This is a genomic window from Paenibacillus sp. YYML68, from assembly GCF_027923405.1.
GTDB lineage: Bacteria > Bacillota > Bacilli > Paenibacillales > NBRC-103111 > Paenibacillus_G.
In genome coordinates, this window is the sequence record NZ_BQYI01000001.1 from 3,417,820 (window position 1) to 3,879,192 (window position 461,373).

At 54.6% G+C, this 461,373-nt stretch carries 375 protein-coding genes, 7 pseudogenes, 3 riboswitches and 1 other annotated feature (2 of these 386 cut by a window edge); of the genes and pseudogenes, 94 read left to right on the plus strand and 288 right to left on the minus strand.

Going from position 1 to position 461,373, the window contains the following annotated elements:
* On the plus strand, positions 1-670 hold the 3' portion of the coding sequence (locus tag PAE68_RS15530) for a flagellar motor protein MotB (protein WP_281888399.1). The gene continues 155 nt to the left of window position 1, outside the view; only the last 670 of its 825 coding nucleotides appear in the window; its start codon lies off the left edge, out of view; its stop codon occupies positions 668-670.
* Between the two features lie 199 nt (positions 671-869).
* Here PAE68_RS15530 and PAE68_RS15535 read toward each other — a convergent pair whose 3' ends face one another.
* The 3 genes from PAE68_RS15535 to PAE68_RS15545 all read right to left on the minus strand — a co-directional run bounded on the left by PAE68_RS15535 (position 870) and on the right by PAE68_RS15545 (position 3,273).
* On the minus strand, positions 870-1,031 hold the full coding sequence (locus PAE68_RS15535; RefSeq protein WP_281888401.1) for a hypothetical protein: 162 nt from the start codon (positions 1,029-1,031) through the stop codon (positions 870-872).
* A gap of 257 nt (positions 1,032-1,288) precedes the next feature.
* A complete protein-coding gene (locus PAE68_RS15540) occupies positions 1,289-2,128 on the minus strand; it encodes a sugar phosphate isomerase/epimerase family protein (protein WP_281888403.1) in 840 nt (279 codons plus the stop codon).
* Between the two features lie 68 nt (positions 2,129-2,196).
* Positions 2,197-3,273 (minus strand): Gfo/Idh/MocA family protein, encoded by a 1,077-nt coding sequence (locus tag PAE68_RS15545; protein WP_281888404.1) that lies wholly within the window; start codon positions 3,271-3,273, stop codon positions 2,197-2,199.
* Positions 3,274-3,391: 118 nt separating this feature from the next.
* Here PAE68_RS15545 and PAE68_RS15550 point away from each other — a divergent pair, with 118 nt between their 5' ends.
* A complete protein-coding gene (locus PAE68_RS15550) occupies positions 3,392-4,291 on the plus strand; it encodes an AraC family transcriptional regulator (protein WP_281888405.1) in 900 nt (299 codons plus the stop codon).
* Positions 4,292-4,379: 88 nt separating this feature from the next.
* Here the strand turns inward: PAE68_RS15550 and PAE68_RS15555 are convergent, their stop codons facing one another.
* The 3 genes from PAE68_RS15555 to PAE68_RS15565 all read right to left on the minus strand — a co-directional run bounded on the left by PAE68_RS15555 (position 4,380) and on the right by PAE68_RS15565 (position 9,317).
* A complete protein-coding gene (locus PAE68_RS15555) occupies positions 4,380-4,838 on the minus strand; it encodes a GNAT family N-acetyltransferase (protein WP_281888407.1) in 459 nt (152 codons plus the stop codon).
* Between the two features lie 254 nt (positions 4,839-5,092).
* Positions 5,093-6,760 carry an HD-GYP domain-containing protein gene (locus tag PAE68_RS15560; protein WP_281888409.1) on the minus strand — a complete coding sequence of 556 codons (1,668 nt, stop codon included), beginning with the start codon at positions 6,758-6,760 and terminating at the stop codon, positions 5,093-5,095.
* Between the two features lie 172 nt (positions 6,761-6,932).
* Positions 6,933-9,317: a WG repeat-containing protein gene (locus tag PAE68_RS15565; RefSeq protein ID WP_281888410.1), complete on the minus strand. Its 2,385-nt coding sequence runs from the start codon at positions 9,315-9,317 to the stop codon at positions 6,933-6,935.
* Between the two features lie 177 nt (positions 9,318-9,494).
* Here PAE68_RS15565 and coaA point away from each other — a divergent pair, with 177 nt between their 5' ends.
* A complete protein-coding gene (gene coaA, locus PAE68_RS15570; protein WP_281888412.1) occupies positions 9,495-10,415 on the plus strand; it encodes a type I pantothenate kinase in 921 nt (306 codons plus the stop codon).
* A gap of 1,070 nt (positions 10,416-11,485) precedes the next feature.
* Here coaA and PAE68_RS15575 read toward each other — a convergent pair.
* From PAE68_RS15575 to xylA, 11 genes and pseudogenes are all read right to left on the minus strand, one after another.
* A complete protein-coding gene (locus tag PAE68_RS15575; protein WP_281886590.1) occupies positions 11,486-12,277 on the minus strand; it encodes an ExeA family protein in 792 nt (263 codons plus the stop codon).
* A pseudogene (locus PAE68_RS15580) lies at positions 12,274-13,657 on the minus strand (transposase). The gene PAE68_RS15575 and the pseudogene PAE68_RS15580 overlap by 4 nt, the downstream one beginning before the upstream one ends.
* Before the next feature lie 71 nt (positions 13,658-13,728).
* Positions 13,729-14,283, minus strand: coding sequence for a hypothetical protein (locus tag PAE68_RS15585; protein ID WP_281886586.1), 555 nt, complete (start codon positions 14,281-14,283; stop codon positions 13,729-13,731).
* A gap of 312 nt (positions 14,284-14,595) precedes the next feature.
* A pseudogene (locus PAE68_RS15590) lies at positions 14,596-15,831 on the minus strand (ISL3 family transposase).
* An 86-nt stretch (positions 15,832-15,917) separates the two neighbouring features.
* Positions 15,918-16,199 (minus strand): hypothetical protein, encoded by a 282-nt coding sequence (locus PAE68_RS15595; RefSeq protein ID WP_281888416.1) that lies wholly within the window; start codon positions 16,197-16,199, stop codon positions 15,918-15,920.
* 262 nt (positions 16,200-16,461) lie between these two features.
* Positions 16,462-17,217: a DUF4276 family protein gene (locus PAE68_RS15600; protein WP_281888418.1), complete on the minus strand. Its 756-nt coding sequence runs from the start codon at positions 17,215-17,217 to the stop codon at positions 16,462-16,464.
* Positions 17,214-18,422, minus strand: coding sequence for an AAA family ATPase (locus tag PAE68_RS15605; protein ID WP_281888420.1), 1,209 nt, complete (start codon positions 18,420-18,422; stop codon positions 17,214-17,216). Before PAE68_RS15605 ends, PAE68_RS15600 begins: the two co-directional genes overlap by 4 nt.
* A 261-nt stretch (positions 18,423-18,683) precedes the next feature.
* Entirely contained in the window at positions 18,684-18,980 is a 297-nt protein-coding gene (locus PAE68_RS15610) for a Rieske (2Fe-2S) protein (protein WP_281888422.1), read from the minus strand.
* 135 nt (positions 18,981-19,115) lie between these two features.
* Positions 19,116-19,751 carry a hypothetical protein gene (locus PAE68_RS15615; protein ID WP_281888424.1) on the minus strand — a complete coding sequence of 212 codons (636 nt, stop codon included), beginning with the start codon at positions 19,749-19,751 and terminating at the stop codon, positions 19,116-19,118.
* A 225-nt stretch (positions 19,752-19,976) separates the two neighbouring features.
* Positions 19,977-21,482 carry a xylulokinase gene (gene xylB, locus PAE68_RS15620; protein WP_281888425.1) on the minus strand — a complete coding sequence of 502 codons (1,506 nt, stop codon included), beginning with the start codon at positions 21,480-21,482 and terminating at the stop codon, positions 19,977-19,979.
* 15 nt (positions 21,483-21,497) lie between these two features.
* Positions 21,498-22,808: a xylose isomerase gene (gene xylA, locus PAE68_RS15625; RefSeq protein ID WP_281888426.1), complete on the minus strand. Its 1,311-nt coding sequence runs from the start codon at positions 22,806-22,808 to the stop codon at positions 21,498-21,500.
* A 164-nt stretch (positions 22,809-22,972) separates the two neighbouring features.
* Here xylA and PAE68_RS15630 point away from each other — a divergent pair, with 164 nt between their 5' ends.
* The 3 genes from PAE68_RS15630 (at position 22,973) to PAE68_RS15640 (ending at position 25,708) form a co-directional block, all read left to right on the plus strand.
* Positions 22,973-24,163, plus strand: a complete 1,191-nt coding sequence (locus PAE68_RS15630; RefSeq protein ID WP_281888427.1) for an ROK family transcriptional regulator — start codon at positions 22,973-22,975, stop codon at positions 24,161-24,163.
* Between the two features lie 202 nt (positions 24,164-24,365).
* Complete coding sequence (locus PAE68_RS15635; protein ID WP_281888429.1) at positions 24,366-24,890, plus strand: carbohydrate-binding protein; 525 nt, start codon at positions 24,366-24,368, stop codon at positions 24,888-24,890.
* 23 nt (positions 24,891-24,913) lie between these two features.
* The gene (locus PAE68_RS15640) at positions 24,914-25,708 is read left to right on the plus strand and encodes a hypothetical protein (protein WP_281888431.1); all 795 of its coding nucleotides are present in this window, start codon (positions 24,914-24,916) and stop codon (positions 25,706-25,708) included.
* A gap of 76 nt (positions 25,709-25,784) precedes the next feature.
* On the opposite strand, the gene PAE68_RS15645 is transcribed toward PAE68_RS15640, so the two are convergent.
* The 4 genes from PAE68_RS15645 to PAE68_RS15660 form a co-directional block, all read right to left on the minus strand.
* Entirely contained in the window at positions 25,785-26,876 is a 1,092-nt protein-coding gene (locus PAE68_RS15645; RefSeq protein WP_281888432.1) for a Gfo/Idh/MocA family protein, read from the minus strand.
* A 128-nt stretch (positions 26,877-27,004) separates the two neighbouring features.
* The gene (locus PAE68_RS15650; RefSeq protein ID WP_281888434.1) at positions 27,005-27,745 is read right to left on the minus strand and encodes a ThuA domain-containing protein; all 741 of its coding nucleotides are present in this window, start codon (positions 27,743-27,745) and stop codon (positions 27,005-27,007) included.
* Positions 27,746-27,765: 20 nt separating this feature from the next.
* Positions 27,766-28,932, minus strand: coding sequence for a Gfo/Idh/MocA family protein (locus PAE68_RS15655; RefSeq protein ID WP_281888436.1), 1,167 nt, complete (start codon positions 28,930-28,932; stop codon positions 27,766-27,768).
* A 286-nt stretch (positions 28,933-29,218) separates the two neighbouring features.
* Positions 29,219-30,712, minus strand: a complete 1,494-nt coding sequence (locus PAE68_RS15660; RefSeq protein ID WP_281883767.1) for a transposase — start codon at positions 30,710-30,712, stop codon at positions 29,219-29,221.
* A 183-nt stretch (positions 30,713-30,895) separates the two neighbouring features.
* On the opposite strand from PAE68_RS15660, the gene PAE68_RS15665 reads away from it, so the two are divergent.
* Complete coding sequence (locus PAE68_RS15665; RefSeq protein WP_281888438.1) at positions 30,896-31,879, plus strand: hypothetical protein; 984 nt, start codon at positions 30,896-30,898, stop codon at positions 31,877-31,879.
* Positions 31,880-32,092: 213 nt separating this feature from the next.
* Here PAE68_RS15665 and PAE68_RS15670 read toward each other — a convergent pair whose 3' ends face one another.
* Both PAE68_RS15670 and PAE68_RS15675 read right to left on the minus strand, forming a co-directional pair.
* The gene (locus PAE68_RS15670) at positions 32,093-33,250 is read right to left on the minus strand and encodes an IS4 family transposase (RefSeq protein WP_281882888.1); all 1,158 of its coding nucleotides are present in this window, start codon (positions 33,248-33,250) and stop codon (positions 32,093-32,095) included.
* 218 nt (positions 33,251-33,468) lie between these two features.
* The gene (locus tag PAE68_RS15675) at positions 33,469-35,592 is read right to left on the minus strand and encodes an LTA synthase family protein (RefSeq protein ID WP_281888440.1); all 2,124 of its coding nucleotides are present in this window, start codon (positions 35,590-35,592) and stop codon (positions 33,469-33,471) included.
* 240 nt (positions 35,593-35,832) lie between these two features.
* Here PAE68_RS15675 and PAE68_RS15680 point away from each other — a divergent pair, with 240 nt between their 5' ends.
* From PAE68_RS15680 to PAE68_RS15705, 6 genes are all read left to right on the plus strand, one after another.
* Positions 35,833-37,491, plus strand: a complete 1,659-nt coding sequence (locus PAE68_RS15680; protein WP_281888441.1) for a putative bifunctional diguanylate cyclase/phosphodiesterase — start codon at positions 35,833-35,835, stop codon at positions 37,489-37,491.
* Between the two features lie 75 nt (positions 37,492-37,566).
* A complete protein-coding gene (locus PAE68_RS15685) occupies positions 37,567-38,004 on the plus strand; it encodes a hypothetical protein (RefSeq protein WP_281888443.1) in 438 nt (145 codons plus the stop codon).
* A gap of 153 nt (positions 38,005-38,157) precedes the next feature.
* Positions 38,158-38,682: a TetR/AcrR family transcriptional regulator gene (locus PAE68_RS15690; RefSeq protein ID WP_281888445.1), complete on the plus strand. Its 525-nt coding sequence runs from the start codon at positions 38,158-38,160 to the stop codon at positions 38,680-38,682.
* Between the two features lie 138 nt (positions 38,683-38,820).
* The gene (locus PAE68_RS15695) at positions 38,821-39,714 is read left to right on the plus strand and encodes a hypothetical protein (protein ID WP_281888446.1); all 894 of its coding nucleotides are present in this window, start codon (positions 38,821-38,823) and stop codon (positions 39,712-39,714) included.
* A 122-nt stretch (positions 39,715-39,836) separates the two neighbouring features.
* Positions 39,837-40,715 carry an HNH endonuclease gene (locus tag PAE68_RS15700; protein ID WP_281888448.1) on the plus strand — a complete coding sequence of 293 codons (879 nt, stop codon included), beginning with the start codon at positions 39,837-39,839 and terminating at the stop codon, positions 40,713-40,715.
* 86 nt (positions 40,716-40,801) lie between these two features.
* Positions 40,802-41,023: a hypothetical protein gene (locus tag PAE68_RS15705; protein WP_281888449.1), complete on the plus strand. Its 222-nt coding sequence runs from the start codon at positions 40,802-40,804 to the stop codon at positions 41,021-41,023.
* 50 nt (positions 41,024-41,073) lie between these two features.
* Here the strand turns inward: PAE68_RS15705 and PAE68_RS15710 are convergent, their stop codons facing one another.
* A complete protein-coding gene (locus tag PAE68_RS15710) occupies positions 41,074-41,634 on the minus strand; it encodes an SLOG family protein (RefSeq protein WP_281891102.1) in 561 nt (186 codons plus the stop codon).
* A gap of 217 nt (positions 41,635-41,851) precedes the next feature.
* On the opposite strand from PAE68_RS15710, the gene PAE68_RS15715 reads away from it, so the two are divergent.
* The 4 genes from PAE68_RS15715 to PAE68_RS15730 all read left to right on the plus strand — a co-directional run bounded on the left by PAE68_RS15715 (position 41,852) and on the right by PAE68_RS15730 (position 45,542).
* Positions 41,852-42,823: a TAXI family TRAP transporter solute-binding subunit gene (locus PAE68_RS15715; protein ID WP_281888450.1), complete on the plus strand. Its 972-nt coding sequence runs from the start codon at positions 41,852-41,854 to the stop codon at positions 42,821-42,823.
* Positions 42,823-43,437 carry a DUF1850 domain-containing protein gene (locus PAE68_RS15720; protein ID WP_281888452.1) on the plus strand — a complete coding sequence of 205 codons (615 nt, stop codon included), beginning with the start codon at positions 42,823-42,825 and terminating at the stop codon, positions 43,435-43,437. The genes PAE68_RS15715 and PAE68_RS15720 overlap by 1 nt, the downstream gene beginning before the upstream one ends.
* Positions 43,427-45,319 (plus strand): TRAP transporter permease, encoded by a 1,893-nt coding sequence (locus tag PAE68_RS15725; RefSeq protein ID WP_281888454.1) that lies wholly within the window; start codon positions 43,427-43,429, stop codon positions 45,317-45,319. The genes PAE68_RS15720 and PAE68_RS15725 overlap by 11 nt, the downstream gene beginning before the upstream one ends.
* A gap of 79 nt (positions 45,320-45,398) precedes the next feature.
* Complete coding sequence (locus tag PAE68_RS15730; RefSeq protein ID WP_281888455.1) at positions 45,399-45,542, plus strand: hypothetical protein; 144 nt, start codon at positions 45,399-45,401, stop codon at positions 45,540-45,542.
* A gap of 675 nt (positions 45,543-46,217) precedes the next feature.
* On the opposite strand, the gene PAE68_RS15735 is transcribed toward PAE68_RS15730, so the two are convergent.
* Complete coding sequence (locus PAE68_RS15735; protein WP_281888457.1) at positions 46,218-47,150, minus strand: manganese-dependent inorganic pyrophosphatase; 933 nt, start codon at positions 47,148-47,150, stop codon at positions 46,218-46,220.
* 345 nt (positions 47,151-47,495) lie between these two features.
* A riboswitch (guanidine-I (ykkC/yxkD leader) is annotated at positions 47,496-47,601 on the plus strand.
* Between the two features lie 67 nt (positions 47,602-47,668).
* Here PAE68_RS15735 and PAE68_RS15740 point away from each other — a divergent pair.
* A complete protein-coding gene (locus PAE68_RS15740) occupies positions 47,669-48,997 on the plus strand; it encodes an APC family permease (RefSeq protein ID WP_281888458.1) in 1,329 nt (442 codons plus the stop codon).
* 96 nt (positions 48,998-49,093) lie between these two features.
* Here PAE68_RS15740 and PAE68_RS15745 read toward each other — a convergent pair whose 3' ends face one another.
* From PAE68_RS15745 to PAE68_RS15775, 7 genes are all read right to left on the minus strand, one after another.
* Positions 49,094-49,408: a DMT family transporter gene (locus PAE68_RS15745; RefSeq protein WP_281888459.1), complete on the minus strand. Its 315-nt coding sequence runs from the start codon at positions 49,406-49,408 to the stop codon at positions 49,094-49,096.
* Complete coding sequence (locus tag PAE68_RS15750) at positions 49,408-49,776, minus strand: DMT family transporter (protein WP_281888460.1); 369 nt, start codon at positions 49,774-49,776, stop codon at positions 49,408-49,410. Before PAE68_RS15750 ends, PAE68_RS15745 begins: the two co-directional genes overlap by 1 nt.
* A 13-nt stretch (positions 49,777-49,789) precedes the next feature.
* The gene (locus PAE68_RS15755; protein WP_281888461.1) at positions 49,790-50,377 is read right to left on the minus strand and encodes a TetR/AcrR family transcriptional regulator; all 588 of its coding nucleotides are present in this window, start codon (positions 50,375-50,377) and stop codon (positions 49,790-49,792) included.
* A 244-nt stretch (positions 50,378-50,621) separates the two neighbouring features.
* A complete protein-coding gene (locus PAE68_RS15760; protein ID WP_281888462.1) occupies positions 50,622-52,667 on the minus strand; it encodes an allophanate hydrolase in 2,046 nt (681 codons plus the stop codon).
* Between the two features lie 70 nt (positions 52,668-52,737).
* Positions 52,738-56,472, minus strand: a complete 3,735-nt coding sequence (gene uca, locus PAE68_RS15765; RefSeq protein ID WP_281888464.1) for an urea carboxylase — start codon at positions 56,470-56,472, stop codon at positions 52,738-52,740.
* Positions 56,473-56,513: 41 nt separating this feature from the next.
* Positions 56,514-57,164 (minus strand): urea amidolyase associated protein UAAP2, encoded by a 651-nt coding sequence (locus PAE68_RS15770; RefSeq protein WP_281888465.1) that lies wholly within the window; start codon positions 57,162-57,164, stop codon positions 56,514-56,516.
* 44 nt (positions 57,165-57,208) lie between these two features.
* Entirely contained in the window at positions 57,209-57,928 is a 720-nt protein-coding gene (locus tag PAE68_RS15775) for an urea amidolyase associated protein UAAP1 (RefSeq protein WP_281888467.1), read from the minus strand.
* A gap of 53 nt (positions 57,929-57,981) precedes the next feature.
* Positions 57,982-58,169: riboswitch (guanidine-I (ykkC/yxkD leader) on the minus strand.
* Between the two features lie 184 nt (positions 58,170-58,353).
* Between PAE68_RS15775 and PAE68_RS15780 the strand changes: the two genes are divergently transcribed.
* Both PAE68_RS15780 and PAE68_RS15785 read left to right on the plus strand, forming a co-directional pair.
* Positions 58,354-59,286 (plus strand): hypothetical protein, encoded by a 933-nt coding sequence (locus tag PAE68_RS15780; RefSeq protein ID WP_281888469.1) that lies wholly within the window; start codon positions 58,354-58,356, stop codon positions 59,284-59,286.
* Positions 59,287-59,361: 75 nt separating this feature from the next.
* Entirely contained in the window at positions 59,362-59,604 is a 243-nt protein-coding gene (locus PAE68_RS15785) for an NHLP leader peptide family RiPP precursor (protein ID WP_281888471.1), read from the plus strand.
* Between the two features lie 71 nt (positions 59,605-59,675).
* On the opposite strand, the gene PAE68_RS15790 is transcribed toward PAE68_RS15785, so the two are convergent.
* Positions 59,676-61,580, minus strand: coding sequence for a sensor histidine kinase (locus PAE68_RS15790; protein WP_281888473.1), 1,905 nt, complete (start codon positions 61,578-61,580; stop codon positions 59,676-59,678).
* A 281-nt stretch (positions 61,581-61,861) separates the two neighbouring features.
* Positions 61,862-61,949: riboswitch (cyclic di-GMP riboswitch) on the plus strand.
* A 121-nt stretch (positions 61,950-62,070) separates the two neighbouring features.
* Between PAE68_RS15790 and PAE68_RS15795 the strand changes: the two genes are divergently transcribed.
* Both PAE68_RS15795 and PAE68_RS15800 read left to right on the plus strand, forming a co-directional pair.
* Positions 62,071-63,018: a C40 family peptidase gene (locus PAE68_RS15795; RefSeq protein WP_281888475.1), complete on the plus strand. Its 948-nt coding sequence runs from the start codon at positions 62,071-62,073 to the stop codon at positions 63,016-63,018.
* A 93-nt stretch (positions 63,019-63,111) separates the two neighbouring features.
* Positions 63,112-63,312 carry a heavy-metal-associated domain-containing protein gene (locus tag PAE68_RS15800; RefSeq protein WP_281888477.1) on the plus strand — a complete coding sequence of 67 codons (201 nt, stop codon included), beginning with the start codon at positions 63,112-63,114 and terminating at the stop codon, positions 63,310-63,312.
* A gap of 69 nt (positions 63,313-63,381) precedes the next feature.
* On the opposite strand, the gene PAE68_RS15805 is transcribed toward PAE68_RS15800, so the two are convergent.
* Genes PAE68_RS15805 through PAE68_RS15815 form a run of 3 tightly spaced genes read right to left on the minus strand, consistent with a single transcriptional unit; the run spans position 63,382 to position 66,968 of the window.
* Positions 63,382-64,203 carry a sugar phosphate isomerase/epimerase family protein gene (locus tag PAE68_RS15805; RefSeq protein ID WP_281888480.1) on the minus strand — a complete coding sequence of 274 codons (822 nt, stop codon included), beginning with the start codon at positions 64,201-64,203 and terminating at the stop codon, positions 63,382-63,384.
* A gap of 21 nt (positions 64,204-64,224) precedes the next feature.
* Positions 64,225-65,631 (minus strand): glucuronate isomerase, encoded by a 1,407-nt coding sequence (uxaC, locus tag PAE68_RS15810; RefSeq protein WP_281888482.1) that lies wholly within the window; start codon positions 65,629-65,631, stop codon positions 64,225-64,227.
* A 17-nt stretch (positions 65,632-65,648) separates the two neighbouring features.
* The gene (locus PAE68_RS15815) at positions 65,649-66,968 is read right to left on the minus strand and encodes a Gfo/Idh/MocA family oxidoreductase (RefSeq protein ID WP_281888484.1); all 1,320 of its coding nucleotides are present in this window, start codon (positions 66,966-66,968) and stop codon (positions 65,649-65,651) included.
* A gap of 163 nt (positions 66,969-67,131) precedes the next feature.
* Between PAE68_RS15815 and PAE68_RS15820 the strand changes: the two genes are divergently transcribed.
* Positions 67,132-67,998 carry a helix-turn-helix transcriptional regulator gene (locus tag PAE68_RS15820; protein ID WP_281888486.1) on the plus strand — a complete coding sequence of 289 codons (867 nt, stop codon included), beginning with the start codon at positions 67,132-67,134 and terminating at the stop codon, positions 67,996-67,998.
* 164 nt (positions 67,999-68,162) lie between these two features.
* Here the strand turns inward: PAE68_RS15820 and PAE68_RS15825 are convergent, their stop codons facing one another.
* The 8 genes from PAE68_RS15825 to PAE68_RS15860 all read right to left on the minus strand — a co-directional run bounded on the left by PAE68_RS15825 (position 68,163) and on the right by PAE68_RS15860 (position 77,506).
* Positions 68,163-69,197: an alpha/beta hydrolase gene (locus tag PAE68_RS15825; RefSeq protein ID WP_281888488.1), complete on the minus strand. Its 1,035-nt coding sequence runs from the start codon at positions 69,195-69,197 to the stop codon at positions 68,163-68,165.
* Positions 69,198-69,223: 26 nt separating this feature from the next.
* Positions 69,224-70,354, minus strand: coding sequence for a glycoside hydrolase family 88/105 protein (locus PAE68_RS15830; protein ID WP_309299336.1), 1,131 nt, complete (start codon positions 70,352-70,354; stop codon positions 69,224-69,226).
* A gap of 25 nt (positions 70,355-70,379) precedes the next feature.
* Positions 70,380-71,021, minus strand: coding sequence for an MFS transporter (locus PAE68_RS15835; RefSeq protein ID WP_281888490.1), 642 nt, complete (start codon positions 71,019-71,021; stop codon positions 70,380-70,382).
* 4 nt (positions 71,022-71,025) lie between these two features.
* Positions 71,026-72,162: a hypothetical protein gene (locus PAE68_RS15840; protein WP_281888492.1), complete on the minus strand. Its 1,137-nt coding sequence runs from the start codon at positions 72,160-72,162 to the stop codon at positions 71,026-71,028.
* A 77-nt stretch (positions 72,163-72,239) separates the two neighbouring features.
* Entirely contained in the window at positions 72,240-73,115 is an 876-nt protein-coding gene (locus PAE68_RS15845; RefSeq protein WP_281888494.1) for a carbohydrate ABC transporter permease, read from the minus strand.
* 21 nt (positions 73,116-73,136) lie between these two features.
* Positions 73,137-74,090: an ABC transporter permease gene (locus PAE68_RS15850; protein WP_281888496.1), complete on the minus strand. Its 954-nt coding sequence runs from the start codon at positions 74,088-74,090 to the stop codon at positions 73,137-73,139.
* A gap of 120 nt (positions 74,091-74,210) precedes the next feature.
* The gene (locus PAE68_RS15855; protein ID WP_281888498.1) at positions 74,211-75,722 is read right to left on the minus strand and encodes an extracellular solute-binding protein; all 1,512 of its coding nucleotides are present in this window, start codon (positions 75,720-75,722) and stop codon (positions 74,211-74,213) included.
* Positions 75,723-75,997: 275 nt separating this feature from the next.
* Complete coding sequence (locus PAE68_RS15860; protein WP_281888499.1) at positions 75,998-77,506, minus strand: extracellular solute-binding protein; 1,509 nt, start codon at positions 77,504-77,506, stop codon at positions 75,998-76,000.
* A gap of 172 nt (positions 77,507-77,678) precedes the next feature.
* On the opposite strand from PAE68_RS15860, the gene PAE68_RS15865 reads away from it, so the two are divergent.
* From PAE68_RS15865 to PAE68_RS15875, 3 genes are all read left to right on the plus strand, one after another.
* On the plus strand, positions 77,679-80,000 hold the full coding sequence (locus PAE68_RS15865; RefSeq protein WP_281888500.1) for an AraC family transcriptional regulator: 2,322 nt from the start codon (positions 77,679-77,681) through the stop codon (positions 79,998-80,000).
* 135 nt (positions 80,001-80,135) lie between these two features.
* Positions 80,136-81,629, plus strand: a complete 1,494-nt coding sequence (locus PAE68_RS15870) for a tagaturonate epimerase family protein (protein WP_281888502.1) — start codon at positions 80,136-80,138, stop codon at positions 81,627-81,629.
* A 149-nt stretch (positions 81,630-81,778) separates the two neighbouring features.
* Positions 81,779-82,531, plus strand: a complete 753-nt coding sequence (locus PAE68_RS15875; RefSeq protein ID WP_281888503.1) for an alpha/beta fold hydrolase — start codon at positions 81,779-81,781, stop codon at positions 82,529-82,531.
* 137 nt (positions 82,532-82,668) lie between these two features.
* Here the strand turns inward: PAE68_RS15875 and PAE68_RS15880 are convergent, their stop codons facing one another.
* Positions 82,669-84,114, minus strand: a complete 1,446-nt coding sequence (locus tag PAE68_RS15880) for a glycoside hydrolase family 28 protein (protein WP_281888505.1) — start codon at positions 84,112-84,114, stop codon at positions 82,669-82,671.
* 400 nt (positions 84,115-84,514) lie between these two features.
* Here PAE68_RS15880 and PAE68_RS15885 point away from each other — a divergent pair, with 400 nt between their 5' ends.
* Positions 84,515-85,150: an FMN-dependent NADH-azoreductase gene (locus PAE68_RS15885; RefSeq protein ID WP_281888507.1), complete on the plus strand. Its 636-nt coding sequence runs from the start codon at positions 84,515-84,517 to the stop codon at positions 85,148-85,150.
* A gap of 546 nt (positions 85,151-85,696) precedes the next feature.
* On the opposite strand, the gene PAE68_RS15890 is transcribed toward PAE68_RS15885, so the two are convergent.
* A complete protein-coding gene (locus tag PAE68_RS15890; protein WP_281888509.1) occupies positions 85,697-86,644 on the minus strand; it encodes a CgeB family protein in 948 nt (315 codons plus the stop codon).
* 326 nt (positions 86,645-86,970) lie between these two features.
* On the opposite strand from PAE68_RS15890, the gene PAE68_RS15895 reads away from it, so the two are divergent.
* The 3 genes from PAE68_RS15895 to PAE68_RS15905 are packed head-to-tail and all read left to right on the plus strand — an operon-like array spanning position 86,971 to position 88,766.
* Complete coding sequence (locus PAE68_RS15895) at positions 86,971-87,939, plus strand: glycosyltransferase family protein (protein WP_281888511.1); 969 nt, start codon at positions 86,971-86,973, stop codon at positions 87,937-87,939.
* Positions 87,936-88,511, plus strand: coding sequence for a PRC-barrel domain-containing protein (locus PAE68_RS15900; protein WP_281888513.1), 576 nt, complete (start codon positions 87,936-87,938; stop codon positions 88,509-88,511). Before PAE68_RS15895 ends, PAE68_RS15900 begins: the two co-directional genes overlap by 4 nt.
* Positions 88,512-88,565: 54 nt before the next feature.
* Positions 88,566-88,766 (plus strand): hypothetical protein, encoded by a 201-nt coding sequence (locus tag PAE68_RS15905; protein WP_281888514.1) that lies wholly within the window; start codon positions 88,566-88,568, stop codon positions 88,764-88,766.
* Positions 88,767-88,788: 22 nt separating this feature from the next.
* On the opposite strand, the gene PAE68_RS15910 is transcribed toward PAE68_RS15905, so the two are convergent.
* Positions 88,789-90,078: a glycosyltransferase family 2 protein gene (locus PAE68_RS15910; RefSeq protein ID WP_281888516.1), complete on the minus strand. Its 1,290-nt coding sequence runs from the start codon at positions 90,076-90,078 to the stop codon at positions 88,789-88,791.
* A gap of 106 nt (positions 90,079-90,184) precedes the next feature.
* Here PAE68_RS15910 and PAE68_RS15915 point away from each other — a divergent pair, with 106 nt between their 5' ends.
* A complete protein-coding gene (locus tag PAE68_RS15915) occupies positions 90,185-90,961 on the plus strand; it encodes a sulfotransferase (RefSeq protein WP_281888518.1) in 777 nt (258 codons plus the stop codon).
* A 16-nt stretch (positions 90,962-90,977) separates the two neighbouring features.
* On the plus strand, positions 90,978-91,565 hold the full coding sequence (gene cysC, locus PAE68_RS15920; protein WP_281888520.1) for an adenylyl-sulfate kinase: 588 nt from the start codon (positions 90,978-90,980) through the stop codon (positions 91,563-91,565).
* Positions 91,566-91,732: 167 nt separating this feature from the next.
* On the opposite strand, the gene PAE68_RS15925 is transcribed toward cysC, so the two are convergent.
* The 3 genes from PAE68_RS15925 to PAE68_RS15935 all read right to left on the minus strand — a co-directional run bounded on the left by PAE68_RS15925 (position 91,733) and on the right by PAE68_RS15935 (position 98,475).
* Entirely contained in the window at positions 91,733-93,865 is a 2,133-nt protein-coding gene (locus PAE68_RS15925; protein ID WP_397378896.1) for a glycoside hydrolase family 6 protein, read from the minus strand.
* Positions 93,866-93,949: 84 nt separating this feature from the next.
* Positions 93,950-97,183, minus strand: a complete 3,234-nt coding sequence (locus PAE68_RS15930; RefSeq protein ID WP_281888522.1) for a glycoside hydrolase family 48 protein — start codon at positions 97,181-97,183, stop codon at positions 93,950-93,952.
* A gap of 392 nt (positions 97,184-97,575) precedes the next feature.
* Positions 97,576-98,475 (minus strand): LysR family transcriptional regulator, encoded by a 900-nt coding sequence (locus PAE68_RS15935; protein WP_281888524.1) that lies wholly within the window; start codon positions 98,473-98,475, stop codon positions 97,576-97,578.
* 127 nt (positions 98,476-98,602) lie between these two features.
* Between PAE68_RS15935 and PAE68_RS15940 the strand changes: the two genes are divergently transcribed.
* Complete coding sequence (locus PAE68_RS15940) at positions 98,603-99,670, plus strand: branched-chain amino acid aminotransferase (protein WP_281888526.1); 1,068 nt, start codon at positions 98,603-98,605, stop codon at positions 99,668-99,670.
* A gap of 120 nt (positions 99,671-99,790) precedes the next feature.
* Here PAE68_RS15940 and PAE68_RS15945 read toward each other — a convergent pair whose 3' ends face one another.
* Together PAE68_RS15945 and PAE68_RS15950 are read right to left on the minus strand one after the other, a co-directional pair.
* On the minus strand, positions 99,791-100,492 hold the full coding sequence (locus PAE68_RS15945) for a DUF2306 domain-containing protein (protein ID WP_281888527.1): 702 nt from the start codon (positions 100,490-100,492) through the stop codon (positions 99,791-99,793).
* 312 nt (positions 100,493-100,804) lie between these two features.
* A complete protein-coding gene (locus tag PAE68_RS15950; RefSeq protein WP_281888529.1) occupies positions 100,805-101,431 on the minus strand; it encodes a class I SAM-dependent methyltransferase in 627 nt (208 codons plus the stop codon).
* A 314-nt stretch (positions 101,432-101,745) separates the two neighbouring features.
* Between PAE68_RS15950 and PAE68_RS15955 the strand changes: the two genes are divergently transcribed.
* The gene (locus tag PAE68_RS15955; RefSeq protein ID WP_281888531.1) at positions 101,746-105,402 is read left to right on the plus strand and encodes a glycosyltransferase; all 3,657 of its coding nucleotides are present in this window, start codon (positions 101,746-101,748) and stop codon (positions 105,400-105,402) included.
* 153 nt (positions 105,403-105,555) lie between these two features.
* Here the strand turns inward: PAE68_RS15955 and glpK are convergent, their stop codons facing one another.
* The 24 genes from glpK to PAE68_RS16075 all read right to left on the minus strand — a co-directional run bounded on the left by glpK (position 105,556) and on the right by PAE68_RS16075 (position 143,222).
* Positions 105,556-107,043: a glycerol kinase GlpK gene (gene glpK, locus PAE68_RS15960; RefSeq protein ID WP_281888533.1), complete on the minus strand. Its 1,488-nt coding sequence runs from the start codon at positions 107,041-107,043 to the stop codon at positions 105,556-105,558.
* A gap of 14 nt (positions 107,044-107,057) precedes the next feature.
* Positions 107,058-108,011, minus strand: coding sequence for a bile acid:sodium symporter family protein (locus tag PAE68_RS15965; protein WP_281888535.1), 954 nt, complete (start codon positions 108,009-108,011; stop codon positions 107,058-107,060).
* A gap of 22 nt (positions 108,012-108,033) precedes the next feature.
* Positions 108,034-109,671, minus strand: coding sequence for a glycerol-3-phosphate dehydrogenase/oxidase (locus PAE68_RS15970; protein WP_281888538.1), 1,638 nt, complete (start codon positions 109,669-109,671; stop codon positions 108,034-108,036).
* A gap of 38 nt (positions 109,672-109,709) precedes the next feature.
* A complete protein-coding gene (locus PAE68_RS15975; protein WP_281888540.1) occupies positions 109,710-111,146 on the minus strand; it encodes an aldehyde dehydrogenase family protein in 1,437 nt (478 codons plus the stop codon).
* Positions 111,147-111,182: 36 nt separating this feature from the next.
* The gene (locus tag PAE68_RS15980; RefSeq protein WP_281888542.1) at positions 111,183-112,058 is read right to left on the minus strand and encodes a class II fructose-bisphosphate aldolase; all 876 of its coding nucleotides are present in this window, start codon (positions 112,056-112,058) and stop codon (positions 111,183-111,185) included.
* Positions 112,059-112,154: 96 nt separating this feature from the next.
* Positions 112,155-112,904, minus strand: a complete 750-nt coding sequence (locus tag PAE68_RS15985; RefSeq protein ID WP_281888544.1) for a GntR family transcriptional regulator — start codon at positions 112,902-112,904, stop codon at positions 112,155-112,157.
* On the minus strand, positions 112,901-114,061 hold the full coding sequence (locus PAE68_RS15990) for a diphosphate--fructose-6-phosphate 1-phosphotransferase (protein ID WP_281888546.1): 1,161 nt from the start codon (positions 114,059-114,061) through the stop codon (positions 112,901-112,903). The genes PAE68_RS15985 and PAE68_RS15990 overlap by 4 nt, the downstream gene beginning before the upstream one ends.
* Before the next feature lie 244 nt (positions 114,062-114,305).
* Positions 114,306-115,646: a sulfoquinovose isomerase gene (gene sftI, locus PAE68_RS15995; protein ID WP_281888548.1), complete on the minus strand. Its 1,341-nt coding sequence runs from the start codon at positions 115,644-115,646 to the stop codon at positions 114,306-114,308.
* 18 nt (positions 115,647-115,664) lie between these two features.
* Positions 115,665-117,725 carry an alpha-glucosidase gene (locus PAE68_RS16000; RefSeq protein ID WP_281888550.1) on the minus strand — a complete coding sequence of 687 codons (2,061 nt, stop codon included), beginning with the start codon at positions 117,723-117,725 and terminating at the stop codon, positions 115,665-115,667.
* A gap of 34 nt (positions 117,726-117,759) precedes the next feature.
* Positions 117,760-118,455, minus strand: coding sequence for a DUF4867 family protein (locus PAE68_RS16005; protein WP_281888552.1), 696 nt, complete (start codon positions 118,453-118,455; stop codon positions 117,760-117,762).
* Between the two features lie 94 nt (positions 118,456-118,549).
* Positions 118,550-119,389 (minus strand): carbohydrate ABC transporter permease, encoded by an 840-nt coding sequence (locus PAE68_RS16010; RefSeq protein WP_281888554.1) that lies wholly within the window; start codon positions 119,387-119,389, stop codon positions 118,550-118,552.
* A 28-nt stretch (positions 119,390-119,417) separates the two neighbouring features.
* On the minus strand, positions 119,418-120,284 hold the full coding sequence (locus PAE68_RS16015) for a carbohydrate ABC transporter permease (RefSeq protein WP_281888556.1): 867 nt from the start codon (positions 120,282-120,284) through the stop codon (positions 119,418-119,420).
* A gap of 59 nt (positions 120,285-120,343) precedes the next feature.
* A complete protein-coding gene (locus PAE68_RS16020) occupies positions 120,344-121,639 on the minus strand; it encodes an ABC transporter substrate-binding protein (RefSeq protein WP_281888558.1) in 1,296 nt (431 codons plus the stop codon).
* Positions 121,640-122,436: 797 nt separating this feature from the next.
* Positions 122,437-123,993, minus strand: coding sequence for an L-glutamate gamma-semialdehyde dehydrogenase (gene pruA, locus PAE68_RS16025; protein ID WP_281888560.1), 1,557 nt, complete (start codon positions 123,991-123,993; stop codon positions 122,437-122,439).
* Positions 123,994-123,995: 2 nt separating this feature from the next.
* On the minus strand, positions 123,996-124,934 hold the full coding sequence (locus PAE68_RS16030; protein WP_281888562.1) for a proline dehydrogenase: 939 nt from the start codon (positions 124,932-124,934) through the stop codon (positions 123,996-123,998).
* Positions 124,935-125,197: 263 nt separating this feature from the next.
* Positions 125,198-127,915, minus strand: a complete 2,718-nt coding sequence (locus PAE68_RS16035; protein ID WP_281888564.1) for a thermonuclease family protein — start codon at positions 127,913-127,915, stop codon at positions 125,198-125,200.
* Positions 127,916-127,933: 18 nt separating this feature from the next.
* The gene (locus PAE68_RS16040) at positions 127,934-132,064 is read right to left on the minus strand and encodes an S-layer homology domain-containing protein (protein ID WP_281888565.1); all 4,131 of its coding nucleotides are present in this window, start codon (positions 132,062-132,064) and stop codon (positions 127,934-127,936) included.
* 97 nt (positions 132,065-132,161) lie between these two features.
* Complete coding sequence (locus PAE68_RS16045; RefSeq protein WP_281888566.1) at positions 132,162-133,643, minus strand: lamin tail domain-containing protein; 1,482 nt, start codon at positions 133,641-133,643, stop codon at positions 132,162-132,164.
* Between the two features lie 810 nt (positions 133,644-134,453).
* Positions 134,454-135,650 (minus strand): MFS transporter, encoded by a 1,197-nt coding sequence (locus PAE68_RS16050; RefSeq protein ID WP_281888568.1) that lies wholly within the window; start codon positions 135,648-135,650, stop codon positions 134,454-134,456.
* A gap of 181 nt (positions 135,651-135,831) precedes the next feature.
* The gene (locus PAE68_RS16055; protein WP_281888570.1) at positions 135,832-137,352 is read right to left on the minus strand and encodes a tripartite tricarboxylate transporter permease; all 1,521 of its coding nucleotides are present in this window, start codon (positions 137,350-137,352) and stop codon (positions 135,832-135,834) included.
* A gap of 18 nt (positions 137,353-137,370) precedes the next feature.
* A complete protein-coding gene (locus tag PAE68_RS16060) occupies positions 137,371-137,817 on the minus strand; it encodes a tripartite tricarboxylate transporter TctB family protein (RefSeq protein WP_281888573.1) in 447 nt (148 codons plus the stop codon).
* 257 nt (positions 137,818-138,074) lie between these two features.
* On the minus strand, positions 138,075-139,103 hold the full coding sequence (locus PAE68_RS16065) for a tripartite tricarboxylate transporter substrate binding protein (RefSeq protein WP_281888575.1): 1,029 nt from the start codon (positions 139,101-139,103) through the stop codon (positions 138,075-138,077).
* A gap of 570 nt (positions 139,104-139,673) precedes the next feature.
* On the minus strand, positions 139,674-141,497 hold the full coding sequence (locus tag PAE68_RS16070; protein WP_281888577.1) for a glycoside hydrolase family 13 protein: 1,824 nt from the start codon (positions 141,495-141,497) through the stop codon (positions 139,674-139,676).
* A gap of 54 nt (positions 141,498-141,551) precedes the next feature.
* Positions 141,552-143,222, minus strand: coding sequence for a glycoside hydrolase family 13 protein (locus tag PAE68_RS16075; RefSeq protein ID WP_281888579.1), 1,671 nt, complete (start codon positions 143,220-143,222; stop codon positions 141,552-141,554).
* A 390-nt stretch (positions 143,223-143,612) separates the two neighbouring features.
* Here PAE68_RS16075 and PAE68_RS16080 point away from each other — a divergent pair, with 390 nt between their 5' ends.
* A complete protein-coding gene (locus PAE68_RS16080; RefSeq protein ID WP_281888581.1) occupies positions 143,613-144,608 on the plus strand; it encodes a LacI family DNA-binding transcriptional regulator in 996 nt (331 codons plus the stop codon).
* A 190-nt stretch (positions 144,609-144,798) separates the two neighbouring features.
* Here PAE68_RS16080 and PAE68_RS16085 read toward each other — a convergent pair whose 3' ends face one another.
* The 19 genes from PAE68_RS16085 to PAE68_RS16175 form a co-directional block, all read right to left on the minus strand.
* Positions 144,799-145,863, minus strand: coding sequence for an HD-GYP domain-containing protein (locus tag PAE68_RS16085; protein WP_281888583.1), 1,065 nt, complete (start codon positions 145,861-145,863; stop codon positions 144,799-144,801).
* Between the two features lie 39 nt (positions 145,864-145,902).
* A complete protein-coding gene (locus tag PAE68_RS16090; protein ID WP_281888585.1) occupies positions 145,903-146,271 on the minus strand; it encodes a response regulator in 369 nt (122 codons plus the stop codon).
* Positions 146,268-148,631, minus strand: coding sequence for a response regulator (locus PAE68_RS16095; RefSeq protein WP_281888586.1), 2,364 nt, complete (start codon positions 148,629-148,631; stop codon positions 146,268-146,270). The genes PAE68_RS16090 and PAE68_RS16095 overlap by 4 nt, the downstream gene beginning before the upstream one ends.
* Positions 148,632-148,692: 61 nt before the next feature.
* The gene (locus tag PAE68_RS16100) at positions 148,693-148,863 is read right to left on the minus strand and encodes a hypothetical protein (RefSeq protein WP_281888588.1); all 171 of its coding nucleotides are present in this window, start codon (positions 148,861-148,863) and stop codon (positions 148,693-148,695) included.
* Positions 148,856-149,116 (minus strand): hypothetical protein, encoded by a 261-nt coding sequence (locus PAE68_RS16105; RefSeq protein ID WP_281888589.1) that lies wholly within the window; start codon positions 149,114-149,116, stop codon positions 148,856-148,858. Before PAE68_RS16105 ends, PAE68_RS16100 begins: the two co-directional genes overlap by 8 nt.
* A gap of 281 nt (positions 149,117-149,397) precedes the next feature.
* Positions 149,398-150,534 carry a response regulator gene (locus PAE68_RS16110; RefSeq protein WP_281888591.1) on the minus strand — a complete coding sequence of 379 codons (1,137 nt, stop codon included), beginning with the start codon at positions 150,532-150,534 and terminating at the stop codon, positions 149,398-149,400.
* A complete protein-coding gene (locus PAE68_RS16115; protein ID WP_281888592.1) occupies positions 150,512-153,640 on the minus strand; it encodes a hybrid sensor histidine kinase/response regulator in 3,129 nt (1,042 codons plus the stop codon). The genes PAE68_RS16110 and PAE68_RS16115 overlap by 23 nt, the downstream gene beginning before the upstream one ends.
* Before the next feature lie 230 nt (positions 153,641-153,870).
* Positions 153,871-154,992, minus strand: coding sequence for a GGDEF domain-containing protein (locus PAE68_RS16120; RefSeq protein ID WP_281888594.1), 1,122 nt, complete (start codon positions 154,990-154,992; stop codon positions 153,871-153,873).
* On the minus strand, positions 154,992-156,107 hold the full coding sequence (locus tag PAE68_RS16125) for a GGDEF domain-containing protein (protein WP_281888596.1): 1,116 nt from the start codon (positions 156,105-156,107) through the stop codon (positions 154,992-154,994). The genes PAE68_RS16120 and PAE68_RS16125 overlap by 1 nt, the downstream gene beginning before the upstream one ends.
* A 466-nt stretch (positions 156,108-156,573) precedes the next feature.
* Positions 156,574-157,269: a response regulator transcription factor gene (locus PAE68_RS16130; protein WP_281888598.1), complete on the minus strand. Its 696-nt coding sequence runs from the start codon at positions 157,267-157,269 to the stop codon at positions 156,574-156,576.
* A 20-nt stretch (positions 157,270-157,289) separates the two neighbouring features.
* Positions 157,290-158,729, minus strand: a complete 1,440-nt coding sequence (locus tag PAE68_RS16135; RefSeq protein ID WP_281888600.1) for a sensor histidine kinase — start codon at positions 158,727-158,729, stop codon at positions 157,290-157,292.
* Between the two features lie 45 nt (positions 158,730-158,774).
* Positions 158,775-159,527, minus strand: a complete 753-nt coding sequence (locus PAE68_RS16140; RefSeq protein ID WP_281888602.1) for an ABC transporter permease — start codon at positions 159,525-159,527, stop codon at positions 158,775-158,777.
* Positions 159,514-160,236: an ABC transporter ATP-binding protein gene (locus PAE68_RS16145; RefSeq protein WP_281888604.1), complete on the minus strand. Its 723-nt coding sequence runs from the start codon at positions 160,234-160,236 to the stop codon at positions 159,514-159,516. Before PAE68_RS16145 ends, PAE68_RS16140 begins: the two co-directional genes overlap by 14 nt.
* Before the next feature lie 86 nt (positions 160,237-160,322).
* Positions 160,323-161,585: a hypothetical protein gene (locus PAE68_RS16150; RefSeq protein WP_281888606.1), complete on the minus strand. Its 1,263-nt coding sequence runs from the start codon at positions 161,583-161,585 to the stop codon at positions 160,323-160,325.
* A gap of 202 nt (positions 161,586-161,787) precedes the next feature.
* Positions 161,788-163,614, minus strand: coding sequence for a PAS domain S-box protein (locus tag PAE68_RS16155; RefSeq protein WP_281888608.1), 1,827 nt, complete (start codon positions 163,612-163,614; stop codon positions 161,788-161,790).
* A gap of 152 nt (positions 163,615-163,766) precedes the next feature.
* Entirely contained in the window at positions 163,767-164,150 is a 384-nt protein-coding gene (locus tag PAE68_RS16160) for a helix-turn-helix domain-containing protein (protein ID WP_281888610.1), read from the minus strand.
* Between the two features lie 18 nt (positions 164,151-164,168).
* The gene (locus tag PAE68_RS16165) at positions 164,169-164,843 is read right to left on the minus strand and encodes a GAF domain-containing protein (protein ID WP_281888612.1); all 675 of its coding nucleotides are present in this window, start codon (positions 164,841-164,843) and stop codon (positions 164,169-164,171) included.
* A 110-nt stretch (positions 164,844-164,953) separates the two neighbouring features.
* Positions 164,954-166,144, minus strand: coding sequence for an N-acetylglucosamine-6-phosphate deacetylase (gene nagA, locus PAE68_RS16170; protein ID WP_281888614.1), 1,191 nt, complete (start codon positions 166,142-166,144; stop codon positions 164,954-164,956).
* A 34-nt stretch (positions 166,145-166,178) separates the two neighbouring features.
* On the minus strand, positions 166,179-167,753 hold the full coding sequence (locus tag PAE68_RS16175; protein ID WP_281888616.1) for a tetratricopeptide repeat protein: 1,575 nt from the start codon (positions 167,751-167,753) through the stop codon (positions 166,179-166,181).
* Positions 167,754-168,004: 251 nt separating this feature from the next.
* On the opposite strand from PAE68_RS16175, the gene PAE68_RS16180 reads away from it, so the two are divergent.
* Complete coding sequence (locus PAE68_RS16180) at positions 168,005-168,577, plus strand: Uma2 family endonuclease (protein ID WP_281888618.1); 573 nt, start codon at positions 168,005-168,007, stop codon at positions 168,575-168,577.
* A gap of 13 nt (positions 168,578-168,590) precedes the next feature.
* On the opposite strand, the gene PAE68_RS16185 is transcribed toward PAE68_RS16180, so the two are convergent.
* The 11 genes from PAE68_RS16185 to PAE68_RS16235 form a co-directional block, all read right to left on the minus strand.
* Positions 168,591-169,355 carry a hydroxypyruvate isomerase family protein gene (locus PAE68_RS16185; RefSeq protein ID WP_281888619.1) on the minus strand — a complete coding sequence of 255 codons (765 nt, stop codon included), beginning with the start codon at positions 169,353-169,355 and terminating at the stop codon, positions 168,591-168,593.
* A gap of 310 nt (positions 169,356-169,665) precedes the next feature.
* Positions 169,666-170,229: an alkyl hydroperoxide reductase subunit C gene (gene ahpC, locus PAE68_RS16190; protein WP_281888620.1), complete on the minus strand. Its 564-nt coding sequence runs from the start codon at positions 170,227-170,229 to the stop codon at positions 169,666-169,668.
* A 289-nt stretch (positions 170,230-170,518) separates the two neighbouring features.
* A complete protein-coding gene (locus PAE68_RS16195) occupies positions 170,519-171,676 on the minus strand; it encodes a sulfite reductase subunit alpha (protein ID WP_281888623.1) in 1,158 nt (385 codons plus the stop codon).
* Positions 171,677-171,788: 112 nt separating this feature from the next.
* Positions 171,789-172,706 carry a methyl-accepting chemotaxis protein gene (locus tag PAE68_RS16200; protein WP_281888626.1) on the minus strand — a complete coding sequence of 306 codons (918 nt, stop codon included), beginning with the start codon at positions 172,704-172,706 and terminating at the stop codon, positions 171,789-171,791.
* A 131-nt stretch (positions 172,707-172,837) separates the two neighbouring features.
* On the minus strand, positions 172,838-174,331 hold the full coding sequence (locus PAE68_RS16205; RefSeq protein WP_281888628.1) for a transposase: 1,494 nt from the start codon (positions 174,329-174,331) through the stop codon (positions 172,838-172,840).
* 257 nt (positions 174,332-174,588) lie between these two features.
* Positions 174,589-175,851, minus strand: a complete 1,263-nt coding sequence (locus tag PAE68_RS16210; protein WP_281888630.1) for a hypothetical protein — start codon at positions 175,849-175,851, stop codon at positions 174,589-174,591.
* A gap of 69 nt (positions 175,852-175,920) precedes the next feature.
* Entirely contained in the window at positions 175,921-177,504 is a 1,584-nt protein-coding gene (locus PAE68_RS16215) for a GGDEF domain-containing protein (RefSeq protein WP_281888632.1), read from the minus strand.
* A gap of 208 nt (positions 177,505-177,712) precedes the next feature.
* Positions 177,713-179,347: a type 2 periplasmic-binding domain-containing protein gene (locus PAE68_RS16220; RefSeq protein ID WP_281888634.1), complete on the minus strand. Its 1,635-nt coding sequence runs from the start codon at positions 179,345-179,347 to the stop codon at positions 177,713-177,715.
* Between the two features lie 109 nt (positions 179,348-179,456).
* Positions 179,457-180,335 (minus strand): carbohydrate ABC transporter permease, encoded by an 879-nt coding sequence (locus PAE68_RS16225; protein ID WP_281888637.1) that lies wholly within the window; start codon positions 180,333-180,335, stop codon positions 179,457-179,459.
* Positions 180,336-180,354: 19 nt separating this feature from the next.
* Positions 180,355-181,284 (minus strand): ABC transporter permease, encoded by a 930-nt coding sequence (locus tag PAE68_RS16230; protein WP_281891105.1) that lies wholly within the window; start codon positions 181,282-181,284, stop codon positions 180,355-180,357.
* 265 nt (positions 181,285-181,549) lie between these two features.
* On the minus strand, positions 181,550-183,058 hold the full coding sequence (locus PAE68_RS16235; RefSeq protein ID WP_281888639.1) for a sulfatase family protein: 1,509 nt from the start codon (positions 183,056-183,058) through the stop codon (positions 181,550-181,552).
* A 225-nt stretch (positions 183,059-183,283) separates the two neighbouring features.
* On the opposite strand from PAE68_RS16235, the gene PAE68_RS16240 reads away from it, so the two are divergent.
* A complete protein-coding gene (locus PAE68_RS16240) occupies positions 183,284-184,216 on the plus strand; it encodes an AraC family transcriptional regulator (protein ID WP_281888641.1) in 933 nt (310 codons plus the stop codon).
* 118 nt (positions 184,217-184,334) lie between these two features.
* On the opposite strand, the gene PAE68_RS16245 is transcribed toward PAE68_RS16240, so the two are convergent.
* The 23 genes and pseudogenes from PAE68_RS16245 to PAE68_RS16355 all read right to left on the minus strand — a co-directional run bounded on the left by PAE68_RS16245 (position 184,335) and on the right by PAE68_RS16355 (position 215,599).
* Positions 184,335-185,162, minus strand: coding sequence for a fumarylacetoacetate hydrolase family protein (locus tag PAE68_RS16245; protein ID WP_281888643.1), 828 nt, complete (start codon positions 185,160-185,162; stop codon positions 184,335-184,337).
* Between the two features lie 188 nt (positions 185,163-185,350).
* Entirely contained in the window at positions 185,351-188,818 is a 3,468-nt protein-coding gene (locus PAE68_RS16250; protein ID WP_281888645.1) for a cadherin-like beta sandwich domain-containing protein, read from the minus strand.
* Positions 188,819-188,823: 5 nt separating this feature from the next.
* Positions 188,824-190,143 (minus strand): dockerin type I repeat-containing protein, encoded by a 1,320-nt coding sequence (locus tag PAE68_RS16255; RefSeq protein ID WP_281888647.1) that lies wholly within the window; start codon positions 190,141-190,143, stop codon positions 188,824-188,826.
* 380 nt (positions 190,144-190,523) lie between these two features.
* A pseudogene (locus PAE68_RS16260) lies at positions 190,524-190,876 on the minus strand (galactonate dehydratase); the annotation flags it as partial.
* Between the two features lie 41 nt (positions 190,877-190,917).
* Positions 190,918-191,085, minus strand: a pseudogene (locus PAE68_RS16265) (fumarylacetoacetate hydrolase family protein); the annotation flags it as partial.
* The gene (locus PAE68_RS16270) at positions 191,081-191,236 is read right to left on the minus strand and encodes a hypothetical protein (protein WP_281888649.1); all 156 of its coding nucleotides are present in this window, start codon (positions 191,234-191,236) and stop codon (positions 191,081-191,083) included. The pseudogene PAE68_RS16265 and the gene PAE68_RS16270, both read right to left, overlap by 5 nt.
* 244 nt (positions 191,237-191,480) lie before the next feature.
* Positions 191,481-193,985 carry a glycoside hydrolase family 2 TIM barrel-domain containing protein gene (locus tag PAE68_RS16275; protein ID WP_281888652.1) on the minus strand — a complete coding sequence of 835 codons (2,505 nt, stop codon included), beginning with the start codon at positions 193,983-193,985 and terminating at the stop codon, positions 191,481-191,483.
* A 61-nt stretch (positions 193,986-194,046) separates the two neighbouring features.
* A complete protein-coding gene (locus PAE68_RS16280; protein ID WP_281888654.1) occupies positions 194,047-194,922 on the minus strand; it encodes an MBL fold metallo-hydrolase in 876 nt (291 codons plus the stop codon).
* A 127-nt stretch (positions 194,923-195,049) separates the two neighbouring features.
* On the minus strand, positions 195,050-196,519 hold the full coding sequence (locus PAE68_RS16285; protein ID WP_281888656.1) for an aldehyde dehydrogenase family protein: 1,470 nt from the start codon (positions 196,517-196,519) through the stop codon (positions 195,050-195,052).
* A gap of 29 nt (positions 196,520-196,548) precedes the next feature.
* Positions 196,549-197,322 carry an enoyl-CoA hydratase/isomerase family protein gene (locus tag PAE68_RS16290; RefSeq protein ID WP_281888658.1) on the minus strand — a complete coding sequence of 258 codons (774 nt, stop codon included), beginning with the start codon at positions 197,320-197,322 and terminating at the stop codon, positions 196,549-196,551.
* Positions 197,323-197,349: 27 nt separating this feature from the next.
* Positions 197,350-198,510, minus strand: coding sequence for a CaiB/BaiF CoA transferase family protein (locus tag PAE68_RS16295; protein ID WP_281888660.1), 1,161 nt, complete (start codon positions 198,508-198,510; stop codon positions 197,350-197,352).
* On the minus strand, positions 198,507-199,691 hold the full coding sequence (locus tag PAE68_RS16300) for an ABC transporter substrate-binding protein (protein WP_281888662.1): 1,185 nt from the start codon (positions 199,689-199,691) through the stop codon (positions 198,507-198,509). Before PAE68_RS16300 ends, PAE68_RS16295 begins: the two co-directional genes overlap by 4 nt.
* Positions 199,692-199,728: 37 nt before the next feature.
* Positions 199,729-200,988 (minus strand): CaiB/BaiF CoA transferase family protein, encoded by a 1,260-nt coding sequence (locus tag PAE68_RS16305; protein ID WP_281888664.1) that lies wholly within the window; start codon positions 200,986-200,988, stop codon positions 199,729-199,731.
* 39 nt (positions 200,989-201,027) lie between these two features.
* Positions 201,028-202,173 carry a CoA transferase gene (locus PAE68_RS16310; RefSeq protein ID WP_281888666.1) on the minus strand — a complete coding sequence of 382 codons (1,146 nt, stop codon included), beginning with the start codon at positions 202,171-202,173 and terminating at the stop codon, positions 201,028-201,030.
* Positions 202,166-204,526, minus strand: coding sequence for a beta-mannosidase (locus PAE68_RS16315; RefSeq protein WP_281888667.1), 2,361 nt, complete (start codon positions 204,524-204,526; stop codon positions 202,166-202,168). The genes PAE68_RS16310 and PAE68_RS16315 overlap by 8 nt, the downstream gene beginning before the upstream one ends.
* Before the next feature lie 194 nt (positions 204,527-204,720).
* Positions 204,721-207,786, minus strand: a complete 3,066-nt coding sequence (locus PAE68_RS16320; protein ID WP_281888668.1) for a glycoside hydrolase family 2 TIM barrel-domain containing protein — start codon at positions 207,784-207,786, stop codon at positions 204,721-204,723.
* Positions 207,787-207,850: 64 nt separating this feature from the next.
* Positions 207,851-208,621 carry an SDR family NAD(P)-dependent oxidoreductase gene (locus tag PAE68_RS16325; protein ID WP_281888669.1) on the minus strand — a complete coding sequence of 257 codons (771 nt, stop codon included), beginning with the start codon at positions 208,619-208,621 and terminating at the stop codon, positions 207,851-207,853.
* A 23-nt stretch (positions 208,622-208,644) separates the two neighbouring features.
* Positions 208,645-210,000, minus strand: a complete 1,356-nt coding sequence (locus PAE68_RS16330; RefSeq protein ID WP_281888671.1) for a carbohydrate ABC transporter permease — start codon at positions 209,998-210,000, stop codon at positions 208,645-208,647.
* Positions 210,001-210,005: 5 nt separating this feature from the next.
* Positions 210,006-210,809: a carbohydrate ABC transporter permease gene (locus PAE68_RS16335; RefSeq protein WP_281888673.1), complete on the minus strand. Its 804-nt coding sequence runs from the start codon at positions 210,807-210,809 to the stop codon at positions 210,006-210,008.
* Between the two features lie 132 nt (positions 210,810-210,941).
* Positions 210,942-212,330 (minus strand): extracellular solute-binding protein, encoded by a 1,389-nt coding sequence (locus PAE68_RS16340; RefSeq protein ID WP_281888675.1) that lies wholly within the window; start codon positions 212,328-212,330, stop codon positions 210,942-210,944.
* A gap of 229 nt (positions 212,331-212,559) precedes the next feature.
* The gene (locus PAE68_RS16345; protein ID WP_281888677.1) at positions 212,560-213,366 is read right to left on the minus strand and encodes a sugar phosphate isomerase/epimerase family protein; all 807 of its coding nucleotides are present in this window, start codon (positions 213,364-213,366) and stop codon (positions 212,560-212,562) included.
* Between the two features lie 46 nt (positions 213,367-213,412).
* Complete coding sequence (locus tag PAE68_RS16350) at positions 213,413-214,429, minus strand: zinc-dependent alcohol dehydrogenase (protein WP_281888679.1); 1,017 nt, start codon at positions 214,427-214,429, stop codon at positions 213,413-213,415.
* Positions 214,430-214,495: 66 nt separating this feature from the next.
* Positions 214,496-215,599 carry a mandelate racemase/muconate lactonizing enzyme family protein gene (locus tag PAE68_RS16355; RefSeq protein WP_281888681.1) on the minus strand — a complete coding sequence of 368 codons (1,104 nt, stop codon included), beginning with the start codon at positions 215,597-215,599 and terminating at the stop codon, positions 214,496-214,498.
* Between the two features lie 184 nt (positions 215,600-215,783).
* Here PAE68_RS16355 and PAE68_RS16360 point away from each other — a divergent pair, with 184 nt between their 5' ends.
* Entirely contained in the window at positions 215,784-216,578 is a 795-nt protein-coding gene (locus PAE68_RS16360) for an IclR family transcriptional regulator (protein ID WP_281888683.1), read from the plus strand.
* Between the two features lie 176 nt (positions 216,579-216,754).
* On the opposite strand, the gene PAE68_RS16365 is transcribed toward PAE68_RS16360, so the two are convergent.
* The 4 genes from PAE68_RS16365 to PAE68_RS16380 all read right to left on the minus strand — a co-directional run bounded on the left by PAE68_RS16365 (position 216,755) and on the right by PAE68_RS16380 (position 228,061).
* Positions 216,755-217,846 (minus strand): glycoside hydrolase family 117 protein, encoded by a 1,092-nt coding sequence (locus PAE68_RS16365; RefSeq protein ID WP_281888685.1) that lies wholly within the window; start codon positions 217,844-217,846, stop codon positions 216,755-216,757.
* 138 nt (positions 217,847-217,984) lie between these two features.
* A complete protein-coding gene (locus PAE68_RS16370) occupies positions 217,985-219,772 on the minus strand; it encodes an S-layer homology domain-containing protein (RefSeq protein WP_281888687.1) in 1,788 nt (595 codons plus the stop codon).
* Positions 219,773-219,846: 74 nt separating this feature from the next.
* Complete coding sequence (locus tag PAE68_RS16375) at positions 219,847-223,263, minus strand: cohesin domain-containing protein (protein WP_281888689.1); 3,417 nt, start codon at positions 223,261-223,263, stop codon at positions 219,847-219,849.
* A gap of 280 nt (positions 223,264-223,543) precedes the next feature.
* On the minus strand, positions 223,544-228,061 hold the full coding sequence (locus PAE68_RS16380; protein WP_281888691.1) for a cohesin domain-containing protein: 4,518 nt from the start codon (positions 228,059-228,061) through the stop codon (positions 223,544-223,546).
* Between the two features lie 356 nt (positions 228,062-228,417).
* Here PAE68_RS16380 and PAE68_RS16385 point away from each other — a divergent pair, with 356 nt between their 5' ends.
* The 4 genes from PAE68_RS16385 to PAE68_RS16400 all read left to right on the plus strand — a co-directional run bounded on the left by PAE68_RS16385 (position 228,418) and on the right by PAE68_RS16400 (position 230,501).
* Entirely contained in the window at positions 228,418-228,948 is a 531-nt protein-coding gene (locus tag PAE68_RS16385; RefSeq protein ID WP_281888693.1) for a D-lyxose/D-mannose family sugar isomerase, read from the plus strand.
* Between the two features lie 204 nt (positions 228,949-229,152).
* A complete protein-coding gene (locus PAE68_RS16390; protein ID WP_281888695.1) occupies positions 229,153-229,584 on the plus strand; it encodes a hypothetical protein in 432 nt (143 codons plus the stop codon).
* A 1-nt stretch (position 229,585) separates the two neighbouring features.
* Positions 229,586-229,816, plus strand: a complete 231-nt coding sequence (locus PAE68_RS16395; RefSeq protein ID WP_281888697.1) for a helix-turn-helix transcriptional regulator — start codon at positions 229,586-229,588, stop codon at positions 229,814-229,816.
* Between the two features lies 1 nt (position 229,817).
* On the plus strand, positions 229,818-230,501 hold the full coding sequence (locus tag PAE68_RS16400) for a DUF4386 domain-containing protein (RefSeq protein WP_281888699.1): 684 nt from the start codon (positions 229,818-229,820) through the stop codon (positions 230,499-230,501).
* A gap of 84 nt (positions 230,502-230,585) precedes the next feature.
* Here the strand turns inward: PAE68_RS16400 and PAE68_RS16405 are convergent, their stop codons facing one another.
* From PAE68_RS16405 to PAE68_RS16430, 6 genes are all read right to left on the minus strand, one after another.
* Positions 230,586-232,043, minus strand: coding sequence for a sulfatase family protein (locus PAE68_RS16405; RefSeq protein WP_281888701.1), 1,458 nt, complete (start codon positions 232,041-232,043; stop codon positions 230,586-230,588).
* Positions 232,044-232,994, minus strand: coding sequence for a glycoside hydrolase family protein (locus PAE68_RS16410; protein WP_281888703.1), 951 nt, complete (start codon positions 232,992-232,994; stop codon positions 232,044-232,046).
* Between the two features lie 662 nt (positions 232,995-233,656).
* On the minus strand, positions 233,657-239,332 hold the full coding sequence (locus PAE68_RS16415; RefSeq protein WP_281888705.1) for an InlB B-repeat-containing protein: 5,676 nt from the start codon (positions 239,330-239,332) through the stop codon (positions 233,657-233,659).
* A gap of 43 nt (positions 239,333-239,375) precedes the next feature.
* Positions 239,376-240,326 carry an SGNH/GDSL hydrolase family protein gene (locus tag PAE68_RS16420; RefSeq protein WP_281888708.1) on the minus strand — a complete coding sequence of 317 codons (951 nt, stop codon included), beginning with the start codon at positions 240,324-240,326 and terminating at the stop codon, positions 239,376-239,378.
* 16 nt (positions 240,327-240,342) lie between these two features.
* The gene (locus PAE68_RS16425) at positions 240,343-241,818 is read right to left on the minus strand and encodes an MBOAT family O-acyltransferase (protein ID WP_281888709.1); all 1,476 of its coding nucleotides are present in this window, start codon (positions 241,816-241,818) and stop codon (positions 240,343-240,345) included.
* A gap of 24 nt (positions 241,819-241,842) precedes the next feature.
* Positions 241,843-243,267 (minus strand): MBOAT family O-acyltransferase, encoded by a 1,425-nt coding sequence (locus tag PAE68_RS16430; RefSeq protein ID WP_281888711.1) that lies wholly within the window; start codon positions 243,265-243,267, stop codon positions 241,843-241,845.
* A 743-nt stretch (positions 243,268-244,010) separates the two neighbouring features.
* Here PAE68_RS16430 and PAE68_RS16435 point away from each other — a divergent pair.
* The 3 genes from PAE68_RS16435 to PAE68_RS16440 all read left to right on the plus strand — a co-directional run bounded on the left by PAE68_RS16435 (position 244,011) and on the right by PAE68_RS16440 (position 245,575).
* The gene (locus tag PAE68_RS16435) at positions 244,011-244,229 is read left to right on the plus strand and encodes a hypothetical protein (RefSeq protein ID WP_281888713.1); all 219 of its coding nucleotides are present in this window, start codon (positions 244,011-244,013) and stop codon (positions 244,227-244,229) included.
* Between the two features lie 428 nt (positions 244,230-244,657).
* Positions 244,658-245,113: a VanZ family protein gene (locus PAE68_RS22845; protein WP_397378930.1), complete on the plus strand. Its 456-nt coding sequence runs from the start codon at positions 244,658-244,660 to the stop codon at positions 245,111-245,113.
* Between the two features lie 51 nt (positions 245,114-245,164).
* Complete coding sequence (locus PAE68_RS16440) at positions 245,165-245,575, plus strand: hypothetical protein (RefSeq protein WP_281888715.1); 411 nt, start codon at positions 245,165-245,167, stop codon at positions 245,573-245,575.
* 812 nt (positions 245,576-246,387) lie between these two features.
* On the opposite strand, the gene PAE68_RS16445 is transcribed toward PAE68_RS16440, so the two are convergent.
* The 10 genes from PAE68_RS16445 to PAE68_RS16490 form a co-directional block, all read right to left on the minus strand.
* Positions 246,388-246,855: a phage tail protein gene (locus PAE68_RS16445; RefSeq protein ID WP_281888717.1), complete on the minus strand. Its 468-nt coding sequence runs from the start codon at positions 246,853-246,855 to the stop codon at positions 246,388-246,390.
* Positions 246,848-247,261, minus strand: coding sequence for an SRPBCC family protein (locus PAE68_RS16450; protein ID WP_281888719.1), 414 nt, complete (start codon positions 247,259-247,261; stop codon positions 246,848-246,850). The genes PAE68_RS16445 and PAE68_RS16450 overlap by 8 nt, the downstream gene beginning before the upstream one ends.
* Positions 247,261-247,593 (minus strand): ArsR/SmtB family transcription factor, encoded by a 333-nt coding sequence (locus tag PAE68_RS16455; RefSeq protein WP_281888721.1) that lies wholly within the window; start codon positions 247,591-247,593, stop codon positions 247,261-247,263. The genes PAE68_RS16450 and PAE68_RS16455 overlap by 1 nt, the downstream gene beginning before the upstream one ends.
* A 372-nt stretch (positions 247,594-247,965) precedes the next feature.
* Entirely contained in the window at positions 247,966-248,997 is a 1,032-nt protein-coding gene (locus tag PAE68_RS16460) for a zinc-dependent alcohol dehydrogenase (protein WP_281888723.1), read from the minus strand.
* Between the two features lie 32 nt (positions 248,998-249,029).
* Positions 249,030-250,076: a Gfo/Idh/MocA family protein gene (locus PAE68_RS16465; RefSeq protein WP_281888725.1), complete on the minus strand. Its 1,047-nt coding sequence runs from the start codon at positions 250,074-250,076 to the stop codon at positions 249,030-249,032.
* Positions 250,077-250,091: 15 nt separating this feature from the next.
* Positions 250,092-251,090, minus strand: coding sequence for a hydroxyacid dehydrogenase (locus PAE68_RS16470; RefSeq protein WP_281888727.1), 999 nt, complete (start codon positions 251,088-251,090; stop codon positions 250,092-250,094).
* Positions 251,091-251,137: 47 nt separating this feature from the next.
* A complete protein-coding gene (locus PAE68_RS16475) occupies positions 251,138-252,799 on the minus strand; it encodes an extracellular solute-binding protein (protein WP_281888729.1) in 1,662 nt (553 codons plus the stop codon).
* Between the two features lie 98 nt (positions 252,800-252,897).
* Complete coding sequence (locus tag PAE68_RS16480) at positions 252,898-253,791, minus strand: carbohydrate ABC transporter permease (RefSeq protein ID WP_281888731.1); 894 nt, start codon at positions 253,789-253,791, stop codon at positions 252,898-252,900.
* A 15-nt stretch (positions 253,792-253,806) separates the two neighbouring features.
* Entirely contained in the window at positions 253,807-254,769 is a 963-nt protein-coding gene (locus tag PAE68_RS16485; RefSeq protein ID WP_281888733.1) for an ABC transporter permease, read from the minus strand.
* Positions 254,770-254,945: 176 nt separating this feature from the next.
* Positions 254,946-255,737 (minus strand): sugar phosphate isomerase/epimerase family protein, encoded by a 792-nt coding sequence (locus PAE68_RS16490; protein WP_281888735.1) that lies wholly within the window; start codon positions 255,735-255,737, stop codon positions 254,946-254,948.
* 303 nt (positions 255,738-256,040) lie between these two features.
* Here PAE68_RS16490 and PAE68_RS16495 point away from each other — a divergent pair, with 303 nt between their 5' ends.
* On the plus strand, positions 256,041-257,270 hold the full coding sequence (locus PAE68_RS16495; protein ID WP_281888737.1) for an ROK family transcriptional regulator: 1,230 nt from the start codon (positions 256,041-256,043) through the stop codon (positions 257,268-257,270).
* A gap of 123 nt (positions 257,271-257,393) precedes the next feature.
* Here the strand turns inward: PAE68_RS16495 and PAE68_RS16500 are convergent, their stop codons facing one another.
* A complete protein-coding gene (locus PAE68_RS16500) occupies positions 257,394-258,218 on the minus strand; it encodes a phytanoyl-CoA dioxygenase family protein (RefSeq protein WP_281888739.1) in 825 nt (274 codons plus the stop codon).
* A gap of 134 nt (positions 258,219-258,352) precedes the next feature.
* Between PAE68_RS16500 and PAE68_RS16505 the strand changes: the two genes are divergently transcribed.
* Positions 258,353-259,231 carry a helix-turn-helix transcriptional regulator gene (locus PAE68_RS16505; protein ID WP_281888741.1) on the plus strand — a complete coding sequence of 293 codons (879 nt, stop codon included), beginning with the start codon at positions 258,353-258,355 and terminating at the stop codon, positions 259,229-259,231.
* Between the two features lie 24 nt (positions 259,232-259,255).
* Here the strand turns inward: PAE68_RS16505 and PAE68_RS16510 are convergent, their stop codons facing one another.
* Positions 259,256-262,456 (minus strand): glycosyltransferase, encoded by a 3,201-nt coding sequence (locus PAE68_RS16510; RefSeq protein ID WP_309299359.1) that lies wholly within the window; start codon positions 262,454-262,456, stop codon positions 259,256-259,258.
* A gap of 150 nt (positions 262,457-262,606) precedes the next feature.
* Between PAE68_RS16510 and PAE68_RS16515 the strand changes: the two genes are divergently transcribed.
* The 4 genes from PAE68_RS16515 (at position 262,607) to PAE68_RS16535 (ending at position 265,466) form a co-directional block, all read left to right on the plus strand.
* A complete protein-coding gene (locus PAE68_RS16515; protein WP_281888746.1) occupies positions 262,607-263,731 on the plus strand; it encodes a glycosyltransferase in 1,125 nt (374 codons plus the stop codon).
* Between the two features lie 102 nt (positions 263,732-263,833).
* On the plus strand, positions 263,834-264,559 hold the full coding sequence (locus tag PAE68_RS22710) for an alpha-helical endospore appendage domain-containing protein (RefSeq protein ID WP_309299338.1): 726 nt from the start codon (positions 263,834-263,836) through the stop codon (positions 264,557-264,559).
* 101 nt (positions 264,560-264,660) lie between these two features.
* Positions 264,661-265,002: an alpha-helical endospore appendage domain-containing protein gene (locus PAE68_RS16530; RefSeq protein WP_281888748.1), complete on the plus strand. Its 342-nt coding sequence runs from the start codon at positions 264,661-264,663 to the stop codon at positions 265,000-265,002.
* A 122-nt stretch (positions 265,003-265,124) separates the two neighbouring features.
* On the plus strand, positions 265,125-265,466 hold the full coding sequence (locus PAE68_RS16535; protein WP_281888750.1) for an alpha-helical endospore appendage domain-containing protein: 342 nt from the start codon (positions 265,125-265,127) through the stop codon (positions 265,464-265,466).
* 151 nt (positions 265,467-265,617) lie between these two features.
* Here PAE68_RS16535 and PAE68_RS16540 read toward each other — a convergent pair whose 3' ends face one another.
* Both PAE68_RS16540 and PAE68_RS16545 read right to left on the minus strand, forming a co-directional pair.
* The gene (locus PAE68_RS16540) at positions 265,618-266,097 is read right to left on the minus strand and encodes a hypothetical protein (protein ID WP_281888751.1); all 480 of its coding nucleotides are present in this window, start codon (positions 266,095-266,097) and stop codon (positions 265,618-265,620) included.
* 33 nt (positions 266,098-266,130) lie between these two features.
* A complete protein-coding gene (locus PAE68_RS16545) occupies positions 266,131-266,451 on the minus strand; it encodes an alpha-helical endospore appendage domain-containing protein (protein WP_281888753.1) in 321 nt (106 codons plus the stop codon).
* 184 nt (positions 266,452-266,635) lie between these two features.
* On the opposite strand from PAE68_RS16545, the gene gmd reads away from it, so the two are divergent.
* Together gmd and PAE68_RS16555 are read left to right on the plus strand one after the other, a co-directional pair.
* Positions 266,636-267,634, plus strand: a complete 999-nt coding sequence (gene gmd / locus PAE68_RS16550) for a GDP-mannose 4,6-dehydratase (RefSeq protein WP_281888755.1) — start codon at positions 266,636-266,638, stop codon at positions 267,632-267,634.
* The gene (locus tag PAE68_RS16555; RefSeq protein ID WP_281888757.1) at positions 267,631-268,656 is read left to right on the plus strand and encodes a sugar phosphate nucleotidyltransferase; all 1,026 of its coding nucleotides are present in this window, start codon (positions 267,631-267,633) and stop codon (positions 268,654-268,656) included. The genes gmd and PAE68_RS16555 overlap by 4 nt, the downstream gene beginning before the upstream one ends.
* A 106-nt stretch (positions 268,657-268,762) precedes the next feature.
* On the opposite strand, the gene PAE68_RS16560 is transcribed toward PAE68_RS16555, so the two are convergent.
* The 5 genes and pseudogenes from PAE68_RS16560 to PAE68_RS16580 all read right to left on the minus strand — a co-directional run bounded on the left by PAE68_RS16560 (position 268,763) and on the right by PAE68_RS16580 (position 274,342).
* Entirely contained in the window at positions 268,763-270,433 is a 1,671-nt protein-coding gene (locus PAE68_RS16560) for a DUF11 domain-containing protein (RefSeq protein ID WP_281888759.1), read from the minus strand.
* Between the two features lie 184 nt (positions 270,434-270,617).
* Positions 270,618-271,988, minus strand: a pseudogene (locus tag PAE68_RS16565) (sulfatase family protein); the annotation flags it as partial.
* 31 nt (positions 271,989-272,019) lie between these two features.
* Positions 272,020-272,892: pseudogene (locus PAE68_RS16570) on the minus strand (carbohydrate binding domain-containing protein); the annotation flags it as partial.
* Positions 272,889-273,506, minus strand: a complete 618-nt coding sequence (locus PAE68_RS16575; RefSeq protein ID WP_281888760.1) for a reverse transcriptase domain-containing protein — start codon at positions 273,504-273,506, stop codon at positions 272,889-272,891. The pseudogene PAE68_RS16570 and the gene PAE68_RS16575, both read right to left, overlap by 4 nt.
* 479 nt (positions 273,507-273,985) lie before the next feature.
* Positions 273,986-274,342: a phytanoyl-CoA dioxygenase family protein gene (locus tag PAE68_RS16580; RefSeq protein ID WP_281888761.1), complete on the minus strand. Its 357-nt coding sequence runs from the start codon at positions 274,340-274,342 to the stop codon at positions 273,986-273,988.
* Between the two features lie 81 nt (positions 274,343-274,423).
* Between PAE68_RS16580 and PAE68_RS16585 the strand changes: the two genes are divergently transcribed.
* On the plus strand, positions 274,424-275,302 hold the full coding sequence (locus PAE68_RS16585) for an AraC family transcriptional regulator (protein WP_281888762.1): 879 nt from the start codon (positions 274,424-274,426) through the stop codon (positions 275,300-275,302).
* Between the two features lie 28 nt (positions 275,303-275,330).
* Here the strand turns inward: PAE68_RS16585 and PAE68_RS16590 are convergent, their stop codons facing one another.
* The 7 genes from PAE68_RS16590 to PAE68_RS16620 all read right to left on the minus strand — a co-directional run bounded on the left by PAE68_RS16590 (position 275,331) and on the right by PAE68_RS16620 (position 281,804).
* Positions 275,331-275,654 carry an L-rhamnose mutarotase gene (locus tag PAE68_RS16590; RefSeq protein WP_281888763.1) on the minus strand — a complete coding sequence of 108 codons (324 nt, stop codon included), beginning with the start codon at positions 275,652-275,654 and terminating at the stop codon, positions 275,331-275,333.
* 6 nt (positions 275,655-275,660) lie between these two features.
* The gene (locus tag PAE68_RS16595; protein ID WP_281888764.1) at positions 275,661-276,755 is read right to left on the minus strand and encodes a Gfo/Idh/MocA family protein; all 1,095 of its coding nucleotides are present in this window, start codon (positions 276,753-276,755) and stop codon (positions 275,661-275,663) included.
* Positions 276,756-276,761: 6 nt separating this feature from the next.
* The gene (locus PAE68_RS16600) at positions 276,762-277,205 is read right to left on the minus strand and encodes a MaoC family dehydratase (protein ID WP_281888766.1); all 444 of its coding nucleotides are present in this window, start codon (positions 277,203-277,205) and stop codon (positions 276,762-276,764) included.
* Positions 277,206-277,237: 32 nt separating this feature from the next.
* On the minus strand, positions 277,238-278,188 hold the full coding sequence (locus PAE68_RS16605; protein WP_281888767.1) for an MBL fold metallo-hydrolase: 951 nt from the start codon (positions 278,186-278,188) through the stop codon (positions 277,238-277,240).
* A gap of 64 nt (positions 278,189-278,252) precedes the next feature.
* Positions 278,253-279,932, minus strand: a complete 1,680-nt coding sequence (locus PAE68_RS16610) for an extracellular solute-binding protein (protein ID WP_281888768.1) — start codon at positions 279,930-279,932, stop codon at positions 278,253-278,255.
* 51 nt (positions 279,933-279,983) lie between these two features.
* Complete coding sequence (locus PAE68_RS16615) at positions 279,984-280,880, minus strand: carbohydrate ABC transporter permease (RefSeq protein WP_281888770.1); 897 nt, start codon at positions 280,878-280,880, stop codon at positions 279,984-279,986.
* Positions 280,881-280,895: 15 nt separating this feature from the next.
* Positions 280,896-281,804 (minus strand): ABC transporter permease, encoded by a 909-nt coding sequence (locus PAE68_RS16620; RefSeq protein ID WP_281888771.1) that lies wholly within the window; start codon positions 281,802-281,804, stop codon positions 280,896-280,898.
* Positions 281,805-281,872: 68 nt separating this feature from the next.
* Here PAE68_RS16620 and PAE68_RS16625 point away from each other — a divergent pair, with 68 nt between their 5' ends.
* On the plus strand, positions 281,873-282,748 hold the full coding sequence (locus PAE68_RS16625) for a helix-turn-helix transcriptional regulator (protein WP_281888773.1): 876 nt from the start codon (positions 281,873-281,875) through the stop codon (positions 282,746-282,748).
* A 43-nt stretch (positions 282,749-282,791) separates the two neighbouring features.
* Here PAE68_RS16625 and PAE68_RS16630 read toward each other — a convergent pair whose 3' ends face one another.
* Together PAE68_RS16630 and PAE68_RS16635 are read right to left on the minus strand one after the other, a co-directional pair.
* Positions 282,792-284,795 (minus strand): alpha-amylase family protein, encoded by a 2,004-nt coding sequence (locus PAE68_RS16630; protein ID WP_281888775.1) that lies wholly within the window; start codon positions 284,793-284,795, stop codon positions 282,792-282,794.
* Between the two features lie 220 nt (positions 284,796-285,015).
* Entirely contained in the window at positions 285,016-286,524 is a 1,509-nt protein-coding gene (locus tag PAE68_RS16635) for a sulfatase family protein (protein WP_281888777.1), read from the minus strand.
* A gap of 121 nt (positions 286,525-286,645) precedes the next feature.
* On the opposite strand from PAE68_RS16635, the gene PAE68_RS16640 reads away from it, so the two are divergent.
* Positions 286,646-287,662: an AraC family transcriptional regulator gene (locus PAE68_RS16640; RefSeq protein ID WP_281888779.1), complete on the plus strand. Its 1,017-nt coding sequence runs from the start codon at positions 286,646-286,648 to the stop codon at positions 287,660-287,662.
* A 65-nt stretch (positions 287,663-287,727) separates the two neighbouring features.
* On the opposite strand, the gene galA is transcribed toward PAE68_RS16640, so the two are convergent.
* Both galA and PAE68_RS16650 read right to left on the minus strand, forming a co-directional pair.
* Entirely contained in the window at positions 287,728-290,241 is a 2,514-nt protein-coding gene (gene galA / locus PAE68_RS16645) for a beta-galactosidase GalA (RefSeq protein WP_281888781.1), read from the minus strand.
* 56 nt (positions 290,242-290,297) lie between these two features.
* Entirely contained in the window at positions 290,298-292,838 is a 2,541-nt protein-coding gene (locus tag PAE68_RS16650; RefSeq protein WP_281888782.1) for a sugar-binding protein, read from the minus strand.
* 141 nt (positions 292,839-292,979) lie between these two features.
* Between PAE68_RS16650 and PAE68_RS16655 the strand changes: the two genes are divergently transcribed.
* Together PAE68_RS16655 and PAE68_RS16660 are read left to right on the plus strand one after the other, a co-directional pair.
* Complete coding sequence (locus PAE68_RS16655) at positions 292,980-294,458, plus strand: sulfatase family protein (RefSeq protein WP_281888784.1); 1,479 nt, start codon at positions 292,980-292,982, stop codon at positions 294,456-294,458.
* A gap of 140 nt (positions 294,459-294,598) precedes the next feature.
* A complete protein-coding gene (locus tag PAE68_RS16660; protein WP_281888786.1) occupies positions 294,599-295,432 on the plus strand; it encodes a helix-turn-helix domain-containing protein in 834 nt (277 codons plus the stop codon).
* Between the two features lie 94 nt (positions 295,433-295,526).
* Here the strand turns inward: PAE68_RS16660 and PAE68_RS16665 are convergent, their stop codons facing one another.
* The 10 genes from PAE68_RS16665 to fucU form a co-directional block, all read right to left on the minus strand.
* On the minus strand, positions 295,527-298,034 hold the full coding sequence (locus tag PAE68_RS16665) for an excinuclease ABC subunit UvrA (protein ID WP_281888788.1): 2,508 nt from the start codon (positions 298,032-298,034) through the stop codon (positions 295,527-295,529).
* 168 nt (positions 298,035-298,202) lie between these two features.
* The gene (locus PAE68_RS16670) at positions 298,203-299,852 is read right to left on the minus strand and encodes an ABC transporter substrate-binding protein (RefSeq protein WP_281888790.1); all 1,650 of its coding nucleotides are present in this window, start codon (positions 299,850-299,852) and stop codon (positions 298,203-298,205) included.
* A gap of 92 nt (positions 299,853-299,944) precedes the next feature.
* The gene (locus tag PAE68_RS16675) at positions 299,945-300,853 is read right to left on the minus strand and encodes a carbohydrate ABC transporter permease (RefSeq protein WP_281888792.1); all 909 of its coding nucleotides are present in this window, start codon (positions 300,851-300,853) and stop codon (positions 299,945-299,947) included.
* A gap of 10 nt (positions 300,854-300,863) precedes the next feature.
* Positions 300,864-301,784 (minus strand): ABC transporter permease, encoded by a 921-nt coding sequence (locus tag PAE68_RS16680; RefSeq protein WP_397379498.1) that lies wholly within the window; start codon positions 301,782-301,784, stop codon positions 300,864-300,866.
* A 292-nt stretch (positions 301,785-302,076) separates the two neighbouring features.
* A complete protein-coding gene (locus PAE68_RS16685) occupies positions 302,077-304,293 on the minus strand; it encodes a helix-turn-helix domain-containing protein (RefSeq protein ID WP_281888796.1) in 2,217 nt (738 codons plus the stop codon).
* A 118-nt stretch (positions 304,294-304,411) separates the two neighbouring features.
* The gene (locus PAE68_RS16690) at positions 304,412-305,890 is read right to left on the minus strand and encodes an alpha-L-fucosidase (protein ID WP_281888798.1); all 1,479 of its coding nucleotides are present in this window, start codon (positions 305,888-305,890) and stop codon (positions 304,412-304,414) included.
* A 35-nt stretch (positions 305,891-305,925) separates the two neighbouring features.
* A complete protein-coding gene (locus PAE68_RS16695) occupies positions 305,926-306,936 on the minus strand; it encodes a zinc-binding alcohol dehydrogenase family protein (protein WP_281891109.1) in 1,011 nt (336 codons plus the stop codon).
* Positions 306,937-306,938: 2 nt separating this feature from the next.
* Positions 306,939-307,901 (minus strand): aldo/keto reductase, encoded by a 963-nt coding sequence (locus PAE68_RS16700; RefSeq protein WP_281888799.1) that lies wholly within the window; start codon positions 307,899-307,901, stop codon positions 306,939-306,941.
* Between the two features lie 92 nt (positions 307,902-307,993).
* On the minus strand, positions 307,994-308,824 hold the full coding sequence (locus PAE68_RS16705) for an amidohydrolase family protein (RefSeq protein WP_281888801.1): 831 nt from the start codon (positions 308,822-308,824) through the stop codon (positions 307,994-307,996).
* Complete coding sequence (fucU, locus tag PAE68_RS16710) at positions 308,814-309,254, minus strand: L-fucose mutarotase (RefSeq protein ID WP_281888802.1); 441 nt, start codon at positions 309,252-309,254, stop codon at positions 308,814-308,816. Before fucU ends, PAE68_RS16705 begins: the two co-directional genes overlap by 11 nt.
* A gap of 152 nt (positions 309,255-309,406) precedes the next feature.
* On the opposite strand from fucU, the gene PAE68_RS16715 reads away from it, so the two are divergent.
* Entirely contained in the window at positions 309,407-310,285 is an 879-nt protein-coding gene (locus PAE68_RS16715) for a helix-turn-helix domain-containing protein (RefSeq protein WP_281888803.1), read from the plus strand.
* A 180-nt stretch (positions 310,286-310,465) separates the two neighbouring features.
* Positions 310,466-311,599, plus strand: a complete 1,134-nt coding sequence (gene dgoD, locus PAE68_RS16720) for a galactonate dehydratase (protein ID WP_281888805.1) — start codon at positions 310,466-310,468, stop codon at positions 311,597-311,599.
* 195 nt (positions 311,600-311,794) lie between these two features.
* Here the strand turns inward: dgoD and PAE68_RS16725 are convergent, their stop codons facing one another.
* Together PAE68_RS16725 and PAE68_RS16730 are read right to left on the minus strand one after the other, a co-directional pair.
* Positions 311,795-314,131, minus strand: a complete 2,337-nt coding sequence (locus tag PAE68_RS16725) for a hypothetical protein (protein ID WP_281888807.1) — start codon at positions 314,129-314,131, stop codon at positions 311,795-311,797.
* Positions 314,132-314,551: 420 nt separating this feature from the next.
* Positions 314,552-315,523, minus strand: a complete 972-nt coding sequence (locus PAE68_RS16730) for an aldose epimerase family protein (protein ID WP_281888809.1) — start codon at positions 315,521-315,523, stop codon at positions 314,552-314,554.
* Positions 315,524-315,664: 141 nt separating this feature from the next.
* Here PAE68_RS16730 and PAE68_RS16735 point away from each other — a divergent pair, with 141 nt between their 5' ends.
* Positions 315,665-316,525 carry a hypothetical protein gene (locus PAE68_RS16735; RefSeq protein WP_281888811.1) on the plus strand — a complete coding sequence of 287 codons (861 nt, stop codon included), beginning with the start codon at positions 315,665-315,667 and terminating at the stop codon, positions 316,523-316,525.
* Between the two features lie 210 nt (positions 316,526-316,735).
* Here PAE68_RS16735 and PAE68_RS16740 read toward each other — a convergent pair whose 3' ends face one another.
* From PAE68_RS16740 to PAE68_RS16750, 3 genes are read right to left on the minus strand one after another with little or no spacing between them, the layout of a single operon-like run.
* Complete coding sequence (locus tag PAE68_RS16740) at positions 316,736-318,106, minus strand: extracellular solute-binding protein (protein WP_281888813.1); 1,371 nt, start codon at positions 318,104-318,106, stop codon at positions 316,736-316,738.
* A 41-nt stretch (positions 318,107-318,147) separates the two neighbouring features.
* Positions 318,148-319,761: a response regulator gene (locus PAE68_RS16745; RefSeq protein WP_281888814.1), complete on the minus strand. Its 1,614-nt coding sequence runs from the start codon at positions 319,759-319,761 to the stop codon at positions 318,148-318,150.
* A complete protein-coding gene (locus tag PAE68_RS16750; protein WP_281891110.1) occupies positions 319,736-321,583 on the minus strand; it encodes a cache domain-containing sensor histidine kinase in 1,848 nt (615 codons plus the stop codon). Before PAE68_RS16750 ends, PAE68_RS16745 begins: the two co-directional genes overlap by 26 nt.
* A 283-nt stretch (positions 321,584-321,866) precedes the next feature.
* Here PAE68_RS16750 and PAE68_RS16755 point away from each other — a divergent pair, with 283 nt between their 5' ends.
* Both PAE68_RS16755 and PAE68_RS16760 read left to right on the plus strand, forming a co-directional pair.
* Positions 321,867-322,670: a DUF6973 domain-containing protein gene (locus PAE68_RS16755; protein WP_281888816.1), complete on the plus strand. Its 804-nt coding sequence runs from the start codon at positions 321,867-321,869 to the stop codon at positions 322,668-322,670.
* A gap of 96 nt (positions 322,671-322,766) precedes the next feature.
* Positions 322,767-323,204, plus strand: coding sequence for a hypothetical protein (locus PAE68_RS16760; RefSeq protein ID WP_281888818.1), 438 nt, complete (start codon positions 322,767-322,769; stop codon positions 323,202-323,204).
* Positions 323,205-323,264: 60 nt separating this feature from the next.
* Here PAE68_RS16760 and PAE68_RS16770 read toward each other — a convergent pair whose 3' ends face one another.
* Positions 323,265-324,329 carry a LacI family DNA-binding transcriptional regulator gene (locus PAE68_RS16770; protein ID WP_397378950.1) on the minus strand — a complete coding sequence of 355 codons (1,065 nt, stop codon included), beginning with the start codon at positions 324,327-324,329 and terminating at the stop codon, positions 323,265-323,267.
* Positions 324,330-324,441: 112 nt separating this feature from the next.
* Between PAE68_RS16770 and PAE68_RS16775 the strand changes: the two genes are divergently transcribed.
* The 5 genes and pseudogenes from PAE68_RS16775 to tnpA (PAE68_RS16795) all read left to right on the plus strand — a co-directional run bounded on the left by PAE68_RS16775 (position 324,442) and on the right by tnpA (PAE68_RS16795) (position 328,324).
* Positions 324,442-325,371: an ROK family protein gene (locus PAE68_RS16775; RefSeq protein WP_281888820.1), complete on the plus strand. Its 930-nt coding sequence runs from the start codon at positions 324,442-324,444 to the stop codon at positions 325,369-325,371.
* Positions 325,372-325,398: 27 nt separating this feature from the next.
* The gene (gene manA / locus PAE68_RS16780; protein ID WP_281888822.1) at positions 325,399-326,343 is read left to right on the plus strand and encodes a mannose-6-phosphate isomerase, class I; all 945 of its coding nucleotides are present in this window, start codon (positions 325,399-325,401) and stop codon (positions 326,341-326,343) included.
* Between the two features lie 257 nt (positions 326,344-326,600).
* Positions 326,601-327,425, plus strand: coding sequence for an alpha/beta fold hydrolase (locus PAE68_RS16785; protein WP_281888824.1), 825 nt, complete (start codon positions 326,601-326,603; stop codon positions 327,423-327,425).
* Between the two features lie 51 nt (positions 327,426-327,476).
* A pseudogene (locus PAE68_RS16790) lies at positions 327,477-327,974 on the plus strand (hypothetical protein); the annotation flags it as partial.
* Between the two features lie 83 nt (positions 327,975-328,057).
* Entirely contained in the window at positions 328,058-328,324 is a 267-nt protein-coding gene (gene tnpA, locus PAE68_RS16795; protein ID WP_281886279.1) for an IS66 family insertion sequence element accessory protein TnpA, read from the plus strand.
* 52 nt (positions 328,325-328,376) lie between these two features.
* Here tnpA (PAE68_RS16795) and tnpC read toward each other — a convergent pair whose 3' ends face one another.
* Genes tnpC through tnpA (PAE68_RS16810) form a run of 3 tightly spaced genes read right to left on the minus strand, consistent with a single transcriptional unit; the run spans position 328,377 to position 330,699 of the window.
* Positions 328,377-329,969: an IS66 family transposase gene (tnpC, locus tag PAE68_RS16800; RefSeq protein WP_397379437.1), complete on the minus strand. Its 1,593-nt coding sequence runs from the start codon at positions 329,967-329,969 to the stop codon at positions 328,377-328,379.
* Positions 329,970-330,022: 53 nt separating this feature from the next.
* Positions 330,023-330,376, minus strand: a complete 354-nt coding sequence (tnpB, locus tag PAE68_RS16805; protein WP_281886235.1) for an IS66 family insertion sequence element accessory protein TnpB — start codon at positions 330,374-330,376, stop codon at positions 330,023-330,025.
* Positions 330,370-330,699: an IS66 family insertion sequence element accessory protein TnpA gene (tnpA, locus tag PAE68_RS16810; protein ID WP_281886237.1), complete on the minus strand. Its 330-nt coding sequence runs from the start codon at positions 330,697-330,699 to the stop codon at positions 330,370-330,372. Before tnpA (PAE68_RS16810) ends, tnpB begins: the two co-directional genes overlap by 7 nt.
* A gap of 386 nt (positions 330,700-331,085) precedes the next feature.
* Between tnpA (PAE68_RS16810) and PAE68_RS16815 the strand changes: the two genes are divergently transcribed.
* Positions 331,086-331,544: a hypothetical protein gene (locus PAE68_RS16815; protein WP_281888826.1), complete on the plus strand. Its 459-nt coding sequence runs from the start codon at positions 331,086-331,088 to the stop codon at positions 331,542-331,544.
* Between the two features lie 70 nt (positions 331,545-331,614).
* On the opposite strand, the gene PAE68_RS16820 is transcribed toward PAE68_RS16815, so the two are convergent.
* The 9 genes from PAE68_RS16820 to PAE68_RS16860 form a co-directional block, all read right to left on the minus strand.
* A complete protein-coding gene (locus PAE68_RS16820) occupies positions 331,615-332,928 on the minus strand; it encodes a hemolysin family protein (RefSeq protein ID WP_281888828.1) in 1,314 nt (437 codons plus the stop codon).
* Positions 332,929-333,260: 332 nt separating this feature from the next.
* The gene (gene rpmG, locus PAE68_RS16825; protein ID WP_281888829.1) at positions 333,261-333,410 is read right to left on the minus strand and encodes a 50S ribosomal protein L33; all 150 of its coding nucleotides are present in this window, start codon (positions 333,408-333,410) and stop codon (positions 333,261-333,263) included.
* 24 nt (positions 333,411-333,434) lie between these two features.
* Positions 333,435-334,667 (minus strand): GTP-binding protein, encoded by a 1,233-nt coding sequence (locus PAE68_RS16830; RefSeq protein WP_281888831.1) that lies wholly within the window; start codon positions 334,665-334,667, stop codon positions 333,435-333,437.
* Between the two features lie 92 nt (positions 334,668-334,759).
* Positions 334,760-335,266, minus strand: a complete 507-nt coding sequence (locus PAE68_RS16835) for a hypothetical protein (RefSeq protein WP_281888833.1) — start codon at positions 335,264-335,266, stop codon at positions 334,760-334,762.
* Positions 335,244-336,446: a GTP-binding protein gene (locus tag PAE68_RS16840; protein ID WP_281888835.1), complete on the minus strand. Its 1,203-nt coding sequence runs from the start codon at positions 336,444-336,446 to the stop codon at positions 335,244-335,246. The genes PAE68_RS16835 and PAE68_RS16840 overlap by 23 nt, the downstream gene beginning before the upstream one ends.
* Complete coding sequence (locus PAE68_RS16845; protein WP_281888838.1) at positions 336,443-337,291, minus strand: AAA family ATPase; 849 nt, start codon at positions 337,289-337,291, stop codon at positions 336,443-336,445. Before PAE68_RS16845 ends, PAE68_RS16840 begins: the two co-directional genes overlap by 4 nt.
* Before the next feature lie 263 nt (positions 337,292-337,554).
* On the minus strand, positions 337,555-338,076 hold the full coding sequence (locus PAE68_RS16850) for a MogA/MoaB family molybdenum cofactor biosynthesis protein (RefSeq protein WP_281888840.1): 522 nt from the start codon (positions 338,074-338,076) through the stop codon (positions 337,555-337,557).
* A 372-nt stretch (positions 338,077-338,448) separates the two neighbouring features.
* Complete coding sequence (sigK, locus tag PAE68_RS16855; RefSeq protein WP_281888842.1) at positions 338,449-339,150, minus strand: RNA polymerase sporulation sigma factor SigK; 702 nt, start codon at positions 339,148-339,150, stop codon at positions 338,449-338,451.
* A gap of 12 nt (positions 339,151-339,162) precedes the next feature.
* Positions 339,163-339,819 (minus strand): transposase, encoded by a 657-nt coding sequence (locus PAE68_RS16860; RefSeq protein ID WP_281888844.1) that lies wholly within the window; start codon positions 339,817-339,819, stop codon positions 339,163-339,165.
* 4 nt (positions 339,820-339,823) lie between these two features.
* On the opposite strand from PAE68_RS16860, the gene PAE68_RS16865 reads away from it, so the two are divergent.
* Together PAE68_RS16865 and PAE68_RS16870 are read left to right on the plus strand one after the other, a co-directional pair.
* Complete coding sequence (locus PAE68_RS16865) at positions 339,824-340,024, plus strand: hypothetical protein (RefSeq protein ID WP_281888846.1); 201 nt, start codon at positions 339,824-339,826, stop codon at positions 340,022-340,024.
* Between the two features lie 148 nt (positions 340,025-340,172).
* Positions 340,173-340,484, plus strand: a complete 312-nt coding sequence (locus PAE68_RS16870) for a hypothetical protein (RefSeq protein ID WP_281888848.1) — start codon at positions 340,173-340,175, stop codon at positions 340,482-340,484.
* A 376-nt stretch (positions 340,485-340,860) separates the two neighbouring features.
* Here the strand turns inward: PAE68_RS16870 and PAE68_RS16875 are convergent, their stop codons facing one another.
* Positions 340,861-341,496, minus strand: a complete 636-nt coding sequence (locus PAE68_RS16875) for a UPF0158 family protein (RefSeq protein ID WP_281888850.1) — start codon at positions 341,494-341,496, stop codon at positions 340,861-340,863.
* Positions 341,497-341,961: 465 nt separating this feature from the next.
* Here PAE68_RS16875 and PAE68_RS16880 point away from each other — a divergent pair, with 465 nt between their 5' ends.
* Positions 341,962-343,056 carry a hypothetical protein gene (locus tag PAE68_RS16880; protein WP_281888852.1) on the plus strand — a complete coding sequence of 365 codons (1,095 nt, stop codon included), beginning with the start codon at positions 341,962-341,964 and terminating at the stop codon, positions 343,054-343,056.
* Positions 343,057-343,077: 21 nt separating this feature from the next.
* Here the strand turns inward: PAE68_RS16880 and PAE68_RS16885 are convergent, their stop codons facing one another.
* The 5 genes from PAE68_RS16885 to pdhA form a co-directional block, all read right to left on the minus strand.
* Positions 343,078-344,703 carry a phytoene desaturase family protein gene (locus PAE68_RS16885; protein ID WP_281888854.1) on the minus strand — a complete coding sequence of 542 codons (1,626 nt, stop codon included), beginning with the start codon at positions 344,701-344,703 and terminating at the stop codon, positions 343,078-343,080.
* Between the two features lie 223 nt (positions 344,704-344,926).
* The gene (lpdA, locus tag PAE68_RS16890; RefSeq protein WP_281888856.1) at positions 344,927-346,342 is read right to left on the minus strand and encodes a dihydrolipoyl dehydrogenase; all 1,416 of its coding nucleotides are present in this window, start codon (positions 346,340-346,342) and stop codon (positions 344,927-344,929) included.
* Positions 346,343-346,348: 6 nt separating this feature from the next.
* A complete protein-coding gene (locus PAE68_RS16895; RefSeq protein WP_281888858.1) occupies positions 346,349-347,719 on the minus strand; it encodes a dihydrolipoamide acetyltransferase family protein in 1,371 nt (456 codons plus the stop codon).
* Between the two features lie 32 nt (positions 347,720-347,751).
* A complete protein-coding gene (locus PAE68_RS16900) occupies positions 347,752-348,732 on the minus strand; it encodes an alpha-ketoacid dehydrogenase subunit beta (RefSeq protein WP_281888860.1) in 981 nt (326 codons plus the stop codon).
* Positions 348,733-348,756: 24 nt separating this feature from the next.
* Positions 348,757-349,827, minus strand: coding sequence for a pyruvate dehydrogenase (acetyl-transferring) E1 component subunit alpha (gene pdhA, locus PAE68_RS16905; RefSeq protein ID WP_281888862.1), 1,071 nt, complete (start codon positions 349,825-349,827; stop codon positions 348,757-348,759).
* Between the two features lie 221 nt (positions 349,828-350,048).
* Between pdhA and PAE68_RS16910 the strand changes: the two genes are divergently transcribed.
* The gene (locus PAE68_RS16910; protein WP_281888864.1) at positions 350,049-350,774 is read left to right on the plus strand and encodes an alpha/beta hydrolase; all 726 of its coding nucleotides are present in this window, start codon (positions 350,049-350,051) and stop codon (positions 350,772-350,774) included.
* Positions 350,775-350,852: 78 nt separating this feature from the next.
* On the opposite strand, the gene PAE68_RS16915 is transcribed toward PAE68_RS16910, so the two are convergent.
* Positions 350,853-351,731, minus strand: a complete 879-nt coding sequence (locus PAE68_RS16915) for a lipoate--protein ligase family protein (protein ID WP_281888866.1) — start codon at positions 351,729-351,731, stop codon at positions 350,853-350,855.
* A 188-nt stretch (positions 351,732-351,919) separates the two neighbouring features.
* On the opposite strand from PAE68_RS16915, the gene PAE68_RS16920 reads away from it, so the two are divergent.
* The gene (locus PAE68_RS16920; protein WP_281888868.1) at positions 351,920-352,102 is read left to right on the plus strand and encodes a hypothetical protein; all 183 of its coding nucleotides are present in this window, start codon (positions 351,920-351,922) and stop codon (positions 352,100-352,102) included.
* Between the two features lie 121 nt (positions 352,103-352,223).
* Here PAE68_RS16920 and PAE68_RS16925 read toward each other — a convergent pair whose 3' ends face one another.
* Both PAE68_RS16925 and PAE68_RS16930 read right to left on the minus strand, forming a co-directional pair.
* Positions 352,224-352,769: a GDYXXLXY domain-containing protein gene (locus PAE68_RS16925; RefSeq protein WP_281888870.1), complete on the minus strand. Its 546-nt coding sequence runs from the start codon at positions 352,767-352,769 to the stop codon at positions 352,224-352,226.
* Positions 352,762-353,988: a DUF2157 domain-containing protein gene (locus PAE68_RS16930; RefSeq protein ID WP_281888872.1), complete on the minus strand. Its 1,227-nt coding sequence runs from the start codon at positions 353,986-353,988 to the stop codon at positions 352,762-352,764. Before PAE68_RS16930 ends, PAE68_RS16925 begins: the two co-directional genes overlap by 8 nt.
* 201 nt (positions 353,989-354,189) lie before the next feature.
* Between PAE68_RS16930 and PAE68_RS16935 the strand changes: the two genes are divergently transcribed.
* Complete coding sequence (locus PAE68_RS16935) at positions 354,190-355,236, plus strand: metallophosphoesterase family protein (protein ID WP_281888874.1); 1,047 nt, start codon at positions 354,190-354,192, stop codon at positions 355,234-355,236.
* Positions 355,237-355,280: 44 nt separating this feature from the next.
* Here the strand turns inward: PAE68_RS16935 and PAE68_RS16940 are convergent, their stop codons facing one another.
* Positions 355,281-356,129: a glycoside hydrolase family 191 protein gene (locus PAE68_RS16940; RefSeq protein WP_281888876.1), complete on the minus strand. Its 849-nt coding sequence runs from the start codon at positions 356,127-356,129 to the stop codon at positions 355,281-355,283.
* A gap of 160 nt (positions 356,130-356,289) precedes the next feature.
* On the opposite strand from PAE68_RS16940, the gene PAE68_RS16945 reads away from it, so the two are divergent.
* From PAE68_RS16945 to pelG, 6 genes are read left to right on the plus strand one after another with little or no spacing between them, the layout of a single operon-like run.
* Entirely contained in the window at positions 356,290-356,709 is a 420-nt protein-coding gene (locus PAE68_RS16945) for a response regulator (RefSeq protein WP_281888878.1), read from the plus strand.
* Positions 356,706-357,935 carry a hypothetical protein gene (locus PAE68_RS16950; RefSeq protein WP_281888880.1) on the plus strand — a complete coding sequence of 410 codons (1,230 nt, stop codon included), beginning with the start codon at positions 356,706-356,708 and terminating at the stop codon, positions 357,933-357,935. The genes PAE68_RS16945 and PAE68_RS16950 overlap by 4 nt, the downstream gene beginning before the upstream one ends.
* A gap of 5 nt (positions 357,936-357,940) precedes the next feature.
* Entirely contained in the window at positions 357,941-359,053 is a 1,113-nt protein-coding gene (locus tag PAE68_RS16955; RefSeq protein ID WP_281888882.1) for a hypothetical protein, read from the plus strand.
* Positions 359,013-360,866, plus strand: a complete 1,854-nt coding sequence (locus tag PAE68_RS16960) for a DUF2194 domain-containing protein (protein WP_281888884.1) — start codon at positions 359,013-359,015, stop codon at positions 360,864-360,866. Before PAE68_RS16955 ends, PAE68_RS16960 begins: the two co-directional genes overlap by 41 nt.
* Before the next feature lie 2 nt (positions 360,867-360,868).
* Positions 360,869-362,296: a GT4 family glycosyltransferase PelF gene (pelF, locus tag PAE68_RS16965; RefSeq protein WP_281888886.1), complete on the plus strand. Its 1,428-nt coding sequence runs from the start codon at positions 360,869-360,871 to the stop codon at positions 362,294-362,296.
* Positions 362,284-363,741, plus strand: coding sequence for an exopolysaccharide Pel transporter PelG (pelG, locus tag PAE68_RS16970; protein ID WP_281888888.1), 1,458 nt, complete (start codon positions 362,284-362,286; stop codon positions 363,739-363,741). Before pelF ends, pelG begins: the two co-directional genes overlap by 13 nt.
* Before the next feature lie 74 nt (positions 363,742-363,815).
* On the opposite strand, the gene PAE68_RS16975 is transcribed toward pelG, so the two are convergent.
* From PAE68_RS16975 to PAE68_RS17065, 19 genes are all read right to left on the minus strand, one after another.
* Entirely contained in the window at positions 363,816-365,639 is a 1,824-nt protein-coding gene (locus PAE68_RS16975) for a peptidoglycan D,D-transpeptidase FtsI family protein (protein WP_281888889.1), read from the minus strand.
* Between the two features lie 184 nt (positions 365,640-365,823).
* Positions 365,824-368,004: a methyl-accepting chemotaxis protein gene (locus PAE68_RS16980; protein WP_281888891.1), complete on the minus strand. Its 2,181-nt coding sequence runs from the start codon at positions 368,002-368,004 to the stop codon at positions 365,824-365,826.
* A 185-nt stretch (positions 368,005-368,189) separates the two neighbouring features.
* Complete coding sequence (locus tag PAE68_RS16985; RefSeq protein WP_281888893.1) at positions 368,190-369,482, minus strand: peptidase U32 family protein; 1,293 nt, start codon at positions 369,480-369,482, stop codon at positions 368,190-368,192.
* Between the two features lie 42 nt (positions 369,483-369,524).
* Positions 369,525-370,466 carry a peptidase U32 family protein gene (locus PAE68_RS16990; RefSeq protein WP_281888895.1) on the minus strand — a complete coding sequence of 314 codons (942 nt, stop codon included), beginning with the start codon at positions 370,464-370,466 and terminating at the stop codon, positions 369,525-369,527.
* A gap of 60 nt (positions 370,467-370,526) precedes the next feature.
* Positions 370,527-371,582 (minus strand): endolytic transglycosylase MltG, encoded by a 1,056-nt coding sequence (gene mltG, locus PAE68_RS16995; protein ID WP_281888896.1) that lies wholly within the window; start codon positions 371,580-371,582, stop codon positions 370,527-370,529.
* Between the two features lie 93 nt (positions 371,583-371,675).
* Complete coding sequence (locus tag PAE68_RS17000) at positions 371,676-371,987, minus strand: DUF1292 domain-containing protein (RefSeq protein WP_281888898.1); 312 nt, start codon at positions 371,985-371,987, stop codon at positions 371,676-371,678.
* A gap of 84 nt (positions 371,988-372,071) precedes the next feature.
* Positions 372,072-372,395, minus strand: a complete 324-nt coding sequence (locus tag PAE68_RS17005) for a DUF1292 domain-containing protein (protein ID WP_281888900.1) — start codon at positions 372,393-372,395, stop codon at positions 372,072-372,074.
* A 3-nt stretch (positions 372,396-372,398) separates the two neighbouring features.
* A complete protein-coding gene (gene ruvX, locus PAE68_RS17010) occupies positions 372,399-372,830 on the minus strand; it encodes a Holliday junction resolvase RuvX (RefSeq protein WP_281888902.1) in 432 nt (143 codons plus the stop codon).
* 43 nt (positions 372,831-372,873) lie between these two features.
* Positions 372,874-373,137 (minus strand): IreB family regulatory phosphoprotein, encoded by a 264-nt coding sequence (locus PAE68_RS17015; protein WP_281888903.1) that lies wholly within the window; start codon positions 373,135-373,137, stop codon positions 372,874-372,876.
* A gap of 221 nt (positions 373,138-373,358) precedes the next feature.
* Positions 373,359-375,983 carry an alanine--tRNA ligase gene (alaS, locus tag PAE68_RS17020; RefSeq protein WP_281888904.1) on the minus strand — a complete coding sequence of 875 codons (2,625 nt, stop codon included), beginning with the start codon at positions 375,981-375,983 and terminating at the stop codon, positions 373,359-373,361.
* 423 nt (positions 375,984-376,406) lie between these two features.
* Complete coding sequence (locus PAE68_RS17025) at positions 376,407-377,252, minus strand: glycosyltransferase family 2 protein (RefSeq protein ID WP_281888906.1); 846 nt, start codon at positions 377,250-377,252, stop codon at positions 376,407-376,409.
* Positions 377,249-378,751, minus strand: coding sequence for an alkaline phosphatase family protein (locus tag PAE68_RS17030; protein ID WP_281888908.1), 1,503 nt, complete (start codon positions 378,749-378,751; stop codon positions 377,249-377,251). The genes PAE68_RS17025 and PAE68_RS17030 overlap by 4 nt, the downstream gene beginning before the upstream one ends.
* Positions 378,748-380,484 (minus strand): glycosyltransferase family 39 protein, encoded by a 1,737-nt coding sequence (locus tag PAE68_RS17035; RefSeq protein WP_281888910.1) that lies wholly within the window; start codon positions 380,482-380,484, stop codon positions 378,748-378,750. The genes PAE68_RS17030 and PAE68_RS17035 overlap by 4 nt, the downstream gene beginning before the upstream one ends.
* A gap of 3 nt (positions 380,485-380,487) precedes the next feature.
* Entirely contained in the window at positions 380,488-381,465 is a 978-nt protein-coding gene (locus PAE68_RS17040) for an FTR1 family iron permease (RefSeq protein ID WP_281888912.1), read from the minus strand.
* 80 nt (positions 381,466-381,545) lie between these two features.
* Entirely contained in the window at positions 381,546-383,042 is a 1,497-nt protein-coding gene (locus PAE68_RS17045) for a stalk domain-containing protein (RefSeq protein ID WP_281888915.1), read from the minus strand.
* Between the two features lie 64 nt (positions 383,043-383,106).
* Entirely contained in the window at positions 383,107-384,234 is a 1,128-nt protein-coding gene (locus PAE68_RS17050) for a hypothetical protein (RefSeq protein WP_281888917.1), read from the minus strand.
* 157 nt (positions 384,235-384,391) lie between these two features.
* A complete protein-coding gene (locus PAE68_RS17055; RefSeq protein ID WP_281888919.1) occupies positions 384,392-384,643 on the minus strand; it encodes a helix-turn-helix domain-containing protein in 252 nt (83 codons plus the stop codon).
* A 2-nt stretch (positions 384,644-384,645) separates the two neighbouring features.
* The gene (locus tag PAE68_RS17060; RefSeq protein WP_281888921.1) at positions 384,646-384,813 is read right to left on the minus strand and encodes a YvrJ family protein; all 168 of its coding nucleotides are present in this window, start codon (positions 384,811-384,813) and stop codon (positions 384,646-384,648) included.
* A gap of 1 nt (position 384,814) precedes the next feature.
* Positions 384,815-385,471 (minus strand): sigma-70 RNA polymerase sigma factor region 4 domain-containing protein, encoded by a 657-nt coding sequence (locus tag PAE68_RS17065; protein WP_281888922.1) that lies wholly within the window; start codon positions 385,469-385,471, stop codon positions 384,815-384,817.
* Positions 385,472-385,798: 327 nt separating this feature from the next.
* On the opposite strand from PAE68_RS17065, the gene PAE68_RS17070 reads away from it, so the two are divergent.
* Positions 385,799-386,281 carry a cell wall hydrolase gene (locus PAE68_RS17070; RefSeq protein WP_281888923.1) on the plus strand — a complete coding sequence of 161 codons (483 nt, stop codon included), beginning with the start codon at positions 385,799-385,801 and terminating at the stop codon, positions 386,279-386,281.
* Between the two features lie 59 nt (positions 386,282-386,340).
* Here PAE68_RS17070 and PAE68_RS17075 read toward each other — a convergent pair whose 3' ends face one another.
* From PAE68_RS17075 to PAE68_RS17115, 9 genes are all read right to left on the minus strand, one after another.
* Positions 386,341-387,045 carry a hypothetical protein gene (locus PAE68_RS17075; RefSeq protein WP_281888925.1) on the minus strand — a complete coding sequence of 235 codons (705 nt, stop codon included), beginning with the start codon at positions 387,043-387,045 and terminating at the stop codon, positions 386,341-386,343.
* Positions 387,046-387,121: 76 nt separating this feature from the next.
* Positions 387,122-388,192, minus strand: coding sequence for an AI-2E family transporter (locus tag PAE68_RS17080; protein WP_281888927.1), 1,071 nt, complete (start codon positions 388,190-388,192; stop codon positions 387,122-387,124).
* Between the two features lie 126 nt (positions 388,193-388,318).
* Positions 388,319-388,690 carry a monovalent cation/H(+) antiporter subunit G gene (gene mnhG, locus PAE68_RS17085; RefSeq protein WP_281891111.1) on the minus strand — a complete coding sequence of 124 codons (372 nt, stop codon included), beginning with the start codon at positions 388,688-388,690 and terminating at the stop codon, positions 388,319-388,321.
* Complete coding sequence (locus PAE68_RS17090) at positions 388,671-388,967, minus strand: Na(+)/H(+) antiporter subunit F1 (protein WP_281888929.1); 297 nt, start codon at positions 388,965-388,967, stop codon at positions 388,671-388,673. Before PAE68_RS17090 ends, mnhG begins: the two co-directional genes overlap by 20 nt.
* Entirely contained in the window at positions 388,964-389,443 is a 480-nt protein-coding gene (locus PAE68_RS17095) for a Na+/H+ antiporter subunit E (protein ID WP_281888931.1), read from the minus strand. Before PAE68_RS17095 ends, PAE68_RS17090 begins: the two co-directional genes overlap by 4 nt.
* Before the next feature lie 3 nt (positions 389,444-389,446).
* Positions 389,447-390,937, minus strand: a complete 1,491-nt coding sequence (locus PAE68_RS17100) for a Na+/H+ antiporter subunit D (RefSeq protein ID WP_281888933.1) — start codon at positions 390,935-390,937, stop codon at positions 389,447-389,449.
* Entirely contained in the window at positions 390,930-391,268 is a 339-nt protein-coding gene (locus PAE68_RS17105) for a Na(+)/H(+) antiporter subunit C (protein ID WP_281888935.1), read from the minus strand. The genes PAE68_RS17100 and PAE68_RS17105 overlap by 8 nt, the downstream gene beginning before the upstream one ends.
* 3 nt (positions 391,269-391,271) lie before the next feature.
* Positions 391,272-391,694 (minus strand): Na(+)/H(+) antiporter subunit B, encoded by a 423-nt coding sequence (locus tag PAE68_RS17110; RefSeq protein WP_281888936.1) that lies wholly within the window; start codon positions 391,692-391,694, stop codon positions 391,272-391,274.
* A complete protein-coding gene (locus tag PAE68_RS17115; RefSeq protein WP_281888938.1) occupies positions 391,681-394,098 on the minus strand; it encodes a Na+/H+ antiporter subunit A in 2,418 nt (805 codons plus the stop codon). The genes PAE68_RS17110 and PAE68_RS17115 overlap by 14 nt, the downstream gene beginning before the upstream one ends.
* Before the next feature lie 163 nt (positions 394,099-394,261).
* Here PAE68_RS17115 and PAE68_RS17120 point away from each other — a divergent pair, with 163 nt between their 5' ends.
* Positions 394,262-394,483: a hypothetical protein gene (locus PAE68_RS17120; RefSeq protein WP_281888940.1), complete on the plus strand. Its 222-nt coding sequence runs from the start codon at positions 394,262-394,264 to the stop codon at positions 394,481-394,483.
* A 246-nt stretch (positions 394,484-394,729) separates the two neighbouring features.
* Here the strand turns inward: PAE68_RS17120 and PAE68_RS17125 are convergent, their stop codons facing one another.
* Genes PAE68_RS17125 through cymR form a run of 4 tightly spaced genes read right to left on the minus strand, consistent with a single transcriptional unit; the run spans position 394,730 to position 397,095 of the window.
* Entirely contained in the window at positions 394,730-394,927 is a 198-nt protein-coding gene (locus PAE68_RS17125) for a hypothetical protein (RefSeq protein ID WP_281888942.1), read from the minus strand.
* 10 nt (positions 394,928-394,937) lie between these two features.
* Positions 394,938-395,459 carry a PRC-barrel domain-containing protein gene (locus PAE68_RS17130; RefSeq protein ID WP_281888944.1) on the minus strand — a complete coding sequence of 174 codons (522 nt, stop codon included), beginning with the start codon at positions 395,457-395,459 and terminating at the stop codon, positions 394,938-394,940.
* A gap of 16 nt (positions 395,460-395,475) precedes the next feature.
* The gene (locus PAE68_RS17135; protein ID WP_281888946.1) at positions 395,476-396,633 is read right to left on the minus strand and encodes a cysteine desulfurase family protein; all 1,158 of its coding nucleotides are present in this window, start codon (positions 396,631-396,633) and stop codon (positions 395,476-395,478) included.
* Positions 396,634-396,672: 39 nt separating this feature from the next.
* The gene (cymR, locus tag PAE68_RS17140) at positions 396,673-397,095 is read right to left on the minus strand and encodes a cysteine metabolism transcriptional regulator CymR (protein WP_281888948.1); all 423 of its coding nucleotides are present in this window, start codon (positions 397,093-397,095) and stop codon (positions 396,673-396,675) included.
* Between the two features lie 166 nt (positions 397,096-397,261).
* On the opposite strand from cymR, the gene mnmA reads away from it, so the two are divergent.
* Positions 397,262-398,344 (plus strand): tRNA 2-thiouridine(34) synthase MnmA, encoded by a 1,083-nt coding sequence (mnmA, locus tag PAE68_RS17145; protein ID WP_281888949.1) that lies wholly within the window; start codon positions 397,262-397,264, stop codon positions 398,342-398,344.
* A gap of 72 nt (positions 398,345-398,416) precedes the next feature.
* On the opposite strand, the gene PAE68_RS17150 is transcribed toward mnmA, so the two are convergent.
* Positions 398,417-399,772: a hemolysin family protein gene (locus tag PAE68_RS17150; RefSeq protein ID WP_281888951.1), complete on the minus strand. Its 1,356-nt coding sequence runs from the start codon at positions 399,770-399,772 to the stop codon at positions 398,417-398,419.
* Positions 399,773-400,047: 275 nt separating this feature from the next.
* Between PAE68_RS17150 and PAE68_RS17155 the strand changes: the two genes are divergently transcribed.
* A complete protein-coding gene (locus tag PAE68_RS17155; RefSeq protein ID WP_281888953.1) occupies positions 400,048-401,865 on the plus strand; it encodes an AAA family ATPase in 1,818 nt (605 codons plus the stop codon).
* 129 nt (positions 401,866-401,994) lie between these two features.
* On the plus strand, positions 401,995-403,257 hold the full coding sequence (locus PAE68_RS17160; RefSeq protein ID WP_281888955.1) for a replication-associated recombination protein A: 1,263 nt from the start codon (positions 401,995-401,997) through the stop codon (positions 403,255-403,257).
* A gap of 38 nt (positions 403,258-403,295) precedes the next feature.
* On the opposite strand, the gene PAE68_RS17165 is transcribed toward PAE68_RS17160, so the two are convergent.
* From PAE68_RS17165 to PAE68_RS22715, 16 genes are all read right to left on the minus strand, one after another.
* Positions 403,296-403,757 carry a hypothetical protein gene (locus PAE68_RS17165; protein WP_281888956.1) on the minus strand — a complete coding sequence of 154 codons (462 nt, stop codon included), beginning with the start codon at positions 403,755-403,757 and terminating at the stop codon, positions 403,296-403,298.
* Complete coding sequence (locus PAE68_RS17170) at positions 403,757-404,545, minus strand: hypothetical protein (RefSeq protein ID WP_281888957.1); 789 nt, start codon at positions 404,543-404,545, stop codon at positions 403,757-403,759. The genes PAE68_RS17165 and PAE68_RS17170 overlap by 1 nt, the downstream gene beginning before the upstream one ends.
* 180 nt (positions 404,546-404,725) lie before the next feature.
* A complete protein-coding gene (locus PAE68_RS17175; protein ID WP_281888959.1) occupies positions 404,726-405,481 on the minus strand; it encodes a tRNA threonylcarbamoyladenosine dehydratase in 756 nt (251 codons plus the stop codon).
* 31 nt (positions 405,482-405,512) lie between these two features.
* On the minus strand, positions 405,513-407,300 hold the full coding sequence (aspS, locus tag PAE68_RS17180) for an aspartate--tRNA ligase (protein ID WP_397378974.1): 1,788 nt from the start codon (positions 407,298-407,300) through the stop codon (positions 405,513-405,515).
* A 122-nt stretch (positions 407,301-407,422) separates the two neighbouring features.
* The gene (gene hisS, locus PAE68_RS17185; protein ID WP_281888961.1) at positions 407,423-408,688 is read right to left on the minus strand and encodes a histidine--tRNA ligase; all 1,266 of its coding nucleotides are present in this window, start codon (positions 408,686-408,688) and stop codon (positions 407,423-407,425) included.
* 529 nt (positions 408,689-409,217) lie between these two features.
* Positions 409,218-411,167, minus strand: coding sequence for an FAD-dependent oxidoreductase (locus PAE68_RS17190; protein ID WP_281888963.1), 1,950 nt, complete (start codon positions 411,165-411,167; stop codon positions 409,218-409,220).
* Between the two features lie 169 nt (positions 411,168-411,336).
* Entirely contained in the window at positions 411,337-412,881 is a 1,545-nt protein-coding gene (locus PAE68_RS17195; RefSeq protein WP_281888965.1) for a coproporphyrinogen III oxidase, read from the minus strand.
* A 127-nt stretch (positions 412,882-413,008) separates the two neighbouring features.
* Positions 413,009-413,185 (minus strand): hypothetical protein, encoded by a 177-nt coding sequence (locus PAE68_RS17200; RefSeq protein ID WP_281888969.1) that lies wholly within the window; start codon positions 413,183-413,185, stop codon positions 413,009-413,011.
* Between the two features lie 157 nt (positions 413,186-413,342).
* Entirely contained in the window at positions 413,343-413,792 is a 450-nt protein-coding gene (gene dtd, locus PAE68_RS17205; protein ID WP_281888973.1) for a D-aminoacyl-tRNA deacylase, read from the minus strand.
* A gap of 88 nt (positions 413,793-413,880) precedes the next feature.
* A complete protein-coding gene (locus PAE68_RS17210) occupies positions 413,881-416,079 on the minus strand; it encodes a RelA/SpoT family protein (protein ID WP_281888975.1) in 2,199 nt (732 codons plus the stop codon).
* A 163-nt stretch (positions 416,080-416,242) separates the two neighbouring features.
* Positions 416,243-416,758 (minus strand): adenine phosphoribosyltransferase, encoded by a 516-nt coding sequence (locus PAE68_RS17215; RefSeq protein WP_281888978.1) that lies wholly within the window; start codon positions 416,756-416,758, stop codon positions 416,243-416,245.
* Positions 416,755-419,214, minus strand: a complete 2,460-nt coding sequence (gene recJ / locus PAE68_RS17220; RefSeq protein ID WP_281888980.1) for a single-stranded-DNA-specific exonuclease RecJ — start codon at positions 419,212-419,214, stop codon at positions 416,755-416,757. Before recJ ends, PAE68_RS17215 begins: the two co-directional genes overlap by 4 nt.
* A 60-nt stretch (positions 419,215-419,274) precedes the next feature.
* Complete coding sequence (locus PAE68_RS17225) at positions 419,275-420,225, minus strand: cation diffusion facilitator family transporter (protein WP_281888982.1); 951 nt, start codon at positions 420,223-420,225, stop codon at positions 419,275-419,277.
* 97 nt (positions 420,226-420,322) lie between these two features.
* Positions 420,323-421,228: a protein translocase subunit SecF gene (secF, locus tag PAE68_RS17230; RefSeq protein ID WP_281888984.1), complete on the minus strand. Its 906-nt coding sequence runs from the start codon at positions 421,226-421,228 to the stop codon at positions 420,323-420,325.
* Complete coding sequence (secD, locus tag PAE68_RS17235) at positions 421,218-422,450, minus strand: protein translocase subunit SecD (RefSeq protein ID WP_281888986.1); 1,233 nt, start codon at positions 422,448-422,450, stop codon at positions 421,218-421,220. The genes secF and secD overlap by 11 nt, the downstream gene beginning before the upstream one ends.
* Before the next feature lie 113 nt (positions 422,451-422,563).
* A complete protein-coding gene (locus tag PAE68_RS22715; protein WP_309299340.1) occupies positions 422,564-423,199 on the minus strand; it encodes a post-transcriptional regulator in 636 nt (211 codons plus the stop codon).
* Positions 423,200-423,440: 241 nt separating this feature from the next.
* Between PAE68_RS22715 and spoVB the strand changes: the two genes are divergently transcribed.
* On the plus strand, positions 423,441-425,018 hold the full coding sequence (gene spoVB / locus PAE68_RS17245; RefSeq protein WP_281888988.1) for a stage V sporulation protein B: 1,578 nt from the start codon (positions 423,441-423,443) through the stop codon (positions 425,016-425,018).
* An 11-nt stretch (positions 425,019-425,029) separates the two neighbouring features.
* On the opposite strand, the gene PAE68_RS17250 is transcribed toward spoVB, so the two are convergent.
* On the minus strand, positions 425,030-425,716 hold the full coding sequence (locus tag PAE68_RS17250) for a DUF421 domain-containing protein (RefSeq protein ID WP_281888991.1): 687 nt from the start codon (positions 425,714-425,716) through the stop codon (positions 425,030-425,032).
* Between the two features lie 168 nt (positions 425,717-425,884).
* On the opposite strand from PAE68_RS17250, the gene PAE68_RS17255 reads away from it, so the two are divergent.
* Positions 425,885-426,244, plus strand: a complete 360-nt coding sequence (locus tag PAE68_RS17255) for a TIGR04086 family membrane protein (RefSeq protein ID WP_281888993.1) — start codon at positions 425,885-425,887, stop codon at positions 426,242-426,244.
* Between the two features lie 81 nt (positions 426,245-426,325).
* Here the strand turns inward: PAE68_RS17255 and yajC are convergent, their stop codons facing one another.
* The 8 genes from yajC to PAE68_RS17295 all read right to left on the minus strand — a co-directional run bounded on the left by yajC (position 426,326) and on the right by PAE68_RS17295 (position 434,871).
* Positions 426,326-426,646 (minus strand): preprotein translocase subunit YajC, encoded by a 321-nt coding sequence (gene yajC / locus PAE68_RS17260; RefSeq protein WP_281888995.1) that lies wholly within the window; start codon positions 426,644-426,646, stop codon positions 426,326-426,328.
* A gap of 96 nt (positions 426,647-426,742) precedes the next feature.
* Complete coding sequence (gene tgt / locus PAE68_RS17265) at positions 426,743-427,876, minus strand: tRNA guanosine(34) transglycosylase Tgt (protein ID WP_281888997.1); 1,134 nt, start codon at positions 427,874-427,876, stop codon at positions 426,743-426,745.
* Between the two features lie 73 nt (positions 427,877-427,949).
* Positions 427,950-429,200 (minus strand): tRNA preQ1(34) S-adenosylmethionine ribosyltransferase-isomerase QueA, encoded by a 1,251-nt coding sequence (queA, locus tag PAE68_RS17270; protein ID WP_281888999.1) that lies wholly within the window; start codon positions 429,198-429,200, stop codon positions 427,950-427,952.
* A gap of 158 nt (positions 429,201-429,358) precedes the next feature.
* Positions 429,359-431,566 (minus strand): SpoIID/LytB domain-containing protein, encoded by a 2,208-nt coding sequence (locus PAE68_RS17275; RefSeq protein WP_281889000.1) that lies wholly within the window; start codon positions 431,564-431,566, stop codon positions 429,359-429,361.
* 160 nt (positions 431,567-431,726) lie between these two features.
* Positions 431,727-432,731 carry a Holliday junction branch migration DNA helicase RuvB gene (gene ruvB, locus PAE68_RS17280; protein WP_281889002.1) on the minus strand — a complete coding sequence of 335 codons (1,005 nt, stop codon included), beginning with the start codon at positions 432,729-432,731 and terminating at the stop codon, positions 431,727-431,729.
* A 61-nt stretch (positions 432,732-432,792) separates the two neighbouring features.
* On the minus strand, positions 432,793-433,446 hold the full coding sequence (gene ruvA / locus PAE68_RS17285) for a Holliday junction branch migration protein RuvA (RefSeq protein ID WP_281889004.1): 654 nt from the start codon (positions 433,444-433,446) through the stop codon (positions 432,793-432,795).
* Complete coding sequence (gene ruvC, locus PAE68_RS17290; RefSeq protein ID WP_281889006.1) at positions 433,443-433,946, minus strand: crossover junction endodeoxyribonuclease RuvC; 504 nt, start codon at positions 433,944-433,946, stop codon at positions 433,443-433,445. Before ruvC ends, ruvA begins: the two co-directional genes overlap by 4 nt.
* 205 nt (positions 433,947-434,151) lie before the next feature.
* Positions 434,152-434,871 (minus strand): BofC C-terminal domain-containing protein, encoded by a 720-nt coding sequence (locus PAE68_RS17295; RefSeq protein WP_281889008.1) that lies wholly within the window; start codon positions 434,869-434,871, stop codon positions 434,152-434,154.
* A 123-nt stretch (positions 434,872-434,994) separates the two neighbouring features.
* On the opposite strand from PAE68_RS17295, the gene lepB reads away from it, so the two are divergent.
* Positions 434,995-435,543, plus strand: coding sequence for a signal peptidase I (lepB, locus tag PAE68_RS17300; protein ID WP_397379503.1), 549 nt, complete (start codon positions 434,995-434,997; stop codon positions 435,541-435,543).
* A gap of 89 nt (positions 435,544-435,632) precedes the next feature.
* Here lepB and PAE68_RS17305 read toward each other — a convergent pair whose 3' ends face one another.
* From PAE68_RS17305 to PAE68_RS17325, 5 genes are all read right to left on the minus strand, one after another.
* Positions 435,633-437,609, minus strand: a complete 1,977-nt coding sequence (locus tag PAE68_RS17305) for a LysM peptidoglycan-binding domain-containing protein (protein ID WP_281889013.1) — start codon at positions 437,607-437,609, stop codon at positions 435,633-435,635.
* A gap of 185 nt (positions 437,610-437,794) precedes the next feature.
* The gene (gene pheA / locus PAE68_RS17310; protein ID WP_281889015.1) at positions 437,795-438,667 is read right to left on the minus strand and encodes a prephenate dehydratase; all 873 of its coding nucleotides are present in this window, start codon (positions 438,665-438,667) and stop codon (positions 437,795-437,797) included.
* Positions 438,664-439,647 carry a homoserine kinase gene (gene thrB, locus PAE68_RS17315; RefSeq protein WP_281889017.1) on the minus strand — a complete coding sequence of 328 codons (984 nt, stop codon included), beginning with the start codon at positions 439,645-439,647 and terminating at the stop codon, positions 438,664-438,666. The genes pheA and thrB overlap by 4 nt, the downstream gene beginning before the upstream one ends.
* An 11-nt stretch (positions 439,648-439,658) precedes the next feature.
* A complete protein-coding gene (locus PAE68_RS17320; protein ID WP_281889018.1) occupies positions 439,659-440,945 on the minus strand; it encodes a homoserine dehydrogenase in 1,287 nt (428 codons plus the stop codon).
* Positions 440,946-440,979: 34 nt separating this feature from the next.
* Positions 440,980-441,435, minus strand: coding sequence for an ACT domain-containing protein (locus PAE68_RS17325; RefSeq protein WP_281891117.1), 456 nt, complete (start codon positions 441,433-441,435; stop codon positions 440,980-440,982).
* Between the two features lie 185 nt (positions 441,436-441,620).
* Between PAE68_RS17325 and PAE68_RS17330 the strand changes: the two genes are divergently transcribed.
* Together PAE68_RS17330 and PAE68_RS17335 are read left to right on the plus strand one after the other, a co-directional pair.
* Entirely contained in the window at positions 441,621-442,124 is a 504-nt protein-coding gene (locus PAE68_RS17330) for an NUDIX domain-containing protein (RefSeq protein WP_281889021.1), read from the plus strand.
* Between the two features lie 52 nt (positions 442,125-442,176).
* Positions 442,177-442,491 carry an MTH1187 family thiamine-binding protein gene (locus tag PAE68_RS17335; protein ID WP_281889023.1) on the plus strand — a complete coding sequence of 105 codons (315 nt, stop codon included), beginning with the start codon at positions 442,177-442,179 and terminating at the stop codon, positions 442,489-442,491.
* A 159-nt stretch (positions 442,492-442,650) separates the two neighbouring features.
* Here the strand turns inward: PAE68_RS17335 and obgE are convergent, their stop codons facing one another.
* The 8 genes from obgE to PAE68_RS17375 form a co-directional block, all read right to left on the minus strand.
* Complete coding sequence (gene obgE / locus PAE68_RS17340; RefSeq protein ID WP_281889025.1) at positions 442,651-443,955, minus strand: GTPase ObgE; 1,305 nt, start codon at positions 443,953-443,955, stop codon at positions 442,651-442,653.
* A 26-nt stretch (positions 443,956-443,981) separates the two neighbouring features.
* Positions 443,982-444,638 carry a Spo0B domain-containing protein gene (locus tag PAE68_RS17345; RefSeq protein WP_281889027.1) on the minus strand — a complete coding sequence of 219 codons (657 nt, stop codon included), beginning with the start codon at positions 444,636-444,638 and terminating at the stop codon, positions 443,982-443,984.
* Between the two features lie 134 nt (positions 444,639-444,772).
* Positions 444,773-445,084 (minus strand): 50S ribosomal protein L27, encoded by a 312-nt coding sequence (rpmA, locus tag PAE68_RS17350; protein ID WP_281889028.1) that lies wholly within the window; start codon positions 445,082-445,084, stop codon positions 444,773-444,775.
* 14 nt (positions 445,085-445,098) lie between these two features.
* Complete coding sequence (locus tag PAE68_RS17355; protein WP_281889029.1) at positions 445,099-445,437, minus strand: ribosomal-processing cysteine protease Prp; 339 nt, start codon at positions 445,435-445,437, stop codon at positions 445,099-445,101.
* Positions 445,438-445,442: 5 nt separating this feature from the next.
* Entirely contained in the window at positions 445,443-445,754 is a 312-nt protein-coding gene (gene rplU / locus PAE68_RS17360; RefSeq protein WP_281889030.1) for a 50S ribosomal protein L21, read from the minus strand.
* A gap of 11 nt (positions 445,755-445,765) precedes the next feature.
* Positions 445,766-445,854 (minus strand) — a sequence feature (ribosomal protein L21 leader region).
* A 50-nt stretch (positions 445,855-445,904) separates the two neighbouring features.
* Positions 445,905-447,143 (minus strand): Rne/Rng family ribonuclease, encoded by a 1,239-nt coding sequence (locus PAE68_RS17365; protein WP_281889031.1) that lies wholly within the window; start codon positions 447,141-447,143, stop codon positions 445,905-445,907.
* Between the two features lie 36 nt (positions 447,144-447,179).
* Positions 447,180-448,076: a site-2 protease family protein gene (locus PAE68_RS17370; protein WP_281889033.1), complete on the minus strand. Its 897-nt coding sequence runs from the start codon at positions 448,074-448,076 to the stop codon at positions 447,180-447,182.
* Positions 448,069-449,016 (minus strand): M23 family metallopeptidase, encoded by a 948-nt coding sequence (locus PAE68_RS17375; RefSeq protein WP_281889035.1) that lies wholly within the window; start codon positions 449,014-449,016, stop codon positions 448,069-448,071. The genes PAE68_RS17370 and PAE68_RS17375 overlap by 8 nt, the downstream gene beginning before the upstream one ends.
* A gap of 197 nt (positions 449,017-449,213) precedes the next feature.
* On the opposite strand from PAE68_RS17375, the gene PAE68_RS17380 reads away from it, so the two are divergent.
* Positions 449,214-449,999, plus strand: a complete 786-nt coding sequence (locus tag PAE68_RS17380) for a stalk domain-containing protein (RefSeq protein ID WP_281889038.1) — start codon at positions 449,214-449,216, stop codon at positions 449,997-449,999.
* A gap of 126 nt (positions 450,000-450,125) precedes the next feature.
* Here PAE68_RS17380 and PAE68_RS17385 read toward each other — a convergent pair whose 3' ends face one another.
* Positions 450,126-451,106 carry an alpha/beta hydrolase gene (locus tag PAE68_RS17385; RefSeq protein WP_281889039.1) on the minus strand — a complete coding sequence of 327 codons (981 nt, stop codon included), beginning with the start codon at positions 451,104-451,106 and terminating at the stop codon, positions 450,126-450,128.
* Positions 451,107-451,508: 402 nt separating this feature from the next.
* Entirely contained in the window at positions 451,509-452,744 is a 1,236-nt protein-coding gene (locus PAE68_RS17390) for a nitrate/nitrite transporter (RefSeq protein WP_281889041.1), read from the minus strand.
* Between the two features lie 479 nt (positions 452,745-453,223).
* On the opposite strand from PAE68_RS17390, the gene PAE68_RS17395 reads away from it, so the two are divergent.
* Positions 453,224-453,844, plus strand: coding sequence for an ANTAR domain-containing response regulator (locus PAE68_RS17395; protein ID WP_281889043.1), 621 nt, complete (start codon positions 453,224-453,226; stop codon positions 453,842-453,844).
* Positions 453,841-454,872, plus strand: a complete 1,032-nt coding sequence (locus tag PAE68_RS17400; protein ID WP_281889045.1) for an anthranilate phosphoribosyltransferase — start codon at positions 453,841-453,843, stop codon at positions 454,870-454,872. Before PAE68_RS17395 ends, PAE68_RS17400 begins: the two co-directional genes overlap by 4 nt.
* 174 nt (positions 454,873-455,046) lie before the next feature.
* Here the strand turns inward: PAE68_RS17400 and PAE68_RS17405 are convergent, their stop codons facing one another.
* From PAE68_RS17405 to PAE68_RS17440, 8 genes are all read right to left on the minus strand, one after another.
* Positions 455,047-456,201, minus strand: coding sequence for an FtsW/RodA/SpoVE family cell cycle protein (locus PAE68_RS17405; protein ID WP_281889046.1), 1,155 nt, complete (start codon positions 456,199-456,201; stop codon positions 455,047-455,049).
* 7 nt (positions 456,202-456,208) lie between these two features.
* The gene (gene minD / locus PAE68_RS17410; RefSeq protein ID WP_281889048.1) at positions 456,209-457,006 is read right to left on the minus strand and encodes a septum site-determining protein MinD; all 798 of its coding nucleotides are present in this window, start codon (positions 457,004-457,006) and stop codon (positions 456,209-456,211) included.
* Positions 457,007-457,036: 30 nt separating this feature from the next.
* Positions 457,037-457,702 carry a septum site-determining protein MinC gene (gene minC / locus PAE68_RS17415; RefSeq protein ID WP_281889050.1) on the minus strand — a complete coding sequence of 222 codons (666 nt, stop codon included), beginning with the start codon at positions 457,700-457,702 and terminating at the stop codon, positions 457,037-457,039.
* 73 nt (positions 457,703-457,775) lie between these two features.
* Positions 457,776-458,309 (minus strand): rod shape-determining protein MreD, encoded by a 534-nt coding sequence (gene mreD, locus PAE68_RS17420; RefSeq protein ID WP_281889052.1) that lies wholly within the window; start codon positions 458,307-458,309, stop codon positions 457,776-457,778.
* An 8-nt stretch (positions 458,310-458,317) separates the two neighbouring features.
* The gene (gene mreC / locus PAE68_RS17425) at positions 458,318-459,175 is read right to left on the minus strand and encodes a rod shape-determining protein MreC (RefSeq protein WP_281889054.1); all 858 of its coding nucleotides are present in this window, start codon (positions 459,173-459,175) and stop codon (positions 458,318-458,320) included.
* A gap of 27 nt (positions 459,176-459,202) precedes the next feature.
* Positions 459,203-460,246, minus strand: a complete 1,044-nt coding sequence (locus PAE68_RS17430; protein ID WP_281889056.1) for a rod shape-determining protein — start codon at positions 460,244-460,246, stop codon at positions 459,203-459,205.
* Positions 460,247-460,302: 56 nt separating this feature from the next.
* On the minus strand, positions 460,303-460,992 hold the full coding sequence (gene radC, locus PAE68_RS17435) for a RadC family protein (protein ID WP_281889058.1): 690 nt from the start codon (positions 460,990-460,992) through the stop codon (positions 460,303-460,305).
* 60 nt (positions 460,993-461,052) lie between these two features.
* A protein-coding gene (locus tag PAE68_RS17440) for a Maf family protein (protein WP_281889060.1) crosses the window boundary here: on the minus strand, positions 461,053-461,373 show its 3' portion. It continues 294 nt past the right edge of the window; only the last 321 of its 615 coding nucleotides appear in the window; the start codon falls outside the window, past its right edge; its stop codon occupies positions 461,053-461,055.

Consider the following 461,373-nt stretch of genomic DNA (forward strand, 5'->3'; position numbering starts at 1 on the left):
AGGGCTGAACTCCGCCTTCACCGGCGGTACAGGCAACTTCTTGCCGTCCAGCATCGTGCCGATTACGAATGATCCGAATGTAGAGTCTAAGAAGTTCGACAATCCTACAAGTGCGACGCCAACTGAGCTGGTTGGACAGTCCGGTCAGAGCGAGGCCGAGCAGCAGATGTTCCAGAAGGAGCAGGCGGACATGGAGAATCTGAAGCAGAAGCTGGATCAGTACATCGCGGAGAACAATCTGAACACGCAGCTCGAGACACAGCTCACCCATGATTTGCTGATGATTACGATTCGCGATAACGCACTATTCGCCTCCGGCGATGCGGCTGTGAAGCCCGAAGCGAAGCTGCTGGCCGTTGCGATCTCCGATATGCTCTCTCAATATCCGAACTACCGGATTGAGGTCGCGGGCCATACGGACAACGTGCCGATCAACAGCGCCGCGTTCGAGACGAACTGGGATTTGAGCGCGAAGCGAGCGTTGAATTTTATGAAAATATTGCTTCAGAACGCCCAGATCGGCCCCGAGCGCTTCCGCTCTATCGGCTACGGCGAGTACCATCCGATCGACACCAACGACACCGCCGAGGGCCGGTCCAAAAACCGCCGCGTCGAGGTCAGCATTCTGCGCAGCATCAAGGCGCCGGATATGGTGGACGCTCCGAAGTAAATCGTTCGTTATCACGTACAAACATTCGAAAGCCGCTATCATTCCCCACCGGGTTGATAGCGGCTTTATGGTGTTGGTTAAGCCCGTCTTATTCTATTCGAGCTTCGAGCTGGACGGAGATTATATGTATGATGATATGCGGAGCCCTGCTCGATACTTGATTCCCCGATAGCACTAAGATAGCTACATTGTTGTCTAGTTACCACTTCGGCTGTGTGCGCGGCTTTAACCGAAAAAATCTGTAGTAAAATGGCTGGCGCTTCTTGTGGATCAGAATGGTCTTCGCATCCTCGAGAACTTGGTTCAGACGATGCTGATCACCGTGATGATATTTAAGTTCACTGTACAGATTGGATTCCATAAGACTTCCTCCCCATTATGAAAGTAGTTATTAATACTTATTTTTATGTCTATATAGTAACATATTCCTACGCTTTTGTGTCGAGTATCAATAATATTTTAATATAATTTGACGAATGAAGTCTATTTATTCGATCCCACCCGACTCTTGTCAGATGTATACTCCACCTCTAGACCTACTTACGGACCAAAAAAAAGATGCCCCCGCCAGCCAAGCGGAAGCACCCTTCGAGCTACAATATAACTAACAACTCCAGCCTACCTAATTCCCGCCTCTGCAAAAACGCGGTCGAAACCCGCTTTCGTCCGAGCCAACAGCTCGCGGGGAGAGCTAGCAGGTGCGGTCTTGAGCAGCACCTCCTGCGCAATCGGGCCGTTGTAGCCGATCCGCTTAAGTCCCCGCAAGTAATCGGCCAAGTCGACAACGCCCTCCCCCGTATACAGCCGCTCATTGTCGCGGACCGCCTCAACAGGTACGTCAGGCGCATCGTTAATGTGGACATGCACGATGTGCTCCGCACTCAGCTTATCGAGGTCCTGCCCCGTCAACCCTGTCGTATAGGCGTGATACGTATCGAACAGCAGTCCGACATGACGCTCCCCGATCGCCTCGATCCAGTCTAGCGTCTCGTCCATCGTCCATATGAACGGATTCGCCCACTGCGTCCGCAGATGATGCGGTCCGACGAATTCGAGTCCGAGCCGTATGCCATACGACGATAGTATAACTGCGCATTGCCGAAGCCTTCTCGTCGCCACCGCCATGAAATGTGCTGCCTTCTCATCCGTCGACGGCAGCACATACGTGCAGCAGCGCGTAAGCCCGAGCTTCGCAGCTCCAGCGGCTGCGGCGGCCAGCTGCGGCAGCCCTTCGCGGAACGCCTCCTCGGAGCGCCGCCATTCGACTGGCAGACCGAATGCGCCGCTCATCAGCCCGAGGCGCTCCATCGCTTCCCGAAGCTCCAGGACGCGATGCGGGTCGGCAAGCGCCCCCGCGTCCAGATCAACCGACTCGAAGCCATATTCGGCAGCAAGCTCCATCCATTGTATATCCGTTCCGACATCTCCAAGCCCTGCTCGTGTCAAGCCTCTCCACATATCCGCTTCACTCCCTTATATAGCCATAGTGCCACCATACTTAACGACTTGCAGCGGCTACAGTCGAGCTACCAACGCTCCTCCAGACGTACCTCACGCCCCGTACGAGACGACTCGTAGATCGCATCGAGCACGAGATTGTTCGTGAAGCCTGTCAGCGCCGACGTCAACGGCTCCTTCCCGTCACGAATGCATTCGAGGAAGTGACGGCTCATGCGAAGACGCTCGCCCTCGTCCTCCTGAGGCTTGCGCACGACCGTCTCCAGCGGCTGATCGAACTTCTCGGTCAGCAGCTTACCTTCACCACCGCGATACGAGGCGCCGCCCTCGGTACCCATCAGATGGATGAACGGCGTATTGTCCGTATCCATATGCACCGCCCAGCTCACATCGAGAGTCAGCGTGCTGCCATCCTCCATCTTGATCATCGCCGACGCTAAGTCCTCCACATCGTAGACGCCTGACCAGTCCGGCTTGCCCCACGTGCCGATGCCACGACGCTTCGGCCCAAACTCGGCGTACGTTGCTCCGTACACGCTAACCGGCTTCGGACTACCCATGAGATGAAGCGCCAGATCGAGCATATGTACACCAATATCGATGAGCGGCCCGCCCCCAGACTGATCCATCCGGGTGAACCAGGTGCCCCAGCCCGGAATCCCCTTGCGCCTGAACCACCCCGTCTTCGCCGTGTAGATGCGCCCGAGCTCTCCTCGCTTCATCTGCTCGTGAATCGCCATCGGAACCGCCTCCCATCGCATCTGATGAGCTACCATCAGCGTACGCTCCGACCTGCGGCTCGCCTCCAGAATGAGACGTGCCGACTCGCTGTTCAGCCCCATCGGCTTCTCTAGCAGCACATGCTTACCCGCCTCCAGCGCCTGGATCGCCAGCGGTGCGTGGTATTGATTCGGAACCGCAACGATGACAGCGTCTACATTCGCACTACCAATGAGCTCCTCTGGCGTTCCCGCGACGTGCGGGATGCTGAACTCGGCAGCCCTCTTCTCCGCAAGGGGAAGACTGGCATCTGTAATCGTCGTAATCTCGCACCAATCCGGCAGCTTCTGGAATTCCCTCACATGGACGCCTCCGATATTCCCCGCACCAATAACACCAATTTTGACCAGCTTCTGATTGTTCATAAGGATCAGCCTCCATAGATTCAAGACGTACTAGCTGTTCTCATGATAAAATGAAATCGTTCTCTATTCATGCATCCCGCTTCGATAAATGTCCCAAAACTTCGGAGGGCTCCAGATTATGACCTACTTCCCCATGTACATTAAAGATTATCCAAACATGGGCTCTTCCTTGCCGTTATATTTATCTCGGAACAAGCTCGCTAACGGCTTCCCCGCTCATCGGCACGACTTCCTTGAATTCTCCTACGTCGTCGAGGGCTCTGGTGCGGAGTCGATCAACGGCGTGCTGCATCCGATGAAGCCCGGCACGTTCACCTTCGTCCTGCCGTACCAGGTGCACGAGCTGCACACGGACGCGGGAAGCGAGCTCGTGCTCTACAACTGCTGCTTCAGCATGGATCTGTTGGCAGGCGCAGGCGCAAACGGAGAGCTGTGGGAGCTGCTGTCTGATTCCGAGCACCTGACGGCGCATACGTATTTCGACGGTGACGAGCAGGATGAGCTGGCAGCAAGCCTCGGCCACATGTATAGCGAATTCCAAGGCCATGACCGCTGGAGGCGAACGATGCTGCAGGCGAAGCTCAAGGAGCTGCTCGTACGATTCGACCGGAAGCGCAGAGCGGATGGACAGCAAGCACCGAGGACGCGATGCGTGGACTCATCCGTACCGAGCGAGCCTCCTGCCTTCTCGGTCTGGCCGCTCATTCACTATATCCAGACTCACTACCAAGAGGAGCTGTCGCTCGCACTACTCGCGAAGCAATATGCGCTGAGCCCGTCGCGCATCAGCGAGCTGATCAAGCAGACGACCGGTCAGACGTTCGTACAGTTCGTCCACGACCTGAGGCTGCGGCATGCCAGCGGTCTGCTTGTCTCCACCGAGATGAGCGTGTCCGAGATCGCCTATGAGGTCGGCTTCGGCTCCTACAAGACGTTCTCCCGACTGTTCCGCGAATACAAGGGAGCGCTCCCGTCTGAATTCCGCAAGCACAAAAAAGCGCAGTCCGACTCCAGCTAGGAGCGCGCTGCGCTTTCAATAACATCATGCCATCGTTCACCGAATCATTCACCCGTCCATCTACCCATGTATCAATGCTTCATCGCCACTACGCCAGCTGCTTCTCGTACAGCAGCACGTCGAAGCCGTCAATTCTCGCGCTTCCCTTCGGCTCGTAGCCGTTCTTCAAGAACATCCCTTGCGCTCCGTACTGGCTTGTGAGTGTATCCAGCTTCAGACGGGCGATGCCGCGTTCTCTGGCGCGCTCCTCCAGCTCGGATAGAAGCCGCTGACCGTAGCCACGCTTCTGGTAATCCGGGTGCACACGCAGTCGCTTAATCTCGGCCTGTCCAGACTCCAGCATGAACAAGCCGCCGATCGCAATGACTACGCCGCTCTCCTCCACACCGACGAGGAAGTCTCCGCCTGCTTGCAGGTAATTTTTCGGAATATTCAGAATATCATGATAGTGCGAATGGGTAGCCTCCACGCCCGCTTCCGTAATGACGAGCAAGTGCACTCTCCATACCTCATCATGATCTAACGGAGAATAGCTGCGAATTTCCATCCTAATCAGCTCCTTCTGTACAATCTTCTTCTTACATGTAATATAACCTGACATATATACTTTTGACAAATTACTATTTTTTATCGTTTCGTAAAAAATATTGTATAAAGTCGCCATACATTACATAGAAGTGACATGAAAGGAGCATAAAACCATGACCTCCACAGCCTTAAACGCAAAAAAAGAGACAGCCTGCGCCATCTCTCCGCTTCAATCTCTATTCCACGATCTAAACCTTACTGGCTCTCACCGGTTCACTTCTCCTTGTCCATCTTCTCCAGGACGATCTGCTCGAAGCAGTCTACAGACTGCGGATGGAACTGCTTCCCCCTCATCCGAATGAGCTCGATCAGCGCCGCCTCCGAAGACATCGAGCCGCGGTACGAGCGCTTCGTCGTCATCGCATCATACGCATCGACCACATGAATGATGCTCGCGATCAGTGGAATCTGCTCCTCCCTGATCCCCTCCGGGTAGCCGCTGCCGTCCCAGTTCTCATGATGATGGAGCACCCCGAGCAAGATGTCGCCGAACGGATCGACCGGCTTCAGAATGTTGAAGGAATAGATCGGATGCTTCTTGATCTCCTTGAACTCCTCTGCTGTCAGAGCTCCCTGCTTCAACAAGATGGAATCCGGTATTCCGATTTTGCCGATGTCGTGGAATAACGCCGCAAGCCGCGCCTTCTCACACTCCACAGGAGACATCCCGAGCCGATCAGCCAGCTGGAAGGCGTATTGACTCACTCGCTCGGAATGACCAAGTGTGTATGGATCCTTCGCCTCCAGCGCCTTGTTCAGCGCCTCGACGATGCCGATAATCAGCTTCTGGTTCGCCAGCGCCTGATCCTTCAGCCCGGTTGCAGTATGCTTCCATACTCTCACCATCCGGTTGTATTGGTACTCCTTGAAGTAGACGACGCCGATCATCACAATCGAGATCAAGATGAGCAAGCTGAGCGCAATCACATTGCGTGAAGCTCTGTCATGCTGCTGGTTCAGCAGCTGTGACAGGCTGTCAAGCTCATACGCCATCAGCCGGAACACCTCATCCGGTACAGCCGCTGTCTTCAATGTAAAATCTGCGACCATACTCCACTCGTCCGATCGATCGACCGCGAGCTCCTTCGTGTAGCCTGACAACCGCATCACCTGATCCCACAGCTCACGGTGAAGCTTCAGATCGTCCGTAGATATATCTTGCGACTCTATGGCCTTCTCAGCCAGCGCCTCGACCATACTGCCTGCGGTCATCAGCTGCTTCAGCAGCTCCTCGCGCGATTGGACCTCCATTGCAGCAGGCATCCATAGCATCCGGTACCGCTCGATGTAGTGCGACAGCTCCGGAAGCATGCGCAGCACGCGCAAGGAGTAGTGCAGCTGTTCTTTTTGCACACCTTGTAGAAGTCCTAACGACGTTCCTGCTTGTTCGATAAACTGAACCGTATGCCTGATCAACCTGTCATGCGCGTATAGAGAATCGATGTAATCCATACGTAGGCTGCGATTGGCCAGCAAGTAATATTCAACCTTAATCTCGAGCCAGCTGTTGTCCAGCAGGTGTCCGTATAATTGGTGCCATTGATCTAGCTGTTCAATATGCTCCCTAATTCTCCTCTGCTGCTCCTTCACTACGGCCTCGTCAGACAGCTGCTTGTCATACTGATGCAGCATGAGCACGATGCCATGATGCTCCACCTGATGGAGGAACGAAGCGGCATCCCGGATATACTCGATAGCGCTTAGCTGCTGCTCAGCGTCGCGCACGCGAAGCCATTGCTGCCCGAAGAACGCAGACAGCACCCCGATAACTGGAAACATGAAGACCATAAACAGAATCGTGAACTTTCTCCCCTTCCAGCTGCGGGCTGCGGGCGACGGTGACTGTAGTAAGGCTGGATCGGTTCGAAAAGGGCGACTCATCGAAAGACACCTCTAACGTATGTTGGTCTGGATGTAATGGACTGTCAACGACGACGTACAGCCTATGTATTCCACCTATTCATATTCTACATGAACAGTGTATTTCCTTCATTATTCGACATTCTGTGTAGTAAAAAACGAGCCGCCGATTAGACCGGCAGCCCGCAGCTATTTAATGAAAGGATCTCCAGAACGCACCCTGCTCGGCAATGATGCTCTTAAGCTCCGCGAACGGAATCGTAAACGTCGGGAAGCCAGCAGCATACGGCGCGATCTCATACGGATTGAAGTACAAGTGAAGCGCGTGCTCTGTTACATAGAACGGCTGATCGGCAGAAATCCCCTTGTAGCTGTCCGGGAACACGTAATCGTACTGCGGGTCGTTCTTAATTTGCTTACCGACGATCTCGCTGAGTACCTTGACATAGTCGCTGCCCGGCTTGAACAGATCGCTCAGCTCATAGAATTGACCACTGACCAGATCAATATGAGCGTAGATGCGGGACGGCATACCGTGCGCAGCGCCGAACGGGAACTCGTAGCCAACCAGCTCCAGCACGACAAGCCGATCGCGGAAGAACGTCACCTCGAAGTCGCCCGTATAGCTGTAATCAAGCTGTCCGCTGCCAACCGGCTTCACCGCCGCGAGCTTCTTCAGTCTCGCATTGACGCGCTCCTGAATGGTCTGATCCTTCATGCCGCTCACTTGCGGATAATACACCAAGTAATCTTTATTCGGCATATACTTCTGCTCGAGGACCGCATACGGTGGACGGAGCGGGATGTGACCGCTTGGCTTCCAGACGACTTCTCCTCTTGTATTGAGGTAAAAGAGTCGCTGGTCCACATTCGCTTGAATGAGCGGCTTCATCCACGTTAACGTGCCACTGCCTTGAACCGATGGCCAGCCCTCCGCCTTGCGGCCTGTGCGGTCGATGAAGTACGTCTGACGGCCATCATTGACCGAAGCAAGACCGTCCTTGTAATCGCCTACGTTGTAATAGCGCGTATCGGTGAGCAGCCTGCCGTCATCGTCTGCGATGGCGTAGCGGGAGCCGTAGTACGGCTGACCGGCTGCTATAGCCGTTCCGACGGCGACACGGCGCTCGCCTAGCTGCATGACATCGTTGTATTTCGTCGGGAGCACGAGCTTGCCCGAGCGGTCCAGTAAGCCATACAGGTTGCTGTAGTCTTCCGAAGCGTTAACTACAGCCCGACCGTCCTGGAACGGCAGGGCGACCGAATAGGCTGGCTCGATTCGGACCGTACCTTGCTCATCGATATAGCCGAGCTTGCTGTCCGTCTCCTTACGGAACGGCAGCAGCCCGTCTCCGTAGCCGCCCACGAACGCATACGGATACGTGCTCAGCACGCGTCCGCCGCGGTCAAGCAGCACATACTCCTTCTCCTTGCGCTTCGCGACCGCTCGACCTTCATTGAAGTCACCGGCTTCTACATACTGCAGCGGAATCACCTCACGACCTTGCCGATCGAGGTAGCCGTATTTCGAGACACCGTCAGACGTAGATTGGTACGCGACCGCTCGGTCTTCGCTGAACGAGCCGATGTAGCTGTAGGGCCGTGCGGTTACGATGTCGCCGCGCTCATCAATGATATGGAAGCCTTGCTTGTCGATCGCAACAGCGCGCCCTTCCGAGAACTCGCCAATCATCTCGAACACCGGCTGAATGCGCATCGCGCCAGATCGGTCAATCGCACCGCTCCGTCCCTTGACGCCAACAACCGCGAGTCCGTTGCTCTGGAATTCCCCCGCCGAATCATAGGTCGGGCGGATGACCATTTCTCCCCGTTCATTGATATAGCCCCAACGCGTCCCGCCAATCTGCTTCACAGCTGCCGGATATAGATTGCCGCTCCGCTCCGGGAACGCCCTTACCGTCTCGGTTGGCAGCAGTCCTGCCTTCTTCCGCGCATCCTCCAAGTAGTCACGGTAGAAGCGATAATCAGGGAACTGCCGAACCATGTGCTCATAATAGCGTACCACCTTCGGGTAATACACCGGATACAGCTCCGGACTCGCGACAAGCCTTCCCGACTCAAACCGCATGACCTCCACCTGGTAAGCTTCCCCCGTATCATGCATCCACAGCGCAAGAGCGGAGCGACTGCCGCCCATGGCAGGCAGCGCCTCCATATAAGTGAAGGTAACCGTATCCTGCAGCAGCTCGTTCCACTGCCCAGTGCCCTGCTCCTCATGGATGCGCAGCTCCGACCAGATCGAACCGATCTGCCAGCCGACTAGCAGATTCATCTTATCCTCGGTCGTCACAGGTGCGGCCTGCAGCGTGCTAATCCGATATCCTGGACCTGTTAGCTTCGCTGTCTTCACCCAGGCTCCGTACTCCTCCTGACGCAGTGTGACAATACCGCCTTGACCGTTCATACGGAACGCTGCTGCAGCCTCGAGGCGTCCGTCCCCGTCGAAGTCCGCTGCAATGATCATAGGCCTCCCGCCAGGCTCATGACGGTCCAGAACCGCCCCGTTCGGTAATGCAGCCGTCACCTGATCGATCGGAACGCCGTTATGTCGTGACATGATCGCACCCTCCTATTTTCAGTCATGTGAGCAGTATATGGGCATGAGCCCGCATTGGTGATGAATAATTCGTGTAGAATGTCGGCGATTTTTATCGAAATGATCTTGTAATTAACAATTGTTATGCTAAGATCTGATATATGACCTGAAGACAACGAAGCCGCTAGCGAGGTAATTATGGACTCCTATTCCCTATATTTTGAAATTAATCGTAAGCAGTGGGCGGAGCTGCAGGAGCAGACGACTCCGTCCATCGATCAAGCCGAATTCGAGCGCCGCAAGGGCTTCCACGATCCGATCCCTTACCAGGAGGTTCGGGATATATATATTCCGCTGTCGCGTTATATACGCGTTCAAGCCGAGGCTGCCCGGCAGCTCCATGCGACGTCCGCCGACTTCCTTAAGCAATCCGGCGAGAAGGTGCCGTTCGTCATCGGTATCGCCGGCAGCGTAGCCGTCGGCAAGAGCACGACCGCGAGACTGCTGCAGACGCTCCTCTCCAGGGAGGAGGGCAGCCCGAAGGTCGAGCTCATCACGACAGACGGCTTCCTGTTCCCGAACCATATTCTCGAGCAGCGCGGACTGATGAAGCGCAAGGGCTTCCCGGAGAGCTACGACACGAAGAAGCTCGTCAAGTGTATTCGCAGCATTAAGTCAGGCAAGCCCAATGTCGTCGTACCGGTATACTCCCACCTGGCCTATGACATCGTGGATGACGATGCCTTCGTCGTGAACACACCGGACATCCTCATCGTGGAAGGCATTAACGTGCTGCAGGTGACCAAGGACGGCAAGGTGTTCGTCAGCGACTTCTTCGACTTCTCGATCTATGTCGATGCCGAGGAGGCTGATATTGAGCGCTGGTACGTGGACCGCTTCCTGAAGCTTCGCGATACCGCCTTCCGCAATCCCGAATCGTACTTCCATCGGTACGCCTCGCTGAGCGAGGAGGAGGCCGTTCACACCGCCTCGTCCATCTGGAGCGAGATCAATGGCATCAACCTGCGCGAGAACATCCAGCCTACGAAGGGCCGCGCCAAGCTCGTGCTGCGCAAAGGTCCTGATCATGCGATCGAGAAGCTGTTTATTCGGAAATAATCGGTCGTGGACAAGAATAAAGGCAAGCCGTCGCAGCTGACGGCTTGCCTTTGTGTGTACCGGGGTCATCATGATGGATCGGGCTATACGTTCATTCGTCGTTGTTGTATTCACGAACCCGGGAGGCTTAAGGAGCGGAGCGACTGGGTCGAAGACTTAGCCAGTGCGGGGTTGCCGCTGAATCCCCTTCCTCGAAAATGCTTCTCGCGGACCGAGGGGCGTCAGACCCGATGCGTGAATGCGGTGTTAGATGTTGTTACTCGACTACGAAGCACTACTCCGCAATCTTTAATGTGTTATAATGAATGAAATAAGTTACATGGCCACATCTTTGTTAAGGAGATGATTCTAATGGCAGTATCCTCGAAGTATTTGAGTAAGTTGGATCAACCAACGAGAAAACGTATTTCTAATCATCTACTTTTTCTTCAAGAAAACCCAAGTCATCCTGAACTGGATATTAAAAAATTGAAAGGTTCGACTTCATTGATACAAGCTTTGTGTTGGCGATTATAGAGTAATATTTGAAATTGAGGACGAAGTTCTTATTGTTTTTGTAATTAAGATTGGATCTCGTGGCGACATCTATAATGTTAAAGTTCTTGTACTTTATCGAGTAATTTCATCTAACGTTTCGTATATTCACGACGCCCGAGAGGCTTAAAGGAGCAGAGCGACTGGGTCGAAGACTTAGTCTCGCAGGGTTGTCAGCTTGAATCAACTTCCCCGAATTATCTTCTGGCAGACCGAGGGGCATCAGACCCGATGCGTGAATGCGGTTATAGGATGTCATCGCCTTCTTTGAATTAGCTTAAGATTAAGTTGCCTCTACCCGCGATAAATAAGAATTATAAACTACATTAATAAAGTTATAAAATCCATCTCCTTCAAAGTTATAATTATTATATTCATCTTCACAAAACTGCAGATGTATTGCATCTCTATTTGTCAACGCTCACGTAATTTGTCGGTGCAATCATCACCGCCAATGACGTGAGCGTTTGTGCGTCAGCCACGTCACTCCATTGAGAATGCTAACGCCAATTATCGCAGTAGCGGAAAAACGGCGGTTATCCCGCCGTCCCTCGCTGTCGGTCCATATCAGACAGCACACGCCCAATGTGCCCATCCTCGACTACTTCGGCGTCCGAACGCTCGACGTCATAGAGCGCTTGGCTGCAAATTTGGTTCACCACTCGTGGGATGCCTTGGCTTGCTGCGTGCAGCATCTGGATCGCACTGTCGGAAAACACAGGCCGCTGCAGCTCAGCCGCTCCCATATGATGACGGACGTAGCCCGCCGTCTCCTCACGGCTCATCCCGCTTAGATGGTACTGGATGCCGATGCGCTGGCTAATCGACTCATACTTCTTCAAGCGTAGCTTCTTCCGTAGCTCCGGCTGACCCGCAAGCAGTACAGGGAATAGCGACCTCGCATCCATCTGGTGACTCATCACAAAGCGCAGCTCCAGCAGCATCGCTTCGTTCATTTCGTGCGCTTCGTCGATGACGACGAGAATGTTGCGCTCTCCCTGCGCCTCCCGCCGAGACATCACCTCGCCCCACAACCGACGCGCCTTCGCGACGGAGTAAGGGGCCTCTTCATCGACGTGCGCCAGAAGCTGTCCGTAAAAGTCTCTTGGCTTCAGGTCCGCCATGCTGATGTAGATCGGATGCGTGCGCATCGTGTCCAGCGATCGGAATAAACGCCGCAATAGAGCGGATTTTCCGCTGCCCACTTCACCGGTCAAGACACCGAGCAGCCGGTTCTCGACCGCCATGCTTAGTCGGGCGTACGCTTCCCGGTGTCCTTGAAACTCGTAGCACGGCTCCACCTCGCGCGTAAAGGGACGTCGTGTCATCGCACCTCACCACCTTGACGCTGTGCATAGCTCACTTCATCTTGCTCCCACTGCGCCTGACGCTTCTTCTCGGCAAGCTCAACGAACGACAATGTCTCCGCCGACGTCTCGACCTCTACAGGCTTCACTTCATCCGGCTTGCGCTTGCGACGCTTTTTCAGATCGATCGGCACCGCATCGGCGTATCGCTTGCCCTCGAACCAGACCTGCAGCTCTGTCAAGTCGTACGGATCGTATCGAAGCGCGATTCGCTTACGGGCAAGCTCGCTGTCGACCTCATAGGTGTTACCGGACAGCTGGATACAGCCGGTTTTGTCTACGGTGCGCTCCTCTTCCCATAGGAACATCTCATTCAACTCGGTAAGCGGCCTGCGCTTGCGCGCCTTCGTGCTTGCCTCGAAGCGTTCATGCGGCGTCTGTTTCGTGCTGCTGTGCACGCGGAGATGGTAGTAACCATCCAGCCAGCTGCGAAGCGCTTTGTTTACGTCCTCCAGCGTCGTCACTTCTCCCCGGTCGATGAGCGCCTGCACCTCGGGGCGGAAGCTGCTATCGACAAACTGGAACAGACGCTCTACCTTCCCACGACCTTGAGGCCGGTAAGGTCTACTATGCCGAAGCTCAATACCGAGCCGCCCGCAAATACGGGCTAAATGGTGAGCCGAGAAAGCGGAGCCGTTGTCACAATAGAACATCTCCGGAATGCCGTGACGGAGGATTGCTTTTTTCAAGCTGTCCTCTAGCCGAGGCAGTTGCTCGTCCCAATAGATTTGAGCCTGCACCACGTATCGGCTGTAGTCATCGAGGATGGCCAGCAGAATGGTCTTTCGCTTCTTCTTCGGCTCCTTCGGATCAGGCAAGTAGACGAAGTGCTTGAAGTCTGCCTGCAGCAGCTCTAATATATCTTCCGCCTCAAAGCGGCGAAACGTCTGAGCCGAAGTCGCTTCTATGACTTGTCCGCGGCTGACGCCAGCTCGTCTGAGGTGCCTGGCTAATGTGCTAACGGCGATTTGGCCCGGGGCGGCTGCTCCGCTCTCTTCGAGCAGGAAGATCAGCTGCTCCACGCTGCGAGCTGGCCGTTGCCGTCGCAGCTCAATGGCTTGCTGCAGTAAGCTTGGAGCCAGCCGGGTACGTCCGTCTGTTGCTCGCTCGCGCGGCATCAGCGCCTCCCATCCCCCCTTGCGGTACGCTTCCAGGTACCGTTCCAGCGTCCGAACGCTGACCTGCTGACGACGACTTCCGGGAAGCTCGTACATGCGGCTTGCGGTTTCGCGAAGCCACGCTCCCAGCTCCCCGGCGCAAGCGGGTTTGACGGCTGACGATGGGGGCAATAAGCGCATACCGCGCTAGGGCAATCTGTTCCTTTGTAATCTGATGAGACATGGTTCATCCTCCTTCAGCATGTTCATGGGTACAGGGTATCCTCCGTCCATTGTGAGGGGAAAGAGGCACCCTCAGCCATACCCAGCTTTTGTGGGATGAAGTGGGCCTACCGTCACCTGAAATGAGCGTTCCATTCGCAAGAAGACAGAAAGGAGCCTGCCCGGGCGTTCAAGCTGACGCCAAGCGGCCCACAGCGCCTTCCAGGCAGAGCGGCGTTCGCGAGGTAAGGCCGCATCCATGCCTTCATGAAAAAGCGTTGCCCACACCCGAGCTTCTTGCGCAATTCGACGCTGCTCCCAGCATCGACGCCATCGCCATAGCGTCTTCTCGGCGTAGGGTCCGCCCGCATACGCCTGGCTTTCTGCTGCGATCTCAGACAAGCTCAAGCCATCCTCTCCCGCGAGGACGACGGTCTCCTTGACATCGACCGCTGCCTGATGATGCCGCTCCACGAAAGAAGGCACGATGCTAATCGCACGCTCGCAGTCTGGACATCGAAAACGGAATATAGGGATGGAGAGCGCCTCCTCCAGCGTGTACAGCATACGCGTAAACTTCCCGTGCCGATGCGGCTTGCGCTCGGAGTGACAGTGCTTGCATCCGACAGGCCGGTCGGCTTCCGGCAAGCCGTCCTCGCATCGTAATAAATAGCTCTTTACATCGATGTCCCAATCCACTACGATAATAGAGGCGAAAGCTGTGGTGAACAGGGAGACGAGGCCGCCAAACCTTGACGTCTCCCTGTTTTTTTTGTCAATCGCCTTAACTCCTTATGATTGTCGGCACATTCAGGCTGCCCCTCCGCCAATTATATCCTTGCTGTACCGTCAGCGTATATGAGAAATAGCCGCCCATCTTCCGACATTGGAAGTGAGCGGCGACACTCTATTTTTATTTAACCAGGGCTCAACCTCAAAATCAGTGCTTGACCCTTATCCCTATATTCGATGGCGGTTGCATTCAATGAGAATCCCAGCTTGATAGCGACTTCGATTTAGGGTGAAATAGTGGCGGCGTTGGAAGGCTTTAATCCGATTATGGCGGCCTTCAACGGTCGCGTTCGTCCAACGGCACTTATGGTAGTTCACAATCTCCTCTTTCCAGTTTCGCATTGTTTTGACGGCTCTTCGCACGGCGTCATGATCGATTCCGTCACCTTGTTCACACCAACACTCAAACCCTAGTTTAGCAACAGAGACGTGTGGGGAACAGTCATACTAGGTCGTGAATGCTTCTTTCCATTCCCACACACTGCGCAGTATCTCAGAATAGTTCAGCAGCGTTTCTAATCGTTTTCTGCTTTCTATACCAAGCGTTTCTGCCGGTGGATTCAACAATCGATGGTTAGCGTTAAGATACGCTCTAGCACGCGGCGACAGCGTGTGCTGAACGGACTTACGAACTTCTTGCACGCTTTCGATCACATAGCCGTGAACATGAAAACGATCCGCGATGCGGATCGCATTCGGAAAGCACTCGCTGATCCAGGTATGATACGTCTGCGCCAAATCCATAACCACCGCTTTAGGGTTGAGTAGCAAAAATCCCGGGTGTTTCTGAGCATACGTCCGCAAATCTTCCAGCTTTCGACCCGGCAGCAAGTCCAGCATGCTCTCGCCCCTAAGGTTGTGAATGCCCGTGTTATACGTATGGCCTTTCTTGCTGGCGAAGTCGTCGACACCCAAAACCAGTGCTTCGGATGCTTGCGCTTCTCCCCACACGCGCTCATAGATCCGCTCGCATTCCGCTGGAATCGCCTCGTTATGTATACATTGAACGGTACTGACGGGCGCTTGTTGGATGCGGGCGCTATGCGCAGCCGTGGAGCCTAGAGATTGTTCGAAGGCATGGGAGCGAAACAGTCTGCTGTAGCGCTGCTTGGAGCCTACGAATTCATAGGACCACACAAACCCGATGTCGCAGCAGGTACAATACATCCTAATGGATGGTACGTGCACATAGGTTTTCTTCTCAAATACGCTAAGATGGCGGATGGTTCGCATGTCATTGCGTCCTTTACGAATAACATTGTGATCGGACTTACAGCAGGGGCAGTCTTGCTTGTCGTCTTTGGGCTCGGCTTCTATGAGAAGTTCATCGATATCGATGGATATAATTTGAAGAACATTTAGCTCTGGCAAGTTAAGCAATTCATTGATATACTGGGTCTGCATCTGCTCATTCCTTTTGTTGTTTGGTGGGACTTACAACAATACAGGATTTGCAGATGTTTTTCCATTTTCATCCTAGCATTTTTTCGTCAAGCACTGATTTTGGTTTTGAGCCAACAAAATTCATAAAATCTTTCCAATGAGGAAGCAAAACTTGAGACAGCTTCCCTCGGGTACCCATCAAGCAACGCCATCGAACCCATCTCAAATAATATTTCAAACTTCTCCTCTTGAAGAAACACTGTTGTTTCATGACCTTTACGACAGACGACCCTATAGTAACTTCCTTCTTGTACTTCCACGTATGTTTCACTAAGGTTTTGAATTTCTTCTTCCCTAGCACAAATAGAGCATACAAGCTTAAGCTTCATTACCTTCACTCTTTTCTTATTGAATTTCACCTAACGTTGTTGTATTCACGAACCCGAGAGGCTTAAAGGAGCATAGCGACTGGGTCGAAGACTTAGCCTCGCAGGGTTGTCTGCCTGAATCCACTTCCTCGAAATGCTTCGGGCAGACCAAGGGGCGTAGCCCCGCAGCGTGAATACGGTGTTATATGCTGTGACCACTTCTTTGAATCTGCGAAAAGAAATTCAACCACCTAAACTGAGCCGTTAGGTGGTTGAACGTTGACTAATCAAGTAGATGTGGGGCTGCTTCCTTACGTTGTTGTTGTAAAATTAATTTACAATTATTTAAGTCTTCCACAAATTTATTAAAACTGTATGAACATTTTCTCATGAGAGTATTAATATTCATACCTTCAGTAATTAGGTTATATTCTTCAATACATGAGCTCTTGTGATATTGAGCCAATACTCTCTTAAGCAATGCCTTCGGGTGATTACTATTGGGATTAGATTCATCCCCCCAAACAAATTCTGGTTGTTTTGGCAACCCGGGACTTACGGGTAAAGAACCGTATGCTTGGATAAAAGCACTCTCATCGCCTAATAACCAAGATTCAATCATTCTAATCGGTACCAAAGGAATACCTAAATACACAGTTTGCGACTTAAATGCAGTAACTATGTCGGCGTATATATTATCAAACCTTGACTTAGCTTCCCTTTCGCTTGCGGAAACACCCGTTTCTTTATCTGTATCTGTGTAGTATATAATTAAATCCACGTCTTTCCTATTTACGGCTAAAAAAGTACACAAGCGATTCACATTCATCCCATGTCCAGGGAATTTCGGCTTCTTATATCTGCCTTGAAACGCTGCAATGGTCTTAAGATCATTCTTCGTAATTGGAACAAACTCAATATTGAAATCACATAATAATCGACGAATAATTAACTGAACAGGTCCTTCTATCCACCTATCGTAATCGTAATAACCGTAATCAGTTTTCCCCTCACCGAGGATTGCAATTTTAAGATTCATTTTTTGTATCTCCATTGGTGTTCTTGATCGACAAGTTTCAATAGGTCAGATTGTTCAAAATTAACCCAGACTTCACCTGGATTCATAAATTCCAAATAATGTATCACTTCATCATTGTTAAACATCTTAGCAGAACCAATTGAGCCATCTCCGTTTTTCCATACAATTACAATCTGGCTATGATTGAAGTTGTTGAGTATAAGAGGGCTGTGGGAAGTAACAATTACTTGCCGATTATTAGATTCAATAAAATCCACCAGGTCATTTACAAGCGTCGCGGCTAAAGTAGGGTTAATGCCGTCCTCTATTTCATCGAGAAGAATCACTAAGTTATCTGTTTTTATTTCCTTTAACGCCGACAAAGCAAGAATTCTTAAAATACCATCACTTATGTATTGTGAAAGAACGTTAAATCCATCATGTTTATTATATTTCTCTACTACTTCAAAACTTGTCCATCCAACAGATTTCTTTTTGGTTTTAATATCTGAAATATATGGAATGTATTTTTTTACTTTAGATATCACTGATTCTCTTGATTCTCTGCTTAAACCATGGAGGAAAGTAGCTAGTTTATCACCGCCTACTCCAATATCGTCGACTTTACCACGACTATGTTTTCGCATTTTTTCTGTCGAGAGCAATTCAAAAGACTTAATATTCTTGAGAAAATTTTTAATGTGAATTAATTCAGGAAAGTTCTCTCCTCTACCATTTAATATAGATAGCAAGGAGAACGGCAAACTCATATTGATTGGCATATCTTCTTCAGATTTGATAACCTTGTCATTCATAATACTATGTAATTCAAATTTCGAGTTATCTCTTTTCATTATATATTTATTGTTATTTAACTCTTTAATCTCTTCCCTCACAAGGTATATTTCATCTTTTTTTGTTGTGAAAACAACATCCCAAGCAAAATGAAAATCATGATCCTCTAATGTGTCTACCTTAAAACCTAACTTGAAATTAATATTTCTGTTTGGATTTAATTTCGATTTTAATTCGCTAATATTCCACTCTCTCTTTTCAAAATATCCTAACAAGTCACGGTTTATTGAGAAGTCTGAAAGAAAATCAATCACTTGAAGAATTGTACTTTTACCAGCTCCATTATCCCCAATAATTACTGTTAAAGGCTCAAATTCTATATGGAAATTGTTTAACCCTTTGAAGTTATCTGCACTTAAATACGTAATCATTCGTTTCACCTACTATATACAATATATGGTCTTGTTTTAATATATCATATAACAGTAAACGCTGTATATTCATCATTATCCACACCCAGTTTTGCAGCAACCAGTACGCTCTTTGGTCATTGCATATAACTCTCAGATTCGCGAACAATCCGATCAGCTCGACGATTTCAGCTTCCTCTACTTTATGAGGTCCTTCCATTACATAACCGTGAAGCTGTTCTTAAGGTATCCCATGCTGTTCGTTCCGTTAGTCCCGCCAACCTACACCTCTAGCAGCGCAACCAGTATCCCGTCCCGCTCATCGACGCTGTAGCAGGCCAGCGACTTCGTCGGCACGTTCAAGCACGCGCCTGTCTCGGTATGGAATTCCCAGCCGTGCATTGGACAGTACAGCTCGCCGCCCTCCGCCTCCACCCACGCACCCGCGTGAGGACATAGGCGTGACATCAGCCGGTAGCCGTCAGCCCCCTTCATCAAATAGTACGGACGATGCTCCAGACTTACCTCTGCAGGCAGCTTCACGAACTCAGACACTGCTCCCAGGACGACTTCTTTCATACTTGATTCTCCTCCTCTTACTTACTCGTGATCAACCATCTTGCAACCAGAATACCAAAATGTCGAGCAATGGAGAAGTAAACAATGATGAAAAAAGCTCTGTATCGATGAACAGAGCTTTTGCAACAATCCCTATCATTTCTCAAGCGCTTCTTTAAACGCACGAACAGCTTCCGAGCTGCGAATGTGCTCCTCTGAAGATTCGTACCTGCCTTGTAATTCAAGGAAATCAAGTAAATCGTCCACCAGCTTCCCGTACGAGAAGTCAGGTAGATCCAATAGCGACTTTCCTTGTATTGCAATTCGAGAGTCTTGTTGTGCCAGTTGATGGACGTGTTGCTTTGCTGCTGCCGCATGATAGACGGCGAGCTGTTCGTCCTCAGATAGCTGTGCATACGCCTCATGAACCTCGGAGGGTGCTTCTGGAGGAGGGAATAGGAAGAGCTCTCCCCGCCCAACACTGTAATTACCATCTCCATCTAGATCCTTGAATTGATCATCGTGTACAACCAAGTTCCAAGCGCCTTCTTCGGTAAGCTGCGTGACGTGAATCGGGCTGGCTTGACCATGATAAACTCTCAACGTTTCGAGCTGATTAAGAGTTAGTGTAGCCATGAATTGCTTGGCATTCAATGCTTTGGACTGCTCACGTTGAGACACGATGGCCTGAAACTCGGCTCTGACTTGTTCATTCACATTGCGATGCTGACGTCCTTTCTCTAATCGGCTGTGAGTCGAGTAGGAAGCTGGTGAATGAGCATTAATTTGCATAGGGTATCACTCCATACCATATTTGTCTATTAATGTGTATTATATAACGAACGACCAGTTAAAGAAAGCCCCCGCACCTGAATCAGGCGCAGAGGCTCATCACTACCATCTATCTTAACGCGCGCTGGTTCTTACATTCGCAACAACGATCAACATATCCACGTAGTCGCGAAACTGCCCACTTATTCACCCGCGCTTTGCCACGCTATTCCGCGCTATGCCGTACTACCCCTGCCCACCGCCGCGGTGCGCCTGCAGCCTATGGCTGAGCGCCTTCGTCGCGCTGTACACGTCCTTGTACAGCGCGAACAGCTCGCGGTACTTCGCCGCGTTCGCCGCGACCGGCTCGAACCGCCGGTCGTAAGCCACGAACGCCGAGGCACACTCGCCGAGGCTCGCGAACCAGCCGCAGCCGACGGCGGCCAGCATCGCTGCGCCGAGCGCAGGGCCTTGCTCCTGCGTCAGCTTGACGACAGGTGCGTTGAAGATGTCGGCCTGCATTTGCAGCCAGACGTCATTTTTGGCTCCGCCGCCGATCGATACGATCGTCTCCACCTCGATGCCTGCTTCACGGAAGCTCTCAACTGATTCGTTCAGCGAGAACGTAATGCCCTCCATCACAGCGCGTACGAGGTGCGGACGACGGTGCGAGCCGTCCAGACCGATGAAGCTGCCGCGGATGAGTGCATCCGCATGCGGCGTCCGCTCGCCGACGAGGTACGGCGTGAAGAGCAGCCCATCCGAGCCGGCCGGCACCGACTCAATGCCCGCGAGGAACGACTCGAAGCTCTCGTTCGGGGCGATCGTCTTCTTCAGCCAATCGAGACTGTAGCCTGCACCGAGCGTAACGCCCATCGCGTAATAGCCGTCCGGCTGCGAATGATTGAAGAAGTGGAGCTTCCCTGCAAAATCCTTCTCTTCCGCCTCATATGCAAGAATGACGCCCGACGTTCCGACGCTGCACAGTGTCGCGCCCTTGCCGACGATGCCTGCGCCGACTGCACCGCACGCATTGTCTGCGCCACCTGCGAACACCTTCGTCTCCGCAGATAGACCCACCTCGGCCGCCACGTCAGGCAGCAGCGTTCCGACGTTATCCAGCGATTCCACGAGCTCCGGGCATAGACTCGCCTGCAGGCCGAACGCCTCCAGCATGTCTGGGCTCCAGCGCTTGCCGATCACATCCAGCAGCAGCGTGCCTGCCGCATCGGTCATGTCCATGTGCAGCTTGCCCGTTAAGCGGTAACGCAAGTAATCCTTCGGCAGCAGGAACACCGCCGCCTGCGCGAACAGCTCCGGCTCATGCTCCTTCACCCATAGCAGCTTCGGCAGCGTGAAGCCTTCCAGCGCCGCATTCTTCGTAATCTCAAGCAGCCTCGCGCCGAGCTTCGCCTCGATCGCACGGCATTGCGGCGTCGTCCGCGTGTCGTTCCACAGAATCGCCGGCCGCAGCACCTGACCCTCCGCGTTCAGCAGCACGAGGCCGTGCATTTGACCCGAGAAGCTGATGCCCTCTACGTCGCCTGGCTGCACGCCGCTTCGCTCGAGCACCTCGCGAATGGTAGCCAGCGTCTCCTGCACCCAATGCTCCGGCTCCTGCTCGCTGTAGCCCGGTTGCTCATGGATGAGCGGATACGGTCTTGACGCTTCCCCGCACGCACGCCCCTGCTGATCGATCAGCAGCGACTTCACCGAGCCTGTACCTAGATCGATACCGATCACATATTTCATCGTTCCCCAGCTCCTTTACACCGAGAACATGTACTCGTTCAGCTCTGCCTTAATACGCTCCAGCTGGCCGGACTTGTTGCGGATCGTATCGTTCGCAAGCGCATACTGCTCCAGCTTGTGGAAATCGGTCGTGCCCGCGATGATCTCCGCGCCGATGCCGCTGGCGAACGTGCTGTAGCGCTCCTCAACAATACGCTCGAAGTAGCCGTCCTCGATCAGCTTCGCTGCCACCTTCAAGCCCTTCGCGAACGTATCGATGCCCGCGATATGCGCGTGGAACAGATCCTCAGGCTCGAACGAGGAGCGTCTCACCTTCGCGTCGAAGTTGACGCCGCCCGAGCCAATGCCGCCGTTCTTCAGAATCTCATACATCGCCAGCGTCACCGAGTACACGTCGGTCGGGAACTCATCGGTATCCCAGCCGAGCAGCAGGTCGCCCTGGTTCGCGTCGATCGATCCAAGCATCCCGTTGATGCGGGCTACACGTAGCTCGTGCTCGAACGAATGACCCGCGAGTGTCGCATGGTTCGCTTCAAGATTCAGCTTGAAATGCTTATCAAGACCGTACTTCTGCAGGAACGCAATCGTCGTCGCCGCATCGAAGTCGTACTGGTGCTTGGAAGGCTCCTTCGGCTTCGGCTCGATCAGGAATTGGCCCGTGAAGCCGATCTCCTTGGCGTACGCCACCGCCATATGGTAGAAGCGCGCCAGATTATCAAGCTCAAGCTCGAGGTTCGTGTTCAGCAGCGACTCATAGCCCTCACGGCCGCCCCAGAATACATAATTCTCAGCGCCAAGCTCCACAGCCGTCTCCAGCCCCTTCTTCACCTGTGCCGCCGCGTACGCGTATACGTCTGCGTTCGACGTCGTTGCCGCACCGTGCACGAAGCGAGGATTCGAGAACATGTTCGCCGTGTTCCACAGCAGCTTCACGCCGCTCGCCTTCATCTGGTCCTTCAGCATCGCGACGATCACATCGAGATTCTGATTCGTCTCCTTCAACGTACCGCCCTCAGGCGCAACGTCCCGGTCATGGAAGCAATAGTACGGAATGTCCAGCTTGGTGAAAAATTCGAACGCCGCCTCGACGCGTACCTTCGCTAGATCTAGACCGCTGTAGCCGCTCCACGGACGAATCGCCGTGTCCGCACCGAATGGGTCGCTGCCGCCGCCTGTCAGCGTGTGCCAGTAAGCAACGCCGATGCGCAGATGCTCCTCCATCGTCTTGCCCAGCACGACCTCCGACTTGTTGTAATGCTTGTAGGCGAACGGGTTCTTCGTCTGTCTACCTTCGAATTGAATATTCTGCACGTTAAAGTAGCTCATAATTAGGGCCTCCCTGACCGGAATTCATATTGGTTGTTATCGCTTACCTGTATGTTAGCACGACTAACTTAGTTTGTCTAGTAAACAAAGTAAGTCGCAATGTTTTTTTGCTGAAAACGTGCTATGATGGGTACAACAACGTGTTCGCTATTGAAGGAGAGCTTATGAAAATCACCGGAGATCATCAGCTGATCAAAAAAATTAACAAGTACATCGTCCTCGATATGATACGCCGTCACTACCCGATCTCCCGCGCCGACATCTCGGCGAGGTCGGGGTTGAACAAGGCGACCGTCTCGGCGCTCGTCAACGAGCTGCTCGAGAGCAGTCTCGTCACCGAGACCGGACTTGGCGAGTCGAGCGGCGGCCGCAAGCCGATGCTGCTGTTGTTCAACGATCAGGCGGGGTATGCGATCGGCGTCGATCTCGGCGTCAACTACATCCTGGCGATGATCACGGACTTGAGCGGCAACGTCGTGAAGGAGCGCAAGGTCGAGCTGACGGACCTCAGCGTCGAGAGCGTGCTCGACAAGCTGAAGAAGACGATCCATGCGCTCATCCGCAAGGCGCCTCCTTCCCCGTACGGCATCGTCGGCATCGGCGTCGGCGTGCCGGGACTCGTCGACGATCAGGGCGCCGTCCTGTCCGCGCCGAATCTCGGCTGGGACAACGTGCCGCTCCGAGAGCTGCTGCAGACCGAGTTCGGCGTCGAGGTCGAGATTGACAACGAGGCGAACGCCGGAGCCTTAGGTGAAAAAGAGTTCGGAGCCGCCCGCACCGTCTCGAACCTGCTGTACATCAGCGTCGGCATCGGCATCGGTGCCGGCATCATTCTCGGAGACTCGCTGTATCGCGGCGTCTCCGGCTTCTCCGGCGAGGTCGGGCACATGACGCTCGCCGAGGACGGCATGCGCTGCGGCTGCGGCAACCGCGGCTGCTGGGAGACGTTCGCCTCGGAGAAGGCGCTGCTGCACAAGGCGCAGGCCTCGCTGCCCATAGGCAGCGGCGAGCTGCCCAGCCTGCCGCTGCTCTTGCAGCAGGCGAAGCGAGCCGACGCGGACGCTGAGAAGGTACGCGAGCTGTTCGCGGGCATCGGACATTGGCTCGGTGTCGGCATCGCCAATCTCGTCAACGTGTTCAACCCCGAGCTGGTCGTCATCGGCAACCGGATGTCGCTCGCCGGTGAATGGATGACCGCTGCGATCCACGACACGCTCGACTCGCGCAGCCTCGCATTCCACCGCAAGCATACGTCGATCGCCTACTCCGAGCTCGGCATGTCCTCCTCTGCGCTCGGCGCGGCATCGATGGCGATCAACAGATTTTTCTCATCGATGAAGGCGACGTGGGAGTAGAGGAGGTACTGCAATGATGGTCATCAAAGGAAATCAGCAATAAAACACATTGAGCTGTGAAGCAAACGAACCACAATGCCACTATATGGTGGTGTGGTTCGTTTTTTGTTCAATGATTTGCCACATTTTATTATTTACATAATTTACTTTTTTTGTATAGTATCCTAAGAAAGAAAAATATTATAGATTTGGAGGAATGTAAATGAAGAGTCTTCGTAAAACATGTATTTCAACCGTAATGATTGGAGCGTTCGTACTAGCAGCTGGAACTTCTTATGCAACTAGCAGCATCATCTACGATGGCGGAACAGGCTGGAGTCAAGGTCACAGCAGCGGATCTGCTATTGTCGTGCCAGGCTCAACGTCTTGTGGATTTGATGGGAAGATGCGCTGGACACAGGGTGAATCAGCATATAGTGACGAATCGGTTTGGGGCAAATGGAGCAATCAGAATGTGCCCGTCTGGGCGGACTCTAGCTTCCAATATCAAGTATATATTCCAAACTGCAATTCAAACGCCTCTGTGAAATACGGCGTCGTCTATGGCACATCATCACAAAAAATAGCTGTTGATCAGGCTCGCTATTCAGATGAATGGGTCAATCTAGGTACATATTTCATCCCAAAGGATAAGAATGGACCCGCGAGCTTTATTACATTAGATACATGGAGAACAGGCACATCATACAAAATAGGCTGGGATGAAGCGGCGTTCTATACTCACTAACATATCATGAGAGGTGAAAACCAATGAAAAAAAATCTACTTATAACGTATTCCATCCTACTTGGCTGCATAGCAGGAGCCGTAGCCTTCGTTGCTCCTGAAGTGAAGATGAACGGACAAGCAGCCGCATCCGTCACCTTACCTGAGCATGCCACAACGAAAGCCGAGTTCGAAAAGTCAAAAGATATCATCAGCAGTATTCCGGTGTTAATGGACAAAGCCATGCGCACGAATCAACAGTACAAAGTACTAGAAGGTGTCGTTTCGATCCGACTAGAGGAAAGAGGCGAAGAGGAGCGCATTGACCTCACTATCAAGCAACCGGATCAGTTTTATGTAAGACGCACTCCGAATTCGAACAATCCGGCAGATTATGAGGAAGCGATCAATGATGGAAGTACCGTTCACATCAAGGATCATAAAGGAAAAATTAGCACATCAAAGCCCTTCAGCAAGCATCCATCGGAGAACTTTTCTGATCTTAACAAAAAAATAAATCCGGACTACAACGGAACCTACTTGCCGATCGGTGGGGTAAATGAAATGCTCCATCCGGAAATGTTCATACAAGGCATGCTCACTCGTGGCGTCGTTACGGTACAAGGAGAAGAACAATTTCTAGGCAGAGTTACAACCGTAATTGTAGTTGATTTGAAGAATGGTAAATTAGGTGACAGGGTTACATTCTGGTTCGACAACGATACCGGCATTATTTTAAAGATTGTTGACTCCGATGGAGATCGACCTATTCGCACAATGGCCTTCGAGTCGATCAGCTTCTCGGAGAAACCCAAGCCGCATGCATTTCAGTTAAAATAAAAAAGCATTCAAAACCTTCAAGAGCGGAATGGCATCAGCCATTCCGCTCTTCGTCTTGCTATCACCCACCAGCCGCCTACAGCACCTCGCCCGCCTCAAGCGGGCGAGGCGTGTCGCACGTGCCGTCCATCGTATAATGGACGCCCTGCTCTGATGCGTCATGGAAGCCATGCATTGCGTCGAGCACGTGATACGCCAGCTCCCCACTTGCCCGGTGAGGGCGGCCCTGCATAATGGCTTGTGCCATCTCGGCAACGCCGATGCCACGGCTGTTGTCCGTGTAGCCGTGCGTCAGCTCGACCTCCTCCCAATCGCTCGCCCCCGCCTTGCGCAGCAGCACCTTACCGCCGAACGTGTTCGGGTCCGGCACTCGAAGCGTGCCCTCGCTGCCATAGATCTCAATATTAGGGAGGTTGCTCGCGCCAGCCTTAATATCGAAGCTCGTAATGAGCGTCCCAATCGGCCCGGAGGCAAAGTCAAGCACGCCCGCCACATGCGTCGGCGTCTTCACGTCAATGACTGTTCCCCGCTTCGGCTCACTCAGAACGGTCCGCTGCGGGAATGAGATGCGTGCCGAGCCGGTCACTCGGCGGATCGGCCCAAGCAGCGTCACAAGCGCGGTCAAGTAGTATGGACCCATATCGAACATCGGACCGCCGCCTAGCTCGTAATAGAACGCTGGGTCCGGATGCCAATACTCGTGCCCCCGGCTCATCATGAAGCCAGTCGCGGCGACGGGCACCCCGATCGCGCCTTCGTCGATCAGCTTGCGGCACGTCTGAATGCCGCCGCCAAGGAATGTGTCTGGCGCACAACCGACACGAAGCCCCTTGCTCGCAGCGAGCTCCAGAATGCGGCGGCCTTCCTCGCGGGTGACGGCGAGTGGCTTTTCCACATAGACATGCTTACCCGCTTCCAGTACCTGCAGACATACGGTAGCATGAACTGCTGGAATCGTCAGATTAATGATGATGTCAATGCCCGGATCGGCAAGCATTGCTTCTACCGTCATCGCACGTATGCCGTGCTCCTCTGCCTTGGCCTCCGCCCGCGACATGTCAATATCGGTGCAAGCGGTAATTTCCATACTCTCAAACATTCGACAATTTTTTAAATAAATGCGGCTAATATTCCCGCAACCGATAATTCCCGCCTTCAATTTATTCATCCATTACGCCTCCTGTACTCTAGCATTTATATAACTTGCTCCAGACTTGACGCTGTGCGAGCCGCAAGTGTTGTACATCTTCATGTCCCCTAACTGCGCGCCACTAGGCTGCAACCTGCAAGCCTCAGCTACACCTGGCTGTCGCCCATACCTGTATAGGCACCCGCTGCGCCTACCGCTCCACCGTTCGCTGACTGCTCTGCAACAAGCCGCTTGCCCTCTGCCGCCCACAGGAAGCCACGGCGCATCAGCTCGGTCACGACTGGCATCTCGATAATGTTCGCTTGATGTCCCAATGAATTGTAGAACACGCGCCCGACGCCCCAACGCTTCGTCCAGACGACTGGCATGTCAATCGGCTTGTTGAGCGAATGTGGACCTGGCGCAACCGGGAAGCGCGTCGTAGCCAGCACCTCCACCGCCGGATCGACATGCATATAATATTGCTCGCTGACGACGTCGAAGTCGTCGATGCCATCCACGATGCTGCTGCTGCCTGGCACGATATGTACGCGATACGACACGCCGTTATTGCCCGGATGCGCAACCCAATTGCCGCCAGTCATGAACTGCCAGTCCACATTCGTCCGGAACGCATCGCACATGCCGCCGTGACAGCCCGCAAGTCCGACGCCCGCCTGAACAGCGGCAGACACATTGTCCGCGAGCGGCTTGGCGATCTCGCCCATCGTCCAGTTCGGAATAATGAGATCTAGTCCGAGCAGCTTCTCCCTGTCAGCGAACGCATCCAGCGTGTCCGATACCTCGACCTCGAACCCTTCCTGCTCCAGCGTCATGCAGAACAACTCTGCCACCTGCTTCGGCTGATGTCCTTCCCAGCCACCCCATACGATTAATGCCTTCCTCATCGCGCTTCACGCTCCATTCGTTATAATTCAGACACCGCTACCCATCGGCGCTCCTCGATCGACTTCTCCACCGCCTCCAGCACCTGCTGGCACTTGACTCCATCCTGGAAATTCGGCACTGGCTGTCGACCCTCCTCCAGCGCCTGCATCAGCTCCACCATCTCGTGAATGAACGTATGCTCGTAGCCGATCGTATGTCCCGGCGGCCACCATGCTTCGCTGTAGGCATGCGCCGGGTCGGTAGCCAGCACACGTCTGAACCCTTGTACATCGTCCGCATCGCTAGTGAAATACACCTGCAGCTCGTTCATCCGCTCGAAGTCGAACTTCACACTGCCAAGACTGCCATTAATCTCGAACGAATTCGTGCAGCGATGTCCAGCTGCGAACCGAGTCGCCTCGAAGCTACCGAGCGCCCCGCAGTCGAAGCGGCTAAGGAACAGCGTAGCGTCATCGACCGTCACGTCGCCAAGCGGTGCGTCCTTGCTTCCCTTCGCGCTTAGGCCAGTCATCGCCGTCGGCAGCGGACGCTGCTTGATGAACGTGTCGCTCATGCCGATCACCTCGCTCATATCTCCGATCAGGAAGTGCGCGAGATCAATGAGGTGCGCCCCCAGATCGCCGTGCGAGCCGGAGCCGGCGATCTCCTTTTGCAAGCGCCATACGAGTGGGAACTCGGGGTCGAGAATCCAATCCTGTAGAAACCAGGCGCGGAAGTGATAAATACGGCCGAGCCGTCCTTCGCTGACGAGCTTCTTCGCCAGCTGAACAGCAGGCGCGAACCGATAGTTGAAGCCGACCATATGCTTGACGCCTGCCGCTTCCACAGCCTCCAGCATCTCCCGCGAGTCGGCAAGTGTAAGCGCTAATGGCTTCTCGCAAAAAATATGCTTGCCTGCCCGCGCCGCTGCAAGCGCGATTTCCTTATGCGCATCGCTCGGGGCGTTAATGTCGATGAGATCAATATCGTCCCGCTCGACAAGCTGCCGCCAATCGGTCACATATTCGTCCCAGCCGAGCTGGTCCGCCGCCTGCGCTACGCCCCGCTCGTCGCGACCACAGATGACCTTCATCTCCGGCCTTGCCACAGCAGGAAAAAACATCGGTAAATCCCGATACGCGTGGCTATGTGCCTTCCCCATAAATTTATAACCGACCATCCCAACAGAAATACGCTTCGGGCTCATGAAACGGCCTCCTTCTGATCTGAATGAGCAACAATGATTACATGGCTATTGCCATAATATACAAAAATGTACGCGCGTTCATTTTCTCACCTGATTGGTTCGTTGTCAATGCTTAATTGCGTAGTTGGTTCATATGAGACCTAGAGCACTTTTACTAGCATACACAATATCGAATCTTAAGAACTACAAAAATCATATTTTCATTAGCATTCATACTACACATTTTACAAAATTTTCAAATTAATGTTTGGACTAAAGACTTATTCTTGTGTTATTAATTCATGACCTATGCACTTCGTGGTAAGGTCTGGTAGTTTATCGGATGATGCGCAACCCAAAGAACCATCCGATAATGCTCCGGCCAAAATAAATCAATAAGTCTTGCAAACTGCTGTACATGTGTGTCACAATCGATGTAGATTCGCTGTTGCCCTTTGTGGTGTGACATGCGGACCTGACAACGAGTGTGGAAGAGGCCACGAACCATTTCGCCGTGGGTGTAGCCTTCATCACTCGTTTTTTCTTTGTTTAATTCGTATAGAGCAACGGACAGCAACGTTTCGGCCGTAAACAATAATTCGAAGTGTGCATGGTGATGGGCTTCAGTTTCGGAATGACACTTCTCCAAGGCTAGCTCCTGCTTGGCCGTACGGAAAAACACCTCGATCCGCCAACGCTTCACGTAAGTACGCAAGGCTTCTTCAGGCGCATCGAAGCGGTTGCTGATGAGCAGGTAGGCACCCTTGTAAGTCGCGGGGGCTTCCTCCTCCGTCTCGAGCAACTCGGAATCGTCTTCCTTTAAGCGCATGGCGGCTACAGCGGCAATTTGTACATAGCGCTGCTTGTTGACTTGCTTGCCTCTGCGGTTCGTTACAGGATGCGGCTGCTTCATGTAGATGTCAGGAATCGCAAGTGAAACCAGTCCTGACGCACCCTCGGCAACCAGTTGCCCGTACACTTCCCGGATGAGCATGATCGGGGTCACAGGAACGTACCGCTCCCTACCCGTACAAGGCTCGATGACCTTACGAAATAATGCCGTGTTGCGTTTAGCCTTTGTTACCCAGTCAAATTGATGCTTTTCGAGAAAGGCGAAGAAGCCTTTACACAAGTACCAGCGATCCATCGCAACCCAAAGACGGCAGGTCGCCGATTCGCGTAGCATCAAGAGCATTTGCTTGGCCAAATCGATCTTTGACAAGCCTTCGTTCTTCTGCTCAGACTTGTGCCATACGCGGTAAAACAACGGATATTCAAGTCCGCTGTGAAGTACGGCCTGAAGAACGACCACATTCATCGCCCACACATAAGTCTTCTTAGACGAGTCATACAACCAGCTTAAAAAAGGAAGCTGCTTGGCATAAGGATGAGCTAGATGCGTATCGTCCAGATTGATCACATCCCCATCCTGCAGGCGAGTGACTTCATCCTGCTGAAGCCTTGCTACTCGCTTTTTGCCAAAGGTAGTCCATGCGAAGGGGCTCGAGAGAAACCGACTCATCGTATACTGAGCAAGCTTCCATGGCTGGAACATCACTTTAAGAAGCGCATCTTGCTCGGCCAGTCTCGCCATTTGAACGACAGACGAGCAGTTACTGACAAGGCCAATCACATACAGAAAGCAGATGAGCCAGGACGGAGTACCGCTTCTTTTCATCATGCCGGATTGTGTGAGCAGGAGGGAAAGGTCAAACCGCTCCCACAAGCTTTTCAGTATGGGTGCGCCTGCGCACTCTCCATGGTTTAATTGTTTGAATCTCGGTTTTTGTAACGCTGACATTGGAAAACCACCTGTTATCTAGAAGATATACCTCGTGAAAAGGTATCCTTCGCAATTATTAGGCCGTTTTTCAAAAGTCAAGTGTTTTTTTTGGATTGAGATGCTACCAGTTAATTACTTCAACTGCATAGGTCATGATTAATTATATGGAATTCATGAATATAACATTTGAGGGAGAGATTTATGTTGAAAAAGTTGCTCGTACTTATCTTTAGTTTTGCCTTGTATGTAAGTTTCGCGTCTTCCAGCTTTGCCGCTACAATGGGACAACTTCTTGAAAGTCCCGAACCCGGATGGCAAAGATACAGCTATACCTCCGATCTCATCACATATGAGGGGACAGGTTGGCATTATGTATCATCTAATAAAGTATATACCCAGCAGAATGGAACGAGTGGAGCTAAGATCAAAATCAATTTTGTGGGCTCTAAATTTAGACTTCTGGCAACTACCTGGACGTCTTTCTCTAAATCTATAACAGTTAAAATCGATGGTGTTGTAGTCGATACGATCTCACAATATGGACCTAGTGTCTCTGGGCCTCGCCTGTCCTACGAGAAAACCGGACTAGCATATGGAGAGCACACAATAGAATTCATCAATAACACCACCCAATATCTCACGATAAATTCCTTTGATACAGATGCACCGCAAGCTCCTATCGAACCTACACTGATCGCTCAAAGTGATATTTCGAAAAACAATTTAAGCTGGACATCGTCCTCGTCGGCAACGTCCTATCACATCAAGCGATCTACAACAGCAGGCGGCCCTTATATGTCCATCGCAACCAACGTTACTGGTACCACCTACTCTGACACTGCCGTCACTCATGGAACGACCTACTATTATGTAGTCACAGCCGTGAACTCGTATGGAGAGAGCGTCCATTCGAATGAGGCATCGGCTAAACCAACAGCTCCCATCTTGAATCGGGCCCTGCTTGTAATTACGTTAGACAGCGGCCTTGAGAAAGAGTACGATGTACCGATGTCTGTCGTGAATGACTTTATCCACTGGTACAGCAACCGCGAGAATGGAGTCGGGTATGAATATTATGTGTTCAATAAAAACTATAACCTCGCCAAGTTTTTAAGTCGTAAGGATTATATCGCCTACAGCAAGATCGAAGCCTTCGAAGTGAATGAATACAGCGAGAATCCATAACCGAGCAAGTAGAAATCGGAAACAATACTTCGAATTCGACTTCAGTAGCGTTGCATAAATCATGACATCTAAAATGGTGGAATATTCAGAAATTAGTTTTCAAATTCCAAGGGCCAAAAACTTACGGGGTACCCCTGAAACAGGCAGTTGCTGTCCATTTGTAATATTCATCCTTTTCAAGTTGATGATTGGTTTTTTTTCGACTTAGGCGACTTACTGGTCTTTCTGTTTCTTCTGTCGCCCTCTCGAAGTTCGACTTGGTTTTCGCTCTACTGCTGCGACCATCCTCAGCCACGGTTGCCACATGAGTTCTTTCAAAGCCTCAATGAGTTCCGTTAACGTTCGACTCGTTCCCAGTTCTAGCTTCATAAGCAGCAGCAAGCAGTATGCAATTAAACAGATCCAAATCTGATTCATCACTGCGTTCTCGCTGTCACCGTAAAAACAGGTTAGCTTCAGGTTCTGCTTGACCCACCGGAAGAACATCTCGATCTGCCAGCGGCTACGATACAGGTCACCAAGCTCTTCTGCCGTCAGGTCGAACCGATTCGTAATGATACGGACCTCATTACCGCGACCGTCTGTGGTGACGATCATACGAAGGGGGTGCTGCATGCGCTTGTGAGCTTTGCCTAGCACGACTTTGACATCGCGGATGATGTCTGAATCTGTGTTCACCGAAAGTTCTTCCACTTCTTCGACAACAGCATTGTCCTTTAATCGTGATACGAATCGAATGCCACGCTCGCAGTAACTGTCGTATTTGCCGTAGTCCAGATACCCGCGGTCCATCAGATACGTGACGTCCGACTCATCGATCAGGACGTCCATTTGGCTGCGGTCTGCGGGCCTTGCAGGCGTAACCACTGCCTTATCCGGATAAACATGGTCGGGGTCAGCAAATGCCACTCGCAGGTGCAGTTTCACGCCTGCTTTCGTTTTTCGGAAAGTCGCCCATTTATACCGCTGTAGGCAAACGCTGATCGTAGAAGAGTCTATAATCTTGACCGTTCCGATGCGCCCTGATATCGGCCTAGCATCTCGATGCAACTGTGTAATGAGATTACAAAGGATGGCTTGAAGTACTTCTGGGTCCAGTTGATTATTTTTACGGGACAACTGGGATGCACTGATCGAAGCAATGCCGAGTTGCTTTTGAAATTCCTCGTCGTGCTCCAGCTTTCGCATGATGGAACGAAGACCCTTTCGCTTCTCTAACTGTGCTTCGATGAAGATGTACAGAAAGACTAAGGTGTCGAGCTTTTTCACATAACGGTCGAGCGTAGTCGTGCTTTGCCAATTCGGGATGATGTTTGGATTTATTGGTGCAACCCATTTACCAAATGCAGAAAATAGTGTATCCTTGTCCATGCGTATCTCCTAAGTTAGGGATTTGGACAGGGCTACCTGTTACCCTAATTTTAGGAGTTTTTTGTTACAGAGTACGACCTATTTATTACAATAATAGCACAATTTGTCCAATCTGTTCGCGTGTTAGTTTTTATGCAACGCTACTGATTCGACTTATATCTAATCGCATAAGCAAATGGCTGCCGAGCAACAGACTCAGCAGCCATTCTTGTTCCCTTCTATTGCCGCTCCGCGAGCTTCGTGCCGAGCTCGGCGGCAGCGAGCGCATACGGCGTCGTTTTTACGACAATCTTATCTCTCGAATCCTTCACGACAACCTCGACCTGAACCGTATCGGTCTCCGACTTCACCGGCTCTACAAGCTTCGCTTCGAGCTCGCCCGAGTCATCGTTGCGCTTCGTCTCGACCGGCTGTCCATTCACATGCACAATCGCCCCCGGCGGCAGCTCCACACCGCGAACGCTCAGCATAGAGCCATCCGCAGCGTGCTCCACAGCGACCGAATCAATCCGCATCGGACCGGTGCCGATCACATAATTCGGATTCTTGATCGATTGCTTGATATCACCGTAGCCGTACTGCTTGCCGAATATAATGTCGTACTGCAGCAGCTCATACGCCTTCAGCGCCTCGGTCTGGATGTTCATCGACTCATATAAGTTGGTCGGCGGAATAATCGGCGTACGCTGGGATAATTGGTATAAGAAATCGGTATAATAAGTGCCTGGACGCTCGGCCTGCTTAAGCACATAAGAGCTCAGGAATGAAGGACTCATGCTCAGATGCTCCCGCTTCCGGGGCAAATAATTGTCCCATACGAGCACAGGCACCCGGTACATCTTGTTCAAAAATTCCGGATCCTGCTCCTTCAAGTAACCTGCATCCTTGTACGCCTGATAATTCTCACCCAGACTCGGCAGGTGATCTCCGAAGAAGACAATCATCGTCGGCTCGCCCTTCGCTTCATAATGCGTCACAAGCTCCTTAAGCATCGCATCTGCACCGAGCAATCCTTGCGCGAACGTCTCCAGCAAGCCCTTCGTCTCACCCTCCACGCCGGACACTTGGATCGTATTTTCCTTAAACTTTCCCGGGTAATAATGATAATGATTTTCCATCGTATTGGCAAAAATAAAATCAGGACCGTCCGACTTCTCCTGCTCCTTAATAATATGCTTCGCTACCGAGCGATCGGACAAATAAGGACCGGCATAATCCGGCTCGAAAAATTCCTGAGATACGTACTTGGAGAAGCCGAAGTTCTCGTACACCGTCTTGCTGTTATAAAACCAGCTATGAAACGGGTTAATCGCCGTTGTCGCATAGCCTTGACGAGCAAGTATGCTCGCGATCGAATCGATGCCGCGGTCTACGTACTGATTATACGGAATGGAGCCTTGCGGCAGGAAGCGCATCGAGTTACCAGTGAGCACCTCGAATTCAACGTTCGCCGTACCGCCTCCATATTGCGGTGACAGCATCGTACCGCTCGTATATTTCTCCGCTAGCGAGCGATAGAACGGGATCGGGTCTTGACTGAACGTCACGTTCTTCATCTGTGTCGGATCCCAGAACGATTCGCTCAGCACTACGATAATGTTCGGCTTCACCGCGCTCTCGGCAGCGACCTCCTTCGGTACCGAGCCTGTGATTCCCCGAATGGTCTGCTCGCTGTAGCCTTCAGGCTCCTTCAGGGACAGAAACTTCAGATTCATCATCGTCGTTAGCAAAAATCCGTTCGTGCGCACGTTCTCCGTCTGATCCCATGCCATATTCTCGACATTCGCCAGCTTCTTCAGCGACACCGCGCCGTCATTATAGATCGACACGAGCAGCAGCAATGAAGCAAGCGCCATCGTCAACCGATGCTTCCAGTTCAGCCTGAGCGTCACCTTCGGCAGCTTGTAGATAAGCAGGAGGCTAATCACAATGAACACGACGAACGCCGAGATCACCTGGAAATTAAGCAGGCCGCTTATATATGGCGTCATATCCTTCGTTTCGCTCGTCAGCAGCAGATCCCAAGGAAGAAAGGGGACGCCCAATATTTCAAGCTTGACACCGCTTACTAAGCCGAACGCAAGACAACACGTAGATACGAGCCAGAACGATAACCGCACGCTAGCGGTCAACGCCGTTAAGAGCATGATCAGGCCGAGCACCACGAATCCGTTCAACACGAGCTCGGGAATCGCGCTGAATGTCCATCCGAACGTCTCTCCCCACTGTCCACGGCTCAGTACCTCAACGAGCAGTACCGTCCATAGGGACCATAGCAAGAGCGGCAGGCGGGTAACCGTCTGACGTCCGTATGAGCGTAAGGTAAGCTGTAATTCTCCCATATAAATCCCCACACTTATATTAATTTATTGTAAACAACTTGCACTAGTATAGCATATATCAACCGTTTGTGTATGATGTCGTATTAAAATTTTATTAATACAGAACTGGATAATTTTTCATGAATACAACAATGATGTCGACTGCTGCTCCTTATGCTAAAATAAATGTAATTACTCTGACGCGCGGTCCGGATTGGACCTGCCGCAGAGCGCAATGAACGGTGCAAAGGAGTCGCAGCCTTGAATATACATCCATATCATAACGAGCTTCACCCCTTGCTCACCCGACTCCTCGTTGACATGCAGGACTCGATCTACGTGATGGAGGTCGATCCGCAGCAGCAATTCCGCTACGTCTTCGTGAACCGGGCAGCGACGCTGTTCAGCGGCATCTCGATGGCGCATGCCGGCCGTACGTTCTTCGACACGAACGAGCCGGAGATGGCGGCCTTCCTTCATCAGAAGTACTCCCGGGTGCTGAGGGAAAGAACAAGCCTGCGCTTCGAGGACGGTGTGCGGCTGCCGAACGGCCTGTTAAGCGGAGAGAGCATTCTGACTCCGATTATGGACGAGCAAGGACGGATCACCCAAATCGTGTGCGTCACCCGCGATACGACCGAGCGTAAGCGCATGGAGGAGACGCTTCATCATTACGCCTATCACGACGAGGTCACCCAGCTGTACAACCGGCGATATTTGTTTCAGTTTGTCGTTCAGCCTGCGGTCGTCTATTTGCTCGATCTCGATCACTTCAAGAACATCAACGATACGTTCGGACACGACATCGGAGATTCACTGCTCATCGAGGCGGCGCGACGTCTGCGCGATCGGTTCGAGGACAGCTACACGCTCGTGCGGCTAGGCGGAGACGAATTCATTGTGGCCGCTCATTCACCGAAGGAGTCTGCGGAGGCTGCCGCCGAGCGCATACTGGATGCATTCCGCGAGCCATTCCGACTGCAGGACCGCTACATGAACATCAGCGTCAGCATCGGGGTCGCGGTTAATACGCAGGGCGAAGAGATCCATACACTATTGAAGCATGCCGACATTGCGCTGTATCGAGCGAAGGGCGAGGGGCGAAGACGGTACCACATTTTCGAATCGGGCTCGAGGTATGATCATCTGGTTAAATTCAAATATGAGCTTGCACTCGCGACAGCCATCGAGCGTGATGAGCTGAGACTTGCGTACCAGCCGATCTACGACTGCACCTCGAATCGTATTGTCGGCGCTGAGGCGCTCCTGCGCTGGGAGAGTGCGCTGTACGGCTCGGTATCGCCCGCCGACTTCATCCCGGTTGCTGAGGACACAGGACTCATTATTCCGATCGGCGATTGGGTGCTTCGGCAAGCTTGCCGCGACTTATCCCACCTGAAGACGCTGTTCGGTGAGCCATTTAAGATGTCGGTCAACATATCGAGGCGGCAGCTGCATGAGGAAGGCTTCATCGAACGGCTGCACAGCATTGTACTGGCGGCGCAGGTGAACCCATCCGATGTCGATCTAGAAATTACAGAAAGCATGGTCATTCATCATATCGAGGGTGTGCAGCGCATTCTGCAAACCGTCCGTGAGCTCGGCTTCACTATTACGCTCGATGACTTCGGCACCGGCTACTCGTCGCTGAGCATGCTGACGTCGCTGCCGATCGACAAGCTTAAGATCGACCGCTCCTTCATCCATCATATGAACCAATCGCTCATTTCGGCCATCCTTGCGATGGCAAGCGCGCTCAAGCTGCAGGTCGTCGCCGAGGGCGTCGAGCTGGAGGAGCAGCTGCTCCGGCTGCGCGAGCTGTCCTGTCCGTTCGTGCAAGGATATTTGATCTGTAGGCCGCTGGAGCTGCAGAAGCTCGAGGCCCAGCTGGAATTCATGTCGAATTTCGTCAAGGCATGACTTCCGTCTCGACCGATCACATGGTACACTAGTAATGCTGAACGATGAATTTTTTCTTAACTGGAGTGAACGGTCGTGTATGAGGCGAATTTCTTAGAGCTATTCTGGGATAAAGTCAAGTCGAATCACATTCAAAATTATCCGATGCCTGTTTCCCTGCACCACGGCCTGGCCCATACCGTTCAGCTGGAGGATCGCAAGACCAACTTATTATGGCTTCCCTATGAGTACACAGGACTTGCTTATGTGGAGCGTATACCAGGGTCCGTCGATATATTCCCTTATTACCGGGGCATGATCGTCGAAGCGTTCGAGCTCTCGCACGGTATGGACCTGCACAAGCCGAAGCGAGAGGAAGCCGTCCTCAAGCAGCTGTATTCCAGATCGTGGGAGCTACATCAAGTCATTAGCGCCGAGCCCTTCTTCGGGACCGCTGCCGACTACTTGTACAAATTTCATCATCTCGTTGAGTTTTTGAAATATTTCAATTCCGCGAAAAAAATACCGGTATAGCGACGATGATCCGTGAAGCAGCAAAGCTGGGACCTGTGTGCGCACAGGTCTTTTTGCTGCGCGAGCACGTGCCTCTTGACATACTCTGGAACTCGTCGTATATTTTATTTATTGATCAATAAATGAGGTTGAGCAAGCGGAAAGGAGACACACATGCCATCCAAGGAAGAAGCCGCCCACAATCGGCGGCTGCAGATCATTCAGGCAGCGGCCGCCCTCTTTGCGGAGCTTGGGTACTACAAGACGACGACAGCCGAGGTCGCCAGACAAGTTGGCGTGACGCAGCCGTACATTTTCCACTTCTTCAAGTCCAAGGAGCAGCTGTACTTGGCCGTACTGGAGCAAGCGTCCCAGCACCTCATGCACGCCTTCACGTCGGTAGAGGCTCCGCCTGATCGGCTGCATGAGGCGATGGGTAAAGCGTTCGCCCGACTGCTCGAGACGAACCGTCATGAGATTATGCTCGTCATGATGTCGTTCGCAACGCCAGAGCCGCCAGTTCGGGAGTATACCCGGCAAGTGTTCGAGCTCGTCTACGATACGGTCAGACAGCGCTTCGCGGCAGCAGGCATCGAGCAGCCGGGAGTTCGAGCCAGCAGCTTCATTGGCAGCGGGCTCGTCATCGCCCTGTCCGAGACAGTCGGCCTGCCTCGTCTGCTGCCTTGGTGCAACGATTGAGCTGTCATTATCGGAGGTCGGCTGTATGTCTATGCATGCGGCCCGGCTCCGTACGGATCGGGCGGTCCCAGCACTTGAAGCATTTTTTTTGCGGGTTCATTTATTTATTGATAAATAATATGAGAGGATGTTGTTACGATGTTGAATGCTGCTGTTACGAGGGTTAAGGGTGCGCTGCTCCATTCCGATGAGCGCATGGTGTATCAAATGGCGCTTGTCGGCCTAGTATCGGGCGCTCTATGCTACCTTTGCTTGCTGCTCCAGCAACTCGGCTTGCTGTTCCCCGCTGAGCTGGAGATCGTCAGAGCTGCGTCGCTGTGCTTCGCATTCGGTCTATTCCTGGCCACGACAGGACTTGTGCTCCCATTGACCGGGCTTACCGTCCGTACCCGCACCTGGTTCCAGCGTGTGCTCGCTGTACCCGCCTACTATGCCTTCCCGGTCGAGATCATTCAAGTGTTCCGCGGACTTGACCCGCGCTTCAACGAAGGCCCCTTCCTCACGCACGTATTGCCTGGTATCGTCTACGGCGCGCTGTTCGGCTTCGTCATTCTCATGTATGTATGGCTGACGGCACAATTTTTCACCGCAAAGTCGTATCGTACGAACCCGCTGCTCGTGCTCGGCATTCGCTACGGTCTGCTCTCCTCGATGGCTGGCTTCGGGTCGGGCGTATGGATGGCTCTCATTCAGGGACGTTACATCGGGGAGCAAGGCGACATTATGGGCGTCCACTTCCTCGGCTTCCACGGTCTGCAGGCTGTGCCTGTGCTCGCTCTGCTGCTGCTGCGCCTTCCTGATGTCCAGCCGCTTCGCTACGTGCATGCGGCAGGCTCGCTCTGGCTGCTGCTGTCGATGTACTCGGTGCTGCCGACCGCGCTGGGACGCTCCTTGCTCGACTTCACTGAGCCGCTGAATGCTCCGCTGTATGTGCTGCTTGCCGCCTGGGGGGCGGTCACGGTGCGCGTCGTGCTGCTGCTTGCTCGAAGCCGCACTTCCTCGAAGCAGCCCGAGCTCCCGGCATCGTCGTAGGATGAACAGCACCGCTTGTGAATTTAATAATAATGTAAACGAACGGGTTTGCTATCCGTTCGTTTTTCGTTACAATTAAGATATGAGTAACGATATGCAGAGACGACCTGAGGTGAGCATCCGTGGAACAAGATCAGCAGCATAGCGAATCGCAGGAGTCCGAGAGCCTACCCGAGCCTGCTTCGGTGGAGCGCGCAGCCGTGAAGCTGTGCGCCCACTGCAAGCTGGTGAAGCCGATTGGTGAATTTTTGCGGCGCACGGGCAAGCGCGCCGGCAAGGCATCCCGGCGCGGCGCGTGCCGGACTTGCCGCAAGCAGCGGAGCGCCTCGGCCGTGGACGAGGCGCTCCAGCCGGATGCGGCGAAGCCCTCGACGGAGCGCGCCAAGCCGGATGCGGCGAAGCCCTCGACGGAGCGCGCCAAGCCGGATGCGGCGAAGCCGCCGATGAGGGAGCCCGCGAAGCCGCTAGGGCTCCACGCTGTGCCTGCGCCGCCGGAGGATGCGGCTGCTGGCGAAGCCGAAGCTCGGCCGAGGCTGCTGCAGCATCGGCCGCTGCCTGTGCCGCCGCCGCGTCCGAAGGGACCGGATGCGGCGATTTTGCGACCGACACGTGAAGGGGTCCTGTGGATGCTCGGACGTACGGACAAGGGTCGACGGTGGCGTCAGGAAACGGATCTGGAGACAGCTGTCACGCTCGTCAATGAATTCGCCGCCGTCGTGGTGAACCGATATACGGTCAAGCGCTTGTACAGCAACAAGTCGTTCCGTCAGTACATCTTGACTCGCGATGCATATACGTGCCACTTCTGCGGCCAATTCGGCAATACGATCGATCATCTGCTCCCCCGCTCCAAGGGCGGTCATACGACGCCGGTCAACTGTGTTTGCGCCTGCAACGAGTGCAATCAGAGCAAGGCGAGTCAGAGCGTCGAGGAGTTCATTCAGTCGGGCCATGACGACTCTCATGATCCAGCACACTCGGTCGAGCTCAGACCCGATTAATGCTCACTATATTTCCTCCGAGGTTGTGCCTTTCCTATTCACGAGCTGTGCCAGCCCAGTAAAAATTCACAAGGAGTGTTATCATCATGAGACAACGTTTAAAGCTAACGCTGAGAACTCAGGAGCTGAGACAACTCGCTCACATTATGATGGAACATAATCACCTGATCGCGGAGTCGATCCGCGAGAACCGTGCGCAGCTGAAGGAAACGATTGAGCGCAATACGAGGCAGAGGGAAGCGGTTCAGCAGCAGCTGCAGGAGTTGCGAGCCCAGCTTCAGGACAATTCCCGCCAAGCCCGATCCTGATGACTGGGCAAGCATGATAGTCAACGCGGGCTATAGGCCTGTGATTACTCTTACTCGAAGCCGTAATCGTGCTGCTGCTCTTCCTCCGCGGCCTGTTCGAGCTCGAACGCCGTAATGGTACGAATGACGTAATGGCGGGCAGCGGCCTGCTGCTCCGCTTGCTTGAGCATATAGCGCGGCGAGCCCTCCTTCTCCTCGTCGTACACGATGAGCAAGCCATCTGTATGTTTCAGCAAAAACTTGTTCTTCTCCGCGAATTGCCACGGCCCAACATATTTGCTATTGGTCACACTCTTCGTATAATCGGCCCGCCGCAGCACCTCCTGGTACTGCTCCTTCTTATCGTCGCTCCAGTTCTCCTCCTGCTCGAGGAACGGCGTAATGACCGCCAGCTGCAGCTGCGGATAATCAGCCTTCAGCTCGATGACCGCTTGCGCTGCCCACAGCTCCACTCCCCACTGACCGCTGACGATGACCCATTCGAGTCCTTCCTCCAGCGCCTCCTCCAGCCTTCGCCGGATCGCCTTCTTAATGATCGGAACACCTGGATGCTTATTGGAAAAAATCCCGAGCTCCGACGCCTTATATCCCGTAATCAGCATTCGCTTCATCGTGGTCACACTCTTCTCTCCTACTGTTCTCTCGCACCAATCGTCCAAGCTTCAGGTTACCATATGTGCCCCAACCCTCACAATGAACCGAGCCGAATTGCTCGTCCCGCATTCTAAAGCGCGCCTGATGTCCATAAAGTAGGATAAACCCGCATACACGCTGAGCTTGACATCCGAGAAGCGATGGCAATCTACAATCTCAAGGAGGAGAGCGACGATGAAGAGAAAAGGGTGGATATGGATGCTGATGATCATACTGGCTGGCATGACGCTAAGCGGCTGCGCAGCAGGCGGTAAGCAGGAGGATCGTCCTTCCAGTCTGATCTTGGCAACAGGTGGAACGGCCGGAACGTACTATCCGCTTGGCGGAGGCATGGCGAATGTGATCAAGGAGAAGGCAGGCGTCAATACGACGGCTCAAGTGACCGGCGCTTCCGTCGAGAACATGAGGCTGCTGAGTAAAAAGGAAGTCGATCTCGCCTTCACCCAAAGCGACATCGCCGATTACGCCCATAAGGGGATCGAAATGTTCAAGGATAGCAAGGTCGATAACCTTAATGCAATCGGCGGACTGTATCTGGAGACGGTTCAGATTGTAGTCGCGGAAGGAAGCTCCATTCAGAGCGTGAGCGAGCTGAAGGGCAAGAAAGTATCCGTCGGGTCGCCAGGCAGCGGCACGGAGGCGAACGCGAGACAAATTCTCGAGGCTTACGGCATCACCTTCGACGATATGGGCACTGAGCGTCTGTCGTTCGGCGATTCGGCCAAAAAAATACAGGACGGCCAGCTGGACGCTGCCTTCATTACCGCCGGAGCGCCTACAGCTGCAGTTAACGAGCTGGCGGCGACGAAGGGAGTACGCATTCTAACGCTCGATAAAGAAGGCGTGAAGAAGCTGATCGACAAGTATCCGTTCTATGTCGAGCAGACCATTGCAGCGAGCACGTATCCGAAGCAGGACGCTGAGGTGACGACAGTAGCTGTCAAGGCGGTACTCACGGTCCGCGCCGAGCTCGCCGAGGGACTCGTGTACGACATGACGAAGGCGCTGTATGAGAATACCGATGCGCTCGTTGCGATTAATACGAAGGCGAAGGAGATGAAGGCAGAGGATGCGGTGAAGGGCATCAGCATTCCGCTGCATCCTGGCGCCTTGAAGTATTACAAGGAGAAGGGCTACGTGAACTAATGGTGCAGCACCGCGAGCGGCGGCGGGGACGTTCCCGCCGCCTTTTGTCCATCCATGGAACCGTTGCCTCTCGCTCTTGGTCGGCCATGACTGTGGTTGCCGCTGCAGGTCTGTTCGCCTCCACCCTGCTCGCCCTGAGCTGGCTCGTCAGCGGTCCGTCTGCACCATCCGCAGAGGTTGGGCTTGTGCTGCGCGATGTGGACAGCGGACGTGTCGTGCTGCGTCGGTCCGTCGCGGTCGGGGAGCCGTTCGCCCTTGAATATACACATTCGGTCCACCGGACGCCGATGCGCGAGACGTTCCATATCGATGCGAGCGGACGCATCGTGCTCGATCAGCTGCGCTACGAGTCGCTAGGCGTCGGCAATCCGTCGGAAGCAGAAGGGGCTGCCGAGTTCCGACTGGAGGACGGCTCGATGATCCTCGACCGAATGAACCGAGTGCTCGGAACGTTCCAGCTCGCGGTCGGACAGGTCGCCGCCGGCCATCGGCTTATCGTACAAGGAGACTCGATCCCGTTAGCCAGTCTAGGCCGTCCGGGCATCGTGCTCCGCTTCGAGGTGAAGAAGACTCTATCCATGAAGCTGAAGGGAGTGCTGAACGTTGACCGTTAACCGAACGATACCGAAGAGCTTCATCTATTATTTCGCTGTCGTGTTCTCTGTCTACCAGCTGTACGCCTCCTTAATGACGCCGTTCCCGGATCAGGTGCACCGTGCCATCCATCTGGCGTTCGGACTTGCCTTGATCTTCCTCATTTATCCACCCACTGTTATGCAAAAGGGCGGACGCTCGCTAAGCATCGTGCTGTCTGCGCTAGCCATCGGGGCTGGGCTGTACTGGTTGCTGCAATTCGAGTCGCTGTTCGTACGGGCGGGCAGCTATACCGCTGTCGACATGGTCGTCGGCGGTATTGCCATTGCACTCGTGCTGCTCGCCTCCATTCGCGCTGTCGGTGTACTGATTACGGTCATTGCAGGGGTATTCCTCCTGTACGCGCTGCTTGGCGACTACATGCCCGGCTTCCTGCAGCATCGCGGCATCTCCATCGAGCGGCTGATCAGCCATATGTATTTCACGTCGGAGGGTATACTCGGCACCCCGATTGCGGTGTCAGCGAGCTTCATCTTCCTGTTCATTCTGTTCGGCTCGTTCCTCGATCGAACAGGAGTCGGTGAATATTTCAACGATCTCGCCATGGTCGTCGCAGGACGACAGGTAGGCGGGCCAGCGAAGGTGACCGTCTTCTCGAGCGCGCTGCAAGGGACGATCAGCGGCAGCTCGGTCGCGAATGTCGTCACCTCAGGCTCGTTCACGATCCCGCTGATGCGCAAGCTCGGCTACCGCAAGGAGTTCGCAGCAGCCGTCGAAGCGTCCTCGTCCACCGGCGGTCAAATTATGCCGCCCATTATGGGCGCAGCTGCGTTCCTGATGGCCGAATTTACCGGCATCCCATATTCCAGCGTGGCGCTGGCGGCCTTGATTCCTGCGCTGCTGTTCTTCGCAGGCATCTGGATTATGGTCCACTTCGAGGCGAAGCGACTCGGCCTGCGGGGCATGAAGCCAGAGGAGCTGCCGAAGACGCGCGACGTGCTGCATAAGTTGTACCTGCTCACGCCGATCATCGTCATCATCGGCCTGCTCATGACGGGGATGACCCCGATCCGCGCGGCGATCTACAGCATCGTGTCGGTCATCGCCGTCGGTGCTGTGCGCAAGGCGACCCGCATGTCTGTGCGCCGTGTGCTCGACGCACTGGAGGACGGCGCGCGCCATACACTCGGCGTCATCGCCGCAACCGCATGCGCCGGCATGATCGTCGGTGTCGTCACCTTGACCGGACTCGGCTTGAAATTCGCGAACGGCCTCATAGGCCTCTCCGGCGGCATGCTGCTGCCGACGCTGCTGCTGACGATGCTCGCGTGTCTGTTGCTCGGCATGGGCACTCCAACGACCGCCAACTATATCATTACGTCCACCATCGCCGTACCGGCACTGCTCGCACTCGACACCCCGGTTCCGATACTCGCCGCACATATGTTCGTCTTCTACTTCGGTATCGTTGCCGATATTACACCGCCTGTCGCTCTCGCCTCCTTCGCCGCCGCCGGCATCGCGGGCTCAAGGCCGATGCGCACCGGCCTGGAATCGACGCGCATCTCCATCGCGGCCTTCATCATTCCGTTCATCTTCGTCTTCTCACCGCAGCTGCTGCTGATCGACACGACGTGGCACGAGGCACTCATCGTAACCGTCACAGCGCTCATCGGCATGACTGGCGTCTCGTGCGGGATGATCGGCTACGGCGTAAGAGCAATGAGCGCGCCCGAGCGGCTGCTGTCGGTAGGAGCAGGCCTCTTGCTCATCGTGCCGGGGCTCTGGAGCGATGCAGCGGGGCTTGGCCTGCTCGCGTTGCTGCTCGGCTTGCAGCTTATGCTGAAGCGGAGAGCGGAGGTGCGCTCGGAGAGTTCGCAGCAGAGCGATGAATCACGATAGGTTGAGCAGTGAATAGTGATGAGGACGTTCGGATAATACGTCCCACTTCAGCGCACGATAGGATCGGAGGTGTTAAACCATGGATGAGCAGAAGGAAACGATCACTTCATACGACCCGAAATCAGGCCAGTCGAAGCAGGTCAAGCTCGTGCTCGATCACGACGGGCCCGGCGACATGAAGCTGTCCGTCGAGCCGATCGACGAAAGCGAGAGCGAGAAGTAATATCGCTGAGCGGCGGGCAGCAGAGGGCGCGTGCCGTGGCGATGAGCCTGCGGCCATGGGCGCGGGCTCAGCAGTGGCGGCGCGCTATGGCACCGGGCAGGCCGCGCCGGCAGTGTGCCCTGCTGCGGCGCGTGTCGCTGTTTCGCACAGCATGCGGCTACGCCGCACGACGCTAACGGAACTACAAGACCTTATTCTGCGAAAAAGGAGCCTTTACGAGCGATAACGGACCTCAGTGACGCTATTTCCCGGTTTATAGCTCATATCACCTTCATTATGATCAAATAACGGCGCTGAGTTCCGTTAGAACCCCAAAGCGACTCGAATCGACCGAATAAGGTCGCTGAGTTCCGTTACACCTAGCCCCCCTCCACCCCTCCCACCCTTCGTTCACCTTGCCCGACGTAGATCGCCTGCTGACGGTGATGCTAAATCCCCATACAAGACCACTGGCTAATGTAAACTGCACCCCAATTGTTAAGCACTATCTAACAATTGGAGATGCAGTTCACTAATGCCGGTAGTCTTTTCTCATCATTCTTCGAGTGCCCCTCCCGCGACCGGAACTTGCACCGGCTAGTAGATACGTGCTTAGCTAGGCACGCCGCAACTACAAAAAGCTCCGCCGCGACAGCGCGGCGAAGCTTCAAGCCAGCTTCATGTATTCAGCTCAGCTTACATTGCAGCAAGTGTGTCTGTCAGCACAGGCACGATCTGCGACTTGCGGGATACAACACCCTTCAGCACAGCCTTGTTGTCAGCAAGCGTTACATTGTACGCTTTCTCCACTGCGTTCGCTGCACGTCCGAGCGCCAGCGCGATGGAGTCGTTGTTCAAAATATCGGTTACAACGAAAACGAACAGATCCAGGTTCTTCTCAGCGATGATGTTGTTCAGCGCAGCCTCGATCTCCGCTTGACGTCCGAGCACATCGTTCGTGTCTACCGCGTTCACCTGAGCGATCTCAACCTTGTAGCTGCCCATCTGGAACTCCTTGGAGTCGAGGGAGATCAGCTGAGGAACCGTCTTCTCCAGCATGTTCGCGCCCGCCTTCAGCATGTCAAGGCCGTAGCTCTCGAGGTTCACGCCTGCGATGTCAGCAAGCTCACGAGCGGCAGCCACGTCTTGCTCTGTGCAAGTTGGCGACTTGAGCAGCAATGTATCGGAGATAATCGCGGACAGCATCAGACCTGCGATCTCCTTCTCAACGGCAACGCCGTTCTCCTTGTACAGCTTGTTCAGGATTGTAGTCGTGCAGCCTACAGGCTCCGCACGGTAGTAGAGCGGATGGCTCGTCTCGAAGTTCGCGATACGGTGATGGTCGATAACCTCTGTCACGCGCACCTGATCGATGTCGCTCGCGCTCTGCTGACGCTCGTTATGGTCAACGAGGATAACGTTCTTCGCTTCATTCGCAACCGTGTCAACTTGACGCGGCGCTGCAACCTTGAACGTGTCCAGCACGAATTGCGTTTCGCTGCTGACGACGCCGAGGCGCACAGCTTCTACGTTTTGACCAAGCTTTGTTTTCAGGTCGGCATACACAAGAGCCGAGCAGATCGAATCAGTGTCCGGGTTTTTATGCCCGAAAATAAGCGTTTTGTCCATGGATGGTAAATCTCCTTACGTATTCGAATTTGATTCAGCAGAGAAAAGTATACCATAGAAACAAATGCCTATCCATACGCAAAATGCAGTGAAGCACAGCCGCGAGATCAGCCGCAAACAATGCGGCAAACACAGCCGCAAACTACCGCGCAACGATGAAACCGGATAGGATGTCACTGCGATTATTCATATGTACCGATAAAATCTAATGTCATTATTCATGACACTAAAACTTGAATAACAGACACACGCCGACCTGAACAACAAAATAATTGTTTTCAAACGAGCAAACTTATGTTAAGTTATATAACACGAAGAGGCGTTAAGTCTCACACAACATCATATAACCAAGTTTTCTAGGGTTCCGCAGGCCACACGCGCCTGGACTGGTCCGAGAGAAAACGCACAGCCGGTACCGCTGTGTTCACGGAGGGACAAAAGCCCGGGAGATCATCTGATAAAGAGATCTCCCGGGCTTATTTTATTTCCAAAACCTATAGCCGAAGGGATTGAAGCATATGCAAGAGACTACATTCAAACGAACCTTGAAGCTTTCCCACGTTGTCTATCTCGGTCTGGCGTGGATGACGCCGATGATTTATTTCTCCGTATACGGAATCGCCTCGGAAGCGTCCAGCGGCATGCTGACCCAAGCGTACGCTCTCGCGTTCCTCGCCATCTTCTTCACCGCATTAAGCTACGGCATTATGGCGAAGCGCTTCTCCACATCAGGCTCTGCCTATACATATGTAAAGAAGAGCATGAATCCGATCGTCGGCTTCCTCGTAGGCTGGGCGCTGCTGCTCGATTATTTCTTCTCGCCACTCATAGCCTGTCTGACGTTCGGGTTGTACATTCATGCTCAGTTCCCATCGATCCCGGCCTACGTGTGGATGATCGCTCTCAACGTGACGCTGGCGATTGTGACGATCATCGGCATTAACTTCTCGGCCAACCTGAGCAAGGTGTTCGTCTGGATCCAAATAGCGTTCATCGCCATATTCAGCTTCATGCTGCTGCGTAATGTCACGCCTGACGTACAGCCGCTTGAGCCGTTGCTGCAGACCGCCGTGCCGCTTCCCGCACTGCTCGCTGGAGCCTCGATCATCTGCTTCTGCTTCCTCGGCTTCGATTCGATCACGACGATGGCTGAGGAGACGATCCAGGCTGAGAAGACGATCCCGCGCGCCATTCTTATTATCATTTGCACCGCTGTGGTGCTGTACCTCGTACCATCGTACTTGACACAGCTCGTGCATCCGAATGTCACATTTACGAACATCGATTCAGCTGGTCTTGAGATCGTCAAGCTAGTGGGAGGCGCCGCCCTGTCGTCCTTGTTCATGGTCGTCCTTATTCTAGCGATCTTCACGCAAGGATTAGCGTCGATGACGAGCGTATCGCGCCTGCTGTTCGTCATGGGCCGGGAGAACGTGCTTCCGAAGCGGATGTTCGGCTTCCTGCACCCGAAGTTCAAGACGCCTGTCCTGAACATTCTCATCGTCAGCGCCGTCTCCTTAATCGCACTCGCGATCGATCTGGAGACAGCGGTGAAGTTCGTCAGCTTCGGCGCGCTCGTCGCCTTCATCTTCGTCAACCTTGCGGTCATCGCACAGTGCTACATCCGTGACGGCAAGCGCTCCTTCAAGGAGACGTGGCTGTACTTGATTTTCCCGCTCACGGGGGCCGGCTTCATCGGCTGGCTGCTGTCGCTGCTCGACTCGAACTCGCTCATGATGGGCTCGATCTGGCTCGTTCTCGGCATCCTGTATTATATCGCCAAGCACGCGAAGCAGCTGCGCAGCATAAGAACCTCGCAGCGCATGGCACAGCAGGAGCAGTCGTAATCGAGCGCCGAGTGTTGCTACAGCAGTAAGGAGGGCGCGCCGTTCAGGCGTGCCTTTTTTTTCGCATGCGGGTAGATCGAGTAGCGCGGTGAGCTATCAGCTGATGAGCTTCAAGCCGACTGCCGCTGTGAGCACCATCCCGATGAACAGAATTCGCTTGCGATCGTGTGACTCCCCGAAAAAAAGCATGCCGACGAGCGCGCCGCCCGCTGTGCCGATCCCCGTCCATACGGCGTATGCCGTCCCCATCGGAATACTCTGCATCGCAAAGCTTAAGCCTAGGAAGCTTATCGTGAGTCCAACGCTAAAGACAAGGAATGCGACTGCATTGCGATCACGCTTCATCCGGTTCATGCCGATCACGCCGACAACCTCGAACAAGCCTGCAATAATGAGCACAAGCCACGCCATCACGCATCCCCCTCTCTGGTGCTAACAGAACTCGGTGCAGTTCTGGACGCGGACGAGACGTCATTCAGCTTCAGTCCAGCTACTCCAATAAGCAGCACCCCAATGAGAAGAAGCTTCATCACCTGCACCGGCTCATGGAACAGAACCATCTCCGCGAGCACCGTGCCTGCCGTGCCAAGACCCGTATATACAGCGTACACTGTACCGACAGGAAGCTTCGCCGTGGCTGCCATTATGAGGTAGAACGAGATGACAAGCGAAGCGATCGTCACCGACCACGTAGGCAGATCATTCGCGTATTTGAACCCCGCAACCCAGACGACCTCGAAGATCGCGCCTATGAAAATTAATATCCAGCTGCGATTCACGTTTCTCCCCCCTCTACCTGTTCATAATTCCTCGCCAATACACGTACCAGGAGCCGTCAAGCCTCTTGAGGGAGCGCTCCAGGCCGCCGTACAGCATCTCGACAAATAGTCCATCCAGCACCGCCGTATAGGCAGCGCATGCGCGTTCGACCGACACGTCCGGGTGCATCTCGCCAGCGACCAACGCCGCTTCGAATATAGGCTCCAGCAACGCGGACATACGATCAAGATGGCGGTTGCAGTAGTCAACGATGTCTGACCTTAGATGACCCGGTGGAAAAAATGCCATTCGCAAAAAGAACTTCGTATCCTCGTCCTGCTGGCATCGCTTGCTGTATTCGTCCAGAAAGCCATAAAGCCTCTGCTCCAGCGGGAGCAGGCTGCTGCGTGTCACGTAGTCTTCGACGAAGAACATCTCCCGCGCCGCCGTATCCTGAAATACCGCAAGGAACAGATCATCCTTGCCCTTGAAGTAGTTATAGAGCGATTGCTTCTTCATGCCAACCTCGCCTGAAATATGCGCAAGCGAAGCGCCCTCATAGCCGTTAAGAGCAAAATGACGGAGCGCGACCTCGCGGATCTTCACCGCAGTGATCGTCATGAGCACACACCTCCACTTACGAACGTTCGTCAGTTTCATTAAAGCATAAGCTGATGCACATGACAATAGCTGAAGCCGTTCCCTCTGTCGGCTGTTGGCAGGTGGATTGTGATCATAGCACTGATCATAGGAAAAAGCTGACCTCGTTAGAGATCAGCTTCGAGTAACCGTTCAGGCCGTTCAGTGACCCATCCGAACCATGAATAACTCTGAGTGAGCAGGGTCCTTCCTCCCCTAAAAGCTGCTATTGACCCGGCATCGCCGCAGCTTCCTTCATCGCGCTGCGCCAGCCGCCGAAGGCCGATATGTCTTCGGCCGACTCGGCCGCATACGCCTCGCAGACGAAGCCCGACACCTCACGTCCGTCCGCAAGCTCCACCTTGCCGATGCCGAGCGGCGCCGGAATACCTGCTGCGAAGCCGCCGAACGAAGTGAGCGGCATCGCCCACAGCTCAAGCTGGATGGCAGCTCCTCCTGCAGCGAGCTTCACTAGACCCGGCTTCGCAGGCACCGTCGACAGCTTCACCAGCTTGTACGTCGCGGCAGTGAGCGCCTCGCTTACGAACCGCGCACCGCACCCGAGCATCTGCTGCTCGAGCGGGAAGCCGCGCATGTGAAGCCCGCACACCGCGACTAGCGTGGTCGGTACGTCGCTGCAGCGATCAGCTGCGGCGTCTGCCGTACCCTGCGGCATAGCGCGGTCAGCTGCATCGGGCGTACCCTGCGGCATAGCGCGGTCGGCTGCATCGGGCGTACCCTGCGGCATAGCGCGGTCGGCTGCATCGGGCGTACCCTGCGGCATAGCGCGGTCGGCTGCATCGGGCGTAGCCTGCGGCATAGCGCGGTCGGCTGCGTCGGCCATGTCGAGCTCCACAATTCGCTCGGCGGCTGCACAGATCAGCCCCTCATGCTCCGACAGCGCGAACAACGTCACGCCGAACGGTACCGCTTCAGCCGCTTCTCCAGTCGGTATAGCGACAGCGCATAGATCAAGCAGGTTGCAATGGTTCGTGTATTGCCCCATCGCCCGATTCGTGCCGACCGGATCTTGACGCACCGCCTCGCGACTCCACGTGCCGCCGCACGTGGGCAGCATGAGCACCGCGTCAGCCAGCAGCAGCCGCGCCTCCTGCTTATACGCCTGCAGCTGGTGCATCGCCTGGAACAGCGAGGCTGCCGTCCATTCCGAGGCTGCGCCAGTGCGTAGAATTCGCTCCGTCACCGGGAACACGGAGTCCGGATTCGCCTCGACGAAGGCCCCGAGTCCGGCCCATCGCTCGGCCACCCACGGCCCCTCGTAGAGCAAGGCGGCCGCCTTCGTGAAGCAGCTCATGTCGATATACGACAGCTCGACATGAAGCAGCTCCAGCCTGCGCACAGCAGCCTCCCACGCGGCCCGGTAGCCTTCGGCGTACGGGCCGTAGAAGGCGAGCGGCTCGCGCGGCAAGCACACCCGCTGCGGCAGGCGCTTGCCCGCAGCCGGAGAAGCAATGGCGCGCGACCACGGGTCCGCCGCCTCCACCCCTCGCGCGGCCGCATCGACGGCCAGCGCATCCGCGAGACTGTGTGCGAATACCGTCACACAGTCCAAGCTTGCGCACGCGGGCACGACGCCCCGCGTGGACCAAGCGCCGAGGCTCGGCTTGTAGCCGACGAGCCCGTGCAGTGCGGCCGGCACGCGACCCGAGCCGGCCGTATCAGTGCCGAGCGCGAACGCGGCATGTCCGCGCGCAACGGCTGCGGCGGACCCGGAGCTGGAGCCGCCGCTGATGAGCTCCGGCTTGAGCGCGTTGCGCGTCTCGCCGTAAGGACTGCGCGTGCCGACCAGTCCGGTGGCGAACTGGTCGAGGTTCGTTTTGCCGACGGGGATCGCTCCTGCCGCAATCAGCCGCTCCACCACAGCCGCATGGCGGTCTGGTGTGTACGCATAATCTGGGCAAGCCGCTGTCGTCGGCACCCCGGCCAGATCGATATTATCCTTGATCGCGAACGGAACTCCCCATAGCGGCGCATCGTTCGGATCGAGCTCAGCGAGCCGATCCAGATAAGGCTGAATGAAGCTCAGATCTGGTGGCGTAATCCAGATATGGTAATCCGCCTCCTCAGCCGCACGCTCGATAATCGCTTCGATGACAGCCTGAGGCGTCACCTCCTTACGACTGTACTGCTCACGCAATCGATCAATCGTCAGCAGAGCGCCGACCGCCGCCTCACCGTCTCCTGACGCAATACAGCTGCTCGCATTCGCCAATACCGCTTCACCTGAAGCCGCATTTCGTTCCATAGTCATCCAACGCACCCTCCTTCTCGTATAACCCCCGGTAAGCCAAGTCCAGCGCTCTCTCCTCACACCTGCCGTCTTACGCTCCCACCTGCGCGATGCCGACCAGCAGCTGCCCTGCATGCACCTCATCGCCCGGCTTCACATGAATCGAAGCGACGACGCCATCCGCAGCGGCCTGCTGCGCGAACTCCATCTTCATGCTCTCCTGAATGACGAGCGTATCTCCCTTGCTCACCGGCTGACCCTCGGTCACGAGCACCTTCCACACACTGCCCGGCATCGAGCTGCGCAGCGCCACTGTGCCCGCAGGCAGCTCCTGCTCCTCGCCAGCACCAGCCGTCTCGTGGTCAGATACATACTCCGCGAGCCCGAGCTCCTTCCAGCGCTCCCGCTCCTCATGGAACGATTGCTGCTGCCGAGCCTTGAACGCTTCTGCACTGTCTTGAATCCCATCCAGAAACTCGAGGTATTCGCCAAGGTCGAACGTCGTCTCGATAATATCTGCCTCATACCGTCCGCGCAGGAAGTCCTCCCGCAGCCTCAGCAGCTCCTCTGCCTCCACCGGATAGAACTGGATCTGGTCAAAAAACCGCAGCAGCCAAGGCTTGCCGGACTGGAAGCTGTCCGTCGCACGCAGCTTGTTCCACATCTGTATCGTACGTCCGACGAACTGGTAGCCGCCCGGACCTTCCATCCCGTACACGCACATGTACGCCCCGCCGATGCCGACCGCATTCTCCGGCGTCCACGTCCGCGCAGGATTGTATTTCGTCGTCACCAGACGGTGACGCGGATCGATCGGCGTCGCCACCGGGGCGCCCAAGTACACATCGCCAAGGCCGAGCACGAGGTAGCTGGCGTCGAACACGATACGGCGCACGTCCTCGATTGACTCGAGACCGTTGATACGCTGGATGAATTCGAGATTGCTCGGGCACCACGGAGCGTCCGGACGGACATTCTGCTGATACCGCTCAATCGCAAGTCTTGTCGCCGGATCGTCCCATGACAGCGGCAGCCGTACGATTCTCGATGGCACCCGGATCGATTCAAGCGGCGGCAGCTTCGCGTCAATGTCCATGATGGCCTTGCACGCTTCCCTGACTGTCATCCGACTCACATCGATATGCACCTGCAGCGACCGTATGCCCGGCGTTAAGTCGAGCCAAGGAATGACGCCGCTCTCTTGAATCGCCTGCATGAGCGCGTGCACCTGGAAGCGCAGCACGAGATCGAGCTCCATCGCTCCATACTCGACGAGCACATACTGATCGCCCGCACAGCGAATCGTAATGGGCAGCTTCCGCCCTTCTTCCTCTCTAGCCAGCACCGGATACGATGGATCAGGCAGCTCACGCGCCTCCGGCAATCGCACTGGCTGCACCTCGACAAGCGTCGACCCTCCCTCCGCTATCGCCAGCAGCAATCGCTCCTGCTCCTCTCGCATCGTCTCGGCCTCCTCCAGCGTTAGCAGCTGGAAGCGCACCGTATCGCCGGGATGCAGCTGTCCGAGCTTCCAGAACTCGGCCGACGCCGTCGTCGCCGGACAGACGAAGCCGCCGAGGCTCGGACCGTCCGGACCGAGCAGAATCGGCATGTCGCCCGTCAGGTCAAGCGTGCCGACCGCATAGGCATTGTCATGGATGTTCGACGGATGCAAGCCCGCCTCGCCTCCGTCCTCTCGCGCCCACAGCGGAGCAGGACCAACCAAGCGAACACCTGTTCTTGAGCTGTTGAAATGCACCTCCCAGCTCGTCTCCGTCAGCTGTCGCAAATAGTCCGGCCGCAAAAACTCCTCCGTGCAATGCGGACCCGGAATGACCCCAATCGTCCACGCCCGCGTCATGGTCGGTCGCAGCCCAGCCGCCAGCTCCAGCTCAGCAGGCACACAGCTCTCCACCATCGTCACGCCGCGTGACGCTCCCTGCTGCCCGGCATGTGTCCACGCCTCCAGCTCACTGCCATCCACCCCAGGCTGCCGCTCGACACTTGTCCGCGACGCACTCCCTCTCACCCGCAGCACATCACCGGTCCGAAGCGCCCGACCGCCATGTCCGCCGAAGCCGCCGAGCGTGAAGGTCGACGAGCTGCCGAGAATCGTCGGCATATCGAAGCCGCCCTCGACGAGCAAGTAGCCGCGCATCCCCGCCACAGCCTCGCCGAGTTGCAGCACCTGCCCGCGCCGCGCCTGCACAGCCTTGTACAGCGGCACCGGCTCACCGTCCAGCTCCGCCAACAGATCGGCGCCCGTCAGACAGAAGCGAATATCTTCGCGGAACCGATACGAGCCTCCGCGCAGCGTCAGCTCGAGACCGCTCGCCGCATCGTCATTGCCCAGCAGCTTGTTGCCGATTCGGAACGACAGCGGGTCCATCGGACCGCACGGAGGCACGCCGACATCCCAATGACCGACACGGCCCGGATAATCCTGCACCGTCGTCTGTACGCCGCCGTCCAGCACTTCCAGAGCAGACTCTCCCGGCGCGAAGCCATTCAGCATACGCGTATACACGAGCCCCTCCAGCACCGCCTGCTCCTGCAGCAGCGCCTCGATATATTGCAGATTCGTCGTAATGCCGTACATCCGCGTCTCACCCAGCGCACGACCGAGCTTGCGGATCGCATCGAGCCGATCGTCACCGTGTACAATAATTTTGGCCAGCATCGGATCATAGAGCGTCGTTACCGTGATGCCGTCACGCACCCACGACTCGTTGCGAGCATGCTCCGAGAATACAGCGCTATCGAGCTGCCCCGCGCTCGGGCGGAAGTCCTGCAGACAGTCCTCCGCATAGATGCGCGCCTGAATGCTGTGCCCCCTCGGAGCTGGTACCAGCTGCTGCAGCCCGGTCAGCTCATCAGCCGCCTCCCGCACCATCCACTCGACCAGATCAATACCGAGCACCTCCTCCGTAACGCCGTGCTCCACCTGAAGTCGCGTATTCACCTCGAGGAAATAAAACTCCAGCGTCGACGGGTCGTATAGAAATTCCACCGTGCCCGCACTCCGGTATCCGACCTCAGCGGCAAGCCGTCTCGCCGAGTCGAGCATCGACTCACGTACACGGTCCGGGAAGCACGGCGCAGGGCTTTCCTCGATCACCTTCTGATTGCGCCGCTGGATCGAGCAGTCCCGCTCCCCGAGCGTCGCCACCTCACCGAACCGGTTGCCGAATATTTGCACCTCGACGTGACGCGCCTTCGCAATATATTTCTCAAGGAACAGACCGCCGTTCTTGAAGTTCGTCTCAGCCAAGTGCCGCACCGCTTCATAAGCGCCGAGCAGCGTCTCCTCGTCGTCGCAGACACGCATCCCGATACCACCGCCACCTGCCGTGCTCTTCAGAATGACCGGATATCCGATCCGCTGCGCCTCACGAAGCGCCTCCTCCAGCTCCGTAATGAGCGGCGTCCCCGGCAGCAACGGCACACCAGCCCGCTCTGCAATGGCGCGCGCCGAGTGCTTCAGCCCGAACCATTCCATCTGCTCCGGCGTCGGACCAATGAACGCAATGCCGCGCTCGCGGCATGCACGGGCGAATTCGGCATTCTCGCTGAGGAAGCCGTAGCCCGGATGAATCGCCTCAGCGCCAGAGCGCTCGGCGATGTCAAGTATCGTTGCAGCGTTCAAGTAGCTCTCCTTCGCTGGACCGTCTCCGATCAAGTACGCCTCGTCGGCGTGATCGACGTGCAGACTATCCTGATCCGCCTGCGTGTACACAGCCACGGACGCAATACCCATGCGGCGCAGCGTACGCTCGATCCGCACCGCGATCGCACCGCGATTGGCAATTAGCACCTTATTAAACATATCGAAGCCCTCCTCTATGATCGTCGCTTGATCGATGCTCGTTATTTATCCCAGATCAGCACCTGCACCGGGGTTGGATTGTAAGCATTGCACGGATTATTGAGCTGCGGGCAATTGCTGATCAGCACCAGCGTGCGCACGATCGACTGCAGCTCCACATAGCAGCCCGGAGCCGACACGCCGTCCGCGAACCGCAGCCCGCCCTCTGGCGTCACTGGCACGTTCATGAAGAAATTAATGTTCGGGGCCAAATCCCGCTTCGTCATCCCGCCATCCCACTTCGCCAGCTGCAGCATGAACGTATCGCGGCAGCTGTGCATATGCTCCTTCTCGTGAGCGTACCGCACCGTGTTGCTCTGCGATGAGCAGGAGCCGCCGAGCGTATCGTGACGACCGCACGTATCGGCGACGATGCGCAGCAGCTCCTTGCCCGATTCGGCGCGCAGCACCGAGCCTGCGGTCAAGTAGATGTTGCCTTGGCCCGCGATCGTCGCGGTCGCGCTGTAATGATCCTCCGGATGGTCGGCATCGTAGAACAGCGTATCCGCCGCCTGATTGCCCTCCAGATCGACGATGCGCAGCACCTGACCCGGCTCCAGCACATGCATCCAGCCGTCGCCGGCAGGAATCGTTAAGTCGTAGCTCGCAGTACGCGGACTTCTATCACTTTCCACTCGGTTAAATACTCCCATCGTTCGTTCCTCCCTATTGATGAAATCGATATAAACTTTAGCCTCTATATTCCGCGTAGGGCATAATGCGCCCACGTATTCTCGAAGGCCCGCCGATTCTCGGGCCGGAAGTTCAAGCAATAATCAAGCGCATCGACAGGCGGTGCGTTGTACACCTCTATCGTCACAGGAACAGACGGATATGCCTCTCTTGGATCGAGCGGACACGGCGTATTGGACACGATGAGCAGAACGTCCATCTCCGTCCGCAGCGTTACCGTATCCCCTTCTTGACAGTGATCGACCGCATAGATCATATGGCCCTCATCGTCGCAGTACACCTTGGAGAACAGGTTCAGCACCGGCACGAGATCGCGTACGTGCAGTCCAGCTCTGACCAGCTCAACGGCAAAGTTCTCTTGACCACTTCGCAGCCAGCCGTTACGCAGCTCCTGGTACGTCGTGTTACCGTACTTGACATCCGTCTGCTCACGGGACGTATAGCCGCTGATCGTATCGTGCCAGCCGAGACTGTCCTGCACGATGCTGGCCAGCACCCGTCCATTGTCGCTCATCAGCACATGTCCCCAGGTCAGATGAGACGTATGCTGCGCCTTCAGTGTATCCGGCATATTGTAGCGCTCAGTAAGGTCTGAGGCATGATACAGCAGCGTAGACACATTAGCGCCGCACTCCTTCGCGGTGAATCGAATCAGCCTCCCACGACCAATCACTCCCGACCACTTCTCTCCTGGCTGCAGCTCCTTGCTCCAGATCGCATTCATCTGCGTACCCTCCATTCATTTTTCGAATAAAAAAAAGCCAAGGAGAAGAGAACATCTCCCAGGCTTTTATCCTTCCGTGTTATACAGCCGCCGCTTTCGCTTACCAGGCGAGCCCTAGCTATCATCGCTCCACCGTGCGGCCGTACGCCGTCTCTTGGACCAGACTTGCTCGCGCCTCGCACGTTCTGCACCTTCACATACGTTACGAGCCGTCGTCAACGGAACCCTAGACAGCATTATTGATTTCCACGAGTGCAATACCTCGCGAAAACATATTCAAATGTCAAATAACATGACATGATTATAAAACATCCCCAGACGATCGGTCAACACTTATGTGATATTTCATAACATAAAATTCCCCCGAGACAACCTTCCAAAAATTTGCTACAATGGATGCAATCCCAACAGAAGGGTGGTATACCATGATCTGGATCGATCGTCATCGACAAGAGCTTGAAGCCGTCTTTAAGGAAGCAGAGGCTGTCGTCAGCCGCCTCCCCGCTCCGTTTGACAGCATGGGCAAGCGTTATTTGGACAAATTCACCATCCTGAACGAAGACAGCACGAAAAACTATATTTGCTACCTGCTGCCCTACTGGCTACAGCCGCTGACCGGACTGCAGCCACGAGAATGCAGCAAGCTCTCGCTCGCCGGCATCTTCGATATGCTGTACTTCTTCCTCGCCGACGATGTGATTGATGACGGTGGAGCGGGAGCCCGGCAGAAGCTGACGCTCGGCCACCTCATTCATCTAGAGCAGCTTCGTCTATACCAGGAGCTATTCCATTCCGAATCGCCGATCTGGGACTATTATCGTAAATATTCGATGGAATGGGCGCACGCGGTGCTTCATGAGAATGAGCGCGATTATTTCGCACAGGAGACGAATAAGCTTGCCCATAAGGCAAGTCCGGTCAAGCTGACAGCCACTGCCTGTCTAATGCTGTCAGATCGAGCTGACCGCATAGCTGAGCTCGAGAAGCTGGTCGATCACGTGCTGACGACGCTGCAGCTCGTAGACGACTGGATCGACTGGGAGGACGATCTCAAGGGCGACACCTACAATGCGTTGCTGGCGATGGTGCGCACCATTCTGCCGGAGGACGAATGGTATTCCGTCCCTGCCATTCGCAGACTCGTCTGTGACCGCGGCCTGTTCGAGCGATATGCCGAGGAGGCGGTGAATCATCACTTGACTTGGTCATCCGAAGGCTCCGACCTCGAGGAGCTGCGCGCTTTTGATCGATTTTTGGCTTATTCGCTCGTACGGGATGTCGCGATTATGAACGAAGAGAAGAGACAGCTTACACACGGTGGCATTTTCTACTATTTATCTAAAAATTTAGCAAAATAGTCTAGTATTTTCCTGAAAAATGTGCTATACTTAAAAAGGGAATTAAACCCAAATACTAAACCGAGGTGATTGGTCATGTTAACGCCAGAGGAACTGAAGTACAAGATTATTCGTTTAACATGGGAGGATGCAGCTTTCAAAGCAAAGCTCATCGCAAACCCGAAGGCCGCAGTAAAAGAAGCATTCGGTGTTGACATTCCTGCTAACGTAAACGTTCAGGTACTGTCCGAGTCGGACAACCAGTTCTACCTCGTACTTCCATCGGAGCCTTCCACGGTTCTGGTTGGCGGTAGCAATGAACCTCGTGGTATGTGGTAATTTCCAGCAGCACGTTTTACTATACAAGTCATAGAAGAAAGGGCATGCTGAGCATGCCCTTTCTTCGTGCTTCATGATGAATGCTCACTATACGTGGGGAACGTAAGAACAACCTCTGTCCCGTGTCCCTTCTCACTGAAAAATTCAATCTGACCTTGCATGACCTCAATAATTCGAAACGTTACCATCAAGCCAAGTCCGGTTCCCTTCGTCTTCGTCGAAAAGTATGGCTCGCCAAGCCGCGCTATGGCAGCCGCGTCCATCCCTTCTCCGTTATCCTTAATGTGAATACGTACATGACCGTTCTCCTCACTAGCACTGATTTCAATACGTCCATTCTCCATGAAAGCCTCGATACTATTCTTGATCAAGTTAATTAAGGCTTGCTTAAACTTGCTCGAATTGCCGCGTATATGAAGCTGCTGCGGAATAGTGACCTCGATCTCGCCTCCGTTCAATCGGGCCAGCGGGATAATAATTCCTTCAATCTGCTTCAGCTCACGGTGAACATTCAGACTGACCATATTGTCTAGCTGCGGCTTCGCAAAGGTCAGGAAATCAGTAATAATGTCGGATGCCCGATCAAGCTCGGATATCGCGAGGTGCATATACTGCCGCTCCTGCTCACTTACTTTCTGAGACAGTAGTTGCAGGAAGCCCCTTGTCACCTGAAGCGGATTGCGCACCTCATGAGCAATGGAAGCAGCCAGCTCACTGATCACCTCCAGCTTATCCGATCGCTGCAGCTGGTTGTTATACAGCTCCACTTCTCGGGAGTAATTGATGACCTGCTCATAATAATGAGCAAGCCGCCTGCCCATGACGACGATCAAGGAGATGACGAAGAAGCTTACCCCCCATTTCCACAGATAGAGCTCATAATCGGCATAGAAGACGTAGAAGCAGATCACATCAATGACGACCGAAACGGCCATCATGATAGACCCGATTGCAAAAATATGCGCCTCCTGATTCCCCTTAACGGCGTTGATGATCGTGGAGGTTGCTAATAAGATGAACTGCACAATAATCACATACCCGAGCAGTGTCACAGAGAAAAAGTAATAGACCTCGTACGCGGCATAACCGTGTAAACACGTCATCATCAAAAATACGGCGCAATACAGAGAGTACAAGAGCTGGAAATTGCGAAATAATCGAATGGTGCCCCAGTAGCCGGGTCCGATAATTTTCTCAAAAAAATAAGTAATGGCTGGCAGCATGGAAAGCAACGTGCAGTCAAACAAAATGAAAAGCAGCTCGCCATGCTCCTGATAAATGGAATAGCTATAGGGCGAATACGTAATAAACATGATCCCTACGCTCAGCACGATGACCGTCAAAAGCATCCATTGAGACGTCGCCTGCGTTCTCCTCAAAAATACGGTGCAAATCAGCATCGTAAAGGCAATGAATACAAATGCGCTCCCAATGATGACACTTTCCAAATTGGCATCCAGCCGCTTCCTCAGCTCGTGGTCCTCGCCGTACCGAATCACTTCACTGAAGCCGAGCTGGCCCTTGCTCGATTGAAGGCGCACATAGACCGTCTTACCGAATGCTTCCTTGGACAGAGGCACGACGACGTTATTAATCAAGTATGGATATGAGCGAGTCGATACATAAATTTGCACACCGTTCATATATACACTCATGTTCTGGCCGTACACTCGGTTCATCAGCAGAGATGGAGAGCTTGCTGCGAAGGACGGAACGACAAACCGGATCCACTTTACCGATGAATCGCTGGGCTGATCGGAGTTGAGCTTGTCAAGCGACTCCGTCTGCCATTGTGCCTGCTCGGAAACAAATATCGAACTATGTGGTGAATCAGACTGCGCCCATACGTATTCCCATTCCGTCAAGCTTTCAACTCCGTCATCATCTGTATTGCTGCTAGCCTGGCTTAACAGGAAGCCGATCATTAAGAGTCCGAGCAGCACGTAAATGATCCAATACCCGCTTCGACTACGCATGTTACACCCCTAAAAACGTTATATCGTCTTCTTTCGACAAAGATCCATCATTCACCTGCTAACTCGGACTATTATTTGCAAAAAAAGTAAACGTAAATAAACAGTCAAACGTTCTTTAGCTGGAAAATGAAACCACACAGTCAATAGGCACTAGGACATCTGCAATCTCGATATGTTTTCGATTCTTTATGCCTATTTTCGACAAGTACCCCCACGATTTAAGATAAGAGTACGAACACTCGTAAATTTACCCAATCATACGGGCACCAATTTACGATACTTCTCGATAAAGGCAAACCTGGTGAAAGCCGGGGACGCAAAGCTACAGGGGCTACGGCGCTTCACGCGCTATGCCAGCCAGCTACCGAAGGAAGGGGAACCCGGGATATCCCTTCTTCGGCGGAGAGGGGATATCTTTTTTTCATTCCTGTGCCACACCGACCAAGCATCAGCCAGCATGACCACCATGATTCTAGGAGGAAACATCTATATGAGACAAACATCCGCTGCACTCCTGCTCTCCTTGTTCCTGATGCTTACATTCATGCTGCCAGCAGCGCTCGCCGAAGAAGCGGTACCGACGAAGGCGAAGGCCATATCCGGGGTAAGCTTCCGCGACCAGCCGAGCACTTCCAGCAACATGATGCGCTACTTGAAATCCGGTGAGGTCGTCACCGTTCGAACGATGGTCAATCCGAACTGGTACCATATTACAGATGCCAATGGTGTGACAGGCTTCGTCACATCCAGTGAACGCTTTATCAGCATCATCAGTAATGCAAGAACGGTGTCCAGCGTTAACTTCCGTACCGCTCCTACTACAGAAGCCTCCCGCATCCGCACATTGCAAACGGGAGAAGAAGTACTCGTGTTGGAGAAGATGAATGACAGCTGGTATAAAGCTCAAGATCAAAATGGTGTAGTCGGCTTCCTGAGCTCCAGCAGCAAATTTATTATCGTCAACACGTCCGTCACCCGAATCGTCCTTCCGCTGCAGGAGCGCATTGAATCGGTCATTAGTGAGATTAACAAATATGCCGGTACGCCCTACGAATTCGGCTCTGAGCGCTTCGATATTACGACGTTCGACTGCTCCGATCTGATGCAGCAATCGTTCTGGGATGCCACACGTGTCGTACTGCCTGGTGATTCCCGTGGTCAAGGCGACTACGTGAAGTCGATGAGCCCGACGACAACAGACTGGAAGCAGCTCAAGCGCGGCGATCTGATGTTCTTCATGTCTTATGCAGGGGCAAGCGCAGCGGACTATGCGTCCATCCACAAACCGACCCAGACGATCACACACGTAGCGATCTATCTTGGCGATGGCAACATTCTACATACATTCTCTCCAGAATCGGGCGGTGTACGCACAGATTCCATCGTTGGCCGTCATTGGGAATACCGCTTCCTGTTCGGCGGCAGTGCGATGAAATAATAACCGATTCAACGCATGCATGTGCAGCCGACTTATGAGCTACACTAACCTTGACATCTCAAGCCCAATACGGCCAAGCCAAGGAGTGAGGACATGAGTCGAGCGAAGTTCAAGGTTGCCGGCATGACCAACCAGGATTGCGTCCATTCTGTTCAAAGCGTATTGCACAGCGTTGGTGCTGAATCGAACGTCAGCCTGATGAATCAGATGGTGACCGTCGAGTACGACGAGAGCGTGTTGTCCATGGAAGGGATTCGCAGCGCGCTAGAGGAGCACGGCTACCGCATCATGTAAGGTGTAAGAAAAAACGTAAGGCGCCGTTGCAGCTTAAGCTGCAGTCTGGCGCCTTACGTTTATATGTCGTTAATCCGCATAGCCTTGCTCGCGCAAGTAGTCGAGCGCGTCCTTCATATGCTCCGGCTGCACTTGCTCCAGCGTCACATCCATAAGCGGCTTGTTCGTGCGAAGCAGCTCCATGTAGAGAGCCAGGTTCAGCATACCTTGACCTAGCGGCACGTTGCGCTTAGTGCCGTCCGCATCGAACGCTATATCCTTCACATGCGCCATAATCATGCGGGAGCCGAACTGCTCGAACGCCCGTCTCATGATGTCGTCTTGATTCGCCGCGTTGTCCTTGTGCAGCAGATTACAAGGGTCGAGCAGTACCCCAATATTCGCTGTCGGGACATCAGCGAGAATGCGCTCCAGCGTATCGAGCGAGTCGACCGCATGGCCGAGCGCAGGCTCAAGGCCAATATGGACGCCCCATCTCTCCGCTTCTGCCGCCAGCTCCTGCATCGACCCCCGCAGGATGGCCCACACGTCGTCCGGATCGCGATCCGCGGACACGTGCCCGGTCTCGAAGGCGACGATGCTCGCTCCGAAGTCACGCGCGAAGCGAAGATGTTCCTTGAACCGATCGAGCGCCTGACGGCGAAGCGTCGGGTCCGCATTCGTCGTGTCGACGTAGCAGCCGAGCACGGCGATACGCACGCCCTCGCGGCGGAACGCTTCAGCGACGCGGATGCCGTAGCCTGGGCTTAGCGCGCCTGTCTTCGTCGATATGCCGTCGAACGCCTTCGCGAGCGCCAGCTGCACGAAGGTGAAGCCATGCGCCCTCACACGCCTAGGCAGCTCCTCGTAGGAGCATGTGCCGAGCAGATGAGCCAGTATGCCGAATTGCACGGTGAGCGCCTCCCTGATTGTTTACAGCTCGAAATATTGCTTGGCGTTATTGTAGCAGATGTTCTGCACCATTGTACCGAGCAGGTTCATATCATTAGGCGCTTCACCGTTCTCGACCCATTCGCCTAGCAGATTGCACAGAAGACGGCGGAAATATTCGTGACGCGTGTACGACAGGAAGCTACGCGAATCGGTCAGCATGCCGACAAAGCGGCTCAAGAGGCCGAGGTTCGCCAGCGCGTTCATTTGCCACAGCATGCCTTCCTTCGTGTCGTTGAACCACCAGGCGGAGCCGAACTGAATTTTACCCGGAACACCGTTCGTCTGGAAGCTGCCGATAACTGTGCCGATTACATAGTTGTCCTTCGGATTAAGCGAGTACAGAATCGTCTTCGGCAATGAATTCTCCTGGTCGAGCGTATCGAGCAGCTTGACGAGCGGGTACGCAATGTCGCTGTCGTTGATCGAATCGTAGCCGGTATCCGGACCGAGCTTGTTGAACATACGTGTGTTGTTGTTACGCGACGCGTTAATATGGAGCTGCATCGCCCAGCCGCGCTGCGTATATTGACGGCCGAGGAACAGGAACGTATACGTCTTGTACTTGTTCTCCTCCTCGAACGTAACCGCTTCGCCGCTGAGCGCCTTCGCGAAGATCGCCTCACACTCCTGCTCCGTCGCCGGTGCGTAAGGAACGAAGTCGAGCGCGTGGTCAGACACCTTGCAGCCGACCTCGTGGAAGAACGTGACGCGTGCTTCGAGCGCTGCGAGCAGCTCGCCGTAGCTCTTGATCGGGCTGCCCGTTACTTCGCCGAGCTTCGCGATCCAAGGCAGGTAGGTCGCGCGATTAATCTCGAGTGCCTTGTCGGGACGGAACGACGGCAGCACCTTCGTCTCGAAGCCTTCGAGCTTCTGAATGCCGATATGATATTCTAGCGAATCAACAGGATCATCAGTCGTGCAGATGATCTCCACATTCGAGCGCTTGATCAGCTCGCGGGCCGATACGCCGCCGTTCTGAAGCTGAGCGTTCACCTTCTCCCAGATCATCGGAGCGGTCGCCTCGCTCAGCAGATCGTACACGCCGAAGTAGCGGCGCAGCTCGAGGTGAGACCAATGGTACAACGGGTTGCCGATCGACTGCGGCATCGTACGTGCGAACGCGAGGAAGCGGTCGTAGTCCTCGACACCTTCACCGCCGGTCACTAGCGACTCGACTGCGCCATTCGAGCGCATCGCTCTCCACTTGTAGTGATCGCCATACAGCCAAGCCTCGGTCAAGTTGCTGAACGTCTTGTCCTCATAAATTTCCTTCGGACTCAGGTGACAGTGGTAATCGATAATCGGCATGCTCTTCGCATAGCTGTGATACAGCTTCACCGCCGTATCGTTATTCAGCAAGAAATTGTCGTCCAAAAACGGTTTCATCCTAAGCTTCGACTCCTTCAGATATATTGTTCACGTGAACATTTTTGAGTAAAACGTACCAAATCATCAATGCGTACAGCCTGACCTGTGCGAATGGACTTGTTCGCGGCAATGCCTGTCAAGATGGAGCGGGCTCCGTCCACATGGTTCGCAGCGCGGTTGAAGCGGTCCTCAGTCGGCACGCCGAATATATCGTTCAGCAAGATCGGATCGCCGCCGCCGTGTCCGCCCTCGCCCTCTACGACATCCACCTCATACGGTGCGTCGAACATCGGGAACACCTTGATCGACTTGTTCTGCAGAGCGCCCTCCAGCGCTTTATCACCGCCGGAATTGACATACGACTTCTCCACGATCGTCATCTCGATGCGTCCCTTGCTGCCGTTGAACGCAATGCGGTAGCCTTCCCACGGCAAGTAAGCGTTCAACGAGTACGTGAGGATCGCCTTATTCTTGTACTGAACGAGCACACCCATCGTATCCTCGATGTTGATGCCGTCTCCGAACACGCTCTGATCGCGGCGGTAGCCGTCCTCGTGCTCAGCATCCAGATACATCGCCTTCAGATGCTCATTCTCGTCCAGATGAAGGGCGAACGGGTCGTCCTTCGCATTGGCATTGCCGGTCGCTCGGTCATAGAAGCGTGTAACACCTCGCTCTTCGGCATTCTCTCTACCATAATACAATAAATCTCCGAAAGCGAAAACTGTTTCTGGCTCCGAGCCGATCCAGAAGTTCACAAGATCGAAGTGATGCGTCGATTTGTGTACGAGCAGACCACCGCTATTGCGCTTGTCACGGTGCCATCTGCGGAAGTAGTCCGCGCCGTGCTGCGTATTCAGCAGCCATTCGAAGTGAACCGAATGGACTCGACCGATGACGCCGTCCTCGATGAGCTCACGCGCCTTCGTATGATGAGGAGCGTATCGATAGTTGAACGTCACCCGCACATTGCGGCCCGTGCGCTCGACAGCATCCAATATTGCTTGACACTTGTCCTCGTCCACCGTCATCGGCTTCTCGGTAATGACATCGCAGCCGAGCTCCATCGCCCGAATGATGTACGTGTGATGTGTCCGATCGACACTCGTCACGATGACGGCGTCCGGCTTCTCCAGCTCGATCATCCGATCGAACTCTTCTGTTCTATAGGTGCGCACCGCCGGGTACTCGTATTTCTCCACGAGCAGCTTGTTGGCATAGTGCATTCGGGTTTCATTGATATCGCAGAAGGCGAGCAGCTCCGACGTTTCTCTATAGCTTGTGCATATTGCGGAATAGAAGAACTCCGCCCGACCTCCGGCACCAACGAGTACATACTTTTTCTTTGGAGACATCCGTCATCATCCTTTACATGTAGGTTGCGTTTCCACAACATTAGCTTACCGCAAAATATAATAAATCTCTTTTCATATTCTGCTTATTATGGCCAATATCACGCATATTTTGCTATAATGATTCAAGAGAATAGCCTGTGATGACAAAGGAGACCATGAGTCAATGAACCCGCCGGAGACGATGAAGCACGGCCGCATGACCGATCCGTTCTACTTCGAATATATACGTCGCGACGCGAGCTACAACATGATGGTCAATCACTACCACCCGTTCTATGAGATCTATTATCTGCTCTCGGGCGAACGGATGTATTTCATCAAGGACACGTCATACCGTATTCAGAGCGGCGATCTCGTCTTCATCCCGAAGAACGATGTACACAAGACGAGAGATGCGAAGCAGCCTGCGCATGAACGTATGATCATCCACTTCGATGATCGATTCATTCACAGCATGGCCGCTCCGCAGGCGAAGTTTTTACTCAGCCCGTTCCATCACTCGACTCCAGTGCTGCGCCTTCCGGAGAAGGAGCGCGCCCTCATTCACGCGCACATGCAGCGAACGCTCGACGAGCTCGCGGTCAAGTCGACCGGCTACGAGCTGTACCTCGCCAGTGTCGTTACAGACTTGCTGCTGATCGCTTCGCGTACGCTGGAGCAGCAGCAGCCGGTCGAGGTATCCCACGCCGCGCCGATGCATAAGAAAATATCGGAAGTTATTCGCTTCCTCAACGTGAGCTTCGCTGAGCCGTTGCACCTGCAGATGATCGCAGACAAGTTCTTCATCAGCCCGTACTACTTAAGCCGCATGTTCAAGGAAATGACCGGGTTCACGCTGATCGACTACTTGAATTTGACGCGCATACGCGAGGCGCAGCGTCTGTTGCGCGAGACGGACCGTAAGATTACCGATATCGCTTCAATGGTCGGGTTCGAGAATTTCTCGCATTTTGGCAAAACGTTCAAAAAAATGACCCGCACGTCCGCTCGAGACTATCGCCAGCAGCAGAAGGCTGCTCCTCGTTCGTAAACCTGTTCGCCATAGACCATATAATGCGCTCCCTCCTCATCGATGAAGTGCGATGGATCGAGCGCCAATTCACCAGACTCATCGAGTACGAGATGACGGTTGCTGCGCTCCTTCTATAAGGCAAAAGCGCCTGCAAGTGCAGACGCCTCTAGCTGACTATGGGATTAGGTGCTGCTTAAGCCAAGCTGCCGCTCCAGCCAAGGGTACGAGCACTCGCCGCATACTTCGTGCTTGCCTGGGAAGATGTGATGGTCGAGCAGACTCGCTGCATCGGCTGCTTCATAGACACGGCGCAGCGTAGCAAGCGCCTTCTCCGTGCCGTGAAGCGGGAACAGGTGATCGTCCCGGCCCGCTTCTATGAACAGCGGCTTCGGTGCAAGGAGACCGATGAGCTCCGGCATCTCTGCATAAGACAATATGCCCGGAATGTAGTTATCGATGCAATGTCGCTGATGCAGAATGCTGTCTGCGAACGTATTCGTATAGCAGCTGATGACCGTTGCCTGAATCCGCTCATCGAGTGCAGCCGTGAAGCCAGCGACCAGCCCGCCACCGGACAAGCCAAAAATGCCGATCCGTCCGCCGTCGACCTCCGGACGGGAGCATACGTAGTCGATCGCCCTCATCGTCTCTTGAATGCGCAAGCCTGCGATCGTCTTCCCCATCATGAGCAGATGAACTCCAATGGCGAAGCACGAGTTCGAGTCCCGATTCACGATGGGCTCGCTCGATAATCTCCGATCGCCGAAGCCGATCAGCTCTGGCACGATGACAACGAAGCCGCGCTTCACGAGCGATACTGCGAACTGGTGGTGTACGTTCGGATCGTCGCCACTGTCCAATCCGTCCGGCAGCAGGCCAACGGCCGCCTTCGAGCCGTAGCCGTGGCCATGACAGCCGACGACGACGGGCAGCTGTCCGCTGCGCTGCTTCGGCACGAGCACATACGCTGGCATACGCAGCGACTCGCCCGTGCCGAGCTCAACGCGCTCGCGCACGTAGCCGTCGCATTCGACGGACTCCAGCAGCACTGGCGCCAGTGGCGCGGTCATATCCGTCAAGCCGCCTAGACTGCTCACGAGCTGCTGGCGCAGCTCAGTGCGCCAGCGGTCCCAGCCGCTCCTGTCATGAGCATTGAACGCCAGCGACTGAGGCCTCGACTCATAGAGCTGCTGCATATATCGGTCCGGATGCCACATGTTCTCTCCCCGTTTCTCCAGCTTACCTATTCGCTAAGTCCTTCCACCGCTTCGATCTCCAGGCTTGCCATGATGAAGGGCGCTACACCCTTCGGATCATCCTGGCGAATGACCTCGCCCACATAGTATTCGTACGAGCCGTCACGGTAAGGCTTGTTGCCTAGTCCCGCTACGCCGCAAATATGGTTCAAGTGATAGCCGCCACCGTTCGCTGAAGGCTCGATGCAACGCTTCAGCATTCCCTCGTAGCCGCGACGCGCCGCCTCCAGCGCATTGCCACCGAGATAACCGTGACGTGCGCCCTTGGCGAAGGCGCAGACGAACATTGCAGTAGCCGACGTCTCGAGGTAGTTGCCCTCCCGTCCGCCTTGATCGAGCACCTGCCACCACATGCCGCTCTCCGGGTCCTGCACATCGATCAGCGCCTCCGTCAGACGCCAGAAGATGCCGATAATTTCGCCGCGCTTCGGATGATCCAGCGGCATGTCGTCGAGCACGTCGACGATTGCCATGACGTACCAGCCAACGGCGCGTCCCCAGAAGTGCGGCGAGCAGCCCGTGTCCTTATTCGCCCAGCGCTGCTCCTTGCTCTCGTCCCAGCCGTGGTAGAGCAGGCCTGTTCTCGGATCGCGGGAGCGCTTCTCCATGAGCAATATTTCGTTCGCCACGTCGTCGAACCATTCGTGCTCGTGGAACATTCTCGCGTAGGCGGTGAGCAGTGGGGACATCATGTATACGCCGTCCAGCCACATCTGGAACGGGTAGATCTTCTTATGCCACAGACCGCCCTCGCTCGTGCGCGGATGACTCTTCAGCTGAGTAACGAGCAGCTCGATCGCCTTGCGGTACTTCTCATCGCCTGTGTGCTGATACAGCAGGAACAGGGCCTTGCCTTGATTAATCATATCGACATTGTATTCGTTCAGATTGTACGTAGCGATTGTGCCATCCGCCTTGATGAACAAGTCCATGTTGCGCTTGATGTATTCATAGTACTTCCGATCACCGGTCGCCTTGTACACACGCTCCAGCGCAGTCAACACGATGCCGTTCTCGTAGTTCCAATTGCGCTTCTTCTGGAAGGGCATGTCGGATACGATCGGGTAATGCTCGATGAACGAGTCTGCCATTTGGATGGACCATTTCGTAGTAGTCATATACATGAAGCCTCCTTAGATTCTGTTAACGTGTGCAAAATGACTTGCCGCTTGCTACCCGCTTCTTATCCGCGATCGGTGCGACAAGGCGCTCGATGCCAATCTGCGAAGCCATGACGAGAATGAGCACGATCGGCAACCACCCGTAGCCCTTCAAGCCTTCGAACGTCCCAATTAACAGACCCGCAATCGCAGGACCGGCCAGCAGCGCGATGTTATTAATGACGAGATTCCAGCCCAAGTACCGATACCGTGTATCGTCCGACGACACCTCGTAGATCATCGTAAACTGTCCGAGCCAATAGAAGGCGGTAGACACCCCTTTTAACAAGGCGAATACGATGTAATAATCAACCATCCGCTCCTGAACGATCAGAATACATAAGTAGAAGAAGGCGGTCATATAGATTCCAGTCCGATACGCTAGAAGTCGATCCTTCTGCTTGGCGAGCTTGCCGACGAAGATCGTCGCTATGGGCGCAGCCAGAAGCGTGATGAGGTTGAACACCCCGTTAATCCAAAGATCGTTCGTCAATCGCCATAAGTATAAGTTAATGAAGACGGCCGACAGCGCGTTGCCGAACTGGAATAAGCCATGATTAACTAGCGTAACGATCGCTTCCTGCGAGAGACGGCCGTCGCGCTTCGAATTGGTGCCAGTGCCCATTCGTCTACTCCGTGCTGCGGGCGACGGAGTCGAACAGCCCCTGCCTCACCTGAGGCGGCGGTACAGCTGGCAAGCCAGCGAACCTTCGGCACAGATGCCGAATGAGAATCGCCTGTGTAGCCGCGTTCATATCACCTTCCACAAGGCCAAGTCCGAGTGGTACGGGCTTAGGCATATCGGGGTAATACTCATCCGACTTGACCTGCGCGACATTCGTCGCCTTCGGGGAATGCTCGAGCTCTCGCGAGAAGCCGCCGTCCGTACGCTTCAGACGCTGCATGTTGCGGATCGTAATATCGACGATCTCCTGCAGCTCATCGAGCGGGAATGAACGCTTCATCGAGGCCAACAAGTCGATCGGATTGCGAATGTAGCACATATCCTTCGCGTTCTCATGCCGCAGCGTATAGCGCAGGCTCTCATACATCTCTGCTGCACGCGGCATCGGGACAGAGAATCGATTGTAGAAGGTCAGCAGCTTGAACGAGCCCGACACGCGAACGTACCAAGCCCCTTCTCCCCACAGCCCTGTCTCGGGGTCCTGAATGCGTCCGAAATAATCGAGCGCAGTCTGTAAAAAGGCCGCCTGCTCTTGTCCCGTCAGCTCGGCGATATACGGAGCGGAATTGCACAGCCGATCACAGCCTCTCCAGCTGTTCACAAGACTGATGCTCTCCAGCCACTCGGCATACTTGGCAGCAGAAGCCATATAGGCAGGCGCCGCATTCGCATCGCCTGGCAGTGCATAGAGCGGCTGTGCGCCTAATCGCCGCAGCGCATTCATGCTGTACGCAATCGCTCGTCCGACCATGACGTCGTCATCCTTCATGTTCGGATCTTCATCCAGGAAGTAGCCTGTAGACGGGTCCTGCTTGCCCTGAAAAAAATGAATCAGCTTCCCCTTCATGCCATCTGGCAAATCGGGCAACAGGCAGCATCGGTCGATCATGTTAAGCGCTTGAGCTGTCGATTCAATATCGGGCGTAAACTGCCCCGACGTCTTCGAGCTACGCGCATAAAAAAATCCGCCCGAAGTCGGGTCATATTGATCTGCGAGCCATTCAAAGAACCCATCGAACAAGGTATCCATCATGGACATGCTTTCCTCGTATTGCACGAGCTTCGGATTCATCGTTGTCATCGTTGACCACTCCTCTGTTCGTTGTGTACTCTATCATAAGCGCAGGGAATCAGGCAGCCAGGCTGCCATTAGAGGCGTTAGCCTTTAATGGAGCCCAGCAGTGCGCCCTTGGCGAAGTGCTTTTGCAGGAATGGATACACAAGAAGAATCGGAAGTGTCGCGACGACGATAACACCCATCTTGACCGCTTGCTCCGGTGGAGGCGTCGAGTTATCGAGCGAGGCATCGTAGTCCATACCGCTGGCGAGTACGACGATTTGACGAAGCAATACTTGCACCGGCCATTTGGCATTATCATTGAGGTACAGAATGGCATTCAAGTATGTGTTCCAATAGGTTACCGCGTAGAACAAGGAGATCGTCGCGATCGCTGGCATGGACAGCGGCAGCACGATACGGAACAGAATGCCCCAGTCGTTACAGCCGTCAATACGAGCAGATTCTTCGAGACCTTCAGGAACGTTCTGGAAAAAGTTCTTCAATATAATCAGGTTAAACGCACTGATTGCAGTCGGCAATATAAGCGCCCAATACGAATCGATCAAGCCGAGCTCCTTCACGACAAGGAAGGTCGGGATCAAGCCTCCGCTGAACAGCATCGTGAACACGACAAGGAACATGATCACATTGCGTCCGTCCAAGTCACGACGGGACAAGCCATACGCCATCAGCGCTGTAATGAACATACTGACGAACGTACCAACAGCCGTGACACCAATCGATACGCCCATCGCCTTGAACAGCGTATTAGTGGAGAATATGAACTTGTACGCCTCCAGGCTCCAGTCGGTTGGGATCAGAACGAACTTCTTCACCGCGAGCTCCGCGCTCGATGTGAACGAGCCTGCTACGACGTGAACGAACGGAAGTATAGTAACCAAGCCGATGATGGCTAGGACAACGATGTTGAATATGTTATAGGCACGGCCTACTAATGTACGATCCTCTACCACAAGAACTCCTCCTTCGGCTTCTTAATATACGCCGTCTTCTCCCATTTTCTTCGCAAGCTTATTCGCCAGCATGACGAGCACAAGTCCAATCAATGACTTGAAGAAGCCGATTGCCGCACTGTAGCTGAACTGACCTTGACGCAAGCCCGCGGTATATACGTAAGTATCAATGATCTCGGCTACATTCCGGTTCATGGAATTCAGCAGCAGGTATACGTGCTCAAAGCCCAGCTCGAGAACATCGCCAATTTTCAATATCAGCAAAACGATGATAACGCTGCGGATCGCAGGAAGTGTGATGTGCCAAATTTGTCTCAAACGGCCTGCACCGTCCATCCGCGCTGCTTCATACAGCTGTGGATCAATCGATGCGATCGCTGCCAAGTAAATAATCGTCCCCCAGCCTGCCTCTCTCCAGATGACCTGCAAAATGTACGTAGGTCTAAACCAATCCGGGCTAAGCAGAAAGTTGATCTCTTGAAATCCGAAGTGAACGAGCAAATCGTTAATGATGCCGCCATCCATCGTCAGCATGACGAAGCTAATGGACACAATAATGACCCACGACATGAAGTGAGGCATGTAAATAAGTGTCTGGATCGTCTTCTTAAACAGCTCGACGCGAACCTCATTCAACATAAGCGCCAATATAATGGGAACCGGGAAATAAAACAACAGGTTCATACCGAACAATATTAACGTGTTACTCAGTATGTTGAGGAAATCCGGCTCTGTGAACAATCGCTCAAAGTGCTTCAATCCGACCCAATCACTGCCTGAAATACCCTTAAACGGCTTATAGTCTTGAAATGAAATGATGAGCCCGTACATCGGAATGTACTTAAAGATGATAAAGAACAGAACTCCCGGCAATATCATCAAATAGATTGAAATGTTCTTCATTAAGCGTCTGCTCAGCTCACTGCCTCGACGCACAGTAGTTGTTGGTCCCTGCTGCGCTTGTACATTCTGCATAATCTCTCTTCCTTTCCGGGAGGAATAACTACAGCGAATCGCGCTGAGCAGCGGAGGCCGAGCCGAACGGGTGTCGGCCTCCGGGTACGCTCAACCTGCGCTTATCCGTGCGTATCCTTTTTATTTTTTGTATACAGCGTTGTACTCCTCAATGATTTGCGCACCGCCGCGGCTCTTCCAGTCCTCAATCGCCTTCTCGAAGCCGGCCTTGTCGATCGAGCCGTAGATGTACTTGTACGTTGCATCCTTGATTAGAGCGGACAGCTGAACACCCTTCTCTGTGTACGTCTTGGAGTCAAGAGCTGCTGTTGGGTCTTGAACCATGTGCTTCTGGTTATCTACCTTCAGCTGGTTCGCCTTCTTGAACGCCTCCAGCGTCGTCAAGCCAGCGTAACGACCTGTCGTATCCTCATCGCCGACTGCAGTATCCGTGAACGGCTTCACTTCGCGCTCGATCACTTCTTTGTTATCAGCCTTCTTCGCCATACCGTCTACAACGGTGTAATGGGTATCCTTAATGCCCCAGAACGCGAGGTTCGCAACGTCAGGCGTCATCATCTTATCGAAGAAACCAAGAATCGCCTTAAGCTCCTTCTCATCCTTGATCGCGGATTTCGGGAACAGCATGATGTTCGCGTAGCCTGGAAGCGTCCAATGAGCGTAGCCGCCGGAAGTCGTCTTCACCATGCTGTGTACGTCTACAACCGCTGTCGGTACGTTCTTGATCAGGTCCTTATGCATGGACTCAACGTCTGTCATCGCACCGATGTAGATACCGGCTGTACCTGCCTTGAACATGTTAACCTGGTCGGTCTTGCTTGTTGCGGCGAAGTCCTTGTTGATCGCGCCTTCATCACGAAGCTTCTTATAGTAGTCCATGGTCGCGATGTATTCAGGGAACACGAACTCTGGCTGAAGCTTGCCATCCTTCACTCCCCAGTTGTTCGGAACGCCGTGCCACGTGGCAACGGTCTTGAACGAGCCATAGATCAAGTCGTTACGGTCTGTCAGACCAACCGTGTCCTTCTTCCCGTTGCCGTCTGGGTCTTTCTCTGCGAATGCTTTCGCCATCGCGAACAGCTCATCCAGCGTCTCAGGCGCCTTCAGACCCAGCTTATCTGCCCAGTCCTTACGGTAAATGATCCCTTGACGGGCAACGTCAACACCGCGGTACAGCGAGTACAGCTTACCGTCGACCTTCGTGTTGTTCAGCGTCGACTCCTTCAGCTTGCTCAGGTTCGGGAACTCCTTCAAGTAAGGACCGATTTCCCAGAACTGACCGTCGCGGATCGCCTGTTTCATGTTGACGAACGTTGCCTGGTTCTTCAGATACGTGACATGTGGAAGTGCGCCTGTTGCCAGTGTCGCATTCAGCTTCTCCTCATACGTATCTGCCGGGAAGAACTGATACTTCAGCTTCGTGTTCGTTGCCTTCTCCAGCTCAGCCTGGATCACGCCTGTCGGCGACTCTGCCGTGTTGAGCGGCGCCATAATTGTAATCTCTGTCGGCTTGTTCGATGCGGCTGTATCGCTGCCTGCTGTCGGTGCCTTATCGCCGCCGCTCGAGCATGCACCCAGTGCTACGCTGGACACTAACATCAGGCTTACTGGAATGGAAAGCTTCTTGTTCATCTAGCTCGACCTCCACTTATGTGTTTTTGGACTTCATCGGATTGTGACTGACTTGCTGCTTGCTGCTGTGTCTGAGGCTGACCTTGCGGGTCTGTCTCACACCTCAACCATACACGTCCTCGAAGGTTACGACTACAATCATTCCTTCATTTCGACAGCTTTCGGTATGCAACTGTTCTAATGATTAGCGCTCACCCCGATGACACCTTATATATAATGGAAGGCAAATAAAAAACCGCAGCGCTCCTGCGCTACGGCTTCGATATGTTACTGCTTCATCGTGCAAACAGCTTCTCGCTATATTCCTGTATCACCTGACTGCCTCCGCTGCGCTTCCACTTCTCGATCTCACCGCGGAAGCCCTGCTCGTCCAAATTACCTAATATATAATTATAGGTCGCATCCGATATAATCTTGGTCAGCTCACCACTTCGTTCGTCATAGGTCTTCGACTCCAAGCCGAGCACCGGATCCTTCACAATGAACGATTCGTTGTCCTTCACTAGCTGCTCTGCAAGCTCCGTTAACGGCTCATTGCGAGCGATTGACTTCACGTTCGGATTGCTTAGGTCCGCAAGCATCAGCGGATACAATGCATTGACCTCGGAGGAGCGAAGTCTGGACGTCTCGGCTGGCAGTACCACCTTATCGCCTTCAGCGACATAATGAACGCCTTCCAAGCCGTAGCGCATTAGATTCGCCACATCAGCGTCCATCGTCCGGTCCCAAAATGCAAGAATGCGCTTCAGCTCCTCCTCCGTCTTGATCGCCTTCTTCGAGAACAAGTACAGCGCGTTATAGTTCGGGATCGACCAGACGCGATGCCCCTCCGGGCCTTCAATTCGATTGACCAACGTGAAGGCTGCGTTCGGATTGAACGTCTTCGCCTCGTCATTCAGCCGCTGCACATCCAGCATACTGCCGATGTAGACGCCAGCTTCTCCGCGAATCATCTTGTCACGCTGTATCTCCTTGCTCGTCACCGCAAAATCCTGATTGATCAGCTTCGCTTTATACAGCTGTCTCATGAAGTTCATCGTATCCATGTAGTTTGTCGTTTCGAACTCAGGAATAAGCTTGCCCTCTTGCACGATCCAATTGTTCGGAGTACCTAGATAGGAGCCGAGTGTCTTGAACGCGCCGAACACCAGATCATTGCGATCGACGAGTCCGATCGTATCCGCCTTGCCGTTTCCGTCCGGGTCCTGCTGAGCGAAGGCCGCCATTACCTCATACAGCTCATCCATCGTCCGCGGCTTGTCCAGCTTCAGACGCTTAAGCCAATCCTCACGAATGATAATCCCTTGACGCGATGACGGTCTTTCCGTATATAAGCCGTATATTTTACCGTCAACTGTTGATTGCTGCATAATCTCCGCATTCAGCTTGCTCAAGTTCGGATATTGCGATAAATAAGGACCAATCTCCCAGAAGGAATCGGATCGGATTGCATTCTTCAGCATCATATAATCGGTATACTTGACGTACGTAACCTTCTTCATCGAGTTCGTCGTTAAGGCAGTGTTCATCTTATCGGAATAGATGCCATCCGGCACCCAGCCGATCTCTAGCTTCACATCAGCCTTCTGCTCGATCGTATCGATTAATCTCTGATTCGGCGGATGAGCAAAGTGCAGCGGAACCATGATGGAGATGACTGGCCGATCCTTGGTCGCCTCACTTTCGCCTGGACGTCCGGTGCAGCCTGCCACTAATCCGCTGAGTAGCGAGATCATAACCATCATTACGATCGTTGTATAGCTTCGACGTGGATTCCATGCCATTGGGTGAAACCTCCCCTTGTTGAGAAGTACGTATATTTGTCGTAATCACAAGTAAAGATTATACTCGAGCCAAATGATTATTGTGATAATCGTCCTGGTTTACTACAATGATTATACTTTTTCATCCGAATCACGATTACTAACAAACTGATTATAGACAAGGTGTGGTCCTATGCGTTCACTAAGCTTCCTTAGCAAAATGATTCTGTTCAGCTTCTTGCTCAGCTCTCTGCCTGTGATCTTCATCGGCTCGTTCTCCTACTTCACTTCCTCGAACGAAATTCAAAAAAACGTAAACGAGAGCAAGCAGCAGCTGATCGGTCAAATCAATACCAATGTAGAGCACAAATTAACAACTGTCAACCACACGCTAAATCAGGTCGTCAATTCGACGGTCATGAAAAGCGCCTTAACTGGACCTTTAACTGCAACCGATTTCAGAACTTACGATAACCTCCGCAACGAAATTCGCTACATGCAGTCGTTCGATACGAAGCTCGAGGACGTCATTCTGATCAACGAGCGCGAGAATTGGATGATCAAAAATTCAGGCTTGTATCAGCTGGATCAATACCAGAATTACCCTAGCCTGCTGAAGCTGCTCAACGACGTGAAGGAAGACACATCTTGGGTGCTGACACCTTCGGAATGGTTCTATGGTGAAACGAATGTACGTAGCGTCTCCTGCGCCTACAGCATTAGTCTCGTGAAGAAGCTGCCGCCCACCGGTCTTGATAAGTTCGGACTCGCTATTGCCAACATCCCCGCATGCAGTCTTCAGGACTTCGTGACGAGTATGGATGGCAATACGGATGAACACAGCACAGATACGCTCATTCTCGATGAGCAGAATCGAATCTTATTCCACCCCAACCAGTCATTAATCGGCAAGCAACAAGAGGAAGCCGGCTTAACGAAGCTGGAGCTTCCAGGACAATCGGGACAATTCACATCGCACTTGAACCGTAAGCCTTACTCCATTACGTACTTAAAGTCTGATGTGACAGGCTGGACGTACTTATCTGTGACTTCCATTGATGGCTTAACGAAGGAATCGAACAAAATCGGTCTATATACGATTTATATATGTATCATCATGCTGCTCGTATCCATTACGCTCGCCTGGATCGGCTCCAAGCGTATGTACTCGCCGATCCAGGTGCTGCTGAATCAGATCGGAGAGCGGTTCTCTGACAGCCGCAGCCGGAAGACGAACGAGTTCCAGATCATTGGCGAGCAGGTCAGCCGTTTGTTCGAATCCAAGTCGGAGCTGGAGAACGAGGTTCGCCAGCATATCGGTCAAGTGCGGACGTTCTTCCTGATCAAGCTGTTCCAAGGGAAAGTCAAGACAAGCGAGTACAACGAAAATCTGGAGCAATTCGGCTATCACGAACAGCTGCTGAACTGGAAATCAATGATGGTGCTGACGATGCAGATCGATTCGATCGACGATACCCGATTCGAGAAGCGCGATCTCGATCTACTGCTATTCGCCGTACACAACATTATCGAGGAGCTCGTTCCTGCGGGATCCAGACTCGCTCCTGTCACGATAGACCATACTGTCGTCACTGTTGTCGGAAGCCGGGAGAGTGATCGGGCCGCGGCGCATCACGAAGTATTCAGTATGACGGAGCACGTCCAGCGTCAAATCTTCAGCTTCCTCAACCTGCAGGTAAGCATCGGCATGAGCCTTCCGTTCGACACTATTACGAACGTGCCTATCGCCTATCGAGAAGGTCTTGAGGCACTCAAACACCGGATCAAGCTCGGTGAAGGCATTATCATTCAGTATGAGAATATCAACTCAGGCAAACACTACCTCAATCTGAATTACCCGAAGCAGCTTGAGAACGAGCTTCTTGACGCGATTAAGCTGGCAGAGCAGGACAAGGCAAGGGAGCTGCTGAAGCAGCTGCTCCATAACGTATTCGCAGTGGAGCTATCGCCCCAGGAATACCAGATCCCGCTCGCCAGACTGCTGAACAACCTGCTGATCTCGATGCAGGAATCCGGTATCAGCGTGCATCAGATTCGTCCGGACAAGGGGCCGCTGTTCGAGGAAGTGTTCAGCTTGTCCATCGCTAGCGAGATTGAGGATTGGTTCTGGAACAAAGTCGTCAAGCCGATGGTCAGCATCTTCAGCGACAGGCAGGAGGCGCAATACCATAACATCTCTGAAAAAATTATCGATCTCGTGCACAATTACTTCGATACCGATCTAACACTCGAGGAGTGCGCGAACCGTCTGCATTATAACGCGAACTACTTAAGCAGCATCTTCCGCAAGGAAACGAACCACTCGTTCAGCGAATATTTATCGATGTACCGATTCAATATGGCGAAAAAATGGCTGGCCGAGACAGACATGGCCGTGAAGGATATAGCGGAGAAGCTCTGTTATACAAATCCGCAAAACTTCATTCGCTCGTTCCGCAAGCAGGAGGGAATGACTCCGGGACAATACCGTGCCAAAATGACCGCGGGACATTAAGCGTTGATGCGTTAACCACCAACGAAGCTAGCGCAAAATAAGAGTGGTTTATCGTGAACATAGCAATAATTGCGGAGAATTACAGATGAATTTGCGTTAGCATTACGGTATACGATTACTCAGGAGGTTATATCGATGCATCCATACGCGATTATCGTTCAATCGATGAACAACGGTCAAGCTGCTGCTAGCACCGACACGGTTAAAGTCTATCCAAGCTCCTACACGCAGGTCGAAGGAGCGAGCCTGCTGATGGTCAAGAATGGCCATGAGAAGGTCATCCTCGCTGCAGGCAGTGCGCCTGTCGTCGAAGCGCTTGAGGGCACACAAGAGGAAGGCTTCAAGGTATGTCCGCTATCCCATGCGAATCGCCTTGTGCTGAACAAGTTCTTCCCGTACACAGCACCGCAAGCTTTCGGCACACAGATCGCGACCATCGGCCTTGGCGACCGTCTCGGTATCGCCTCCCCGGGTCATATTCAGACGGTTCGTGGCCACAACATACGTCCGATCTTGGCTCAGCAGAGCATCCGCGAGCTGACGCTTACAGGACGCACGTATGAGGAAGTGCTAGACGCTGCGGCCTTCGCTGTGTTCCAGGAAGGCTACAAGGACGGCTACGGCGCTGACGGCGATCATCTGAAGACGGACGCGGACATCAAGATGGCGCTTGACCTCGGCTTCACGATGCTGACGCTCGATTGCTCCGAGCATATCGACAACTCCATCGAGAGCTTGAGCACAGCAGACCAGGAAGCGAAGTATGCCGAGCTTCCGGAAGCGGTGCGCAGCCACTACGAGGGACGCTACCTCGGTCAGACGTTCGATGCAGCAGGAACGAGGTTCAGCTTCGACCGCGCTAGCCTGATCAAAAACGTACTCATCTACGCTCCGGCGATTGACTTCATGGAGCGCATCTATAACACGTACATCGTGAATGCCGGCCGCGGTATCGACTTCGAGATTTCGATCGATGAGACAGCGACGCCTACTGATCCAGAATCGCACTTCCTAGTCTCCTACGAGCTGTACGCTCGCAACATGACGATCTACAGCATGGCGCCAAGATTTTGCGGAGAGTTCCAGAAGGGCATTGACTACATCGGCGACATCGCTCAGTTCGAGAAGGAGCTTGCTGTACACGCTGCGATCTCCGATCACTTCGGCTACAAGCTGAGCATTCACTCCGGCAGCGACAAGTTCAGCGTATTCCCACTTGTCGGTCAGTACACGAAGGGTCGCTTCCACCTGAAGACGGCTGGCACGAACTGGCTTGAGGCGGTTCGTACCGTTGCGAAGGTGAACCCTTCCCTGTATCGCCGCATGCACCAGTATGCGCTGGACAACTTCCATGTTGCCGCAGCCTACTATCATGTAACGACAGACCTCAGCAAGATCGCTCAGCTTGATCAAGTATCGGACGAGAATCTGGCCGATGCCTACATGAACGAGGACAACGCGCGGCAGCTCATCCACATCACGTACGGTATCCTGTTGCAAGCGAAGGATGACAATGGACAGTCGCTGTTCAAGGATGAGTTCTTCCGTACGCTGAGCGAGCAAGAGGAAGCGTTCAACGAATCGCTCTGCACGCACATTGGCAAGCATCTTCAATTGCTCGGGAAATAATGAAGCAAATCAAGGAATTCAAGACAGGATGGCTAATACAGCGTGCTGTCTTTTTTTATTTCCAAGTATACATAGGGTTGAAACGAATTGCTGTGAGCAACGTATGTCCCCATGGTAGTAGATGACAAAGTAAGGTGAGGTGTAGTGTAATGAAAATGGTTCCTTCTAAATTAAGCTCATCAAGAGGAAGCCTGCAATATCATCTGAGTGGAAGTGGCTCTCCCCCGATTGTATTGATTAATGGTGGTTCTGGGCCCATAGAAGGTTGGATGAGAATACTTCCAGAAATAGCAACGGTATCAACTGTATTTGCATACAATCGTTTTGGCGTGGCAGGTAGCGATAAGCCTAGCGAAGCACAGGATGGACTGACGATCGTTGAAACATTGCGTGAAGCCTTGTCGATTGTTGGATTGCAGCCTCCATACTTGTTAGTTGGACATTCACTAGGGGGATTGTACGCCAATTTATATGCTCGAAGCTACCCTGATGAAGTCGCTGGCGTCATCTTCTTAGAATCCAGCCACCCCAAAGACTTAAGCCTCGAACAATATCAAGGTAAGTTCGTAAAAAAAATAAATAAATTACTGTCTATTTTTGATTCCTGGTCCCCTCATAAAGCGTTCAGCGAAGTTCATTTTGTTGACAAAACCGTGGAACAAATTAGCGAAAGAAACCTCTTCCCGCAAATCCCCATCTATGTCATTACAGGTATGAAAGAAAATCGCATCGTGCCAGAGATCGTTCAAAAAAAGCGGCTTGAGCATCAGTTAGAGCTTCTTTCATTATCTACCAATCACAAGCATATCCCCGCACAACAAAGTGGACATTTCCCTCAGCTTACAGAGCCAAGCGTCGTCATAGATGCAATCAAAGCTTGTATGAATGAAATCAACCATTAACAGCGTTGCAGACCCGCCGCTACCGTATGGTTGTCGAATTGCATGTGTTCCGAGCTCGATACGTACAAAAACAAGCCTGGCGCATCAATCGCGTCCAGGCTCTATCCTGATAACAGGTTCCCTTCGCTTGCTTACCTCTAGCCTTGGCTCACATTCAGCCAGCGTGTCAGCGGCGTATTCGGATGCTTGCGACGCGTAGACAAGCCTTCGATGACAACATCCTCGACCTGATCCAGCGTAACTGCAGCGCCTTGACGCGTCTCCACGCGAACGCGGTTCAGCTCCAGCCCCTGTACATGCTTGCAGTAGATGCCTTCGCCCGCCATGATGAGCTCCTCACGCACCATATCCGGCTCTCCGCCCTGCTCAGCCGGGTCCTGAGTCATCTCCAGCACGACATTGTTCAGCACGACGTCCTGCACCGGCATCTCCGGCAGACCATAGATGAACGCCGCTGCCGCACGGGCATTACGCACCGTAATGTCACTGATATGAATGCCGCGAATAATCGAGGTACCCTCGGTAATCGGCACCGCCTCCGGGCTCGTCATGAGCGGATCGCTCTCATCGACGCCATACCGGTAGAAGGAATTAATCGCCAGCGGGCATAGCACATCCTTCATGAAAATATTGCTGATTCGCACGTCCTCCACACCGCCGCCGCGCGCGCGGTTCGTCTTGATCCGAATGCCGCGATCCGTCCCGAGGAACATGCAGTTGCTGACCACGACTTGGCGTATGCCTCCTGCCATCTCGCTGCCCAGTACGACGCCACCGTGTCCAGCGAGCATCGTACAGTTGGCGATGACGACGTTCTCTGTCGGGCGTCCGACACGGCGACCGTCCTCGTCGATACCTGACTTCAAGCACAAGCAGTCGTCTCCAACGTCAAAGTGACAATCTGTCACATGCACGTTCGTGCAGGAGTCGACATCGAGGCCGTCACCATTCGGCGTTGTCGATGGGTTCTTGATCGTCACGCCGCGCACCATCACTTGGTCGCAGTACACGAGATGCGTGTTCCAGAACGGCGAGTTCTGCAGCGTTACGCCTTCCAGCACGACCTTGCGGCAGTCGAGCAGCTGCAGCAGCGCCGGACGAAGGAATTGGCTATCCCACTCGACAATGTTGCTCTTGATTGCCTCACGCTTCTCCTGATTGAGCTCAAGCAGGCTCAGGCGGACCGATGTCGAAGGCAGTGTTCCTTGCTTCAGCTCGCGATAGGCGTTCCACCACGTTTCTCCGTGACCGTCTATAATGCCCTCGCCCTTAATGGCGACCTGCTCAAGATCGGCGCCGTACAGCAGCGGAGAATAGCCGTAGCACTCGTATCCCGACCAGCGGGTGCGCTCCGGTGTATACAGATCAAATTGATCGCTGAACTGAAGAACGGCTCCTGCTTCAATGTACAGTGTCATATAGCTGGCCAGCTTGATTGGTCCGGTCAAGTAACGACCCGCAGGCACATATACCGTTCCACCGCCTCGTGCCGAGCAAGCGCGGATCGCGGCAGCGATCGCTTCCGTATTCATCGTCTGTCCGTCGCCGACAGCTCCGTATGCTGTAATGTCATAAGTACTCATTCGTTGGTTCTCTCCTTCATCATGCTTGTTATCTATAGGCGAACATGCGCTATGTGATTAACAGTAGCAATTCGTTGCGATTACGTACATAATCCGTCCAGTTGCGCGTCCGAATATAACGACGTTTCCCCAAGAGGTGAGCAGAAGATTATGCAGCATCTAATGATTATTGAGCTCATCTATAGACTCGTACAACTGAAGGAGAAAGGAGATAGCGCTATTCATGTATAGAACACTTTGCCGGAATCTATAATAGAAGCGATCTAATCGAGTATGCAGCTAACTCAGCAGCTATATACAACTTACTTTTAGTAATGTACAAATTATTGTTTACCTTCTAACAAAACTGTTGTATAATGAGGAAGGTTAAAAAATCCAAGCACAGAAAGAAGGCTCACTCATGTCTACTCTACTCTACATTACCGCCCATCCTCACGATCACCAGACGTCCTTCAGCCTCGCAGTTGGCAAGGCGTTCATCGACGCGTACCGCGAAGCGAATCCGCAAGATGAAGTCGTTCATCTTGATCTGTACAGCATGAACATTCCGCACATAGATGCAGATGTGTTCAGCGGCTGGGGCAAGCTGGCTCAAGGAACAGCGTTCGAGCAGCTGAGCGACGCTGAGAAGCAGAAGGTTGCCCGCCTCGGCGAGCTCGTCGATCAATATGCTGCAGCTGATAAATATGTGTTCGTAACGCCTATGTGGAACTTCTCCTACCCGCCTGTCATGAAGTCCTACATTGATGCCGTATGCGTCGCTGGCAAAACGTTCAAGTACACGGAGAACGGACCAGTCGGACTGCTGACCGGCAAGAAGGCGTTCCACATCCAGTCGAGCGGCGGCATCTACTCCACAGGTCCTGCAGCCGAGATCGAGATGGGGCATCGCCATCTGAAGACGATCATGAATTTCCACGGCGTCTCCTCTATGGATGCGCTGTTCGTAGAAGGCATGGCTTACAAGCCGAACGAGGCTCAAGCTATTAAGGAAGCAGCGATCGAGAAGGCTATCGCAGCCGCAAAGAGCTTCTAAAGCAGCCGAGATCATCGCATGTACGTAAGAAAGGGAGAACAGATACGATCTGTTCTCCCTTTTCTATTGAAACAGCCGTTTGCGAGATATCACGCGGGGCTTCGAGCTGGTCGCCATGTATCGTTATGCCATAGATGAAGCAAGACGAATAAAGCCCTCGATTCCCTTGATCGGGAATGAGGGCATACCAGTTCGTCATGAGGCGGAGCTCGAATCTGTGCTGTCGGATGGCTAACCTATTCTGTGAATCCGAATCGGACTAGCTCCCTTCACCTCGACGAAGCGGACGTCACCGGACATTTCGCTGCCGGGTAGTCACCATGTGACGGCTACAAAGCTCCAACTCGTCAAGGTTCCGGCGCTCCACCGACGTCAGCAGCACCGGCTCGGCGCCCGGTCGGACTCGCAATACGCCGCGGTTGAATCTCCTGGGATATAGACACAAATTGTCATCACAAACGATGCTAGCTTGTCCAAGTCCTCGACAGGAGAAGGGGTAGCCGCCCTCCATGCATGGGGACGACTCCTTCTCCAATCAGCTCGGCTCTATACAATGCCTTGCAGATGATGCAGTATTTCAGCAGCCCGGTGCTTGTACGTATGGTTGTCGTATACGAACTGCTGGCCTTGCCGACGAATCTTATCCATCTCCTCGGGACGGTTGCGGTAATACGTATACAGCTCCTCCGTCTGCTCAGGCGATTGCGACCATACGAGATGAACATGATTCTGGAACATTGCTTCGATCGCTGTTGTATGCTGAGTGAAAAAAAATCCTCCACAGCCGAGCACCTCGAATGTGCGCATCGCCTGCATCGTTCTTGAGCCGTTGATGCTGTGTACCCCTAGAATAAACTTTGCCGAAGCACACATATCCGGCATTTTGTCGTAAGAGAGATAGCCCTTGTACGCGTGAGGAGGAACGACGAAAGATATTTTGCCATTCACCCAATTCTCATCCCCATAGAACGCGATATCCCATCCATTACGCAGCGCCGGTCGAAACATCGAATCGTAACCGACCTTGCGGTTCTGATGCACATCATAGTTATTCCCGAAGAACACGAGCTCATGAGCGAGCTCGGGGACTGCCGCACCTGTTCGATGATATTGCGGTGAGCACGCGAACGGTATGCATAAGCTCCGCACCCCTGCAGGCTGATACACCTGTTCAATAAATTCCTCATAGGTCGTTAAGGTCAGTACCGAGCGCTTGGCATAATGAAGAGACATTTGTGGAGCAATCGGGTCTTCAATAGCCCAGTACACATGCGGCAACGACGTCTGATCAATCAACGCAGCGATAGACTCCTCCCGTCCAACACCGCCTTCAGTAAACAATAAATCCGGCTTGAATTGCTCCACTCTTTGCAGCATCCGTTCCAGCTTCTGATCACCGGGCACCACATACTCCACCGAGTGGCCGAGCTCCATGAAGCCTCTGGCCATCCCATGTGTAATAATCGGTGCCGAATTCAAGAACAAGATCCGCATTCCGTCACGCTCCTTCTTATGCTGTTTGAATAGACGATCATAGGTTTACTCGTAACCACTTGGATAAACCTACCAAATAAAATATGTAAGAGCTCCCCCTCGTGCGAAAGTCAATCGCCCGGTTTCATTACTGAACGCCTGAAATCCATGAAAAATGGGTTGGCACACAATCCCCAGACCGCACGTGCACATACAGTACTAATGTCGTTGCAAGCCATTATTTACTAAAACAACCGAAAGGCGGTGATCATTTGCTGCAAGCGCCTATTACGATCGTATACCCTCCTGCGATTGACTATCAATTTATGCACCAGCGTCCACAGCAGATGATGAAGGCTCTGGCCCAAGCCGGAGCACATGTGTTATTTATGAATCCAGCTAACCTGTTCCCGCAAGCGGAGGATGTTTATCAGCCCTTTCCTGAGCTTCCTAATTTCTTAGTGCTCCACGAATCTGTTGATTACAAGCCGTATGTAAAAGGCAAGCTCGTCCTATGGTGTGCGGTCAATCAGCTTCCGTTCCTACAGAAGCATCCACATGACCTATCAGTCTTCGACTCATGCGATCTGGCATCCGATGAATTCTCGGCGTGGAAGGAGCTCGTGCCACTTATGGAGAAGCATACGCAGCTGACCTTCGCCTCCTCTTCAGCTATTTATGCCGAACACACGAAGCGTGGCATTGATACCGTCTTATTGCCTAATGGTGCCGATTATGAGCATTTTGAGGTTGCATTGAATCGAATGCAGCGACCTGCTGACCTGCCTGACACACAAGGCAAGCCGCTAGTTGGCTATTACGGAGCGATCTACACCTGGATGGATTTGGAGCTCGTCTACTCCATTGCGGATCATTATCCCACTGTCCTGATCGGCTCGAATTGCCTGTACAATCGCGAAGTCAGTCACCCTAATGTCACCATGCTCGATATGAAGCCTTATGCACTGCTGCCCTCGTATTTAAGCTGGTTCGACGTTGCCATTATTCCATTCAAGCTCTCTCCCATGATCGCAGGCTGCGATCCAGTCAAATTCTACGAATACATGTCCGCCGGCAAGCCGGTCGTCGCTTCTGAGATGGCAGAATTGCGAAGATTCGACTCATATGTCTACTTCGCTCATAAAGACAATGCACCAGCCATTGTCGCTCAAGCTTTGGCAGAGCACAACGACCTACAGGCCAAGCGCAGACACGCACTGGCCAGCAAGCACTCCTGGCGTAACCGCGGTACTTGTGCACTGGCCCATATCGTGAGAAAACTAGAAGAACGAGACAAAGGAGAGCGTACATCTTGAGTAACATAACATTAACGAAATCAGCAAGCTGTGATAAGCCAGTGATCAAAATTAAGGTTAAAGTAAAATGTCCGAAGAAAGCAGCGAAGCCACCCGTTTTGCAAAAAAAGAAGTACTGTGTATCGAAGAAAAAACATTCCTGCTCTTCTACTGCGGGAACTCTCCGTCAGCAGTTCATGCGTATTATCAATGAAATACGGGCAGACCTTAGAGCCGTATGGAGCACGTTCTCCCAATACGAAGTGCGACTTCTGCACTGGCAAGGGCAAGTACAGCAGCTGCAAGCCGAATCCGCACAAAAAAATGACGCGATTAACAGCCTGACGTCGTCCATTGCACAGCTAACCCATGCCTACGAAGAGCTTCGCCAGGAGTTGAACAATCAAAGCGATGAAGAAGGGGCGTATCGCTCCGTATTGACTCCGCGCATCGGCACGACCATTACAGTCGATACAGATGCAGGTACGATCACGGGCTTACTCATCGCCGTTGGCCTAAACTTTATCCAGGTCAAGGAGCCTTCCGGCGCCGATGTATTCATTCCGTTCGATGCCATTAACTTTATCAGCTAACAGCCTCTCGAAATCCGTAATACATGTATATCATCTCAATATGGAGGTACTCTCATGGATTTATTTCAAGCTTTACAAGTGTGTATCGGCTTAACCGTCGAAATCTACCAAGCTACGCAAATGCTGACCGGTGTTCTCTTAGTGTCGGAGCCAGGCTACTGTACCATTCAAGTAAACAGCAACGCGTACACACCAGGCGCGACCGTTACGATCTTTACAGATCAAATTGAATTCATTCGGGTAGTTCCTGCCTAATAAGCGAAGGGACTGTCAGCTGTCATTGATCGAGCTCGCTCAGGAACAACTGCTTCCAGCTGTCATACAGAGCATGATGACGATGCGTGATGCTGTTCTGTCTTAATCTGCGGTGATAGAGCACGCGGTTAATTGAAGCAGCAGGAGCTGCTTGCAGGAGCCTGCCGATCATCTGAAAATCTTCATACAGCCTTCCGCCTTGCGGCCCTGTGTGCCACCAGCCGGACAGCTCCTTCAATGCTGCCACACGATAACATCTGGGGGCAAGCGGTTCGGCTCGGTCCAGGAGTTGCTTGAGCGGGAGGGGATTGGCAAGAGGTGCTGCTCCTTGATAGATCGTCGCTGCCCCCTGCTCAAGCCAATTGAAGTGCCGGGCGAACAAGAAGCCGGCTTGCGGATGAAGTAACGCCGCAGCCTCGAGCTCCGACAAGCAGTCGGCTGTCAGCCAATCATCTGCATCTAATTCAAGAAGCCACGAGCCGCGTGCATGGGAGAGAGCCGTGTTCAGACTTGCAGCTTTTCCGCTATTGGTAGAATGCCTTAGCAGCTTGATGGAAGGATGACTTGCATAGGGCATGAGCTCCTCGTATGTACCGTCTGTAGAGCCATCATCCATGAGCAACAGCTCCCAGCAGCGGAGCTTCTGTGCCAGTACACTTCGAATCGCCCAATGCACATATTGACGATCATTGTACGTGCAGATCACGACTGTAATAAGAGGCGGCCGCTCGTCTGATACTAGTGGAACCAAGGAGGCCGACAGCAGAGGCTGAAGAAGACGCCATTCCTCATCCAGTCTTCTCCATCTTCGAATCGGAGCCTTCGATGGCAGGTAGCTACCTGTGCGTAGCACCTCGCCCTTCCAACTGGACGAGACGCGATACTGTATATCCTTCAGTACGTAGCGCTCAAAGGGCAGCGCACACACTGCAGCCAACGTATGAAGCCCTTGCTGCGAGGCGCTGGGACGAAGTAATATCTCTCTTCTCCATACGGCAGGACCTCTCGCTTCCTTAAGAGACTCTGAACCGGGATCATGTACAGACTGAAGATGAATGTACCCGCAGCTATCCGGCATCCTCTGCAATAAATCACTTAGCTCCAAGCGAAAGTCTCGCTCTAGTCGTTCGCCAGCAAACAGAATCATGATATAGTCAGACTCCGGATGGTCGGAAGCAGCGCGCTGCAATAAATCCTCGAAAGCATGATCAGCAGTAAGGATTCGAGCCTCAGGATATAATTGACGTGCGCAGTCTTCCGTCCATCTCGCATATAACGATTCTTGATCAGGATTTAATACGATAATGAGCACGATCTCCCCTCCTCCTTTCCAGGATTTCGCCTACAGAGCTTCACCACGTCAAGATAGTATATGCATAGACGCGCTTGTCGTTACTATAGGCACAAGGAGGGTTCCAATGAAAACAGATATGAACCATGAGCCGATTCAGCTCATCATCGCTGCTGCGGCCCATCGCTCAGGTTCCACATTGCTGCAGCGCATATGTAATCATAGGGAGAAAACCTTAATCTGGGGCGAGCACGGCGGAGTGCTGCAGCAGTTTGTTGACATATATGGCTCTCTAGAGCACTATGCGGTGAACGGGAGCCCAGAGCGCAATTCCTTCTTCAGCAGCGAAGCTAATGCTAGAAGCGGTCTATGGATCGCGAATATGTCACCAGAGCTGTCCGACGTGACACGGGCTGTTACAAGCTCCGTTCATGCGCTATTTTCTACTCTCTATGCCCACTCACCAGACGGAAGTAGCTATGATACGGTTGGCTTCAAGGAAGTGCGCTATGGACCAGACGAGCTTCGGCTGTTCCGCATGTGCTTTCCGAACGCTTGGATATTACTACTTGTTCGTCGACCTGAAGACACTTATGCGAGCGCGCCTCATTGGTATGAGAAGATCGAGGACTTAACGGATAAGTGGAATAAGAACGCCGCATTCTACCACACCTTCGCCCAGCACGATGCACGCACGTTGCTTGTAACCTATGAAGCCCTTATTGAACAAGAGGAGCTCCTGCTAGAGAAGCTGTCTCGTGTCATCCAAGTGCCTGTAGCAGATATTAAGAAGATTCTTCAACTGAAAGTCGGAAGCTTTCGCACCAAAGACCTGTCATCGGACATTGCCGAACAAATTCGTCATAGATGTCAAGTGACGATGAGACTGTTCGATTACAAGTAGAGGAGGCAGATAGACGATGACATCAAGAGAACGACGAGTAGCCTCGAGAGAGCGGCATGCTGTAACTGGGGGAAAAGGAATTGCAGTGTGGCTGACTGGCCTGTCCGGAGCAGGTAAGAGCACGATCGCCTACGCAGTCGAAAAGCAGCTCATCTTGACAGGCACACTGGCGTATGTACTCGACGGGGATGTGCTGCGTACTGGATTGAATAAGGGACTCGGCTACACGCCCGAAGACCGGCAAGAAAATGTAAGACGGATCGGCGAGGTCGCACGACTGTTCACCGATGCCGGGCTGATCGTGCTGATCGCCTCCATCTCCCCTTCGAGGGCAGATCGGGCCCATGTACGTTCCATGTTCGAGCCGAGTACATTTATAGAAGTATTCGTCGATTGTCCGATCGACGAATGCGAGCGAAGAGATCCGAAGGGACTGTACAAGCGGGCCCGTGCCGGAGAGATCGCGCAATTCACCGGTATTTCGGCACCTTATGAGCCCCCGCTTAAGCCCGAACTGAAGATCTATTCCTCCATGTGGTCATTAGAGCGGTGCTGTGCAGAAATAATAGCCTATATCGAGGCTGCTCGGTCAACCGCGTTATAGAGGGGCGATCGGCGGTGTTGGCGTCGATTGTGCGATCAAGCTCGACGCGACTTGGACGAAGATGAAGAAGCTTCTTGACCTCCATTGCGGAGAATCAGGAAGCTTCTCTTTTATCCACTGTTAACTTTCCAGAGAACCACCCTAGACACTAATTAACGGCAGCTCCCTTACGGCTCCATACCCCACACCAGCTCACCGTTCTTATACACCGTCACCTTGTTCCAGCTCGTATACGAAGTCTTCGTTCCATCATAGGAATAGTCGTTCGTCTCGTCGAGATTCGACCAGTCGGAGCTCGCCATGCGAAGCTGAATGTCTCCAGTCTGTCCGCCTGCTGCGATCGAACCCGCTCCAGCCGCAAAGCTCAACTCGACATAGCTGTCCGTGATTGTGCGTTGAATATGCTGTCCACCCACTTGCGCCCAGTCGATCCAGGAGCTCATCGCTGCGCTTCCATCCTTCGTGAAGTAATAGCGGATCTTCAGATCGCTCAACGCGACAGGAGTTGTTCCCGTATTCTTCACATTAAACTGCGGCTTCATCTGACTGTCCATTGCGTTCGTATCGCCCGCACGGTACTGCAGCACGATATTGCCTAGTGGAGGCGGCGGTGTTGTGGTCGACTTCGGCGTTGCGCTCACCTGCTGCGAGTTCGCGCTCTCACCGGCACTGTTCACCGCACTGACCACATAATAGTACGTCTTGTCGTTCACAAGACCCGTATTCACGAAGCTCGTTGCACTAACACCTGTTGCTACAGCGACGTATGGACCGCCAGCCGTCTCCGAACGCTTCACTATATAAGTAACTGCACCGCTGACTGTGCCCCAGCTGATCGACGCTTGTGCGTTGCCTGCAGTTGCAGCTACACCCGTCGGCGCTGCTGGCTTCACTGGACCCGGGTCAGTCGGATTACCGCCAGGAACAACTGGATAAGCATTCTGAACGAGCATCACGAACTGATCATGGAACCAGTGGCCTGCTAATGGAGCATTCGGCAATGCACCTGACATGACGCCCTCTGGCGTCTTATAGGTAGGATCACACATGCGGTCGAAGCCTTTACCTTCATCGTTCGGAATTGCCGAGCTGGCTCCGTCGGACTCTCCCGGCGGCTTCACCCAGACGAGGGCATCAAGATGACTGCCGTATGCCGATGGAGCGGCCTGTGGCGGCATACCCAACCCTGAACCTGATACGTTGCACCACAAACCGCGATGGTCACGGCGGTCAACGCGACCTGAATTCACGTAGCTGTTGATGTCCGAGCCCGATGCCCCAGTTGGACGGTTCGGACCTCCCCAGCCGTTACGCGACGTATCGATCAGGAAGCCCGTGCCCGCAGGCCAGCCTGCATCAACGAAGTCTTGATACAATGCAGCGGTGAAGTCTGCCTCATCGAAGTAGCTGTTCCATTCGTAGAACTTAGAGGAACGAATCGGCTGTCCACCGATCGTGAGCGTCGGGTCCGTCAAATTCGGTTCAACAAGAGGTGTTGTATTCGAAGTATTCGTAACGAAGCCGTCTACGCTAGCGAAGCCCGCCTTCGTGCCCTTGGCCATATTCGTGTACAGCTGCACCGTGCCTTTGCGATTGTTGTCCCAGCCGAGCCAGCCGGAATGCCCGATATCGAGGTACGTGTACACATTCGGAATCGCATGCAGCTTATCCAGCGCATACTGAACACCTGCCATATAGATGCCGGAGGAAGCAGCCTGCGCGCATCTCTGATCGCTCAGGTTCGTTACCAGATTCGGCAAGCTGTCCGGCTCAATAATCGTGACGATACGAATATCCTGATATTTCGGATTGGCAAGTACTTTGATAATCTCATCGATATACTCTGTTTTGTAGGTGTTCAAGCCTTGCTGTGTTAGAGGAAGCTCGCCATTGGACGCGAGCGCGTGGCAATCCCGTCCCGGCAAGTTATAGATGACGAACTGCGCCGTGATCGGTGTGCCAGGCTTCTTCTGTGCAAGCACTGCGTCCATATGCTCTTTCAAACTGAGACGACCTGCATTGACCGCACCGCCATGAATGGCCGCCCGGCGATCCAGCCATACTGCCGTCGGATACGACTTGATCGTATTCATCTGAGCCTTCAGTGAGGCATCGCTGACCTGGGCAATGGACGTATCGATCAGGGCGGCATAATCCGGATTGATGTAGGCGGTCGCTCCAAGGAACGGGTTTTCGACATGCGCCTCAGCGGCAACAACCGATTGCTGACCTACCAAGCTTGCCGACATGGCAGCGAGACAGAGAACCGTCGTTAATTTACGTTTCATACGATTGAACATCTAATCAGCTCCTCATCATCTTATTATAAGTGTTAATGGTGCTGCTTCAGCGCCACTGACGCCTTCGTTCCGATTAACGTGCGATTATGGCTCAATACCCCATACAAGCTGGCCGTTCTGATAGACCGTCACCTTGCTCCAATCCTTATAAGAAGTCTTCGTCGCATCGTAGGAGTAGTCGTTCGTCTCGTCGAAGTTCGACCAGTCCGACTTCGCCATACGCAGCTGAATGTCGCCCGTCTGTCCGCCTGCTGCAATCGATCCAGCCGTAGGAGCAAAGCTCAGCTCCACATAGCTGTCCGTGAACGTACGCTGAATATGCTGTGCACCGAGCTGTGCCCAGTCGATCCACGAGCTCATCTCAGCAGTGCCTTCCTTCGTGAAGTAATAGCGCACCTTCAGATCGCTTAAGTTAACAGCCGTTGTACCGATATTCTTAATATTGAATTGCGGCTTGATCTGATTGTCGGTCGCACTGGTATCACCCGCGCGATATTGCAGAACAATGCTGCCGCCTGTCGCAGGTGCCTTCGGTGTCGCGCTTACCTGCGCAGAGTTCGCACTCTCGCCGTTGCTGTTCGAAGCGCTCACTACGTAGTAGTAAGTCGTTCCGTTCGTCAGACCGATATTCGTGTAAGTAGCTGCTGCAACATTAGCCGCAACAACGGTGTACGGGCCGCCGCTTGTCGCTGCGCGCTTCACCGTATAGCTCGTAGCTCCGCTGACCGCATTCCAGCTTAACTTCACCTGCTTATCTCCGGCTACTGGCGTTACGCCTGTCGGCGATGCTGGCACCGAGACGTCCACCTTCGGTGTTGCGCTTACTTGAACGGAGTTCACACTCTCCCCGTTGCTATTCACCGCCGTCACGACATAATAGTATGTCGTTCCGTTCGTCAGACCAGTGTTCGTGAAGGTTGGCACCTTAACATTAGAAGCAACCACGTTGTACGGGCCGCCGTTCGTCGTCGAACGCTTCACCGTGTAGCTGGCCGCTCCGCTGACCGCGTTCCAGCTTAACGACACCTGGGCGTTGCCCGCTGCCGCTGTAATGCCCGAAGGCGCACCCGGCACCGTCGTCGCGGAGCCGCTGATCAGGCGGTCATACTCGGCATACGCTGTCGCCATATCGACCTGTGACCAGAAGCGGTGGTACTTGAACGTAGGCGTTCCCTTCTCCCACTTCTTCGTCGCCGGGTTCCAGGACGTCTTGTACAGATTCTCCAGATACGACCATTGCGGATCCTTCTTGATATCTGGACGCAGCTCAGCATAGCTGATGTACACACCGTTGCCGCCCTTAGCCGGATCGGAAGGCACAGCACCTGGACCCGGAATTACATTCCCTTGACCGAACGTGCCGCTCCAGCCGCCAGGGAAGTAGATCTCCTTGCTGAAGAAGCGGTGATAATCGCCGCGAGCCTCATTCGCCACAATGCCGACTCCATCGTTATGGGACCAGGCTGTATCGAGCAATTGCTCCGCCAGCGTCTTCGCCTGACTGCCGAGCGCCGAATACGCTCCGGTCTCTTTCTTCGTCGCTGCTGCGAAGAAGGTCAGCGCCTTGATGTAGCTGCCGAGCACGCCGACATCCTGACTCGGGTCCTTCGTCACGACACGGTAGCTCGGATTGCCTGTGAATTGCGAGAACCCGTTCCACGTATCCGGCTGGCCGATCCACTCCTGTGTTCCCGGCAAGTAGAACTCGCCTGGAGCGCTCGTCGTCGCCACCTGCGGATTCAGACCGCCCAGAATGCGCTGTCCGGAGGCGTTCAAGTAATAGCCGTCCGTATCTGTAACCGGTTTCTTGTTGACGAATACATAGTCCATCGACCAGTCGATCCACTTCGTAATGACCGTCTTCGCCATCTGGAAGTTCTCAGAGGAGATATCCCCATCTTCGGCCAAAATGTAATACATCTCCGCTACGCGCTCCAGCGGCCACGCCTGGAACCCGAACCACGTGTTCGAATTCGGATCGTGGTAGACCGGCGCCTCGTCGTACGCCATGCCGTAGAACGTGCTGACGCCTGCAGGGTACGCCTTGTAGCTGCCGTCCCAGCTGTTCGTCGCGCCGCCGCCAACCGCGCCCTCAGCGCTCAGCAGCCACGTGTAGAACTCAAGCTGACGCTTCAGCGACTTGTTCCAGTCGTCCTTGGCCGTCGGAGATTGCGGGATCAAGCCGCCGTCTGTCGTGGACAATGCATAGGCCGCCACCGGATTCTGGTACGCTTGATGCACGTGGCTCGCGCCGATGCGCCATGCCCAGTTGCCGCTGCCCTGTGCGCCGAGACCGCCGCCCCATGCTGTATACCAGCCGAGCAGGCTCGTACTCGAATCTTTGCCCGTACCCGGCGAAGGCGTACCGTCCGCTGCGCTGCCGACCTGCTGGAAGTACTTATCGTACAGGCCGTAGCGGAGGAAGTCGCCCATTTTCTTCGCCTTGTTCAAGTATACCGGGTTGTTGTAGCCGAGCTCCTTCGCCCAGTACAGCACTTGCACAGCCCGTGCATCTGCATCCGTTGCATTCGTGTAGCGCCACTGCGGAGCAGGCGTAGCCGTCTCCTTCGTGAACAGCGACATGAAGCCTTCGTTCGCCTTACCGAACGTCTTGTTATCTTGAGATGGATGTGGGATAGCCTCCCAGACCGACTCCTGCTCTCCGCGCTGGAACGTGTTCACATAAGTGGTTGTATGGGTAGGGTTCAGCAGGTTACCGAATTTGTACCAGTTATCGACATCAATGAGCCAATGCATCAAGTACGTCTGGTTGCTGCCATAGGTCGCCTTCAGCTCAGCATCGATCGGGTCCTTGCCTGATGTGTATTTACCGCTGATTGCGGATGGATATTGGTCTGGATACGGGTGCTCATCCGCATAAGTAGCCGGACTGTTCGGGTTGTAGTAGCTCATCGTCGGCTGCTCTTCCTTGCCGTCCCCTTCGTTGATCGGGATGATGTACTTCTCCATGTTGTCCCAAGCCGCTTCCAGCTTCGACCAGTCACCTGTATGGTAGCCGTACAGCGCCTCCAGCCAGAGCCAATAGCTGTAAGCCTCGGAGGTGCTCATATGTCCGTAATCCGGCGCTTCGCTCATCAGCGTCTCCACTGCATGGTAAGGAATACCTTCCGGGGAGAAGTAGCCGTTCGCCGGGCTTTTAATCTGATTGTACAGCTGAAGGAATCGAGTCTTGTTAGCGCTCTCTTGAGTTGCTGCGTATGCCTTTGGGGAGAGCACGTTCAAGCCGCTCGTTCCTGTCAAAGTAAGAGTGGCCGCCAACGTCATGACGACACCTCTGCTTAACCATTTACGCATCATCCTAGTCTTCCTCCTTTAGATTGAATGCATCATCTCAATGATTCATCTCCGTTGCGCCTATTACGTGAAATCATCTGCCTTTCCTCTGAGCTTCATGTGCAGCTACTGTTAATGATTCGTTTGAATCACCCATCACCTACCTTCGATCCCTTATATTGTAATACAAATACATTATATTCTATTATTTTCCTGTCTGATAGGGGTGTAATTTTACTAGCTAGGTTGAAATTTATTCGATGCTGTACGGATTAACCTCAACCTACTCTTGCACCTTGATCCTTAACCGATGAACAATACCATAATGTAAACGCTTGCAAATTTGTGCTCGCCTGTCAATGCCGAAGCTTTTCTTCAGACATTAGAAACAGGCAATATGATATTAGTATTCAAGGCTATATCCGGTTCGGCTGAAAGCATTCGATAAAATATTGCGCGCCCTTGGATAAATAACGATTCTTCATCCAAATAATACCGATATCTGACTGCAGCTCGGCATCCTCAATGTCGAGCATGCGGACGACAGCAGACGGAAACGACGACAGGACCGACTTCGGAAACACGGTCGCCCCGATCCCTTCGGCCACGAGCGACATAATGATGGCTACGCTGGAGCATTCGCAGATGACGTTCGGCTCGAAGCCGTGACGGCTGCATTCGTTCATCACCTGCTGGTGCATACGGGTCGTCGTGTCGGTCTTCAGCGCGAGGAACGGGAAGCTCGCGAGCTCACGCATCCTAATCGAGGTGCGGTCGGCATATTCAGTCCAAGCGCTGGGCAGCACGACGACGAACGGATCGGACGGCAGCGGCAGCACCGCACACTCCTTGGACGGAATGAGCGCCTCGAACGGCAGACGGGCAATGACCAGCTCCACCGCTCTCTTATCGAGCAGCTCGCCGAGATAGAAGTGATCGCCCTCGACGATCTTGTACGTCACGAATGGATATTGGCTGCGAAACTGCTGGATGCGACTTGGCAGCAGCGAGATGCAGGAGACGACGGCACCGATCGAGAGCGTCCCCTGCACCGCCTCCTCGCGCTCCTTCACCTCGCGGATCGTCTCGTCGAACTGATGCAGCAGCGACTCGGCCTTCACCTTCAGCAGCTCACCCGCCTCGGTCAGCTGGAGACGCTTGCCGCTTCGATCGAACAGCCGCACGCCGAGCTCCTCCTCCATCTGCTTCAGCTGCCTGCTGAGCGGCGGCTGCTCCATATTGAGCAGCTTGGCTGCGCGTGTGACTTGCCCTTCACGGGCAACGGTTAAGAAATATTTAAGCTGACGTAAATCCATGAGCGCGGACACCCCTTCCATACCTATAAGGTATACATAACTGCATCAAATAGATATTTTCAATATACATAATCTCATGGTAGCATTCAATTATGAAAACCTTATCAACGTTAGGAGAATCGTACCGATGACACAATCGATGACTATCGAGCTTACAACACAGAAGAAGCAGAAGCCGTCCGCTCAGCAGCTCGGCTTCGGCATCCACTATACGGACCATATGTTCATGCTCAACTACTCAGAAGGCCAAGGCTGGCACAGCCCGCGCATCGTCCCGTACCAGCCGATCTCGCTCGATCCGGCGGCGAAGGTGTTCCACTACGGACAGACGATCTTCGAGGGTCTGAAGGCGTACAAGACGGAGGACGGACGCACACTGCTGTTCCGCCCAGGCAAAAACTTCGAGCGGATGAACCGCTCCAACGAACGTCTCAGCGTGCCTGAGCTCGATGTTGAGCTTGCGCTCGAGGGCTTGAAGCAGCTTGTCAAGGTGGATGAGGACTGGATCCCGACCGAGCCGGGCACGTCGCTGTACATTCGTCCGTTCGTCTTTGCGACGGAGCCATTGCTAGGTGTAGCGCCTTCCAAGGAATATCTGTTCATGATCATCATGTCCCCGGTCGGCGCTTATTACAGCGAAGGCGTGAAGCCGGTCAAGATCTATGTCGAGGACGAATATGTCCGCGCGGTGAAGGGCGGCGTCGGCGAGGCGAAGACCGCTGGCAACTACGCGGCTGGTCTGAAGGCGCAGGAGGGTGCGGCGAGCAAGGGCTACACACAGGTGCTGTGGCTCGACGGCGTGCAGCGCAAGTACATCGAGGAAGTCGGCAGCATGAACGTCTTCTTCAAGATCAACGGCAAGGTGCTCACACCTGCCCTGAACGGCAGCATTCTGAGCGGCGTGACACGCGATTCGATGATTCACCTGCTTCAGTCGTGGGGCTATGAGGTGGAGCAGCGTGCGATCTCGATCGAAGAAATATACGAGGCTGACAAGGCGGGAACGCTCGAGGAAGCGTTCGGCACCGGCACGGCAGCCGTCATCTCGCCAATCGGCGAGCTGCTCTGGCAGGAGCAGAAGCTCGTGATCAACGGCGGCGAGACCGGTGAGCTGTCGGCGAAGCTGTACGACACGCTGACCGGCATTCAGAAGGGCTCGCTGGAGGATTCGTTCGGCTGGACCGTTGAGGTGTAAGCAGTACTTTACTTGTAACAAACATATAAGAGCGTTCCTTAACCGATGCAGGTCGGTCGAGGAACGCTCTTTTTTACTAAGCAGATGAATGAAGGCAAGGTGACGCAGCGCAACGAGCTTCTACGCTTGCCTGAACTTGAGCCGATAGTAGATGTTATAGCCGACGATCACCGGTGTAAGCAGGATCGTAGGGATGAACCAGACAATTAGCGGAACTTCTTCGAGCTGTAGCAGCCGCGGCGCACCGAATACGGTGAATGCGGTTATCGTCGCAATGCAGCAGCCCAGCATCGAGCCCAGATGCTCGAACCACCAGTGCAGCTTCGTACGCGGCGGCGTGAGCCAATAGTACACCTGCTGGGCGCCGATGACGATACCGATGACGGGGAACCATTGCAGCAGCGGTATTCCAACCTTGAAGCCGTATATGCTCGTAGCGATGCCTCCGAGCAGCAGCGCAAGCGAGGTCAACACGTCGATCGCCTGCTTATGTAAGACCTTGCGCTGCTTGAAGCGGAGCACGCGAAGACCGAACCAGCACGACGCCCAGCTCAGCACGGCAATGAAGAGCAGGAAGTAAGCGAATGCCACCGTTTCGTCAGTCTGCTCCGGATCGAGCCAGATGCGCCATGCGCCCAGATACACGGCGGTCACCGCGACAAGTCCCATCGCCACGACATACACCCAGCCGACACGTGAATGAACCTTACCTCCCTTCTTCGTTACCATCGGAATCCAGAATACGAGCAGCGCGGTGAATCCGGCCACAACATGAAGCTTGAGAAGCACCTGAAATAACATTGCCAGCGAAGTGAAGAGCATAATAGCGTTCACCAACCTTTCTTGAGCTTGCACGACCTGCGTGCTTGATGCGTATAAGCTCATGCTACACGCTTACGGCAAGCCCGTCAGGTGAACGAGGTCATAACCTCAGAGGAGTGGCGGGTGACTATAGTCACCCAGCACGCTGGGAGCCTAGAGCCCCACACGTGATATCCGCCCTCGGCCACGGCAAGCAGCGACAGCAGTAGCTAGACATATCAATCTAGACGAATTCAGGGCCGTCGATTACGCCGACCCGCCTTCGTCCGCGTGTCATGAAATGCTCGACCACGCGGGATGTAAACCTCAGCTCTATACGATTTGATCGATATCACGTCTCATTTCGGACGAATGCAGCAGCTCCGCCTTCTCCTTATCCAGCTGATGACCGCTCAGCACGATGATCGAGGTTCGTTTCTCCCTCCACACATTGTTAGAATCCGTTAAGCCGCTATACACGATCTGCAGGCCGAACGATTGCACAAGACGCTCCAATTCGTCCTGATTCCATTCACGGATGTGCAGCGTATTGCCCGGTGGGCCGTAATCGTTATAGCCTCTAGTCAAGTCGCGCTCCGGTGTAGACAAGATGCAGACTTGGGCAGCATCCATAACCGATCGAATGTTCGATAGCAAATATTCGGGATGCACCAAATGCTCGATAACATCGGCGCAAATGATAACCGACTCGTGAAGCTGCTCCGTGGAGAGCTGCAGCTGCGAGCTTGTATCGAGATCGTGCGTCATCCAAGAGCCATACGGATACAGCTCCTTGCATAGCTCTAGGTTTGGTCCATAATCAATTCCGATCAACTCAAATTCAGGATACAGCTGGCTTAATTTATACCCATTGCCGCAGCCGATATCGATCACTCGCTTGCTTCCTAGCTTCCGTCCAAGGTAGCCTCCAAGCGTGTACACGTTGGGCTGCCAGATCAAGTCTACTCCTATTGGGTCGTCACAATATCGAGGCTCCATACGCGCTTGATATCCTTCCTTTATATAGTAATTATTGTGACGAGCATCATTTATCAACGAATCATCCATCCTTTACACACTCCCTCATATCGATGTGCATGCAGCCGTACATGTCTTGTTACAGTATGTGAAGCGTATCATGTCCGCTTGGACGTTGGCCCTAATGAGCTCTGTACACCTATCGACTAGGCATGAACCCAATCGTATTGCAGACGTGGGAATATAGTAAACAACATAGCCCTAGACGCAAGTGACAGCAAGGAGGGGTTAAGGCTTTGATTATATTTTTGATACTGGCGCATTATGCAGAGGACGTATTGCAGGACCAAATCGACAATATCAAGAAGCTTGTACCTAATTCGAAGGTGGTATTGTATAACGGCGGACTAGACCCGGACTTCGGTCGCAGCTGCGGAGTCGATATATGCCCGTACAGTCAGCCTGTACAGAAGCCGAAGCTGGCGCGAGTGCTGATCGAAACGATGATGTGGCTAGAAGAGGAGCAGTGCTCGTACGATTATCTAGTCTACATGGATTCAGATATGCTCTTTACCCATCGTGGCTATGACCAGCGGCTCGACGAACTGATGGACGGCTATGACGGTATGGCGCTGTATATGCGTAAAGTTGATAAAGATACTCCTGATTTGTGGTGGGCTCCCGCTCGGGATATGTGGAACGAATGGGAGCGATGGAAGCCTTTCTTCGGTACCGAGTACTTCATGGGATGCTTGAATGCGATGCAGGTGTACCGCAAATCGCTTATTCAGAAGATGCTAGCAGCACTGGATTATAAGCAGATGATAGAGCTGATCCATACCACAGAGGTATATGCCTTGGAGGAAATACTCGTTCCAACACTCGCGGCCAGCTGCGGCGGCAAGCTGAGAGCTTACCCGAAGATGTACGAGAAGTACGTTCGACTGGATGCGCCTTTAGCTGTTCAGGACGTGCGTGAAGCCAGAGAAGAGAAAGCATTATTCGCTCATCCAATCGAAAGGGAGCTGGACAATCCTGCCCGAGTCTGGATTCGAGAGCAGCTCGAACGCAGCGATGCTCATATTGATGAGCGATCCCCGGACTCCCCATTGATATCCATTGTGATCCCATGCTATAACTACGGCCAATATTTGGATGAGACGATTCAGTCTTGCTTGAATTCCTCCTTCCAGGACTTCGAGATTATTGTAGTCAACGACGGGTCCAATGACCCGGCTACTATACAAAAGCTGCACCAGCTGAATGACCCGAAAACGAAGGTCATCCATCAGCGCAACCAAGGCCTTGCTGCGGCACGTAATACGGGCATTAAGGAAGCGGCAGGTACGTATGTGTTCCCGCTCGATGCGGATGATCGAATACATCCAACCTTGCTGGAGAAAGGATACTGGGTGCTTGAGCGTTACCCTCGTCTAGGCTTTGTAACGACCTGGCTGAAGCATTTCGGCAACGAAAGCTGGGTCTGGAGTCCACCACCGTATAACTTCTATTCCCTTCTTCATGACAACAATATTGTAGGCAATTCGTTGATTCGTAGGAGCGCCTGGGAGGCAGTCGGCGGCTACGATGAGTCGATGAGAGGCGGCTATGAGGATTGGGACTTTTGGATTAAGCTATCGGAAGGAGGCTGGACTGGGTACCAAATACAGGAGCCTCTATTTTTTTATCGAAAGCATGGTTCTTCGATGCTCCAACAATCCAACACGAAGAGGGAGGAATTAAAGAAACAAATACGCGATAACCATCCTTATCTACATACAAGTCACTTCATAGAGGAGTTAAGGAATAAGTGGGAGACAGCTCCGCCTAAGCTGCCGGAGCCTTTACCATGGGAGCATGTGAGGCGTTACGAGGCGAGGCGAGGCGGCGAAGCTAACCATATTATGCTGATTCTCCCCTGGCTTACAGTAGGCGGCGCAGAGAAGGTCGCCCTGGATATGATGAAGGGGCTGCACTGTCAAGGCTATCGATTCACTGTTGTGACGACGCTCGACTCGACGAATCCGTGGCAAGAGGTCTTTGAAGACCTGACCTGCGATATATTCCACCTGCCGCGCTACGCGCTGAACGGCCAGATGGAGGATGCTCTGATCCAGCTTATCGAAGCCCGTGGAATCCATATCGTTCATATTAATAACAGTGAGCTCGGGTACGTATCACTAACGCGCATCAAGTCCCGCTTCTCGCACATTAAGACGCTCTCTCTGCTTCACGCCTATGTACCCAGCCTTCCGTGGGATTACGTTCGCAAAGCCGCTCATATGGATACTTATCTCGATCACCATATCGTGATCAAGCCATCGATCAAGCAAGTAATGATAAATAAGCTCGCGATCGCACCCGACAAAGTAACGGTCATTCCAAACGGTGTTGACATTGAACGGTATAAGCCAACACCACAAGCGCAAAAGCTGCAATTACGTCAGCAGCGCATGCTGCCTGGGGATTCATTCATCATCACCTTCCTTGGCAGACTGGCACAAGACAAGGCACCCGAACGATTCATCCGTGTGTGCGAGCGTATTGCCGCCCTGCATCCCGAGCTTCCACTGCGCTTTCATCTCATTGGAGATGGACCGCTTCACGACTCGGTGCTCGCCTCCATCCAGGAGAGCAAATACCGGCATCAATTCGCATGCATGGGACACTGTTCCGATATTGAGGTACAGCTTGCGATCAGTGACCTCCTGGTTAACACATCACCAAGCGAGGGCCTACCAATTGCCGGCCTTGAGGCGATGGCAGCTGGAGTACCGATCGCAGCCTTCTCCGTACCAGGCTGGAACGAATTGCTCGAGCATCGCGCAACAGGTATGCTCGCTCCATATTCCTCCAGCTCAGATGAAGGTATGGTACAGGTCATCGATGAGTATATTCAGTCCGCAGAGCTGCGAGAACGTATTCAAGTAGCCGCGAGGAATGTTGTGGTAGAGCGATATTCAAGCCATAAGTTTCATTCGGCGTATGCCCAATGCTACAGAGAGGTGACAGCATCGAAGCATGATTCGTCTACGATAAGGCAAACGGAGCTGGACACCCCCGAGCCGTTAGTTACAGTCGTCATCACATCATACAATTCCAAAGCTTATCTAAATAAAGCGATTGAGAGCGTCATGAAGCAAACCTCGAAGCAATGGAAACTGCTCATGATCGATGACGGCTCGAGCGATGGAAGTGATCAGCTTATGCAGCAGCTACATGACGGAGACCGCTATATGTTCATACCGAATGCGGTGAACATGGGACAGACTTATTGTCTGAACAAGGCCTTGTCCTATACCACAACGCCTTACTTGCTGCAACTAGATTCCGATGACTGGCTGGAGCCCCAAGCGATAGAGCTCATTCTGAAGGCATTCGACACCGCTCCTAAGCATGTGGCCGTGTTAGGAGGACACTTGCGAATTCTAGCACCTCACGGTAATGAATGGATCCAGCATGGCGCATCGATCTCTAGCCCCTTAGAGCTTCTGCTTCTGGGAACGTCCGTCTGGCCCAGATGCTATAGAACTCGTCACTTGCAGGAAGTTGGCGGCTGGTCCACCGATCTTCCATATGAATCCAGATTTGTCGAAGACGCTAACATTTTAGTTAAGCTCACTGAGTGTTACCGAATGGAATGTCTGGATCATGTCTTATACAATCATCTACGCCATGCCTCTAATTTAACTAATCAAGTAAAAGAAACGAGCCAGTCTTATGAGTGGGTCATTCATACGCTGTTCGAACGCCGTTATCCTCAGTTGAAGCCAATCATCTCATCCGATCATCAGGGCTATAGTCATCTATGGGGGATTGCGAGAAGGAGAGCTACTAATGGCAGGAAGAGACATACGAAGACAGGTACTTCCCGTCCCTTACTAGTACAGAAATCCAAAGCTTATCCGCGCATTAAACGAAAATCCCGTGAAAAAAAGAGCATTCGGCGATAAACAAAGTGGAACACGTAGGTTGAAGCTTGGACTGAGCCCAAGTATGAGAAGCATAATTAAACGGAAGAGCGTCTACATCAGGCTTATGCATATGCCTGGTGTAGACGCTCTTCTTTTCTCTTGTTATCCGTATACCGTTGCTCCCCTGACACCTTAGCGAACTCCACGCCAGCCGAGCGTGCTGCGCACCGATTCCTTCCAGCCGCCGTACAGACCGGCTCTACGGCTATCCGACATCGCAGGCGTGTAGACGCCGTTGACGGCACGGTGACGTGCAATATGTGACTGGTCCTCCCAGAAGCCGGTAGCAAGTCCTGCAAGGTACGCTGCGCCGAGCGCTGTCGTCTCCATGACCGCCGGACGCTCCACCGTCATATCCAATATGTCGGCTTGGAATTGCATCAGCAGCCCGTTCACGGACGCGCCGCCATCCACCTTCAAGCTGCCCGGCAGCAGCCCGACGTCCTCCTGCATCGCCATTACTACGTCCTTCGTCTGATAAGCGAGCGACTCCAGCGTCGCACGCACGAGATGCGCCTTCGTCGTCGCCTGCGTCAGGCCGAAGACGGCTCCCTTCGCGTTCATATCCCAATATGGCGCGCCAAGACCGACGAAGGCCGGAACGACGTAGACGCCTTCGGTGGACGCTACCTCGGCGGCCAGAAGCTCGGTATCCGAGACGCGCTCGATGAGCTGCAGCCCGTCGCGCAGCCACTGGATAGCGCTTCCAGCGACGAAGACGCTGCCCTCAAGCGCATACTCCACGCGTCCGCCGATCCCCCAGGCGATCGTCGTCAGCAAGCCATGCTTCGAGGCGACGGCACGGGTGCCGGTGTTCATGAGCAGGAAGCAGCCGGTACCGTACGTATTCTTCACATCGCCCGGCGCGAAGCACGCCTGACCGAATAGCGCCGCCTGCTGGTCGCCTGCAGCTCCGGCGATCGGAATGCGGACGCCGTTAAGCTCCACCTCGCCGTACACCTCACTCGAAGACCGTACCTCGGGCAGCATCGACCGCGGAATGCCATACGCCGCCAGCAGCTCCTCATCCCACGACAGCGTATGAATGTTGTACATCATCGTACGGGACGCATTCGAATAATCGGTCACATGCTTGCCGCCAGTCAAGCACCAGATGAGCCATGTCTCCATCGTGCCCATCAGCAGCTCGCCCCGCTCGGCCTGTCCCAGCGCTCCGTCGACATGCTCGAGAATCCATCTTACCTTGGAGGCGGAGAAGTACGAATCGAGCACAAGCCCTGTTCGAGCACGAATGGTGTCGCCCAGACCTTCCGCCGCCCACCGCTCACAGATGCCGTTGCTCTGCTTGCTCTGCCAGATGATCGCTGGATAGACTGGCTTGCCTGTCGCCTTCTCCCACACGATCGTCGTCTCACGCTGGTTCGTGATGCCGATCGCCGCCAGCTCCTCGGCTGATGCTTGCGCGCCAGCCAGCACCTCTACCAGCAGCTCGCGGACCGTTGTCTCGATCTCGAGCGCGTCCTGCTCGACCCAGCCCGGCTGTGGGAAGCTCTGCTTCGTCTCGCGCTGCTTCATGCCGACCACATCGCCCGAATGATCGAACAGCATCGCACGTGTGCTCGTCGTTCCTTGGTCAATGCTTAACACATATTTCTTCATTCGCTTCCACTCCTCTATGGCTTGTTACGCCCCAGATTGCGGTATAACGTATGGAACAGGAGCGCTACCGGATGCTGCAGCAGCATCGCCAGCAGCACTGGCAATCCGACGAGCGGGGTGAAGTACGCCGCCGCCAGCACGACACCGACTGTGTAATTCCGCACGCCACCCGCATACATGACCGCAATGCGTCCCGCTTGATCCCGCATCAGCAGACGGCCGAGCAGCAGGCTCATGCCGTAACCGAACAGCATCGCGCCCAGCACGGTGGCGGTCAGCTTCACCAGCTGTCCCTCCACAGCCGACAGCTGACCCGAGATGACGGCCGCATTCAGCAGCACGATCATATAGAGCAGCGCCTTCGACATTGCTGAAGCAATCGGCTTAGCGAGCTCGACCGCGTCCCGCTCTCTGAGCCAATGGCCAGTCATCATGCCGAGCAACGTTGGAAGGAGCACCAGCTTCAGCAGGCTGAGCATAAGTGCCGCTGTATCTAGCTCAATGGTAGAGCCGAGCAGCAGCCGTACCGAGGCGGGAACAAGCAGCGGACTGAGCAGCGTGTTCAGCGTCACGAGCGACAGCGTCGTAGCCAGATTCCCCATGCTGTACGCCACCCAGAAGATCGAGGTGACCCCGAGCGGCAGCAGCGCCATGAGCGTCAATCCGGTAATAAGCTCAGGAGTCGTCTCGAATAGCGCTGCAGACAGCTGATGAATGATGAGCGGAATGCCTGCATGCACCGTCAGCAGGAACAGGATGAACAGCGCTGGCCTCCTCAATACGTCCGCGAATTGCCTCACATCGGCGTTCAGCGAGGAGACGAAGGTGAGCGCCATGAATAAATACGGCGTCCAGCCCGTCCAGCCCGTCAGCTGCTCGCCAGAGAAGGCGCCTACGCCCATAATGAACGGCATAATAATATACATCCAGCGGTCAAGCAGTCCGTTCGTCCGTCGTATTACTTCCATACGTCCGTTCCCCCGACGTCTGTCATAACGCCTCAACAGCCTCGCGCAGCGCTTGCTCCAGCTCTGCACGAGCCTTCTGCAGCTCATCCTCCGACCAGCTGAGCTTCTGTCCCATATACCTTATGACTGCCTCCTGGTGCTCCAGCACCCACGCGCGATGGAACAGAAGTGCTCCCGTGCGGCGGACGAAGAAGTCGCAAGGCGTCGCCGTCTGTTCCTCCTCCATGCTGTACTCGAGCTCGGCAAGCACGTCAAGCGGCATACCAGACGACGCCACGTCTTGACGAAGACGCAGCACAAGGGCGAACACCCGATGGACATTCGAGCCGTAGCGACGTGCCAGCCGCTCCGCCTGCCCCTTCGTCAGCCCCGCAGTCATGCCGTCCTTCGTCCTCTTCTCCACATACGCCGCGAAGCCAGCTGAGCCTCCCACATGACCGCCTGAGATCGGAATCGTCTTCGTCGAGCAGGACGGGAACGAGCGGTAGCCTTCCTCCCGCAGCTGGCCGCATACTTGATCGACGACGAGCTCCGCCATCTTCCGGTAGCCCGTCAGCTTGCCGCCTGCAATCGTAATGAGTCCGGATGGTGACACCCAGATCTCATCTCTCCGAGATATTTCCGAAGGGCTCTTCCCTTCCGCGTGGATGAGCGGACGCAGACCGGACCAGCTCGACTCGATATCGGCCGCGGTCACCTGTACCTTAGGGAACATATAGCGAATCTGAGCCATAATGTAATCCCGATCCTCGACCGTCATGCGCGGACTGATCATGTCATCGGCATACTTCGTATCCGTTGTCCCGACATATGTCTTGCCGTCCCGCGGAACGGCGAAGATCATGCGGCCATCCTCTGTGTCGAAGTAGACCGCCTGCTTGAGCGGGAATACGGACTGATCAAATACGAGATGCACACCCTTGGTCAGCAGCAGATGCTTCCCCGTCTTCGAGCCGTCCAGCTCCCGCAAGCCGTCGACCCACGGACCCGCTGCATTGATCACCTTCCGCGCATACACCTGATGTGTCTGTCCACTGAGTCGGTCTGTGAAGCAGACGCCGTTCACCTTGCCAGCCTCATAGAGGAAGGAATCTACACGAGCGTAGTTGAGTGCCGTCGCTCCCCGATTCGCCGCTTCCTTCATTACCTCAATCGTCAGACGCGCGTCATCGGTCCGGTATTCCACATAATACCCGCCTCCGAGCAGCCCATCCTCCTTCAAGAGCGGCGCACGCTCCAGCGTCTCCTGACGGCTGAGCATACTTCTGCGCTCGTTCTTCTTCACACCTGCTAAATAATCGTACACCTTCAAGCCCAGCGACGTGCTGAGCTTGCCGAACGTACCGCCCTTATAGATCGGCAGCAGCATCCATTCTGGCGTCGTTACGTGAGGTCCATTCTCATAGACGATCGCACGCTCCTTGCCGACCTCCGCCACGACCTTCACATCGAGCTGCTTCAAGTAGCGCAGACCGCCGTGAACGAGCTTCGTCGAACGACTGGAGGTGCCCTGCGCGAAGTCCTGCATCTCCAGGAGCAGCGTGCTCATGCCGCGGGAGGCGGCATCCAGCGCGATGCCCGCTCCCGTAATGCCGCCCCCGATAATAAGCAGATCGAACGTACGGCCTTCAGCCGCCTCGACCAGCTCGCTTCTTCTCATGCTAGAAAAGGAAGTCCCCACATCATTCTCCTCCGAACTTATAGGTTAAAGACGATCAGCTTCTCTTCCGTCATCTCCATGATCGCATAGGCAGGGCCTTCCTTGCCGGTGCCGCTGTTCTTGACGCCGCCGTACGGCATCTGATCGACCCGGTACGCCGAAGCGTCATTAATGATCAGTCCGCCGACCTCGAGCTCCTTGGCCGCCTTCATCGCCAATTGCAGATCCTTCGTGAACAAGCCCGCCTGCAGCCCGTATTCGGAATCGTTCGCCTTCGCGATCGCCTCGTCAGCTGTCGCATACGTCTCGATCGCGACAACCGGCCCGAATACTTCCTGCTTGCACACCTTCATATCGGCTTTCACACCTGTCAGGATGGTCGGGGGATAAAAGGCTCCGTCCCGCTTGCCGCCGGAGACGAGCACCGCTCCCTGCTCAAGCGCCTCGTTCACCCAGCTCTCTACGCGCTCAGCCTCCCTGACGCTGATCATCGGCCCGATATCGGTCGCTTCCTCGCGCGGATCGCCCATGACGAGCTGCTCCGTCTTCGCCTTCAGCCGCTCGACGAATACGTCTGCAATCGACTCATGCACGAACACACGCTGTACCGAGATGCATACCTGCCCAGCATTATTGAACCCTTTGGCCGCGATCATGTCAACTGCCAGCTGAAGATCACAATCGTGATGCACGATGTTCGCAGAATTGTTGCCCAGCTCGAGCGCCACCTTGCGAAGTCCGGCACGCTCGCGGATGAGTCGTCCCACGCGGACGCTGCCCGTGAACGAATACATCTGCACCCGCGCATCGTCGAGCAGCAGTCCGCCGATCACAGCGCCGTCTCCTGTCACTACATTCAATCGACCGGACGGAAGTCCCGCCTCAGCAAGCACGTCTGCCAGCTTCAGCGCGACTAGCGGCGTCACCTCCGATGGCTTCAGCACGACGCTGTTGCCTGCGGCGAGCGCAGGGCCGATCTTGTGGCAGACGAGATTGAGCGGCACGTTGAACGGCGTAATCGCCGCGATGACGCCGACGGGCACGCGAATCGAGAACGCGAGGCGCTGCTCCGAGCCCGGCGCTGCCTCGACAGGCACGCCTTCGCCGTGAATGCGCTTCGCCTCCTCGGCCGAGATCAGCAGCGTCTGCGCCGCCCGCTCGACCTCGCCGCGCGACTCGCGAATCGGCTTGCCGACCTCAGCGGCCAGTGTCGCGGCGAATTCGTCGCGGCGGGCGAGCAGCAGCTCAGCCGCCCTAGCCAGCACCTTGTACCGTTCATACGGAGAGAACGGCTTCTTCATCGCCGCTGCTGCGCTCTCTACGGCGCGGGACACCTGCTCAGGACTTGCGTCGGCAATCTGTGCTGTGGGCTGCAGCGTATATTTATCAAGCACCTCCATCGTCTCGGCGCTCAATTCCCAAGCACCATCCACGAATACGCCATAGACGGGAAGCACGGTTGTCTCATGATTCATATTCATCACCTCATATTCATTGTAACGTTACGATGTTTACAGAAGTCGTAGTACTTCTTCTGCCTTACCTGCGCTGCCGAATAGTCTGATCTTCTCCTGTACCTTCTGCTGCATCACTTCACGACCGCGACCAAGTGATACCGCAAGATGGTACTCGTCACGATTCGCATCCAGCACCTCTAGCATCCCGAGCGTGAACGATTGACGCAGCTCCGTATCGACGTTAATCTTCGCAATACCGAGCTCCACCGCACGTCGAATCTGCTCATCCGGCACGTCTGAGCCGCCGTGCAGCACGATTGGACGGTTCACCGCATCGCGAATTTCCTTCAGCCGGTCGAACGCAAGCTTCGGCGGATTCTTATATATACCATGCGCTGTACCAATCGATACGGCGAGATAGTCAACATCTGTCGCCTCTACGAATTGGACCGCATCGTTGACCGACGTAATCATCGCGTCCTCTTCAGCGACCGTAATGTCATCCTCCGTGCCGCCGATCTTGCCAATCTCGCCCTCCGAGCCGATTCCGAGCGCGCGAGCCGCCTCGGCTACCTTACGCGTGATCGAAGCGTTCTGCTCGAAGTCGAGCGCCGAGCCGTCGAACATGACCGACTGGAAGCCGACCTGAATCGCCTGCATCGTCTGGACATATTGTCTGCTGTGATCGAGATGGATGCATACGGGCACTGTCATGCCTTGAGCGAACGTATCAATCATCACCTTCATCGCCTCAAGGCCGATATAATGGATGACACGCTGACCGACCTGAATCATGACCGGCGCTTGCTCTGCCTCCGCAGCCCATAGAATTGCTTGAATCGTCTCCGCGTTGTGAGCGCTGAAGGCACCGACGGCATAGCCGTGCTGGAACGCATGGTCGAGCATCGTTTTACCTGATATGAATGGCATCTGAAAGCCACACTCCTGTCTATGATAAGTTACACCCTGCCCGACTAGCGAGTATCGAGCGCAAGCTCGCTTGAGCCTGTGCTGTTGACCGCTCCATTAGCGGGTCAGCTCGATATCGTAGCTGTACTGGTCACTTCTGTATTTTGTCTTCGTATATTCGATCGGCTGTCCGTCGATGCCGCAGCTCAGGCGCGTCATCTCCAGCAGCGCCTCGCCTCCGCGAATGCCGAGCAGATCGGCCTCGTGAACGGTTGCGTTGAGCGCCGATATTTTTTCCCTCGCTTGCTTGAGGAAGATGTCGTGCTGCTCGAGAATTTCATAATATTTGGCCGCGTGCAAATCAAACTTCATCAGAATCTGCCCGATCGGCTCCGGCCAGCAGCTGCGCTCGATCGCAATCGGCGTATCGTTGGCGAACCGGATGCGCTCAATCAGCAGCACCCGAGCATGCTCCGGCAGCTGCAGCTGCGATCTCTCATAGTCGAGAATCGTCATGAATTCGGCGCGGATCAGCTTGGAGTGCGGCACCATGCCCCGCTCCACGACCTCCTCCGCGAAGCCCTTCAGCCTCCCGAGATTGCCGACCAGCTTCATCGGCAGCACAATCGTACCCTTGCCCTGCCGCTTCTCCAGCAAGCCCTCCTGGACGAGCATCGTAATCGCCTGACGGATCGTCGTACGGCTGACGCTGAACATATCCATCAGCTCCTGCTCCGTCGGGATCAGCGTGTGCGGACGCCACGTTTGGTTGTGGATCAGCTTGAGCAGCATATTTTTCACCTGAATGTAGAGGGCGATGTTCTTACTAGGATCGATGTCTCCGGGACTGAAAGGTTGAATGGTCATGACGAACGAACACTCCTTCTGCGCATAGCGGGATAGGCGGGCACCGGCTCGCCGACTATCGGCTGCAGCCATGTGTAGTATCGAGCGGGATCTTCAATGAAGATATCGGGCAGCAGACGCTCCCCCTCCCGCATCACATCCTCCAGCGGCACCGGCACCAGATCATAATTATACTCGATTGTGTCCCGCCTTTGTATACTAACCATCCGATTCGATAGTCCAGACGTCACATATTCCGCTGCCTTCGCGCCAACCTCGTACGCTTCGTGCAGATCCTGCTCGGATACCGCGTACATCGCACTGCGCTGGTGCATGCCCATGTTCTCGGAGCGAACCGTCAAGCCAAGCTGCTCTCGCACGATCGCCTCCATCTGGGCAGCGATGCCGCCAAGCACAGGCCGCCCCTGCACCACCTCGCGCTCGACCTGGGCCGTTCCTTCGAACGTGAAGCCTTCGCTGACGACGATCGTGGCCATACCGAACGCCTGCACGCTGCTCTGCACATCGCTTAGAAACTGACTAGCCGCAAGCGGTCGCTCCGGCACATAAATGTGATGCGGTCCGTCACAATCGCACGTCTTCAAGTACCCACTGCTAAGCGCGAGCCAGCCTGCATTACGCCCCATCGTCTCGATGATTCGCACCTGCTCGAAGTTGCGCATTGCCTCCAGATCCTTGCTAATATCACGCGCGGTCATCGCGACGTAACGTGCGGCGCTGGCGAAGCCAGGCGCATGATCGGTGCAAGACAGGTCGTTATCGACTGTCTTCGGGATGCCGATCACCTGCAGCTTGTAGTGCATCTCCTCCGCCAGCACAGACAGCCTCTGCAGCGCCGCCATCGTGCCGTTGCCGCCGATGAACACCAGCGTGTCGATCCCGCGGCGCTTCAGCTGCTCCACCGCCTGCTGCATCCTCTCGTTCGTGAACGGATACCGCCCGGATCCTAGACACGCGCCAGGTACGAGCTTATGCTGCTGCACCCATTCGAGACTATGCTCCTCGAGCGGCTCCATGTCGTCCTCAACCAAGCCTTGATACCCGTTCATGACCGCATAGACGGTGTTCGTCTCATATAATCCGTCCAGAAGTCCGACCAAGCTGGCATTAATGACAGCCGTCGGTCCCCCTGCTTGCCCTACGGCTATTTTACGCATGCTGTTTTTCCTCCCCCCCTGGAATAACAGGTTCCGAGTCATCTCGGAACTGTTATGGCAAGCCTCGAATTTGGTGAAGCCAAATTGAGGGTATTCCCCTGGAATAACAGGTTCCGAGTCATCTCGGAACTGTTATGGCAAGCCTCGAATTTGGTGATGCCAAATTGAGGGTCTTCTTCGACATTTCTTCGCTGCCCCTGAAATAACGAGCTCCATGTTTATTGGAGCTTGTTATTTTTTTACATTAATCGTACACGATCGTCGTTAAGCCTAGCTGACGTCCCAGCTCGATCAGGCTGTCCGCAACATCCGCATAGACGATCGCGTAATGAGGCTCGAAGCCGTCCAGCATGAGGCTGCCTAGCGTCTGGCTGACATCGGCGTTCAGACGAACCTCAACCGACGTGCCGTGGAACGCTTGCGGCGCATCCAGCGCCTCTCCGCGCATGACGAGCAGTCTATACTCGCCTTCGATGTAGCTGAGACGGAAGATCGTCACGCCGCCCGGCTTGAGGCCGAAGTCCATGGCGAAGCCCATTTTCCGATTCGGGTGTACACCTGCCCGGGCTCCGGTCGACGGATGTGCGAGGGAGTAAGCGCCTGCGCCGCAATGCCAGAACACCGCCGAGTTGCGCGATTCGTCGATGTGGACCAGATCGCCAAGATAAGGCGCTTCGCCTCCGCTCAGCTGGTTCAGTATGAACATCGAGATCGACCCGTGAATATCAGACTCGCACGAGGACATGACGCCGTCCTCCGTGAATTGGGACAAGGTCGAGCAAGCCGCCGCGCCCAGCTCCACGAAGAAATCCGGCCAGCAGCGCACCGCTATCGCTTGTATACCGTTCCCTTCAATATAATCCTTGACATAGGTATAAAATTGCGCGAACTTACGTACCGTCTCATCCGACCGATTCAATCCGACCACTTGACGCTCCGCACGCTCCACCGCCTGCACCCAGCGGCTCTCCTCAATATCCACACATTCCGCGAACGCCTTGTGCAGGTCCAGCTTATGAATGGTGACGCCTAGCGACTGCTTCAATAACGACTCATCGGCATCGGAGAAGAAGAAGCCTGGCGGATGCTCGCCGATTACGCCAATCGTCAGCTGCTTCAATCGCGAGATGACCCGATTCACCTGCAGCTGGCGTACAAGCTTCTGCTGCAGAGCAGCTTCCGTTGCATTGCCGAAGACGAAGGAATACGGATGCTTGCGGTACTTCAGCACGTGGGACGTGCTGTTGCCGCCAGTGAGCGAGTTCAGGCGCAGCCTTCCGCCTACGCTCGGCTCCCGTACCGACCAGACGACATAAGGCGTATTGACATATTCCAGCGCCTTCAGTACGAATTCACCGTCAGCGAACGTCACACTCTGATACAGCACTGTATCGAACGCTACATCCTTGACCGACTCTAGGAAGACCGTCAGCTCCTCCACCGACGTTATAATCGCTTCCGGCTCATACAGACGGTTGACCTGCTCCTTCAGCATAGCTGACGAAGCAAGACGCACCTCCGCCGCCGCGGCCATATCGAACGTCTTGCGTCCGATCGGCACATACAATACCGATGTATCTAACATGGAATTATCCCCCTGATCTCATTGGAAACGATTATCAAGCCCAGCGATCTCACGGAACAGCTGCGCATAAGCCGAGTCCTTGCGGTAGAACACCGGCGGCTCGCCAAGCGGTGCCGCGACCTTAACCGTCTCTCCGCCCGTGTAGACCGTCCCGCTCCACAGGTGAACCCACTCATCCTGCGGCAAGTAGACCTCCCACTCCGTCTGCTCCGGCACGTACACCGGGGCGACGAGCAGCTCCGAGCCGTACATATATTGGTACTGCAGCGTGTAGCTTATCTCATCGCTCTCATAATGCATGAACAGCGGGCGCTGCAGCGGAATGCCGCTCTCTGCATTCACCTTCACGAGCTGCTTCGTGTACGGTGCAAGCTTCACATAGACGTCGGTCATGCGCACGAGATGCTCCAGCGTCTCATCATCGCTGTCGAACTGCCAGCAATCATAAGGACGATTCCCTTCATGTGTGCGCATGACTGGTGTGAACGCCGCCATCTCCGCCCACCGCATGAACAGCTCCTTCGTCCGCTTGTTACCGTGCAAGCTCGTATAGCCGCCGATGTCACTGTGGTGCAGACCATTGCCAACGATTCCCGATGACAGCGCCGCCGGAATAACCGAGGCAAGACCATCATCCAGCGTCCAATCGACGCTCTGATCGCCAGCCCACAGCAGCGTGCAGTATTGCTGGATACCCGAGTAGCCCGCCCGCATGAAGTACACGATCTCACCCAGCTTGCCAGCCTCGCGGACCGCCTCGTAATTGACCTGCGCCCAGATGACCGGCCATGCGTTGTGCATCATCTTCGCACTGACACCGTTGTGCAGGACAACATCCGTTGGCAAATATTCGCCGAAGTCCGCCATCCACCCGTCGAGGCCGAAGTCAATCATGTTGTCTCGTATTACGCTCTTATACCAAGCGAACGCCTCGGGATTCGTGAAGTCAACGACGCCGCAATCGAACTCGCCGAAGTCAACCAAATATACGTCACCCTGCTCGTTCAAAGCCAAATAGTGATGCTCGCTCGCCGTCTTGAACAGGTCGCCCTCCACCGCCACATAAGGGTTGATGTAGCCGAGGAAGCGGATGCCTTGCTCCTTCCATTCGTGGAGCTTGCGATCGAGCTCCGGGTATTCCTGCGGGTTCCAGCGCCAATTCCACATGAGCCGCTTGCCGAACGACGTAATGCGCTTACCCTGCCAGTCCTGGCACCATACACCGCCGACCTTCAGTCCCTTCGCCAGCACGCGCTCGAGCTTCTGCTCCACGACCTCGGTCCCGCCCTGAATACCGAGCCAGATGCCGTTGTACGTCCACTCCGGCAGCTCCGGCTGACGTCCGAACATCGCCGACACCCGCTCCGCCAGCTCGAGGAACGACGGCGCAGCCTCGATCGTAACAGCCTTCGGCACCTCCCACACCTGCAGCTCATGGTACGCGCTGCTGCGGAAGTCGAAATCGGCATAGGCCGTCGTCTCGACATGACACACATACTTGCGGCTCGATATGTAGGTCGGCTGCGGATAGTTCGTCGTATAATAGTCGCCGCCCGCCTTATCCAGCACATCAGCCTGCCACGTCACGTAGGTGCTCTTGTTGCGACCGACACCGGGCTCCGACGTCCAGAGCGGGAAGTGCTTGCCGCGCATATTGAAATGCGACATCTGCTCACCGCAGCCGTACACGTACTCGCTAGGCTCGGCGTGGACGCGCAGCCATACCCGGTTCATCCACGGCTCGCTCCTCACGAACTCCACCTCGAGACGGCCCTCCGCCGTCTTGAAGACGAGCTCCACGAGCGACTCCCCCCCGCGAGAGCTCGACAAGCGTGCCGTACAGACGCCGCCCTTTTGCTCCAGCTCGGCATACCTGAGCGGCGTCCGCTCCACCACATAATCGCGAATATCGAAGTTGCCGCGGTACATATCAATCGTCTCTTCACCGCGTCCTACATATAGCATCGGGCTGTCCTCGGTGTGCTTGAACACGAGCAGTCCTTGATGATACACTTCAAACCCATCATTCATATGACGTACGCACAGCAGGTCGTCGCTGACGGTCATCGGCTCATTCATTAGATAGTTCCCCCTTCAATAACAGATTCCGAGGCTAGACGCCCGGATAGCGAACCTCTATATTCGGTCCGTCGATGCCCGGATACGCCCCTCTATCCATCAGCAGCTTCCGCTCGGGATGGGCCAGCAGCCACTTGTTGCGCATGAACAGCAGCTGGTCCTCCTCAGTCGTCCGGCTCACCTCGGCCGGAAGCGGCTCATTCGTTCCCCGAAGCAACACCACCGCACACTTGAAGCCTCCAGCATCCACCTTACACGGGGCAAAATGCAGCGTCGTCGCATACAGCTCGACCGCCGTGCCGCGCGGAATGTAGAAGCCCTCCACCTTCGCCGCCTCGAACGTATTCGAGCGGATCGACTGCACCTTCCCCAGCAGCAGCACCAGATCCGTCGCCCCGACGTTAATCTCGCTGCACTTGTGGTATTCCAGTCCGTTCAGCGTCGAATTGCGGCCATTGCAATAGCCGATCTGAACATCCATTCCGCCGTATACTCCCGCGGCCAGCTCCTCCTTCAGCCGGAACGACTCCAGCTCGGGCGCCGAGCCCACATACACATTGCCGTCCTCGGGAATCGCTGTCTGGTCGAGAGCCTCGAGCAAGCCCGACCAATCGTAGCCGTCCAGCACTTTCCCATATGGCGCGAAGGCCTCATCGTGTATGGAATACAGCTTAAGCTCCTTATTCAGCTCCCGCAGCTCCTGCAACCGCTCCTGCATGCCGATCATCATCGTACGTTCCCCCCTGTTCCATATCCTCACGATCCATATGAGCCGAACGTTTCGTTCGATCCATTAGATCCGTTCAATTCGAATCATCCGTAACCTACCCCTTCACCGAGCCTGCTGTTACCCCTTCCACGAAGTAGCGCTGCAGCAGCACATAAGCGATGACCATTGGTGCGGAAGCAATAATGACACCTGCGAATATCATCGGGAAGTTCGTCATGAACTCACCCTGGAATTGGAGTAGCGCCAGCGGCAGCGTCTTCTTATCGCTCGAATTGATGAGCAGCAGCGGGAACAACAGATCGTTCCAGATCATCACGGAGAGGAAGATCGCGGACGCGGAGATCGAAGGCATCGACAACGGCAATACAATTCGGCCATACGTCTGCCATTCATTCGCTCCATCGATCGAGGCCGCCTCGATCATCTCCTTCGGCATCGACTTCATGAAGCCCGCGAGGATAAAGACAGCGACCGGCATGAAGATCGCAATCGACACCGCGATGAGTCCGCTCAGCGTATTCGTCAGGTTCAGATCCGCGACGAGCGAATAGATCGGAATCATATTCACCTGCGGCGGCACCATCATTCCGGCGGCGAACAAGCCGTACAGCGCCGTCCCTTTCCACCCGGAGAACCGGTAGATCGCATAAGCGAGCAGACTGGAGAAGAACAGGATACAGAAGATCGTAGAGAGCGTGACGAATACACTGTTCATAAAATATTGTCCAAGCGCCTGCTCCTTGAACATGTGCATGTAATTGTTAAGCGTGAACTGCTCCGGCCAGCCGAGCGGGTCCTTGAACAGCTCGGTCATCTCCTTGAACGATGCCAGCACGACAATCGACACCGGCACCAGCACGAGTAGACCGTATAGAGTCAAGATCAGCTTTTTCAGCGCGCTGGCCGCAGCCGATTCCTTGTTCAGTTGATTCATGCTCGTTCCTCCCTTCCTTTCCTTCACCTTATACGGCGCGGTTGCGCAGCAGCTTGAACTGTCCGAGTGTAATGACAGCGATGATGACCATGAAGCCCATCGATTGGGCAGCCGCATAGCCGAACTCCGAGCCCTGGAATGCCGTGTGGTATATATACGTGGACAAAATTTCGGTCGAATACGCCGGTCCGCCGCCTGTAAGCGCGAAGATCAGATCGAACGCCTTGAACGATTGGATCGTCGTATAGGCGACGACTATTGTCGCGGCAGGAGCGACCATCGGCCACGTGACGTTCAGGAATGCCTGCCACTTGGTTGCACCATCGAGGTATACCGCCTCGTACAGCTCCTCTGGGATCGACTGAATGCCAGCGACGAAGATGACGATCATCTGGCCCGTATGCGCCCACACCTGAACAAAGGCGATGGAGTACATGGCGAGCTTCGGATCGCCGAGCCAGTTTTGCGACAGCATATCCATACCAATACGCGACAGCACACTGTTGATGACCCCGACATTCGGGTTGAACATGAAGCTCCAGATGAACGCTACCGCGATCGACGAGATAATCGTCGGGAAGAAATAGACGGCGCGGTAGAAGATGTTCGCCTTCGAATTTCTGGCGACCATAATGGCGAATATGAGCGAGAACAACGTCTGGAAGACGACGACGCATAGCATGAACTTCAGGTTGTTCGTCAGCGCCTTCATAAAGATAACGTCACCGAACAGCATCTTCTCGTAATTGTGCAGGCCGACCCAGGTCTTCTCCGAAAATCCGTCCCATTCCGTGAAGGATAGGACAAGACCGTTCAGCGTCGGGAAGACGAAGAACAGCGTGTAGATGAGCAGTCCCGGCACAACGAATAAATATAGCGATTTTCCGTGCTTCATCGGCTTACCTCCGACTCTAAAAAATGGAGGGGGAGAGCTCGCTCCCCCTCTTCATGTTGCTACTTCTTCAGGTTCTGGTCGACGATCTGCTGCGCTTGAGCGGCTGCTTCCTTCGGCGCCAAGCCGTTGATGACATTCTGGATCGAGGCTGTGACCGCCTTCTCAATCGCCGCTACGCTGATCAGGTAGCGCGGCTGGAAGCGTGTCTTCTTGTCAGCCCACTTGGCGGATTCCTCAAGCTCCGGCGTCTTGTACTTCACGTCCTTGACTGTCACGAGCTGGCCGGTTGCATTCGCATATTTCTCTGCAACCTCCTTCTCGCTCAAGTATGCGAGGAACGTCTTCGCTGCATCCTTCTTGCTCGATCTTGCGTTCACGCCAAGCATGAACGTCGTCGTGTGCACGCCTTGGAAGACAGCTTTATCCTTGGATACCGTAATCGGCGCGAGCAGCCCCTGTGACAGGTTCGGGTTCTGCTGCTTGTTCGTCGCCATCATGTATGAGCCGGTTGCCAGCATAGCCGCTTTCTCCTGTGCGAACAAGGAGCCTGCGATGTCCTTGCTTGTGCCGATCGAGTTCGCCTGGAAGTAGCCCTTGTCATTCAGCTCCTTGAACTGGGACAGCGTCTTCACGAACCATTCATCCGTCAGCTTCGCTTGACCGGTCTCGACCTTGTTCCAGATGTCCTCGTCCGTGTTATTGTTCATCATCATCGTGTTCACGAATTGTCCGGGACCAATATCGGCGCCTGGGAACGCGATCGGTGTATAGCCGTTCTTCTTCAGCTGCTCGCATAGCGCGAGGAACCCATCCCAGTCCTCTGCAGGCTTCAGGCCCAGCTTCTCGAACACCGCCTTGTTATAGATAGGCTGGTTGTAGACGAGCTGATACGGGAAAGCGTACTGCTTGCCATCCTTGCTCGCCGCCTTGATCAGGTTGTCGCTGAAGTTGCCCTTGAACGACGCACCTGACAGATCCTCATACAGCCCTGCCTTATGCAGCGTATTGAACTGCGCACCCGGGAATGATGCGAACACATCGCCAACCTTGCCGTCGATCAGCTTCGCCTGCGCGTTAGCCAAATATTGCTCGGAAGGGAAGACGCTCATCTCGACGCCGATATTCGGGTGCTTCTTCGTGAAGTCCGCAATAATTTCGTCGAACACCTTCGTATCCTCGCCGCGCCAGTGAATGAAGCTGATCGTCACCTTCTTGTCTTCCTTCGGCGTCTCCTGAGCTTTGTTATCGCTCCCCGTGCTGCTTGTACCGCCAGGCGCGGTACCGCCTCCGCCGCATGCGGCTGTAAGCATAGCGATGGACATAAACAGAGCTGCGGGCTTCACAAATTTAATCATAACTGCACCCCTCTATACGTTTTTGATGGACGGCCTCTCCCGCTACCATGTGCGGGTAAGTCACCTAGTCTAAGTAAACATCATGATGAATGAATTTGTTGTTACGATGTTGTGAAGCGCATTCATCATGACCTTTAGTTGTATTATAGCTACCTTTGTATCCGTTTGCAATACCCTTTTGATACGAATCATCTCTTTATTTTCGTAACGTCACTATCATTCCCGGTTGAATCGTTTCAAATTCCTTATTATTGTAAATATTGATAAAGCTGCATATCCGTTAGGCGCTTCCGAGTCGCACTGGCGACGGTTATGACTTGTGAACGCGCTGACGGATAGCTCAAAACACGCTTAATCAGCAGTGGTGGCGCCCCTTCCACGCGACCGCGCTAGGGCGGCTATTACGCATCGCTGCGCCTGCCGTTAAGGTACGAAACGTACCTTATGAGCCTCTGCGGCGGCTCTCGCTCATCGATGCGCCTTCCGTTAAGGTACGAAACGTTCCTTATGAGCCTCTGCGGCGGCTATTACGCATCGCCGCGCCTTCCGTTAAGGTACGAAACGTTCCTTAACAGCCACGGCGGCAGCTCCTACCCGTATTCACGTTTCCACGCCGCACGTAAAAACCCACCCGAGGCAAAGCCGCCTTCGAGTGGGTTCTATATTTGTCAAAATTCACATTAGCGTCCCCTAGCATGACCCGTACTCCCATACTAGCATATCCTGACACGTACGAAATGTACTTCAGCTTATTCTCACCACTATAGCTCTGCCTCGTGTCACTCCCCCCAGACAACCTACACCTTCCGCGACGTCAGCTTCGCCTGTGTGAACAGCAGCAAATAATCGTAACCGCCTGCCTTCGAGTCGGTACCTGACATGTTGAACCCGCCGAACGGATGCACCCCAACGAGAGCGCCCGTGCACTTCCGGTTCACGTACAGGTTGCCGCAGTGCATCGTCTCAAGCGCACATGCGATGCGCTCCTCATTCCTTGAATAGAACGCGCCCGTCAGCCCGAACTCTGTATCGTTGTACATCGCAATCGCATGCTCCCAGTCGCGGGCCTTCGCGATCGCGAGCACTGGCCCGAATATTTCCTCCTGCATCAGCACCGCCTTGCCAGCGACATCTGCGAAGACGGTAGGCTGAATGTAGTAGCCGTCTCCACCCGCAGATGCGCCGCCCGCCAGCAGACGACCCTCGCGCTTGCCTAGCTCAATATAACGTAAAATACGCTCATAGGACGTCTTGTCAATGACCGGACCGACCGCATCATTATGCTCGGGGAGCCCGACCACGAGCTGCTGCGTCAGCGCCTCGACCTTGGCGACCACCTCGTCGTACACCGACTCCACGATAATAGCCCGCGAGCCTGCCGAGCACTTCTGTCCCTGGAAGCCGAACGCCGAGGCGACGATGCCTTGCGCCGCAGCGTCCAGATCCGCCGTCTCGTCGACGACGATGCCGTCCTTGCCGCCCATCTCGGCGATGACGCGCTTGATCCAGAGCTGTCCCGGCGCCGTCTCTGCCGCCAGACGATTGATGTGCAGGCCGACCTCCTTCGAGCCGGTGAAGCAGATGAAGCGCGTCCTCGGATGCGCGGTCAAGTAATCACCGATCTCCGCCCCGCTGCCCGGTACGAAGTTGATGACGCCCGGTGGCAGACCGACCTCCTCCATCAGCTCCACGAATCGGTACGCAATAACCGGCGTCGTCGAGGCCGGCTTCAGTAGCACCGTATTGCCCGATACGATCGCCGCCGTCGTCATCCCGACGCAGATCGCCAGCGGGAAGTTCCACGGCGGAATAATGACCCCGACGCCGAGCGGAATGTAGCTGAGACGATTATCCTCTCCCGGTATGCGCACGAGCGGCTGCGTCAGATGAATCTCGCTTAGCCTAATCATTTCTCGCCCATAGAATTCAAGGAAATCGATCGCCTCCGCCGTATCGGCATCCGCCTCCGCATAGTTCTTCCCGGCCTCCAGCACCATCCATGCGGAAAATTCATGCTTGCGCTCGCGCATGAGCGCTGCCGCCTTGAACAAATATGCAGCGCGCTCGCGAGCTGGAACGTGCTTCCATGTCTCGAACATACGCCACGCCGTCTGCATCGCCGTCTCCGCCAGCGCTTGATCCGCCTTGCTCACATAGCCGATCACCTCATCGGTCTTACCCGGATTGATCGACGTCAGCTTCGACTCCGTCATGACTCGATCGGCACCGATATGAAGCGGATAATGCTTCCCGAGCTCTCCTCTGACCTTCAAGATCGCCGCCCGCATCGCTTCCTTATTCGACTCAACAGTGAAGTCCGTGAACGGCTCATTGCGAAACTCCGGTACGCTCATCGTCAGCTCCCCTTTCCCGGTCTCGTTGTTCTCATCATATGCTTCAGGACGAACCACACATTCGCGGGACGCTCCGCCAGCCTCCGCATGAAATAGCCGAACCAATCGACGCCGAACGGCACGTATACCCGCACCCGGTACCCCTCATCAACGAGACGCGACTGCAGCTCCTCGGCTATGCCGTACAGCATCTGGAATTCGAACCGCCCGTTCGGAATTGCGAGCTCCTTCACCGCTTCCTTCGCATACGCGACAATCTGTTCATCGTGCGTCGCGATCGCCGCATATCCGCCGCCCTCCAGCTGCAGACGAATAAGCCGCTTGAAATTATCGTCGACATCGCGCTTATCGGAAAATGCAACGTCCGGCGACTCCTTATACGCTCCCTTCACGAGCCGCAGATTCGCCTGAAGCTCGCTCAAGCTGCGCACATCCTCCTCCGTCCGGTACAAGTACGCCTGCACGACGACGCCGACGTTATCATACTGCTCGCGCAGCTCCCGGTACAGGTCCAGCGTCGGCTGACAGTGCACATAATCCTCCATATCGATACGGACAAAATTACCGTAGCTCTTCGCCCGCTCCACAATAAGCTTCATGCTCTGCTTGCACAGCTCACGGTTCAGATCAAGGCCGAGCGACGTCAGCTTGAGCGACAGGTTCGATTGCACGCCCGCCTTGTCGATCGCATCCAGCGTGTGCAGACACATCTCGGCCGACAGCCTCGCCTCCTCCTCGGTCGACACGAACTCGCCGAGATGATCGACCGTAGCGATGAGGCCGCGCTCATTCAGCCTGCGCACAGCCTCGATCGACTGCTTCAGCGTCTCGCCCGCCACGAATCGACCTGCGCCAAGACGAAGACCGTAGCGCTTCGCCAATCTATTCGCGGCTTGGCTCCTCCCGAGCGTCTGGAACAGATGTCTTAGCAGCTTCTCCATGTTGACCGCCCCCTGGTTGAATCGTCCTTGCCTTCAATATACGATAAATTCTGAATTTTGTACACAATTCAACTGAGGTACCATTATCCAATATGCATACTGATGAAAATGCGCTCTATCGATGCTTACAGCACATCACAGCATACGTAGCACGAAGAAGGACTATTCGTCATCCGCCTTACGCGGCATGCTCGAATAGCCCTTCTCCTGCAGGAGCCTGCCCTGCCCGCGTGCAAGTCGCAGACAGGACAAATCTCCTTCAACTATGGATTCATGTACATGAAGTTGCTCTTCACCAGATCAAGGTCGACCATGTTGACGAAGCCGTCCCCGTTCACATCAGCAGCAGACAAAGCTGCAGTCGACGTCACATTCATGTTCGCGCCTACGATGACCGCGTCATAGATGTTGATCTGCTGGTCACCGCCGTACGTGTTGCCCGCTCGCATCATGCCATCCTGCGTGCCGCCGTTCGCATAAGCGGAGACGTTGCCCGCTTGTACCGTCTGACCCGCAGCTACCTGTACCGTCATCTGCACCGTCACATAATGCTTCAGCGTAGCGCGAAGCGTGTACGTGCCAGCCTCGAGCTCGGTCAAGGTGAAGGAGCCGTTCGCGGCCACCTGTGCCTTCTTCTCGCTGCCCGTTGCCGTATGAACAGCTACGAGATCGATCACATCATGCGAAGCACGGCCCTGCGCCTTCACCGTGCCTGTAATCGTCCCCTTCGTGCTCTGCTGACCAGCAGGGACGATGTCGGCCAGCGAGCGTGGATAGATCTCGCGCGTACTGCTCCACACGGAGCCGTTGCCGATTACATTGAACTTGTGTGCCTGTCCCTTCGGCAGCGCGTGGAGCGCCGACAAGAACGGACCGCCCTTCGTCGGCGAATACAAGACAACCGTTGCGCCCGTGCTGTCGGTCATATTCACGCCGCCGTTGCCGCCGGAATAATTACCTGTAATCCATACGTCTCTCACTTCGACTAGCGACCCTTCGGTCGATTCGTCGATCTGATTCAGCTTGCGGAGCATCGGCTGAGGCGTCGGAATCTGGTCTTGCTGCAGCACCTCGATACGCGCATTTTTGAACTCCAGATCGCCGTAGAACTCCTGCACGCTTCCATCGACCCGCACCTCTTGACCGACAGCGAGGCTGTCCGGAACTTTGCCATACAGATGAATACCGCCTGTTCCATCCTGCACGAACGCATGATCCGGTGCATGCACCGCCGTCACTTCCGCGATCACCTGATACGTATCGTTCGTGTTCCAGTTCGAGCGAACGTCCGCAATCGTCTTCAGCTGGCCGGTCGAGCAATCGGTCGCCGGGTTATGACTCGGGTCAGCTGGGTCCAGCGGAGTATAGCCCGCCGCCTTCGCCTCTTGCTTGTCATAGCCGAAGAACACACGGTGCTCGAATGGAATCTCGGTGTAGCGCTTCGGCACCACATATTTCTTCGTGCGATAGTCTGCAACGTAACGCTCCGGACATCCGGCCGCACGATACTCATACGGCAGCTTCTGCAACGGATTCGACGGATTCCAGATGCCCTTGCCCTCCGTAGCCGCCTGTCTCGCTGCAGCACCGTATTCCTCGAAGTACATCATGTTCGGGTAGATGTAGTAGTTAATCGCTGCGCCCTGTCTCAGCATTTCCTTGTTCACATCAAGATTGTCGCTCTTGCGGAATACGTGAGCCAACAGACGGCCATACACGTCTACCTTCGTATGATCGAGGCGCAGCTTCACCTGCGAACCTGTGGAGATCAGACTCTTCAGCACGCCCGTCGCCATATCGCCATGCGGCGCCTGCGCAACCTCCGGCGTGTCGATCGACAGCATCCGCACAATGCTTACGGATTGACCGTTGATCTGCAGCGCAGGAGAGATGTTGAACGTATCACCGTCTGTAATGTGCGTCACTGTCGCCTCGTACCATTCTTCGCCCGGTGTCACCGCCATGACGGACACGGCGCCGCTCTCCAGCTTGTCCTGCTGCTTCGCCGTCACATACAGGGACGAATATTTCGTTGCACTGTTATTGAACGTGTAGGAGAACGCTCCTGCTGCATCGGCCTGCACTGTACCCAGCTTGTTATCCTTCGTCATGCTGGTGTAGATGTTGACCGTGCTGCTCGCAGCAGCTGCCCCAGCAAGACCGGTCAGCTTGGCAGCAGCCGGATTCTCATTGCTGAAGGTCAGGAAGGCAGCATTCGGAGCTGGAGTATATTGCTCTCCCGTAGTGCCAGCAGGCATGATGTCCGATTGCCCCCGTGGGAACATCTGAACGGTGCTGCGGAATACCGAGCTTGCGCCGACAATATCGAACTTGTTGCTCTCACCGGTCGGCAAGCCTTGCAGATAGCTCTTCAGCGCTGGCTGGTCGAGCGCATAGACGACGAGACTGCCTGTGCCGTCGGTCACATTCACGCCGCCGTCACCGCTGTTGTAATTGCCTGTGATCCAGACGTTCTTGACCTTAACTAGCTGCCCCTGATTCGCTGTGCCGACTTGGCTCACAGATACTTCAAGCGGTGCCGGAGGCGTGTACGTGTTGCCGCTCAATGTGTTAATCGTGAACGGATACTTCAGCTCCAGATCGCCGTTGTAATCGACCAGAGTGCCCGTAATCTCGATCTCGGAGTTAAGCGTCAGTCCCGCTCCCTCGTTACCATAGATGCGCAAGCCTGCCGTTCCGTCATGAATGTAGGCATTGGACTTCGGATAGACAGCAACGACTTCGCCTCTAACGGTTACGCTGCCTGTCTTCTGCTGGCGTGCTTCAGCAATTGTCTTGTAGGAGCTGACGGAAGCCGTCTCAATGGCTGTTGGTTCGAAGCCGCTGGAGAGCGGGGCGGAGTGATCCGCCTCCGCCCACGCTGTGCCTGCCATGCTCGAGAATAATACGCTCAGACTGAGCGCTGATTTAACTGCAAGACCTACCGCCTTACGGCGCCATCTCTTATTACGTTGTGTCATCGCTTATCGTACCTCCGGTTAGTTAGCGTTCATATAGCCGACATGCAGCAGCAATCGCTTCAGCATGACGGTCGCTTGCGCACGGGTTGCATTGAGGGACGGCTCGAGCGCCGTGTCGGTCATGCCGTTCATAATTTGAGCGTTCAGCGTCTGGCTCATCGCTGTCTTCGCCCATACGCTGACCTTCGACTGGTCGCTGAACCGTTCCATAGTCGACGAGGTCGAATCGGCTTGCTTACCGGCATGCTTCAGTGCTCTAGCGATCATGACGGCCATTTGCTCGCGTGTAATTTTCGCTTGTGGCTGGAAGCTGCCATCCTCGAAGCCTTCAATCAGACCGGCCTGAGAAGCTGTATTCACAACGCTGGAATACCACTCTCCGGACGCGACGTCGGTGAACGTCTTGCCGCTGCTTGCTGCAGGCAGCGCGAGTGCGCGCACGAGCAAGGCTGCGAACTCAGCCCGGGTAATGTCCGCATCCGGCTGGAAGCTGCTCTCAGACATGCCTTGAACGATCAGCTTGGAGGCGAGCCATTCCACATCAGCCTTCGACCAGTGCGAGGCGAGATCCGGGAACGATTGCTTATGCTGCACAACGCCATACATGCTGTTCGTGGCGCTCTTTACATGGGCGACGACTAGGTTACCGACCTTGGTGAACAGCGTCGGCACGAATACCGGCTTGCCGCCGTCGAACCGAACACCGGTCAATTCATTGACGTTGACATTCGCGTCAAGCTGGAACTTGCGCGTTACCATCGTTCCGTTGAAGCTGCTCACCGTCTTGGAGCTTCCTGCACCTTCCAGCGTTAATGTGAACTCCGCCGCCTTCAGCAGCGTCATCTCACCGTCCATACCTGCCTTCAGCTGCTCAAGCGCTGCACCTGCCGGCTTCGTTACAGTGAAGCGCAGCGTCAAGTCGCCAAGCTCCGCCTTCAGCTCGGAGGCAAGCTGCTTGAAGCCGATGACACTCATTGGCAGCTCGTAGCTGACATCGCCGGACTTCAGTACAAGCACAGCCTTCGGCGATTGCTCCACCGCTTGTGCGAGCAAGTCAGCTGGCAGCTCGAACTGCACCTTCGGCTCTGTCGAAGCCGCAGACACGATCAGCTGCTGACCTGCGCCCTCCAGCTGCTTGATCGCTTCCTCCAGCGCCTTCTCATCAACCGTGACCGTCGCTTGGCCCGCCTCGGTGACGATCTTGATCGCGCTATCGTTCAAGGATACGGCTTGTCCATCCTTGCTCCAGCTAGCTTCCGGCTTCTCCGGCTCGACTGCGCAGCAGCCACCTGATCCACCGCCTGTGCCGCCCGATCCGCTGTCATCATCCTGCGTCGTGAACTGAACAGTCAACGGCGCGCTTGTATGACCAGCTGCATCGAAGGCAGTCACCTTGTAGCTATAGGACGTATTCGCCCATAGTCCTGTAACGTTGTAGACGACATCCGTAACCGTCGCCACAACTACGTTGCCACGCTCGATCCGGTACCCTGCGACGGCGACGTTATCGGTCGCTTGCGTCCACTTCAGACGTGCGCTCGTCTGACCGATCGAATCAGCCTCCAGCTTCGCGCCTTGCGGCCATGTCGGAGCTTGCGTGTCGGCTTCCGCTGTCGTCTTCACGACGACGCTAAGCTTCGGACTAACGTTGCCTGCGGCATCCAGCGCTTCCAGCTCGAACTGATACGTCGTGTCCGCTGTCAAGCTGTCCACCACATAGCTGTATACATCGTATGTCACGCTAGTCACCGTCTGTCCATCGCGAAGCAGTCGATAACCCGTAACCGCTACGTTATCTTGAGCAACAGGCCAGCTCAGCTTCACACTCGTAGCTGTGACATCCTCCGCGCTCAGCTCGCTTCCCTCCGGCCACTCCGGCGCGATCCGATCGTCGGTAGAACCCGCTTGTATGCGAACCGTTAACGGATTGCCTGCCAGCTCATAGGGCAGCTGCCACTGTGCAGGCGAGCCTTGCGGATAGCCTGCCAGCAGGAGATCGCCTGGAACGAGCGCCAGCTCGACTTCATCTGACGCTTCCGTCGGTATGAACGTCAGCTCGACGATCGAGCTCGGTCCATGACCTGTGACACCTGATCCACTGCCTTGAAGCGTAGAGGCGAATACGACTTGACCTTCGCCGCCTTCATTCACCAGCTCGATCGTATCACGACCGTTGAACAAGGTGCCTGCCTTCACCTGAATACCAGACCTCGTCAGGTCGTCATCCTGTAGCATCAGCTTGGCTGCATCGTAGCTCAGTCGCAGCTGTGCACCGTACAGATTCGTGTATTGATACACGTTGACGGATACGGTGAACGGTTGACCGATGGATACTACAGCCTCGTCCGCAGCAAGCTCGATGCGAGCCTTCTCTACAGGTGCAGCCTCCTCGATCTCAACCATGACCGAGCCTGCTACCGTCGGTACGATCTCGATGGCGCCTGTGCTCGGATGAGCTGCCGCCTTCACACTTCCTGTCGGGAAGGTGAGCGAGGTCGTTCCCGCTGAGCCGATTGCCTCCAGCGTTAGCTTCGCTGCTGACATCGGCGTGTCACCGCTCATGCCTGCAGCTTCACCGACGAGCGTACCGCCGAAGGTGATGAGTCCTGCCGTCTCGTCCACTGTACGAACGAAGGTGGCTTGCTCATGATCGTTCCATACATCGCCCGGCTCCATCGAACCGACGACGCGCAGCTTCGACGGATCGTACTTCACCTGGAATTGCAGTCCGTACACGTGGGCATAATCATCGAGCATGACCGCGAGGTCGAGCGTCTCGCCCGGCTTGACCGCTGACTTCGACAGCTCCATCGCCACATGAGCGGACGTCTTCACCTCTGGAATCGTCGTGAACGTCCACTGGATCGGCTCGACGTTCCCATTGCCAGCAGTATCGTTCACCGCACCTGCAGGAACCTTCACCGTGTAGGACTTGCTCGACTTCAGCGCTGCATGCGCGATCACCAGCTCGTGGCCAGCTACGGTCGCGGACACGCTGCTGATCGGCTCGTTCTCTGCATCGACGATGACGATGTCACCGAGCTTCGGTCCAGCTGTAATCGGCTCATCGAACACAGCCTTTACCGCTGCGTCCAGTGCTGCGCCCATCGAGCCATCCAGAGGCGTGACCGACTGCATAGACGGAGGTGTGTTGTCCAGCACGACCGCCTGCAGCGCTGTCAAGGCGCTCTCCGGCTTAGAGCCGGCCTGTGCAGACGCGTAGATCGACTGAAGCGATGATGCATTATTGAAGGTAGCCTCGAAGGCACCCGCTGCCGTCGCATTCGTCGTCGCAAGCACGGTAGACTTGTCCGCACTGCTATACAGCTTCACGACGGAGTCTGCCTCCACGGCACCCGCCTGACCTGTCACCTTCGCTGCCGATGGATTCGTGTTATCGAATACCGTCTTAGCTGCTACAGGTGCAGCTGTCGGCGAAGGACTGCCTGACAGCGGAGCCCATGACCACGCCACAACAGGGCTTGCCTCCGTACCCGTCTCCTTCCTCCAGTCCTCGGCTGTATCGGTGTCCACCATCGAGACGCGCTCGAGTCCTTGATCAATATTCAGACCGCCCTCGACGAAGAATAATGGAGGGCGTGTGCCGAAATTCACCTTGAATGCCAACTGATCGACCTGCTGGTCCTCCAGGTTCCACAGCTCAAGTCTCTCTCCCCCGCGTGACAGACCAAATGTGACTGGCAATGGAATAACAGGAACGCCATGTGCCGCCGCATCGGCCGTACCAGAGCCCTTTGTTTTTTCAAAAATTAACAATGACTTCGCCTTGATGACCGTATGATCGGGAATCGTCCACTTCGGGTTGACCGTACTAGCCGAGGCATAGTCATTCACCTTCCAGCCAGACAAATCAATATCCCGGTCGGTGACGTTCGCGAGCGTGAACCATGTGCCGAATTGACCGACATGATAGCGTACGATCATCACTTCCTTGGCGACCGATTCCGAGGCGGAGGCCGTCATCCCGATCGAGCCGCCCAGCATGCTCAGGACTAGCTGGAGGCAGAGTACAATACATAACCATCTGCGAGAGACTGTCTTCATGCGGCTTCGATTCATGCTCGTGCTGGAATGCGTGCGAGCCTTGCTGTCCGTATGTGAAATACGATGAGTACTGCAATTCGTCATGAGGTTCCTCCGTGTCCGTTATGGCTTGTCTACATCCGGGAGACCTCTCCGTCAAGGAGAGGCGCTTCCCGGCATTCGTCTACAGCTTCTGCTATCGTTATTTCGCTACAATATCTGCGTTCGTACGTGGCAGCAGCTCAATCGTCGAATTGTATACAGAGCTCACACCGACCATATCGAACTTGCTCGAGGACGACTTCGGCAAGGCTTGCAGATGAGCCTTCATGCTGCTGCCTGCCTGTGCGTACACGACCAGATCATTCGTGCCGTCCGTGACGATCACTCCGCCAGCTCCTGTGTTATAGTCGGCCTTCACCCATACGTTCTCGACCTTCACGAGGCTGCCTTCGTTCGCTTCGCCTACGAGATTCACAGCTGTTACTGCCGGCTGCGGCGTTGGGATCGTATTGCTCGATTGCACCTCGATCGAGCTCAGCTCGAGCTCCAGATCGTTGTTGTAGTTCTTAACCGTACCTGTCACGATAACCTCTTGTCCAGCGGTCAGCGTGCCGATGCCGCTAGGCTGGTACATGCGAATACCGGCCGTGGCATCCTGAATCCAGGCGTTATGGCTTCCGAGCACAGCTGTCACCTCTCCGCGCACAGCTACGATCGATCCGATCGCAGCCGAGCGTACGCTCGACAGACTCGCGGACAGCTGAGGTGCTGTCGTGAAGGACCACTTCTTCAAGCCGTTGCCATTGTTGAATGTTGCATCGTCCAGCACGTATCCCGCAGGCATCGTCACCTCATACTTCTTGCCTGGCTGCAGGTCGTTCAGGCTGACTTGAAGCGTTGAACCTGTGATAGCGACTTCTGGGGCCTCTACATCGATTGTCGCGAAAGTTAGTGAATCCGTCACATTCACTACAGTCAGAACACCTTCACCGACTGTAATATCCTTGTCGAAGGTCACCGTCAGATCGGAGCCTATCGGCACATTCACCGCACCCTCAGCCGGGGATACCGTCTGTACGATCGGCGCATTCGACGTCTGTCCAGGCAACGGGGACCAAGCGTACGCTTGTACGTTGCTAGTAACTGCCAGCCAATCTGCAGCTGCATCCGTATCCGTCGCTGTCTGACGCTCGAACGACGTACCGCTCGTTGAGGAGCTGTTGATGCTGAAGCCTTCTACGGTGTTCGGTGTGCCCCACGCGATACCGTCTACCAAGGCGTTCGAGGCGTTGATCAGATCAATACGATCGCTGCTGCCTGCGAAGTTGAAGCTACCGCCTGTCAGTGCCGCTACACCCTTCGCAGCCGAGCCGGAATTGCCCGCTGTCTTCTCGATCACGAGCAGTGAGCTCGCAGGCATCTTCGTTCCCGATGGGAAGTACCACTTCGCCTGAGCGTTGCCCGAACCGCTGTAATCCTGTAACGCCCAGCCGCTCAGATCCGCTTCGGTCGATCCGACGTTAGCGAGTGCCACCCACTCGTCACCGTTAGCTGTTGCATTATATACTTCTACAATCATCACGCTCGTGGATGCGGCTTGCGCTTGCGGAGCTATAGCGGACATGCTTACGATCATACCTGCACCTAATACAGTCGTTGCAATCGTACGGAACCATTTCATGATTTCTTCTCTCCTTATATTTGAGATAGAGATGGAATACAGAATACATCCGATACTGGCATATGCGACGGGTTATGACGAGATACGATTCGACAGTGCTATAAGACTGCGTGTTACACCTTCCGACAACACCACTGCGTTAGCGAGGCGCCCCTCCTCTCGGCCAGACGCACAGCATGCTTGTCCAGACTCTCCACTCCCTGAACAGTCACTGCGCTCTTCGTGAATAATCCGAGCTCACCTCGGATGCCGTACAAAAAAAAATCCCCGGACACGACCAAATAAGCTTGGCCGTCCCGAGGACCTCATTGTACCAACAGTGACAGTATACCACTTGTAATCCCAACATTTGTTAAGCGTGCATCAGCTAGATTTAAAGGTATTGTTGTTGTTTGTGAAACATTTTGTATCATTTTCAACATAATTGTCGTTACCTGTAGCATTAATCACCATACGAAGCGGCAAAGGAGCGAATGACTTGCACTGTGGACAAAGCCCGAACACGTCACCGTTATCGGGAGAGACAAGAATGACACGAGCACGAATTCGGAGCATTCCTTCTTCCTGGACATCGAGCAATGTCCGATCGCATGTACTGCAGGTATGATGAAGCATGATTCAGGCGAACCTCCAATACTACTATTTTATAACAATAGAATATACTGTAAATTAAACACGAATTTGTCATAGAGATGTTAACTGCAAGTGAAGTTATTGTAAAAGAGAAAAACAGCCCTCGAAGAGGCTGTCCATATGAGCTTATTCGCAGTAATGATCACTCAAGCGCTGCTGTGCGGCTTAACTGCCCAACTATCCATCCGCACGTCTACGCATGGAACGCTCCATGCGATGCAGCCGGAGCGCGAGCTTGAATGTGATTCCAAAGACGAGCAGCGAGCCTGCCACTACCCCCGGCCACCGATCCGACTGCCAAAACAGTCCTAAGTAGTAGGTGCCCAAGCTGCCCCCTATATAATAGAAGAACAAGTACAAGCTTGCTGCGCTCGCCTTCGCATGCTGTGCCCTGGCGTTGACCCAGCTCGCCGAGGCGGAATGAGCGAAGAACGCCCCGAAGCATTGCAGCACGAGACCGAGCAAGATGACCGGCACCGCACCTAGCAATGTAAGAAGCAAGCCGATGGCAAACACGGCGATCCCTGCCATCATACAGCGTGCCTTCCCCCAGCGGTCGGACACCTGACCTGAGAGCACCGAGCCGAGCGTACCGGCCAGATAAGCGAAGAACAATAAGCCGATCGCTGTAGCCGACAGCCAGTACGGCTCCCCGCTCAGCAGGAACGTCAAGTAGTTGAACGAGCCGATGAAGATGAAGAAATGCAGTCCGCCGATAACCATCCCGATCAGCAGCACCGGATTGCGCACATGCCCGAGCAAGGCGCGTCCCGCCGACATGAAGCGGAGCGGTGTCGGATGGAACTGGCGAGAGGCAGGCAGCAGCCAAATGAACAGCGCAAGCAGCACGATCGCCAGCGTGCCCATACATAAGAAGGATGCGCGCCAACCGTAATGATCAGCAATGATGCCGCTCAAGATTCGTCCGCTCATTCCCCCGATCGTATTGGCGCCGATGTTGATGCCCATCGATACACTAAGCGCCTTAGCGGAAAATTCCTCGCTCATATAAGCCATCGCGAGCGCAGGAATGCCGGCAAGGCACAGCCCCTGAACCGCTCTCAAGCCTATGAGCAGCGAGTAATCGCTCACATAGGCTGTCAGCAGCGTCGAGACGGTGCCTCCAGCCATGCACAGCACCATGAGCGGCTTCCGTCCGTACGCATCCGATATCGGACCATAGAGCAGCATCGCTACGCTGATGCACATCATGACGATCGAGATCGACAGGCTGGCCGCTTCCTCACTTAATTGAAACTCAGAGGCGAATATAGGCAGCAGCGGCTGTGTCAAGTATACAATGGTAAACACGAGAAACGACCCCATGCTAAGTGCAGCGGTCGCCCTCCAATAAGCCGGTGTGCCGTAATCCATATCGCTCGATCTCCTTTAGATGCGGACGGCAGCTCTGGAAGCAGCTGGCTGCTACAGCAGCCAGCCTACTTAGAGCAGTCGCAGTCTGCGACACAGCTTCATCGTGCACAGCTCACTGACTGCGGCACATGCTTCATCGTGCACGTCTGTCAGCCATGCTACTATCCCGTACTAGCCCGTACTATCCCGCAATGTCCGCATCCTCGCCAACAGCTGCCTTCACTTGCTTCTTCGTACGACGAATGAGCACGATCGAGACGACGAGCAGCACGAGCGCGAGCGCGAAGATCGACAGCGCGATCGGACGGGTCGCGAAGATCGCGAAGCTACCTCCCGACATGGACAGCGTCTGCACGAACGACTGCTCCATCATCGGTCCGAGAATGAAGCATAGAATGAACGGAACGACGGGCCAGCGGTACTTATTCAGCACGTATCCAACGACACCGAAGATCAACGCCATCAAGACGTCGAACAAGCTGTTACGGAGCGTGTACGTACCGATAATGCTCAAGATCAGAATGATCGGCGCGATGATGCCGTACGGCACACGAGTCAGCTTCGCCCATAGGCCGACGAGCGGCAAATTCAGCACGAGCAGCATGACGTTGCCGATGAACATACTCGCAATAACGGTCCAGACGAAGCCGCCGTTCTGCTCGAACAAGACAGGACCCGGCTGCAGGCCGTAGATCATTAGTCCCGCGAGCAAGATTGCGAGCGGAGGCGAGCTTGGAATGCCTAGCGCGAACAGCGGGATGAAGCCTGAGGAGCTTGTCGCATTGTTCGCCGCTTCTGGTGCAGCGACGCCTTCGATCGCGCCTTTGCCGAACCGCTCCGGCGTCTTCGACACCTTGCGCTCGAGATCGTAGGCGAGGAACGTCGTGACCGCTGTCGAGCAGCCCGGCAGTAGGCCGAGCACGAAGCCGAGCAGACCGCCGCGCGCGATGGCGCCGGTGCTCTGCTTCAGCTCGGAGGCGTTCGGGTACGGGTTCGAGATTTTACCAATCGCAATCGTCCCCTTATTCTCCTCCATCCCCTTGAACACTTCCGCAATCGCGAACAAGCCGATAATGACGCTGATCATATCGATGCCGGCCATCAACGCATCGCTGCCGAACGTGAAGCGCATCTGTCCACCGGACGGCCCCATACCCATCATCGCGAACAAGTAGCCGAGCAAGCCCATGATCAAGCCCTTGATAATCGAGTTGCCTGCGAGATTAACGATAACCGTCAACGCCAGCACCATGAGTGCAAAATATTCCGGCGGCCCGAACTTGAGCGCCTGATCGGCCAGCACCGGAGCGAAGAACACAAGACCGACCACACCGAGCAAGCCGGCTGCGAATGAAGCGATAGCCGCTATACCGAGCGCCGCTCCCCCTCTCCCTTTCTTGGCAAGCGGATAGCCATCGAGACACGTCGGAACCGACGATACCTCACCCGGTATATTGAGCAAGATCGCAGTAGTCGATCCTCCGTACATCGCTCCGTAATAGATTCCCGCCAGCATAATAATACCCTGGATCGGTCCGAGCACCGTGGTCAGCGGCAGCAGGATCGCTATCGCCGACGTCGGCCCGAGACCGGGCAGCATGCCGACGAGCGTTCCGACGAGTGCGCCGAGCACAGCCATCGCAATATTCATCGGCGTCAGCGCTTCGCCGAAGCCTGTTAATAGCATCGATAACGCTTCCATGACTTCCATCCCCCCGTCTTATCGTTGTAATATCCCCTTGGGGAACGGCATTGCGAGCCAATATATGAAGATCAAGTAGAAGACCGCGGTCAGCAGAGCGCCGAACATGGCAGCCTTGCCGAGGCGAAACGGCCCCATTACCTTGAACAGTCCTGTCGCGATCAGCAATGTACTCAACACGTATCCAAGCACCTGAATCAACACCCAATACACGAACAGCATCCCGAATGCGGTGAGCATCGGCAGGAACGACTTCCGTTCCGGGAACTCGACTGAGAATTTCTCACCCTTGATGACAAATGCTAGAAGCAGGCCAAGCACAACGAGCAGCCCCCCGACAAGCGCGGGCAATACATGATCACCGACTAACGTGTCCATTCGACTCGGGTACAGTCGCACGGCCTCCGAGATTGCAACGCTTCCAAACATGATGCTGATAATGCCGCCAATGCGGTCCGCGAGCATATGCAGCTCCTCCTTTCGATTGACAATGCGAACGAGTCACAAGGTGCCTTGAACGCGATGGATGTGTACATGTGATCGTACTTCAGAGCTCGAACGTGCGGGAAGAAAGGACACGCCTTGCGTATCCTCCCTTCCGCCGTTCCCGCTCTGTTACAGGGACCGCTTTACCCTGTCCTAACACCTTATCCTAACACCTTGTCCTGACCTAATCATGACCTTGCATCTGCTGCAGGCGCCGTAGCTAACGGCTGAGCTGCCTACTTCAGCAGATTCTTCTTGTTGACGATGTCCGAGAAGCGAGTAACCTCTTCCTTCACATGCTTGGCATAATCGGCAGAGTTCTGGAAAATACCTTGAACGTTCATCGACTTCAGCTTCTCTTGGAACGCAGGGTCCTTATGCATCTTGTCGATCGTCGTCTCCCACTTCTTCACGACATGATCCGGTACGCCAGCAGGCATCGAGACGCCAACCCAGAACGAAGCGGTAATGCCCTTAATGCCTTGCTCCTCCATCGTCGGCACGTCCGGGAAGTACGGGCTTCTCTTGTCGGAGGCTACGCCGAGAATCTTAAGCTTGCCAGCCTTGACGAGGTTCGCCGCTTCACTCACGCCCTGTACGCCGAGCACGATGTGTCCGCCCGCTACCTTCGGCAGCGCGTCGCCGGAGCCGTTCGTGACGACTAGCTTCGCCTTCGAGTACTCAACACCGATGCTGTCCATCCACTGGATAACACCGAACGAAGCGATCGCTGTCGGACCGTTGCTCGCGAACGTCAGCTGGTCTGGATTTTTCTTCACCCATTCGCTGAACTCCTTCATATCCTTCCACGGCGCATCCGCCTTCACGATATAAGCGAGCGGGTCATTCGTCGTTCTGGCGATGAACTGGTAATCGTCCATTGTGAATGGCAGGTTCTTGTTGCCTGCGAACAGTCCGGATACCGCCGAGACGCTCTGCACCGCTACTGAGTAGCCGTCCTTCGTGCCTTGCTTCAGCACCGCCTGCGTGCCTGTCGCACCGCCTGCGCCCGGCTTGTTCACGACGACGACCGCTTGTCCCCATTCTTTATTCAAGTAATCGCTCATCGCGCGTGCATATAGGTCAGTTCCGCCGCCTGCTGCGAACGGTACCGTCACTTCGATCTGCTTCGTTGGGTATTTCGGCTCTTCCTTCGCTGGTGCAGATGCCGTACCGCCGCCTCCGTCCGTCTTCGCGCCACAGCCAATTGCTGTCCCTGCAAGCAATACAACCGCTAACAATCCGCCAACTACGTTCTTTTTCATGTTCGTATCCCCCTATGAGTTGTGTCAGATTTATGAGTTGGTGAGTAAGCGCTTCCAACGTTCATAGCTCTATTCTAATTACTTTCATGAGAAATACAATCAATTGGTCTTTTTGTTTGTTTTGATCGTTTTGGTCGATGAGAAGGGTCGAGGTATGGTACATATAGCAGAGGGCCGGAGGTGTTTGTTGAGATTCGAGCACCGGCGGCGCTGACCATTAGGATGGACCGAATACTCATATTCGCAAGGGTACGCTTTAAGTGATCAACAACCCAGTTTACTTGATTAGCGTCACCTCTGTCCGTTACGTTACTGTCCACAACCCTCCGCTACTGTCCGTCACCTATTGCAGCGAATGGGCCTGTGCCTGATGGTGCAACGAGTGGGGTACTTCTACAGGTCTACAGCGCATAATTACCGACGTCCATCGTTTATAAAAAAACCGGCTGCAGCACGTATGTGCAACAACCGATTCTATATGCTTGTTCGTGAGTTCGCCAACGCCGGATCACGCACCTAGATCTCCTTAGCACCATCGCTTAATTACGCTGATGTCTGCCCAGTGGATCATTACCTCCCCCGTAACACACGATAAATTCGCGCCTCGTGCGGACGAAGCTGTATACTCCGTGCCTGTACCAGATTGCTTAATGCGATCTCCCAGCCATTACTGCTGCCGTCGCCAATGTCCCCACCATTGCTGATGCCGTCGCCATTGTCCCCACTATTGCTGCTGCCGTCGCCATGGTCACTGCCACTGTCACTGCCCCCGCCATTGACATCGCCGCTATCGCCACCAGCCTCCGCCGCTACCAAGTCCGCATCCGCCAAGTCCGCATAGTTCGCAAGCAGCAGCTCACCGCCTGCCCAGCCTAGCTCATCAGGCAGCGTGAACACCGACTCCTCATCGGCGTGATTCAGCACCACGAGCCAGCACTCGTCCTCCAGACTCCGAGTGTACGCATACACGTGCGCATCGCCCTCGGACCAATCACGATAGTCGCCGTACACCATGACCGGATGCTGCTTGCGCAGCGCGATTAGCTGCTCATAATACCGGTAGATCGAATCCGGACTCGCCAGATCACGCTCCACGTTAATGTCCATATAGTTCGGATTCACCTTAATCCACGGCGTGCCACTCGTGAAGCCAGCGTTCGGCTCCCCGCTCCACTGCACTGGCGTGCGCGAGTTGTCCCGGCTCAACGGCTGCAGGCTTGCCAGCACCTCGGAGGGATCCCGCGTCTCGATGAGCTCCGCATACTTGTTGCGCATCGCGATGTCGTTGTAATCGTCGATGCGCTCGAAGCGGACGCCCGTCATCCCGATCTCCTCGCCCTGGTAGATGTAAGGAATACCCGGCAGCGTATGAATCATCGTCGCCAAGAGCTTCGCAGATTGCACGCGGTACTCGCGGTCGTTGCCATAGCGAGTGACCTGACGCGTATGGTCATGGTTGTTCAGGAACTGGGAGTTCGTCCCTCTACCCTTCAGCCCCTCATACCAGCGCGTCTGAATCTCCTTATACCGCAGCATATCCCAGGTCGGCATATCGTCCGCTACCTCGAAATGGAACAGTGTATGCAGCTCGCCGCGATCCTCACCGACATACAGCAGCCCGTCCTCCGGCGTAACGAACGGAATTTCACCGACCGTCATGATGTCGTAATGCTTCAGTACTTGCTCGTGCATCTCCTGCAAGTAATCGTGGATACCCGGATTATTTCCCAGGTAATGGATACTGCTCGGATTGTCCGCGTCCGGGAACCCTTCCTTCTTCGCGAGCAGGTTAATGACGTCCATGCGGAAGCCGTCGATCCCTTTGTCCAGCCAGAAGCGCATCATCCGATACACTTCCTCCCGTACATCCGAGTTACGCCAGTTCAAGTCCGGCTGCTCCACCGCGAACGAATGGTAGTAATACTGCTCCGTAGCCGCGTCCCACTCCCACACACTCGGGGCGAAGTATGACCGCCAATTGTTCGGCTCCTTGCCGTCCTTCGCATCGTGCCAGATGTACCAGTCCCGCTTCGGATTCGTTCGGGAAGAGCGCGATTCGAGGAACCACGGGTGTTGATCGGACGTATGGTTCACGACAAGGTCCATAATAAGCTTCATACCTCGCTCATGTGCGCCCGCAAGCAGCGCCTCCCACGCCTCCATCGTCCCGGCCTTCGGCATAATCTCATAATAATTCGAGATGTCGTAGCCGTTATCCCGATCAGGCGACGCATAGACCGGATTCAGCCAGATGACGTCAACGCCGAGTCCCTTGATATAATCGAGCTTCTCGATGACGCCCTGAATATCCCCATAGCCGTCTCCATCCGTGTCATAGAAGCTGCGCCAGTACACCTGATACACGACCGCTTCCTTCCACCATGTACGCTTCACTAGTCATGCCTCCCTTAGCCGTCGAGCCAACCGTTCGATTGACCCGCCCTATCGTTACGCCTTCAACACATACACCCGCGCCTCATAAGGGCGCAGCTTCACAGAGCGGATGCCTTGAGCCGCGTCGACCTCATAGTTCGCGAGCAGCAGCTCCGGCTTCGCCTTCTTCAGCGACCGCGGCAGGTTGAAGCGAGCCTCGACGCCGAACATATTGCAGATGACGAGCAGCGTCTCCTCGCCCAGCGTGCGCGTATACGCATAGAGCTGCGGGTGGTGATCTGCGATCAAGTCGTAGTCGCCGTAGACGATGACGTCATGCTTTTTGCGGAGCTGAATGAGCTGCTTATAATAATGGTAAATGGAATCCGGGTCATCCATCGCCTTGCGCACGTTGATGTCCGTATAGTTCGGGTTCACCTTCAGCCAAGGGGTACCCGTCGTGAAGCCGCCCTGCTCCTCGTCGCTCCACTGCATCGGCGTCCGCGAATTGTCCCGGCCGCTCCGCCATATGCCCTGCATAATCTCATCGTGGCTCTTCCCATTCTCCGTCTCGTACTTGTACAGGTTGCGAATCGCCACATCATTGTAGTCGTCGATCGAATCGAACTTCACGTTCGTCATGCCGATCTCCTGACCTTGGTAGATGAACGGCGTGCCTTGCATCAGGAAGTACATCGTCGCCAGACACTTGGCCGACTTGTCCCAATGCTCCTGATCGTTCCCCCACGTCGAGACGGAGCGCGGCTGATCGTGATTCTCGAGGAACAGCGCGTTCCAGCCGACACCATGCAGCCCCTTCTGCCAGCGCGTCAGCGTCCGCTTCGTCGCTGGTAGATTCAGGCCGCCGTCCGCACCCTTGCCCCACAGCCCCATATGCTCGAACTGGAACACCATGTTGAACTTGCCGTTCTCTTCGCCGACCCACAGGTCTGCATCCTTCGTGCTGACGCCGTTCGCCTCACCGACCGTCATAATATCGTACTTCGCGAACGTCTCGCGCTTCAGCTCCTCGAGGAACGCATGAATGCCTTCGCGATTCATATGACCGTCGAACGACGGCACATAGCGCAGATTGTGCGGATTCGGCATATCCGGGAAGCCCGGCAGCTTCTTGATATGCGAGATCGCGTCAACGCGGAAGCCATCGATCCCTTTATCCAGCCACCAATTCACCATATCGTACAGCTCGCGGCGAACGTCGGCGTTCTCCCAATTCAGATCCGGCTGCTTCCGGGAAAAAATATGCATATAGTATTGCCCCGTCTGCTCATCCCATTCCCAAGCGGAGCCGCTGAAGATGCTCTCCCAGTTGTTCGGCTCGCCCCCATCCTTCGGATCGGCCCAGATGTAATAATCCCGCTTCGGGTTATCCTTGCTCGAGCGCGATTCCATGAACCACGGATGCTCGTCGGACGTATGGTTGATGACCAGATCCAGAATAAGCTTCATACCGCGCTTATGCACCTCGGCAAGCAGCTCGTCGAAGTCGGCCATTGTGCCGAACTCCTCCATTATGTCCTGATAGTCTGAGATGTCGTACCCGTTGTCGTCGTTAGGCGACTTGTATGTCGGACAGATCCAGATGACGTCAATGCCGAGCTCCTGCAAGTAATCGAGGCGCGAGATGATGCCCTGCAGATCGCCGATCCCGTCTCCGTTGCTGTCCATGAAGCTGCGGGGATATATTTGGTAGGCGGTTGCTTCCTTCCACCATATGTTGTTCATACGCTGTCCGCTCCTTTATACGTAGGGTAATCAGGCGCTGCATGAATGATCCATATCCGGAACCTTCACCATCAGCCATCCCGTCACAAGTAGGAAAATAATTTCCCATCCTCGCCATTATAAGCGGTCTCATGGACACCGTCAACGCATTTATTCCAGCATAAATAAGCTTGAACGAATCGTTCACAGCTTGCTTTCCATCCTCATATTGTGTAAGTTAGGAGCAGAGCGACTTGCGAAGTGAGCGTAGGACAGCTTGTGTGGGGAGCTTATGTACCATTCGACTCGGCAGATCGCCGCACGAACTGTACGTGCAAGCAGAGCATACCGCCAATGCACAGGTGAATATAGGGGAAAGTTTTTTCCTGAATACTCAGGGGTGAGGATAGGTTGAAGGTAACGATTAAACAAATCGCGGAGCTGGCCGGGGTGTCCATCTCGACCGTCTCACGTGTCATTAATAATAGCAAGCCGGTACGGGATGATGTGCGCAAGCGCGTCTTAGAGGCGATGAAGGAGACCAATTACAAGCCGAGCATGCTGGAGAGCGAGCTGTTCAAGGCGGAGTCGTCGATGATCGGCGTCATTATTCCCGAATATAGCAACACGGTGCTGAACGACTTCATCGCCGGCATTAACAACGTTACGAAGCTGTACGGCTACGATATTATGATCGGGCTGACCGATGAGACGCCAGCAAGCGAGCTGCATTACTTGAACCAGTTCTGCGGCATACAGCCGCGCGGCCTCATCTTCGCAGGCTCGCCGCTTACGGATGAGCATACAGCCATTCTCGACGAATACGGCATCCCGTGCGTCGTCGTCGGGCAAGTGTCGGGGCGGCCGCATATCCCATCGGTGCACGTCGATAATATAACGGCCTCCTACGAGGCGGTGACGTATTTAATCTCGCGCGGGCACCGGGAGATCGGCATGATCCGCGGCATTGGAGCGGGCGCTGTTGGCGACGACCGGTATGAAGGCTATGTGCAAGCGTTGACAGATGCGGGGCTGCCGCTGCGTGAGGATTGGGTTGTCGAGAGCGACCTGTCCGTGGAGGACGGGACGAAGGCGATGAGCCGCATGGCGGGCAAGGGTCCGCTGCCGACCGCCGTATTCTGCGCGACGGACTGGATGGCGATCGGGGCGATGAACGGCTTGATCGACCGTGGACTGCGGGTGCCTGAGGACGTGTCCGTCTTCGGCTTCGACGGCAGCTTCATCTCATCCATCGTCAGACCGAGACTGTCCACAGTCGTCTATTCCGCGACGGAGATCGGCATGACCGCAACCCGCAGCCTTGTGAAGATGATTAAGGGAGACAACGCGATCCCGCAGCATTCGAATGTGAATCACTATCTAGCGATTCGCGAGAGCACGAGGTGAAGGAGTGTCTATGGCCATACACGATCTGGCATAGGGAGCCTCGATTGCATCTGCAGCAAGGCTCCCCTTCTCCTGTTTACCACATAATGATTCAGCTTCTCTCTGCTCTACAGCTCCAGTGCTAGACGGCTCTTAAGCTCATTCGATCGAGAACAGCCTGGCGAGCATTCAGCCCTCCCCTCCATCGCTGCTAGAGAGCCTCCTCAAGAGACTTCATACCTTCCGTAATTTCCCCCTCTTGATGCAACTGAATGAATACCTCGACAAGGGCCGGATCGAAGTGCAGTCCGCTCTGCCTCTTGATCTCCGCGATCGTCTCCTCAGCAGACCAAGCCTTCTTGTATGGCCGCTCATGGGTCAAAGCATCGTAGAAATCGGCAAGCGCGACGATCCGCGCCTCCACCGGAATCTGCTCCCCCTGCAGTCCGTCCGGATAGCCGGAGCCGTCCCATTTCTCATGATGCGACCTTGCAATAATACCTGCCAGACGCAGCAAGGAGAAGGAGCTCGCCGCGAGAATGCTGCTGCCAATAAGTGTGTGAGCTTTCATCTGATCGAACTCATACGGCTCATACCTGCCCGGCTTCAGCAGGATGTGATCCGGTATACCAATCTTCCCGATATCATGCAGTGCTGCTGCCATTCGAAGGTTCTCCACCTGCATCTCGGTATAACCGATGCGACTGGCGATGAGTCCAGCCAATCTCCCTACTCTCAGCGTATGGCTGCCCGTCAAGTCATCGCGATATTCCGAAGCACGTCCAAGCAGCTGCAGGATTTCAAGCTTCGCCCGCCGCAGCTCCTCCGTTCGAGCTCTAACCTTGTCTTCCAGCGTATTCTTATGCTGCTGCAGCTGAATATGCAGCTGCCTTGTTTTTAACAAATTGTTAATGCGCAATATGACCTCTGTTCGGTCGTAAGGCTTCGTCAAGAAATCGTTGACTCCCGCCTGCAAGCCTTGCTGCTTCATAGCTGGTGTCACATCAGCTGTAAGCATCAGCACGGGCAAATAGCTGCCCTCCTCGCTCTGCTCACGAATAAGCTGCAGCACTTGAAGTCCGTCCATCCCCGGCATATGCATATCAAGCAGGACGATATCGGGGTCTACCTCCTTAAGCATGGTGCTCATCTGAAGCGGGTCCATAATGCTATAGATATGCTTGAATTCCGCTCGCCGAAGAATACGCTCCAGCAGCTGAACGTTATACTCTTGATCATCTACGATGATCATTCTGGCTTGCTTAATATCTTCCATCCTGCATTCTCCATTCCAAGCTATGTACAGAGCGACAGATTAAGCTTTACTCAGCACGGTCTCGATTTTGCCAAGTAAACGCTCGAGCATGACTGGCTTCGTATCAAAGTCGTCGCAGCCTGCAGCGTACGCCTTCTCCTCGTCACTGGTCATCGCATGAGCCGTTAACGCGATCACCGGTATATGCTTCGTCGCGGCATTGGCCTTCAGCCATCGAGTCGCCTCCCAGCCGTCGAGCACCGGCAAGCTCATGTCCATGAGAATAAGCTCGGGGAGCAGCTGCACGGCCAGCTCAACCCCTTGCTGGCCGTCCTCTGCTGTTGCGACTTGATAGCCTTTGCGCTGCAGTCTACGCGACAGCATATCGCGGTTCATTTCGTTATCCTCGATCAATAGAATCGTTGTCATTGCGTTCTTCCTTCCGTGACGAGACAGCGACGAATTTGGGATAGCAGCATCTGAGAATCGTAGTCGCCTTTTTGAATAATACTATTGACATACCCGCTCAGCTTCAGCCTGTCCTCTGTCGTAATCGTCTTGGCTGTCACGACAATGACAGGTAATTCACTCCACGCCTCGTGCCTCCTCAGCTCTGCTATGAACTGGAAGCCGTCCATCTCCGGCATCATCAGATCGAGCAGGATAAGCGCAGGAATGGAATCGTTCATGCATTCCAGAGCAGCCCGTCCGTTACGAGCCTGAATAGCCGAATATCCCTCCCTACGCAGTAGCTTCGTCATCAGCTCGCTCGTCGACACATCATCCTCTACGACCAGCACCTGCTGCCCCTCGCGTTGCTTGATATATTTATCCATCACCTTAATGAGTCGTTCCCGCTCCACAGGCTTCGTTAAGAAGTCAGACGCCCCCAGCGTATAGCCGAGCTGCTTGTCGCTAGTCATCGACCAGATGACGACTGGAATGTCCGCCAGCTCCTCATCCTTCTTCAGCTGTGTCAGCACATTCCATCCATCGAGACCCGGCATCACAATATCCAGACAGATGACCTGAGGCCGCAGCTTCCGTGCCAGCTCGATGCCTGTCGTCCCGTTGTCCGCGAACACGAGCGACCAGCCCTCTTTATCCAGATAGCGCTTCATCAGACGCTCGTTGAACGGCTCATCATCAATCAGCAATATGCGCGGCTGTCCCTCGATATGCTCATACTGCGTCGACGCTACTTCAAGCGCCCCCCCTTGCTTGACGGGAGCCTCCGGAAGCCAGCAAGTGAACGTGCTGCCCACACCCGGCTCACTCTGAACATCAATGCCGCCGCCCATAAGGGTACAGAACTTCTGACTGATCGCAAGCCCAAGTCCCGTGCCTCCATACTTGCGTGTGGTGGACGAATCGGCCTGCGTGAACGCTTGGAACAGCTTATCGATCTGTTCCTTCGACATCCCGATGCCGGTGTCCTTCACCTGGAAGCTGTATCCCGATTGTTGATGCCGCGTCTGTCGATACACTTCTAACGTAATCTGACCCTCCCGCGTAAACTTGCTTGCATTGCTCAGCAGGTTGATCAAAATTTGACGCAGCTTGGTCATATCGGCCACAATTTCACCTTCAACACAGCTTACCTCAAGCTTATTCGCATTGACCACCATCAGCGGCTCGATCGTCGTTAACACATCTTGAATGAGCTGCGATACGTCGAAGCTTTCCTCATATAACTCCATCTTGCCCGCTTCTATCTTGGAGATGTCCAGTATATCGTTGATCAGCGACAGCAAGTGCTTCCCGGCCTTGCTAATCTTGCCGAGATCGTCCACGAACATCGGCTCGCCGAGCTCCTCGGCTTCCTCCATCAGCATCTCACTGTAGCCGATTATCGCATTCAGAGGTGTACGCAGCTCATGACTCATGTTCGCTAGAAACTGACTCTTGATCGTGTTCGCCTGTATCGCTTCATCGCGTGCCTGCTCCAGCTGAACAGTACGCTCCTGAATCAATTCCTCCAGTTGCTCATTGAATTGGAGCAGCTCCTGATTCATTCTATATATTTCGTTCGTCTTCAGCTCGATCTCGAGATCCTTGGACGAGAATTGCTTGGATATGAAAATGCCAAACAAGCTAACGCCAAGCGTAAATAACGTCCCGCCGGAAATAAAATATGCGAGCCACTTCTGATCCAGTACAACGCCCGCCCGGCTAAAGCCTTCTTCCATGTGAAACTGAGCAGCCATCATCCCGGTGTAATGAAGCCCGACAATGGCAGCCCCCATAATGAGTCCGCTCGCAAGCTTCAGCCATTGGCCGCGCCCGCGATCCTTACGAAAATAAAAGGTAAGCCACAACGCCGCAATCGATGCGACGAGCGCAATGAGGACAGAGAGCGCGAAGTAGAAACGATCGTACGAGATGCCGATCTGCATCGCTTCCATCCCGATATAATGCATGCTCGTCACGCCAAGCGCAAGCAGCAGGCCGCCGCTCATGAGCTGACTCATACCAAGCCGCTTGCTAAAGCCGACGATGTACAGCGCAACGAAAGAGCCCATGATAGACGGCACGACAGATGCCGCTACGATCCATCTGTCATAAGCGACAGGAACCGGCAACGAGAACGCCATCATAGCCACGAAGTGCATGGACCAGATACCTGTTCCCATTGCCATCGAGCCGAACAGCAGCCACAGCCATCTTCTGACACCTTCAGTCGTGCTGATTCGTCCTGTGACATCTAGCGCCGTGTAGGATGCCAGCACCGCTACAATATATGAGAATACGACCAATATGGGATCATGTGATCCATGTATATGCTCCATTAGGGGATACCTCCAATAACATCAGACTTCACCTGCGCTTCAAGCGCTGTCTGTCTCCACACTATGCCAAGAACTTAGCTTGCAGATCACCGCTTAATTGCGACAACCTCACCAGCTCTTGATCCACTCCCTCTACTGCAGAAGACTGCTGGGTGCTCATCGCTGTCATCTCCTGCATGGAAGACATTCCTTCTTGCGTAACGGACACAATCTCGTTCATTTCGCTAGCCAAGGCGGAGCTGTCCGTCAGAATGCCCTCCAGCATATGACAGGCTTGTTGCCCCGGAGGTCAAGATGAAGAACAGCGCATGAATGCATAGCATGAGGAACGAATACGATGACGTGCCGAATACGAGCTGCGGGATGAGGAAGTAGCCCGCTACATGCTGCACCGCGAACAGGACGGTCATGAGCAGAACGAGACGAATCTGTTCATAGTAGGCCACGGCCGCGACAACCATGAAGATGGAGAAGTGGAACTCCACGCCTCCGCCGCTGCCGCTGATCTAATATACATACACACCCCACACCAGCAGCAGACACGGCACGATCATAAACATGTACACGCCCACCGTAAGCATCGGGGTCATCTCATAGTTCGAACCGTGGCCAGACATATGAGCAAATGGATGAAGCCATTGATTCAGTGTAAAATGACGAGGCTTAAGGCTACAGCTGCGGCCGATAGGCTCAGCATGAGTAGATCACCGTTCATTATACCGAACATTTTTGAAACATTTTTGAAACGTTATTGAATAACGGTAAATTAGGAAAGGGGATGATCGGAGTGTCTCCATTGCTCGAACCATTGCTGCACGGCTTCATCAGGCTCTGCATCCAGCTCCTTGTGCAGCATGGAGCCGAGCAGCTCGTATTGCTTCTCAACCGAGCGCCGATCGCCCATCCGATCATAGATAAGCATGAGCTCATGATAGAAGCTCTCCTCTGTCGGACCTACGCTCTGAAGCCGCAAATAATGAGCAGCTGCATCTGATAGCCGCTCGCTCGACACATAATACTGGGCGATAAGCTTCGCGTGCGACAGCCACATCTCCCTAAGCCGTCGCCTCTCGGTCTGCGCCCACCCGTACTCGTACTCCGCCAAGTAATCGCCCTCGTATTGCTCCAGCAGCTGTAGATGCTGCGCCAGCGTATGCTCGTTCAGAGGTGGAGCCGACTTCAGCTGCAGCTCCCATTCCTCCGTATCGATCCGAACGTGCTGCACATCCATCCGGTAGCCGCCATCGTAGCTAGCGATCTCGATCTCGAACCGCTCCGTCTGAAGCAGTCTGCGAATTTGATAGATGGCCGTGTACAGCTGGGTAATTCCCTTCTTCCACTCCATATCCGGCCAGATCTGCTCCACGAGCATCTCCTTACGGACGGGCTTCCCCCGATGCTTCAGCAGCAAGCAGAATAGCTCCTGCGCCTTCAACGTCTTCCAGCGCAGTGACACGCGCTCCTGACCCGAACGCTCAAACTGCAGAGAGCGGAAGCAATAAATACGCGCAAGCGCACGATCTGTCTGCGGCTGCGAAGGGTCGTTCACGCTATCGAATAGACGCTTCAACGTCTTCGACAGACGCTCGGCCTGAATCGGCTTCAGCAAATAATCGAGTGCGTTCAGCTCGAACGCCTTCACCGCGAACTCATCATACACCGTAACAAATACAAGATGAACCTGTGCATCCGTCTGCGTAATCAATTCGGCTAATTCGATGCCGCTCAGCTCCGGCATCTCGATATCCAGGAACACGGCATCAGGCTTATCACGAGTCAAGCTCTCAAGGGCAAGTCTTGGGTTCCGATACGTCCCGGTAATCTCGATCCCTTCGAACCTTCTGAGCTCCTCGCTCAAATAACGCAAGGCGAGAGGCTCGTCATCCACCAGCATCACTCTCATGTATACCCACCTTCTCCAGCGGCAATCGAATTCGTATTTCCGTTCCTTGCCCCTCTACACTGGCAATATCTAGTCCATAGCCGAACATCTTCTTCATTCGCCGCTCGATATTGGCAATGCCGACGCCGCCCCCATTGTGCGAGCTGCGCACCTGCCCCAACCGCTCCGCCGACATACCGACACCATTATCCTTCACGGTAATCCACGCCTCGCGCCCAACCTGCTGAATGCCAATCCAGATATGCCCGCCCTCGGCTCGACGCATAATACCATGACATACCGCATTTTCCACCAAGGGCTGAAGCGTCAGCATCGGAATGCGGAACGGAACTGTGATCGTGCGTTCGATGTCGAAGCTCAGCCAATCGTCGAATCGCACCTTTTCAATATGCAGATACGACTTCACGATACGAAGCTCTCGCTCAATCGAGATCAATTCCTCCGCGCTGTCGAAGCGGAAGCTCTCCCGCAGGAAGTAGCCTAACTCATTCAACAGCCGGGTCATTTGATCAGGCTCATGTCTGCTTAGCGCAGCGATAGAGTTCAAGGTATTGAATAAGAAATGGGGCTTGATCTGCGCTTGAAGAAACGCCAGCTCCATCCGAATTCGCTCACTGACCGAGCGCTTTAATTCGACTAGCGTCCGTACGCGAACCCGCAGCTCCGAGGCGTCCACCGGCTTCACGATATAATCGTTCGCCCCTGCCTGACTGGCCTCTAGCGCATGTACAGGAATGCCCGCAGGCGTCAACAGCAAGATCGGCAGGTCGAACAAGCTGTAATGATGGCGTATGCTAGCGCACAGCTCAAGGCCTGACATTCCCTGTAAATGACGGTCGATTACCACAAGATCGACATTGTCCATTGACCGCAGCCTGTTCAACAGCTCTTGACCTTCCCTGACGACCGTGACGCGGCAATGATACATGGCGAGCACGTTAATCAATACGTTCAGCGTGAGCGGATCGTCTTGCACGATCACGATATCGGCTATTGGCTCATCGAGATCACGCTTCAGGTCCAGCTCGGACCGCATGGAAGATGAATACGTCAATGGTGAAGCCGAGAGCAGCTCGTCAATCTGCCCTGAGGGCTGAGCGCAAGCTGCTGCCGTTCGTTCGCGCTCTGAGGGTGAATGCATCTCCCCATCGATCGGGAAGGTGATTCGAACAGCGGCCGATCGAGGCCAATCTTCATGTACCCTTAATTGGCCGTCATGAAGCTCAATCAGCGCAACGATGAGGAATAAGTCCAGACCGTCGCCTTGTCCATACAGAGATGGCTTGAACATCCCGGCCTCCTGCTCCAGCAGCAGCCGTAATTCTGCTGGCAGCGCGCGAGTGATGCCCTTGCCCTGCATCCTCAGCTCGAGCTGAACATGCTCGTCGTGGACAGCTGCGGCAGCCGTAATGGTGCCTTCTGCTGTCATTCTCACGAGCGCCTGCATCATGCCGGTTACGATCTGCAGCATCCGCTGCTCGTCCGCGTGAACGGCCGGCAGCTCGGCAGGAACGTCATTCACGAATCGAATCGATTCGTTGTAGACGAAGTAACGCTGCCGTTCCATCAGTTCCTTCACGACTCCATACAGCTGAAGCGGTCGCTTATGGAGCACGAGTCCGTCTTCTCTCAGATGAGAGAAGTCGATGAGATTGTCGATCCAGCGTCGCATCGTCCAGCCGACCGCCGTAATTTGTCGCAAATCTTGCTGATGCTCTCGCTGCAGCTGTTGATCCGTATGGAGCCTTGCTTCGGCTATATTCATAATATCGGTCAAGGGCGCACGCATTTGTCTGGAAATACCGGCCATAAACTGCGACTTGAACCTGCTCGTCCGCTGAAGGTCCAGCGTCAGCGACCTCGTGCGGCGGTAAGCGCGAAAAAACTCAAACAAAAATAAACAGGTGATCACGATACTGAAGCCCGCCGCCTGAATAAAGTACCAAATGTTCAATTCCCGGAAGCCGAACAAATACAAAGAATTCAACAGCGACTGAACGGTAAACAGACAGTACGACCAAAATTCATACTTAGTCTGCACATCACCCGTTCGCAGACTGCGCAGGAGCACATAGTTAATATAGAGATGGACCACTGCCGTCAATAGTAGCCAGGCTGGCAAGAGCAGCGTAGCCGTCGTTGTAGGCAGTAACATAATGCATACGGTCATCGCAAGTGACAAGCAGCAGAGCCCCTGCCTAAACCAAGGATGGACACGCTTGTAATGACGATTATTAATGAACATAAACATACTCATGAGAATGCCGATCGAGCAAAGCCAATATAGACTGACTACCCAGCCAAAGGGCTGATGAGGCCAAATGTACAGCAGCCAACGGGTGCCTTGAATCGATACGAGCAACGACAGGGATACAAAGAACAAGGACAACCAGCACCACCCGTTCCTTGGAGCCTGAGCCTGTAAGCCGGCAAAGAACAATGCGAGCATCAAATAAATGACGATCATGCCAAACTCGAAGGCCGCAAGCTTCTGCTGGTGCTTAATAACATGCTCAGGCGGTCCCATCAGAATAGACTGAATGATGCCGCCGCTCATCGTATGATCGAAGTTGGCCACCTGTACGAATAGATCGACGCGACCTGCATCCAGCTGCTTGTAGGCGATGTAAGGCTTAATCTCTCCGCTGTACCGACCCGACTCATCCGCCGGGATGCCGCTGCCCCCGATCTCCTCTCCATTGACGAACAGACGATGCGACGCCCGAATTAACGGTACCCAGAAGGCATGCAGTCCAGCCTCTTGATTGCCCAGCTGCACACGCAGGTGATAGGTGCCGTACCCGATCGCATTCGTAGGGCCGCCCCTGAATACGTCGAAGTCCCAGCTTCCGGGCACGTCAACGACAATAGCCGAAGCCGCCTGCTCCTCTGACATGGTACTACGACCAGTCAGCAGCTGATTCGGATAGAAGCTCCATTCACCTTGCAGTCGGTACGCCTCCTGACGACCTCCCTGCTCGCTGAGCTCCAGCACCCCATTGCGCGCCTGAGGCTCATGATCTCGATCGGTCAACATCAACACGTTGATGGCAATCAAGAGGACGATCGCCGTCCATAATCGCCAATTATTACGTAGTAAGCTCATTCGAATGTGTCTCCATGCAGTTCAATTTCCATTGCAATGACCATTTAAATTTTCGTGTTATTTTCAATCATAACATGACAGGTGAGCATTTAGCGATAAGAGTTTACTGGCGGTATGTCAACAGCATAGCGCCGTCCCCTTCAACATAAAGCGGCCGCTTCTCCTGTATAAGGAAAAGCGACCGCTCTATATAACGTGCAGCAAGCTGCAGCATATCATCCATCCATCGACTAACGCAGCTCCGCAATGATCCGGTTGCGGCCGTTATTCTTGGCCTTGTACATCGCTTCGTCCGTACGAACGAACAACGAGGATGTATCGTCGTCCTTCCGCAGCTCGGTGCAGCCGATGCTGACGGTAACATGCCGTCCATCCAGCTCATAGATCGACGTCCGCTCCACACCCGCTCTTAGCTGCTCCAGACAGGCAAGCACGTCGCTGCGATCAAGCGACCGGAAGATGAGAGCGAACTCCTCACCGCCGTATCGGGCGGCGAACACTTCTTCACTCTGCAGCTTGACGAGCTGCTTTCCAATTGTGCGCAGCACCAGATCGCCAGTCAAGTGACCGAAGTTGTCGTTAATCGACTTGAACCGATCAACATCGATCAGCGCAAGGTGAACGGACGTCTGTTCACCGGTTCCTTGTGCTTGCTCCATCGTCTCGTGCAGCTGCTCTTGGAACGTTCGGTGGTTATGAAGTCCGGTCAAGGCGTCCTTGCGCGCGCGCTCGTCGATCAAGGCCAGCTCCAGACGATGCTCCTCTTCCTTCAACAGGAAGTTGCGTTCCAGCTCCATCATACGCAGCCCCCGCCTCACGATCGACCATGCCGTGATCGAGCAGCCTAGTACTACTCCGAAGCCAAGCATCTTCTGCTCAACCGCTAGCAATACCCGATGCTCCTCGGACAGCGTAATCAGCAGCGTGAACAAGACGAGCGACGAGCCGAAGGCGAACAGCACCTTCCGATATTCGAAGTAGATGATGGACACGAGCACAGGCATCAGCATGACGAATTCGAGACCTGACGACTCTGTGCCTGTGTAATATAAGATTACGATTGGGAACAGCGCGCCCAAAGTAAGTATGCAATAGTCCTGGTACTTATGCAGACGCCGAACGACCAGCTCTGACAGCGCGAGCAGCAGAAGCACAGCTACGTTTTGCGACAATACATTTTTATACACAAATTGTTCTAGAACCTCTGGCTTCACACTCGCTATAAGCGGCAACGCCAGTAAATTAGCCACGATAATAATCAGCGCCACATAACGGTACACCCGACATAATCTTATGTTCCAGTGCGAGCGACCCGCATCATAACGGACTTGGTTCGGTGCCTTCCGACTCATCACGGTTCACCGCCTGTCACATGCACGATACGGTTCTTGCCTTGCCTCTTCGCCTCATACAGCAGCTCATCCGTCAGCTTGAAGAACGGCTCCTTGTCTAGGTCTCCTCGGTAATCGGCACAGCCAATGCTGACGGTGACGATCCGGTTGTCCATCTCTGGGAAAATCGTCGAGGCCATCCGCTCACGAATCGCCTCCAGCCGTTCAAGCGTCTCACTCATGCTGCGACCCGTCCAGATGACCGCGAACTCCTCGCCGCCATACCGGAACGCGACATCGCTGCTGGAGACGAACTCCGACAGGATGCTGCCCATCTCACGAAGCACCCGATCTCCGGCTTGATGCCCGTACGTGTCGTTCACCGACTTGAAGCTGTCGAGGTCAAGCAGCGCCAGCTGCAGCGGCATCCCATGAGCGCGATGCTGCTCCGTCAGTGTCGCCATATATTGATGGAAGACGGAATGCTTGTACAATCCGGTCAAGTAATCCTTGTGTGAATCACCCTCCAGCTCGACCACCTCAGCGAACACATGCATCTCCGAATGGACCGCTCTCTCCAGCGCCTGCGTCAGCTCCACCCCTCGTCGGCAGATGACGATGGCAATCGCACCCGTCCCTAGCAGCATGCCGATCAGAGCAATCATGTGCCACATGTCGACCTCCTGACGCAACGTCTCCATGAACGGATACAACACGATGAATCCCACCAAGGTGAGAACAAGAGCATACCACACCTTGCGTACGCTGAAGTAGAACATCGACATCATGAGCGGCAAGTCGAGTGCGATCAGCAGCAGTCCCTCCACCGGCTGCTTGCTGCTCAAGAACAGGATCAACAACAGACCGATGACGAATGTGATGGAGATCAGCACATAATCGAAAGCATGCTTCATAAGTCGGTACATACCTTCAGCCAGCAGCATCAGCCCCAGATACAGCATCGAGAGCTGGAGCAGGTAGTCCGGAACAGGCTGACGCCAGTCTATAGAGCCTGTACGGGAAGATAATATATATGTAACCTCGCCCATAACGATGGTCAAGGCGACGAGCACCCAGAGGAAGTGCAGCACCGCGCGGTTCCATGTCTTGTAGTCATTTATCGCTACATCCTTCATTCGTCGTCACCACGCTGCAGATGAATTTAACAATTTCTTTACCTCTCATCATAATACAGATTGCGATAAAATTCATCTGAAATTATGTGGATGGTAGTTCACAATAATGAATCTATATTCACACGTTCCCGCTGGATACAGATTCCACTCGCCATTCAGATGGACATCCCCGTCTGCAGCGCCTGTAACGATCCAAGCCTCCGAGAAGATCGGTACTCTTGAAATTGCGAATGCGCCGGCTGTACCGAGTATCATTGTGGCGATGAGCCACTTCGGAATATTGGGCCTCAATTAACGTTCCCCAGAGTTTCCTGTACTTGACAGCCTATGTACATCGGCATATGTTATATTCATCATGACGTTCACGTACACAATTTGATATAACCTGACATTAACCTTCTTTTTCCGCATACAAAAAACCTGAATATTTACCCAATGTAAATACTCAGGCTCGCCGTCAAGCACCCTACACCAAAAACCGATACCCCGCCCCCCACACCGTACCGATGTATTGGGGCTTCGACGCATTCTCTTCGATCTTATCGCGAATTCGGGCGATATGGACCGTCACCGTCGCGGCATCGCCCAGCGCATCCATCCCCCATATACGCTCGAACAGCTCCTCCTTGCCGAACACCCGGTTCGGATGCTGAGCGAGAAACAGCAGCAGCTCGAACTCCTTCTGCGCCATCGACACCTCCTGCCCGTTCACATAGACGGTGCGCGACTCCTTATGAATCTCCAGCCCGCGAATATGCAGCTTCTCCGTCTCCTGTGACTTGCCGAACCGCTCCTTCATTCGTTCGAACTTCTTCAGGTGCGCGTTGACCCGCGCGACGAGCTCGCCCGAGCTGAACGGCTTCGTAATATAATCGTCGGCGCCGAGCCCGAGTCCGTTAATCTTGTAGATCTCCTCGGAGCGAGCCGATACGAGCAGCACTGGAATGTCCTCCTCCTCCCGAATCGTCTTCAGCACCTCGAACCCGTCCATGCCCGGCAGCATAATATCCAGCAGAACGAGGTCGAACGTCTCCTCCTTGAGCGCCAGCAAGCCATGCGCACCGTTAGGCACGATCTTCACCTGATAGCCGCTCAGCTCCAGATAATCCTTCTGCAGCGCAGCGATGCTCGTGTCGTCCTCGATGATCAATATTCGTTTCATTGCCGCACAGCCTCCGTACTCTATACTTTCTTCAGCGAGATCATCATCCGCGTTCCTTCGCCGAGTGTGCTTCTCGCCCATATTTTCCCGTCGTGCCCCTCAACAATCTGCTTGGCAATCGCCAGCCCGAGCCCGCTGCCATCCGTCTGATTGCGCGAAGCGTCCACCCGATAGAATCGGTCGAAAATATGAGGAAGATCGTCCTCCGGTATCCCCTGCCCGTTGTCGCGTATTTCGATAATGGCTGATGTGCGCGTTTCCCTCAAAATCATGACGACCTCGCCACCCGGCTTCGGTACGTACTTGGCTGCATTATCCAGCACGTTCTGCATAACGCGCCGCATCCGCTCCCGGTCCATCAGCACGGTGACGTCCATCGCGAGCTCATGGCGCAGCTCCAGCTTCACGCCCAGCTTGTCGAAGTCGCAGCGATGCTCCTCCGCGCAATCGTCGAAATAGGCTGCCAGCTTCACCCGTTCAAAATGGTACGGAAGCTGGTTCAAGTCAAGCTTCGAGAACAGTAGCAGGTCGTCGATCATCGTATTGACGAGCAGCGCCTTCGCGCGCGCTGTCTCCAGGTACGAGCCGACCTTCTCCGGGGTGGTGGCCACTCCGTCCATAATGCCCTCGATATAGCCGATGATGGAGGTGACAGGCGTCTTCAAGTCGTGGGAAATGCTCGACACGAGGAACGAACGATTTTCATCATATTTTCGCTGTAAATAGATCGATTCCTTCAGCTTCAGTCGCATCCGCTCGAGCGCCCGGCACAGCTCCCGAACCTCGTCCTCGCCCTCCTCGGCAATGCCGCCGTCCAGATCACCCTCGCTAATCTTCACAGCTGCCGCACGAAGCCTCTCAAGCGGTCTTAGCGTGCCGCGGGAGAAACGGTAGGTGACCCACAGATTGAGCAGCACGAAGACAGCGACGAAGAAGCAGACGATGCCAAGGGCAATCGTCCCATACAGCCCGGTATGGGGCTGGACGCGGGCAACCAGCAGCAGCGTCCCTTCGTCACCCGCGGTGAGCGGATACGATGCGCGGGCGAACATGTACGTCTTGCCGCTCAGCTCTACCGTATCGTGCTCAGACGCCGCAGCGCCCTCCGTCAGCATCACTGCCTTCTTCAGCTCCACCTCATGGAACGGTGCCGTCGTATAGACAATCCCTCGATTGCGCAGTACGACGAGGTGAGCGCCGACAGCGGTCGCCCGCTCCGTCCACGCCTGCTGCCAGCTGCGATCGAGCAGCTGCTCGAACGGCAGCGACTGCGCCTCTCGCTTGAGCGCTTCGATCGCGGCCCGCTTCTCGTAGCTGCGCTGCAGCTCGTGGAGTGTCGGCTTCTGGCCGATCACCCTCGTATAGATAGCCGCGAAGACGATAACGGCGAGCACCGTCACGACGAGCGCCAGCAGCACGGATATGACATTTAATAAGAAAAAACGCTTCGTTACTCGCATGGAGGAGTCTCCTCACTCTGTAGCCTCATCAAGACTTCATAGACCTTAAATGTCCTTACGGTCGAACATGTAATAGCCCGCCGTAAACAGCATTATACCACAGCCAATCAGGATGAGGCTCTGCCGCACGAGCTTGAACACATTGGTCGACTCCGCAATCCACAGCGTATACCAGTCGAGCATCGACGTAATGAAGAAGCCCGAGTAGCTGGAGAATACGACGCCGAGGAACATGAACGCGACGAAGGCAATGACAGATAAGAAGAAGACAGCGAGCCCGCCCCGCAGCACATTGGCCAGTAGCACGACGAGCAACGAGAAGACGAACACCGGGAAGAATGTAGCCGCATACGACACGATCACGTTCCAGACGCCGGACAGGCTCGCCGTCGACATGTTGAACAGGTATCCGGCTATGAGCGAGAGCACGAGCACGAACAGCAGGTTCGCCGCTATGAACCCTCCGATATTGAGCACCTTGGCGCAGAACACGCTGAAGCGCGATACGGGTCTTGTGAGCGTTATTTTCATCGTATTGGAGGAGAATTCGCCGCTGAACATATCAATCGCGACGAACGTAGCGAACAGCGGCAAGATCGTATAGGCGAACATCGACAGCACGACAAGCGGGAACTCCGTGCTCCCGACCACACGCAGCCCAAGCCCGTGCTTAATTGCCGTCACCGCAATCTGTCCGACGACGACCGCTAGTATCGATAAGATGGCGGCGAACATCAGCTTCCGCTTCTTCAGCAGCTTCACCGCTTCGACTTGGCATGCAGCCTTAAATCCTGGCATGGCGTTCCACCTCGCTTACGAAATAATTCTCCAGCGACGAGTAATTCGCCAGAATGCTCTGCGTATCATCGACATTGACGAGCTTGCCACCATAGACGACGCCGATTCGCGTACAAGTCAGCTCCACGTCGTGAATAAGATGGCTCGAGATGAAGAACGTCGTCCCATGCTGCGACAGCTGCTTGATCATTCTCCGCATCTCGAGCATTCCTTCCACGTCCAGCCCGTTCAGCGGCTCATCGAGGATCAGCAGTCTGGGCCTCGAGAGGATCGCGGCGGCGATGCCGAGCCTCTGCTTCATGCCGAGCGAGAACCGTCTTGGCTTCTCGTGCTTGTACTTCAGCATGCCTGTAATCTCCAGACACTCATCAATACGCTTCTGGTCCACATCTGGATAAAACGTCGCGAACAGCTTCAGGTTATCGTTCGCCGTCATATACGGGTACGACTCCGCCGTCTCGATCATACAGCCGACATGCTTCATCGCGTTGACGAAGTCGTCGGTAACGCTCGCGCCGAAGAGGCGCACATCGCCGCGGTCCGGCTTCACCAGACCCGCCATCATCTTCATCGCAGTCGTCTTGCCCGCTCCGTTCGGCCCGAGGAAGCCGAAGATGTCGCCCTCTTCGACCGTAAGGTTCACATCACTGATGCCTCGGCCATTCGGATATACCTTCGTCAGTCCGGTCATTTCTATAGCTAAGCTCATAAGTCGTGTCACTCCTTCATCATCGTAACGGCAAGGGGAGGAAGCCGAAGGTCGCGGCCCCTCCTTCTTGCGAATGTACTGCTAGACTACTCCTCGAATACTCGATGGAACTGACCATCGAAGCTCGAACCTACGCCAGCCTTGTAATTATGCATCCTAGCAATGTTCATATACAGCTTACCGAATCCCCCATCATGGAGCTGCCCGAACTCCTGCTCGCCCTTAGCGTTCGTGTAGACGAAGCTATGACCGTGATCCAGCTCGCTCGGATTCGAATCGAACGCGAAGCTGACAGGCTCCAGATATTGCGATTCGAAGCCAGGCTTGATCAACTCGGCAAATGTCCCCTTAATCCGGTCGTGCGTAACGGTCGTAAGCTCCAGTCTGCGCTCTCCGATCTTTACGAATCGACCCTCCTGCTCGAGGACGATCGGGTTCGTGTAGACGCCCACATGCTTGTTGCTTAAGCCGTTATACGTCTCTTCTATGCGTTGGATATCCTTACCCGTCAGGTCCGGCACCTCCACCTTCGTGCTGCCGATATTCGTCAGCTTGAACATGATACTCATCGTCAAGTCGTGCTGCACGCCGCTCTCATCCCGGCCCGTCAGTGTAATATCGCCATGCAAGCTCTCCAGCACGCCCACCTTGTTCTCATGGGCCGAGCCAGAGACCCTGCTCACATAGATGTCGCTCTCGACGCTCGGCAAAGTCATACCGCCCTGCCCATGCGACTGCCCCTCGACCATGCGCTTCATCCCGTAGGAGGCGACCGCATTGACGAGCGCAGGCACCTGGGCCTCCGACAAGCTGCCACCGTACGATATGCCTCCATCCACCGTCTCCTCGGCCTGCACGTACTCCTTCAGGCTGCCGACGAACGCATCGACGATCTTCTCGATCTCAGGTGCCCCCTTCTCCTTGAACGGGTTGCCGAATGGCGTCACATTGAACTGCGACGAAGGACGTGTGTTCTCACTTACGAAATAATGATCCCCCGAATCATTCTTCCAGATGGACAGCTTCGGATCACGGTAAGAGAAGCGCGAGTGTGTATTGCCACCTGCTTGCTGCGTCTGCGACAATTCCTCCTTCGCCTTCTTCGCTTGATCAACCTTCATCTGGTTCACAGACTGCATCAGCACCTGCTCGCTGCTCTTCAGTATGACTACCGTCTCCACCGTATAGTTCTCCATTCCGCTCTCCATCTGCCCGGCCGTATCCTTAATCGCCTGCTTGAGCTTGTCGTATCCAGAGCCGAGCAGCGCATCGGCGAAGGCGGTTGACACGAACAGGCACGCGCCGATTGTGAACGAGAGCACCGTCAATGATTTCTTACTTCGCTTCATGAGTACAATCTCCTTTACTTCCAACAGAATGGGGGAAACGTTTCCTTATTTCTTAGTATAGAGGAGCGGTATTGAATATTTCTAAAGCAACTATTAACAAAGTATAAACAACAAACAGCCCGCCTGACCGTATGTACGGACGAGCGGGCGGCATAATGCGTGTTACTGATGCAGACTGCGGAAGATGAACCGCAATTCCTTCTCATTGCGTGATCAACGGTAACTGGATATGGACCTCGGTTCCAACATGCACGGTGCTTCGAATAACAAGCGTACCGCCGTGATTTTCAATAATTTTTTTACTTACCGCGTAGCCTAGACCTGTTCCCTTCTCCTTAGTCGAGAAGAATGGCTCGCCCAGTCTCGCCAGCAGCTCAGGTGGAATACCTTCCCCCTCATCCCTGATCGTAATCTGGAGCGTGCGGGCTTCGCGATCGGCGCTTGCCGTTGTAATGAGAATTTGGCCACCATGCGGCATCGATTCGATCGCATTCTTAACGAAATTAATGAACACCTGCTTCAGCTGGTTCTCATTGCAATGTACAAGCAGCGTCTCATCACTGAAATCATACTGAAGCTGAATATTGCGAAGCAGCGCCTGCGCCTCCATCAGCTTAATCATCGGCTCCACAATGTCGCGTATATCCTTGCTCTCGTACTGAGCCGCCTGCGGCTTCGCTAGCATCAGCAGCTCGCTGATGATCTGCTCGATTCGTTCGATCTCCGAGCCGATTACGCTGAAGTATTCTGGCTTGCTCCGATATTCCCGCTCCAGCAGCGTGATGAAGCCCTTGATCGCCGTGAGCGGATTGCGGATTTCGTGTGCGATGCCAGCGGCCAGCTGCCCGGCTAGCGACAGCTTCTCGGACAGCTGCAATTGCTGCTCAGATTGAATACGCTCCGCTTCGGCGCGCTTCCTCTCTGTAATATCGCGCCCGATTCCCATCACCCGCTGAAGTCGATCCTCACCATCTTGAATCGCCTTAATGTTGATCTCGAACCAGACGTAATGTCCTTGCTGGTGACGAAGCCGGCAACACACGATGCCGCTATCCTTCTGGCTCATCAAGGGAGAGCTCACCAATTCCTGAAGATCTTCTGTGTGCACGTATGTAAAAAAAGGATGACCCTGAACGTCCTCAGCAGCATAACCGAGCAACGCCTTCACACCGGGAGATACATAATCGACTGTACCTTTGGCCGTCAGGCTAAAGATGACATCCTGCGCATTCTCGGAAATAAGCTCATACAGCTGATCATGGTGCAGCAGCTGCTCGGTCGCTTTGCGATACTCGGTAATATCCTTAAGAATACTGTAGATGCCCTCGATCTTGCTCTCTACAACGATCGGCACATAGGTGACACGCAAGACGACACGATGTCCGTTCTTATGGATAATGATCTCCTCGAACTCTTGCGGCTCGCCTTCGAGCGCAAGAAGAAAGTGCTTCCTCGATACATCCGTTCGTTCGAGAAGCACGCTGGGGTCCATATGAAGAAGCTCCTGCTTCGTATATCCCGTCACTCTCTCACATGCGTCATTCACGCTTGTAAATTGACCGCTCGGGGAGAAGCTCATAATCGCATCCGGATGGCATTGGAATAACGACTTATACCGCTCCTTGCTCTGAATAAGCACATGAGCCTCTGTTTTTTGGTCCGTAATATCTTGAATCTGGCCTATGAAATATAACGGCTTGCGGTGCTCATCCCGCACCAGCGTCACACTTAGCCTCACCCATACGACATGTCCATGCTTATGATAATACCTCTTGTCCAGCTGATAGTGCGTACGCCGGCCCTCCAAGGTGTCGTGAACAAGCTCGAGATCGAAGTCCAGATCATCCTCATGCGTCAGCATTTGAAAATTCATCTGCATGAGCTCCAGCTCCGAATATCCAACAATATCGCATAAGGAAGAATTCACACGCAGCCAGCTTCCGTCCGGGGCCACCAGGGCCATGCCGATCGGCGCATGCTCGAAGGCGTGAGTAAATAAATAATCATCCGTCAGCTCAAATTGAGTCAAATGAAGTTCGTCCTTCCCAGAGTATCGGAAATCATCGCCACCTCTAGTATTATTTTTACATATGCTTAAACAAACTTCAATCATTAAGCGTAAAAATATTATAAAAATACGCGTTACGCATAATAATTCGATAAAAAAAAGAAGGGGCTTCATTATTCATTCGAAGCTTTACCTTCCCTAGTTCCCCCTACATCCTCTTTACGATCATTCAGCACGTATTCCAGCAAGAGGCGAAGCGTGCGCAGCTCCTCGTCGCTAAGCGGCATTCCGTCCCAATGCAGACCTCTCTGGGCGAGTACATCCTTCGCATTCATGCTGATCGGCTGCGGCTCACGATTCTCGGTTAAGCCGAGGATGTAGTCCGAGCTAGTCTGGTACAGATGGGCAAGCTTGACCATCGACTCGATGTTCGGCCTGCGATAGCCTTGCTCCCACCCTGACAGCGTCGTGATGCTAACCCCTAGCTCCCCGGCAGCTTCCTCCAAGGTCATCCCGCCTTCCTTGCGCAAGGCCTTCAGACGAATGTTAAAGCTCATGACAGGCATGGCTCCCCTCTAGAAATTCACAATAGCCGGATTACGCTTCTTCAGCTCTTCAGAGATGAATCGAATCTCATCGGCATAGTAAATAATTCGATCCGTGAGCAGCCGCACCTCATCCTCGGTCGGTACACGCTGAGCCTGCGGCGACATGACGGCGAACGTGCCAACAATCTGACCCGTTACCCGATCGGTGAATGGATGTGACCAGCAGCTCCGATACCCGAGCGTATCCACGGCGAACTCGCGCACACCTTCCCAGCAGTCCGACGTCTCGAAGCTGGTGACGGCAAGCTTGCCTGTATGGCAGGCCAGACCGCAGCTGGAGAACGTCTCGTTGAACTTGCCCTTGAACCAGGTGAATATATTATAAAATTCGATCGGCACGGACGGCCCCGCACCATGATAGAACGTGTTCTCTTCCTTGCTCCAGAACATGATGGCAACATGGGCATTCTCCATCTCGGCCTCGATCGAGCGGCAGAAGTTACCGAGCTCCCGCTTCACCTCTAGCGTTCGCAGGTGCCCTTCACTGACTTGACCGTTCAGCTTCAGTGCCTCCATAAGAAGGGATACGTTGTCTGTCTTCTTCACATCTGACGGCGCGAGCTCTGACAGCCTCTTCACGACGTCTTGATTGAGCTGATAATTTCTCAAATAGTGCAGAATCCCGTTCTTGCCAGTATTCATGAGCATGTCTCCTCACTTCACTCCGTCTGTTCGATCCATTATACACCAGAGTGAAAAGAAGGCGCCAGCATAATAAATATGCAGGCGCCTTGCACAGCATGACAATTCCATTATATGTCGCCGGGGCCGTTCGCGAAACCCGCCAGCATCGCCCCGCGCACCCAGACGTGACGGACGTCGAGCTCGCGACTCAGCACGACGACGTCCGCCTGCGCGCCCTCGCGCAGCTCGCCGGTTATATCGCTGATGCCGAGCACCCTCGCCGGATTGCCGCTCGCCATGCGGCTCGCAGCCTCCAGCGGAATACCCGCCTCGCGCACTGCATACCGCAGTGCGGCGTCCATCGTCAGCGTGCTGCCGGCCAGACTGCCGCACGCCTTGAGCCGGGCGACCCCGCCCTGCACGACGACGTCGAGGCCGCCGAGCGCATAGCTGCCGTCGCCAAGGCCTGCCGCCGAGATGGCGTCGGTGATCAGCACGAGCCCGAGCTCGCCCTTCGCCCGCGCGAGCAAGCGCAGCGCGGCCGCATGCACGTGATGACCGTCAGCGATCACCTCCGCCGTCAGACGGTCCTCCGTGAGCACGGCGCCGACCGTGCCGGGCTCGCGGTGGTGCAGGCCGCGCATCGCGTTGAACGTATGCGCGGCGTGGCTGAGCCCGAGCTCCGCGGCAGCCTGCACCTGCTCGTAGGTCGCGTCCGTATGGCCGCAGGCCGCGACGACCCCGTGCTCCCGCAAGGCGCGGATATAATCCGCCGCCCCCTCCAGCTCCGGAGCGAGCGTCTGCAGCCGCAGGAGACCGGGATACCGCGTCGTCCATTCCTCGAGCCAGCACAACTGAGGGGGGACGATATGAGCCGGGTGTTGCGCGCCGGGCCACTTCTTGCTGATGAAGGGTCCCTCGAGATGAACGCCGAGCAGCTGCGCATGCAGCATCGGCTCCGCGACGTAATCCGCGAGACGGCTGAGCGCCTCATCGATGGCACACTTCGGAGCGGTAACCGTCGTCGCCAGCATCGACGTCGTCCCGTGGGCGGCATGGAAGCGTGTAATGGCGTCTAGGCCAACGCGATCGGCCTCCATGAAGTCGTAGCCGGCTCCTCCATGCACATGCACATCGATGAAGCCGGGCAGCACATAGCCGCCCTCTGCATCGCATTGCCGTTCTGCTGCCGGGATCGGCTCATCGGCGTGGCCGATTCGCTCAATGCTGCTCCCGCTTAGCAGCAGCCAGCCCGCTGCCGCCGGTGCATCGGGCGTGACGATGCTAGCATTATGAATGAGCCAGTGATCGACGTTCATGCGCGGTGAGCCTCCCTGTTATCGAGCTAATCAGCTACTCGTCTTGCTCGCCCTGCTCCTCGCCCAGACATTCCAGCAGCGCGAGCGCCTCCTCATGCTCCGGCTCCAGCTCGAGCGCCCGCCCTAAGTAGTAACGCGCCTCCAGCTCAAGTCCAAGCTCCAGGCTGCAGATCGCAAGACAGTACAGCACGGTCGGCACCGGATCTTCAGGATCGGTCTGTACAGACTGATCGAGGAAGCGCTTCGCCTCCTCGTACATGTTCATCTCGAATAGCAATAGACCCGCATCCAGCGCCAGATCGTAGCGCTGCTCCATCACGTAGAACGAATCCCACATCTTATTAATCCCGAGGCGAAGATCGAGCAGCTCCTCATCTGTCGCCTCCGGAAGCAGGCTGACGATGCGCTGCGCCGTCTGGATGAAGAACTCCGCGTCGTACCCCCCCAGACGCCAGAAGGCGAGAATCGGCTGCAGCGTAATGCCATCCAGCTGCTGGTCGAGCCATTCCTTCATGCTGCAGAACTCGTCAGGACCGAACCGCTCGATGAACCGACGGAACGCCAGACGCGTGTTCACGTACGTTTTCGGCTTGTCCAGCATGAGGATGCAGCCGATGTTGATGTTTTTATAATGATGCTCGGTAAAGAGCGCCTCCGCCCCCCTCTGCTCGAAGACGTGCACCAGCGCATGATAGTTCGCCGTCAAGGAGAAGCTGCCGTGAATGACCAACTGCGGCGGATCAGCGAATTGAAGATCCTCCAGCCGATGGTCGCCCTTATCCGCCGTAATGAGCAGGAAGCCGCTTCTCGACAGCGCATTCAGCCGCTCCAGACAGCTCAGCCCCGAGGACGGGAACAGAATGTGCGAATCGTCCGCCTGCTCCAGGTATAGGGAGATCAGCTCGCGGTACGCGAAGCTCTCATCCTCATACTCCGGCGCCCGGCGATGCTCGTATGCTAGCGTCAAGCTCTCCAGCGCCTCAGCCGGCTTCAGCTCCTTGTACGACTTCGGATACTCCATCACGATGTCGCACTCATACACCTGACCGCCGCCCATGTAGAGAAGCTCCTGTGGTATTCCGTCAAAAAAATAATTCGCTATGACGATCACCGGCTGCTTCAGGTCTCCCTTGCGCACGACCTCGCCTGACTCGACCAGCTTAAGCTCTGTATCGTTCACCGCATCGAATACGGCGAAGTCGACCAGCCCTTGCTGAACGTACGGCTGCAGAGCCGGATGGCGCCGCCAGCCGTTGACGTTGCTGACCGGCAGATCGGTAATCACATAGCGATATGGCGGCAGCTCGATGCCAGCGAACGCGACCAGCTCGCCGAGCTGCTGGAGCACGTGGTAGGCAAGACGGCCCGCTCCCGCACCTAGCTCTACAATCGTGACCGGCTCGGACAGCTCCCCTTGAGCCGCCCGATCCTGCAGCAGCCCGAATATCGTCTCCGCATAAGCGGTTGCAATCATCGGGCTGTTCGTAATATATTGCGGCACTTGATCGTTATTCCATGCCTTCATGCCGAGCTGCTCATAGTATGCGCGCTGTAATTCCCAGATCGGCGCCTCACTGTAGCGATACGTTTGCTTCACCATTTCTACCATTATAAGTCTGACCTGCTCTCTGTCCTGGAATAAGTAGGTTACTACATCACCTGAAGGTGCCGCGCTAGCGGCATGGTTCTCTATCCTGAAATATGTAACGGTATCGTTGCCTATCCAAGTAAATTTACCATATGCCAGCCGAAGTCTCAATTCAGCTTGAGTCAAGATTAGATCTGGCTTGGAGACCGAATAGCCGAATGCTATACTGGAGCTATACCTAAAGAACGAACCTGGAGGGGCGATACAAGGCCATGCGAGAGCTGAGAGCGCCTGTCACCTATGCTCAGTATATGAACAGGAAGGATGAAGTACGGTACGAGGCTCTGAACGGTGAGATCATCAGCATGTCGCCTTCTCCGACTCCCCGGCATCAGCACATTGTAGGAGGATTGTATACCGAGCTGCGGTTATATATGAAAGGAAAGCCTTGTCGCCCATTCATCGCTCCCATTGATGTGTGCTTATATGGAACATCGAGCATGAGCGACTCGGAGATTAAGGACTGGGTACAGCCCGACCTCTTGGTCGTCTGTGATCCGAGTAAGATTGAGGAGAATCGAATTGTCGGAGCACCCGACTGGATCATTGAAGTATTGTCTCCTTCCACCTCCAAGGCCGATCGTGTGCAGAAGTACAACGCCTATGCAAGGGCTGGTGTCAAGGAGTACTGGATCGTAGACCCGTATCACGAATATATCGATACCTTCGTACTGGAGGGACAGCGCTACAGGCAGCATGGAACGTATTTCCGAACGGATCCTATACGCTCACAGCTGTTCACCGACCTCTACATCGATCTCAACGAGCTGTTCGACTCGGAATAATGGTCTCGCCTAGCTACAGCCAATGTGCGTACTGCTGCGCGACTCGCCGTAGGCCGTCCATCGGTTCCCCCACAGGAAAATATTCAAGCCCCACATAGCCGCCATAGCCCGCTTCGTGCAGGCGACGCAGGATGTACGGGTAATGCAGCTCGCCCTCATCGAGCTCCCTGCGCCCCGGATTGCCTGCGGCATGCACATGCCCGATGGTGTCCAGCATGCGAACCATGTTCGCCGTCACGTGACCTTCAGTAACCTGCTGATGATAAATATCGAAGAGCATCCGTACTTGCGGATGACCTACATCCTGCAGCAGCAGCTGTGCCTCCTCTGACGAGGATAAGAAGTAGCCCGGATGATCGACGGCAACGTTCAGCGGCTCCACGACCAGTGTGACGCCAGTCCCCTCGAGCAGCGGTACGCTCGCCCGCAGTCCTTCCAGCACGCTCTGCCGCTGCACCTCGCGCGGCACACCAGCCAGCTCCGCACCGACCGTTACGATCAGTGTGCGGCAATGGAGCCGCCTTGCGACCTCAAGCGTCTCCTTAAGTCCTTCGAGGTAGGCGGGACGAGCCGCCGCGTCCGTCAAGCTCGTCTGCTTCACGCAGAAGGCGCTCACCGTAAGCTCGAGCGCCTCGGCCGTACGCGCCAGCTGCTCGATATCTTTGTTATCCCAGCTCCAGAACTCGAACGCCCCGAAGCCCGCTTCCTTCACCTTATGCAGCTTCTCTTCTAGCGGCATTTCGCGGAACAATGCCTCTATGCACACCGACAGCTTCATCTTGGTCCATTCCCCCTTCATCTGTGTGATCATCATCAGCTATATGATCGTTCGAACCGCACCCATCCGAGGTCGAAGCTCGAGCCCCCTCGCGGCCAAAATCCATCTGCTCGAATTCGCTTCTGATCATCGTAATTCGTTCAACATGTCATACCTTCCATTGTACCATAGTGACATGTCTAGTGTCCGGGTAGCGTGTCCTGTGTCAGACTAATACTCGTTCCCCGTCGTTAGGTTGCCGTGATCGCAAAAAAACCGCAAGCGAGCATCTATACAGATGGTCCGCCTGCGGCTTGGGGTTAAGCTTCGATTAGATTTTGCCTACGAGGTCCAGGCTTGGCTTCAGCGTAGCTGCGCCTTCCTGCCACTTCGCCGGGCATACTTCACCTGGGTTGTTGCGCACGTACTGAGCAGCCTTGATCTTGTTCACGAGGATGCTTGCATCACGGCCGATGCCGCCAGCCGAGATCTCGACCGTCTGGATCACGCCGTCCGGATCGATAATGAACGTACCGCGGTCAGCCAGACCCTCGGACTCGATCAGCACGTCGAAGTTACGGGAGATCGTGTGAGTCGGGTCGCCGATCATGATGTATGTAATTTTGCCGATAGTGTCGGAGCTGTCATGCCATGCCTTGTGCGTGAAGTGAGTATCCGTCGATACGGAGTACACCTCTGCGCCGAGCGCCTTCAGCGCCTCGTATTGATTTTGCAGATCCTCAAGCTCAGTTGGGCATACGAAGGTGAAGTCCGCAGGGTAGAAGCATACAACGCTCCACTTTCCTTTGAAGTTCTCTTCTGTTACCTCGATGAACTTGCCGTTCTGGTATGCTTGAGCTTTAAATGGCAGTACTTGAGTTCCAATCAAAGACATGATTATAGTCCTCCTCGAAATGTAGGTTGAGAATTACATATAGCTGGAGCGGACCTAACGATAAGCTAGGATCACTCACAAACTATAATAATTCTAATCTAGCTATAATTATTATGTACAAATTTTCCTTTGTCAAGTCTCGGTGAGCTGCGCTTACGGCTGCAGCCGGTGACGCTTCGAGCGAGCGATCAACATGTTCTTGAAATGACGGAAAGCCTGCAAGCGATCCGCGGTTATGTCGCTCACCTTGGATGCTTTTGCAGGCCTATCCTTCGCCATGCTTCAGCTCTTAATACACGTCACGCTGGTAACGATGCTGCTCCTGCATATGGTTCAGGTACGCTTCGGCCTCTTCGCGGCTCATCGCGCCTTCCTTCTCAATGATGTCGATCAGCGTATTGTGAACGTCCTTCGCCATGTTCTTCTTATCGCCGCAGACGTAGAAGTATGCGCCGCTGCTCAGCCATGCGAACAGCTCCTTGCTGTTCTCCATCATGCGATGCTGCACATACACCTTCTGCTCGGAGTCGCGGGAGAACGCGGTGTCGAGCTTCGTCAGCGCGCCGTCGTTCATGTAGCCCTCCAGCTCTTCCTTGTACAGGAAGTCCGTCGAAGAACGCTGGTCGCCGAAGAACAGCCAAGCGCGGCCTGCAGCCTTCGTCACCGCACGCTCCTGAATGAACGAACGGAACGGCGCAATACCTGTGCCAGGACCGACCATAATGATGTCCTTGTCGCCCTCTGGCAGGTTGAAGTGGTTGTTCACTTGAATGAAGACTGGCAGCGTCTCGCCCTCATGCGCGCGCTCGGCGCACTGCACGGAGCATACGCCCTTGCGCTCGCGGCCATGAGACATGTAGCGGACGGCGCCAATCGTCAGGTGCACTTGACCCGGATTCGCAGCGAAGCTGCTCGCGATGGAATACAGGCGAGCGTTTAATTTTCTCAGCAGCGCAACGAAATCTTGAGCCGATACGTTCCACGGACCGAAGTCCTGCACCAGATCAAGCAGATCGCGTCCGTCGATATATTCCTTGAGCTGCTCAGCTTGCTCCGCGGATACGAGCTTCTTCAGCTCCTCGTTGTCCGTGAACTCGGCCGCCTGCTGAACGATCTTCTTGGACAGCAGCGTCAGCTCGAAGTGGTTGAGCAGCGCGTCTTGGATGGAGAGCGTGTCTCCCTGCTTGTTCACCACAACCTCAGTAGCCGGGTCCCACTTCATGATAGCAAGAATAGCTTCGACGAGCGCCGGATCATTCGATGGGAAGATACCGAGGCAATCGCCCGGAACGTAAGACAGCTCAGAGCCCTCTAGAGAAAGCTCGATGTGACGCGTTTCCTTGCTGGAGCCAGCACCATTCAGGTTGACATTCTTAATAATTCGTGCTGGAAACGGATTCGTTCTCGAATATACGCTTGGCACTTTCTGGGAATCAGTTGTTTGCATTATTCTCACCTCAGACCGTTATAATTAATAATTAAATCATAACTGTCATGAAATTGAAAATGTTTTTCATTGATTTCTCTGAACAATTTGCGAAAAGTGAGTTTCGGCTATATTACAGTATCTGACTCAAAGTCTTAGCCTGAACATCTAGCTTGCCTACGGCTTCGCCAATACCTGCAAATTCATCAACTGTCAGCTGAATTTGATGCTGGCTATCGACGATTGCTCGTTGGGACGTCATCGTTCCCTCACTGACTCGATGAACATGCTTGGAAATCCCTTCAACGGTGGCATGAATCTCTTTTGCCGCTTCTTGGACGCTCTGCGCTAATTTCCTCACCTCGGTTGCAACTACATTAAAGCCGCGTCCATGCTCCCCGGCGTGTGCCGCTTCAATGGCCGCATTCAAGGCGAGTAGATTCGTGTGCGATGCGAACTCCCGAATCGTCTGTACAATATGGTGAATGGCAGTTGTCTGCTCTTTCAAGTCGTGAAGATCATTCAGGTTGCTCTCATTGTCGTTCATTACACGACCAATTGCGGAAGCCACTTGTTGATTACGTGCAATACCCTTCTCTGTACGTACGAGTAAATCCTCTGCCATCTGCTGCAATTCAGTGGTGACTTGGGTTTTGGCAGTTTCCCTTGCTGTTATGTCAGTGGCTACCTTCAAGACTGCCACTACTTGTCCATCCTCACCGAGTACTGGCATATACGTGGCTTCAAGCAATAGAATAATACCTTGCTTAGTCACGCGAGTGATCTTATCTTGAAATGTCTTGCCTCTTCTCAAATTATCCCAAAGCATCTTATAATCTGAGCTATTGACGAAATCCGGTACACAAAATTTCCGATGATGTATGCCTATCAGTTCTGACACCTGATAACCCATCGCACGAGCGAAATTCTCATTGGCCCACAGCACATCTCCCTGTGTATTAAACTCAATCATCGCAAGTGACTTCTCTAATGCGTTAAGTACTGCACGTTCATTCAGTTTGCAGAATCCAGAGGTGTTGTATGCTACCAATTAACCATTATACATGAATCCAAATCGAGTTGAAACGATATGAATTGACATTTTTCACTCTATTCGTCTGTGCTACTTGTGGATATTTAGACTATTGGAACTATTTAACTCGTCTTTAAATATATCATGACCTATGCACTTCGTGGTAAGGTCTGGTAGTTTATCGGATGATGCGCAACCCAAAGAACCATCCGATAATGCTCCGGCCAAAATAAATCAATAAGTCTTGCAAACTGCTGTACATGTGTGTCACAATCGATGTAGATTCGCTGTTGCCCTTTGTGGTGTGACATGCGGACCTGACAACGAGTGTGGAAGAGGCCACGAACCATTTCGCCGTGGGTGTAGCCTTCATCACTCGTTTTTTCTTTGTTTAATTCGTATAGAGCAACGGACAGCAACGTTTCGGCCGTAAACAATAATTCGAAGTGTGCATGGTGATGGGCTTCAGTTTCGGAATGACACTTCTCCAAGGCTAGCTCCTGCTTGGCCGTACGGAAAAACACCTCGATCCGCCAACGCTTCACGTAAGTACGCAAGGCTTCTTCAGGCGCATCGAAGCGGTTGCTGATGAGCAGGTAGGCACCCTTGTAAGTCGCGGGGGCTTCCTCCTCCGTCTCGAGCAACTCGGAATCATCTTCCTTTAAGCGCATGGCGGCTACAGCGGCAATTAGTACATAGCGCTGCTTGTTGACTTGCTTGCCTCTGCGGTTCGTTACAGGATGAGGCTGTTTCATGTAGATGTCAGGAATCGCAAGTGAAACCAGTCCTGACGCACCCTCGGCAACCAACTGGCCGTACACTTCCCGAATGAGCATGATCGGGGTCACAGGAACGTACCGCTCCCTGCCCGTGCAAGGCTCGATGACCTTACGAAATAATGCCGTGTTGCGTTTAGCCTTCGTTACCCAGTCAAATTGATGCTTTTCGAGAAAGGCGAAAAAGCCTTTACACAAGTACCAGCGGTCCATCGCAACCCAAAGACGGCAGGTCGCCGATTCGCGCAGCATCAAGAGCATTTGCTTAGCCAAATCGATCTTCGACAAGCCTTCGTTCTTCTGCTCAGACTTGTGCCATACGCGGTAAAACAACGGATATTCAAGTCCGCTGTGAAGTACGGCCTGAACAACGACCACATTCATCGCCCACACATAAGTCTTCTTAGACGAATCATACAACCAGCTCAAAAAAGGAAGCTGCTTGGCATAAGGATGAGCTAGATGCGTATCATCCAGATTGATCACATCCCCATCCTGCAGACGAGTGACTTCATCCTGCTGAAGCCGCGCTACTCGCTTTTTGCCAAAGGTAGTCCATGCGAAGGAGTTGGAGAGAAACCGACTCATCGTGTACTGAGCGAGCTTCCATGGCTGAAACATCACTTTAAGAAGCGCATCCTGCTCGGCCAGTCTCGCCATCTGAACGACAGACGAGCAGTTACTGACAAGGCCGATCACATAGAGAAAGCAGATGAGCCAGGACGGAGTACCACTTCGTTTCATCATACCGGATTGTGTGAGCAGCAGGGAAAGGTCAAACCGCTCCCACAAGCTTTTTAGTATGGGTGCGCCTGCGCACTCTCCATGGTTTAATTGTTTGAATCTCGGTTTTTGTAACGCTGACATTGGAAAACCACCTGTTATCTAGAAGATATACCTCGTGAAAAGGTATCCTTCGCAATTATTAGGCCGTTTTTCAAAAGTCAAGTTTTTTTTGGGGATTGGGATGCTACCAGTTAATTACTTCAACTGCATAGGTCATGAATATATGCCCTTGGTCATTGTTCCTGTGCTTGCGCAAAGATACATCGTCCCTTCAAAAAAAGTCAAAAAAGGACAAGTCTCTTCGACCTGTCCCTACAAACATTGCCTATGGCCACCCACTACCCCGCCTCCAACGCCTGAACCATGCTCCTTACGAGCCTCTGCAGCTTCATATAATCCGGATACGCCTCGGCTACAAGCCGAGTCAGCTTGTCCCGGCTCATGCGCTGCTGGCGCTGCACAGATGCATTCGCTTCATATTCGTCAACATACTCATCCGACACAGGCGGAAGCTCCTCGCACAGCTGAACCAGCCTGCTGACTGGCCTGCTCCCCGCCAATATGTACTGCGCATCCAGCAGCTCAGAGGAGTCGAGCGCGGCGCGTGCGCCCTTCGCCTCGGGGCCGCTGACGAGAGCATCCATCAGCCCAGCGAGCTCTTCGTATTCCGCCAATGACAGCACCGTGCTCGTCACGAGCCCACTGTCCCCCTCGCCCTCGCCGAACTGCTCCAGACGACGTAGCAGCTCCTGCAAGGCAAGCTGCGTCTCCTGAACGTCCAGCCCGATATGCGTATCCAGCTCCTGGAGCGAATCGCTCACCGTCTCCACTTGGATGCAAGGTCGGTACGTGATTCGTCTTCCAATGACTGCCTCCACTTTCAGCGGCAGCTCCAGTAGAGGAGGCTCCTGCTCGAACAGCTTCCGAAGAGACTTCGACAGTGTCCCATTATAGACGACGCCATCCTGTGTAACGAGCTCAAACGTTCTTCGGTCCAGATTGAGCGCAGTTAAGCTCCCCTTCACCTTCTGTGCAGCCTCGGTTACGATAACCTCTGTCAGCCATTCGAATACGCCTTGCAGCTGCCGATCGCTCAACCGAATCGAGCCCTTCATCCCGCAAGGGGTCGCCCACTCCAGCTTAACCTGCACCGACACAGCCATAAGCTCCTTGATCCACAGCTCATACGCCAGCACCGCACCAGTGCTCGCTGCAGCAAGCTGCTGCTGTACGGCCGCCACGTCCTCAGTAACGTCAAGCAGCCGGAACGTACGGCCCACAGCCTGCGTCACCGGCGTCGCCGCGAATAAATCTGCCGCTCCACTCGAGTGTAGCCGCATCACATCGTACTCTTGATGATGTGCCCGCGCCGCCTCGTAGAATGCTCGATCCACTGGAATCGTTGCAGGCGGCCTCGTGCGGCTTCCCTTCCAGCTATCGTCCAGCGAATAGATCAACCTTTGCAAGGCAGCGGAAATGCGGCCTAACCGATCATCATCTGACTCACCAATCCCACTCTCAGCCCTAACGATCAAGTCGATCACGACCCGGCCGCATTGGACTGCTTCCGTCTCAATTGCCGTCCATGAAAGCCCGGACATGTCCACACCTCTCGCATCCAACGAAATATATATGCTTATTATATAGGTGCGAATACATGTTCGCCAAGCTTATTTTTTGCCGGAAGCGCTCGTGCTCACACTGTTCCTTCCTTGCGCCTTCGCCTCATATAGCAATTCGTCCGCTCGGCGTATCCATTCATCGACCGTTTCCGGCGAACGATAGCCAGTAACCCCAAGACTAGCTGTCATGTGCAGCCTCTGCTCTTGATAGTGCAGGAATGTACCTGCAATGGCAGCTCGTATGCGCTCAGCTATGACCGCCGCCCGCTCCTCAGCGCAGTCGGAGAGCACAATCAAGAACTCTTCTCCGCCATACCTGCCTACTGCAGCTTCACTTTCGACAACCGCACCCTGCAGCAGTTGCGCTGCTTGCTGAAGGACGAAGTCGCCGCACTCATGCCCGTACGTATCGTTAATCGACTTGAAGTAGTCAATGTCCAATAGGATGAGGCTGACAGGCTTTCTACTATTTATCGCCGCGGTCACTTGACTATGGAGCAGCGTCATCATATGACGTCGATTGTACAGTGACGTTAGGAAATCAGACTTGGCCAAACGGTCGGCCTCGGCGTGCAGCTGCTTCAGCCCCACCATTGCCTCCTCAAGCTGAAGATTCTTCGATGAAATGTGCTCGTTCGCCTTCTCCAGCTTCCGCACAAGACGCGTATTCTCAATAACGGAGAACAGTTGGCGCAGCAGCATGAGGCCGAACACAATGAAGATGCCAACCGTGAACGCATCCAGCTGCGGCCTGGATAGCAGGAACGCTAGCAGTAATACAATAGTAAGGGCGTACGAGAACACCGAATTCGATACACGCGCATGGCTCGGACTTCGGTGAAGAACAGCGGCCATGCTGCGCTCCTTCGTGATGTAGCCAGATAAGGCGATGAGAAACAAATTAATCGTCCATAGCACGTCCAGCACATGTCCTGACGTAAATGTTTCATTCAGAAACATATAATAATAGAAGTAATTTTCGATTTTGCCAGCAACAGCGCCGACCGTTAAGTACAGCAGCTGAATATGGATCGTGCCTTTTTGCCAGCGGGAGAGAATGAAGTAGATCAGTCCGAAGATAGCGAATGTCGCGGTTAACGAATAGACCATCATACCGCTTACCTGCAGCAATTCCTGAAATGTCTCGAGTTGGAACACAGGATAGAGGAAATAAGTCCAATCCAAGTAAAGCACGACAGCCGCAGCAAAGAGCAGATCGAACAAATTCTCCATGAGATGCGGCACCGACATCTTGTACAAATAGACGAGCAATCCGGCGAATAGGAACAATGGGACGCCTAAAAAATAAATCTCCTTCACCATGCCGTAGTCAATCCCGGTCTTCCAGATCAAGTAATCGTTCCATCGCCAGCACATATCGTAAATCGAGTACCAGACAAGAGAAATGGCAAAGCAGGTCCACGCCATACGATCCCGTCTGTTATGCATTCCCCGAAGCGAGGCGAGCACGATGACGGCAGCAGTAATCGAGCCGCCGGCAGCCAGCACATTAGAAGCCACTCTTCGCGTGTCCTCATCTCCAAGCAGGAGGACAAGCCCGAATATGAGCACGTAGCCGATTAGTCCTATATGAAGCTTTACGAAGGGGGAAAAGCCGCCCAATTTGCCCATACTCATGACTCCCTGAGGTTAAGATCATACCATCGTAAATAAAACGTATAGCTGTGACAACTTGCATTCATTTATCATAGCATCTAATTCGACATAAATCGAGAATCAGTATAAGTTACATATGTATATATTCATAGAAAAAATAAACAGAGCATTCAAGCGGCTTGCGAATGCCGCCTGAATGCTCTGCTTTCGTTCATTCATTCTATTACTTGCTTGCGTTCTTGAAGCGGTCGTAAGCCGATTGGTAGACGCCTACAAGCTCATCGAGCTTCATCTTCTTGAGGCTGGCCATATAAGCATCCCACTCTTGATCCGCATTACCTTCGAGCAGCCACTTCGCGCTCGATTGACTGACGAAGCTGTTCAGGTCCGTCTCCAGCGTCTTAATCTTCTCGCTCTCCTGAGGAGAGAACAGAACGCCAGGGAACGTCTCCGACTTCATGTAAGGCAAATATTTCTCGTTAATCGCATCAATCTTGATCTTATCCTTCTCAGCAAGCGCAAGACGCGAGCCATACGTCTTCTCTAGAATGGCATATGGCGCTTCAACAGGCGCTGTCTTGAACACGTACTCGTCGATCGTCATGCCAGCTGGAGGCTGCTTCGTCTTCAGCTGCCCGTTGTTATCCTCAAGGGTGACGTTGATCGGACCCCAGCCTGCTTCGATCGACGTATCTGTAGCGTAGGACAGATCAATCCATTTCATCGTCAGCTCCGGGTTTTTGTTTACTGCCGTCATAGAGAAGGCGAACGGATTCACACCCTGATTATTGCTGAGTGTTTTTCTCCAGATCTGATGACCCTCTGGTCCCTTCAAGGCAGGCACGACGACATACTTCGGATCACGGTCGACTCCTACGACGGAGAATGCATTCCAAGCGAAGAAGCCGCCTAAGCGTGGCTCTGGGGCACTGCCCTTCGCGATGAGCATCTTGTTATCCTGCGTCAAGCTCTCGATATCGAACAAGCCTTCCTTGAAAAATTTGTGGAAGTAATTGATCGCGTTCTTATACTCCTTCTCTCTTGCAGAGTAAATGACCTTGTCGTTCTCGACGAACATATGACTGACTGAATCGGCACGGCCGAATGCGCCAAACAGCGAGCCGATGCCGTTCACGTTGTAGAAACGGTAATCCCAAGCGAAGGAGAACGGAATCTCATCGGCCTTGCCATTGCCATTCGGGTCCTTCGTCTTGAACGCCTGGAGTACGTTATAGAATTCGTCCATCGTAGTAGGTACAGCGAGTCCGAGCTTATCGAGCCATTCCTTATTCAAGTACATCATATCCGGTGACAGCCATAGCTTCAGCTCCCGGATGTTCGGCAAGGAATAGATGTGACCGTCTGGGGCTGTAATGATGCTCCGGTACTTCGGATTGCTCTCGAGCAGCGCATGCAGGTTCGGCATCGTCTCCTTCGTGATGTACTTTTCAAGAGGAACGAGCATGCCTTGGCCGCCATAATTGAGCACATCAGAGCCCGGCATCGTTATGTTACCATAGAACGCATCCGGCAGGTCGTTGCTCGCGAAGATCAGGTTGCGCTGCTCATTACATTGAGCGAGCTCGATATTCGTCCAATCAATCTTCACATTCGTCTTCTGCTCATACTGCTTGAAGAACTCCATGTCTTGGAACGCACCGTTATTCGGATGCTTACAGGCGACCATCTTAAGCTTCACTTGATCCTTGAGAGGGAAGGAGATGTTCGCTGCTGCTTCTGAACCGGAGCCATCCTTGGATGAATCACCGCTTGGTGCGTTGTTGCCAGAGCATGCCGTCAGCGCCGACATGAAGGTGGCGAAGAGCGTGGAATAGATCACGAGCTTTTGATGTTTCATTGAGTTGACCTCCCAATATATTTTTGTAAGTAACACCATATACAGCTAACAGCATGTGCCAGTGAATTCCCTGCCCTCACCCCCTTCCAGCCTGCTTCGTGTGCAGATGTTATCCCTTAATACTGCCGATCATGACACCCTTGACGAAGTAGCGCTGGAGGAACGGATACAGAATGAGCAGTGGAAGCGCAGCGACGATAATCATACCGTACTTGATCAGCTCGGCAGCACGCAGCTTATCGCCCATTGAAGACATATCCATCATCATGTCGCTCTGCACCTGATTCTCGATCAGTATGGAGCGCAGTACGAGCTGCAGCGGATATAGCTCCACGTCTCTTAGGTACACCAGTGCGCTGAAGTACGAATTCCAGTGAGCTACACCGTAGAATAGAACCATAATCGCCATGAGAGCCTGCGAGAGCGGTAGCACGACTTTCCAGAAGAAGGTCACATCCGAGCAGCCGTCCATCTTAGCTGCCTCCAGCAGCTCATCGGGGATCGTCGACTGGAAGAAGGTCCTTGCGATAATCAGGTTCCAAGCCCCCACCGCATTCGGTATAACCATCGCCCAGACGGAATCGAGCATGCCGAGACTTTTGACCGTCAAGTAGGTCGGGATCAAGCCCCCGCTGAAGAACATCGTGAACGTAATCATGATCATGAGCGCGCTTCGGCCTTGAAGGTCCTTCCGCGACAGTGCGTATGCAGCAGGAATCGTCAGCGCGAGGTTAATAGCCGTTCCCGCCACCGCGTAGATCAGCGAGTTCTGATATCCCGTCCACAGACTGTCACTCTCTAATATTTTCTTATAGCCGTCGAAGTTCAGCTTCTCCGGCCACAGAGCGATGCTCTGCACCGATGTCGGATCTGTGACCGACGCAATCAAGACGAAGTACAGCGGATATATAATGATGACTAATCCGACAAGGATGAGCGTCTTGTTGATGACATCGAACCACTTGTCACTCTTGCTCTGCTTGAACATTCCATTCACCTCCTGGTGCTTACCATAATGAAGTTTGCGTTGCTTTCCTTGCAAAATAGTTCACTGACAGCAGAATCACGAAGTTGATGATCGAGTTGAACAAGCCGACCGCAGTCGAGAAGCTGTATTGTGCGCCGAGCAAGCCCGTCTTGTACACGTAAGTGGCAATAATCTCGGAGGACGGCATATTGAGCGCGGTCTGCAGCAGGTACACCTTCTCGAAGCCGAGGCTCATAATGTTGCCGACGCTCAGAATGAGCAGAATGACCGCTGTCGGCATAATACCCGGCAGATCAATGTGTACGATTCGCTGGAACTTGGTCGCACCATCGACGACCGCCGATTCGTGCAGCTCCGGACTGATGGTCGTTAGAGCTGCGAGGTAGATGATCGTGCCCCAGCCCGTATTTTGCCAGATCTCCGATAACACATAGACCCGTCTGAACCAGTCCGCGCTGCCCATGAAGAAGATCGGTTCCCCGCCGAAGTAGACGATGATACGGTTGATGAATCCGCTTTCAGGGGATAGAAATAAAAACAGCATACCTGCGATGACGACTGTCGATATAAAGTGCGGTGCGTAGATGACCGTCTGAACAAATTTCTTAAAGCTCTTATTCATCAATTGATTCAGCATGAGCGCCAGAATAATTGGAGCCGGGAAGCCGAGCACCAGCTGCATCAAGCTAAGCTTCAACGTGTTGAGAATAATTTTCTGAAACTCGAACGAGTTGAAGAATCGCTCGAAGTGTTCGAGGCCGACCCAGGGGCTTGCCATAATGCCCTTGAACGCGATGAAGTTTTTGAACGCAATCTGGATGCCATACATCGGCACGTAATGAAACACGATGAAGTAGATGATTGTCGGCAAGATGAACAAGTACAGCTGATAGTTTTTCAACAATTTGAAGCGGTTGTCAGAGGATCTCTTTGTAAGCGTACTCATCATTGAGTCTGATGCTGCTTGCATCTCTGTCTCTTTGGTCACAGTGGCACTCTCCATTCCTTGTAAAATCTTGAGGCAAAACAGCTTAGCATTGCGAACGATTACATTCCGTTATTTCATGGATGATTAAGAACCAAACACACGCATGTACTTTAACCAAACCACAACCATTTTATTCGCGTGTATTCACTTAATTTCGGAATGCGTTTCATTTTTCTTTATTATACATACAGCAACTCCTATCGTCAATGAATAAATTGAAACCGCTTTACGCGCCTGTCACGCGCTTCGTATCGAATCGGTCTGTTCGTATGAGCTCCATCAGCAGCTGCTCGGTCAAGGCATGGCGAATGTGAGCATACGCCGGATCGGACCACAGGTTGACTTGCTCATACGGGTCATGCTGAAGGTCGAAGAGCAGACCCTCGCCAGAACGGATATAGACGACGAGCTTGTACTGCTCCGTAATGAGCGCTCTCATCCTGCATACGTCTGGCGCGTACCAATCCTCGTCGTATTCGACAAGTGCAGGCCTCGCTGGCATCGGAACACCGAACTCGACAAGTGTCCGAAGCGAACGACCTGGCAGACCGAGCGGACGAGCCGCATAGACACCTCGCGTGTCCATCTCAGCCGGATCAATACCAGCGAAGTCCAGTATCGTCGGTACGAAGTCAAGAAGGCTGGCGACGTGCCGATCATTCATGCCTTGAGCAGCAGACTGCGGGGACTTCCAGATGAACGGAACGCGCAGCAGCTCCTCCCACGGCCACTCCGCCTTCGTAATGAGATGGTGGGAGCCCAAATATTCACCGTGGTCCGCCAAGAACACGATGACGGTATTGTCATACAGCTGTTGCTCCTTCAGCTTCGCAACGATCTGTCCGATACAGCTGTCCACATGGGTAATCATGCCGTACGTCTGGGCCAATATTTCTCGCAGCGCCTGCTCGTCGAATTGCGTATGACTCGGATGCACCCCGCGCATCGAGTGCAGCCATGCGATCGAATCGGCCTCGGTCTCCCAGTTCGCAGGAAGGGTAAGCGTACTCGAGTCGTACATCTCGCTGTACGGTCGGCATGCGGCGAACGGGTGATGCGGATCAGGGAAGGAGCACCACAGGTAGAACGCTTCATCGGGCTGAAGCTGCTCAAGGAACGCTTCCGTTCGGCGAGCAATCCAGCGGTTATAATGCAGCTCCTCGGGAAGACCGATTCTCCAGCTCATTGGAACGGACGGATCGTGCTTGTAGGCACCCTCCATCGTCAGCTGCCTGCTGCTCATCGGCTGTTGCTGCTCCAGCCAGCGCGTATACTCGCCGTACACATCGACATGACCGCCGACCAGCTCGGTCGTCTGGTAGCCGTAATACCCGTCAGGTAGCTTGTCGATCTCGCCAGCCTCCCAGCGCTTGCGATCCTCCCAGGAGAAGTCGAGCTCCTCTCCCCGATTGACCGAGCCAATCGGCTGATGATGGAGCTTGCCGATCGCGTGCGTGCGGTAGCCGTGCTCTGCGAGAACGCCAGGAAGCGTCGGGAGATGCTCAGGCACGGCATTACCATTGGTCAGACAGCCGTGCTGACGTGGAGTCAGTCCCGTTAACAGCGTAGCGCGCGAAGGCATGCAGACCGGATTGCTGCAATACGCCCGGAACAGCGATACGCCCTCTGCACCGAGCTGATCCAGATGCGGCGTCTGTACGTCCGGATGCCCATGAAGGGACAGCGCTTGTGCTTGCATTTGATCCACGACGAAGATTAGGAAGTTCGGTTTCATTGACATACACCCCTTGACTATAATGATTACGGTGTCCCGACACATGCTTGAGCTAGACAGCAATAGAGAGTGCTAGACAGCATAGGTCGGAACGTTTCCGCGATCATCGTATCACGAGTTCGGTAGGAGCCACAGAGCATCAATCGCTTGATTTTATACATTTCTTCCGATCAGACCGTTTGCTATAATGAAGCCACAATATCACGAGCAGGAGGTGCAGACCGCATGTATGTCATACAGGACACGTACTGGTGGGAGAAGCTGCATATTCGCACGAGGTGGGTTCGGGACATGAGATTACCGCACAGCTACCAATTCGGACCTGTGTCGAATCCATTTACTGTATGCTGGCTTGTACTGGAGGGAACAAGGCGGCTCGAGGTCGATCATGAGGTTATCGAGCTGCGACCAGGTGATCTCGTGTTCTTCCGAACGAACAGCCAGCTGAAGCTGCATCCTACCGCACACGCGACGGATCCATTCCATTATTTTTCCATCGGTTGTGAACTTACCTTATTTTCCATAGATATACCCGTTATGTACGGCTTCCCGCTTCTTCACCACTTGAATGAAGAGCAGCAAGAAGCGCTGTCCCGTGCATGGCTCTCCTTGTTCGAGTGCTACGAGATGTACACGTCCCTTCTATCCGCCATGCCAACCGACAACGACTCCGACGCATCCGCGACCGAGCCGGAACGAATGAGTCTGTCCCACGCCTTACCTTACTGGAGATTGAATGCGAGAGTATACGACTGGCTGCACCTCGTGATAGGTTTCTTGAACTCACACGCCTTAGATCTAACAGGGAGGCTCGATTCTCGCGTCATGAAGGTATGTATGTATGTTCACCACCATTACAAGGAGCCGCTATCGCTGCAGAGCTTGTGCGAGCATGTCTACTTAAGTCAGAGTCACCTCAGTCATCTATTCGTCCAAATGCTCGGCATGCCGCCGATGGAATATGTGCGCCGCGCCAGACTGCATCATGCGAAGCTTGCGCTGATCGATTCCTCGATGTCGCTCAAGCAGATCGCAGCCGAATGCGGCTACGAGAGCCAGAGCCACTTCAGCCGCGCCTTCAAGCATGCCGAGGGCATGAGTCCGATGCAATATCGCAACAGATGGAGCAGTCTGCAGCAGCCTCCAGGCTACGTGTAGACACGCCGAATAAGCCCCCAAGCTGGAACCCAGCATTGGGGGCTTACGCATTACAATCGTGAATCCGCGCGCGGCAATCTAGATCGGCCTGTAAGTCATCCGCTCAAGTCGTACAGGTCTAACCCTTCAGTACATTCGTGAGCGAGCCGAGCTTCTCGATCTCCACAGTCATCACGTCGCCCGGCTTCAGCCAGGTGCGCTGATCCTGCGGGTAGCCCGCAATAACACCCTCCGGCGTACCGGTCAGGATGATGTCGCCCGGCTCCAGCGTCATGAACGTGGAGATGTAGCTGATCACCTCTGGAACGGTGAAGATCATGTCGCGCGTATTGGACGACTGTCTCTGCTCGCCATTGAGGAACAGCTTGATATCGAGCTCGTTCGGATCGCCTACTTCATCAGCGGTCACGAGGTAGGGGCCCACCGGACAGAAGCCGTCGAGCACCTTGCCGAGCATCCACTGGCTCGTCCGGTTCTGCAGATCGCGTGCAGACAGGTCGTTGACGTTGCAGTAGCCGAATACGTACTCCAGCGCCTCCTCCTTGCCTACGTTCTTCGCCTTCTTGCCGATAACGACGCCGAGCTCTGCTTCATAATCGCAGTTCTGTGCTTCGGCAGGCAGCGTTACAGATCCCTGATGACCGACCAGACCGTTCGAGAACTTGTTGAACAGAATCGGATACTCCGGCACAGGCAGACCCGCTTCCTTCGCATGGTTGCGGTAGTTCAGACCGACGCATACAATCTTGCTGCCGCGGGGTACGCATGGCTCGAATACGACCTGCTCCTCTGCGATCCAGCCTTGCTCCGTCGCAAGCTGCTCCTCCGATACGGCGTACGCACCCGAGATGACGTCCTCAAGGCTTGCCTCCAGCGGAAGCACGCCCCGCTCGCCGACGATGCCGCAGCTTACGCTGCCGTTGTGTTGAATGTGTACGAATTTCATACGATATATCCTCCTATGTATAAGCGGGCGGCGACTTGTAACAGCTTGCCGCCTGTCAGACACATCGTAGCATAACCGAGACAAGAAATATATGGCGAGTCGCCGTCTCCTTAGGCAGCAGCAAAGCCATCCTTCAGCCGCGAAGGGCTGGGGATGGCTTTGCTTCCGTGCTAATGCTGTGTGGTGTGTTACTTCTCGTTGCTGTCAATCAGCTGAGCTTGCTCCAGCAGTCTCTTCACGATGACGGCTGTCTCGGCTCTAGTGATCAGGCTCGAAGGCTTCAGCCCAGTATCGGAGCCGACCACAAGCTTGCTCTGTACGAGAGCCGCAGCTCCTGTCTTCGCCCACGCTGCAACCTGGCTCTGATCGGCGAAGGCCGACAGCGCCGCGTCAACATCCGCGTTGCTCGTCTGATCGAGGCCTACGATCCGCATCGCCCTTGCGATCATGACCATCGCTTCCTGACGAGTAATCGTCTGGTTCGGATGGAACATGCGATTGTCATAGCCCTCGATAATGCCATACTCATATGCCTTCTGGACCGCACCGGCGAACCATTGACCGTTCAGCACGTCCTCGAACTCAGTTGCCTGACTGCTGTTCGGCAGTCCTAGCGCCCGTACAACAATGGCTGCGAATTCCGCACGTGTAATCGCCGCATCCGGGTTGAAGCTGTTCGCATCGACTCCGTTCACGATCATACGGGAGGCCATGCTGTTCACAGCGTCCTGAGCCCAATGACCCGTTACGTCCAAGAATGACTTCGGATTCCAGATTAACGTGTACGTGCTGTTCGTCAAGCTGTTAATGACCGCATAATAGGAAGCTTCGCGCTTCATCACATGCGTCGGCACATGTCGAACCGTTCCATCGGCCTCAAGGACAACACCCGTTGTTATCTTGCTCGCATCTACGTCAGACGGAAGTGCAAGCTCACGCTCCACGTACGAGCTGAACGTATCGATAGCAACAGATTGCTCATGGTACGATGCCGTCACCTTGAAGTCAACAGGAGCTGTGACGACACTGAAGCGTTGTGCTGCTGCCGCGCGGTCGAGTGTGCTGACCTTGGCGTCGCTGCTCTTGGTCACATCCACTTGAATCTTCAGGTCAGATACAGGAACTTGACCGTCGAAGCGCTTGACCAGATTGTCGAGTGCAAGCTCTTGAGCGGGCAGCTTGTAGCTTCCGTTAGGCGTCTGCACGACCAGTGTCGCCTGCTTGCTCTCCATCGCCTTCATCGCGTCTCCGCTTAATACGGCGGATACGGTGTCCGCTGTTGTCGTAACCGGGATGATTACGGTCGGCTTGGCGCCTTCCTTATCCAGCTGCGCCTTCAGCTTGTCGCCATCGACATTCGCGGTAATGATTGTTCTGTTGTTGTCCTTCGTCGTCACACCTGTTGCAATCTGGTCCTGAGGCTTGCCGTCTACGATGACTCGGAAGCCTTGTCCAGCTGGTGCTGGCCCAGATCCCGATGAAGATGGCTCCTCCTCCTCACGCTTCACCGTCATGGTGTACGTGCGGGACAGCTTGTTGTTGTAGGATGTCACGACCAGCTCGATCGTGTTGTCGCCTACGTTCAACGGAATCAGACCGGAGGCAGTTCCACTGACAGCAGCCTGTCCATTGATCTTAAGCGTCGAACGGGAGTCGTCTACGGTCGCCGTGACTTTTACATCTGATACCGAGTTCGGCACCTGTGCGGAATATGCGGTCTTGTCTTTGGCAAAAGCAGGACTCAGCGTACCCGCAGACAGCGCCAGACTGCTCAAGTCCACGTTCAATACCTCATACTCCCGATTCAGTTGAATCGTATACGTCTTCGCGATGTGGCCGTCCTTCGCTGTTACGACTACTTCAATCGTGTTCTCGCCCTCCTGCAAGGCAATCGGGGCGGATGCAGCACCGCTAGCTGCCACTTGACCATTAAGCTTCAACGTGGAACGGCTATCGTATACGGCTGCCGTCACATGGACCTCCGATACCGAGAACGGTACCTGTGCCGTATACGCTGTTGTGTTTTTATCGAACGCTGGGCTCAGGCTGCCTTCTGACAGCACCAGACTGTTCAAGTCCGGGTACAGGACTTCGTTCGCTCTGTTCACCTGTATCTGGTAGGACTTGGTGGTTATGCCGTCACGAGCGGTCACAAGCACGGTCAATACGTTATTCCCTTCTTGCAAATCAAGCTGTGGGGAAGGCGCTCCCTGTGTCGCCCCATACCCGTTCACCTTAATCGTCCCCTGCTCATCCTGCGCCGTCGCTGTGACGGTTAGCTTCGATACCTCGAACGGCACCTGGATCGCGTAGCTGCTTGTGTCGGTATCGAATGCGGGGCTCAGGTTACCAGCAGACACCGTCAGGCTGCTCAGCTTCGGATTCGCTGTCACCTGCACTTGTCCGTTGTAGAGCACCTTATTCATCTCGACTGCTAGCGTATCTGTGAAGGTGAAGCTGCTCAGCACGCCTGTCTCCACGGACAGACCTGCTCCGTTCGCAGGTACATTCTTGATCATCAATGAGATAGTGAACAGCTTGTCGCCCGCAACAGCAGGCTGATCGCCTCCAGTAGCATCGGCCCAAGCGGCCTTCAGCCAACCTGCAGTATTGTCGTAATGGGAATCGAACAGTCCTCCCGTATTCCCGGTAATTCCCTTCACCTCGTAGAGGCTCGGGTCATAGCTCAGCTTCATTCCGTAGGAGCCAATGCCCGCGGATGCGGTATATACCGTAACAGGAACGTCGACGACCTGTCCCGGTGAACCTGCGATATCCCCAATCATCACACCTGCGCTATGGACAATGACGGGTACAGCCTCGACAGGACCTACTCCTGTACTGAGGACAGGCACTCCGGTCTTATCTCCGGTCAAGGCTGCAGGTGTTACCTCGAACAGCACATACTTCTCTAGCTCGGCTGAGGTGAGCGTGTACGTCACGGACGTCGCTCCCGTAATCGCGACCTTATTCAAGCCTGCCGCATCGTCCGCTCGGTACCACTGGTACACGGACGCACCGACCGTATCATTCTCTGCATCGGAATACGAGTAGCTGCCAGTCAACGTCTGACCGACCTGCGTCGTACCGGATACTTTGACTTGGCTAGCAACAGGCTTCGCGTTAATCGTTACTTTACCATTCATTGCAAGTGCCTGGAGCGGGTTCGTATCTTCAGTGACCGTACCGGATACGGTAACAGGCGTGTCGCCATCCGGGGCCGTATCCTTAACCTTGAAGCGAACTGTGAACACCTTCTCCTTACCTAGCAGCATGTGCATATTGGTCACATGTACACTGCTTGTGCCGTCTACTGGGTTGACAGCTGTTGTATAAGATAATGTGTTAGTGCCATCAGCATGCATGACCGGGCTCCCGCTGGCGGTATCCAGCTCGAGCGCATCGCTCTTATATGTGACCGCCACATCATATTGCCAGATGCCATCGCTAGGCTCTATATACACCGACATCGTCACAGCGGAGCCACGGACGCCTTCAACACTGTCAATTTCAATACTATTCTGAATAAGTGTACCCGCATGAATCGTCCCGAGACCGAATCCAAGACCGGAGTACAGCACCATCGTCCAGACCAGAATGGCCGCAATGATGGAACGGATCGGGGACTTTCCACGGCTAAGAAAGCTCATATTCATTGTGCTTATACCCCTTTCCCGAGATAAATGGACATGATCATGCTTGCATCAATCGAATCAATGACCATGTCGTCATTCATATCCAGACGCAGCTTCTGCTCGTCAGTCAGCTGGAGCTTGCCTTGAATGTATTTATTGACTAGTAATGCATCAGCAGGAGTTACGACTCCGTCGCCATTGGCGTCTCCCTTCAAAATCTGCGGCTTCGATTTCGAGACGGCGACTCGAATCTGTGAAGGCGAGCCCTCATACCACATCGCGTGAAGCTCATTGTTGTAGGCGAATAACGAACCATTGTTGGCCGAATTCGTGCTCGTTCTGTTCAGTCCAACGGTCTGACCTCCGTCAGCGCTGGTCCACGTGCTACCGTTATACTTAGACACCCGGATCTGACGACTGCTATAGCTTCCTTCATGCCGGATGGCATACAGCTCATCCTTATAAGCATACAGCACTGGAAAATAAGCTTCCTCCCCGGTGTTGAAGTTGATACCCGTTGCCTGCCCGCCGTCTGCATAGGCCCATGCACCGTTCTCGTACTTCTTGACCCGAATCTGATTCTTTGTGGCAGACTCGCTCCAGGCCGCATACAGCACATCGTTATATACTTGTAAAGATACGCTCGTAGCACTCTTGGTCGTGTCATGATTCAGCCCTGTCGTATCGCTGCCGCCATCTACGAACGTCCATGTGCTGCCATCGTACTCTGCTACTCGAATCTGCAATGGAGATCCTTCGTGCCAAGCAACATAGAGCTTGCTCTGATGAGCAATGATCGATGGGGAGTGACCCGCCGTCGTCGTAAGCTTGTTAATCCCAGTACGCAGATTGCTGTTACTGGAGCTCACATCCTGATGCGCATACGCCCACTGACCGTTGCTATACTTCTTGACCATAATCTGATTAATGCCGTTACCAGACGCCTCATCCCATACCGCATAGAGATCATTGTTGTACACCGCTAACTTCGGATTGCGACCGTTGCTCTTCGTATGGTTAATCCCGTTATCTTGACCACCGTCTACGAAGGTCCATGACGTTCCATCGAATTTCTTGACACGAACCTGCCAATATGAGTTGTTCTCTTGCCATATAGCGTACAGCTCATTATTGTGTAAGGCGAGGTACGGGCTGATTGCGTCTTTAGTGTCGTCATAGTTCAAGCTTACACCCAGGTCACCCGCCGTCCAGGTGTTGCCATTGTAAGCCTTAACCCGAATCTGACCCTTCGCTGAACCATTGGGCTCCGTCCAGATCGCATAGGCTTTGCCGTTGTATTCGACGACGTTGCCCGTCGTGGCTGAGACGCCAGTATTGACGTTCAAACCCGTGTTTTGATTCCCATCGACCAATGGCCATGACGCTTCAGAAGCTGTCAGGCTGCCTGCAGGAATGAGTAAGCATATTGCCGCGAGCAATGCTAGTACTCTCATAGTGCGCTGGAATGGCTTCATTCTCATTTAACCTCCGCAATCATTGCAATTTTGTTCTCGATGAACTCTACTGTTCTGTCCCATCATCATGACTCCAATAACTTTAAATCATTACTAAACCTACCTAGCCCCAGTCATTGTATCACATTCTACATTTATTGACATGATTTTTATGATAATACCGTGACTTCAGTCTTGGTATATAGTTCTTTAGTTATAACCATACCAATGAGTCTCGAACCGACGTCGCTTGGACGGTCGCCGCCAATCTAGGAGTATACACGAAGCTTCTCACGCACCGAGCCGCCGAGCAGCTCATAGATCGGAGCTCCATAATATTTGCCCTTAATATCCCAGAGCGCCTGCTCGATCCCTGAGATCGCACTCATCAGGACGGGACCATCACGATAGCCCCCCCTCCCCGATATAACACTTGAAAATGGTCCTCGATTTTCAGCGGATATTTCCCTGTCAAATAATCCTTCAGCTCTTCTACCGCCGCACGCGTCGTCGATGCGCGTCCCTCAAGAATCGGCTCGCCGCCCTCGAAGCCTTGGTCTGTGCTGATCTTCAGGAACAGCCAACGCGGTTCAATCTGGAATAGCTCCATCTGTGTTATCTTCATTTGATGAACCTCCCCTTGAACGCCGCCTTGCCTTCATACTTGCCGTCCAGCACCTTGCCTAGCATCCACTGACTGGTCCGCATCTGCAGCTCACGGGCCGATAAGTCGTTCACTTTGCAGTAGCCGAATACGACATCAAGCACACGTTCCTCGCTAACCGCCTTCGCCCGCTTGCCGATGACGACTCCAAGCTCCGCCTCATAATCATAATGCTGTGCAGATGAGGTCAGCGTCACGCTCCGACACCATATAAGCACCGGAGATGATGTCTTCGAGTGTCGCCTCAAGCTGTAGCACACCCCGCTCACCTGCAAGGCCGCACGTAACGGCATCAAGATGTTGAATTTGTACAAATTTCATAACAATAATCCTCTCTGGAATTACTCAGCGGCCTGTTCCATTACCACATGGTAGCACAAATCTGCACATTTTTAATTGTAGCATTTCCGCTCGTCTTTGGACTTTTCCGACCTCGTATCCCATACCATCACGTCGTCCGTTCAAACTCATATAGAGCCGGCATATGGATGCCGACTCTATACTCATCTCTATGAGTTATTGCTGCCTGTTCAAGCAACCTCAAACGATCATCCCTATAATTCAGCTACGACTCGTGAACCATCACCTTGCACATATTCGACACCCTATTCATGCTCCTGCACGTAGCTCTGATCACCAGCTCGCCAGCCTCCACACCCTGTACGAGCATCATGCCGCGTCCGGCCTCCGTCGTCAGACGAGTGCTCTGATAAGGCTGCACGTTGTCCGAGCTGCCGTTATCGACGCCCAGCACGCGACCCGGTCCATCCACCTCGAAGTCGAGTGTCACATTCTGGTTCGTAATTGCATGTCCCGCTGCATCCATCAGCTGGGCAATGACATGGACGACGCTGTCCTCATGTGCAGCAACCGTCGCCTTATCCACCTCAAGCACAATATGCTGCACAGGTCCGACCGTATGGAGCGCCGACTCGACCGACTCACTGTGCGTCTCTCCGTGCGTCTCACCTTCCGTCACGCCCAGCTTCCGACCGACAGCCTTCAGCTCACCTGCCTCATACGGAACCGCCCACTTGTAGATGCGATCCTCGAACTCTTCAAGTCTGCGCGTCGCCAGCAGCTTACCGTTCAAGTACAGCGAGACCTCGTCACAGTTCGAGTACACCTCGGCGACGACGAGCTCCTGCGGGCTGTAATTCCAGTGCGTGTTCACATCGTGCCAGAACCAGACCCGCTGCTGCCAGCCGCCCTCCACCTTCTCAACCAGCTCGCCATCCTCATTCAGCACGTAGAGCGACTGCTCCAGCGTCTGCGTCACGAGATGGAGATGCGGCTCGTTCGTCCATAAGCTTTTGAACATATGATAGGAAGGCTTCTCGAAGGCGGCGAAGTCCAGCAGCCCGAGGTTCGAGCCCTTGCGCGGCCACGGCTTCTGAATCGCCTCTCCCATATGATCGATGCCCGTCCATAGGAAAATGCCTGGCACATGCTCCCGCTCCAGCACCGCCTTCCACTCGTGCCACTGGGCAACGTTCTCCGTTCCCATAATCGGCTTGTCCGGATAGTGGTGATGCCCGTAATCGTAGATAACGCGGCGGTAGCTGTAGCCCGCCATATCGAGCGCATCGATATAGCCCGACTCGTAGCTCGCGCTCGGCAGAATACAATTAGCGATGACCGGACGCGTCGTGTCCATCTCCCTCGTCCAGCGGGCGAGCTGATGAGCCGTCTTGTCGATGTCGTAATGATCTCGCGGCGTCGCCTGAATGATCTCGCGAATTTGATCACGGCTGTTCGGCGGCAGCGTCCAGAAGTAGTTGCCCGACGCATTCATGCCGAAGTAGCCTGTCGCCACATTGTACTTCGGATACGTCCATTCGATCTCGTTGCCGATGCTCCACTGAATGACGCACGGATGATTACGGTCACGCCGCATCGTATCCTGCAGATCCTGCTGCGCATATTCACGGAAGTACTCCGCATGACCGCGCGTCAAGTAATCGACCGACTGCTCGCCGCCATTCCTGCGCTTATCCTTCGGATGGTCCCACTCGTCGAAAAATTCCACCTGCACCAGGAAGCCCATCTCGTCGCACAAGTCCATAAAGTCCTCGGACATCGGATTGTGCGCCGTTCGGATCGCGTTGCAGCCGCATACCGCCAGCTTCTCCAGCCGTCTGCGCCACACATCGAGCGGCACAGCTGCGCCGACGAGGCCGCCGTCATGGTGCAGGCAGACGCCCTTGATCAACGTACGCCGTCCGTTGAAGAAGAAGCCCTTGTCCGCATCGAAGCGGAACTCGCGGATGCCGATCGTATCCGTCTCCGTCTGTATAACCTTGCAGCCGAGCACGACGTCGGCCTGCGCCCGATACAGCTTCGCCTGATGAATCTCCCAGCGCTCGGGCTGCGACACCGTATAGTCGAGCGTCACCTCGACTTGGCCTTGCTTGCTCACATGGCACGTAGCCTTCTGCTCCGCGACCTGCTCACCGTTCGGACCATACAACCGCCCGACGATCTCAACCGTCTCATCACGCTCCGAATCGTTGCGCACCGTCATGACGCCCCGAACGGTCGCCGACTCGTCGCTGACCTCAGGTGTCGTATAGAACGTTCCCCACACCGGAATGTGCACCTGTGGCACGATATGCATCGACACCTTCCGATAAATGCCTGAGCCGGTATACCAGCGACTGTCAGCGTACCGGGAATGATCGACCCGTACCGCAATGACGTTCTCCTTCCCCAGCGGGTTCAGTGCAGCTGTCAGGTCCACGACGCACGGCGAATATCCGTACGGATGGAAGCGAACGAGCGTTCCATTGCAATAGATGCTCGCACGGTTATAGATGCCGTCGAAGTTAACGAATACACGCTGGCCCGCCATCGCCTCTGTCGTCTTGAAGCTGCGACGATACCAGCCAATACCGCCGAGCAAGTAGCCTGTACACGCTTCACCCTTCTCCTGATCGAACGGCTGCTCCACACTCCAGTCGTGCGGCAGCTGAACCGTTCTCCAGCTCGAATCGTCCGTTGTCAGCAGATGTGGAGCCTCAGGCTCGTCCAGAATGAATTTCCAATTGTCGTTAATAGGTAACCCTCGCATCGACTCAACCTCGCCATTCTTCAATATTCATCATTCAGCTATGTCGCTCACGTAGTTCAGGCTATTCACAGCCCCGGATGAAGGAGCGACCGGATACGTATACATACCGTTCGCCGCGTGCCAGCAAGTGACACTTCTGCTCGGGATAGCGCTCGTACAGCTCCTGCACGAAGTAACCCGGCTTCTCTGTGTTCCAATCGAACGTATCATAATGCAGAGGAATGACCGTATCCGCCCCGATCTCCCAGGCAAGCTGTGCCGCCTCGCTGTAATTCATGTTGCCTGCAATCGGCTGCCGGGTACGATAGTAGTCGCGGCCATTGATCGGCAGACAGGCGAGGTCGATCCGCTGTGACTGCAGCAGCTCCGTCAATCCGTCGTACACCAGCGTATCGCCTGCATGATATACAGTGACACCATTGAGGCGAATGACGTAGCCTACATAGCGATGGTGACCGTCCGCATCCTGTTCAAGCTGCTCATGCGCTGCCGGAATGGCCAGCACCTGCAGCCTCCCGTCGAACGAGTCGGTCATCCTCTGCGTATTCGCCTCCATGATTCGCTCGGGCTCGAAGCCGAGCTGAAGCAGCCTCGCCTTGCTGTAGCGCGGTGCGACCACGAGACAATCTGGACTTGTCGTACGCACAACCTCCATCGTTCCCGGGTCCAGATGATCCTCATGATCATGCGTGATCAGACACATGGAAGCGTTCGTCAGGTGCTCCGGTGTAAGCGGCGCTTCGTATTGTCGTGTCAGCCCGAGCACCCGGCTCACATAGTCGGACACGAACGGATCGATGTACAGCGTGATGCCGTCCCCCTTCACCGCGATACTCTCCTGGCCGAGCAGCCAGACCGCAAGCGTGCCGTAGGGAGGCTCGGTGCGATTCATCTCCTCAATTAACGCTTCGTTCAGCCGAAGCCGTGAATGACTCATGGGCGTATCCCTCCTTCCTATGACGATAGCCTGCAGGCTATCGCCGTGACCCGGACGAGTAGCAGACTGCAGGCTGTATACGTTACCTCCGCGATGGAGGCTATAATTTGGACGCTTCGGTCACGAATTAAGCATTATAGTTCAAGTACACGGTACGCTTCTGCAGGTAGCCCGCGATGCCGTACTCGCCGTCCTCGCCGCCAAGTCCGCTCAGCTTGTGGCCGCTGTGGTGGCCCTGCATGCAGCCGGACATGCCTTGGTTCAGGAACACCGTGCCGACCTGCAGCACGTTCATACCGTGCATCAGCTTCCGGTAGTCGTTCGAGAACAAGTACGCCGACAGACCGAGCTCGCTCGAGTTCACGATCTCGATCGCTTCCTCGAAGCTCGAGATACGGATAATCGGCAGCACCGGTCCGAAGATCTCCTTCTGCGCCGCAGCCATATCCGGCTTCACATTGACCAGCACCGTCGGCTCATACCAGTATCCCTTGTCGAAAATGCCGCCCGTCGGACGCTTGCCGCCCGCCGCGATGCTCGCACCTTGAGCGACCGTCTCCTGCACGATGTCGTCGATCTTCTTCAGATCGAGGCCGTTCGCCTTCGGGCCCATCGTCGTCGAGCTGTCGAACGGATCGCCGAGCTTCACCTGCTTCACGCGCTCCAGCAGCTTCGCCGTGAACTCGTCGGCCACCTTCTCATGCACGAGCACCATCTCGTTGCAGATGCACACTTGACCGCAGTTCGCGAAGCGAGCGACAACCGCTGCCTCGACCGCCTTATCGACATCGGCATCGTCCAGCACGATGAACGGCGCCTTGCCGCCAAGCTCGAGCGACAGCGCTGTAATGTTGTCCGCTGCTGCCTTATAGATCTGCTGTCCGGCACGCACGCTGCCTGTTACCGTCACGAGCTTCGTGATTGGGCTGCTGACGAGCAGCTGACCGACCTCTGCGCCTGTGCCTGTCACGAAGTTCGCCACACCCGGCGGGAAGCCGACCTCGTGGATCAGGTTGAAGAACTCCGCGGACGCGACAGGCGTCAGCTCATGCGGCTTAATGATCATCGTGTTGCCCGTGACGAGCGCCGGGCCGAGCTTACGACCGATCAGAGCGAGCGGATAGTTCCACGCACACAGACCGATCGTGACGCCGTAAGGCACCTTCTGAATTTGCAGCAGCTCGCCCACACGGTTCGATGGGAGCACATCACCCTTGATCTTGTTCGCAGACTCGACGGCATACATCATATACGCCATCGTGTCATCGACTTCACCGAGCGCTTCGCCGTACGTCTTACCTTGCTCCATGACGAGAAGACGTGCGAAGAACTCGCGCTTCTCCTTCACCTTCTCCACCAGCTTCACAAGATATTCGGCACGCTTCACATATGGAAGCGCCTGCCAGTCCAGCTGCGCACGCTGCGACGACTCCAGCGCCTTCTGTACATCCTCAGGCGAAGCATCGGTAACGGTAGCGATGACCTCCTCATTGGCCGGATTCTGTACATCGGTCAGCTTATCCGAGGTGGAGTCCACCCATTGACCATCGATATACAAGCGATAGTATTCTTTGCCATTGCGCGTACCTTTCATCATCTCTACACACTCTCCTTGGATTGTCAAATTCACTTGCCTTTATAATGAGGCGTCCGCTTCTCCTTGAACGATTGCTTGCCCTCCTGGGCATCCTCGGTCGTGAAGCAGAACGCGAACAAGCTGTTCTCGTATTGCAGCCCGGCGTCCAGCGGCATATTCATCGCCGCCCGGAGCGCGAGCTTCGCATTCTCGACGGCGATCGGGCTGTAGCTGACGATCGTCGACGCCAGCTCGCGGACGGTGCGCTCGAGCTCGTCGGGCTCGACGACACGCTCGACGAGCCCTGTGCGCAGCGCTTCGTCCGCGGACAGCATCGCGCCCGTCAGCACCATCTCGGCTGCCTTGCCCGGCCCGACGAGGCGGGGCAGCAGCTGCGTGCTGCCGCTGCCGCCGATCCAGCCGAGCTTGATCTCCCCGGCCCCGAACCTGGCGTTGCTCGAGGCGATTCGAATGTCGGCATGGAGCGCCAGCTCCAGCCCGCCGCCAATCGCATAGCCGTTCACCATCGCGATGACCGGCTTGCGGATGCTGCGGATCGCCATGCAGTAATCGTCGCGGTTGCGCAGGTCCCACGGACTGCCGTAATCGTCCAGCACCTCGATGTCACTGCCAGCGCTGAAGCTCTTCGGACCCTCTCCGGTCAAGATGACGACTCGGACCTCTTTGTTCTTATTCATATGGTCGCAGATCGCGCGAAGCTGCTCGCCCATCGACCGAGTGACCGTATTCAGCTTACTCGGCCGATTCAGGGTGATCGTCGCGATATAATCGGCAACGTCCACACGAATGTCGTGAAGCTCCATCCTCGTCTCCCCCTCGCCCTATCACTCCTACTGCTGCGAGCTGCTCAGCTCGAATTGCTCATTAATGCGGTCCGTATCTTCGCCGACCCGCGGCGCGCCCTTCGCATGCTTCAGCACGGTGCCGTTCACGCGCACCGGATAGCGCGTCGTCCGGAAGACGGCACCGCTCGTACGAACGACGTCCTGGAACATATCGAGCCCTGCGATGCCATCGTGCGCGAGCGCAGACTCCCAGTCCATCACCTCGGCGCACCAGTAGTCCGCAGGCTCCAGTCGATCGAGCCAGTAGCGGGTCGGCTGCGTCTTGAGATGTGCGTTCAGCGTGCGCTTGATCTCATCGCGGCGGCTGAACCACGTCGACGTATCGGTATAGCCCAGCAGCGCGTCGCAGCCGAGCAGCTCGCCCAGCGTCAGCACCGAGCCCATCGCGAGTGCGATATAGCCGTCCGCTGTCTCGTAGATGCCGTACGGTGCGCCCAGATACGCATGCGCGTTGTGAAATTCGCTCCGCTCGGGCTGCACGCGCTCCTCCCGATTCAAGTAGGCGCTCAGCACCTCGAACTGGAAGTCGAGCGCCGCTTCCATCAGACTGATCTCCACGAGGCCGCCTGTGCCAGTCTTCTCCCGTTGCAGCAGCATGCCGAGCAGCGTCTGCACGAACATCGAGCTCGTATGCAGGTCGATAACCGCAAGACCGAACGGAACCGGAGGCTGATCGCGGTCGCCGTTCATCCAAGCAAGACCCGACATCGATTGCACGAGCAGGTCTTGACCGGGCTTGTTCTTCCACGGGCCTTCCGCCCCGTAGCCCGTGACGCTGCCATAGATGATGCGCGGGTTCAGCGCCTTGACCGACTCGTAATCGAGTCCGAGCTTCTTCATCGCACCGGGACGGAAGTTCTCGATGATCACATCCGCCTGCTGGATGAGCTTCTTGATTTTGTCCAAGTCAGATGGGTCCTTCAGGTTCGCAGCGTAGCTCTCCTTGTTGCGGTTCATCGATTGGAAGACGGTGCTCTCCCCGTCCACTCGCAGATTCGACAATGTAATCTGACGGCTGCCGTCTCCAGCATCAGGACGCTCAATCTTGATGACGCGTGCGCCAAGGTCTGCGAGGCGGAGCGCCGACACAGGCCCTGCGAGATATTGACTGAAGTCGAGAACGACGATGCCATCTAGCAGCTTCATACGTTCGACACCCCTCTCGCCTTGAGCTCTCCAGCTCTTGCCTGCCTGTGCATGACGTTCAGCTGACGAACGACCGTTCGCAGATCGCTGCTGCCTTGCATCAGCGTGTCGCGAATGAGATGTCCCGCCTGCTCCTGGAACGCGATGTAGCCGTCGAAGCGCGGGCGCATCGAGCCGTACATCAGCGTGTCGAGTGTCTGCTCGAAGAAGCCTCCAGACAGGCGGTTCACCTTCGAATCGAGCCATGCTGTGCGATGGCCCGGCTGTCCGTCACGTAAGAAGAAGGTGCTGCGCTGGAACTGTGGCGAAGCGGTCATCTCCGCGAAGCGTGCTGCGACCTCAGGGTACTTGCACTTCGAGGAGATCGCCAGCCCGACCCCGCCGATCATGCTGCCGCTCGGCTTGCCGCTGCTGGACGGAATGTTCGTGAACGACGTCACGTGCGGTCGGAACCCTTCTCTAGCGTAGTTGGAATAGCCGTAGATCAGTGGAACGTACACGAGCTCGTCGGTCGTTCCCATTCGATTCAGCATGTCGATCGGATCGCAATGAACCGACTGCGGATGCAGCACCGGCATGAGGCTGGCGAGCAGCTCCAGCACGGCTACGCCGATCTCCTCAGGCAGGTCCAGCTCCTCGCTCCAGTAAGCGCGGTCCGCGAATTGTGCGCACAGTGTGAAGAACGTCGAGTACGCATGGACGGGCACGAGCGGCATACCGATGCGCTGACCCTCTGGCAGCTTGCCTGCGAGCTGCAGCACGTCGTCCCAAGTGCGAGGTGCCACCTCCGCACCTGCTGCACGCATCAAGTCTGTCCGGCAGGCGCTTACTTGTGCGGCCGCATCGACCGGCAGCGCCCACTGCTGCCCTTCATACGTGTAGCTGGCGTAGCTCAGTCCAGTCGAGTGACGCTCCTGATCGGACAGGAAGTCCGCGTCGATCAGCCCATTCAGCGGCATCAGCAGCTTCTTCTCTACAGCTGTACCGATGTGCGGGTGATCGATCATGATCAGATCATAGGCGTCTGCGAGCAGCTCGAGCGGATACAGCTCGAAGTCGGCCAGAGACCGAGCGTCCCATTCGATGTCTACATCAGGCTCAAGCTCCCGGAACGCTTGCGATGCAGCGAGAAGCGGATTCAAGCCTCTCTCGTGTGACCAGGTCATGCCCTTCAGCTTCATACACGTTCACCTCTCTTGGATTGCCACATTATGGTTATCATAACCGTTTGTTGTCTATGTTCATTTCTACATTCCGAGCTTCCACAAGCTGCCACTCCGACTCGATCCTCGCATTATGCTCGCCAACTATCGGCGCGCCTCCTCCGGCATCCGGCCTCTGACCGTTCAGTCGGATTGGACACGCGAGAGCGGTCATCTGCGCTCCTGAAGGCCTTCTCACCTGACGAGTCATATCAAGCCCGCGGAAGACTTCATGCTGCACGAGCTGCTGCCAGCTCCACAGCTCCTCACACACGAGGCCAGCCGCTCGAAGCTTCTCCAGCCAGCAGGCAGCTGGCTGCTGCTGCAGCAGCTCCAGCACGTCGGCAGCACTTACAGGGGCCGACTCCTCTATCGCGTAATGGATACCCAGAGCCGCACACAGATCGGTTAGCGATGCTCGCTCGATGGCGATATACCCGTCCTTCACACGGTACAGCCCTGCTGGCAGCTCGGAAGCTACATGATTCCGAGTATAGACGCCATAGCCAGCTTGACCCGATGTATCATCTCGATCTGAAGCTGTGCCAGTAGCACCCGATGCACTTTCTTTAATTCGAGCTGCGCCAACTACACCCACCGTACTCGAGTGCGCAGCTCGCGCTTGCACCCGCTCTCTCTCCCGCACCACCCAGAGCTCCTGCATCGCATCGAGCGTCGACTCCAGCAGGCTGACCTCGACTAACGCCCCGATACCGCTTACAGCTCTTCGTACCAGTGCCGCCAGTATGCCCTGCGCCAGATGTGAGCCCGTCATCATATCCGCGATCGCAAGTCCGAATGGAATCGGACCGCTTCTCGTTCGGCTGGTACGCTGAAGCCATGGCAGTCCGACGAACGACTGCACGAGCAGATCCTGCCCCGGCCGCTTGACGAGCGGTCCTTCCTTGCCGTAGCCGGAGATCGAGCCGTACACGAGCCGCGGGTTGATCGTCCGTACATCGTCATAGCCGAAGCCGAGCTTCTCGATCACGCCGGGTCTGAAGTTCTGAATCATCACATCGGCTCGCTGGAGCAGCTTCCTCAGCTTGCCTCGATCCGTCGCATTCTTCAGATCGACAGCGTAGCTCTCCTTATTCCGGTTGATCGAATGGAACAGCGTGCTGTCCCCATCGAGCTCCAGATTGGAGATGTACAGCCTTCTGCATATGTCGCCCCCGTCAGGACGCTCGATCTTGATCACTCTAGCGCCCAGATCGGCAAGACGAAGTCCGGCGTAAGGTCCGGATAGAAATTGACTGAAATCAAGCACGAGCATTCCTTCCAGCGGCCTCCGCATGTTCCCATCACTCGCTTTCTACAGCAGCTCGAACTCCTCATCGATTGACGCGGTATGATAGCCCGGTGCGAATAACCCCCTGCAGCCAGCGAGCCGCTCTCCGTCAAGCCGGATCGGACAGCGGAGCGCCTCCAGCTCCGTTCCGTGCACCGTTCGGACCTGCTGCAGCATCTGCAGCACCGTGAAGCCTTCGTGACTCAGCAGCTCATCGACGGTCTGCAGCCTCGCACACCAGTAACCAGCGGGCTCCAGCACTCCTACCCATTCGGACGCCGTTCGCGTCAGCAGATGCTCAGCCAGCAGACGCTTGATCTCATCCCGCTGCGTGAACCAGCTTGCGGCTTCCGTATATTTGGCCAGCGACGCGCACTCCAGCAGCCTGCCCAGCTCCGTCACAGAGCCCATCGCAAGCGCCACATACCCATGCTGCGTCTCATAGATGCCGTAGGGAGCGCCGAGATACGCATGCGCATTGCTGATGCGGCTCCGCTGGGGCAGCTTGCCGCCATCATTCAGATGCGTCGTCAGCACCTCGAACTGGAAGTCGAGCGCCGACTCCAGCAGGCTGACGTCTACCCGCATCCCTTCACCTGTAGCTTCACGGTAGAGGAGTGCAGACAAGATCCCTTGCACCAGATTGGAGCTTGTGAACAGCTCCACTACCGAGATCGGGAACGGCATCGGCGGGTCGCCCTCGTTCCCGTTCAGCCACGGCATCCCTGTCAGCGACTGGATGACGAGCTCGCTCGCCTGCTTGCTTGCCCAGGGCGCTTCCTGTACGTATCCGCAGCTGGTCACGATGCCGCATACCACACGAGGGTTCATGCTTCGCATCGCCTCCGCATCCGGTATGCCATACGGTCCATCCTGTTCCTCATCTATCGAGCGAAGGAAGACATCCGCCTGACCGATCAACCGCTTAAGCTTCTCGAACGCGTCACCGCACGACTTATCGTAGCTGTACCTCTCCTTGCCCCGGTGCCACAGCTCATTCAATCGGTCTGAGCCACCTGCCGTCTCCAGCTTGATGACGCGAGCGCCAAGCTCGGCGAGCCGCAGTGCAGCGAACGAGACCGCGAGCTGTTCGCCGAGCTCCAGCACGACCAATCCGTCCAGCGGCAGCGAGCTGCCGCCTTGCCGAATACCACCTGCAACGCTATTCAAGCTCCCACAGCTCCGGGTTGTAGCGGTAATAGCTGTGACCGAACTCATCTCTCAGCTTACGGGTCTCATCCAGATGCTCGTTCACGATCCGCTTCGCCTCGGCCTGGTCGCCGATCAGCAGCACATAATCGTTGTTCGCCAGCACTTCTTCGCCCCGCTTCAGCACGAGTGCAATGGTGAATTGACCTGCTGCATCCGCATCCACCTGCCAGTCGATGGCCGCGTACTTCGCGGAGCTGTTCGACGGCACATTCACCTCGACAGCGCCTTCGCTAGCCACGTCTCCGAGATGGTTGCGCAGCGTCCACTCGAGCGTCAGACCGTTATGATCGTCGTGGATGTCGTTCACGATCCATAGACCGCCCTGGAACGTCTCGCCCTGCTTCCACCGTCTTCTCGAGAACTCAAGGCTCGGCAGCAGCGGCTGGTAGCTCGTTCTGACATAATCGAAGCTCAGCTTCTTCAAGCCGTAATAGTCGACGAGGCCCCACTTAATGTCCGGCCAATGTGTAATGAAGTGGCACAGCGACACGCCGCTCATCCGTGGCTTCCGTCTGCGGTACAGCTCGAGTGCGAACTGCAGAATCGTGCCCTGCGCGATTTGGGTCGACTCGACGAACTGCTCGAGCGAATCCATCCGCTTATCTCCGAATACTTCCAGGTTCAAGCCTTGGAGAATATCGAGGTCGGCCCAATGGTAGCCCCAGCTCGGTCCCATCGGCCACAGCTCGTTCTCCGGGATGAACTTCTTCAAGCTCTCGATGGCAGGAGCAGAAGCCGCTGTCAGCTCCGGCACGATCGAGCAGTCGAGCGCTGGATAATATTCCTCCATGAAGCTGCGTCCGCCGCCATAGTAATGCTCGTTCGCATGCTGCGACTCCTTCGGCTTGAAGCCCATGCTCTGACCGAACTCATTGCTGAGCGGTGATGCGAGTCCGTAAGGGACGTTCGTATATGGCGCAATCGCAGCTCCGATCGCCTCCATCAGCTCCTTGTTGCCGCTCTCGACGTGAGCATCGGTGAAGAACACTTCTTCGCCGCCCATCCAATAAATGTTCGACGGATGATTGCGACGCAGCTTGACGATCTCGATACATTCCTTCGTGACCGAATCGACGAACGCCGGGTCGTTCGAGAACGCTTGCGTGGAGAACGTGAAGTTCGTCCATACTGTAATGCCGAGCTCGTCGCACAGACGATAGAACGTCTGGATTTCCGGCGGATGCCAGCCGAATATACGCAGGTTGTTCATATTCGCTTCCTTCACGAGCTTCAGCAGGTGCTCATATTTCTTATCACTGTTTCTTCCATATAAGAAGGAAGGCTGCCCGCCCCAGCATGCTGAGCGCAGGAACGTGCGCTTCCCGTTAATGACGAATGTCCACGGATATTCCGATTCCTCCGCGGTGAAGCCTGGGTTCATCTCCATCTTAATGTCGCGAATGCCGATCCGATCCTCGACGCGGTCGAGCTCCTGCTCGTGCTGACGAACCGTAATCTCGATGTCGTACAAGCTTGGCGTACCGAGGTCCCAAGGCCACCACAGCTGTGCATCGGCTACATCGACGAGCACTTGAGCTTCTTGAACGCCAGGCTGCACCGTTACCTCGACCGAGTACGTCGACACCGCAGATTCGAAGTTATGTCCCTTCAGCGCAACGTGTACCTGCACCGTCTGCGCGTCTGCAGCCATGTTGTCGAGCTCAAGCTGTACCTGTACGCTCGCGCCCTCATCCTTGAGGATCGACTCCGTACGATGGCTCACGATCCGAACCGAATCGGTTGCGATCAAGCGCACCGGACGCCAGATGCCGAAGGGAACAAGTCCCGTGAAGTAATCTCCGGAGAAGTTCACCTTCTTGCCGCCAACGTTGCGGAAGTTCTTAGGCGGCGGGTCAAGCTTGACGACGAGCTGGTTCGAGCCGCCTGCCCACTTGTCGAAGTTCAGGTATGCGCTAACCTCGAATGAGAATGGCGAGAACATACCTTCATGTGAGCCGAGCAGGTTGCCATTCAGCCACACCGTGCAGCTGTAGTCGACGCCCTCGAATTCCAGATGAATCTTCTTGCCCTTCATCTCCTCGGATACGTTGAAGCTGCGAACGTACCACCACTCATACTCCTGCACCCACTTTGCCTTGTGCATATTACGGCCGTAGTACAGATCGTCGAGCTCGCCTGCACGCTGCAGGTCGGTGTACACATCTCCAGGCACCGAAGCATAGTTCCAGCTGAAAATAACGCCCTGACGCTCCGCAGGCAGCACATGGAAGCCTTCCTGCTCCCCTTGCCCGATGCGCATCTTCTCCATTTGCCATAGCTTGCCGCTGAGATCCTTCACGATTCTGGACATCATGACCCTCCATCTTGTTCTTGTATCATATCATTCCGATTATGCGAATAACAAGAACAACTTTTCACATGTGTTTTATATTTTCGGAACATTGTTCCGATTTAAGTCGATTATACATGTGACACTCTAGCACGTCAATACGAAATATGGAACAAATCAGGGGGCGAAATTTCGCCCCCTGATGGTCATCCTTGCTATTCGTCTTCTTTAAAGATCGGACTGATGTCCATACGGAACGTGAACTCTTTGTCATTCAGCTGATACTTCTCCATAAGCTTCGGACCGCACGAATGGGAGCCGACGCCACTCATCTTGTAGTCGAGCTGCACAATCGTCTGCTTCCGTCTCTCCAGCTCATACGTATGCTTCGCCTTGGTCAGATCGTGCGGCAAGTAATGCGAGACATTGAGCGAGTAAGGCTCCGCCCCCTCGAAGTGCAGTCCCATCCCGAGCTCGTTGGACACAATGGCCCAATCGGTGCCCCACCGCGAGCCGTTCTCCTGCGGCATAATATAGTCGTGCTCCATCTCCTCGACGCGGAATGCATATTTCCCCTTACGCACGCTATTGCGCTTGTCGATGTAGCTCTCATGCGGACCATAGCCGACATATTCCACCTCGCTCATCCCTTCCGGCATGACGAGCTGCAGGCCGAAGCGAGGCAGGAAGTCGATCTCCTCCTTCACCGAGGCGGTCAGCTGTACCGATACGCCACCCTGCTCATCGAAGCGCCACGTGGCGATGCCGCGTACGATCGGTCTGCGCGTGTAGACGCCGATCGAATAATCGACGGTCACGGTGACCTCGCGCTCGCTCTCCTGCTTCCAGTCGCAGCGATATACCTTCAAGGACGTATGCTCCAGCCCTTCGTATGTCCATCTTCGGACCATGTTCCGATCATTATCCATCGGTGCACGCCACAGGTTGAAGCGAATCGGCTCTGCGAGCAGCTCGACACCGTGTCTAGACAGCTGAGTCGGCACCCCCTTGCGCAGATCGAACTGATGGTGGAAGTCGAAGCCTGCCACGTGCAGCATGCGGCCCTGCTCCTCCGCCCGGATCGACTGATGACTTACCTTCCGCACGTGGTCTGCCAGCGCCTCACGCTTCATCGAAGGCACGAACTGCGCGAACATGACCTCATGCCCGCGACTGCACCACACCGTCTCATCCTGCAGGCAGCACGATACGGTCAACGTCAGCTCGTCGATGATGCGAGCAGACGCCGAGCTGAATGGCACGACGACCTCCTCGCTTGCATGCGGATTCGTCCGCAGCCCGTCGATAACACCCTGCTCCAGCAGCTGACCGTCACGCTCCAGCTTCCAGTGGAAGCTCAGATGCGACAGGTCGATGAAATCATACAGATTCGTAAGCCTTAGACGACCTGCCTGCAGCTGAACCTCCTCGATCCGAACGGGTGCAATGACCTGCTTCAGCTCAAGCAAGCCGGTATGCGGTGTACGGTCGGGTGCTACCAGTCCATCGATACAGAAGTTGCCATCGTGCGGCTTCTCGCCAAAATCGCCGCCATACGCATAGTAGCGCTCCCCCTGCTCGGTGTACTGCTCGATGCCGTGGTCGCACCACTCCCACACACAGCCGCCCATCAGCTTCGGCTCTGCATAGATGACGTCCCAGTAATCCTTCAGATCACCAGGGCCATTGCCCATCGCATGGCTGTACTCGCATAACAAGAGCGGCTTCGTGCTCGCCTCATCCTTCGCGTACGCTTCAATCTCAGGCACCGATGCGTACATCCGGCTCTCCATGTCAAGGCAGCTGACATCCTCATGCCCAAGATAGAGAGGAGCGGCCCCTTCGTAATGAACAGGTCTTGAAGCATCGCGCTCTCTCGTCCATCGCGCCATTGCGATATGATTCGGCCCATAGCCGGACTCGTTGCCCATCGACCAGATGACGATGCACGGCTGATTCTTGTCCCGCTCGACCATGCGCACTGCACGATCTACGAAGGCTTGCTCCCACTGTGCATCCTTGGTCAGCTGATGGAAGTCGACGAACGACTGCATGTTCAAGCCTTTCTCGATGTTCTTCCAATTGTCCGTAATCGCGAGTCCGTGACATTCCAGATCGGCCTCATCGATCACATAGAAGCCGTACTCGTTGCACAGGTCGAGGAAGCGCGGGTCGTTCGGGTAATGGGACGTTCGGATCGTGTTAATATTGTGACGCTTCATGACCTTCAAGTCCTCGATCATATGCGGAAGCGGGATCGTCTGTCCAAGTCGCGGATGCGAGTCGTGACGATTCACGCCCTTTAGCTTGACAGGTACGCCATTAATGCGGAATACGCCATCCTGAATCTCGATCTCGCGGAACCCGACCGCGAAGCGAATGATCTCCTCACCTGCAGACAAGTACAGCTCATACAGCACAGGGCGCTCGGCGCTCCACAGCTGAGGGGCTGTTACCGACAGCTCCAACACTCCCGAATCAGACACGGTCACATGTCTTGCCCCCACCTCGTGACCATCTGGTCCGAGCAGCGTCGCATAGACATCTAGCGAGCCTGTCGTCTCCAGCTCCACACGCAGCGATGCTTCGCTGCGGTCTTGCCCGAGCGAAGTACGGACGAATGCGTCACGGATGTGCGCCTCGTCGCGGGCGAGCATATACACATCACGGAATATACCGGAGTACCGCCACAGATCCTGCCCCTCCAGATACGTCCCGTCGCAATATTTCAGCACCATGACCGCCATCCGGTTCACGCCCGCTGTCAGGTAATCACCGATCTGAAACTCGGCTGGAACCCGACTGCCCTGGCTGTAGCCAACGAACTGACCGTTGATCCACAGATAGAAGCAGGCATTGACGCCCTCGAATACGACGTACTTGTCCTTCTTCTCCCACTGCTCCGCCACAGCAAAATCACGGATGTACAAGCCCGCCGGGTTCTCATCCGGCACGTAAGGAGGGTCGCACGGAATCGTATAGTTCACGTTCGAATAATGAAGCTGATCGTAGCCGTTAGTTTGCCAGCACGAAGGGACGAGCAGTGTATCCCAGCCCGAGGCATCATAATCGGCTTCGTAGAAGGCTTCGTTCACATCCTCCACGCTAGAGTGATATTGGAACCTCCAGGCTCCGTTTAACGTTTGGTAGAACGGGGAACGCCCTCTCTTGCGCGTGGCCGCTTGCTCAGCGCTGTCATACGGAATGTAGTAGGCTCGAGCCTTCTCCCGATGAATGTGCAGCGTCTTCGGATCTTCCCAATATTTATCAATCGATATCATACGTTCCAACTCCTCTTCTGAACTAACAGGGTCCGATCGTATCGGAATGTGCTTGATATATGCCTCAGCTATGAAGGCGAACGGAAGCGCCTCCATCAATGACGAGCGAAGCGCCTGTGATGAATGAAGCCTTGTCGCTTGCGAGGAATGCGACCGCCTCCCCGATGTCCTGCGGCTCGGCCATTCGTCCTAGCGGAATGCTGCTCGTCATCTCGTGTTCCTTGCTCTGACGTTCCTCTGGTGTGAATGAGGCGAGATATCGATCAATTCCTGCATTCCGGGTCAAGCCGGGTAAGATTGCATTCACGCGAATGCGATGTGGTGCGAACTCCAACGCCATGCTGCGGGTCATTGCGACGACACCGCCCTTGATCGCCGCATAGGTCGAATAATTCGGAAAGGTGACATTCGCATGAACCGACGTAATATTGATGATCGACCCGCCTCCGCTCCGCTTCATGATCGGCAAGACGCGCTGAATGAGCAGGAAATATCCCCTCAGATCCGTCGTCATGACGCGCTCCCAATCGGCGAGCGTTACGTCCTCGACCGGCTTGTAATAATGCGTGCCTACGTTGTTGACCAGCACATCGATGGTCCCCCACTGCCGCTCCGTCTGCTCAACAGCTGAGCCAATATCCGCCTCCTTGGACACGTCCGTCCTTATGAAGCACACTTGCTCGCCGTAAGCAGACCACTCATGGAGCACACGCTCGCCATCTTCGGCATTCCAGTCCAGCACCGCTACACGATACCCGCTGCGAAGCAGCACCTCGGCTATCCCCCGACCAATGCCGCTCGCAGCTCCAGTCACCATCGCGACCTTGTTCACCATCGTCTGTCACATCCTCTGCTCAGTTACCCCTTCACTCCCGTAAAGGCTACACCCTTCTCGATATACTTCTGGGCAAACAGGAAGATCACCAGCAGCGGCAGCATCGAGATGAGCGAGCTCGCCATTAGCATGTTCTGCATGACCGCAGGCTGATTCTGCAGATCATTCAGCGCAACGGTGAACGTCCAATATTGTGCATCGCTATTGACGACAAGCGGCCACAGAAACTCGTTCCAGACCGGAATGAACGTCATCACTCCCACCGTCGTGAAGATCGGAACCGACAGCGGAACGACGATCTGCGAGAACGTACGGAACTCGGAGGCGCCGTCAATGCGCGCAGCCTGCAGCACTTCCTTCGAGAGTTGATCGAAGAAGCCCTTGAACAGGAAGATAACAATACCCCATGCGGTATGCGGTAAAATGACGGCGAGAAGCGAGTTCGTCAGTCCGAGGTCCTTCATCAACAGGTACAACGGCAGCAGCAGCGATATATCCGGAATCATAATCGTCGCAAGGAAGAACATGACCCAGAAGAACTTCCACTTCTTGCTGTTAATGAGATGCGCCAGCGCATAGCCAGCCATACCGCCCAATATCATCTGTACGAGCACACTTGCGATCGTAATGATAGCGCTATTCTGGAAATATTGTGCGAAGCCGCGCGGTCCAGCCGTATCGACAGCGAACTTGTTGAGCGCAATGAAGCTGTCGAGCATACGGGAGTAGGCAGGCTGCTCTGCAATGCTTGTCACCTTGCCGCCGATCAGCTTGCTCGAGCCGTAGAAGTCGGAGAAGCGCTTGGCCAAGCCATCGGTCGCTGTAGTCGCTGCCCCATCGGCCGCCTTCCCCTCAGCGCCCATCCATTCGAAGGACGAGTAGCTCTTCTCCCGAATTAATGGCAGCTTACGCTCCATCATCTTCTCGTTGAAGATCGTCGTCGGTACGATACGCGATTGGCCGACGAAGAACGAAGCAGAGATCGTCTCGGCGCGATAGAGCATCTTGCCGTCACGCACACCGGTTACGATCACCTCGCCGATGCTCTCGCGAATATTTTTCATCCACGGATACCAAGAGGCTTCCATCGAATCAATCTCGTAGTACAGCTCATCCTGGAGCGGCTGACCGCTATAATCAATCGTAACCTGAAGCGAGGACGGCACGGTCGGCAGCCACTTCGGCGGATACGAGTTGATCTCCTTCTCCGTCTTCAGCGCAGACGACATCATCCACAGAATCGGAATGACCGCACTAATCATGAAGAAGATGGTCACGACATACGCTGTTATTTTGAGCGACTTGCTTCCTTTTTCCCGAATTCGGGACTGAGAAGCTTGAACGTTCTCTTGCGTTGCAGGCTTTGAGGTTGGTTTCATCCGGCTCAGTCCTTTTCTTCGGAAATTTTATTTTGCACAATTGTCAGTAGGGCGATGACGATGAACATGAATACCGAGATCGCAGCCGACACGCCGAAGCGGGATTGCTGGAACGCCGAATCGACGACCAGCATCGATACGACCGTCGTCGTACCCGCCGGACCACCTTGCGTCATAATGTATATGTGATCGTAAGCGAGCAGGACGGTGGACATGAACGCGATGAATTGGATGACGATGATGAACTTAATGTTCGGCAGCAGCATCGTCCACATCCGCTTCCACGGTCCGGCCCCATCTACCTTGGCCGCCTCCAGAATTTCCACAGGGATCGATTTAATCGCTGCATAATACAGCAGCAAGGAGATACCGTTACCAGCAAACAGAGCAGGCAGCACGATCGCGAGCTTCGTCATGCTCGCATCATTAAGCCACAAGTACGGACCGAGTCCGATTTGACCGAGCCAATAGTTCAGCAGACCGAAGTCCGGATTATACATCCACTTCCACACGAGCACGCCAGCGACAACAGGCATCACCGTCGGCAGCTGGTACATGAAGCGGAAGAAGGCGTTGCCCTTCTGAATTTCCGTCAGGAACAACGCCTGCACGATCGGAATCCAGAACGTGAGCACCATATAGAGAACGAAGAAGATGAACGTATTCGACACCGCCTGCCAGAACGTAGAGGATGCCAAAAACTCCGTGTAATTGTCAAACCCAACAAAATGGCCCGGCGGATTGATCATGCTATAATCGAACAAGCTAATATACACCATGTTCAACAGCGGATAATACTTAAACAGCACGTAACATACTACTGACGGAAATAAGAATAAAAACGGAACCCAGCGTATATTGAACATTCGTTGCATAGAAGCCTCACCCCATCCGTGAATAGTAGATCGGGACTCCTCCGGCTGGAGGAATCCCGCCCTCTATTATTTTTTTATTTCTGCATTATACTTATCAGCAACCTCACGCTGCGCAAGATCTTGAGCAGCCTGCATCACCTTCTTCGGATCAAGACCATCCTCCAGCAATACTTGCTGAATCGCCTTCACGACATAAGGGCTAAGACGTGCCTTCAGGAAGTACTCGAGGCGACCTTCGTCCGCTGCCTTCTGTACGTTCTTCACCAGCTCCTCCGGCATGCCCTTCACATGATCGGAAGCGTCAACGTCGCTGCGCACGTTCAAGAGATTCGGGAAGATGCCGTTCTCGCTCTGGTACTTGAGCAGGTTGTCCTGCACTTCCTTGGACACGAGGTACGTCGCATACTGGAACGCTGCCTGTTGCTTCTCAGGCGATGCCTTCGGGTTCAGAATCCAGATCGCGCCGCCTACCTGTGCCGGAGACGATCCGCCTGGACCTGCTGGAAGCGCAGAGAAGCCGATGTTCTCAATGTCCATGCCGTTCGATACCATGTTGCCGAACCAGTTAGACGCTGAGATCATCGATGCCGCACGTCCCTGGTAGAAGTCATTCAAGTTCTCATCCAGGCTCTGAACGACGTTCTTCTGCGTCGCCTTGTACTTGAACTTCAGATCCTTGTAATATTGCAGCGCTTGAACCGCTGGCTCGCTGGTGAAGGTCAGCTTCACAGAACCATCCTTCTGACGCTCCGTCAAGTCGCCGCCCGCCTGCCAGACGTAATACTCGAAGAACCAGTCGGCCCAATCCATCCCGAGCAGCGCGTAGCCGTAGGTGCCTTTATCCGCGCTCGACAGCTTCTGTGCAGCCTCACCGAACGAATTCCAGTCCTTCAACGCTGCGTTCGCATCTACACCTGCGTCTGCGAACATTTTTTTGTTATAGGCAAGTCCTGTCACATACATGAAGCTCGGAATACCGTATATTTTGCCGTCTCTTGTAGCTGCAGCCATGGCGGATGGAAGGAACTTGTCCTTCTCCTTGTATTGCTGCCACAGGCTCGTAATATCGGCCGGGATGCCCTTATCGATGTACGACTCCATATCCGGGAATGCGTTGTTGTACAGGTCCGGCTGCTCACCGCCGACGACCGCGGTCATGAACTGCTCGCGCTCCTTCGTCAGCGTCGGTGCAACGTGCTTGATTTTGATGTTCGGATTTTTCGCTTCGAACTCCTTGAACGTCTGCTCCCAGAACGGCTTGAGCACATCACCATCCTGCGGCATATCCCAAGCTACGATCTCCACGACCTTACCAGAATTCGCTGTACCCTCTTTACCGCCTTGGTCACCAGCTTGATTACCTGTGCTCTCCTTGCCTCCGCCGCAAGCGCTAACAACAGACGAGAATGCGAGCAAGGCTGCGAGAAGGGCAAACGATCTTGTTTTCTTCTTCATTGTATTTCCCCCTTCATGTCATATGTTCTTCTCTACACTTCTTATTATAGAAGAAGCATCTTCGGAACCATTAAGAATATCTTAACCAGATGCTATTAAAATATTAATGAACTCTGAGCTGGTCATTATGCCGAAGGTCTGAACATACAGACGCACAAACACCCGGCTTCCTCAAGAAACCGGGTGCAGCTACCAGCACTCTCATTATCATGATGTAGCAAGGATAATCCTACGCTCTCGAAGCTGCGAATAGCTCACGGAAGCGGGAAGCCATCCATTCGTTCACGTCCCACTGACTGGCTACAGGCTGATTCGTGAACGCCAGCGTATGCATATATGGTACAGGGCCGAATTCAGGCGTTACAGTCGTGACCGCTTCACCTTGAGCCGCACGGATATCGAGCATCTGCTTCCACCAGCCCTCGAACCGCTCCAGCTCCAGCGTATATTCCGGCGCTCCCGGATGCGGCACCTGCGGTCCTTGGCTGAAGCCGACACGTCCATGAATATGATGCGTATGACGGATCGCAAGCGCGAGCTCCTCCTCCATGTCATGCAGCAGAGACTCGCACACGTTCGTCCAATGGCTGAAGTCTGCGGTAAGGCGCAGCTCTGGGAATTTGCGCAGCAAGCGAGCCGTCGTCCATGGTGCGAACATCGAGCGGTGACGATGCGTCTCATGGGCAAGGACGATCCCGTGGTCAGCCTCGATCCTCAGCGCCTGCTCGAAGAAGCGATCCTGCTCCAGCTCGCTCATCTTGTCTCGGGCGCTGTGCGATACGATATGGACAGGCTTGAACGTAGCTGCACGCTCCACCTGCTCCTTCAAGCTCGCTGCATGATCTTCCCCTGCTGTGAATACTTGGGCAATGTACTGTAGAGAATAGTGCTCAAGCGCATTGCGGAACTCTGTCTCACGCTCTGGCGCAGGCAGGGGTGATTCAATACCGTCGTAGCCAGCCTCCGCTGCCTTGCAGAGCATCTCGTGGAACGTGCCGCTCATGCCCCATAATGCTTTGTATAGCTCCAGCTTCATTCGTTTACCAGCTCCTCCTGAAATAACAGGTTCCAGAGTACAATCATTAGTCACATTGAATCAGAATCTTCATCACACTGCCGCCAGACTCCATCTTCTCGAAGCCGGACTGAATCTGCTCCAGCGGGTATACTTCTGTAATGACCTTCTCAAGCGGCAGTACGCCGCTAGCCGACAGCTCGATGGCCTTCGCGAAGTCTTCATGCTCGTATACGCGTGCGCCGACCAGCTGCAGCTCTCTCCAGAAGAAGCGATGCAGGTCAACCGGCACCGGCTTGCTGAATATACCGACGATGACGATACGGCCCCGCACCTTCGGAAGCTTCGTCATCACCTCAGCGCCAGCTACCGACGACGTGACCTCGAATACGACATCTGCCCCACGCTCAGAGGTAGCGGACTGCACATACTCGACCAGATCCTGCTCCTTCGGGTTGCACGTCTCGAAGCCGAGCTCGGCGAGCAGCTCGAGACGATACGGATTGATCTCGGCTACGACGACCTTCGCGCCAGCCGCACGCGCCACGAGCGCGATCAGCGTGCCGATCGGACCGCCGCCGATGACGACTGCATAATCGCCAGGCGCCACTTGACCGAGACGCACATCGTGACAAGCGACAGCCAGCGGCTCGATCAGCGCGCCATGCTGCAGACTCAGAGAGTCCGGAAGCGGAAGCAGAGTGCCCGCAGGTACGGTCCAGTACGACTGGAACGCGCCATCTGTCTCGATGCCCATGAACTTCAGACGGTGACAGATGTGGCTGCAGCCATCCTGACAAGCCGGACATTCGCCGCATGGTCCAAGCGGCATCACCGTCACCTTGTCGCCCGCCTTATAGTCTGTTACTCCTTCGCCCACACGCTCAATAATGCCGGACATCTCATGCCCCATCACATGCGGCTTCGTGACGCGATGGTCCATATGTCCGTGATAGATATGAAGGTCTGTACCGCAGATCCCTGCGTATGCTACCTTGATCTCAACCTCACCTGCACCCGGCTCCCTGCGCGAGCCCGCACCGACCTGAATTGTCTTATCGCCTTCATAGAACGCTGCTTTCATTCGATTCACTCTCCCTGAATTAGATTATTGCTGAGATTTGTCTTCTAAGCGGGTATTCCAATCTTGCTAGAACGAGCTCTCGTACGGCTTCAACAGGTCGGCGCGGAATTCGACTCCTGTACCCGGCGCATCCGGTGCGACTGCCCTACCGTCCTTCAAGACGAGCGGACGCGTCGTATATTGATCGATCGGGAAGCTGTGCACCTCCAGATACGACGCATTCGGCATCGCCGACATCAAGCTGACGTGAAGCTCCTGCATCCCGTGCGTGCAGACCGGCAGGTTGTACGCATAGGCAAGGTTCGCCACCTTGAGCCAGCCTGTAATGCCGCCAATGTTCGACGCATCCGGCTGCGGGAAATCGATGTTCCCGCATGTAATCATATTAACAAACTCATATACGGTATGGAAATTCTCCCCAGCTGCCAGCGCCAGACCGCCCTCGGTACCGATGCGCTTGAAGCCGCTGTAATCATCAGGAATTGTCGGCTCCTCCAGCCAATAAATATCATAAGGCGTCAGCAGCTTCGCCGCCTTGATAGCGGTTTCAACCGACCACTTCATATTCGCATCGACCATGAACACCTTTTCTGGGCCGATTAGCTCGCGTACAGCTGCCACACGCTCAATATCATCCATGAGCCGCTCTTGGCCAAGCTTGATCTTCACAGCCTGGAAGCCTTGATCCATGTAGCTCTGAATGTTTGCAAGCAGCTTCTCCATCGAGAAATTGAGATCGATCGCGCCTGCGTATGCCTTCGTCGAGCTATCGTTGCCGCCGAGCAGCTTCCACAGCGGCTCATCCATGCTCTTGCCGCGCAAATCCCACAGCGCGATATCAATGGCGGAGATGGCGAAGGAGGCAATGCCGCCGCGGCCAACGTAATGAATCTTCCAATTCATCTCCTCCCAATGCTTCTCCACACAGCTCGCATCCTTGCCCAGCATGAACGGCTTCAGATCGTGCTCGATCATGTGGCAGATTGCTCGGCCGCCGACACCGCCTGTATACGTGTAGCCGACGCCCTTGGCGCCATTGGCCTGCACGATCGTGACTGTAATTAATTCGAAGTGAGAATGAATGCCATGTCTTGCGTCTCCCAGCTGCTCCGACAGCGGGATCTGGAAGTATTGTGTCACGATATCTGTAATCTGTTTGCCATTAGCCATCTTCTTCACCCTCTATACTCAGTAGTCTGGACACATTCGTTCCGATTAATAAAATAGTATTACATGTATACAATTTAGTCAACATAAAATCGGAACACTAACCCACTTTATTTATGTCATTGACTCATAACGAAACATTATTTAAAATAACGGAATAAGATAGTTTTAGGAGGAAGGTGCTACGATGAGTGCAGAATTGAACAAAACCAACTCCACGCTCGAACGTGCTCTCATGCTGCTTGAGCAGCTTGCTCTGAATAAAGGCGGCGTCGGAATCGGAGAATTGTCAGAGGCGACACAATTACCGAAGAGCACCACCCACCGTATATTAGAGACGCTGCAGAAGGCGGGCTTCGTCATGCAGGAGCCGTCCACGGAGAAATATTACGTTGGTCTGAAGGCGATCGAGATCGGCATGTCCGGACTTCATAATATCGATCTCGTAGAAGCGGCCATCCCTCATCTGCAGGATCTTGCCGCGCAGACGGGGCAGACGGCGTTCCTCGCCGTATATAATGAAGGCGAAGTGATCTACATCTATAAGGTGGACGGCACGTCCTCGGTCATTATGAACGCCATACTCGGCTCGCGCAACCCGGTACACTGTACCGGACTTGGCAAGGCGATCATGGCCTACTTCTCACTTGAAGCCGTCGATCAGATCGTCAGCGAGAAGGGGCTGCATAAGTACACCGAGACGACGATTACCGATCACCAGCAGTTCCTGCAGGAGCTCAGCAAGATCAGACAGAAGGGCGTCGCCATCAACCGCGAGGAGTACGACGAAGGCCTCAGCTCCATTGCAGGCCCTGTCTTCAACTATACGGGTAAGGTGATCGCTGCGATCAGCGTCGCTGGACCGACCGCCCGCATCTTCGACAAGCAAGAGGAGATCGAGGCGCACGTGAAGGAGAAGTCGTCCCTCATCTCCAAGCGACTTGGCTACGTGCCGTCGATGCGCTCGATCTACTTGTCCTGATCGCTGCATCCGAGCCGCACCAGACTCCCATACTGAACTGCACCGCTCGCCTGCATCAGTGACGAGCATGCATGCACGGACGCTGCCCCGCAGCGTCCGTTTTTTTGTGGGGGCTCACCCCTGCATACAAGCAAGGAGCCGGTCTTCTCGAAGGAAGTCCGACTCCTGTACCTGGATTAATCCTTTCTCGCTTTCTTGCCTAGCCAGAGCACTTCTGGATTGACCTTGTTCGCATAGCAATGCTTGAACTCTTCATCGATGCTGAACTTCATAATGTAATTCCACTTGGAATGCACGTTGTGGCACAAGCCCCAGCGTATGCCCTCGAGCGGACTGCGGTCGTGATCCGGTGTACGGAACGGGCCAGCAGCCTCCGGCGGGTTCTTAATGACCGCTTCGATCTCGAAATTAATGCCGTCGTGCGAATATTGAATCGTATTCTTCTCCGGTCCATCCGTCGACAGCAGCCCCGCCATACCGCCGCGGTAATGCCATAGCAGCGTCTCGTGTCCGCTGTTCGTCACAGGATTGTACTCGGACTTCACGTATGGACCTTCTGGATGATCGGCAATCGCAACGCCCCACTTCGTCGTGCGTCCGCCGAACGTCATCTCCTCGCCCTTCTGCTCGCCCTTATAATATAGATAGAATTGGTTATTATAATAGAAGAGAACCGGATCGTGAACCTTCAGACTGTCGAAGTCACCCTTATGCTTCACGGTCAAACGGTTGTCGTCATCGCCGTACCATTCGCCGTTCATCGCAGGGCGGAGAATGGGCTCATCCAGCTTGCGCCATGGACCTTGCGGAGCCTCGGCGACAGCCATCGCGATATTCTCGTACTTGCGCAGCAAATATTGACCTTCGATGACCTGGTACACCAGATAGAACTTCCCGTCGTGATGTAGAATCTCCGGCGTGAATACGCTGCGGTCGTCATACGAGCCCTTCGGCCCGCGACCGACGGCAAGCCCCTGCTCGGTCCAGTTCACACCGTCAGGTGACGATGCATACCATACCTCGGAATGATCCCACGGGAACACCTTCGCGTCCGGATCGCCAGTGCTGAAGCCATGCGCTTCTCCGACCGACTTCGTATACCAGACGTAATACGTGTCACCGACCAGAATGACAGCGGACGGATCGCGGCGGTGTACGCCTTCCTCGTATGCAAGACCGGTTACAGGCGAATATCGGAAATCGCAGAACCAGTCGCTGTTCTTCGTATATTGCTTCGCGCGGATCGTTGCAGCGCTTTCTTTTTTCATATAGACTCGTTCTCCCTTCTTCGAATAGCTATACGCGTTATGAAACAAAGAAACTAAATCCCGTTATAAAAGACATAATGCATTAAAATCGGAATTAGTTTCGATATATTTGTATTATACCGTTCGTCCCTATTCCCGTCAATAGCTCAGTAAGTTGTAGATCAGCTGCGCCGTCTGTGCCCGTGTAGCAGTTAAAGACGGATGAATTCGACCGTCATACCCGGAGACGACACCGTTCTGTGCCATGTACGCGACCGCCTCGTTCGCCCACGGAGCAACCTCGCTCTGATCGGCATATTGGGACAATGGAGCGCCTTGACCTTCTGGGAGCTCCTCCAGCACCTTCAGCGCGTTGTACATGAGAGTCATCAGCTCTTGACGAGTAATCGGCTGCTCGGGCTCGAATCGATTCGCGCCTGTGCCGCTTGCGATGCTCAGCTGCTTCGCTGCCGCCAAGTACCCTGTATACCACGTATCCCCTGCATCTGCGAAGTTATCGCCTCCTGCCACAGGCTCGATACCGTACGCATCCAGCAGCAGCTTGACGAACTGTCCGCGCGTAACGGCGAGCTCCGGAGCGAATCGGCCCTCACCTACACCTGTCGTAATGCTGCGTGCCGCAAGGAACGAGACAGCGTCTGCATACCAGTCGCTACCTGTTACGTCCTTGAAGGCAACCTCTTGATACCCGATCGCATAGGTGGAAAAGTGTGTCAGCGTCAGCTGCACCGACTTCGTCTTCTCGTCATAACGTCCGCGCTCCGTCTTCAGCTTCCCATCCGAACTCACGTAGTACACGTTGATCGAGCTGGGCTTCTCGCCCGGCTGCAGCTCATACGGCAGCGTCAGCTGCGCCTTGCCGCCCTGGAACTTCGAGATTTCACCTGACTCCGACGAGACGGTGAAGTCATAGAGCGGTCGCCCGGCCAGCTGCTCCCGGATCGCCGCTTGCTTCTCCGCAGGCATACGGCCTACAACATCCTCAACCTGCGGCTGCTCTACGGTTACGGAGATGTTATCACCCGCTTGCCGTGTTATAGCCTGGAGCGCCTTGCTGTCGAATACGATACGGCCGAGCGGCGTCGTCAAGGCTACCCCTGTTTCCTTCAGCTTCGCCACATCGGCGAGCGCCGCCTTCGGCAGACTGACCTGCGCCTTCGTCACCGCTTCGCCCGGCTTCACCTCAGACTTGATCTCCAGCAGCTGCAGCTTCGGCTTCCCTGTGCCTGTTGATGCCGTCTTGCCTAGCTGCTCGACGAGCTTCTTCACCGCATCATGCGTAATGACCGCTGACGCTGTTCCGTTCGTCACGACCGCTTGCTGGGTTAATGTTGTGCCGTTCTGAACGCCACCCGCGCCTGAATTGCTGCCCGGAGGCTGATCCGTCGGCTGGTCCGTTGATCCTTGTCCGTCACCAGGAGGCGGTGTGCTTGGAGTTGTCTCAATCGTTACCGCACCAGCCGTGTGCTGCAGTCCAGCCGGAATCGACACCTCGTAGTAGCCGTTCAGATGCTCGACCGTGATCGGTGTCGTGCCGATCTCGGCACCTTGCTTGATCGTGAATTTCAACGTCGCAATGTGCTTGGAGGCATGATCATGGAAGCCTTCCGTACTTACGGCCACCACATTCACTCGGCCCACCTCCTGCTCCACATGGCTGACATACATCCAGCCGCTATTGAAGCCTTCGCCCTTGATTACATCAGCTTGATCCAGACTCAGCTTAGACGGGTCATACTTCAGCTTCACATTCAAGGTCTTGAGCTTGTTCGCCTCCTGGAGGACGATCTGTACAGCCGCCTCACTTCCGATGACGCCAGAAGCAGCCTGCACCTTCAGCATAGGTGGCTGCTGTGCATTCGCAGAGACGGGAAGCAAGCCCGCTCCCAAGAGCAGCGTTAGAAGCCACGCGATATATTTGTTCATTGTGCACCTCACTTCTCATGTCTGGACAAACGCCTCGCACTGCGGCATGCACAGCGCGAAGCGCCTCTACTCGATTATTGGATTAAGCCTACACTCTTCTTCAGCATACGGAGGGCGTCCGATGTCGTTAGCTGTCCGTCACCGTCATAATCGGCCGTCTGAGTCTGCTTCTCGTTCAGCAGCTCCATATTAGCCAGATGCTTCATCAGCTTCAGGGCGTCCAGTCCGTCGACCTTGCCGTCATCGTTCACATCTCCGGCCACCACCAGCTTCTCAATCGTAATCGTTGTCGGCTGAGCGGTGAACGCATACGGTGCTTCCGATATGAGGTTCCCCTCCAGATTCGCGAAGCTGATTGAAGCTGGAGTGGACTCCGTTATACCTGCCTTAGCCGTAAACTCTAGCGTCGCGACCGTCGTGCTGGTACCCGTAATGCCAGACTCCTTCACACCGTCGAAGACAATGGTGCCTGGAGTCGACGTGTTGCGCTCGACGAGCGAGAACGCATCTGTGAACGTCACCTGCTTCAACGTCAGCAAGCTGTGATCGTATTGGATCGTCGCCTTCAGACGGCCGAGATCCTTCACATCGCGGACCGTGACCGGCACGCTGAACGTAGCACCGGACGCTACCGACTGATTCGCTGCTGCAATAGACGGCTTCGTCGGATTTGGATTTGGATTCGGATTCGCTACAAGATGGGAGAGCGTCAGCTTATCGATGATGAAGCTGTCGCCACTCTCTGGCGCGTCCTCCCACAAGTAGAAGCTCAACGACGTAATGTTGCCGAAATCAAGACCCGACTCCGCTCCCCAGAAGCCTTCCGTCGCTCCCCAGTCTGCAGGAGAAGCCTTAAACTTATCCAACACAATTGCTCGCGATTGATTCGCATCGACGACGAAGTAGAACGTACGCAACGCGCCGCTTGCATCAGTCACATTGACCCGTACCTGATTCGGCTTCGCCGTCGGATTCGTCACATCTGCTGTTATGGAAGGCGTCTTGCCTAGATTCCAAGGAGCAGATGGACTGATCGTTACACCTGCGTAGTCGGTATCCAGCGTCCCTACGTTGACCTTCATCGCACGCTCACCGTCTGTTGCGCCTTGTGCCTGATACTCCACCACCGCGCCCTTATAGCCGGAGACGATCGACAGATCCTCCGAAGCCTCGAAGGAGATCGTCAGCGGAGTACCCGTCTCACCGGGACCTTCGTTATCATCGAGTCCAAGGAACTTCACATCATAAGCCTTGGCGTGCAGCTCCTTCGCCGCAGCGACCATCGCCGGGTATGGCACATCGGTTACATCGACGAAGCCGAGGTTGTAGTTCTCGCCATCCCAAGCGCGTCCGAGTAGCGGCTGGTCGACGTATTGGAACCAGTGCGCGCCCACGAAGTAAGGGCTCTTCAGCACCGTTTTCATATAATGGAGATACTTGTCTGCGCGGTCCTGCTGATTAGCTGAAGCGGTATCGGCAACCGGACCTGTACCGAACATCCCTCTGTCATTCGAGGCGAAGGCATACTCCCCGATAATGGTCGGCATATCGAGGGCTTCCAGATGCATCCAGTTCTCACCGTCCACATCTTCCTTATAAATGTTGAAGCTGATCACATCGACGTACTTCGCTGCAACCTCCTGCACCTCAAGGCTCGTCCCCCACTCGGCGAAGCGGGAGCCGAGGTACAGCGTATTCGGGAGTGCAGCCGTGAGCGCTGTGTCGACCGTGCTAAAATATTGCTCGGCCACAAGCTTCAGCATCGCCGAGAAGTCCGGCACCATCGCGTCTGTAATCGTACCGACCTGATACGGCGCCTCCATCGCTGCGAACGAGGCGAAGCTTGTCCCCCACTTCGCGTTCAAGGAAGCGATGCTATCCTGGTACGTAGCCTTCAGGTGCGCGAGCATCGCCTTCTTCGCATAGCTCGTGCTTAGCGTCGCATCTGTCTCCAGAATATGACTGATCAATGAATACTTGCTCTGTACGGCACGCGGATTGCCCCACTCCATCTCATTGTCGATATAGACGCCGAGCATCCACTCATCATTCGCAACGCCATAGGCGAGAATCTGGTCCTGAACCATCTTCTCCACGCTGTTCTTATACTCTGGATCGAATACATCCGGGAACGGACCGATCTTCGCATGTGTGCCGACATGTGTCCAGCCGTTCGCCACATATGCGAGCTTCGTCTCATTACCCTTGCCGAAGTACAGCTCGGGGTCCGACCAGTTGCCCAGCGAGTTGAAGCCCCAATTCTTGAAACGAGCCACCGACGAAGCTCTCCACTCGTTCTTGTAATCATCGCCGTACTTGCGCTCGAGATTAGCTGCATAATGGTTGAACAGCCACCCTTCGGTCTGTCCCAGCGGTGCTCTCGCTACAAAGGTCGTGTAGTCGTAATGGTCACCGAGCGGACCGTCCTTCGCCGGAACGTCCTCGAACATGTTCTCTCTGCCGGAGATCCACGTCATCATGTCGGGAAGACGCGCGATGTCAAGTCCCGTGGAGAAGAACAAGTAGCCCTCCGGATCGACAAGCGTCCATTTCCCTTCATGCTTCGTCACCCGGAAGTGACCGGTTCCTTCCAGCTTCGGACCGTTCAGCCAGCCGCCATATTTGCTAGTCGCAAGCGGAGGCTGCGAGGATGCCAGCTGCTGAGCTTCCTGCAGCTTATAGTTCACGAGGTCTTGATCAGACTTGACCTTGCCCCCCCAGTCTATGCCTGTGTATTGCCCGTACTTATCCACCAGACCGTCCAGATAGCTCAGATCGGAGCTTGGGTCAGGAATAACCTTGATGTTATCGAATATCAACGTCGACGGCTTCTTCGCGTACATTTGCCAAATTTGGAATTCAACGATGTTACTCGCATTCAGCGACTTCTCCCCCCAGCCATAGCCGAGCTGGTTGCCTGCTGGATTAGGCGGTAAGAAGCGCATCCCGAGATCAAGCGCGTTGGAGCCGAAGCTCATATAGAACTTAGACGTCGAGTTCGCCTTCACGGATGTGCCTGTACTGACCGTGGAATGCTTAACACCGTCCGCAGTCTTGTCGTCATCGACTCGCAGGAAGAAGACGACCGGCTCATTCGTCGGGTTCGTCACCTCGAACGCCAGCGCACCGCCGCCGAAGCTCCATGGCGTCTCCGCTGTAAACTTAACCGTAGGGAAATCAGCCGCCTTATAATCGACCTTAAGCCCCTTGGACCCGTTCGTACTGTCAACGATCGATAGCGTCGCGTCTCCACCCTTAACGAACGATGGAATGACACCGCTCTCAAAATCAAGTCCTGGAAAGCTCCCCGCCGTCGTCTGCACGTTGGATACGCTCCCGCCAGTCGAGCCTGACTGCCCCTCCATCCCGTAGGCTGGAGCTGCTGCAAGTCCCATTACCATCGCCATGGAAAGCATAGCCGATGTCCATCGCTTCCCTGTTGTGCCTCTGCTAGTGCTCGTCTTGTTCTCCGTACTGCGTATAATCCTCATTGGGATAACCTGCCTCCTTCTAGTATTCAATAATGCTTGTGTACGAGCAGCCGGCGAACGTACTTCGCGCAGTCACTCGCCGTGGGAACGGTTACATCAGCATGTCCAAGAAATCGAAACACCGTCCCATTAATTACAAGCCTAGTATACCTGTTATCGGGCGTTCGCCTGTACGAATATTTTAATTTCATATTGCTAAAATCTTAAGGTATTGCGCATGTCCTTCCTATTAAAAACGCTTCGCACTGCGACATGCACAGCGCGAAGCGCCCCTACTCGATTATTGGATTAAGCCTACACTCTTCTTCAGCATCTTCAACGCATCCGATGCCGTTAACACGCCATCGCCGTCATAGTCGGCAGCGGTTACTTGAGCCGTCGTTAACGTCGCGAGATTCGCCAGATGTCTCATCAGCTTCAGCGCATCCAGTCCGTCAACCTTGCCGTCATCGTTCACATCGCCCGGCGTCAGAGCTACAGTGACGGTAATCGTACCCGTCTGTGCTGTCATCGCATAAGGCACCTCGGTCTTCGTATTGGCCTCGATGCCTGTAATGGTGATGGCAGCCGTCACATCCTGCGTAATACCGGACTTCGCTGTGAATGTCAGCTCGGCAATCGTTGCGTCGGCAGACGTAAGACCTGCTGCATTGACGCCGTCGAACGTCACCTTGCCTGGAACCGTATCGTTCGATTGAACGGTTGGCAGCTCGTTCGTGAACGTTACGCCCGCTAGTGTCAGTACATTCGAATCGTACTGTACGGTAGCCTTCAATCGGCCGAGGTCCTTCACATTCTTCAATGTAACAGGCACCTTGAACGTAGTCCCCGCCTTGACCGTCTGATTCGCCGTCCCCAGCACAGGCGTTACTGGTGGTGTTGTAGCTGCATTCGCAAGCGTAATCGCATCGAAGGCAAGTGTCGCCTTCGTCAGCGGTGCAGCATTCGGCGCGAATACATACAGCTTGACAGACTTGAGCTTCGTCGTATCGATCGCTGCTGATCTCGCGTAATATCCATCCGTCTGCCAGCTTGCAGCCGTTACGCCGAACTCCGAGATCGAGATATTCCGCGACGCGTTCGGCGCGATGGCGAAATAATACGTGCCTTTATTGCCTGCGATATCGGCGATTTCAACGCGCAGCTGGGTGGCGACGTTTTCGAAGCTTTTCACATCGAGCTTGAATGGCTTGCCGCCCAGATTCCAGCCCTCGGCCGGAGCTGTAAAGTCAACATTGCCCGAATATTTACCGCTCGTATCCCAAGTGTAAGCCGTGAATTGGTTGAAATCGACCTTCAGTGCCTTCGAGCCGTGCGTAGCTCCCTCTGCACCTCTTGTTACCGTCATCGCCTGATTGTTATACGTATACTGAACCGCTTCCCCGTCCTCGAAGGACGTAATCGTACCCGGTGCTGGATCAGGACCTGGCGCTGGACCTGTCTGAACGTTGCCAAGCATCACGTTGTCTAATGTAATCGTTGCCTTCGTCAGCGGAGCTGCCGTTGGCGCGAATACATAGAAGCGAACTAATTTAATATTGGTCGTATCGATCGCCGCATTTCTCGGGAAATTCCCATCGGTCTGCCAGCTTGCCGCCGATACGCCAAACTCCGAGATCGAGATATTGCGCGACGTGTTCGGTGCTACAGCGAAGTAATACGTGCCTTTGTTAGAGGAGCCGTCGACAATTTCGACACGTACCTGTGCAGCAGCATTTTCCATATTTTTCACATCGAACTTGATCGGCTTGCCTTCCAGATTCCAGCCCTCGTCCGTTGCGGCAAAGTCGAGGTTAGCCGAATACTTACCACTCGAATCCCACGCATAGGAGGTGAATTGTGTGAACTCCGCCTTCAGCGCCTTCGAGCCCTTCGTTACACCGTCTGTGCCACGAGTTAACGTCAAGCCTGAACCGTTAGCGGCATAGCTGATCGGCTCTCCATCCTCGAAGGAGAAGAGGGCACCAGTAATACCGACCGACGAGCCTTTCGTCTTCGTATATTTATCGAAAATCGCCACCGCTGTAGCCAAATTGCTCTGTACCAAAGCGATCTCATCTGCAGTTGCTAATGCATCGTTCTTCACGATATCCGCCTTCGTCAGCTCGATATTGAGCGTGTTGTGAATGTGCTTCATCACCCACTTCTGGCCGACCGACAGCTCTGCGCCTGTCTTCGACACGACCGCAGCCTGGAGCTTCGCCTTCGCATTCGCGATCGGCTGTGCGAGCGATGTCGTTGCTGTGCCTGTCGGAGCTGCCTGCTCATAGTAATTGATGAGCTGCACGCTAGTTATATGTCCGCCATTCTCAGGAATCGTAATCTGAATCGTATTGTTCGACTGTACCTTGGCCGGATCGAGCTCGAACTCGGTGAACGTCAGAATGTCTCCTGACTTATTCGTGAACTCGAGATCCTTGGTGAAGCTTTGAGCGTCAGAGCCGCTGCCTGGGTTCACCTCGACAGCCATGTCTGTCGTAAAGCCGCTTCCATCCTTACCGAAGCCTACACGCAAGGTCGATTTCGCAAGGTTAGTCGTGGACGCTGCGACTGTGAACTCAAGCGGAGCTGCTTCGCTTGTCGGCACCAGCTCCTGCGGTGCGTAGTCAAACTTGCGCTCCCACGTCTTCGTGAATGACGGGTTGCTGTCAAGTGTAATTTCGAAGACGCTCATTTCTTGAACACGCATGTACACATTGTTCAAGTCCGCGACGTGTTCTTCCTCGTACGTCAGCTTCCCTTTTTCCAGATAGAAGTGCTTTCTCTTGACGTCTGCAATGTTAGCGTTTCCTGCAAGTACGTTAAGGTCGAGATTGACGCGCTGCGCGTTCAGATTGTGCACGGCCACATAGACCTTATCATTGTAGCGGACCGCATTCGTGAATACGCGCTCGTTGTCCGCTTCAGACGGTAGGTAGGCACCGCGATAGTCCTTCCACATATCGACATACGCTTCGAGAGGCGTCATCTCTTCCATCAGACCATTCTTCGTCTCATTGTACTTATAGAAGGTCTGGTTCGAATTCGGTCTCCAGTTGATGATCGGATACAGATACGGTACGAGCATGCCGATCGAATCGGAATAGTTCATGAAGCGCTGCATGTAGCCATTGAAGGCAATCAGGTTCTGGTAATAGTCAATGTCCGTACCGCCTGTGTTGTACGTGCCTTCCTCCGTAATGTAGATCGGCTTCACATTGTTCGTATTCACCATATGCGCGTTAAGCAGGTCAAGCACGGCTTCCATTCTTCCGTTCAGGAAGCCCTTCGGATTGCTCTCTTGGTCGTGCATAATTAAGTTCGCATTCTCGTAGAAGTGGTGCGAGTACCAGTCGAGCGTATCCTTCGTATCGTCCATGAACTTCAACTGCGCTCTCGCTTCATCGAAGCCCTTCTTCTCGAAGTACATGAACGCGCTGCTCGGTCCTCCGACCAGAACATCCGGATTCTCCGCCTTGACAGCGGTTGCAACCTTATTGTGGAATTCGGACAAGTAGTCCCAAGCTTGATTCGGATGAGTCAAGAAGAACCACCATTCCTGCGGAATCGTCGATTCGTTCTTCACCTCCACATACTTCGGTCCTCTGCCGTCGAAGCGCGTGTCGATGCTCTTGATCAGCTTCGCTGCAGAATCGGCAGCCGCATCGAAGTTCGCATACGAGGGTGTTCCGAAGTGCTCCGACTCCTTCGAGTTCGGATCGGCCCACATCCATCTTGGCCATCCGTCCAAGGTCAGGACATAATCCTTGCCAACGGTAGCATACAGACTGTCGAACTTATCAATCGCTTCCTGGCTTCTCGCGTACACCTTGTTCGTCTCTGTGAAATCCGCATACCCCGGACGTGCAGCGTCCTCCTTCAAGCCGGCATTTTCCGTCATCAGCTTATAGTGGAACGCACCCCGTCCTGGTATGAAGCCCCAGTCGTTCGTCGCCTTATGATACGCTTCATCGAGAAGTGTGACGCTGCCGCTCGATTGCTCGACACCGATCGGACCACTGTTCACATGGTAGCGCTTGAATACATCCTCAGGCAGCTTGTGCACGCCATTCATGCTCAGATTCGTAAGCGCATACACATCAGCGGTGACGTTCAGAATGTCCCGGTCGCCGCCTAATACGGTCCAAGCCGCCGTATCGAATTGCAGCGGAACGCCTTGCTCTTCCCAGTGATAGATGCTTCGCAGCGTACCGTTGCCGACGATCTTCATCTTGTAGCCGTCATACCGTAAGTTACCGTTCTGATCCTTGACCAGCCATGGCTTCATAATGCTTTCCGTCGGATTCGATTCCTGGAAGCTCATCTTCGTGTAGTTCGTGTACAGACCTGTAATCCCGTCCTTCCAGCCGCCATTCTGGAATACGGTCCACTTCGTCTCGACACCATTCGGGTCGATGACATACAGCTCCATCGTTTGTGCAACAGAGCCCTCGAACCGCACATCGTTGAACAATCTCCAGATCCGAGCGTCGCGAGCCGGAATGTCGATGATCACTTCACCATTTACCTGCAAGTACTGTCCTTCCGGATATTGCAGGAAGTTAATTCGTTTAATCCGGCTCTCGCCATTGATACTGTTGAAATATTGAACTGCATCGTCTCCGAATTGCGACTTGTAATAAGCCGCCGTCTCTGTGATCGTATCGAAATCAGCCTTGTCGATACGAATGTTCTCCGGTAATTCATCCTCCGAAGTCGCAGCATACCCCAAGCTGCCAGGCATGATGACAGAGGTAACGATCAACAGCATACATAACACGCTGGTCAGCGTTTGCTTCAGCTTCCTGCTCAATATCATGTTCAACTCTCCCTTATTATGAATTGCATTCCTACTGCTTAAGTACGACCTTGTATCAGAACTACATCAAGCCCCCCTCCATAACGCTCAATTGTCACTCCCGATTATGAGTTAAGCGTTTTCAAACTTGGAATTGAGTTTATTTTATCACAAGAATCCAAATTATCAATACATAATTCCTATAATAATTGATTTTGTATATTTTATCGGAACATAATCTCATTAAGTTATTGTATGAGAAAATGATTACACGAAGCAGGAGGTCTTACCCTCCGTGTGGAATTCGTAATATTGACAGCGCATACAATGAGCAGCAAGAGCGGCCCGCCATAGTTCATGAGAGGATGGGAATTGGAATGAAGAGCATAAGTTCACAGGAAGCAAGAGAGAGAGCACATCAGATGCTACAGCAGGCCGGGATCATCTTGACCCCCGCTGAAGCCGAGCAGTTGGAGATCGCCGACTTCGGCCTGAAGCGACTGAAGCAGGAAGGCTTGCAGCTCATCACGTACGTCAACAACGACCGGTATTGTGCGAAAGAGCTCGTATTGTTCCCAGGACAGACGTGCCCGGAGCATCGCCATCCGCCAGTCGGCGCGGACCCTGGGAAGCGAGAGACGTTCCGCTGCCGCAGCGGAACGGTATACTTATATGTCGAGGGCGATGCCGCGCCGACGCTGCACGCACAGGTACCCGACGAGAGCAAGCCGTATTACACCGTCTTCCACGAGCTCGTGCTCGCGCCGGGAGATCAATACACCATTGAGCCTGATACGCTGCATTGGTTTCAGGCCGGGCCGGAAGGGGCGGTCGTGTCGGAGTTCTCCAGTACGAGCCGGGACGAGCTGGACATCTTCACCGACCCGCGCATCGTGCGCGTGCCTTGAGTTGAGGTCGGGGTGATATACAAGGTCGTGATCACAAGTTGTGATCCGGCCTCTTTTTCATTTTCCGAACGTTCAGACTAGTCACATGTAAACCGAATGCCCAAGCTATAGCGATCAATGTAAAAGAAACTTGACATTCTATATGGTTTACTTTACATTGTATATAGTAATCTTTACATTACATGCAGGAGGTGGTAGGTAAGCATGACCTATCAGGAGAAAAAAAGCATTGTTTCGTTAGTGAGCTCCATTTTTATTTTCATTACTTACTGCATGATCAAGTACAGACAATTTCCCGAAGGTGAACCACTTGAATATTGGGGATCGTTTGTGCTTGTGCTGACTGTTGTTTCGATCGGTGCGCATATTGTCATCAGCATCGTGTTTACTATCTTTTTTCGAGTCACAACAGGGGAGAAGGAACCCCATTTTGCAGATGAGATGGATAAACATATTGAATTAAAAGCTTTTCGAAATTCTTTCTTTATTTTTATTCTTGGTTTTCTCATTTCGATGGGTTCGCTTGTTATGCAGGAAAATATCAATTTGATGTTCATGATTCTTATCGTTTCTGGATTCATCTCTGACATAGCAGGCTCTTTATCCAGACTTTATCACTACAGGAGTGGAGTTTAATATGAGCAAGATACTTGTTGGCAACCACATCCGAACATTGCGATTTAATCACAACGAAATGACACAACAGCAATTGGCCGACAAGGTAGGTGTAACAAGACAAACCATTTTGGCGCTAGAGAAGGGGAACTACTCTCCTTCATTAGAACTGGCTTTTCGCATTGCCCATGCATTTAATTTATCGATAGAAGAGGTTTTCTACTATGGGAGTCATAACGAGGAGGAGAGTTAATATGTTTTCCATTCGAGCAACGTCTACAATTACAGGAGTTTTATTTTTGCTTGCTGCTGTTTCCGCTATTTTGGGGCTTCTTCTATACGATCCTGTACTGAACAACCCGAACTACCTCATAGATGGCGTGAAGTATAAGGACCAAATCGTTCTCGGAGCTCTATTCGAACTGATTTTGGTTGTTTCAGCAATAGGTACTGCGTCTACGATGTTTCCTGTTCTACAAAAGTACAATGTGACGATCGCTCTTTGGCATCTTTGTTTTCGATTTATGGAAGCAGTCGTCATTATTATAGGCATTGTTAGCGTCCTGTCTTTACTTTCGCTGAGTCAGCACTTAACGAGCTCACCATCTGTGGATGTCGCTTCTATAGAAGCAACTGGAGCGATGCTAAAAGGAGCTCATGACTGGACATTTATGCTCGGACCCAATTTCTTTCTTGGCATCAACACATTCATGTACAGCTATCTATTTTACAAAACGAAGATTGTCCCTCGCTCCATCTCCATCTTAGGTTTAATTGGATCTATTTCCATTTTCATAGCATCATTGCTTGAAATGTTTGGGGTTATTTCACAGCTTTCGGTTTGGGGCGGACTATTAGCCTTACCCGTATTCGCGACTGAGATGATACTCGCAGTTTGGTTAATCGTTAGAGGGTTCAGAGTTACAAAAGAGGGATAACAAGCTTAGGCCTAGCCCCCCCTCCGTTAAAACAATAAAGAAGAGCAGGCTATCTTCAGCATAGCTTGCTCTTGCTCGTTAAATCTAGCTCTGCTTCTTCCAATCGTTATAGAATACATTCTGCCCAGCTCCGACCAATCCGCCCTGCCCCTTACCGGTAACAGGCTCCTTCGTACCATCCTTCTGCGGATCGGTGTGACGAAGAAACCATTCGGATAATGATCTCCGCATCTCTGCCACCTTCTCTTGCAGCTCAGGAGCATCGATCAGATTATGTGTCTCGCCGGGGTCAAGCGCTAGATGGTACAGCTCATGCGGACCGTACGGATACCGGTGGACATACTTCCATTCGCGATTACGAATCATTCGAACGGGTCCGTATTCGTCGCACACGACCACTTGCTCACTACCTGCCAGTCTCTCTCCCCGCAGCAGCGGTGCAAAGCTGGTCCCCGGAGCGGAAGCTTCCATCCTGTGACCAATCCCCACATAATCAAGCAATGTCGGCATCACATCATAATGGCTCAATAGCTCGTCACTTACGATACCCTCCGGCACGGTGCCGGGGCGACTCACAAGGAAGGGAACCTTCACCGACGTATCGTACATATTCTGGGGGAATGTTCCGTTACCCTTGCCCCAGATTCCGTGATGCCCCGTATTCATCCCATTATCGCTTGTAAAAATGACGAGCGTATGGTCTCGAAGTCCCTGCTTCTCCAGTGCATCCATAAGTCGACCAACATCCTCGTCCATTGCGGTAATGGCGGCACAGTAACCCTTGAGCAGCTCGCGCCTTGCCTCTCCGGTTCCGAAGCTGCACGAATTGATTTGATCAGGATGAATCGGCTCATCGGGAAAATGCTCGAACTTACAATCCTCATACATACGAAAATACGGTGCAGGATGCTGATTACGTTCCCACGGCGTATGCGGTGCCGTATAGTGAACACTTAAGTAGAACGGCCTCCCGTCCGATGCTCGTTCATGTACAAATTGCAGCGCATCCTCTGTAATGACGTTCGTAACATACCGATCCTCCGTTACGATATCCCCATTCCTCACAAAGTCCGCCTCATAATAGCCGCACCCGCCGCGCCCGAGAGCAGACCAATGGGAGAATCCTTTGCTCGGTCGGAAGTTATCACCCAAGTGCCACTTGCCGCTCAGACCGCATACATACCCGTTGTCCGCCAGCACCTCAGGGAAGGTAAGCTGTCCTGCCAAATAGTCAATGGCTCTGTCCTCCTCGGCATATGCCTTGAGGTCGCGCATCGAATCAGGCAGAAGCTCCCGATCGATATTGCCAGACCGTATCCAATCATGAACCCCATGCCGGGATGGCATATTCCCTGTCCATATAGATGCGCGTGCCGGCGAACAGACCGGGGATGCGCAGAAGAAGTTGGTGAACCGGATGCCTCTGTCTGCCAACCGGTCCAGATGAGGCGTATGTATATCCCGATTACCCGCACAGCCCATCGCCCATGCTCCTTGATCATCCGTCAGAATGAACACAATATTCGGCTTCCTGTTCGACACCTATCTCTCCTCCTCCACAATCTTCAATATGGCCCCACTAGATGTCCCATACCTCCCTCCCATCAGCGCAAGAAAGAGATAAGCCGGCTTCCCGTCCCGTACCAGCACTTGAGGACGTTCGAATCGCTCGATCGGTCCAGCGAAGTAACGATTGCTCGCATGATACCCTAGCATGGGGCTGGACCAGTGAATGCCGTCCTCCGACCGCAAGTACAATCCAGTTCGATCTGAGATCACTCCCATATCGCGCATCACCATATGATACTGCCCGTCCTCGATAAATACATAAGCATCCTCAACCTGAGACCCACATGAGGAGAAATCGACGATCGGATTGTACGCCACCCTCGTATACGGACCTTCAATGTGGTCCGCGATCGCGAGCCCCATTTTTCGCATATGGTCATTGTACGTGTCCCACGCCTTGTAATACAACCAGAATTGCCCGTTCGGATGAAGCAGCAGCGCTGGATTCGTCGTCAAATAGCTGTCCCAATCCGTTCGCACCGGACTCACATCGAGAATCGGTTCATCCCCGACCCTCTCCCAGGGCCCCTCTATCGTATCGGCCATAGCCAGTCCAATGCGCTGAGTGGCAGCGGTTCCGTCACGATTGCCTATATATAGCATCGCATAGCGGCCCCCAACCTGATGCACCGTTGGATTATGAATCGTAGCCGCATCCCAATGCCGACCTCCCCTGCCCTTCAGCACTGTACCGGTCACTTCATACGGGCCTTCGGGATGCTCCGCAACCGCGTGGGCGATCTCACTATGGGTCAGCCATCCATCATGCTCCGTCGCAAGTGGCCACCGGGAGAAGAACACATGTATCTTCCCATCCGGAGTCTCGATCGGGGAGCAGCACCATACGTGCCACCCTTCGAGCTCCAGTATTCGCCCAACGGACTGTAGCCGGTTGCAGAAGGATGATGGTTCATAATGGTCCATGCCTCAGACTCCTTCCCGTCTCTGTTAAGCTATTGATGTCGTGTTGCTAGCTCCACCATATAACAGATACGCTTGGAACGCATTATGCAATCAACGCAGCAGTATTCATTTCGCTGAGAATGCATTATGCAATCGATGCAGGCAGTATTCATTTCGCTGAGAACGCTCTGAATTGCCCGTCTATACGGTTATACAGACAAATTGTCACACACAGATTGGGTGCCCCGGCGCATACACTGTGATTCAGCATACACTGCAATTCGTCATAATTCGATAATAATTTACATTATATGTAAATTATTATCCGATACTTAGTCTACGGATTAATCATTTACGCTATGACCGGAAGCTCGGTTATCCCAAGCTCACCGCGCTGCCGTTGGGGCTCGCCTACTCATTGGAGACCATCCGGTAGGGCTGATCAGCTTCTGCTATGACCTCACCTGCAAGGAGCCGCCTGGCGAGTTCATAGCAGAAGCGGTCGACCTAGCCCTTCGTCGCCGCCGCCAAGCGCAAGCGCGGCAACATCTGCTCGGTAGAGCGCCCCTACTTGCTGCGACCAGGCGAGCGGGTGTGTACTTGCTTGCCGTAGCGCAAGACAAAAAACAAGGGCCTGCTGTCACCGCTCCATCGCGGTAATAGCAAGGCCCTTGCTTATGGTATTAAATCAGCTCTGACTTCTGCAGCAGTCGCTGTACGATCGCCGCGACCTCAGCTCGAGTCATCGTTGCCTGCGGAGCCAACTCTGTGCTGCTGCGTCCGGAGACAAGCCCTGCCTGCAAGCAATCGGCAATGGCTGCGAGCGCCCAAGCCGATGCAGACTCGCTATCAGCGTACGGCTTCAGAAGGTCATCCGCCGTCTTCGTGCCAAGCTTGGACTGCAGCTTCGTCATGCTCATCGCCTTCGCCAGCATCGTCATCGCTTGCTCGCGTGTTACCAAGTCTGCCGGACGGAAGGTGCCGTCCTCATAGCCGCTGATCAATCCCGAGCTATGAGCCGTCTTCACCGCGCTGTGGAACCAGTCACTGTCGGCCACGTCCGTGAACGGAGCTGAGCCGGTCTCGAGCTTCAAGCCGAGGCTCCGCACCAGAATGGCTGCCAGCTCTGCACGTGTAATGGACTGATCTGGCGCGAACGCACCTTCACTTACGCCATTGATCACGAGTCGGGAGCCCATGTCATTGACCGCGGACTTCGCCCAGTGCTTCTCTACGTCACTGAACTGCTTCGGATTCCAGATCACGGAGTACGTGCTGTTCGAGAAGCTGTTCACGACAGCGTAGTATGCTCCATCCACCTTCGTAACCTTCGTCGGCACATGACGCACCGTTCCATCTGCTTCTACCACAATACTTGTTGTTACCTTCGCTGGATCTACGCCCTGCGGCAACACAATGGAGCGCTCCACGTAGCTATTGAATGTATCAACCTCTATAGACTGGTTGCCTACAACGCCGCGCACATGGAAGTCAACAGGAGGAGCTACAAGGGTGAACGGTCCCTCCGCTGCTGATTGTTCTACCCGCTTCGTTGTCGTTGCGGGAGAGGCTGCAATCTCAATCTGGATCTTGATGTCCTGCAGAGCAAGTGTACGACCTAACTTCTGGGACAAGGAGTTAATGTTAATCTGCTGAGCAGGAAGCTTATACGTCGCATGGCTCGTCTTCAGCTCTACAACCGCCTGCTTCTGCTCCAACGCCTTCACCGTCTGGCCGTTCAGCTCGCCGATTGTGACATCGGACTTCTCCAGCACGGGAATCGTAATGACGGCCTGCTGTCCTTCAGCGGCGAGTCGGTCCTCCAGCTTCTTCTGGTCAAGCACAACCGTCGTAACCACTTGATCCTTTTGCTTCGTCGTCGTCATGATCCCTGCCGACTCTTCCTTGCCGTTGACCAGCACCTTCGCTACAGTCGCTTCATTCTTCTCTGGAGCCGTAATAGGTGCCGGGCCTGATGAAACATATTCGTCCAGCAGGACGGTGTTCGAGGCTAGCGACCCACTGCTCGTTCCCTCACTGTTCAACGCCTTGACAGTAAAGGTATACGTACCGTATGGCAAATCTGTCAACGTGAGCGGACTTGCGGCTCCGGTCACTTCCTTATTCCCTGGTGATGCCGTCACTACATAGCTCGTGATCGCACTTCCTCCGTCACCTGCCGGCGTGAAGGAGATGGTTACACTTCTCTCCCCTGCGCGTACAGCGCTGACCCCTGTCGGAGCGGCCGGAACGGTTTTCGGCGTCGCGCTTACCTGATTCGATAACCCGCTCTCACCGCCCGGGTTGACCGCTGTCACGACGAAGTAATAGGTTGTACCGTTCGTCAAGCCAGATACGGTAGCCGAGTACACCGATGCTCCGACGGTAAGTGCCTGAGTCCCGTATGTAGCGGAGCTCACGCTGGTGTATATCGCATATCCCGTTGATCCTGCGACGGGACTCCAAGTGAGCGATACCTCGGCATCGCCATGAACTGCCGTCTGCAGCACAGGCGCACCAGGTGCAGGCACCTGCGGCGTGGCGCTCAGCTCGTTAGATAGATTGCTGGAGCCCGCGGCGTGATTCGCTACAATGCTATAGTAATACGTCGTTCCGTTCGTTAAGCCCGTCGCTTGATACATATACACACTGCCGCTCACGGTTGCGGTTGGGAGCAGTGGAAGCTGTCCGGAGACTGTGCTTTGGTAAATATCATAGCTGGTAGCATGAGCCACTGGATTCCAGCTAAACGTTACGACCGTATCTCCCGAGTTGATCGATTGCAAGGATGGCAGCAACAGAGGGAGAACCGTCCACTTAACATACAGTGTTGTAGTGCCGAGTATCGGCATCGTCGTGAACTGATGCGGTATGGTCAAGGACGAATCCGTATACCAGCCATCGAAGCTATAGCCTGCCTTCACAGGGGCCGTTGGCATCATAGCATACGCATTATGCGTCACCGTCTGACTCGCTACCGCCGAGCCGCCTTGCGAGTCGAAGCTGACCGTGTAGCTGTTCAACGTCCACTTCGCGTACAGCGTCGACACGCCCAGAATCGCTGTAGTCGAGAACTGGTGCGGTGTGGTCAAGGACGAATCCGTATACCAACCATCGAAGCTGTACCCTGCCTTCACAGGGGGCGTTGGCATCGTCGCATACCCGCCATGCGACACCGTCTGACTCGCTACTGCCGAGCCGCCTTGTGAGTCGAAGCTGACCGCGTAGCTGTTCAGCGTCCACTTCGCGTACAGCGTCGACACGCCCAGGATCGTCGTAGTCGAGAACTGGTGCGGTGTGGTCAAGGACGAATCCGTATACCAACCGTCGAAGCTATAGCCTGCCTTCACAGGGGCTGCTGGCATCGTCGCATACCCACCATGCATCACCGTCTGACTCGCTACCGCCGAGCCGCCTTGCGAATCGAAGCTCACCGTGTAGCTGTTCAGCGTCCACTTGGCGTACAGCGTCGACACACCCAGGATCGTTGTAGTCGAGAACTGATGCGATGTGGTCAAGGACGAATCCGTATACCAACCGTCGAAGCTATAGCCTGCCTTCACAGGGGCTGCTGGCATCGTCGCATACCCGCCATGCGTCACCGTCTGACTCGCTACCGTCGAGCCGCCTTGCGAGTCGAAGCTGACCGTGTAGCTGTTGAGCGCCCACTTGGCATACAGCGTCGACACGCCCAGAATCGCCGTAGTCGAGAACTGGTGCGGTATGGTCAAGGACGAATCCGTATACCAACCATCGAAGCTGTACCATGCCTTCACTGGGGCCGTTGGCATCGTCGCATACCCGCCATGCGTCACCGTCTGACTCGCTACCGTCGAGCCGCCTTGCGAGTCAAAGCTGACCGCGTAGCTGTTCAGCGTCCACTTCGCGTACAGCGTGGACACGCCCAGAATCGTCGTAGTCGAGAACTGGTGCGGTGTGGTCAAGGACGAATCCGTATACCAACCATCGAAGCTATAGCCTGCCTTCACAGGGGCTGCTGGCATCGTCGCATACCCGCCATGCGACACCGTCTGACTCGCTACCGCCGAGCCGCCTTGCGAGTCGAAGCTGACCGCGTAGCTGTTGAGCGCCCACTTGGCATACAGCGTCGACACGCCCAGAATCGCCGTAGTCGAGAACTGGTGCGGTGTGGTCAAGGACGAATCCGTATACCAACCATCGAAGCTGTACCCTGTCCTCTCAGGGGCCGTTGGCATCGTCGCATACCCGCCATGCGACACCGTCTGACTCGCTACTGCCGAGCCGCCTTGCGAGTCGAAGCTGACCGTGTAGCTGTTCAGCGCCCACTTGGCGTACAGCGTCGACACGCCCAGAATCGCCGTAGTCGAGAACTGGTGCGGTGTGGTCAAGGACGAATCCGTATACCAACCGTCGAAGCTATAGCCTGCCTTCACAGGGGCCGTTGGCATCGTCGCATACCCGCCATGCGTCACCGTCTGACTCGCTACCGTCGAGCCGCCTTGCGAATCGAAGCTGACCGTGTAGCTGTTCAGCGTCCACTTCGCGTACAGCGTGGACACGCCTAGAATCGCTGTAGTCGAGAACTGGTGCGGTGTGGTCAAGGACGAATCCGTATACCAACCATCGAAGCTGTAGCCTGCCTTCACAGGGGGCGTTGGCATCGTCGCATACCCACCATGCGTCACCGTCTGACTCGCTACTGCCGAGCCGCCTTGCGAATCGAAGCTGACCGTGTAGCTGTTCAGCGTCCACTTCGCGTACAGCGTGGACACGCCCAGAATCGCCGTAGTCGAGAACTGATGCGGTGTGGTCAAGGACGAATCCGTATACCAACCATCGAAGCTGTACCCTGCCTTCACAGGGACCGTTGGCATCGTCGCATACCCACCATGCGTCACCGTCTGACTCGCTACCGTCGAGCCGCCTTGCGAGTCGAAGCTCACCGTGTAGCTGTTCAGCGTCCACTGAGCGTACAGTGTAATGTGGCCCGTTAGTACAAACTGATTGCCCTCGGAATACGAAGTACCGCTGCCATCTGAGGCTGTATTCCAGCCTGCGAACGTGTAGTTCGCTCTATCCAACAGTCCAGAGTTACCCGGTACGGTAATGCTGGTATTCTCATTATAGCTTGTCGGACTCGCAGGCACACTGCCTCCACTATGACCGTTGCCATCATAGATGATATGATATTGCGGCACGCTCCCTACGAGGATTCCAGCAGTGCTGCCGACTCCATTCAGAGTGAGGTCCGCATCTTTGCCGTACACGTCCCTTAAGGTTCCTAGATTCATAGCTAGTGTAGGAGCTATTGCAATCCCATCCGTATCCAAATCGCTGCTTTGCACCGAATAGCCGAACAACAGTGTGTCTGAGTTTGAACCGGATTGGTAATAAGCATGTCTCGATTGCGAGCCTATTGTCAGCTGTATACTTGGGTTGCTTGTCACCGTGACGACCTCAGTGAACCTCACTGAAAAGGATATACTGGATCCAGTCAGATATGTACTGCTTGAAGGTATCGTAACGGCTGCAACACTCGGACGCAGCTGCTCGTAGGCATTCTCTGGATAAATAGCGCCTACATTCGCAACGTCGTGCGCATTAAAGTAAAAGGTATTAAGTATATGCCTGCCAGGGTTATAGTAGTATTTATTATGCGAAGCGCTAAAGCCGGCATATACTGTGTTAGAAGGAAGCAATTGATCTGAGCTTATGGGATAACTCAAATCAGGTGTCGTAGGCCGAACCGTAGAGCCACTGATATATACATTCAGAGAAGACCCGTCATAATCTACCCACAGATGCTTCTGCACATCCGACTGAGTCGAATAGGAGCTCGCAAACTGTGTGATCGGTGCGGAGGCGGCATCGGTGGTAGAGCCATCCTTACGGATGCGGAGCATATTCGCACTCGCATCTACGATTACAGCGATGCTATTGCCGATTCCATCTGCACCGAAGCCGTTATTGTTGCTTCCGAGCGATGAAACACCATTAGTTTGAAGCACGAAGGCATAGCCCGTGTCTAAATAATACGGACTTCCTCCAAACGAACCACCGATCGAATTAACAACAGCGTACATATTGAAGCGTTTATCGTTCGACATCGTTACTGGCTGCTTCGTAAAGACAGATCCACGACCATTGTTACCAGACATAATGATCGCGCCATTCCCTGCTCCACTTCCCGTTAATAGAGATGCATTTCCATTTACAACCATATTGTTCGCTGTGAAGGTAGTCGAATCGATTTTCTTCGTAATCGCAGTCTGTAAGACAGCCGCACCAGCATACTGAGCCGGACTGACGAGCGCGAGCAGCATGCTTCCCGCGATGAGACCGCTAACTTTCCTGCGCAACCAAGCTCCTTTACTCATGTGAGCACTCCTTAGAACGTAATTGGGTACAGCTAAGCTTCCGTCATTTGGGTGCCGTTATCCCCTCCTGCTGCAGCAGCTGACTCAGCCTCCTCGCACCCTCGGCATTCAAGTGCAGGTCATCCTGAAAGTGCTCCACCGTGAAGCGGTCGTCCTGGAAATAATCAAAGGTCCGAACCTTATACTCCTCGCGAAGCGATGTCAGCAGCGCCTTCGTATTCCGGTAAGAATCAGTATATAAATCCGCATAGAGCGGCATCACCGGCGTGATGAGGAACACAACCTCCACGTTGCGGTCTTGCAGGGCTTGCATGGCAGTCTTCAGCCTGCGTGCGTTGCGCTCCCGATGGTCGGGATTCACATAGGGCTCGAGTAGATCGGCTACCCTCTGCATTCTTAAGGAAGCATCTTCGCTCGTTGAGACGACCCCCTGACTCTCCTTCAGGAAAAATCCAGAATCATTCAACGCAAGCTCTTCCTGCTGCTCAGACGGGAACCCGCGGAATAAATAATCGAGGCTCGTTCCGTAGCCATGCAGCGCTATTCGACTGAACGCGCGGAGATCCAGCCAATCGCTCCACTGCTCGAAGCCTGTGCCATATTCCAGATGGTATTCGTAGGCAAGCCGCTCCAGATCGGTCCCTTCTCCTCCCATATCCAGCAGAGGCGGAATGACGTTGAATACAACTCTCTGCAGTCGGGGCATTCGATCGACCCATTCGTGCACAATTGCGGTATCCTGCTCCAGTAGCTGATAATAGTTGCCCATGTTCAGCACGCCGCTGTCCATGTACGCAGGATTCACTCCATACAAGGTAGGCGATGCTCCAAGAATCAATGTCTCGGTCTCCCCTGCTCGTTGCTTCAGCAGCTTGGCCTTGACCGAGTAGGTGCTCGTCATTTGGGATAGCCCATACTCAAGGTACCCGGCGAACAGCAGCAGCGGCATGGCAGCGAGCACCAGCTTCATGCCTAATCGAAAGCTTGACTTCATCTCCATCACCTCACCATCAAAATCCGAACAAGAACGGTGTCGTCTTGTACACGCCCATCACGAGCGCAAGCAGCAGCATCACGTAGCCAGCAACCCATCGCTTCCATCGAGGTACATGCGCTGCATGCAGCAACTGATACGGATACGGATAGCGATCATGCAAGCCAAGCTTCCCGTAGCCGGTCAAGGCCGCTACCAGCAAGGCGACGAGAGCCAGATTGAAATCCGTCCATGAGACACCTAGACTGCTCACAATACGCTGACCGGAGAAGTCGTCGAGCCGCCTGCTTATCAATGTCACATACGGCACGACCCGATCGACCCCAGGAAAAGCCAGCCAGACGGATGCAAGGCACGCACTGAGCCACACGAGCCAACGACTCGCGAACGGCACCTGCAGCTGCCGCGTCCGAAGCGCCGCGGGACTTCTGCGACTCACGGTGCTGACAAGCCACACAACGCCGAGCAGCAGGAAGCCCCAGCTCCCCGAAGCGAGCAGCAGCCCCGTGCATAGGACCGGAACCGCGATCGAACGCACAAGCTGCTCCCGCTCGATTCGATCCCCATGACTGCGAATGAATCGTCTCTGTATCAGCCACCGCAGAGGCTGCTCCATGTAATCCTCGACCCAAGAGCGCAAGGAGCACATCCACCGCTCCCAGTATAGGAAGGGGCGATCCGCCTTCCATGGAAGCTGGAAGTGATGCCCGAGGCGATACCCCATCAAGTGTGCCGCCCCTACGGACATGTCGGTATAGGCGCACAGGTCGAAATACAGCTGCAGCGCGAAGCAGACGGTTCCTATTATAAGCCCCCAGCCGAGGCTGCCTTGAGGATCATCCAGTGCGGCATGGGAGATCACGGCCAACCGGTCGGCAATGACAAGCTTTTGGAATATTCCCCAGCCCATGAGGAGCAGTCCTTCCTTGAGTCGCTTGCGGTCAAGCAGCCTCTCGACTCTAGGCGGTTCCATCATCGCTTGCGGCTTCTCAATGGGACCGGCAAGCAGCTTCGGGAAGAAGAACAAGTAATGAGCGAGGTTGAAGGCAGCACCTGGACCTCGTGACAAGCGCCCGCGATAGAGCTCCATTAGATAGCTGATCGCTTGCAGCGTCAGGAATACAGAGCCCACATGAAGCACCGTCAGCGACATCGTGGAGACGCTACCTGCTGCCTCTGCAGTGGGGAGCAGCTCAGCTACCCACCCGTGCAATAGCGTCGATTGTTGCAAGCCAAGCAGAAGAATGTTGCTGGCGATCCCCGCTGCAAGGACGTAGCTCTTAGACAGGATAGATGAATCCAGCATTCGTCCAAATCCCAGATTGACCACCAAGAGCAGGATCAGAAACGGAAGCGCATGCGGCAAAAAGACGACGGCGAAAACGATACCAGCGAGTAGAGCGGTCAGCTTACGGAATTTCTCCGGTACAACCATACACACGAGCGATGCCGCCACCAAGTAAGCAATATAGCTCCATGAAAATAACACCATGCTGCGACCCTCCGTGTTGTCCAGTTAAAATTGCAAGTAAAGAAACGGCCTTTCCTCGAACACACCTAGCAGCAAAATGCCTGTTAAAACGGCATAATAGAGCGTCCAGCGCTGCCAAGACTTCAGACGGTCCGGCAAGCGGACAAGCTCAGCATAAGAGAGGTCTCGAGCAGCACTGACCATCTGCAACGCCAGCATCATGACGGCCAAGGCTAGACTGAGCCACAGGTCGGACTCGATTCCTTGCCAGCGCTCGATCGATAACGACAAGCCGCCAGGCTGGAACCAGCCATCCAGCAGCCTAGCATGAACCTGCCACGCGACCTCGAGCGACGGAGCTCTAAACAAGACGCAGAGGAAGCTGACGACCGCTAGATTACCCACCATCTGCAGCAGCTTCGGCATCAGCTGTAGAGGGGCCTTCCACCTCCGCTCCATCAGATACACCCCAGCATTGGCTAGTCCCCATACGACGAAGGTCAGGCTAGAGCCATGCCACAAGCCGCTGAACAGGAACATGCAGACGATGTAGCCTGTCGCCCTCGTACCGAATATTCGCTTCCGTGTCATCGGGGTGAGCAGATACGCTCGAATCCAGTCCGTCAGCGTGATGTGCCAGCGAGACCAGAAATCCTGCAGCGACACCGCCCCCAGAGGATGATTGAAATTCAAGGACAGCTCGTAGCCCATCAGCCTAGCGCTGCCGCGAGCCATATCACTGTAGCCGGAAAAGTCGCAATAAATTTGCACCATAAATAGCACCGCTGCCATCCATACCTCAAGTGTGCTGAAGGCGCTTGGGTTGTCATACACCCGATCGACTACGAGCGCAAGCCGGTCGGCAACTACGAGCTTTTGGAACAGTCCCCATAAGAGCAACCGTCCTCCCTCCACCATGTTCTGCTGAGAGAACACCTGCTGCTTATGAAGCTGAGGCAGCATCCGCGCAGCCCGCTCAATCGGACCAGCGATCATCTGAGGATAGAACATCACGAACAAGGCAAAATGCATCAGACTTCGTTCCGGCTTAATCTTACGCCGATATACATCCACCACATAAGCCACACTTTGCAGCGTATGGAAGGACAGTCCGATCGGAATGGCCCATTGGGACAGCACCGAATGACCGCCTTCATAGCTTGTGGAGTCAAATAAGAGGGCGATGACACCTGTATATTTAAATCCGATCAGTAGAAATGCATTTCCGAATATACTTACAGCCAAGGCAGTTCGCCTCGCGCGACCTGCAGAAGCATCGATCCACCGCGCCGCATAGAAGTCTAACAGGATCATCGTCATAATAATGAGGATATACCAAGGCACCGCATACATGTAAAAGAAACAGCTCGCCGCCAGCAGCCAAGCCACTCGCCCCTTGCCTGGCAGCAGCCAGTAGATGATTGTAACGATCGGCAGGAATATCATAAACGCTGTTGAATGAAAAACCATGCTATGCTCCCCCACCTGTCATTCCCCGCATTACCCACTTCATCGGCAATTATTAAGTCAGAGTTGACTGACAATTGGTGGATACAAAAAACGATACACGATGACGATCCTATCGTACGTGTATCGTTTACTAGTATAGCTTGAAGTTCGACAAATTTCGAGTTATTTTTTTCACAATGATTGCGGAGGATATTAACTTACAGATTAGGTTCTTACAGCTACGCTAGACAAAAAGGATGGCGGTCTATTCGTTGCAAACATTTATTGCGTTCGAGCACTCACCCCCGTTCCGACAGTCCGTTTGATACGGAAATTAACAGTCAAACTCTATGTAGCTATGAAGAGGCTGCTGAGAAATTAGCTGATCTTGAAATATCTTGAATAATTATGACGCAATTGACATAATGGAGGAAGGTGTTCAAGTCGTTGCTGTAAATTCTATTACAGGTGAAACGACAACGGATCTAGATTCAATTATTGAATCTCATAACGCAGCAAAATCAGGCTCTTCTCTACTTAAGCAGTAGTCTCCACAAGAAGCTACAGCTATTCCTTCGACTATTCAAGTTGAAGAAGCAGCCTCTGTATCTCCAAGAAGACATTGAACTTGCTATTCCAGTATGATTAAGGGTTGCATTGGACGAACCCCCTGCTAACTTGCTTGTAAACCAGCAAACGAGAAACAATAACAATACCTATAGACTTGGTTGGTTGAATTACTACTAAGCAATGGAGCGATATTCATGACGGTTAACAAAATTCAAGCTACTCTAAACGAGCTTAAGCGAAGGCTGTCTCAATCCAAGAACGGAACATTGGAGGTGAAGGTTGATGACGATCGGGTTTTTATTAAATCATTTTCCTTCAATTCCCCAGAAGATGAAAAGTCGTTACTCAGTTTCTTTGGAAGCAACAATTGGACTTTGCCAGAAGATTATAAAAAATTTCTTCTAAATCCATAATGGGGCGAAATTATTTGATGACGCTGTGTATGGCGGTGGTGGAATGGATTTATTATCAACGGAGACTATTCCCATGGTAGTAAATGAGTATGAGTACATGTTCCCTCATTACTGTTATCCAGTAGGATTTTATAATTCAGCCATCATCTACATTGATTCTGAGCTAAGTAAATCTTCAACGGAGTATTTGTTCTGGCAAAGTTGTATTGACTCATTCGAGGCGAAAGTTAACCTATGCATGAACTTCGAAACATGGCTTGAGAAGTTTATTGAATCTGATGGAAATGAATTTTGGCTGTGACGAAATTACTGTATCCTTAAAGTTAACATTTTTAGCATAAATTAACTCGAATACATGTCCAAGTTTCATGTGAAGTTTTTGCAGCGCTACTGAAATTAAATCTAAAAATACTAAAGCGAGGTCTGCTATGAACAGAAAGTACGTTTCGGTCATTGTAGTTTTCATCTTATATGTTATGACACTGATATACTTAACAGTGCTCTCTAATCATGTCCTTTCTAATTACAGAGGAGAACCCATATTTAAGCTTACCGTATCCATAATCGGGATTATGCAGACGCAAAGTGTAGAATACGTGATAAAAAATGTATTTGGAAATGTCCTTTTATTCATACCATACGGATTCCTGCTTCCGATCTTACTGATACCTTATATCAAGAAAACGCTAATGAATATTGGGACTACGGCATTACTTGCTCTTATTACTACCATTACGATTGAATTCATCCAAGTGTATTACGCCCATCGTGTTTTTGACATCGATGATATGATTTTGAATGAAATCGGCTTTCTCATAGGCGCTTTCTTCTTCTGGTTATTGGAGCCTAGTATTCGTAAGTCTATACTGGACAGCAGCAAGTAGATATGGAACTGCATCATATTCTGCATTCTATGTAAGCAGGGGGGCGGGTACATGAAAAAAATGATCATTATGCTGCTAGTTGTCTCAACCATGCTTATAAGCTGTAGTATTAGAGAAATCCCAATACCGACTGTTAAGGTAGAAAATCCGGAAATTACTATCCCCGTGGAAATTATATCCTACAGTTGGTTAGCTAAAGATGAGTATGGTGGTGCGTGGGATGATATGCAAGATAAAGAGGCTGTAGTCGTGCCAAAAAAATCGAAAATCAACATCTCTTTTGAATACAAGCCTAAAAACATACAGATTCGTCACCACATCAGCAAGACCGAGTGGGAAAACTTCGAAAAAAATGTATACGAAATCAATGTTCCGGATAAAGAAGGAATACATATATACTCGATGCTTACGAACTGGTCAGAAGGAATTGTGGATTACGCTTTGAAAATAGAAGTAAAGTGATAAAAAAGGGTCCCATCAAACAACCATTTGAGCAGCACAAAGACGATCAACGCGGAGAACAGTTGGCCATATACGGCATTTTCTGTCGTGCCAAGCTCATCAAGTCAGTAACGTCTTGAATCTCTATTCCTTCGATTGAAAGCTTTGTCTACAGTACGGCTCTTTTACTACCATTTAGTGGTTAATCCACAGGCCTGCTATGATTACTTACTTCCATTGCTTGTAAAACGGAATGATATGAAGCAATTCAAAAAAATCGTAAGCGAAAATAGACCTCACCCTAGTTAAAGGATGGCGGTCTATTCGTTTGCAAGCCCTCTTAGACAAGCGTACAATGCTCGCTCTAGAAAGAGCATACAATAGGATTAATGAAACGTTTGAACACCAGTTAATTTCTACGACTTCCTTATTATGGTATCATAGAGGTAGGGGCAAGTGATATATAATTTTAGATATAGGAAGGAGTGGATACTTATTACAATAAGAAAAGTACTCTATCTTTTTATTAGCTGCGTTGGCGTATTAATCGTCCTATACAGTCCAGAACTAGCAATCAATGAGGCTGATCATGTTGTGCGTAGGGGAGGGTCTGCTAACATAGATCAATTGTTAAAGAGACAAGAGATGGTGGCAGCATCTTACCGATGCATAGGTGGAATTTTTATGGGAATTAGTCTGTTTTTTGTGTTATCCAAAGAAAAATAGAACATACGAATCTGGCAAGTAAACAAGAGCAGGCTATCTCCTCGATAACCTGCTCTTGTTATTATGGAATAAAAGTAGCGTTATAGCAGTCAATAGCGTGCAATCCATCAATCATACTCTCCCTTAATCACGAAAAACGACCCTCGGATCGTCCCGGCCAGCACCGACTTCTGTCTGGCGAACTTGAACCTCGGCGCGAGCTCGCTCGGCACCTCCATCCCTTCCGAAAGCTTGAAGCCGACGGCCCTCTTCTTCGGATCATCCACCGTGTACATGACGTTGACGCCAAGACCGTCCTCGTAGAAGACGTAGGCCCAACGGATGTTCACTACCTGAAAGCGCGACGTCTGCAGCGGCCTAGCCGCAAAGTCAATATTCCGCTCCTCCATCAAGATCTGGTTTACATAAGCGAGCGTATCCTCGCTCTCACTAGCGGGCATAACCGTAAATTCATGCTTGTACTTGTTCATGAAATACCGGGCTTCATGCGCCCGCAAGCCTGCCAGCGCTTCGGCTACCGGGGATGACTCCAGCCCAGCCGTAGACACCTTCTTGTAATCCACGATATCAGACATGCTCGTCCCTCCATGCCAGCACCCCGGCAAGCCGTTCACCCATGAGCGTCCAGCCGTACCTCGCGCCGCCTAGCGCTTGAGGCTTGCTGAAGCCGATATGCTCCAGATGCAGCAGCACCGAGCCGTCCTGCCCATCCGCCAAGGTCCACGTCACGATTGTGTCCTCTCCACCACTCACCCAGGTATAGGATAACCGCCGCGGCGCGTCCACCTCCAGAACCTCGCAGTGAATGACACCGTCCCAAGCCCCCTGAGGCTGCTGACGGAACTGGAATCGATGCCCGACTATCGGCTTGAAGTCGTTGTCCATCACCCACTTGGCAAGCGTAGCCGAATCGGTAAGCGCTGCCCACACTTTATCGATGGTACTGCTGAAGCGATAATCTAACGATACATTTGAGCCCATTACGAATCCTCCTTCTCCTTCAAAATATAGTCCAGCTTCTGCAAATTCGTCGTCCAGAATCGCTCGTAGTACGACAGCCAGTCCTGAATCTCTCTCAGTGGTGCCGGATTCAGACGATTCCGCGTCTCCCGCCCGACCTTGCGATCCGTCACGATGCCCGCCTCCTTCAAGATCGTCAGATGCTTCGCTACGGCGGTACGCCCAATGTCAAAATGCGGCGTCAGACGGTTCAGCGGCAGCTCCTCCGCATCGGCCAGCAGCCGAATCAGCTTACGGCGCGTCGGGTCCGCGATCGCCTGGTACACGTCATGTGAGGGTGCGCTTGCGTTCATTGTTGGTCTCTCCTCCTCGTATGATTGGACACCAAGTAGTGTCCTAAATATAAGACACCTAAGGGTGTCATGTCAAGTGGATGAGGAGACGTGGTGTTCCGCTCGTCCTTCCTCCTGCGGCACATCGGCCGCTCTAACGATGTATATCATCGCTACAACCACTCACCAGCACACTACCTACGCCCCGCCTCACGCTCTAGCGATGTATATCATCGCTACAGCAACTCCTCAGCACACTACCTACGCCTCGCCGCACGCTCTAGCGATGTATATCATCGCTACATCAACTCCCCAGCCCCCTCTGACCCACTGCTCTCCCGCGCCCCACGCCAAAAAGGGACTCTCATCGAGTCCCTCCTCACCAACACCCCGCTACCCTCGCTCACAATCGATCATCACATGGATCGTATCGCCCTTATGCTCGTTCCGCAGCTGGAACGCCCGGTCCACTTCGGCCAGAGGCACGACGTGCGTAATCATCTCCTCCGTATTGACCAGACCGTCCATCACGAGGCGCAGCCCCTCCTCGAAGAACCGCCGATTATCTATATCCCGCTTCGGCTCTGTCGAGAGAATGTCGAGACGCTTCTTATGCACCTTGAAAAAATCAACCGGCTTATGGCACGTGCCGATACAGCCGTACATAACGATGCGGCCATTCTGCGCCGCCGCGTTAATCGCGTCGACCATCCCTTCGCCCTCCAGCAGGCAAGGGATGACGACATCGAAGCCGTCGGGGAAGTCGCTTCCCACGACGTCCATCGTGCTCGCATGCTCATGCGGCAGCTTATACGTATGCGTCGCTCCGTATTTACGCGCGAGCGCCAGCTTCTCGTCGAACAGGTCGGTAACGACCAGGTTGCGCGGACTGAACAGCTTGACGACCTGCGTCATGACGAGTCCGCTGACGCCTTGCCCGGTGATCAGCACATTCTTGTGCGGGGAGATGTCAGCGAGCTCAGCGGCATGCAGGATGCCCGGCAGCACCTCAATGAGTGAGCCCTCGATCAGGGGCAGGTCCTTCGGCAGCACCTTCACCGAGAACGGACTGCAGCAGACGTACTCCGCGAAGGCGCCCCACACGTAGCGCAGCGCTACGTGGTCGCCCTCCTTCACCCCGATGACGTTCGGGCCGACCTTGTCGATCACACCTGCGACCTCATGACCGAGTCGGGTCGGGTAGCTGATGAACTCCGGCTCGCGTGCGCCGCGGAACACCTCGATATCGCTGCCGCATATGCCGACCCACTTCACCTTCACGCGCACCTCGCCCTCCTTGGGCTCGGGAATCATCGCACGCTTCACGCTAATTTCACCAATTGCGTCCATAACGGCGCACATCTGCGTACCTGGGCCGTCGCTGTCGACGAGCTCCATCGGCGGAACTGCCATCTTCGTCACCATTGTCCATGACCTCCTATAGGATCCAAATGAATTTACACGCTAGTGTTGCGAGTGAGCGACACGACCTGCCCGGTACGCATCGATTCGAAGCAGGCGTCGATCACCTGCATCACCCGCAATATCTCCTGACCGGATGCGAGCGGCTGTCGACCGTCGCGGATCGCCTCGGCGAATTCACGCAGCTGCCAGGTGAAGTTAGCGTTCGACCGCTCGCAGGCGGCGACCTGCTCTCCGTTCAGCGCCAGCTCGTATTCGTCGTTCAGCTGCAGCATCCCGTTCTGCCCGATCACATAGCGCTGGTAGATGCTGTTCTGCGTCGACCAGATGCGCTTGCCGGTCAGCCCCTCCGCATCCGCAGGTCGGCAGCCCGCATTGAACGACATGACCACCGTAGCCATCTGCCCCGTGCCATAATTTAACGAGATCGTCACCTCATCCTCGCCGCCCCAGTTCGGATTGTTCGACAGACCCTGCGCATATACCGACTCCGGCAGCCGATCATACGCCCAGACGATATAGTCGAGAATATGGCTCCCCCACAGTGGAATAATGAAGCCGCCGATCTTCGCCTCGTCCTTCCACCAGTCTGTCGCCGGCTTATCCATATGCGCGAGCAGCAGTGCGTGAATATGAATCAATCCGCCGATCTCGTTCGCACGAATGCGCTCAATCGACTCCATCACTGGTCCGAAGAAGCGGCGACTCTGCCCGACCATCAGCCTCGCGCCGTGCTGCTCAGCTGCATCAAGCATGCTCCGCGCCTCTGTAACGTTCATCGCCATCGGCTTCTCCACGAGCACATGCTTCCCCCGCTGCAGGGCGCGGATCGCGTAATCCGCGTGCAGGTCGTGCGGCAGCAGCAGCAGGAACGCGTCAATCGTCGGGTCATTAAGCGCCTCCTCATAGGACGTATACGTCCTGACGCTGTCCCACTCGGCCGCCTCCTGCTCCAGCTTCGCCGGGTCGCGGGATACGAGCGCCACCAGCTCAATATGCTCATGAAGCTCCCGAATCGCGGGTAAATGTGATTTGGACACACGTCCTAGGCCGACGACGGCCAAGCGCAGTCTATGCTGCATCGCAATCCCTCCTTCTTAAGTCATTATCGCGAGATGCTCCCGCTTCACCTCGAATGTCAGCGGCTCCCCCGCATAGAAGCGAGCCATCTCCTCCACCATCATCTTGCCGACCCGCAGCCTCGAGTCTGGATTGACCCCTGCCAGGTGCGGCCTTGCAATGACGTTCGGCAGCCGTCTGAACTCGCTGTCCGCAGCGAGCGGCTCCTCGACGAACACATCCAAGCCGGCGACGAATCGGTTCGTCCGCAGCTCCGCCAGCAGCGCCTCCTCGTCGATCAGGTCGCCCCGCGCCGTATTGATCAGCATCGAGCCGTCGCGCAGCAGCGCCAGCTCCTGCTTGCCGATCATCTGATACGTCGTCGGCACCTTCGGCGCATGCAGCGACACAATATCTGAGGCGGCCATCAGCTCCTGCAGCGACGTCAGCCGAACGCCGAGCTCGGCCGCCTTCTCCTTCGGCATGAACGGGTCGTAGCCTAGAATCGTCACGCCGAACGGCTGCAGCAGCTTGATCACCTCGCGGGCGACCATGCCGAGACCGACGAGGCCGACCGTCTTGCCGCGAAGCTCATACGTCTCCATCGCTGGAATCTTCGCATTGCCGCCAGTCGATACGATGCCGTGGACCGGGACGATCCGATGGCCGAGCGCGAGAATGAGCGCCAGCACCGACTCGCTGACCGAGATCGCTATCGCGTAGTTGCTGTTCAGCACCCGAATGCCCTTGTCATAGACGAGCGTCGTCGGCAGCACCGGGCGAATCGAGCCCGCCATATGCGCCACCAGCTCCAGCTGATCGGCCTGCTCCAGCACCTCGTCATCAAGCGCACACGTTCTCCATGACGTGATGACGGCATGAACGCCCTTCACCTTCTCCGCCAGCTCCTCCTTATGGAACGGGCGGTCGTGCGGGTTCCACTCCACATGACCAAGCGATTGCAGCTGACGCTTCGTCTCCTCAGTCATGAATGCGCTTACGATATGGTTCGGAATTTGCACAAGTATCGTTCTCATCGCTCTGAATCATCTCCTTCGGACAGTATGAATCGTTTATGTCGTACCTATTTCTTCTGCTTGGCCTCATACGCCTTCTGATAGATCTCAAGATAGGTCTTCAGGTTCATCTTCTCCAGCGTGCTCAAGTAGCTGCTCCATTCCTTCTCAATATCCGCATCTCCGGTGATGAAACGGGCGATCATCGTCTTCACATAATCGTTGATCGTCTTATCCAGCTCGGCGAGCGCCTGCGAATCGGACGGCGCGAAGAACAGCGGCGGGACGATGGACTTGATGTCCGGTCGATACGGCTCGTAGTTCTTCTTCGTCACCTCGTAATACATCTTCTCCTTATCCGGCAGCTTCAGCACCGCCTGACCGGCATACCAGTCCTTATCCGTCCGGTAATTGACGCCGTATTGCGCCCAGCTCTCGTTCTGCACCCGTCCATACGGAATGAGCAGACGATACTTCGCAGGCTGACCATCGCGACCGACATCGCCCGGCTGCGCCCACTTCCACGAGGAGTTCTCCACCCCGAAGTTCGAGTACAGATTCGCCTCAAACTCATACATCGCATCGGCCCATCGCATCGTCGCCTCCGGGTACTTGTTGGCGTTCGTCATGATGAAGTGCCCAGCCCGAATCTTGTCATACGGATTCCAGAACGACGTCTGCTTGCCGCTAGGCCCCTTGAGCGGTGCGATCGGCTGATAGTCGAGCCATCGTCCGCTCGGTCCTTCGACGATCGTAATCGTCGACGGCGAGTGTGCCGGCATCGCCCCAGCAATCGCGACATCCGGGTTCTCGGCGACCTTTTTCAGACTCGCATCATCCTGCGTGAACGACTGCGGCGCGATCAACCCCTCCTTATACAGCTTACGCAAGTACAGGAGCCCTTCCTTCCACTCCGGCTTGTTGTACACGACGTCGATCTTGCCATCCTTCACGATCATCCGCTTCAGCCCGTCATCGTAGATGAACGAGTTCATGATGAACGGATCGATCAGCGTTCGCGTCCCGGTAGCTCCGACGAGCGCGATCTCGTCCGGCTTGCCGTTCCCATTCGGGTCCTTCTCCTTAAACGCCTTCAGCATCTGGTAAAACTCATCCAGCGTCGACGGCTCCTTCAGTCCGAGCTTCTCCAGCCACGGCTTATATACGTACAGCTTGAAGTTCATCGAGCAATGGTAGCACTCGTTCACGTACGGCAGGCTATAGATCTTATTCCCTGGGGCCGTAATCGCTTCCTTCACCTCAGGCATTTCCTTGAAAATGTTCTGCGTGTTCGGGCCGTACTTCTCAATTAGCTCCGTCCACGAGACGAACACTCCCTGCTCTCCGTACACCATCTGCTGCTCGGGCGATATGCCCATGTTCATGATCACATCCGGCAAGTCTCCACCAGACAGTGCGAGATTGAGCTGCTCCAAGTAATTTTTCTCGTCGGCGACGATCCATTCGACCTGAATGTTCGTCTTATTCTCGAGCCACTTCGTGTAGCCGTTCGTGTTGAAGTTTTCGACAAGCGCATTGCCGCGTACGAGCACCTTCAGCTTGATTTTCTCATTAACAATCGGGAATTGACCTGGCGGGTTGACGATCGCTGCATTCGGACTATCCTTCGTCCCCTCCTTGTCGGTATCCCCTGTGTCCGTTGAACAGGCAGTTAACAGTACCGACAGACAGAAGCCGATGGTCCACAGCTTGACGAGCCGCTTATGCATAGTCTTGACCTCCTCATGGAGAAATCTACTTACCTTACCCCCTGTAATACATTCCGCCCACTAAGCCAGTATAGACACCTTAGCCACTTCAACAGCACCTAGCCCTTGATCGAGCCGATCATCACCCCTTTCACGAAGTGCTTCTGCACGAGCGGATAGATGAGCAGCACGGGAACGGTAGCGACGACGATCAGTGAATATTTCAGCAAATCCCCAAGTCCCTGCCTCGCAACCAAGTCCTCCTCACTCATCACCATGCTCGGGTCAATCTGATTCTGGATCAGAATGCTGCGCAGAATGAGCTGGAGCGGATATAGATCGCGGTCCTTCAGGAACAGCAAGGCGTTGAAGTACGTGTTCCAATGCTGCACCGCATAGAAGAGTGCGATGACGGCCAAGATCGGCCCCGATAGGGGCAGCACAATTTTACCAAGAAATTGCCAATCTGTAGCTCCGTCAACCTGCGCCGCCTCGAGCATCTCCTGCGGAATGTTCGCCTGGAAGTACGTTCGCGTAATGATGACATTGAACACGCTGAGCGCCGTAGGAATGATCATCGCCCATCTCGTATCGAGCAGGCCGAGGTCCTTGACGAGCATATAGTTCGGGATTAAGCCGCCGGAGAACATGATGGTGAACACGAACAGGAACATAATCGCATTGCGGCCGATGAAATCTTTCCGAGCCAGCGGATAAGCAGCCATCACCGTCAGCACGACATTCAGGACTGTACCCACAATGGTGTAAAATAATGAATTGGCGAAGCCGCTCCATACCGCCTTGTTGCTGAATACGGCCTCATAGCCCTGCAGCCCCGGATCGACGGGCCACAGCCACACTCGACCGGAGATCACCGCCTCCGTTGAGCTAAAGGAAGCGCTAACAATATACAGTAGCGGATAGAGCACAGCGAGGAAAAAGACGGATAACACCGTATAATTGACCGCGTTAAAGACGCGATCGCCTGCCGACTCCTTGACGTTCGTATGCATGCATCTACTCCCCCTCTACCATAGGCTGCTTTGGCCGATTTTTTTTGCGAGCCGGTTTACGGAGATGAGCAGAATCAGGTTGATGACGTTCTTGAATAAACCGATGGCGCTGGAATACGAGAAATTAACGATGTTCGAGGCTAAGCCGACCTTGTACACGTACGTGTCGATAATTTCGGACGTGCGCAGGTTGAGCGGATTTTGCATGAGAAACGATTTCTCGAAGCCGATCTCGAGCATGCGCCCTACGTCTAGGATGAGGAGAATGATCGCGATCGGCAATATGCCGGGAAGGTCGATGTGCCACATACGGCGCAGCTTGGAGGCTCCGTCGACGACAGCGGCCTCATGGAGCGACGGGTCGATGCTGGCGAGCGCTGCCAAGTAGATGATGCAGCTGAAGCCGACGTTCTGCCATACGCCCGACCATACGTAGATGCTGCGGAAGTAGGACGCCTCGCCCATCCAGTTGATCGGCTCAAGACCGAACAAGGCGATGAGGTGGTTAACGAGGCCGATCCGTGGATCGAGCACCTGGAAGATGATACCGACCATGACGACGACAGAGATGAAGTGCGGCGCATACGTGACCATCTGCACCATCTTCTTGAATTTGTCATGCATGACATAATTCAAGCTTAGCGCGAGCAGAATCGGGAACGGAAAGCCCGCGACGAGCTGGTATACACTAAGTGAGATCGTGTTCCACATAATGGTCCAGAACTCGTACGATTCGAAGAAGCGTACGAAGTGGTCGAAGCCGACCCAGCTGCTGCCCCAGATGCCCTTGTTCGCCACGAAGTTTTTGAAGGCGATTTGCGCACCGTACATCGGTACATATTTGAATATAATAATGTAAGCTAACGGAAGGAGCATCAGCACATACAGCTGCCAAACCTTCCGCATATCCCGCAGCAGTCTGCGAGGCTTGCTCAGTCGAGCAGCCTCGGTCTGCGGCTTCGCGCTTGCGATCTCCATGACCACCACCTCCTAAGGTGTGTATGTCGGATGTGTGCCTCCGGTGCGTACGGTCGGTACGTTCGACGGATATGTACGCCCGGTGCATTCGTCCTGTGTGTTCGTCGGGAGCACGCGCCGTGCATCGACGGCGATTCCAGCGTCTTCAGATGCGATGGGCGGCTCCCGTTGCGCCATTACTGGAACAAGGACTTGGCGTAGATCAGATCTTCCCGGATCAAGCGGTCTACGTCGTGCTCATTCGTATATTCGGCCGTCAGACAGACGACGCCTTGGTAGCTGCGCTGCGCCAAGTAATCGGCTACACGAGGCCACGAGGCGAGTCCTTGGCGACCGGAGGTGAAATATCGCTTCCACTCCGCGCTCTCCGCCTCAGGTCCGTTGATCCGGTTATAGAAGACGTTCTTCAGATTGACCATGGCGAGGTATGGCCACACGATGTCGAGTCCGAATTCTGGCTGCTGTCCAGCCAAGGCGTCATGGGCACAATCCCATACGGCACCGACGCATGACGGCGGCAGCCCATCGAGCAGGTGCAGCAGCCCCATCGAATCGGTGACGTGGTTGCCGTAGTGCAGCTGCAGCCCGACCTTCACCCCGTACTGCTCGCAGAGCGGGATAAGCGCTTCCAATTTCGCGCGCTCGCGTTTCTCCGATTCCATGTACCCGAGCTCCGGCGAGATGACCGGCATAATGCGGATCAATGGAATGCCTGCCTCCGCACACCCAGCGAACACGCGCTCCTCGGTGCTGCTCGCTACGCTGTAGATGCTCACGCCGTAATCGGCGAGCTTCTCTGCCAGCTTCGGCAGCTGATGCGCGTTGTCCGGCTCGAGCTGATACCCTTCACGGAGCGGGAACTCGATCCCGTCGAAGCCCATTTCCTTGACAAATTTGCCGAGCTCCGCAACCGAGACGTTCTTCCAAGGCTTCGTGAATACGGAGAACTTAACCGATGATTGAGACATAGTCTGCACACCCTTTTCTTTTTATTTAGGATTAAACTTGCCAATACATCCACACACCTTGCGTCAACACATCTTACGCCTGATTCGATTCACGCACCGATATTGGGTATACTTTGAAGTAGGTGTTGGAATATCGAGGAAGCTCCTCGGCTACAAAACCGATTCTACACGGAAAATAATGTTTTGTAAAGATTTAAATTATGATATACTGATGTCGTAGTGTTCGAGTACTAATTCAGCATCAAATGACGTTATATAACGATGATTAATACTAAAAACTAACTAACTTCAAGGGTGATGAATATGATACCTAATGATTGGAAGGACCAGAAGGGCAGCAAGCTGGCTCTCATCCAAGCGCTGCGCGTTCACGGCAAGATGTCGCGCATCGATCTGACCCGATTAACCGGACTGAGCCGCGCCACCATATCGTTAACGATCGCCGAGCTGATCGAGGGCGGTCTCGTGTACGAAACGGACAATCGACTGACGACGAAGGGACGTCCCGCTACGTCCGTCGAGCTCGTGCCACATTCCACAGTGATGATAGGAGCGGACTTGGATAACAAGACGTGGACACTCGGAGCGTTCGACCTGCTTGGCAATCCGGTGAAGACGGTGAAGATCCCCGTACATTCGTTCGAGCCGGAGATCACGTTCCGTACGCTGGCAGAGGAGATCGCAACGTTCAAGCAGAGCCTGGACGTGCAGCCCGTTCCGCTGCTCGGACTCGGCGTGCCGGGTCTTGTCGATGGGAGGCATCGCATGATCCGCAGCGCGGCCGATCTGAACTGGCACCAGTTCGAGGTCGCGGAGTTCATGGAGGAGGCGACCGGCTGGCCGACGGTCGTCGTCAACAGGCATCGCGCGAGGGGACTATCCGAATGCCGCTACGGCGCGGGGCAATCGTACTCGAATATGATCTATATCGGGGTCGGTATGGGCATCGCCGCGGGCTTGTACCTCGACCGTCAGCTGCTGTCCGGGGCACTCGGCGGCGCTGGCGAGATCGGACATACGACAATCGAGCCCGATGGACCGCTCTGCTCATGCGGCAACCACGGATGTCTGCAGGCTCTATCCGCAGGTCAGGCCATCGAGCAGGAGTTCCGCAGATTGGTGCGCACCTGTGAGCATACGTCGATGTATGCAGATGCGTCGATAGACCTGCAGCTCGTGCGGGCGCAAGACGTATGCGCAGCAGCGGAGGCTGGCGACACGTTCGCTGTACAGGTCGTGCGGAAGGCGGCCAACTATGTCGGTATTGCGATGGCTAACTTGCTCAATACGTTTAATCCGGAGACGATCATTCTAGGGGGAACGATCCCGAACGCCAGCCCCCTGTTCGTCGAGACGGCGACGCGCACGATGCGTCAGCGGGCGATGCGTCCGCTATCGGCCGACACCGTCGTCAGCACGTCGCAGCTGATGGAGCTCGGCGGTGCGCTCGGAGCGGCTAATTTCGCCTTCGACCGGAACATTTCGCTGTCGTTCTTCCAGCTCGATAAGGGAACGACTGAGTATTCATCCTAACCCCCGTCCCCTGTCTGAGAGGGGCATCAGCGTTGAGCTTAGTTTATATTTCGACAAAAGAATCCAAAAAGCCTCCACCATCTGACATGGCGGAGGCTTCTTATTAGCTATAGCTGCAATGGCTTACTTCTTATACACGAGCGGGTTCAGCGGACTTGCTGCGACATCACCCGGCGCAAGACCTGGCAGCCAGCGCGCTAGGTCGCTCTTGCGTGCATTCGTATCCGGCTCGATGACCTTCGCACCGTCCGCGTAATAAATAATGGTCATCACCTCGCGCATCGTCGAGGTCGGATTGCCCGGAGCACTGTGCAGCGTCCAGCCGTAATGCCACGTCGCATCGCCCGCTTCAAGTGCGCCGTAATTCTCCACTTCCATTTCTTTGGCTTCAATATATTGCGCGAGTGTCTTCTGTGACTCATCCGAGATCGCCAGCTTGCTGATGTAGCCATGCTTGTGTGAGCCGCTGGCGAAGTTCATGGAGCCCACTTCCTCGGACACGGGCACGAGCGGCATCCACATCGTGACGAACTGATCCGTATCTACCGGCCAGTAGATCTGGTCCTGGTGCCACGGTGTAATGCCACCGCCCGGCTCCTTGAACAGCGCCTGATCGTGATAGATGCGAACGCCGTCTACTCCGAGCAGCTCGGCCGCAATCTTGGCGAAGCGCTGCGCGAACACGAACCGTCTCACTTCCTCCGACTTCTCCCAGATGTTCGAGATCTGAATGAACGCCTTGCCGTACGTATCGCGTTCCTCGAGCGGCTTACTCTGGTAGTTGAGCTCCTTGACCTTCTCCCCGATAATGGTACGGTACACCGCGACCTCGTCGGCTGTCGCCACTTGGTTCAGCTTGATATGCCCCTTCTCCTGAAACTGCTGAACCTGCTCCTGACTCAACGCATAGTCACTGGACAGCTCTGGCAATCTGTTCAAATCCGACATATTCACTCGCTCCTTAATAGTGTGTTTTCTTCTTGATGTACCTTATGTTATCATGGAGCGAGCGATATGTATTTGAACATAAGAGATACTTTTTTGTACTTTTCCGACTTCCTATAGACGAGGAGGATCGATCTATGCAGCCAGCAACGCCGCAGCTGTATCCGGTCGTCCATTGGGCTCAGCAGCATAAGCAAATGCGCGAGCGCATCATTCACCGCCGTATCCGCGACTTCGAAATATTGCTGCTGGAGCAGGGAACGGTCGAGGTTCAGATCGAAGCGAGGGCGCCCTTTCAGGTGCAGCCCGGTCAATTTTTCATACTGCCGTCAAGGCTCAAGCACCGCGTACAGGTCACCTGTGATACGTATGCGCTGTTCCTCGGGGTACACTTCGACTTCTACAACGAGCTGCATATTGCCAAGGACGAAGACATTATCGTGTACGAGGACAAAGCGGACGACGATTCGTTCTGCAGCCTTCCGGACCAATCGGAGTTCAGCGATTGGCTCCAGGCCGCGAGCGTGCACGCTTCACCTGACGTCTACAGTCTGCTGGAGCGCATCATTCACGAATTCACCCATCGTCCAGCCGGGTATATGATGTGCTGCCAAGGTCTGCTGCTCCAGCTGTTCGTTCAGATCACAAGAGCGATCCACCAGCACCATCGGGAGCAGGCAAGCGCAGGCACGCAGCAAGCGATCTCGGACCTCGCCCGCACCATCGAGGCTTCGCCGGGAGACGACTGGTCGAACGAGAGGCTTGCCGCCATTCTCAGCGTCAACGTCGATTACATGGGGCGGCTATTCAAGAAGTGTATCGGCGCAAGCCCGAACAAGTTCGTCCAGCACATTCGCCATTCGAAAGCGAAGCGACTGCTCCGCGACACGAATGACACGATCGAGCATATCGGGCGAACGATCGGCTATACGGATGTGCATTACTTCGCTCGTATTTTTCACAAGTGGGAGGGGATGCCGCCGGGGGAGTACCGGAAGCTGTGCCGATTGCTGTAGGGCCTCCTCCCCAGCAGGACCGTCTCACCCACGAAAGTAGTCAGCAATTAACTGCTCCAATCTGCGATTAATCAACCTGCCAACGGATTCCAAAGAATACTTAGGGAAGATGCTCTTCCTTCCAGTGATCGCTCGCTGCTTCGCCGAAGCATAATCGGAGTGGACTTGACGCATGATCTGCACCAAGTGCTCCATGCTCGGCTCTGCCCAAAGATGACCGTGAAAATGTGCGGGCATCGAATCTGTAATCTCGACCATACGCTCAACCTCGATCAAAAAGCTGTTGTCCTCATTCATAAATTCAAGCTGAGCACTCCAATTCGTGCCGATCACAGGCACCTCAAAGGCAAGGGCTTCCATGAAAGGTCTTCCCCAACCTTCGCCGCGCGTCGGCAGAACGAAAGCGCTGCAGGAGGCATACAGCTCGCGCATTTGTTGCTCGGTCAACCGTGTGTCGATAATGTGCAGATGAGGTGGATTTTTGATTTGAAGCTGCTTGATCATTTCTTCAACTATAGATGTAATTTGAGCTCTCGGCTCATTCAATCGACTGACCTTCAGCACAAGTGATACATCATCCTCGTCTGTGAAGCTAGTCAAGTATGACAACAGCAGAATGTCCCAGCCCTTACGAATGCTCCAATCGAATACAGACAAGAAGGTGAAGCTCCTCGCTCCGTCTATTGATCCTCGGGCACTCGATGTGACCCGGTATAGCCGCTCATCCAGCGCACCGGGAATGATCTGAATATGGTCTGCATGTACTCCTGAACGAACGAACGTCTCCACGTTGAATTGAGAGGGAACCCAGACCTCCGTCAGCTCATTCAGAATCGGCACCCACTCACTGGGAATTCGATCCGTCTCAAACATCGTTCTCCCGATCTGAATCGGAGCTTGGGCCGTCTTAAACCAGTGAGCAGGCGAGGCTTGATAATGGATAAGCGCAGGATGCTTCAAGCTCGCATGTGCATTCTCAACCCGTTCATGAGACTGCTCGGTTTGAGATAGCTGCGAATCAATCGGCCTCACCTGAATACAGTATGGATACGGCTGAAGACTCTTCACGAAGTGACGCTGCTCCGAGGCATATCCGGACGCATTATAGTATGGAGACTCCCAGATGATCCCTACTTCATCCAGCTGGAACACGCTGTATCCATATTCCTCATCCTCTTCACTCGGGATTGACCCTCGGCCCTTCATGGTCCATGGACCACTGTCGAGCAAGGAGCAGAGCGCTTCATATTCCTCCTCCACTCCATCTACGCCACAGATGATCAAGGTGCTTCCAGGAGGGCACTGGGCTAAGCACCATCGACACCAGCTCTTCAGGTGATCGGCACCTAGACCTGCACGAAGCAGTAGAACGATTTGCGCTGCTGCAAGGCTAGGAGCTGGATGCATGTCCGGATGACTAACCTCCAGCATATATGCCTCTTGACCTCTATTGAACCATGAAGATAAGGCTGACTGGAGCTGTACCAGCATTGATGAAGAAAGGTAAGCATGAAGCAGCACATGCCATTGAATTGGTGACTCTGACTGCTCATAGGAGTCCATTGCTTGAGCGTGTGCTTCCAGCACTGGAGCAGCCCTCCTACGTGCGGCTTCCTTGCGAAGCTCCAGCTCAATAAGCTTCTGCGAAGCTTCTTCTGCATCTGGATCTAATTCGAGCGCCTGCGTATAGATGAGCTTCGCCTTGCCGTCCACATTCAAGGCGAAGTAGGTGTCACCTAGCTCCTGATGCAAGGCACCTAGCAACAGCTTAAGCGTACCGATTGCGTATTGAAAATACGAGATCTGAAGTGCATGAATCGGTGTCTTCAGCTCATTAGCCTTATGGAATGCCTCTATGGCCAATGCCCACGATTGCAATTCACAGTAACAAACTGCCACGAGTGTCCAAGCTCTACCCAAGAGAGCATCTGTAACATCCGAATACTTAGACTCTTGATCCTCTGTAATAGATTTCAGTATAGATAATGCCTGAAGAAATTTCCGGTCAGCAATTAGCATCCAAGCCTTCTGAAGCTGCAGGTCCGCTCGGTCAGAATAATGAAGAGTCAGGGCTGCCATAGTTCCTGCCGCACGTTGGTTACGTTTCTGATGATTATAGGCAGCAACTAGCTCTAGCTCTTGTTCGATCTTCTGCTCCTCGTCCAATGCGGGCATAGGCTCTCGTGAACAGAGCTCGAGCACATACTGCGCGGCTAGCAATGCACTATCGTCCCACGAATAGCGAGATCTTATCTTGTCGCTCGCACGCTCTCCAATTTCCTTCAATCGATGTCCATGTTGATACGCATATCTAAGCTGCTGCTGCAGCGCTTGCTTATCTACTTCAATCCAGCTCGGAGCATCGACAGTCTCCATCGCTCCAACCTTCATTTCAGGATGAACATAAACGGATGACTTCACGAACAATGCTTCCGTTGCGTCCAGCCATTCCGTCACTGGCCCTGCATCGGGCACAATCACCGCTGTACCGCATGCTGCTGCTTCTGCGATCGGAAGCCCGAAGCCCTCGCCGCGAAACGGAAACACAGCGCAATCACAGCTTTGATACAGCTTGACTAACTCCTTCTCCTTTACGTGTACATCTGTATAGGAAATCGAGGGGCTCTTTGAATCTTTTTGGGCCTCCAGCACTCGGTCTTGAAGCGTAATCCCATTGTAATGTGAGGTAGTTCCATGATCCTTGACAATTAAGCACACCTTGTCTTCTGAACTGAATTCTGTCAAGTACGCATCGAGCAATATATCGAAACCTTTGCGAACGATCGTACCTCCAACATATAAAAATCGAAAAGGCCCTCCTGGATTCGCTCCTTCCATCCTTACGCTCCCGGGGTAAAATACGTTCGGGTCTACTCCAAGAGGTAGAACTCGAATCTTGTCTGCAGGAATTCCAGAATCAACGTACTGAGTCTTATTTAGCTCGCTGTATACCCAGATCTCATCCATCTCATACTTCATGGGCATATACCATGCAACAGGCACGGCTCCGAACTCCCATGGAAGAATATGAATCCAATATGAGGCCTGTGCTGGTCTTGTCAATCTCGGCGGCCACTGATGAGTGATATGTACATCCACTTGCTCTGAAGCTGCGATCGGGTAGCGAAGTAATTCAAATCTCTCATTCGTTTGAAGCCTTTCATACAAGCGAGCGTTCACTAGTGACAGGCTATTCGTTTCGGAGAAATCTCCCTCCCAAGTCATTCTTATCTTTTTACTCACAAGCACTTCACCTGCATTTCTATGAATTTGGATATAACCGATATACCTTCAATACCTTAATATCCCTCTAGGCTACACTTTATGGATATTCATTACATACGATAAATAATACTACCGGGAGGAGTGAATAACTTGAGTAAACCATTGATCTCACTATGTATGATTGTTAAAAATGAGGCGAATTGCATCGCCCGTTGTCTAACCAGTGTCAAGCCCTATGTAGACGAGATGATTATTGTCGACACAGGCTCCACTGACGGTACGGCTGACATCTGCAGGGACATTGGCGCTACGGTCTATGATTATGTGTGGAACGATCATTTTGCCGAGGCGAGGAATTATGGGTTAGTGCATGCAAATGGTGAATGGATTCTGTGGCTGGATGCCGACGAGGAGCTAGGAGAGAATGGTGAACAGCTCCGTGATCTGGCCTTGAGTGATGAATATGATCTGTACTCGTTTCAGTTAAATAATTATTACGGACCTCGGGTAGATCCGAATAACGTGATTCGAATCGCCCACCCGAGACTATTCCGCAATGGGATTGGCTTGAAGTTTCGTAATCAGATCCATGAAGCACTTAACGTGGACGAGATCTTCTATCAGCATGATCGTGTCCATCGAATCACTCATACTCCTGTGATCCTGTGGCATTATGGCTATTTGGATGAATTCGTACAAGACAAGAACAAATCGAAGCGCAACATCCAATTATTAGAAAAGGCGCTGTCGAGCAACAAGGAGGACCCGTGGCTGCACTATCACATGGCCTCCGAATATTATCGTCTTAAAGATTACGCTCCTTCCTTCCATCATGCGAATCGATCTATCCTCCTGTTTATGTTGAACCAGCTCACACCGCCGTCGTTGCTCTATAAGCTGAAATATTCCATTCTCATCAGTACAGGCAGCTATGAAGGCGGATATCCTGCCATCGAGAAAGCCATTATGCTGTATCCCGATTATGTAGACTTAATCTTCTATAAGGGCATCCTCTTGTACATGTCCAGCAAGTATGAGGAGGCGATCGAGGCATTCGAGCAATGTCTGGAGATCGGAGAGTCGAATATGAAGCACTTGACCCAGAATGGGCTTGGGAGCTTTCATGCTTGGCACTATAAGGGCCTTTGCAAGGAGAAGCTGGGTGATCCCAAGGAGGCCGAGCATTGCTACAACCAGGCATTGGCCCTTCATCCAGGTCATATCGACTCCTTAGAGGCGCTTAGGGAGTTAGGCAATCAAGAACATACGGGCTAATGACCCTCCGCATTCGCCAAGTCACGCTCTGGACTTCAGAATACGATGTACTGTAGTACCCACACAGCAGGATGAAGCCAGCTCCAGAAAGCGAGGTGAACCATGTCGCAAGCCAGCATACCGAATATTACGCCGACCATTAACGTACCTGTCAACAGTACTGTTCCGCTTCTTCTATCTTCCATCGCACTCGAGGAGCTTGCATTAGCGCACATCGTGAATACCGAGGCCGAGAAGCTGCAGTATGTGCTCGGTACACTGACGCCCTCGATGGCTCCGGTCACTCCCGGCGTCGTAACCTTATCAAGTCTGATGAATGTGAATCGGAGCATACGCAGTACACTGCAGGATGTGATCAAGCACGAGATGCTGCTCCAGTTCAAGCTGGGAAATACTCTCGATCTAATTCAAAGTATCCCTCCGCCTCCTCCTGTTCTCACCATTCAAAACTCGGATAACCCAGATCCGGTTATTGTGCTTGGACCTACCGTGCTGACATACACAATTACGGTGGAGAACACTGGCCCCACCACAGCTACCGGAGTCGTCATGACGGATACGCTGCCGCCAAGCGGGGGAGTGAATGGACCAGCATTTAACTTGAACACGTTGTCGTTGCCTCCAGAATGTGTTCTGGAGGGACCTGTTGTCGGCGGAAATGTCGTCTGTAACCTAGGTACACTTCTGCCAAACGAGGTGAGAGTCCTCTCATTTGACGGGCTCGTCACTTCGCTTGTAAGCGGAACATTGACCAATACAATATCCGTAAATGCGATGGAAACCTTGCCCACAATAGCGACAGAGGATACGGATATCATCGTGCCATAGCGACCTAATGTATACATGTAATGGGCATATATGGTGAGCAAATTGTGGATGGATGCGTATTGTGTAGTGAAATACCCTAAAACTATAATGAGGTGAAGAACATGTCTCAAGCGAATATTCCGAATATTACCCCGAGCATTAGCATCACGATCGGTCAGACTGTCCCATTGCTGCTGACATCCATTGCACTTGAAGAGCTGGCACTTGCTCACATCATGAATGCAGAGGCCGAGAAGCTCCAATTCGTCCTCGGCACATTAACACCCACCTCGTCTACCTTGACGCCTCCAGACGTCACAATCTCTAACCTGTTGCTCGTTTCATCCAGTGTGCGTCGCACGCTGCAGGATGTAATCAAGAAAGAGATGCTGCTTCAGTTCAAGTTTGAGAATATTCTGGACTTGATCCAGGTATCGCCGGATTACCCAGTAGTCGGAACGTAACAAACAGAAGACCACATTAAACGTGTAAACCTTTCTGAAAACAGGCAAGTGTAGTGAGCGCCTTTTAGATGGATGCATATGGTAAAGAGAAGTACCCCATAAACTTGATGAGGTGATGAAACATGTCCCAAGCGAATATCCCGAATATTACGCCAAGCATCAGCATTACGATCGGTCAGACTGTTCCGTTGCTGCTGACTTCGATTGCACTTGAAGAGCTGGCACTTGCTCACATTGTGAACGCCGAAGCCGAAAAGCTTCAATTCGTTCTCGGCACATTAACACCGACTACGTCCACATTGACGCCTCCAGACGTCACAATCTCTAATCTGCTTCTTGTTACATCCAGTGTACGCCGCACACTTCAGGATACCATTAAAAAAGATATGCTGCTCCAGTTCAAGTTCGAGAACGTGCTGGACCTCATACAGGTATCCCCAGATCACCCTGTAGTCGGAACGTAACGAACAGAAGGTCCACCAACGTAATTAACCGAGCCAATGTCCATCATTGTCTCGGTTTTTCTTTGTGAGATCGTGTGGAGTAATAAAAATATACAACCAGCTTTCCTCCAATTTGATGGAGTCAAGCCGGTTGTATGCTAAGGTTTCCTAATCAAACTCGGTTTTGCTTCTTGGGATCAAAGGTATTATTGAACCAGGGGCGGTCCGGAATGGTTCTTACCGTATGGTTCGTCAATATATTCATCCTCTTGTTTTTATAGCTATTAATTTTTTTTAGAAGCACATATAAGCTCGAAGAGGAAGAGGTCCCGTACATGTGCAGATGCATGGGAGAGATGTCGATTTGTTGCTGGATGTCGCTAAACAAGTGCTCCTCGAGTATCGTTTCCGAAAGTACACTGGACTCCCGAACGATGGTATATTTCTTCAACAAGAGCTGCTGAAGATTCAGTAACGCTCTTAAGTTGCGAACAGTACCGAATCGCAACTGCTTAAGCTGCTGCTTATCCTTTAACTGTCCGCTTACATACAAATATTGAAGACTCTGATTGATTGTGATGAGACCAGCCAGCACTCGGTATATGGCAGCCTCATTTTCCGCTAGCGCCTTTACATACTTTTTTCCCCGCATGCGTTCACCCCCCTTACCAGAAGGTGCTCTGCATTACTCGCAGTCGTGGTGATCGCAGTCTTCCTGTTCCTTCAGAAGCATCACATCATCCAGCTTGCGTAATAAGAGCCACTCCTTCATCACGATTACTTCCAGAAACTTACTTACCTGTCGATTGAAACGAATAATCTGTTCAGTCGTGGGACACGTTGGAAAGTTCCCTTTGCTCCCGACAAAGGCTTGAATCTTCTCAGCCTCAGCATTCATCAAGTGAGATATTGCAATCTCTTCAAGAGCAATTGACTCGAACAAATCGACTATCGTTTCATCCATCGAAGGCCTGAACTTCCCTTCAGGTATAGACGGCATACTCATGATTATTCCCTCCTTCGTGATCGTGTAGGCCATCGTCACGACTTCTACGGTATTATATGCACCCAAACCAAGAGTGTTCTGCACGGTAATCATTCAGACCGCATAACTTGTAAGGAGTTCGTATTCATTACAGATGCACACCTTGCATGCGTAATAAGCGAACATACAACGAAGGAGGACCACCATGCGCACTGCTTTCATTACTGGAATTACAGGACAAGATGGAGCCTACCTGGCAGAGCTGCTATTATCCAAGGGCTACCGTGTCATCGGGATGCGCCCACAGCGAAGCACAGCCAACCTGTGGAGATTGAATGAGCTGAATCTAACGGAGCAGGTGGAGCTTGTCGAAGGCGATGTAACCGACCTCTCCTCATTGGTTAAGCTGCTGGACACTTACAAGCCGGATGAAATCTATAACCTCGCAGCCCAGAGCTTCGTCGGTACCTCCTGGAACCAACCTATACTCACTTGTCAGATCACAGGGATCGGTGCCTTAAATCTGCTGGAAGCTGTTCGGATGGTTCATCCAGAAAGCAAATATTATCAAGCCTCCTCCAGTGAAATGTTCGGCAAAATTCAACAACCGCAACAGACCGAGGACACTCCGTTCTACCCGAGAAGCCCTTATGGCGTTGCGAAGCTATTCTCTCACTGGATGACGGTCAATTACCGGGAGAGTCATGGACTGTTCGCTTGCAGTGGCATTCTGTTCAACCATGAGTCTCCATTGCGAGGACTTCAGTTCGTTACCCGCAAAGTAACTGATGCTGTCGCACGCATCTACTACGGCTTAACCGATAAGGTTCAGCTAGGCAATCTGGACGCACAAAGAGATTGGGGCTTTGCACGAGACTATGTCGAAGCGATGTGGCTGATGCTGCAGCAGGAACAGCCTGATGACTACGTGATCGCGACAGGTACGACCACATCGATTCGTACGCTGTGCGAGCTAGCGTTCAACCACGTCAACTTGGACTGGACTCGATATGTAGAGGTAGACCCGAAGCTGTATCGCCCTGCTGAAGTCGAGGTACTACTAGGGGACCCTTCCAAGGCTTCTCGTCAACTTGGATGGACGCCTCGCACTAGCGTGGAGCAATTAATCTCGATGATGGTTGAGAGCGATCTTCAGCGAGTCCGATCTGAGATGAAGCATGTAGAGGGACGGTCATTCTTATGAGAATTGTACTAATGTCGGGAGGAGCTGGTAGTCGCCTTTGGCCGCTGTCCAGTCAGTCGATGCCGAAGCAATTCATCCCCTTGTTCCAGCGTGAGGGTGATCAGATGGAGTCCATTCTTCAGCGCAACGCAAGGCTGATGCTGCAGCGATTCGAGACAACAGACATCTTCATCTCATCCGGGATTGAGCATGTCCAAGAGATTCGGAGGTGTCTGCCTTGGGAGCCTTCTATCATTGTGGAGCCCGAGAGGCGAGACACATTCCCTAGTATTTGTCTCAGCTCCTTGTATCTGATGTCTGTCATGCAGCTGCCGGAGGATGAGCTGGTATGCTTCTGCCCTGCAGATCTGTATGTCGATCATCCATTTGTAGACCGGATTGCTGACACTTCTGTACAGACCGACTGGTCACAGGTAAGCATAGCCTTATTGGGAATTCAGCCAACCGAGCCATTGGAGAAGTATGGATATATTATTCCGAAGGGTGAAGCTGCTCTAATCGACGGTAAGACGCGAGCGATTGAGCGGTTTGTAGAGAAGCCCTCCAAGACCGAGGCGGCGGCCTTAATTGCAGAGGGGGCGCTGTGGAACAGTGGTGTGTTCATCTTTCCGCTGTCCTTCATCAAGCAATATTTGCAGCACAAGGGCTATCCAATCACCTATCAAGCCTTCCTTGCCCACTACAAGGAGCTACCTAAGATCAGCTTCGATTACGAGGTGCTGGAGAAGACGGAGCGAGCTGGTGTCATTTCATTTGAGGGCTGCTGGTCGGATATCGGCAGCTGGGACCGACTGATCGATACGATTGGTCTTCCGCATATCGGGAATGCTGTAATTACGAAGGATACCGGCAATGTCCATGTGATTAACACGACACCGACACCTGTAATCTGCATGGGTGTCTCTGATCTCATCGTTGTCCTGACCGAACAGGGGTGTCTTGTAACCTCACGAGACACATGCGATGATATTAAGTCACTGCTGGCGGTCCATGCGATGAATTCAACCCACAGCCATCGTTAGCGACAGCTTGCTTGTGATATCGGTTACGAACACCGCCGCCCTCCTTGTCCAGAGTTAGCGGCGGTATCTCCATAAGCGTATAGGTGCGTAAGTGTGAATACTCGAATCAGCATTCATTCGGTGATGCAGAGATGAACTCTAATATTTCATCGAAGCAATCGAGGAGCAGCATTTCTTTCCGATTGATTTTCTTTAACGTTTTGGACACGGCTGAGTTGACCTCTAGAAGCTGCGAGACAGTCACATGCATTGGCGACGCATTCGGATGCAAGGTCCCTACGGCCGCCTGCACCATCTCCGCGCTAGAGTTTATCAGATGAGCCATAGCCACCTCCTGGAGACCGATGGCAGCCAGCTGAGCACCAATAATTTTTCTGAAGTTCTGAATCACGAGCTCATTCGAGGAGCCATACCCCTGTGACACAGGACTCTCTGGAGACATCTGGTATTCAAACTCGAACAGGGCCTGATTCACGTATTGTCCAGATGCCGGATTGCAGGTCACGAGCAGCTGATATTCAACAACAACGGTCTGCTCGGGTTCGATTGTACCCAGGCTTAGGTTCGACGGGTCTGCACCCGGCTGCGGAACCCCGTCAATTGTGACGCTGTTCGGAACCAGCGTTGTCCCTACAGGAGCGGCATCGAACATGAAGACAACATTCGCTTCGGTCGATCCTGTATTCGTAATTTCGATTTGGTACGTAATGACATCTCCAGGCTTCGCAAATGTAACATCTGCACTCTTGACCGCCTCAAATTGTGGAGCATTGACATCGATCTGTAAGCCAATTCCGTTAATCAAGTAAGCATCACCACTCGTGGTACCCTGAATGGCAGCACTATTCTGCGAATTGATCATCTGGGAGGAGACGTCAATATTGGTGATGTCGTAGCCTTGACGTCTACCGTCCGCATTAGTGCCAAGAGGTTGGTTTAAGCTCCCAAAGGTACCTGTCGTGTTTAGCGTCCCATCGTTGCCATTAATCTGAGAAGCAAAGAAGTTGTCGATCGGATTGTTTGGACCCGAGGATGGAGTCATCGTTCCAACCGTGGGTCCGAATAATAGCTGGTCCCCGGTCCTGTTGGAGTCCCCTTCAAGGGCGCTGACCTGTAATCTCCCGCTCACTGGACCGCTGGCCGGGGTAACGAAGCCGGATATTGTTACAGGAGTACTACCCGAGCCACTGCTAACGAATTCACTTGTAACGAAGATCGACAAGTCTCGAACGGGCAAGGTCGGATTCCCATAGGCGACCATCAAGGTCCACCCGCCTGCATTGGTCGTATTGCTTGAAGCGGAGGTAGTCGCGACGAGTTGGCCGACTGTATACGCACCCGCACCTGCGCCTTGAACAATTGCCGTCACATCGGCAGACCGTACGTAGAAAGTGTTAACTAAGGTCGCTGCAGTAGCAGGGTCAAAGGCTATGGAGAACACTCCGGATGGAGTCGTGAACTCAACATTATCATCGATAAATGCGGACAGATCCTCTCCAGAGACACTATAGCTTCCAGACCATACCAATTCGGCATAAAGCACGGTGCTCTGCGCTGGTAATTCCAGTATCGCACTAGCAGCATTCTCCGTGTAATTTAATGTAGTCCCTGGCGGAAAATCGTTGACCTGACTTGCCAGATTCGGGGTCGCCATGGCACCTATCGAATCCTGGTCCCCTTGATTATTCGTATTCGCTTGCTTACTTAGTCCTATTGTATTACCCGTAAAAGTAATGGCTCCGTTCGTCACCGTGTTAAATCGTTGAACAACTGTCAATTGACTTCACCCCTTCCCTGTATGATATATCTTATGTAAGCATGTACCTGCTTGATCGTTTGTTTGTCCATAGGCATGAGATGAATTTGGTTGGAATCATGCACAAAGAAGCCTCCGCGAATCTTCATCGCGAAGGCTTCTCCTCCTTACTTGTGTACAAGTTAGGCTGCGTCCATCCCAACTTCTAAGCGTGATATATTCTCGGCATCGCGAGCGGCTCCTTGCCGAGCTCCGCCCAGACGTACTTCAGCAGCAGCTCGGTCTTCAGTCCGGCGCAGGACGGATCGTCCCACCGATTGTGCAGCTCGCCCGGATCCTCCTGCAGATCGAACAGCTCGCCGTACGACTGGTTGTAGTACACCGTCAGCTTGTAGCGCTGATCGACATACGTGCGCTGATGAATCGTCGTCGGCTCGTGTCGGAATTCGCAGATAATATGATCTCTCGCGCTGCTCTTGCCCCCTGTCCATACCGCAGACTGATCAACACCCGTCATCCAGACCGGAATCGGCAGCCCTGCGAATGATAGGAACGTCGGTGCGAGGTCGACGAGCGACACGAGTGCATCCGACTGAACATTCGCTGGCACCTTGCCCGGATAGCGAACGATGAACGGCAGCTTGATCAAGTCCTCGTACATGAAGCCGCCCTTCGCCTGCAGCCCGTGCTGCCCGAAGAAGTGACCGTGGTCCGTCGTGAACACAACGATCGTATCCTCTGCCAGACCGAGCTCCTCCAAGCGATCGAGAATGCGTCCGATGTACTTGTCCATCATGCTGACCATGCCGTAATACGTTGCGACGAGCTGCTTACGCTCCGACTCTGGCATGAGGTGGGAGTGGTAGCCGTGAATGCCATACCCCGTCTCCTTCCACGCCGAGAAGTCCGGACGCTCCTGCTGCGTCATGCCGAAGTGCGGCGGGTTGTTGTCATGCTCACCGGGAGTCACCTCAGGAATTGTCAGCGATTCCGGATCATACATCGTATCCCACGGCTCAGACACGAGATACGGCGGATGCGGATCGAAGAAGCTCGCCCATAGGAAGAAGCTCTCGTCCTGATCCTTGTACTGCTCCAGCAGCGCGTTCGTTCGCTCCGCGATCCACGTATTGTAATGGTACTCCTCCGGCAACTCCCATCGGTGAAGCTGCTTCGGGTCCATCGTGCCCGTCGGCGCGAGGAAGTAGTCTCTCCAGTTCGTACAGCCCTTCTCCTCCATCCAGATCGCATAATGCTGCCCGACGTGCGCCTCGTTCGTATGGTTGCGGGCAAGCTCGACATGGTCGAAGCCGTAGAAGCTGTCACTGAACTGACGCCAGTAATCAAGATCCTGCAGCAGCGGGTACGACTCCAGCGACGAATACGCCTCATTGCCCATTAGTGGTTGAAAATGCGCCTTGCCGACCAGCGCCGTCCGGTAGCCCGCCTCTTGGAAATCCGTCCCAACGACGTGCCGATCCTCCAGCAGCTTCGTGCCGAGCGTCCATGCGCCGTGCTGGCTCGGATATTGTCCAGTAATGATCGATGCACGTGTCGGTGTGCATGTCGGATTCGGGCTTCAGCTTCGAGGCACCGACAATCTCGAATACATCGATCTCCGACTTGTCGCCATCGGACGCCTTCAGCCAGAAGGAGCTTGTGATCGAAGCCTTCGCCGCCTTGGCCTTGATCTCGAAGTAGCCATAGTGCGACTTGCGCGTAGACATGACGGCTGCCGTCGTATAATTCTCATATCGGGTTGTCCCCTCAGGCAGCTTGCTGTTCGCCTCATCCATCTCGGGGATATTCTCATACCTCGCAGTAAGGATCAGCTTGCCGTTCTCCATCCGAACGTTGTTCGCAGAGAAGAAGGAAGGCGCACGACCGCTCCAAAAAATATGATGGTCATGCCACTTCTCCGAGTTCAACTGCTGCGCGTCGAACTCATCGCTGAAGTCGAGGCTGTACTTCCACTTGCCCCTATTATCCGGATCTGAGAACGGGTAGATGCCGTTATCCGTCACTTGATCTGGATATTGCGGCTGCGGGTCTTGGGGAGAAGACGCTTCGACCATCAGCTGGAAGTGGTCGGCATACACCGTCCCCTGCACACCCCGATTGAACACGTACACCTTCGCTGAGGTGCTCGCTGCCCCGGTCGTGAAGGTGAGCTCTACCCGCTCGTACTCCGAACTCGTGATCACCTTGGATGCCGTCTCGGCGCCATTGTATTCCTTCACCCCGAGCGCCAGCTCCTTGCTCGTGCCGACCTTGCCGTAGGCAGTCATCGTATACGTCGTAGCAGGCTTCAGACCGTTGACCACCTGCTCCAGTGAGCCTTGACCGTCATAGACGGCCGCTTGGCTCCCGCTTATGACATGGACAGGCTCTGACGTCGTGCTTGCCGTACCCGTACCCCACGTTTTATGCCACGGATCAAGACTGCTCGCCTCGAAGTCACCGTTACCTACCGCATTCACATAGGCTGGCGCTTCCTGGGCGATCCCAATGTTCGCCGTCCATGCAGCAGGAGCTCGTGATTCAACGTATCGAAGTATTTCGAGAGGTCAATTTCGACCGCGTGCCCGTATCCCTGCTCCGCGTAGGCTTTCACTTTTCGAATTGCTTGCTGTGCACTTCGTCCTGGGCGGTAGACGTAGCTCCCCTCCGAGAACAGCGGTTCAAACAACGGCTGTAGCTGCTGGGCGATCGCTTGTTGGATCACTCGATCTACCACGGTAGGAATACCGAGCTTTCGTACTCCGCTTCCATCTGGCTTGGGAATCTCCTTGCGTCGCACAGGGCTTGGCTTGTAACTTCCATCCCGGATGCTTTGCAAAAGTTCATCTCTATGTTCCCGCAACCACGGCAGTGCCGCCTCGACGGTCATCCCGTCGATTCCCGGCGCTCCATGGTTGCTCTTGACTCGCTTGTAGGCTCTGTTCAGGTTATCCCTGCTCAGTATCCTCTCCAGTAAGTCGCTTGCACCATCTCTTTCTCTGCTTTCCCGAGCTCCGGTGCTCCGCGCTCCTGCATACTCTTCGTGTTCCACACTATCCCTTTGCAGGCAGCCCTTTCGGTATTCTGCTTTCATCGCGCCGGTTCTCCTTCCTGCGTATACTCGAGACTTACGATTGTTCGACCCTTCCCGGAAAAAAATCTTTCCAGTAATATGGCCTCTGCTGACTTCTCAAAGCAAGCTTTACTCCGTCTTTCGAATGATCTACTTGACGTCTGTGAGACCTCTCCGGGTAAGAGCGATAACCTTCCCCTCATCTATCTGCCACATTTACATGATGAGATTCGGGCAGAATTGGACTTTGCTTTGTCATGCAAGCTCGTCCGTCTCACCATGCCTTATATGTGATTTCTGTTCGTCAGACCGAGGGTTTGCCTCCGGCTTCCTTCAGATTCCACCTCGCGGCGGACACCCTTGCCCTTGGCTAACAGTTCCTACTGCCAAGCCTGTAGCGGACTTTCACCGCCAAGTTATCGCCCATGCCGGGCGCACATCCAAAAAGCCTCCACCATCTGACATGGCGGAGGCTTCTTATTAGCTGCAGCTACTACAGCCTACTTCTTATACACGAGCGGGTTCAGCGGACTTGCCGCCACATCACCCGGCGCAAGACCCGGCAGCCAGCGCGCTAGGTCGCTCTTGCGTGCATTCGTATCCGGCTCGATGACCTTCGCACCGTCCGCGTAATAAATAATGGTCATCACCTCGCGCATCGTCGAGGTCGGATTGCCCGGAGCACTGTGCAGCGTCCAGCCGTAATGCCACGTCGCATCGCCCGCTTCTAATGCGCCGTAATTCTCTACTTCCATCTCTTTGGCTTCAATATATTGGGCGAGTGTCTTCTGTGACTCATTCGAGATCGCCAGCTTGCTGATGTAGCCATGCTTGTGTGAGCCGCTGGCGAAGTTCATGGAGCGATCGATATGTATTAGAACATAAGAGATACTTTTTTGTACTTTTCCGACTTTCAATCCAACGAGGAGGAACACGTTATGCAGCCAGCATCGCCGCAGCTGAAGCCAGTCGTCCATTGGGCTCAGCAGCATAAGCAAATGCGCGAGCGCATTATTCACCGCCGTATTCGCGACTTCGAAATATTGCTGCTTGAGCAGGGGACGGTCGAGGTTCAGATCGAAGCGAGGGCGCCCTTTCAGGTGCAGCCCGGGCAATTTTTCATACTGCCGTCAAGGCTCAAGCACCGCGTACAGGTCACCTGTGATACGTATGCGCTGTTCCTCGGGGTACACTTCGACTTCTACAACGAGCTGCATATTGCCAAGGACGAAGACATTATCGTGTACGAGGACAAGGCGGACGACGATTCGTTCTGCAGCCTTCCGGACCAATCGGAGTTCAGCGATTGGCTCGAGGCAGCGAGCGTGCAGGCTACGCCTGACGTGTACAGTCTGCTGGAGCGCATCATTCACGAATTCACCCATCGTCCAGCCGGGTATATGATGTGCTGCCAAGGCCTGCTGCTCCAGCTGTTCGTTCAGATCACAAGAGCGATCCACCAGCACCATCGGGAGCAGGCAAGCGCAGGCACCCAGCAAGCGATCTCGGACCTCGCCCGCACCATCGAGGCTTCGCCGGGAGACGACTGGTCGAACGAGAGGCTTGCCGCCATTCTCAGCGTCAACGTCGATTACATGGGACGGCTATTCAAGAAGTGTATCGGCGCAAGCCCGAATAAGTTCGTCCAGCACATTCGCCATTCGGAAGCGAAGCGTCTGCTCCGCGACACGAATGACACGATCGAGCATATTGGGCGAACGATCGGCTATACGGATGTGCATTACTTCGCTCGTATTTTTCACAAGTGGGAGGGGATGCCGCCGGGGGAGTACCGGAAGCTGTGCCGCTTGCTGTAAGGCAGGCAGAAGGAATGAACACGTCTTACTAATTATGGTGAAACCATTCCTCCATGCTCGCCCACCACTCGCCGGGTGCCCGAGTCTCCAGCGGCTCCTGGCAAGGCTTGCACAGGCTCCACCATTGCTGGGTCATCGGATCGGCTGCCATCGTCTCCATATCACGCTCATAGTTCTCGCCGACATATTCGAAGTAGCTGAACAGATATCCATCCTTATAATAGATGGAATAGTTGTGTATGCTGCATTGGTCGATTATAGCCAGCACCCCTGGCCACACCGCCGCATGAAGCGCTCGGTATTCCTCCAACTTATCCGGGCGCAGTCGAATGACGCTGCCGTAACGCTTCATATCAATCTATCCTTCCTCATTGACTTCAGTAAGTCGAACCGCCCTGCATTCGCGCATGGATCGATAAGCAGCGAACACGAGTCGCATCGTCTGCAGATTGTCGGCAACACTGTTCTCCGGCTGTCTCCCCTCTTCAATCGCACACATGAGCTCGCCCATCGTGCCCATGAAGGCATGTGGGAACCATTTCCCTTCCAGCTTAGGCATTATCCAGCAGTCGGGTGCGAGCTCCTTGGAGGTGAAGCTGAGCGTATCCTCTCGGCCCTGTGGGTAACTGTACAACGCTCCGTTCGTCCCCTTGATCACCCCTCGTGTTCCTTCAAAGCGGTACGTTGCGTACCAATCATCAGTCGTCGATATACTGTTATGATTGTCATGCACAAGTCCTCGGGCTTCGCCGGGGAAGATCAGATGAATCAAAGTACGGGTTTCCCCCTTGCACACCTGCCCGGGGAATTGGGCTCCATCTGCATACACCATCAGCGGGTCCCCGAACAAGAATCGAATTGAATCCAGATAATGAATGCTATGATACATCACCTCCAGCGTGTCGATCGTCCTCAAGAAAGGCCACTGCTCGAACTTCGTCTCGACATTGACCTGAATGGAAGCTTGCGTCAACTCTCCTAGCCATCCCCTCGAGATGATGTCGTGACTCGCTCGAATGCCTGGCGCCCATCGCATCTGCTGGTTGATCGCGCCGATGACATTCGCGGAAGCACATAGCTCGACGATGCGCTTCGCGTCCTTGAATGTAGCCCCGAGCGGCTTCTGACACAAGACATGCTTGCCGGCCAGTGTAGCCAGCCGGACCGCCTCCGGTTGCAGCTCGGCTGGCAAGGCGATGTCTACGATCTCGATATCCGGATCAGCCAGCAGCTCCTCGATCGATGTGTACACACGCGGAATCGAGAATAAGTTGGCTACCTCCTCCGCCCGCTGCAAGCTTCGATTCGTAATGCCGACTACATGGAAGCCTGCCATTCGATACGCTGGAAGGTGCGCTTCCTGTACAATTTCTCCCGCACCAATGATACCGATGCCTCTGCGCTTGTTGCGTGGCAGCTTCGGCTTATAATGGAGCTGTAACGGTTCATTCACGTTGGTTCATCCTCTCCGCTTGTTCACAAGCAGCACATGCTCGCAAGCCATGACCGTATTCCCATGCTGATTCATCACCAACACATCCTCGATGACAAATCCCATATCCGACCGCTTCGGATGCTCATTCTTCTCCTTAATCGTAACCGTAGCATACAGTGTGTCTCCGATAAACACCGGCTTAATGAAGCGAAGCCGATTATAGCCGTAGGAGAATGCCTCGGGATTCAATTCACCTGCGGTCAGTCCAATCCCGATGCTGAATGTGAGCGTTCCATGAGCAATCCGCTGTCCGAACGGCTGCGTCTTGCACCATTCAGCATCCATGTGATGCGGGTAGAAATCTCCGGTCTGTCCGGCATGCAGCACGATGTCTGTCTCAGTGATCGTTCGCCCGCCTGTTTTTCGGTAAGCCTCCAGTTCATAATCCTCATAATAGATACTCCTCATCCTCGATCCTCACTCCTTCTGTTCGTTGCTGATCATGCGATCCCAGCCTTCCACGTCATCTGTCCTCGATGGAGACATCGATGTACGAGCTGCCGGTCACGTAAGTGCTGGCAGTGCGCATAGGTTGTTGCATGAATTTGAAGCCCCAGCTCATATTCAGGGTAATAAGTCATATGGAGACGCTGGGTGAGCTCCTTCAACGTTAACGGCTCGGCAGCCTCCTGCAGCATCTTCACGAGCCTGCTATTGTGAACACGTACAAAATCTCGGGATTTACGAATCGCCTCGGAAATGTGCTCCCCCTCAAGTACGCCAAAGTGACTCGTAGCTGCCGTCTGCAGCTGCAGCGCTTCAAAACGATCCAGCGTCTGAACGTATGACTCCACCTGCTGGTACAGTGGGAATACTCGCTTCCCAACAGGCCCCGTCCCCGCCTGCTGAAGCAGATCCCCGCAGATCGCAGCCTTCATCTCAGGCTGATATAGTAGGAGATGTCCTCGCGAATGTCCGGGCGCATGCATGCACGTGAACGCAACAGCGCCTGTGCAGACCAGCTCACCTTCCACTAGCGCATGGGTGATCGGGACATCTTCGCCGCAATGTCTGAGCACTTCAAGACGATAGCGATCATCCGGCTCCCATTGCCCAGGAAGTGCCTCATACAGCTCCATGAAGTGCCTTCTGCGATTCTCCGCCCACTCCAGGTCATCTCGATGTATATAGAAGTGAATGTCAGAGTTCGCTCTATAGAGAGCGCTATTACCACCGATGTGATCCACATGGGCATGCGTGATGACTACAGACTGTAATTGCGACATCGAACGACCCGTTCGCTGAAGGTAGGGGAGTATGTACTGCTCTGGTGTACGGGCCAATCCGCTATCGACTAGCATCAGTCGCTCACCCTTCACCACATACAGATATAACGGAGACCCATCATCCATCGGGCACGACACCATCTCTATCCAATCCTGAAATCTCAATCACATCTCACCTCCTTAATGTCAACCCTCGTAATCTGCTTATGCGTTCGTCTATGACGCACCGCTACCGCTTATCGTACGCCTCCTGATAGATCTCAACATACCGTTTCAGTTTCATCCCTTTCAATGTATCCAGATACGGTGTCCACTCTGTATTCAAGTCGGCGTCACCTGTTACGAAGCGTGCTACCATCTGATCCACATATTCCAAAATCGTCTTCTGAAGCCCAGCCAGCTCCTCGCTTTGCTCTCGAGTTAGGAACAACGGAGGCAGGATTGTATTCACCTTCATCTGATGAGGCTCGTATAGCTTAGTCGCCTTATACAATCTAACCTCCGGGTTCTGGTCAGCCGTGGCCAGGTCGATCGCTTCAGACAATCGGAAGTCCGAGGAACGTACGGTCGGAGCGGTCTGTGACCAATGCACATTCTGATTCGTCGTCTCTGATGGTACGAGCACTTTATACTTGGCAGCCTGACCGTGAATGCCGATCATACCTTCCTCCGCCTTCACCCAATCTCTGCCCGGTACCCCGTACAACGAGCGCATCATAATTTCGGTTGGATCGTCCCACTTGCCGTAAAATCCGTCCACCCACCGCATCGCCACCTCTGGGTACTTTGCATTCTTCGTAATGAGGAACTTTCCGAACATACTGCCTCCATAAGGATTGTAGGCCGCGAGCTGCACACCTCGGGGCCCCTTCAGCGGCGGTACAGGAGCGAACTCCATCCACTTGCCGCTCGCGCCGAACATCTTGGACATCGCTCCAGTCGCTCCACCTGGTGCGGAGCCGAGTAGATGTGCACCGACTTGCTCGCCCATCTGCTGCAGCTGCATACCATCCTGCGTGAACGACTCAGTCGCCAACAGCCCCTCCTTATGCATCCTGTGCAAGTATTCCAGACCTTGCTTCCACTCCGGCTTGTCGAACGCCACCTCCACCTTACCGCCATTTAGGAACATATGCTTCGTTGAAGTCAGTGTATTATTCGGAATGAACGCATTCATGAGCACGTCGTTGACTCTAGTGTTCCAGCCCTTAGGCGAGCCGGCCAGCGGAATTTCATCTTGAAGACCGTTGCCATTCGGGTCTTGTTCCTTGAACGCCTTCAGCACCTCATAATAGGCTTCTGTCGTGGTCGGCATATCGAGCTTCAGCTTATCAAGCCACGGCTTGTAGATCCATAGCTTCTGCGACAACGTGCAGTGGTAGCATTGCTCGATCTGCGGCAGAGCATAGATACTGCCGTTCGGTGCGGTGAGCACCTCCTTCATGCCAGCAAGCTCAGCGAGCCGCTGCTGCACATTCGGAGCGTGCTTCTCAATCAGTCCGTTCAACGGAAGAAACACGCCATCCTTGCCATAGACCATCTGCTGCTCATTGGATACAGCCATATTCAGCACGACATCCGGGTAATCGCCGCTCGCCAGCATCAGATTCAGCTTCTCTGGAATGCTCTTGGATGGTACGACCTCCCAATCGATATGAACATTCGTCAGCTCCTCATACCACTTCGTAAATTGATTAGTCTCGTAATTCTCAACGAAGTCGCGAGCGCCGACCATTACCTTCAACGTCACCTTCTCCTGCACAAGCGGGTATACCCCTTGCTCTGAGAGAATAACCTGCGTACTCTCAAGCTCAGAAGCTTGATCATTTGAATTTTCTGTGCATGCAGCCAAGAGCATGCTTGATGCAGCCATCATCGCTATGACGGCCATTTTTTTGTTATTGACCATGTACAACCCCTCCAATGTGTAATCCGTGTATGACCGAATCGTAATTCATCCCTACCCCTTCAATGAGCCGATCATCACCCCTTTCACGAAATATTTTTGAACGAACGGATAAATCGCCAGCACCGGCAAACTAGAGACGATTATCAGTGCATATTTCAACAACTCAGCAAGACCTGCCTTGGCTGCCGCTTCCCGTACGTCGTTAATCATCTCCAAGTCAATCTGGTTTTGTACTAATATTTCTCTCATGACCAACTGCAGCGGGTACAGATTCGGGTCCTTCAGGAAAATTAGCGCAGAGAAGAACTGATTCCATTGACCGACCGCATAGAACAGCGTGATCACGGCGATGATCGGAGCAGATAAGGGTACAACCAATTTCCATAAAAATGTAAAATCACTGCAGCCATCCATCTTCGCCGCCTCCAGCAATTCATCGGAAATGTTCATCATGAAGTACGTTCGTGTAATGATCATATTCCAGACCGACAATGCAGACGGAATCAAGATGGCCCATCTCGTATCGAGCATGCCCAGCTCCTTCACGAGTAAATAGTTCGGGATGAGCCCGCCATTGAACAGCATCGTGAATACGAACAGAAACATAATGACATGCTTACCAATCAAATCCTTACGTGATAACGGATACGCAGCGAGTATCGTCAGCACGACACTGATGATGGTGCCGAACACGGTGTAGTAGAAGGAGTTGACGAAGCCCGTCACAATTTTACGATAGCCGAATACAGCCTGATAGCCTTCGAGTGTCGGCTCAACCGGCCACAACCACACCCTACCGGACAGAATCGCATCCGACGAGCTGAATGAAGCGCTTACGATATACAATAATGGATACAGAACAATAATTAGGAATAAGCTTAGTACCATATAGTTGATGACATTAAATAACTGATCACCAAACGGTTCTTTGATCTTACTAGTCTCCATTGCTCAAGTCACCTCCTACCATAGACTTGTTTGCTTCGCACGTCTTGCCAGTTGGTTGACCATGACAAGCAGCACCAGATTAACGACATTTTTGAATACGCCAATGGCCGCCGAGTACGAGAAGTTGGCGATCGGTGAGATTAAGCCGACCTTGTACACGTACGTATCAATAACCTCGGATGTGCGCAGGTTCAACGGATTTTGCATCAGCAGCACCTTCTCGAAGCCAATCTCCATCATATTGCCCACATTCAGGATGAGCAGAATGATGACAATCGGCAAGATCCCCGGCAAGTCAATGTGCCACATCCGCCTCAGCTTCGACGCTCCATCGACGACAGCCGCTTCATGCAGCGAAGGATCGATGCCTGCCAGCCCAGCCAAGTAGATGATGCAGGAGAAGCCGACATTTTGCCAGATGCCTGACCAAACGTAGATGGATTGGAAATAATCAGGGTTGCCCATCCAGTTGCCGATGCTTACACCGAAGAATGAAGCGAGATTCGCGATCAGTCCTGTGCGCGGAGCGAGGAACTGCATCAGAATTCCGACCATTACCACGACAGATATAAAATGGGGCGCATACGAGATCATCTGAACCGTATTCTTGAACATCTTGTTCCGAGCATAGTTCAGACACAGCGCTAGGATAATCGGGAAGGGCGTGCCCGCGATTAATTGGTACAGGCTGAGACTAATCGTATTCCACATCATCGTCCAAAAATCGTGCGACACGAAAAATCGGGTAAAATGCTTCAAGCCTACCCACTCGCTGCCCATGATTCCCTTCACCGCCGAATAGTCCTTAAACGAGATGACAGCTCCGTACATGGGGTAATACTTGAAAATGAGCAGGTAAATGATCGGAAGAGCCAGCATGGCATATAGCTGCCATATATTGAATAGCTTCAGTTTATTAGTCAAATTCCACTACTCCTTCAGACCGGATTTAGCGTATAATTCGATTACTCCCCCTTCTAGGAGGCTTGCCTATGAAAATGCTGGAGCTTGTCATACCTCCGCTGCCTCACTTCATCACAGTCGGTCATTCGTGGTGGAAGCGCGGACAAGTACATTTTAAGCGAAGCTGGAACATCTATGATCTCATCATCGTGACGAACGGAGCTCTCTATATCACAGAGGATGATCAGCCGTATACGATCTCGGCGGGTCAAATGCTGCTGCTGGAGCCCTCGCGTACCCATTGGGGTCATCAGTCCTGCGAGGAAGATACGGAGACGTATTTCGTACACTTCAGCCATCCGTATCCGCACCGTGAGCTGGACAGCAGCGGATTTCCGTGGACGAGCTCCCTCCAGCCTGGCTGCGATCTCGATCCGAGCCCCAGAGGCCATAGTATGTACATACCCAAGTATGCGGACGTTCAGGTGTCTGACCTCATTCCCGTTCTGAACCATATGGTCGAAATTCGCGACCACAGTTTCGTTCAGAATGTACTGGAACTGCATAGCTTGGCCGTGAAGCTGTTCGTCGAGCTGCAACATATTATCTATCGCCAGAAGGCGATGCCAAGATCGCTAGAGCTGTGCACCAAGGTGACCCGCTACATCGAAATGAACTTCAACGCGCCGATTAGCGCACGTCAGCTCGAGACGGAGATTCATTTCAACATCGACTACATTACGCGCTGCATGAAGAAGCATACCGGTATGACGCCTCTTCAATATATGCAGCATATCCGCATCGAACATTCCAAGCGGAAGCTCGCCACTACGATGCTCAGCATTCAAGAAATTGCCGATCACATCGGCTTCGAGCGCAGCAGCTATTTCATTCGCATCTTCCGCGGTAAGGAAGGCATGACGCCTGGACAATATCGGGAGCGGATGCAGCGGATGAACAGCTGAGAGGAGAGGGAGAGTTCCCCCTTCCTCAAGACCGCCTAGCGCTCTACCATTCGACAACGACCATCACATGAATATGCAGCTCGGGGACGGTACAACGCATTTCCCCATCGTGCCAGGACCACTCCAGCTCCTCCATCGTCGGCACCGTGTATACGCGCTTAGGCGGCTGCTGAGGTCGCAGCACGACGGGAATGTCATAGCGGAGAGGCACCTCCTCGATGACGGTATTTCCTGTATGTCGCTTCGCGCTATACTGGGTCAAGTGCAGCACCCACATGCCTTCCTTCTCCATCAGCGATACTTCGACCGAAGGCGAATGTGCATGCACCTCTACGGTCTGCTCCGAGAAGGGAAGCAACGCATCAATCATGTTCAGCACCGACTGGCGTACATGCTTGCTTCCGATCCGGAAGTAATCCCGCGCAAGCTCGGCAGCGCACACGATGACCTCCCCCGCCCCATACGCAGCTCTGACTGCACCCGGATATGACGCTTTCTCACCAACCGGCGCGTGAAAATGCCCATACCGCTGAGACGGTGGAATATTCTCATAAGGCCGATACGCCTCTGCGACGATCGCTGCCCCTTCATATACATCCCATCGAGGAAAGTAGCCCTTGACGAACATGGGGGCGCTTGGCACGTCCTTGGCTATCTGCTCCACTGGCTGGAAGAACTCGCCGTCCTCGCAGGCGTTGCCCAGCCAGCGAACCTTGGCTACCCGCTCAAGCCAGCTTCTCCAGAGCGTACTGCTCCACAGACCTCCTCCAGTCACGAGCAGCTTGCCGCCGTTGTACACATAAGCGTCCAGGTTCACTGACATAGCCTCGTCGAGCGACACATTCTCGGCAAGCCAGATCAGCTTGAAGGGTTCGAGCTCGTGCTGAGCGTCGATGACGTCAAAGTGGCGATTGCCTTCGAGCAGCGTCAAGCCTGCTCCGTACAGCGACTCGGGTGCCTGATGCCCGAAGTCCTCGGCCCGGTCGCCTCGAACCATCTGCTGGTAATCAGCTAGTATGGCAATATAAGGCACCGTTCTGGCATCGAGCGCCCAATCTTCACGGTCCTTCACGAACTCGTAGGCCGTGCCGATCAAGTCGTAGACGGCCTGCTCCGGCTTGCCGCTTGCGGGCAAATGATCTCCGATGCAGATCGCTCCAAGTGTTGCAAGAATCGTTGCACATTCATACTTCAGCTGCACCTCGTTGTTCAAGCTGCCGAAGTAGCCCCAGTTTTTGGGGAAGCGGGTCGTCTGGGCATTATGCGGGATACCAAGATTGCGAATATATCGCGACATGACGGCATAATGATAGCTGTTCCAGCTGACAGGCGCCTCCAGCTCGATGGAATCGAGTGACTTGGAGCGCGCACCGCCGACGAACCATCGACAGTTGGAGGTGAATCCCATATCAGGATTAGCTTCCTTGACAATCGTCCTGGCCTCGGCCATAAACGACTCCAAGGTATGCTCCCATAGCTTAGCCAGATCTGAGGGCTGATGAATATTAAGCCCCAGCTCCACCGCCTTCGTGCGGCAATGACTGCAGTAGCATGTATCCCGAGGATACGTCACCATGTCGAGGAACACGCCAGCGACCTGTGGAAACTGACGAACGAAGTCCCGCAGCTGCGGATAGAACCACTCTGTTACATACGGCGAGTTGAAGCACGCCCATCCCCATTCTTTACCGCCATTCGTATCGAGCCGCCTCCCGCTCTCGCACACCATCGCCCACTCCGGATGCTCCACCACCGATCGGTCGTTAATGCCCGGACCGAAGTGAACATAGATCGTAATGCCCTCCCGCTCCGCTGCTGGCAGCAGCTCTCTCAGCATATCCGTCTTCAATCCAGGATGAACGGGAGCATGCTCCGATTCATAATAGGCATTGCCGCAAGCACATAGCCCGAATACGACCGTTGCTGCGTTAATATGTGCGTTCTTCCACACTTTCACGAGCTTCTCCGCGTCAAATTGCTGTCCGACCTCCTTCACCCAATACGGCGTATGAAAGTCTAAGTGGATTTTACGATTTTCGTTCTGCATCGTTTTCAAGCTTCCTCTACCTTCTTTCGAGACTTATGTACGTGGATTGGATCCGCTTACACAAACTATCATATCGAGAATGAAGCTGTTTCATAAGGACCTGAAGCGACTTCCGATGCTCGGATTTCGACCTATCTGCAGCAGTCCAAAAAAAGACCGTTAAAGCAAACATTTCGTTCGAAATGTTGCCTCAACGGCCTATGGGGTGAGCCTAAACCTTCTAAGCGTGATATATTCTCGGCATCGCGAGCGGCTCCTTGCCAAGCTCCGCCCAGACATACTTCAGCAGCAGCTCGGTCTTCAGTCCCGAACAAGACGGATCGTCCCACCGATTGTGCAGCTCGCCCGGATCCTCCTGCAGATCGAACAACTCGCCGTACGACTGGTTGTAGTACACCGTCAGCTTGTAGCGCTGATCGACATACGTGCGCTGATGAATCGTCGTCGGCTCGTGTCGGAATTCGCAGATAATATGATCTCTCGCGCTGCTCTTGCCCCCTGTCCATACCGCAGACTGATCAACACCCGTCATCCAGACCGGAATCGGCAGCCCTGCGAATGATAGGAACGTCGGTGCGAGGTCGACGAGCGACACGAGTGCATCCGACTGAACATTCGCTGGCACCTTGCCCGGATAGCGAACGATGAACGGCAGCTTGATCAAGTCCTCGTACATGAAGCCGCCCTTCGCCTGCAGCCCGTGCTGCCCGAAGAAGTGACCGTGGTCCGTCGTGAACACAACGATCGTATCCTCTGCCAGACCGAGCTCCTCCAAGCGATCGAGTATGCGTCCGATGTACTTGTCCATCATGCTGACCATGCCGTAATACGTTGCGACGAGCTGCTTACGCTCCGACTCTGGCATGAGGTGGGAGTGGTAGCCGTGAATGCCATACCCCGTCTCCTTCCACGCCGAGAAGTCCGGACGCTCCTGCTGCGTCATGCCGAAGTGCGGCGGATTGTTGTCATGCTCACCGGGAGTCACCTCGGGAATCGTCAGCTTCTCCGGATCATACATCGTATCCCACGGCTCAGACACGAGATACGGCGGATGCGGATCGAAGAAGCTCGCCCATAGGAAGAAGCTCTCGTCCTGATCCTTATACTGCTCCAGCAGCGCGTTCGTTCGCTCCGCGATCCACGTATTGTAATGGTACTCCTCCGGCAACTCCCATCGATGCAGCTGCTTCGGGTCCATCGTACCCGTCGGCGCAAGGAAGTAGTCTCTCCAGTTCGTACAGCCCTTCTCCTCCATCCAGATCGCATAATGCTGCCCGACGTGCGCCTCGTTCGTATGGTTCCGTGCAAGCTCGACATGGTCGAAGCCGTAGAAGCTGTCACTGAACTGACGCCAGTAGTCGAGATCCTGCAGCAGCGGGTACGACTCCAGTGACGGATAAGCCTCATTGCCCATTAGTGGTTGAAAATGCGCCTTGCCGACCAGCGCCGTCCGGTAGCCCGCCTCTTGGAAATCCGTCCCGACGACGTGCCGATCCTCCAGCAGCTTCGTGCCGAGCGTCCATGCGCCGTGCTGGCTCGGATATTGTCCAGTAATGATCGATGCACGTGTCGGCGTGCATGTCGGATTCGGGCAATACGCCCGCGTGAACGTCGTCCCCTCTCGCACGAGACGGTCCAGATTCGGTGTCGACAGCTCCGGGTTGAAGGCGCCGATTGTATTCCAATGCTGCTGATCACTTGTAATTAGTAAAATGTTCGGTTTTCTCATCGTCGTCGATCCACTCCTTCATATTCATGCCTCTCTTAGAATCGTAACAAAGATCGTTCACAGCCTACATACCAAAATGTTATACTCTTTAGTAAAATGTAAGATTCGAGGTGTATCGCATATGAAGGAATACGCCCACGAGTTCGCGGACATCCGCATGCAGGTGCCGAGCGACCTGCAGCGAAGCGGCGGTCTCTATGTGCTCCGCTCTGGCTACAACCGTGCGAAGCCGGGCTATGATGTTGGGCCGAAGCGAATTGAATGCTACAGCCTTCACTTCATTCGAAGTGGAAGACTGTGCCTCGAGGATAAGGGCAGCACGCACGAGCTGTACGCGGGACAGCTGTTCGTCCTGTTCCCTCACGTCACCTACCGATACTACATAGCGGAGAACAGCCCGGAGCTGTCGCTCAGCTGGCTCGCGATGGGCGGACCGCAAGCGGCGGCGACAGTCGAAGCGCTCGGACTGACGCGCAGTCGGCCGTCGATGCCCGTACAGCTCGACGCAACGCTGCGTGCCCTGCTGAGCCGCATCCACGACTCGATGGGCGGACGGCCATACCAGCAGCTGAGCGACGTCTACGCGCTGCTGGAGCTGCTGCAGCTTGCTCGCGAGCAAGCGCTGGGGCAAGCGTCCGGGCAAGCGAGCAGACAGCCGCGTGAGCAGGCGCCGACGGAGGCCGTGGAGCAGACGGGTCAAGATAAGAAGTTACCTCAACAGAGGCTCATTGCTTCAACAGAGCATCCAAGGCATGGCGAGCACTTGCCTCAACAGCGGACTGTAGCTGCAGCAGAGCAGCAGGCCGCTGAGCCATCCGGCCGAGCACCCTGGCTCGACTATTGCGCACGCTACATGCAGCTGCACTACGCCGAGCCGCTGCGAGTGGATGCCCTCGCCGCCGAGGTAGGCATACACCGCTCCCACTTCTCATTCGCCTTCCGCGAACGCTTCGGGACGTCGCCCAAAGCCTACTTGACGAAGCTGCGAATGACGAAGGCGCTCGAGCTCATACGGGCAGACCGACTCTCGCTCATTCAAGAGATCGCACTCACGGTCGGATATCCGGACCTGTTCACCTTCACTCGGGCGTTCACCCGGTACTACGGCATGTCGCCGACGGAGGCGAGGATGAAGTAAGGATCAGCACACTGCGCATAGAGCCCTCTCCGTACGCAACGAAGAGGGCTCTTACACCATTACCCTTACACGCCTCCATCCGCTGCATCCAGACGGCCGACAACATGCAGTACATCTTCGTCTGCCAGACCTATGGACGGAACGAACCTGACACCTGCGGCATCTTCTGCCTGAACCGACCGAAGCACGAGCTCCGCTGACGCGAGCCCCGGCGACTTCGCCATCAGACGAAGCTCGCCCGCCTCGTCGGTCGTCTGAACGAGCACCTGACATAACCCGTGATACGCCTTGCGCTGCGGCTTCTTGTCCTCCTCACGGCTGACCGGATTACCGTTGCCAGTACCGATCAGCTTGCCCGGTCCTTCGAGGGAGAATACGATCTCGTGGTCCGCGCCTGGAACGAGACGGCCGCTCGCGTCGACGACCCTCACTTCAACGATGCCTACATCCTCATGATCCGCCGTCAGATCGAATCGAGCGGAGCGCAGCTCGAGCTTCGCAGCACCTGTTGTCGTCTCGATGTCCGTTGTCACAACGAGCGCACCATTCGTATACCCCTTCGCCGTCAAGCGACCCTGCGCATAAGGCACCTGCCACTCCGGATGACCGTGCGGCGGCACGATCTGCTTCCCGAGACTCTGCCCGTTCAAGAAGAGCTCCACCTCATCCATATTCGTGAACGCCCACACGTCGATCACTTCGCCTTCATTGCCTGCCCAGTCCCAATGCGGGAATACGTGCAGCACCGGCTCCTCCGTCCATCTGGCCTTATAATAGTAGAAGATATCCTTGGCGAAGCCGCAGAAGTCCATAATGCCATAACGAGATAGCACGCTCGGATACTCATACGGGAACGTCTCGCCACGATAGTCGAACCCGGTCCACACGAACAGGCCCGCCACATACGGCCGCTCTGCCGCTGCCTTCCAAGCCTCCTCCGGCTGTGCCCCCCATACTGGATACGTCTCACCGTAGCCGCTCACGATGCCTTGGCGCTTCGGATTCGACCAGATGCACAGCTGGTTCGCATGCTCAGAGAGCACAAGCGGCGGCTCCGAATGCTCCTCCTTGTACAGCCCGCGGGTCGAGAGCGTGGAGGCGTTCTCCGAGCCGATGCAGCCCTGATCAGGGAACCTCTCCCGGAATTGATCGTAAGCATTCCAATTGCGACGCATCATATAGTTGAAGCCGTGTACATCGAGATGGAAGCCGTGCTGCTCATGAAATTCGGTCATCGGCAGCCAGTCGCCATTCATGCCATACGTACACGCGCGAGTCGGGTCCAGCTTATGCGCAAGCCGCTGCATACGGCTCATAATGCGGACGCCGACCTCGCGTCCTTGAATGCCCATCTCCTCATTACCGAGCGACCAGAGGATGACGGATGGATGATTGCGGTCGCGCTTAATCAAGCTGCGCAGCTGCTCCAGCGCCTCCTCACTCGTCTCCGTGAAGCGCACCTCGTCGATGACGAGCATCCCGAGGCGGTCGCACGCCTCCAGCAGCGCAGGGGTCGGCGGATTGTGCGACGTCCGGTACGCATTGCCGCCCATCTCCTTCAGCCGTTGAATGCGGAATTCATGGACCGCTGCAGGGAGCGCCATACCAACACCTGCATGATCCTCGTGACAGCATACGCCCTTGAGCTTCACAGGCTTGCCGTTCAGCAGGAACCCTTGCTGTGGGTCGAAGCGGATGGAGCGAATGCCGAATGGAGTGTCATAGCTGTCGACGACGACGCCAGCCTGCCGCAGCATCGTATGCGCCGTATACAGGTGCGGCGCATCAACAGACCATAGAATCGGCAGCTCCACCTCGGCGTCCTGCTTCAGCACGAGACGCTCCTCGCTCGCGATGACCGCGGTCGTCTGCACCTCACAGACGGTACGGCCTTGCGGATCGATGAGCACAGTGACCAGCTCAAACGTGACGTCGTGCAGCTCGTCATTGTGAACCTCCGTCTCCAGCGTGACGACGGCAGATGTGTGAGTCTCATTGAGCTCTGACGTCACACACGTCCCCCATTGCGGAACATGCAGCCGATGCGTCTTCACGAGTCGCACGTCACGGTAGATGCCGCCCCCCTCGTACCACCAGCCCTCGAACTCTGTAGCATCAGCTCGTACAGCGACCACGTTGGGCCCACCATAGCAAGCGACATCCGTTATGTCGTAGGAGAAGCTGGTATAGCCGCTCAGATGCCGTCCGAGGAAGTGTCCGTTCAGCCAGACCGAGCAATCACGGAACACCCCGTCGAACTCCAGCCGCAGACACTTCCCCTCATCCTCTGCCGGCAGCTCGAACGATTTGCGGTACCAGCCAATGCCCTTAACCAGCGACCCGTGGGAGGCCGGTACAGCCTCGCTGTAGGCCGACCGCTCGAGCACGAAGTCGTGAGGCACCTGCACAAGCCTCCATGCCGTGTCATCGTATCCCCACTTGGCGACACCGTTATTCCCCGACTTGATCCACTGCGAATTGATATACCGCTCTTGGTGAATCGCGTTGAAGTTGCGCTCGGCGATGTCCCCCTCATGAAACTTCCAATCCAGATTCATATTCCATATTTCACGTGCCAATGGTGCCACTTCCTTCCTGCTAGAGTCATAGCCTCATCCGATACTAAAACATCTTATCACTCTATAAGCTGTTTTCCCATAACATTTAGATCAGGTAGATCAATTTTCCCATTTCCGTTCCGATCCCCGGACTGGATCTGCCACCAATCGGAATCACGCTTGGTCCTGCCGTAGCTCTTGGAGACGATACCCAGATCGCCGATTCCAGCCTTCCCATCACCATTGAGATCGACGAGGCTTCGAACCACTGCAACCTGCTTACGCACCGTCTGAAGCGACTTCTCTTCACCCGCTCCGTTCGAGACGTCAGCAGAGAGCTCGAACGACCCGCCAGCAGCTCGCGAGCCTGCCTTGGACTTGAACTTCAGTGCAAGCACATCCGTCGCTCCAGCTACAGCTCCGTTCGCGCCAAGACTGGCCAGCACGATACGAATGCGTCCCTCTTGCTTATCATGCTCAAGATCGCCAACCTGACGCAGCTCATTCGGGATCACCTCAGCGCCCTTGAACTCGAATACGCTCGCATCATATTGCACTGTAACCTCTTGCGCATAGATCGGGTCCGCAGCGTCCACTCCAGCAAGACCGTACGTCAACACGTACGACTCCTCGCTCTGAACCGCATCCGCGCCCTGAAGATTAGCCTCAAGCTCGGAGGCTGCTTCAGGAGCAAGCTCCAGAATGCCGGCCATGCTCATGTCCTTCCATACGAGATCGAGCGGGTCATTCCAGCCGAGGTAGCCGACACGCACGCCAGCCTGAGCCGTCGCATCGTTCACCTGCACATCGAACCCGATCTGCGCACCCACCTGCGGAGCAGCCGACTGCCAAGGGATCGCCAGCTCTACCCGATAACCGCCCTCCATCCTCTCAACCCTACGCAGAAGACCATCCGGAACGTTCAATCCCGACACCTGTGCCAAATAATCGACATTGATCTTGCGATCGTTACTGTCATAAGGCGACGCGCCTTCACGCCCTTCATCGATATAGATCTCCACGGAGTCGTTCTGGTACGTATCCTTCGGGTTCGTCCCCGCCAGCTCCTGATCCTGAACCTCGGCGAGCACATAGAGGTAGCTCTCATCCCATAGGGTGCGCACAGCTGCAGCGTTGAGCGGAGCGCCGCCCTTCGTCCGCAGCGGGCCAAGATTAGCCGCCTTGCTCCAGAGTGCATCGACTTGACCGTCGATCACAGGTGTCCCCTTCACCGCACTTGCCAGCTTCGGCTCCGGCAGCTCGTAGCCCGAATCGTCCGAGGCCGGCTCGTTCGTGCGCCACACCCGAACGTAGTCGACCTCATAGTCCGCCGGAAGCGATGCCGGGTCCGGGTAGCCGTGCCACGCGAACGTTTCCATATCCATGATGATATATTCCGGTGTTTGCCAATGCAGATTTTTTTGCGCTCGCACCAGCTTGCCGTCGTAGTAGTACTTGATCCATTTCTCATTCCATTCTAATCCATATACGTGAAAATCTTCAGTCAAATCATCCTCCGTATGATAGTCATAAGGGAAGCTCACGTCGCGTCCGCCCGGTCCGTCCGGGTAATAGTGCAGATTCGTCGGGAACAGCTTCGAGAAGTAAGGCTTCAGCTTCGAGGCACCGACAATCTCGAATACATCGATCTCCGACTTGTCGCCATCGGACGCCTTCAGCCAGAAGGAGCTTGTGATCGAAGCCTTCGCCGCCTTGGCCTTGATCTCGAAGTAGCCATAGTGCGACTTGCGCGTAGACATGACGGCTGCCGTCGTATAATTCTCATACCGGGTTGCCCCCTCAGGCAGCTTGCTGTTCGCCTCATCCATCTCGGGGATGTTCTCATACCTCGCAGTAAGGATCAGCTTGCCGTTCTCCATCCGAACGTTGTTCGCAGAGAAGAAGGAAGGCGCACGACCGCTCCAAAAAATATGATGGTCATGCCACTTCTCCGAGTTCAACTGCTGCGCGTCGAACTCATCGCTGAAGTCGAGGCTGTACTTCCACTTGCCCCTATTATCCGGATCTGAGAACGGGTAGATGCCGTTATCCGTCACTTGATCTGGATATTGCGGCTGCGGGTCTTGGGGAGAAGACGCTTCGACCATCAGCTGGAAGTGGTCGGCATACACCGTCCCCTGCACACCCCGATTGAACACGTACACCTTCGCTGAGGTGCTCGCTGCCCCGGTCGTGAAGGTGAGCTCTACCCGCTCGTACTCCGAACTCGTGATCACCTTGGATGCCGTCTCGGCGCCATTGTATTCCTTCACCCCGAGCGCCAGCTCCTTGCTCGTGCCGACCTTGCCGTAGGCAGTCATCGTATACGTCGTAGCAGGCTTCAGACCGTTGACCACCTGCTCCAGTGAGCCTTGACCGTCATAGACGGCCGCTTGGCTCCCGCTTATGACATGGACAGGCTCTGACGTCGTGCTTGCCGTACCCGTACCCCACGTTTTATGCCACGGATCAAGACTGCTCGCCTCGAAGTCACCGTTACCTACCGCATTCACATAGGCTGGCGCTTCCTGGGCGATCCCAATGTTCGCCGTCCATGCAGCAGGGACCGTGGACAGCAGCACGGCCATACTCAAGAGCACTTTCCCTAATCCTCTCATACCTTCATCCTCCTTCGATTGTACACAAGCTTAAGATTTTACAGCTTTTTCGTTCATATTTTGTATGTTCGATACGGCTCTTCTTTCTCTACAATAACGATAGGGCAACCCACTATTACACACGCTGGAGGCTGAGCACGAATGACCAAGCAACCAAACATTCTCTACATCATGTCCGATGACCATTCCGCCGAAGCGATCAGCTGCTACGGCTCGAGATTGAGCAGCGTCTTCCGCACGCCGAATCTGGATCGACTCGCGGAGGAGGGCGTTCGCATGAACAGCTTCTTCAGCACGAATTCGATCTGCACGCCTGCGAGAGCATCGATCATGACGGGGCAGTACGGTCACATTAACGGCGTACGCACCTTGAGCGATAGCTGGCGGCCGGACCGTGGGCCGAACCTCGCCCGTGAGCTGCAATCGCACGGCTATGAGACCGCGCTGTTCGGCAAGTGGCACCTGCATTGCGAGCCGGAGGGCTTCGACGATTACAGCTATTTGACCGGCTTCGGCGGACAAGGCTCGTACCAGAATCCCGAGTTCCAGTCGAAGGGTCAGCCCGTGCGCTGCCACGAAGGCTACGTCACCGATCTCATTACCGACATGACGGTGCATTGGCTCGAGCAGCGCAGCTCAGGCAAGCCCTTCTTCCTCATGTGTCACCACAAGGCTCCCCATGACTTCTGGGAATATGCGGATCGACACGAAGCGCTGTTCGATGGCATCCACATCCCGGCACCGGACAGCTTATTCGAGGATCGAAGTCACCGCAGTGAGGCGTCCCGCGATTATGGCAGCTCCGTCACACCGCGCAGCAACGTCCGCAGTCTGTACGAGGACTTCTGCGCGCCCGACTACGTCACAGGACCGCTACAGGGCACGGAGGAGATGACCTTCGAGCAGAAGGGAATGGCCGCCTACCAGAAATATCTTAAGGACTACCTGCGCACCGTGGCCGCCATCGATGATTCGATAGGACGACTGCTCGACTGCCTCGAGGCGCTCGGAGAGCTCGACGACACGATCATCGTCTACACCTCCGATCAAGGCATGTTCCTCGGTGAGCATGATTACCAGGATAAGCGCTGGAGCTACGAGGAGTCGCTGCGCGCTCCGCTAATTATCCGATATCCGCGCTCCATCCCGGCACAGTCCGTCTGTGACGAGCTAATGGCCAATATCGACATGGCACCGACCCTGCTCGACTACGCTGGCCTTCCGATCCCGGCTACGATGCAGGGCACGACCCAGCGAGCGGTCATCGAGAGCCGCAGTGACGTGCCCGTAAGAACGAGCGTATACTTCCGCTACTGGATGCATCTGGCCCATAGGCACGATAATCCGGCCCACTATGGGATTCGCACACGGCAATATAAGCTGATCTTCTACTACGGACTGCCGCTCGACGCGAGCGGAGCGATCGATCGGCCGACGCCTCCGGGCTGGGAGCTGTACGATCTGACGAGCGATCCGTACGAGCTGAACAACGTCTACGGCGATCCCGCCTATGCAGACGTCACGCACCGTCTGAAGGAGGAGCTGCACCAGCTGAAGCAGCACTACCGGGATACGGATGATCCGTATCCGGAGCTGGTGCTTCGAGCACAAGGCAAGTAACCGATCATGAGAGGATTCACGCACGCTGCCTGAACGTTTCCAATTCCGGTATACATCCCGTATACTACAGGTATATCAAGTGACCTGCAGTCCAGTCCATAATCTGGGTCGGTCGGAACGTTCGAGGGGCGTGATCAGACATGAACCGCAAGATGAAGCATACCTACTTGTCGCAGCTCCGCGTGTCGCTCATTACGTCGCGCTATGCGACGACTCCGCTCACATGGAGAGCCTCGCCGTCCGAGCTCGAATTCAACAAGCTGTACTACATTCGGGACGGCGAAGGCTGTGTGACGATCAACGACAAGACGTACTACCCAAGACGAGGGGACCTCCTGTTCATCCCGGAAGGGTGCATCCATGGCTACTCGCTCGAGAACCAGAAGCCTTATACGAAGTACTGGTGTCACTTCACAGCCAACATCGGCTCGCAGCCACTTGCTGCTGTCTGCTCGTTCCCGAGCCTGCTTCAAGTCGAGGAAGGCACAAGCGCCCAGCAGCTCGAACATCTGTTCGATCGCCTCATCGAGGCTGAGCGATCACCCGATCCGTGCGCCCCGATCCTGACCCAATCCGTACTGCTGGAGCTCGTGTACTTCTACTTGCAGACGGTTGGTCCAGAGCAGCTGACAGCCAGGCCGCTCGAGACGTACACCGATATGAGCAGTCTGCTGCCCTATATCGATCAGCATCTGGGCAGCAAGCTGACGCTGCAGCAGCTCGCGGACATCGTCAACGTGCATCCGAATTACATGGTGCGGCTGTTCAAGGCGCAGTTCGGCTTCACACCGATCCAATACTTGAACCTGCAGCGCATCCGCGCCGCCAAGGAGCTGCTCATGCTGGGCAAGCTGTCGATCAAGACGGTCGCCGAGCAGACTGGCTTCGAATCTCCGTATTATTTCACCCAAGTGTTCAAGAAGCATACCGGACTGACCCCCACCGAATTCCGCAAGCTCGACGGTCATGAATGAAGAGCAGCAGCCTTCTACGGACTGCTGCTCTATTCATCGGGATACGAAGCTACCGCGTCAGCAGCTGAGTACGCATGTGACAGATGCAGCGAGCCTACAAGAAGGGGCCGATCTGTGAGGTAGCATGGCCCCGCACCTGTGACACCGTCCCTTGACAGAGTAAGTATCCGCCTCGCTCACCGCCCTCAGGGCCCAGCTCCACAATCCAATGCGCTCGCCTGATCAGCAGCGGCTTATGCTCGATCATAATAACCGTATGTCCGAGTCGAATGAGCTCGTCGATGGCCGCCCCTAGCTTATCTGTATCTTGAGGATGTAAGCCGGTAGAAGGCTCATCCAGCACATATAGCGTATGCTTATCTACGGGACTCTGCAGCTCCTTAGCCAGTTGAATACGACGCGCTTCTCCTCCTGACAGCGTGCTGGCAGGCTGACCTAACGGCAAGTACCCCAGCCCCAATCGTAGCAGCCACTCGAGCCGCTGATGAATCGACGGCACATCAGCGAATAGGTCTGCCGCTTCTTGAATGCTTGCCTCGAGAATACTCGCAATGGAATAGCCCTTGTAAGTCACCTTCAGAATGTCTTCCGTGTAGCGCGAGCCCCGACATGTGTCGCAAGCTACCATCGCGTCAGGCATGAAGTACATATTCGTCTTGATGACTCCATGCCCTTGACAGTTCTCGCAGCGTCCTCCCTTCACATTGAACGAAAAATGTGACGCTTTATAAGCGAAGCCAGCCTTCCGAGCTTGAGCAGCAAACCATTCACGGATCGCATCGAAAATACCAGTATACGTTGCAGCATTGGACCTGGAGCTGCGTCCCATGTCCTTCTGGTCAATCTCCACAATTCGCTCGATGCACTCGGAGCCGCTCCCCCTCTTATCCCGAATGGCTGGCAATAGCTCGTCGAAGAGCAGCGTCGTCTTCCCCGAGCCGGACACACCCACCACAGCTGTAATGGAGCCTAGCGGAAATTCAGCGCTCACCGCCTTCAGATTTCGCTGCGTCACATCCGTCAATCGAAGCCAACCTGACTTCTGCGCCTGCTGACGTTCAGACCGTAGGGCGCGCTGGCTCCCTTCGGAGACCCCAGACCGCTCATAACCCTCAGAATCGGAGGCAGCTCCGTTCCCGGCCTGAATATATCTGCTCGTCAAGGAGCTGCTGCAGCTCAGCATGCTGGACACATCGCCTTGAAACACAATCTGTCCCCCATGCCGCCCCGCCCCCGGTCCGACCTCAATCACATAATCCGCAAGCGCTGCCAGCTCCAGCTGATGCTCCACGACGATGACTGTATTCCCTCGATCTCTCTGCCGCTGCAAGGAACGGAACAGCCTCTCGACATCCTTGGGATGAAGACCCGAGGACGGCTCATCGTATACGAAGACAATGTCGGTCAAATTGGAATGCAGGGAGGAGGCGAGTCGCACACGCTGCGACTCACCTCCGGATAGGCTCGTCATCGGGCGGTCCAGTGTTAGATAGGACAATCCGACATCCGCTAGGCTCTGTACCCGTTCCTGCAGCTCGTACATGAGCGGCTGAACAGCAGCGAAGGACGACAAGCCTCTATAGCTGTCTGTCCACTCCTCCAACAACACACCTAATCCGCGTAGCGATAGGCCGCAGGCTTCGGCGATGGAGGTGCCGTTAATCGTAAGGCTGCGAGCATCCGCCTTCAGCCGCGTCCCTTGACAGGACGTACAGACCTGCTGCTTCATGAGCGGCTTGAGGTCGGACGTTTCACTTGCAACATGCCCCGGATTGTCGAAGAAGCGACGCCTTACCGCAGGCACTGCACCCTCGAAGCGCCCGGTCTCGGCCGTCTTGGGAGGAGGAACGTCCGGTCTAAGCTGTCGAATACGCTCGTCATCGGTTCCATAGATAAGCAGCTCCTGCAGCATGGCAGGCAGCTCACCGATCGGCTTGTGCATATGTTCCGGCTCGAAGGGCAGTCCGTAATGCCGGGCAGCTTGAACGAGCGCAGTCTCGAAGAAGCGGCCCACCCCCTTCTTCCAGGCGAGCATCCCGCCTCCGGTAATCGATGCTTGCAGATCGAGCAGCTTGTCAGGGTCCGGGATCAGCTCCTCACCCAGTCCACCGCAAGTCTCACAAGCTCCATACGGTGTATTGAACGACAAGTGAGCTAATGTGAGCGGTGTCAGCTCTGCCGAGCACTCCGGACATGCCTTATGCGCCTTCGAGTCGGAGAGCGCAATCCCGGCCCCGCACTCGCCGCACTTGCGTACACTTGCGGCGAGATACAGAATTCGCAGATGCGTATAGATCTCGCTATATGTCCCCACGGTAGAACGCGGATGATCGTTCGTCCGCCGTTGAGACACCGCGACGACTGGTGCGAGATTGACCGCCTCCCGGAAGTGTGGACGCTGCACCTGCTCCGCCACTCTCCCCATCGTCAGCAGATGCTGCCGCTCCGCTTCCTTGCACAGCACATCGAACAATAACGTAGACTTGCCCGAGCCGGATAGTCCGGTAACGACAGTTAGCCGCCGCTTCGGAATCGCCACATCGATCTCCTTCAGATTCCGCTCCGTCACTCCATACAGACGAATATACTCGACGTCATTCATATAGGGTTTCCCTCCGACAACTAAGAATAGCTTAAGCCTACCATCCAACTATGACACAACATGTCGTAGTCGCTCCTATCGTATAGCTCTAAGCGCTTCCAACTGAACAGATTGCCGGAGGTGTACGTCTGCTATTATGCGGATGCAGCTCACATCGGTAATGATCGCCTACTTCTTATACCGCGCGTCATAAGCTTGCTGCAGTATCTCCAGGTACCGCTTGACGTTCATGTTGTTCAGCTCATTCACATAGCTGTCCCAGCCCTTGCTCAAGTCCGCCTCACCCATGACGAATTGGACGAGCATCGTGTCCACATAATCTTGAATCGTCTTCTGCAGGCCAAGCAGCTCGGACGATTGCTCCTCGTTGAAGACGAGCGGCGGTACCATGACCGCTTCGTTACGGAACGGCTCGTACCCCTTCGTCGACGAATGGAGTACATACTCTACATTATTCTCCGGATCATCGATCGCTTCCCCTACCCGGAATTTCACCGTACGATTCGTCGGGTTCGCCTGATTCCAGTACGCGTTCTTCGACTCGCTGACGTTCTTCAGCCGCACGTATTCCGCCTGACCTCCCTCAAGCCCCTTCTCGCCCTCCTTCGCCTTCCTCCAATCTTGCCCTTCAACCCCGAACAGGGAGAACATCTGGACCTCCGGATCATAGAAGGCGTCTGCCAGACGGACCGCCACATCGGGATGCTTCGTCGTCGCACTGATGACCAGTCGTCCGCTGACGATTCCGTTCGTGTTCTGTGTATTCACATATTGCGCACCGCCTGGACCCTTAAGCGGAGGAACAACGACATAATCCTTCCAGCGCGTCTTGTCGAATACTTGCAGCGGACTTCCGTTCGGTACAGCACCGAGCACGACGACGTCCTTGTTGTTGCCGAGCTGCTTGAGCTGGTCACCATCCTGAACGAACGACTGCGCGTTAATCAGCCCTTCGTCGTACAGCTTCTTCAGATAGGCGACACCCTCCTTGTAATTCGGCGACAAGAAGGCAGGCTCAATCTTACCGTTGTTTAAATATACTCGCTTCGTTGCATCTCCGTTAATGACATCATAGTACACAAAGGCATTCATCAGGAACCCCTCGATCGAAGCGTTCCAGCCCTTCGGGGAGCCCGACAGCGGTATCTCATCAGCCTTGCCGTTACCGTTCGGGTCCTTCGTCTTGAACGCCTTCAGCACCTCGTAGAACTCCTCTGTCGTCTGAGGCACCTGCAGTCCGAGCTGATCGAGCCAAGGCTTGTAGATCCACATTTTGCCCGAATAGGAGCAGTGGAAGCACTCGTTAACCTCCGGCATCGTATAGATATGTCCGTTGTTGGACGTGATGAACGGCTTCACATTCTTCTGCTTGCTGAAGATGTCCTTCGTATTCACGGCATGCTTCTCAATGAAATCCTCCAGCGGCAGGAACACGCCCTGACTTCCGTATATTTCCAGTTGGGCCGGAGTAACGCCCATGTTCAGGAAGATGTCCGGATACGAGCCGCTTGCCAGCGTCAGGTTCAGCTTCTCCTTCATGTTCGATTCCGGAACGGTCTCCCACTCCAGATGAACATTCGTCTTCTCCTCCAGCCACTTCGTAAAAGCATTCGTCCGGTAATCGTCAACGCCCGGCCTTAACGCGGCCAGCACCTTCAGCGTCACCTTCTCCTTCACGATCGGATACGTACCTGGAGCGGTCAGATTGTCGTTCACTTCGTTCGCCGTACTGCCTTCCGGACTTGTGCCCTGGGACGTGCAGGCGGTCAGCAGCAGGCTCGTCGCCAGCGCGGCCATTGCGTATTTTTTCAAGACCATGTGTGTATGCCTCCCCTAATTGTCATTCGAATTATAGCTTGGTGCTGCCTTCGGATATTCACCTCCCTGCCAGAGTCTAGCACCGTTAGGGCCTATTCCTTCAACGAACCGATCATGACGCCCTTGACAAAATATTTCTGCACGAACGGATAGATCATCAGCACAGGTCCCGCGGCAACGACGATGAGCGAATATTTCAATAGCTGCCTGAGCGCATCCTTCTCCGCCAGCTCGGTGGCGTCGGCCATCATGCTCATGTCCACCTTGTTCTGAATCAAGATGTCCTTCAGGACGATCTGCAGCGGGTATAGCGACTGATCCTTCAAATATATCAGCGCGTTGAAGTATTGGTTCCAGTGGCCCACCGCATAGAACAGGCTGATGACAGCGATGATCGGGGCGGAGAGCGGCAGCACAATTTTCCATAAGAATCGAAGATCGTTGCACCCGTCCATCTGAGCCGCCTCCAGCAGCTCATTCGAGATCGTCACACGGAAGTAGGTACGGGTGATGATGACGTTCCAGACGCTAAGCGCAGCTGGAATAAGGAGTGCCCAGCGCGTGTCGAGCAGGCCCAGATCCTTGACCAGCAAGTACCTCGGGATGAGGCCGCCGTCGAACATCATCGTGAATACGAACAGGAACATGAACAGCTTGCCAGCGTAGAAATCCTTGCGCGACAGTGGGTACGCGGCCATCAGCGTCAGCACGACGTTGAAGACGGTTCCAACAATCATGTAGTAGAACGAATTCAGAACCGAGGTGACGATCAGATTATGCTTGACAATCGCGGCATAGCCTTCGAGCGTCGGGTCAACGGGCCATAGCCATACCTTGCCCGAGAGGATCGCTGAGCTGTCGCTGAAGGAAGCGCTGACAATATAGATGAGCGGATACAGCGTACTGATGAGCGCTACGGTTAAGAGCGTGCCGTTCATCCAGTTGAACAGCCGGTCCTCGCGTGTATCCTTGATGGACAATGAGTGTGTATCGGTGTGCATCGTATTCCTCCTACCATAGACTTTCTTTGCCGACTCTGCGTGCGAGCTGGTTGACCGTGACGAGCAGAATCAGGTTGACGACGGACTTGAATAGGCCGATAGCCGCGGCGTAGGAGAAGTTCAGTCCGTCGGAGATGAGGCCAACCTTGTACACGTACGTATCAATGACCTCAGAGGTCAGCACGTTGACCGGATTCTGCATCAGGTATACCTTCTCGAAGCCGGTCTGCAGCAGATTGCCCATCGACAGAATGAGCATGATCGTCATAACGGGCATAATGCTCGGCAGATCGATGTGCCAGATACGGTGCCACTTGTTCGCCCCGTCGACAACAGCAGCCTCGTGCAGCGTCGGTGAGACGCCTGCGAGCGCTGCGAGATAGATGATGCAGCCCCAGCCGGCGTTCTGCCAGATGTCAGAGAACACATAGATCGATTGGAACAGCTCGGGCCGTGCCATGAAGTGAATCGGCTCATAGCCGAGCAGCTTCATGAATTGGTTGATCAGCCCGGTGCGCGGGTCAAGAAACTGCAGCAGCATCCCGACCATCACGACGGTAGAGATGAAGTGCGGCGCATACGTGACGAGCTGTACCAGCTTCTTGAAGCTCGCGTGACGGGCGTAGTTGAGACAGAGCGCGAGAATGATCGGCACCGGGAACCCGACGACGAGCTGGTAAGCCGCCAGTCCAATCGTATTCTTCAGCACCTTCCAGAAATCATACGAGCCGACAAACCGCAGCATATGCTTCAGACCTACCCATTCACTGCCCACAATTCCCTTCACGGGAATGAAGTTCTTGAACGCAATCTGCGCACCGTACATCGGATAATACTGGAACACGAGGATGTACAGGAGCGGTAGCAGGAACAGCAGCAGGAGCTGTCGGCTCTTCATGAACCGTCTATAATGGTCCCGCCATCGCGGCATGGCGTCGGTGCGGACAGCCGCGTCTTGCGTTTGTGAAGCCGTTTTCAATTGTGACCTTCCCCTTTCGTTCAGCAAGTCGTTCTGCAAGCTGGTTGAGATGCTCTAACCTTACGGGATGGTGTCGAGAAGTACAATCTGCAAGTGCTTACACAGTATGCAATAGGCCGAAACCGCTATCATGCAATCGATTATTCATTATTCCTTTTCACGAAAAAGCTGCTGCAACGCGCACCGCACACAGCTCCTAGCGCGTTGTAAGGCCGGACAGCTGACCTCGAACGCCTTATGCGCCCTACGCGAACGCATTGCGGTAGCTTGTCGGCGTCACGCCGTGGATGCGCTTGAAGGCGCGGCTGAACGAATTCAGCGAGGTGAAGCCGACTCTCCCCGCAATCACCTCAATCCCAAGACTCGTATGCACGAGCAGCTCCTTGGCCGCACTCATTCTGCGCATGTTCAAGTAATCGGAGAAGGGCAGTCCGGTATATTCCTTAATCAACAGCGACAGATACGTCTCCGATATCTGAAATCGGCCGGACAGCAGCGCAAGGCAAAGCCCACTGTCACCGTAGTGCTCATCCAAATAAGCGACGGCCTCCATGATAAGCTCCTGATTGCGCTGACGCTTACGGTCATTGACCTGCTCCCCTGCCTCGAGGAGAAGCTCCGTTAGCTGTCTGAAGCAAGACTCTGCCTCCTGCAGGGTGCCGGGAGGAGACAGATGAGGTGCCAGCAGCAGAGTGCCGGCCTCCTCCGCAGGCTGCCGCTCCTCCTGCTCGCTCTGCTTCATGACGGTGCCCATCAGCTCGCATACAAACAGTCGCAGCACCGGGAAGACGAGAGAGCGCTGGCGGAAATTCTCCTCATACAGCAGCTCAATCGTCTTCTTCAGCTCGTCAAGACTACCGCTTCGCACATAATTAAGCAGCCTCTGCTCCAGCTCGAACGGGTAATAATACGTCATCGGGCTGCGAGGCAGCCGTTCATAATGCATGATTGAGGTGTCCTCTGTCACGGCGAACGTCACGGCGCAGGCTGCCTCCTGATACGAGGCCGAGACCTCCAGCAGTGACGTATAAGCCCGGCCAAGACCGATCTGCAACGTATTGGCATAACGTTCGCTGAATTGCTCCTTCACCTGCTGGAGCGTCTCCTCTAGCTGCTCCATCCATGCTGCTGCCTGGTCACCTTCGAGACTGTACAGCACCGTGAGCTCATTCTCCGCGGTCTCGAGCATATAAGGCGTAGCCACTGCGGCTCCCTCAAGCAGCTCTCTAAGACCCGCCTTCTCCCGATCAAGCCGTCCCCATGCGCTCTCATCCATCGTATCGAGGATGTAGCGAATCTGCACAACCGCACACCTATGCAGTGAGCCGTCGAGCCTTATGCCCACATGCTGCTTCAACGAATCGAGACTGGACTGACTCGTGAAGGAGCCGTCGAACAGACGCTGCAGGAACGCAGCCTGCAAGAGCGGCCTCTGCAATTCGATGCTGCGGTGCAGGCTCTCGTTATGCAGCTCGAGCTGGAAGACGGTCTGCGTCAGCTTCTTCATCGGCTTGCTGTTGCGGTAGGCGAACATTCCGGAGACGATTCCTCCAAGAGCGAGCATGACCGTCAAGATCGAGGAGAACAGCTGTCTAAGATCGTGAACCTTGCTCAGTACGACGTGGCGCGGCTGTATGGCGACCAGCTTCCAGCTGCCGTTCTCCAGCGCGATAGACGTCTTCAGCAGCTGCCTTCCCTCCTGCTCCTGCTCACGTGCAAGATCGGCTGGCGTGAGCTCTTCAGCATCCGATTGTCCGGTCACAGCTAATATGACCTCACCGCGCTCGTTCATCACGTACACATACCCTCCGCCCTCAAGATCGATTCGGCTCAGCGCCTGCTTCATCGGCGTGCTGTCCAGCATGAGCACGAGATGCGACAAGTAATGATTCGGATAGCCAATCGAATGCACATACGGAATGAGACGCTGCTCGCCATTATTCGTCCGCAGCACCCGCTCCGTCATCACCTCCCGGAAGTAGTAGCGGTCGGGCATACTCGCAATGAAGTCCAGCGTCGATGACACCGGCAGCAGAGTCTCGCCGTTAGTATCCAGAATGGCATGACGGTCGGAGGTGACGACCAGACGGCTTCCCGGATAATACACATAGTAGCCTTGAATGGATGAGGTGAGCACGGCATAGCTCTTCAGCTGCTTCTCGAGCTCGAGGAGGCGCGAGATCTGACTTGACTGGTAAGGCTCCTGCACATATTGCATGGCGAGCACCTTCGGATCATTGCTCAAGGAGACGGCCAGCTGATACGTCTGGGCCAGCTGACGGTCCAGCTGCTGCTTGGCCAGCTCGAGAATGGCCCGGTTGCGGTTCATCACCTCCTCCTGCACCGTCTCAATCGTCTGCCTGTACATCATCCAGGCGATGAGAGCCGAGAGCAGCAGCACGCACAAGTACGGGAGCAGGAAGCTGAGCGCGATCCATCGACGCGGAAGCTGTACATGCACATGAATCCCCCCTTTTAATGTGTAAGCGCAATCATATTATAGGTTGCTAAACAAGTCAGTAGGTGTCAAAGAGCAGCCCTCCTGTCGAAAGCTGCTCTCTTGACTTGATCTATTCCAATCAATCCATCCCAATACGGAAGCCAACTGGATAAGGCGTCCGGGTCATCGAGGCGAGCTCGATATGCAGCCCTTCTGCCGTCCTGCTCCAATCCAATTCGCGGTCATCGCCCAGAAGACGGATGCTCGTAATCGTGCTCTGATAATGCTTGGAGCCTTCAGCGAGCGCTCGGATCGTCAGCGTGCCGGACTCCGGCAGCTTCAGCGCGTAGGCGTACAGCACGCCATTCTTGAACGTGAACCGGATGTCCTCTGTCGTGTACGGACTGCGCTTCGACTCGGTATGCATCCCCTCGTCCATCTGCGTCGGACCTTCACCGTATATTTTCCAATGACGGGTATCATAGATGCCTTCGCCATTCGCCTCCAGCCACTTCCCGATTGCCAGCAGAATCGCCTCGTCCTCCTCGGGAATGGTGCCATCGGCCTTAGGACCAACATTCAACAGCAGGCAGCCGTTCTTGCTGACGATATCGACCAGATCACAGACGAGCTCGACCGGGTCCTTATAGCTGTTATTGATGCTGTGCGACCACGAATTACGCGCGACCGAGGTGTCAGTCTGCCATAGCTCGGGACGAATGCCATTGAGCTGCCCCCGCTCCACATCATAGACGGCAGTACCATGCATGTATGCGTCGAGCTTGTAGTTGATCGCTACCTCCTTGCCCCACTCCACAGCACGATTGTAGTAGTAGGCGGCGAACTTCTTCAGATACGGCTTGAAGGCGACGTTCATGATCCACCAATCGAACCAGACGATGGACGGACGGTAGTTGTCCACCAGCTCGCACGTGCGCAGCAGCCAATCCGTCAGGAACTCCTCATCCGGAGGATGTCCGTAGATCGTCCAGCCGTTATCACGAGGCTTGGCCGGGCCGTACAGACTGCGGTACTGCTCATCCTGCACGTCAGAAGGAAACTCCATCCCGCCATCGAAGAACCACCAATGCTCGGCACGGTGAGATGAGACCGAGAACACCATATCGTGCTCCTCGATGGCCTCCTTGAGCTCTCCGATGACGTCGCGCTTCGGTCCCATCTGCACCGCATTCCAGATCGACAGGTCGCTGTTGTACATCTGGAACCCGTCATGGTGCTCGGCTACCGGCATGACGTAGCGGGCTCCGGCCTTCTTGAACAGCTCCGCCCATCGCTTCGGCTCGAACCGCTCCGCCTTGAACATCGGAATGAAGTCCTTGTACCCGAACTCATGCTGCGGACCGTACGTCTTGATATGATGATCGAATATGCTGACATCTTGCCGATCACGCTTCTCCTTCTGCTGCAGGTACATCTCACGGGGATACCATTCGTTCCCATAGGCCGGCACCGCGTACACTCCCCAGTGGATGAAGATGCCGAACTTCGCATTCTTGTACCACTCGGGAATCGTATAAGCGCTCAGCGATTCCCAATCATCCCGATACGGCCCCTTGCTAATGACGTCATGAACAGCTTGCATCGTGTATGCTGCCATCTCTATTCAGCTCCTCTGCTATGGATAAGGTATGTCTACAGCTCGACGATTGCCTTGATGACACGCTGCTCCGGCAAGAGCCACTGCTCGAATTCGTCGATCATCTGAGTGAAGGCGGCACGGTGCGTAATAAGCGGACCGACCTGAACCGCCCCCGAGCGTACAGCCTCCAGCACATGGCCAAAATCGTCAGCCGTCGCATTGCGGCTGCCCATCAAGGTCAGCTCCCGCTTGTGGAACTCCGGATCGTGAAACGTAATATCGCCCTTCACCAGCCCGACGTACACGAGCGTGCCGCCATGTGCAGCGTAATCGAACGCCGCCGTCATCGACCGTCCGTTACCGGTCGCGTCGAACACGACCTGCGGCAGCTCGCCTTCGGTCAGCTCGCGAAGTGCAGCCAGCGGCTCCTGCAGCGCATGGACCGTCTGCTTCACCCCGGCCCACCGTCTGCAGAAGTCGAGCCGCTCCTCGTTCACATCCATCGCGATCACCTCCGCGCCTGCGAGCCTCGCGAATGCCATCACACCAAGCCCAATCGGACCTGCGCCGATGACGAGCGCCCGCTGCCCTTCCTTCACCTGAGCTCTTCGCACCGCATGGGCTCCGATGCTCAGCGGCTCCAGCAGCGCCGCCTCGTCGAGCGTCAAGCCGTCAGCGCGAACCAGGTGCGAGAGGGGCACCGCGATCCGCTCGCGCATGCCGCCATCCATATGGACCCCGAGCACCTGCATGCTCGTACAGCAGTTCGTCTTGCCCTCCCGGCACGCCAAGCACTTGCCGCAATGCATGTAGGGAATGATGCTGACCAAGTCGCCCGCCTTCCACTCCGATTCGCCAGCGACACGCACGATTGTTCCAGACAGCTCATGACCGAGCACCTTCGGATAGGTGAAGAACGGCTGGTTGCCCTTATAGGCATGCAGATCAGTGCCGCATATTCCGATGCGCCGGATCTGGACGACCGCGCAGCCCTCGGTAAGCTCTGGCTCCTCCTGCTCCGTCATGACAAAGCGCTCCACCTGCTCACATATGATGGTCTTCATCTTCATCGGCTCTCCCTCCGTTCGCTATCCAGATGTCGGTTGTACATCGGCAGGCCGCTGCTCCAGCTCTCGTCCTGAATCGGAGCGAGAATGTGCTGCACCGCCTGAAGCAGCTCCTCATCAAGCGGCTCATCCACCCAGTCGGCATTCCTGCGAATATTGAGCGGATTCGCCGTACTGACGAGCGTCGTCGGAATGCGCTCCTCGCTCGTGGCGAATTGCACCGCCAGCTTCGCTATATCTGTCCCTTGACTCGCACAATATTCCGCCGCCTTCCGGCATACGTCCTTCACCTGCTGACTGGCCGGGTGCCAATCGGGAGCGCCTCTCGTACCGAGCAAGCCCATCGACAAGGGAGAGGCATTAATGACTCCAACCTGCTGCTGCTCGAGGAAGGGCAACAGCGAGAGCAGTGACGTGTCATTCAGCGAATGATGACAATACGAGATGATCACATCCGCCTCGACCTTCGGCAGCAGCTGCTCGAACATCGGCAGCGGCAAGCCGCATAAGCCGTAGAAGCGGATTTTCCCCTGGGCCTTCAGTGTCCGCAGCGTCGGGATCGCTTCCTCCACTATAATAGCCGGGTCGACGAACTCGACATCATGCAGCAGCAATATATCAACATCATCGGTCCCAAGACGCTGCAGGCTCTCATCCAGACTCGCGACGATTCGCTGGCGTGAGTAATCAAATTCGTCCAATCCGTACCGTCCCGCCTTCGTGGACAGCACATAGCGGTCGCGAGGAATCGAGCGCAGCGCATTCCCGAGCACTGTCTCCGCCTTCGTCAAGCCATAATAAGGTGATACATCGATCAAATTTATTCCCGTGTCGAGCGCCTCGTGTACGGTACGAATGCTCTCCATCTCATCGGTCTCGCGGAACACCGAGCCGAGCGACGAAGCTCCATAGCTGAGTACCGATACGTCAAGACCAGTCCGCCCAAGCTGACGATATTTCATAGGGATACCGCATCCTTTCTTCCTCATAAGTGAGTGTCCTGTGCCGACCGCGCAGCAACATCTGAAGCCGAGATCTCTTGGACCCGTTCGTGCTATATTCGATAAAATTGAAGCGCATTCCGTCCGAACAGCCGGGACCGCTCCGCCTCGCCCCAGCTCTGGGGAAGCGACTGCTCGAGCACGTCCAGCACCTCCTCATACGAGCCAGCGAGCAGGCACACCGGCCAATCGCTGCCGAACATGACCCGTTCTGGACCGAAGCAGTCCAGCGCATGCTCGACGTAAGGACGGAAATCGCTTACATTCCATGACGAGTGATTAGCCTCCGTCACCATACCGGACAGCTTGCCATATACGTTCGGATAGGCAGCTATCGCCTGCAGCTGCTCCCTCCACGGCTCCAGTACGCCCTGTGCAATCGCAGGCTTACCCAGATGATCGATGACCGCATGCAATGTCGGCGCATGCTTCAGCAGATTCAAGACCTCATCGAGCTGATTGGCGCGAACGAGCAGGTCGACAGGCGTCTGGTCCGCCTCAAGCCTCGTCCACGCGGACAGCCAAGGCTCACGAACGATAGCAGACGCATCGGCCATGTCCTGAATCATGACCCGTACACCCTTGAGCTTCGGATGCGTGCGGAACAATTCGTAATGCTCCCAGCACGAAGCAGCCTCTGCATCGAACAGACCGACGACGCCAAGTATGGAGTCGTGCTGCTCGGACAGCTCAAGCAAGAATCTCGTCTCCTCGAAGGTCGGTGCCGCCTGCACGACGATCGTGCCATCGAGCTGATGCGCCTTCAAGGCAGGCTCGAGCTGCTCTGGCAGCAGGTCGCGGTACAGCACCGGAAGCTCGGGCGTAATCCAGCCGTAATCTCCACGACTAATTCGCCAATAATGCTGATGCGCATCAATTCTCATGCTCTCGGATCACTCCCTTCTTCAAGATGAGATTGCCATACAGGGCGGTCTCCCCTGTCGCGACGATTGCGTACGCCTTCTTCGCCCGCTCATAAAAAGCGAATCGCTCGACCTGCTCGAGCGGCTCCTCGAGTCCTGTTCTTGCGCTCAGCGTGCTGCGGTAGCGCGTCCAGATCGGCGTCTGCACCGAATCGCCCGGTACGACCGCCATAACGAAGGCCGGGCGCTCCACGTATGAATCGAGCGGCATGAGCTGCACGATCGCCTCCAGCAGCTCAGCGATTCCGTGTCCGTCGCAGCGGACAAGACGCTGGGCGCAGCTTGCAGCCGGGAAGTTGCCGTCGGCGAGCACCAGCTCATCGCCGTGACCCATCTCCATCATCAGCTTCAATAACTCGGGTGAAATAATTCTGGGAATGCCTATGAGCATGCTGTTCGCCTCCTGATTTATTATTGCGCTTCAATCATCTACAATGTAATCTTAACATCATAATGAAGTGTAAAGTTACTTAATCATTGCAGAATTATACCCTATATTGATACAATAATATGAAATCTTAACATGAACGGAGCTGACCCCTGATGTCAAAAGCGATTCAGAAGCAATTCGCCGGCGATCGGCACTTTCCGCTCCAGCTTGTGTACCGTGACACGAAGAGCTATCAGAATGAGCTCCCCGACCACATCCATGAATGGTTCGAGCTGGTGTACGTATACGAAGGCTGCGGCACGATGTTCATCGACCAGCAGTTCCTCGAGATGCGTGAGGGCGACTGGTTCATCATCCCGGGCAATACGATTCACCGCGCGTTCCCTTCTGTGGAGAACCCGGTCACGTCCACGGCTATCTTCTTCAGTCCAGTGCTCGTACGACAGCAGCTGCTCGGAGAATCGTTCTCGTACCTCAGCTGCTTCGAGGAGGCAAGGAAGCGGAAGCAGTACAAGCTGAATATTCAGATACCTCACCGTGACGAGTACGTGCGACGGATCGACCTGATGCATGAGGAATGGCAGCTGCGCCCGCATGGCTACCGCCACGCGATGCTGCTCTACCTCGAGCACCTGCTCCTGCAGCTGCACAGGGAGGCTGTGCCCAAGCAGAGGCAGCTTCCCGGCGATCATGCCACCGTGCCCGCCTGGCTACGTAAGACACTCGAGCGCATCGATCTGTCGATCGGCGACGACTTGACGCTGTCCTCACTCGCAGCCTCTGCGAACGTATCGGCCGCTCACCTGTCACGCTCCTTCAAGCAGCATACCGGGCTCACCGTGAGCGAATATGTGTCGACCAAGCGCATGCTGTATGCAGCCGAGCTGCTTCATCAGACCGAGCTCAGCTTACACGAGATCGCCTCGTGCTGCGGCATTCACAGCATGACTCACTTTCATCGAAGCTTCAAGAAGACACTCGGACAGACCCCGGCGAGATACAAGCAGCTCGCTACGATACGGAAGGCGTGAGCCGTCTGCAGTCTGTGGTCTGTGGTCTGTGGTCAGTGGTCAGTGGTCAGTGGTATCCATGACTCTCAATGTGTTCTCACAAATTTAATATTATCTTTGTATTTTAGAACATTTTTATATAGAATGGAATTAGTTCTGAAATATCAGGATAGATAATCTATTCAATAAGGTGGGTTAGCGATGAAAATTACGAAGCTGGAGCTGTTTCATGTCAAGCCACGTTGGCTTATTCTGAAAACGCATACCGACGAAGGCATATGCGGCTTCGGGGAGCCGATCGTCGAGGGGAAAGCCCGCACGGTGGAGATGGCGATCAAGGAGCTCGAGCCCGTACTGCTCGGACAAGACCCGATGCAGATCGAGCATCTGTGGCAGACGATGTACCGAGGTGCCTTTTACCGGGGAGGTCCGATTCTGGTCAGCGCCATTAGCGGCATCGAGCAGTCGTTGTGGGACATTAAGGGCAAGGCGTACAACGTGCCGGTGTACGAGCTGCTCGGCGGCGCTTGCCGGACGAAGATCCGCATGTACGCCCATTGCCGGGGCGAGTCGCCGGAGGAGCTGGCCGAGGCGGCACGCAAGCTGAAGGCGCAAGGCTTCACGGCCGTTAAGATCGGCATCGATGCGCCAGTCCTCAACGTAGACAGCATGGCCTACGTCGAGCGCCAAGCGGCACGCCTAGAGGCAATCCGCTCGGCCACTGGCCCAGAGATGGATATCGCGATTGACTTCCACGGCCGAGTGAGCCCGGCGATGGCGATTCGGCTGGCGAAGGCGTTCGAGCCGTTCTACCCGATGTTCCTCGAGGAGCCTTGTCTGCCCGAGAATGTGGATGCGATGGTTCGCATCGCCAATTCGACGTCGATCCCGATTGCGACGGGCGAGCGTCTGTACACGCGCTGGGGCTTCCGCGAAGTCATCGAGAAGCAGGCGGCTGTCATTGTGCAGCCGGACCTGTGCCATTGCGGCGGCATTCTAGAGGCGAAGAAGATTGCAGCGATGGCGGAGCTGTACTACGGCTCGATCGCCCCGCACAATCCGCTCGGTCCAATCTCACTCGCATCGTGTCTGCAGCTCGACGCTTGCACGCCGAACTTCCTCATACAAGAGCATCCGACGCTCGATGAGAAGTGGGATCTGGGCGTCGGCTACCTGAAGCAGCCCTTTGTCATCGAGGACGGCTATATCGAGGTGCCGAAGGGGCCGGGACTGGGCATTGAGGTCAATGAGGATTTCCTACGCGAGCAGCAATATGCCGGGGACTGGGAGACGCCGAGATATTACTACGAGGACGGCTCGCTGGCGGAGTGGTAGAGTCCGAATGACCTGCCACGGCTCGGCACCATAGCGAGCCTGACGGCTCAAGCTTCGTGACGTACTTGTGCAGCTGAAGGTGTTTATATGCAAGCGCTGTGCAGATAGGAGTGAAAGTGAAAGGCCCATGCGATGATCGCACGGGCCTTCTTCATTACCGAGGGCAATTCACTATGATCCTAACCAATCCTTGAATTACCAGCGAACATCATACATCTGAGCGTGGATGCTCTTCGCTGCGTTCACCATCGGCGCATAAGGCAGGTCGGCGACGTCCACGAAGCCGAGGTTGTAGTTCTCCCCGTCCCAAGCCCGACCGACGAGCGGCTCGTCGACGTATTGGAACCAATGCGCCCCGACGAAGTACGGGTTGTTCAGCGCTGAGTTCATGTACGTCGTATACTTCGCTCCGCGGTTCTGCTGGCTCGACGCAGCCGTATCCGGGTTCGGTCCAGCTCCGAACATACCGCGATCTGTCGCGCCGAACGCGTATTCGCCGACGATCATCGGCTTATCGAGCTGGCTGCCGATATGAATCCAGCTGTGACCATTTACCGTTTCCTTATAGATGTTGAAGCTGACCACATCGACGAATTCTGCTGCGGCCTGCTGCACCTCAAGGCTCGTCCCCCAGCTCGCGAAGCGTGCGCCGAGGTTCAGCTTGTTCGGAACCTTCGAGGTGAGCGCGCTATCTACGATTCCGAAATACTTACGCGCCAGCTCCTTGAGCATCGCGGAGTAATCCGGCACCATGCCATTGCTGATCGAGGCTGGCTTGAATGGAGCCTCCAGCGCTGCCCACGAAGCGAAGCTTGTGCCCCACTGCGCATTCAGTGCGCCGATGTTGTTGCTGTACTTCGTCTTCATCTGCGCGACCATCGCACGCTTCGCATGGCTGGTTGCCGCCTTCGCATCCATCGCCATAATATTCGTGATCAGAATATACTTGCTCTGCGTGCTGGACGGGTCCCCCCACGAAATTTCGTTGTCGACATAGACGCCGATCACCCATGGGTCCGTCGCGACCCCATAGTTCAATATTTGCTGGTTCAACATATTGTTCACGCTGGTCTGGAATTGCGGGTCGAACGGATCGGCGACCAGATCGCCGTTCGTGCTCGGAATTTTCGCATGGTTGCCATGCGTCCAGCCGTTCGCAACATAAGCGAGCTTGTTCGCCTCACCCTTGCCATGGAACAGCGTCGGATCGGACCAGTTGCCGAGTGAGTTGAAGCCCCAGTTTTTGAAGCGGGCGAGCGATACATTTTTCCACTGATTGATATAGTCTGCTCCGTACTTGCGCTCCAGGTTCGCCGAGTAGTGATTGAACAGCCAGCCCTCCGTCTGACCGAGTGGCGGCTTGCCGACGACCGTCGTGTAGCGCCAATGCTCGCCTAGTGAGCTCTCTCGCGTCGGAAGTCCAGCGAACATATTCTCTCGACCGGACACCCACGTATGCATGTCGTCCAGACGGACGATGTCAAGCCCCGTGGAGAAGAACAGATACCCTTCCGGATCGACGAGCGCCCACTTGCCCTGATGCTTCTGCACACGGAAGTGTCCCGTACCTGCAAGCTTCGGACCGTTCTTCCAGCCGCCGTACTTGCTCGTCGCTACTGGAGGAGCGCCTGTCAGCGTAGGGGCTTCGGCGTTCTTGTCGTTGATCAGATCCTGATCGGTCTTGATCTTGTCTGTCCAGTTCACCTTGGAATATTGACCGTACTTGTCAACGATGCCGTTCATATAGCTGAGGTCGGAGTTCGGGTCGTTGACCACATTGATGTTATCGAAGACGAGCGTCGTAGCGGTACTCGGCTGGAGCAGCCAGAACTGGAAGCTGACGATGTTACTCGTGTTGAGGCTCGTCTTCCCCCATGCGTAGCTCATCTGCGTCCCCGCCGGGGTAGGCGGCAGGAATCTCATACCGAAGTCGAGAACGTTCGAGCCGAGGCTTAAGAAATAGTTCTGCGTCGTCCCGGCCTTCGCCACCGCCGTGCTGACGATGGAGTGGTTCACGCCGTCTGAATTAACATTCTCGTCTACACGAAGGTAGAACGTGACATCCTTGTTCGTCGGATTCGTCAGCTGGAACGAGAGCGCCTTGTTGCTGCCGAAGTTCCACGGCGTCGACGGAGCGAATTTGACCGAAGGATAGTCAGCAGCTGCATAGTTCGCCTGCAGCGCCTTCGAGCCCGTCGTGTGATTGATGACCTGCAGAGTCGCCTGCTGGCCTGTCACATAGGACGGAATGACGCCATTGTCGAAGTTAATCGGCGTGAAGGCGACGCTCGCTGCGCTGACGGAGGCCGACGATGCGGACTGCTGCTGTGAAGCAGGTACTGGAGCTGGTGCAGCTTGCTGCGAATCGGCTTGCTGCTGCGGTGCTGGCGCAGCCTCCTGCGAATCGGCTTGCTGCTGCGACGCAGCGGACTCATTCGTTGCACTCGGCTGCTCGTTCATACCGTAGGACGGTATAGCGACGATGCTGGCGAGCATTGCGCATGTTAAAGCGCTTACCATGAACTTTTTCAACATAAATCCCTCCTAGAATGAGTGAGTTCTTCTTCTGTCCCTCTACGCGATGATAGAGCTTCCTTACATGGTCGTCTCGCAACGGCCCTCCTTTCTGTTCCTATTTCTTGCTATTTACATCGGCAATGAGCCGAGGAGCAAGACACGTGACAACGTCTAATAATTTCGGAATAAGTTCCATTTGTTAACACATTCATATCATATATTGGAATATAATTCCTGTCAATCTGGTTGGATACTAAAATATTAAGGTGACTCCTCTGAAAATATGAAAATATTAACATCTTGCCTCTAGATCTCATCTGAAATGCGAATAAACCTGTGACCGGAATAACCGGACACAGGTTTGAGCTTGCCTTGGAGCGTATTCGTCTAGCACTTCGGTTAGTGGTTCGGTCAGTGGATCATCATTACTGCGTGTCATTCACCTGCTGTCAGCAACTGTTCGAGCGAAGCATCTCTCCCCTGACGCACATGGACCGACATCGTCCAGCGATACGACTGACCAGCCTCCGCCCAAGAGACTTGACCGTTATCCACCGCACGAGACAGGGCGTCATAATAGCCTGTACACGGCTCCAGCGCGCAATTGGAGAAATGAGGCAGGCAAGCCCCTTCATCGATCCAGAGGCCGAAGTAAGGCACCTGCTCCCGACTCACCTGCAGCGTAAGCAGTGCCTCGCATTGCCGATCGTACAGCCCGCTCCAGCCGTCCGGCACCTCGACCGGGTAATACAGCTTGCGGCAATCGTTGTTCGTGAGCGGTCCGACCTGATCCAGCGCCAGCCTCTCTCCACTCGCATGGTCAGCCTCTGGCCACTTATACACCGATCCAATCTCCAGCTGACGCCCACCGAACACACATACCAGTTCCGTCATCGACGGTGGCAGGCTGATTACGGTATGCTCGTTCATCTGCAGGAGTGGATGCGGCATCCACAGGAACGGAATCGGAGCGTCTCCCAGATTGACGAGCTCATAGTCGAAGCGCAGCGTATCGTCCTGAACGAAGGAGATCGTCTTGCGCAGCTCGTAAGACATCGCTCTCCCTCTGACCGTCATCGTCACGGACTCCGATGTTGCGCGAGTCTCCCACGGAATCGACCACACCTCGCCATGGTCGGGCAACGAGATGCCGCTATATTCGCACGACTCGACCGTCGGACACATCTCATCCCATCCGCTTACATCCGATGCCAGGAAGTCCGACCCGTACTCATACCTTCGCAATGCTCCTTCAGTTGCCTGGACGAGCCACTCCCGCCCCGCTCGTTTGTCGACGAGCGATACCATTTTGCTGCCAAGCTCAGGAATAAGGATCGCCTTCATGCTCGGACTCTCTAGGCAGACCGCCTTCCAGCCCTTATACTGAGCTTCATAGATTCGATTCAACGTTCACGCCCCCTCATTATGGAGAATATCATTTTATATATAAAATATCTATAGTTTATAGCTAATACTAGACCATGAGGATGAACTTTTCCCTGTTAATCTACGTCTGGTTTGTAGTCTGAATGAGGAGGCGGTCACTTCGTGCATCATTTGATAATAGGCGAGCTGCCTCACCTTACGGTTGGTGCTGTCGTTTTTTATTTGGTCTATGTACGAACAAGCGGTCTACAGCATGTAGCGGTCAGGACGCGTCTCCTACTATTATCCATGGGCGCATTCACGGGAATCACACCCGACATCTCCAAGCTGCTACTCGGGGACCTATGGGCGCATACCATATGGTGCTCTCCCGTGTTGGCAACATTCATCGCATTGTACTATCACAAGCAATTTCGCTTCTGGCGCATATGGGCAGCAGCGACCTGCACCATCCTCATGGGGCACTTAGGACTCGATCTGTTGGATAACGGAGTTGCACTCCTCTACCCGATCATCCCAACCGAATTTGAGCTTGCCTTGCTTGCCAAGCAAGACATGGCGATCCCCGTGGCTCTGGTAGCTTGTATGGCGATCGGCTTCATGCCAAGAGTTTCATTTAAGACCTGTATCGTCTTCGGGCTGCTGATCTGTGTCGCCTATGTAGGCTATAAGGCAGTGGTTAAGGTTCAGATCGAAGAACAGCTCCGTCTAGCATACGGACATTATTCGGAAAAGAGGCCTACTACCATCATCCCGAGCTCTGATTTCACTAAGCCTTTTACGTACAGCATCATGTCCAGGCATTTTCGCATGTATGGTCATTCGACCTTCACCGCTAAGCTCATCGAGGAACATAAGATGTTCAATACGCATTGGCAGGTCGTCAACGAATATGAGCACGACGGTGTGCTCTATATCGAATGTGTGGGAAGCGGCAAGAACAATAGTGATGTGCGAGCCGTATTCAGATCGACCGATTATGAGCAGTGGGATAGAGTAGAGGATGGTACGCTTAGGCGGTAGTGAGCATGACGGGGGCAGGCACAGGATAGTGCGCTTGCGATGCAAAACATCGCTGCGCGGGCGGCGCACGCCCCGACAGGCAGCGCCAACCGCCCGCTTGCGATGCAAATCAACGCAAGCTCCCCACCGCGCGCCGCGGCAGGCAGCGCCGCCTACGCGCTAGCCATGCGCTCGACCCGAACCAGGCCCCCCTCGTGCCTGGTTCGCCCCTCACGGCCCCGTCTCCGCTGCAAGCCGGTCAACAACCTCGCGCTGGACGAGCTGCTCCGCAGCCTGCATGACCGTCAGCGGGTCGGCATTCTCGTCCATCAGCACCTGCTGGACCGCTCGCGACACGTACGGGCTCAGCCTCGACTTCATGTAATATTCGAGCCGCCCCTGCTCGGTCACCTGCTTCACGTTCGCGATGAGCTCCTTCGGCATACCTGCGGCGTAACGATCCACATCGACGTCCTGGCGTATCGACAGCAGGTTCGGGAATATGCCATGCTCGCTCTGATATTGCAGCATCAGCTCAAGCGCCTCCTTCGACGTCATATACGTCGCGTACGTGAAGGCCGCCTTCCGCTTCTCCTCTGATGCCTTCGGGTTGAAGATCCAGATCCCGCCGCCCACCTGCGACGGCGACACGCCTCCCGGACCGGGAGGAAGCGGCGCGAAGCCTATATCTCGAACGTCCATGCCCGCCGACACCATCTCGCCGAACCAGTTCGACGTCGCGATCATCGTCGCGGCCCGGCCGGAGAAGAAGTCCTTGATGTTGTCATCTAGACTTTGCAGCACATTGCGCTGCGTCGCCCGATACTTGAAGCGCAGATCCTTGTAATACTGCAGCGCCGCGATCGCTTCCTCCGACGTGAACCGCAGCCTCACATGACCACCCGGCAGCCGCTCCGTCAGATCACCACCGGCCTGCCACACATAATATTCGAAGAACCAGTCCGCCCAGTCCGTCCCGAGCATCGCATACCCGTACGTCCCCTTGCTCCGATCCGTCAGCCTCTCGGCCGCCTCGCCGAACGACGTCCAGCTCTGCAGCGCCTCAGACGGGTCGACCCCCGCCTCACGGAATAGCTGCTTGTTGTAGGCTAGCCCCGACACATACATGAAGTTCGGAACACCATAGATGCGCCCGTCTCTCATCGCCGCCGCGAGCGCTCCCGGCAAATATTGCTCACGCTCCGGATACGCGCTCCACAGCTCCGTCATATCGGCAGGGATGCCCTGATTCAGATACGTCTCCATATCCGGGAACGCACTGTTGTACAGATCCGGCTGCTCGCCTCCAGCAACAGCCGTCATGAACTGCTCCCGCTCCCGCTGGAACGTCGGCTCCACATGCTTCACCCGAATATGCGGATGCGCCGCATCGAATCGCCTGAACAGCTCCTGGATGACCGGCTTATCGACCGAGCCCTCCCGCGGCTTGTCCCAGACGACGATCTCTACGACCTCCTGCTGACCTGCAGACTCAGCGTCTAACCGCCCCACATCCGCTCGCCCGTCACAGGAGGTCAGCGCCACCATGACAGCTAACACCATAACCGAGCTTAGCGCGGCGTGCCTACGCCATACGAACATGCCGATCTCCCCCTTCCTACAAGACGAGCCTCACATCCTGCCTACGATTGCGCCATCCGTTCCCGATATTGAGTCGGCGTCTGTCCATACCGCTTGCGGAAGACGCTTCCGAAGTAAGCCGCGTCGTCGAAGCCGACTCGCTCGCTAATTTCCCTCACCTTCAGATCCGTCGTCGAGAGCAGCACAGCCGCCTCCTTCATACGCACACTGTTCAGATAGTCGACGAACGACTCCCCATATTTTTCCTTGAAGCGCTTGGAGAAATAATTCGGATGAATGTAGAACCGCTCAGCAATCGACTGCAGCTGGATCGACTCGGCATAATGATGCTGGATATACAGCCGCACCGATTCCATAATATCTTTGCCCGCCGCCGTATTCGTCTTGGACAGGAGGAAGATCGCGTTCGTCGCCAGCTCGTTCATCCGCAGCATCACATCACGCCAATCCTTCGCCTGCTGCAGTCCGCGGAGCAGGTCCTCCATCTCGCCGATTGCCCACTCCGACTCATCCGCATTCGCCAGCAGGAACTTGTGCAAGTATACGTACAGATCGACGCAGAACCATTCCACCATCAGAAAGGTCGACTCCGGGTCCTGCGCGATCGCCCCGAGGCGGCGTTCGAGCCAGCGGCTCACCTTATCCTTCTCCAGCCCCTTCAGCCAGCTCTCCAGCAGCTTGCCGTCCTCGTTGCCGATAATCGTCTTGCGCTGTGCCGCTCTCGCCGCGCTGTGGCTCCACGTATAGATGCGATTGTTGCCATGTACAATCGCGTTCCGTGTTAGGCTTCTCGCCTCCCGGTAGCTCTCCTTAATCTTGTGCAGCTTCTCCTGATACGGTCCGATGCCGATCGTCACATTCAGCTTCAAGTATTGGCGGATGCCATACGATATCGCCTCCAGCGTCGACAGCACTGAGACGTTATCCTGCTTCTCCTTCAGACCGAGCACGTACACGAGCTGATCCCGGTCGAGCGAATGGTGAACGAGCACTCCTTGAATGCCGCGCGACTCGAAGCGCTCGGTGACGATATTTTTGATCGCGAACCAGATCAGGGCATCCTCGCCCTCCGCGAACGATTGGTGCGGTGTCGTGAACGGCTCCATCTGCAGCACAGCGGCCGTGAACAAGACGCAGGACTGCTCCAGCGTACGAATCGCCTCATCCGTAATATCCATATCGTCGTCCTGCAAATATTGAGTCAGCGTCTGCTGCCGCGCCGCCTCCTGACTCGTCTCCGCCAGCGCCTTCAGCTCCTCGACCTGCTTCAACCTCTGTTCTTGCACTTCCATGCGCTCAATCTGTGCAGACAGTGCCGCGTATAGCTCCTCCTCCTCCAGCGGCTTCAATAAATAGTCACTGACCCCGTACCGGATCGCCCTCTTCGCATAGTCAAAATCGTCATAGCCGCTCAATATGATGAACCGCAGCGACGAGTTGAGCTCCTGCGCCTCCTGAATGAACGTCAGCCCGTCCATCGCAGGCATATGAATATCGGTTACGACCAGATCCGGCCGCAGCGTACGCACGAGCTCAAGGCCCGCCCGCCCGTCTCCCGCCTCGCCGACGACCTCTACCGGAAGACCGGTCTGACCGATCTTATGAATAATTCCTTGACGGATGATCGGCTCATCGTCCAGCACCACTATTCGCATCGTATGCCTCCTCGTCGGGTATCGTTGATCGAATCGTAATTGTAAAGAAAGTGCCATACTCCTCATCGCTTGTAAACGTTAACCCGCAGCCGCGCCCATAGATAAGCCGTATGCGATCCTGCACATTGCTCAGCCCAATCGAGGACCGCTGCTGCTGGGTGTCAATGAGAGGCTCTCCTCGCTCCAGCATCGCCTGAAGCCAGCGCTGCCGTTCGCGCTCGATCGGCTGCCCGTTGTTCCACACCTCCACGATGACGTGGTCGTGCTCTCCCCTCGTCACCTCAATGCGCAGCGCACCGCCCTCCACCATACGGCTGATGCCGTGGTTTATGCTGTTCTCCACCAGCGGCTGGAACAGCAGCTTCGGCATAGGAACCTCGGACAAGCCCGGCTCCACATAGATCGAATAGTCGAGGCGATGCTCGAAGCGTATTTTTTGAATCGATAAATATAAGCGAATCTGCTGAATCTCGGCCTCCATCGTCGATATCTCGTTGCCGCTAATGTTGTAGCGGAACATCTTCGCGAGCGAGCGGCTAATCTGAGACACACGCGCATCGCCGTGCATGGTGGATAGACTGTCAATGATCCCCAGTGTGTTGTACAGGAAATGCGGATTAATTTGCGACTGCAGCGACTTGATCTCCGCATTCTTCTTCACCAGCTCGCTCTCATATACCTTCGTAATGAGCCGATCAATCTCCTCCGTCATCCGGTTGAACGAGGAGCTCAAGTAACCGACCTCATCCTGTGTCCGAACAGGCAGGTGGATGGAATAATTGCCGGATTCAATCGCCTTCATCCCCTTGCTCAGCTCCTTGAGCGGCGTCATCGTCCGCGCCGAGAAGAAGCTCGCGAGCAGCATCGAGAACAGCAGCGTAACGAGGACGATGCCGATCGTGCGCTTCGTGAAGTCGTCCACCGCCTGCGTCAATAGACTGACAGGCGCCTCCGACACGAGCAGCCAATCGGTATGCTCGAGACGCTCGAACGTGACGAGCATGTGACCGCCCGTTTTATCGGCATAATAATGCCCTCTGATCGAGCCATCGACTCGCACCAGCTCGTCCTCCGCGAGCAGCTGCTGTCCCCATTCCGCCTCATGCAGCGACAGGACGATTCGGCCGCTGTCGGCATGAACAATATACGTGCGGTTGGCCCCTCTGCCCTCCACCTCGGTCAGCCATTGGCGCAGCGTATCCGGTGACAGATGGAAGATCATATGCCCGATGACAGGTCCCGGCGACGTCAACGAGATGCTGCGCAGCGCCTGAACGAACGTCAGCGTTCGTACCGTGCTGCGGGACATAATCGCGTTCGTGCGCGACGATACCCATAGTCCCTTGCCATTGGCTGCGATCGCCAGCTCCTGAAGCCGCTCCGTCTCCTCCTTCACCGAATTCGGGAGCGAGGCGCCGACCCGCATCGAGAACCCGTCCAGCTGCGAGACGATGACGCTCGAGACGATCGGATGATTAAGCACGAAGTTGGAGAACTTGCCGACGTACGCACTCTGCGTCTCGGGGTCACTGCCCAGCTGCTGCACGAACCGCTGGAAGTCAAAGTCACCGAAGTAATTCCAAGCAAAGCTGCGAACATTAGTCAAATACGCATTCAGCGTCAGCGCAGACTGCTGCGTCATCCGGACGTTCGTCTCGATCGCATCCTCCTTCAGATCGCGGGCTGTCCGTGTGTAGAAGTCGAGTACGAGAACGGTTACAATTGTAGAGATAATGAGCAGGTACGACAGCAGCATTTTCCGGTACATCGTCCGGCCTATATAACGGGATAGGGAAGCGGTCATTTTTCGAATAAGTTCCATTTTATTCACTATTCCCCTCTCCGCTCAGTTCATGCATCTTTAGGTTAGAACGCGTTTCATTTTAACTATACCGTGAAATGGCGTCATTGCCTACCATTATGTTCGGCACCTCTTACTGTCGACTATATAGAAAAAAACCTCTTACAGCGAATATTAAGAAAAACATTTCACTGTCCAGCTATTTATATAAACTTAATATTAAAGGACAATGTTTCGACAGCCTTTTCGGAATTTCTATACTACTATTAAATCCTAATATAGTAAATTATAGGAGTTGTAAATGTTGAATTCTAAAAAACCACTTGTTGCTCTATCCGCTGTCACTATCTTGTTTGCAAGTATCACGCCTATGACGGTCTTTGCTGAATCTAGCGAAAACACTGCTGCAACCAACCACTCTGTTAATTCACCAACCAATGCTCAAAAGCAAAAATCTCTAACCGTAGATGACGTTCTTAACAGCCCGCAATTCAAGAGTTTGACTTTTGATGATGATTCAGTAAAATTATTTAAAGAGATTGAAAAATTCAAGAAAAATAATCCTAAAATGACATCTAATGAAATCATCCAAGAGTTCGACAGCAGATTGAATAACCATCAACAAAATCTTTTTTTTAGTGTAAATGCAAGTTATGACCCTTATGTTGCTAAATGGAAAGAACTAACTAATGCGGAAAAGGTGTTAGTAGTCACCACTCCTGGTCAAGCTCTCATCGTAGACTCATGTAGGGATAAAGCGGTTAATTATTCAAATAACAGTGTATACGGTTCTTTAAATGGAAATGGTACTAAAAAAGATGCATTTCGTCACGCCATATGGAATGCTTTAATGTGTAAGTATCTAAACAAATTTTCAGCATATGTTTGGGCAACTGCTCACGAAGCACAAGATGATCCGAACTATAATACTACTATTTTCGATGGTTTTACGGGATTGGAACATAAAAACATGGACCTGCACAATAATGAAAAGGGCAGAGATTGCTGGAACATAATTACAGACAATATTCTATGGACATCAGATCAAACTCTGCAAAATCGTGTTGCAGCGAAAATTGAAGCCGGAGAGATGACTGTTCTTAGATAATTGCAATAGAATTAAATTTTAATATTAACTAGAAGAGGGAAAGTGGAAGTCTGCTTTCCCTTTTCTTTATTCTTATGAGAGAGAGGACACCATTTAATGAGAATCATGTTATTTACCTTGTGGATATGTTGTTGTATGCTTCTCAGCTCCTGCGAATCGATGTTTAGCAATACTCGCAACAAACCACTGCCTACTTCTACAGCATATGTCCAAAACACTGATATTTCTATTCCCGCTAAATATCATACCTACCGCTGGGGAGCAGAAACGGATTATGGAGATTCAGCAGCCATTGATGTTGAGGTTGAGCCCGTCATCATTCCGCCTCATTCAAAAATCGTCCTATCGTTCGATAGAAGTCCTGAAAAGATGGGTACAATTCAGGAAATTTTCAAAGAAAAAAAAGCAGTGGTTCTGGACAATTCAAAAAATGAGATTCTAATTCCATATTCGGAAGGAATTCACACCTACTATTACACTGCCGAATGGTCTGAAGGAAATGTTGCATTTGTAATCAAAGTGGAAGTGAAGTGATTGCTGTCATTATAATACCTACGGCCATCCATGCTGCTATGCAGTTGCCGGGCTCCACCTTCAAGTAGAAGTTGTCTTGCTGTAGCGCCCGCCCAGCTGCTTCACCGTATCCTGCACCACGAGCGTCGGCTTGATGTACACCCGAAGCAGCTCCCGGGACGGGCCGGTTAACGACAGCAGCAGCTCAGCCGCCCGCTCACATAGCTGGTCCTTGTCCACCCGCATCGTCGTCAGCCTCAATCCCGCTTCATCCTCATACTTCAGGTCATCGAAGCCGACGACCGAGACGTCGTCCGGAACCCGTAAGCCCCGCTCTCGAAGCTGCCGAATGAGCAAGTACGCAATCCGATCATTCCCGCAGAAGAAGGCCGTCGGCATGCTTTCCCTTGGTAGTCCCGACAAGAACTGCCCGAGCTCCGCCTCCGTATTGTCCAGGCTTCGAAGATGCGTCAGCCCCTTCGTCATATCGACAGCCAGCCCATGCTCCTGCATCGCCCGCCAATAGCCGTACCACCGCTCCTCGAAGCTCGTCGTCAAGTTCGCAGGTCCGATGAAGCCAATCTCACGGTGACCGGAGCGGATCAGCAGCGACACCGCCTCATAAGCCCCTTCGAGATTCGCAGAGGCTACAGCTGGACAAGGCCACTCCCGATGATACGAATCGAGCATCACAAGCGGCGTATCGAGCTCCCAGACGACGCCTGCATACGCCTTGTCCACAATACCGAACAGCACGATCCCTTGATGCGCAATATCCCGGCAATGCTGCGGGAGCGTCCTCGACGACTCCATCTCACTCGTAATCGGCACGATGATCGCATTGATGCCCTTCCGTCGTATGCTGCGCTCCAAGCCCCAGATCATATCGTGGAAAAATTGAAAGTGATCGTTATCCTCATAGGTCATCACTCTCTCCGGCACCAGCACGAGCACATTGCCGCTTGGCTGACCTAGCGTCTCGGACGACAGCGTGCCGTATCCGAGCTCCTTCGCCGTCTCCAATACGCGGAGCCGCAGCTCCTCACTGATCCCTTTTTTATGCTGCAGGGCGAGCGATACCGCATTTTTCGAAATATCCAGCCGATCGGCAATATCCTGCATCGACACCTTTTTTTGACGCGCCATAGTTCCCATTCCTTCCGAAACGTGTTACACTAATTGCAAGTTTACTTTACGGAAATTGATTTTGTCAAGTTTGTCAAGTGACATGAGTCCATATTACAGGAGGTCAAGCCTTATGCAAGTTGCAGTTGGAATCGATATCGGCGGAACGAAGACAGCTATCGGTCTGGTTGATGCAGATGGTCTGGTGCTGTCCAAGGCTGTGCTGCCGACCGACCAAGCGCTGTCGCCCGCTCACATGGTCGAGCAGATGGCAGCCACCGTCCGTCGTCTTCTCCATGAAGCGAATATACAGGAAGCACAGCTGCAGGGCATCGGAATCGGCGCGCCCGGTCCGCTGAACACGAAGCTCGGTCAGATCGCCGAGCCGCCGAACATGCGGGGCTGGTGGGGCTTCCCAGTCGTAGACGCGTTCAAGTCGCACTTCAGCCGTGTGCCGATCGCCTTCGAGAATGACGCCACCGCTGCCGCCCTCGCGGAAAAATGGGTCGGCGCCGCCAAGGACGCCGACCACTTCGTCTACGTAACGATCAGCACCGGCATCGGCGCAGGCATCTACAGCCACGGCCGGCTGCTCACCGGAGCAACTGGCAATGCCGGGGACGTCGGGCATATGGTCATCGACATGTCCGCTGGCGTATGTCCATGCGGACAGCGAGGCTGCTTCGAGTACGTCGCCTCGGGAACGGCGATCGCTCGGGAAGCGAGCAAGCTGCTCGGTCGTCCGGTGACGACCAAGGAAGCATTCGAGCTCGCCGGATCTGGCGAGCAGGACGAGCAGGACGAGCTTGCGAAGCTCGTGAGGCAGGTGCTCGATTATATCGGCGCAGGCTGCACGACGCTGATCAACACGTTCGACCCGGAGCTGCTCGTCATCGGCGGCGGCGTCTCCCAGATCGGCGACACGCTGTTCGAGGCGGTAACCCAGTATGTACAGCGCTATGCGCTCAATCCTTCGGGACGCCAGACACCGATCGTTCCCGCGAGACTGAAGCAGGATGCCGGGCTGATCGGCGCTGCCGCCTTGGTGCATATCGCTTATTAACATGTTAGCTTAGAGAGGAGCATTCACATGAACGAGCCTATTTTCTTACAACCTGTGTTCCAAGAACGCATCTGGGGAGGCCGCAAGCTTCAGACGATATTCGGCTATGACATTCCGTCCGATACGACTGGGGAATGCTGGGCCGTATCTGCTCATCCGAACGGACAGAGCGTCGTACAGAACGGACCTTACGAGGGCTTGACGCTCGGACAGCTGTGGAGCAGCCATCCGGAGCTGTTTCGTTCAAGCTCCCCGGTGTTCCCGCTGCTGATCAAGCTGCTCGATGCGTCGGACGACCTGTCGGTGCAGGTGCACCCGGACGACGCGTACGCAGGCGAGCATGAGAACGGCGAGCTGGGCAAGACCGAGTGCTGGTACATCGTCGACGCCGAGCCTGGCGCTTCCATTATATATGGTCATACGGCGCAGTCTAAGGCGGAGCTGATCGACATGATCGACAGTGGCAGATGGAACGACCTGCTGACCCATGTACCCGTGAAGGCTGGCGACTTCTTCTACGTGCCGAGCGGCACGATCCACGCCTTGGGCAAGGGCATCGTCGTCCTCGAGACACAGCAGAGCTCCGACACGACGTACCGCGTGTACGACTATGACCGCCGGGACAAGGACGGCAGGCTGCGCGAGCTGCATCTTGCTAAGGCAATCGAGGTAACGAGCGTGCCGCAGTCGTACGTGCCGCTCACACAGACGACACGCGTGTCCGAGGGACTTGCAGCGACGACGCTCGTCTCGAACGACTTTTTCACCGTGGAGCAATGGTCTGTCACGGGCAAGGCGCACATCCCGGCGAGCTCCACGTACACCATCTTCAGCGTCATTGAAGGGACGGGCAGCCTGCATGCCAGCGGGCGTACCTATGAGATGAAGAAGGGAGATCACTTCATTGTTCCGATTGACTTCGGTCCATACGAGGTCGATGGTGCGATGCAGCTGATCTTGTCGCAGGAGTAAGACGAACGTGTAGAACACGCAGGGCGAGGCTGAAGAGCTTCGCCTTATTGCTGTATCATGCTGAAGAAGCGGTGGGTGCTGGGAGGAGCACTCTGCCGCTTATATTGTTTCTGAATCCGCATCCATCATCTTAGTCATATTATGGTATAGTTGAGTTGTTATATCCATATCCCATCATACAAAGGATGATCCTAATGGCCATCACCCGTTTCAAAAAATAGGAAGGTAAGCAGCTGATTTTCGACTCTTACAACAGGTTGCTACAGCAATGGGATGTTGACATCCAAGAGGCAGACATTCCAACGTCCTGTGGACATACTCATATCGTGACGGCCGGAGACCCAAGTAAGCCACCGCTGCTCTTATTTCATGGAGTGGGTGATAACTCTGCACTGATGTGGATATTCAATGCGAAGGCATTATCGAAAGACTTCTATGTTATAGCCGTGGATACATTAGGCGGGCCGGGTAAGAGCGAGCCGAATTTGTCGTATACAACGGGCTTTGACCAGGCCAGATGGATCAACGAGCTGCTGGAACGATTGAACCTTGATAAAGTGAATCTTGCAGGTGTTTCGAACGGATCGTACTTGGCAAGTACCTACACCGTGACTTATCCGGACAACGTTCATCGTATGGTCGGCATGGCCGGAGGTGTGAAGCTGAATATGCTGCGGATGGCCATGCTGTTTCTTCCTGAAGCACTGTTTCCGGCATCTGAGACAACGACCCGAAAACTACTGAGAAAGCTATGTGCTCCTGGCACGTCGAATGTGTTCGAGAATAACGAGGAAATCATGAAGCATTGGACCTATTTGCTCCAATATTTCAACAACCGATCGATGATGGCCCATACCTATAGGAAGTTTACGGAGCAGGAGCTGCGCATCTTGCAACAGAAAGCGCTATTCCTGGTGGGAGAGCATGATCGATTGTCTCATTATCCAGCGGCAATCAAGGCGCTTGCGCAGCACCAGATTCCTTACAAAATCATCGCTAGCGCGGGACATGGCATTAATCATGAGCAGGCGGAGCGGATTAACGAGGAAATTCGCACGTTTTTACTTGAATCGTATACATGATGTGGTTACTTCTAGGGCATATTATGAAAAATGCCACTCAGGGAGCCCCACATGCAAAAATATAATAACGACAATACAGCAAGACGCTATAAAGCGCATGTCAGCATATTAGGGACGACACAGCTACATCTGCGAAATCCTTACATCATCGCTTGGTGGTCAGCGGCGTTCCCAGGCTTTGGGCACTTGCTGCTATCCAAATATATTCGTGGATACTTACTATTCATTTGGGAGGTTGTCGTCAATATCCAGGCTAATGTTAATCTGGCGATGATCTATTCCTTTCAAGGAAAGATCCAATTAGCCAAGGAAGTACTGGATACCCGTTGGCTTCTGATCTATATTCCTGTCTATATATTTGCCATATGGGACAGCTATCGTACAACGGTAGATATGAACAAGGTATATATATTGGCCTCGCATGAGGACCACACCTTCAATACATACAGTATCGCTGCCTTAGAAATTAATTACTTGGACAAGCGAAATCCGATATTGTCTGCCATCTGGTCATTCATGATGCCCGGTCTCGGCCAACTCTATATTCACGTAAGCGTCAAATACATCACACCTTCACCCCATGCATGCATAGATGAGATAATGTCCTCAATATGAATCGAGGAGGACATCCCATGAATCGAGTAGAGCGGCAACAGGCATGGAGAACTCGCATTGAGAACTATCGAGCGAGCGGTCAAACCATGGTAGCCTGGAGTAAAGCCAATAACCATACCATCCATGAGCTGAAGTACTGGCTCAAACAGATCGAAGGCCCCCCAAAATCCAAACGATCAAAGTCTGCATCAACCTTCATCCCCGTTATCGTGCCACCTTCTCCCGTGCGTAGCAATCTGCCAACGGGATCCCTACGGATTCATGTTGGAGCGGCTTCTATGTGAGCGTCAAATAGCCCCCACCTAGCGGTGGGAGCGAACCTGATGTATGCTACGATTACTTCTTATTCATACGACATTCAGCCGGGAGCGATCCCGACCATGGCATGAATGAATCGAGTGCTGGTTCATCAAGCGGATCAGGCAACTGAGGCAACTGCTCGAATAGATACTTCAAGTAGTTGTACGGATGCAGTCCGTTTTCCTTGGCTGTCTCAATCATGCTATAGATGACAGCGCTCGCCTTCGCTCCTCGCGGCGTGTTCGCGAACAGCCAGTTCTTCCGGCCGATCACAAACGGTTTAATGGAGCGTTCACTTCGGTTGTTGTCGATCTCCAGCCGTCCATTTTCCATGAAGGCCGTCAACTTCTCCCACTGGTTCAAGCTGTAGGCAATCGCCTGACCGGTCAAGCTCTTCGGCAATGTCCGAGAACGCTGTTGCTTGAGCCAAGCTTTGTAGGCTTCCAATACGGGAGCACTGCGCTTCTGCCGCTCTTCATGCCGCTCTTCCGGTGAAGCCTCCGCAAGCTCGCGCTCGATTGCAAACAACTGATTGCAATAAGCCAATCCTTGTCCCGCGACACTGCCGAGCGTTCCCGTCTCTGGGGGAGCTCCCTTCAATGCTTCATCGAACTTGCGACGCGCATGCGCCCAGCAGCCGACGAGCTTGACCTTCGCGACCTTGTGGTATCCGGCGTAGCCGTCCACATGCAGATAGCCTGTAAATCCAGCCAGGAAATTCCGAGGATGCTCGCCGCCCCGCGTCCGCTGGTAGTCATACAGCACAACCGGCGGTATCCCGCGGCCTGTGCGATACAGCCACAGATACGAGGTGGATTCTGCCGATTTGCCCGGCTCCCGCAGCACCTGAAGGGTCGTTTCATCCGCATGCAGCGCATCCTGACTAAGCAGATAACGCTTCATCGCTTCATACATCGGCATGAGCCACTTCTCAGCTCCGTAGATCATCCAGTTCGCCATCGTCTGCCGGGAGAGCGAATAGCCCAGCCGGGCAAAAGCTTGCTCCTGTCGATACAGCGGCAAACTGTCCACGTACTTCTGACACATGACATGAGATAGGATGGACGGCGAAGCCAAGCTGCCGGGATAGACCGGCTTCGGCATGGGCGCGGTGACGATTGGCGTCTGCAGCTCATGGCGCTCACAGTGACGGCAGGAGTAGACCTGACGCACATGACGCATCACCTTGACCTGTGGCGGTACAATGGCAATCTCGCTGCGCGTCTCGGTCGTCATCTCGTGCAGCGAACCGCCGCAGCATGCGCAGAGCTGCTGACCTTCTTCCAGTGTATAGACAATAGTCTCCACGGGCAGGTTGGACAGATCTTCCTCACGCTTGCCGGAAGACTTCCGGCGCTCATACGTCACCTTCTCCATTGGCGGTTCTTCACCAGCTGGTGTTGCCAGCATTTCCGCTTCGTTGAACAGGTTCAGCTCGAGTTGATCCGGATGCGTCTTCTCGCTGGAAGAGCCGAAACGTTTCTGCTGAGCCAGACGGAATTGCTCCTCGTACCATTTGAGCTTGGCCGATAGTTCTACGTTCTGTTCTTCCAGCTTCTTATTTTGTTGTTGGAGTTCTTCGAGAGTTGGGGAATCCGGTCGCTTATCCATAACGGATATATTCGTCAGCAGATGGCTCTCGCCTGCTGCTAGATAAGGCGATTCCGCGAACAATGTATGGATTACCAGGCGTTGTCTGCTGTAACGGCCCGGTGTGCCTGCCGCTGTGTGAGCGCCAGTCCATCCAGCAGCCAGCGTAGCTCGCGTGCCGAGATCGCAACCGTACGTTCCGTGCTGCTCGGCCATTGGAAGGTGCCGCGCTCTAACCGGCGATAAAATAGCCAGAAGCCGTTATGGTCCCAGTACAGCAGTTTGAGCTTGTTGCGCTCTCGATTGCAGAAGACGAAGAGGCACTTGGAGAAGGGATTCAGGCCAAAGCATTCTTGAACGATTGCCGCCAGTCCGTCAATCGATTTTCGAAGATCCGTTGCTCCAGCGGCCAGATAGACCTGATGCGCACTCGAGATGCTCAGCATGAGACCGTTAGAGCGCTGACGACGTCATGAAGAAGCTTGGCATCGAAGCCTGATCGTACTTCAAGACGAGCGGCACCCGCATGAACGATGATGCAGGAGGATGTTGGATTACTCGAATCCGATAGGGTCAGTGGAATGAAGGAATTACTGGTGTTGCCAGAGGATTTACCAGAAGTACGTTCGTTAAGTGTACGAAGCCAATAACGCAATTGGTCCTTGGTCACGCCTTGTTCGGCGCACCATGCTTTCATGGTCTGTCCGCTCGCTTCATAGTCCGAGACACGAGCGATCCATTCTTGTCTTCTCAGCTCTTTCTTCGTCATGAGTATAAGCCTCCATCTCTGAATAACGTTGGCCTTATCTTCTCATAACGATTCATCTTGTTGAAGGTGTGCTAGGTTTGACGCTTACATATTCACCGTATAACGACTGCGGCTTTTGTTGTCGTTTGGTCCGTCTTATTTTTTTATTACTCACGAACGCTCGAAGGGATCAGCCTGCTGTTCTTGGGGAAGATTGACGAAGCAACTGCCGTGTTAAATCCAGAGTGGCTATTATTTTTCCCGTCCGTTGTCGGCTTTTCGATCTATGACGCCTATGTCAACACTGTCGAGAATAACAAGCTGTTTGAGAGCGAAATGAGATCGTATTTGAGAAAACATTTTCAGCATGACACTTTTCGATTGAACAAAGGAAAGAAGGTTACTTAATGCAGGTTTTCTCCACATTCGAAAACAGCTCCTTCTTGGAAATTGCCATTGCGTTGTTGCAGGAGAAAGGCATTCAGAAGGAGCATATATTTGCCGTCCCGCTCGATAACCGTACGGAGGACCGAAAGCTATTCGATACGTTACACCGAGCGGATGGAGTCTCCCTCATCGATATCGCCATGGCGCTTGCCACAGCTTTCTCGGTTATTGGTGCCAGTATCGGATTTATCCTAGCATGGGGCCCGATTTACTGGGGAATGATCGGCTCGTTGATCGGCTTTGTTCTCGGTGTGATTATCAAATACTTGTATCTGCAAGTGACGAAGAAGAATAGCAGACTGCTTCGAGGCAAGCAGTCCGAGATTATTCTAATCGTCGAATGTGACGAAGCGAAGGTTGAACTCGTGGAGCATATATTATGGGAGCATCTTGCATTAGGAGTGGCTAAAGTAAAGTGAGTATGGGTACTGCCAATAAAAGATGCACCCCACGCCATGCAAGCCGCGGGGTGCATATTATCATTTTCGCTTAGACTTCAACAGGCTCTTCTGTTATCCCAATCTTCACCTTAGTAATTCTACGTTCATCTACCTCTTCCACTCTGAAGACCACACCCTCATATTCAATCACCGGGTGTTCACCTCGTAATGGTATTCTCCCAAGCTGACCAATTAAGAATCCGTTTAATGTATCGTACTCCTCATAGGGAAAGCTAATATGGAGTTGATTACGGAGGTCACGAAGGTTTACGATTCCGCTCACCATATAGGTGTTAGCGTCCAGCTTTTCAATTTCTTTGTCATCCTCATCGTGTTCGTCGAATATGTTACCTACAATTTCTTCAAGTACATCCTCGATGGTAACAATTCCTGCAGTTCCACCGTACTCGTCAATGGCGATCGCCATATGAACTTTATTTTTTTGCAGCTCCTTGAACAGCAGATCAATTTTTTTGGAGGTCGGGACAAAATAAGGAGGTCGCGATATGTTTCGAACCTCTAATTCTGATTCTCCACCATGTTCAATATAGTCCAGCAAATCTTTAACATGAAGAATGCCCACTACTGTATCTATACTTCCTTCATACACAGGCAGCCTTGTATATTTCTCGATATTGATTAGCCTAATAACTTCATTCAGAGATATATTTACTGGAATACCAACAACGTTGCTTCGGTGTGTCATAATATCACTGACCGTTTTATTGTCGAAATCAAAGATGTTGTTGATCATTAATCGTTCGGTTTCTTGAATAGCTCCGTTTTCGTTACCAACTTCAACCATCATTCGAATTTCTTCTTCTGTTACTTCGTCCTTTTTTTCATTAGGATCAACGCCTGCTAATCGAACGAGCGCGTTCATAGAAAAAGTTAACAGCTTAACGAAAGGAGAAGAAATTTTGGACAACAAAGTTAATGGCGTCGCTGCAAACATGGCAATCGGCTCGGCTTTTTGCAGGGCTAGTCGTTTCGGAACAAGCTCACCTAGCACAAGCGTGAAATAAGATAATAATAGCGTTATAAGAATAACGGAAATTAATTCTAACGTTGCAATCGGTAACGGGACATTGGCGGAGTGTAAAAATTGCGCCAGCCTTCCCGCGAAGCTTTCCGCCGCAAACGCACTCGCCAAAAATCCTGCCAATGTAATTCCGATTTGAATGGTGGCTAGGAACCGGCTCGGTTCGCTCAGAAGATTTTGCAATAACTTCGCTTTTTTATGCCCTTCTTCAGCCATTGCTTTAATTTTGTTATCATTCAACGAAATAAGAGCGATTTCCGAAGCGGCGAAAAAAGCATTCAGCACTATAAGTACAAGTAAAATCAAAATTTCAGTTAGCAAGCTTATCATCTCCCATCAAAATAAGTTTAGGCATCCACTCATTCTTGATGGAGGTTATTCCAGCTGATAAAAACTTGCTTTACTGCTCTTTTGGGCTGCAGCAAGTACCCACAGGCTATTATTGCTCGGTTCCCCTGGGTCATCGTCCATGTTCAAAGCCACCTCCTCTTTTGCACATTACCTATATTATCAATGTTTTTAGCCCAGACTTCAAGATTTAATCATGCTGTACATATTGTATGAATATTGGTCACAAAATAACGAAGGGACCGTCCCCAAAGTATGGATTCTACTTGGAGGACGGCCCCTTCATTCCAGCTCAGGGCTGATCATTATCTCGTTTCACGGTGCAGAGTAACTCGCTTCAATCGCGGGCAGTACTTCTTCAGCTCCAACCGATTCGGGTGGTTCCTCTTGTTCTTAGACGTTGTGTAGTTCCGGTCGCCTGTTTCTGTGCAAGCCAAGGTAACGATAACACGCATTGTCCTATACCTCCTTCTCTAAGATTAAACGGCACCAGAAGCCAGAAGCTGCTCCAGCTGCTCCGAGGAGTAATTCGGGAGCTCATCCTTCATCTGCTTCCAATCGAGCTGCAGCTCTTCCTCTGTCAACAGACAGTGGTCCAGCTGCGCGGTCAGTGCAGCCTTATCCATACTAATGCCGATCAGCACGAAGCGAGTAACCCGGTCCCCATGTACAGGGTCCCAGTGCTGCAATAGCTCTGGCTCTTCGGCTAGCAGTGCCTCCCGTTGGTCATCGGGCAGCGCCGCGGCCCACAGTCCTGCCGGGCCGAACTGAATGGACGGCCCCGCCTGGCTCAAGCTCTGCGCCAGCTCAGGGCGTGTCGCGAGCCACAGAGTACCCTTCGCTCGAACAACTTCAGCCGGCCAATTCGCCATCCACTCGGTCAGACGCTCCGTATTGAATGGGCGGCGACGCTCATACACGAACGAGGATATGCCATACTCCTCAGTCTCCGGCGTATGATGCTCCTGCTCCAGCTCCTTCATCCATCCTGCGGAGCTGCTAGCCTCATCGAAGTCGAACTTGCCTGTATTCAGCAGCTCCTGAGGATCTACCTTGCCGTAGGTCGTCCGCACAATCGTTGCACGCGGCTGCAGCTTGCGCAGCACCTGCTCCAGCTCCTCCAGATCCTCTTCCTCTACCATGTCACATTTGTTCAACAGCAGCACATCACAGAATTCAATCTGGCTGATGAGCAGGTCGACCACATCGCGGGTATCATCCTCACCTACTGCCTGCTGACGCTCCAGTAGAGATTCGCCGCTGGAGAAGTCGTGCCAGAAGCGATAGGCGTCCACCACCGTTACCATCGTATCTAATCGACAAAACTGCGTCAGATCAATGCCATGCTCCTCATCAATGTACGTGAAGGTCTGCGCTACAGGAATCGGCTCACCTACACCCGTCGATTCGATCAGGATATAATCGAAACGCCCCTCCTTCGCAAGACGCTCTACCTCGCGCAGCAGGTCCTCTCGAAGTGTACAGCAGATACAGCCGTTAGACATCTCAACCAGCTTCTCTTCGGTGCGGGACAATCCACCGTTATCCTTAATCAGATCGGCGTCAACGTTCACTTCGCCCAGATCGTTGACAATAACCGCTACCCTTAAGCCTTGTTTATTGTTAAGTATTTGATTGAGTACCGTCGTTTTGCCTGCACCCAAATAGCCACTCAGCACGGTTACCGGAATTTTCACTGTTGAATCGTTCACTATTGTAAAGCTCCTTCGCTCTTATTTATTAGTAATAATTACGTTTAATCATAACTCATTATTAACTCTTTGTAAATAGTAACTATTTCGAATTACAACAATGGATGAACATCACCAGTACCGCAGTCAAGCTGCATAAAGTCTTCTACGCAACGCTGCATCAGGAGGCAGAAGGAGCGATTATGCCCGATATAAAAGGAAGAGAGATCGTACCGATTGCGCGACGGCTCGAATGTGACAAGCAAGCGGTGTCTCAATTGTCCCCTCGCGAGCCTCACAAACCGATCCGTGCTGTCCGATGCGATCAGCGTGATGTACGCATATAACGAGTGATCCTCCGGTTCATCCATAGGGCTGACACCCGCGCAGGAGAACTCGGTTTGGATACCCGCCTGCTTCAAGAGCTCCAGTGTGACGAGCCATTCCGAATCGACATGCACACATCCTAGCAACGCTAATTGCTTCGCCCGCCTCCGCACCTTGGGGCGCTGTATCCAATCGTTCAATTCCGACTCTCTGCGCAGCCAATGCCGGGTCGGATGAACGCTGATGACTGTTTCGACGTCGTCCTTCGTATTAGAAGCTTGGCAATCTGTCATGGAAGTCCTTCCAATTGCTGTTCATCTCTTCCGATGTCAGCAGGGCTTGGTCTAGGCTGCGACTGATCTGCTCCTTATCCAGACCAACGCCAATCAAGACCAGCTTGGTCACGCGATCACCCCACACATCATCCCAATCGGGTGACTTGATATACTCTTCTCCGAAGTAAACCTGCCGTTCCTCTTCGGTCAATGTGGCGACCCACAGCCCTGCTGGCGCCATCGTCATGGATACACCTGCCTGGCTGAAGGTGATGGCCATACCGTTTCGAGAAGCTATCCATAGGATACCCTTGGAGCGAACGACCTCCTTGGGCCATTGATTTATCCTTTCCAGCAATCGTTCCGGGTGGAAAGGTATTTTTCGCGTATAAACGAACGACGTAATGCCATACTCCTCCGTCTCCGGCGTATGGTGTTCCTTCTGTAACTCTTTAATCCAACCCGCCGAATGACTGGCCGCATCGAAATCGAACATGTGCGTATTCAAAATTTCGTTCGGGTCCACCTTGCCGTAGCTAGTACGAATGATCTTCGCTCGTGGCTGAAGTCCGCGCAAGGCTGTCTCAAGGTTAACTAGCTCGGCCTCACTCACCATATCGCATTTGTTGATAATCAATACATCACAGAACTCCACCTGATCGATCAGCAGATTGACGACGCCCCGCGTATCCTCCTCGCTCGCCTCCTGATTCCGATCCTTCAACGTTTCCCTTGTGTTGTAATCTTGCCAGAAATGGTAAGCATCTACCACCGTCACCATACAATCGAGCCGAGTCAGCTTGGACAGATCGATCCCTTGCTCCTCGTCAACATAAGTGAAGGTTTGTGCAACTGGCAACGGCTCTCCGACACCCGTCGATTCAATCAAGATGTAATCGAACCGCTTCTCCAGAGCTAGCCGCTCCACTTCCTTAAGCAAGTCGTCTCGGAGCGTGCAGCAGATGCAGCCGTTGGACATCTCTACGAGCTTCTCATCCGTGCGGCTTAGTCCACCTCCATCGCGAACGAGATCAGCATCAATGTTAACCTCGCTCAAGTCGTTAACGATCACCGCCACCTTGAGTCCTACCCGGTTATGAAGCACATGATTCAGGATGGTCGTTTTTCCCGCACCCAAATAACCACTCAGCACCGTCACCGGAATTTTCGTTTCAATCTCATTAAGCGCTACATTCATGAATTCATGACCTCCTGAGGCGTACGATTGTTGGACTCGCGAGCAATCTGAGGGTTATACTCACGTAATGCTTCCTCAATGTGCGATTGACATAGTGGACGGCTCTCGATGATCGCTTTGCGCTTGGCCTTCAGCACAATTTGTTCAATATCGGCAAAGCTGCAGCCCTTCAACAATTCCGTTGTCTGCAGCTGAACGGCTTCCTCTTGCTCGAACTCTCCGATTAACAAGGCAATGAATTCGGTTCTGCTCGCGTCGTTCGGCATGCTGTACGTCATCTTCGTATCGAATCGGCGCCAGATCGCTTGATCCAGCTCCCCCTCCAGATTGGTGGCCGCAATCAACGTGCTGTCGCATTCGAACTCATCCAAGCATTGCAAGAGCGTATTGACCGCTCTCGCCATTTCCTTCACTTCATCATTGGTCTCGCGCGTCCTTGCGATGGCGTCGAACTCATCGAGAAACAGCACGCATGGCTCGGCTTTGGCGTAATCGAATATTTTGCGTATGTTGCTGCCCGTTTCCCCCAAGTGACTGTGGATAATGGCGTCCAGCCTGACCATAATAAGTGGAAGCTCTAGCCTCGTTGCCAAATAAAACGCTGATAACGTTTTTCCAGTGCCGGGAGGACCAAACATAAGCATCTTGTTTGGAATCGGAACATCGTACTGCTCGAACTTCTCCTTCATGCTTAGAATCGTAATAAACTCTTCGATAATTTGTCGGTTATCTGGCGGAAGAACGATCCGCCTTACTTTTCTTGCGCAATCCTTGGGTGCATAAAAGGTCGCCATGTCGATTCCTTTAGACCGGGGAAGACGGCTGTTTGTTTTGCTTTTGCTCATGCTGCTAGCTCCTTCTCGAGAAGTGTACGTTTGATTTTTATATTCGTAATTATTACTATTTATCCTTGTGAGAGCCTGAGCATAGAATGATAACTCATCTCACTGTAAATCCATGCTTAATTGTAATGATTACGATTAAAAGTGTCAATTTCTTTTTTATTTCCTTCATGCCACAGCAAGGCGCACATACACAAAAACAGCCTGCTGCCTTATCGGCCAAGGTGCAGACTGTATGGTGTAGGCTCACAGGTTCAAGCAGACCACTACGTAAGGTCCTTGTAAATTTCCCGCATCACATGCTTCAGCTCAGGAATCACGATCCGGTTCATGGCAAGCTTGACAGCCCCCGAAGAGCCGGGCATCGAGAAGATCGCTGTATCGTTGCATACTCCAGCTACAGCGCGACTCAGAATGGCTGCAGCGCCAATGTCCTCCACAAAGCTGAGATAACGGAAAATTTCTCCGAAGCCCGGCATTTCCTTATCGAGCACATCCCGAACAGCTTCATGCGTCGTATCTCGTTTGGCGATTCCGGTACCGCCATTGATCAGAACGGCCTCGACCGTATCGCCGCCTGCAGCTTCTCGAATCAACCTTTGTATCGATGCATATTCATCTCTCACAATACGGTAATCCACAACCTCAAAGCCTCCTGCCTGACTCAGCAGCTCCATGATCAAGCTTCCGCTAACGTCGGTCTCAGCTGTTCTCGTATCCGATACAGTGATAATCATACAGCGAACGGAGGCAGGGGCTTGACGTCGATGCTCTTCAACCGATGACATGGCAGTCACTCCTAGATAACCAATGTTATTTAATCGTAATAATTACAATTATAACTGTAGAAGCTTCTTTAATTGTTGTCAAGTAAGAGCCTTGCCTGTGGACAAGATGAAATAACCTTCAGAGATTGTACTGGAAGCAAATATGATATAATGAGAATACAGCACCATTCGAAAGGGGCAATGATAATGATTCCAAAAAAGCTTGATGCCCATACTGCAATGAGCTTAAAACCATACTTGAAAAACTCAATATAAATAATCATAGGGTGACAATTGACCGTGGTCGTCCCATAATGTGGATGATATGCTACTAGTCAAAACAAAAAACTGCCAAATCCCTTTAGATTAGGAGAGATGGCAGTTTTTCTTATCCTATCGCTTCGCCTTATAAAACTCATGATACAGCTTCATCAGCGCCCGCTTCTCAATCCTCGACACGTACGAGCGCGAGATGCCAAGCTCCTTCGCAATCTCCCGCTGCGTCCGCTCCTCACCTCCAGCCTCGAGGCCGAACCGTCCGACGACGACCTCCCGCTCCCGTTCATCTAATATATCGAGATTTTTGTAAATCTTGCTTTTTTCAATTTTCAGCTGCACCTTATCAACGACATCGTCGGCGTCCGTGCCGAGTATATCGATCAACGAAATCTCATTTCCCTCCTTGTCCGTCCCGATCGGGTCGTGAAGCGATACGTCCTTCTTCGTCTTCTTCAGCGATCGCAGGTGCATGAGAATTTCGTTCTCAATACAGCGTGCGGCGAACGTCGCCAGCTTCGTCCCTTTGTCCGGGCTGAACGACTCGATCGCCTTGATCAAGCCAATCGTACCGATCGAGATCAGATCCTCGAGGTCCTCGCCGGTGTTGTCGAACTTCTTGACGATATGCGCCACGAGCCGCAGGTTATGCTCGATCAACATATTGCGCGAGTGCGTGTTGCCCTCGGCCATCAAGCGAAGATGCCGCTCCTCCTCCGCCTCCGTTAGAGGCTGCGGGAATGCATTGTTTTTCACGAACGAGACGAGAAGCATGAGCTGCTTAATAAAGATCGATATGGCCCCAAATAGTCCAAACACGGCGGTCACCCCTTATGAAGAGATCACTACCATTGTATGTGGGCGACCGCCCAACCGTGCCTGTACGACTTGAACTTGCGGATATGTAATATATTCCATAGCCTGATTATCCGATGACTTCCTTATATCTGGACAGTGAAAAGTTTCAATAAGTCTTGCAAACTGCTGTACATGTGTGTCACAATCGATATAGATTCGCTGTTGCCCTTTGTGGTGTGACATGCGGACCTGACAACGAGTGTGGAAGAGGCCACGAACCATTTCGCCGTGGGTGTAGCCTTCATCACTCGTTTTTTCTTTGTTTAATTCGTATAGAGCAACGGACAGCAACGTTTCGGCCGTAAACAATAGTTCGAAGTGTGCATGGTGATGGGCTTCAGTTTCGGAATGACACTTCTTCTCCAAGGCTAGCTCCTGCTTGGCCGTACGGAAAAACACCTCGATCCGCCAACGCTTCACGTAAGTACGCAAGGCTTCTTCAGGCGCATCGAAGCGGTTGCTGATGAGCAGGTAGGCACCCTTGTAAGTCGCGGGGGCTTCCTCCTCCGTCTCGAGCAACTCGGAATCATCTTCCTTTAAGCGCATGGCGGCTACAGCGGCAATTTGTACATAGCGCTGCTTGTTGACTTGCTTGCCTCTGCGGTTCGTTACAGGATGAGGCTGCTTCATGTAGATGTCAGGAATCGCAAGTGAAACCAGTCCTGACGCACCCTCGGCAGCACAAGTAACAGGTTGTAAAACATTGATGGGATATCCGAGATATCAAGAAAAGACTGGCGACCTGTGGGAAGATGATGTGTGGTTTGATGACTACATAGGCGACTATAAAGCAAGATTACTCCATACCGTTTATTATGAAGAAAGAGCAATGTAAATTTCCTCCTTTGCGGATGAATCCTTTGTCTAGGTATGTAATTCTGGACTAAGGATTCATTTTTACCTTTATTGACGAATTCTCAGCAACTCCGGTAATAAAGTTAGAATATAATATGTCTACTGATATAAAGAAAGGAGGAACCTTCGTGAGATACCGAATGATCGGTTTTCTCGGCATTGTTACCGGGATATGCTTGTTGGCTAGTCAGCTTATTCATGTTCACGGCGAGCGGGTATACGTCTATCCGCCTGGCACACAGGCAGACACTTATCCTGTAGAAAATGAATCTCAGGATATTCAACTGGTTGTTGATGGGTGCTCGTCTGCCCTAAAGACTGTCACGATTAAAGTGTCGGAAGCCGAGGCTAAGAAAATGCGCGAAGAAGCTGGCTATTCATCCGAAGGGGTAAGCGGAGGAATCATTGTCTACTCCAAGGAGACTGGTTCCTGCTCTTGAACAAAGTTGAGCGATCTGGGTCGAGTGTTCGCGCTTGAGCTTTCTAAAAAGCCGCCTCATTTGCCAGTCCTATGGCACTTTGAGGCGGCTTATAACGGTTGTAAAAAGGATATCAATTTAGGCTCAAAACTTACCGGAACATCTCTCCATTCCGGGGGGGAAGAGATGACGCTAACTCTCCCTGATCGTTAATTTTACCGTACTCACGGGGAAAATAAGGTCCTCTGTGTCCTCAACAAGTTACCATGCTTGCTATCTGCCGTATTAACGTCTCTTCTGTCCGTTACGGAGACGTCGAGTCCACCGTCCGCTTCGGTATACACCGACTATGACTCACACCTCCAGCATGGTGTCGCACGCATGGCAGAAGCTCTCTCTACACCACCGTTACCTTATACCCAAGCGACTCCAGCCATTCGAGCACCCGTCCGCGATTACGCTCCTCCACGAATCGGTAATAGCGTTCCAGCTCAGCTGGATACGAAGCCAGGGCATTCTTGAACCTGCGGAACATTTGGCGTCTGTGGTAGATCGTATCCGACAGTCTCTTCCTAAGCTTGCTGTCCGCCACCGTCTCTGTGAAATCCGTCAGGTCTGCCTCCCCCTCCCACGATTCGGTATGTGGTACCCGGTAATAGCTCTCACCGAAGCCTTCCTCGATGAGCTCACTCAGCTCCTCATCCTCTTCATCCCGGTCGTACGTTCGAACGGACACGACCTCCTGCGTCTCGATGTTGAAGAAGAAATCGAACCCATCCATGCGCCAATCAAACGTATCCGCCAGCTCCTTCAATACATCCGCTCTGAGCTGAAGCTCCTTCCATACTCTATCATCCTTTCTCAGCTCAGCATGCTGCTCTCGCCGTTGCTGCTCTTCATGCTCCTCCCACGTGACACCATAAGGCGCCCCACCCTCGGTATAGCCGATGATCATATAGAAATAATCGTCCTGCTCAAATATGGACTCATTCCTGTTGTCCTCCACAGCTCGATGTGACCTACGTCGCTTCACCCGATAACCCTCCCTAATTATGTAAATACCGTTTGTCAATCCGACCATGAGAGAAAATTTCCCTTTTCTCATTCTACGCTATATTGTAGCGACCTAAACGGTCATTCGTCCAGCTCAACCGAGACATTCGCTCAGGCAAATCCATGAATGCCTACATACGTTGTAGGGTAGATGGCGGAACCTGTTATTTCAGGAGGAGCAACATTGCCGCTCACGCGCACCTTCAGGAGACGCATGATCAAGGATGGCCCTCAATTTGGCTGCGCCAAATTCGAGGCTTGCCATAACAACTTCCGGTAAGCTCGGAACCTGTTATTTCAGGAGGGGCAACATTGCCGCTCACGCGGCACCTTCAGGAGACGCATGATCAAGGATGGCCCTCAATTTGGCTTCGCCAAATTCGAGGCTTGCCATAACAACTTCCGGTAAGCTCGGAACCTGTTATTTCAGGAGGGATAAATCAACATGGGAAAAGATATTATCGATGTATACGTATCGGGGCACGTGAAGGATGACGAGGCGGTGCTTGTCCTCGATGGCTATTGCCGGACAGCGACGGAGCTGATGGATGTGCAAATAGGGGAAATGATAACCTTAACCTGCAAGGATAGGCAGCAGCGTGTTCGCATTGCCCAAGGAGACGCCGATGAATGCGCGTACCCGTACCTCGAGGTAAGTCCGACGACCGCAATGGCGCTCGGGCTAAAGGACATGGCACGATACCGCGTCGACTATGACGCCGCGATGAAGCAGATGACGCTGCACCGGGCACCGGTCAGCGGCTCGGAAGCGAGACTGCAGCTCGATCCGCGCAAGAGCAAGCTCCATCGCCTCAGCATCGGGCCTGCGCTCGCCGCAAGACTCGGCCTGTGGGAGAAGCCGAGCAGCACCATCGTCGTTTCGAACGGACAGCGGAAGATGAAGGCTCGACTTCACCTTATCCCGAATGAGATCAGTGAGCAGCTCAAGCTGTCAGCCGGGTTATGCAGGGAGCTTGAGCTACCGACAGGTACTCACTTAACGGTCCAGTACAACCAGCGAAGCAAGACGCTGCTGCTGGCACATACGTCTGTAGCTGAAGAGATGGGCGGTGTACAGAAGACGCATGAGCATATGGAAGAGCAGGACGCCGTACTGCAGTCCATCCTGATGTCAACCGGCTGGAGACGAAGCCATACGACAGCAGCACATACGAGCAAGTCACAGCGTCTTATAACGAAGACACCCCTATCGACGCCAGCATCGAGCGCACGTTCCGAGACGCCAGCCGTATTCCAGACTACGATCAATTCAGCCTCTGCCAGCTCATACAGCCAGCCCGCGCCTGCAGCATCGTATGGCATGAGCCGTCTCTACGCCGGTCCTGAGTCTGCAAGCAAGCGTGATCGACGAGCTGCGCCTAGGGCGCAAACGCCCGTAAGCAGCAAGAGCGCCATCCGCCGAGCTGCTTACACAATCTCTACGGCGAGTAATAATCGAAGCAACCGGACTCGGGCTGCTCACAAGAAGAAGCTGCGTACGTCTAGCCTTTGGCTCAATAACATGGTGCTGCCAGGCTGATCAGCAGCTTGGCCTGCAGCATCAGCGGCTAGTCTGCTTCTCCAGCTGTGCGCTCAGCCGCTCGGCCACCATCCACCCGGACATCGCTGTGCCGAGCGTGCCCGCACCAGGATATACGTGATCGCCGCACACCCACAAGCCTTCAGTATCCGTATAAGGAGAAGCCATACGGAGCACGTCAGATGCCCTGCTTGGCGCTGGTCCGCCGACATAACCGAGCTCCCGCTGCGTATAGCGCTTGAACGTAACTGGAGTCGCAGGCAGCAGCAGCTCGACCGTGCTACGGAAGCCGGGAAGCGCGCGTTCGCAGGATGCCAGCATGCGCTCGGTATACGCGTTCTTCAGAGCCTCGTAGCGGCTGCGATCCCACCACATCTTCGCCTCGGTATGCGTGGATGCGGTAACAGCCGTACGTCCGGCAGGCGCGCGACCCGCGTCCAGCTCGTGCGAGAACGAGAGCAGCAGCTGATTCCCTTCGGTCATCGGCTCATCATAGGAGCTGATGACCTGATGGTACAGCACCTCGGCTTCGCGAATCGGATTCGAGTCAGCTGCTGTCAGCTTGCAGCCCATATATAGCGCGAATGCACCCCACGCCTCGGACTCGACACGTAATGCCCCGTTGCTGTGACCCATTTCATCACCTACATCCTCCTGGGCGTACTGCTTCTGCACGTACGTGGACGAGGAGCTGGCCGCAGCTCGAGCCATCTCGATAGGAGCTTGCTTCGCTGCTGAATCCTCACCCTTTCCACCCGCTTCCAGTAGATTGTTCAGATGTCGATGCGAATTGTTCACCACGACGTGTCTTGCAAGAACCTGATCGCCTCGTGCAGATTCCAGCAACCACCCGCTACCTATACGCTTCAGCGACCGAATGCGTGTGCGCAGCTTCACTTCTCCACCACGCTCTCTCACAGCGCCAGCCAGATCCTCTGCGATTCGAGCAAGGCCACCCTCCACATAATAAGCACCGCGGTGAAAAACGTTCAGCGCCGTATAGCCAAGCAGCGCCGGACAGCGGTCCGCCGTCGTCTGCACACTGTCGATCAGCTGTCCGTTCAAGAAATGGACGAATGGCTTATTCCCAGCGAGTCCGAACCGCCGCAATCGCTGCTCCACGGTCTGCAGCAGCAGTGGAGCAGCAGATACAAGACGCGGAGACAGCATACGCATGAAGCGACGCACATCGTCTATGCGCTTCGGGGGGAGCAGAGGACGATGCTCAGCCATCCCCTCAAGCATCGAGGAGCAGCCCAGCACCTCGGTGTAGAAGTCCACGATCGCCTGCGACTGCTCGGGGAACACTCGCTTAATCTCCTTGAACCAATCATCCTTGAACCGATAATAGCGAGTGATTCGATCAGGAAGATGTACGTCCATAATGACAGACTGCGAGCGCAGCGGTGGATTCGGCAGCTTCAGCTCCCGATACAGCCGATCGAACAAGCCTCCCCGCTCGAAGCCCATGCCATACGTTGCCCCGACAGAGAAGCGATAGCCCTCTCGCTCGAACTTGCCCGCACAGCCGCCGAGCTCGCTTGAGCCCTCGCATACGACAACATGCAATCCTTTAGCGGCGAGCACTGCCGCCGTTGCAAGACCGCCGAACCCTGCCCCAATTACCGCTACATCCGCTGCCCGCATTGTTCTTCCCCCTGTTCCTTCGTTCCTGGATGCTCACACTGAATCATTAGGCTTGGCTAAGCATCAACATCGTATAAACATTATACAAAGATTATACTAACATTAAATTCAAAAAACAACACGTAAATTGTGAATAGTTGTCGAATTATCAACCCCTAACGACAACAGCCCTGCATACGGCTCAAAAGAGCTGCATGCAGGGCTGTTTCAATACAATAAATATCTACTTGCCGAGCTGGTGAATCGGATGACCAAGCGCGCCTTCAGCGGCGTCCATCGTAATCTCACCAAGCGTCGGATGCGCATGAATCGTCAGCGCGATATCCTCAAGCGTAGCGCCCATCTCGATTGCGAGCGTCAGCTCGGCGATCAGGTTCGACGCCTCGGCTCCAACCGCGAAGCCACCGACCAAGAGACCTGTATCCTTGTCGCCGATCAGCTTCACGAAGCCGTCCGTCGCGTTCATCGACTGCGCGCGTCCATTCGCTCCATAAGGGAATTTACCTACGACCACATTGATACCCTGTGCCTTCGCTTCCGCCTCGCTCAAGCCTACGCCTGCGATCTCAGGATCTGCGAATACAACAGACGGGATCACCTTGTAGTCGACAACGCTAGGCAGTCCAGCGATCGACTCTGCCGCTACCTTCGCCTCGTACGACGCCTTGTGAGCAAGTGCAGGACCTGCCACGATGTCGCCGATCGCGTAGATGTGCGGGACGTTCGTCTGGCACTTCTCGTTGACTGGGATCAAGCCGCGTTCGCCAACCTCGACACCTGCCAGCTCGAGCGACAGCTCTCCGTCCGTATTCGGGCGGCGTCCGACGGTGACGAGCACGTAATCCGCTGTAACCTTCTTCTCCTCGCCCTTGACGGTGTACGTCACGGTCACGCTGTCGCCGGATTGCTCGCACGACTGTGCAAGCGCCTCGGTAACGATATCCACGTTCAGCTTCTTCAGGTTGCGCTCGACGAGCTTCGTCAAGTCCTTCTCGAAGCCTGGCAAAATGTAATCGGAGCCCTCGAGCACCGTTACCTGCGTGCCGAACTTCGCGTAAGTCTGGCCGAGCTCGATACCGATGTAGCCGCCGCCGATAACGATCATGCTCTTCGGAATTTCCTTCAGCGCGAGCGCCTCTGTCGAGGACAGAATGCGTCCGCCGTAAGGGAACGCCTTCAGCTCAATCGGGCGGGAACCCGTCGCGATAATGCAATGCTCGAAGCGGTAGCGAGCCGTTTCGTTGTCGTTGAACAGACGCGCCTCATGCTCGTTGATGAACAACGCTTCACCGCTGAACGTCTGAATTTTGTTACCCTTCAGCAGCATGTTCACGCCGCCGGTCTGCTTCTTCACGATGCCGTCCTTCCACGCCTGCACCTTGGAGAAGTCAACCTTCACATTCTCTGCTGTAATACCGATCGACTCGCTGTGGCTCGCCAGCTCATAGTGATGAGCTGCCGAGATGAGCGCCTTGGACGGAATGCAGCCGCGGTTCAAGCAGACGCCGCCGACCTCGTCCTTGTCTACGACAAGGACGCTTTTGCCTAGCTGGGCTGCACGAATTGCCGCGACGTAACCGCCGGGACCTGCGCCAATGACGAGAACGTCTATTTCTACCGATGCGTCACCTACGACCATAGTCGGTTACACCTCCATGACGAGCAGCTCCGGATCGGAGAGCAATTGTTTGATATAGTTCAGGAAGTTCTGTGCCATCGCGCCGTCGATGATGCGGTGGTCGAAGCTAAGCGACAGCGCCATGACCGGAGCCACAACGATCTCGCCATTCTTCACAACCGGCTTCTCCGTGATGCGTCCTGTTCCGAGAATCGCAACCTCAGGGAAATTGATGATCGGCGTGAAGAACATGCCGCCCGCGGAGCCGATGTTCGTGATCGTCAGCGTCGAGCCGCGCAGCTCGGAGCCGCTCAGCTTGCCGTCGCGACCGCGAACAGCCAGATCCGTGATCGCCTCAGCGATCGTCCAGATGTTCTTGCGGTCTGCGTCCTGAATAACCGGAACGATCAGGCCGTTGTCCGTGTCAGTCGCAATACCGATATGGTAGTACTTCTTGTACACGATCTCTTGCTTCTCTTCGTCGATCATCGCGTTCATCGCCGGGAACTGACGAGCAGCCGCAACGAGAGCCTTCACGATGAAAGGCAAGTACGTCAGCTTGACGCCCTTCTTCTCGGCAACAGGCTTCGCCTTCGTGCGCAGCGCGACGAGTCGAGTCACATCGACCTCGTCCATCAGCGTCACGTGCGGAGCTGTGTACGCGCTCTTCACCATCGCATTCGAGATCGCCTTGCGAATGCCCTTCAGAGGCACGCGCTCCTCGACGCGGTCGCCGCTGATTGCACCGGCTGCGCTCGATGGCGCAGCCGCAGCTACCGCCGGCGCTTCGCCAGCCGCCGCCGCACCTGCTGCTTCAGCTGGCGCCGCTGCCACAGCAGCCGCACCGCCGCCAGCAGCGAATGCGAGCACGTCTTCCTTCGTGACGCGCCCATTCTTGCCCGTCGCCGGTACCGCGGCGAGGTTCACGCCCTTCTCGCGCGCGAGCTTACGCACGCTCGGCGTCGCGAGCACGGCGGCCTTCGCGCTGCCGGCCGCCGCAGGAGCTGCTGCCGCTGGGGCGCTGCCTGCCAGCGGCGTATCGATCTTCGCAGCCGCTACGTTCGCTGCGACCGCACTGCCCACCGGCTCGACAGCCGCCGGTGCAGGAGCTGCCGCCTCAGGCGCATGCCCATGGCCTGCCTGCTGAGGCACCTCGCCGACAACGTCGATCACAGCGATGACGTCGCCTACGGTGCACACGGTACCTTCGCCGACCTTCAGCTCGACGATCGTGCCTTCAACTGGAGAAGGAACTTCAACAGTCGATTTATCGTTCTGTACATCCATTAATATCGTTTCATCGTTCACGGTATCTCCCGGCTTCACATGCCACTTGACGATCTCGCCTTCATGGATGCCTTCCCCGAGCTCCGGAAACCGGTATTCAAATGTTGCCATCGATGGTTCACCGTCCCTTATCGCTTATCGGATTAAAAATCAAGCACTTTGTTCAAGCCAGCCACAATACGGGCCGGGTTCGGAAGCCACTGGTCCTCCACCTGTGCGAACGGATATACCGTATCCGGAGGCGCAACGCGCAGCACCGGCGCTTCCAGATGAAGAATCGCCTTCTCGTTGATCTGTGCGATGACTTCCGCTGCGATGCCGGACGTCTTCTGTGCTTCTTGAACCACAATGGCGCGGTTCGTCTTCTTGATCGATTCTACAATCGTATCTGTATCCAGCGGCATCAGCGTGCGCAGGTCGATAACCTCGACCTTCACGCCGCGCGTCTTCTCGATCTCCTCAGCTGCCTTGAGCGAGGTGTGAACCATTGCGCCGTACGTAATGATCGTCACGTCGCTGCCCTCGCGGACAACGTTCGCCTTGCCGATCGGCACCGTGTACTCGCCCTCAGGCACCTCTGCACGGAACGAACGATACAGGTTCAAGTGCTCCATGAAGAAGACCGGATCGTTGTCGCGGATCGCGGAGATCAGCAAGCCCTTCGCATCGTAAGGGTTCGAAGGCACAACGACCTTAATACCCGGCGTCTGCACGAGCAAGCCCTCGAGCGGATCCGTGTGCAGCTCAGCAGCCTTTACGCCGCCGCCGAATGGCGTACGGATCGTGATAGGCGCCTGGTAGCGGCCGCCGGAGCGGTAACGCATACGAGCAGCTTGTACCGCGATCTGGTCGAACGCCTCGAAGATGAAGCCGACGAACTGAATTTCCATAATCGGACGGAAGCCTTGAAGGGCCATACCGACCGCCATACCACCGATTGCAGACTCAGCAAGCGGCGTATCGAATACGCGCTCCTCGCCGAATTCGCCTTGAAGTCCTTCTGTCGCACGGAACACGCCGCCTACCTTACCGACGTCTTCACCGAAGATGACGACGTTCGGGTCGCGCTGAAGCTCGACGCGCATCGCGTCCTTTATCGCTTGAATCATTGTCATTTGAGCCATGGCTGAAAGTCCTCCCCTTTACCCTTACGCTAAATAATCCGCTTTTTGCTCTTCCAGATGCTGCGGCGTCGTCTCGAACATGCTGTCGATCAAGCCAGGCACAGTCATCTTCTCGACTGTCTCAGCCTTCTTGATTTGCTCGGCTACCGTATTCTTCGCTTCCTCCGCGACAGCTGCTTCTTCCTCGTCCGTCCACAGACCCTTACCCTTCAGATATGTGCGGAAGCGGTTCAGCGGGTCCTTCTGCTCCCATTCAGCCGTCTCTTCCTTCGTACGGTACTTCGACGGATCGTCGCCGGACATCGAGTGCGGCAAGTAGCGGTACGTGATCGCCTCGATCAACGTTGCGCCTTCGCCGTTACGCGCGCGCTCTGCTGCATCCTGAACCGCCTTCGTCACTGCGAGCGGGTCCATACCGTCGACCTGAACGCCTGTAATACCAGCTGCAACAGCCTTATGCGCAACCGACTTCGCAGCCGTCTGCTTCTCATATGGTGTCGTAATCGCATAGCCGTTGTTCTGTACGATGAAAATTGCAGGCAGCTTGAACGCTCCCGCAAAGTTCAGCGCTTCGTAGAAATCGCCCTCGGACGAACCGCCGTCGCCTGTGTATGTGATCGCAACGCGCTTCTCACCGCGCTTCTTGAACGCCATCGCAACGCCCATCGCATGCAGGTACTGGGCACCGATAATGATCTGCGGCATGAGCACATGCACGCCCTCCGGAATTTGGCCGCCGTGCTGGTGGCCGCGGGAGTATAGGAACGCCTGGTACATCGGCAGGCCGTGCCATACGATCTGCGGCATGTCGCGGTAGCCTGGGCATACGAAGTCGTCCTGGTTCAGCACGAACTCGCTGCCGACCATCGTCGCTTCTTGACCGGATACCGGTGCATAGAAGCCAAGTCTTCCCTGACGCGTCAAGTTCACCGCGCGCTGGTCCCATGTGCGTGTAAATACCATCCGGCGCATCAGCTCGCGCAGCTGATCATCGGACAGCTTCGGCATTTCTTCAGGATTCACAATTTGACCGTCTGTCGATAGAACGCTCAACGGCTGTACATCCTGTACGTCAACGATATAAGGCTTGCTCATCAGTAAGTCACCTCTTACGGTTAATGGAAAATCCGGTAATGCTGGTAAAACGTAAATCTGTTATAGTAGTATTATAAACCTGTTTTCCGTCGGAACACAATATACTTCTTGTATTTATTGATATTTTTATTGACTGCCGACTATAACAGTGTCAACACGCATATAATACAGATTCACAAAATCTTAAAAACTATTATAATACAAACGGAGGCTCAGGCAGTATGGATGACGCTATGTACTATAAAAGAACGATCGTCAAGGAGCACGTTCCCTCCCAAGAGCTAGGGGAGGAGCGGCCGCTTCGCATCTATTTGCCCCCCGGCTATAACGAGCTGCTGTCGTATCCTGTCGTCTATTGCCAGGACGGGGAGGACTTCTTCAACTTCGGTCGGATCGCTACGACGATGAATCGGCTCATCTACGACGACAATGCGGAGCCCGCCATCATCGTCGGCGTCGACGTCGATAAGGCTGTCCGCACGAGCGAATACGCACCGGAGGGTGAGCGCTTCGAGCGGTATTGCCGCTTCTTCGCGGAAGAGCTGCTGCCGTATGTAGAGAGCCGCTATCCCGTTCGAACGACGGCTGACGAGCGACTGCTTGCCGGCGATTCACTCGGAGCTACCGTCTCCTTACATCTCGCCTTGGATTATCGTAGCCTATTTACCCGTGTACTATCCTTATCCGGGGCATTTTTGCAGAGCACCCAAGCAAGAGTCGCCGCAGAGGACGACTTGTCCTGGCTGACGCTCTCCATGCTTATTGGTCTGGATGAAAAGGACGTCAGCACCGGACGCGGCACGTTCGACTTCGTGGAGGCCAACCGCAACACGAAGAAGCTCCTCATCGAGAGGAGCTGCCAGCTAGAATATGAAGAGAAGCCCGGCAAGCATCTGTGGGGCTTCTGGCAGCAGGAGCTGCCAAGACTGCTGCGCAGGTTCGTGTAACGAGGGAGACCGCTTCGCACTTGTGGCGCAACAGCTCGCTGGAGTGCGGTTGCGCCTGCTCATGGTAGCCGCCTCGCCCTACCCGAGCCCGTACCGCGCTCGCAGACGCGCCACCATCTCGCGCACGTCGGCCTCGCTCGGCAGCCGCAGCCGCGCGGCCGCATCCGCGAGCCCCGCTGCGCTCTGGCGCTCGCGGACGACGCGCTTCACCGCGTCGATGAAGGCATCCGCCCCGGCGAAGCGCTCGGGGCCGAGCAGCTCCGCGAGGCTCGCCATGCTATGCGCGGCGACCTGCGGATGCGCGCCCACTGGCGCGCCCGCTCCCGCCCGCTCGTAGAACTGGCGGGCGAGCCCGGCCTTCTCGCCGCCCGAGCCGGCGGCGATGACGAACGCCTGCACGACATAGCCGTGCAGCTGCCGTCTCTGCGCAATGCCGCAGAATTTGCGCCCGCCGATGCTCAGGTCGAAATCGCCGGGACAATACGCCCCGTCGATCTCGCCTTTGTCCACCCCTGCTCCGGTCTCCTGAAGCGCAAGCGCGATCAGCTCGTACATCAGCTCGAAGTCGTCGTGGAAATCGATCTGTCCCGCCGCCTTCGGCAAGATGATCGAGACGTTCACGACGCCCTCATCGAGCGGAACCGCCGCACCTCCCGAGTTGCGCACCGCTACGCTGTAGCCGTCCGCCTCCAGCCAGCGAGCCGCGTCACGCGCTCCCGGAAGCCGACTGTCGCGCAAGCCCATGACGAAGCCGCGTCGATGCCGCCACATGTGCAGCAACGGCGGCCCGCCCTCACCTACACTGCGGCACAGCAGCTCCTCAAGCGCGAACGGATCGAGCACATCCTCGTCCAGCTCGGCTGTCCGGTCCAGTATCAACAGATCGTTCAATCCGGCGTGCTGCGGACGTTGTGTACCATCCCTTCCTTGCTCTTGCTCTTGCCCTTCCACCTTCATCCATATCCCTCCTGCTTACGCATCCGCTCGTTTTGTCCCATTGTAAAAGGGAAGCGCACCGCTTGCAAGGTATACCACTTTACAAGCGTAAATACACTCAATTCCGCTACAACAAGGACACGCACCCGAACGTTATGAAGTGAGCACTCGTATAATGCCAACAACGTAACATTGAGGAGGTGAGCTGCATGGATCGATTTTTGGCCTACTTCGGCGGACTGCTCGGCGGATACGCGATCGTCATGGTACCACTTAGCGGCGCTGGTCTTGGCTTTCTTCACCCAATTGTACACCTCATCGGCACGCTGGCGATGCTGACCTTCGCAGGCGCAATGATTGTAAGCGGAGTACGTTATATGCTGCGCAAATAGACGAATCAACTACATTCATCGCTGCGTCACCAGTGAGCGAGGCACTTCCTCCACAGGCGCAGTCACACAACAGCCCCCGAGCACGAATGTGCTCAGGGGCTATCTGACTACTTCCCACTTTCTATTCCACCAGCTGCTCGATCTTCATCTTGCCCCACGGGGCAACCTTCAGCTCGACGACCAGTCGGTCCGCCTTCTCCTCCAGCGCCTTGCCGGTATTCTCCGGAACATAGAACTTCTCAATGCCATAACGAACAGGAATGCCCATACCCGAGTACTTGTGGTCCCAGTAATATTCAGTACTGCCGATCAGCACATATTCACCCGCACCTGCCTCCAGCGGCTTATCTGATGCTGCGATCGCCTCATAGATGCCATCGGCACCGGACTTCACCACGACGTACAGCTTCGTGCCTTGCTCCAGTCGTTCAGGACTGCCCTGCCAGATCGATAGCGGAATCGTGCTGATTTCATATTGAAGCGTTACATAATCACCGTAGAACAAGTCCCGCGGATCGACAGGCACCGTGCGAACCTTGATCGAATCGCCGAACCAACCAATCGCATAATATGAGACTGCAAGACCCGACAGCACCAGCACCTGAAGGAGCACGACCAGCATCACGAGCGGCTTCCGGCGGGTAAACCATGTTCGATTATCAGTCATCGCCGCTTCCCCCCTTCACTTCACTCAACACCTGCTTGTTGCGGCGGTTCAAGAACCAGCTCAATCCGATCAGCAGCATACCGCCGAGGATGAAGAACAGCGATTTGTCCATGAAATTCCATGTCAGCTTGCTGTAAGCGACAAGCGCTGTTCCGACGAACAGCACGGTGCCGAAGTTAACCTTGAAGCTCCAGCCCTCGGCATACCCCCGCCACAGCACCCCGAGCGAGAAGACGAACAAGCCGAGCAAGTACAACAGCCCCATGCCCTGCGGCACATACATAAATGGCAGCAGCAGCACCCATTCGAAGGCGCTCGGCAGGCTGCCTCTGTAATATTTACCTGCTAGCGATACGACGAGGACGAACAACAGCAGCCCGATATACGAGAACGGCTCGGCCACGATATCTTCCCGAATACCGACTCCAGTCCAGTCATGGGTCATCACCAGCACCACGTTGAACAGGAATACAGAGGCTAGCGGCGAAGCCTGCAGTGCGAAGCTGCGTCTCCGTTCCGGCAGCCAGTCGCCTAGTGCATAGAGCGCCATCATCGGAATGAGCATCCAGCTCGCCTTCAGCTCCGCAGAGAGCGCCCACATCAGCGACTGCAGGGATACGCTCAGGCTGAACAGTAGCAGCAGCAGCGTGCTGCTCGACCGCCACGCGTACAAGCCGAGCGCAAGCACCATCACCGTGAAGCAGACGTAGCTGAAGCCGTCGAACTGCGACACGCTGTACCATTGGGCAATGTTGAACAGCGCTATCGACAAAATATATAAGTAACGACTCTTATATAAATAAGCTGCAGCTGCTCCCGCCGATGCCCATAAAATAAACGACGTGGCGTCGTAGGCGACCATGTGGAACATTTGACCGATCAAAATAATGCCTGCGCCGAAGCTGATGACACCAAGACCGATTAAGGCGATGCCAAGCTTCTGCTGTCCGCTGCGCACGAACGACTCTCCGCCAGCATAGAAGCCGACCATCACCGCTGCGATGAACAGCAGCCTCACAAGCTGTGGAATCTCCTGCCAGTTCGCCGCGACGAAGCTCAGAATGCCTAGGCCGACGAGCACACTCCCAAGCAGAGGCAGCACACCAAGCATGGATCCTCTGCCCACATACAGAGCAACGATCGCATCCGCCTGCTCGCGGGTCACGATTCCTTTCTCTACCCATATCGGAGCTTCTCTCTCCGCCCATTTCCTGCTCATTCGCACACCACCCCGATTTCCGGCTCTATGCTGCATGATGAGCCTTATTATCTTTAAGTATACAGCTTTCATTCGATAGCTTGTAAGTACTAACCTGGCATAGTACCGCATATAGCTGCAATTGTTTCAATTTTAAACTATCGTGCTATATAATAAATGTACTTACAGTCACACTAGGCCAGCTTATGGGAGGAACCGATCATGATATCCAGAAGACTATTTGTGAAGCAGCTGCTCGCTCTGATTACGCTCGTCACCGGCGGCGTTGCCGCATCGCGAAGCTTGCTCCGCCCTGAGCCGGAACAGGCACAGCCTGTCGCAGCAGAGAGCGCTCCAGCTGACAAGGACGCGCAGCAGGCAGCTAATCAAGGCGAGGGAGCTCTGCTTGCCTCGTTTTTTTTGCTCAGCGACATTCATATATCGGTAGCCGATACGTCGATTGGCGACAAGCTCGATCTGGCGCTCAAGGATGTGACTGACTTCGAATCGCCTGTGGATACAATTATATTCGGCGGGGACTTGACCGACTTCGCCCGTGATATTGAATATAAGCAGCTGCGCACCATACTGAATCGCTATAAGCTACCGCCCTACTACGCCAATATGGGCAATCATGACTACTATGACATTTGGCTGACTGACGAGGGTGCTTTCTCGACCGAAACGATGCCGAACGGCAAGACAGACGCGATGGCCAGAGAGCGTTTCATTCAATTTTTCAATTACAAGGGTAAGCCTTATACCGATGTGTGGGTGAACGGTGTTCACTTCATCCTGCTGTCGCAGGAGCTGTATGTGCAGGAGAAAAAAGATGTCGGCGAAGGCGCCTGGTATTCGGATGAGCAGCTCGCCTGGCTCGAGGAGACGCTGAAGGCGCACCAGGACGGGAAGCCTGCGCTCATCTTCATCCATCAGCCGCTGCCTGCTCCCGGAACGGACGGCGGCACACACCGGGTCATTCGCGCCAAGAGGCTGCGCGCCATTCTGGAGCCGTACCGGAACGTATTCGTGTTCTCCGGACATACGCACCGCAACTTCCGCAGCACGAATCAGTATAACACGGAGAACACGTTCCACTGGTTCAGCAACGCGTCCGTCGGCAAGACACGCTCAGCCGGAGACGGCAAGCCTGCCGTGCAAGGCATGTATGTGCAGGTGTATGCCGATCGCGTCGTCGTACGCGGGCGTGAATTCAGCGATCGCTCCTGGATTGCGTCCGCCTCCTGGACCGTGCCCCTGAAGGCCTAGTCGGCTCATTGGACGCTTGAAGCGCTGCACAGCGGGGCCATGCTCTAGTCGTGCAGCTTATCGTAGCCGTACGGTGAATCCCAGTGCACATACTTCAGCTTCGCGGCTTCCTTCGCACCTTCCTTGCCTGGCGGAGCGATCGACACGGAGAAGACGGCTACTCCCTTGCGTTGCTCCCGGCGAAGCCGATCGACGCGCTGACTTACCCACTCGCTGTCCTTCCAGCCGCGCTGCCAGTCCTCCCAGAGGAAGCCGTGTATGTAGCCCGAGGCGGCAGACAGTGAGTCGAAGCCGCGGTTCTGAATGACCAGCATCGTCCCGAACCGTTCGCGGATACTTCTCAGCAGCTCGCGGTACCCGTCCCGAAGCTGCTGCTGCAGACCGGGATCAACCACATATTCGTCGATGTCGCCGACCGTGTCGAGGAACACGACGCCGAAGCCTTTATTCGCAGCCGACGCACCGATCTCCTCGAGCAGCAGCTCCCGGTATTCAGGACGACGCAGGTCCATCAGGTAAGCGTCCCATTGCGGGATATGTACTTTTCGACCGTGCTGTATGAGGTAATGAGCGTCCTGCAGTCGTTCGAGACGCCACCTGTTCCAGGCCGGAGTCTCCATGACACTGATATAGGCCGCAGGCATCGTTCCTGCCAGCTTCAGCTGCTCCACCTGCGAGGCGGTATAGCTCTGCGGCTCGATGACAGCCAGCTGTGCCTTCGTAAGCTCGGCCATCGTTCGCTCGCTTGGAGGACCGTAATAAATTTGGAACGATTTGACTTCATGCAGCGGTCCCTTCTTAACCTTCCAGAACGGGAGCATGAACAAGACGGTGCCGACGCATAGCACCGCCGCAGCCGCAATACGTGTACGCTTACCTGGCATTGTTCTCATTAAGGTACAATTCCCTTCTACCTCTACTTATTATTGGAATGGAACGATTCAGCAATTAACGTTATTATACAAGCATAAGCTTGCACGGGCTATAGCCTGTAGATTGGTCAAGACTCGGAGCATCTAACCTATGTGACCGTATTCGATATGGAGGTTAATCATGAAACAGCTTGTCATCGTTGACGACGATACCGTATTGCTGAGCCTGCTGCACGATATGTTCGCGCTGCGCGGCCTTGACGTCCGCACGTTCGATCAGCCATCGGAGGCACTCGCCCACATTCAACCAGAGACGACAGACGCTGTATTGTCCGATTGCCTGATGCCCGGCATGGACGGCTACTCCCTGTGCAGAGAGCTGCGCTCGCGGCCAGGCTTCGCCCGCAAGCCGATCTTCATCATGAGCGCCAAGCATTCGATCAGTGAGCTGGCGAAGGCCATGGCCGCTGGCGCAGACGAATATATTATTAAGCCGTTCCAGCCTGATGACATCGTCCAGCGGCTGATGGCTGCTTACCGCAAGAAGCATAATCCGATCGTGATGAAATCCGGTGATGACAGAAGGGACGACCCCCATTGATTTATAAACATACGAAGCGATGGCTCCCCCTGATCGAGCTGCTTGCTGTGATGGGCATCATCTTCGCGGGCATGACGATATGGCAGTGGAGCTTCCATGACTGGTCGCCGAATCCACTGCTATTTGTTGTCCTCTATTTCGCTCTACGATACGGCATTCGTTCTGGCCTACCTGCTGCCGTCCTCGCCGTTCTCCTATATGCATGGGAAGTGTATGAGAAGGAGCAGGATTTATTTTTTATGCTGAATGATTGGCTATTGTACAAGTGGGTTGTAATATTTCTGCTCACTGGACTTGTCGTCGGCTTCTACGCGTCGGAATGGCGGTCGCGCTACTTCACCTTGGCCGGCGAGTACGAGGAGCAGGAAGCTCGCTTCACCAAGATCGAGCAGAGCTACAAGGAGCTGAGCATCGTGAAGGAGGCGCTGGAGAAGCGCATTGTAGGCGCGCAGGACAGCCTATTCACACTGTACAAGATGGCCAAGGCGCTCGGCTCGGATGACTCGGAGATTATATTCACCGATGCAGTGCGTCTATTCAAGGAGCTGATTGGTGCTAGCTCCATCGTCATCTACCGGATGGATTCGTCCGGCAAGGCGCTGCGCCTGAAGGTCAGCTACGGCGCTGGGACGAGCTACCCATCCTCCGTCTTCATGGATCAGGACTCGCTGTACCGACGCGTCTGCGAGAGCAGGCTCATCCAGCTGCGCAGCGAGCAGGAGCAATCGAGCATCCCGGTGATGGCCGGTCCCATCGTCGGTGAGCACGGCGACTTGATCGGCGTTATCGGCTTGAACGGCCTCGACTTCAAGACGGTGAACCGGCAGACGGTGGAGCTGTTCCGGCTTATTCTGCTATGGATGGGCGAGAGCTTCGTGAAGGCGTATCGACTCGAGAAGGCGGCTAGACAGGAGAAGAGCTTCCCGGGCACTTCGATCTTGAAGCCGGAGCACTTCTACAGCCGTCTAACCGAGGAGACGACGCGCGCCTCCGACTTCGACCAGCAATTTGCACTGTTCCAGCTGCCGATTGATTTCGGAGCACAAGACAGCGAGGCTGGACTGCGCGAGGTAGAGTCGTTACTTAAGCATACGCTGCGTGAGAACGACGTCATGACCTATGATGCCTTCCGCGGCGAGCTGCTGTTCCTGCTGCCGGCGACTTCGCCGGAGCTGAAGGATAAGATCGAGCAGCGAATTCGCAGTCGATTCCAGGAAGGGGCTTAGCCGCGATGAAACGAACACGCACCTCCAAGCATCGGGATTTGCCCCGCTTCATCGTGTGGCTCGTCGTGCTGACAGCAGCGCTCGGAACGATCGACTTCCTGGCCTTCCTGCTGCTGTCCCCGAAGCTGGCGCTCGCCTTCCCGGGCCTGGCCGGACTTGGCATCGGCTGGGCCGCTGCCTTTGCGCTTCATTCGTTCAGCTGCGCCTTGGTGTACGCCTTATTTACGTTCAAGCGGGGCATCCGCGTCCGAGATCAAGTGAGCCTGCAGCCGCTCTATACGATGGCTCTATTTTTGCCTGGAATCGGGCTCATGTTCATCTCGCTGCTGCTGCTGTTCTTGTTCATCGGCAGGTATGACGATCAGTTTTTTACCGAATATGAAAATTATGTGTACTATACACCCGACTCGCTGGAGACGTATGTCGTCCATATGGACAAGGCGAACGGCCTTGTGCCTGTTCGTGAAATTCTGCAATCCGGCAGCCACGACAGCAAGAAGGAAGCGCTGTTCTCCTTGCTCCAATATGAAGGCAGTGCGAAGGTTGCGCTGTTCCAGGAAGCGCTGCGTGATCAAGACCCCGAGGTCGTCCATTACGCTGCGACATCGCTCAATTACTTGAACGAATCGTACGTCCTAAGCCTGAAGCGGCTCACGCAGGCGCTGAAGGAGGACGAGCTGTCGCTTCCGATCTGGAGCGAGCTGCTCGAGACGTACGAGCACTATCTGGAGAGCAGGCTACTGAGCGCGGAGCTGGCTGCTGGGGTAGAGGAAGCATGGAGCCGTTTGATCGAACGCGGTCAATCGCTGTTCCCCACAGAGCCGATGTTCACCGCATTCGCGTGCCGGGCCGCCCTATGGAGATGCGATTACAAGGTCGCCGAGCGGTATGCGCGTACACTTGGGCAGACGCCTGCTTACCGGTATTTGGCCTATGCGGCGCAAGCCGAAGCGCTGTACAGCGGGGGTCAATTCGAGGAGCTGCAGCAGCTGGCGCGGCGCTGGCAGGAGAGCGGAGAGCCGATTCCGGACCGCTACGCATCAGCTGTAGAGCTGTGGAAGGAGATGAATGGAAGCCTTGTCCCGCAAACGCAAAATGTTTACCTTCGTTACCGGTAGTCTACTCGCCGTCGGACTGCTGCTGCAGCTGCTGCGGATCGTTCAAATTTTCCCTTCCATCAGTATCACCGCCTACATGGAGAAGCCTCTCCAGCTTCTCACCGCTTCAGCAAGCGAGCTGGAACCGCCCCCCGGCGCTGCCGAGCTCGAGCTGAAGCTATATGTGAGGTCTGGCGACACAGAAGGGGTTAAGGTATTCGGCAACCTCGTCCGTGCGCTGGAGCTGGCCAAGCTGCCGTGGGAGGAAGTGGAGGCTGAAGATATAGAGGAGCTCGAGCCGCGCGGCTGGCAGGTGCTTGTGCTGTGCGGCGAGCAGGTGTCGGAGCTGGAGCTCGAAGCTGTGAAGCGATACGTGTCCGCTGGCGGACGGCTCGCTGTCTTGACCCGATTCCTGGAACCGAGCTGGAACGAACTTCTTGGCATTCGCATTAATGAAGGCTATTTGAACAATACCGCCTACGGTATTCAGTTCATCAAGTCGGTGTTCCCCGGCTATCCGAGCTTGCCCGAGACGAACAAGACGCTATCGAACAGCATGCTGAAGGTCGAGCTGAACGAAGCGGCTGATGTATATGCTGCCGTCGAGAAGGTACCGCTGCTATGGACCCATTCGTACGGACAGGGCAAGGTGCTCGTCTGGAACGCTACAGGTAATACTCAGAAATCGGTACGAGGTCTACTCGTGCATTCGCTCGGACTGGTGACCGACAGTCTGGTGACTGCTCAGGTCGGTATTCGGAGCCTGAACATCGATGACTTCCCTTCGCCTGCTCCGGATGCGACCAATCCCATCATCGCCAAGGAATACGGAATGAGTACGGCGGACTATTATGAGCGCGTATGGTGGACCGACATGGAGCGGTTCGCCTTGCAATACAACTGGAAGTATACCGGTCTCATGATCGGGAATTACCGCAACGAGACAACCCCTCCCTTCGCGTCGCTAGTGGAGGAGGACGCGCACGTGACGCGCTACTTCGGCTCGAAGCTGCTGCGGATCGGCGGCGAGCTCGGTGTGCACGGCTACAACCACCAGTCGCTCGTGACCACAGAGGAGCCGATTCCAGCCTACCTCGGCTACAAGCCTTGGCCGAATGTGGAGGCGATGACGCTCGGCCTGAAGCAGCTGGCTGAGCTTGCGCACTATCACCTGCCCGAGCATGAGCTGCGAACCTATGTGCCGCCGTCCAACATCCTTGGACCTACAGGTAAGGAGGCTATCGCCCAGGGGCTGCCGAGCGTGAGCATTTTGGCTGGACTGTACGAGGACACAGGTGAGCCCGGTGTCCTCGTACAGGAGTTCGGACCTGATCCGGATGACGACCGCTTCTACAGCTTCCCACGCATGACGAGCGGATATTGGCTGAACGATACGAGCTTGTTCCTGCAGAACGATGTGATTGCCAACCTCGGTCTCGTGCATCACTTCGTCCACCCCGACGATGTGCTCGACAGCAGACGCTCGTTCGGCAAGGGCTGGGGCTTCCTGAGCTCTTGGTTCGAGGATTGGATGAATGCACTTGTGAAGTCCTATCCCCATCTCGAGCCGCTGACGGTACGGGATGCGGTCAACAAGCTGAGTACGTATCAGGACGGTACCATCCGCACTTATTACACCGCGAATGAGATGACCGTTGTGGCCGATCAGGTGCCCGCACCGATCCATTACATCGTACGTGCGCCATCGGGCCTTAAGCCAGTCGCAGCCGCCAAGGACTTCTCCCTGTTCGAGGTAGACGCCGAGAACAGGCTCTGGCGTGTGGAAGCTAGCAAATCACGAATTACGATCACATTCCAAGCAGAGGAGGAGTAAGGGTGAACATCGCACTGATCGTCGAGGGCAGCTATCCGTACGTATCCGGCGGCGTAGCCAGCTGGATCCAGATGCTCGTCTCGTCGATGCCCGAGCATCAATTCGAAATTATCGCCATCTCCTCCTCCCGCAAAGATGCAGGAGCCTACAAGTACGAGCTGCCCAGCAACGTCCTACGTGTGCATGACGTGTTCATTATGGATTACATGCAGCTCGCCGAAGGGCGAGGACCTCGGCTCAGCCGCGAGGAGTCCGACGCTTGCCTGAGCTGGTTCAAGCTGGAGGGGCGCTCTGAACAGGCGCTGCCGATCATAGCAGACGTCGGAAGGCTCGGCAGCCCGATCGCCTTCCTGAAGAGCGAGGCGTTCTGGGAGCTGCTGGTCTCGACCTACAAGTCGGAGATGCCGGAGCATTCGTTCAACGCCTACTTCTGGACGTGGCGCTCGATGTACTTGCCTGCTATCTATTTGCTGCAGCAGCCGTACCCCGAGGCTGATATTTATCATGCCGTGTCGACAGGCTATGCAGGACTCATTGCAACGTACTTGCGACTGCAGCGCAGGAAGCCGTTCGTGCTGACCGAGCACGGCGTGTATGCTCGCGAGCGCGAGGAGGAGATTCTGCAGTCGGCGTGGGTCGAGCCCGCGTTCAAGCCGAGATGGATCGACTACTTCTACCATCTGTCGAAGGGTGCGTACCGGATTGCCGATCGCACCATTGCCCTGTACGGCGGTACGCAGCGCATTCAGCTTGAGCTTGGCGTGCCGCCTGAGCGCTCGCTTGTCGTGCCGAACGGTATCGCCTACGAGCGGCTCTCCTCGCTGCCCCGCAAGCCCGTCAGCGATCAAGGCGCTCCCATCGTATTCGGGGCGCTCGTCCGCATCGTGCCGATCAAGGACATTAAGACGCTGCTGTATGCGACTCGCATTGCTCGACAGAACATCCCGGATATGCAGCTGCTCATTCTCGGACCGACAGAGGAAGACCCTGAGTATTACGAGGAATGTCTCGCGTTAACGAAGGGGCTTCAGCTGGAGGACGTCGTTACCTTCACCGGCAAGGTCAACATAGCCGAATATTTGCCGAAGCTGGATGTACTCATTCTGAGCAGCATCTCGGAGGGTCAGCCGCTCGCCGTCCTCGAAGGTATGGCCGCAGGTATTCCTTGGATCTGCACCGATGTCGGCAGCTGCCGCGAGCTGCTGGAGGGACGGGACGAGCATGATCCGGGCACAGCCGGGTACGTCGTGCCTCCGGTGAATCCTCCCGCCATGGCTGAGCGCATGGTGCATATGTACCGTTACCCGGACGAGCGCAGCTATATGGGGCGTGTCGGCCGCAAGCGCGTCGAAGCCTTCTATCAACAGGCGCAGTTCATTCACACCTACAGAATGCTGTACGAGGAGGCCGTGACCCAATGGCAGGTATAGGCTTCAAGCTGCAGAAGCTGTTTCGCGACGATTATACATCCCTTCACATTCGCGCTTATGCCTATGCGTCCTTCATCGCTGCCGGACCGTGGCTCATCTCGGTCATCAGCGTCGCGCTGATCAATCTGCTCGTGAAGCGTCTGGGCGGTCTGGAGGAGCTCGAGTCGCAGCTGTTCATCGTCACGATCTCGTACTCGTTCATCTTCTCGCAGGTACTGTCGGGAGGCTGGCAGCTCGTCGTGACCCGATTTTTAGCCGATCACTTCTATCAGAATAAGCTGGACATCATCACACCGACCTTCACCGGCATCAGCCGCATCGTGTTCGTCACCTCACTAGGTGCTGCCATCTTGTTCTACATCGGCTCACCGTTGCCGTTTAGCTACAAGCTGATCTCGACGATGCTGTTTTTGATGATTGGTCAAATATGGCTATGCATGGTCTTCTTATCCGCGGCCAAAAATTATCAAATCATCTCCTACGCCTTCCTCACCGGCAGTATCGTCTCCGTGCTCGGCGTATTCGTGTTGCTCGCTACCCCGCTCCCATTCGAGCAGCATGAACGCGTGACGAATGTGCTCATCGGCTTTACGGTAGGCGTCGGCATCACACTCTTGATGCTGCTGGCGGTGCTGCTCCGTACGTTTCCGGCTCGTACGAGGCAGAACCATTACGGCTTTTTGCACTATGTGGACAAATACCCTTCGCTGCTCGCCGTCGGCTTTTTGTACAATCTCGGTATTTGGATGGACAAAATATTGATCTGGCTCGGTCCGGCTGGCGTCTATGTCGAGCAGACGTTCCGATTCAGTCCGATCTATGACAACGCCGTCTTTCTCGCCTACTTTTCGGTCATTCCGTCGCTTGTATTGTTTGTTGTCGCCGTGGAGACGGAGTTCTATAGTCGGTACCGTGAATTTTACGGCTATGTGACGAACGGGGGGACGCTGGAGATGATCATGCGCGCGAAGAAGCGGATGGTCGAGGTGCTGTGGTATCAGATGCTGCGGCTGACGAAGCTGCAGGGCGTCTGTACGCTGTCGCTCATTATCGTGGCCGATTTCTTATTCGATTGGCTGAAATATGCGGAGATGACGACCGACATCTTTCAGATCTACGCTCTTGGCGCGATGACGAGTACGATCATGCTCATGTGCATTCTCATTATGCTGTACTTTGAGGACCGCAGAGGAGCGCTGTATGCGTCCGTTTTATTTTTCGCGGCCAATACGGTCATGACGCTCGTCGTCATTCCGCCGGGCCTTGACTATTACGGACTCAATTATTTCCTCGCCTCCTTGATCAGCTTCGCTTATTGCGGCTGGCGGCTGCTGAAGTATCTAAGTCGCATCGAGGTGCATACGTTCGTCACCCAGGGCATATTGGAGAAAGAGGTGCGTGGACCGTTCACGCGGCTGGCTGAGAAGGCGCAGCGGCTGTTCTGACGCTAGGAGCTAGGGTAATACTTGTGCAACAGTCTCTGTCACGCTGCTATGGTGTGCAAGAGCGACAGGTGCTGCTACGGCGTGCGTGAGGCAAGCACATCCATCACCTCACGGAACAGCTGCAGTGACTTGTTCGGCGTCCCTTGCGGCACGCCCCTGATCAGTACAGCGACCGCATACTGGGGCTTATCCGTCGGACCGTAGCCGATGAACCAATGGTTCTCCGCCGGGCCCCCGCTCGTGGAGCGTACCTCAGCAGTACCGCTCTTGCCAGCTACCGGCCACTTCGACTTCTGGAGCGGCTGACCTGTGCCGTAGGCGACGACATCCCCCATCCATTGCAGCAGCGTCCGCGACGTCTTCTCGCCGATTACATCGTCATGCTCCAGCTTCGCCTCTTGCTCGTCGAATCGCTCGTATAGCCTGTCGTTGCGGAATCGTATTTCCTTCACGATGCGCGGCGACAGCACCTCCCCCCCATGATATAACGTCACGAGCAGATTAGCCGCTTGTAGCGGAGTGAGCTGCACATCTCGCTGTCCGATCGACGTCTGCACAAGCGCTCCAGCATCGTTCTTGTCCGTACCGAAGGCATATACGTGCCCCGCCTGCTCCCCATCCCACTGCTTCAGCGTCTCACGGCGTCCTGAAGGCTGACCCGTCCAGCCTACAGGCTCCGTCAATCCCATACGACCTGCATATTGCTCCAGCTGGACGCCCCCGATCCGCTCGGCTACCTTCGCGAAGACGATGTTGCACGAATGCGCGAACGCTTCCTGGAGCGTAATCGTCCCGTGACCCCCCTTCTTCCAGCAAGAGAAGCCGTACCTGCCGAGCTCGCCGTCACAATGAAAGGTCTCGTCAAGCCGCACCACATGCTCCTCCAGCGCTGCAGCAGCCGTTACCGTCTTGAAGATCGAACCCGGCGTCTGTGCCTGCAAGGCCCGATTGCCCCAATCTGCCAGCTCCAGATGCACATGCTCCGGGTGAAAAGCAGGACGGCTCGCCACTGCTGTAACATCCGCATTGTCCAGCCTCAGCACGACGACAGCGCCATCCTGAACAGCGAGCTGCTCCAGCTTCTGTTCGATGCGCTCCTGCACATCAAGCTCCAGCGTGGTGATTACCTTAAGCGGATAATAAGGATTGGCGGGATCGAACGTTCGAATGTCCATTCCCGGCAACGGGATGCGTCTTGCATCCGTGAACAGCGACACGGAGGTCGGACCGATGCCGCGCAGCCAGGGCTCGAACATTTTCTCAAGACCCGCGTTGCCGATTCGACTCGTCAGCTGCAGCTCACCACGATGGAACTGGTCGGTGAATTGCTTCGTAATGCGCTCCGGATTTTGCCCAATGTAGCCAATCATGTGGGCTGCTACTTGCGACTCTGCATATCGCTGCTTGTACATCGTCACTTGCCAATCCGGCAGCCGCAGAGCGCTTAGGCCTTCCACTTGCTCTGGTGTAAGCTCCATCGCTCTCCTTCTCCCGAGTTGACCTTGTCCCCATAGCTCAGGGTGGTTCAACGATTGCTGATATGCATCGAGCTGCTGGGCGGATGTGTGCAGTAGTGAGGCAACCGCCTGAAGCCTAGTCCATCGCTCTGCTTGACTCATCCCCGTGTTAATCGGGAACACCGCCAGCGCAGGATATGTACGGCCGGTCAACGGTCGGCCGCTGCTGTCATAGAAGTCTCCGCGACCGCTGTCGAGCACGATCCCTTGCTCCCGCTGCAGCACTGAATTGCCGACAAGATCAATCCGTCGGGACGTGAAGCTTCCGGCCGCTGCGATCTGAATCCAGAACAGCCGGATGTTCCATACGAGCAGTGCAATAATGATGAGCATCAGTATGATAAAGATACGATGCTTAGGCTGTTCTGTCGTGTCGTTCATTGCTTCCCCCGCCTTATCGTTCCGTACATCTCGACGGAATCATATCGTCCAATATTTGTATACAAGTATCTCCATTATTCGACGAGCTATAACAAGGGGACCGCTGAACGTACGGAACGTACGAAAGCCCGCCCCCAGACGGGGACGGGCCATGACACTCAGCTAACGGTATTACCACTTACGCTTATACACGGAACTTGGACAACGATTCCTTCAACGAGTTGGACAGCTGCTCAAGACTGTCGGACAGCTTCACAAGTCCGGAAGACACGTTCAGCTGCTCCGTACTGAGCGACGCGACCTCCTGCGACGTAGCGGACGACTCCTCCGCAACAGCACTTACGTTGGACATCGCTTCGGTCAGTATCGATTGCGAAGCCTCGAGATGACTGATCGACTCCGTGACGTCAGTCAGACGAAGGATGAAGCCGCTCATTTGCTCATCGACCTGCTTGAAGATCGAGTCCGCTTCCTTCACAGACGTAATCTGCTCTTGGAAGATCGGGTAAGCCTTGGACAGCACTTGAACCGTCTCGTCAATCTCACGCTGGATCGTCTCCGTAATTTGACCGACGACCGCAATCGATTGGCGGGACTGGTCGGCGAGCTTGCGAATTTCGTCTGCCACAACCATGAACCCTTTACCTGCTGCGCCGGCGCGAGCTGCTTCGATCGTCGCATTCAAGGACAGGATGTTCGTCTGCTTCGTCATGTTGCCGAGTACGTCAAGAATTTTGCGAATCGAGCGCGTGCTTTCCTTCAGATTATCGACCTTCTCGACCATCGAGCGCGTCATCGCCTCGGTCTCATTCGTCTTGCCGATCAGCACCTGCATATACTCGATCCCTTGCTTACTGGAGCCTTGAACGTCACCGGCTGCCGTTCCCATAATGACATTAGCCTCCACAACGGACTGCATCTGCATACCGATATTGTGCGTCAGCTCGTTGCCGCGCTCCGCCTCAACTGCAAGACTAGAGGCTCCATTAGCAATCTCCTCTGTAGCTATTGCAATATCTTTGGCAGACATCGCCGTCTTCTTGGATGCTTCCGACAGCTCACTGGCGGTCGCCAGCACCTCTTGCGCCGATATGCTTGTCCGCTTCACAAGCTCCGTAATTTTCTCCATCATCTCGTTGAAGCTGTCGCCAAGCTGGCCGATCTCATCCTTAGTATTCACGTTCATACGGACGCCCAGGTTACCTTGCTCGCCTTCCTTCATCAGATTACGCAGCTGCACGAGCGGCTGCCCGATCATTCGGGCGACGAAGTAGCCGATCACGACCGCAATCAGCATCGCAACGACCGCAATCACGATCGTCATGTTGAAGATAACGCCGGCGTCCTTGACCAGCTCCTTAATCGGCATAATGCCGACCGTGTACCAGCCGTTCACCTGGGACTTATAATATACGATGGCGAAGTCTCCATTACGTGTCACTACATAACCATGGTCCTCTGACAATGCTTCTTTATCGATATCGAGCTCGCTAGCCGCTCCGAGCTTATCGAGCTCATCCGTGTAGTTGTACGTATGCTCTTTAGATAGAATGACGGTTTGCCCGCCCTCACCCATGCTGATTTGAGCCGTTTCCTTGCCAAGCGTTTCGATGTCAATCTCCATCAGCACGACACCCTTAGGCGTGTTCGTGTTTGAGTCCTTCAACAGTCGCGCTACAGCGAACGTAGGCTTATTGGAGATGCTGGAAACACCGCCCCACTTACCAGTCGTATTATGCCATAGAGCCTTGCCGTTGCCCTCTACCGTCTTCTTGTACCATTCGACATCCTTAATCGAATCCGATGAGAACGAGTTCGTTGTTGATCCGATCGGCTGCCCATCCTCATTGAACAGGTGAATCGCCTTGATCGCTTTGTTCGAGAACGCATACATGTTCAGCTCTTGTGTCACCGCACGCATGTAAGTTAAATAATTATAACCGCTGCGCGATTCCGTCTTAAGCATAGCAATCGCTTCGCCGAGCTGCTCATTGAGCATAATCTGCATCGTCATCTCTTCGAACGTACCGTAGACGAAGTCAAGCTTTGAGCCTGCCTGAATGATCGTTTGCTCAGAGGCATAGGCGACCTTATCCTGCAGTACCTCCTTCGACTTCGAGTAGGACAGAAGTCCGACTGTTAAAACGAACAGCACAATACAAGAAAAGAAAATAAGAAACAGCTTCACCCCAACAGACTTCGTAACAATGTCGGGACGAATGCTCTTCAATTGTTTCGTGATTGTACTGAGGGAGATTGCGCCTGTGCCGTCTTGCTTGGAATTCCGGCCCGCCTCCAGCCTAGATTGCACCGCCCTGCCAGCTTGCTGCAGCTTCGATCGAAGCGATGACCATTGTTTCTTCACAAGAACCACCTACCTAGTCTAAGTTTACTGAACGCATCAATTGTATTTGGATTGATTGTGTTACATATTCGACATGATGATGCAAATTCCTCTAGAATCTGTATCCCTTTTCACAAGAAAATAGTCCCAAATGATTCCGTTTGCCTCTTGACTAAAAAAGCTCTCCGCAATTGGAGAGCCTATCGTTATTTCCCTATCTTCTTCCTCATCATATCCAGCGGCTGCACCGGCTGCTCGACCTTCATTCGAATTGGCTGAAGCGGATGACGCGCAGCATCAAGCGGATCTCCGGCCTCATTCGTAATCGCAGGCACCGTCTGCTTGAAGAACGTGCCGCCCGGACCGAAGAACTCAACCTCTTGACCTGGCTTGAAGTGATTGCGCTGCTGAATGAGCGCCGTCCCCTCCGCCTCGTCATACGCTAGCACAACACCGACGAAATCGTAAGGTGCAGCCTTGTCCTCCGGCTCGAAGATGTGATCCTCATGTCCGGGATGATCATAGAAGAAGCCCGTGTTCAGCGGACGATTGGCCGCCTTCTGGATTTCATAGAGCCATTCCGGCTTCAGCTCATAGTTCTCCGGATCAGCAAAGTACGCATCGATCGCCTGCCGATACGCATTCACGACGGTCGCAACGTAGTGCACGCTCTTCATCCGTCCCTCGATCTTGAAGCTATCCACACCCGATCGAATGAGCGCAGGGATATGCTCAATCATGCACAGATCCTTCGAGCTCATCGAGAACGGATTGTCGCCCTCCTGGAACAGCGGCAGCTCCTTGATGCCAATTTGCGGGCTGGCTCCAGCAAGCTCCTCCTCCGTCGTGAACAGGTCGTACTTCCAGCGGCACGACTGCGAGCAGCCGCCTCGGTTCGAGTCGCGGTCCGTGAAGTGGTTCGACAGCACACAGCGGCCAGAGTACGAGCTGCACATCGCGCCGTGGACGAATACCTCGATCTCGATATCGACCTTCCGCTTGATCTCCTCGATCTCTTCCATGCTTACCTCGCGCGCCAGCACGACACGCTCCGCACCGTCTTCCTTCCAGAACTGCACCGCCTGCCAGTTCATCGTCGACTGCTGCGTGCTCAGATGGATCTCCAGCTTCGGAGCCACCCGCTTGCACGTCTCAATAATGATCGGATCAGCTACGATAATCGCATGCACCCCGGCATCCTGAATGCCGCGCAGATAGTCCTCAAGACCGCTTATATCTTCGTTGTGTGCATAAATGTTCGTTGCGACGAACACCTTCGCACCGTATCGTTCCGCGAACTCGACACCCTCGCGCATCTCCTCGAACGTGAAGTTGTCCGCATTCGAGCGCAATCCGTACTGCTGCCCACCGATATATACGGCGTCCGCTCCGTAATGCACCGCGAACTTCAGCTTCTCCAGGCTGCCGGCTGGCGCGAGCAGCTCTGGCTTCTCGAGCCGCACCCGCTTGCCGAGCAGCGCTTCCTTCGTGCTATTCATTGGCGTTGTTCACCTCTCTCTTGTATTAACAAGTCCTAGCCCTTAATACACCTGCTCCTTATAGAAAAATCCGTAGCTTAGCTCGCGCCGCGGATCCTGCAGCTCGCGGATCGGCTCCAGCCACTCGTCCTGAAACTCGTAGGCGGACGGATCAGCCGCATAAGCGTCAATCGCCTTGCGATAGCTGCGCAGCACAGCCTCGTTATATTCAACCGTCTTGAGCAGCGACTCCACCTTGAAGCTGTCAATGCCGCCCTCCATCAGCTCGTGCAGACCGTCAAGCATGCAGATGTCGTCAGAGCTCATAATGTGCGTGCCGTTCACATCCTCATACACCGGGAACCGCTCGTTCTGGCGCTCCTGCTCAATGAGGAACAGTCCCTCCTCCTTGCTGAGGCTGATCGGCTCCTGCTCTTCAGCGCGGCCTTGATGCTCCTGATAATTCGTCAACAGGCTGCGCTTCGAATGGTAAATGTTCGTAATGCCGTGCACCTGCACCTGTACCTCCATATCGGCAAGCTGCTGCTTAATCTCAAGCGTCTCCTCGAGATTGAGCTCGCGCGCCAGCACGACGCGGATCGCCCCCTTACGTCCCCAATAGGCCGCAGTCGCATAGTTGGTCGACGTCATCTCCGCATTCCAGTGCAGCTTCATGCCAGGCGCCGCCTCGCGCAGCGCGAGCAGCACAGCCGGATCGCCGAATACGACAGCGTCAACCTGAAGCCTCTGCAGCTCGGCAAGGTAGGCAGGCAGCTCATCGAGCTGCTCATTACTCAAGATATTGTTCACCGCTGCATACACCTTAACGCTCCGTTCATGCAGCCATGGGATCAGCGTCTCCAGCTCAGACCGTACAATTTCTCCCGGCAGTCTCAGTCCGTAACGGTGCTCACCGAACAGAATGGCGCTAGCTCCCGCCTCGGCATACCGTTTCGCCTCCTCGGACGAGCCCGCGGTTATTAACAATTCCGGTTTGTCGCTCATAGGTTCCCTCCTGAAATAACAGACTTCATCTATTGTGGCACTTGATTGGGTGACCACGGATTATTGATTACTCAACGCAATATTGCGCTTATGCTGCTCGAACGTCTCGGCGAACAGATGCGTCTTGCTGCCGTCCTTCTTCGTCACATAGAACAAGTAAGGCGATTCGGCCGGATACAACGCCGCACGAATGGACGACAGCGATGGGCTCGCAATCGGTCCCGGCGGCAGTCCCTTATTCAGATACGTATTATACGGACTGTCGACCTTAAGATCGGCAAACAACAGACGCTCCTTCTGCTTGTCGAGCAAATACTGCACCGTCGCGTCGATCTCCAGCTGCTTGTTCAGCTTCAGCCGATTATGAATGACACTGCTAACGAGTGAGCGCTCCTCCTCGACGACAACCTCCCGTTCGATAAGCGACGCGATCGTCATCAGCTGATGGAACGACAGGCCATGAGCCTCAAGCGCCGCCTGCCAATCCTTCGGCAGCTCCTGCAGCCGCTTGTCCAGCTGCTCGACCATCGAAGCGACCATCTCCTCGGCGCTCACATCCTTCTTCCATTCATACGTCTCCGGAAAAAGATACCCCTCCAGACGATCCTTCAACGGAGCGTCGTCCGGTATACGCGCAGCCCATGACTCGGCAGGAGCGCGGAACTTGGCCGCGGCCGTCGCGAAGGCTGCTCCATCCAGCCCTTGCTCGCTCAGCTTCTCGGCCACCTGCTTGACCGTGAACCCTTCCGGCACCGTCAGCCGCACGACCTCCGCCTTCACCGTCTCACCGCGATTAAGCTTCGCTATAATGTCATCACGCGTCATGCCGGGGGTCATCTCGTACTCACCCGCTTGGAAGCGCGAGCCTTCACCCTTCAGCTTCACATAATAGGTGAACAGCCTCGCATCCCTCACGATGCCCTTCTCCTCCAGCACGTTAGCCAATTGCGCGACACCGGTTCCAGGGGGATACGCTATGCGCTGCACCTCTGTCGACGGGTCTGCTGGCGCCAGACCTTTGCCAACATACAACAGCAAGCCCGCTCCAAGTCCAATTACTGCCATTACAATGAATATAATTGTCAATAAAATTCCACGCTTAGCCTTCACCGACATCGTACGTATGCAGCCTCAGAGGCCGCCTCCCCTATCCATATTGTAAAACGGAAAAAGAGCGGATCATCTCCGCTCATGAGTGTTCGTAATGAGTTAAAACGATTCATCCGACGGGAACGTCAACTCGTCGAATAGCTCCGACACCGTCTCCCACTCGTCATCATCCTCAATCGTCTCTAGCTCAAGCTCTCCGTCCGCTTTCCGAGTAACACGGAAAATTTCAGGCTCATCCTCTTTCCCCGGCTTCGCCTTCTCGAGCATGGCATAGCCGTGGCCGTTCAGCATCAGCTCCGACACGATGCGGTGTACGACGGATTCCTGACGCTCATCATACAAAATAATATCATCTCCGTATGCTTCCCGCAACTGGCTCGTCGGCACTACTTGGTTCAATGCTTCAGACATGTTTTTCAACTCCTCTTAAATAACAGGTTCGGAGTTCACTCCGGTTCTGTTATGGCAAGCCTCGAATTTGGCTGAGGGCTAGGACTACTTGGACTCTTCCTCTTCTTCGTCCTCGTATTCGGCCATCAATGTATTGAACGTCTCCTCGACGATGTTCCACTCTTCCTCATCCTCGATCGTGTACAGCTGGAGATCGTCGCCGTCCTCCTCATAGCGGAACGCGTACACCTCGTCGGATTCCTCATCTGCATCCACAGGCACGACCATCATGTATTTCTTGTCGGAATCGTCGACCTCGAACTTCATGATGACCTCGAATTCCTCCTCGTTGCCCTCTTCATCCGGAATGAATATTATTTCCGGCTCCTCCTCGAGCTCATCGTGATTTGTTACAGGTTCCTTAGACATGGTTCATTCTCCTCTCAGCTTCGAATTTGCATTTGCATCCATATAGCCTTGTAAAATGAGCGCAGCCGCCATTTTATCTACAACCAGCTTGCGCTTCTTGCGGCTTACATCCGCTTCGAGCAGCGTTCGCTGCGCCGAAGCAGTCGTCAGCCGTTCATCCCACAGATGGACAGGCAGTTGTAGTTTCTCATGTAAAGTTTGGGAGAATGCAATACAAATTTCTCCACGCGGGCCGATCGTATTGTTCATATTTTTCGGCAGGCCGACGACGATGTCGCTTACGCCGTACTGCTCGATGATCGTCCGGAGCCGATCCAGATCCTTCTCCTCGGTCGTACGCCGTATGACCTCAAGCCCTTGAGCCGTCCATCCCAGCTCATCGCTTACAGCGACGCCAATCGTCTTATCCCCGTAATCCAATCCCATTACTCGCATCTGAACTCTCCTGCCTGCAACCTTCGCTACTGTTCGTCCTTCACTACTGCTTCGCTTGCTGCAGATACGAACGAACGAGCTCTTCAATCAATTCGTCGCGCTCCCGCTTCCGAATGATGCTTCGGGCATTGTTATGACGCGGAATGTAGGCCGGGTCCCCGGAGAGCAAATAACCAACGATCTGATTGATCGGGTTGTAGCCCTTCTCCTGCAGCGCATCATACACCGCCAGTATGACTTCTTTGGGCGTCGTTTCGATCTCTTCCGCTTTTACGTTGAATTTCATCGTCTTATCCATTGAATTCATCCTGCGAAGCACCTCCTTCATTCGTTTCCTGAAATAACAGGTTCCTAATCGGATGGAATACTGTTATGGCAAGCCTCGAATTTACTCGAACTTCATCCCTAGAGAATGCCGCACGAAGCGGTACGGGACTCTAATACTCTATTATTCGACATTCGCCATTTTATTCCTGTAGACAAGCACGAGTTTTTTACAAAATATTTAAAACCAAGCCCGGCATGCCGCTATTTCACCGACTCGACATGCGAAACGACAAGCGCGAGCGCGTCCTTCAGCTTCGCAGCGTCCTTGCCGCCTGCCTGCGCCATATCCGGACGGCCGCCGCCGCTGCCACCGCAAGCGGTCGCCACTTCCTTGATCAGCTTGCCGGCATGGAAGCCGCGCCCTACAAGGTCTGCACTGACCGCCGCGACAAGGTTCACCTTGTCGTCGGCCTTCGCGCCGAGCACGATGACCGCAGAGCTCAGCTTCTGCTTCATCTGGTCGACGATGCTGCGCAGCGATTCCATATCGCTCGCGCTGACCTCAGCAGCCAGCACCGTAACGCCATTGATCTCCTGCGCATGATCCGTCAAGGATCCTGCCTCGATGCCACTCAGCTTCGACTTGAGCGATTCATTCTCGCGTGACAGCTCCTTCATCTGAGCGAACAAGCCCTCAACACGCTTCGGCACGTCCTGGATGTTCGACTTCAAGAGCGACGCCGCGTCGCGCAGCAGCTGCAGCTGACCTTCCAGGTACTGGTACGCCTGGCGGCCGCTCGTCGCCTCGATACGGCGAATGCCCGAGCCGATACCGGACTCGCTAATAATTTTGAACAGACCGATCTCACTTGTGTTCGCTACATGGCAGCCGCCGCACAGCTCGAGGCTGTAATCGCCGACGCGCACGACGCGCACGACGTCGCCGTATTTCTCACCGAACAGCGCCATGGCACCCATCGCCTTCGCTTCGGCAATCGGCTTCAGCGAGATGTCGACTGCAATACTGCGCCATACTTGAGCGTTAACGCGCTGCTCGATCTCCTGCAGCTCCTGCGGCGTAATGCTGCCGAAGTGGGAGAAGTCGAAGCGCAGTCTCTCCGGCGCCACGAGCGAGCCCGCCTGATTGACATGGTCGCCGAGCACTTCCTTGAGCGCCTTGTGAAGCAAGTGCGTCGCCGTATGGTTCTTAATAATATCTTCACGCACGTCCTGCGTCACGATTGCCTGCACCGTCTCGCCGCTGCGCAGCACGCCCGACTGGACGCGCACCGTGTGCACATGCTGACCGTGCGGAGCTTTACCGACCTCCTCGACCTTCAGCACCGTGTCGCCTGCGGTCATCAAGCCGTGGTCGCTCACTTGACCGCCGCTCTCCGCATAGAACGGTGTCCGATCCAGCAGCACCTGGCATACTTCACCAGTGCCGACGACATCAACGAGCTGCTGCTCGTGAATGACGGCGATGATTTTAGCACTTGTTACCAGTTCAGTATATCCAACAAACTCGCTTTTAACCGTCAGCTCCGCCAGCGGTCCGCCCTGCACCTTCATGCTGTCGGATTCCTGACGCGCCGCACGCGCCCGGTCACGCTGCTCCTGCATCGACTGGTCGAAGCCTTCGCGATCGACGGTCATGCCGCGCTCTGCAGCGAAGTCCTCCGTCAAGTCGAACGGGAAGCCGTACGTGTCATACAGCTTGAACGCCTCCGGCCCGTTAATGACCGTGCGGCCCTCTGCACGAGCCTTATCCGACATCTCAGCGAGAATAAGAAGACCGTCAGACAGTGTCTCGTGGAACCGCTCCTCCTCGGTGCGGATGACGCGCTCGATGAACTCACGCTTGTCCACAACCTCCGAATAGTAGACACCCATCACGTCACCGACGATCGGCGTCAATGTGTACAGGAACGGCTTGTCCAGTCCGAGCACCTTGCCGTAGCGCACCGCGCGGCGCAGCAGACGGCGAATGACGTAGCCGCGGCCTTCGTTGGACGGCAGCACGCCGTCGCCAACGGAGAAGACGACCGTACGAATATGATCGGCAATGACCTTCAGCGCCACGTCGTTGTCCGTGTTTTCCTTATAGGTCACACCTGCCAGCTCGGCCGTCTTCTGAATGATCGGCTGGAACAGGTCGGTGTCGAAGTTCGAGTCGACGTCCTGCAGAATTGATGCGAAGCGCTCTAGTCCCGCGCCCGTATCGATGTTCTTGTTCGGAAGCGGCGTGTAGCTGCCGTCCTTATTATGGTTGAACTGCGAGAACACGAGGTTCCACACCTCGAGGAAGCGCTCATTCTCCCCGCCCGGCCAACATTCCGGATCGTTCAGATCGCCATACTTGTCGCCGCGGTCGTAGAATATCTCGGTACACGGACCGCACGGACCTTCGCCGATATCCCAGAAGTTATCCTGCAGCTTGTAGATGCGCTCCTCCGGAAGACCGATCTTCTTGCTCCAGAATTCGAATGCCTCCGTATCCTCTGGATACACCGTCACGGACAGACGCTCCGGATCGAAGCCGATCCACTCCTTGCTAGTCAAGAACTCCCACGCCCACGTGATCGCTTCCTCCTTGAAGTAGTCACCGATGGAGAAGTTGCCGAGCATCTCGAAGAACGTATGGTGACGGCGCGTCTTGCCGACGTTCTCGATATCGTTCGTGCGGATACACTTCTGCGAGTTCGTGATACGCGGATTGTCTGGTACGACGCGTCCGTCGAAGTACGCCTTCAGTGGCGCCATACCAGCATTAATCCACAGGAGCGACGGATCGTTGTGCGGCACGAGCGGTGCGCTCGGCTCAATCTTATGTCCCTTGCTTTCGAAAAACTGCAGCCATTTCGAGCGAATTTCACTGGCTTTCATGTTACTTATACCCCCTGGGCTTGAATTGAATTTCACGTTGAAGCGCAAGCTCGGTTCTATACGCCTAATTCGGCAAAAAAACGCAAAAAATCGCCCCTGTATACAGGGACGAATTGCTCGCGGTACCACCCTGGTTATTGCTTCGTCCCATCAGCTCGTGCTTGATCGGGTGCGGCAGCAATCTCCTCTGATCGGACAATAACGGTTCCGTGCCGGCGGAGTTCATCCGCGCTCCGAAATGAGCGTTCGGTCATCCTTCATTAGGCGGGCTCTCGCAGCGGAACGCGAGCACGGGGAAGCGAACGAATCGACGCTCCGAACAAGTGCTCAGTTACAAGCCTGCTCTCTGGCTAATGGACTATGACGTACTGTATTTCATCAACGCTTTCATCTGCTAATTATATGATTCCAGCTTGGCCTCTGTCAACTGATGGCTGGACGCTGCGAACACGCCGCGGATAGGGCAGGCTCCCCCTTCGGCAGCGGATATTCAGGCAGACTTACATCCGCGCGATCCCGCTCCTTACCGATCTCAACCGGCCTCCGCAGCTCCTTCCAGATCGCTGGAAGCACCTTGCCGATGTATGCGATTGAGATAAAAGAACGCCCCTCGGTGCGAAATCGGTAGCGGATCGGAATCTCGGCAAGCCGAAACCCTTTGCGCAAGAGATTGAGCGTGAGCACCTGCGCATAGTTATAGTCATGTATAATTTCGGCTGCCTCAGCAGCCGAGCGCGTGAACGCCCGCATTCCTGATTGACCGTCTGTAATGATACGACGGAGCAAGATCGCCTGCAGCGCTGTGAAAAAATAGTTGCCCAGCCGACGATACAGCTTCATCCCATCGATCGTGCCCATGAACCGCGAGCCCATCGTATAGTCCGCCTGACCGGCGAAGATCGGCGAGAGCAGCTCAGGAATTTGATCGGCTGGATACTCGTTGTCCGCGTCGATCATGATGACGACATCAGCGCCGAGGCGTACGCTTTCCTTCAGGCCGTGACGCACTGCAGCGCCAAGTCCGCCGTTCACAGGCAAGCTGAGCACATGGTCAGCCCCGGCAGCGAGCGCCCGCTCCACCGTCCGATCGGTCGAGCCGTCGTCGATAATGAGCGTCTCTACCGTCACTCGTGCATCGAACCGTCGCGGAATTCGCTTCAGCACCTCGCCGATCGAAGCCTCCTCGTTATGAGCGGGCAGGAATACGATAACTTTACGTGTCGATGTCATGTTGCTCGGGGTCCAGGCTGCGTTCTTCTGTCTAGTCATGTTGTACTTCCTTTCACTCCGTTCTCCCGCTTGTCTGCACTACTAGCTGTCGACCACGCCTCGGTCAGCACATCGCCTCGGCTATGGTCGGGATACGGCGCTCCGAGCAGACAAGCGATCGTCGGCGCCACCGACGTCAGCGACATGCGGCGCTCAATCTTGCGTCCTTGCGCAATGCGCGGACCGTACAGGAAGAACGGTACGAACCGTTCGCCCTCATCGAGATGGCCGTGACCGCCGATGCCGTCCGCTTGTCCGTGATCGGCGCAGACGAGCAGCGTCGTGTCCTGCATATGCCCGTTCACCTCTAGCCATTGAACGAACTCGTCGAGCAGCGCGTCAGCTTCCTCGATTTTCTGCACATATTCGTCGTACAGTACACCCATGCTATGTCCCGTCTGGTCTGTGGCGATGAGCTGGACGACGAGCAGGTCCGGGTTCTGCTCCGCCATAATCTTCTTCGCCCGCTCGACGATGAATCGGTCCGCCTTATCATTATGCATAACCGCGGTGACGCTCTCCACATCGTCGCCCATCGAGTCGATCAGATGCGCGATACCGAGCAGACGACCCTTCTTGCCGATCTTGCGCAGCGAGTCGAAGATGCTCTCCACCCGAATGCCGAGCTTCCACACCATATTTGACTGAATACCGTGCTCACGTGGATACGTGCCTGTGAACATCGAGGAGAAGCAGACGACCGTACGCGCCGGATATACCGTCTCCATCTGCGTATACTCCGTTCCGCCCTGCCTCAGCCGATCCAGGAACGGCGTGCGCGCCACATCGAACCGCTCCTTGCGCATGCCGTCGATGACGAGCACGATCACCTTCCCGGTCATCGGCTCCAGAGGCTCGGCATACCGTTCATGCGTGAACGACAGATCCTCCTTCGGCTTCCAGTCGAACAGGTTACGATGCAGCACATAGCTCAGTAGCGCGACAGCCGCCGTGAATGCGAGCACTGTTGGCGCCTCAATCGCAAATGCGCCGCTGCCAAGCAGCTCCGTATGCAGTCGCTCCCACAGGTAGACGAGCAGCAGCGTCTTCGGCAGCTGCTCCTGCGCATTGCCGCTCGTCGAGTCGCTGTTCTTCAGCACGAGCTTCCAGAAGCGGCGGAAGTTCAGCCACGACGTGCCGATGCGCAGATGGTAATACAACGTCCCCCAGAAGAAGACGGTGAAGAAGAAGTACAGCGCGATCGTCCATAGCCCAATCCCAAGCTCAGGCACACCCCAGATGAAGAAATATGCGACGAATGGCAGCCATAAATAATTGCGCATGAACAGTGGATAGTCGTATATAAACCAGACCGCGAACAAGGGGACGAGCAGCAGCGCTGCTAGCGCCGTGCCGAGCCAGAACGAGCCGCTTCCCCAGTCCGATATATGATAGAGCAGGAACGCCCCCGCTGTAAAAATCGGCGTAAACGGCTTCCCTTCATTGACCAGGTTCCAGCAGCGTGCGGCGACAATTTCGAAGCCGGATGCTTCCTTCATCGATTCCCCTCCTCCCTTCGTATGTTATATTCGTACAGCGTCAGACGGTCATATACCGGATTGACGATCGGATTTCCCTGAAAATCAGCCAAGCTCGTCAAGTGCGGCAACAGCTCAGCCCGCTCGTCAGCAGCGAAGCCATCAAGCACCTTGCTCGTCAGAAGCACTCGCCGCCCGCCTGCCAAGTATTCTCTAGCCTGCTGTTGGAACAGCCCATAGCTCTTCACCCGCGTCGCCGCGAGATGAGGCGCATAATAATGGAACAGACGCTCCTCCTCCCACGTAAAGACGACGGGTGCCGCCGGCAGCTTCAGCTGCTCCGTATAACGAACAAGCTGCAGCGCAGGAGCAGGCTGGACGCTCGCCTCGAGCAGAACTGCAGACTGCTGCACGGAGGTTAGCAGGAATAGACCGACAGCCGCTCCAACTGCAGCCTGCAGCGTCCTTCTTGCTTGAAGCGCACGCATGCTCGACTCCACAGCTACAGCAGCACCCATAAGCAGGAGTGGAATGAGAGGCAGCAGATGCCGGGCTTTCTCCGGATTTTGCCCCCAGAACATCCAGATCGTATACGGGACAACGGCTGTCAGTAAGAGCATGAGCTTGGCCCAATTCACATGAGCGACGAAGCGTACGGCACCAGCCATGCGCGAGACTCCCGGCTTCGAGCGTATGTACGCAAGCACTCGGCTGCCCCACACCGTGAGCACAAGCAGGGCCATCACACTGGCTGAAGTGATCCGCAGTATCAGTGGGGCCATACTCTGCTCTGCCGAAGCGGTCACCGTGGAAGCAGCGGACGCAGCACCAGCAGAGATGCCTTCGGCAGACGCTCTGTCGAGAGCTCCCGCGTCAGCGCCGGTCCAGCCGGCCCACAGCAGCTGGTCCCACAGCCACTGCTTCAAGCGAACGATATAGTCGTACAGCGACGACGTCGCCGACGTCATCGCGCCGCCCCAATCGTTGAAGTGCCCCGCCGAGAACGATTGTCCGAGCATGAAGTATGGCGCCAATCCACCCTCCGTCATCGCGACAGGCACGATCCAGGCAAGTCCAGTTAGTGCGCCTGCGGTGAGGGCGCCTGCTATTTTCCACCAGCCGAATCGAGTCGACCTCAGCCTCCATAATGGAACGAGCAGCGCCGCCCCTAGCGGAAAATACGAAATACGAACGCCCATAGCAACAGCATATAGGATGCAGCTCCATACGGCGATGTGCAAATATTGGTCTGCACGAAGTCCGGCCCGTACACTTAACGAAGAGACGGCAAGCAGCAGCAGCACGCTGAACAGTCCCATACTCTCGCTCATCGGCTGCACATGGGTGAGCGAGATCAAGGGATGCACCGCGTACAGCGCGGCGGCCAGAAGGGAAGCGCGGACGCTCCCGCCGACACTCCTCATCAGCGCGTAGACGCACAGCACCGACAAGCTGCCGAACACCGCGGACACGAGCGACAGCGACCAGACAGCGTCCTGCGTCAGCGCATAGACCGGCTTCGCTGCTACGATGAATACAGGATACCCTGGGAAGTGCGGCTGCATGGCGAATATATCGTATCTCTTCAGCGCCAGCGCAAAGTCGACCGCATCCCAGCTGCCCGCGTATCTCGCAACGTAAGGCAGCCGCCATACCAATAAAGCGGCGAAAAGAAGAAAAAGAAACGCCGCTGCACGTTTCTCCCTCTTCTCCTTGTGTAAATTCGCTGAAAGCTCGTTGTCGTTGTTGACCATCGGCTACGTCGTCGTCTTCTGCGCCTGGACCGTGCTCGCAGACGAATGCGAAGGCAATCGAGTAGCTGACGCCTGCTCGCGGCGCTCCTTGATTCTTAGCGACCACCCGGCAAGGAAGAGCGCGAACAAGTAGTACATCCAGTAGCCGACGAACTGCTCGACGGACGGATTTTGCGAATAGCCGAACATCGCCGCGAAGAAGATGCCTACATTACCGCTGAATACGGTCTCCTCGCCATGATCGCGCAAATAGTCGTTCGCATCCTTCTCATGCTCCGGCAGCAGCCATGCGATGTTGTACACTTCGCCGATCTGACCACCCTGTGTCATGTGTACACTCTTCATGTAGCCCATATCCTGCATCATACCGATTCCGTTAGAGAGCAAGCCGGCGGCAATCATGATGAGGAGCGCTCCCGTCACCTTGAAGTAGGTGGCAAGCGGAATTTTTTTGAACCCCTTGAAGAAGATCAGCGCAACGATCGTAGCAGAAGCTAACCCTGTCAGCGCTCCCCAGCTCATCATCGCCTTCGTTACGTCCCCGCCGCTGATTGCCGCAAAGAAAAATACGGTCTCCACTGCCTCGCGCATAACGACCAAGTAAGAATGGACGATCATGTTAAAGGCGCTGCCTGCCGTAATGATAACCTGCAGCTTAGCCTCCATGCTCTTCTTCATGTCCTTCTTCTGATCCGCCATCCAGACGACCATATGGGTGAGTAATATGACAGAGACGAACATGACGCCGAAGCGCAGATAGCTCTGACTCTTCAGCCCCTCGAAGCCATCCAGCACAACCTGGAACACGAACGCAACGCCAAGGCTCGTCAGGAGCGCCAGCAGCACGCCGACGATGACCCATATATTAAATCGCTTCGCGCCTACACGATTAATGTAGGTCATAATAATGCCGACGATCAGCAGCGCCTCCAGCGCCTCGCGGAACGTAATCAGAAATGCGGCGAATTGTGAGAAACCCATATTTGTCCAGCATCCTTTCTAAAAGTCGGGACCCCTAGCTGCATAAACGCAGCTAGGGGCAAGAGATTCAGTCGTACCAATTAGTTAATAATAACGCTGCCGTCGAACCAGAATACCTTCGAGCCAAGTGTCTCTGCCGCTGCGCGAACCGGAATATACGCACGGCCGTCATTGATCACAACAGCCTGATCGAGCTTCTTGTCGGACACCTTGCCGTTCAGCTCAATCGCCGTGCTGCCAACCTGCAGCTTCAGCACGTTGCTGCCTCTTGTTACCGTTACGACTTGAGTTGCATCGTCGAACTTCACATCAGCGCCAAGCGCCTCTGCTACGAAGCGTACAGATGCAACGGTACGGCCGCTGTTCGCATCGACATAAGAGGTTGCCGTGTCTGTCGTCTGCTCCTTGCCGTCAACTGTGATCGCCTTGTCGCCCACCTTGAAGCTTACGCCCTTCAGCTGTGCCAGCTTCTTCAGCATGTCATATGCATGCTTCTTCGCGCTGTCGTACTTGCCATCCTTCAGCTCCATGAAGAACAGCTGTGTCGTCTGCTCCAGGCTTGCGAACGCCTCATCGCCAAGCTCCGCCTTCGCAATAGTTTCGAGCGAGCTGACGAATGCTCCTGCCTCTGCCGCCTGCTCCAGCGCCTTCGCGATGTCACCCTTCGGCAGCGACTCATCGAAGATGCGGTTCACATAGCCGTTAATCTTCACGTTGATCGTGTCAGCGAGCTGAAGGCCGACTGTCTTCGTGCTCAGTGCCTTACCATCGGAGCCGAATGCATCCTTGATCGCATCAGCTGCTACCTTCGAGCCGCCAGTCATCGAGCCGTAGATCGGCATGTAGAAGAAGTAGCCCTCCACCTGCTGAACCTTCGCATCGTCCAGCTTGCCAGCTGCGAGGCTCTCCTCAACCTTGCCTGCATATTTCACAGTGCCCATCACGAACACCTTCATGATCGTCTTCTCAAAAATTTGACGGTATACTTGGTACTCCGTCATATCGCCTGCCTCTACAGCCTTGATCAGACCAGGGATCGCGATCGTGTTCAACACATTCTGTGTCAGCGTCTTGTAGTCCGTGTCGCGCTTGCCAGCCGTCACGCCGACTGTGCCTGCTGTCAGCTCGATTGCTTTCTCAAGAGAAGCCTTCGCCGCAGCCTTGTCACCCTTCTTGAGCGCTTCAGCCGCATCTGTCTTCGTCAGGAAGGCGATCTCTGCGAAGAAGTACCACTGCAGACCTTTATCAACGGCCTGCTTCACTTGTGCTGCGCTATATGTACCTGCAATACCCGCATCAATAATAGCAGACACCTGAGCGTCAATATCTGTGCTGCGAGCCTTCACTGCTTCTTTGAAGGACGCTTCATAGGAAGCCTTAACCTTCGCCAGATCTACCTTCTCAGCTGTGAACAGAGCGAGCAGCTCCGTGTAAGCCTTCACTTGACCGATTTGAACGGATGTGTCGGCGGACAGCTTGAATTCAGTCTGACCTAGAGTTGCAGCAGACGCGCTTACGGCGCCAACAGAGCTTGCTGCGATGGATGCTGCTAATACGAGCGTTGCGATTTTTTTCACGATGAATTCTCTCCTTCAGCTTCGTGCTAATGTATGATAGTCAATGACATAATTACCGGGATAGTTAAAACTTGAACAGACCCTTCTTCAATCCGAACCAGACCGCAGCGCCGCCCACGAGCAGCACAAGTCCGATCACCATAATGGTGACTACAGGGTTCACCTTGCTCTCCGCCTGCACGGTCACATCGAGAGGCGCAGCTGCTGCAGTCTCCTGCTTCGCGCCTCCGGCCTCACCACCGCTTACGCTGGTGATTGCTGATGCTTCGGTCTTCACCGTGCCATCGGTCTTCGCGTCGGCTGAGGCGGCTTGCTCCGCCTGTCCTGTAACGCCGCTTGCCTCTGCAGCCGGCTTATCGCCTTCTGCTGAAGCCTTCACTGCCGCTTCATTCGAGGCTTCGCTCTGAGATATCTGAGACTGAGACTCGCTTGAAGGCTGCGAGGCCGTAGACTTCGCCGCATCTGATGCGACAGCTCCTGCAGCTGCGTTCGTCTTCGCGCCCGTCTCTGCTTGTGCAGAAGTCTGCGTCTGAGCTGCCTTCGGGGCTGTCTCCTGCGTCGTCTGAGCAGGCTTCGTCTCCGTCTGTGAGGCTGACGCTTGAGCTGGTGCCTGAGCATACTTGATCGTGAATAATGGCTTTACTTTGCTTAATATGAAGCTGGATTCCGTCTTGAACTGCTCCAGATTCGGCTCCACCTTCCCCACTCCGAACAAGCCGGGGTTGCCTAGCGCCTCAAGCGCCTTGTTGAAGGAGGCTTCAACGGCCGTAATCGTCGCTGCATCCTTCACGGACGGCTTCAGCACATCGAACGTGCCCTTCGACTTCGCGAGCAGCAGCTTCGTCTTGGAGTAATCGGCGAGCTCCTTCTCCACGTAGTTGAATCGGCGCTCGATGTTCAGAGCGAGCATTCCTCTATAGTTCGCGATCAGCAGCTCCTTGTCCTTAGACGCGAAGTTCGCCTCCAGCGTACCTGTCAGCTTCGTACCGAATTCCAGCTCCAGCACCTTTTTATGTACCAAATATTGCTGGAATGCTCCCTCCCAATCAGCAGGTGAGCCGTTAAGCTTGCCGCTGATAATAATCAGCGCCTCAGCTATATCTTCCTTGTTCGGATCTCCATAGCTGTAACCCCATGCAGAATGAGGAAGCGTGATGAGTAGTAGCAGCATCCATACTAGCATGCGTTTCATTGGTGTACGTTTCCCTCCTTCCGACCATTCTAGCTGATGGCTTAATGGATTGCTAGATACAAATGAGAATCAATATCATGGATAATGATAACTACTCTCAATAGATACGTCAACCATTATTTTAGCTGTTCAACAAACTGTCACGCGATGCTGACGGTCATGCTTCTCCCGCATCGGATATTTCTTTAACGAACTGTGAATAATTCGGAATCGAATCCATGTCGTACGCATACACAGCGCGAATGATTTTTTCACTCATATGCTGCTCGAGGTCACGGCGCTCTTGAGGCTTAGCTTTTTTGCTCGCCTTCAGGATCACCGGTCGGAATAAATGAAGAATCGTTCCGAGCGCCTCCTTATCGCCGTTTTGGGCACGATGTACAAGATCGTACAAATCAGATTCACTCATTTCTACTTTCTCACCTCATCTTTAAGAGCTTGAAGCAATTCAATAATCGAAGCATTAAGGGCATCGAGTCTTTTTTCAAAGCGTGTTAGCAAATAAGCTGTAATGACGATCGGAAACCCAAAATTGGAAATCGAGGTTGTAATGAGACTGATTAACTGAGCATCCTCCAAATTAGCTCACCCCGCCTCTTTGTTTTCTGTACGAGCCATTAGGTGACTCGGTCATGTAAGCCTTCATTTTTCTCAAAGCTGTGGTGCGGGACTTGGAGATCGCCTGCTGGGAGATGTGAAGCAGCTGCATGATGTCTCGATCCAACACGCAAGCTGAGTAAGCCAGCGTAATGATGAGCTTCTGCTTATCTGTTAATCGGTTGAAGGCAACGTATAGCGACTCGTTATGAAGCACCTGCTGAAAGGAGCTCGGATCTGTGATGAGCATCTCATCCTCCATTGAAGCTGAACGGGTGTACAAACATTCACCCAGCGTCGATTCCCCTTCGCCTAGCGGCGTATCAAATACGAGAGGCTGCCGCTCCTCATGACGAGTACGCTTCCGGTGGTAATCTATATCGCTATATCGAATTAACGAACAGAGATACTTCGTAAATCGAATTCGAAATAAGAAGCGTCTGAACGCCCCTTCTAATGCCACACTTGCCTCGCTATTGGGACTAAGCAGCTTCTTCGCCAGAAGGATTACATGTGCTTCGTCCTTGTAGAAGCCTTGAATCAACGGATGGTTGAATATTCGCTTGTTATGGTCAACATACATCGTAATCGCTTGTCGTTCTTCCTTCGTTAAGCCTCTGCCATCCAGCTCCATCTTCATATCAACTCCTCCTTGTCTTGCTCTTTGACTATTAAAGTGTTCGAGATTAGCTGAAATACAACCACATCAAGAACATACGTTCTTATTTTACTGCAAAAAATGAGGATGCACCACCAAGTGATCCCTAAACAGCCATTATAGAACATACGTTCCTTATATTAAAGTGTCCTGCTTGCCGAAAGCTGCAATCGTTGCATGCACATGCGAAAAAAGAATATGGCGAAGGTTGTATCCAGACTGGGCTCCAACACTTTACATAAGGACAGCTGTTACAAAGCAATGAAGCGTAGGCCACGCTTCACCAAACAAATTCTGGAGGTTATGCAAATGGCATGGGGAGATCCGATTCAAGACTTATCTGGACTGCAGGAGTTTGATCCGCTGGATCCAGTGGATGTACTAGCACGGCTCATTTACTCGGAGGCACGCGGCGAATCGCGTACAGGCAAAGCAGGCGTCGTGTGGGTCGTAAGCAATCGAGTGGATAAGAATTTGTCTGAGTTTGGAGGAAGCACCTACAAGGGAGTATGCTTGAAGCCGAATGCGTTCGCAGGCTTGACTACGCAGTCTGCCCGTCAACCAGACACAAGCTCCAGCGCCTGGGATGACTGCATCAGCGAAGCGCTATCGTCCTCACGAAGCTCCAATCCTATTGGCAAGTGCTTGTGGTTTGTAACCAACACTTACTTCAGCAGCAAGGTGACGACAAGCAATGGCTCGGAATATTGGAATTTTGGCGCTGGCAGCAAAAAAATTGTAGAGAAGGTCGTTCTGGGCAATCACACCTTCTTCCGGGTTGAGGGCTATTAATCGAGCGTTATAAGAGAAGGCAGCTCCCGCTTCAGGGGGCTGCCTTCGTCTATGTACAGCTAATCGCCTTCACGAAAGGCTACGCGACCGATCGCTAGCCGGTCACCTCTTACCTCGTACTCAGCCACTACCGTTCCCATGAAAGTGCCTGGCGATACTTGAGCGGAGAGCTCAACAACGATGCTTTGACCTTGCACACGATACGTGGTGATATTACCGATCACGACATCTTCAAACCATTGCCCCGCTTCAGCTTTGCTGTATGACTTGGTGTACGTGTGGTTGTCAACGGTTACGGAGTAGGTGTGCTTGTCGCCAGCTATGGCATGACTGGTTCGGATATGCGACTTCACAGCGTCCGTCGGATTGTCGACATCGAGCTCGGTGAAGTCCTTGTTCAGCACATGGAGCTCTGCTTGCCGAACTCCTGTACCATACGCAGTCGTAAGGATAATAAGAACTTCAGATTCAGCATCCGCATCGACGTTCGCTAACCGTACTTCCGGGTAGTAAGTCGGGTTCGAGACGTTGCTCCACGGGAACGACCTTTCTTGCTCTCCGATCTGAACGGTTAAGCCTTGAAGCATGTCGCCGGTAACGCTTGTATTTGCCTTGACACGTACGGATTGGTCCTGGCTCTGCGCGATGACCTCCGTCTGCGCATGGCTTGCTTCATGCTGCTTGGTTACGGCTTGATCGTTATGTCCTGAGCAGCCTGCGGTCAGCACCGCCAGCAGCACGAGCACTCCCATATACCTCTTCATCACTTGATCCCTCATTTCAACTGTATAGTCTACACATGAGTTAGACTACTTCAGCCTGAGATAAGTTCATGAGCCGCTACACCGGCCTTCTGTGCACATAGTATTGAAACACGTGCTGCAGGATCACCTTCATGACCGCGAAGAACGGCACTGCGAGGATCAAGCCGACGATACCCGCCACCTCGCCACCGACCAGCAAGGCGAAAATAATGAACAGCGGGTGCATCTTCAGCGACCGACCGACGACCTGCGGCGAAATGACGTTGCCCTCTAGTATTTGACACGCTGTGTTGACGACGATGACGAGCAGCACCATCTTCAGCGAAATCGTCGATGCCACGACGAGCGCCGGCGCCGCGCCGAGGAACGGTCCTAAGTACGGCACGATGTTGAATACGGCGACGACGCTCGCCAGCAGCAGCGCATACGGGATGCCGATCAGCCAATATCCGATGTAGGCGAGCAAGCCGATGATCAGACAGACGATGAACTGACCGCGTATGTAGTTGCCGAGCGCCGTATCGATGTCCATCAGCGTCGAGACGATCTCTTTGCGGTGCTTCTTCGGGACGACGGCCAGCGTCATTTTCTCCATCAGCTGGAAATCCTTAAGCATATAGAAGGCGACGAACGGGATGATGAAGATGGTGAACACGGTATCGATCACTCCGCCGATGCCGTTCACATATTCCGAGATCGCAAGCGAGATGCCATCCTCCAGCTTGGCCAGCGACTGATTGAGACCGATGCGCACGCTGTCGGGTAGAAATTGAACGCCGTTCAAATTGTCAACAAGACTCTGAGCCTTGAATGAAACGTCAGGCATATGCTCGTTGAGCTCGGTCAGCTGCTTCATAAACAGCGGAATGACGTTCATGAGCACGACCGTAACCGAAATGATGAACAGCGCGTAGATCAGCAAAACCGCGACCGTCCGAGGCACCTTCCGCGCCCCCAGCAGCGAGACGACCGGATTAAGCACGTACGAAATAATGAGGGCAATGATGAATGGAGTTAATATTTCGCGGAGAAATACATATACACCCGTCAGCATCGGCCTTAGCTGCATCAAGACATACAAGATGACGAGTCCGATTAGGGTGTATATCATACCTAGAAGAAAACGGTTATTCGTAAGCCGATCCATCGTGTCCCTCCTCTTACACAGGCTATGCCAAGGGTCGCATGTACTGGTTACAGTATATGTACAACCCTTGCATTTTAACCCATGCCCGGCGTAGATCACGACTTCACACTTGTAGCACTTATAACATCAAGACTCTGCATCCTTCGCCCGCTTCGGCTTCACGACCTTGCCCAGATCGTCCCGCACACTCTTCTCCCACAGCGGTACGCCTGTCCGGTAAGCAGCACGTCCGACGAGATGCCCAGCCACTGGCGCTGTAATGAACACGAACACAACACCGAGCAGCAGTCTTACACTAGCCGTATCCTCGAATATGAGGAAATACAGGAACGCTCCGAGCAAGATCGCCAGCACGCCAAGCGTCGAGCTCTTCGTCGCAGCATGCGAGCGCAGGTATACGTCAGGCAAGCGGATGAGGCCGAAGGCGCTCACAAGACTGAGCAACGCGCCTAGCAGCACGAGAACAGCAATGACCGCCTCAGCGACCGTTGTCAGCATCGGATTCATGCTCGATCACCACACCTTTTTCTAAATATTTGGAAAAAGCGACTGTACCTAGAAACGCCAGCACGCCGATGAGCAATATGATCTCGAGATACGCCTGTGTTCGCAGCATAATCGATAGAATCGCAATGATGCCGATCAGGAAGATACCGACAAGGTCCAGCGCAATGATACGATCCGGCATGGAGGGTCCCTTCAGCACCCGATATAGTGCTCCTACTATGGACAGCGACAATATGGCAAGTGCCGTCATGTAGACTACCGTCATCATCCCCGCGTCACCTCCATGATCGCCTTCTCAAAGCTGTTCTTAATCTGCTCCGCCAGCTGCTCCGCATCCTCAATATCGATCGCGTGAATGTAGAGCGTGCGCTGGTCTGGCGACACCTCCAGTGTCAAGGTACCCGGCGTCAGTGTGATCAGGCAGGAGAGAATCGTAATCTCTCCATCCGAATCGAGCACCGTCGGAATCGCCACGATTCCGGGCCGTACGTTCAGCCGCGGCTTCACAATATGCGCAATGACAGAGATGTTGGACAGGACGAGCTCCTTCACGAACAGAACGAGCAGCCTCCAGATCGCTCCCACCTTCTTCGTATAGAACGGTCCAGCGAAAAATCTTCTTAGCATGTATAAAAACGCAAGTCCGATCACATAACCCACGACGAAGCTAACGAAGCTGCCCCCGTCCTGCAGCAGCATCCATACGAGCGCGATCAGTACATTCAGTACAACCTGAAATGCCATCGGCTATTCCCCCCTTAGCACCGCTTGAATATATTGCTGCGGCTCCAGCAGCACTTCAGCGGCCTGATTGACATACGGGAACACCCATTCGGCACCAAGTCCAAGCAGCACGACGAGTGCTAGCAGCGCTGCTGACGGCGCGAGCAGACGCGAGTCCAGCTTATTAGCGGAGGCTGGAGCGCCAGCCTCGCTCTGCGCAGGCTTGCCCCAGAACGCATGCATGAACAGCGTCATCATGGAGTAAAGCACCAGCAAGCTGGAAGCAAGCGAGATCGCGGTCACCACGTAATGTCCGCCCTCAAGACCACCCTGCACGATCAGCAGCTTCCCGACGAAGCCGCTGAGCGGCGGCACGCCGACGATCGCCATCGCTGCGGCGAACAGCATCCACCCGAGTACAGGCGCTTGCTTGATCAGCCCGCCCATCTGCTTCAATCGGTCTGTCCCGGCCAGCGCAACGAGCGAGCCGCCGAGCAGGAAGAGCAGCGCCTTCGCGATCATGTCATGGACTAAGTAGAACACGACGCCCTGCAGCGCCGCTTCGTTGGCGACCGACAGTCCGAAGCAGATGAAGCCGACCGACACGACGATGTTATAGATCAGGATACGTCCTACGTCGCGGTACGCCACCGCCCCGATGACGCCGAGCACCATCGTCGCAGCTGCCATCCAGCTGATCAGCGAATGCGTCGTCTCCGGCTGATGGTAGAAGATGAGCGTGAATATTCGAATGATCGCGTAGACGCCGACCTTCGTCAGCAAGCCGCCGAACAGCGCCGTAATCGCCGCGGGCGGCGTCCGGTAGGAGCCAGGCAGCCAGAAGAACAGCAGCAGTCCGGCCTTCAGCCCGAACACGATCAGGAACAGAATCGACAGCAGCGTCAATATGCCGCCCTGCCCGTCCTGTGCGACCCGCTCCGCCAGATGCGCCATATTCAACGTTCCGGTGACGGCATATAAGTACGCCACCGAGGCGACGAACAGCGCTGACGATAAGATGTTGACCAGCATATATTTCAGCGATTCCCGCAGCTGCTCCTTGCGGCCCCCAAGCGTTATGAGTGCATAGGAGGAAATCAGCATCACCTCGAAGCAGACGAACAGATTGAAGATGTCCCCAGTTAAGAAGGAGCCGATGACACCGACAAGCAGAAACTGTGTAAACGTATAAAAGTAATGGTTCTCCTTCGCCTCTCCGATGCTGTGGAACGCGTAGAACGAGCACGCTGCCCCAATAATCGTTGTCGTCAGCACGAGCAGCGCGGCAAACATATCGGCAACGAAGACGATGCCGAACGGCGGCTCCCAGCCGCTCATATGAAGCGTCTGTATCCCATCGTGCCTGACGCTGTACACGAGATAAGCTGCCGCAGCGATATTGGCCAGCACACTTGCGCCTGTAATTGCACGCTGCGTCTCGCGACGGTTGAAGAAGATAAGAACAATACCGGTAAGCAAAGGTATGAACAGCGGAGCTACAACCCAATTATTCATCATCACGTCCCCTTAATTGCTCCATATCGTCCGTTCCGAGCTCCTGGTAAGCCCGATAGGCGAGCACGAAGAACAGCGACGTCACCCCGAAGCTAATGACGATCGATGTCAAGATGAGCGCTTGCGGCAGCGGGTCCGTATAGGTGCTCGCGCTCTCTCCGAGCAGCGGCGGGGCCCCTGTCTTCAGCCTCGACATCGTCAGCAGCAGCAGATGCACGCCATGGCTGATCAAGGCCGTGCCCAGTATGATGCGGAGCAAGCTGCGCGTTAATATTAAATACGTGCCAACAGTAAACAGCACGCCGATTGAAACGGACATCCATATTTCCATCGCTTATCGATCCTCCCCGATAGACAAGATGATCGTCATCGTCACACCGACGACCCCGAGGTACACACCGAGGTCGAACAGCACCGCTGTCGCGAGCTCGGTCTTGCCGAGCAGCGGCAGCTGGAAATAGCCGAATGCGTGACTGAGGAACGGCACCCCGAGCAGGAAGGATCCTGCGCCTGTCAGCGCCGCGATGAGCAGCCCAAGCGCCGTAACGATGCGGAAGTTGAACGGGACCGCCTTGCGCACCGTCTCGATGCCGAACGCGAGCGCGAGCAGCACGAGCGCGGAGGCGGTCACAAGACCGCCGATGAAGCCGCCTCCGGGATGGTTGTGCCCGGCGAAGAAGAGCGAGGCCGACACGGTCAAGATGATGAATACGAGCACCTTGGCCGCCGTTCGCAGGATGACATCATTGGCCCTCATCCGTTTTCCCCCTTCCTAGACGCAGCTTGATCAGCGCATAGATGCCGAGCGAGGCGATGCCGAGCACCATAATTTCCAGCAATGTATCGAAGCCGCGGAAGTCAACGAGAATGACGTTGACGATATTTTTGCCGCCCGCCAAATTGTAGCTTTCCTTCACGTAATAATCAGCGATGCTCTCGAACTTCCGCTCACTGCCTGCTGACAGTGCAATCAGCGTCACAATGACTCCTACTCCGATCGAAATGATCAGATTCGTCGCACGAAAGCGGATCGAGGACAGCTCCTTCTTCAGCCTCGGCAGATGGTAGAAGCAGAGCAGGAACAGCGCCACCGACACCGTCTCCACGATCAGTTGTGTCAGCGCCAAGTCCGGCGCGCGGAAGATGACGAAGAACAGCGTCACGATATAGCCGACCGCACCGACCAGAATAATCATCGCCAGTCTGGATTGAACGAAGGGCACTGCGAGCGCAGCCAGCAGCATGACCGCCATCAATACACCCTCGAATATCGAGATCGGGGCATACACCGTATCGCTCCAGTCCCACACCCCCGCCTTGTACCACTGATAGCCGAGTACAACGATGAAGAACACGAATATGTAGACGAGGTAGTCCCGTATGGAGCCCGTCATATACAGGTTGGTTAGTCGCTTGGAGAACCGCTCAAGGCCGACCAGAGCGCCGTCATACAACGCGTTCAGCGTCAGACGCTTAGGCATCGCATCGTACAGACGCTCCCACCGCTTCATCGTCATATATAGCAGTGTACCGACCGCAATGACGCCGATCGTCATGAAGATCTCGGTCGTCCAGCCGTGCCAGAACGTAATATGGACGAGATATTGATCGCCAGAGGCGAGCAGCGAAGGAGCGATGGATGCCATCGCCGGCTCGATGAGCGAATACGACAGCAGATCCGGGAACAGTCCGAACACGATGACAAGCGTTGCGAGCACGGCCGGCGGCAGCAGCATACCGAGCGGCGCCTCGTGCGGCTTCTTGTCAAGCTGCTCAGGCTTGAACTTGCCTGTGAACGTACGGAACACGAACAGCATGCAATACACGAAGGTGAACACGCTCGCCACCCACGCCAGCACCGGAAGCAGCTGCCCCCACGTTTGCATGTTAAACATATCCATCATCGAAGCGTTCAATACGCTGGTGAAGAACATTTCCTTACTTAGAAATCCGTTGAACGGCGGCAGTCCCGCCATCGAGAACGCTCCAATGACAGCGAACGTAAACGTAATCGGCATCAGCGAAGCGAGACCGCCCAGCTTGCGAATGTCACGCGTGCCTGTCTCGTGATCAATAATGCCGACGACCATGAACAAGGCGCCCTTGAACGTCGCATGGTTAATCAGGTGGAACACCGCGGCTGTAATTGCGAGCACATACAGCTTGGAATCTTGGCCTTGACCTGTATACAGCGCCGCTGAGCCAAGACCGAGCAGCGACATAATGAGTCCGAGCTGGCTCACTGTAGAGAAGGCGAGAATGCTCTTCAGGTCCGTCTGCTTCACCGCCGAGAATGAGCCCCAGAACAGCGTCGCCATGCCGAACGCCGACACGAGCCAGAACCATTCAGCCGCCCCGCCGAACAGCGGAGTCAATCTCGCCACGAGATAAATACCCGCCTTGACCATCGTTGCGGAATGGAGATACGCGCTGACCGGCGTCGGCGCCTCCATCGCATCCGGCAGCCAGATGTGGAACGGGAACTGCGCCGACTTCGTGAATGCGCCGAGCAGAATGAGCAGCATCGCCGGCACGAACAGACTGTGCTGTGCGATGACATCGACCTGACCGATCAGCTCACGCACGCTGAACGTACCGCCCATAACCGAGAGCAGCACGAAGCCCGCCAGCATGGCGAAACCGCCAAGCACGGTGATCAGCATCGACTTTTGCGCGCCGTAGCGAGATTTCTCCCGCTCATACCAGAATGCGATCAGTAGGAACGAGGATAAGCTCGTCAGCTCCCAGAAGCCGTACAGCACGATGAGATTATCGGACAGCACGACACCGAGCATCGCCCCCATGAAGAGCAGCAGGTAGACATAGAAGTGTCGCAGCTGCTCCTTACGCGGGTCGAGGTAATAGATCGAATACAGCAGGACAAGACTGCCTATGCCCGTAATGAGGAGGGCGAAGAGCAGTCCGAGGCCGTCCATGTATACCGTAAAGTCAATCCCCAGCGACGGAATCCAAGGAAAGCTCGATGATTCGACACGTCCTGCCCGAATGTCTGGCAGCCAAGACACCATATAGGCGAATAAAAGCACCGGTACCGGCAGGACGAACCAGCCTGTATGGATGCGGGGAGCAAGCTTCCCGAGCAATGGCACGACCACCGCATACAGGAACGGTAATAAAATTGCAGCATGGAGCAAAGACACCTGTGATTCCTCCTATCTTGAAATACAGGTTCCGAACGTTTGCGCGGAATCTGCTATGGCGGCAGCAGGAACGATTTCCCAGCCACAGCGCATACGTCTGATGATATTTTACCATAATAAAGGCTAAAGCTTATTGTAACACGAAAAGGAGGTAAAATTCGTCATGGCTCAAAAACTCATCGTCTGCCTCACGCTGTTCGTCGCGCTGCTCGCCTCCAGCTCCTATCTGGAACGACAAGAGAAGCCGCATCACTACAGCAGCGAAGCATTCCGCACGCTCTCGGACCACTCGGTAAATGGCATGCAAGAAGGAGCAGAGAATCGGTCGGCTCACGCCACCTTCCAGCCAAGAGAGTATGTACGCATCGTGAAGCGTATGTACTAGAGAGATGAACCATTCGACGCGCTGATCATGCCTGAATATTAAATGTTAGAGCCCAATAGACTTCATACGCATATGCAGCGAGATGGTCGCATAAATTTTTAATGCGAGCTAGACAGGCACGTCGAGCTGCATCGCGCATGGATGCGAAGGCATGAAAAAACACCGCACCCAAATCGGCAAGCCGGCTCAGGACGGTGTTCGCAGATCGATGCGGGCCGCTGCTTCGTATGAGCAGCCCCCCCACCTTTAATTCGCATGAACTTGCGGCATTTCCTCTTCAAAGAAAAGATCGTCAAGAGAGCTGAGCGTGCCGTCCTCCTCCACCTGGAAGACCGACATTTTTTCCCCGTTCACGGTCAGTTCGATAAAGCAGCCCCAGCAATAAAACTGGTGCGAGCCGATTTTGCCGATATCTTTAGAATTACAATTTGGACAACGCATCATCCGTATCACCCTATTCCTGATTTGGTTCGAAGATTTCCTCCAACGACTCGCTCGCGTGAACGGGAACAATCAAGGCGTCCTCACCGATCTTCACGTATTCCGGCATCGGCAGCCACTTGCGCCCTTCTCTGAGATCTGAGATGAAACCCTCGGTTAATTCATAGCCTATTACCTGTTTACCCATATCGCCATCCAAATAAACGTCTTCCACACAGCCTAGCTGCTGTCCGTTCACGGTCATCATCGGCATTCCCTTAACATGATGGCTGCCTCCAACGAGCAGCTTCCAGCCCTTGCACTCGGCAAGCGGCTGCACACAATCGTCACGGTCGACCGTTAACGCATCCTCGCCGAGCGAGAGCGCATCGTCCGCCCGTATGCAGGTTGCCTCCTGGAACCAGTGCCCTGTCGTCAATACGAACGACTGCACATGCCAGCTCTCGTCTACGACGATATCTTTGATTTCACCGATCTGCTTGCCGGATTGCACGTTCATAACAGGCAGCCCGATTACATCGCGTATTCGCTTCAAGGCTCTCTCTCCTACATCAAGCGTAACTACGTAAACGGCGAAGAACGGTTTCAACAATTTGCACCGCTTCCCGCACCTGCTCGGAGTCGTTCATCAGCCCGAGGCTGAACCGCACGGCCGACCTCGTTCGCTCCTCCGGCAGCTTCATCGCCTTCAGCACATGCGACACCTCCAGCGAGCCTGACGTACAGGCTGAGCCGCTAGCGGCCGACACACCGGCCATATCGAGGTTCATCAGCATCGTTTCGGTCGATACGCCTGAGAAGCTGACATTCACGATGTGCGGCAATACTCGGCTCGGGTCCGGATTTCCGTTGATCCTGAATGCGCCCGCTCCGAGACTTTGCTCCAATCCGTTTACAAGCTCTTGACGTAGTGTTGCCACCTTTTGTTTCATTTCATACCTATTATCGGAAAAAAGCTGCACCGCCCTAGCAAAGCCGACGATAGCAGGCGTATTCTCCGTGCCGGGACGACGCTTGCGCTCCTGATTACCGCCATATACTTGAGGAACGAATCGGGCCGTCCTCGCGATATACAACGCGCCGACCCCCTTCGGACCGTTCAGCTTATGGGCGGAGAAGCTCATATAGTCAACCGGAAGCTGCTTCAGATCGATCGGAACATGCGCGAGCGCCTGCACGGCGTCGACATGGAACGCAATCCCTCTCTCTCGAGCCAGCTGCCCGATCTCGTGAATCGGCTGAAGCGAGCCGACCTCGTTGTTCCCGAACATGACGCTGATCAATATCGTATTCGGACGGATCGCTTCCTTAATGTCCGTCACCGACACTTCACCGTACTTGTTCACCGGAACATAAGTCACCTCGTACCCCATCCGCTCGAGTCGCTGACAGGCATGAAGCACCGCGTGGTGCTCAATCTCGGTCGTGATAATATGGTTGCCCTTGCCCGAATAAGCTTCTACAGCGCCGAACAGCGCCATATTGTCACTCTCCGTCCCCCCGGAGGTGAACACGAGCTCATTCGGCGTACAGCCGATATAGGCCGAGATTGTGTCTCTCGCCTCCTGCACCGCGTTCCGGCTTGCTCGTCCCGCTTCATGCGTGCTCGAGGCGTTGCCGAACTGCTCGGTCCAGTAAGGAAGCATCGCAGCGACAACTTCAGGATGCACCGGTGTCGTAGCCGCGTGGTCCAAATAAATACGTCTCATGCCTTCACCACATTGTGTCAATTTATACTTCAGTCGAGTCTAGATGTAGAACATATAGCTGTCCTTGCTCTCGCCCTTATCTGTATATGTGATCAGGTCCTGCAACGTAGTAGAGTCCAGTACCTGAGCGATTCCATCTCGAATGCGTATCCACAAATTGCGCTTGGCCGGGTCGTCCTCCTCCGTGAAGTCGACGGGACTAATCGGGCCCTCCAGCACGCGAATAATATCTCCGGACGTAATTTCCTCCGGTGCCTTCGATAATATGTAGCCGCCATATGCGCCGCGAATGCTTTTGACAAGACCGGCGTTGCGAAGCGGAGCGACCAGCTGCTCCAGATAATGCTCGGATAGCTGATGCTTTTCGGCAATGCTTTTCAATGAGGTGGGGCCTTCCCCGAACCGAGTCGCAAGCTCCATCATGATGGTCAGTCCGTATCGGCCTTTGGTAGAAATTTTCAAATCAGACACCTCGTTTACATATCATACATTTTTGTATCTTTTCTATCCTAACATAAAATGGCCGCCTATGGGTGAAAAAACAATGTCGAACTCGTAAAAAATTTTATATTCTGTTCGATACTATGTATAATAGCGTAAAGGTTATTGAGCAAAGCGAGGGGTTCACATGAGTAAAGCACGCGTCGTCCTCGGCATGTCCGGCGGAGTCGACTCTTCGGTCGCTGCGCTGCTCTTGAAGGAGCAGGGCTACGAGGTTATTGGCGTTTTTATGAAAAATTGGGATGATACCGACGAATTCGGTCATTGTACGGCGGAAGAGGACGCAGAGGACGTTCGCCGCGTATGCAGCCAGATCGGCATCCCCTATTATACGGTAAATTTTGAGAAGCCATACATGGACAAGGTATTCTCGTACTTCCTGAACGAATATCGCAAGGGACGTACGCCGAATCCGGACGTCATGTGCAATCGGGAGATCAAATTCGGTGAATTCCTGAATAAGGCGCTGGAGCTAGGAGCTGATTACCTTGCAACCGGTCATTACGCCCGTGTCGAGGAGCAGGACGGTCTATTCCGTCTGCTGCGAGGCGTCGATTCGAACAAGGACCAGACGTACTTCCTGCACGCTCTGAACCAGCAGCAGCTGTCGAAGGCGATGTTCCCGATCGGGCATCTGCCGAAGCCCGAGGTGCGGGCGATCGCGGAGCGGGCCGGACTTGCGACAGCGAAGAAGAAGGACAGCACCGGCGTCTGCTTCATCGGCGAGCGTAACTTCAAGGAGTTCCTGAGCGGCTACTTGCCAGCGAAGCCGGGCGACATGCAGACGCTCGACGGCGAGGTGAAGGGTCGTCACGACGGCCTCATGTACTATACGCTCGGGCAGCGTCAAGGTCTAGGCATCGGAGGATCGGGCAGCGGAGAGCCGTGGTTCGTCGCGGGCAAGGACCTGGAGCGCAACATTCTGTACGTCGTCCAAGGCGAGAAGCATCCTGCGCTCTATTCGACCGGCCTGCTCGCCTCCGACCTCAACTGGATCGCAGGAGCGCCGCCGAAGGAGCCGTTCAAGTGTACGGCCAAGTTCCGCTACCGACAGCCGGACCAAGGCGTCACTGTTCACTTCGAGGCGGACGGTCACTGCCGCATCGACTTCGACGTACCGCAGAAGGCGATTACGCCGGGGCAGTCGGTCGTGTTCTACGATAGCGACGTATGTCTCGGTGGAGCTGTCATCGACAAGATGCTGAAGTAAGAAGAATAACCGTCACCATCCGACTGGAGGTGACGGTTTTTTGCATTTTATTTCCCGGGACATAATGGAAAATCATTCGCCTTGTACCTGTCTCCTATCGCTGAACTGCTGCCGGTCCTCGAGCCGTCGAACGGTTACGCGGGATATGCGCAAATGCTCGATCTCCTCAACAGCGAACCGGTACATGTCACCCCACTCGACATATTGCAGACGTGTCGGCGGCATCTCGACCTGTGCGTAGATCCAGCCGCCAACGGTGTCGTAATCATCCGATTCAATCGACAGCCCGAAATAGCTGTTCACCTCTTCGATCAGCATTCTGCCGTCAATGGAGAAGCTGCCGTCTTCTCTTCGCTCGATACGAGGACGCTCCTCGTCGAATTCATCCTGTATTTCCCCTACGATCTCTTCAATAATATCCTCGAAGGTGACAAGACCGCTCGTGCCGCCGAACTCATCGATGAGCAGCGCCATCTGTGCCTTGCGCTTCTGCATCAGCTTCAGCAGTGCACTGATCTGCATCGACTGGGGCACCTTCAGAATCGGACGAATGATCGCCGAGAGCTCTCCATCCTCCTCCTGCAGCTTGAGCAGATCCTTCATATGAACGAAGCCGCCAATGTTGTCCTTATCTGGACTACATACCGGATAGCGGGTATGCATTTCACTGATCGCGATACTTCGGTTCTCCTCGAACGGAAGGCTAGCGTACAGACATACCATCTCTGTTCGGGGGATCATAATTTCTCGTGCACTCGTTACTGTAAATTCGAAGATGTTGTCAACGAGTGCCATCTCGACGTTATCGATCAGCCCGCTCTGGTTGCTCTCCTTCAGCATGACGCGCAGCTCTTCCTCCGTATGCACGATGCGGTGCTCCTGCTGCGGCTCAATGCCCCATAAGCGAAGCAGTCGAACAGACAGCCATTCGATCGGAACGATCATCGGATACATCAGCTTCAGGAACGCAGCAAGCGGCAGCACAGCCGCTGCGCTGACGCGCTCAGGCTTATGGATGGCATACATGCGGGGAAGCTGCTCGCCAATGAGCAGATGAAGCCCGGACATCAGCAGGAAGGCCGAGATGAAGGAGATGGATGCTGTAAGAGGCTCCGGTGCCCCTAGCGGAGCGAGCTGCGGCTGAAGCACGGAATAGAACGCCGGCTCCATCATCCAGCCGAGTCCAAGCGTGGTCATCGTCAGACCGAGACGGCAGACGGATAAGTACGAATCCAGCTTGCCTGTCATCGTTCCAGGCCAGTGGGATCGACTTGAGGCTGGAGCTGACGCTGAGGCAGCTAACCTCTCAAGCTTACTGCGTGACGCCTTCACTAAGGCGAATTGGGCCGCGACGAAGAAAGCATGCAAACCAAGCAACACGACAATCATCAGAGCATGTACCCACTGGGGGTATGGATCACTTTCCACGCTTCATCACCTTCCTGGCTCAAGATGTATAGGTCCGAATTAAGCTTCTATTCATACCCTATACATTTGAGGTTTGGCCTAGAACTCCAAATCGCCAGTTCGAGGACAGCTCCATTTCATCACGGTCGGGAATATGCTAAAATAATAGAGATATAGAAACATTTGTTCCATGTAATAGAACTTCCGTTAAGCCAACAGCGATTCGTTCACATATAGTGCCGCGAGGAGATTTATCTCTCCCTACATGAAGATACGAAAAACTAAGGAGGCCTGTTATGGCGCAAATAATAAATAATAAAAGCAAAGCTTTGGATAAGCCACCTACGTTTCTAATGGGTGAGCATGATTTCGTGTCGCACATGTCAGGATCTGCTGCATACGTGGATAAGACAAGATTCATACAAAGGTGGTGGGATAGCGGGGCCAAGGTTACCTTGATAGTTCGTCCTAGACGCTTCACCAAAACTACAGTCTTGGACATGACTAATTCCTATTTTGACCCGATCAAAAAAGGATGGTTTAAGGAGCTAGACATCAATAACTTGGCAAGTCCCGAACTGCTATCTGCAAGGGATCATTGTGACTCTATATTGCTGTCCTTTAAAGATATTGACGCTAGTACATTGTTTGGTCTTGCCACTGGATTACGAAATTGCTTTTCTACATTATTCATGCGCTATCAAAAGCAGTTTGTGCAATTCAAGCTCATCTATGGCGAAATACCCATGCAGCCAAACCCATCTACTACTACAACAACTATTAAGCAATTCATTCAAAGCTTGACCAGCTTAGTGACTGCTTTTTTGGAATATATGCACTTAACAGAGGAAAAGAAGTTTATCATATTGGTGGATGAATATGACAGAGTTCTAGAGACTGCGGACGCTACAAAAGACAGGGAGCATTTTGACCAGGTTCTGTTAATTTACAGTCAAATCCTAAGTGCATTATTTAAAGACAAATCATACTTGGAGAAGGCGTTGCTCACAGGTGTTCTTCCTTTGGCAGCAAACAGTATCCTTAGCTCGTTTAATAATGCAATAAGGGACTCATTCCTTCAAAGTAAGTATAACGATATATTCGGATTTACTTATGAAGAGGTTAATATATTAACTGGGAGCTGGATGTCCGACGACGACAAAGATCGGATGTTCTCCCTAATTGATTTCTACAATTCTGGAAACAAAGAGATATTAAACCCCTGGAGCGTGATGACGTTTATCGAATCTGTAAAACGAGGGGAACCGTCCACGTCTAATACTTGGGTTACTACGGGTAAGTCTGAGTGGATCCAGTACTATAATGATCTATCAAGTGAGGACATAAAAAACGTTAGTCTTCTCCTAACAGGTGACAGTGTGAGTACCAAATTAAATGATGCGATAGGCTACAGCGATCGCGTGGATAACTTCAGCAACTTTTTGACATATGCGTTCTACACGGGCTACTTGACTTACACAGAAAGCACCGGTGAGTTTGTGTCGCTAAGGGTCCCTAACAAAGAGGTTGAAGCAGCTTGGATTCACAACTTAAAACTTCTGGTTCGGATCGGAAAGCGCATCGACTGGTCCGAGATTCTTAATCATCTAGACTCCACTGACGAGAGCTGCGGCAGGCTGTCCAGAGTACTGCACGATATGTTTGACGAGTCTGCGAGCTATATGGATTTGAAGGGTGAAAATTCTTACCACATGTGGGTACTCGGATTGATGTGCTCTTTGTCCCACAAGTATGTAGTTCGATCAAATCGAGAAGCAGGTAGAGGCCGATTTGACATCGCGTTAACCCCCTTAGACGGCCCGCTAAGAAATTATGTATTCGAGTTAAAGGAGTCTTCCAAAGCAACCAACCTTGAGAGGGATGCGGATATAGCTATCGCACAAGTTAAAGACAACAGATACTATAGATTTTTTGAAAATAAGAATGATATTGTGATTATCGGCTTGTCTGCCTATAAGAAAGATTTTTGCGCTAAAGTGGAGATTTACACTCGCGAGGAGTTAGTGGAGTACTACGAGCGTAAAGCACAAGAAGACCGCAATCAAGCTTACAAAAAGGAACAGTTGCAGAGAATGGACATGGATCTTCGGTGATAAAATGAATGGGGTTTGATACTCCAATGGGTTGCAAGCCACAAGTACTTGTTAACATTACGGCAAGCCTCGAATATGTCTAACGACAGATTAATAGCCTAATCCTGAAGTAAAGTGAGCGTACTGAACATGGACCTATTCGAAATGAACTATGAAGAGGAGCGCCGCAGCATTCAGCCATTATCCGAGCGGTTCCGCCCCTTGACACTTGACGATATCGCCGGGCAGCAGCATCTGCTCGGCAAGGGCAAGCTGCTGCGAAGCCTCATCGAGCAGGATCGCGTCACCTCGATGATCTTGCAGGGACCGCCCTCCTCGGGCAAAACGACAATCGCTACCGTCATCAGCCTCCTGACCAAGGCTCACTTCGTCAAGCTGAACGCCGTCTCGCTCACCGTCGCAGAGCTGCGCAACGTATTCGCCAGAGCGCTCGACGAGCAGAAGCTGTACGGACAGAATACGATCGTCTTCATTGACGAGATCCACGCGATGAAATCGAACGTTCAAGAGGCGCTCTTACCCGTCGTCGAGAACGGAACGATCGTGCTGATGGGCGCGACAACGGAGTCGATTGCCCATGACATCATCCCTCCGCTTGCCTCGCGCTGCCGCATCTACAGGCTGGAGACGCTGTCGGAGAACGACATCAAGAAGGTAATCACGAAGGCGCTGGCCGATGAGGAGAGAGGGCTTGGGAAGCTGAAGGTGAAGCTCGAGCCGGAGGCGCTCGACTATGTGGCGGATATTTGCAACGGAGATATTCGCAATGCGCTCAATGCGCTGGAGAACGCCGTGTACAGCTTGACTGAGTCGGACACCGTGACCCTCGCGACGGTGCAGGAGGTGTATCAATTCCGCACGAATGCGGTAACGACAAGCGACGTATACAATTTGACCTCCGCCTTCTGCAAGAGCATCCGCGGCAGTCATTCCGACGCAGCTGTATATTGGCTAGCCCGCCTGCTCGAATCCGGTGTTGACCCGATATACATTGTACGCCGCATGGTCGTGCACGCGAGCGAGGATATTGGCATGGCCAATCCGCATGCGCTGCAGATCGCGCTGGCCGCCAAGGACGCGGTACAGTTCGTCGGCATGCCCGAGGCGCGCATTCCGCTCGCCCAGGCGGTCATCTATTTATGCGAGAGTCCGAAGTCGAATTCGGCGTACAAGGCGATCGCGAAGGCGCTAGACACCGTGCGCAGCACCCGCGCCTACCCGGTGCCCGACAACATCAAGGACGGCTCCAAGTCGTACATTAACCCCATCGACAATCCCGGAAGCCGAGTCCAATATATGCCTGAGGAGCTGCAGGGGCTCGAGCTGTACAAGCCGCAGAACAGTGGTGTTGAGGCGAAAATTTACGCGAAGCGGCAGCCATCACAGCGCTGACCTTATACTGAAGCATAGGAAAAAAGCCGTGTCACGGCTCAGCCCCAGTGGCCGATCGACACGGCATTACGATCACGCAGCAGATCTATCACATCCTCAGCCTGTTCACGCTGGCATTCTAAGATGACGACCACATCCTGCGCTTCCTCAGCTCTACGCAGCTTCAGCTGCTTCCACCTGCGGAATACGAGCGCTTCACATAGACCTCCAAGCAGCCCACCGACAGCAAGTCCAATGAGTCCCCATATAATCGGCCCCCACGTCCAGATGAAGCCGGCCGAGGCGCCGAGAACAGCGAATACGGTTCCCAAGACGGCGGGACCGTCCAGCAGACTGACCCCGTCCGAATGGTTCATCGTGTCGAATACATGGATCGCCTTCGGCTTCTGACGATCGAGCGGTACGGCTGCGATGGAGCTGCTTGCTATTCCTTTTTTCTCCAGATCGCTTATTGCCATCTCCAGCTCTATCGAATATTGAAACGTCGCTACAATGTACATTAGTCCCTCCGTGCCAAGCCGGAGCCTAAGATTGGAGTCAATTGCTGATAGTGATCCACCAGCCAGCTGCGCTGTACGCGCGCGAACAGCTTGTTATACTCGACCGAGTAGATGTAAGCGTCGAAGGCAGCAAAGCAGTAGATCGAGGGCATGAATAAAGCCCATTGCGGGTCGAGACTCGGGATGCTGCTCCAGTCACCCATCGCTGCGGTCAGCAAGCCGTCCATGAAGTTGGAGTAATACGACAGAACAATCCAGCCTGCCAGAAGGAAGAAGCCGTTCGGAATCCGGTGCAGATACAATTGGCCAAGTCCGGGCATCAGTAAAGACCATACAAGAGCAAGCCAGGGTATGCGCCGATCTAAATATTTCATTACGACAGAGCTTAGCTGGTAGAAGCCTACCCGACAGTTCTCCCGATCGGCCATCACATACAGCTTATTCTGCTCCACCGTCGTCCGATAGCTATCCCAGATCGCATACACGTATACAGCAATGTATAGTAGCACCCACTTGTGATTAATGACCTGCTGAGCTTCCTTAAACCGCCCCGTGAAGGAAAGTACCATCGCCTCATTAATGCGTGAGTGAACATTGATTAGCACCTCCCATAATATTAAAATGAATCCTTTCACATGAAGGCCAAGCTGCAAATGACCAAAGCCCGGAAATGCCGCTGACCACCAGGCAGTTACCCAAGGATTACGTAGGTGCAAAATATTAATGTTCATCGTGCTCATATACGCAAGTAGCCGCTGCGTCGTACCTGTTTCTGTCGTCTTCGTCATACGCATCTCTCCATACTCATTCGTTATGGTTAGCATGCCCCGATTTACATATTATTTACATCTTGGTCAAAAAGAAAAGCCGCGACCTGCCCTGTAAGGCAGATCGCGGCTTAATCCGCGGTTATATGAGCTTCGATATGGCTCGGTAAGCGTTGATGAGATCGGTGTGCTTCGCAATGCTTACGCTTGAATGTCGGCCTTAGCCAGCATATCGCGCACGGCGACGCTAACCATGATGAGCCCAGCGACTGGCGGCACGAACGCGTTGCTCGCCGGAGGCTGCTGCGCCTTGCGAATTTCCGGCGCATTCTCCGGGACGATACGCTGCGTCACGTCCTCGCGCGGCTTCATCGGCGTCTCGGTCGAGAAGACGACCTTGACGCCGCGCGTAATGCCCTCCTTGCGGAGCTTGTGGCGAATAACGCGGGCGAGCGGATCGACTGACGTCTTCGAGATGTCCGCCACCTGGAACTTCGTCGGGTCCATCTTGTTCGCCGCGCCCATGCTCGAGATGAGCGAGATGCGGCGGCGACGGCATTCCTTGATCAGATGAATCTTGTAGCTGATCGTGTCGGAGGCGTCCAGCACGTAGTCGAGCGGATAGGCGAATAGCTGCTCGTACGTCTCCTCGGTATAGAACATCTTGAGCGCGATACAATCGCACTCCGGATTAATTTGCAGGATACGGTCGCGCATGAGCTCCGCCTTCGGCTGACCGACGGTCGTAACGAGGGCGTGAATTTGCCGATTCACGTTCGTAATGTCGACGACGTCCTTGTCGATCAGGATCAATCTACCGACGCCCGTGCGTGCGAGCGCCTCAGCTGCGATCGAGCCGACGCCGCCGATTCCGAGCACAGCTACCGTGCTGTTCTTCATCACATCGAGCCCTTCCGGGCCGATTGCAAGCTCCGTTCGCGAAAATTGATGCAGCATGACGCTGTCAACTCCTTTGAAGTGTAACGAGTTAGGACTTGAATACAGGCGGCTTCGTCGCGATGCGAATGGACAGCTGCTCGAGCTGCTTCTCGTCGACTGTTCCCGGTGCATCGGTCAAGAGGTCCGTCGCGCTTGCTGTCTTAGGGAACGCGATCGTCTCGCGGAGGTTCGTGCGTCCCGTGATCAGCATGACGAGACGATCGAAGCCGAACGCAATACCGCCGTGTGGCGGCGTGCCGTACTCGAATGCCTCGAGCAGGAAGCCGAACTTCTCGTTCGCTTCGTCAGGCGAGAAGCCGAGCGCCGCGAACATTTTTTCCTGTACCTCACGCTTGTATATACGCATCGAACCGCCGCCGACCTCGTAGCCGTTCAGGACAAGGTCGTACGCTTGGGCGCGAATTTGACCTGGGTCTGTATCGAAATAATGAACGTCCTCTTCCTTCGGACGGGTGAACGGATGATGCTCGGCCACGTAGCGCTTCGCCTCATCGTCATAGCTGAGCAGCGGGAAGTCGACGACCCATGCGAACTTGAACTGGCTCTCGTCGATCAGACCGAGCTGACGACCGATCTTCAGACGCAGGTTGCCAAGCACGTCGGCCACGACCTTCTTCGTATCCGCCGAGAACAGCAGCAGGTCGCCCTCCTCCGCCTCGAGGCGCTCCTTCAAGAGCTCCAGCTCCTGCTCGTTGAAGAACTTCACGATCGGCCCCTTCAGCTCGCCGTCCTTGTACGTGATCCAAGCAAGACCCTTCGCTCCGTAACGGGCCGCGTATACGCCGAGATCGTCGATCTCCTTGCGGCTCCATACGCCGCAGCCCTTCGCGTTGAGCGCCTTCACCTGGCCACCCTTGCTAATGACGCTTGCGAACACCTGCACGCCCGATTGCGCAACGATATCGGATACGTCCTTCAGCTCGAGGCCGAAGCGCAGGTCCGGCTTGTCCGAGCCGTACTTGCCCATGGCGTCCGCATAAGAGATGCGCTGGAACGGCGTCTGGAGCTCGACATTCGCCGTCGCACGGAACAGCTTCACCATCAGCTGCTCCATCATGTCGAGAAGCTGATCCTGCGTCAGGAACGACGTCTCGATGTCGACCTGCGTGAACTCCGGCTGACGGTCTGCACGAAGATCCTCGTCACGGAAGCAACGTGCGATCTGGTAGTAGCGCTCAAGACCGCCGACCATCAGCAGCTGCTTGAATATTTGCGGAGACTGCGGCAAGGCGAAGAACTCGCCCGGATGCACACGGCTTGGCACGAGGTAATCGCGCGCGCCCTCAGGCGTGCTCTTCGTCAAGATCGGCGTCTCGACCTCGATGAAGCCACTGTCGTCTAAGTAATCGCGGAACACCTTCGCTGCTTTGGAGCGAAGCTGCAGTGTACGCTGCATTTCCGGACGGCGCAGGTCGAGGTAACGGTACTTCAGACGAAGAGACTCGTCGATCTCGATGCCGTCTTCGATGAAGAACGGCGGGTTTTTCGCTGCATTCAATATTTCGATTTCCGTCACGCGGATCTCGATTTCCCCTGTCGGGATGTTGGCATTCACCGTCTCAGCATCGCGCTCGATAACGGTGCCGCGAACAGCAAGCACGTACTCGTTGCGCGCACGGTCAGCAATCGCAAGCGCCTCTGCGGAGAACTCTGGGTTGAATACGATCTGTACAAGACCGCTGCGGTCGCGAAGATCGATGAACAGAACGCCGCCGAGGTCGCGTCTGCGCTGCACCCAGCCGTTCAAGGTTACGGTTTGACCGACGTTCGCTTTAGTCAGCGAGCCGCAGTCGTTTGTTTTTAACATTTGCGTCATAGGAATGGTCTACCTCCAAAGTTTGGTGAATGGCTACAATTATTATTCGTACAGCTGTGCTGAAGCGCTAGGCAATTTCGTTACACAACACGCGAGCATCGCTCTCCGCAAGCTTCGCCTGCCTAGTTCGAGCCTCTTACTCTACCCGCTAGCACGCTCGCAACGTCCGAGAGCGCCAACGTCTCCTGCTCCCCGGTCGCCATCGCCTTGACCGTAATCTCGCCCTTGGCCAGCTCGTCATCGCCGAGAATAGCCACGTACGCAGCCTGATGGCGGTCAGCGGACTTCATCTGCGCCTTGATCTTGCGCGACTGGTAGTCCCGCTCTGCTGACAGCCCTGCGCCGCGCAGCTCGTGCACCAGCTTCACCGTCGCCTTCTCAGCCGCTTCGCCGAGCCCGATTACGTACACGTCGAGCGGCTTCGCGCCCGGCACCTCGATGCCCTGCGCCTGCAGCACGAGCAGGATGCGCTCGAGCCCTAGACCGAGGCCGACACCCGGCTGGTCGTTACCGCCGATCTGTCCGACGAGTCCGTTGAAGCGGCCGCCGCCGCCGATCGTGTCGATCGCGCCAATGCCCGCCGCCTTGTACTCGAACGCCGTATGCGTGTAGTAGTCCAGTCCGCGCACAAGCCTCGGATTGAGCCGGAACGGTACGCCGAGCGCAGTCAGATGCTCCTGCAGCGCCTCGAAGTGCGTGCGGCACTCCTCATCCAGATGCTCCACAATCGTCGGTGCGCCCTCGCCGAATTTCTGATCAATCTTGCAATCGAGAATACGCATCGGGTTGCGGTCATAGCGAGATTGGCAATCCTTGCACAGCTGCTCCTTGACCGGGGCGAAAAATTGCTGGATATGCGTCCGATACGCCGCACGCACAGCCGGATTGCCGACGGAGTTCACCTCAACCGTGACGTCCTTCAGCCCGATCTCCTTGTAGAACGTGTAGCCGAGCGCAATCACCTCTGCATCGATCGCCGGATCGACCGAGCCGAACGCCTCGATGCCGAACTGGTGAAACTGGCGGTACCTTCCCGCCTGCGGCTGCTCATACCTGAACATCGGTCCGATATAATACAGCTTGCTCACATCCGGCTCGCCGTACAGCTTGTTCTCGACATAAGCGCGGACGACGCCTGCTGTTCCTTCTGGACGTAGCGAGATGCTGCGGTCGCCCTTGTCCATGAACGTGTACATTTCCTTCTCGACAATATCCGTCGTCTCGCCTACGCCGCGCTGAAACAGCTCGGTGTGCTCGAAGATCGGCGTACGAATTTCGCGATAATTGAACCGCGCGCACAGCTCGCGAGCCTTGCCTTCGAGATATTGCCACTTCTCCACAACACCTGGCAGCAGATCCTGCGTACCCTTCGGCTTCTGAATGGACATCCTGAGCTTCAGCTCCTTCCTTATTCTGATAGTGATTGAACTCTTCCTTGTACGCATGTACGCAAAAAATCTCCCGCCCCTGTATGCATCAGGGACGAGAGATACGAATCACAGCTGCTATCTCCCGCGGTACCACCCGCGATTTGAACAAACGATCGCTGCTGGCCGGACATTAGACACCATCCAGTCGGCGAAAGCTTATTCACACTTGATGCGGGTAACGCCCGCCTGCGCAAGCAGCTACTGCCCGTCAATGTTGCGATTCATGTGCACAGCTAATCTGTTACATGTATCACAGCCGGGGTTCCCTGCTCGTCCTCCGGGAGGTCTGTTCATCCGATTCGCATAAGGAAGCTTTCAGCCGCGTCTTCCCTCTCTGGCGTATGCAAGGTTCGAACTACTTGTTCCCATCTAACGGATCATTGGGTATTCATGACATTCAATGCTCACATTTTAACTTCCAATGCTGTACAAAGTCAAGTCGAATCCGGTCAAATGGTGTACGAAAGTCGATTCGCGCTGCTCCCGCTTACTTGTTCAGCGCTTGTACGACATCCTTAATGAGCATGTACGTGTCGGCGTTCGTCAGCTCCTCCTTGTTTGCGATCGACTCTACCGTTGCCGCCGTCAAGTAACCGGCTGTCTGCAGCTGGCTGACCGCCTGCTTCATACCCGCTCCCTCGAGCTTCAAGAGCAGCGCGATCATGTAGGCGGCATGATCAAGCGTGACTGGCAGCGTCTTCGCGTCAGCACCCTTCGCGAGCGCTCCCGACGGCGCACCCTTCATCGCATCCGGCTTATGCTTGCGGAGCCCCTCGAGCAGGTTGACCATCCGCTGCTGATTGCTCTTCTCATCCATGCGGAAATTGTTATCGTAGCCGCCAGTCGTCAATCCGAGCGTGATGGCCACCTTCAAGCCCTCATACGCCTTGTGCGACATGAACGGCTCTGGCTTCAGCTCGTACGGCTGCAGCACCATGCCTTGTGCGTTCAGCGTCGCCTGCAGCGTCTCGATCGCTTCCTTCGAAGCCGCCATCTGGCGGAACGTCAGCTTGCGCTCGTTCGCGATCTTGACCGCCGCGCCAGCCGCTTCGCCAGCTGCCATGCCGATCGGGATGACGCGCGCGCTGCCATGCGGCAGCGTATCGAAGCTGGACGCGCGACCGATGACGAGCAGCCCGTCTACCTTCAGCGGCACAATGGTGCGGAACGGAATCGCATATTTCTTCGGATCCGTCACGACTGCCCCTGTATCCGCAGGCGACAGACGCTGAATATCGACCGGATATTCGCCGAAGCCGATGCGGTCCCAATGGTCGCGGTTCTCCACCACGTCGATAATGCTCAGACGGTATTCGCCCTGTATGTGGCGCGTCTCACGCACGTACAGCTCTGGAGCGGTGCCATCCAGCTCAATGTTAGCGAATTCGGGATACTTACTCTTCATATGCGCAACGATGTGCGGCAGCTCGCTCTTCGCAATCTCGAACGCTTCCTCGCGCGATTTTGGATCGGTGCCGTCAATGCCGAACACCTGCAGCGCATTGATCAGCATCGTGTTGTCGTTCTGTCGGCCAATATTGAGCCCGCGCATCGCGACGCGCTCCTTGTTCACCGAAGGATAGTCCTTCATATCCTTGTAGCCCCACGCGCTCATCGCATTGGCGCCAGTGCCGGCATCACCGTCTCCTTCAAGACGCTCCTGCACCTTCTTCCACACGTCAGGCGTAATGTTGTTCAGACGGAAGACAAGCGTTACCGCCATACGCGACTTCTTGTCCCCAAGATCCTCGCGTCCGAACGTATAAGGCACGCCAGCGAGCGCCGCGATATCCGCATCCTGCGTCGCGTCGATGACTGCGCTAGCCTTCACCTCGCGTGTAGACCCATCAGCCAGCGTCAGCTTAAGGCCAGTCACCTTGGAGGCGCCGCCAGCCGTATCGACGATCGGCTCCATCGACTGCACCTTCAGCAGCACGTCCAGGTTCGCTTCCCCGCCTGCGATCTGATGGAACGCGTTAGCAGCCGTCACGACATCGAACGAATCTCCCTCAATCTTGGAATACCATTCGGCAAAAATCCCCTTATTCATCAGCTCGTGATGATTCAGAACGCCCTTCTCCGGCTCGTAATTCATATCCAAACTGTTCAGCCAGCCAAGAGTCATTAAGCCGCCGAGAATGGCCCGGTCGCGTCCGTCCACGAGCAACGTCTTCAGTCCGTTCCGGGAGGCCGACACTGCAGCCGCGACGCCCTCAGGGTCGGTGCCCGCTACAATGACATCGTACTGCTCCTGTGGTGAAGCAATCGTCTTCACCTCTGTCAACGTCTGCGATTGTCGCGCCGCCGGATTATGCTTGATATCGTATTGCTTCCATACGTACAGACCGCTCGCCGCTGCAGCGATCACGATGATCGCAAGCAATACGCCGATGTAGCCCTTCATGCTGCCGCCCGAATTACTCAAATTTCCTGCCATGACACACCTCTTTATAATTGGAATAAATTTCTACACAATAGACGAATAGCATGGAATAAAGTTGCAGCCTTCGCTTTCCTTCGACATCACTTGGACAGACGAGGGCCTCGCTCACGCAGCATCGTGACCAATCTAATGGAATGTGCTGCCCGTGTCAAGTCTCAATGTGTCATACCGACACCATGGAGCCTGCCGCTCCGTAAGCCTCGTCCAATAGCCGCAGCTTCTTGTCGATATATTCTCGATAGGCCTGGTTGTAGACCGACGGCTCCTTCGGATTCGGGAAACGCTCGATGCGCTGCTCGTAGCCTTCCTCATGCTCGACCTTCGGGAACAGCACCTTGCTGACGGCGCCGCAGCCGAGCCCGATAATCGTCTGGCGCTCCTCCATCATAAGGATGTTATACAAGCTTTCGTAGCCTTCGAACGAGTAGCCGACGTTCTCCTGGTTGCCGAGAATATTTTTTTGACGATACATGTAATACGGAACGTACTGATGCGCCGTCGTCCAGTCGGAGGCCGTCTTGATCATCTCGGCGATCTCCTCCCGTCCTGCCACCTCGTACTCGTCCTTGTTCTTCGTCATACGGGAAGCGCGCTTGAAGGACAGCGTATGGACGGTCAGAGACTCAGGCATCAGCTTCCCCGTCTCGTCCAGCGTTCGCTGCAGCTCCTCAAGACCTTCGTCCGGAAGACCTACGATGAGGTCCATATTAATGTTGTTCATGCCGAGCTCCCTTGCGAGCTTGAACTTCTCAATCGTCTCCTCGACTGTATGGTGGCGCCCGATCGCATCCAGCGTCGCCTGCGTGAAGCTTTGCGGATTAATGCTGATCCGATGCACGTTGTAGCGCTTCATCACCTCGATCTTATCGGCCGTAATCGTATCGGGACGACCTGCCTCGACCGTCAGCTCGCGTACCCGATCCATCGACGGCATCCACTCGTGCATCGTGACGAACAGCGCCTCCATCTGCTCCGCCGTAATGCTGGTCGGTGTGCCGCCGCCCCAATAGATCGTTGTAATCGACAGTCCCTGCTCCTTCAGCCATTGCCCCGTCAGCCGAATCTCCTCATGCAGCCCTTCGAGGAACGCCTCAACCGAGCCGTTCTGTCCGCGAATATCGTAGGCTGGGAACGTACAGTAGGCGCACTTGGTCGGACAGAACGGGATGCCGATGTACAGACTAACCTCGCGATCGAGGTGGAACAAGTCCGGGATCACCTTCAGCTGGCGCTCCGCGATGTCCGCCAACAGCTCGACCTTCGGCTCCGTGACCAAATATTCATCGCGCAGCACCTGCTTGCATGACTCGATCCCCGTATTCTTCATCATCAAATTGTGCATGAGCTTCGTCGGTCGAACGCCGGTCAATATGCCCCAAGGCTGCTCAAGCCCCGTATACTCCCCGAGCACCTCCAGCATCCCGTAGCTGACCGCGCGCTTCGTCATCCGTCTCAAGCCCTCGTCTCGAGCTCCTAGAGCTCGACTGTTCGTGCTCGTCAGCACTTGACCGCTTGCACGGTCCGTTAACGTAAGCTCGACCTTCACACGCTGCGAATTCTCGTCGAGAACGGCCGCGACACGCAGATGCAGCTGTGCTTCCGAATCCGGCGTATAGACGACCTCCACATTCTCGAAGAACAGCTTCGCTATATGTAACAGCTCACCGGCGTGCTCACCGACGCCGACGCGCTCAATCTCTATCCTCACTAAGTGGTTCCCCCCTTGATTCCGTGCGATTAGCGGAAGCCAAACTAGCCATAGTGTAGCATATTTCTCCTGTGCAGGAAAAGAAAACAGACCGTTCTCGCACAGCGGCGATTACGGTCTGGTCGTATTAACGAAACGTCTTGCGCGGCGTCCGCTTCAGCTGCTCATGCGCCGAGGAATGGCTCATGCTCCAATCGGACACCGAGCGCTCCGACGATAGCATCGCCGCAGCCTCCTCCATATTGCCAAGCGCCATGTAGAGCTCCGGCATCAGCGCGATTTGCTCCTTCGGGGATCGGTACATGCTTCGCTGTCTCCTTGCGTGCTCAAGTTGTAGGGCTTGCTGCTCTCACACTTGTCAGCATTGCCCATTGAGCGCATGTTTATCCCTTCAAGCTGCATCTCAAGCCCTAGCCAGCCTCAGCCCAGCTACAGCCAGCACCCGGGACCTTCTACGTCTGCTACGACTTGCGCTTGCTCTCCACGATCAGCGTCACCGGACCGTCATTCACGAGCGCGACGTCCATCATCGCCCCGAACCGCCCCGTCTCTACAGTCAGACCATGTCCACGCAGCAGCTCGTTGAACGTCTCATAGAGCGGCTCCGCCTTCTCCGGACGGGCAGCAGCCATGAAGTTCGGCCGCTTTCCCTTGCTGCAATCGCCGTACAGCGTGAATTGGGAGACGGACAAGATTTGTCCGCCTGTCTCCGTAATCGAATGATTCATCTTCCCCTGCTCGTCCTCAAAAATGCGAAGCCCCGCAATTTTATCCGCCACATACTTCGCATCGTGCTCCGTATCGCCCTCCGCTATACCGACGAGCAGCACAAGTCCCGAGTCGATGCGGCCGACGAGCTCACCGTCCACAGTGACGCTTGCCGCCTTGCTGCGCTGCAATACAACGAGCATCTGCTTCCTAGTCCCCTTTCCCTCCGACGAGTCGGTAAAGCTCACGCTCTAGCCGTCCCGGGCTCCTGTCATAGCTCCGATTGACTGACTAAGCCTGCATAATGCGCTGCACCGAATAAACATCCTTCACCCGCTTAATTTTCTCCACAACGGCATGCAGATGATCGATATTGCGAATCAGTATCGTCATATGAATCATCGCCATCTTGTTCTTGTCCGAACGGCCGGATACGGCAGAGATGACGGTCTTGCTCTCTGACACGGCCTGCAGCACCTCGTTCAGCAGTCCGCGACGGTCATGGCCGGTAATTTCGATCTCGACATTATAGTTCGCCTCCACCTGATCGGCCCATTCGACCTCAATGACGCGGTTGCCCTCGTCGCTATGCTCAGGAGAAGGAATATTCGTACAGTCCGAGCGATGCACGGACACGCCTCGTCCGCGTGTAATATACCCGATAATGCGGTCGCCGGGCACCGGATTGCAGCAGCGCGCGAAGCGGACGAGCAAGTTATCTACACCCTTAACACGTACTCCGTTCGTCGGCCGCCCCTTGCGCTCCTTGTCGTGAGACGGGACGCGCATATCGCGCACCTCGCTGGTCAGCTGCAGCGCCTGCTGCTGCGCCTCCTCTGCTTCACGACGAACCTTCTCCGTCAGCCGGGTCACGATCTGTGCAGCGGTAATGCCGCCGAAGCCGACAGCCGACATCATATCCTCAATCTCGTGGAAGTTGAACTTCTTCGCCACCTCGAGCAGCTCGTCGTCCTTCATCAGCGCAGGCGGCTCATAGCCGAGTCGCTTGAGCTCACGCTCGATCATGTCGCGACCCTTCAGCACGTTCTCCTCGCGCCGCTCCTTCTTGAACCATTGACGAATCTTCGAGCGGGCATGCGACGACTGGGCGATCTTCACCCAATCCTGACTAGGGCCATAGGAATGCTTGGACGTTAAGATCTCGATAATATCTCCCGTCTTCAGCTTATGGTCGAGCGGCACAATACGTCCGTTCACCTTGGCCCCGATCGTTCGGTTACCGACCTCTGTATGGATGCGATATGCAAAATCGAGCGGCACCGATCCAGCAGGCAGCTCGATCACCTCACCCTTCGGCGTGAAGACGAACACAAGATCGGAGAAGAAATCCATCTTGAGCGACTCCACGAACTCCGAGGCGTCCTCCGCCTCATTCTGCAGCTCGATAATTTCGCGGATGAACTGCATCTTGTCCTCATAGCCGCTGGAAGGTCCGGTCGCGCCCTCCTTATAAGCCCAGTGCGCCGCCACCCCGTACTCCGACGTGCGATGCATGTCGAACGTCCGAATCTGCACCTCGAGCGGCTCACCCTTCGGTCCGATCACCGTCGTATGCAGCGACTGGTACATGTTCGGCTTCGGCATCGCGATATAATCCTTGAAGCGGCCAGGCATCGGCTTCCACAGCGTATGAATGATGCCGAGCGTTGCATAACAATCTTTAATGTTGTCCACGATAATACGCAGTGCGAGCAGATCGTAGATTTCGTTGAACTGCTTGTTTCGCGTCGTCATTTTTTTGTAAATACTGTAAATATGCTTCGGTCTGCCAGATATATCGCCCTCGATGCCCATCTCGCCGAGCTTCTCACGTACATTCGTGATGACATCGTTAATATATTGCTCTCGCTCGGTCCGCTTCTTCTGCATCAGGTTGACGATCCGGTAATATTGCTGCGGGTTCAAGTAGCGGAGCGCGATATCCTCCATCTCCCACTTGATCGCCGATATACCGAGCCGGTGCGCAATCGGGCAAAATATTTCAAGCGTCTCATCCGCGATTCGCCGCTGCGCCTCCTCGGATTGGTGCTTCAACGTGCGCATATTATGAAGACGATCGGCAAGCTTGATCAAGATTACACGAATATCTTGCGCCATCGCCACGAACATTTTCCGATAATTCTCGTTCTGATGCTCTTCCTTGCTCTTGAACTTGATCTTCTCCAGCTTCGTCAAGCCGTCCACAATCATTGCACACGTCGCGCCGAACCGTTCATGCACCGCCTCGAGCGGCACCGTCGTATCCTCCACCACATCATGCAGCAGCGCCGCGATGACGCTGATGACGTCCATCTGCATGTTAACCAGAATGTCCGCAACTGCAAGCGGATGCAGAATGTAAGGCTCGCCGGACTTACGAACTTGACCGAAGTGGGCTTCGTCGGCAAATACGTAAGCCTCCCGGATTCGGATAAGCTCTTGTTCCTTCATATATTTAGATGCCTTCTCAAGAAGCTGTTCTATCCCCATCGGTCTTTTCCATTCCCTCGATTTGATTTTAATCCATTATGCCCCTGAAGCAGGCTCTCCGTCAAGAATAAGCCGAACAACCGAGCGATTTCGATTCTTAATTATACATAAAAAGGAGACCTCGCGGTCTCCTGCATCTCTCACTATCGTGCGCTACTTGGTGCTATTCGTATTGTACGAGTGAAATCACTTCAACGCCGTCCAGCTTCTCACGGCCGTTCAGCTCGAGCAGCTCGATCAGGAACGCTGCGCCGACGACCTCGCCGCCCAGCTGCTTCACGAGATTCATCGAGGCTGCAATGGTGCCGCCAGTTGCGAGCAGATCGTCGGCGATCAGCACCTTTTGCCCTGGCGAGATTGCATCGCTGTGCATCGCCAGCTTATCCTTGCCATACTCGAGCGCATAGTCAGCCTCGATCGTCTCGCCTGGCAGCTTGCCGCTCTTGCGGATCGGCACGAAGCCGACCCCGAGCGCTACAGCAAGCGGAGCGCCGATGACGAAGCCGCGCGCTTCAGGCCCTGCGATGCAATCAATCTGCTGACCCTCCAGCCGCTTCACGAGCTCCTCAATGACGGCCTTGTACGCCGCGCCGTCGTTCAGAAGCGTTGTAATGTCTTTGAAGCTGATGCCGGGCTGAGGGAAGTCCGCAATTTCGCGGATATACGATTTGTAGTTCATACGATTTCCTCCAATATAGGTTCACTAGTCATAAGGTGGTCAGTCAATAATTCAAGCAGCTCCCTGGAGGAGGAGTACAGTAGCTGCTGCTCCGCCTCCGGACGCTTCAATCTGGCTTGATATAAGGTAGACGATGTCAGCTCTCTCTTCTGGGCTGCAGCCACGAGGCGGAAGCCGCCCTCGATACGCTCGGCTAATCCGAGCTCAGTGAATACGTCGAGCATGAACCGTACGAGACCGACAGATACTCCTGCGCGCTTCGCAATCGCTTGCTCGTAAGCGAGCACCGAGCCGACTTGATGTCCATTCTTATCGAGCAGGGACGCCGCGCCGTACACCGCCTTGAACATGTCGCGATCCGGTACGGTCGACGCCTGCCGATCTATCTCGGAGCTGCCGAACAGCGCGAAGTACCTGTGCACGGACAGTGCCGATGTCGTGACTGACTGCAGCTGCTTCATCGTATCGGGAACGGTGTACAGCACGATGTCGCTCGCCTCAGAGATCGATATGAGCTCAGCAGCCAAGCCATGAGGCGCTGCTGTGCCGAATACATCGACCGTCCACACCGCCGCCTCAGCATCGAGCTGACGCAGGGCGTCCGGCACATAGGAGCCGAACACGATGACGACCGGAGGCTTCCGAGCAGGACGCTCGCCCCCCGGCAGACGCTTCAGCCGGTCCAGCACCTCGGCAAGCTTGCGCTCCGGCTGAGCGGTGCCTCGCCAGTCGAACAGCTGTACGCCTGGTACACATAGATCCTGCACCATAATTTGAGGCCGACACGTGCCATTCCATTCGTTCAAGGATAGCTCGCCGATCACGTTCATCCGAGCGGACGGCGAGATCCACTCGCCTAGCGCGCCCTTCCCGAACGCGATCGCTTCCACCCCGGCCGCCGCCTCCAGCGAGCTCTTCAGCGTCAGCTTCAAGTGCTGATGCTCCTTGCCGAGCGTCCGCTGCTCGCTCACATGCAGCTCAGTGAACGTGAAGCGCGGAGCCGGGTTGCCCATGCCGAACGGGCCGAGCTGCTCCAGCTGCCGAATGCTGTCAATATGAATGTCCTCGAACCGGCACTCCAGATCTGACTGCATCACCGGTATATAGTCTTCCGGCTGCAGCCACTCCTGCGCGAGCTGAATCATCCTCGCCTCCAGCTCTGGCAAATGATCTCTTGCGACTGTCATACCTGCCGCCATCGGATGGCCACCGTAATGCTCCATCAAGTCGTCGCAGCGGGTGAGCGCCTTGTACATGTCGTAGCCAGCGATGGAGCGGGCGGAGCCCTTCGCCTTCCCGGTGTCCGGATCAATGCCGAGAATGATCGTCGGCCTGTAATACCGATCTACCATCTTGGAGGCGACGATGCCGATGACGCCGACGTTCCACGATTCGTCTGCCAGCACGATGGCCTCCGGCAGCTTGCCATCCGCCGCCTTGCGACGCTCGACCATCGATGCAGCCTGCTTCGTCATCTCATCTACGATCCGCTGTCGCTCCTTATTCAGCTGATCGAGCTCATGTGCCAGATGCTCGGCCTCCTGCTCGCTGTCAGTCGTCAGCAATCGGACAGCCGTATCAGCACTAAGCAGCCTTCCGCTTGCGTTGATGCGAGGAGCGATCGCGAAGCCGATATGGGTCGAGTTCACATCCTTCAGCGCAATACCGGCTACGCCGAGCAAAGAGCGTATTCCATAGTTCGTCGTGGAGCGCATGCGGGCAATGCCTTGCTTTACCATAATGCGATTCTCTCCAGATAGGTGCATCAGATCCGCGACTGTACCGATTGCGACGTATTCTAGCAGCTCCTCCGGCCAGCGGCCAAGCAGCGCCTGAGCCAGCTTGAAGCTGACGCCGACGCCAGCCAAGTGCTTGAACGGATACGAACAGGTTGGCTTCTTCGGATTGATGATCGCGTAGGCATCAGGCAGCCGCTCCGGCGGCTCATGATGATCCGTCACGACGACATCGATACCAAGCTCTGCAGCATAAGCGATCTGCTCGACAGCGCTGATCCCTGTATCGACAGTGATGATGAGGGACACGCCTGCTTCCTTCGCTGCATCGAGCGCCGCCGTATTCAAGCCATAGCCCTCATGCACCCGATGCGGTATATACGTATCGAAGCGGCAATCGAGCTGCTGCAGCAGCTTAACCATAAGTGTGGTGCTGCTTACCCCGTCCGCATCGTAATCGCCATACACGCGAATATATTCGCCAGCCTCGACGGCGCGGCGAATACGCTCGACAGCCTGCTCCATTCCGTCCAGCAAGTACGGATCGTGCGTATGCTCCGTTCCTCCGTGTAAAAACTGAGCTGCCTGCTCGATGTCCGTCCAGCCGCGTACCGCAAGCAGCTTGGCCACGAGCGGGGGCACGCCTAAGGCTTGCTCCAGCGTCTGTGCGATATGCGGCTCCGGTTGACCGACCGACCATCTTGCCTTCCCCTGAAGCATACGTGTCGATCCCCCTTTTAGTTAAAATCGTGCTGTGCCTATCAACGATAGACCTATCGTTTAGTGCAGCAGCGTCGGCAAATCATCGTGTTCGAGACCTTCATTCTTATATGGATAGCCCGGGTCGTAAGGATTCACGTGTACGAACACGTCCGATACATGGATGAAGCGCTTCATCAACGTCTGCTTCACCGTTTTGGCGATCTCATGACCTTCGAATATCGAAATTTTCGGATTCACGCTGATTTTGACATCTACAATGACGTAATGCCCGTGCTCTCTCGCCCGCAGATCGTCAATCGAGATAACACCCTTGATCCGCTGCACCGTATCGAGCAGATCCTTCGCATCCTCTTGGTGCAGAACGTGATCCATCGTACGATGAGCCGCGTCCATCATGATGCGATAGCCCATACGGATGATCAGCACTGCAACGAGCAAGCCTGCAATCGGATCGAGATAATACATGCCCGGCACGCCAAAATAAGCGCCCGCCATTGCACCGCCAATACCAACGAAAGCGGCGATGGACGAGTAGACGTCTGAGCGGTGCTCCCAGGCGCTAGCGATCAACGCTTGGCTGGACAGCCGCTGACCGAGCCTATACTTATATTGAAACATAATTTCCTTCACGACAATAGATAGAACGATGACAATTAAAGCCAAGCTCTTCGGTGGGCCTTCTACTCCCTCCAAAAACACCTTCACTGTTGTAATGCCGACCTCAAGCCCTGCTACCATGAGGAGAACGGACAAGACAATAGCCGCGATGGGCTCCGCCTTGCCGTGACCGTACGGATGATCCTCGTCAGGAGGCAGCTTCGCGGTACGAAGTCCGATCAGAACTGCAATGGAGCCAACGACATCGGAGGCTGAATGGACAGCATCAGCAAGCAAAGCCTTACTTTGCGCCATAATGCCTGCAGCCGCTTTGATCAGCGTCAAGACGACGTTCACTCCTATACCAATCCACATGCCGACTGACGCCTGTTTATATCGTTCCTCTGTCATGGGGCCTCTCCTCCATGAAAGTATCGTTTCGTCAAAGCCTATACAAGTACAACAGCCGCCGCAGCATGCCTATGCGCGGCGGCCGTTTTTCTATTGCTTACGCTGCAGCTTTCTTTTTGGAACCGATCGACTTGTTCTTCAGCAGCAGCCAGATTGGACTTGCGATGAAGATCGAAGAGTATGCCCCGCTAAGCAAGCCGAGAATCATCGCAAGCGAGAACAACCGAATCGCCGGACTTCCCATGACGAACAGCAGCACCGCGGCGATGAATACGGTCAGCACCGTATTAATGGAGCGCAGCATCGTCTGCGATATACTCTTGTTCACAAGATCAGCCAGATCTTCGAACGACTTCAGCTTGGAGAAGCGCAGGTTCTCACGAATCCGGTCAAATATAACGATCGTATCGTTGATGGAATAACCGATGATCGTAAGCACTGCGGCGACGAACGGCAGGTTAACCTCGAGACGGAAGATCGAGAATACACTGATGACGATGAACGCATCATGCAACAGAGCGACGATCGCTGCCACTGCGAAGCGCCATTCGAAGCGGATGCTGACATAAATAATGATTCCGACACTCGCAACCAGAACGGCGTATATCGCCTTCATTGCCAGCTCCTTCGCAAGCTCGGTGTCGACCGTATTCTCTTCCTTCGTCACCTTGTCACCATATACGGACTTGAAGGCGTCCTCTACCTGCTTCACCTGCTCCTGAGACAGCACCTGATCGAAGCGTACGGTCACACGATCACCCAAGTCGCCGCCAATAATCGGCGGAGTCGCTGGCGACTGACCGGCACTCTTCAAGATCTCAACCGCCTTCGCCTGCTCCACCGCTTGTCCGCCTGTAGATATATCGAGCGTCGTGCCTGCCTTGAAGTCAACGCCCAGATTCAGGCCTGAGAACAGCAGCGTCGCAATGCCCAGTATCGTAATGACGATGGAGAATATGAACGCCTTCTTGCGATTACCGACAAAATCATAATTAAAGCGCATTAATCTCGGACTCCTTTACTCCAAAGTACTCCGGCTTCTTCAACCAGTTGCTACGAATGAGCAAATACAGCAGCCATCTGGAGAAAAGGACGTTCGAAAGGATACTGACCAGAATGCTGAAAATAAGCGTCAGCGCAAAGCCTTGAATCGCGCCTGTTCCGAGGAAGTACAGCACCGCACCGGCCAAAATCGTCGTCAGGTTCGCGTCGATAATGGTGCGCAGCGAGTTGCGCGAGCCAGCCTTCAGCGACGACAAGGCACTCTTGCCGCTGCGCATCTCCTCTTTAATCCGCTCGTACGTAATGATGTTGGCGTCCACGGCCATACCGACCCCAAGCACGAAGGCGGCAATACCAGGGAGCGTCAACGTTGCGTTCATCATATAGATGATGCCAAGTAGCAGCCAGATGTAGGCAATGATCGATACGCTTGCGACCAGGCCTGGAATCCGGTAAACGAAAATCATGAATAGTAAAATTAGGATGGAAGCGACTACACTAGCGCGTACGGTCTGCTCCAGCGACGCTTGTCCGAGCGAGGCTCCGACAGACTGCGTATATTTCTCCGTCAGCTTCAGCGGCAGCGCACCGAGATTGATCGTGTCGCGCAGCTTCCGCGCTTCGTCGATCGTATAGTTACCGGAGATCGTCGCCTTGCCGTCGGATAGCACAGCCTGTACGATCGGAGCTGACAGCATCGTCTCGTCAAGGTAGATTGCAAGCGGCTGACCGAGCAGCTTCTCCGTCACGTTCTTGAACTTCTGAGCGTCCTTCACGGTGATGTTGATCTGCGGACGATTCGCCTCATCGAACATGAGCTCAGCTCCGCCCTGAACGAAATCGCTGCCGATCATCTCCTTCGTGCCATCCGGTCCACGGAACGTCAGCTCAGCTGGCTTCTTCAGGATTGCTCGAACTTCGTCCTCATTCGTAATGCCGGCAATACGAACACGAATACGGTCCTTGCCCTCAGTCGTAACCTCCGGCTCGGCAACACCGGAATCGTTCGCCCGCTTCTCGACGCTGCGCGCCGTCTCCAGCAGCGACTCCTTCGTAATCGTCTGTCCCTCTTCAATCGGCTCCGCAACGTACAAGATTTCAAAGCCGCCCTTCAAATCCAATCCGAGCCTGATATCCTTCATCAAGCTTGGGCTGGTCAGACCGATCGCGCTTAACACGATGATGACCACCGCGAAAAACGCGACAATACGCTTAGTATCCATTAACGTTCTCCTTCCACACCTAGGTAGTCCTATTATAACCACCTGCGAAAATCGAGTCAATTTAGCAAGAAACGCTCGAAAACGGCACGAATACATGCCGCAAAGACTCCCCTCTAGCGCTGGGAGTCTCTGTAGACGCTCATCGTCATCCAATTCATGAACGACGTCACCTTCAACGTCAATATATCGTTGACGATGCGATGCAGCGGTGGGAGCCCCTTTTTCCGATAGCTGTCGCTGACGCATTCCCATATCTCCGCTCCCGTTACCCGCTCATAGCCGATCATACGGAACTCCTCCGCCTTGCTCCGGCATATGTCCTCGATCACCTGGTTCAGCTCCTCAGCTTCCATCAGCTCAGACGATCCCTCTGCGCCTTGCTCCGTCCAATCCGTGTCCGCCAAATGCTGTTCGATCTGAGCTTGATCGACCTCACTGGCTTCAGCATCGTCAGCGCCAGCCTCCAATGCTTCCGATGAGTCCATCTCATGCTTCTGAGCTTGGCCCGGTGCCGTCTCAATCGTCATGGACGCCCAGTCCATCATGGTCGGCTGCGCACGCCTCTCAGGAGCATCCACTGCCGCGGCAGACTCATCCGAATAGAACAGCTCCATATAGGGCACCTGCTCAGAACGTGCATCTTTATGATCTCTCTCTTCCTCTCCCGAAGCGGCTTTTTCCTCAGCCTTCTCATGATCCGTCGCTTGCGCTTCTCCGCTGCCAGACTGCAGCTGCTTCTCGTCGCTCATCGATAGTACCCCCTCCCGTTTCGCAGCTCACTCGTTGATCTAACAATTCGCTATATTTGTCGTTTCTCCTGCTTTCCTTGCGTCTATAGACCTGTACAAAAATGTGTGCATGCAGGCGGACATGTTCGGCATATTCATGTAGTACACGCCCTAGATACTCTCTGCCCAGCTCGAAGCTTCCATAGCAAGCTCCGATCAAGTGCTCGGAACCTGTTATTTCATGAGAAAAGAGGTTATTCCGTTGACGAAACAATCGTTTATAAAAGGAACGCTGATCTTGCTGGCGGCCGGTATTATTAACCGCATACTCGGTTTTATTCCACGAATGACGCTGCCGAGAGTCATAGGCGCCGAGGGCATCGGCTTGTACCAGATGGGCTGGCCATTTCTGGTCGTTATTCTAACGATCGTGACAGGCGGTATTCCGATTGCTGTAGCCAAGCTCGTCGCGGAAGCCGAAGCTGAAGGGAATAAGGCGAGGGTCAAGATGATATTCCGCTCCGCCCTCGTGCTTGCCACTATACTCGGTGTGCTGTTCACAGCTCTAATCGTCGTTGGCGCCGAGTGGATTACAGCCCATCTGTTCACAGACCCGCGCGTCTACTATACATTCCTATGCATGACGCCGATCGTTCCGCTAGTTGCCATATCCTCGGTGTATCGGGGATACTTCCAGGGCCGTCAAAATATGATTCCTACGGCACTGTCTCAAGTGACCGAAACACTCGTTCGCATCGTTACCGTTCTGCTATTCGCGTATATGATGCTGCCGTACGGAATCGCTTACGCCGCAGCGGGCGCGATGGTCGGGGTCATGAGCGGTGAGATGTGCGCGCTGCTCGTGCTGCTGCTGCTGCATCGGCAGGAGCTTGCTCGCGAATCAGCCTACACAGCAGCGAGGAGAGCAGTCTCTGCCGTTACCACAGCATCGGCTAGCGCCTGGACGAGCCTGAAGGAGCTCTTGAAGCTGGCTGTGCCGGTAACTGGCAGTAAGCTTGTAGGGTCGGGCTCTTTTTTCCTCGAGTCGATCATGATTGTACAGAGTCTCGCAGCAGCCGGCGTCGCGACAGCAGCAGCTACCGCTCAGTATGGCGCCCTGCAGGGCATGGTCATTCCGGTGTTGCTGCTGCCGAGCGCTCTGACCTATTCGCTTGCCGTCTCGCTCGTTCCTTCGTTGTCCGAGGCGGCAGCCAAGGGCGATATGAGAACGATCCATGCGAGACTGCACCAATCGTTACGGCTCGCCCTTGTTACCGGTGCACCGTTCGCCGCCCTCATGTATGTGCTCGCCGAACCGATCTGTACCTATCTATATGCAGCGCCGGAGGTTGGCGCTATGCTACGCCTGATGGCCCCCGCTGCTCTCTTCATCTACCTGCAAGCACCGCTGCAGGCAGCGCTGCAAGCTCTAGATAAGCCCGGCGCGGCGCTTATTAATACACTGATCGGCTCGGCCGTTAAGCTTACGCTCATCTGGTTTCTTGCCAGCCGTCCGGAATTCGGCATTCTTGGGGCGATCGTAGCGATCACCGTCAACATTATGCTCGTCACCATCTTGCATGGCTACAGCGTCGCCCGTCTGCTCAAGTTCCGAATGGCCGTTACCGATTTCATCAAGGTTGGGGCGTGTATGGCAGGGTCGGGGTGGGCAAGCGTAGTCGTCATGAACAGCAATTGGATTGAAGGCGGACTTAGCCGGTTTCTGACCGCTTCCGCTATTGGGTTCAGCTGCTATATTGTGCTCGCACTGCTAACCCGATTAATCGAGAAGGACGACGTGCTCCGAGTCGTGCTGCTAGGCAAGAAGCTGGTGAAGTAAGCTGCTTGCCTCTACCTTTTCTTATCGATGAACCATTTGCCGCGATGATCGATGGAGCAGAAGAAGACGTCCTTGAAGTCGTTCACGCCGCGCTGCTGCAGCTCCCTCTTTAGCCAAAACCGGGTTTGATCAAGCTTCGCCAAGCTTTCCTCCTGCACCTTCCCATCCATAATTAAGGGCAAGGGCAAGCCTTCATACCGAATGCTGTGCTTCGGCTCGGACTTGGAGGTGGTCTTGATCGAGGCAAGCTGGTCCTTCCGCGCGACTGTCAGCTTGCCGGACGGCTCGAGTATGGCGAATTCAACGTCCGCCGGGTTCAACACTTTATTTTGCCGCAGCTGATGAAGCAGGTCGTCCAAATTGTAGCGCTGCTTCGCCATTTCGGACTGATTCATACGTCCATGCTCCATAATGACGGCCGGTCGGCCCTCGAACAGCCGCCGCAGCCGTTCGCTCTTCATCGAGATAAAGGCGATTAGAATCTGAATGCCCACGAGCGTGACCATCGGCAGAAGTCCCTCAATGATCGGTTTGCGGATGTCATCGAGCACGAACACCGCGATTTCCGCAATCATAATGGAGATGACCAGGTCAAAGATCGACAGCTTGCCGATCTCGCGTTTGCCCATGATCCGCATCATCAGAAAGACGAATATGTACACCAAGACCGTGCGCAAAAAAAGCGTCCACAGCTCCATGTGACTGTCCCTCCCGCAATTGTGGCTCAATGAGTATTGTGACCTTGGGGAGAGCCGCTCATTCCGTAGAAATGTTGGTAAGACTGTCATCGTCTTAGACGAATAATTTGTGAAACAAGCCCATAAAATGGGACTAACTCTATCAAGCCCGGGGAGGTTTGCTACCTAATGAACCGTTCGCCACTGTTATCTGGACTTATGTATTCCACCGTCATTACATTGCTCGGCACGTTGCTAGCCTCATTGCTCCTACTCGCTACTGGCCTATCGGAAAGCTCATGGCTGTCGACGACGCTCCTCGTCCACGGACTATCGCTGCTCATCGGTGGTGTGTTGACCGGCAAGCGCTGTGAATCGAAGGGCTGGTACCACGGCGGCATGCTCGGCATGCTCTATACGGGCATCGTCTGGATGATCGGATTTCTAGCATACGACAGCGGTGTCACGAACGAGCTGCTGATGGTCGGCGGTATCGCGCTCGTTGCGGGAGCATTCGGAGGCGTGGTCGGGGTGAACATGAAGAAGTAATACGCCGCGTAAGCAAAAAAGCATGTGCAGGAGGCGAGCCTCTTGCACATGCTTTTTCAATGTGACGAATAATGACACGAATTACTTGCCCTCTTCCGTCTCAGGCGCCGACTTCACGGAATTGACCGCGGAGCGCTCGAACGTCAGCTTCGTGACGTCGTTCACACGAAGAATAACCGTGTCGTCGGTCAGCTCTACAAGAGTACCGTGCAAGCCGCCGATCGTGACAACCTTATCGCCCTTCTTCAAGGCGCCCAGCATCTGGTTGCGAGTCTTCTGACGCTTCTGCTGTGGACGAATGAGTAGGAAGTACAGAACAACAAACATTAGGACGAGCGGTCCGTAGGTAATCAGAATGCCTTCGATGCCGCCTGGTGAAGTTTGGGCCGTAGCCAACAACATGTGCAGTTCCTCCGTTTCGATTGTTCTAGCCTGAAATAAAATATGTAGAAAGAGTGAAGCCAATCCTCAAAGCAAGCGGGCGCTCGCTTGCGAGCACTAGAATCCTTTGCTATTCTCATCGATGCCGTATTCGGCAAAAAACTGATCCCGGAAGTCGAGCAGTCTGTCCTCGCGAATCGCCTGCCGCACGCCACGCATCAGCTCGAGCAGGAAGTGCAGGTTATGATATGTCGTCAGTCGTATACCGAACGTCTCATCGGCCTTGATGAGATGGCGAATGTATGCACGCGAGTAATTCTGACACGTATAGCAGGAGCACTTCGGATCGAGCGGTCCGTAATCACGCGCGAACTTCGCATTGCGGACGACGAGTCTGCCCTCACTGGTCATGACCGTACCGTTACGCGCGATACGGGTCGGCAGCACGCAGTCGAACATGTCGATCCCGCGAATGGAGCCCTCCACAAGCGCATCCGGCGAACCGACACCCATCAAGTAACGGGGCTTGTTCGCAGGCATGAGCGGCACCGTGTAGTCGAGCACCTCCATCATGAGAGGCTTCGGCTCACCGACGCTAAGTCCTCCAATAGCATAACCCGGGAAATCCATGGAAGTCAACTCAGCGGCGCTCTGCTTGCGCAGGTCCTCGTACATGCCGCCTTGGATGATGGCGAACAGCGCTTGATCGTCCTTGCGGCTATGCGCCTCGAGACATCGAGCTGCCCAGCGTGTCGTCCGTTCGAGTGACTGCTTCGCGTAGCTATGCTCCGCCGGATAAGGCGGGCACTCGTCGAACGCCATAATAATGTCGGCGCCGAGCGCATTTTGGATTTCAATTGATTTCTCCGGAGAGATGAACAGCTTATCGCCATTCAAGTGGGAGCGGAATTGAACGCCCTCCTCCGTAATTTTGCGCATCTCGCTGAGCGAGAACACCTGGAAGCCGCCGCTGTCGGTCAAGATCGGACGATCCCAATTCATGAAGCGGTGCAGGCCGCCCGCCTCCTTCACGATCTCGTGTCCCGGTCGGAGAAACAGGTGGTATGTGTTACTTAATATAATGTGCGCGTCCATCGCCTTGAGCTCCTCGGGGCTCATCGTCTTCACCGTAGCCTGCGTGCCGACGGGCATGAAGGCCGGCGTCTCGATGACGCCGTGAGGCGTATGGACGCGGCCGAGTCTTGCTCCGGATTGCTTGCACGTTTTGATATGCTCGTAAGTTACTGCCATCTGGAATCACTTCTTTTCATTCAAATTGCTTGCAGGCCAAAGTTAGCCGTCCGTATATAAACTAGTCAGGCGATTAATATATAAACATCGCGTCGCCGAAGCTGAAAAAGCGATACCGCTGCTCGACCGCTTCCTTATAAGCAGCTAGGATGTGCTCTCGGGTCGCCAGCGCACTGATCAGCATGAGCAGCGTCGACTTCGGAAGATGGAAGTTCGTGAGCAGCGCATCGACGATGCGGAAGGAGTAGCCCGGATAGATGAAGATGCCGGTCCAGCCGCTGCCCGCCTCTAAGCTGCCGTCCTCCCTCGCGACAGACTCGAGCGTTCGTGCGCTCGTCGTGCCGACAGCAATAACGCGTCCGCCGCTAGCCTTCGCGCGATTCACCAGCTCCGCCGTCTCCGCCGACACCTCGTAATACTCCTCGTGCATGTCATGAGCCTCAACGTCGTCAGCTGCAACAGGACGGAACGTGCCGAGTCCGACATGCAGTGTGACATAGGCTAATTGTATACCTTTTTGTTCCAGCCTATTCAGATACGCCTCGGTGAAGTGCAGACCTGCCGTCGGTGCGGCGGCTGAGCCCTGATGCTTCGCATAGACGGTCTGGTAGCGCTCCCGCTCGGGCAGCTGCTCCTTAATGTAAGGCGGCAGCGGCATGTGGCCGAGCCGGTCGAGCAGCTCATTGAAGATGCCCTCGTACGTGAAGCGAAGCACCCGCGTGCCCATCTCGCCCTCCGCCTCTACGGTTGCGACGAGGAGTGGGCTAGAGCTGGCAGAGTTGTGCGACGAGTGAGTGCTCGGCGATTGGGCGTTCGAGGCCTGGGCGTTCGAGGCCTGCGCGTTCGACGACTGGGCATTTGATGCCTGAGCGTTCGACGACTGAGCATTCGATGCCTGCGGGTTCGACGACTGGGCATTCGACGATGGAGTCGTGAGCGAGTCACTTGAATCGCCGACTGTAGTAGCTTGCTGTGAAGGGTCGTCGGCCGAGCCGAAATGAATGACTGCCCCTGCCTTCAGCCGCTTGCCCGGACGCACAAGAGCTTCCCAAGCGTCGCCCTCGAGCTGCTTCAGCAGCAGCACCTCCACCTTCGCTCCTGTGTCTGGCTTCACGCCAAAAAGCCGGGCTGGAATGACTCGCGTGTTGTTCAGCACGAGCACATCCCCGGCTTGCAAATATTGCTCCAGCTCCTCGAACTGGTGATGGCGAACGTACCCAGAGCGCTTGTCGAGCGTCAAGAGCCGCGATGCTGTACGGTCCTGCAGCGGCGTCTGCGCAATCAGCTCCTCCGGGAGCTCATAGTCAAATAAGTCTACCTTCATCTAATACATTCCGTCCTTGTCCTTAAGTCTATATCAAGCTGCGTCATCCGCAGAGCTTCGATCGTCGTTGCGTGTAGCTTGGCACTGGTGCGAGTAGATCACGATGATCCGCAACCTTCGCGTGCTGGTCCATGAAGCTAGGCGCTGGTCCGTAGAGCTTACTGCTTGGACAGCTGCGCTCCCGGATAGTACGCTTCTAATATCTTGGCGTAGCTATACCCGAGCTCGGCGTAGCCCTTGGCGCCCCATTGGGACATTCCGAGTCCGTGACCGAAGCCGGTGCCCTTGAACAGAAACTGCGGCTTACGAGATACTGGAGTTACGCTATTGCCTGCGCTCAGCACGAAGAAGTGCTCTCCCTTCATCTCTGTGACAGCCCCTGAGGCGCTCACCGCATAGAGCGGCTTGCTTGCTTCACTCTGATCACGAGTGCTCCCGTTCGCTCCCCATATAGTATAGCGTCCTGTCTGCTCGATTTCAAACCGCGTGCTCGGCAAGCCGCCGAGCAGCGTACGCAATGAATCGGGATACGTCGTCTTCACCGGCTGACCGTTGACCGACACCTCCATCACGCGTCCTGACGGCCCCCGCTTCGTCACCTCGAGCTTGTCCAACGAAGCGGTAGCCGAGGCTGCAGGAAGTGAGCCGGCCATCCGTTCCCTCAGCTGCTCCGCGCTGTATGGACCACGAATCCAGGAGAACGCATTCGACTCCATCATGTCGCCGATGACGAGGAATCGGTCGTTCCGATTCACCTTGGCAATAGCCGGGTTCGTCACATCGCTCACGTAAGGCGCGGAGCGAACATTCACCCCGTCCTGCGCCGACTCGTAATAAGGAATGCCGAACGCGTTCTGCTCATTCGTCTTATGCGTCAGATCGGAGCGGATGTAGCCGAGCACGCCTGTCGGCAGCACGACATGCAGCCATTTCAGCTTGCCCGCCTGCGCTCCGTCGTCAGGAGAAGGGACGGGCTTCAAGTAAGGCAGCGGATTGCCCCATACTTCGGTAGGATCGGCGGTCATGCCGCCTGCATTGGAGTAGTACAACGGCTCGATGAGTGCTCCATTATAGCGAAGCACCTCGCCCTTCGTCGCCTCCACCGCCTGACGGGCCGCTGCGAACTCGCCCTCTATCCCCTTGTACATCTGGTCCGTCGTCGTGTCGGACACGCTGGCGATGCTGTATTTATCCGGCTTCTGCTTCAATATATAAGTGCGCGCCGCTACCGCCTGCGCCTTCAGCGCCTCGATCGGCCAGCCTGCGCTCAGCTCGGAGCCGAGCACGCTCTCGACATACGTCTCGAGCGGCAGCTCGTTGATGACAGCAAGCTTCCCGTTAAGCGTCGTCACCTCGATGCCGCCGCGATACGAACGCCCTGAACGCTCCTTCACCCGCACACCGTCTGTTGGATCGGCAGGTTCGACCCACAGCTTCGCCTCACCTGAGATGGTGTAAGCGGCTATCGACTTCAGCTTACCATCCACGCCTGTCACCGCCCCGGACTGCTTCAGCACGTACGACTGCCCAGACTCCAGCGCCGCCACCTTCACTGCAGGCAGCGCAGCCGCCAGCTTCGCCTTCAGCGCGGCGAGCGCCGCTTCGTCGGGCTCGTTGCCGACGAGCGCCGCGTAGCCGCCGCCGCTCATATGGGCGACGCCCGCCGGGTACCCGGCAGCCTCAAGCGCAGCGGCCTGTGCCGCCGCCTGCGCCTCGTCGGCGTAGCTGCCCGCGCTGTAGCGCAGCGGGCCGCGCACCGCTGCGCCCTTGTGCTTCGCCGCCGCTGCCGCCGCCTGCTCCTTCGCGGGGAACGGCCCCGAGAAGAGCACATACAGCGGCTTGCCCTGCTGCGCGCGCTGCCAGATGCCCACAGCTGCGCCGCCTTCGGCCGCCGCAAGCGCCTCGGCGGCCGCTTGCACTGCTGCTGCATCAGCCGATTGCAGCAGCTCCGCGTAGTAGCCGTCCGCGTACACTCGGACGGCTTCGCCCGGGCCGGCCGCGGCGGCCGGCCGCAGGCCGCCCGCTTCGCGGATCGCGAGCGTCAGCCCGCGATCCGCCTCCAGGGCGGCCGCTGGGGTCGTGGCGCTATAGCGGCCCGACTCAATGAACAGGGCGACGCGCACCGGCGTCTGCCCGGATGTAGCTGCCGCAGCTGCGCTTGCGGCAGTTGGGCTCGCAGCCGCCGGTGTCGCGGCGGCTGCCAGCTGCTGCGCCTGCGGCCAGGGCGCTGCCTCGCGACCGGCGCCGAGAGCGCCGGTCGCGAGCAGCGCCGCGCAGGCGAATACTTTGGCGGCGGCATGGGCACCGCCGCCGCCAGTCCTTCTCGGGCGCCACTTCTCCCGGCGCCCCGCTCGTTCGTTGCTCATGCTCGCGATTTCCCTCCTCCAGATTCACAATATCAGCATCATCCCACTACACGATTGGCGCATATCGCTCAAGCACAGCTGCAAGCCAAGCTACATCACATGACTCCACATGACCGCTCATACGCATACTCCGCCTGTGCCTGCATCCCAACGATTATCGCTACCCCCGCTTCGGCATCGGCAGCCCGAGATGCTTGCAAGCGCTGTCCGTAATCATCCGTCCGCGCGGTGTCCGCTGCAGGAAGCCGATCTGCAGCAAGTACGGCTCATAGACGTCCTCAATCGTCTGGCTCTCCTCGCCGATCGAGGCCGCAATCGTATCGAGGCCGACAGGACCGCCTTGAAAATTCAATATAATCGCCCGCAGCATCTTATGATCGATCTCATCGAGCCCGAGCGGATCGACCTGAATGCTCTGCAGCGCCGTTCGCGCAATATCCAGCGTAATGATGCCGTCGCCCTTCACTTGAGCAAAGTCGCGCACCCGCTTCAGCAGCCGGTTCGCAATACGCGGCGTCCCTCTCGAGCGCATGCCAATCTCTCGCGCAGCCTCGCCGACGATCTCTGCCTGCAGCAGGTCAGCCGTCCGGCTAACGATGTAGGTCAGCTCGTCTATCGTGTAATATTCGAGCCGACTGACGACGCCGAATCGGTCGCGCAATGGCGCCGATAGCAGACCGACCCGCGTCGTCGCGCCGACGAGCGTGAACGGCGGCAGGTCGAGCCGCACCGAGCGGGCGCTCGGCCCTTTACCTATAATAATATCGAGCGCATAATCCTCCATCGCCGGGTAGAGCACCTCCTCCACCGTCCGGTGAAGCCGGTGAATCTCGTCGATGAACAGAACGTCGCCCTCCTGCAGGTTCGTCAAGATCGCCGCCAGGTCGCCTGGCCTCTCGATCGCAGGTCCGCTCGTCGTCCGCATACTGACACCCAGCTCGTTGGCGATAATGTTCGACAGCGTCGTTTTGCCAAGACCCGGTGGTCCATACAGCAGCACATGATCGAGCGCCTCCTTGCGCATCTTGGCCGCCTCGATATAGATCTTCAAATTCTCCTTCGCCTGCGCCTGTCCAATATACTCAGCCAAGTAACGCGGACGCAGACTGAACTCGACAGCCTGATCCTCCATCATCAAATGCGCGGAAATGATGCGGTCGTCCATAGGGCACACTCCTCTCTTGCTTAAGCACTACATCCCAAGCCCCAGCTTCGTTCAAGCCCAATCAAGACATCGATTGCTGATAAATCGCCTTAAGCGCCAGCTTCATCACCGTGTCGGTCGTTTCGCCGCCCTCAAGCTTCGGCTTAATCGCCTGTCCGGCCCGATCGGCCTCCGCCTCCGTATAACCGAGCGACATCAGCCCAGCCTTCGCCTCCGCCCATGCGCCTCCACCAAGCGGCTCTGCAGCCACAGCGCCTATGCCCATCGATACCGCGTCCGCTTCGTCTGACGACCACGCGCCGAGCTTGTCCTTCAAGTCGAGCACCATGCGCTGGGCCGTCTTTTTCCCAATACCCGGCAGCTTCATGAGGAACGTGATGTTATCCTGACGGATCGCCGCTGCAATCGTCTCCGGCTTGCCGCCAGCGAGTACGCCAATCGCCACCTTCGGTCCGATGCCGCTGACCTCGAGCAGCAGCCGGAACAGCCCCTGCTCCTCCCGCGTCGGGAAGCCGAACAACAAGTGCGCATCCTCACGCACGTGATAATGAATATATAAGGTGACTTCTCCGCCATCCTTGCCGTCCTTCGCCGCTTCCTTCGCCCCCACCGCATATGGATTCGCACAAAATACGCGGTAGCCAACGCCTCTGACATCAAGCACGACGAACTCCGGATCGCGATGAGCCACCGTTCCTCTTAGAAAGTCGATCATCGTCTCATCGCTCCGTTCATTTTATCTAACAAGCCCGACGAATGCGCATGACAGATGGCAACCGCTAGCGCATCGGCGACATCATCTGGCTTCGGCACCGCGGACAGCTTGAGAAACATCTTCACCATCTCCTGCACCTGCTTCTTCTCGGCCTTACCGTAGCCGACGATCGCCTGCTTCACCTGAAGCGGCGTATATTCGCCGATCGGCAGCCCCTTCTGCACCGCAGCCAGCATGAGCACACCACGCGCCTGACCGACGGTCAGCGCTGTCGTCACGTTGCGATTGAAGAACAGCTTCTCGATCGCCACCGCGTCCGGCTTATATTTGTCAATTAGCTGCACCATCGCCTCATACACCTGCTTCAAGCGAAACGCATCATCGGTATGCGCCTCCGTCTGAATCGAGCCGTATTGCACAGGCGTCAGCTTATGTCCTTCTTTATCAATGAAGCCGAAGCCGACAATCGCAATCCCCGGGTCAATGCCTAATACGCGCAACTGTTCATCCAGCTCCTCTGCCCGTTGCTTCTACTGCGAGAAGCGAACATATGTATTCACCTGCCCATTATATCAGAATTTATTCACGATGAACACGCCAATAAGCCCCTGCCTCCACTCCAGCAGGAGTGATCAGCAGGGGCTCGGGATTCCTTGAGCCATAAGCTACATCTATCTATTCGTTCGCGAGCACGCTAGCACTCGGCTATTCCACGGCAGCAGGCTGCATCGCCTTCTCCGTCACCTCAACTGCATAATCGCTAAGCGTCGACAGCACGCTGTTGTAATCGTCCAGATCGTGAATACGGATGCCCTGATACAGCTGCCTAACGGTCTCACGGGGCAGACTGCTCTCCAGATGCTCAATGTTAAGCTGGAAGAAGGTGCGCATCACATGGTCATTCCCCGAGCCAGGCACACCCTCGAAGATCGACAAGTTCCCCTGTACGTCTAGTCCGAAGTAGGCACTCTCCTTACAGCGGGGCGACAAGTCGTTGATTGTCTCAACGAAGTAGACCGCCTCGCTCGTTTCACTTAAGCTGACGGACATTCTCGGATGCTTCAAGTAATAGTCGAGAATGCCGGACGCATCCAGCACGCCGATACGCTCTACCTCCTCGCCGCACAAGTACGCCTTGCGGGAGTATGCTTCTCTTTTTCCTGATAGCCCACTGATCATCGCCTTAACCTCTTCCTCCGGATTAGTTTCCTCGTCGTTCAAGCTGCCGCCGAACACGGCCTTGTCCTTCCAGCGCTCCCATTCTACGCTTGGCCGGGCTCCCTCCTCCTGCCCCGTTCCTTGGAGCCATGCCGCCCCGGCCCCGATTATGATCAGCATCACGGCCAAATTAAGCCATCGCTTTTTCCTTCTAAACCTTCGCTTCAGGTGCTTTTTTAACTGACTCCAAAACGCGCTTATGGTCATCACATCGACCCCCTCTATATACACCTTTATGATTTACTATTTTTGCCATGAGAGTCGACGTTTATACGGTTTCGGTGTATACTTAAGAGTGATGTTGCTATGAAGGGAAGTGGAATTTTACCGATGCAGTCGTTTCTGAAAGAAGTATGGGCTTGGGTCCGATCCATCGCAGCCGCCCTCGTCCTTACGATCTTAATCGGCATGTTCATCTTCCAGCCGACGAAGGTGCTGGGCAAATCGATGGATCCTACGCTTTACGACCAGCAGCGCATCTATGTGTCGAAGCTGTCACATACGTTTCGGTATGAGCCTGACTACGGTGATATCGTCATCATCGACAGCCGTGTAGACCGCCCGCGCACGTGGAAGGATGATCTGCTGGAGCATCCGCTTATTCGGTTGATCCGCGACCAGGAGGATCCGAATATGTATGTGAAGCGCGTCATTGCCAAATCCGGAGATGCGGTCGAAATCAAGGATGGCCAAGTGTTCCTTAACGGCCAGCTGCTGGACGAGCCGTACGTGAAGGAGCCCATGTATCCTGAACCTCCCCGCACGTGGACTGTTCCGGAAGGTCACGTCTTCGTCCTAGGAGATAACCGCAATAACAGCAAGGACAGCAGGCAGATCGGCTTCGTTCCGTTCAACCATGTGCTTGGCATTAAATTTTAGATGTAAACTAAAGCAGGCCATCCGCAGCGACTTTCGTTCGCTGGCAGATGGCCTTTTTCATTATGAATAATTAACTACGTTCATCTATCTTACGTATTCAGCCAAGGACTTGTTCTTCTGACACGCTGCTCCTCCTCGGCCTTGCGGCGGTTACGCTCCAAGAGGCTTGCGAGACTGTCCTGCGCGGAAGCTTGGCGCGTCTCGCGCTTCCCCTTGGAAGCTCGCTTATCTTTATCCTTCACGGCCTTCGTCGCCGCTAACGGTGATTCCGCTGCCGGCATGTTCGGTGCCTCGTTCTCAAGATCGGTGAACGGTGCATTCACTGCTGGGTACGGCATATTGCTTGCGAACGGCATCGCGCCGAGCCCCGGATACGCATGCACCTGGAACGGCTGATCCATGAACGGATAGCTGCCTGTCATGTGCGGTACCATTGGAGCGCCGTAGTATTCATTACCGTGAGCTGGGTGCCCTGGGTATGGGGCGTAAGGTGATACAGCCTCCGGCTGGTATGGGTGGGGCACATTCGGCTGTCCGCAGCCGCAGTCGGCATCTCCTGCCACTGGCGCGTTCGCAGTCGGGTATGGCATATTCGGATAACCGACGATGCCTGCATAAGGCGCATTCGCCATCGGTGCAGCATACGGCATATTCGGCGCCATGTTCGGCATCATGCCGTACGGCAGCTCCGCTTGTGGCGGCATATTCGGTGCCATGTTCGGCATCATGCCGTACGGCAGCTCCGCTGCTGGCGGCATATTCGGCGCCATGTTCGGCATCATGCCGTACGGCAGCTCCGCTGCTGGCGGCATATTCGGCGCCATGTTCGGCATCATGCCGTACGGCAGCTCCGCTGCTGGCGGCATGTTCGGCGCCATGTTCGGCATCATGCCGTACGGCAGCTCCGCTGCTGGCGGCATATTCGGCGCCATGTTCGGCATCATGCCGTACGGCAGCTCTGCTTGTGGCGGCATGTTCGGCGCCATGTTCGGCATCATGCCGTACGGCAGCTCCGCTGCTGGCGGCATATTCGGCGCCATGTTCGGCATCATGCCGTATGGCAGCTCCGCTGCTGGCGGCATATTCGGCGCCATGTTCGGCATCATGCCGTACGGCAGCTCTGCTTGTGGCGGCATGTTCGGCGCCATGTTCGGCATCATGCCGTACGGCAGCTCCGCTGCTGGCCCCACGTTCGGCGCAGAGGCATATGGCGCTGCGAACGATTGCGTCATGTTCGGATAAGCAGGCAGCTCCGGCTCCTGACCCCACGGCTGAGCGCCTGCCTCTACTGCAGGCACCTCATATTGCTGGAACAGATCGACGGACGGAGGCATCTGTCCGGCATGCACCGGTCCTCCCGGGAGCTGCGCCCCGTACGCTGGCTGCTGCATCCACGGCTCATTGGATGCATACGGCAGCTGCTGCGCCATATTCGGCATTGGCGACTGCATGACTGGCGCCTGCTGCGCCACATTAGGCACGGCCTGCTCCATTACCGGAGACTGCTGTGCCATATTCGGCATCGGCGGCTGCATAACTGGCGCCTGCTGCGCCATATTCGGCATCGGCGGCTGCATCATCGGTGCCTGCTGCGCTGCGCTTGGCGCTTCATTCAGCTCAACCGGCAGCTCTGGCAACGGCGTCTCGCTGACTGGAGCCATCTCCGTCGGCAGCGACTGTGCCTGTAGCATCGACGTATCAGCCTTCGGCTGCTGACTTGCATCTGCAGCTGCGCTCGGCTTCGGAATATAGACGAGCTCGCCGGTCATGAGCACGTTCGGATTTTTCAGCTGAGGATTCGCCGCCACCATCGCTGCAAGAGGAATGCCCCACGCCTTGCCCAGCTTCCACAACGTGTCACCCTGCTGCACAACATGCTTATATAGATAGTCCGTAGGAGGCTGCAGAGGCTTCGGCGCATTCGGCACCTTCACCTTCATTCCGACATCCAGCACATCCGGATTCGGAATTTGCGGATTGGCCGCAATCAGCTTGTCGAGCTCCACGTTGTACTTCTCGCAGAGCTTGTAGAGAGTGTCGCCCGGTTTCACGATATGAATTTTCAATGCATAAACCTCCTTCAGTTTTGCGCTGTAAGCAGCCCGTAACAAAATGACATTATCAGTCTATGCACGCCTTCTGGGCATTTGACCGATTTTCATTCGAAAATTTTCAGCTCCACCTCTGAAAACAAAAAAAAGCCATTCGCACGCGCTCTAGACGAGCATCGTCGAATGGCTGGAGAACACAGCTACATAGCCGGATAAGAGTAGGCCTTGTAGCAGCCCATAATGCGCACCTGACAGCCGATCGCTTCAATCTCTTGAAGAGCGGCAGGCAGCAGCACCGTATCCATCGATTCCTCAATATCAATATAGAAAAAATAATTGCCAAGCTTCTTCTTCGTCGGACGCGATTCGATCTTCGACAGGTTGATACGCCGCCAAGCGAAGGCCGACAGCACCTGATGCAGAGCGCCCGGATAATCCTCGGGCAGCGTCACCAGTATGGTCGTCTTCACGTACGGTGCAGGTCTCAGCTCAGGCTTGTCCCGGCCGATTAGTACGAAGCGCGTGTAATTGTTCTGATGATCCTGCACCCCGGCCGCAACCGTCTCAAGACCATACAGCACTCCCGCGCCGATCGGAGCGAGCGCAGCGACGGACGGATCGTTCAGCTCCCGTACGAGACGGGCCGCCTCGCCGTTGCTGCCGACCTGCTCCAGCTCCACATGCGGCAGCAGCCGGCGCAGGAAGCGCTGGCATTGCGCCATCGTCACCGAATGCGACAGCACCTTGCGTATCGAGCGGCAGACGGCCGCCTGATCGAGCGCCTCCTCGTCTCCATGCGGAAGCCGAAGCAGGTTAATCGAGATCGGGTATACCCACTCGGCTTGAATCGGCAGCTCCACCTCATGCACGAGCCAGTCCATATGAAGACTGACCGAGCCCTCGAACGTGTTCTCAATCGGAATGACGCTGTAATCCGTCGATCCATTCACTGTGGACTGGAACACATCAGCGATAAGCTTGTAGTTCACATACTCGAACGTCTGCTCGCCTAGAAAATGGTGCGCCGACTCCTCCGTAAACGTCCCGGGTCCGAGTAACGAAATCCGTTTCATCCTACACGCTCCTTCTTAAGGGCATCCTCTAGCGTCTCATTTGACTCCTCAGGGGCCAGCACATCGACACGTACTCCCTGCTTGTCCGGGTTCAGCCATAGCATCGTCGCTTCAATGCCTTCCTGCTTCAGCTTGCCGAGCATGAAGGACTCAAGCACTGCCTTCTCGATCGAATCGCGGTCGACTAGCGCCAATATCGTCGGACCGGCTCCGCTCAGCGCAACGCCTAGCGCGCCGTGATCGGGAGCCTCCTCCAGAATAGCGGCCAGACCAGGCACGAGCGTCGCGCGATACGGCTGATGCAGCGCATCCTTCATCGCCGGCTTGATCATATCGAGACGACCCGTACAGAGCGCCGCAACGAGCAAGGACGAGTGCCCGACGTTGAACACCGCGTTCTCCAGCGACTGCTGCCGAGGCAGCACGTCCCTAGCCTTCTCCGTCGACAGCTGAAAATGCGGAATCGCCACGAGCGCCTCCAGCCGTTCATGCGGCTCGACGCGTATGTGCTCCGCCCGCTTCCCGTCCCAGAAGGCGACGAGAATGCCGCCGAAGAGAGACGCCCCGACGTTGTCGGGATGGTGCTCCAGCTCGGTCGCCATCTGGAACAGCTCGTCCTTCGTCAGCGGCTCGCCGATCAAGGCGTTCGCGCCTACGAGCGCCCCTACAATAGCGGATGCACTGCTGCCAAGCCCGCGCGTCAGCGGAATATCGCTGTACATCGCAATGTCCAGCTCCGGATGATGGACGCCCGCCCGCTCGAACACGAGCTGGGCGACCTTGTAGATCAGATTGCTCTTGTCCGTCGGGACGCCGTTCATCTGATCCCCATACAGCGTAATCCGTGTCTCATCCGCAATACTCATGTCGAGCCATGCGTACAGCTCCAGCGCCATGCCGAGCGTGTCGAAGCCGGGTCCCAGATTCGCTGTGCTTGCAGGCACCTTCACGCGCACCTTGCGCCTCGTCGATTCATTCATGGTTCCGACTCCTACCCTTCTACCCGATATACGCTCTTAATGCCGAGCACGACATCCATCGTATTGAAGCGACCAAGCACCTTGTTCATCGCTGCGCGGTTCGCGTTGTGAGTTATAATAATAATTTCCGCTTCCTGCTTCTGCTCGTTCGGATGCTGCAGCACCGACTCTAAGCTGACCTCGTACTCCGCGAACACCTGTGTAATTTGCGCAAGAACACCTGTTCTGTCCGCGACGTGGAGGCGGATGAAGTTTTTCGACTCGATCTGCTCGTCGGTCTTCAGCTTCTTCTCCTTGTATGGCACGAAGCCGCGGCGTCCATTAATGCCGAGGTTCAGGTTGCGGACGACCGCTACAAGATCCGCGACCACGGACGTAGCCGTCGGCAGCTCGCCAGCGCCCGGGCCATAGAACATCGTCTCGCCGACCGCTTCCCCGTAGACGTACACCGCGTTGAACACGCCGTTCACCGAGGCGAGCGGGTGAGATTGCTTCACCATCGTCGGCTGCACGCTGATGCTGATACGGTCATCCTCGCTCTCGGCGATGCCGAGCAGCTTGACCTCGTAGCCGAGCTTTTTGCCATACGTAATATCTTCCTTCGATACGCTGGAGATGCCCTTCACCGTCACATCGGACAGCGCTACGCTGGAACGGAAGCCGAGCGTGCTCAGAATCGTCATCTTACGAGCGGCATCGAAGCCTTCTACGTCAGACGTTGGATCAGCCTCCGCATAGCCGAGTGCCTGCGCTTCCTTCAGCACATCCTCGTATGCAGCACCCTCCTGGCTCATCTTCGTCATGATGTAGTTCGTCGTGCCGTTCACGATGCCCATAATCTTCGTAATGCGATCGGAGGTGAAGCCCTCAATCAGCGTGCGAATGATCGGGATGCCACCCGCCACGCTCGCCTCGTAGAATATGTCGCAGCCCTTCTCTGCAGCCTTCGCCAGAATCTCCGGCCCGTGCAGCGCCATCAGATCCTTATTCGCCGTCACGACATGCTTGCCACGCTCCAGTGCAGCGAGAATAAGCTCCTTGGACAGCTCGATGCCGCCCATGACTTCAACGACGATGTCAATGCTCGCGTCCTCGATCACGTCCCACGCGTTCTCCGTCAATGCTTCCTCCGGCACCTGAATGCTCCGTGCCTTGCTCTTGTCCTTCACGAGCACCTTCGCGATCTCGATCGGGGAGCCGGACTGGCTCAACAAGTCGTGCTGATGCCCTTCTACAATACGAACGACGCCGGTACCGACCGTACCGAGTCCGAGTAATCCTACCTTAACAGCTTTCATGTAATCTCCTCCTTGTTGTATAGGTCTATCCTTGTTAGCCTTGTCCCGTGACGATAGCTCGGCTGACACCGTCCATACCTCGCAGTCGATCGAGCAGCGTCGATACGTCCATGTCCATCCGCGTCATCTCGACGGATATGACGACACCTGCGATCCCTTGCAGCGGTATCGTCTGATGAATCGTCAGCACGTTGCCCTCGAGGCCCGCGATGAGCGACAGCACCTTAGACAATATGCCCGAGCGATGCTCCAGATCAAGCGAGATCGTTACGATGCGGTCGCGCTCCAGCTTGCTTAGAGGGAATATGCCGTCCTTATATTTGTAAAAGGCGCTGCGGCTGAGCTCCACCTGCTCCACCGCCTCATGAATCGTCTTGACGTCGCCCCGGGCGAGCAGACTCTTCGCTTGTACCGTCTTCACTAGCGCCTCTGGAAGCATATCTTCCCGAACGAGAAAAAAACGATGCCCCGGCTGCGCGTTGTCGTCCATCGATTTGTCAGACACGGTAACAGTCCTTTCTACAGAGACGATTGTTCTTATATAGTGGACATTATAGCGTAGCAACCGTTCCGAAGCAATAGGCAGCGGACATGCAAATATGTTAAAGTTGTATGTAACTACGTATAGCGGATTCCGAGCGTTCGGAGCCCATTACTTCAGAAGGAGCGAACCACTTGATTCGAACCCGTATGCTCGCAGCCGCCATGCTGTTCCACGATAACGAGCTGCTCATGATGAAACGCTCGATGAGCCGCACCCTGTCCCCCGGACTGTGGGCCGCGGTCGGCGGACATCTGGAGCCTGAAGAGATCAACGACCCGGAGAAGGCTGTGCTTCGGGAAATTCATGAAGAGACCGGCCTCGAGCTGGACCAAATCAAGCAGCTGCGACTGCGGTATATCCTGCATCGTCTTAATCGGAACGAGGTGCGCCAGCAGTTTATTTACAGCGCGGAAGCGATGACACGCATAGTCGGACAATCCGAGGAAGGCGAGCTGCACTGGATTCCGCGAGAGCTGGTCATGAATCGGGAGCTGCCCTTCATATACCGGAAGCTGCTCGAGCATTACTTCACCTATGGACCGAGCGACCACGTCTGGGTCGGAACAGCCGGAGTCGAGGAGAACGGCGAACCGACCGTCCATTGGACACCACTAATCGATCCAGGGCAGCTGTAGCTCTCGATCAAGCCTCACCGATATTGTACCAACTTAATAGGAGGGATCTACTATGGCTATCGCCGAAATTACCGTCATTCCAGTCGGAACCGAATCAACGAGTCTAAGCGCTTATGTAGCAGGTATTCACCGATATCTCGAGCAGGAATCGGCAGGCGGCCGTATTTCGTTCGAGATGACGGCCATGAGCACGATTGTCGAGGGTGAGCTCACCGATCTGCTGCGCGTCGTGCAGGGCATGCACGAGCAGCCGTTCACGGAAGGAGCCCATCGCGTCTGCACGTCGATTAAGCTCGACGACAGACGGGACAAGCAAGGCTCGATCGCCCAGAAGCTGCATTCGATAGCCGAACGGCTGAACCGCTAGCACACGAACCGTTGTGCCTGTCCGCTGCAAGCTTAACCTTCACCTTCTGCTATGATCAAAAGCTCAAAAGCCAAGGCAACCGCGTCCTGCGCCGCTGCCTTGGCTTCTTGCTGTTCGTCTGCTATTGAAGTGCGATACTTTATGTCACTGTAATGCCTATTACTCGTGCTCCACGAACTCGAACTCGAAGTCGCCGATGCGCACGATTGTGCCGTCCTTCGCCCCGCGCTCGCGCAGCGCCTTATCGACGCCCTTCTTGCGCAATATGCGGGCGAAGCGCATCACAGCCTCGTGCGTGCTGAAGTTCGTTCGCTTAATCAGCCGCTCGATGCTCGGGCTATCCACCACATACGCTTCATTGTCGCGGCGAATGGTGAAGGCTTCGTCGTCGTCGCTCGCCTCGAGCTTGTACACCTTGCGCTCAGACAGGTCAATGATCTCCTCGACGAGCGGCATCTCCGGTATCGTCTCCAGAAGATCGGACACCTTATACAGCAGCTCCTGCACGCCGGACTTCGACACAGCCGAGATCGGATAGATCGGATGCTCCAGCCCTCTTGCGGCGAGCTCCTCCTTGAACCGCTGCAGATGCTCCTCGGCGTCCGGTATATCCATCTTGTTCGCCGCGATGATCTGCGGACGCTCCTCCAGCTTCGCGTTGTAGAGACGCAGCTCATCATTGATCTTCAGCCAATCCTCGAACGGATCGCGTCCTTCGGTCCCTGCCATATCAACGACGTGAACGATAATTCTCGTCCGCTCGACATGCCGCAGGAACTCGTGTCCGAGACCGACACCCTCGTGAGCACCCTCGATCAATCCCGGCAAGTCCGCCATCACGAAGCTTCGGCCATCTCCGACGTCGACGACACCCAGGTTCGGCGTCAGCGTCGTAAAGTGATAGGCACCGATCTTCGGTCTTGCGCCCGACACGACCGACAGCAGCGTCGACTTGCCAACGCTCGGGAAGCCGACGAGCCCAACGTCCGCCATCACCTTCAGCTCGAGCACGACCCATCGCTCCTGACCTTCCTCGCCGTTCTCGGCAATCTCAGGAGCGGTGTTGTTCGACGTCGCGAAGCGGGTATTGCCCCGTCCGCCCCGTCCGCCCTTCGCGATGACGACCTCTTGACCGTGACGCGTCAGGTCGGCTACAATTTCTTGCGTATCGTCATCGACGACAACTGTGCCCGGTGGCACGCGCACGATCATATCATCGGCGTTCGCCCCGTGCTGGCTCTTGTTACGCCCCTTCTCCCCGCGATCAGCCTTGAAGTGCTTCTGATAACGGAAGTCGACGAGCGTCCGAAGACCTTCATCTACGCGGAAAATAACGTCGCCGCCATGACCACCGTCACCGCCTGCGGGTCCGCCTTCAGGTACGTACTTCTCTCTGCGAAACGCAACGAGACCGTCCCCGCCGTCCCCGCCCTTCACATAAATCTTCGCCTTATCAACAAACATTACGTTCACCCTCTTATGTAGCCGTTCTAGTTACGTCCAGCTGTCCAGATAATGGTCCAATCGATGCAGCCTTCGCCGTATAATGTGTCCAGACCAATGCCATGCTGCTTCCACTGCCTAGCCAGCAGCTCACCTTGAGCCTGTACCCGCTCCAGCTTGCAGCCGCCCTCATAGCGAAAATCAAGCTGCAGCCGTTCTTCGGGCTTAGACCATGTCAAGGAAAGCATGTTGTCCACACATTCCGGAGCTCCCTGCGCCTCCCGCTTGTACAGCTCCAGAACGTCCTTGACGATCTGCACGAGCTTGTCCGCATCGGCAAAGCTCTGAAGTCGAACCTCCTCATTCATCCTGACCTTCAGCTGAAGCTCCTTGACTTCAGTCTTGAACGTCAGCAGATAAACAACGAGCGAAGGCAGTCCAAGGTTGGAGATCATGCTCTCCTGTTGTACTCTGTCTTTTATTTTCTCCATCATTGGAGGTAATTTATCATACTTTTTTAATTGAACATAGCTCATCAGGATCTGAATGTCATTCATCCAATCGTGCCGGTAGTGATTGAACAGACGAAGCAAACGTAAGTCCTGCTGCGACGTATCCCGAGCAGTCTCATTGGCGTCAGGCGTACTTCCCGGCTTCACCGCTGCAGACTGTTGATATTGGTCTTCCTTACCGTTTGAGGTCATGCTTCAATTCTCCGTTCCATTGCATTATCCAAGTATTCCCGTCTAGTATACCATGATGAGTGTTCAACTTCACTAATAAAACAACAAACCCTGGCGAGCTACGTTCGCCAGGGTTTGGACATGTTGTCGTAGAATTACACTTCTACTGCAGCAGCTACCGGAGCAGCCTGCGCAGGGTAGACGCTCACTTTTTTGCGATCGCGGCCAAGACGCTCGAACTTCACAACGCCCTCCACCTTCGCGAACAACGTGTCATCGGAGCCGATGCCTACGTTGTTGCCCGGATGAATCTTAGTTCCGCGCTGACGAACGAGGATGCTGCCAGCCGATACGGTTTGACCGTCTGCACGCTTCACGCCAAGGCGCTTCGCGATGCTGTCACGTCCGTTCTTCGTCGAACCTACACCCTTCTTGGATGCGAACAATTGAAGATTCAATTGTAACATAGTAGTCTACCTCCTTACTTATTTACTGTGATTTGTTGCATTGCTATATATGCGCCGTACGATTGTTCAATAGACGTCAGCATGACAATCATGCCTTCGAGCAACAGCTGTACCTTCGCGTCCGTCTCTGCATCAGCAGCAGCCAAGGCGTTCACCTTGAGCATGCCGTGCTTCATACGGACGCCAGGCTTCACTCCGGTTAACGCCTCGATGGCGTTGACCGTGCCAACGGTAACAGCGGATACGCCTGCGCACACAATATCTTTGCCTGCTTCGTCGAATTCCGCGTGACCGTCGACCTCATACCATTCAATCCGTCCTGAAGTGTTCCGATAGATCGCAATGCGAATCATAATGATTACGCCTGGATCTTCTCGATTACAACCTTCGTGTACGGTTGACGATGACCTTGCTTACGACGATAGTTCTTCTTCGCTTTATATTTGAAAACGATGATCTTCTCGCCTTTACCTTGCTTCTCCACCTTCGCGGATACCGTTGCGCCGGCTACTACCGGAGCACCTACCACTAGACCTGTTTCCTTAGAAACGGCCAATACGCGGTCGAACGTTACAGCATCGCCAGCACCAGCCTCGAGCTTCTCGATGTAAAGAACATCGCCCTCGGATACTTTGTACTGCTTGCCGCCAGTTTCAATAATTGCGTACATTGTTGCACCTCCTCATGTCTCAGACTCGCCTTAGCCAGGTGGCTTGGCCTTATTCGGGCCGCGCGCTTCATAAACCCGCTTCGTGCGGTTACAGCATGCATAGCAATGCACTCGAATATTCTACCACAGCACAGATGACGAATGCAACGATTATTTTCCACGATCGGCAAAGCCGCTGCCACCGCAAGCTTGACAAGACTCAGGCACCGTCGTCTCCTTGCTGTCCCGGACCTTCTTGCGCGTCATCTCCACAAGCCCGAGCTTCGTCCAGCCGACGACGACCGTCTTCGTCCGATCCTTACGCGTCTCTCGCGCCAGCTCATCGAGCACCCGGCTGCGCAGCGCCTCGGTCTCCATATCAATGAAGTCGATCACGATCAGTCCGCCGATGTCACGCAGCCTCAGCAGCCGCGCAACCTCGCGTGCCGCCTCCAGATTCGTATCGAAGACCGTCTGCTCGAGATCGACCGAGCCGGTGTATTTGCCCGTGTTGATATCGATCACCGTCAGCGCCTCCGTCCGATCGATGATCAGATAGCTGCCGCTGTCAAGCCACACCTTGCGCCTAAGCCCCTGCTCCAGCTGCTTCGCGATGCCGAAGTCGGCCATTACGTCTACACCCTCATACACATATACCCGCTCAGCCAGCGGCTGCGAGCCGATTGACAGCATCGCGCGTATTTCCTCCAGCACCTCACGGCCGCTGACCAGCACCTCCTGAACGTCATCGCGGAACACGTCGCGAATCAGACGCGGCAGCATGTCCAGATCGCCGAATATTTGACGAGGCACGTGCCCGCCCCGCTTCACTGCTTCCTCCATGTACCGCCAGCGGGCGCGCAGCTCGGCTAGATCAGCTGCAAGCGACTGCTCCGTTTCCCCGAGAGCGGCCGTGCGTACGATATAGCCCTCGCTCGGCTCAATCAGCCGCTCCGCCATCCGCTTCAGCTTATCGCGCTCGGCTGCCTGCTCGATCTTGCGCGAGACGCCGACGTAATCCGCATAAGGCATATAGACGCCGAAGCGCCCGGGTATCGAATAATGCGTCGTCAGACGCGCCCCCTTCGTGCCGACCGGCTCCTTCACCACCTGCACCATAATGTGCTGCCCCACCTTCACGAGCTCGTGAATGGAAGGCTTCTCCTTCGGCTGCTTATCCAGGTTCGCTGGAAGCAGATCATCAATATAAAGAAAGCCGTTACGCTCAAGTCCGATCTCAACGAACGCCGCCTGCATGCCCTGGAGCACACGCTCGACGCGTCCGATATAAATATTGCCGGCCAGCTGACTCTGCTCACGATGACCCTTGTAGTATTCGGCCAGCTTGCCCTGTTCAAGAATGGCTACCTCGGTTAGCTCCTCGTTGCACTTAACCAATATTCGCTTCATCTGCAGCAACACCTCGGCACTATTGTAACATACCGCTCAGGCAAAAAGCTCGGCCAATGGCGTCCCACGCCTTCTCTCGTCAAAATAACAGTCGAGCAACGCGCGCTCAGGTACGATCCCAAGCACACGATCGCGCTCGTCGAGCACGCACACGACGTGATATTTATCACGCATGAACAGTCTAACGATATCCCCCGCTCTGCTGCGGCTCGCCGCATAGATCGGCTCGGCAGCTGCCCCCCGATGCTCGAGCCGCTTCTCCCGATTGAGCAAAAATCGCATAAACCGGTACGGCGTTCCCCGCCAGTCATGCCAATTGGAATAAAATAAAAAAAAGGCGATCATCAGCCAATTTAACAAAATGCCGCCCTGCTCCGTCCACACATGAAACGCCGCACCTATAATCAGCACGCCGCTGACGACAAGACTGACCAGCGTTGACACCTGCATCGTTCGCTGGTACGGCAGCCACAGTCCGATCAGCACCTGCAGAATACGCCCGCCGTCGAGCGGCAGCACAGGCAGCAGGTTGAAGGCCGCAATCAACGCATTCGCTTGTATGAAATAGTCGCCCCACGCTTGCGGAATCAAGCCTAACAGCGTCAACGCATAGGCAACGAGCATCATCCACACATTCTGCAGCGGCCCTCCGAGCGCGACGAGCAGCTCCTCGAGCGCCCGGGAGCCCGGTGCCTCCTCCATCGCAGCCACGCCGCCGAAGGGCAGCAGCTGCACCTCCTTCACCTTCCACCCGAAGCTGCGCGCCACCGAGACGTGGCCGAGCTCGTGAATGAGGACGATGACGAACAGCGTTACGATCTCGATGAAGTAGCCCGTAATGACGGACAGCAGCATGAGCAAGGTGAACAGCGGATGGAAGCGAAACGTAATGCCCGTCCACACATTCCACGGCGTGCCCCTCAACTTAATCAAAAGGAATCACATCCGCAGGATCGACAGGCTTGCCCGCCTTCGTAACGGAGAAAAACAACGTACCGGCCGACTTCTCCGACTTCGGCTTCGCAATCGTGCCAACCGTCTCCCCACCCTTGACCCAGTCGTTAAGCTGCAAGGTGCCGGGCTCGATCAACCCGTACACGGACTCCATGCCGTCTGTATGTCTCAACACAATCGTATACCCTGTATCATCCTTATCGCCCGCGTACACGACAAGTCCCGTATCTACCGCTGATACCGGCTTACCTGCCTCCGCCTCCATCAGCACCCCGCCGAGCTCCGTGGAGAACGGCGCAAGCAGCTTCCCTTCAATAGGCGAAAAATAATGCTTCGGCACGACCGCCACCTTCTCCGCCTCCTGATGCCTCGTCGATTGAATCGCGGGCAGTATGGAAGGTATGGTGCCAAAATGCCGCTCGTACCAAGCCGTCAGCGCCGCTGTATCCATCGGCTCGTTCAGCGATGCCGTCACGAGCTGCTTGCCCCGCTCAGCGAGCGGATGCTCGCTCTGGTACATCGCCCACACGCCTGCGAACAGCAACGTGCTTAGCAGCAGCTTCACGGCGAAGCGGCTCGTCCTGTCTGTCGGCGGCTGTTGGCCTCTCGCAGGGTCGTAGCTGTCGCTGCGGCCGAATCCAGACCAGTCCCGCTCGTACTTGCGCCGCCATTCCTCCTCGGGATCGGGAGGTTGCATCGAATAGGGCGTACGGCTGTCATCAGCCTCGCCATAGTGGGTCGACGGCGTTCCTCCATGCCAAGGCGGCGTGTACCGCCCCGCATCGTCGTACAGCTCCTCGCGTCCGAGCAGGTCGCTTGAGGTCAAGCGCGGCTCCCCGCGTCCTTGCCGCCACGCCTGCTGCTGCAGCCTGCGAATTTTCTCATATCGGCGTTCACGAACGTTATTGCGTATATTCAAGACCGCTCCACTCCTTGCCCATAGCTTGTTCCCTTCATCCTATGAGCTTGTACGGGGGAATATGCGAGTAGCTGACAGTCACACAGAAACCTTTCTCTAAGACGCGCGTCTAACTAACTTGGGAGGATGTTATAAAATTAATAAAAAATGGGTTTGTACTGAGTGAATACCATTTTATCGAGAGAAGGATGATTCGTATGAAAAAATTCGCAATGGGTGTCATCACAGGCTGCGTGCTAACCCTCACAACAACTGCCTTCGCGAGCGAGCTAATCCAGGCGTATAAGTTCCCTGTCAGCTATGTGTTCAACCAGGAAACGAAACCATTAACAGACGAATATGTAACCTTGAACTACAATGGCCATGCCTATGTCCCGATCCGATTCATCGCTGAGCATACGGGTATGAAGATCGGGTATGACGAGGAGAACCGTCAGATCCTTGTCAACTATGGCGTTCCGAGCGAGCCGCCAGAGCCACTACCAGTGCACGTGAGGAGCAAGGAGGTCAGCTTCAGTACGAACCAACATGGAATTTTCTTTGGTAATATCCAACTCGAACGGGTAGACTCTCAGACGAAGATTACGCTCCAGATTAGAAACGACCGCGGAGAAACAGGTGAAATAGGCGGCTCACTCGCCTTCTACAATAACAAGGCTGAACCGATTAGCTTCCTTCTAGTCGACCAAGTGCTGCATCATAAAGGAATCAATACGATCCAACTGCTTGCGGACGAGGACCTATCCTCCTACAAATATGTCACTCTTGGCTTAGGCAAGGTAGACGGCCATATGATACGAACCACCTACACCGAGGCTGATCTTATCAAAGGCTCCATCGAGTACCTCAAGAAACTGAATATACCCCAGGAGCACATCGATCGTTTGGGGGATAAGACGACAGCTATTGGCAAGATTATTGGCCAAATGGACTTATCCAAGCAAGAAATCGACGAGCTGATTCTCGCCGCGATTAGCCAGTAATGCACCAAAAAAAGACCCTTATCCGTTGGAGCTGCTCTTGATCTTACCAACCTTACCGCTCCACGTCTTCTTCCACTGCGTAGGTACAATCGCCATGACCATATAGCAGCTGACCGAATTTACATGCTATCCACCTAACCAATCTCCGATGACCTTGAGTGCTCGTTCGTCATGAATCGGATGAAAATGGGATAATCCATCGACAATACTCACTTCGACAAGTGGGTTTATTTCAAATACGCGTTCATATTGATCGGCTAGAAATGCTTCATCCTCGCCTCCAGCAATGACGAGCACAGGTCCATTCAATGAGCGAATATCCGCCTGGTAATCATCACGCGGGTGCATCGAAACTTGCATTCGATAGCTGTAGATTAACGTTTCAGTACCGTTACGATAAGGCTCAGGCATATTAAAGGAAAGGACGGCCTGACCATTTAAATGGCGGATGCCGAGCTGATTCAGCATACTTAATCCGACGAATCGAGGAACCGAGACATTCGCCCAGTTACTGTTCTCGTTATAGGTCGGCGCATTATGATGGATATAAGGTGCGATAAGCAGATAGCGGTCGACAGCTGCATGAGCTCGCTCTCCGCCTGCCAATCGGAGGACCGTACCGCCGCCGCTGGAATGTCCGCCCAGAATAATCGATTGATTGGGATGCTTCGCCTGTACGTAATCGATGAAGTCGTAGAGATCATCCTCGATTTGCCCCATATAGTCCAGATCTCCCCGATCCTCCGCCAGTGGACCATGTCCGCGCAAGTCGGGTGTATACACGGTGGCCAGACCGCTCTGTGCTGCGAAGGATGCCAGTGGCTGCAAATAGCTGCTATGATAGCTTGAACCATGAATCATAATCAGAACTTGATTAGCAGAGGATGGATAGTGACGATACGGTAACCGGGTATGATTACGTGTTTCATATTGCGATAGCGTCGGCAATCTCGTATAGTCGGCGTCAATATCTGAGAATTGTAAGCTCTCCGAACGGCCCTCCGCCCCCTTTAATGGCATAAGGAGAACTAATCCATAGGCAATCCCCAGGTAGATGACAGACGAACTAATCGCAATAATCAACACGACCTTCATCAACGTATTCAAACGATCCCTCCTTAGGTATGAGTTGAAACAGCCCCATCCAGTCGTTCTATTGGAATGGATGGTTCGTTCCACTTGATCAAGATATTCATAGTATATCTTAATAGAGAGGCACGATACAGATAATTTGGTGTTGGTATAGGTGCGGCTTCCCTAACGGCCTCTGTTACTAGCGGAGGCGACTTATCTGTGTAGGAACCTCGGAGTCAAGCCATTGTTACTAGTAAAACGCCAAAAAAAGACCCCTACCCGCTGGCGCAATCGCGGATAAGAGTCTGAGCTTAGGACAGCTCCCATGAAATTAAGAATGCAGTCAAAGACGTGTGGTCGTTAACGTCTTTGGGTCCGGGTCCCGCTGCGGCGAGGCGCCGCACCCAAAGACGCTAACGACCGAGTATCCCCTAATTAAGCACCCACGCTATCGATGGAGTTGGTCTTCACCTTACCGCCCTCACCGATCCAAGTCTTCTTCCACTGCGTCTGCACAATCGCCATGATCACAATGCAGCTGACTGCAATTGCAGCAAGAATGAGGAAGCCTGGTGTGAAGGAGCCTGTGGACAGCTTCAGGTTACCGAGAATTTTCGGAAGGAAGAAGCCACCAAGACCGCCTGCCGCACCGACAATACCAGTTATAATACCCACCTCTTGACTGAAGCGCTGCGGCACGAGCTGGAACACCGCTCCATTACCCATACCCATACCCATCATCGCAACGAACAGAAGTCCTGTCGTGACCCATAGAGCTGGAAGTGTTGCTGTGATGGCGAGCATCAGACCTATGACTCCGTACAAAATCATGAGCATCCGGATGCCACCCATACGGTCAGACAAGTAGCCGCCGATCGGTCGGAACAAGGAGCCGGCAATAATACAGATCGTGGCGAAATCCGCGGCCATGACCGGGCTAAGACCGTACTCGGTGTTATAGAAGATCGTCAAGTAGTTCGCCATACCCGAGAAGCCGCCGAACGTGACCATGTAGAACAGACAGAACAGCCAAGTATCCTTCTGGGCAAGCACGCGGCCGTAATCCTTCAGCTTCAGCGGAGCTGGCTGATTCGGAGAGTCCTTGGCCGTGAACAGGAAGATGAAGAATACGATGACAAGCGGAATAAGAGCAAGACCGAATACGATGTGCCAGTCTCCGTAATGCTGGGCAAGACGATTGGCGAATAGTGTACTGAAGATCGTACCGCTGTTACCTGCGCCTGCAATACCGAGCGCAAGACCTTGATACTGCGGCGGATACCAGCGGCTAGCGAGCGGCAGAGCTGCAGCGAAGCTGGCGCCTGCTATTCCGAGCATCAGTGCGACGAAATACATATCCGTTAAGGAGTTCGCGAACTTCCAGCCATATACGAGTGGAATGACGGTCAGGATCATACCGACGATCCCGGTCTTCTTCGGTCCGATCCGGTCCGTCAAGTAGCCGAGCACAAGACGTAGAATCGAACCACCGAGAGCCGGGAGTGCAACCAGACTCGCCTTCTCCGCTGCGTTCAGGTTGTAGTCACTCGCGATCAATACGGCAAGAGGCCCGAGCAGCACCCATAGCATGAAGCTGACATCAAAATAGAGGAACGAGCTCATTAATGAACCTTTGTGTCCGCTTTGCAAAAAACTTTTCCGATCGACCATGTTTACCCTCTCCTTTGTTGAATTCCTGTCCGGTATCTCTACTTTTCCTTATTGTCCCCCGAACCGCACCGGAACATAAACGAAGGCCGACGAACAACACCCGTACAATCGGGCGTAAGCTCATCGGCCTCATTGCCGCAGGCGAACCACCCAGTTGTGGCTCTGCCTGTTCGTTTGCTGTACCTTGCGGGAAGGGAGAACATGAAGCTCATCCTTCAATGCTCTAATTGAGCCTGGGATGAAGCGAACTGCCTTTGCCTATCCGCCGACACACCATTGTGCCGTGATCGCGTAAGGCTTATATCGTTATTATATGCATGAGATAAGTTCATGTCAATAAACTTAACATAAATTTGTGAAACTTATTTTTTTCATATTTCTAGCGCCGATTTTATGTTATATTCTCTTTATGGAAATACGATCTCACCAAAAACTTCACATGTACTTAACATAAATTGCAACTGCATGGGAGGGTCGATATGTTAAAGTCATTTGCTCTCATTCATATGCCTTCACCGACAGCAGGCACAAGCGGCCGCCTCCCAGCATCGGAAGCTGCCCCTGAAGCGAGACTTCAAGATCTAGGAATGACTGTTCATTCCATCACATCACAGAAGGAACTCTCCTCGACCGCTGTCTATTACGACGCCGCCCTGCTCGCCGTGTCCCCAGACCACGTTGCCTCGTGGTGTGGCCGTATCGAATCGGTACGCTCGGTGCCTATATTTTGGTGGTGCAATGGCTATACGTTCCCGAATCATGAATGCACCCTTGATCCCGCTATAGACGGCTTATTAGGAGGTGCGATGAGCGATCTCGAGCTTCATTGCGCCATGCTGCTCGGCATGAACCATTATTTCCAGCGGACCGAATGGCGGCAGGAGCGCGAGCAGCTACTCGCGAAGCTAGAGGAACGCAAGTGGATCGATCAGGCGAAGCGCATTATCAGTGAGATCAAGAAAATATCAGAGGCCGAAGCCTATGATTTTCTCAGAAAGCAAGCTATGAACGAGCGCAAGCGGCTCGTCGATGTCGCAACCTCGATCGTGAAGGTGTATCAACTGCTGCAGGATGAAAACAAAGGAGGTCGAAGACGATGATCGCTCTCCTCAGGGAAATTGGCCGCGGCAAGCGCGGCTCGAGAGATCTTACTTATGAAGAAGCGCTGCGAGGAGCGCTCTCTATATTAGAAGGAGAAGCGACCACCGCACAGACAGCAGCCTTCCTCATGGCTCAGAGGATGAAGATGGAATCCACCGATGAGCTGCGCGCCTTCGTAGATGCGCTGCGCAGCCGCTGCACCGTGTTCCCGATAGCAGATGGCATCGATTGCGCTGGACCGTACGACGGCAGGGTGCGTACGTTCATCGCCACCGTGCCGACCGCCTTCGTGCTGGCCGCCTGCGGCTTGCCAGTGACGCTGCATGGCAGCCCGAGTCTGCCGCCCAAGCGCGGCATCGCGGTGAGCGACGTGCTAGAGGCGCTAGGCGCACCCGTAGAGCGGCTAACCTATACAGCACTTACCGAAGCCGCCGTACAGTCCGGCTTCATATATGTGCCTACCGAGCAATGGTGTCCACCGCTCGGGCGACTTCGCGCTGTGCGGGAGGAGCTAGGCATGCGAACGATCTTCAACACCGCAGAGAAGCTACTACGCCCTACCGATGCGTCTGCCATGGCCGTCGGCGTCTTCCATGGCACCGTCTTCGAGCGAATGAGCGAGCTGCTATTGGCGCTCGGCGTGCAGGACGGCATCGTCGTCCAAGGATTAGAAGGCTCTGAGGATATCGGAGCGCACCAACGAACAAGAGCTTACCGACTTCGTGACGGGCAAGCCGAGCTGTTCATTATCGATCCGGACATGTATGAGCTGCAGAGTGAAATGATCGAGCGCATATGGACGCCAGAGCAGCAGGCAGAAGCGTCGATGTCAGTATTAACAGGCGATGCCGAGCTCGGCCTCCTGAACCCGGTGCTGCTGAACAGCGCCGTACGCCTCTGGGTTAGCCACCGCGCTGGCTCGATCGAGGAAGGCATCTACATGGCCCGCCATGCCATCGAGCAAGGAGAAGCGCTGCTTGCCTACAAGCGCTGGCTCAGCGCCGTTCTGTCCCGCACGACGAGCTAGCAGCGCGGAAGCTGGAGCTGACTTAGCTTCATTGCGGCATTGCTGCTCCAGAAACCGAAGCATCACCTTACCCACCGCGATACTCCCCCGCACCGCCATCCTCAACAAAAGCCATACCTGCAGGCCGCTTGGCCGAGGTATGGCTTTTGCTTATTTCATAACGAGAGCTTCATGTCATTCCTCTTCCAGCAGCTTATCGTCATGCATCCGTATACTCATCACGAGCCCCATCGCCACCATATTAATGAGCAGCGACGTACCGCCATAGCTAATGAACGGGAGCGTAATGCCCGTCAATGGCATAAGCCCGATCATCATTCCGACGTTCTGGAAGATCTGGAAGACGAGCATCGATACGATGCCTATAATGATGAAGGAGCCCGCGTAATTGTTGCAATAGATCGAGATCAAGATCATGCGATAGATCAGCACAAAGTACATGAGCAGCAGAACCGAAGCCCCAACGAAGCCGAATTCTTCTCCTACTACGACGAATATCGAATCGGTATAGGTCACGGGAATAAAATTACTGTGAATCGACGATCCATTCAAGTATCCTTCACCAGTTAGTGAACCGGAGCCGATGGCCCGGATCGCGTTCTCGACATGATACGTGCTGTCCTTATCTGCTGTATCCGGATTGACGTACGTATTGATTCGATCCATCCAGTGCGTCGGGATCTCCTTCGCCTTCAAGTATTCCTTCACAGGCTCATGGTACAGCTTGAATAAGTAGATGAACAAGTAGGCACAGCCCGCGAATATCGCCGCTCCTGCCGCCGCATAGATCATTCGGATGTTACCAATCCAATACATGCCGAGCAGAATAACGCCGAGAATAATCGCATTACCGAAATCCGGCTGAATGACGACAAGACCGATCGGAATCATTGCAAGCAAGCCGACCGGGACGACATCCTGCAGCAGCTCGAGAGGCTCCCCCTTACGTCGTGCCATGAACGCTGCTAGGGTGAGAATCAATATAATTTTCATCAGCTCTACGGGCTGAAAATCGAGTCCGAAGGGCAAGCCCCTGAACCAGCCGCGCGCACCGTTAATTTTGGGAGCATAGAGATAGACTGCAACAAGCAGTATAACCCCGACGCCGTACAAGTAATATGTCAGCTTAAGCAATACCCTGTAATCGAAGGCGGCCGTCACCAAGAACGCGATGATCGCGATGACATAGATGATCCCCAGCTTCTTCGGATCGAAGTTAAAGGTAACATCATTCAGCGTAGCACTGTACAAAAGCAATGTGCTGATTACCATGAAGGCAACCAGCAGCAGGACGATCAACGGATCAATTTTTTTAAATTTATGCAGCACGGGGCAGTCATCCTATCCCGAAAAACTTTTTCATCTTATTCATTACCGATGAGCGATCGTCGAGCGGCATCAACGGCACTGAGTCGCCCAAGATGCGTCTTGCGATATTGCGATAAGCAATAGCGGCCCGCAGGTTCGGATTCATGACGACCGGCTCGCCTATGTTAGATGCCTTAATGACACCTTCATCGTCCGGCACAATGCCGAGCAGGTCGATGGCAAGCACCGAGCAAATCTCGTCTATATCGAGCATCTCGCCCTTCTTGACCATGTTCGGACGAATCCGATTAATGATCAGCTTCGGCGCTTCTACGTTCGGCGACTTCTCGAGCAGACCAATGATGCGGTCGGCGTCGCGCACCGCGGCATTCTCCGGCGTCGTGACGACAATCGCCTTATCCGCTCCAGCGATCGCGTTCTTGAAGCCTTGCTCGATGCCCGCAGGACAATCAATAATGACGAACTCGAAGTCCCGCTTCAGGTCGAGCACAATTTGACGGACCGCCTCCGGCGAGATCGCATGCTTATCCTTCGTCTGCGCAGCTGGCAGCATATACAGCTCCTCGAAGCGCTTATCCTTGACTAGTGCCTGAGCAAGACGACAGCGCCCCTCCGCGACGTCGATCAAGTCATAAATAATTCGGTTTTCGAGACCCATGACGACATCCAGGTTGCGAAGACCGATGTCGGTATCGACCATGACCACTTTTTTCCCCTGAAGCGCCAAGGCCGTTCCGATGTTGGCCGAGGTTGTCGTTTTGCCGACTCCGCCCTTGCCTGAAGTGATGACGATTGCCTCTCCCATAGGTCTTACCCCTTTGCATGAAAACTTGAATTACAGCTTGTTGAGCAACGAAAGCTTATGCATATGATGGACCTTATCGATCTCCATCTTGCCGTCCTTCACGTAGGCATATTCCATGTAAGCATCGAACGCCTCGCCAAGTTCCCACTCATCAGGAGGACGACTAATCACGCCTGCGATGCGAAGCTGCGTCGGGCGCAAACAAGATGCAGCAATGATGGCCTGCTCATCACCATCAGAGCCTGCATGGGCCATGCCGCGCAGAGCTCCCATAATATAGATGCTGCCTGTACTGATAATCGTGCCGCCTGGATTAACGTCCCCGAGAAATAGCAGACTTCCTTCGTGAGCGAGTGTCTGTCCAGACCGAACGATCCCCTTGACGACCTTCACTTCCTGCGAGTCCGAATCCGCCTTCTCGAAGGTCGGGTCCGACGACTCCATCGATTGAATAAGCAGGTTCCCCTTCTGGCCAATAATGCGCCGTACCTGCTCCTTCTCCTCGGTGCTAATCGCCCGTTTACCAAGCTTAACATGCACATGTATGATAGGTCCGGTCAATATTTGCTGGTGCGTCTTCTCCAGCTTATGATGAAGCTCCTCAAGCACCTGAGAAAATTCGCATTCGTCGTCCAGCAAAAAGACAAGACCGTCTTTAACCCCTTTAATTGTGACTCGATGTTTGGCTGCAGTCATAAACGCTCTTACCTCCTAAGCCTATACAATTCGGCTTGGCTCAGTCGTTCTCCTGCATACCGATAAAATTTTCTCACTGCTCAGGCTCAGCGGGCTTGCCTGGCATTCCTTCGAGCAAACGGCGAGCCGGAACGTAGGCAGCAAGCGCAAGAAGCAAATTAATGAGCATGCTCGGCAGCATGCGATGTAAAAACGCCCACTCAAAGGTAAGGTGCGTCACCCGGAACAGACGGTAAATGCCGAACAGAGTCGCGTCGTAAAATAAAAGTCCCCCGCCTACGACAAGCATACTGATGACGATGCTGGAATATAAGCGTCCTTGCATAAGACCGGCCAAGTAGCCCGACAATCCCATTGCGAACGAAACAGGCCCCAGCATCGGAGAGTACATAATGAAGTCGAATAACATACCGAAAATAAGTCCGTACATCAGCGCGATGTGCCGGTTGACATACAAGCCGATAAACAGCACGAGCACAAGCACAAGATGAGGATTAACCTCAATATTGGACTGCCAGCTTAGCGGTGTAATCCACGGCAGCATCGTCGTTTCCAGTAAAAAAAAGACAAACAAGAGGAGGCACAGCCGTCTATGATTCATCATCATGCTCATGCTCACCTCAGCTCCGGCACTTCAACGACAAATACCTCGCGCAGGTGATTAAACGAAGCGAACGGCTCGATCGTCGCCACGTGCGTGATGCCGAATTCACCTTCGTATCGGTCGACGACCTTCCCAACCTCAATCCCTCTCGGGAATACGAGACCTTTACCCGATGTGATAACCGTATCCCCCACCTGAAGCGGGTCGTTCGGGTCTATTTTCGTCATGACGAGCATGCGCGCCTCAGGGTCGTATTTCTCAATTAATCCGAACGACTCGTTCTCCTTCGTCTTAACTGTAACCGAGATCGCCTTGGAGTCCATCGCTGCCTTATCGTCTACCCCTGTCAGCAGCTGCACGACGGAATAGAAGCCAGATACGGCTGTCACTCTTCCGATCAACCCTTCAACGGACATGACAGCCATATTCGGACGTATTCCATCCTTCTCTCCCAAGTTCACGGTAATCGTTTTGCCCGGCTGATCGAACGAGATGACCTCGGCGATGCGGAAGCGGTATTGGTTCATCTGCTTCTGCCGCTCGGTGAAGCCGAGCGCATCCTGCAGCCGCTGATTTTGCAGCTCGAGGTCGTTCAGTCTCGTCGTATCGCGGGCGTAACGGGTCAGCGTCTCGCGCAGCACCTTGTTCTCCTCATAAATCGTGTACAGCTGCCCCACATCCTGAAAATATTCCGCGATCGCTCCGACCGGCTTATAGATCAAGCCCTGAGTGAACGCCACCGTATCCTTCATAACCTTCTCCGGAAACGTGCCGTACGCTCTCTTCCCAAAGGTAAGACCCATCAGGGCGATGAAGCAAATAAGCCCCAGCATCAATATAAGCAGTCTTTTGTTCCCCAATAGCTTCACGGCTTACACCTTCCAACCTTGCACGTATTAACGTCTCGACGCCTTGCTCGTTGGGCCGGACCGCGTGCGGAACAGGTGAATGTTCTCCAGCGCCCGTCCCGTTCCGATTGCTACGCAATCCAGCGGATTCTCTGCAACGAGCACCGGCATTCCTGTCTCGCGGGACAGTAGCTTATCCAGATTGCGCAGCAGTCCCCCGCCTCCGGTCAGCACGATACCGCGGTCCATAATGTCGGCCGACAGCTCAGGCGGACACTTCTCCAGCGTCACCTTCACCGCGTCCACGATGCTGTTAACCGTATCGCTCAGCGCATCTGTAATCTCCTCCGACGTGACGCTCATCGTCTTCGGCAGCCCAGACACGAGGTCGCGGCCGCGAATCTCGAATCGTACAACCTCGTCCATATGCAGCGCCGAGCCGATCTCCATCTTGATCTGCTCGCTCGTACGCTCCCCGATCATCAAGTTGTAGGTGCGCTTAATGTATTGAATGATCGCTTCATCCATTTCATCGCCGGCCACACGGATCGATCGGCTCGTAACGATTCCGCCCAGCGAGATGACCGCAACCTCGGTCGTACCGCCGCCGATATCGACGACCATGCTTCCCGTTGGCTCCCATACGGGCAAGTCCGCGCCGATCGCTGCCGCGAACGGCTCCTCGATCGTATAAGCCTCACGCGCACCAGCTTGACGGGTTGCATCCTCGACTGCCCGCTTCTCCACCGCCGTAATGCCCGACGGCACGCAGACCATGACGCTCGGATGGCGCTGGAACAACAGGCGCGGCTTCTGGGCTTGGCGTATAAAATATTTAATCATCGTCGAGGTCGTCTCGAAGTCGGCGATTACGCCATCCTTCATCGGACGAATAGCACGGATGTTGCCGGGCGTCCGGCCGATCATCTTTTTCGCGTCATTCCCAACCGCCTCAATCGTTTTCGTATCGGTCCGAATGGCGACAACCGAGGGCTCGCGCACGACAATCCCTTTTCCCTTCACATATACAAGCGTATTCGCCGTTCCTAAGTCAATGCCTAAATCTTTCGTAAATCCTCCGAATCCGAACATCTATGCTGCTCCCTTCTCTATCTTGAAGGCGTATATTCACGCGTCTAGCTATTATATTACATCATTCCAAGCTCCTTCAAACTGACGAAGCGCTGATCACCGATAATGAGATGATCCAGCAGCTCAATGCCGATCAGCTCGCCAGCCTCCGCGAGCCGCTTCGTAATCTGAATATCCTCTGAGCTCGGCGTCGGATCTCCGCTCGGATGGTTATGCGCACAGATGATTGCCGCGCTGCTGCGCTTGATCGCCGCTCGAAATACTTCGCGCGGATGAACGATGGAAGCGTTCAGACTGCCCATCGACAGCGTCTCCTGCCCGATGACATGGTTCTTCGTATTCAAGAACAAGCAGACGAAGTGCTCCTTCTGCAAGTAGCGCAAATCCTCCATCAGCAGCGAGGCCGCATCCTGCGGCGAACGAATCGTCACCGTATCGTCCATCGATGCCTTAGCCAGCCTGCGTCCGAGCTCGACGCCTGCCTTGATCTGCAGCGCCTTCGCGGTGCCGATCCCCTTGAACCCGATCAGCTGCTCGATGCTGATGTCCACCAGCTGCCGCAGGCCGCCGCTCTCACGCAGCAGACGCTCCGCAAGTCGTATGGCCGATTCCTGTGCTGTACCTGTTCGGAGCAATATAGCGAGCAGCTCCGCGTTGCTTAATGCTTCAGCCCCATGCTGCAACATACGTTCTCTAGGTCGATCCTCACTCGGGACATCGCGCAACGAAACATTGAGCGATTCCATGTATCAATGCTTCCCCTCTTTCACATTTGTTAAGAAATACCATTATACCACGATTGTTAGTCAAAAGACAGTCAAGCCCCAATCACTCAGCATGTCATACAGCTTCGACACCGGCAGCCCGACGACCGAGAAGTAGTCGCCTTCAATCCGCTCCACGAGCGTCGCGCCGAAGCCCTGAATGCCATACGAGCCCGCCTTATCCATCGGCTCGCCTGTGGCGATGTACCGTCGCAGCCGCTCATCATCGGCCGACTTCATTCGCACGACGGTGCGTTCATGAGCTAGCCGTGCTGAGCCGTCTGTTGTCAGAATACACGCGATGCCGGTGTACACCTCATGCTCCCGCCCCTGCAGCATGCGGAGCATGTGCAGCGCGTCTGC

Bases quoted from the DNA above. Each gene is read 5' to 3' on its own strand.
- PAE68_RS16450 (WP_281888719.1), bottom strand. From the start codon at position 247,261: ATGGGCTCAAATGTATCGTTAGATTATCGCTTCAGCAGTACCATCGAT.
- PAE68_RS16695 (WP_281891109.1), bottom strand. From the start codon at position 306,936: ATGAAGACCATCATATGTGAGCAGGTGGAGCGCTTTGTCATGACGGAG.
- PAE68_RS15970 (WP_281888538.1), bottom strand. From the start codon at position 109,671: ATGAGAAGAAGCGAGCTGGTCGAGGCGGCTGAAGGCCGTACGTTCGAT.
- PAE68_RS16555 (WP_281888757.1), top strand. From the start codon at position 267,631: ATGAGAATTGTACTAATGTCGGGAGGAGCTGGTAGTCGCCTTTGGCCG.
- PAE68_RS16375 (WP_281888689.1), bottom strand. From the start codon at position 223,263: ATGAGGATTATACGCAGTACGGAGAACAAGACGAGCACTAGCAGAGGC.
- radC (WP_281889058.1), bottom strand. From the start codon at position 460,992: ATGGAATCGCTCAATGTTTCGTTGCGCGATGTCCCGAGTGAGGATCGA.
- PAE68_RS16880 (WP_281888852.1), top strand. From the start codon at position 341,962: ATGGGAAAAGATATTATCGATGTATACGTATCGGGGCACGTGAAGGAT.
- PAE68_RS17335 (WP_281889023.1), top strand. From the start codon at position 442,177: ATGGCTATCGCCGAAATTACCGTCATTCCAGTCGGAACCGAATCAACG.
- PAE68_RS16580 (WP_281888761.1), bottom strand. From the start codon at position 274,342: ATGAACTTCGCCAGCGGCTCACACAAGCATGGCTACATCAGCAAGCTG.
- PAE68_RS17100 (WP_281888933.1), bottom strand. From the start codon at position 390,937: ATGAATAATTGGGTTGTAGCTCCGCTGTTCATACCTTTGCTTACCGGT.
- PAE68_RS17015 (WP_281888903.1), bottom strand. From the start codon at position 373,137: ATGAATTCAATGGATAAGACGATGAAATTCAACGTAAAAGCGGAAGAG.
- PAE68_RS16440 (WP_281888715.1), top strand. From the start codon at position 245,165: ATGAAAAAAATGATCATTATGCTGCTAGTTGTCTCAACCATGCTTATA.
- PAE68_RS17120 (WP_281888940.1), top strand. From the start codon at position 394,262: ATGGCTCAAAAACTCATCGTCTGCCTCACGCTGTTCGTCGCGCTGCTC.
- PAE68_RS22715 (WP_309299340.1), bottom strand. From the start codon at position 423,199: ATGAGCGACGAGAAGCAGCTGCAGTCTGGCAGCGGAGAAGCGCAAGCG.
- PAE68_RS17395 (WP_281889043.1), top strand. From the start codon at position 453,224: ATGTTAAAGTCATTTGCTCTCATTCATATGCCTTCACCGACAGCAGGC.
- PAE68_RS16345 (WP_281888677.1), bottom strand. From the start codon at position 213,366: ATGAAGCTGGAGCTATACAAAGCATTATGGGGCATGAGCGGCACGTTC.
- PAE68_RS16770 (WP_397378950.1), bottom strand. From the start codon at position 324,329: ATGGCGCGTCAAAAAAAGGTGTCGATGCAGGATATTGCCGATCGGCTG.
- uca (WP_281888464.1), bottom strand. From the start codon at position 56,472: ATGTTTAATAAGGTGCTAATTGCCAATCGCGGTGCGATCGCGGTGCGG.
- PAE68_RS16670 (WP_281888790.1), bottom strand. From the start codon at position 299,852: ATGGTCTTGAAAAAATACGCAATGGCCGCGCTGGCGACGAGCCTGCTG.
- PAE68_RS15690 (WP_281888445.1), top strand. From the start codon at position 38,158: ATGCCATCCAAGGAAGAAGCCGCCCACAATCGGCGGCTGCAGATCATT.
- PAE68_RS17365 (WP_281889031.1), bottom strand. From the start codon at position 447,143: ATGAAGCGAATATTGGTTAAGTGCAACGAGGAGCTAACCGAGGTAGCC.
- PAE68_RS16320 (WP_281888668.1), bottom strand. From the start codon at position 207,786: ATGATATCGATTGATAAATATTGGGAAGATCCGAAGACGCTGCACATT.
- PAE68_RS16250 (WP_281888645.1), bottom strand. From the start codon at position 188,818: ATGAATATGAGCTTTCTTAGCCGTGGAAAGTCCCCGATCCGTTCCATC.
- recJ (WP_281888980.1), bottom strand. From the start codon at position 419,214: ATGCTTCAGGGGAAGGCAAGATGGTCGGTCGGTCAACCGGAGCCGCAT.
- PAE68_RS16275 (WP_281888652.1), bottom strand. From the start codon at position 193,985: ATGCGAGGGTTACCTATTAACGACAATTGGAAATTCATTCTGGACGAG.
- PAE68_RS17050 (WP_281888917.1), bottom strand. From the start codon at position 384,234: ATGAAACGCATGCTAGTATGGATGCTGCTACTACTCATCACGCTTCCT.
- PAE68_RS17165 (WP_281888956.1), bottom strand. From the start codon at position 403,757: ATGTACATTGTAGCGACGTTTCAATATTCGATAGAGCTGGAGATGGCA.
- PAE68_RS15705 (WP_281888449.1), top strand. From the start codon at position 40,802: ATGAGACAACGTTTAAAGCTAACGCTGAGAACTCAGGAGCTGAGACAA.
- PAE68_RS16410 (WP_281888703.1), bottom strand. From the start codon at position 232,994: ATGGACCATTATGAACCATCATCCTTCTGCAACCGGCTACAGTCCGTT.
- dgoD (WP_281888805.1), top strand. From the start codon at position 310,466: ATGAAAATTACGAAGCTGGAGCTGTTTCATGTCAAGCCACGTTGGCTT.
- PAE68_RS16640 (WP_281888779.1), top strand. From the start codon at position 286,646: ATGAAGGAATACGCCCACGAGTTCGCGGACATCCGCATGCAGGTGCCG.
- PAE68_RS15795 (WP_281888475.1), top strand. From the start codon at position 62,071: ATGAGACAAACATCCGCTGCACTCCTGCTCTCCTTGTTCCTGATGCTT.
- PAE68_RS16700 (WP_281888799.1), bottom strand. From the start codon at position 307,901: ATGAAATATCGTCAGCTTGGGCGGACTGGTCTTGACGTATCGGTACTC.
- PAE68_RS16650 (WP_281888782.1), bottom strand. From the start codon at position 292,838: ATGAGAGGATTAGGGAAAGTGCTCTTGAGTATGGCCGTGCTGCTGTCC.
- PAE68_RS16270 (WP_281888649.1), bottom strand. From the start codon at position 191,236: ATGAAATTTGTACAAATTCAACATCTTGATGCCGTTACGTGCGGCCTT.
- sftI (WP_281888548.1), bottom strand. From the start codon at position 115,646: ATGTTAGATACATCGGTATTGTATGTGCCGATCGGACGCAAGACGTTC.
- PAE68_RS16205 (WP_281888628.1), bottom strand. From the start codon at position 174,331: ATGTCAGCGTTACAAAAACCGAGATTCAAACAATTAAACCATGGAGAG.
- PAE68_RS16060 (WP_281888573.1), bottom strand. From the start codon at position 137,817: ATGCTCGCGGACCGCATTGGCGGCATTATCAGCATCATGTTTGGAAGC.
- PAE68_RS16300 (WP_281888662.1), bottom strand. From the start codon at position 199,691: ATGAAGCTGAAGGGCATGACCTGGTCACACGAGAGAGGCTTGAATCCG.
- PAE68_RS16315 (WP_281888667.1), bottom strand. From the start codon at position 204,526: ATGTCCAGAATCGTGAAGGATCTCAGCGGCAAGCTATGGCAAATGGAG.
- PAE68_RS16435 (WP_281888713.1), top strand. From the start codon at position 244,011: ATGACGGTTAACAAAATTCAAGCTACTCTAAACGAGCTTAAGCGAAGG.
- PAE68_RS16095 (WP_281888586.1), bottom strand. From the start codon at position 148,631: ATGGAGCATATACATGGATCACATGATCCCATATTGGTCGTATTCTCA.
- PAE68_RS17430 (WP_281889056.1), bottom strand. From the start codon at position 460,246: ATGTTCGGATTCGGAGGATTTACGAAAGATTTAGGCATTGACTTAGGA.
- PAE68_RS16225 (WP_281888637.1), bottom strand. From the start codon at position 180,335: ATGTTCAAGCAGAGCAAGAGTGACAAGTGGTTCGATGTCATCAACAAG.
- PAE68_RS16145 (WP_281888604.1), bottom strand. From the start codon at position 160,236: ATGAGCTTAGCTATAGAAATGACCGGACTGACGAAGGTATATCCGAAT.
- PAE68_RS16175 (WP_281888616.1), bottom strand. From the start codon at position 167,753: ATGGTAGAAATGGTGAAGCAAACGTATCGCTACAGTGAGGCGCCGATC.
- tnpA (WP_281886237.1), bottom strand. From the start codon at position 330,699: ATGACGAAGAAAGAGCTGAGAAGACAAGAATGGATCGCTCGTGTCTCG.
- PAE68_RS15820 (WP_281888486.1), top strand. From the start codon at position 67,132: ATGAACCCGCCGGAGACGATGAAGCACGGCCGCATGACCGATCCGTTC.
- pelG (WP_281888888.1), top strand. From the start codon at position 362,284: ATGGCAGGTATAGGCTTCAAGCTGCAGAAGCTGTTTCGCGACGATTAT.
- PAE68_RS15645 (WP_281888432.1), bottom strand. From the start codon at position 26,876: ATGAATAAATTGAAGGCGGGAATTATCGGTTGCGGGAATATTAGCCGC.
- PAE68_RS16395 (WP_281888697.1), top strand. From the start codon at position 229,586: ATGAGCAAGATACTTGTTGGCAACCACATCCGAACATTGCGATTTAAT.
- PAE68_RS15775 (WP_281888467.1), bottom strand. From the start codon at position 57,928: ATGAATGCGATCTGGAGCAAGGAGCTGCAGCCAGGAGAGAAGTGGTCG.
- secF (WP_281888984.1), bottom strand. From the start codon at position 421,228: ATGCGCTTTAATTATGATTTTGTCGGTAATCGCAAGAAGGCGTTCATA.
- PAE68_RS17210 (WP_281888975.1), bottom strand. From the start codon at position 416,079: ATGGGGATAGAACAGCTTCTTGAGAAGGCATCTAAATATATGAAGGAA.
- PAE68_RS15790 (WP_281888473.1), bottom strand. From the start codon at position 61,580: ATGCGTAGTCGAAGCGGGTATTGGATCATTTACGTGCTGCTCGGACTC.
- PAE68_RS16900 (WP_281888860.1), bottom strand. From the start codon at position 348,732: ATGGCTCAAATGACAATGATTCAAGCGATAAAGGACGCGATGCGCGTC.
- PAE68_RS16420 (WP_281888708.1), bottom strand. From the start codon at position 240,326: ATGAAGTCAAGCTTTCGATTAGGCATGAAGCTGGTGCTCGCTGCCATG.
- PAE68_RS16210 (WP_281888630.1), bottom strand. From the start codon at position 175,851: ATGTCCGGGCTTTCATGGACGGCAATTGAGACGGAAGCAGTCCAATGC.
- PAE68_RS16470 (WP_281888727.1), bottom strand. From the start codon at position 251,090: ATGAGAACGATACTTGTGCAAATTCCGAACCATATCGTAAGCGCATTC.
- PAE68_RS16235 (WP_281888639.1), bottom strand. From the start codon at position 183,058: ATGAAACCGAACTTCCTAATCTTCGTCGTGGATCAAATGCAAGCACAA.
- PAE68_RS16150 (WP_281888606.1), bottom strand. From the start codon at position 161,585: ATGAAGCGAAGTAAGAAATCATTGACGGTGCTCTCGTTCACAATCGGC.
- PAE68_RS16990 (WP_281888895.1), bottom strand. From the start codon at position 370,466: ATGAGCGACAAACCGGAATTGTTAATAACCGCGGGCTCGTCCGAGGAG.
- hisS (WP_281888961.1), bottom strand. From the start codon at position 408,688: ATGTCCATTCAGAAGCCGAAGGGTACGCAGGATCTGCTGCCAGGTGTT.
- minD (WP_281889048.1), bottom strand. From the start codon at position 457,006: ATGGGAGAGGCAATCGTCATCACTTCAGGCAAGGGCGGAGTCGGCAAA.
- PAE68_RS15965 (WP_281888535.1), bottom strand. From the start codon at position 108,011: ATGGAAGTAATACGACGGACGAACGGACTGCTTGACCGCTGGATGTAT.
- PAE68_RS16340 (WP_281888675.1), bottom strand. From the start codon at position 212,330: ATGAAGAAGAAAACAAGATCGTTTGCCCTTCTCGCAGCCTTGCTCGCA.
- PAE68_RS16230 (WP_281891105.1), bottom strand. From the start codon at position 181,284: ATGATGAGTACGCTTACAAAGAGATCCTCTGACAACCGCTTCAAATTG.
- ruvA (WP_281889004.1), bottom strand. From the start codon at position 433,446: ATGATCGACTTTCTAAGAGGAACGGTGGCTCATCGCGATCCGGAGTTC.
- PAE68_RS17095 (WP_281888931.1), bottom strand. From the start codon at position 389,443: ATGGCATTTCAGGTTGTACTGAATGTACTGATCGCGCTCGTATGGATG.
- PAE68_RS15550 (WP_281888405.1), top strand. From the start codon at position 3,392: ATGACCTACTTCCCCATGTACATTAAAGATTATCCAAACATGGGCTCT.
- PAE68_RS16135 (WP_281888600.1), bottom strand. From the start codon at position 158,729: ATGCGAGTAACGAAGCGTTTTTTCTTATTAAATGTCATATCCGTGCTG.
- PAE68_RS15665 (WP_281888438.1), top strand. From the start codon at position 30,896: ATGTTGAAAAAGTTGCTCGTACTTATCTTTAGTTTTGCCTTGTATGTA.
- PAE68_RS17105 (WP_281888935.1), bottom strand. From the start codon at position 391,268: ATGGAAATATGGATGTCCGTTTCAATCGGCGTGCTGTTTACTGTTGGC.
- PAE68_RS16455 (WP_281888721.1), bottom strand. From the start codon at position 247,593: ATGAACGCAAGCGCACCCTCACATGACGTGTACCAGGCGATCGCGGAC.
- PAE68_RS15985 (WP_281888544.1), bottom strand. From the start codon at position 112,904: ATGACCATTCAACCTTTCAGTCCCGGAGACATCGATCCTAGTAAGAAC.
- PAE68_RS15670 (WP_281882888.1), bottom strand. From the start codon at position 33,250: ATGGACAAGGATACACTATTTTCTGCATTTGGTAAATGGGTTGCACCA.
- PAE68_RS15600 (WP_281888418.1), bottom strand. From the start codon at position 17,217: ATGAATCTTAAAATTGCAATCCTCGGTGAGGGGAAAACTGATTACGGT.
- xylB (WP_281888425.1), bottom strand. From the start codon at position 21,482: ATGAAATATGTGATCGGTATCGATCTAGGTACAGGCTCGGTGAAGTCG.
- PAE68_RS16655 (WP_281888784.1), top strand. From the start codon at position 292,980: ATGACCAAGCAACCAAACATTCTCTACATCATGTCCGATGACCATTCC.
- PAE68_RS16020 (WP_281888558.1), bottom strand. From the start codon at position 121,639: ATGATTAAATTTGTGAAGCCCGCAGCTCTGTTTATGTCCATCGCTATG.
- PAE68_RS17065 (WP_281888922.1), bottom strand. From the start codon at position 385,471: ATGAAGATGGAGCTGGATGGCAGAGGCTTAACGAAGGAAGAACGACAA.
- PAE68_RS16360 (WP_281888683.1), top strand. From the start codon at position 215,784: ATGAGTGCAGAATTGAACAAAACCAACTCCACGCTCGAACGTGCTCTC.
- PAE68_RS15710 (WP_281891102.1), bottom strand. From the start codon at position 41,634: ATGAAGCGAATGCTGATTACGGGATATAAGGCGTCGGAGCTCGGGATT.
- thrB (WP_281889017.1), bottom strand. From the start codon at position 439,647: ATGAATGAATCGACGAGGCGCAAGGTGCGCGTGAAGGTGCCTGCAAGC.
- PAE68_RS16430 (WP_281888711.1), bottom strand. From the start codon at position 243,267: ATGGTTTTTCATTCAACAGCGTTTATGATATTCCTGCCGATCGTTACA.
- PAE68_RS16740 (WP_281888813.1), bottom strand. From the start codon at position 318,106: ATGTTCGTATGGCGTAGGCACGCCGCGCTAAGCTCGGTTATGGTGTTA.
- PAE68_RS15840 (WP_281888492.1), bottom strand. From the start codon at position 72,162: ATGACAACGATGAATCCGAAGCTCGTGCAATACGAGGAAAGCATGTCC.
- PAE68_RS16745 (WP_281888814.1), bottom strand. From the start codon at position 319,761: ATGCGAATAGTGGTGCTGGACGATGAGCCGATCATCCGTCAAGGAATT.
- PAE68_RS15785 (WP_281888471.1), top strand. From the start codon at position 59,362: ATGTTAACGCCAGAGGAACTGAAGTACAAGATTATTCGTTTAACATGG.
- PAE68_RS16815 (WP_281888826.1), top strand. From the start codon at position 331,086: ATGCAGGTTTTCTCCACATTCGAAAACAGCTCCTTCTTGGAAATTGCC.
- PAE68_RS16015 (WP_281888556.1), bottom strand. From the start codon at position 120,284: ATGAAGCACGGAAAATCGCTATATTTATTCGTTGTGCCGGGACTGCTC.
- PAE68_RS16280 (WP_281888654.1), bottom strand. From the start codon at position 194,922: ATGAGTCATTCACGGCTTCGGCTGAACGAAGCGTTAATTGAGGAGATG.
- PAE68_RS17225 (WP_281888982.1), bottom strand. From the start codon at position 420,225: ATGACAGAGGAACGATATAAACAGGCGTCAGTCGGCATGTGGATTGGT.
- PAE68_RS17190 (WP_281888963.1), bottom strand. From the start codon at position 411,167: ATGGCAGGAAATTTGAGTAATTCGGGCGGCAGCATGAAGGGCTACATC.
- PAE68_RS15800 (WP_281888477.1), top strand. From the start codon at position 63,112: ATGAGTCGAGCGAAGTTCAAGGTTGCCGGCATGACCAACCAGGATTGC.
- PAE68_RS16185 (WP_281888619.1), bottom strand. From the start codon at position 169,355: ATGAAGCTGTCGGTGTGCATAGAGGCATTGTTCCGCGAAATGCCGCTA.
- PAE68_RS16665 (WP_281888788.1), bottom strand. From the start codon at position 298,034: ATGAATGACGTCGAGTATATTCGTCTGTATGGAGTGACGGAGCGGAAT.
- PAE68_RS16460 (WP_281888723.1), bottom strand. From the start codon at position 248,997: ATGGTGACGAAGATGGCAGTTCCGCCGATGGAGCTCGTCGACAGCGAC.
- PAE68_RS16475 (WP_281888729.1), bottom strand. From the start codon at position 252,799: ATGCATAAGCGGCTCGTCAAGCTGTGGACCATCGGCTTCTGTCTGTCG.
- mltG (WP_281888896.1), bottom strand. From the start codon at position 371,582: ATGTCGGTGAAGGCTAAGCGTGGAATTTTATTGACAATTATATTCATT.
- PAE68_RS16220 (WP_281888634.1), bottom strand. From the start codon at position 179,347: ATGAAACATCAAAAGCTCGTGATCTATTCCACGCTCTTCGCCACCTTC.
- PAE68_RS15740 (WP_281888458.1), top strand. From the start codon at position 47,669: ATGCAAGAGACTACATTCAAACGAACCTTGAAGCTTTCCCACGTTGTC.
- alaS (WP_281888904.1), bottom strand. From the start codon at position 375,983: ATGAAAGCCAGTGAAATTCGCTCGAAATGGCTGCAGTTTTTCGAAAGC.
- PAE68_RS16245 (WP_281888643.1), bottom strand. From the start codon at position 185,162: ATGAAATTCGTACACATTCAACACAACGGCAGCGTAAGCTGCGGCATC.
- PAE68_RS16660 (WP_281888786.1), top strand. From the start codon at position 294,599: ATGAACCGCAAGATGAAGCATACCTACTTGTCGCAGCTCCGCGTGTCG.
- PAE68_RS15540 (WP_281888403.1), bottom strand. From the start codon at position 2,128: ATGTGGAGAGGCTTGACACGAGCAGGGCTTGGAGATGTCGGAACGGAT.
- PAE68_RS16945 (WP_281888878.1), top strand. From the start codon at position 356,290: ATGAAACAGCTTGTCATCGTTGACGACGATACCGTATTGCTGAGCCTG.
- PAE68_RS17170 (WP_281888957.1), bottom strand. From the start codon at position 404,545: ATGACGAAGACGACAGAAACAGGTACGACGCAGCGGCTACTTGCGTAT.
- PAE68_RS15935 (WP_281888524.1), bottom strand. From the start codon at position 98,475: ATGGATTTACGTCAGCTTAAATATTTCTTAACCGTTGCCCGTGAAGGG.
- secD (WP_281888986.1), bottom strand. From the start codon at position 422,450: ATGGATACTAAGCGTATTGTCGCGTTTTTCGCGGTGGTCATCATCGTG.
- PAE68_RS17175 (WP_281888959.1), bottom strand. From the start codon at position 405,481: ATGCTGCATCAATTTTCGCGAACGGAGCTTGCAATCGGCCCGGAAGGG.
- PAE68_RS16500 (WP_281888739.1), bottom strand. From the start codon at position 258,218: ATGTCGGATTTGAACAGATTGCCAGAGCTGTCCAGTGACTATGCGTTG.
- PAE68_RS16325 (WP_281888669.1), bottom strand. From the start codon at position 208,621: ATGGTGAACAAGGTCGCGATGGTGACTGGAGCTGCGAGCGGCATTGGT.
- PAE68_RS16835 (WP_281888833.1), bottom strand. From the start codon at position 335,266: ATGACAGATTGCCAAGCTTCTAATACGAAGGACGACGTCGAAACAGTC.
- PAE68_RS16010 (WP_281888554.1), bottom strand. From the start codon at position 119,389: ATGAATCAACTGAACAAGGAATCGGCTGCGGCCAGCGCGCTGAAAAAG.
- PAE68_RS17080 (WP_281888927.1), bottom strand. From the start codon at position 388,192: ATGGATCGGCTTACGAATAACCGTTTTCTTCTAGGTATGATATACACC.
- PAE68_RS15675 (WP_281888440.1), bottom strand. From the start codon at position 35,592: ATGGGAGAATTACAGCTTACCTTACGCTCATACGGACGTCAGACGGTT.
- PAE68_RS16160 (WP_281888610.1), bottom strand. From the start codon at position 164,150: ATGAGCTTTAACATTCGTCTGAAGGCCTTGCGCAAGGAAGGCGGGATG.
- PAE68_RS15545 (WP_281888404.1), bottom strand. From the start codon at position 3,273: ATGAACAATCAGAAGCTGGTCAAAATTGGTGTTATTGGTGCGGGGAAT.
- PAE68_RS15885 (WP_281888507.1), top strand. From the start codon at position 84,515: ATGTCTACTCTACTCTACATTACCGCCCATCCTCACGATCACCAGACG.
- PAE68_RS17345 (WP_281889027.1), bottom strand. From the start codon at position 444,638: ATGACCTCAAACGGTAAGGAAGACCAATATCAACAGTCTGCAGCGGTG.
- PAE68_RS17090 (WP_281888929.1), bottom strand. From the start codon at position 388,967: ATGATGACGGTAGTCTACATGACGGCACTTGCCATATTGTCGCTGTCC.
- PAE68_RS16615 (WP_281888770.1), bottom strand. From the start codon at position 280,880: ATGGAGACTAGTAAGATCAAAGAACCGTTTGGTGATCAGTTATTTAAT.
- PAE68_RS16480 (WP_281888731.1), bottom strand. From the start codon at position 253,791: ATGCATACGAACGTCAAGGAGTCGGCAGGCGATCGCGTCTTTAACGCG.
- PAE68_RS15760 (WP_281888462.1), bottom strand. From the start codon at position 52,667: ATGACTATGGAACGAAATGCGGCTTCAGGTGAAGCGGTATTGGCGAAT.
- PAE68_RS16055 (WP_281888570.1), bottom strand. From the start codon at position 137,352: ATGGAAGCGTTATCGATGCTATTAACAGGCTTCGGCGAAGCGCTGACG.
- PAE68_RS16115 (WP_281888592.1), bottom strand. From the start codon at position 153,640: ATGAGCTTACTACGTAATAATTGGCGATTATGGACGGCGATCGTCCTC.
- PAE68_RS15755 (WP_281888461.1), bottom strand. From the start codon at position 50,377: ATGACGATCACTGCGGTGAAGATCCGCGAGGTCGCGCTCCGTCATTTT.
- PAE68_RS16530 (WP_281888748.1), top strand. From the start codon at position 264,661: ATGTCTCAAGCGAATATTCCGAATATTACCCCGAGCATTAGCATCACG.
- PAE68_RS15610 (WP_281888422.1), bottom strand. From the start codon at position 18,980: ATGAAAGAAGTCGTCCTGGGAGCAGTGTCTGAGTTCGTGAAGCTGCCT.
- PAE68_RS15990 (WP_281888546.1), bottom strand. From the start codon at position 114,061: ATGCGTAAAATAGCCGTAGGGCAAGCAGGGGGACCGACGGCTGTCATT.
- PAE68_RS16845 (WP_281888838.1), bottom strand. From the start codon at position 337,291: ATGAGCAAAAGCAAAACAAACAGCCGTCTTCCCCGGTCTAAAGGAATC.
- PAE68_RS15815 (WP_281888484.1), bottom strand. From the start codon at position 66,968: ATGTCTCCAAAGAAAAAGTATGTACTCGTTGGTGCCGGAGGTCGGGCG.
- PAE68_RS15915 (WP_281888518.1), top strand. From the start codon at position 90,185: ATGAAAACAGATATGAACCATGAGCCGATTCAGCTCATCATCGCTGCT.
- PAE68_RS17250 (WP_281888991.1), bottom strand. From the start codon at position 425,716: ATGGAGCTGTGGACGCTTTTTTTGCGCACGGTCTTGGTGTACATATTC.
- PAE68_RS17200 (WP_281888969.1), bottom strand. From the start codon at position 413,185: ATGTACCGATCCCCGAAGGAGCAAATCGCGCTGATGCCGGAGCTCTAC.
- aspS (WP_397378974.1), bottom strand. From the start codon at position 407,300: ATGACGCAAATGTTAAAAACAAACGACTGCGGCTCGCTGACTAAAGCG.
- PAE68_RS16415 (WP_281888705.1), bottom strand. From the start codon at position 239,332: ATGAGTAAAGGAGCTTGGTTGCGCAGGAAAGTTAGCGGTCTCATCGCG.
- PAE68_RS17390 (WP_281889041.1), bottom strand. From the start codon at position 452,744: ATGGTCGATCGGAAAAGTTTTTTGCAAAGCGGACACAAAGGTTCATTA.
- PAE68_RS16085 (WP_281888583.1), bottom strand. From the start codon at position 145,863: ATGGAAGATATTAAGCAAGCCAGAATGATCATCGTAGATGATCAAGAG.
- PAE68_RS17110 (WP_281888936.1), bottom strand. From the start codon at position 391,694: ATGAGGGCCAATGATGTCATCCTGCGAACGGCGGCCAAGGTGCTCGTA.
- PAE68_RS16600 (WP_281888766.1), bottom strand. From the start codon at position 277,205: ATGAGGAGTATCTATTATGAGGATTATGAACTGGAGGCTTACCGAAAA.
- PAE68_RS16040 (WP_281888565.1), bottom strand. From the start codon at position 132,064: ATGACGAATTGCAGTACTCATCGTATTTCACATACGGACAGCAAGGCT.
- PAE68_RS15575 (WP_281886590.1), bottom strand. From the start codon at position 12,277: ATGACACGACGTCCCTTTACGCGCGAGGTGGAGCCGTGCTACGAGTTT.
- PAE68_RS17355 (WP_281889029.1), bottom strand. From the start codon at position 445,437: ATGATTCGCATTGCGATCTATCGGAACACTTCAGGACGGATTGAATGG.
- PAE68_RS15730 (WP_281888455.1), top strand. From the start codon at position 45,399: ATGGATGAGCAGAAGGAAACGATCACTTCATACGACCCGAAATCAGGC.
- ruvB (WP_281889002.1), bottom strand. From the start codon at position 432,731: ATGGACGACCGCATCATTTCCGCGCATTTGATGATGGAGGATCAGGCT.
- PAE68_RS16305 (WP_281888664.1), bottom strand. From the start codon at position 200,988: ATGCTCGTGCTTGATTTCAGTCAATTTCTATCCGGACCTTACGCCGGA.
- PAE68_RS16295 (WP_281888660.1), bottom strand. From the start codon at position 198,510: ATGAAGCTGCTAGATGGCATCGTCGTTCTCGACTTCAGTCAATATCTC.
- PAE68_RS16860 (WP_281888844.1), bottom strand. From the start codon at position 339,819: ATGAAGCAGCCTCATCCTGTAACGAACCGCAGAGGCAAGCAAGTCAAC.
- ruvX (WP_281888902.1), bottom strand. From the start codon at position 372,830: ATGCGAGTAATGGGATTGGATTACGGGGATAAGACGATTGGCGTCGCT.
- PAE68_RS16760 (WP_281888818.1), top strand. From the start codon at position 322,767: ATGAGAATCATGTTATTTACCTTGTGGATATGTTGTTGTATGCTTCTC.
- PAE68_RS16585 (WP_281888762.1), top strand. From the start codon at position 274,424: ATGCAGCCAGCATCGCCGCAGCTGAAGCCAGTCGTCCATTGGGCTCAG.
- gmd (WP_281888755.1), top strand. From the start codon at position 266,636: ATGCGCACTGCTTTCATTACTGGAATTACAGGACAAGATGGAGCCTAC.
- PAE68_RS17005 (WP_281888900.1), bottom strand. From the start codon at position 372,395: ATGTCTAAGGAACCTGTAACAAATCACGATGAGCTCGAGGAGGAGCCG.
- PAE68_RS15945 (WP_281888527.1), bottom strand. From the start codon at position 100,492: ATGCTCTTCACTTCGCTGGCAATGTTATTTCAGGTGCTTCTCAAGCTT.
- PAE68_RS16425 (WP_281888709.1), bottom strand. From the start codon at position 241,818: ATGGTGTTATTTTCATGGAGCTATATTGCTTACTTGGTGGCGGCATCG.
- PAE68_RS15640 (WP_281888431.1), top strand. From the start codon at position 24,914: ATGAAAAAAAATCTACTTATAACGTATTCCATCCTACTTGGCTGCATA.
- mnmA (WP_281888949.1), top strand. From the start codon at position 397,262: ATGAGTAAAGCACGCGTCGTCCTCGGCATGTCCGGCGGAGTCGACTCT.
- manA (WP_281888822.1), top strand. From the start codon at position 325,399: ATGAACGAGCCTATTTTCTTACAACCTGTGTTCCAAGAACGCATCTGG.
- PAE68_RS17255 (WP_281888993.1), top strand. From the start codon at position 425,885: ATGAACCGTTCGCCACTGTTATCTGGACTTATGTATTCCACCGTCATT.
- PAE68_RS16370 (WP_281888687.1), bottom strand. From the start codon at position 219,772: ATGAACAAATATATCGCGTGGCTTCTAACGCTGCTCTTGGGAGCGGGC.
- PAE68_RS16935 (WP_281888874.1), top strand. From the start codon at position 354,190: ATGATATCCAGAAGACTATTTGTGAAGCAGCTGCTCGCTCTGATTACG.
- rplU (WP_281889030.1), bottom strand. From the start codon at position 445,754: ATGTACGCAATTATTGAAACTGGCGGCAAGCAGTACAAAGTATCCGAG.
- PAE68_RS17070 (WP_281888923.1), top strand. From the start codon at position 385,799: ATGGCATGGGGAGATCCGATTCAAGACTTATCTGGACTGCAGGAGTTT.
- obgE (WP_281889025.1), bottom strand. From the start codon at position 443,955: ATGTTTGTTGATAAGGCGAAGATTTATGTGAAGGGCGGGGACGGCGGG.
- PAE68_RS17000 (WP_281888898.1), bottom strand. From the start codon at position 371,987: ATGTCTGAAGCATTGAACCAAGTAGTGCCGACGAGCCAGTTGCGGGAA.
- PAE68_RS16180 (WP_281888618.1), top strand. From the start codon at position 168,005: ATGCGAGAGCTGAGAGCGCCTGTCACCTATGCTCAGTATATGAACAGG.
- PAE68_RS15635 (WP_281888429.1), top strand. From the start codon at position 24,366: ATGAAGAGTCTTCGTAAAACATGTATTTCAACCGTAATGATTGGAGCG.
- pheA (WP_281889015.1), bottom strand. From the start codon at position 438,667: ATGAAACGGATTTCGTTACTCGGACCCGGGACGTTTACGGAGGAGTCG.
- lepB (WP_397379503.1), top strand. From the start codon at position 434,995: ATGCAGTCGTTTCTGAAAGAAGTATGGGCTTGGGTCCGATCCATCGCA.
- PAE68_RS16505 (WP_281888741.1), top strand. From the start codon at position 258,353: ATGCAGCCAGCAACGCCGCAGCTGTATCCGGTCGTCCATTGGGCTCAG.
- PAE68_RS15860 (WP_281888499.1), bottom strand. From the start codon at position 77,506: ATGGCATGGAATCCACGTCGAAGCTATACAACGATCGTAATGATGGTT.
- PAE68_RS15905 (WP_281888514.1), top strand. From the start codon at position 88,566: ATGGATTTATTTCAAGCTTTACAAGTGTGTATCGGCTTAACCGTCGAA.
- PAE68_RS16840 (WP_281888835.1), bottom strand. From the start codon at position 336,446: ATGAATGTAGCGCTTAATGAGATTGAAACGAAAATTCCGGTGACGGTG.
- nagA (WP_281888614.1), bottom strand. From the start codon at position 166,144: ATGAACGTCGATCACTGGCTCATTCATAATGCTAGCATCGTCACGCCC.
- PAE68_RS16625 (WP_281888773.1), top strand. From the start codon at position 281,873: ATGAAAATGCTGGAGCTTGTCATACCTCCGCTGCCTCACTTCATCACA.
- PAE68_RS16075 (WP_281888579.1), bottom strand. From the start codon at position 143,222: ATGAACAACATATGGTGGAAGGAAGCAACCGCCTACCAAATATATCCC.
- PAE68_RS16130 (WP_281888598.1), bottom strand. From the start codon at position 157,269: ATGAAACGAATATTGATCATCGAGGACGACACGAGCATCGCTGCGCTG.
- pruA (WP_281888560.1), bottom strand. From the start codon at position 123,993: ATGAGCGTACCGGAGTTTCGCAATGAGCCGTTCACGGACTTCACTGTT.
- PAE68_RS16975 (WP_281888889.1), bottom strand. From the start codon at position 365,639: ATGAACGACACGACAGAACAGCCTAAGCATCGTATCTTTATCATACTG.
- pdhA (WP_281888862.1), bottom strand. From the start codon at position 349,827: ATGAGCAAGCCTTATATCGTTGACGTACAGGATGTACAGCCGTTGAGC.
- PAE68_RS16705 (WP_281888801.1), bottom strand. From the start codon at position 308,824: ATGAGAATTGATGCGCATCAGCATTATTGGCGAATTAGTCGTGGAGAT.
- PAE68_RS16330 (WP_281888671.1), bottom strand. From the start codon at position 210,000: ATGAAACCAACCTCAAAGCCTGCAACGCAAGAGAACGTTCAAGCTTCT.
- PAE68_RS15865 (WP_281888500.1), top strand. From the start codon at position 77,679: ATGCGTTCACTAAGCTTCCTTAGCAAAATGATTCTGTTCAGCTTCTTG.
- PAE68_RS16545 (WP_281888753.1), bottom strand. From the start codon at position 266,451: ATGAGTATGCCGTCTATACCTGAAGGGAAGTTCAGGCCTTCGATGGAT.
- PAE68_RS16385 (WP_281888693.1), top strand. From the start codon at position 228,418: ATGAAGAGCATAAGTTCACAGGAAGCAAGAGAGAGAGCACATCAGATG.
- PAE68_RS17320 (WP_281889018.1), bottom strand. From the start codon at position 440,945: ATGAAAGCTGTTAAGGTAGGATTACTCGGACTCGGTACGGTCGGTACC.
- minC (WP_281889050.1), bottom strand. From the start codon at position 457,702: ATGACTGCAGCCAAACATCGAGTCACAATTAAAGGGGTTAAAGACGGT.
- PAE68_RS15855 (WP_281888498.1), bottom strand. From the start codon at position 75,722: ATGAACAAGAAGCTTTCCATTCCAGTAAGCCTGATGTTAGTGTCCAGC.
- PAE68_RS17295 (WP_281889008.1), bottom strand. From the start codon at position 434,871: ATGACCATAAGCGCGTTTTGGAGTCAGTTAAAAAAGCACCTGAAGCGA.
- glpK (WP_281888533.1), bottom strand. From the start codon at position 107,043: ATGAAGAAATATGTGTTAAGCATTGACCAAGGAACGACGAGCACACGT.
- queA (WP_281888999.1), bottom strand. From the start codon at position 429,200: ATGAAGGTAGACTTATTTGACTATGAGCTCCCGGAGGAGCTGATTGCG.
- PAE68_RS16920 (WP_281888868.1), top strand. From the start codon at position 351,920: ATGGATCGATTTTTGGCCTACTTCGGCGGACTGCTCGGCGGATACGCG.
- PAE68_RS17155 (WP_281888953.1), top strand. From the start codon at position 400,048: ATGGCGCAAATAATAAATAATAAAAGCAAAGCTTTGGATAAGCCACCT.
- PAE68_RS15565 (WP_281888410.1), bottom strand. From the start codon at position 9,317: ATGTCACGACATAACGGCGTTCCGATCGATCAGGTGACGGCTGCATTA.
- PAE68_RS16240 (WP_281888641.1), top strand. From the start codon at position 183,284: ATGTATGTCATACAGGACACGTACTGGTGGGAGAAGCTGCATATTCGC.
- PAE68_RS17055 (WP_281888919.1), bottom strand. From the start codon at position 384,643: ATGAGTGAATCTGATTTGTACGATCTTGTACATCGTGCCCAAAACGGC.
- PAE68_RS16485 (WP_281888733.1), bottom strand. From the start codon at position 254,769: ATGGAGATCGCAAGCGCGAAGCCGCAGACCGAGGCTGCTCGACTGAGC.
- PAE68_RS16195 (WP_281888623.1), bottom strand. From the start codon at position 171,676: ATGCAAACAACTGATTCCCAGAAAGTGCCAAGCGTATATTCGAGAACG.
- PAE68_RS16865 (WP_281888846.1), top strand. From the start codon at position 339,824: ATGTCAGGAATCGCAAGTGAAACCAGTCCTGACGCACCCTCGGCAGCA.
- PAE68_RS17075 (WP_281888925.1), bottom strand. From the start codon at position 387,045: ATGAAGAGGTATATGGGAGTGCTCGTGCTGCTGGCGGTGCTGACCGCA.
- PAE68_RS16930 (WP_281888872.1), bottom strand. From the start codon at position 353,988: ATGAGCAGGAAATGGGCGGAGAGAGAAGCTCCGATATGGGTAGAGAAA.
- PAE68_RS16590 (WP_281888763.1), bottom strand. From the start codon at position 275,654: ATGAAGCGTTACGGCAGCGTCATTCGACTGCGCCCGGATAAGTTGGAG.
- PAE68_RS22710 (WP_309299338.1), top strand. From the start codon at position 263,834: ATGTCGCAAGCCAGCATACCGAATATTACGCCGACCATTAACGTACCT.
- PAE68_RS15980 (WP_281888542.1), bottom strand. From the start codon at position 112,058: ATGCCATTCATATCAGGTAAAACGATGCTCGACCATGCGTTCCAGCAC.
- PAE68_RS15735 (WP_281888457.1), bottom strand. From the start codon at position 47,150: ATGGACAAAACGCTTATTTTCGGGCATAAAAACCCGGACACTGATTCG.
- cysC (WP_281888520.1), top strand. From the start codon at position 90,978: ATGACATCAAGAGAACGACGAGTAGCCTCGAGAGAGCGGCATGCTGTA.
- PAE68_RS16635 (WP_281888777.1), bottom strand. From the start codon at position 286,524: ATGAGAAAACCGAACATTTTACTAATTACAAGTGATCAGCAGCATTGG.
- PAE68_RS15890 (WP_281888509.1), bottom strand. From the start codon at position 86,644: ATGCGGATCTTGTTCTTGAATTCGGCACCGATTATTACACATGGGATG.
- PAE68_RS15560 (WP_281888409.1), bottom strand. From the start codon at position 6,760: ATGAGTCGCCCTTTTCGAACCGATCCAGCCTTACTACAGTCACCGTCG.
- yajC (WP_281888995.1), bottom strand. From the start codon at position 426,646: ATGTTGTTGGCTACGGCCCAAACTTCACCAGGCGGCATCGAAGGCATT.
- PAE68_RS15830 (WP_309299336.1), bottom strand. From the start codon at position 70,354: ATGACTACTACGAAATGGTCCATCCAAATGGCAGACTCGTTCATCGAG.
- PAE68_RS15870 (WP_281888502.1), top strand. From the start codon at position 80,136: ATGCATCCATACGCGATTATCGTTCAATCGATGAACAACGGTCAAGCT.
- PAE68_RS16630 (WP_281888775.1), bottom strand. From the start codon at position 284,795: ATGCAGAACGAAAATCGTAAAATCCACTTAGACTTTCATACGCCGTAT.
- PAE68_RS16985 (WP_281888893.1), bottom strand. From the start codon at position 369,482: ATGAATAGCACGAAGGAAGCGCTGCTCGGCAAGCGGGTGCGGCTCGAG.
- PAE68_RS15975 (WP_281888540.1), bottom strand. From the start codon at position 111,146: ATGAATCATGAGACAACCGTGCTTCCCGTCTATGGCGTATTCGTGGAT.
- PAE68_RS15850 (WP_281888496.1), bottom strand. From the start codon at position 74,090: ATGCAGAATGTACAAGCGCAGCAGGGACCAACAACTACTGTGCGTCGA.
- PAE68_RS16120 (WP_281888594.1), bottom strand. From the start codon at position 154,992: ATGAGTCGGAAGGCACCGAACCAAGTCCGTTATGATGCGGGTCGCTCG.
- mreD (WP_281889052.1), bottom strand. From the start codon at position 458,309: ATGATGATGAATCATAGACGGCTGTGCCTCCTCTTGTTTGTCTTTTTT.
- tnpA (WP_281886279.1), top strand. From the start codon at position 328,058: ATGAATCGAGTAGAGCGGCAACAGGCATGGAGAACTCGCATTGAGAAC.
- PAE68_RS17035 (WP_281888910.1), bottom strand. From the start codon at position 380,484: ATGGTCAACAACGACAACGAGCTTTCAGCGAATTTACACAAGGAGAAG.
- lpdA (WP_281888856.1), bottom strand. From the start codon at position 346,342: ATGGTCGTAGGTGACGCATCGGTAGAAATAGACGTTCTCGTCATTGGC.
- PAE68_RS15720 (WP_281888452.1), top strand. From the start codon at position 42,823: ATGGTGCAGCACCGCGAGCGGCGGCGGGGACGTTCCCGCCGCCTTTTG.
- fucU (WP_281888802.1), bottom strand. From the start codon at position 309,254: ATGCTCATAGGCATTCCCAGAATTATTTCACCCGAGTTATTGAAGCTG.
- PAE68_RS16575 (WP_281888760.1), bottom strand. From the start codon at position 273,506: ATGAAAGCAGAATACCGAAAGGGCTGCCTGCAAAGGGATAGTGTGGAA.
- PAE68_RS16285 (WP_281888656.1), bottom strand. From the start codon at position 196,519: ATGATGAAAGGTACGCGCAATGGCAAAGAATACTATCGCTTGTATATC.
- PAE68_RS16490 (WP_281888735.1), bottom strand. From the start codon at position 255,737: ATGTCTCAATCATCGGTTAAGTTCTCCGTATTCACGAAGCCTTGGAAG.
- PAE68_RS15925 (WP_397378896.1), bottom strand. From the start codon at position 93,865: ATGTTCAATCGTATGAAACGTAAATTAACGACGGTTCTCTGTCTCGCT.
- PAE68_RS15555 (WP_281888407.1), bottom strand. From the start codon at position 4,838: ATGGAAATTCGCAGCTATTCTCCGTTAGATCATGATGAGGTATGGAGA.
- mnhG (WP_281891111.1), bottom strand. From the start codon at position 388,690: ATGCTGACAACGGTCGCTGAGGCGGTCATTGCTGTTCTCGTGCTGCTA.
- PAE68_RS15940 (WP_281888526.1), top strand. From the start codon at position 98,603: ATGACACAATCGATGACTATCGAGCTTACAACACAGAAGAAGCAGAAG.
- tgt (WP_281888997.1), bottom strand. From the start codon at position 427,876: ATGGCAGTAACTTACGAGCATATCAAAACGTGCAAGCAATCCGGAGCA.
- PAE68_RS15825 (WP_281888488.1), bottom strand. From the start codon at position 69,197: ATGTGGCATCCGGACCGATATATGCAGCAGCTCTATGAGTCGAGGCCT.
- PAE68_RS16365 (WP_281888685.1), bottom strand. From the start codon at position 217,846: ATGAAAAAAGAAAGCGCTGCAACGATCCGCGCGAAGCAATATACGAAG.
- PAE68_RS15615 (WP_281888424.1), bottom strand. From the start codon at position 19,751: ATGCAAATTAATGCTCATTCACCAGCTTCCTACTCGACTCACAGCCGA.
- PAE68_RS15895 (WP_281888511.1), top strand. From the start codon at position 86,971: ATGATGAAGGCTCTGGCCCAAGCCGGAGCACATGTGTTATTTATGAAT.
- PAE68_RS17325 (WP_281891117.1), bottom strand. From the start codon at position 441,435: ATGGACGACAACGCGCAGCCGGGGCATCGTTTTTTTCTCGTTCGGGAA.
- PAE68_RS16610 (WP_281888768.1), bottom strand. From the start codon at position 279,932: ATGGTCAATAACAAAAAAATGGCCGTCATAGCGATGATGGCTGCATCA.
- PAE68_RS16895 (WP_281888858.1), bottom strand. From the start codon at position 347,719: ATGGCAACATTTGAATACCGGTTTCCGGAGCTCGGGGAAGGCATCCAT.
- PAE68_RS16380 (WP_281888691.1), bottom strand. From the start codon at position 228,061: ATGATATTGAGCAGGAAGCTGAAGCAAACGCTGACCAGCGTGTTATGT.
- PAE68_RS16400 (WP_281888699.1), top strand. From the start codon at position 229,818: ATGTTTTCCATTCGAGCAACGTCTACAATTACAGGAGTTTTATTTTTG.
- PAE68_RS16045 (WP_281888566.1), bottom strand. From the start codon at position 133,643: ATGAAATGGTTCCGTACGATTGCAACGACTGTATTAGGTGCAGGTATG.
- rpmG (WP_281888829.1), bottom strand. From the start codon at position 333,410: ATGCGTGTTATCGTTACCTTGGCTTGCACAGAAACAGGCGACCGGAAC.
- tnpB (WP_281886235.1), bottom strand. From the start codon at position 330,376: ATGCTGAGCATCTCGAGTGCGCATCAGGTCTATCTGGCCGCTGGAGCA.
- xylA (WP_281888426.1), bottom strand. From the start codon at position 22,808: ATGAGCTACTTTAACGTGCAGAATATTCAATTCGAAGGTAGACAGACG.
- PAE68_RS15660 (WP_281883767.1), bottom strand. From the start codon at position 30,712: ATGTCAGCGTTACAAAAACCGAGATTCAAACAATTAAACCATGGAGAG.
- PAE68_RS15595 (WP_281888416.1), bottom strand. From the start codon at position 16,199: ATGAAGCTTAAGCTTGTATGCTCTATTTGTGCTAGGGAAGAAGAAATT.
- PAE68_RS16955 (WP_281888882.1), top strand. From the start codon at position 357,941: ATGAAACGAACACGCACCTCCAAGCATCGGGATTTGCCCCGCTTCATC.
- PAE68_RS16885 (WP_281888854.1), bottom strand. From the start codon at position 344,703: ATGCGGGCAGCGGATGTAGCGGTAATTGGGGCAGGGTTCGGCGGTCTT.
- PAE68_RS16940 (WP_281888876.1), bottom strand. From the start codon at position 356,129: ATGAGAACAATGCCAGGTAAGCGTACACGTATTGCGGCTGCGGCGGTG.
- PAE68_RS17215 (WP_281888978.1), bottom strand. From the start codon at position 416,758: ATGAACTACAAATCGTATATCCGCGAAATTGCGGACTTCCCTCAGCCC.
- PAE68_RS16005 (WP_281888552.1), bottom strand. From the start codon at position 118,455: ATGATGATCGGCATGCAGGAGCGGTTGCAGGAGCTGCGGGAGCTGAAT.
- PAE68_RS15715 (WP_281888450.1), top strand. From the start codon at position 41,852: ATGAAGAGAAAAGGGTGGATATGGATGCTGATGATCATACTGGCTGGC.
- PAE68_RS17400 (WP_281889045.1), top strand. From the start codon at position 453,841: ATGATCGCTCTCCTCAGGGAAATTGGCCGCGGCAAGCGCGGCTCGAGA.
- PAE68_RS17025 (WP_281888906.1), bottom strand. From the start codon at position 377,252: ATGACTAGACAGAAGAACGCAGCCTGGACCCCGAGCAACATGACATCG.
- PAE68_RS15770 (WP_281888465.1), bottom strand. From the start codon at position 57,164: ATGGGAGTATTTAACCGAGTGGAAAGTGATAGAAGTCCGCGTACTGCG.
- ahpC (WP_281888620.1), bottom strand. From the start codon at position 170,229: ATGTCTTTGATTGGAACTCAAGTACTGCCATTTAAAGCTCAAGCATAC.
- PAE68_RS17380 (WP_281889038.1), top strand. From the start codon at position 449,214: ATGAAAAAATTCGCAATGGGTGTCATCACAGGCTGCGTGCTAACCCTC.
- PAE68_RS16925 (WP_281888870.1), bottom strand. From the start codon at position 352,769: ATGACTGATAATCGAACATGGTTTACCCGCCGGAAGCCGCTCGTGATG.
- PAE68_RS16465 (WP_281888725.1), bottom strand. From the start codon at position 250,076: ATGCAGCATAGACTGCGCTTGGCCGTCGTCGGCCTAGGACGTGTGTCC.
- PAE68_RS16680 (WP_397379498.1), bottom strand. From the start codon at position 301,784: ATGCCGCGATGGCGGGACCATTATAGACGGTTCATGAAGAGCCGACAG.
- PAE68_RS16690 (WP_281888798.1), bottom strand. From the start codon at position 305,890: ATGGCAGCATACACGATGCAAGCTGTTCATGACGTCATTAGCAAGGGG.
- PAE68_RS16915 (WP_281888866.1), bottom strand. From the start codon at position 351,731: ATGAAGGTGGAAGGGCAAGAGCAAGAGCAAGGAAGGGATGGTACACAA.
- PAE68_RS16125 (WP_281888596.1), bottom strand. From the start codon at position 156,107: ATGAAGGATGTAGCGATAAATGACTACAAGACATGGAACCGCGCGGTG.
- PAE68_RS17125 (WP_281888942.1), bottom strand. From the start codon at position 394,927: ATGATGCGTTGTCCAAATTGTAATTCTAAAGATATCGGCAAAATCGGC.
- PAE68_RS15930 (WP_281888522.1), bottom strand. From the start codon at position 97,183: ATGATGCGTAAATGGTTAAGCAGAGGTGTCGTCATGACGTTGGCGGCC.
- PAE68_RS16165 (WP_281888612.1), bottom strand. From the start codon at position 164,843: ATGAATACTGGCAAGAACGGGATTCTGCACTATTTGAGAAATTATCAG.
- PAE68_RS16910 (WP_281888864.1), top strand. From the start codon at position 350,049: ATGGATGACGCTATGTACTATAAAAGAACGATCGTCAAGGAGCACGTT.
- PAE68_RS16850 (WP_281888840.1), bottom strand. From the start codon at position 338,076: ATGTCATCGGTTGAAGAGCATCGACGTCAAGCCCCTGCCTCCGTTCGC.
- PAE68_RS16540 (WP_281888751.1), bottom strand. From the start codon at position 266,097: ATGCGGGGAAAAAAGTATGTAAAGGCGCTAGCGGAAAATGAGGCTGCC.
- PAE68_RS16140 (WP_281888602.1), bottom strand. From the start codon at position 159,527: ATGCCAGGATTTAAGGCTGCATGCCAAGTCGAAGCGGTGAAGCTGCTG.
- PAE68_RS16000 (WP_281888550.1), bottom strand. From the start codon at position 117,725: ATGAATGAGCCGATGACCGTCAGCGACGACCTGCTGTGCGTACGTCAT.
- PAE68_RS16065 (WP_281888575.1), bottom strand. From the start codon at position 139,103: ATGAAAAAGAACGTAGTTGGCGGATTGTTAGCGGTTGTATTGCTTGCA.
- rpmA (WP_281889028.1), bottom strand. From the start codon at position 445,084: ATGTTACAATTGAATCTTCAATTGTTCGCATCCAAGAAGGGTGTAGGT.
- PAE68_RS15605 (WP_281888420.1), bottom strand. From the start codon at position 18,422: ATGATTACGTATTTAAGTGCAGATAACTTCAAAGGGTTAAACAATTTC.
- uxaC (WP_281888482.1), bottom strand. From the start codon at position 65,631: ATGAAACCGTTTTTGGACGACAATTTCTTGCTGAATAACGATACGGCG.
- PAE68_RS16050 (WP_281888568.1), bottom strand. From the start codon at position 135,650: ATGGATTACGGCACACCGGCTTATTGGAGGGCGACCGCTGCACTTAGC.
- PAE68_RS16035 (WP_281888564.1), bottom strand. From the start codon at position 127,915: ATGACACAACGTAATAAGAGATGGCGCCGTAAGGCGGTAGGTCTTGCA.
- PAE68_RS15780 (WP_281888469.1), top strand. From the start codon at position 58,354: ATGATCTGGATCGATCGTCATCGACAAGAGCTTGAAGCCGTCTTTAAG.
- PAE68_RS16775 (WP_281888820.1), top strand. From the start codon at position 324,442: ATGCAAGTTGCAGTTGGAATCGATATCGGCGGAACGAAGACAGCTATC.
- PAE68_RS15535 (WP_281888401.1), bottom strand. From the start codon at position 1,031: ATGGAATCCAATCTGTACAGTGAACTTAAATATCATCACGGTGATCAG.
- PAE68_RS17275 (WP_281889000.1), bottom strand. From the start codon at position 431,566: ATGAGCAACGAACGAGCGGGGCGCCGGGAGAAGTGGCGCCCGAGAAGG.
- PAE68_RS15835 (WP_281888490.1), bottom strand. From the start codon at position 71,021: ATGGGCACTGGCACCAATTCGAAGCGCGACGGCCGTCTCTCGCAGGAA.
- PAE68_RS17030 (WP_281888908.1), bottom strand. From the start codon at position 378,751: ATGAAGGAAGCATCCGGCTTCGAAATTGTCGCCGCACGCTGCTGGAAC.
- PAE68_RS15695 (WP_281888446.1), top strand. From the start codon at position 38,821: ATGTTGAATGCTGCTGTTACGAGGGTTAAGGGTGCGCTGCTCCATTCC.
- PAE68_RS16030 (WP_281888562.1), bottom strand. From the start codon at position 124,934: ATGGAGAAGCTGCTAAGACATCTGTTCCAGACGCTCGGGAGGAGCCAA.
- PAE68_RS15655 (WP_281888436.1), bottom strand. From the start codon at position 28,932: ATGAGCCCGAAGCGTATTTCTGTTGGGATGGTCGGTTATAAATTTATG.
- PAE68_RS16510 (WP_309299359.1), bottom strand. From the start codon at position 262,456: ATGACTTGGGAGGGAGATTTCTCCGAAACGAATAGCCTGTCACTAGTG.
- PAE68_RS17040 (WP_281888912.1), bottom strand. From the start codon at position 381,465: ATGGGTTTCTCACAATTCGCCGCATTTCTGATTACGTTCCGCGAGGCG.
- coaA (WP_281888412.1), top strand. From the start codon at position 9,495: ATGGACTCCTATTCCCTATATTTTGAAATTAATCGTAAGCAGTGGGCG.
- PAE68_RS16290 (WP_281888658.1), bottom strand. From the start codon at position 197,322: ATGGAGCTTCACGACATTCGTGTGGACGTTGCCGATTATATCGCGACG.
- PAE68_RS16715 (WP_281888803.1), top strand. From the start codon at position 309,407: ATGTCAAAAGCGATTCAGAAGCAATTCGCCGGCGATCGGCACTTTCCG.
- PAE68_RS15630 (WP_281888427.1), top strand. From the start codon at position 22,973: ATGAAAATCACCGGAGATCATCAGCTGATCAAAAAAATTAACAAGTAC.
- PAE68_RS16750 (WP_281891110.1), bottom strand. From the start codon at position 321,583: ATGGAACTTATTCGAAAAATGACCGCTTCCCTATCCCGTTATATAGGC.
- PAE68_RS15745 (WP_281888459.1), bottom strand. From the start codon at position 49,408: ATGGCGTGGCTTGTGCTCATTATTGCAGGCTTGTTCGAGGTTGTCGGC.
- PAE68_RS16110 (WP_281888591.1), bottom strand. From the start codon at position 150,534: ATGAGAGTGATGCTGGTGGATGACGAGCCTCTCGCCTTGCGTTATTTG.
- PAE68_RS15875 (WP_281888503.1), top strand. From the start codon at position 81,779: ATGAAAATGGTTCCTTCTAAATTAAGCTCATCAAGAGGAAGCCTGCAA.
- PAE68_RS16215 (WP_281888632.1), bottom strand. From the start codon at position 177,504: ATGGGCAAATTGGGCGGCTTTTCCCCCTTCGTAAAGCTTCATATAGGA.
- PAE68_RS16390 (WP_281888695.1), top strand. From the start codon at position 229,153: ATGACCTATCAGGAGAAAAAAAGCATTGTTTCGTTAGTGAGCTCCATT.
- PAE68_RS16675 (WP_281888792.1), bottom strand. From the start codon at position 300,853: ATGCACACCGATACACACTCATTGTCCATCAAGGATACACGCGAGGAC.
- PAE68_RS22845 (WP_397378930.1), top strand. From the start codon at position 244,658: ATGAACAGAAAGTACGTTTCGGTCATTGTAGTTTTCATCTTATATGTT.
- PAE68_RS17135 (WP_281888946.1), bottom strand. From the start codon at position 396,633: ATGAGACGTATTTATTTGGACCACGCGGCTACGACACCGGTGCATCCT.
- PAE68_RS16445 (WP_281888717.1), bottom strand. From the start codon at position 246,855: ATGTCTGATATCGTGGATTACAAGAAGGTGTCTACGGCTGGGCTGGAG.
- dtd (WP_281888973.1), bottom strand. From the start codon at position 413,792: ATGCTCGTTGTATTGCAGCGCAGCAAGGCGGCAAGCGTCACTGTGGAC.
- PAE68_RS17160 (WP_281888955.1), top strand. From the start codon at position 401,995: ATGGACCTATTCGAAATGAACTATGAAGAGGAGCGCCGCAGCATTCAG.
- PAE68_RS16535 (WP_281888750.1), top strand. From the start codon at position 265,125: ATGTCCCAAGCGAATATCCCGAATATTACGCCAAGCATCAGCATTACG.
- PAE68_RS16355 (WP_281888681.1), bottom strand. From the start codon at position 215,599: ATGGCTAATGGCAAACAGATTACAGATATCGTGACACAATACTTCCAG.
- PAE68_RS16495 (WP_281888737.1), top strand. From the start codon at position 256,041: ATGATACCTAATGATTGGAAGGACCAGAAGGGCAGCAAGCTGGCTCTC.
- PAE68_RS16090 (WP_281888585.1), bottom strand. From the start codon at position 146,271: ATGACAACGATTCTATTGATCGAGGATAACGAAATGAACCGCGATATG.
- PAE68_RS15880 (WP_281888505.1), bottom strand. From the start codon at position 84,114: ATGAGTACTTATGACATTACAGCATACGGAGCTGTCGGCGACGGACAG.
- PAE68_RS15650 (WP_281888434.1), bottom strand. From the start codon at position 27,745: ATGAGGAAGGCATTAATCGTATGGGGTGGCTGGGAAGGACATCAGCCG.
- PAE68_RS16350 (WP_281888679.1), bottom strand. From the start codon at position 214,429: ATGAAAGCAGCGTTCTATGAAGGCGATAAGACAATTCAGGTCGGTGCG.